This window comes from Paenibacillus sp. JZ16 (genome assembly GCF_015326965.1).
In the GTDB taxonomy this organism is placed as follows: Bacteria; Bacillota; Bacilli; order Paenibacillales; family Paenibacillaceae; genus Paenibacillus_AQ.
The window spans coordinates 2,249,185-2,710,557 of record NZ_CP017659.1 but is presented as its reverse complement, the minus strand read 5'-3'; the positions used below and the strand labels follow the sequence as shown (position 1 = coordinate 2,710,557).

Annotated in this window: 383 protein-coding genes, 2 tRNA genes, 1 other RNA gene, 9 pseudogenes, 8 riboswitches and 2 other annotated features (2 of these 405 cut by a window edge); of the genes and pseudogenes, 273 read left to right on the top strand and 122 right to left on the bottom strand. The window is 49.9% G+C overall.

Annotated elements, in window-relative coordinates:
• From BJP58_RS12190 to BJP58_RS12180, 3 genes are all read left to right on the top strand, one after another.
• Positions 1–178: the end of a hypothetical protein gene (locus BJP58_RS12190; protein ID WP_113057461.1), read on the top strand. Its footprint begins 305 nt before the window's first position; 178 of the gene's 483 nt are visible here — the last part of the coding sequence; the start codon falls outside the window, past its left edge; it ends in the stop codon at positions 176–178.
• A gap of 260 nt (positions 179–438) precedes the next feature.
• Positions 439–1,215 carry a MerR family transcriptional regulator gene (locus BJP58_RS12185; protein ID WP_194544141.1) on the top strand — a complete coding sequence of 259 codons (777 nt, stop codon included), beginning with the start codon at positions 439–441 and terminating at the stop codon, positions 1,213–1,215.
• A 172-nt stretch (positions 1,216–1,387) separates the two neighbouring features.
• A complete protein-coding gene (locus BJP58_RS12180; protein ID WP_194544140.1) occupies positions 1,388–2,245 on the top strand; it encodes a hypothetical protein in 858 nt (285 codons plus the stop codon).
• 245 nt (positions 2,246–2,490) lie between these two features.
• Here BJP58_RS12180 and BJP58_RS12175 read toward each other — a convergent pair whose 3' ends face one another.
• The gene (locus BJP58_RS12175) at positions 2,491–3,975 is read right to left on the bottom strand and encodes an alpha/beta hydrolase family protein (protein WP_194544139.1); all 1,485 of its coding nucleotides are present in this window, start codon (positions 3,973–3,975) and stop codon (positions 2,491–2,493) included.
• Between the two features lie 171 nt (positions 3,976–4,146).
• Between BJP58_RS12175 and BJP58_RS12170 the strand changes: the two are divergent.
• Both BJP58_RS12170 and BJP58_RS12165 read left to right on the top strand, forming a co-directional pair.
• A pseudogene (locus tag BJP58_RS12170) lies at positions 4,147–4,886 on the top strand (response regulator transcription factor).
• Between the two features lie 29 nt (positions 4,887–4,915).
• Positions 4,916–6,283, top strand: coding sequence for a HAMP domain-containing sensor histidine kinase (locus tag BJP58_RS12165; RefSeq protein ID WP_233355056.1), 1,368 nt, complete (start codon positions 4,916–4,918; stop codon positions 6,281–6,283).
• Between the two features lie 105 nt (positions 6,284–6,388).
• On the opposite strand, the gene BJP58_RS12160 is transcribed toward BJP58_RS12165, so the two are convergent.
• The 4 genes from BJP58_RS12160 to BJP58_RS12145 form a co-directional block, all read right to left on the bottom strand.
• Positions 6,389–7,369: a hypothetical protein gene (locus tag BJP58_RS12160; protein WP_194544136.1), complete on the bottom strand. Its 981-nt coding sequence runs from the start codon at positions 7,367–7,369 to the stop codon at positions 6,389–6,391.
• 23 nt (positions 7,370–7,392) lie between these two features.
• Positions 7,393–8,535, bottom strand: a complete 1,143-nt coding sequence (locus BJP58_RS12155; protein WP_194544135.1) for a DUF4179 domain-containing protein — start codon at positions 8,533–8,535, stop codon at positions 7,393–7,395.
• The gene (locus BJP58_RS12150) at positions 8,525–9,103 is read right to left on the bottom strand and encodes a sigma-70 family RNA polymerase sigma factor (RefSeq protein WP_194544134.1); all 579 of its coding nucleotides are present in this window, start codon (positions 9,101–9,103) and stop codon (positions 8,525–8,527) included. Before BJP58_RS12150 ends, BJP58_RS12155 begins: the two co-directional genes overlap by 11 nt.
• Before the next feature lie 142 nt (positions 9,104–9,245).
• Positions 9,246–9,677 (bottom strand): N-acetyltransferase, encoded by a 432-nt coding sequence (locus BJP58_RS12145; protein ID WP_194544133.1) that lies wholly within the window; start codon positions 9,675–9,677, stop codon positions 9,246–9,248.
• 163 nt (positions 9,678–9,840) lie between these two features.
• Between BJP58_RS12145 and BJP58_RS12140 the strand changes: the two genes are divergently transcribed.
• The 8 genes and pseudogenes from BJP58_RS12140 (at position 9,841) to BJP58_RS12105 (ending at position 15,022) form a co-directional block, all read left to right on the top strand.
• Positions 9,841–9,999, top strand: coding sequence for a hypothetical protein (locus BJP58_RS12140; RefSeq protein ID WP_194544132.1), 159 nt, complete (start codon positions 9,841–9,843; stop codon positions 9,997–9,999).
• 28 nt (positions 10,000–10,027) lie between these two features.
• A complete protein-coding gene (locus BJP58_RS12135; protein WP_233355055.1) occupies positions 10,028–10,711 on the top strand; it encodes an ATP-binding cassette domain-containing protein in 684 nt (227 codons plus the stop codon).
• Positions 10,708–11,931 (top strand): hypothetical protein, encoded by a 1,224-nt coding sequence (locus tag BJP58_RS12130; protein WP_194544130.1) that lies wholly within the window; start codon positions 10,708–10,710, stop codon positions 11,929–11,931. Before BJP58_RS12135 ends, BJP58_RS12130 begins: the two co-directional genes overlap by 4 nt.
• Complete coding sequence (locus tag BJP58_RS12125; protein ID WP_194544129.1) at positions 11,924–12,304, top strand: DUF2178 domain-containing protein; 381 nt, start codon at positions 11,924–11,926, stop codon at positions 12,302–12,304. Before BJP58_RS12130 ends, BJP58_RS12125 begins: the two co-directional genes overlap by 8 nt.
• Before the next feature lie 10 nt (positions 12,305–12,314).
• Positions 12,315–12,515 carry a helix-turn-helix transcriptional regulator gene (locus BJP58_RS12120; RefSeq protein WP_194544128.1) on the top strand — a complete coding sequence of 67 codons (201 nt, stop codon included), beginning with the start codon at positions 12,315–12,317 and terminating at the stop codon, positions 12,513–12,515.
• Positions 12,516–12,872: 357 nt separating this feature from the next.
• Positions 12,873–14,081 carry an outer membrane protein assembly factor BamB family protein gene (locus BJP58_RS12115; protein WP_194544127.1) on the top strand — a complete coding sequence of 403 codons (1,209 nt, stop codon included), beginning with the start codon at positions 12,873–12,875 and terminating at the stop codon, positions 14,079–14,081.
• A gap of 25 nt (positions 14,082–14,106) precedes the next feature.
• Positions 14,107–14,269 (top strand): annotated as a pseudogene (locus BJP58_RS12110) (ATP-binding protein); the annotation flags it as partial.
• Positions 14,270–14,521: 252 nt separating this feature from the next.
• Positions 14,522–15,022, top strand: a complete 501-nt coding sequence (locus BJP58_RS12105) for a cell wall hydrolase (protein WP_194544126.1) — start codon at positions 14,522–14,524, stop codon at positions 15,020–15,022.
• Here the strand turns inward: BJP58_RS12105 and BJP58_RS12100 are convergent.
• Genes BJP58_RS12100 through BJP58_RS12090 form a run of 3 tightly spaced genes read right to left on the bottom strand, consistent with a single transcriptional unit; the run spans position 15,006 to position 17,366 of the window.
• Positions 15,006–15,779 (bottom strand): glycosyltransferase family 2 protein, encoded by a 774-nt coding sequence (locus BJP58_RS12100; protein ID WP_194544125.1) that lies wholly within the window; start codon positions 15,777–15,779, stop codon positions 15,006–15,008. The two genes, BJP58_RS12105 and BJP58_RS12100, sit on opposite strands and share 17 nt — an antisense overlap.
• Positions 15,769–16,389: a polysaccharide deacetylase family protein gene (locus BJP58_RS12095; RefSeq protein WP_194544124.1), complete on the bottom strand. Its 621-nt coding sequence runs from the start codon at positions 16,387–16,389 to the stop codon at positions 15,769–15,771. Before BJP58_RS12095 ends, BJP58_RS12100 begins: the two co-directional genes overlap by 11 nt.
• Positions 16,386–17,366 carry a CgeB family protein gene (locus BJP58_RS12090; protein ID WP_194544123.1) on the bottom strand — a complete coding sequence of 327 codons (981 nt, stop codon included), beginning with the start codon at positions 17,364–17,366 and terminating at the stop codon, positions 16,386–16,388. Before BJP58_RS12090 ends, BJP58_RS12095 begins: the two co-directional genes overlap by 4 nt.
• 89 nt (positions 17,367–17,455) lie before the next feature.
• Here BJP58_RS12090 and BJP58_RS12085 point away from each other — a divergent pair, with 89 nt between their 5' ends.
• Together BJP58_RS12085 and BJP58_RS12080 are read left to right on the top strand one after the other, a co-directional pair.
• Positions 17,456–18,091, top strand: a complete 636-nt coding sequence (locus BJP58_RS12085) for a polysaccharide deacetylase family protein (RefSeq protein ID WP_194544122.1) — start codon at positions 17,456–17,458, stop codon at positions 18,089–18,091.
• Positions 18,092–18,258: 167 nt separating this feature from the next.
• Positions 18,259–19,239, top strand: a complete 981-nt coding sequence (locus BJP58_RS12080) for a CgeB family protein (RefSeq protein ID WP_194544121.1) — start codon at positions 18,259–18,261, stop codon at positions 19,237–19,239.
• 20 nt (positions 19,240–19,259) lie between these two features.
• Here the strand turns inward: BJP58_RS12080 and BJP58_RS12075 are convergent, their stop codons facing one another.
• Positions 19,260–20,372: a UDP-N-acetylmuramoyl-tripeptide--D-alanyl-D-alanine ligase gene (locus BJP58_RS12075; protein ID WP_194544120.1), complete on the bottom strand. Its 1,113-nt coding sequence runs from the start codon at positions 20,370–20,372 to the stop codon at positions 19,260–19,262.
• Between the two features lie 155 nt (positions 20,373–20,527).
• Here BJP58_RS12075 and BJP58_RS12070 point away from each other — a divergent pair, with 155 nt between their 5' ends.
• The 14 genes from BJP58_RS12070 (at position 20,528) to BJP58_RS12005 (ending at position 40,158) form a co-directional block, all read left to right on the top strand.
• Positions 20,528–21,520, top strand: coding sequence for a CgeB family protein (locus BJP58_RS12070; RefSeq protein ID WP_194544119.1), 993 nt, complete (start codon positions 20,528–20,530; stop codon positions 21,518–21,520).
• A gap of 45 nt (positions 21,521–21,565) precedes the next feature.
• On the top strand, positions 21,566–22,081 hold the full coding sequence (locus tag BJP58_RS12065) for a C40 family peptidase (protein WP_194544118.1): 516 nt from the start codon (positions 21,566–21,568) through the stop codon (positions 22,079–22,081).
• A 236-nt stretch (positions 22,082–22,317) separates the two neighbouring features.
• Positions 22,318–23,889 (top strand): response regulator, encoded by a 1,572-nt coding sequence (locus BJP58_RS12060; RefSeq protein WP_194544117.1) that lies wholly within the window; start codon positions 22,318–22,320, stop codon positions 23,887–23,889.
• Positions 23,886–25,676 (top strand): sensor histidine kinase, encoded by a 1,791-nt coding sequence (locus BJP58_RS12055; protein ID WP_233355054.1) that lies wholly within the window; start codon positions 23,886–23,888, stop codon positions 25,674–25,676. The genes BJP58_RS12060 and BJP58_RS12055 overlap by 4 nt, the downstream gene beginning before the upstream one ends.
• 185 nt (positions 25,677–25,861) lie before the next feature.
• On the top strand, positions 25,862–27,175 hold the full coding sequence (locus BJP58_RS12050) for an ABC transporter substrate-binding protein (protein WP_194544116.1): 1,314 nt from the start codon (positions 25,862–25,864) through the stop codon (positions 27,173–27,175).
• A 237-nt stretch (positions 27,176–27,412) separates the two neighbouring features.
• Positions 27,413–28,228 (top strand): carbohydrate ABC transporter permease, encoded by an 816-nt coding sequence (locus BJP58_RS12045; protein WP_233355134.1) that lies wholly within the window; start codon positions 27,413–27,415, stop codon positions 28,226–28,228.
• On the top strand, positions 28,225–29,046 hold the full coding sequence (locus tag BJP58_RS12040) for a carbohydrate ABC transporter permease (RefSeq protein ID WP_194544115.1): 822 nt from the start codon (positions 28,225–28,227) through the stop codon (positions 29,044–29,046). Before BJP58_RS12045 ends, BJP58_RS12040 begins: the two co-directional genes overlap by 4 nt.
• Positions 29,047–29,069: 23 nt before the next feature.
• Positions 29,070–32,177, top strand: a complete 3,108-nt coding sequence (locus BJP58_RS12035) for a beta-galactosidase, LacZ type (protein WP_194544114.1) — start codon at positions 29,070–29,072, stop codon at positions 32,175–32,177.
• A 322-nt stretch (positions 32,178–32,499) separates the two neighbouring features.
• The gene (locus BJP58_RS12030; protein WP_194544113.1) at positions 32,500–35,289 is read left to right on the top strand and encodes an OmpL47-type beta-barrel domain-containing protein; all 2,790 of its coding nucleotides are present in this window, start codon (positions 32,500–32,502) and stop codon (positions 35,287–35,289) included.
• A gap of 116 nt (positions 35,290–35,405) precedes the next feature.
• Entirely contained in the window at positions 35,406–37,640 is a 2,235-nt protein-coding gene (locus BJP58_RS12025) for a dockerin type I domain-containing protein (RefSeq protein ID WP_194544112.1), read from the top strand.
• A 302-nt stretch (positions 37,641–37,942) separates the two neighbouring features.
• A complete protein-coding gene (locus BJP58_RS12020; protein ID WP_071223391.1) occupies positions 37,943–38,326 on the top strand; it encodes a GntR family transcriptional regulator in 384 nt (127 codons plus the stop codon).
• Positions 38,323–39,189 carry an ABC transporter ATP-binding protein gene (locus BJP58_RS12015; protein WP_194544111.1) on the top strand — a complete coding sequence of 289 codons (867 nt, stop codon included), beginning with the start codon at positions 38,323–38,325 and terminating at the stop codon, positions 39,187–39,189. Before BJP58_RS12020 ends, BJP58_RS12015 begins: the two co-directional genes overlap by 4 nt.
• Positions 39,182–39,808 (top strand): ABC-2 transporter permease, encoded by a 627-nt coding sequence (locus BJP58_RS12010; protein WP_194544110.1) that lies wholly within the window; start codon positions 39,182–39,184, stop codon positions 39,806–39,808. The genes BJP58_RS12015 and BJP58_RS12010 overlap by 8 nt, the downstream gene beginning before the upstream one ends.
• A gap of 56 nt (positions 39,809–39,864) precedes the next feature.
• Entirely contained in the window at positions 39,865–40,158 is a 294-nt protein-coding gene (locus tag BJP58_RS12005) for a YfzA family protein (protein WP_194544109.1), read from the top strand.
• Positions 40,159–40,168: 10 nt separating this feature from the next.
• On the opposite strand, the gene BJP58_RS12000 is transcribed toward BJP58_RS12005, so the two are convergent.
• Genes BJP58_RS12000 through BJP58_RS11985 form a run of 4 tightly spaced genes read right to left on the bottom strand, consistent with a single transcriptional unit; the run spans position 40,169 to position 44,128 of the window.
• Positions 40,169–40,969, bottom strand: coding sequence for an ABC transporter ATP-binding protein (locus tag BJP58_RS12000; protein ID WP_194544108.1), 801 nt, complete (start codon positions 40,967–40,969; stop codon positions 40,169–40,171).
• On the bottom strand, positions 40,969–42,000 hold the full coding sequence (locus tag BJP58_RS11995; RefSeq protein WP_194544107.1) for a FecCD family ABC transporter permease: 1,032 nt from the start codon (positions 41,998–42,000) through the stop codon (positions 40,969–40,971). Before BJP58_RS11995 ends, BJP58_RS12000 begins: the two co-directional genes overlap by 1 nt.
• A complete protein-coding gene (locus BJP58_RS11990; protein ID WP_194544106.1) occupies positions 41,997–43,037 on the bottom strand; it encodes a FecCD family ABC transporter permease in 1,041 nt (346 codons plus the stop codon). Before BJP58_RS11990 ends, BJP58_RS11995 begins: the two co-directional genes overlap by 4 nt.
• Positions 43,034–44,128 (bottom strand): iron-siderophore ABC transporter substrate-binding protein, encoded by a 1,095-nt coding sequence (locus BJP58_RS11985; protein WP_194544105.1) that lies wholly within the window; start codon positions 44,126–44,128, stop codon positions 43,034–43,036. The genes BJP58_RS11990 and BJP58_RS11985 overlap by 4 nt, the downstream gene beginning before the upstream one ends.
• Positions 44,129–44,524: 396 nt before the next feature.
• On the opposite strand from BJP58_RS11985, the gene BJP58_RS11980 reads away from it, so the two are divergent.
• The 3 genes from BJP58_RS11980 to BJP58_RS11970 all read left to right on the top strand — a co-directional run bounded on the left by BJP58_RS11980 (position 44,525) and on the right by BJP58_RS11970 (position 46,381).
• Positions 44,525–44,956: a DnaJ family domain-containing protein gene (locus BJP58_RS11980; RefSeq protein WP_194544104.1), complete on the top strand. Its 432-nt coding sequence runs from the start codon at positions 44,525–44,527 to the stop codon at positions 44,954–44,956.
• Between the two features lie 267 nt (positions 44,957–45,223).
• Entirely contained in the window at positions 45,224–45,865 is a 642-nt protein-coding gene (locus tag BJP58_RS11975) for a TetR/AcrR family transcriptional regulator (RefSeq protein ID WP_194544103.1), read from the top strand.
• 6 nt (positions 45,866–45,871) lie between these two features.
• On the top strand, positions 45,872–46,381 hold the full coding sequence (locus BJP58_RS11970) for a DUF4188 domain-containing protein (RefSeq protein WP_194544102.1): 510 nt from the start codon (positions 45,872–45,874) through the stop codon (positions 46,379–46,381).
• 29 nt (positions 46,382–46,410) lie between these two features.
• Here the strand turns inward: BJP58_RS11970 and BJP58_RS11965 are convergent, their stop codons facing one another.
• The 6 genes from BJP58_RS11965 to BJP58_RS11940 all read right to left on the bottom strand — a co-directional run bounded on the left by BJP58_RS11965 (position 46,411) and on the right by BJP58_RS11940 (position 54,091).
• Entirely contained in the window at positions 46,411–47,931 is a 1,521-nt protein-coding gene (locus tag BJP58_RS11965; RefSeq protein WP_233355053.1) for an ABC transporter substrate-binding protein, read from the bottom strand.
• 31 nt (positions 47,932–47,962) lie between these two features.
• Positions 47,963–48,724, bottom strand: coding sequence for a response regulator transcription factor (locus BJP58_RS11960; protein WP_194544101.1), 762 nt, complete (start codon positions 48,722–48,724; stop codon positions 47,963–47,965).
• On the bottom strand, positions 48,699–50,450 hold the full coding sequence (locus tag BJP58_RS11955; RefSeq protein ID WP_233355052.1) for a sensor histidine kinase: 1,752 nt from the start codon (positions 50,448–50,450) through the stop codon (positions 48,699–48,701). The genes BJP58_RS11960 and BJP58_RS11955 overlap by 26 nt, the downstream gene beginning before the upstream one ends.
• Before the next feature lie 159 nt (positions 50,451–50,609).
• Positions 50,610–52,106: an ABC transporter substrate-binding protein gene (locus tag BJP58_RS11950; protein ID WP_194544099.1), complete on the bottom strand. Its 1,497-nt coding sequence runs from the start codon at positions 52,104–52,106 to the stop codon at positions 50,610–50,612.
• 89 nt (positions 52,107–52,195) lie between these two features.
• Positions 52,196–53,125, bottom strand: coding sequence for a carbohydrate ABC transporter permease (locus BJP58_RS11945; RefSeq protein WP_194544098.1), 930 nt, complete (start codon positions 53,123–53,125; stop codon positions 52,196–52,198).
• A 12-nt stretch (positions 53,126–53,137) separates the two neighbouring features.
• Positions 53,138–54,091 carry an ABC transporter permease gene (locus BJP58_RS11940; protein ID WP_194544097.1) on the bottom strand — a complete coding sequence of 318 codons (954 nt, stop codon included), beginning with the start codon at positions 54,089–54,091 and terminating at the stop codon, positions 53,138–53,140.
• Positions 54,092–54,361: 270 nt separating this feature from the next.
• Positions 54,362–54,448, top strand: a riboswitch (cyclic di-GMP riboswitch).
• Positions 54,449–54,505: 57 nt separating this feature from the next.
• Positions 54,506–54,594, top strand: a riboswitch (cyclic di-GMP riboswitch).
• Positions 54,595–54,607: 13 nt separating this feature from the next.
• Between BJP58_RS11940 and BJP58_RS11935 the strand changes: the two genes are divergently transcribed.
• Together BJP58_RS11935 and BJP58_RS11930 are read left to right on the top strand one after the other, a co-directional pair.
• Complete coding sequence (locus BJP58_RS11935; protein WP_194544096.1) at positions 54,608–55,408, top strand: transglutaminase-like domain-containing protein; 801 nt, start codon at positions 54,608–54,610, stop codon at positions 55,406–55,408.
• 209 nt (positions 55,409–55,617) lie between these two features.
• On the top strand, positions 55,618–59,334 hold the full coding sequence (locus BJP58_RS11930; protein WP_194544095.1) for a collagen binding domain-containing protein: 3,717 nt from the start codon (positions 55,618–55,620) through the stop codon (positions 59,332–59,334).
• Positions 59,335–59,453: 119 nt separating this feature from the next.
• On the opposite strand, the gene BJP58_RS11925 is transcribed toward BJP58_RS11930, so the two are convergent.
• Complete coding sequence (locus BJP58_RS11925; RefSeq protein WP_194544094.1) at positions 59,454–60,419, bottom strand: SDR family NAD(P)-dependent oxidoreductase; 966 nt, start codon at positions 60,417–60,419, stop codon at positions 59,454–59,456.
• Between the two features lie 143 nt (positions 60,420–60,562).
• Between BJP58_RS11925 and BJP58_RS11920 the strand changes: the two genes are divergently transcribed.
• Complete coding sequence (locus BJP58_RS11920; RefSeq protein ID WP_194544093.1) at positions 60,563–61,117, top strand: TetR/AcrR family transcriptional regulator; 555 nt, start codon at positions 60,563–60,565, stop codon at positions 61,115–61,117.
• A 114-nt stretch (positions 61,118–61,231) separates the two neighbouring features.
• On the opposite strand, the gene BJP58_RS11915 is transcribed toward BJP58_RS11920, so the two are convergent.
• The 4 genes from BJP58_RS11915 to BJP58_RS11900 form a co-directional block, all read right to left on the bottom strand.
• The gene (locus BJP58_RS11915; RefSeq protein ID WP_194544092.1) at positions 61,232–61,573 is read right to left on the bottom strand and encodes a YolD-like family protein; all 342 of its coding nucleotides are present in this window, start codon (positions 61,571–61,573) and stop codon (positions 61,232–61,234) included.
• Entirely contained in the window at positions 61,570–62,838 is a 1,269-nt protein-coding gene (locus tag BJP58_RS11910) for a DNA polymerase IV (RefSeq protein WP_374198187.1), read from the bottom strand. The genes BJP58_RS11915 and BJP58_RS11910 overlap by 4 nt, the downstream gene beginning before the upstream one ends.
• Positions 62,839–62,908: 70 nt before the next feature.
• A complete protein-coding gene (locus BJP58_RS11905) occupies positions 62,909–63,202 on the bottom strand; it encodes a YhjD family protein (RefSeq protein ID WP_233355051.1) in 294 nt (97 codons plus the stop codon).
• A 137-nt stretch (positions 63,203–63,339) separates the two neighbouring features.
• On the bottom strand, positions 63,340–64,047 hold the full coding sequence (locus BJP58_RS11900; RefSeq protein ID WP_194544091.1) for a 2-phosphosulfolactate phosphatase: 708 nt from the start codon (positions 64,045–64,047) through the stop codon (positions 63,340–63,342).
• Between the two features lie 197 nt (positions 64,048–64,244).
• Between BJP58_RS11900 and BJP58_RS11895 the strand changes: the two genes are divergently transcribed.
• The 16 genes and pseudogenes from BJP58_RS11895 to BJP58_RS11825 all read left to right on the top strand — a co-directional run bounded on the left by BJP58_RS11895 (position 64,245) and on the right by BJP58_RS11825 (position 84,767).
• Positions 64,245–65,555: an MFS transporter gene (locus BJP58_RS11895; RefSeq protein WP_071223337.1), complete on the top strand. Its 1,311-nt coding sequence runs from the start codon at positions 64,245–64,247 to the stop codon at positions 65,553–65,555.
• 112 nt (positions 65,556–65,667) lie between these two features.
• Positions 65,668–66,534 (top strand): phosphosulfolactate synthase, encoded by an 867-nt coding sequence (locus BJP58_RS11890; RefSeq protein WP_194544090.1) that lies wholly within the window; start codon positions 65,668–65,670, stop codon positions 66,532–66,534.
• Between the two features lie 191 nt (positions 66,535–66,725).
• Positions 66,726–67,370 (top strand): YitT family protein, encoded by a 645-nt coding sequence (locus BJP58_RS11885; protein ID WP_074961973.1) that lies wholly within the window; start codon positions 66,726–66,728, stop codon positions 67,368–67,370.
• A 145-nt stretch (positions 67,371–67,515) separates the two neighbouring features.
• Positions 67,516–67,610: riboswitch (cyclic di-GMP riboswitch) on the top strand.
• A gap of 205 nt (positions 67,611–67,815) precedes the next feature.
• Positions 67,816–67,910, top strand: a riboswitch (cyclic di-GMP riboswitch).
• 161 nt (positions 67,911–68,071) lie between these two features.
• Positions 68,072–68,800, top strand: coding sequence for a helix-turn-helix transcriptional regulator (locus BJP58_RS11880; RefSeq protein WP_194544089.1), 729 nt, complete (start codon positions 68,072–68,074; stop codon positions 68,798–68,800).
• A gap of 128 nt (positions 68,801–68,928) precedes the next feature.
• A riboswitch (cyclic di-GMP riboswitch) is annotated at positions 68,929–69,017 on the top strand.
• Positions 69,018–69,220: 203 nt separating this feature from the next.
• Positions 69,221–69,952, top strand: a pseudogene (locus BJP58_RS34120) (class I SAM-dependent methyltransferase); the annotation flags it as partial.
• A 228-nt stretch (positions 69,953–70,180) separates the two neighbouring features.
• Complete coding sequence (locus BJP58_RS11875) at positions 70,181–70,930, top strand: acetoacetate decarboxylase (protein WP_194544916.1); 750 nt, start codon at positions 70,181–70,183, stop codon at positions 70,928–70,930.
• 2 nt (positions 70,931–70,932) lie between these two features.
• A complete protein-coding gene (gene fabG, locus BJP58_RS11870) occupies positions 70,933–71,694 on the top strand; it encodes a 3-oxoacyl-ACP reductase FabG (protein WP_233355050.1) in 762 nt (253 codons plus the stop codon).
• Between the two features lie 38 nt (positions 71,695–71,732).
• Positions 71,733–71,978 carry an acyl carrier protein gene (locus tag BJP58_RS11865; protein ID WP_194544088.1) on the top strand — a complete coding sequence of 82 codons (246 nt, stop codon included), beginning with the start codon at positions 71,733–71,735 and terminating at the stop codon, positions 71,976–71,978.
• 17 nt (positions 71,979–71,995) lie between these two features.
• Positions 71,996–73,216, top strand: coding sequence for a beta-ketoacyl-[acyl-carrier-protein] synthase family protein (locus BJP58_RS11860; protein ID WP_194544087.1), 1,221 nt, complete (start codon positions 71,996–71,998; stop codon positions 73,214–73,216).
• The gene (locus BJP58_RS11855; protein WP_194544086.1) at positions 73,206–74,456 is read left to right on the top strand and encodes a beta-ketoacyl synthase N-terminal-like domain-containing protein; all 1,251 of its coding nucleotides are present in this window, start codon (positions 73,206–73,208) and stop codon (positions 74,454–74,456) included. Before BJP58_RS11860 ends, BJP58_RS11855 begins: the two co-directional genes overlap by 11 nt.
• A 21-nt stretch (positions 74,457–74,477) precedes the next feature.
• A complete protein-coding gene (fabZ, locus tag BJP58_RS11850; protein WP_194544085.1) occupies positions 74,478–74,918 on the top strand; it encodes a 3-hydroxyacyl-ACP dehydratase FabZ in 441 nt (146 codons plus the stop codon).
• Positions 74,919–75,300: 382 nt separating this feature from the next.
• Positions 75,301–76,083 (top strand): enoyl-ACP reductase FabI, encoded by a 783-nt coding sequence (fabI, locus tag BJP58_RS11845; protein ID WP_194544084.1) that lies wholly within the window; start codon positions 75,301–75,303, stop codon positions 76,081–76,083.
• A 47-nt stretch (positions 76,084–76,130) separates the two neighbouring features.
• Entirely contained in the window at positions 76,131–77,384 is a 1,254-nt protein-coding gene (locus BJP58_RS11840) for a hotdog family protein (RefSeq protein ID WP_194544083.1), read from the top strand.
• 221 nt (positions 77,385–77,605) lie between these two features.
• Positions 77,606–77,704: riboswitch (cyclic di-GMP riboswitch) on the top strand.
• A 623-nt stretch (positions 77,705–78,327) separates the two neighbouring features.
• The gene (locus BJP58_RS11835) at positions 78,328–83,520 is read left to right on the top strand and encodes an isopeptide-forming domain-containing fimbrial protein (RefSeq protein ID WP_194544082.1); all 5,193 of its coding nucleotides are present in this window, start codon (positions 78,328–78,330) and stop codon (positions 83,518–83,520) included.
• A 396-nt stretch (positions 83,521–83,916) separates the two neighbouring features.
• Positions 83,917–84,120 (top strand): Spo0E family sporulation regulatory protein-aspartic acid phosphatase, encoded by a 204-nt coding sequence (locus BJP58_RS11830; RefSeq protein WP_194544081.1) that lies wholly within the window; start codon positions 83,917–83,919, stop codon positions 84,118–84,120.
• Between the two features lie 200 nt (positions 84,121–84,320).
• On the top strand, positions 84,321–84,767 hold the full coding sequence (locus BJP58_RS11825) for a DUF5946 family protein (protein WP_194544080.1): 447 nt from the start codon (positions 84,321–84,323) through the stop codon (positions 84,765–84,767).
• A gap of 74 nt (positions 84,768–84,841) precedes the next feature.
• Here BJP58_RS11825 and BJP58_RS11820 read toward each other — a convergent pair whose 3' ends face one another.
• The 6 genes from BJP58_RS11820 to BJP58_RS11795 form a co-directional block, all read right to left on the bottom strand.
• Entirely contained in the window at positions 84,842–87,223 is a 2,382-nt protein-coding gene (locus BJP58_RS11820) for an ABC transporter permease (protein WP_194544079.1), read from the bottom strand.
• A 6-nt stretch (positions 87,224–87,229) separates the two neighbouring features.
• Entirely contained in the window at positions 87,230–87,994 is a 765-nt protein-coding gene (locus BJP58_RS11815) for an ABC transporter ATP-binding protein (protein ID WP_194544078.1), read from the bottom strand.
• 95 nt (positions 87,995–88,089) lie between these two features.
• Entirely contained in the window at positions 88,090–89,481 is a 1,392-nt protein-coding gene (locus tag BJP58_RS11810) for a HAMP domain-containing sensor histidine kinase (protein WP_233355049.1), read from the bottom strand.
• A gap of 59 nt (positions 89,482–89,540) precedes the next feature.
• Positions 89,541–90,248 (bottom strand): response regulator transcription factor, encoded by a 708-nt coding sequence (locus BJP58_RS11805; RefSeq protein WP_194544076.1) that lies wholly within the window; start codon positions 90,246–90,248, stop codon positions 89,541–89,543.
• A gap of 258 nt (positions 90,249–90,506) precedes the next feature.
• On the bottom strand, positions 90,507–92,486 hold the full coding sequence (locus BJP58_RS11800; protein WP_194544075.1) for a DUF4832 domain-containing protein: 1,980 nt from the start codon (positions 92,484–92,486) through the stop codon (positions 90,507–90,509).
• Between the two features lie 216 nt (positions 92,487–92,702).
• Positions 92,703–93,725: a LacI family DNA-binding transcriptional regulator gene (locus tag BJP58_RS11795; protein ID WP_194544074.1), complete on the bottom strand. Its 1,023-nt coding sequence runs from the start codon at positions 93,723–93,725 to the stop codon at positions 92,703–92,705.
• A gap of 355 nt (positions 93,726–94,080) precedes the next feature.
• Between BJP58_RS11795 and BJP58_RS11790 the strand changes: the two genes are divergently transcribed.
• From BJP58_RS11790 to BJP58_RS11760, 7 genes are all read left to right on the top strand, one after another.
• Entirely contained in the window at positions 94,081–95,445 is a 1,365-nt protein-coding gene (locus BJP58_RS11790; protein WP_194544073.1) for a DUF4832 domain-containing protein, read from the top strand.
• Positions 95,423–96,748 carry an acyltransferase domain-containing protein gene (locus tag BJP58_RS11785; protein WP_194544072.1) on the top strand — a complete coding sequence of 442 codons (1,326 nt, stop codon included), beginning with the start codon at positions 95,423–95,425 and terminating at the stop codon, positions 96,746–96,748. Before BJP58_RS11790 ends, BJP58_RS11785 begins: the two co-directional genes overlap by 23 nt.
• Complete coding sequence (locus BJP58_RS11780) at positions 96,729–97,820, top strand: DUF4832 domain-containing protein (protein WP_194544071.1); 1,092 nt, start codon at positions 96,729–96,731, stop codon at positions 97,818–97,820. Before BJP58_RS11785 ends, BJP58_RS11780 begins: the two co-directional genes overlap by 20 nt.
• Positions 97,821–97,867: 47 nt before the next feature.
• Positions 97,868–99,133, top strand: a complete 1,266-nt coding sequence (locus tag BJP58_RS11775) for a Gfo/Idh/MocA family protein (RefSeq protein ID WP_233355048.1) — start codon at positions 97,868–97,870, stop codon at positions 99,131–99,133.
• A 32-nt stretch (positions 99,134–99,165) separates the two neighbouring features.
• Entirely contained in the window at positions 99,166–100,092 is a 927-nt protein-coding gene (locus tag BJP58_RS11770; RefSeq protein ID WP_194544069.1) for an ABC transporter permease, read from the top strand.
• Positions 100,092–100,988, top strand: a complete 897-nt coding sequence (locus BJP58_RS11765; protein ID WP_071223322.1) for a carbohydrate ABC transporter permease — start codon at positions 100,092–100,094, stop codon at positions 100,986–100,988. Before BJP58_RS11770 ends, BJP58_RS11765 begins: the two co-directional genes overlap by 1 nt.
• A gap of 70 nt (positions 100,989–101,058) precedes the next feature.
• Positions 101,059–102,516, top strand: coding sequence for an ABC transporter substrate-binding protein (locus BJP58_RS11760; RefSeq protein WP_194544068.1), 1,458 nt, complete (start codon positions 101,059–101,061; stop codon positions 102,514–102,516).
• 311 nt (positions 102,517–102,827) lie between these two features.
• Here BJP58_RS11760 and BJP58_RS11755 read toward each other — a convergent pair whose 3' ends face one another.
• Positions 102,828–107,318, bottom strand: coding sequence for an S-layer homology domain-containing protein (locus BJP58_RS11755; RefSeq protein ID WP_194544067.1), 4,491 nt, complete (start codon positions 107,316–107,318; stop codon positions 102,828–102,830).
• 401 nt (positions 107,319–107,719) lie between these two features.
• Between BJP58_RS11755 and BJP58_RS11750 the strand changes: the two genes are divergently transcribed.
• The 16 genes and pseudogenes from BJP58_RS11750 to BJP58_RS11675 all read left to right on the top strand — a co-directional run.
• On the top strand, positions 107,720–108,379 hold the full coding sequence (locus tag BJP58_RS11750) for a TetR/AcrR family transcriptional regulator (RefSeq protein WP_194544066.1): 660 nt from the start codon (positions 107,720–107,722) through the stop codon (positions 108,377–108,379).
• 2 nt (positions 108,380–108,381) lie between these two features.
• Positions 108,382–108,750, top strand: coding sequence for a DUF4180 domain-containing protein (locus tag BJP58_RS11745; RefSeq protein WP_194544065.1), 369 nt, complete (start codon positions 108,382–108,384; stop codon positions 108,748–108,750).
• Positions 108,751–108,811: 61 nt separating this feature from the next.
• Positions 108,812–109,462 carry a formylglycine-generating enzyme family protein gene (locus BJP58_RS11740; protein ID WP_194544914.1) on the top strand — a complete coding sequence of 217 codons (651 nt, stop codon included), beginning with the start codon at positions 108,812–108,814 and terminating at the stop codon, positions 109,460–109,462.
• Between the two features lie 314 nt (positions 109,463–109,776).
• Positions 109,777–110,730: a glycoside hydrolase family 43 protein gene (locus BJP58_RS11735; protein WP_194544064.1), complete on the top strand. Its 954-nt coding sequence runs from the start codon at positions 109,777–109,779 to the stop codon at positions 110,728–110,730.
• Positions 110,731–111,342: 612 nt separating this feature from the next.
• Complete coding sequence (locus BJP58_RS11730; RefSeq protein WP_194544063.1) at positions 111,343–113,076, top strand: extracellular solute-binding protein; 1,734 nt, start codon at positions 111,343–111,345, stop codon at positions 113,074–113,076.
• Between the two features lie 29 nt (positions 113,077–113,105).
• Complete coding sequence (locus BJP58_RS11725) at positions 113,106–114,077, top strand: ABC transporter permease (protein ID WP_071223310.1); 972 nt, start codon at positions 113,106–113,108, stop codon at positions 114,075–114,077.
• Between the two features lie 15 nt (positions 114,078–114,092).
• Positions 114,093–115,028 carry a carbohydrate ABC transporter permease gene (locus tag BJP58_RS11720; protein ID WP_071223309.1) on the top strand — a complete coding sequence of 312 codons (936 nt, stop codon included), beginning with the start codon at positions 114,093–114,095 and terminating at the stop codon, positions 115,026–115,028.
• A 51-nt stretch (positions 115,029–115,079) separates the two neighbouring features.
• Positions 115,080–116,858, top strand: a complete 1,779-nt coding sequence (locus BJP58_RS11715) for a glycoside hydrolase family 2 protein (protein WP_194544062.1) — start codon at positions 115,080–115,082, stop codon at positions 116,856–116,858.
• Positions 116,859–116,871: 13 nt separating this feature from the next.
• Entirely contained in the window at positions 116,872–117,876 is a 1,005-nt protein-coding gene (locus BJP58_RS11710; protein ID WP_194544061.1) for an aldose 1-epimerase, read from the top strand.
• Positions 117,877–117,933: 57 nt separating this feature from the next.
• The gene (locus tag BJP58_RS11705; RefSeq protein WP_194544060.1) at positions 117,934–119,676 is read left to right on the top strand and encodes a glycoside hydrolase family 2 protein; all 1,743 of its coding nucleotides are present in this window, start codon (positions 117,934–117,936) and stop codon (positions 119,674–119,676) included.
• 89 nt (positions 119,677–119,765) lie between these two features.
• Positions 119,766–121,163, top strand: a complete 1,398-nt coding sequence (locus BJP58_RS11700) for a family 43 glycosylhydrolase (RefSeq protein WP_194544059.1) — start codon at positions 119,766–119,768, stop codon at positions 121,161–121,163.
• Positions 121,164–121,404: 241 nt separating this feature from the next.
• Complete coding sequence (locus BJP58_RS11695; protein WP_071223304.1) at positions 121,405–122,352, top strand: ArsR/SmtB family transcription factor; 948 nt, start codon at positions 121,405–121,407, stop codon at positions 122,350–122,352.
• A 297-nt stretch (positions 122,353–122,649) separates the two neighbouring features.
• A complete protein-coding gene (gene tetA(58) / locus BJP58_RS11690; RefSeq protein WP_194544058.1) occupies positions 122,650–123,681 on the top strand; it encodes a tetracycline efflux ABC transporter Tet(58) subunit A in 1,032 nt (343 codons plus the stop codon).
• Entirely contained in the window at positions 123,678–124,493 is an 816-nt protein-coding gene (tetB(58), locus tag BJP58_RS11685) for a tetracycline efflux ABC transporter Tet(58) subunit B (protein ID WP_071223302.1), read from the top strand. Before tetA(58) ends, tetB(58) begins: the two co-directional genes overlap by 4 nt.
• A 118-nt stretch (positions 124,494–124,611) precedes the next feature.
• Positions 124,612–124,842: a binding site (T-box leader), on the top strand.
• Between the two features lie 90 nt (positions 124,843–124,932).
• A complete protein-coding gene (tyrS, locus tag BJP58_RS11680) occupies positions 124,933–126,192 on the top strand; it encodes a tyrosine--tRNA ligase (protein ID WP_194544057.1) in 1,260 nt (419 codons plus the stop codon).
• A 168-nt stretch (positions 126,193–126,360) separates the two neighbouring features.
• Positions 126,361–127,485 (top strand): annotated as a pseudogene (locus tag BJP58_RS11675) (NAD(P)H-dependent flavin oxidoreductase); the annotation flags it as partial.
• A 104-nt stretch (positions 127,486–127,589) separates the two neighbouring features.
• Here BJP58_RS11675 and BJP58_RS11670 read toward each other — a convergent pair.
• Both BJP58_RS11670 and BJP58_RS11665 read right to left on the bottom strand, forming a co-directional pair.
• Entirely contained in the window at positions 127,590–128,660 is a 1,071-nt protein-coding gene (locus BJP58_RS11670) for a right-handed parallel beta-helix repeat-containing protein (protein WP_233355046.1), read from the bottom strand.
• A gap of 164 nt (positions 128,661–128,824) precedes the next feature.
• Positions 128,825–129,697, bottom strand: coding sequence for a helix-turn-helix transcriptional regulator (locus BJP58_RS11665; RefSeq protein WP_194544056.1), 873 nt, complete (start codon positions 129,695–129,697; stop codon positions 128,825–128,827).
• A 213-nt stretch (positions 129,698–129,910) separates the two neighbouring features.
• Here BJP58_RS11665 and BJP58_RS11660 point away from each other — a divergent pair, with 213 nt between their 5' ends.
• The 4 genes from BJP58_RS11660 (at position 129,911) to BJP58_RS11645 (ending at position 135,885) form a co-directional block, all read left to right on the top strand.
• Positions 129,911–132,748 (top strand): winged helix-turn-helix domain-containing protein, encoded by a 2,838-nt coding sequence (locus BJP58_RS11660; RefSeq protein WP_233355132.1) that lies wholly within the window; start codon positions 129,911–129,913, stop codon positions 132,746–132,748.
• Positions 132,749–132,915: 167 nt separating this feature from the next.
• Entirely contained in the window at positions 132,916–133,839 is a 924-nt protein-coding gene (locus tag BJP58_RS11655; protein WP_194544055.1) for an NAD(P)-dependent alcohol dehydrogenase, read from the top strand.
• A 385-nt stretch (positions 133,840–134,224) separates the two neighbouring features.
• On the top strand, positions 134,225–135,193 hold the full coding sequence (locus tag BJP58_RS11650) for a helix-turn-helix transcriptional regulator (RefSeq protein ID WP_194544054.1): 969 nt from the start codon (positions 134,225–134,227) through the stop codon (positions 135,191–135,193).
• A gap of 80 nt (positions 135,194–135,273) precedes the next feature.
• Complete coding sequence (locus tag BJP58_RS11645) at positions 135,274–135,885, top strand: SRPBCC family protein (RefSeq protein ID WP_194544053.1); 612 nt, start codon at positions 135,274–135,276, stop codon at positions 135,883–135,885.
• 1,672 nt (positions 135,886–137,557) lie between these two features.
• On the opposite strand, the gene BJP58_RS11640 is transcribed toward BJP58_RS11645, so the two are convergent.
• Positions 137,558–138,205, bottom strand: a complete 648-nt coding sequence (locus BJP58_RS11640) for a transcriptional regulator (RefSeq protein WP_194544052.1) — start codon at positions 138,203–138,205, stop codon at positions 137,558–137,560.
• A 447-nt stretch (positions 138,206–138,652) separates the two neighbouring features.
• On the opposite strand from BJP58_RS11640, the gene BJP58_RS11635 reads away from it, so the two are divergent.
• The 5 genes from BJP58_RS11635 to BJP58_RS11620 all read left to right on the top strand — a co-directional run bounded on the left by BJP58_RS11635 (position 138,653) and on the right by BJP58_RS11620 (position 143,965).
• On the top strand, positions 138,653–138,835 hold the full coding sequence (locus BJP58_RS11635) for a GapA-binding peptide SR1P (protein WP_194544051.1): 183 nt from the start codon (positions 138,653–138,655) through the stop codon (positions 138,833–138,835).
• Positions 138,836–139,450: 615 nt separating this feature from the next.
• Positions 139,451–140,305: an NAD-dependent epimerase/dehydratase family protein gene (locus BJP58_RS11630; protein WP_194544050.1), complete on the top strand. Its 855-nt coding sequence runs from the start codon at positions 139,451–139,453 to the stop codon at positions 140,303–140,305.
• A 749-nt stretch (positions 140,306–141,054) separates the two neighbouring features.
• Positions 141,055–141,768: a hypothetical protein gene (locus BJP58_RS33595; RefSeq protein ID WP_233355045.1), complete on the top strand. Its 714-nt coding sequence runs from the start codon at positions 141,055–141,057 to the stop codon at positions 141,766–141,768.
• 56 nt (positions 141,769–141,824) lie between these two features.
• Positions 141,825–142,355 carry a hypothetical protein gene (locus BJP58_RS33590; RefSeq protein ID WP_233355044.1) on the top strand — a complete coding sequence of 177 codons (531 nt, stop codon included), beginning with the start codon at positions 141,825–141,827 and terminating at the stop codon, positions 142,353–142,355.
• A 128-nt stretch (positions 142,356–142,483) separates the two neighbouring features.
• Entirely contained in the window at positions 142,484–143,965 is a 1,482-nt protein-coding gene (locus tag BJP58_RS11620; protein WP_194544049.1) for a stalk domain-containing protein, read from the top strand.
• A 182-nt stretch (positions 143,966–144,147) separates the two neighbouring features.
• On the opposite strand, the gene BJP58_RS11615 is transcribed toward BJP58_RS11620, so the two are convergent.
• Positions 144,148–145,317, bottom strand: a complete 1,170-nt coding sequence (locus BJP58_RS11615; RefSeq protein WP_233355131.1) for an MFS transporter — start codon at positions 145,315–145,317, stop codon at positions 144,148–144,150.
• Between the two features lie 381 nt (positions 145,318–145,698).
• Here BJP58_RS11615 and BJP58_RS11610 point away from each other — a divergent pair, with 381 nt between their 5' ends.
• From BJP58_RS11610 to BJP58_RS11595, 4 genes are all read left to right on the top strand, one after another.
• Positions 145,699–146,280, top strand: coding sequence for a TetR/AcrR family transcriptional regulator (locus tag BJP58_RS11610; RefSeq protein WP_194544047.1), 582 nt, complete (start codon positions 145,699–145,701; stop codon positions 146,278–146,280).
• 146 nt (positions 146,281–146,426) lie between these two features.
• Positions 146,427–146,930, top strand: coding sequence for a GNAT family N-acetyltransferase (locus tag BJP58_RS11605; protein ID WP_233355043.1), 504 nt, complete (start codon positions 146,427–146,429; stop codon positions 146,928–146,930).
• A 227-nt stretch (positions 146,931–147,157) separates the two neighbouring features.
• A complete protein-coding gene (locus tag BJP58_RS11600) occupies positions 147,158–147,442 on the top strand; it encodes an autorepressor SdpR family transcription factor (protein ID WP_015736836.1) in 285 nt (94 codons plus the stop codon).
• The gene (locus BJP58_RS11595) at positions 147,426–148,064 is read left to right on the top strand and encodes an SdpI family protein (protein WP_194544045.1); all 639 of its coding nucleotides are present in this window, start codon (positions 147,426–147,428) and stop codon (positions 148,062–148,064) included. Before BJP58_RS11600 ends, BJP58_RS11595 begins: the two co-directional genes overlap by 17 nt.
• 171 nt (positions 148,065–148,235) lie before the next feature.
• Here the strand turns inward: BJP58_RS11595 and BJP58_RS11590 are convergent, their stop codons facing one another.
• Positions 148,236–149,219, bottom strand: a complete 984-nt coding sequence (locus BJP58_RS11590) for a glycoside hydrolase family 43 protein (protein WP_194544044.1) — start codon at positions 149,217–149,219, stop codon at positions 148,236–148,238.
• Between the two features lie 126 nt (positions 149,220–149,345).
• Positions 149,346–149,978 carry a nitroreductase family protein gene (locus BJP58_RS11585; RefSeq protein ID WP_194544043.1) on the bottom strand — a complete coding sequence of 211 codons (633 nt, stop codon included), beginning with the start codon at positions 149,976–149,978 and terminating at the stop codon, positions 149,346–149,348.
• A 178-nt stretch (positions 149,979–150,156) separates the two neighbouring features.
• Here BJP58_RS11585 and BJP58_RS11580 point away from each other — a divergent pair, with 178 nt between their 5' ends.
• The 4 genes from BJP58_RS11580 to BJP58_RS11565 all read left to right on the top strand — a co-directional run bounded on the left by BJP58_RS11580 (position 150,157) and on the right by BJP58_RS11565 (position 154,542).
• Entirely contained in the window at positions 150,157–151,503 is a 1,347-nt protein-coding gene (locus BJP58_RS11580; protein ID WP_194544042.1) for an aminotransferase-like domain-containing protein, read from the top strand.
• A gap of 162 nt (positions 151,504–151,665) precedes the next feature.
• Positions 151,666–151,759, top strand: a riboswitch (cyclic di-GMP riboswitch).
• Positions 151,760–151,946: 187 nt separating this feature from the next.
• Positions 151,947–152,696: a GTP cyclohydrolase II gene (locus tag BJP58_RS11575; RefSeq protein WP_194544041.1), complete on the top strand. Its 750-nt coding sequence runs from the start codon at positions 151,947–151,949 to the stop codon at positions 152,694–152,696.
• Positions 152,697–152,713: 17 nt separating this feature from the next.
• Entirely contained in the window at positions 152,714–153,868 is a 1,155-nt protein-coding gene (gene ribD / locus BJP58_RS11570) for a bifunctional diaminohydroxyphosphoribosylaminopyrimidine deaminase/5-amino-6-(5-phosphoribosylamino)uracil reductase RibD (protein ID WP_194544040.1), read from the top strand.
• A gap of 299 nt (positions 153,869–154,167) precedes the next feature.
• Entirely contained in the window at positions 154,168–154,542 is a 375-nt protein-coding gene (locus BJP58_RS11565; protein WP_194544039.1) for a winged helix-turn-helix transcriptional regulator, read from the top strand.
• A gap of 72 nt (positions 154,543–154,614) precedes the next feature.
• Here the strand turns inward: BJP58_RS11565 and BJP58_RS11560 are convergent, their stop codons facing one another.
• Both BJP58_RS11560 and mgtE read right to left on the bottom strand, forming a co-directional pair.
• Positions 154,615–155,691: an SDR family oxidoreductase gene (locus BJP58_RS11560; protein ID WP_194544038.1), complete on the bottom strand. Its 1,077-nt coding sequence runs from the start codon at positions 155,689–155,691 to the stop codon at positions 154,615–154,617.
• Between the two features lie 262 nt (positions 155,692–155,953).
• Positions 155,954–157,308 (bottom strand): annotated as a pseudogene (gene mgtE, locus BJP58_RS11555) (magnesium transporter).
• A 206-nt stretch (positions 157,309–157,514) separates the two neighbouring features.
• Between mgtE and BJP58_RS11550 the strand changes: the two are divergent.
• On the top strand, positions 157,515–158,435 hold the full coding sequence (locus BJP58_RS11550) for an aldo/keto reductase (protein WP_194544037.1): 921 nt from the start codon (positions 157,515–157,517) through the stop codon (positions 158,433–158,435).
• Positions 158,436–158,565: 130 nt separating this feature from the next.
• Here BJP58_RS11550 and BJP58_RS11545 read toward each other — a convergent pair whose 3' ends face one another.
• Entirely contained in the window at positions 158,566–159,492 is a 927-nt protein-coding gene (locus tag BJP58_RS11545) for an NAD(P)-dependent oxidoreductase (RefSeq protein ID WP_194544036.1), read from the bottom strand.
• A gap of 185 nt (positions 159,493–159,677) precedes the next feature.
• Here BJP58_RS11545 and BJP58_RS11540 point away from each other — a divergent pair, with 185 nt between their 5' ends.
• Positions 159,678–160,634 carry a 3'-5' exoribonuclease YhaM family protein gene (locus tag BJP58_RS11540; RefSeq protein ID WP_194544035.1) on the top strand — a complete coding sequence of 319 codons (957 nt, stop codon included), beginning with the start codon at positions 159,678–159,680 and terminating at the stop codon, positions 160,632–160,634.
• 109 nt (positions 160,635–160,743) lie between these two features.
• On the opposite strand, the gene BJP58_RS11535 is transcribed toward BJP58_RS11540, so the two are convergent.
• A complete protein-coding gene (locus BJP58_RS11535) occupies positions 160,744–162,207 on the bottom strand; it encodes a sensor histidine kinase (RefSeq protein ID WP_194544034.1) in 1,464 nt (487 codons plus the stop codon).
• Positions 162,204–162,893 (bottom strand): response regulator transcription factor, encoded by a 690-nt coding sequence (locus BJP58_RS11530; RefSeq protein WP_194544033.1) that lies wholly within the window; start codon positions 162,891–162,893, stop codon positions 162,204–162,206. The genes BJP58_RS11535 and BJP58_RS11530 overlap by 4 nt, the downstream gene beginning before the upstream one ends.
• 390 nt (positions 162,894–163,283) lie before the next feature.
• On the opposite strand from BJP58_RS11530, the gene BJP58_RS11525 reads away from it, so the two are divergent.
• From BJP58_RS11525 to BJP58_RS11500, 6 genes are all read left to right on the top strand, one after another.
• Complete coding sequence (locus BJP58_RS11525) at positions 163,284–164,498, top strand: DUF418 domain-containing protein (protein WP_233355042.1); 1,215 nt, start codon at positions 163,284–163,286, stop codon at positions 164,496–164,498.
• Positions 164,499–164,772: 274 nt separating this feature from the next.
• On the top strand, positions 164,773–168,717 hold the full coding sequence (locus BJP58_RS11520; protein WP_194544032.1) for a discoidin domain-containing protein: 3,945 nt from the start codon (positions 164,773–164,775) through the stop codon (positions 168,715–168,717).
• A gap of 75 nt (positions 168,718–168,792) precedes the next feature.
• Positions 168,793–170,016: a Gfo/Idh/MocA family protein gene (locus tag BJP58_RS11515; RefSeq protein ID WP_194544031.1), complete on the top strand. Its 1,224-nt coding sequence runs from the start codon at positions 168,793–168,795 to the stop codon at positions 170,014–170,016.
• Between the two features lie 471 nt (positions 170,017–170,487).
• A complete protein-coding gene (locus tag BJP58_RS11510) occupies positions 170,488–171,558 on the top strand; it encodes a bifunctional 3-deoxy-7-phosphoheptulonate synthase/chorismate mutase (protein WP_194544030.1) in 1,071 nt (356 codons plus the stop codon).
• Positions 171,559–171,639: 81 nt separating this feature from the next.
• Positions 171,640–171,869, top strand: a binding site (T-box leader).
• Between the two features lie 103 nt (positions 171,870–171,972).
• Complete coding sequence (locus BJP58_RS11505; protein WP_194544029.1) at positions 171,973–173,535, top strand: 2-isopropylmalate synthase; 1,563 nt, start codon at positions 171,973–171,975, stop codon at positions 173,533–173,535.
• A gap of 443 nt (positions 173,536–173,978) precedes the next feature.
• Complete coding sequence (locus BJP58_RS11500) at positions 173,979–175,142, top strand: MFS transporter (protein WP_194544028.1); 1,164 nt, start codon at positions 173,979–173,981, stop codon at positions 175,140–175,142.
• Between the two features lie 55 nt (positions 175,143–175,197).
• Here the strand turns inward: BJP58_RS11500 and BJP58_RS11495 are convergent, their stop codons facing one another.
• Positions 175,198–176,010 (bottom strand): SDR family oxidoreductase, encoded by an 813-nt coding sequence (locus BJP58_RS11495; protein ID WP_194544027.1) that lies wholly within the window; start codon positions 176,008–176,010, stop codon positions 175,198–175,200.
• Positions 176,011–176,334: 324 nt separating this feature from the next.
• Between BJP58_RS11495 and BJP58_RS11490 the strand changes: the two genes are divergently transcribed.
• The 17 genes from BJP58_RS11490 to BJP58_RS11410 all read left to right on the top strand — a co-directional run bounded on the left by BJP58_RS11490 (position 176,335) and on the right by BJP58_RS11410 (position 197,920).
• Positions 176,335–177,906, top strand: coding sequence for an extracellular solute-binding protein (locus tag BJP58_RS11490; protein WP_194544026.1), 1,572 nt, complete (start codon positions 176,335–176,337; stop codon positions 177,904–177,906).
• A 29-nt stretch (positions 177,907–177,935) separates the two neighbouring features.
• Positions 177,936–179,147: a glucuronate isomerase gene (locus tag BJP58_RS11485; protein ID WP_194544025.1), complete on the top strand. Its 1,212-nt coding sequence runs from the start codon at positions 177,936–177,938 to the stop codon at positions 179,145–179,147.
• A gap of 45 nt (positions 179,148–179,192) precedes the next feature.
• Positions 179,193–179,495: an ArsR/SmtB family transcription factor gene (locus tag BJP58_RS11480; RefSeq protein ID WP_194544911.1), complete on the top strand. Its 303-nt coding sequence runs from the start codon at positions 179,193–179,195 to the stop codon at positions 179,493–179,495.
• Between the two features lie 149 nt (positions 179,496–179,644).
• The gene (locus BJP58_RS11475) at positions 179,645–180,829 is read left to right on the top strand and encodes an MFS transporter (protein WP_194544024.1); all 1,185 of its coding nucleotides are present in this window, start codon (positions 179,645–179,647) and stop codon (positions 180,827–180,829) included.
• Positions 180,830–181,033: 204 nt separating this feature from the next.
• Positions 181,034–182,077 (top strand): LacI family DNA-binding transcriptional regulator, encoded by a 1,044-nt coding sequence (locus BJP58_RS11470; protein WP_194544023.1) that lies wholly within the window; start codon positions 181,034–181,036, stop codon positions 182,075–182,077.
• A gap of 718 nt (positions 182,078–182,795) precedes the next feature.
• Positions 182,796–183,755, top strand: a complete 960-nt coding sequence (locus BJP58_RS11465; protein ID WP_071223267.1) for an ABC transporter permease — start codon at positions 182,796–182,798, stop codon at positions 183,753–183,755.
• A 19-nt stretch (positions 183,756–183,774) separates the two neighbouring features.
• Entirely contained in the window at positions 183,775–184,659 is an 885-nt protein-coding gene (locus BJP58_RS11460) for a carbohydrate ABC transporter permease (protein ID WP_071223266.1), read from the top strand.
• Between the two features lie 48 nt (positions 184,660–184,707).
• The gene (locus tag BJP58_RS11455) at positions 184,708–186,330 is read left to right on the top strand and encodes an extracellular solute-binding protein (RefSeq protein WP_194544022.1); all 1,623 of its coding nucleotides are present in this window, start codon (positions 184,708–184,710) and stop codon (positions 186,328–186,330) included.
• A 34-nt stretch (positions 186,331–186,364) separates the two neighbouring features.
• Complete coding sequence (locus BJP58_RS11450; protein ID WP_194544021.1) at positions 186,365–187,636, top strand: Gfo/Idh/MocA family protein; 1,272 nt, start codon at positions 186,365–186,367, stop codon at positions 187,634–187,636.
• A gap of 76 nt (positions 187,637–187,712) precedes the next feature.
• Entirely contained in the window at positions 187,713–187,898 is a 186-nt protein-coding gene (locus BJP58_RS11445) for a hypothetical protein (protein ID WP_233355041.1), read from the top strand.
• Positions 187,899–188,145: 247 nt separating this feature from the next.
• On the top strand, positions 188,146–189,036 hold the full coding sequence (locus BJP58_RS11440) for a helix-turn-helix transcriptional regulator (RefSeq protein ID WP_194544020.1): 891 nt from the start codon (positions 188,146–188,148) through the stop codon (positions 189,034–189,036).
• Positions 189,037–189,111: 75 nt separating this feature from the next.
• Positions 189,112–189,930, top strand: a complete 819-nt coding sequence (locus tag BJP58_RS11435) for an NAD(P)H-binding protein (RefSeq protein WP_194544019.1) — start codon at positions 189,112–189,114, stop codon at positions 189,928–189,930.
• Between the two features lie 60 nt (positions 189,931–189,990).
• Positions 189,991–190,941: an ATP-binding cassette domain-containing protein gene (locus BJP58_RS11430; protein WP_194544018.1), complete on the top strand. Its 951-nt coding sequence runs from the start codon at positions 189,991–189,993 to the stop codon at positions 190,939–190,941.
• On the top strand, positions 190,938–191,771 hold the full coding sequence (locus BJP58_RS11425; RefSeq protein ID WP_194544017.1) for an ABC transporter permease: 834 nt from the start codon (positions 190,938–190,940) through the stop codon (positions 191,769–191,771). The genes BJP58_RS11430 and BJP58_RS11425 overlap by 4 nt, the downstream gene beginning before the upstream one ends.
• A 203-nt stretch (positions 191,772–191,974) precedes the next feature.
• The gene (locus BJP58_RS11420) at positions 191,975–194,032 is read left to right on the top strand and encodes a HelD family protein (RefSeq protein WP_194544016.1); all 2,058 of its coding nucleotides are present in this window, start codon (positions 191,975–191,977) and stop codon (positions 194,030–194,032) included.
• Positions 194,033–194,310: 278 nt separating this feature from the next.
• Positions 194,311–196,086: an ABC transporter ATP-binding protein gene (locus BJP58_RS11415; RefSeq protein ID WP_194544015.1), complete on the top strand. Its 1,776-nt coding sequence runs from the start codon at positions 194,311–194,313 to the stop codon at positions 196,084–196,086.
• Positions 196,070–197,920 (top strand): ABC transporter ATP-binding protein, encoded by a 1,851-nt coding sequence (locus BJP58_RS11410; protein ID WP_194544014.1) that lies wholly within the window; start codon positions 196,070–196,072, stop codon positions 197,918–197,920. Before BJP58_RS11415 ends, BJP58_RS11410 begins: the two co-directional genes overlap by 17 nt.
• Before the next feature lie 91 nt (positions 197,921–198,011).
• Here BJP58_RS11410 and BJP58_RS11405 read toward each other — a convergent pair whose 3' ends face one another.
• Positions 198,012–198,881, bottom strand: a complete 870-nt coding sequence (locus tag BJP58_RS11405; protein WP_194544013.1) for a LysR family transcriptional regulator — start codon at positions 198,879–198,881, stop codon at positions 198,012–198,014.
• Between the two features lie 125 nt (positions 198,882–199,006).
• Here BJP58_RS11405 and BJP58_RS11400 point away from each other — a divergent pair, with 125 nt between their 5' ends.
• Both BJP58_RS11400 and BJP58_RS11395 read left to right on the top strand, forming a co-directional pair.
• Positions 199,007–199,693, top strand: coding sequence for an ankyrin repeat domain-containing protein (locus tag BJP58_RS11400; RefSeq protein ID WP_426198154.1), 687 nt, complete (start codon positions 199,007–199,009; stop codon positions 199,691–199,693).
• Positions 199,694–199,725: 32 nt separating this feature from the next.
• A complete protein-coding gene (locus tag BJP58_RS11395; protein WP_194544012.1) occupies positions 199,726–200,952 on the top strand; it encodes an amidohydrolase in 1,227 nt (408 codons plus the stop codon).
• A gap of 72 nt (positions 200,953–201,024) precedes the next feature.
• On the opposite strand, the gene BJP58_RS11390 is transcribed toward BJP58_RS11395, so the two are convergent.
• The 3 genes from BJP58_RS11390 to BJP58_RS11380 form a co-directional block, all read right to left on the bottom strand.
• A complete protein-coding gene (locus tag BJP58_RS11390; protein ID WP_194544011.1) occupies positions 201,025–201,912 on the bottom strand; it encodes a DUF2268 domain-containing putative Zn-dependent protease in 888 nt (295 codons plus the stop codon).
• 84 nt (positions 201,913–201,996) lie between these two features.
• Complete coding sequence (locus BJP58_RS11385) at positions 201,997–202,683, bottom strand: G1 family glutamic endopeptidase (RefSeq protein ID WP_194544010.1); 687 nt, start codon at positions 202,681–202,683, stop codon at positions 201,997–201,999.
• A 177-nt stretch (positions 202,684–202,860) separates the two neighbouring features.
• Entirely contained in the window at positions 202,861–203,346 is a 486-nt protein-coding gene (locus tag BJP58_RS11380; protein ID WP_194544009.1) for an anthrone oxygenase family protein, read from the bottom strand.
• 323 nt (positions 203,347–203,669) lie between these two features.
• Between BJP58_RS11380 and BJP58_RS11375 the strand changes: the two genes are divergently transcribed.
• The 3 genes from BJP58_RS11375 to BJP58_RS11365 all read left to right on the top strand — a co-directional run bounded on the left by BJP58_RS11375 (position 203,670) and on the right by BJP58_RS11365 (position 206,912).
• On the top strand, positions 203,670–205,070 hold the full coding sequence (locus tag BJP58_RS11375; protein WP_071223248.1) for an ABC transporter substrate-binding protein: 1,401 nt from the start codon (positions 203,670–203,672) through the stop codon (positions 205,068–205,070).
• 101 nt (positions 205,071–205,171) lie between these two features.
• Positions 205,172–206,062: a carbohydrate ABC transporter permease gene (locus tag BJP58_RS11370; RefSeq protein ID WP_194544008.1), complete on the top strand. Its 891-nt coding sequence runs from the start codon at positions 205,172–205,174 to the stop codon at positions 206,060–206,062.
• A 16-nt stretch (positions 206,063–206,078) separates the two neighbouring features.
• The gene (locus tag BJP58_RS11365; protein WP_113060616.1) at positions 206,079–206,912 is read left to right on the top strand and encodes a carbohydrate ABC transporter permease; all 834 of its coding nucleotides are present in this window, start codon (positions 206,079–206,081) and stop codon (positions 206,910–206,912) included.
• A 105-nt stretch (positions 206,913–207,017) separates the two neighbouring features.
• On the opposite strand, the gene BJP58_RS11360 is transcribed toward BJP58_RS11365, so the two are convergent.
• Complete coding sequence (locus BJP58_RS11360; protein ID WP_194544007.1) at positions 207,018–207,947, bottom strand: AraC family transcriptional regulator; 930 nt, start codon at positions 207,945–207,947, stop codon at positions 207,018–207,020.
• Between the two features lie 199 nt (positions 207,948–208,146).
• Between BJP58_RS11360 and BJP58_RS11355 the strand changes: the two genes are divergently transcribed.
• The 4 genes from BJP58_RS11355 (at position 208,147) to BJP58_RS11340 (ending at position 210,663) form a co-directional block, all read left to right on the top strand.
• Entirely contained in the window at positions 208,147–208,410 is a 264-nt protein-coding gene (locus BJP58_RS11355; protein WP_194544006.1) for an Atu4866 domain-containing protein, read from the top strand.
• 65 nt (positions 208,411–208,475) lie between these two features.
• A complete protein-coding gene (locus BJP58_RS11350) occupies positions 208,476–209,213 on the top strand; it encodes an SDR family oxidoreductase (protein WP_194544005.1) in 738 nt (245 codons plus the stop codon).
• 155 nt (positions 209,214–209,368) lie between these two features.
• Positions 209,369–209,719, top strand: coding sequence for a VOC family protein (locus BJP58_RS11345; protein WP_194544004.1), 351 nt, complete (start codon positions 209,369–209,371; stop codon positions 209,717–209,719).
• Between the two features lie 143 nt (positions 209,720–209,862).
• Complete coding sequence (locus BJP58_RS11340) at positions 209,863–210,663, top strand: TetR/AcrR family transcriptional regulator (protein ID WP_194544003.1); 801 nt, start codon at positions 209,863–209,865, stop codon at positions 210,661–210,663.
• A 410-nt stretch (positions 210,664–211,073) separates the two neighbouring features.
• Here BJP58_RS11340 and BJP58_RS11335 read toward each other — a convergent pair whose 3' ends face one another.
• From BJP58_RS11335 to BJP58_RS11325, 3 genes are all read right to left on the bottom strand, one after another.
• The gene (locus BJP58_RS11335) at positions 211,074–211,862 is read right to left on the bottom strand and encodes an ABC transporter permease (protein ID WP_194544002.1); all 789 of its coding nucleotides are present in this window, start codon (positions 211,860–211,862) and stop codon (positions 211,074–211,076) included.
• Positions 211,862–212,746: an ATP-binding cassette domain-containing protein gene (locus tag BJP58_RS11330; RefSeq protein ID WP_194544001.1), complete on the bottom strand. Its 885-nt coding sequence runs from the start codon at positions 212,744–212,746 to the stop codon at positions 211,862–211,864. Before BJP58_RS11330 ends, BJP58_RS11335 begins: the two co-directional genes overlap by 1 nt.
• 232 nt (positions 212,747–212,978) lie before the next feature.
• On the bottom strand, positions 212,979–214,328 hold the full coding sequence (locus BJP58_RS11325) for an alpha-L-fucosidase (protein WP_194544000.1): 1,350 nt from the start codon (positions 214,326–214,328) through the stop codon (positions 212,979–212,981).
• Positions 214,329–214,447: 119 nt separating this feature from the next.
• Here BJP58_RS11325 and BJP58_RS11320 point away from each other — a divergent pair, with 119 nt between their 5' ends.
• Positions 214,448–215,275: an AraC family transcriptional regulator gene (locus BJP58_RS11320; RefSeq protein WP_194543999.1), complete on the top strand. Its 828-nt coding sequence runs from the start codon at positions 214,448–214,450 to the stop codon at positions 215,273–215,275.
• Positions 215,276–215,339: 64 nt separating this feature from the next.
• Here the strand turns inward: BJP58_RS11320 and BJP58_RS11315 are convergent, their stop codons facing one another.
• The 3 genes from BJP58_RS11315 to BJP58_RS11305 form a co-directional block, all read right to left on the bottom strand.
• Positions 215,340–215,642 carry a putative quinol monooxygenase gene (locus tag BJP58_RS11315; RefSeq protein ID WP_113060606.1) on the bottom strand — a complete coding sequence of 101 codons (303 nt, stop codon included), beginning with the start codon at positions 215,640–215,642 and terminating at the stop codon, positions 215,340–215,342.
• 5 nt (positions 215,643–215,647) lie between these two features.
• On the bottom strand, positions 215,648–216,640 hold the full coding sequence (locus BJP58_RS11310; RefSeq protein WP_194543998.1) for a helix-turn-helix transcriptional regulator: 993 nt from the start codon (positions 216,638–216,640) through the stop codon (positions 215,648–215,650).
• Between the two features lie 66 nt (positions 216,641–216,706).
• On the bottom strand, positions 216,707–217,204 hold the full coding sequence (locus BJP58_RS11305; RefSeq protein ID WP_194543997.1) for a DinB family protein: 498 nt from the start codon (positions 217,202–217,204) through the stop codon (positions 216,707–216,709).
• A gap of 201 nt (positions 217,205–217,405) precedes the next feature.
• On the opposite strand from BJP58_RS11305, the gene BJP58_RS11300 reads away from it, so the two are divergent.
• Positions 217,406–218,326, top strand: a complete 921-nt coding sequence (locus BJP58_RS11300) for an aminoglycoside phosphotransferase family protein (protein WP_194543996.1) — start codon at positions 217,406–217,408, stop codon at positions 218,324–218,326.
• 87 nt (positions 218,327–218,413) lie between these two features.
• The gene (locus BJP58_RS11295; RefSeq protein WP_194543995.1) at positions 218,414–218,785 is read left to right on the top strand and encodes a hypothetical protein; all 372 of its coding nucleotides are present in this window, start codon (positions 218,414–218,416) and stop codon (positions 218,783–218,785) included.
• 206 nt (positions 218,786–218,991) lie between these two features.
• Here the strand turns inward: BJP58_RS11295 and BJP58_RS11290 are convergent, their stop codons facing one another.
• From BJP58_RS11290 to BJP58_RS11280, 4 genes are all read right to left on the bottom strand, one after another.
• A complete protein-coding gene (locus tag BJP58_RS11290; RefSeq protein WP_194543994.1) occupies positions 218,992–220,131 on the bottom strand; it encodes a zinc-dependent alcohol dehydrogenase in 1,140 nt (379 codons plus the stop codon).
• A gap of 1,036 nt (positions 220,132–221,167) precedes the next feature.
• Positions 221,168–221,296: a hypothetical protein gene (locus BJP58_RS33900; protein ID WP_267907882.1), complete on the bottom strand. Its 129-nt coding sequence runs from the start codon at positions 221,294–221,296 to the stop codon at positions 221,168–221,170.
• 100 nt (positions 221,297–221,396) lie between these two features.
• Complete coding sequence (locus tag BJP58_RS11285; RefSeq protein WP_194543993.1) at positions 221,397–222,758, bottom strand: dipeptidase; 1,362 nt, start codon at positions 222,756–222,758, stop codon at positions 221,397–221,399.
• A gap of 107 nt (positions 222,759–222,865) precedes the next feature.
• Positions 222,866–223,783 carry a LysR family transcriptional regulator gene (locus tag BJP58_RS11280; RefSeq protein WP_194543992.1) on the bottom strand — a complete coding sequence of 306 codons (918 nt, stop codon included), beginning with the start codon at positions 223,781–223,783 and terminating at the stop codon, positions 222,866–222,868.
• A 162-nt stretch (positions 223,784–223,945) separates the two neighbouring features.
• Here BJP58_RS11280 and BJP58_RS11275 point away from each other — a divergent pair, with 162 nt between their 5' ends.
• The 4 genes from BJP58_RS11275 to BJP58_RS11260 are packed head-to-tail and all read left to right on the top strand — an operon-like array spanning position 223,946 to position 228,565.
• Complete coding sequence (locus BJP58_RS11275) at positions 223,946–225,070, top strand: extracellular solute-binding protein (protein ID WP_194543991.1); 1,125 nt, start codon at positions 223,946–223,948, stop codon at positions 225,068–225,070.
• Positions 225,071–225,080: 10 nt separating this feature from the next.
• The gene (locus BJP58_RS11270) at positions 225,081–226,790 is read left to right on the top strand and encodes an ABC transporter permease (RefSeq protein WP_194543990.1); all 1,710 of its coding nucleotides are present in this window, start codon (positions 225,081–225,083) and stop codon (positions 226,788–226,790) included.
• A 27-nt stretch (positions 226,791–226,817) separates the two neighbouring features.
• Positions 226,818–227,900, top strand: a complete 1,083-nt coding sequence (locus BJP58_RS11265) for an ABC transporter ATP-binding protein (protein WP_194543989.1) — start codon at positions 226,818–226,820, stop codon at positions 227,898–227,900.
• Positions 227,897–228,565: a metallophosphoesterase gene (locus BJP58_RS11260; RefSeq protein WP_194543988.1), complete on the top strand. Its 669-nt coding sequence runs from the start codon at positions 227,897–227,899 to the stop codon at positions 228,563–228,565. The genes BJP58_RS11265 and BJP58_RS11260 overlap by 4 nt, the downstream gene beginning before the upstream one ends.
• 76 nt (positions 228,566–228,641) lie before the next feature.
• Here the strand turns inward: BJP58_RS11260 and BJP58_RS11255 are convergent, their stop codons facing one another.
• Both BJP58_RS11255 and BJP58_RS11250 read right to left on the bottom strand, forming a co-directional pair.
• The gene (locus BJP58_RS11255) at positions 228,642–229,553 is read right to left on the bottom strand and encodes a cupin domain-containing protein (RefSeq protein WP_194543987.1); all 912 of its coding nucleotides are present in this window, start codon (positions 229,551–229,553) and stop codon (positions 228,642–228,644) included.
• 157 nt (positions 229,554–229,710) lie between these two features.
• Positions 229,711–230,886 (bottom strand): MFS transporter, encoded by a 1,176-nt coding sequence (locus BJP58_RS11250; protein WP_194543986.1) that lies wholly within the window; start codon positions 230,884–230,886, stop codon positions 229,711–229,713.
• 200 nt (positions 230,887–231,086) lie between these two features.
• Between BJP58_RS11250 and BJP58_RS11245 the strand changes: the two genes are divergently transcribed.
• From BJP58_RS11245 to BJP58_RS11225, 5 genes are all read left to right on the top strand, one after another.
• The gene (locus BJP58_RS11245; protein WP_071223225.1) at positions 231,087–231,431 is read left to right on the top strand and encodes a winged helix-turn-helix transcriptional regulator; all 345 of its coding nucleotides are present in this window, start codon (positions 231,087–231,089) and stop codon (positions 231,429–231,431) included.
• Positions 231,432–231,576: 145 nt separating this feature from the next.
• The gene (locus BJP58_RS11240; RefSeq protein WP_194543985.1) at positions 231,577–233,850 is read left to right on the top strand and encodes a helix-turn-helix domain-containing protein; all 2,274 of its coding nucleotides are present in this window, start codon (positions 231,577–231,579) and stop codon (positions 233,848–233,850) included.
• Positions 233,851–234,180: 330 nt separating this feature from the next.
• Positions 234,181–235,797 (top strand): ABC transporter substrate-binding protein, encoded by a 1,617-nt coding sequence (locus tag BJP58_RS11235; protein ID WP_194543984.1) that lies wholly within the window; start codon positions 234,181–234,183, stop codon positions 235,795–235,797.
• 10 nt (positions 235,798–235,807) lie between these two features.
• On the top strand, positions 235,808–236,719 hold the full coding sequence (locus BJP58_RS11230) for an ABC transporter permease (protein ID WP_194543983.1): 912 nt from the start codon (positions 235,808–235,810) through the stop codon (positions 236,717–236,719).
• Positions 236,719–237,648, top strand: coding sequence for a carbohydrate ABC transporter permease (locus tag BJP58_RS11225; RefSeq protein ID WP_194543982.1), 930 nt, complete (start codon positions 236,719–236,721; stop codon positions 237,646–237,648). Before BJP58_RS11230 ends, BJP58_RS11225 begins: the two co-directional genes overlap by 1 nt.
• A 192-nt stretch (positions 237,649–237,840) precedes the next feature.
• Here BJP58_RS11225 and BJP58_RS11220 read toward each other — a convergent pair whose 3' ends face one another.
• On the bottom strand, positions 237,841–238,197 hold the full coding sequence (locus tag BJP58_RS11220; RefSeq protein WP_194543981.1) for a VOC family protein: 357 nt from the start codon (positions 238,195–238,197) through the stop codon (positions 237,841–237,843).
• Between the two features lie 192 nt (positions 238,198–238,389).
• Here BJP58_RS11220 and BJP58_RS11215 point away from each other — a divergent pair, with 192 nt between their 5' ends.
• Positions 238,390–238,905: a TetR/AcrR family transcriptional regulator gene (locus BJP58_RS11215; protein ID WP_194543980.1), complete on the top strand. Its 516-nt coding sequence runs from the start codon at positions 238,390–238,392 to the stop codon at positions 238,903–238,905.
• A gap of 55 nt (positions 238,906–238,960) precedes the next feature.
• On the opposite strand, the gene BJP58_RS11210 is transcribed toward BJP58_RS11215, so the two are convergent.
• A complete protein-coding gene (locus BJP58_RS11210; protein ID WP_194543979.1) occupies positions 238,961–239,848 on the bottom strand; it encodes a LysR family transcriptional regulator in 888 nt (295 codons plus the stop codon).
• Positions 239,849–239,978: 130 nt separating this feature from the next.
• Here BJP58_RS11210 and BJP58_RS11205 point away from each other — a divergent pair, with 130 nt between their 5' ends.
• Entirely contained in the window at positions 239,979–240,659 is a 681-nt protein-coding gene (locus BJP58_RS11205; RefSeq protein ID WP_194543978.1) for an O-methyltransferase, read from the top strand.
• Between the two features lie 163 nt (positions 240,660–240,822).
• Here BJP58_RS11205 and BJP58_RS11200 read toward each other — a convergent pair whose 3' ends face one another.
• The 4 genes from BJP58_RS11200 to BJP58_RS11185 form a co-directional block, all read right to left on the bottom strand.
• Positions 240,823–243,957 (bottom strand): hybrid sensor histidine kinase/response regulator, encoded by a 3,135-nt coding sequence (locus BJP58_RS11200; protein WP_194543977.1) that lies wholly within the window; start codon positions 243,955–243,957, stop codon positions 240,823–240,825.
• A gap of 266 nt (positions 243,958–244,223) precedes the next feature.
• Positions 244,224–247,391: an MMPL family transporter gene (locus BJP58_RS11195; protein WP_194543976.1), complete on the bottom strand. Its 3,168-nt coding sequence runs from the start codon at positions 247,389–247,391 to the stop codon at positions 244,224–244,226.
• Positions 247,388–247,840, bottom strand: a complete 453-nt coding sequence (locus tag BJP58_RS11190; protein ID WP_194543975.1) for a MarR family winged helix-turn-helix transcriptional regulator — start codon at positions 247,838–247,840, stop codon at positions 247,388–247,390. Before BJP58_RS11190 ends, BJP58_RS11195 begins: the two co-directional genes overlap by 4 nt.
• A 188-nt stretch (positions 247,841–248,028) precedes the next feature.
• Positions 248,029–249,222: an oxalate decarboxylase family bicupin gene (locus BJP58_RS11185; RefSeq protein WP_194543974.1), complete on the bottom strand. Its 1,194-nt coding sequence runs from the start codon at positions 249,220–249,222 to the stop codon at positions 248,029–248,031.
• Between the two features lie 241 nt (positions 249,223–249,463).
• Between BJP58_RS11185 and BJP58_RS11180 the strand changes: the two genes are divergently transcribed.
• From BJP58_RS11180 to BJP58_RS11150, 7 genes are all read left to right on the top strand, one after another.
• Positions 249,464–250,852, top strand: a complete 1,389-nt coding sequence (locus BJP58_RS11180; RefSeq protein WP_194543973.1) for a four-carbon acid sugar kinase family protein — start codon at positions 249,464–249,466, stop codon at positions 250,850–250,852.
• Between the two features lie 21 nt (positions 250,853–250,873).
• On the top strand, positions 250,874–251,530 hold the full coding sequence (locus BJP58_RS11175; protein ID WP_071223211.1) for a GntR family transcriptional regulator: 657 nt from the start codon (positions 250,874–250,876) through the stop codon (positions 251,528–251,530).
• A 54-nt stretch (positions 251,531–251,584) separates the two neighbouring features.
• Positions 251,585–252,607 (top strand): zinc-dependent alcohol dehydrogenase, encoded by a 1,023-nt coding sequence (locus BJP58_RS11170; protein ID WP_194543972.1) that lies wholly within the window; start codon positions 251,585–251,587, stop codon positions 252,605–252,607.
• 78 nt (positions 252,608–252,685) lie between these two features.
• Positions 252,686–253,672 (top strand): TRAP transporter substrate-binding protein, encoded by a 987-nt coding sequence (locus tag BJP58_RS11165; protein ID WP_194543971.1) that lies wholly within the window; start codon positions 252,686–252,688, stop codon positions 253,670–253,672.
• Between the two features lie 29 nt (positions 253,673–253,701).
• Positions 253,702–254,202, top strand: a complete 501-nt coding sequence (locus BJP58_RS11160; protein WP_194543970.1) for a TRAP transporter small permease — start codon at positions 253,702–253,704, stop codon at positions 254,200–254,202.
• Positions 254,202–255,482, top strand: coding sequence for a TRAP transporter large permease (locus BJP58_RS11155; RefSeq protein ID WP_194543969.1), 1,281 nt, complete (start codon positions 254,202–254,204; stop codon positions 255,480–255,482). Before BJP58_RS11160 ends, BJP58_RS11155 begins: the two co-directional genes overlap by 1 nt.
• A gap of 77 nt (positions 255,483–255,559) precedes the next feature.
• Positions 255,560–256,222 (top strand): class II aldolase/adducin family protein, encoded by a 663-nt coding sequence (locus BJP58_RS11150; protein WP_194543968.1) that lies wholly within the window; start codon positions 255,560–255,562, stop codon positions 256,220–256,222.
• Between the two features lie 118 nt (positions 256,223–256,340).
• On the opposite strand, the gene BJP58_RS11145 is transcribed toward BJP58_RS11150, so the two are convergent.
• Complete coding sequence (locus tag BJP58_RS11145; RefSeq protein WP_233355040.1) at positions 256,341–256,886, bottom strand: HXXEE domain-containing protein; 546 nt, start codon at positions 256,884–256,886, stop codon at positions 256,341–256,343.
• Between the two features lie 171 nt (positions 256,887–257,057).
• Entirely contained in the window at positions 257,058–257,657 is a 600-nt protein-coding gene (locus BJP58_RS11140; protein ID WP_194543966.1) for a TetR/AcrR family transcriptional regulator, read from the bottom strand.
• Positions 257,658–257,753: 96 nt separating this feature from the next.
• Between BJP58_RS11140 and BJP58_RS11135 the strand changes: the two are divergent.
• The 4 genes and pseudogenes from BJP58_RS11135 to BJP58_RS11120 all read left to right on the top strand — a co-directional run.
• A pseudogene (locus tag BJP58_RS11135) lies at positions 257,754–257,963 on the top strand (ABC transporter substrate-binding protein); the annotation flags it as partial.
• A 457-nt stretch (positions 257,964–258,420) separates the two neighbouring features.
• Positions 258,421–259,605 carry a sugar diacid recognition domain-containing protein gene (locus BJP58_RS11130; RefSeq protein ID WP_194543965.1) on the top strand — a complete coding sequence of 395 codons (1,185 nt, stop codon included), beginning with the start codon at positions 258,421–258,423 and terminating at the stop codon, positions 259,603–259,605.
• 131 nt (positions 259,606–259,736) lie between these two features.
• On the top strand, positions 259,737–261,005 hold the full coding sequence (locus tag BJP58_RS11125) for a GntP family permease (RefSeq protein ID WP_194543964.1): 1,269 nt from the start codon (positions 259,737–259,739) through the stop codon (positions 261,003–261,005).
• 60 nt (positions 261,006–261,065) lie between these two features.
• On the top strand, positions 261,066–262,208 hold the full coding sequence (locus tag BJP58_RS11120; RefSeq protein ID WP_194544909.1) for a glycerate kinase: 1,143 nt from the start codon (positions 261,066–261,068) through the stop codon (positions 262,206–262,208).
• A gap of 404 nt (positions 262,209–262,612) precedes the next feature.
• Here BJP58_RS11120 and BJP58_RS11115 read toward each other — a convergent pair whose 3' ends face one another.
• Positions 262,613–263,488 (bottom strand): LysR family transcriptional regulator, encoded by an 876-nt coding sequence (locus BJP58_RS11115; protein ID WP_194543963.1) that lies wholly within the window; start codon positions 263,486–263,488, stop codon positions 262,613–262,615.
• A 132-nt stretch (positions 263,489–263,620) separates the two neighbouring features.
• On the opposite strand from BJP58_RS11115, the gene BJP58_RS11110 reads away from it, so the two are divergent.
• Together BJP58_RS11110 and BJP58_RS11105 are read left to right on the top strand one after the other, a co-directional pair.
• Entirely contained in the window at positions 263,621–264,541 is a 921-nt protein-coding gene (locus tag BJP58_RS11110) for an NADP-dependent oxidoreductase (protein WP_194544908.1), read from the top strand.
• Positions 264,542–264,771: 230 nt separating this feature from the next.
• Entirely contained in the window at positions 264,772–265,665 is an 894-nt protein-coding gene (locus tag BJP58_RS11105; RefSeq protein ID WP_233355039.1) for a DUF4097 family beta strand repeat-containing protein, read from the top strand.
• A 114-nt stretch (positions 265,666–265,779) separates the two neighbouring features.
• Here the strand turns inward: BJP58_RS11105 and BJP58_RS11100 are convergent, their stop codons facing one another.
• From BJP58_RS11100 to BJP58_RS11090, 3 genes are all read right to left on the bottom strand, one after another.
• Positions 265,780–266,481 (bottom strand): MerR family transcriptional regulator, encoded by a 702-nt coding sequence (locus BJP58_RS11100; protein ID WP_194543961.1) that lies wholly within the window; start codon positions 266,479–266,481, stop codon positions 265,780–265,782.
• A gap of 123 nt (positions 266,482–266,604) precedes the next feature.
• Positions 266,605–267,477, bottom strand: a complete 873-nt coding sequence (locus tag BJP58_RS11095; protein ID WP_194543960.1) for an alpha/beta fold hydrolase — start codon at positions 267,475–267,477, stop codon at positions 266,605–266,607.
• 207 nt (positions 267,478–267,684) lie between these two features.
• Positions 267,685–268,311, bottom strand: coding sequence for a CGNR zinc finger domain-containing protein (locus BJP58_RS11090; protein WP_194543959.1), 627 nt, complete (start codon positions 268,309–268,311; stop codon positions 267,685–267,687).
• A 329-nt stretch (positions 268,312–268,640) separates the two neighbouring features.
• On the opposite strand from BJP58_RS11090, the gene uvrA reads away from it, so the two are divergent.
• The 3 genes from uvrA to BJP58_RS11075 all read left to right on the top strand — a co-directional run bounded on the left by uvrA (position 268,641) and on the right by BJP58_RS11075 (position 273,506).
• Positions 268,641–271,142, top strand: a complete 2,502-nt coding sequence (gene uvrA / locus BJP58_RS11085; RefSeq protein ID WP_194543958.1) for an excinuclease ABC subunit UvrA — start codon at positions 268,641–268,643, stop codon at positions 271,140–271,142.
• Positions 271,143–271,172: 30 nt separating this feature from the next.
• Entirely contained in the window at positions 271,173–272,936 is a 1,764-nt protein-coding gene (locus BJP58_RS11080; protein WP_194543957.1) for an ABC transporter ATP-binding protein, read from the top strand.
• Positions 272,937–273,116: 180 nt separating this feature from the next.
• Complete coding sequence (locus BJP58_RS11075) at positions 273,117–273,506, top strand: tautomerase family protein (protein ID WP_194543956.1); 390 nt, start codon at positions 273,117–273,119, stop codon at positions 273,504–273,506.
• Between the two features lie 84 nt (positions 273,507–273,590).
• On the opposite strand, the gene BJP58_RS11070 is transcribed toward BJP58_RS11075, so the two are convergent.
• A complete protein-coding gene (locus tag BJP58_RS11070; RefSeq protein ID WP_233355038.1) occupies positions 273,591–275,705 on the bottom strand; it encodes a multicopper oxidase family protein in 2,115 nt (704 codons plus the stop codon).
• Between the two features lie 148 nt (positions 275,706–275,853).
• On the opposite strand from BJP58_RS11070, the gene BJP58_RS11065 reads away from it, so the two are divergent.
• From BJP58_RS11065 to BJP58_RS11055, 3 genes are read left to right on the top strand one after another with little or no spacing between them, the layout of a single operon-like run.
• Positions 275,854–276,540 (top strand): response regulator, encoded by a 687-nt coding sequence (locus BJP58_RS11065; RefSeq protein ID WP_194543955.1) that lies wholly within the window; start codon positions 275,854–275,856, stop codon positions 276,538–276,540.
• Positions 276,537–277,643, top strand: a complete 1,107-nt coding sequence (locus BJP58_RS11060; RefSeq protein WP_194543954.1) for a sensor histidine kinase — start codon at positions 276,537–276,539, stop codon at positions 277,641–277,643. The genes BJP58_RS11065 and BJP58_RS11060 overlap by 4 nt, the downstream gene beginning before the upstream one ends.
• 43 nt (positions 277,644–277,686) lie before the next feature.
• The gene (locus BJP58_RS11055; protein WP_119847051.1) at positions 277,687–278,589 is read left to right on the top strand and encodes a LysR family transcriptional regulator; all 903 of its coding nucleotides are present in this window, start codon (positions 277,687–277,689) and stop codon (positions 278,587–278,589) included.
• A gap of 197 nt (positions 278,590–278,786) precedes the next feature.
• Here the strand turns inward: BJP58_RS11055 and BJP58_RS11050 are convergent, their stop codons facing one another.
• Positions 278,787–279,620, bottom strand: a complete 834-nt coding sequence (locus BJP58_RS11050; RefSeq protein ID WP_194543953.1) for a helix-turn-helix transcriptional regulator — start codon at positions 279,618–279,620, stop codon at positions 278,787–278,789.
• Positions 279,621–279,817: 197 nt separating this feature from the next.
• Here BJP58_RS11050 and BJP58_RS11045 point away from each other — a divergent pair, with 197 nt between their 5' ends.
• The 11 genes and pseudogenes from BJP58_RS11045 (at position 279,818) to BJP58_RS10995 (ending at position 297,939) form a co-directional block, all read left to right on the top strand.
• Complete coding sequence (locus tag BJP58_RS11045) at positions 279,818–282,181, top strand: M60 family metallopeptidase (RefSeq protein WP_233355037.1); 2,364 nt, start codon at positions 279,818–279,820, stop codon at positions 282,179–282,181.
• Between the two features lie 309 nt (positions 282,182–282,490).
• Complete coding sequence (locus tag BJP58_RS11040; RefSeq protein WP_194543952.1) at positions 282,491–283,681, top strand: glycine C-acetyltransferase; 1,191 nt, start codon at positions 282,491–282,493, stop codon at positions 283,679–283,681.
• Between the two features lie 17 nt (positions 283,682–283,698).
• Positions 283,699–284,667, top strand: a complete 969-nt coding sequence (locus tag BJP58_RS11035; protein ID WP_194543951.1) for an NAD-dependent epimerase/dehydratase family protein — start codon at positions 283,699–283,701, stop codon at positions 284,665–284,667.
• Positions 284,668–284,700: 33 nt separating this feature from the next.
• Positions 284,701–285,269 (top strand): annotated as a pseudogene (locus BJP58_RS11030) (helix-turn-helix domain-containing protein).
• Positions 285,270–285,435: 166 nt separating this feature from the next.
• Entirely contained in the window at positions 285,436–288,738 is a 3,303-nt protein-coding gene (locus tag BJP58_RS11025) for a M60 family metallopeptidase (protein ID WP_233355036.1), read from the top strand.
• Positions 288,739–288,968: 230 nt separating this feature from the next.
• Positions 288,969–290,576 carry a type 2 periplasmic-binding domain-containing protein gene (locus BJP58_RS11020; protein WP_194543950.1) on the top strand — a complete coding sequence of 536 codons (1,608 nt, stop codon included), beginning with the start codon at positions 288,969–288,971 and terminating at the stop codon, positions 290,574–290,576.
• Between the two features lie 90 nt (positions 290,577–290,666).
• Complete coding sequence (locus BJP58_RS11015) at positions 290,667–291,614, top strand: ABC transporter permease (RefSeq protein WP_194543949.1); 948 nt, start codon at positions 290,667–290,669, stop codon at positions 291,612–291,614.
• 15 nt (positions 291,615–291,629) lie between these two features.
• Positions 291,630–292,508: a carbohydrate ABC transporter permease gene (locus tag BJP58_RS11010; protein WP_194543948.1), complete on the top strand. Its 879-nt coding sequence runs from the start codon at positions 291,630–291,632 to the stop codon at positions 292,506–292,508.
• A gap of 10 nt (positions 292,509–292,518) precedes the next feature.
• Positions 292,519–294,219: an alpha-L-fucosidase gene (locus tag BJP58_RS11005; protein ID WP_194543947.1), complete on the top strand. Its 1,701-nt coding sequence runs from the start codon at positions 292,519–292,521 to the stop codon at positions 294,217–294,219.
• Between the two features lie 145 nt (positions 294,220–294,364).
• A complete protein-coding gene (locus tag BJP58_RS11000; protein WP_194543946.1) occupies positions 294,365–296,734 on the top strand; it encodes a helix-turn-helix domain-containing protein in 2,370 nt (789 codons plus the stop codon).
• Between the two features lie 33 nt (positions 296,735–296,767).
• Positions 296,768–297,939: pseudogene (locus tag BJP58_RS10995) on the top strand (glycoside hydrolase family 88 protein).
• 194 nt (positions 297,940–298,133) lie between these two features.
• Here the strand turns inward: BJP58_RS10995 and BJP58_RS10990 are convergent.
• The 5 genes from BJP58_RS10990 to BJP58_RS10970 all read right to left on the bottom strand — a co-directional run bounded on the left by BJP58_RS10990 (position 298,134) and on the right by BJP58_RS10970 (position 304,931).
• Positions 298,134–299,423 carry an ABC transporter substrate-binding protein gene (locus tag BJP58_RS10990; protein WP_194543945.1) on the bottom strand — a complete coding sequence of 430 codons (1,290 nt, stop codon included), beginning with the start codon at positions 299,421–299,423 and terminating at the stop codon, positions 298,134–298,136.
• 159 nt (positions 299,424–299,582) lie between these two features.
• A complete protein-coding gene (locus tag BJP58_RS10985) occupies positions 299,583–301,202 on the bottom strand; it encodes a response regulator transcription factor (RefSeq protein ID WP_194543944.1) in 1,620 nt (539 codons plus the stop codon).
• Complete coding sequence (locus BJP58_RS10980) at positions 301,177–302,970, bottom strand: cache domain-containing sensor histidine kinase (protein ID WP_194543943.1); 1,794 nt, start codon at positions 302,968–302,970, stop codon at positions 301,177–301,179. Before BJP58_RS10980 ends, BJP58_RS10985 begins: the two co-directional genes overlap by 26 nt.
• Positions 302,971–303,132: 162 nt before the next feature.
• Complete coding sequence (locus BJP58_RS10975) at positions 303,133–303,969, bottom strand: carbohydrate ABC transporter permease (RefSeq protein WP_194543942.1); 837 nt, start codon at positions 303,967–303,969, stop codon at positions 303,133–303,135.
• Complete coding sequence (locus BJP58_RS10970) at positions 303,966–304,931, bottom strand: carbohydrate ABC transporter permease (protein ID WP_194543941.1); 966 nt, start codon at positions 304,929–304,931, stop codon at positions 303,966–303,968. Before BJP58_RS10970 ends, BJP58_RS10975 begins: the two co-directional genes overlap by 4 nt.
• A gap of 308 nt (positions 304,932–305,239) precedes the next feature.
• Between BJP58_RS10970 and BJP58_RS10965 the strand changes: the two genes are divergently transcribed.
• The 10 genes from BJP58_RS10965 to BJP58_RS10920 all read left to right on the top strand — a co-directional run bounded on the left by BJP58_RS10965 (position 305,240) and on the right by BJP58_RS10920 (position 319,737).
• Positions 305,240–305,926 (top strand): hypothetical protein, encoded by a 687-nt coding sequence (locus BJP58_RS10965; RefSeq protein ID WP_233355035.1) that lies wholly within the window; start codon positions 305,240–305,242, stop codon positions 305,924–305,926.
• A gap of 283 nt (positions 305,927–306,209) precedes the next feature.
• Positions 306,210–308,456, top strand: a complete 2,247-nt coding sequence (locus BJP58_RS10960; RefSeq protein ID WP_194543939.1) for a helix-turn-helix domain-containing protein — start codon at positions 306,210–306,212, stop codon at positions 308,454–308,456.
• 302 nt (positions 308,457–308,758) lie between these two features.
• Positions 308,759–309,730 carry an ABC transporter permease gene (locus tag BJP58_RS10955; RefSeq protein ID WP_442953966.1) on the top strand — a complete coding sequence of 324 codons (972 nt, stop codon included), beginning with the start codon at positions 308,759–308,761 and terminating at the stop codon, positions 309,728–309,730.
• A 10-nt stretch (positions 309,731–309,740) separates the two neighbouring features.
• Entirely contained in the window at positions 309,741–310,637 is an 897-nt protein-coding gene (locus BJP58_RS10950) for a carbohydrate ABC transporter permease (RefSeq protein WP_194543937.1), read from the top strand.
• Positions 310,638–310,772: 135 nt separating this feature from the next.
• Complete coding sequence (locus tag BJP58_RS10945; protein ID WP_194543936.1) at positions 310,773–312,401, top strand: ABC transporter substrate-binding protein; 1,629 nt, start codon at positions 310,773–310,775, stop codon at positions 312,399–312,401.
• A 20-nt stretch (positions 312,402–312,421) separates the two neighbouring features.
• Complete coding sequence (locus tag BJP58_RS10940) at positions 312,422–313,849, top strand: alpha-L-fucosidase (RefSeq protein WP_194543935.1); 1,428 nt, start codon at positions 312,422–312,424, stop codon at positions 313,847–313,849.
• Positions 313,850–314,023: 174 nt separating this feature from the next.
• Positions 314,024–315,688: a DUF4091 domain-containing protein gene (locus BJP58_RS10935; protein WP_194543934.1), complete on the top strand. Its 1,665-nt coding sequence runs from the start codon at positions 314,024–314,026 to the stop codon at positions 315,686–315,688.
• Between the two features lie 374 nt (positions 315,689–316,062).
• Entirely contained in the window at positions 316,063–317,517 is a 1,455-nt protein-coding gene (locus BJP58_RS10930) for an aminotransferase-like domain-containing protein (RefSeq protein WP_194543933.1), read from the top strand.
• A gap of 90 nt (positions 317,518–317,607) precedes the next feature.
• Positions 317,608–318,525: a D-alanine--D-alanine ligase gene (locus BJP58_RS10925; protein ID WP_194543932.1), complete on the top strand. Its 918-nt coding sequence runs from the start codon at positions 317,608–317,610 to the stop codon at positions 318,523–318,525.
• 6 nt (positions 318,526–318,531) lie between these two features.
• Complete coding sequence (locus tag BJP58_RS10920; protein ID WP_194543931.1) at positions 318,532–319,737, top strand: aminotransferase class I/II-fold pyridoxal phosphate-dependent enzyme; 1,206 nt, start codon at positions 318,532–318,534, stop codon at positions 319,735–319,737.
• On the opposite strand, the gene BJP58_RS10915 is transcribed toward BJP58_RS10920, so the two are convergent.
• Entirely contained in the window at positions 319,723–320,619 is an 897-nt protein-coding gene (locus tag BJP58_RS10915; protein WP_233355129.1) for a helix-turn-helix transcriptional regulator, read from the bottom strand. The genes BJP58_RS10920 and BJP58_RS10915 overlap by 15 nt on opposite strands.
• Positions 320,620–320,847: 228 nt before the next feature.
• Between BJP58_RS10915 and BJP58_RS10910 the strand changes: the two genes are divergently transcribed.
• Positions 320,848–321,735: a sugar phosphate isomerase/epimerase family protein gene (locus BJP58_RS10910; protein WP_194543929.1), complete on the top strand. Its 888-nt coding sequence runs from the start codon at positions 320,848–320,850 to the stop codon at positions 321,733–321,735.
• A 24-nt stretch (positions 321,736–321,759) separates the two neighbouring features.
• Positions 321,760–322,791: a Gfo/Idh/MocA family protein gene (locus tag BJP58_RS10905; RefSeq protein ID WP_194543928.1), complete on the top strand. Its 1,032-nt coding sequence runs from the start codon at positions 321,760–321,762 to the stop codon at positions 322,789–322,791.
• Positions 322,792–322,937: 146 nt separating this feature from the next.
• On the opposite strand, the gene BJP58_RS10900 is transcribed toward BJP58_RS10905, so the two are convergent.
• Genes BJP58_RS10900 through BJP58_RS10890 form a run of 3 tightly spaced genes read right to left on the bottom strand, consistent with a single transcriptional unit; the run spans position 322,938 to position 325,796 of the window.
• Entirely contained in the window at positions 322,938–323,834 is an 897-nt protein-coding gene (locus BJP58_RS10900; RefSeq protein WP_194543927.1) for a sugar phosphate isomerase/epimerase family protein, read from the bottom strand.
• Positions 323,835–323,883: 49 nt separating this feature from the next.
• A complete protein-coding gene (locus BJP58_RS10895) occupies positions 323,884–324,741 on the bottom strand; it encodes a sugar phosphate isomerase/epimerase family protein (protein ID WP_113060682.1) in 858 nt (285 codons plus the stop codon).
• Positions 324,738–325,796: a Gfo/Idh/MocA family protein gene (locus BJP58_RS10890; protein ID WP_194543926.1), complete on the bottom strand. Its 1,059-nt coding sequence runs from the start codon at positions 325,794–325,796 to the stop codon at positions 324,738–324,740. The genes BJP58_RS10895 and BJP58_RS10890 overlap by 4 nt, the downstream gene beginning before the upstream one ends.
• A gap of 126 nt (positions 325,797–325,922) precedes the next feature.
• On the opposite strand from BJP58_RS10890, the gene BJP58_RS10885 reads away from it, so the two are divergent.
• The 5 genes from BJP58_RS10885 (at position 325,923) to BJP58_RS10865 (ending at position 331,449) form a co-directional block, all read left to right on the top strand.
• A complete protein-coding gene (locus BJP58_RS10885) occupies positions 325,923–326,780 on the top strand; it encodes an AraC family transcriptional regulator (RefSeq protein ID WP_194543925.1) in 858 nt (285 codons plus the stop codon).
• 325 nt (positions 326,781–327,105) lie between these two features.
• Positions 327,106–328,869 (top strand): glycerol-3-phosphate dehydrogenase/oxidase, encoded by a 1,764-nt coding sequence (locus BJP58_RS10880; protein ID WP_194543924.1) that lies wholly within the window; start codon positions 327,106–327,108, stop codon positions 328,867–328,869.
• A 337-nt stretch (positions 328,870–329,206) separates the two neighbouring features.
• Entirely contained in the window at positions 329,207–330,019 is an 813-nt protein-coding gene (locus BJP58_RS10875) for an HAD-IIA family hydrolase (protein ID WP_194543923.1), read from the top strand.
• A 67-nt stretch (positions 330,020–330,086) separates the two neighbouring features.
• Positions 330,087–330,692 (top strand): glycerol-3-phosphate responsive antiterminator, encoded by a 606-nt coding sequence (locus BJP58_RS10870; RefSeq protein ID WP_071223375.1) that lies wholly within the window; start codon positions 330,087–330,089, stop codon positions 330,690–330,692.
• Positions 330,693–330,735: 43 nt separating this feature from the next.
• The gene (locus BJP58_RS10865; RefSeq protein WP_071223150.1) at positions 330,736–331,449 is read left to right on the top strand and encodes an MgtC/SapB family protein; all 714 of its coding nucleotides are present in this window, start codon (positions 330,736–330,738) and stop codon (positions 331,447–331,449) included.
• A gap of 227 nt (positions 331,450–331,676) precedes the next feature.
• Here the strand turns inward: BJP58_RS10865 and BJP58_RS10860 are convergent, their stop codons facing one another.
• Entirely contained in the window at positions 331,677–332,360 is a 684-nt protein-coding gene (locus BJP58_RS10860; RefSeq protein ID WP_194543921.1) for a lysoplasmalogenase, read from the bottom strand.
• A gap of 150 nt (positions 332,361–332,510) precedes the next feature.
• Here BJP58_RS10860 and BJP58_RS10855 point away from each other — a divergent pair, with 150 nt between their 5' ends.
• The 3 genes from BJP58_RS10855 to BJP58_RS10845 are packed head-to-tail and all read left to right on the top strand — an operon-like array spanning position 332,511 to position 336,568.
• Positions 332,511–334,196, top strand: a complete 1,686-nt coding sequence (locus BJP58_RS10855) for a spore germination protein (protein ID WP_194543920.1) — start codon at positions 332,511–332,513, stop codon at positions 334,194–334,196.
• Between the two features lie 21 nt (positions 334,197–334,217).
• The gene (locus tag BJP58_RS10850; RefSeq protein ID WP_194543919.1) at positions 334,218–335,432 is read left to right on the top strand and encodes a Ger(x)C family spore germination protein; all 1,215 of its coding nucleotides are present in this window, start codon (positions 334,218–334,220) and stop codon (positions 335,430–335,432) included.
• 14 nt (positions 335,433–335,446) lie between these two features.
• The gene (locus tag BJP58_RS10845) at positions 335,447–336,568 is read left to right on the top strand and encodes a GerAB/ArcD/ProY family transporter (protein WP_194543918.1); all 1,122 of its coding nucleotides are present in this window, start codon (positions 335,447–335,449) and stop codon (positions 336,566–336,568) included.
• On the opposite strand, the gene BJP58_RS10840 is transcribed toward BJP58_RS10845, so the two are convergent.
• Positions 336,563–336,823 carry a YczF family membrane protein gene (locus tag BJP58_RS10840; RefSeq protein WP_194543917.1) on the bottom strand — a complete coding sequence of 87 codons (261 nt, stop codon included), beginning with the start codon at positions 336,821–336,823 and terminating at the stop codon, positions 336,563–336,565. The genes BJP58_RS10845 and BJP58_RS10840 overlap by 6 nt on opposite strands.
• 246 nt (positions 336,824–337,069) lie before the next feature.
• On the opposite strand from BJP58_RS10840, the gene BJP58_RS10835 reads away from it, so the two are divergent.
• From BJP58_RS10835 to BJP58_RS10825, 3 genes are all read left to right on the top strand, one after another.
• Positions 337,070–338,050, top strand: coding sequence for a copper amine oxidase N-terminal domain-containing protein (locus BJP58_RS10835; RefSeq protein ID WP_194543916.1), 981 nt, complete (start codon positions 337,070–337,072; stop codon positions 338,048–338,050).
• 136 nt (positions 338,051–338,186) lie between these two features.
• Positions 338,187–338,270: transfer RNA gene (locus tag BJP58_RS10830), tRNA-Leu, on the top strand.
• Positions 338,271–338,465: 195 nt separating this feature from the next.
• A complete protein-coding gene (locus BJP58_RS10825; protein ID WP_233355034.1) occupies positions 338,466–339,191 on the top strand; it encodes a WD40/YVTN/BNR-like repeat-containing protein in 726 nt (241 codons plus the stop codon).
• Positions 339,192–339,290: 99 nt separating this feature from the next.
• Here BJP58_RS10825 and BJP58_RS10820 read toward each other — a convergent pair whose 3' ends face one another.
• Positions 339,291–339,482, bottom strand: a complete 192-nt coding sequence (locus BJP58_RS10820; RefSeq protein WP_194543915.1) for a hypothetical protein — start codon at positions 339,480–339,482, stop codon at positions 339,291–339,293.
• A 168-nt stretch (positions 339,483–339,650) separates the two neighbouring features.
• Positions 339,651–340,247, bottom strand: a complete 597-nt coding sequence (locus BJP58_RS10815) for a helix-turn-helix domain-containing protein (RefSeq protein ID WP_194543914.1) — start codon at positions 340,245–340,247, stop codon at positions 339,651–339,653.
• Between the two features lie 290 nt (positions 340,248–340,537).
• Positions 340,538–340,637: riboswitch (purine riboswitch) on the top strand.
• 77 nt (positions 340,638–340,714) lie between these two features.
• Between BJP58_RS10815 and BJP58_RS10810 the strand changes: the two genes are divergently transcribed.
• The 5 genes from BJP58_RS10810 to BJP58_RS10790 all read left to right on the top strand — a co-directional run bounded on the left by BJP58_RS10810 (position 340,715) and on the right by BJP58_RS10790 (position 344,203).
• Positions 340,715–342,151, top strand: a complete 1,437-nt coding sequence (locus BJP58_RS10810; protein ID WP_194544905.1) for an NAD(P)/FAD-dependent oxidoreductase — start codon at positions 340,715–340,717, stop codon at positions 342,149–342,151.
• Between the two features lie 195 nt (positions 342,152–342,346).
• A complete protein-coding gene (locus BJP58_RS10805) occupies positions 342,347–342,634 on the top strand; it encodes a Dabb family protein (protein WP_194543913.1) in 288 nt (95 codons plus the stop codon).
• 43 nt (positions 342,635–342,677) lie between these two features.
• Positions 342,678–343,100, top strand: a complete 423-nt coding sequence (locus tag BJP58_RS10800; RefSeq protein ID WP_194543912.1) for a DUF86 domain-containing protein — start codon at positions 342,678–342,680, stop codon at positions 343,098–343,100.
• Between the two features lie 272 nt (positions 343,101–343,372).
• Complete coding sequence (locus tag BJP58_RS10795; protein WP_194543911.1) at positions 343,373–343,825, top strand: DUF948 domain-containing protein; 453 nt, start codon at positions 343,373–343,375, stop codon at positions 343,823–343,825.
• A 15-nt stretch (positions 343,826–343,840) separates the two neighbouring features.
• Positions 343,841–344,203 carry a YtxH domain-containing protein gene (locus BJP58_RS10790; protein WP_194543910.1) on the top strand — a complete coding sequence of 121 codons (363 nt, stop codon included), beginning with the start codon at positions 343,841–343,843 and terminating at the stop codon, positions 344,201–344,203.
• A gap of 128 nt (positions 344,204–344,331) precedes the next feature.
• Here BJP58_RS10790 and BJP58_RS10785 read toward each other — a convergent pair whose 3' ends face one another.
• Positions 344,332–345,399: a nitric oxide synthase oxygenase gene (locus tag BJP58_RS10785; protein ID WP_194544904.1), complete on the bottom strand. Its 1,068-nt coding sequence runs from the start codon at positions 345,397–345,399 to the stop codon at positions 344,332–344,334.
• A 261-nt stretch (positions 345,400–345,660) separates the two neighbouring features.
• Here BJP58_RS10785 and racE point away from each other — a divergent pair, with 261 nt between their 5' ends.
• The 9 genes and pseudogenes from racE (at position 345,661) to BJP58_RS10740 (ending at position 351,897) form a co-directional block, all read left to right on the top strand.
• The gene (gene racE, locus BJP58_RS10780; protein ID WP_194543909.1) at positions 345,661–346,467 is read left to right on the top strand and encodes a glutamate racemase; all 807 of its coding nucleotides are present in this window, start codon (positions 345,661–345,663) and stop codon (positions 346,465–346,467) included.
• A 229-nt stretch (positions 346,468–346,696) separates the two neighbouring features.
• Positions 346,697–347,899 (top strand): M14 family metallopeptidase, encoded by a 1,203-nt coding sequence (locus BJP58_RS10775; RefSeq protein WP_194543908.1) that lies wholly within the window; start codon positions 346,697–346,699, stop codon positions 347,897–347,899.
• Between the two features lie 164 nt (positions 347,900–348,063).
• Positions 348,064–348,338: pseudogene (locus tag BJP58_RS10770) on the top strand (hypothetical protein).
• A 104-nt stretch (positions 348,339–348,442) separates the two neighbouring features.
• Positions 348,443–348,745 carry an iron-sulfur cluster assembly accessory protein gene (locus BJP58_RS10765; RefSeq protein WP_194543907.1) on the top strand — a complete coding sequence of 101 codons (303 nt, stop codon included), beginning with the start codon at positions 348,443–348,445 and terminating at the stop codon, positions 348,743–348,745.
• A gap of 30 nt (positions 348,746–348,775) precedes the next feature.
• Positions 348,776–348,997: a YuzB family protein gene (locus BJP58_RS10760; protein WP_076325704.1), complete on the top strand. Its 222-nt coding sequence runs from the start codon at positions 348,776–348,778 to the stop codon at positions 348,995–348,997.
• A 133-nt stretch (positions 348,998–349,130) separates the two neighbouring features.
• Positions 349,131–349,397, top strand: coding sequence for a hypothetical protein (locus tag BJP58_RS10755; protein ID WP_194543906.1), 267 nt, complete (start codon positions 349,131–349,133; stop codon positions 349,395–349,397).
• Positions 349,398–349,517: 120 nt separating this feature from the next.
• Complete coding sequence (locus BJP58_RS10750) at positions 349,518–349,880, top strand: PadR family transcriptional regulator (RefSeq protein WP_194543905.1); 363 nt, start codon at positions 349,518–349,520, stop codon at positions 349,878–349,880.
• A complete protein-coding gene (locus BJP58_RS10745; RefSeq protein ID WP_194543904.1) occupies positions 349,877–350,440 on the top strand; it encodes a hypothetical protein in 564 nt (187 codons plus the stop codon). Before BJP58_RS10750 ends, BJP58_RS10745 begins: the two co-directional genes overlap by 4 nt.
• Entirely contained in the window at positions 350,437–351,897 is a 1,461-nt protein-coding gene (locus tag BJP58_RS10740) for a serine hydrolase domain-containing protein (RefSeq protein ID WP_194543903.1), read from the top strand. Before BJP58_RS10745 ends, BJP58_RS10740 begins: the two co-directional genes overlap by 4 nt.
• Before the next feature lie 185 nt (positions 351,898–352,082).
• Here BJP58_RS10740 and BJP58_RS10735 read toward each other — a convergent pair whose 3' ends face one another.
• Together BJP58_RS10735 and BJP58_RS10730 are read right to left on the bottom strand one after the other, a co-directional pair.
• On the bottom strand, positions 352,083–354,068 hold the full coding sequence (locus tag BJP58_RS10735) for an LTA synthase family protein (protein WP_194543901.1): 1,986 nt from the start codon (positions 354,066–354,068) through the stop codon (positions 352,083–352,085).
• A gap of 121 nt (positions 354,069–354,189) precedes the next feature.
• On the bottom strand, positions 354,190–355,338 hold the full coding sequence (locus tag BJP58_RS10730; protein WP_194543900.1) for a THUMP domain-containing class I SAM-dependent RNA methyltransferase: 1,149 nt from the start codon (positions 355,336–355,338) through the stop codon (positions 354,190–354,192).
• A 162-nt stretch (positions 355,339–355,500) separates the two neighbouring features.
• On the opposite strand from BJP58_RS10730, the gene BJP58_RS10725 reads away from it, so the two are divergent.
• On the top strand, positions 355,501–356,136 hold the full coding sequence (locus BJP58_RS10725; protein ID WP_113060359.1) for an O-methyltransferase: 636 nt from the start codon (positions 355,501–355,503) through the stop codon (positions 356,134–356,136).
• A 200-nt stretch (positions 356,137–356,336) separates the two neighbouring features.
• Here the strand turns inward: BJP58_RS10725 and BJP58_RS10720 are convergent, their stop codons facing one another.
• On the bottom strand, positions 356,337–357,548 hold the full coding sequence (locus BJP58_RS10720) for an MFS transporter (protein WP_098748046.1): 1,212 nt from the start codon (positions 357,546–357,548) through the stop codon (positions 356,337–356,339).
• Between the two features lie 237 nt (positions 357,549–357,785).
• Here BJP58_RS10720 and hemE point away from each other — a divergent pair, with 237 nt between their 5' ends.
• The 7 genes from hemE (at position 357,786) to taeA (ending at position 365,582) form a co-directional block, all read left to right on the top strand.
• The gene (hemE, locus tag BJP58_RS10715) at positions 357,786–358,844 is read left to right on the top strand and encodes a uroporphyrinogen decarboxylase (protein WP_194543899.1); all 1,059 of its coding nucleotides are present in this window, start codon (positions 357,786–357,788) and stop codon (positions 358,842–358,844) included.
• A gap of 35 nt (positions 358,845–358,879) precedes the next feature.
• Complete coding sequence (gene hemH, locus BJP58_RS10710; RefSeq protein ID WP_194543898.1) at positions 358,880–359,821, top strand: ferrochelatase; 942 nt, start codon at positions 358,880–358,882, stop codon at positions 359,819–359,821.
• A 144-nt stretch (positions 359,822–359,965) separates the two neighbouring features.
• Positions 359,966–361,291 (top strand): CapA family protein, encoded by a 1,326-nt coding sequence (locus BJP58_RS10705; protein ID WP_194543897.1) that lies wholly within the window; start codon positions 359,966–359,968, stop codon positions 361,289–361,291.
• A 33-nt stretch (positions 361,292–361,324) separates the two neighbouring features.
• Complete coding sequence (locus BJP58_RS10700; RefSeq protein WP_194543896.1) at positions 361,325–362,098, top strand: glycerophosphodiester phosphodiesterase; 774 nt, start codon at positions 361,325–361,327, stop codon at positions 362,096–362,098.
• A gap of 4 nt (positions 362,099–362,102) precedes the next feature.
• Positions 362,103–362,726: a fumarylacetoacetate hydrolase family protein gene (locus BJP58_RS10695; RefSeq protein ID WP_194543895.1), complete on the top strand. Its 624-nt coding sequence runs from the start codon at positions 362,103–362,105 to the stop codon at positions 362,724–362,726.
• Positions 362,727–362,762: 36 nt separating this feature from the next.
• Complete coding sequence (locus tag BJP58_RS10690; RefSeq protein ID WP_194543894.1) at positions 362,763–363,569, top strand: DUF92 domain-containing protein; 807 nt, start codon at positions 362,763–362,765, stop codon at positions 363,567–363,569.
• Between the two features lie 66 nt (positions 363,570–363,635).
• Entirely contained in the window at positions 363,636–365,582 is a 1,947-nt protein-coding gene (gene taeA, locus BJP58_RS10685) for an ABC-F type ribosomal protection protein TaeA (protein ID WP_194543893.1), read from the top strand.
• Between the two features lie 177 nt (positions 365,583–365,759).
• On the opposite strand, the gene BJP58_RS10680 is transcribed toward taeA, so the two are convergent.
• The 5 genes from BJP58_RS10680 to BJP58_RS10660 all read right to left on the bottom strand — a co-directional run bounded on the left by BJP58_RS10680 (position 365,760) and on the right by BJP58_RS10660 (position 369,681).
• On the bottom strand, positions 365,760–366,794 hold the full coding sequence (locus tag BJP58_RS10680) for a M42 family metallopeptidase (protein ID WP_194543892.1): 1,035 nt from the start codon (positions 366,792–366,794) through the stop codon (positions 365,760–365,762).
• Between the two features lie 39 nt (positions 366,795–366,833).
• Positions 366,834–367,160: a LapA family protein gene (locus BJP58_RS10675; RefSeq protein WP_100538498.1), complete on the bottom strand. Its 327-nt coding sequence runs from the start codon at positions 367,158–367,160 to the stop codon at positions 366,834–366,836.
• 108 nt (positions 367,161–367,268) lie between these two features.
• Positions 367,269–369,059: an oligoendopeptidase F gene (pepF, locus tag BJP58_RS10670; RefSeq protein WP_071223371.1), complete on the bottom strand. Its 1,791-nt coding sequence runs from the start codon at positions 369,057–369,059 to the stop codon at positions 367,269–367,271.
• 202 nt (positions 369,060–369,261) lie between these two features.
• The gene (locus BJP58_RS10665) at positions 369,262–369,444 is read right to left on the bottom strand and encodes a hypothetical protein (RefSeq protein WP_071223115.1); all 183 of its coding nucleotides are present in this window, start codon (positions 369,442–369,444) and stop codon (positions 369,262–369,264) included.
• A gap of 3 nt (positions 369,445–369,447) precedes the next feature.
• Positions 369,448–369,681 (bottom strand): hypothetical protein, encoded by a 234-nt coding sequence (locus BJP58_RS10660; RefSeq protein WP_071223114.1) that lies wholly within the window; start codon positions 369,679–369,681, stop codon positions 369,448–369,450.
• Between the two features lie 195 nt (positions 369,682–369,876).
• Between BJP58_RS10660 and BJP58_RS10655 the strand changes: the two genes are divergently transcribed.
• A complete protein-coding gene (locus BJP58_RS10655; protein WP_006211711.1) occupies positions 369,877–370,074 on the top strand; it encodes a cold shock domain-containing protein in 198 nt (65 codons plus the stop codon).
• 92 nt (positions 370,075–370,166) lie between these two features.
• Here the strand turns inward: BJP58_RS10655 and BJP58_RS10650 are convergent, their stop codons facing one another.
• Complete coding sequence (locus BJP58_RS10650; RefSeq protein ID WP_194543891.1) at positions 370,167–371,357, bottom strand: MFS transporter; 1,191 nt, start codon at positions 371,355–371,357, stop codon at positions 370,167–370,169.
• Between the two features lie 243 nt (positions 371,358–371,600).
• Between BJP58_RS10650 and BJP58_RS10645 the strand changes: the two genes are divergently transcribed.
• Positions 371,601–372,683 carry a tetraprenyl-beta-curcumene synthase family protein gene (locus BJP58_RS10645; RefSeq protein ID WP_233355033.1) on the top strand — a complete coding sequence of 361 codons (1,083 nt, stop codon included), beginning with the start codon at positions 371,601–371,603 and terminating at the stop codon, positions 372,681–372,683.
• A gap of 21 nt (positions 372,684–372,704) precedes the next feature.
• Positions 372,705–373,676, top strand: coding sequence for a 6-phosphofructokinase (pfkA, locus tag BJP58_RS10640; RefSeq protein ID WP_113060346.1), 972 nt, complete (start codon positions 372,705–372,707; stop codon positions 373,674–373,676).
• 171 nt (positions 373,677–373,847) lie between these two features.
• Here the strand turns inward: pfkA and BJP58_RS10635 are convergent, their stop codons facing one another.
• The 4 genes from BJP58_RS10635 to BJP58_RS10620 all read right to left on the bottom strand — a co-directional run bounded on the left by BJP58_RS10635 (position 373,848) and on the right by BJP58_RS10620 (position 378,257).
• A complete protein-coding gene (locus tag BJP58_RS10635) occupies positions 373,848–375,224 on the bottom strand; it encodes an MATE family efflux transporter (RefSeq protein WP_194543890.1) in 1,377 nt (458 codons plus the stop codon).
• Between the two features lie 268 nt (positions 375,225–375,492).
• The gene (locus tag BJP58_RS10630; protein ID WP_194543889.1) at positions 375,493–376,680 is read right to left on the bottom strand and encodes a putative glycoside hydrolase; all 1,188 of its coding nucleotides are present in this window, start codon (positions 376,678–376,680) and stop codon (positions 375,493–375,495) included.
• A 388-nt stretch (positions 376,681–377,068) separates the two neighbouring features.
• A complete protein-coding gene (locus BJP58_RS10625) occupies positions 377,069–377,263 on the bottom strand; it encodes a hypothetical protein (protein WP_071223110.1) in 195 nt (64 codons plus the stop codon).
• Positions 377,264–377,435: 172 nt separating this feature from the next.
• The gene (locus BJP58_RS10620; RefSeq protein WP_194543888.1) at positions 377,436–378,257 is read right to left on the bottom strand and encodes a YitT family protein; all 822 of its coding nucleotides are present in this window, start codon (positions 378,255–378,257) and stop codon (positions 377,436–377,438) included.
• Between the two features lie 286 nt (positions 378,258–378,543).
• On the opposite strand from BJP58_RS10620, the gene BJP58_RS10615 reads away from it, so the two are divergent.
• A complete protein-coding gene (locus BJP58_RS10615) occupies positions 378,544–380,145 on the top strand; it encodes a degradosome RNA helicase CshA (RefSeq protein ID WP_194543887.1) in 1,602 nt (533 codons plus the stop codon).
• 190 nt (positions 380,146–380,335) lie between these two features.
• Here the strand turns inward: BJP58_RS10615 and BJP58_RS10610 are convergent, their stop codons facing one another.
• Entirely contained in the window at positions 380,336–380,437 is a 102-nt protein-coding gene (locus BJP58_RS10610) for a sporulation protein YjcZ (protein ID WP_194543886.1), read from the bottom strand.
• A gap of 188 nt (positions 380,438–380,625) precedes the next feature.
• Between BJP58_RS10610 and BJP58_RS10605 the strand changes: the two genes are divergently transcribed.
• The 3 genes from BJP58_RS10605 (at position 380,626) to BJP58_RS10595 (ending at position 382,202) form a co-directional block, all read left to right on the top strand.
• Positions 380,626–381,429: a YesL family protein gene (locus BJP58_RS10605; protein ID WP_113060342.1), complete on the top strand. Its 804-nt coding sequence runs from the start codon at positions 380,626–380,628 to the stop codon at positions 381,427–381,429.
• A gap of 43 nt (positions 381,430–381,472) precedes the next feature.
• Positions 381,473–381,664: non-coding RNA, 6S RNA (gene ssrS, locus BJP58_RS10600), on the top strand.
• 145 nt (positions 381,665–381,809) lie between these two features.
• On the top strand, positions 381,810–382,202 hold the full coding sequence (locus BJP58_RS10595) for a DUF1499 domain-containing protein (RefSeq protein WP_006211699.1): 393 nt from the start codon (positions 381,810–381,812) through the stop codon (positions 382,200–382,202).
• 72 nt (positions 382,203–382,274) lie between these two features.
• On the opposite strand, the gene tpx is transcribed toward BJP58_RS10595, so the two are convergent.
• Entirely contained in the window at positions 382,275–382,793 is a 519-nt protein-coding gene (tpx, locus tag BJP58_RS10590) for a thiol peroxidase (RefSeq protein WP_071223106.1), read from the bottom strand.
• A 121-nt stretch (positions 382,794–382,914) separates the two neighbouring features.
• On the opposite strand from tpx, the gene BJP58_RS10585 reads away from it, so the two are divergent.
• Together BJP58_RS10585 and BJP58_RS10580 are read left to right on the top strand one after the other, a co-directional pair.
• The gene (locus BJP58_RS10585) at positions 382,915–383,529 is read left to right on the top strand and encodes a rhomboid family intramembrane serine protease (RefSeq protein ID WP_194543885.1); all 615 of its coding nucleotides are present in this window, start codon (positions 382,915–382,917) and stop codon (positions 383,527–383,529) included.
• A 90-nt stretch (positions 383,530–383,619) separates the two neighbouring features.
• Positions 383,620–384,540 carry a glutamate biosynthesis transcriptional regulator GltC gene (locus BJP58_RS10580; protein WP_071223104.1) on the top strand — a complete coding sequence of 307 codons (921 nt, stop codon included), beginning with the start codon at positions 383,620–383,622 and terminating at the stop codon, positions 384,538–384,540.
• A gap of 119 nt (positions 384,541–384,659) precedes the next feature.
• On the opposite strand, the gene BJP58_RS10575 is transcribed toward BJP58_RS10580, so the two are convergent.
• Complete coding sequence (locus BJP58_RS10575) at positions 384,660–385,340, bottom strand: zinc metallopeptidase (protein WP_009594846.1); 681 nt, start codon at positions 385,338–385,340, stop codon at positions 384,660–384,662.
• A gap of 42 nt (positions 385,341–385,382) precedes the next feature.
• Complete coding sequence (locus BJP58_RS10570) at positions 385,383–385,832, bottom strand: MerR family transcriptional regulator (RefSeq protein ID WP_071223103.1); 450 nt, start codon at positions 385,830–385,832, stop codon at positions 385,383–385,385.
• Between the two features lie 315 nt (positions 385,833–386,147).
• Between BJP58_RS10570 and BJP58_RS10565 the strand changes: the two genes are divergently transcribed.
• The 3 genes from BJP58_RS10565 to BJP58_RS10555 are packed head-to-tail and all read left to right on the top strand — an operon-like array spanning position 386,148 to position 389,452.
• Positions 386,148–387,587, top strand: coding sequence for an ammonium transporter (locus tag BJP58_RS10565; RefSeq protein ID WP_194543884.1), 1,440 nt, complete (start codon positions 386,148–386,150; stop codon positions 387,585–387,587).
• 48 nt (positions 387,588–387,635) lie between these two features.
• Positions 387,636–388,715 carry a DUF294 nucleotidyltransferase-like domain-containing protein gene (locus BJP58_RS10560; RefSeq protein ID WP_194543883.1) on the top strand — a complete coding sequence of 360 codons (1,080 nt, stop codon included), beginning with the start codon at positions 387,636–387,638 and terminating at the stop codon, positions 388,713–388,715.
• On the top strand, positions 388,712–389,452 hold the full coding sequence (locus BJP58_RS10555) for a 3'-5' exonuclease (protein WP_113060337.1): 741 nt from the start codon (positions 388,712–388,714) through the stop codon (positions 389,450–389,452). Before BJP58_RS10560 ends, BJP58_RS10555 begins: the two co-directional genes overlap by 4 nt.
• A 31-nt stretch (positions 389,453–389,483) precedes the next feature.
• Here the strand turns inward: BJP58_RS10555 and BJP58_RS10550 are convergent, their stop codons facing one another.
• On the bottom strand, positions 389,484–390,017 hold the full coding sequence (locus BJP58_RS10550) for a Mov34/MPN/PAD-1 family protein (RefSeq protein WP_194543882.1): 534 nt from the start codon (positions 390,015–390,017) through the stop codon (positions 389,484–389,486).
• Between the two features lie 480 nt (positions 390,018–390,497).
• On the opposite strand from BJP58_RS10550, the gene BJP58_RS10545 reads away from it, so the two are divergent.
• Positions 390,498–391,049 (top strand): TlpA family protein disulfide reductase, encoded by a 552-nt coding sequence (locus tag BJP58_RS10545; RefSeq protein WP_194543881.1) that lies wholly within the window; start codon positions 390,498–390,500, stop codon positions 391,047–391,049.
• Between the two features lie 90 nt (positions 391,050–391,139).
• Here the strand turns inward: BJP58_RS10545 and cimA are convergent, their stop codons facing one another.
• Complete coding sequence (cimA, locus tag BJP58_RS10540) at positions 391,140–392,756, bottom strand: citramalate synthase (RefSeq protein WP_194543880.1); 1,617 nt, start codon at positions 392,754–392,756, stop codon at positions 391,140–391,142.
• Positions 392,757–393,080: 324 nt separating this feature from the next.
• Between cimA and BJP58_RS10535 the strand changes: the two genes are divergently transcribed.
• The 3 genes from BJP58_RS10535 (at position 393,081) to BJP58_RS10525 (ending at position 396,418) form a co-directional block, all read left to right on the top strand.
• Positions 393,081–394,412, top strand: coding sequence for a DNA polymerase IV (locus BJP58_RS10535; RefSeq protein ID WP_194543879.1), 1,332 nt, complete (start codon positions 393,081–393,083; stop codon positions 394,410–394,412).
• A gap of 187 nt (positions 394,413–394,599) precedes the next feature.
• Positions 394,600–394,839 carry a ferredoxin gene (locus tag BJP58_RS10530; RefSeq protein ID WP_009594795.1) on the top strand — a complete coding sequence of 80 codons (240 nt, stop codon included), beginning with the start codon at positions 394,600–394,602 and terminating at the stop codon, positions 394,837–394,839.
• A gap of 166 nt (positions 394,840–395,005) precedes the next feature.
• Positions 395,006–396,418 (top strand): L,D-transpeptidase, encoded by a 1,413-nt coding sequence (locus tag BJP58_RS10525; protein WP_194543878.1) that lies wholly within the window; start codon positions 395,006–395,008, stop codon positions 396,416–396,418.
• Here the strand turns inward: BJP58_RS10525 and BJP58_RS10520 are convergent.
• Positions 396,415–396,552 (bottom strand): hypothetical protein, encoded by a 138-nt coding sequence (locus BJP58_RS10520; RefSeq protein ID WP_015736685.1) that lies wholly within the window; start codon positions 396,550–396,552, stop codon positions 396,415–396,417. The genes BJP58_RS10525 and BJP58_RS10520 overlap by 4 nt on opposite strands.
• Positions 396,553–396,748: 196 nt before the next feature.
• On the opposite strand from BJP58_RS10520, the gene BJP58_RS10515 reads away from it, so the two are divergent.
• From BJP58_RS10515 to BJP58_RS10505, 3 genes are read left to right on the top strand one after another with little or no spacing between them, the layout of a single operon-like run.
• Positions 396,749–397,843 carry a quinone-dependent dihydroorotate dehydrogenase gene (locus BJP58_RS10515; RefSeq protein WP_194544902.1) on the top strand — a complete coding sequence of 365 codons (1,095 nt, stop codon included), beginning with the start codon at positions 396,749–396,751 and terminating at the stop codon, positions 397,841–397,843.
• A 25-nt stretch (positions 397,844–397,868) separates the two neighbouring features.
• A complete protein-coding gene (locus BJP58_RS10510) occupies positions 397,869–398,681 on the top strand; it encodes a GTP diphosphokinase (protein WP_194543877.1) in 813 nt (270 codons plus the stop codon).
• Entirely contained in the window at positions 398,671–399,114 is a 444-nt protein-coding gene (locus tag BJP58_RS10505; RefSeq protein ID WP_194543876.1) for a DUF309 domain-containing protein, read from the top strand. Before BJP58_RS10510 ends, BJP58_RS10505 begins: the two co-directional genes overlap by 11 nt.
• A gap of 83 nt (positions 399,115–399,197) precedes the next feature.
• On the opposite strand, the gene BJP58_RS10500 is transcribed toward BJP58_RS10505, so the two are convergent.
• Complete coding sequence (locus BJP58_RS10500; protein ID WP_071223092.1) at positions 399,198–399,653, bottom strand: PCYCGC motif-containing (lipo)protein; 456 nt, start codon at positions 399,651–399,653, stop codon at positions 399,198–399,200.
• Positions 399,650–400,177 carry a thioredoxin family protein gene (locus BJP58_RS10495; RefSeq protein WP_194543875.1) on the bottom strand — a complete coding sequence of 176 codons (528 nt, stop codon included), beginning with the start codon at positions 400,175–400,177 and terminating at the stop codon, positions 399,650–399,652. The genes BJP58_RS10500 and BJP58_RS10495 overlap by 4 nt, the downstream gene beginning before the upstream one ends.
• A gap of 159 nt (positions 400,178–400,336) precedes the next feature.
• Between BJP58_RS10495 and BJP58_RS10490 the strand changes: the two genes are divergently transcribed.
• The 13 genes from BJP58_RS10490 to BJP58_RS10430 all read left to right on the top strand — a co-directional run bounded on the left by BJP58_RS10490 (position 400,337) and on the right by BJP58_RS10430 (position 419,359).
• Positions 400,337–401,941, top strand: coding sequence for an RsmB/NOP family class I SAM-dependent RNA methyltransferase (locus BJP58_RS10490; RefSeq protein WP_194543874.1), 1,605 nt, complete (start codon positions 400,337–400,339; stop codon positions 401,939–401,941).
• The gene (locus tag BJP58_RS10485; protein ID WP_194543873.1) at positions 401,938–402,690 is read left to right on the top strand and encodes a pseudouridine synthase; all 753 of its coding nucleotides are present in this window, start codon (positions 401,938–401,940) and stop codon (positions 402,688–402,690) included. The genes BJP58_RS10490 and BJP58_RS10485 overlap by 4 nt, the downstream gene beginning before the upstream one ends.
• A gap of 38 nt (positions 402,691–402,728) precedes the next feature.
• Positions 402,729–403,529, top strand: coding sequence for a Cof-type HAD-IIB family hydrolase (locus tag BJP58_RS10480; protein ID WP_194543872.1), 801 nt, complete (start codon positions 402,729–402,731; stop codon positions 403,527–403,529).
• 262 nt (positions 403,530–403,791) lie between these two features.
• Positions 403,792–405,006 carry a helix-turn-helix domain-containing protein gene (locus BJP58_RS10475; RefSeq protein ID WP_194543871.1) on the top strand — a complete coding sequence of 405 codons (1,215 nt, stop codon included), beginning with the start codon at positions 403,792–403,794 and terminating at the stop codon, positions 405,004–405,006.
• 48 nt (positions 405,007–405,054) lie between these two features.
• Positions 405,055–406,125 (top strand): ABC transporter substrate-binding protein, encoded by a 1,071-nt coding sequence (locus BJP58_RS10470; RefSeq protein WP_194543870.1) that lies wholly within the window; start codon positions 405,055–405,057, stop codon positions 406,123–406,125.
• A gap of 13 nt (positions 406,126–406,138) precedes the next feature.
• Entirely contained in the window at positions 406,139–407,014 is an 876-nt protein-coding gene (locus BJP58_RS10465; RefSeq protein ID WP_194543869.1) for an alpha/beta hydrolase, read from the top strand.
• The gene (locus BJP58_RS10460) at positions 406,995–407,780 is read left to right on the top strand and encodes a 2,3-dihydro-2,3-dihydroxybenzoate dehydrogenase (RefSeq protein WP_194543868.1); all 786 of its coding nucleotides are present in this window, start codon (positions 406,995–406,997) and stop codon (positions 407,778–407,780) included. Before BJP58_RS10465 ends, BJP58_RS10460 begins: the two co-directional genes overlap by 20 nt.
• Positions 407,781–407,849: 69 nt before the next feature.
• A complete protein-coding gene (gene dhbC, locus BJP58_RS10455; RefSeq protein ID WP_194543867.1) occupies positions 407,850–409,094 on the top strand; it encodes an isochorismate synthase DhbC in 1,245 nt (414 codons plus the stop codon).
• 3 nt (positions 409,095–409,097) lie between these two features.
• Complete coding sequence (locus tag BJP58_RS10450; RefSeq protein ID WP_194543866.1) at positions 409,098–410,750, top strand: (2,3-dihydroxybenzoyl)adenylate synthase; 1,653 nt, start codon at positions 409,098–409,100, stop codon at positions 410,748–410,750.
• Between the two features lie 20 nt (positions 410,751–410,770).
• Positions 410,771–411,748: an isochorismatase gene (locus tag BJP58_RS10445; RefSeq protein WP_194544901.1), complete on the top strand. Its 978-nt coding sequence runs from the start codon at positions 410,771–410,773 to the stop codon at positions 411,746–411,748.
• 12 nt (positions 411,749–411,760) lie between these two features.
• Positions 411,761–418,996, top strand: coding sequence for an amino acid adenylation domain-containing protein (locus BJP58_RS10440; protein WP_194543865.1), 7,236 nt, complete (start codon positions 411,761–411,763; stop codon positions 418,994–418,996).
• The gene (locus BJP58_RS10435; protein ID WP_194543864.1) at positions 418,980–419,207 is read left to right on the top strand and encodes an MbtH family protein; all 228 of its coding nucleotides are present in this window, start codon (positions 418,980–418,982) and stop codon (positions 419,205–419,207) included. The genes BJP58_RS10440 and BJP58_RS10435 overlap by 17 nt, the downstream gene beginning before the upstream one ends.
• Positions 419,204–419,359 carry a hypothetical protein gene (locus BJP58_RS10430; RefSeq protein WP_194545160.1) on the top strand — a complete coding sequence of 52 codons (156 nt, stop codon included), beginning with the start codon at positions 419,204–419,206 and terminating at the stop codon, positions 419,357–419,359. The genes BJP58_RS10435 and BJP58_RS10430 overlap by 4 nt, the downstream gene beginning before the upstream one ends.
• 200 nt (positions 419,360–419,559) lie before the next feature.
• On the opposite strand, the gene BJP58_RS10425 is transcribed toward BJP58_RS10430, so the two are convergent.
• Together BJP58_RS10425 and BJP58_RS10420 are read right to left on the bottom strand one after the other, a co-directional pair.
• The gene (locus tag BJP58_RS10425) at positions 419,560–420,948 is read right to left on the bottom strand and encodes an RsmB/NOP family class I SAM-dependent RNA methyltransferase (protein WP_194543863.1); all 1,389 of its coding nucleotides are present in this window, start codon (positions 420,946–420,948) and stop codon (positions 419,560–419,562) included.
• 193 nt (positions 420,949–421,141) lie between these two features.
• Positions 421,142–422,305 carry a GGDEF domain-containing protein gene (locus tag BJP58_RS10420; RefSeq protein WP_194543862.1) on the bottom strand — a complete coding sequence of 388 codons (1,164 nt, stop codon included), beginning with the start codon at positions 422,303–422,305 and terminating at the stop codon, positions 421,142–421,144.
• Between the two features lie 109 nt (positions 422,306–422,414).
• On the opposite strand from BJP58_RS10420, the gene BJP58_RS10415 reads away from it, so the two are divergent.
• From BJP58_RS10415 to BJP58_RS10405, 3 genes are read left to right on the top strand one after another with little or no spacing between them, the layout of a single operon-like run.
• Positions 422,415–423,551, top strand: coding sequence for a glycosyltransferase family 4 protein (locus tag BJP58_RS10415; protein ID WP_194543861.1), 1,137 nt, complete (start codon positions 422,415–422,417; stop codon positions 423,549–423,551).
• 9 nt (positions 423,552–423,560) lie between these two features.
• Entirely contained in the window at positions 423,561–424,868 is a 1,308-nt protein-coding gene (locus BJP58_RS10410) for a metallophosphoesterase family protein (protein WP_194543860.1), read from the top strand.
• Positions 424,865–428,077, top strand: coding sequence for an AAA family ATPase (locus tag BJP58_RS10405; protein ID WP_194543859.1), 3,213 nt, complete (start codon positions 424,865–424,867; stop codon positions 428,075–428,077). Before BJP58_RS10410 ends, BJP58_RS10405 begins: the two co-directional genes overlap by 4 nt.
• A 48-nt stretch (positions 428,078–428,125) precedes the next feature.
• On the opposite strand, the gene BJP58_RS10400 is transcribed toward BJP58_RS10405, so the two are convergent.
• Positions 428,126–429,172: a YkvI family membrane protein gene (locus tag BJP58_RS10400; RefSeq protein WP_194543858.1), complete on the bottom strand. Its 1,047-nt coding sequence runs from the start codon at positions 429,170–429,172 to the stop codon at positions 428,126–428,128.
• Positions 429,173–429,421: 249 nt separating this feature from the next.
• Here BJP58_RS10400 and BJP58_RS10395 point away from each other — a divergent pair, with 249 nt between their 5' ends.
• The 4 genes from BJP58_RS10395 to BJP58_RS10380 all read left to right on the top strand — a co-directional run bounded on the left by BJP58_RS10395 (position 429,422) and on the right by BJP58_RS10380 (position 431,274).
• Positions 429,422–429,991, top strand: coding sequence for a xanthine phosphoribosyltransferase (locus BJP58_RS10395; protein WP_071221737.1), 570 nt, complete (start codon positions 429,422–429,424; stop codon positions 429,989–429,991).
• Between the two features lie 218 nt (positions 429,992–430,209).
• Positions 430,210–430,539: a hypothetical protein gene (locus BJP58_RS10390; RefSeq protein WP_071221736.1), complete on the top strand. Its 330-nt coding sequence runs from the start codon at positions 430,210–430,212 to the stop codon at positions 430,537–430,539.
• Positions 430,540–430,656: 117 nt separating this feature from the next.
• Complete coding sequence (locus tag BJP58_RS10385; protein WP_071221735.1) at positions 430,657–430,875, top strand: hypothetical protein; 219 nt, start codon at positions 430,657–430,659, stop codon at positions 430,873–430,875.
• Positions 430,876–430,944: 69 nt separating this feature from the next.
• The gene (locus tag BJP58_RS10380; RefSeq protein ID WP_071221734.1) at positions 430,945–431,274 is read left to right on the top strand and encodes a carboxymuconolactone decarboxylase family protein; all 330 of its coding nucleotides are present in this window, start codon (positions 430,945–430,947) and stop codon (positions 431,272–431,274) included.
• An 82-nt stretch (positions 431,275–431,356) separates the two neighbouring features.
• Here BJP58_RS10380 and BJP58_RS10375 read toward each other — a convergent pair whose 3' ends face one another.
• Positions 431,357–431,776, bottom strand: coding sequence for a YhjD family protein (locus tag BJP58_RS10375; RefSeq protein ID WP_194543857.1), 420 nt, complete (start codon positions 431,774–431,776; stop codon positions 431,357–431,359).
• Positions 431,777–431,957: 181 nt separating this feature from the next.
• On the opposite strand from BJP58_RS10375, the gene BJP58_RS10370 reads away from it, so the two are divergent.
• Together BJP58_RS10370 and BJP58_RS10365 are read left to right on the top strand one after the other, a co-directional pair.
• A tRNA-Leu gene (locus BJP58_RS10370) sits at positions 431,958–432,041 on the top strand.
• Between the two features lie 318 nt (positions 432,042–432,359).
• Positions 432,360–433,247, top strand: coding sequence for a divergent polysaccharide deacetylase family protein (locus BJP58_RS10365; RefSeq protein ID WP_194544900.1), 888 nt, complete (start codon positions 432,360–432,362; stop codon positions 433,245–433,247).
• Between the two features lie 299 nt (positions 433,248–433,546).
• On the opposite strand, the gene BJP58_RS10360 is transcribed toward BJP58_RS10365, so the two are convergent.
• Entirely contained in the window at positions 433,547–434,350 is an 804-nt protein-coding gene (locus tag BJP58_RS10360; protein ID WP_194543856.1) for an N-acetylmuramoyl-L-alanine amidase, read from the bottom strand.
• 151 nt (positions 434,351–434,501) lie between these two features.
• On the opposite strand from BJP58_RS10360, the gene BJP58_RS10355 reads away from it, so the two are divergent.
• Positions 434,502–434,702, top strand: coding sequence for a YqzE family protein (locus BJP58_RS10355; protein ID WP_071221747.1), 201 nt, complete (start codon positions 434,502–434,504; stop codon positions 434,700–434,702).
• Between the two features lie 212 nt (positions 434,703–434,914).
• Here the strand turns inward: BJP58_RS10355 and BJP58_RS10350 are convergent, their stop codons facing one another.
• From BJP58_RS10350 to BJP58_RS10340, 3 genes are all read right to left on the bottom strand, one after another.
• Positions 434,915–436,051, bottom strand: coding sequence for a hypothetical protein (locus tag BJP58_RS10350; protein ID WP_233355032.1), 1,137 nt, complete (start codon positions 436,049–436,051; stop codon positions 434,915–434,917).
• A gap of 144 nt (positions 436,052–436,195) precedes the next feature.
• Positions 436,196–437,158 (bottom strand): YqhG family protein, encoded by a 963-nt coding sequence (locus tag BJP58_RS10345; protein ID WP_194543855.1) that lies wholly within the window; start codon positions 437,156–437,158, stop codon positions 436,196–436,198.
• A 1-nt stretch (position 437,159) separates the two neighbouring features.
• The gene (locus BJP58_RS10340; RefSeq protein ID WP_194543854.1) at positions 437,160–438,917 is read right to left on the bottom strand and encodes a DEAD/DEAH box helicase; all 1,758 of its coding nucleotides are present in this window, start codon (positions 438,915–438,917) and stop codon (positions 437,160–437,162) included.
• Positions 438,918–439,337: 420 nt separating this feature from the next.
• Here BJP58_RS10340 and BJP58_RS10335 point away from each other — a divergent pair, with 420 nt between their 5' ends.
• The 9 genes from BJP58_RS10335 (at position 439,338) to BJP58_RS10295 (ending at position 451,130) form a co-directional block, all read left to right on the top strand.
• Complete coding sequence (locus tag BJP58_RS10335) at positions 439,338–441,983, top strand: adenosylcobalamin-dependent ribonucleoside-diphosphate reductase (protein ID WP_442953965.1); 2,646 nt, start codon at positions 439,338–439,340, stop codon at positions 441,981–441,983.
• 389 nt (positions 441,984–442,372) lie between these two features.
• Positions 442,373–443,056, top strand: coding sequence for a response regulator transcription factor (locus BJP58_RS10330; RefSeq protein ID WP_194543852.1), 684 nt, complete (start codon positions 442,373–442,375; stop codon positions 443,054–443,056).
• Positions 443,049–444,401 (top strand): sensor histidine kinase, encoded by a 1,353-nt coding sequence (locus tag BJP58_RS10325; RefSeq protein WP_194543851.1) that lies wholly within the window; start codon positions 443,049–443,051, stop codon positions 444,399–444,401. Before BJP58_RS10330 ends, BJP58_RS10325 begins: the two co-directional genes overlap by 8 nt.
• A 162-nt stretch (positions 444,402–444,563) precedes the next feature.
• Positions 444,564–444,833, top strand: a complete 270-nt coding sequence (locus tag BJP58_RS10320) for a hypothetical protein (RefSeq protein WP_194543850.1) — start codon at positions 444,564–444,566, stop codon at positions 444,831–444,833.
• Between the two features lie 44 nt (positions 444,834–444,877).
• Positions 444,878–446,053, top strand: a complete 1,176-nt coding sequence (locus BJP58_RS10315) for an MFS transporter (protein WP_233355031.1) — start codon at positions 444,878–444,880, stop codon at positions 446,051–446,053.
• Positions 446,043–447,875 (top strand): ABC transporter ATP-binding protein, encoded by a 1,833-nt coding sequence (locus BJP58_RS10310; protein ID WP_194543848.1) that lies wholly within the window; start codon positions 446,043–446,045, stop codon positions 447,873–447,875. Before BJP58_RS10315 ends, BJP58_RS10310 begins: the two co-directional genes overlap by 11 nt.
• Entirely contained in the window at positions 447,844–449,583 is a 1,740-nt protein-coding gene (locus tag BJP58_RS10305) for an ABC transporter ATP-binding protein (RefSeq protein ID WP_194543847.1), read from the top strand. The genes BJP58_RS10310 and BJP58_RS10305 overlap by 32 nt, the downstream gene beginning before the upstream one ends.
• A 322-nt stretch (positions 449,584–449,905) precedes the next feature.
• The gene (locus BJP58_RS10300) at positions 449,906–450,433 is read left to right on the top strand and encodes a P-loop nucleotide/nucleoside kinase family protein (protein WP_194543846.1); all 528 of its coding nucleotides are present in this window, start codon (positions 449,906–449,908) and stop codon (positions 450,431–450,433) included.
• A gap of 79 nt (positions 450,434–450,512) precedes the next feature.
• Positions 450,513–451,130: an alpha/beta hydrolase gene (locus tag BJP58_RS10295; protein ID WP_194543845.1), complete on the top strand. Its 618-nt coding sequence runs from the start codon at positions 450,513–450,515 to the stop codon at positions 451,128–451,130.
• A 64-nt stretch (positions 451,131–451,194) separates the two neighbouring features.
• Here the strand turns inward: BJP58_RS10295 and BJP58_RS10290 are convergent, their stop codons facing one another.
• From BJP58_RS10290 to BJP58_RS10275, 4 genes are read right to left on the bottom strand one after another with little or no spacing between them, the layout of a single operon-like run.
• Positions 451,195–451,893, bottom strand: coding sequence for an ABC transporter permease (locus BJP58_RS10290; RefSeq protein ID WP_194543844.1), 699 nt, complete (start codon positions 451,891–451,893; stop codon positions 451,195–451,197).
• A gap of 12 nt (positions 451,894–451,905) precedes the next feature.
• Positions 451,906–452,859, bottom strand: coding sequence for a glycine betaine ABC transporter substrate-binding protein (locus BJP58_RS10285; RefSeq protein WP_194543843.1), 954 nt, complete (start codon positions 452,857–452,859; stop codon positions 451,906–451,908).
• Complete coding sequence (locus tag BJP58_RS10280; RefSeq protein WP_194543842.1) at positions 452,856–453,521, bottom strand: ABC transporter permease; 666 nt, start codon at positions 453,519–453,521, stop codon at positions 452,856–452,858. Before BJP58_RS10280 ends, BJP58_RS10285 begins: the two co-directional genes overlap by 4 nt.
• Before the next feature lies 1 nt (position 453,522).
• Positions 453,523–454,686, bottom strand: coding sequence for an ABC transporter ATP-binding protein (locus BJP58_RS10275; protein ID WP_194543841.1), 1,164 nt, complete (start codon positions 454,684–454,686; stop codon positions 453,523–453,525).
• Positions 454,687–455,538: 852 nt separating this feature from the next.
• On the opposite strand from BJP58_RS10275, the gene BJP58_RS10270 reads away from it, so the two are divergent.
• From BJP58_RS10270 to BJP58_RS10235, 8 genes are all read left to right on the top strand, one after another.
• Positions 455,539–456,090, top strand: coding sequence for a hypothetical protein (locus BJP58_RS10270; protein ID WP_194543840.1), 552 nt, complete (start codon positions 455,539–455,541; stop codon positions 456,088–456,090).
• Between the two features lie 22 nt (positions 456,091–456,112).
• Positions 456,113–456,742, top strand: a complete 630-nt coding sequence (locus BJP58_RS10265; protein WP_194543839.1) for an HAD family hydrolase — start codon at positions 456,113–456,115, stop codon at positions 456,740–456,742.
• Positions 456,743–456,758: 16 nt separating this feature from the next.
• A complete protein-coding gene (locus BJP58_RS10260) occupies positions 456,759–457,211 on the top strand; it encodes a DUF4275 family protein (RefSeq protein WP_233355030.1) in 453 nt (150 codons plus the stop codon).
• 53 nt (positions 457,212–457,264) lie between these two features.
• Entirely contained in the window at positions 457,265–457,735 is a 471-nt protein-coding gene (locus BJP58_RS10255) for a hypothetical protein (protein ID WP_194543838.1), read from the top strand.
• Between the two features lie 281 nt (positions 457,736–458,016).
• Positions 458,017–459,186: an alanyl-tRNA editing protein gene (locus BJP58_RS10250; RefSeq protein WP_194543837.1), complete on the top strand. Its 1,170-nt coding sequence runs from the start codon at positions 458,017–458,019 to the stop codon at positions 459,184–459,186.
• A gap of 272 nt (positions 459,187–459,458) precedes the next feature.
• Positions 459,459–460,061, top strand: coding sequence for a hypothetical protein (locus BJP58_RS10245; RefSeq protein ID WP_194543836.1), 603 nt, complete (start codon positions 459,459–459,461; stop codon positions 460,059–460,061).
• Between the two features lie 84 nt (positions 460,062–460,145).
• A complete protein-coding gene (locus BJP58_RS10240; RefSeq protein WP_194543835.1) occupies positions 460,146–460,667 on the top strand; it encodes a GNAT family N-acetyltransferase in 522 nt (173 codons plus the stop codon).
• 16 nt (positions 460,668–460,683) lie between these two features.
• Positions 460,684–461,373, top strand: the 5' portion of a protein-coding gene (locus BJP58_RS10235; protein ID WP_194543834.1) for a carbon-nitrogen hydrolase family protein. 204 nt of this gene lie beyond the right edge of the window; only the first 690 of its 894 coding nucleotides appear in the window; the start codon lies at positions 460,684–460,686; its stop codon lies beyond the right edge, outside the window.

Genomic DNA, 461,373 nt, shown 5'->3' with positions numbered 1-461,373 from the left:
CTTCTTGTCCATTACGACCCCGATCTTGGCGTTTGCCGGCATTTCCGTTGCCGACAGGCTGGTTGATCTTCGCAAAACATCGTGGCGCGTCGCCATCGTTGCGGTTTTCGTGTTCACGGGCACGTACGTGGGAAGTGCATTGTTATCAGAGTTCGGCCTCTATTTGTCCGGTAAGTAATTGAATCTAGTTCTTTCTATACCCGCCTGTCTTTTTGGACAGGCGGTTTATTCTTTTTATTTGCCGTATTGAAATAAACTTATAGATTACAGGTTTTTCCCATTATTATGCGGAGACCACGATCAGCCGGTTTTATTCCAACTTTTATACCTTGGATCTGTTATTGAACATCCCCCTTGCACCTCCACCTACTGTAGGTTTTATGATGGGTATAACAATTTCGATTGTAATAAAATGGTTCCCGGGAGGTTGAACGAGGTATGGATGAAGTAAGAACATATTCGATCGGAGAATTTTCGAAAAAAACGGGGATTCCGGTTCGTACGCTGTATTATTACGATGAAGTCGGGCTGCTTAAGCCGATAAAGCATCCGGTTTCCAAACATCGTCAGTATAGCCAGGAGGATGTGCTGGCCCTTCATAAAATTGTCAGCTTGAAATTTTTAGGATGCAGCCTGGAGCAGATTAAGGAGCTGATGGAGCATTGCGAATTTGATGTCAATTTGAACGAGACGCTGCTGGCACAGAAAACAGCGCTGGCAGAAGAAAAAGAGCGCATTGAGCAATCTATGCAAGCCATTGATCGGACGATTGTGCTGCTTGAAAAGGAAGGATCGGTTGACAGTAACGTACTCATGAGTTTAATCAACAACATGCAGACGGAAGACATGCAGCGCGAATGGCTGGAAACCAAAACCGCCAAGGAAATCGTGGATCATTTGTTTAATAAATCGGAAGAAGAACAAATCGAGCTGGACATCATGTATATTCAGTTATCTAAGGATGTCAAACGATTGGCCGGAAGACCGCCAAGCGATCCGGAAGTCCAAAAGCTGATTGAGGATTTTATGAAATCAACGGTGGAATTTGTAGGCGAAGAGGCTATGCATGTGTTCGGCGAACTGGAAACAAGCGAAGCCGAAGAACTGGCATCCCAGTTTCCCTCACCATATACAAGGGAAGAGGAGGAGTGGTTAAACTCGGTTATGGAATATTATATGAAGCAAAATGAAATGCTCGATACAGATCAGCATTAGGATGGAAGCCGGCATGCTTCATGGCCGCTGTTGCCATAATCCGCCCGCAATCGGGATCTATAGCGTTCCCAAAAGCATCATTTTAGGATAAAAAATAATTCATGTCACATTCGACAGGTTCTTGATTGTTATATAGGTGTAAAACAAATTACACCAATATGGAGGAACCATTATGAAAAAGGTTTACAAAGTACTCAGCTCCGTAGCGCTGGCAGGCATCATTGGTGCAACTACTATGGTATATGATCAAACACAGGCAAGTGCAGCCAGTGTCGGAACAACGGTTACTGCAACTGAAAAAGCTGCAACAACTGCGCCTGCTGCGGCAGTCAAGAAAGCCGAGCAAACATTAAAGAAAATAACAGGCACTGCCTTCAAGCTAAACAAAGGTGAGTCCTTTGGCACGAAGGAATGGTCCTATTCCGTTAAAAATTCCCCTTTTAGCCAAGTTATCTTGGATGCAAAAGGAAAAATTAGTAGTGCTAGCATCAGCACGGACAATCTGACCTACCACCTCAAAAAGGACAAGCTCAGTCACACCACTGAGTCAATCGAACTGGATACGGTAGACTCTTCCGTACAACAAGCTGCGGAAGCTGTTTTCGACAGATTGGAAGGCGTGGAGCAAGGAGAACTGGCCGGTGTCTCTCTTATTAAAAAAGGGACCAAACAAGTGTATGAGTTCATGTACGTGGACGGGGATTTCGGAACGTGGATAGGGATCGACAAAAACACGCTGGATGTTCTGAGTGTAAACGCTAGAGCCCTGGCAGATGATCTGTATGGCAAGGATCAGGCTGTTATTGATAAATATGAAAAAAGCATCAAAGCGCTCACTGAAAAGCAGCTGTTGGCACAAGCAACAGAGCAGGCTGAGGCTTGGCTAGGCCTTGATCTGACCGGATACAAAGCAACGAAGGATGTTTTCCCATCTGACCGCGTTGTTTTTGAAAAAAAAGGAGCCCCTAGCATTATAGGTAACTTCAATTCGGACGGTATGTTCTTCCTCATCGCCGTGCAGTACCTGTAATACCGAAATCCTTCAACAACTCGCCCCTAAGTAATAGAATCTATTTCTTCAAAACCCGCCTGTTCCTTTTGGACAGGCGGGTTTTTGGAGATATCGGAGAGAAAGATTTGCTTGAAATTGCAAATCCTACATACAGGATTGAGGTTTTCCGTTATTATCGATGGGGTGTTACATTTTAAGTAAACGCGGAAAGGGCTTCATCCTGATCAGGATGAAGCCTCATGTTCCAACAACTTTTATAGAAACTACGGCATGGTCACATGGGGCAAGCCTTGAGCGATCTTTTCCAGCGAAACATTGGAATCGCCTTTGACATACCGGTCGAAGAAAGCGGATGAGAGCTCGTTAATGGAGCGGTGCATCTGACGAGGGGCAGCCCCTGTTGGCGGTAATAATGGAGAGAACAGGTAAAAATCCGTGAAACTCATATGGTTCGCATGGGCGAATTCGACCGAGTATGCTTCTCCTGCCCCAGCCCGTTTTCGGCGCTCCGCCGACTCGGCCCAAAACTGCTCGTAATCTTCCCGACTACGGCCGGAAGATTCAATTGCCTGGTCCAAGGATCGCTCGAATGCGAGGCGGTCTATGCTAAGCTCCGCATTCATCTGCATATACGGCTTCCCGTATCCGCCTTCAGGCACCGGCTGGCCGTAAAGGGTTCCGTCCATATTGAGGGCAGCTTTCACTCTGCTATCCGCCAGCAGCATCTGCGCTGCCGTGGCGCCGCCAAAGGAATGGCCGAACATGCCGACCTTATCCATATCGAGTCTATCGGATAAGATCCCTTTATGGTCTGATTCGTTTAGCAGCTCTATTTGATCCAGTACGAACTTGGCATCTTCGACCCACAGCCGGCTCTTCTTCTCGTATGCATCGAAGCCCGACAGGTTCTCAAGTTTCAACATGGCTGTCTGGTCCGGAAAGACGACGGCGGCGGCATCATAGGCGTGATCGATGCCGACGACAACGTATCCTCGACTGGCCAGTTCTTCAACCTGAAACGTGTTCTGGTTACGGAAACCGGTCAGTCCGTGGGAGAACAACAGCACGGGATAGCGTTCCTGGTCCGTGGATAACTCCGCATCTTGCTCGGAATGGGGCTGCACGTATTTCAGTTGGCCTAACAAAAACGGGGGTATGGAGATGGCCTGCCGTAAACCTTCAAGAACGACAGGGAGATGCTCTATATACGGAGATGGCCCGGTCCCTGTGCCCGGTGACGCAGGGTACCAGATTTGGATCATAAGTTTTCTGCGATCCGCAGGATCATCCGTGGACGGCTCTTCTCTGCGCTCGTCCTCGAGTACCATCGTGGTCGTTCCGACAGGATATGGTCCTTGAGGTTTGGCAAAGGAGAAAACCGGAAGGAGTGACGGCAATGCAGCCGAAACGCCGATATGCACGAGCAGAAGCAGTGCGGTGATCCAGCGCTTGATTGCTGTCATTCCGGCAAACCGCTTCGCAGGCTGGATCGAGGGATGATCCTTCGAATGAGTGGATTGCCGTAAATGATAAAGGGCCAGTCCTCCTACGATTAGACATCCCGCATAGGCCGGGATCATCTGCCATCGGTAGCCTTCGGTTATCATATGGATAAGGCTTAGGCCCCCGGACAGTGCGGCTGCCCAGAAGCAGAGATGTACAGAACGCTTGTGTTTCCCCAATAACGTGACGCAGCCTATGATTAGTGCCAGATTGATGATCCATAATGCTGTTTCATATATACGCATAAGTATCCTCCTGTTTCATCGTAAAATAAGCTTACCAACCGGAGCTGTAGCCTAGCTGTAGTCAACCTTACATAATCCTTACAATTAAAAACGGTTCCGTCTGACCGATAATTACAGTGTATATTTTATAAAGAGAGCCGCGGCTTTGCCGTATACATATGGAGGAACGATATGGAACAAGATACGAGACTAGTAAAAGGACGGACGATCTTGATTGCGGACGACGAGTCGGACATCACGGAGCTGCTGAGGCTGTTCTTGGAGCGCGAGGGTTATCGCGTGCTGGAAGCTATAACCGGACGGGAGGCATGGAATATATTGCAGCGCGAGCCGGTCGACCTGGCGGTAGTCGACATTATGATGCCAGAACTTGACGGCTATCAGCTGATCGCCCGGATCCGGGAGAATCACAGGCTTCCCGTCATTATTTTGTCGGCTAAAACCGGGGATGTAGATAAAGTTACCGGGCTGGGGCTCGGGGCGGACGATTTTATCTCCAAACCGTTCAGTCCGATCGAAATCGTAGCGAGAATCAAGGCGCAGCTTCGTCGTTATTACGAACTGAAGGGCGCGGAACCCGCCCAGCGGTCGGAGACGTTAAAGACCGTGTGCGGACCACTGATGCTGGATCATGAAGCTTGCGTCCTTTACAAGCGAGGCGAGGCGATTACGTTAGGCCCGCTGGAATACAAGCTGCTCAGGTTGTTGATGGAAGCGCCGGGACGGATCTTTACGAAGCGTCAAATTTATGAGAATGTGTGGAACGAGCCGTATCTGGAGGACAGCAACACCGTTATGGTGCAGATCAGCAGACTGAGGGACAAGCTCGAGGACGACCCCGGGAACCGAGGTTTCTTATCACCATTAAGGGACTTGGGTACAAGCTTGATCCGAGAGACGTAGCACCATGAGGAATCGAAGAAGCGTCCATAACAGCCTGATGATAAATTATGTCCTGTTTTCCGTCATTCTAGGGGTTATCGGTTTTCTGGTATATGAAAACATGTATGATGCCCGTGAGGAATATATAAGCCGGACACTTCCCATGGTTGAAGCGAGCCAGCTGATACGGGACGATTGGGAGAGCATCCCCTATGAAACCGTCCAATCTTTTGGCGGTTACATCCAGGTGCTGGACAAGAGCCTGAACGTTGTCTTTTCGCGGGGCAGCGGAATGGAAAAGGCAAAAGCCTCCTATACGGAGGAGGAGCTGCTCGCCCTGTTCTATGAAGGGAACGGGTCGGGATATCACTCCCTAGCCCCTTTCGTTTCACCGGAAGGCCGGGAATACCGGCTGCTTGTTACGATACCGGGCGGAGCTGTGATGAAGGAAAGCCGTTTGGTGAAGACAAACGCCGAGATAACCGAAGTTTTCACCAGACTTCTGATTGAGGGATTTCTGTGGTTTGCCGCCGCATTTTTATTGAGTTTATGGGTATACGGCCGGATTACGGGAAGAAGGATCACGAATCCGCTAACGGACGTTTCCCGCGAGCTCGCACAGATTGCAGAAGGCAGGGGAGGGAAGCGGCTATTTTTTCGAGCCAACAAGGAGTTAATGGATCTTCAGCTTCATTTCAACCGGATGGCGGACAGGCTTGAGCAGGCGGAGACGGCAAAGCGAAGACTTGAAGAAGGTCGCCGCCGGCTGATGATGGATATTTCCCATGATCTGAAAACGCCGATTACAACGATACAGGGTTATGCGGAGGTGCTGCGGCTCGGTATGGAGCAGAATGAAGAGCAGCGCCTGAAATATGCGAACCGCATTTATGCCAAGGCGAGGTTTATCGCCTCGCTTGTCGATGACCTGTTTGAGCTAACCAAGCTGGAGAGCATGGAACTGTCATACGAGCGGAAGATAGGTGATTTAGCTGAGCTGTGCCGCACTGCGGCAGCCGATCTGTACGATTCGTTTGAACAAAAGGGAATTACGCTGGAAATCCGCATTCCGGAATCGCCGGTCATGCTGCTTTATCACGATGGTCTCATGCATAGAGCTCTTACGAATTTATTGACGAATGCCCTGAAATACAATAAAGAGGGTGCTCATGTATGGCTGGAGCTGGAGGCACGTGATGAAGGCATCCTGCTTACCGTGGGAGATAACGGTCCGGGAATATCGGACCCTGTGAGAGAGACGGTGTTCGAACCTTTCGTGCGCGGTGATCAGGCCAGAAGAAGTGATGGCGGCAGCGGGCTCGGTTTAGCCATCGCACGAAGCTCGGTTGAGCGGCATGCCGGGCAAATTTGGCTTGATCCGGAGGCGGAGGGCACCGTTGTTCATATTCGATTGACCATGACATGAGTGTAAGGAGCGAATGGGATGTTAAAGCATATTCATCGTTTCCAACAAGAAAGCGCCACGCAAAATAAAACTTGCGTGGCGCTTCGTGCTTATTTCTGAAAATATCTATTCCGTCTCGAAAAGGTAGAACTGCCCTTTCGAATTATACATTCCATTCACGGATGGTGCATTCTTCTTGGTAAACTGAACGACGCCCGGACGGTCTTTATCCTTGGAGATTTTGTAGTCGGACAAGTCCAGGTTTAAGACAGCCTTGGCCACAGGAATCGCAGCTTGCAATAGTTTGTTTTCGCTATAGCTTATAAGTTTGTTGTACCCCTTGGTATATTCGGTTACGGAATCTTGTAAGCTCGTTACTTCTATTTTCGTGATTCGATGCGCCCCTTCCTCGATGTTTATGAAGACCGGGGTTTTAGGAGAGTCACCCTCGAATTGGAGTTCCACGTGATTGCTGTCCTGTCCTTTAACATACGCTGCCTTCGTCAATTTGCCCAGGTTTATTCCATTGAAGCTTTCAACAGCGGCATTTGCAGCATCCAGCATGTCCTGAGATACGGATTCGAGCGGCATGGTGGACATAACCCGCTTGATTTCGCCATCTAACAGTGTAATGTAATGGTTATTTACGCTCGCAAACATTTCAAGTTTCCCCGAAGCGGCATATTTGTAAAGGCTGACGGAATCAGGAAGCGTCTCCACGTTCAGCTCCTTGAGCACGGATTGGAGCGTCTGCTTGTATGAGTTTTGAAGATCGGCCCATTTTTGTTCCAGTTGAATGGTGTCCACTTTATTATTGACGATGTTGACGTAACCGTTTTTGATTCCCTTAATCGTCAGGGTCCAGCCTGTATCATTTCCTGTGCTCCATTTTTCCGCCTTGCTGAAAGAATAGCTTTTACCGGTTACTTCTTTAAGGCTTTTCTGTGCCTCTGTTAATAATTTGGCATCGATTTTTTTCAAAGATGAAACCGCAGCCACCGAGGAATGGGTTTGGGCGGCGTGAGTATGGCCGGTCAGAGCCGGTGTGCTGTTCAGCAAAAGGCCTGCAGCGGTCAGAATCGTCACCATTTTAATATGCTTGTTCATTTTTTGTCCTCCTATGATTCGAATCATTTATTCTGTTCTCCCTCAATAGGTATCGTCATTTCTAGAGCGGGGATATATTCCTTCTTCCAAGAACCGTTGGCCGTTTTTCTCTCTTTTTCATTCTCAATCGCATCTTCGTATGCATACCGAAACGGCTTGATTGTTAACGACTGCGTATCGGAAGGAAGGGGCTCGTACAGCATGTCATAACGACGGTAACCTTGCTTCATATCATATCCATATCGGTCTACCAATCTAATCTCTTTGCCGTTCTGATCGACAATCTCAAAAAACAGGGATCGATCATCCGGAGAACGATCCTTTAACACCAGTTCAAAGCGGGTGGAAAGGGGGGAACGCTCCATTTCTTCCAGCTCCCAGCTGATATCCCCCGACGCTTTTTGCGCAGCGGGATACAGGGCATGGTTATCCGTATTTTTTTGCATCGGAATGTGTAGAACAAAAGGCTCCGGGATCATCTCGAGTCTAATTTCCAGCGTCAAATCAAACGCTGCAGGTAACGGAGTTCTACGGGTAACTCCGTCCAAGGATTCCCCGGTAATCGTCACGATAGCCGATCCGGTATCGCTGCCGGGACCGATATCCCATGTAATGCCTGCTTCTTCTCCATTCACGAATGCTTTCATCGATCCAAAGGAACCCTTGCTTTTTGGAGATGAATCTTCGGACTGCCTGCGGGCGTAAGGATCGTACAGAGAGGCGGGGTGCCCTGTCTCGTCCAGTTGAAGCGCAATGCCTCCGCGCAAACCGTCAAATATGACCTGTGACGCCGTCAGGGTATAATTGTCATGTGTGTCATGATAATGAGTCTCCTTCGCCAACCCATGTTGTTCGGCTGTCTGCAATCCCAAATCCCCGGCGAGCTTGAATACATTATGCATCAGCGGAATTCGGCTTAAGGTTTCGGCCATCGCGGGGGAGATAAAGGCCGAGGATACGATGCTAATACCTAATAAACCAGCGACTGTGCTTATGACCAAGGCTTGTCGAATGAAACCTCGATTGCGGGATCTTCTGGTTAACGGGTCTTGGTTTGAAATGTTTCTCTCGGTTGACTTCCATACACGGTCATAAATATCCTGAGGGGTCGCCATATGATTGGCGGCACGGTGCATTTGATCTTTTAACTGTTCTTCAATGGACAAAGCAATCACCTCCTTCTTCGTGATCCAGGAGTATCGAGTGTTTACGCAGCTCTTTCATGGCTTGGTGGTGCCTGGACTTGACGGTCCCCATGGGAATCTCGAGCAGCTCGGAAATCTCGCTTATGCTGTATTCGTGATAATAGCGGAGAACGACAACCATTCGAAGCTTGTAAGATAAATGGTTAAGAATATCAAGCATTTCGCGGCTTGTCTCGTTCAGCATAATGACCCGGTCCGTCTGGGGGTGTTCAGGCTCGATTTCAAGCAACTTTTGACGCTCGAACAGCCGGAATTTTCGCCATTTTTTGCGTCTCCAGTCCTGAACCTGCCGGATTGTGATTCCGTGCAGCCAATTCCGAAAGGGACGACTAGGGTCATAGTTCGGAAGAGAGAGCCAAAGCTTCAAATAGATTTCATTCATGATATCCTCTATATCCTGCCGGCCGGATACAAGAAGAGCCACAGTTCGGTACACATTATCGACGGTTAGATCATAAACATACCGGAATGCTTCCTTGTCCCCCTCCTTTAGTCTTTGCAGCCACGGCGTTAAGTCTGAACCTTGCAAGCTTGCTCCTCCTTTAATGTGACCTCACCTATATATTCGCTCTGAGACATCAATAGGTTCAGTTTAAAAAAACAGGCAGAAGGTGACCGGACAAATTCCGGTCACCTTCTGTCTGTTTGAATATAAAGGCGCATGATGCCGTTTATCGTTCTTCCCAGGCCATGACGAATTCCGCCTGACCGGTATCCTCGTCGATGGTTTCTTCAACGACGGAAAAGCCGTTCCGGGAATAAAAACGAAAAGCGTTCCCGTTCTCTTTATATACCTTGAGCTCGAGTTTAGGGCTGCGTTCCTTCACGAATTGAAGAAGAGCCCGGCCATAACCCTTGCCCTGATCGCCAGGGTGAACGAACAAAGCGGCCAAGGCATGCTGAACGGTCGATATAAAGCCTACCGTGGCGCCCGCTTCCTCCAGCACATAGGTATCGGCCATTGGCAAATAGACGTCGCGCATGTCCTTTTGCTTGGATTCCCAGTATTCGGGTGAAATGAAATGGTGGGCCTCCTTCGAGGCGGCCAGCCAAATGTCAATGAGGCTGTCCATATCTTTGTCGGTCATCAATCGAATTTGCATCGTATTCACTCCAGATTATAAAGTTTTAACGGATATACGTCCCGTATTGTAAAAGTTTACCTGACGTATGTCAATTCGTGATCCCATTTGACGCTTGAATCATAGGGTGATATATTTATCACATAAAGTTACAAATACATCACTATCGAAAGGGGTATTAGCGATGAAAATCATTCTCCGATTCGCGATGGGACTGCTCTGGATCGGTATTGCCATCCAAAGACTTACCCAACAGTCGTACCCGCTGGCTCTATTATTTTTGGCAGGAGGCGTTCTTTTTGTTTATGCAGGCTGGAAACGTTGGAAAGTTGGCAAGCAATGAGGGGGTGGAGCCTCGGCATTTATTAAGCATGAAGGGGCTAGCTGCTTGGTACCGTGCGGAAACAGTCCCCGTCATCTCGAATCTTAATTTGGAGATTGGCCCTAATCAGATCATAGGTTTGGTGGGATTGAACGGGGCCGGCAAGAGCACGCTGCTCCATGTCCTGAGCGGCATTCACCGGCATTATTCGCTGGAGCGGCTGCAGTGGAAGAACGAGGGAACTTCGCTGACAAGCCCTGCATTTAAACGTAATCGATATACCGTGTTCTCGGAGGACGAGTCGTTTGAGTATTTCACGTTCGAGGAGTATGTAAGGCATGTGTTTCAATCCTACGGACAAGAGGTCCGTCACGATATCTTGGACGAGCTCGTTGCAGGTTTCCATTTTCAGAATTACCGGAACGCGTACTTGGGCCAATTATCGATGGGCAGCAGGAGGAAGGCCTACCTGATCACGGGATTTGCATTGCGCCCGGAGCTGCTGCTGTTGGATGAGCCGGTCAACGGACTGGATTTCGAAAGCACGGAATTTCTGTATCAAATGATGAACGAGTACAGGAGCCATGGGACGATCTTGTTTTCTTCTCACGTTCTGGAGAGTTTATGTCTAACATCAGACAGCATCATCATTTTGGAGTCCGGATCCATCCGTCATACCTTTTTGCAGGGAGACATGGATCCCGAGTTTATTAGAGGGGTACTGAACAAGTGATCTCGACATTTCATGGATTCGCCAAAAAGCTCCTGGGGTCAAGCTACGACCGATTGTGGAAGCATGCCATAGCCTTAGCTGCTATCTTTGCGGCGCTGAGCAGCCTGGATCGCCATTACGAGGTATCCTTACTTGTATTCATGACGGCCATTTCCGTATTTACGTTCGGGATTGTGCTGAAAACTCTGTCCTCGGACGATAACCGGAGGAAGCTGAAGGGGGCGTTCATGCTTCCATTCAGGCCAAGCAAGTTCAACGCAGCTTATTTTCTTGCGGTAGCACTATATACCTTGGTTACCAAGACTTCGTACATTCTCGTTTTCTATATGGCATATTCGTCATTTACGGCTATGCATGTACCGGCATTTCTGCTTAGCTTCTTGAATGCGGGCCTGACTGCTTTCGTGGTATTTGCCTTACTGAACAGCGGTAAAAGGATGACAGCCTGTCTCTTGATGCTCCTCCAAGCGGCACTCTATCTGCTCCCTGAGCCCTTCTTTCGTTTGACGGGACTGCTGATCAGCAGCCTCCTCCAAGGGTTCGTGCTGCTTCGGACGGATTCTTACCGATTCTACAAGAACTTGAAGATGAAGGATAGCCATGCAGTACCGGTTCGAAGCTCTTCGTTCCTGCGGTATATTGCACGCTACCTATTTTCCCATAAAAGCTATTTATACAATACGATTGCATTATGTTTATTTGCAGGCTTCATGGCGTTCATGCTGGAGCAGATGCATCTTGCCTCGTACCTGCCGCTTGGATTCGCGGTTCTATCCTTCAACACGCCGATCGGCATCCTGCTGTCGAGTAATCGCGGACTTTACCGGAAAATCCAAATGCTGCCCGGCCAGCTTCAACGTATAGTGGTTCCGTATGGGCTGTTTATACTGGCAGTAAACTTATTCATATATACGATCTACTTAGCATGCTGGCAACTGTTTCATGGATCGGTGGAAATCATGTATTATGTACTTAGTGTGTTATTTGCCGCCCAATGCGCCATTTCGACCGTTTGGCTCGAATGGAAACATCCCGTTTTCCGTTGGAAGGTGGAGAGCGACTTATGGCATCATCCCCGAAAATATGCCGTTCCGCTCATCATGTGTTTATTGGCGGTCACGGTAATAAGCATGAAGCCGGCCGTGTATATGATCGCTCTGCTGGTAGGGACAGAGATGGTTTTGATTTTTAACCGCAGGAGAGGAATCAGGAATGTATAAGGGACAGAAGAAGCGTTACGTACGAATCGGTAAGCACGGATGGCTGCTTGGTTTGTTGGGGTTTAATGGCCTTCAGTATTTCAAGACCCATGATCCGTCATTTTTGTTTTACTTTAGTTTTTTCAGCTTTTTCAGTTTCTATTTCCATGGGAAGCTGGCGGAGGAGATGCCGGATGAGCGGTATTACATGAATGCTCAGAAGGCGCGGTCCATCACCATGTGGGTGCCGGCCGTATGTTTGTTTATTATCGGAATCGGCAGCATGTTTCCCTTCGGAACAAGAGAATTCATGATCATCGTGAGCGCAGCGGGTTGGGCAGCTACGTTTCTGACGTATTCCATAACTTTTTATTATCTGGATAAATATTGTTAGGTGGATGCCGATGGAACCATTCAAATGCAATTTAAAAAAGTACAGGCAGTTAGCGGGGATGACCCAGGACGAGTTGGCGGGCAAGGTCGGGGTTCGAAGAGAGACCATCATCCGTCTGGAGGCGGGGAAATATAATCCCTCGCTAAAGCTGGCGATCGATATTTCGCGGGTGGTGGGAGCGCCCATTGAGGAGCTGTTTATATTCGACTAAACAACGATGATGCATTTAATGGGTCTTAGCTATCCAACGAATGCGTCATTTCTTATATCTGCACAAAAACCATTTAGTTCTTGAAAAAACTAATTAGTCATACTACAATAACATGTGATCCCAGTCAGAAAGAAAAAGCATGATTCCGTTTTCACACGGACTCTCAACATGTTATGGATTCTCCGACTCAATACCCCGTTGTGAGTTGGCGCAGCCTTTTCATAGATTCGTTGAATGACTGATCTTTGGATATTTTAATATATTTATATATTTTATGGGTTTTTTAGTATTTTCATGCAACCTTATCTCGATCTTAACGTCTGATATGTATATTCAGTCATAGGAGGAATAACATCCATGTATACCATTCAAAAGAAAACCGTTACTCGACTCGTCACAACAGGCATGGCCGTAGCTCTTCTCGCATCGCCAATCTCTTCCGTGCTGCCAGGGCCGGGGCATGTCGCAGCTGCTGCGTCTGCTGTGGACAAGTCTTCCCACAGCCTGAAGCCGATTTGGACGAAGACGTTGGGAGATCCAAGCCGGATTAGCCCCCAAACCACATTAATTAAGAACAACTTATATTATACCGTTGGGAAGAAATATATTGCTTTTGACGCGTTGGCAGGCAAAACCCGCTGGACGTATCCCGCCGCTGCCGTCTCACAGACCGTAACGGATGGCCAATCGGTATGGTTTACGGATGCGACAGGCCGATTAATTAAGCTCAATGCTGTAACCGGCAAGCTGCAATGGAAAGTTAAAACACAATCCCAGCCAGGAAAGAAAGAAAGCTATGTGAACCTCAGTTTGCATGCAGCCGATGGTGTGATCTATGTCGGGGATGCGTATGGGCTGACGGCGTACAACGCATCAAACGGGAAGGTTAAGTGGAAATTGAAGGGCAGCGCCCATGGGTACAAACTGCTCCAAACGGGAAAAATCCTTGTCGCAACCACGATTATCGACGGAGCATTAACCACGAGCGGGTTACAGGGAATCGATGCTCAGAACGGCAAAGTAAAATGGAAACAGACCGACGGTGACCACCAGGACATTCTCTTCTCGAACGATAAGTCGTTCTATACGCGTGACGTAACCGAAGGCATCGATGCCGGATATGCAGCGAACATCGATGAAATGAATCTGACCAATGGGAAAATTATGGCTACCCGATCCTATATACCCGTGGATTTCGTGGAAGATCAAAGTGCATCCGATGTCGTATCCGATGGGGAATATTTCTATGTCATTGAAAAGTATGACGAGACTCAGAAGAAAGCTGTAGTTTCCCGATTCCCGACGGATAGTCGTTCTAAGGCCGACCCGGATAAAACTTATGCTTTCGAAGCGGGAGTGGCCGAATGGTCCCTCGGGGATGCGGGCCTTGCCTATGTAAGACTGGACAACGGCAAGCTGTTGACGCTCGATACGAACAGCGGACGTACGCTGGCCTCCGCTCAATACAAAGGCACTCCATTGCCGACGCTTATCGGACAAGACGTGATTGTCGTTCAGCATGGTGGGCAGATCAGCGGCGTCAAGAAAGCTGCTGCCTCCCAGTAACGCAAGTCGATTTCCATTGAGGACCAAAGCCGAACGTTCTCACAGTCGTAAGTATGACGGCAGCGGTATGAACTCGCCATCGTTAAATGATCGTATCTCTACATCAAGGTGATATCCGAGTCGAAAGCGAGCCAGGTGAAGGAACGACCTTCATTGTCATGTTGCCCATCATGACGCCATCAGTTTAGTCAGATTCATGAGGCCATCGATCGGATCATTTGAACGTTATCGCTGTATCTCTATGCTGCGGCTCACATACAAAGCTTCCTTGTATGTGACGCCGCAGCATTTTTTTTGCCTGTTCATATTCAGTTCAAATGTTGTCAGGACACGGAATAACACTCGTGGCGTTTTTTTGCAGTTTTTCTTTTACGGCCCAAACCTCTCATCAATATTAGAATACAGTATACTAAACTCTTAAAGAGAATGGGGATGGCAGTATGGACAATCGGGCAAGACTACGAGCATTGGGGTATACGAACAGTTCTCTTGCCGAGGCATTACTCTCATTTAAAAAGGAGTTTAATATTAAGGGGAATTCAACACAGGTGATCAGGAGGCTAAAGGAACTGACGGACAATTCTCCTGCGATAGAAATGCTGGCTAGAGTTATTTACAGCGAATCAAGAACAGAGCCGTATCAAGGACAAGTTGCCGTTGGAGCTGTTGTGCTCAATCGCCTCCATTCTCATGATTTCCCAAACACTTTAAGAGAGGTAATTACACAACCCTTAGCTTTTACAGTCATAGCAACGGGTACATTTTGGCTTCGGCCAAATGAGAGAGTATATGAGGCGGTAAGAGAGGTTTTAAGGGGCAAAGATCCAACAGGAGGATGTTTATACTTTTTTAATCCGGAAAAGTCAACTTCCCCCTGGATTCGAAAGCTAAAACCTAAAATGAAGATTGGTCGGCATTGGTTTGCTAAAGAACTGGTTTGATTTTATCTTTATTGGTTGATATCGCGTATTTCCTGTAATTCTTATCGTTTTTCGCAATCAGAATGCTTTGGGATTTAATTGTTTTGTCACTGACTTTCCAAGTATGGCCTCTTTTACTATTGCGGCGCACTGTCACATAATCTAAATAATCCGTGGAGTAAATCTTATAACCTGTTCCACGGCATCTTTCCATGAAGTTGACGCATTCCCCTGGCGATGTTTTGTTAAAGGGTATTTTCTTAACGAGAGACCTTTTCATCATAAGTGTAGAACCAGCCACAAATTTGACGAAACGATTTTGCAGCTTGGGATAACGTAGAACCAGCTGATTATGACCTTCCAGAAAGATGAGGCAAGCCCGCTTTCCCACAATATCCGCGCCGTTACGGACCAAAGATTCCAGCTGGTTTTTTAAGTAAAGCGGCCCGTAATAATCATCATCGTCGAATTTTGAGATAATGCCGTATTTTGCTTGATCGGCCGCATAATTTAGACAATGACCAAGGGGCATTTTACTTGGGAGCTGGTATATTTTGATACGTTTGTCCCTAGCTTTCCTACGGTATTCCTTCAAGTTCATATTGTCGTGATTCAAGATAACGATAAGCTCTTTATGTTTGAATTGCTGCCTAGAAAAATTACGGATCAATTGTTTGAAAAATTGAGGTCGATTTGTACTTGTGATTACACTTACTCCATACCATTTCTCTTTGCTGATCTCACCTTTAGTATTCGTAATTCTCCCTTTATTCCTCATATTTCCTCAGCTCACTCACGCTTAGGAATCGAAATCCTTTTTGTCTCAATCCTTTAATAATGGAGGGAAGGGCATCAAGGCTTTGATGCCAGGTATCACACGCATGAAGCAATATGATATCACCTGATTTAGCCTTCTTCAAAACCCTTGAAACGATTTGGGATGGATTTCTAATTTTCCAATCCAGCGAGTCTGTTCCCCAATGGATAATTTGCTGATTCATGTTAAGCAGTTTCTTTATAACTCGGAGATTCATATCGCCACTTGGCGTGCGTATGATCATTGGTTTTATCCCGCAAGCGGATTGAATTGCCCGCTGTGCGCGTGTTACATCTCGCTCAATCCAAGCATTCGAACGCTCTGAGTAATTATCGTGAAGGTACCCATGAGAGGCTATCTCATAACCCATATTTGTGATTTTTCTAGCAATGTCCGGGTTGGATCTTGCCCATGTTCCTGTAACAAAAAAAGTAGTACTTGTGATTCCTTCGGTTTTCAACAGTTTAAGCACGGACAGCGGAACCTTGCGTCCATTCGCAATGTTAAATGTCAGAGCGAGGACCGCTTGTTTAGTTGGGACCCTGCTAACTACTCGATTATAGATCGTCATGATAATATACCCTCATCCTTTAATACGGATAGTAGCTGAGCTGCACGATTCTTATAGTTTTCTGCCGAAATGGTTCCTCTTCCGTTTCTTCGAATTCTTTCTCTCTCCTGATCATGATTCAGATAATATCTCACGAGAGACAACGTTTCTTGTCCCGACGATGAAATGGCAGCATCATAATTAGAGCGGAGCAAACGTTGTACAGCGGGAGTATTACATGTAAGGAGAAATCCTCCCGATCCCAAAATTTCATACGTTCGTTGCGTCAGCATATGTTTATAGTTTTGCAATCCAATGATGATTTTGGCTGAACTATACACTTGATTTGCATTTTTATAAGGAATTTTCCCGCGCAGGCTATCTTTTGGCAATGTTTTTCCGAGATAGGCACCCATTTTACCCCAATCCTTGCCATAGAAATCGACCTTATAGCCGCTAGAAATGAGTGGTTTGATAAGAATATCGATGGCTCTATGCCGGTATAAGCGCGGGTATCTGCGAAGAACATCTGGATAAGCATTGGCTACGACCGCGATATCAGCCCGATAGGCCGGTTTTATTTTGGTTCTAAAATGAATGTTAGGATGATATGCAAAATCCAGATAGGCGGAAGGATAACCCAAGCTGCGAAACATCTTTGCCGTCTGCTTCGAAATGGTAAAAATATAATCTGGCTGCATTCTTTTGATAAGAGGTAGGGTAAATTCGTTCGTGAAATTCGGATCTTCTGTTGACCAATAGACGAGAGGGATCTTATATTTTGCAGCTATCTTTCTCATCAAGCGCTGTTTATAAACCGTATGATCAGGACCCCAACCTACGCTAATTAATAGATCGGGCCGAAAGGAATGCATCTGTTTGACAAGTGCAGTCTCTGTAACCGGTCCTGAAATATGCACGGTATGCCCTAAGTCTCTGAGTCCATCTGGAAGACCATAGGACCAGAGCTTTCCCCGCTCCAAGAATAGAATCTTCATAGTCCTCCTGATGATACCTTGATTAGCCGTCCAATCATTCAAGCTTTTAGTACATAGGATACTTCAGTACAAAGAATGGAGGGAACGGATTGAACAACAATCAGGCCGTGTATAGAGTGAATTTAAAAAACAATAAAAAATGGATTGCTTTAACTTTTGACATTGGAAATGGAAGTAAAGTTCCCTTACCTGTAATCAAAATCTTAAAGAAAGAACAGGTAGATAAGGCAACCTTTTTTTTATCAGGAACATGGGCACGCCATTATCCCGAAATCGCAAGGCAAGTGAAATATTCGGGATACGAGGTTGGATCGCACGGGTATTTACATGAGAATTATACGGAACAGACAAATAAGTGGATCAAGAAGCAATCGATAAAGGCTGAACATGCATTAATTTCGACACTCGGAGTGCATCCTCGCTTGATTCGAACACCGAATGGGGATTGGAATCAGCGAGTGGTAAAGACGTTGAAATCCAGAGGTTATACAACCATTCAATGGAGCATCGATTCGCTAGACTGGATGAAACCTGGAGTGAAGAAAATTATTAACAATGCTACAGCAAGGACAAAGCCAGGCGACATCATATTATTGCACGCAAGTGACACGGCTTCCCAGACTCCGAAGGCACTTTCCACTATCATTCGTATACTGCGGGCAAAGGGTTATGAATTTGTAACCGTCAGTGAACTGCTCAAGGCCGGATCACCTGGGGTCTGTTGATGATACATCGTATTCATTTTGCTTGTTCCTGAAGCAAGTCCGCCTAAAAAATCAATTCCCTCCGAATTCCATATCGCCATGGAACATCTGTTATATAAAAGCATAGCTTATGAAAAGGCTGAGATCATCTTCGATTTGTAATGGTAAAGGAAGGAGGGGGCCTGAATTTGAATATATTATTTTTAGAGAGTCATCCGATGTGGATCTATGGTCTGCCGAATGGCTTTCGTGATTTAGGGCATAACGTGAAGATCTCCGGTCCAATCAACCGACGTAAACTGACCGGGATCATTAAAGACTTTAAACCTCAACTGATATTTACGATGAGCTGGGGAGAGGAGAATACAGCGAAATGGAAGCAGAAGTGTATTAAAGAGTGTGTTCTGAAGGCTAAGGTGCCCCATGTGTACTGGGCAACGGAGGACCCGACGCATACAGATACATTTACGCTTCCCTATGTCCGTTATGTTTCGCCGGACTTTATTTTTACTATCTGTGCAAAACGAGTTAAGGAATACAGGTCTTTAGGATTTAAATCAGACCATTGTGATTTCGGATATCATCGTTCTGTTCACCGGAAGGTAAAACCAAATCCTTCTTATAATCACACGATAGCGGTTATAGCGAACGGTTACCCCGTTAAGCTAAAAAAATACTCAAAACATTATCGCCATTCGTCGATCAAGACGCTAATCAGCCCCTTGCTCAAGGCAGGCAGGAGAATCGACTTTTATGGAACGAACTGGGACAAAATGAAACCATTCCTCGGAACACGTATCCCAAAAGAATGGATTCATGGATATTTGGATTACCGAAACGCGAATAAGGTTTATAGCACGAGTAAAATCATACTGGGTCTTCAAAATCACCCGACACAGCTGACGCAGCGCACATACGAAGTACTCGGCTCGGGAGGATTTCTAATCACCTCCGATACACCCGAAATACGAAAGCATTTTAAACCAGGGGTTCATCTCGTTACCTCTAAATCTCCAGCAGACACGATTAGGTTGGTTGAACATTATCTAAATAATCCTCGTCAGCGTGAGCAAATTGCTCTTGCCGGACAGAAAGCAGCGGCCAAACACAGCTATAAACACAGGGCCGCTTATATGCTGCAAGTGCTGAAGAAGAATAAAATCATTTAATAACAGAAACAAGGGAAAACTTAAACGTTTTCCCTTGTTTTCGAACCTAGTAAACGATCGATGAACCGCATCAGTATCGTATTATTATTCCGAGCAGCGCCTTTAAACAGGATTACACTTCCTAGGCCAATCTCACGCTGAACTTTTCTTCTTAATTCTGCCATAGAGGCAACTTGGACAACATGCTTCTTCATTCCATTCTTTTTAGCTCCTATTGCAATGTGTTTCCCTTTCGTTCCAAACGTATATAAAGCATGAAGATCCGAACGCGCCAGATCCTTTCCTGCTTGGTAGTGAATATTTTTCGTCCATTTTCCCGTATCCGTTATACCTCCAATAACTGCGACTCTACGTTTTCCTTTACTTAGGTACCGAAGGACGTCGAGTGCCGCATTAAGCTCAGGCTTTGTATTATACGCATCGTTAATCAGGATGGCTCCGTTATTCAAATGGTTTAACTCCATGCGAGCATAGGGTCTCTCGTAATGAAGCAACCCGTGTTTTATATCCGAAACAGGAATGCCTAATTGATCGCATACTGCTATAGCAAACAATGAATTCTGGACATTATAGATTCCGATGCTTGGAATATCAAAATGTTCATTAGCGCCGCGCAGCATGACGGAAAAGGACATCCCCTGAGTTGAATAACGAATATTTCCAGCACGGTAATCTGCCGTTTGTTTAATGCCTATTGTCACAATCCGTCCTTTAAAGGAATCGTGGAATGTGAGTTTTTTGGAGTTAGGATCATCCGCATTTGTGACAAGAAGTCCATTAGGCTTCATCCCGCTGATAATTTCTGATTTCGATGCCGCGATTCCATTGATTCCATGTTTGAAATTCCCAATGTGCGCTTTGCCGATGTTTGTGATTAATCCGATGTCGGGTTGAATCAATTGGCAGTGCTTTGTTATCTCTCCGGCATGCTTCATGCCGAACTCGAGAACAGCGTACTCGTGAGAAGGTTTTATCTGCTTTGCGTATTGAGAGGTGAACCAACAATCGTTTCCATTCTTATACGATTTAAATACACGATGCCTCTGCTGCAATATAGAAGCAATCATTTCTTTGGTTGTCGTTTTACCGGAGCTGCCCGTTATACCAATGACAACGCATTTATTAGACCTCATTGAAGTTAAGCTTTCCTCCTTTTCCTTACTGAGCGAATCTGACTTATCCTGCTATCGTATGTCCGAGAATCATCATTTGATCCATCTGAAGAATGACATTACAGTCATTTCATGCATAATCTGTCGAGAAGAACTCACAAAAGGGGACAGGAAAGGTGCGCATTTTATTTTTAGAAAGTCATCCCATGTGGATATATGGACTGCCCAATGGGTTTCGGGATTTGGGGCATCGCGTAGAGTGTGTTAGTCCTAGAAAACGTGAAGCAGCAGAGGAACTCATTCGTAAGTTTCGTCCGCAAATCATTATGGTTATTGGTTGGACACCAGATAACTCAACTCAAGAAAAACAGCTCCAAATCCGCAAATTAATCAGGAATACAGGTATCCCTGTGATCTATTGGGCCACGGAAGATCCAGGATATACATTTGATTTTTCGCTGCCATTAATTCGCCGTGTAAAACCTAACTTTATTTTTACGATTTGCAGACCGAGAATCAACTTGTATAAACGCTTGGGATATCGAAGCGCAAAATTGGATTTTGGATATCATCCTTCTGTCCATGCGAAGGGAAAACCTGTGAATAAATATCGTTCAGAGATCGCCCTCATCGCGAATGCTTATCCGAAACTATATCGGGAACAACCAGATCATTTGCGTTTTCAGTGGATGAAGGATTGCATAAATACGGTATTGGAAAACAAGTGGGATTTGAACATTTACGGTCGACATTGGAATCAGATGAAAGGAATCTTCAGCCGCCCAATTCCTAAGTCAGCTATTCACGGATATTTACCGTATGAGGAAGCACATAAAGTGTACAATTCAACAGATATCATGATTGGTCTTCAAAATAAGAGGAATCAACTCACTCAGAGAACTTATGAGATACTTGGCTCAGGCGGATTTATGCTAACTAGTGATACACCTGCTATAAAGCGTTATTTTACTCCAGGGAAAGACCTGGTTACTGCAGGGAGTAAAGAAGAGATGCAGAGAGTGATTAAATATTATTTGAATCACCCGGCTGAGAGAAAGGCCATTCAACTCCAGGGACAGACTACAATCAGAAAGCATATGTATAAGTTTAGAGCCAAGGAGATTTTGCAAGTCCTTAAACGTGAAGGCATTATAACAGCGGATGTCTAAAAGAAGAAGCCTCGTCCCTGGCTTTACTTCGGGAGAGTGAGATATATGACAATTAAAACCAAGCCAAAATTATATATCAAAAATAGCAGTGAAAAGATAATAAAGGAAGGTTATAAATATCTATCAACACCTTATCGTTTGGGAGCAAAACCTTTTCAGACAAATGAATTTGATTGTAGTTCATTTATTCAATTTCTGTATGGTCAACTTCGCATTCTTCTTCCGCGCACATCTCGCGAGCAAAGTTTGCTAGGTGAAAAAATAGAAAAAAAACAACTCAAACGTGGCGATTTATTGTTTTTTACTAATCGTAAGCGTTACAGGAAGAAAGGGATTAATAGAGTAGCTCATATTGCCATCTTTCTGGGGGATAACAAAATGCTTCATTCTTGCAGGTATAAGGGAGTTACAGTTTCTGAATTTACTGAGATTATTAATGAAACTAAACAAAGACGCTGGATAGATTACTATCTTTTCGCGAAGAGATTACCGGATTATTATGAGTATATCATGGGGGATAACAATAATGAGGGATTAGCACGCTCCCAATCTTATAGGTAGCTTGGCATAAGCCAGAACCGCCCCCGGTCTGGCTTTTTGACCCCTTTTTTTTAAAAATGTATTTAGTAGAGGAACGGTATATATGCAGTCCGTTATATTTTTTAATTGTACGTTGCAGTGTATGATATTTGTATGCCATAATCTTTGAGTTAATTAGATCATGTCGTTGAAATGAAGGTTGGCTAAGACATATCCGGCAAATCGTAAACGGTTACAAGGCTGCAAGGGAGGCAGGTATGAAACCATTATTCAAGATCATGATTGTGGATGACGAAATGCTTGTCAGGCAGGGGATTAAACACCTGCTCAATTGGGAACAGGAAGGATACCAAATCGTCGGTGAGGCTTCTAACGGTCTGGAAGCACTGAATTTGATGGATGAGGTGAATCCCCACGTCATTCTTACAGATATCGTAATGCCTGTCATGGGCGGGGAGAAACTGGTCAAGATTGTTAAGGAGAAGCATCCTCACATCGAAGTCATCGTGCTCAGTAGTTTCAGTGAATACGATTACGTCCGGTCTACTTTCCAGAGCGGTGTAGCGGACTATATCCTGAAGCCAAAGCTGGAAGCTGATTATCTATTATCCATCCTAAATAAAACTACGGCCAAAATGGTCGCCATGAAGCCGATGGATGATCCAAGCGCGGGTCGTGAGGAAGGGCAGATCCTGCAAGCCATCGAGAAACTTATGACCGGGTATGAGCCTGCGCTGGATCCCGTGTTGCTGGATTCGATATTCCCTTATGGACAGTATTTGTTTTTTGGAGCGGATATGAAGCACATGAAAGATTCCGGTGACAAATGGAGTTTCGGAAACGAAATGGAACGAGGGCTTCAGCAGCTTGCTTTGTCCGAGATCGTGTATATACGGTTGAAGTTTATTAACGATACGGCACTTTTTCTGCTCAATGTGAATCCTGAGCGGTGGGACGAGCTTGTTATTGAACTCCGGCATCTGATCTCCAAACTGGTACAGGATATGAGTGAGACGCATTTTGTTATCAGCCAGTGCTTCGCCGATTTTAAAAGTCTCGGTGAGGTCTACCATGACAATTATCTGAAACTCATGCGATACGGCTTCTTCCTTAAGGACCGGACGCTGATTGAATACGAACATTTGCCGGGCCTTCCGGATTCGCATCTCGAATATGACATGGGCGAGCTCATGGAACTGTTGAAACGTAGGCAGTACCGGAAGGCCTTCACCGGCTTTTTGGAATACGCCGGCCTGCGCTCGATGGATTATCGCACCGATATTTTCGAATTCAAATCGTCGTTGGGGAATTTCATATTTAACGTGGCGACCACGCTTGGAAAAATGAAGGTTGAGACCGGAAGCCTGGAGAATGCCAAATACGATTATTTCCGAAAAATAGACGAAGCCAGGTATGCCAGCGAAGCTATCGCTGTTGTCGAAGCGTTCATCCGCGAAGCGGAACGTGCGATAGGCGAGACGAATACATCCGTTAATCCCAATATGGACCGGCTGCTTGAATATATTCAGGACCATTATGCCGACCCCATCACACTCACCGGAGTGGCCAGGCAGTTCCACTTCAATGCATCTTATCTGTCAAGTTATTTTGCTGTGTATAATGGAGAAGGTTTCAGTGAATACCTCAACAAAATCCGCTTGGAAAAAGCCATGGAGCTGCTTCTGACAACGGAACATACGATTTCCGAAATCAGCGCCAGCGTGGGATACTCGGATCAGAGCTACTTCACCAAGGTGTTCAAGAAGCAGACAGGCATCTCTCCGAGCCAGTTTCGGAGGCAAGACGCACGGGAGATACGGGAATCATGATCGGACAAGCCATAAACAAGCTGCGAAAACAGGGGTTATTCCTTAAGCTGTTTCTCGTGACCCTCATCAGCATCGTGACCGTATCACTTCTGACGCTGTCCATTACCATCAGCATGTCGGAAAAGTTATTTCTGCAGACATTCAGCATCACGAACGGCAAGTTGTTAAACCAGATGAAGTCAAACCTGGAGTCCTATAATAACGCCATAGCAACCGGTGCCACCATGATCGCCCAGAATGCGGCGATCCGCAGTTATTTATCGGGCGGAGAGACGGAGGCCGTGGCGCTTGCGATGAAAACGTACCAGATGACAGAGGGCATGAAGTCGGTCCAGTCTAACTTTAGTGCTTACGATGTTGGCATCATGATCGTTGGAGCGAATGGGAGAAGTTATTCCACAGATCCTTGGTATTGGTCTATCTCGGCCAAGGAACTGAAGGATCACCCGATTACAAAAGCGACTATGGCTCACCCTGCGCAAATCTTATACCAGCTTTATCGCAACGAGGGTCATAGCGCAGACGCAAAGGAGCCCATGCTCGTCGCTTCCAAAGCTCTCTTTGATCAGTCGACCGGGAGAATGTATGGCACGTTATACGTGGCCATTCGCGACCGGAATTTTAAACCCTTCTATGCCAATTTTACAAGCGAAGGCAATGACGTCGTGCTGTTGAACGAGGAAGGGGTTATTGTATCCAGCAACAGGACCGAGTTGATCGGGATGGCGGATAAGGGGCTGCTTCAAGAAGTCGTAACGGATCAGGGCGAGGGAGAGGACGATGCATCTGCCTATGTGATGGGGAACGAACGAATTGTGTTCTCGGAATACTTGCCGGAATTCGAGTTTTATTTGGTCAATATGATCGACAAGAAAGCCGTGACCGGACAGATGGTGAACGCTAAAGCAGTCACCTTGACAATCATGTCCATCGTTGCGATATCACTTGTCATTGTTTTTCTGATCACCCGGCGAATGACGCAGTCGCTCCGTGTGCTCGTCAAACAGATGTCGAATATTCCGACAAGCGGATTCGATCATCATGTAGATGTTGCCAATAGCAGTTATGAAGTTAAGGAATTAGGGAATGCGTATAATTATATGCTTGATGAGCTGCACGATTATGTGGATCGATTGATGGAAACCCAGAAGCAGCAGCGAAATGCGGAGCTGGCCGCGCTCCAAATGCAAATCAATCCACATTTTTTATACAATACGCTGGCTTCGATCAAATTTCTGGTGCAGCAGGGCAACAAGGAAAAAGCCGCGGGTACGATCAACGCGCTTATATCGCTCCTGCAAAATACAGTCAGCGATATTCATTCCACCATACCTGTGCGGCAGGAGCTGGAGACACTGAAGCATTATGTGTATATTAATCACGTGCGTTACGGTGAGAAAATCCGCGTTCATTACTTTGTGGAGCCGGATAGCCTGGATTATCATATGCCCAAACTCATTCTTAAGCCTTTTATTGAGAATGCATTCTTTCACGCATTCAACATCAAGGGAGAGGGAACAATTCTGATCATGATTGCGGTTCAGGAAGACCAGCTTGTATGTGAAGTTGTAGATGACGGGGACGGAATGAATCTGGAGCAGAACCCGGCGGAGGAAGAATCGTTGCCTGCACCGATGAGCAAACGCCAATTGTTCTCCGGCATTGGGATACGCAATGTGGATGACCGAATTAAGTTGATGTACGGCGAGAAATACGGGATCCACATTACAAGCAAACGCAGTGAAGGAACAAAAATCATCATTACGCTACCATTGACCAAAAGCTAAAGATATTACAAGAACCTAAAGATTGTACCAGAGCCGGTATGAAGGCGAAAAACAGGATCCAATAATAGCACCAAAGCTAACAAAGATAGTGCCAATGAAAACGAATACAAAATGATAAGATGGATGCGTAGCAGAGAAAACGCTTCCATCTTTTATTATTTTCAGACTTAAAAGGGGGTTACACATTGAAAAAATTAATGAGCTTACTGCTGGCCGGGGTTCTCCTCTTGTCGGCATGTTCCTCGGGCGGCGGTACGGAAGGCGGGTCGGGCAGTAACGGCAGCTCTAGCGGTGGAGGCAGTGCCGCTCCAAAAGAAATTACGGTATGGGCTTGGGACCCGGCATTTAACATTGCCGCCATGAATGTAGCTAAAGAAGCCTATGCCCAAGTGAATCCGGACGTCACGATTCATGTGGTAGAGAATGCGCAGGCCGATATCGTTCAAAAGCTGAACACCGGGTTGAACTCCGGTTCCACAAAAGGTTTGCCTAACATCGTGCTCATTGAGGATTACCGTGCGCAGAGCTTCTTGCAAGCGTATCCGGATTCCTTCTACGAATTGACGGACATCGTGAAAGTGGATGACTTTGCGGACTATAAGATTGGCCCGACCAGCGTAGATGGCAAGCAGTACGGCGTTCCGTTTGATTCCGGCGTGACGGGAATGTACGTGCGAACGGATTATCTCGAGCAAGCAGGCTACAGTCTGGATGACCTGCAGGACATCGACTGGAAGCAGTACATCGAGATTGGCAAAGCCGTCAAAGAGAAAACCGGCAAAAACATGATTACGCTCGATCCTAACGATTTGGGACTTATCCGCATGATGATCCAATCAGCGGGGGCGTGGTATACGGCAGAAGATGGCCAGACTCCGACGATTGCAGACAATGCTCCATTGAAGGAAGCCTTTGAATTGTACAAAGAAATGATGGATTCCGGCATCGTGAAGGTGAACTCGGACTGGAGCCAATTTGTCGGAGCATTCAACAGCGGTGAAGTGGCTACCGTGCCGACTGGTAACTGGATTACACCTTCGATCAAAGCCGAAGCTTCCCAATCCGGTAAATGGGCGGTAGCTCCGCTTCCTAAGCTTGCGGCAACAGAGGGGTCCGTCCATGCATCCAACCTTGGCGGCAGCTCCTGGTATGTCATGAATGTAGAGGGTAAAGAAGCAGCTGCGGATTTCCTCGCGAAGACATTTGCTTCCGATGCTGAGCTGTATCAGACGTTGAACACAAAAGTTGGGGTCATCGGCACCCTGAAAGCCGCCGCAAGCGGAGAAGCTTACGCGGCAGCGGATGAATATTTCCAAGGCCAAAAAGTCGTATCAGACTTTGCCGCTTGGACCGAACAAATTCCTAACGTTAACTACGGCATGAATACGTACGCCATCGAGGACATTATGGTCGTTGCCATGCAGGCGTATCTCGGCGGTAAAGTCGTGGAAACTGTTCTGAAAGATGCGCAGGCGCAGGCCGATACGCAAATTCGTTAAACACACTCAGGCAGTACACAAATGCCCTTGCTCCTTCTTCTCCTGAAAAGTGGACATCTGCTGAAGGAAGGGAGCGAGGGTTTTATTATTTCTATCCATAAGACATGGATCAACAGAAGGGTGTGGAGTGGTGTGAATACAGAAAAAGCCAGGCTAAGCCCGCAAATTCATAAGGGCCTGAACAGTCAAAGGCGGATACGTTTGACAGGCTGGTTCTTTGTTCTTGTGCCGGTTGTCATGATTAGTATTTTTTATTTCTATCCGATGGTTCAAGCGTTAATCCTATCCTTCAAATCAGGCAGGGGCAGCAATCTGCAGTTTGTCGGTATAGACAACTATATTCGTCTGTTCAGCGATACCACCTTCCTTACGGCCGTCAAGAACACATTTATTTACTTACTCATTCAGGTTCCGGTCATGCTGGTGCTGGCGCTCTTTATCGCTGTGCTGCTCAATGACGATAGACTGAAGTTTAAAGGTTTTTTCAGAACGGCTATTTTCCTGCCGACGGTAACCTCGCTTGTAGCGTACTCCGTCGTCTTTAAGTACATGTTCGGAGCCGACGGCATCGTCAATAAATTTCTGGTGAATCTTCATCTGATCCAGGAACCGATTCAATGGATTACCGACCCTTTCTGGGCGAAAGTTACGATTATCATCGCGATTACCTGGCGTTTTACAGGCTATAATATGATTTTCTATCTATCATCACTTCAAAATATCGATAAATCCGTGTATGAAGCTGCACGCATCGATGGTGCAAATGCCTTCACGCAGTTTTTCAAAATTACGATTCCGCTATTGAAGCCGATCATTTTGTTTACGTCCATAACATCGACCATTGGAACGCTCCAGTTGTTTGACGAGGTGGTTAACATCACCAAAGGCGGCCCCGGAAACGCAACCATGTCGATATCGCAATATATTTACAATCTTTCCTTCGAATACACGCCTGACTTTGGATACGCAGCTACCGTTTCCTACTCGATCGTACTCATGGTGGTCATATTGACGATGATCCAGAACAAAGTTGGAGGTGACAAGAGATCATGAAAACCAAACGCGTGTTTACTTACCTGTTTCTGATTATCGCTGCCCTGATCTCCATCTTTCCGTTTATCTGGATGGTTGTCAGTGCCACCAATCCGTCCGTGGACGTAACGAAAGGGACGCTGCTGCCGGGTTCGCACCTGGTCAAGAATATCAACAATCTGTTCAGTTCCGTGGACATGTGGCAAGCTCTCTGGAATTCCGCAAAAATCTCGGTGGTGACTACCGTGCTTTCACTGCTGGTTGCCTCAGCCGCTGGTTATGGCTTTGAGATGTACCGCAGCCGCGGCAAAGATATCGTATTTAATATCCTGCTAGCCTCGATGATGATTCCGTTCGCGGCGATTATGGTGCCCTTATTTCAGATGTTTGCCAAAGTATCAGGGGTTGTACCCTTTCTAGGCATTGATACGGCAGGGGCTGTCATTCTGCCGACATTCACGACGGCGTTCTTAATCTTCTTCTTCCGTCAAAGCACCAAAATGTTTCCCAAGGATATGATGGAAGCCGGTCGCATCGATGGTCTGTCGGAGCTGGGCCTATTCTTCCGCATCTATATGCCGACGATGAAATCGACCTATGCAGCCGCAGCGATTATTACTTTCTTGAACAGCTGGAACAACTATCTGTGGCCGCTGATCGTGCTGCAGTCGCCGGAGAATATGACCGTGCCGCTGCTGATATCGAACCTGGGATCAGGCTATGCTCCAGACTACGGTTTGATCATGTCCGCCATCGTCATTACGACGCTGCCGACGGCGCTTGTGTTCTTTATGATGCAGAAGCAATTTGTTGCTGGGATGACAGGTTCCGTGAAATAAAGTTGAAATATGGAGGAAAACAGATGAAACAGCAGGTTGAACGAGGAGTCGCGCCAAGTCTTGCATGGTTGTCCGACCCCGGTGTATTTGCGGTAGGCAGGATGCCCGCGCACTCCGATCATCAGTATTACGAATCGATGCTGGAAGCCGAACAGCTTGGAGAGATGCCTTGGCGCCGCAGTCTGAATGGGAGCTGGAAGTTTAGTTACGCCCGTAATGCCAAGGAACGCCAAGCGGATTTTTATAAAACGGAAGAATCCTGCAGAGGATGGGATGATATTGAGGTTCCCGGACATATCCAGCTTCAGGGTTATGGGCGGCCGCAGTACGTGAACACGATGTATCCATGGGACGGTCAGGAGTTTCTTAGACCCCCGATGATCTCTGAGGACCACAATCCCGTGGGCAGCTATGTGAAGTTTTTCAACGTTCCTGCCGGCTGGCAGCAGCGTCCGCTGTATATCTCTTTTCAGGGTGTTGAATCGGCTTTCTATGTATGGCTGAACGGGGAGTTTGTCGGTTACAGCGAAGACAGCTTTACGCCGAGCGATTTTGACCTCACGCCGTACTTGACGGAAGGCGAGAATAAGCTGGCTGTCGAGGTCTATCAACGCAGCACCGGAAGCTGGCTGGAGGATCAGGATTTTTGGCGCTTTTCCGGTATTTTTCGCGATGTGTATCTGTACACGGTACCTGACGTTCATGTGCAGGATCTGCATGTTCAAACCGATTTGGATGAAACGTATGAACGTGGAACGCTGAGGGTTACCATGCAGCTGAGGGGAAAGCCGGCTTCGAAAGTAGCCCTAGAGCTCAAGGATGCAGCAGGAAATCCAGTGGTCCGGGGGGAGACCCATGCTTCCGGGGAAACGGCGTCGATTGCGTTAGCTGCAGGTAAGGTCAAGCGGTGGAGCGCAGAAGAGCCTAATTTATATACATTGTACGTATCCGTCTATGACGCATCCGGAAACCTTGTGGAGGTCGTGCCGCAAAAGATAGGTTTTCGCAAATTCGAGATGATTGATAAGGTGATGCATTTAAACGGTAAGCGAATTGTGTTCAAAGGCGTCAACCGGCACGAATTCAATTCCCGCCGCGGACGCAGCATTACGAAAGAGGATATGCTGTGGGATATCAAGACATTAAAGCAGGCGAATATCAACGCCGTACGGACGTCGCATTATCCGAATCAGACGATGTGGTACGAGCTGTGTGATGAGTACGGCGTGTACGTCATCGACGAGATGAATCTGGAGACGCATGGTTCATGGCAGAAAATGGGAGCCGTTGAGCCGTCCTGGAACATACCGGGCAGCAGGCCGGAATGGCAGGATATCGTGTTGGACCGTGCCATTTCCATGATCGAGAGGGACAAGAATCACCCATCGATTTTGATCTGGTCTTGCGGCAATGAGTCTTACGCCGGAGAAGTCATTCGGAACGTTGCGAACTTGTTCCGGGAGAGGGACCCTAGCCGGCTGGTCCATTACGAAGGAGTGTTCCATAACCGGGAATATGACGATGCGAGCGATATGGAGAGCCGCATGTATGCAAAACCGGCGGATATTGAGCAGTATCTGCAAAACGATCCTTCCAAGCCCTATATTAGCTGCGAGTACATGCATGCCATGGGCAATTCCGTCGGCGGATTGCATAAATACACGGAGCTCGAGCAGAAATATCCGATGTATCAAGGCGGCTTCATCTGGGACTTCATGGATCAGGTCATCGTGAAACATGATCGTTACGGCAAGCCTTTTATGGCTTATGGAGGGGACTTTGATGATCGTTCAACCGATTACAACTTCTCCGGCAACGGCATCGTTTATGCGAATCGGACATGGTCCCCCAAAATGCAGGAAGTGAAGTTCCTGTATCAGAACGTCAAGCTGACCCCGGATCGTTATGGCGTCACGATCAGAAATGAGAACTTGTTCGCTTCGTTGGATGCTTATGATGTTATATATTGCCTGAATTATGAAGGCAGGAATATCTACAGCGGAGCGGTATGCCCCCAGGTTGGTCCCGGTGAAGAGCGATATGTAAAGCTGGAACTGCCTGAGGAAGGGCTTCCGATTGGTGAGTATGCGTTAGACGTTTCACTCGTGCTCAAGAAGGATTCGTTGTGGGCGAAAGCCGGTTATGAAATGGCTTTTGGACAGTTTGTTTTCCGAGAGGAGAACCCGTTGGCTGTTGATAAGTCTAGCACTACTCAAGTGAGGGAACGCCTGCAACCAGGTTCAGATGTTTCGCATGATACGGCTGCTAATGATTTTCGTGTAGTTGAAGGGGATGTAAACATCGGCGTTCATGGGCGTGATTTCTCCGTCATGTTCTCGAAGCAGGCAGGGACCCTCATATCCGTCAAGTATGCGGGACGGGAGATGATCTCTTCGCCACCGGTACCACTCTTCTGGAGAGCGATGACGGATAACGATAAAGGGGCTGGACTGCATTTTGATTCCGCGCTTTGGTATGCTGCAAGCCTGACCCGAAGAACGCTAAGCTGCGAGCTTACGGAGGACTCGGATCACGCGACCGTGACCTATATGTATAAACTGAGCGTGTCCGAGGAAGTAAGGGTGCGCGTATCTTATACGGTGTTCGCCGATGGCAGTATTCAATTAAAATCGGGGTACCAAGGTGCACCGGGATTGCCGAGGCTGCCGATCTTTGCTCTTACCTTCAAGGTGCCGGCGGACTACGACAACCTGGATTGGTATGCGAACGGGCCGGAAGAGAATTATATCGACCGTGCATTTGGAGCTAAATTGTGTCGCTTCCGGAATCGTGCGGCGGATAATGTTTCAGCATACTTGGTACCGCAGGAATCGGGCAATCGTACAGGCGTGCGGGAGGTATCCATAACCAGCGATCAAGGTCATGGCATCACGATGGAGGCATCATCGGCAGCACCGGTAGAAGCCAATATATCGCCGTATACCGCATTTGAGCTGGAGAACGCGACGCATCATTATGAGCTGCCGAACGTTCACCATACCGTTGTTACCATTGCCGGGCGGCAAATGGGGGTTGGGGGTGACGACAGCTGGGGGGCTCCGGTTCATGAGGAGTATCAAATCGATCCTTCGATGGACATGTCCTTTGAATTTACGATTCGCAGAGCTTAATGCGAGTTTCGATAACCGTTGCCACAATATTGCCGAAATCCTTATTTAAGGATTTCGGTTTTTTTGATTTCTCCACTTCATTTGTATTTTCCACCACTCTGAATCCTCCGTGCTTGAGGGATGTTTAAGGATTCATCAAATCTACTTGGAGAAAATCAAAATCTCTGAAAATGAGACATTTACGGAACCCTTGAGTATTTTTACAATGATGAGCAAGTACGAAATGGAGTCCATACTTGTTTCGTCCTGTAGGTTAATTGAGGGGAGGGGCAATCGTTTGTTCCAAACGCTAGGCTAAACCATATTCGAAAGGGGAAATTTGATGAAATTAAATATCGTGCCGTTCAAAACCCAGTTGATCATACTTACGATAACCCTATTAGGATTGTCTTCGCTGCAACCAGTGCCTGTAGAAGCTCAATCGTCAATCAACAAACAATTCGGGGACCCTGTTTCCGTGGGAGCTCCTATTCAGCAGATTGCCATTTTTGAAAGCGCTTATGGTCAAGAGGATGGTCGTGACGTCATGTATACCACGGTGAATGGAAAGCCGGCCATGTTAAACGTTATTGACCTCGTGGACAACAAATTGCTCCGGACGATCCCGCTTCCGGATGCCGACAGCTCCTGGGCTAAGACCATTGCTCCAGACGGAACGCTATATATAGCAGGTCAATCCAAAGTTTACCGATATTCGCCCCAGACCAAAGAACTTGATGATTTGGGACCCGCGATTCCAGGCGAAACCTCTATCTGGGGATTAGTCACGGATGAGCAAGGGAATGTATACGGCGGGACGTATCCCAACGCCAAGGTGTTTAAATTCGATCCCAAAACGAATTCGTTCACGAATTACGGAACCATGGTAGAAGGCCAAGGGTATGTTCGTTCTATTGCCTATGCGGATGGTATCGTTTATGCAGGTATCGGCACGGTAGGCCATATCGTCAAGTTCGACCCGGTTACCGGGGACAAGACAGAACTGCCGATTCGGGACGTACCGGGCGTAAGCAGTCTCCCGTTTGTGTATGGCCTGGATGCCAGGGGGGATTACCTTTTCGCTTACTTAAACGGCAATGGAACAACCGCATTGATTATATACGATATGGCGAGGGGCGTCTGGCTGGATGAGGTATACAGCGGATACGGCGGCCTTGATGTGTCGCCCGAACGCGAAGGAAAAGTGTATTTCGTCCAAAATCGGAAAGTTCAAGCTTTTGATATGACGACGCGGCAGGTCACGGATACGGGGATTGCTTATGGAACTGGTTTCCGCTCTACCGGCTGGGTCCGTTTTCCGGATGATCCGGAGCTTCCCGGCGAGACCTTAGTGACGATCCAATTCGGAGGGAAGGCGGCACTGTTCAACTTCGAGTCCGGCATTCATAAGACGCTGCCTGCGGTCGCCGAAGGGCAACCTACGCTTATTCAGGCTCTGGAGAAAGGACCGGGCGGCAAAATCTATACAAGCGGCATGACCTCCGCATTGGGAGGCGTGTTCGATCCCGTTACGCGCACCCATTCGACGTATCCGATGGGTCAAGCCGAAAGCATCGGCTCGCTTGGGAATGACGTATACTTTGGCATTTATCCCAAAGCGGAGATTCGCAAGCTGGATACAACGCTTCCCGTTCAAACGGATCCGAACAATCCGGACCTCAATCCGGAATCCTTATTCTACATGGAGGAAGACCAAGATCGTCCTTATGTCCAGACTACGGGCGGAGGCAAAATCTACTTTGGGACCATACCGTATTACGGAGAATTGGGCGGAGCGCTCGTTGCGTACGACCCGGCCTCCGAAACGTTTGATGTTCATCGCCATGTCGTTCGGAACCAGAGCATCGTGGGATTGGCTTATCGGGACGGCAAGATTTACGGCTCGACCAGCATAAGAGGCGGTCTGGGCATCGATCCAACCGAGTCGGAAGCAAAAATGTTTGTGTGGGATGCCGTTAGCGGCGAAAAGCTTAGCGAATTCACGCCTGATATTCCGGGCGCCGTTAAATCCCCGATCATGATCAGCGGGCTGACCTTCGATCAAGACGGACTCCTCTGGGCAGCAGCAGACGGCATTCTGTTTGCGGTGGACCCTGCCACGCAGGAGGTCGTTAAAAGCAAGGTCATTTATCCGGGTGTCACGGACTACGGGATGTGGAGGCCGATCCACCTCAGATGGGGGAACGATGGCCTGCTCTATACCGACCTCTACGGTCAGTTGACAATCTTGAATCCCGACACGATGGAGCATAAAGAACTGGGAATCAAATCGGCACTCTTTACCTTGGGGGATGACGGAAACATCTATTATGCGCAAGAAACACGGATGTACATGATTCCCGTATCCGATGCGGAAGAAGAGGATACCCAGGCCCCAACGACAGAACCTGCGACCAATCCGGAGAAGCCTGATGGAAAGGATGGATGGTTCGTTAGCCCTGTAACGGTTACGCTGTCGGCCTATGATGAAGGAGCCGGGATTGAATCCACTTTATACTCCTGGGATGAAGGAGCAAGCTGGACCAGCTACGATGGTTCGCCATTGCATGTGCAGGAGGATGGACGTCACGTGCTTACTTATCGATCCATTGACAAAGCTGGCAACGAGGAGGCACCGCGTAAGCTCCAGTTGCATGTGGACCGCGAGGGACCCGTAATCCGCTGGAAATCGGACATACCCGAAGAAATCAGCACTGCAGATGATTTGAAGCTGGATTTCGAACTTCAGGACGAATGGTCGGGTATGGATACGGACGGAACCGTCATCACGCTGGACGGAGAGCGGGTAGACCATCCATCAGCCCTCCCGTTATTCAGACTCCCTCTGGGCGAGCACACGCTTACGATACGGGCAGCCGATTTGGCAGGCAATGAATCCGTTCAAGAGATGAATTTCCACATCGTCACTAGTTTCGAGAGTCTGGAAAAGCTTGTGTATCGATTCGCTGAACAGGGATGGATCGATAATCCTGGTATTGCGAACAGCCTTGCTGCGAAGGCCACAAAAGGGAATATCACAGCATTTATCAATCAAGTCCACGCCCAAACGGGGAAGCATATTTCATCTGAAGCAGCAGCCTATTTGATTCGGGATGCATCGGCACTTCAGTAACATCGATCAAGTTAGGGTTATACGGTTGAAATACCTTCTATTGAAAAGGTAGGTGCGGAAATTTGAAGCGTATAAAAGTGAAGATGGGCTTAATGGTTATGCTTTCCTGTGCTTGTATGACAACCAACCTCCCGGCAAAACCCATGAATGCACAAGCATGGCAGGACGCCGGTCTCACGAACCCCGCAGGTCTCTCGAATCCCATACGGTTGGAGGATAAAGTGTATGGACAGCCGGAACGATTGGCCCAACCCATTCGGGGAATCAGCATCTATGACGGGGCCGTCGGGGAACAGGATGGCAGAAAGGTTATGTTTACAACGGTAAAAGGCTCTCCTGCCCAGTTCAATGTCGTAGACATGGCCACGAATAAGGTAATCCATACATCGATCTTGCAGGGCGGGGGCGGAGATGCCTGGCACCATGAAGTCACACCGGACGGAAAGCATGTGTATGTGACATCACACAGAACGCTCTGGCTGTATTCAACCGAGACCAAAGAGATAAACCTTGTACACGACTTCGTTGACGAAGGTCCGTGGTCACTTGTTACCGATAGCAAAGGTAATGCCTATATCGGTACTTATCCCGGCGGTAAGGTATTTAAATACGATCTCGGTCTGGGGACCGTTACGGAAGATTACGGGAGAATGCTAGGAAACCAGCCGCAAGAATACGTAAGATCAATCGCACTGGATGAAGAAGGAGGACATATTTATGCCGGTACGGCGCACGGTCAAATCATCAAACTGGATTTAGCGACCGGAAGCAAAACGAATATAGCGCAGCCGTTGATGGATCAACAGGAAACCGGCTTTGTGTACGATATGAATCTGGTTGACAACCGCTATATATTCGCCCGATATTCCGAATCCAAAAATATGTATGTCTATGATCTCGAGTCTTCCAGCTGGCTGAACGTTGAGTTATCCAATGTGACCGGTTTGCATGTTACGGACTCTTATGAAAGCAAAGTCTACTTCATTGCGGACAACACGTTAAAATATTACAACGTGGCAACGGGTGAGATCGGCTCCACCGGCATGGCCTATGGCAGCGGGCTTAGAGGTGCCGATTGGGTCGAAATCGATCAGCATGAGAATCCGGATCTGATCGGCATGAATCTGGTTACCATGCAATTTGGCGGGGGAATCGTTTATTTCAATGTTACGCAGAACAAGATGACGGCTACGCGTCCGGTCGTTGAAGGGACGCCGCTGAATATTCACGTCATTGAAAAAGGCTCGGATAACCAGTTGTTTATGAGCACATTGGGTGCAGGTACAGGGGCTGTCTATGATCCGGACCAGAACCAGGTGACTTCGATTTCCCTGGGTCAGGCCGACAGCATGGTGTATCATGACAATGCCATGTATATGGGAGTGTATCCCAAAGCCTATGTTCATAAATATGACCAAACTAGAGCGCCGGGTAACGGCAATCCCTCCCAATTCCTGCAGGTGGACCCTGAGGCCCATCAGGATCGTTTAATCGAAGCGACATCCGGCGGCGGACGTATCTATTTCGGGAGTGTATCCGCATATGGGGTTAATGGAGGAGCCGTAACGATCATTGATCCAAGCGCATATGCCGAGAACAAGACAGGCGTGAAGGTCATACGAAACGTTGTTCAAGATCAAAGTGTGGTAGGTATTGCTTATAATGACGGTATAATCTTCGGTTCAACGAATATTAACAACGGCCTCGGAAGCAACCCGACGGCAGAGGAAGCCAAAATGTTTACCATGAATGCCTTGACTGGAGAGAAATTAGCGGAATGGTCACCACAGATCGAAGGCATAGATAAACCTGAATTTATCGGCCGACTGACAGTAGGACCCCATGATGGGCTGATTTGGGGAGCCGTTAACGGTACCATTTTCGCGATGGACCCGGATCATAAGGAAATTGTGAAGAGCAAGCAGGTTCACACGGGATCGTTCAATTACGGTGCATGGTCTTCCGTTCCGCTGAAATGGGATGCCGACGGTATACTGTACGCGCTCTTCGGCTCCAAGCTCATTGCGATTGATCCGGTTACCCTGGAGTATCGAGAGGTAACAAGTGCTTATAGCTTTACGATAGGCGATGACGGATATCTGTATTATTCGGACGGCACGGACCGCACCTACTTGTCCCGAATCCATATTGGAACGAAAGTAACGATCCCCGAAGACGTGGATGGAAACGGAACCGTAGATCATCATGATATCAGGCTGGTGGCAAGGCATATAGGCAAAGAACCGGTAGGCGATTTGCAGAAGCTGGACGTGAACCAGGATGGAAAAATAAATGCAGAAGATGTTAGAAGAGTTACAGCAAAAATGAATGAGGACCGAAAACAAAAGTAACCGATCAAAATTTTTTCGTAATACTACGATCCCCAATATCATCCCTAGTGTTAATACAGTTTAAACTTAAAGCAGCCGCTCCTGGCACAAGGGGCGGCTGCTTTAGTCATATCCCCCATAATGGCCCTGTCGGAGAAAAGCATATATCCCCATACGAAGTAGCGTAACCCGCGGCTTTATTATGTTAACAATCGTAGAGGACGAGAATCACTGCCCAGATGGATGAATTGACACAAGAGGGTATAGTGTATATATTATATATATACGGTATGCACTTAATTAACAGCAGTGAGGTGAACGGCATAAAAATCATATTATCCAACGCATCGAACGATCCGATTTACATACAGATTATGAACCAGATTAGACAGAGTATCCTGAGTGGAGAATTGCGCGCAGGCGACAGTCTCCCTTCTATAAGGCAGCTTGCTAAGGATTTGCAGGTTAGTGTTATTACGACTAAGCGTGCCTATGAAGAATTGGAGAACGAAAAGCTAATCGACTCGGTCGTAGGCAAGGGTTGCTTCGTATCAGGGGCAAATAAAGATTTTATCAGGGAGCAGCGCATGAAGCGATTAGAAGAGAAAATGATCCATATCATTCGAGAAAGCAAGGAATTAAACATGAGTCAACAAGATGTAATCGATCATCTGACTTTACTGTTCGAGGAGGAACAAACACCATGAATGCAATCGAATTACGAAATTTAACGAAAACATACCCTCTTTTCAAAGTCGATCATGTATCTCTGGATGTGAAACAAGGCTACATTACCGGACTCATTGGTCCGAATGGTGTTGGTAAAAGCACCTTAATCAAGATGATGCTCGGCATGGTACGTCCCGATTCCGGCAGTGTAAAAATACTCGGTCTGGATATGCCTCAACATGAAGTCGACATTAAACAGCGCATCGGCATCGTCTCGGATGATTGCTTCTATTATGAGCATCTTACGATTCATGATACGAAGAGAATGATCGCACCTTTTTACAGCCATTGGAATGAAAAGAAATTTAACCGCTACCTCGAACAATTCGAATTGTCCCCTAAGAAGAAGGTTGAAGATTTATCTAAGGGAATGAAGATTAAACTCGCCCTTGCCGTTGCCTTATCCCATGAGGCTGAGCTCCTGGTCATGGATGAGCCGACTTCGGGACTTGATCCTGTGTTCAGGAGGGAAATGCTCAATCTGCTTGCAGATATGATGCAGGACGAAAAAAACACGATTATCTTCTCGACGCATATTACGACGGATTTGGACCGTATTGCCGACTACATTACTTTCGTCAATGACGGAAAACTTGTATTCAATGAAGCGAAAGATGATGTGCTTGAGAGATACGCGATCGTGAAGGGCGATATGCAACTGATTGATTCCGATATTCGAAAGGAATTTATCGGGATTCGTGAGACGACGCTTGGTTTTGAGGGCTTGGTAGATAATCGACGCAAGGCCGCGCAGCTGTTTAGCCATAATGCTATTTTAGAAAAACCAACCTTAGAAGACATCATGTATTTCACTGCCAAGGGAGGAAGAGTTCATGCTTAATTTGCTTCGTAAAGATTTCATCGCTTTAAAAAGCTCACTGTGGACGATTCTTCTCTATCTCGCTGTATTCAGCATCGCTTTTATACCAAAAAGTGAAATGTCTATCTATTTTGTAGGAATCTATACGGCTTTCGGCTCCATTATTCTAGCTACGATGATCGATATCAAAAACCATAACCATAAATTTCTGGTCACGCTGCCGATTAGCCGCAAGCATATTGTGCTGGCCAAATACATAACAGCCATCGTGTATACACTGTTTGGAGTCATTGCTTCTTACGGGATTCACCGGATCATTGATCTTTCATTCCCCCAGCTTGACAAGCCAGACTATACAGTGATGTCCTTATTGGTTTCCGTAGGAATGCTGCTTGTTCTCATCTCTATCTATATGCCTCTTTTTTACGCACTTAGCAAAAAAGGAGCCGGAATTATCAATGCCGTATTCATGATCTCCTTAATTGTCCTGGCACAACCTGCAGCGGTGCTGATGAATATGGTGAGCGAGAAAGGCCTCATTAACGATCAAACATTACTTCTGATTCTAATCGGTATCGTCGTTGTATTCATTGCTTCCTATTTCTTAACGATAAGCCTATTTAAGAGGAAAGACTTATAAGAGTCCCCGCGGGTGCATGATGAAGTAATAAATGATAAAAAAGGAGAGCGCATCCATTGAAAGATACACAACATAAAGCTGCTTCTTCCCGGATAAAAAGCTGGATGTATTTCTTAGGGGGACTTATTGTATTACAAATACTGTTTATCGCGTTTGATAATGCCTCGTGGACCCCATTCAAAGTGAAAGAAGGGTCATTATTTGCCGATTATTCTGAATCAAAGTTATTTACGGAATGGTTCATACCTTATAAAACCCAAGAACATAACTTGTTCACTGCCATTATTGCCGTTACATTACTCCCGGCAGCTTTAATAGGTGCAGTAAAAGACCTTGTTTCTAGAAAATGAATCCACAACATCATAGAACATGATATCGTCCTTTGGGTATCACATGGGGTGAGCCGGACACGGGGTCCTCGATTACCGAGCAATCAAGCCCGAATATGTCTTTGATCATGGTGCTCGTAATGACTTGCGAGGGCGCCCCCTCAGCCACAAGCAATCCGTTATGAAGCGCAAAGATATGATCCGCATAACGAGCGGACAGGTTGATATCGTGGAGAACCATGACAATCGTCGTTCCATATTTTCGGTTTAAGTCTGTGAGCAAGTCAAGAATTTCGATCTGATAAGTAATATCCAGAAAGGTTGTAGGTTCATCGAGCAATAAAATGTCGGTTTGCTGTGCCAGTGCCATAGCGATCCAGACGCGCTGTCTTTGACCGCCTGACAGTTCGTCTATGTTATGATTGGCCAGCTCCGTGATATTCATAATTTCCATCGCTTCGGAAACGGCTTCCTCATCCTTTTTGCTCCATCCGCTAAACCATGACTGGTGCGGAAACCTTCCGCGTCCCACCAAGTCCGCGACGGAGATCCCCTCAGGAACAATGGGAGACTGCGGCAGCAGACCCAATACACGAGCCAGCTCTTTCGGCGGTATATGGCCGATAGGCTTTCCGTCCAGCGTAACTTGACCAGATGTAGGCTTGATCAGCCTTGCCATTGTCTTCAGAAGCGTAGATTTTCCACATCCGTTGGCTCCAATAATAACGCTGATCTTATGACTCGGAATGACAAGACTAATGTCGTGAATGATGGTTTTATTATCGTATCCCGCTACCGTATGCTCAGCTTTAAAAATATGCGTAGGTTTCATTATAAATTTCCCTTTCGATTCATTCGGATCAGCAAGAAAATCAAATAAGGCGCTCCGAGGATTCCGGTTATGATGCCCACAGGAAATCGGACCTCAAAAGCAAACTGTCCGACCAGGTCGGCAGCCATAACCAGATTTACGCCAACAAGCCCCGCCGGGATGGCGTTCGAAAACCCGACGCCAACCAATCGCTTGGCGATCGGTCCTGAGAGAAAAGCGACAAAAGCGATGGGGCCTGTCGTAGCGGTAGCGATCGCGATCATGCAGACGGAGCTTAAGATAAGCACCATTCGGGTCAGGTCCGTATTCACGCCGAGAGAAGCGGCGGATTGTTCTCCCAGTTCCAGTACACTTAGATGTTTTCCCAGCATGACAATGATAGGCGTACCAATCAGAACCGATATCACCAGAGCCGGAAGCTCATGCATTTGGGAGCCATTAAGGCTGCCGCTTAGCCATCTGAATGCTGTCGGAATGTCTTGCTCCGCGCCGACCAAGAGAAGATAGGAGATAACTGCGTTCAGCATGGCCTGCATGCCGATACCGACCAAAATTAATCGCCCGACGGAAAATGGCTTTGCCCGAGACAACAGATAAATGATGGTTACTGTAGCCAGACCTGCGACCACCGAAGCGATGGAAACAACAGCATTGCTTGTATGAAGAATGATAATGCAAAAAACAGCCGCTGCGCTCGAACCGGACGTAATTCCGATGACATTCGGGTTCGCAAGAGGATTGCGCAGCATGGTCTGGAAGGTGTTGCCGGCCAGGCCAAAAGCAAATCCCGCAAAAAGACCGGCCAGCATTCTCGGCAAGCGTATCGTATTCAAAGCAAAAGATACCCCTTTGATGTTCTCACCCGAAAGCGCCCGGACGACATCCTGAATGGGATAAATGGTACTGCCAAGTAAAAGCATGGCGCAGCAGAGCGCGCAGGCAAGCAACGCAAGGAAGGTGGTAACAAGGATCCATCGACGGCGTCTTTGACGCCTGCCTGCCATAATAAACGCAACAGTTTTATTTTTCATAATGAACGCACTTTCGCTTTCATAGCTAATATGATCAGGATCGGTGCCCCGATAAAGGCTGTGACGACGCCGACTTCAAGTTCTCCGGGGCTGCCGACCAGCCTGCCGATGACATCGGATATCGTTAATATGACAGCTCCCGAAATGGCAGACATCGGTATAATATAACGCAAGTCGGAGCCAAGAAGAAGACGGATGACATGCGTTGACAAAAGTCCGATAAAACCGATGGGCCCTGCCAGCGCCGTAGTTGCTCCGCATAAAAGAACCCCGGCAAAAGCCGCGACAAGCCGTAGTACTCCTGTACGAACGCCCAGTCCGGTCGCGACCTCGTCTCCAAGCGCCAACGCATTCAATGCCGAGGCCGAAATAATGCCTAACAGCATGCCGACCACCAGAAACGGTGCGAACGTAGCCATATCGCTCCAGTTCGCTGAACCCACGCTGCCCACTTGCCAGAATCTGAATTGATCCATGACGTAGGAGCGTGGAATCATGATGGCGCTAACCAACGAAGAGAGGGCAGCACTTGTGGCGGCTCCAGCCAAAACAAGCTTAAGGGGCGTAGCACCGCCACGCCCCATGGAACCGATTCCGAATACAAACACTGCGGTAATGGTCGCTCCGGCTAAGGCTAGCCAGATATATTGATTAGCGGTGCTAATATTCAAGAACGCAATTCCGCAAACCACAAACAATGCTGCGCCGGTGTTGACGCCCAGAATGCTCGGGTCTGCAATCGGGTTGCGGGTGACGGCTTGCATAAGCGCCCCGGAAACGCCAAGTGCTGCACCGCAAAACAAACTGAAAATCGTTCGAGGAATCCTTTTTCGAACCACGTTTGCTCCGTAGGAATCGATGTCCGGGTGAAATAATCCGTCCATCAATTCATGAAATCGGATGGGCCGGGAGCCTAAGGTGAAAGATGCGAGCACGCTAATACCGAGCAAAACCAAACATATCACCAGAACCGTGCTGAAATTCCTCGGAATGCGGGAGTTTAGGGTTTTGTTTTCTGAAATGGATGAACTATTCATTTAATTTTGCTAATAGCTCCTCCAAGTAAATCCAGGTACTCATCGATGGTATATGAGATGGCAAGAGGGTTCGGATTTCCGGCTGCCGCCAGCGGCGTGCCGTTGCCAATAAATACGACGGAGCCTCTTTGAATAGCCGGAATCTTGCCAAGCAGGGAGTCTGCTTTCACAGATTCATATAAACTCTCATCGCCATACCCGACCAAAATATCCGCATCGTTAAGGACATCAGCGTTCTCCGCGCTTATATTCAGCGAGTAGCTGGTAGTGTCGGTAATCTGATTCGTAACACCTTCAGGATATTCCATCCCGAGCTCCATCAGAAAAGAACCGCGAGGATCAGCAGGGGTATAGATGTGCAATTTGGACATGTCTTTAGCTGAGAAATTGACCCAAACCACTTTCTTGCCACGCATCTCAGGATGCTCGCTTGCTTTTTCCTTGACCAGGTTCTCCGTATCCTTAATGAGCTGTTCGCCTTCCGCTTTCATGCCCATGCCGGTTGCATTTAACATGACTTGTTCCCGCCAAGTGGTGAGCCAAGGAGTCGTCGGGTACGCTACAACCGGAGCGATCTTGGTTAGAATATCGTAATCTTCCTGCGTGATTCCGGAGTAGGCTGCCAGAATGACATCCGGGTCGGCATCGGAAATCGCCTCGAAGTCAAGGCCGTCCGTATCCTGAAAAACATTAGGCTCACTTACGCCAAGTTCCTTGAGCTTCTCAGCCGTCCAAGGCAATAATCCGCTGTCGTCCTGAACGCCGTAATTCGCCGCAGAAAAGCCTACTGGAACAACCCCAAGAGCAAGAGCCACATCATGATTGGCCCATTGAATCGTAGCTACACGTTCAGGCTTGCTTTTAATGACGGTTTCGCCAAAAGCGTGCTTGATTACGATCGGATATGAAGCATCGGTTTCTTGGGAAGCAGGTGTTTCCGTTTTAGGCGTTTCTGTGCTGGTCGAAGCCTTTTCAGTCGCAGCCGGTTCAGACGTCGAGCTTGATTGCTGGGTTGAACAGCCGACTAGCAAAACCAACATCACTGCCGAAATAAATAATGCTCTTAATGAAATTTCCCGTTTTTTAACCATGGGTTTATCCTTCCTTCTAATAAAATATTTTTTGGGGAATTTCTTGAATGTTGGAACTGCCTCAAGGAAATGAACTTATTTGAGCTTGGGGGATTGGCAGCAGGCAAAGAGGTTTATGTATTGTGCTTGGGTAACAAACAATTGGTACAAAACAGTACATGAAAATGATAATCATTATCATATATTGGCGTTGGTGGCTTGTCAATGAAAAATTCTCAATCATACGTTGTAGTATTTAATCCCTGACCCATCCAAAATGATCTGCGGTATACGCTGAAACGAACTGTTAATTTTAGAAATGGTATGTTATATTTTGGATAATTTAAGGGGAGATCTTCGGCATTCCATCGAAGGACAGAATGTATTTCCCTGATATGTAAGACGGAGGTGACCAAAATGGAACGGAATGATGATCCAAAAAATTCAGCTCTTGCTTCTGAAGAAGATCATAGCGAAGAAAAGGAACGACGCCCTATGTCGACCAGCAGCGGGCTTCTGGAATCGGCCATTGACAAATTTGCCAGAGAAGGCGGCTTTGACGATTCGCCGTTGAAGGGAAAGCCGATTAAGATCGAAGACGGGGATGTTCTAACCGGGATTATGAAGAACGCGAATTACCAGCCAGCATGGGTCGAGCTGAGAAAAGAAATCGCTGCCGACATCAAGCGGCTTTTGGAGCGTCCGGAGTCGACTGTGATTCCAGAGACAGAGTTAGAGGCCATTAATCAAAAGATTATAAAGTACAACCGAATGGTTCCGAATCCACAGCTGCAAAAAGGCCTCCTGTCCGAAGTCAATTTGCACGCAGCCTACGATAAATGGGAGTAGCTAATTACCTCAAATGTGCTCCCCGTGACAATTTAAGAGATTACTCGAAAAAAACGGCGAAGAGACTCTAAGCTATCAGCTTCAGGGTCTCTTTGGGATATTGTTTCTTCAGTTATTTTTATCCGGGCCTTGAAAGTATGCCGTACCCCTGCATCAGTGTCGCTGATGTTAGGGGTGTTTTGTTTGTCTGTTTGGCGGTATTGACAAATTAAATTAACTCAAGTAAATTTATTTACATGAGTTAATTTAATGGAGGAGGCAATCACGATGGATCCGGATATCTCATTAAGGGAGTTAAAGAAAGCCAAGAACAAAATCGCATTGTATGAAGCGGGAATATCCCTGATGAGGGACCGGATGTTCAGCCAGGTCATGGTGGAGGACATCTGCAAGCGCGCAGAAATATCCAAGGTTACTTTTTTTAAATTCTATCAACGCAAAGAGGATCTGCTGATTTATTTTATGCGGGTATGGCTGACCCAGCGAATTATCGAGATCGACGCAGAAGGGAAGAAAGGGTTTCAGGCTTTTCGGCATCTGTTGTCCCAAGTAGCTCAGGAGCATCACGTAAGACCGGGCATGATGCCGAGCCTGATCTCCTTTCTTGCGGAGCAGAACATGCAGCCCTGCATGCCGGAGCTTAGCCCTGCGGAAGTATCGCTGCTTTTTCCCCGTCACGAGGAAGCGGGAAGCCAATCGCCTAACATGTATGCGTTGTTCCAGCAGTTCATGAAGGAAGAAGAGCAAGTCGGAAGACTGAACAAAGCGCTTACCTTGGAGCAAGCCGTGCAGATCTGTTTCACCATTTTTTATGGCGCGTTTCTGACGGCTCAATTGTACAATTCAACGGATATTGGCCGCTTTTATGAAACGCATCTGGGTCTGCTTGAAGTAAAGGAAGGGGTGTGAGCAAGCATGGGTAAAGTGATTCCAGGTCGATATACCGCACACATGGACGGTTCCTTCGTTGTATTCGTGATCGGGTTTCGGATTAACAAATGGTGGGCGGTGCATAAGTGGCTGCCTGTCATGAGTGCCATGTCCCCGATGCTTCAGGAGCTGTACCGGAACAAGGAGGAGCTCGGGTTCATGGACGGTACCTATCATTTTTCAGGGCGGGGACTTACACTCATTCAATATTGGAGGAGCTTTGAACATCTGGAGCATTATGCCCGTCACGGAGCCAATCACCTGAAGGCATGGCGGGATTTCAACCGCAAAGTTGGAACGGGAGGGGACGTAGGGATTTTCCACGAAACCTATCTTGTCCAGGAAGGGCAGCATGAATGCCTGTACAACAACATGCCGAGGTTCGGTTTGGCCAAAGCCGGAGCCCACGTCCCCGCGACGGGGCGCAGGGAAACGGCAAGCCGGCGGCTTGGCCGCGAGGGAGAACCCGCTGTGCCCACACCTCCAAATCCGTAGTCCAGAATAACAATGGCTGCTGCCAGCACTCATCTCATTTCCCGCCAAGCATCCAGCTGCTTCTGCACTTCCTGCCGTACGTCGTCTATGCCTGCCTGCTTCAGCTCCTCGTTAAACTTGGGGAGGATTGTATCCACATCGACGGAGCCTGTCATGAGGCTCGGATAATATTTATGCCAGACCATCTCGATGTTATCGGTTTGGGCGGTCATCTTGGATAGATCGGGCGTAAAGCCGAGCACGGTGGACTTGACGACGCCAGCGTTGTACTTGCGGAATTGATCCCACTTGTCGAGGGGATCCGGGTTATCGCCGCCCATGGTTTTCAGGATAAACCAATTCCCCTGCGTGTATTGTACACCTGAATAGCGGCTTGCAGGCGCATCCGGGAGCGGGTTGCCATGGCTGTCCTTGTCCGTATTTGGAACGACTTGCCCCTGTTCATCCAGCGTGTAGTGCACGCCTTCAATTCCATAGTTGAATAAGTTTCGTATTTCGGGGTCCGTATTGAGTAAATTCAAAAATTTAATACACTCTACGGGATGTTTGGTGTTGGCATTCACGGCCATGATGCCTCCCCGAACGGATTCCGTCGTGACGGTGCTTGGGGTTACGGGATGGGCTACAATCTTGTAGCCGCGATCCTTACTCCAAGTCGTCTCCGAGAGCGGACCGCCGCCTGAAGACTTCCAGAACACTTTGGCCCCGCGTTTAAGTCCTCCGGGCTCTCGCAGCGCGGCATCCTCATTAATGAAGCCCTCCTTGTAGTAACGCCGCAGCGTATCCAGCACCTGCCGCGCTTCCCTGGTTTCGAAGATATTCACCACCTGAGCGCCCGGGTCCAGTGATTTGATCATCAAGGGCAATTTATGGTTCATAATATATTCGTATCCATGGAGTGTGAAGAAATTGTGGGAATCCCGATCCAATTCCATGGGGATGTAGGCCGGCTCTTCCCGATGAATCATCCGAAGCAGCGGCTCAAGCGATTCCAGCGTATTGTATTTGGTAATGTCGATATTATATTTATTCACGATGGAAGCGGGGTACATCCAGTGATCAAGCACGGCCAACTCTTTATTGGTCGGCACACCGTAAATGCTGCCATCGTTCATCCGTACCCCCTGCCAAAACGTTGGGTCAATGGCATCGTACATTTCCTTGCCCAGGCCGGCAAGGTAGTCATCCAGCTTCAGCCAGGCGCCGCGCATAGCGGTAGTTGCATACTCAGGTGCAAAGGCAATATCAAACGGGCTGCCGGCGGATATGAGTGTGTTCAGCCGATCCTCATACTCCTGCCAGCTTACCTTGACATAGGTGATCGTCACACCGATTTTACGAGCCATGATTTCATTGATTTTATCATTGACGAGCTGCAGATCCTTGTCGGGCTCTCCGATCGTATAATAAATCAGATTTACCGTGTCCCCATCATAGGTTTCGCTGTTGTATCCGGGCTGCCGGAAGCAGCCGGTTGTATAGGATGTCAGCAGCATTATGAGACTGATGATCATGAAGATGCGTTTGGGCCTTGGATGCTTTAACATCATCGATATCCTCCTTTTTTCGCCGCGTTCGCTGTTACCCTTTTCCCCGCAGTTCGGAAGGAGATTTTCGGAAAAAGCTGTGAAAATGCGTATAGAAATAGTTGAGATTGTTGTAGCCGACGGAAAAGGCGATGTAGGAAATCTTCTCATCTGTTGATTGAATTCGTTCTTGTGCAAGAAGCATTCGGTAAGCCATGAGGTATTCGGAAAACTTCATGTTGGTTTCCTTAAGAAACAATTGTCCAAGGTAGGTGCTGTTCATCTGGAAACGCTCCGCTACGGATTTCAACGTGATATTCTGAGCATACTCTGTTCTGATCATCAGCAGGATGCGGTTGACCAGCTTGGATAAGCTGTCGTAGCTTACACCAAGCACCGGATCCTGGTTCAAGCTTTCGCCGTTCCTGTTACCTATCGAACCGCCCAGATCCTCGACGATGATCTTCTCAATCACTTGCTGCAGCTTGGTGCGTTCCACGGGCTTGAGCAGATAGTCTTTGACGCCACACCGAATGGCTTCCTGGGCATATGTAAATTCACTATAGCCGCTCATAATGATATATTTCGTAGGAATTTGAAATTCGTTCAGCCTGCGGATTGCTTCATATCCAAGCTCCTTGCCAATGCAAACATCGAATATGGCGACATCCGGCAGCAGGTCGACCACCTTGGACATGGCTTCCTCCGTGGATTCGCAGGTTTCGATCCGGCCAAATCCGTATTGCTTCCAATCCAGGATTCGCTTCATTCCCTCCAAAATCTGAGGTTCGTCATCCACAATCATCAGTTTGTACATGTTCAATCACCTCTTTTGAAATCCGCACGGATATGCTGACTCCAGCTTCCTCATTATTCGCAATCTCGATCGAAAAGCCGCTCCCGTAGAAAAAGTGAAGGCGCGTATATACGTTGCGCAGCCCGATACTATGGGAAGAAGGTTCATCAAGATTAGACATTGTGCTTCGGACGTTACGTAAACGCTCCGGAGAAATACCGCGCCCATTGTCCACAAATTCCAGTACGTAACCATCTTCGGCTTCATAGCCGTTAACGACATACAAATTAAACTCATGATTCGCGTTAAAGCCATGGATGAAAAAATTCTCAGCCAAAGGCTGCATCCAAAATTTCACGGTAGGGATGTGCAGCAGCGCCGGCTCTACATTCACTTGATAATAAAAACGCTCGGGATACTTAAACTCCATAATCTCCAAGTACTTCTGCAGCAATTCCAGTTCGCTCGCAATCGAAATGATATTTTCCTTTTTGACGATTTCACGATAGAGCGTCCCCAGCGTTGCAATGGCATCAGCGGTGTCCCTGTCCTGATTGACAAGAGCAGTGGAGCGGATCACCTCCAATGTATTGTATAAAAAATGAGGATTGATTTGATGTTGAAGCGCTTTCATTTCAGTTTCCTGCTGTTTGATCTTTAACAGATATTCATTGCGGATATGCTTATCCAGCTGCTGAATCATATCGTCCAATTCCCGGGCGATCATGCCGTATTCATTTCGACGGTAACGGGCAGGGCGGTTAGGCGTGAAGTTGGCCATCTTCACACGTCCAATCGATTGAATGATGCGGCGCAGGAAGAGGGCATCATCCCGCATATTGTATGCAATGAGCAGAAGCACGCTGACCATGGCCGTCAATATGATCATAAAGATGGTGATCAGCATCCCGGCATGCTGACGGATGAGCATGGATAAATCGATGATGCTGACGAATTTGAAATTAAACTTGGTGGATGGAAAGGAGACAAAAAAGATATGCTTCAAAACACCTTTAGAAATAATGCCGTGACTGCGTCCTTTCGCCGCGGCTAGTCGGGATAACTCCTCCAGATCCCGGTCCTGTTCGTTCCCGATCAGATATATTTCACCGGAAGGGCTGACTGCAGCAGCATTACCCAATCGGAAGCTTTGAACGGATTTAAAGATCTGTTCACTGCTGACCAAGAAGCGCAGCTCACCGAATTCCTGGGAACCTGACGTTGGATCCGACAGTTTCTTGCGATATACGAACCCCTTCATCAGGGTATCGCGAAAAGTTTCATCTGTATTCGGAAGCCCGAAGGTAAAGCTTGCAATTCCGTTATCATTAAAACGGACGACATTGCCATGCTTATCGGTATGCGTGCTTATCTGCGTGATTTCGCCCTGCGCCCAGCTGTACAGATAGGTCTTCACATCCTCCGGAAAAGAAACCAGCGGCTGCGAGAATTGGCTGTTCTGCAGCCTGCGGGTTAAGTATCCCTCAGCGCTGCTGCTTAAAAAGCTGCGAGCATCATCCATCAGAGCGGGATTGGAATACATTCGCTGCATGTAAGCCTCGATGCGGTCGGCATCATACTGCAGCTCATTCTCTACACGCGAGAAGGCATTAGCCGCCTCGATGCGGGCATTGCCAACCCATTGATTCAGCAGCATGGCACAGGTCAGCGTACCAAGCGTAAGTCCGATGGCCACGACGAAGATGACATAGGCAATAAACTTGTGACGATAAATTTTGATTTGCAAAAAAGAGCCCATACGACACCTCGATTGCAGCAGGTCGTTGAAACAGATGTTGCTATATCTCAATTTAACACGATTTACGCAAAGCTTCATAGATCGTATGGAAAAAGCATCCCTTAAGAGAGCCTCATTAAGGGATGCGCCTGATTGTAATCTGTAATCTTACTTGAAGTAATTGTTGATTTGCTCTTGGGCAGCTTGCATAATCGTGTCCATGCCGGCTGACTTTAATTCAGCCGTAATCTTCGGCACCATGGTTTCCGGATCGGATGCGCCCGTGATCAGCTCATATTTGTATTTATCCCATACGGCTTGGCAGTTCGCTACTTCGGTCTGAAGATCGGTGATGTCCAGCGCAAAGCCCAGGACGGTGGAAGAGGTCGCTGCATCGTTCAGCTTTTTAACCTGCTCCCACTGATCTTCAGGGGCGCCCTTGGTCACCGCCAAATTGAAGAATGTGCCTTGCGTGTAGGCAGCCAGCGGCCAAGTATCGGATGTACGCTCAATCACCTTTTCGCCATCGACGTTGTTGTAGTCGACGCCTAACTCGCCGAATGCCAGCATATTGCGAAGTTTAGGATCGGTATTCACTAATTCAAGGTATTTCAATGCTTCCTTCTTATACTTGGAATTCGCTGAAATCGCGTTTAGCGAGCCTTGGATCGTACTGGTGGTATAGATCGGTCCATAATGCTGAACCATATTATATTTTTCAATGGCGTCATTGATTTGCCAGCTGACCTCGGCTCCCGGGAATGCCTGGGCTGCAAAGAACGGTCTGCCTTTGTCGTTCTCCGTCTTTGTCGGAGCATCCGGGTTGATGATGCCATCCTGATACCACTGGTGCAGGAGCTTCAGATTGGCCATGACATCCGGCTGCTCGAGAACAGAGACCACCGTGCGTGCTGCATCGTCCGCTTTTACGCCGATGGGAGGGAAGCCCAGCGTTAAATCGTCATAGTCGTTAAAGAAGCCGTTCAAGCCTTCGCCTTGCGTCATTGGCAGCGGATAGAAGCTTTTGCCTTCGCCGGCCTTCATGTCACGAAGCGGCTTATCCAGATCCTGCAATGTTTTGATATTGTTGATGTCGATATTGTACTTTTGCACATACTTGTCATCGAATACCCAGTACTGCGTCAGCGCGGAATCCTTGTACGTCGGAACGGAATAATATTTGCCGCCGATCTTGGTGCCTTCCCATACCTTTTCGGGAATCAATTTGTACAAGTCCGGCGTTTCGCTCTGAACCAGATCCGTAATATCGGCAAACGCGCCCATTGTCACTTGCTTGCTGTATTTACCGCTGTTCGTGAACATGATGTCGAAGGGCTCGCCGGTATTCACGATGGTGTTCATTTTGGTGTCCCATTCGCCCCAGCTGGCTACCTTGATGTCGACCTTCACGCCAATCTTCTCGGCCGTATAGGCATTCATGGCATCCACCGCTTTGCTGAAATTGTTCGGCACTTGGCCGCCGATGGTCCACCAGGTTAACGTCGGAATATCCTTGCTTGTCGTTTCGGAGTCTTTGGATGTGTCCGGCGTCGCTTGGGATCCGTCTGTTGTGGAAGCAGGCTTCGAGCCGCCGCAGGCTGCCAAAGCGGTCAACATTAGCGTCAGCACGCACAGCGTAGAGATGAACTTTAATGCTCTTTTCATTTCATTTCCCCCTTTTTGAAGTTAAATTAACTGAGTGTTGTATAGCGGATATTTATCATAAACCAAGCTTGTCTTGGTTTATTTCGTCATTAGCCCTTCACGGCGCCGACCGTCAATCCGGAAATAAAATACTTCTGGAAGAAAGGGTAGGCGAATGCTACAGGCAGCACGATGAGAATGGCGACCGCCATGCGGGCGGATTCCTTCGGCATCGTTGCGACGAGCATGGCGTAGCTAACGCCCATACTCGCTGCATTCTTGGCGAGTGCATCGACATTGCTCATTAAGCTGTTGAGCAGCGCTTGCAGGGAATACAGGTTCTGGTTGTCGATATACAGCATCGATTGAAACCAGTCGTTCCAGTAAGCAAAGCAGAGAAACAATCCGATGGTGGCGATGACGGGCAGCGAGATCGGCATAATGATCGAGAAGAAAATTCGCAGCTGGCTCGCGCCGTCGATTTCGGCTGATTCGATCAGCCCGTCGGGAATCGTGCTTTTAAAAAAGGTTTTACATATGATGACGTTGAACGATGAAACGGCGAGCGGGAGAATAAGCGCCCAAATGCTGTCTTTCAGTCCCAGTAAATTCGTGTTAATGAAGTAGCTGGATACCAAGCCGCCGTTGAATACCATCGGGATGAATACCACCCAGGTGAGAAAACCCCTTAGCTTGTAGTTGGGGCGAGAGAGAACGTAACCCATGGAAGCGGTCAGCAATACGCCGAGCACGGTACCGACCACGGTAACGAGGGCGGATACACCGAGGGCCCGCAGAATCATCGTTCCCTGCTTGATGATGTAAACGTAAGCCTCGGCTGACAAAGCAACCGGCAGCAGATGATATCCGGTCTCACGGATGGACTCCTCACTGGAGAAGGAGATGGACAGAACAACGATTACAGGTATGACGCAGAGCAGGGCCAGCATAATAAATACCAGGTTGAAGAACAGGTTGACGGCTTTGTTTGTACGGTTAAACTTCTCAAGGCCCGTCTCGTAATTGGTTTTTGGTGTCATCGTCTTGCCTCCTTACATCATCGCGCTATCGGGATCGATTCGACGAACAATCCAGTTAGCGACCAGAATCGTAGCGCATCCCAGAACAGACTGTACAAATGCGGCTGCGGATGCCATCCCTACGGTGGCGGTTTTCAGTTGTTTATACACCATGACATCGATGGTGGTCGCCACGTTGAACAGTGAATTGGAGTCTCGCGTGACCTGATAGAACAAACCGAAATCGGTGTAAAATATGCGCCCTACGGCCAGGATGAACATCATGACGATCACCAGCTTGAGCATGGGCAATGTTATGAATCTCGTCTGCTGCCAAATCGAAGCGCCATCAATAACAGCTGCTTCATAATAGGTGCTGTCGATGCTTGTGATGGTTGCCAAATAAATGACCATACCATAGCCCAGGCCCTTCCAGACATTTAAGAGAATCAAGAAGAATGGCCAATATTGCGGCTCCATATACCAGTTAATAGGATCGCTGCCCATACTGACGAGCATTTGATTGACAATTCCTTTGTCGAAGCTTAAGAATGCCCAGCCTACCGCAGATACGACCACCCAGGATAGGAAATAGGGGAGGAACATCATCGTCTGATAGACTTTGCTGGCTTTGCGGCTGTGGAGGAGGCCGATCATGATCGCGAATAGGACGGGCAGAACGATCCCCAGCACAATAAACACAATGTTGTATCCGATCGTGTTTCGAATGATGATCCAGGCGTCATTCGACTTGAATAGGAACTCGAAGTTTTTGAGGCCGATCCAAGGACTGTTAAACACATTGCTCAAAAATCCGCCGCTAATCCTGAAATTTTTAAAGGCGATAATGATCCCGAACATCGGCAAGAAACTAAACAGGATGTACCAAATCGTGGTCGGCAGCGCCAAGAGGGTTAGCTCCGTATCCTGCTTGTGCCAGCGTATTCGTAAGCGCTTTCGTTTTTTGGGTTCGGCTTGTGAGCTCATGTCTGTCACTCCTTACGGTGTTATCTCGCTTGTCGTGCACTTGTTAGTTTTATTGTATAAGAGGAAGATTCGATGCTTCCAGATAACAAACTTGATACTATAGTCAACAAACGTTAGATTCGAAAGATTTATTGCTCTATTGTTCGTTAATTAACAAGAGCCAAACGTTCAAGGTTAGACGCTCTGTGGGACCTAAGACAATATTCCAAATTTTAATTTTTTTATTGATAGAAATGGATATATTTGATATGATGTATTCACAAAAGCTACTCACGATAACGGCAAACTTGTCGAAAGGCAAGGACGCAAAGCTACAGGGTCTTCTTGACGAAACGTCAATGACAGCCAGCTACCGAACGAAGACGCTTTTTTTGTTTTTTTGGACAAACATCCACTGAATCCTGTGAAACTCTAATACGATAATGGCAAACTTGTCGAAAGACTAGGACGCAAAGCTACAGGGCCTTCTTGACGAAATGTCAAATGGCAGCCTGGCCACCGAAGGGGAGTTACAGCATGCGCAACGCAATGTTCGCGATAATTGGACTTTTTGCGTTACTGATATGGGCTCCGGTTGTACAAGCTGCACCATCTGAAGATTGGCTGGGCTTGGAGGAACTGGATCGTGGAGCAATCGTCATTCGATATGACGTGAAAGCAGGCACCAAAACGAAGCTCATGATCGGAAAAGGTCAGGATCAATATACATATGGGCTTTCGAGGGCCAAGCAGCAGGAAGTTTTTCCACTGCAGATGGGCAACGGGAACTACAAGATTTCCGTGCTGGAACAAGTCAGCGGCAGCAAATACAAGATCGTACAGGAAGCGGCAGTTAAACTTCAACTGACGAACAGCAGCCAAGTGTTTTTGAACTCTGTACAAAATGTCGATTGGAGCGAAGAGGGCAAGGCTGCTCAGCTTGCGAAAAAGCTAACCCGCACTGCTCACTCCGACAAGGAAAAAGTACAGGCTGTCTACGAATATATCGTCGGGACGGTTCGGTACGACAACGCTCTGGCATCCAGCAAGCTGACGGATTACCTTCCCGATAGCAACCGCACGATCGCTGGACAAAAGGGAATGTGCTACGATTACGCCTCCCTGTTCGCTTCCATGCTCCGAAGCCTCGATATTCCGGCAAAGCTTGTCATGGGAACCTCGGAATACGTCGATGTCTACCACGCCTGGAATGAAGTATATTTGAACGGGCAGTGGGTAACCATTGACACAACCGTCGATGCAAGCTGGAAAAGCAAAGGAGCCGGATACAAAATGATTAAAGATGCCTCCAGCTATTCAGCATCCAAATACTACTAATTAATGCGTAGCAATAAAACTAAGCTTTGGACGATTATGTCCAAGGCTTATTTCGCTTGTATAGAAATTGTATAGTTTTGGCCGATATAATGCAGGAAGCCCGCTGGGTTCTGAAGGAAAATACAGACACCAATGAATCGTGCGCCCGTAACAGGTCTTGAAGATGATGGCTCGTGAAGTCCATTATTGGCATGCATTTTGATAGAAGCATGGGACGAATCAGCGCACGAAAAAGTAAGATCGGAACCGAATATTACGAGGGTAATGATAAGATTGAGGGAGAGATTATGAAGAAAAAAGTAAGTGGAATTGTTGTGGCGCTGCTGCTTCTGTTTCAAACCCTATTGGGCACATTTGCTTGGACGGCGAATGCGGCGGGGAGCGAGCAGCCATCAGCCGCTACTGTGCAGGAATCAGAGACTGGCGTGCAGGAATTAGAAGTTAGCGAGCCAAAGACAGTCACGGATGACGTATATAACACGCCAGCACCAGCAGTCGACATGGAAGGAATACTAACCAAAGTCGTATTAACCGATGTGAACGGTACCGTGGTTGATGCGGTGTATAATCCGGACAGCAGCCTGGACATCGGTGCAGCCGTTAATCTCAGCTACGAATGGGAGCTTCCGAACGGACATGGCTACAAGAATGGGGATATATTCACTTTCGAGCTGCCGACGCAGTTTGAGATTTTTACGGACATTGACGCACCGCTCCTTGCCGGTCAAGGCGAAGTTGGCCGATTTACGGTTGATCGGAACGGGAAAGTTGTGATGACCTTCAACGATTACGTGGAGAATCATTCCAACATCAGCGGCAAGCTGGAAATTCGCACAGAGTTTAAGAAGGAAGTTCTTAAAGGAAGCACTGAAATCATTATTGCATTTCCGATAAAGGGCGGGGTTCAGACCATCATTGTGAACCTAAAGCCGCAAGGCGGAAAGCTGATCGAGAAGCAAGGGAAAGCGATCGGCAAAGATCAGATCGATTGGACGGTCCAGATCAACAAATCATTGGATAAAATCAAGCACGCGGTTCTCACAGATGAAATGCCTGAAGGCTTGGAACTCATCGCGGATTCCGTAGAGGTTTATAACCTGCAGGTTAACGGTGACGGCTCAGCGCTTCTTGGTGATAAGCTGGACGCTGGCAAGTACACCGTCCAAACGGGCGGCGGCGGCAAACTGGAGCTTGCATTCCAGGATGAGATGATCAGCAAAGCCTACGAAATTCGCTTTTCGACGAAGCTTATCGGTCAACAGTCACGGTTTGAGAATACCGCTGTCCTGTCAGGCGAAGGGATGGAAAATGCCCAATCGACGGCGACCGTAACGGTAGATCGCGGCCAATTCTTGAATAAGTCGTATCGCCAGGATAAGGATACCGGAGTCATTACTTGGACGGTGAAATACAATTTCAACGAGAAGAAGATTCCGAGCGCTCAAGCCGTAATTACGGATGAATTTAGTGAGAATCATACCTGGGATGCCGATTCGCTGAAGGTGTATAACGGGAATTCGACGAATGCCAAAGACCTGGTTTCAGAAGAGGATTATAACGCTGTAGCGAAAGGCACGAACGGATTCGAGCTTCAATTCAAGCAGGATATCGATTCGCCTTATACGATCGTTTATCAGACGATGCCGGTTGACCGCTTGAGCTCCGAAGGTCAGGAGGTCAAGAACAGAGTTGTATCGGGTGATGCATTCAAGGAAGTAGTGGCTCCGGGTTATGGAAGCCGTGCTCTGGTGAAAGGAAATACTAACATCGATTTCGCCAACAAAAAGGCAAAGTGGAAGATCACGGTCAATGGCGATAAAAAGCCGGACGGCACCAAATACAGCATGGAGAAGGTAGTCATCACGGATACGTTCCCGCAAGGCGGACTCGAATTCGTTCCGGATTCAGTGACTGTAAAAGCGGACGGGAAAGTCGTTCCAGAGGGCGATTATAAAATCGTGATCGATGATGTACGCAACGGGTTTGTCATCGAATTCTCCAAGATTGACGCCACTTATACGATTGAATATGAAACGAAGTTTAACATCGGCTGGCTGAAGGATCGCAAACGGGACTTTTTGAACAGAGCCTCGATGACATGGGTTGAAGAAGGCAAGAGCAGAGGGCCGATTGAGCGGGATGCAAGCTTCTCCGCTGACGATTATACGAAAAATAACGGCGGTAAAGACGGCAGCTACAATCCTGTCGACAAAGAAGTGACGTGGAATATCAAGATGAATTATAATCTCGATTCGCTTAACGAAGCGATCGTAACCGATGCCCTGAAGCACCAGCAGAAGCTTGTGCCGAATTCGGTCAAGGTATACGAGATGGAGTTGACCGGGGGACGGAATGGCGCTCAGAAGGGCTCGCTAGTTCCAGCTGAACAATATGCAGTGACTGAACCATCAGAAGCTAACGGAAACCAGTTGTCCGTTCGGTTTACCAGCCCGATCTCATCAGCATACTGGATTGAATTCAAAACATCGCTGGAAGACACATTGATTGTCAACAAAATCGACAATACCGCCGTACTGCTGGATGGCAGCGCTAAAAAAGCGACCTGGAACGCCAGCGTAACGATTCCACACGGCGGCGAATATGTGAAGAAAAGCGGCGCCCAAAATGGAAACAAAATCGACTGGGTGATTCGAATCAATGAAGGTCAGTCGCATATTTCCAACGCTAAAATAATCGACTATCCAAGTGCGAACCAAATCTTGATCGAGGATTCCTTCAACTTGTATACAACCAAGATCGACGCAAATGGAAAAGCGGAAAAAGCTCAAGAGCTGACAAAAGGGAAGGATTACACCTTAAACATTAATAGGCTTGAGGGAGATCAAGAGACCTTCGAATTAAAGTTCACGGGTGATATCTCAACGGCTTATATTTTGGAATATCAGTCGTTCGCTATCGCTGAAGATAAAGAGGCTGTTCAAAATAAGGTGGCTCTTGAAGGAGATCAGCTGAAGACGGAGATTCGGGAAACGACGGAAGAGGTTATTGTCCGTACTTCCTCCGGCTCAGGTTCGGGAGGCGGCGTAACGGGCAGCCTGGAAGTAACGAAGGTGGATCAGGATGATCAGACGAAGCCGCTGGCGGGAGCAAAGTTTGCGCTTTACGACAAGGCAGGCAAACGAACACCGATCGTAAAAACCACCGATGAGGAAGGCAAGATCCTCTTTACGAAGCTGCTCTACGACGAGTATATTTTGGAGGAGCTGGCCGCTCCAGAAGGATATAAAATCGAGCAAACGACGTGGGACGTAACGATTGATTCCAGCATCAAGGATCAAGGCAATGTGAAGAAAATGATCGTAACGAACCGCAAGGAAGAGCCGGTTACACCTGACGAGCCTACGGATCCGACAGACCCGACAGACCCGGGTAACCCAGGGAACCCAACAGACCCGGGCAATCCGACGGATCCGGGTAACCCAGGGAACCCGACCGATCCGGGCAATCCAACGGATCCGGGTAACCCAGGGAACCCGACCGATCCGGGCAATCCAACGGATCCTGGTAACCCAGGGAACCCAACCGATCCGGGCAATCCAACGGATCCGGGTAACCCGGGGAACCCAACCGATCCGGGCAATCCGACCGGTGAAGTAGAGGTGCCAGACGAGGATGTTCCAAGAGGCGAACCAACAACGCCGCAAACGCCTCAAACGCCTCCGACAGAGCCGGAAACACCAACCGTTGATATTAGCGAAGAGGATATTCCGCGAGGAGGCGTCGAGCCTGAGCCTCAGAAGCCGGAAGCACCAGCTCCATCAGAGAAGACCTCGACACCGCAAACGACGGTTCCGATGCTTCCAAAAACCGGTGAAGCGAGCCCTTATCCATTCTATTTGGCTGGCCTCGGGTTGATCGCTTTCGGTGTATGGTTAGGTCGCAAACGGATAAAAATGAAACCATAACGTCTCACGCTATACTTCGGCTCTTCTTGTCCAATGATCTGGGCAAGGGGAGCCGTTTTCCATGTTGGGGATTCAATCCCGTCCATTAGGCTTGTTCGGAGATCAGATCATGGGGCGAGTTATATCCCTGTTTCTAAAATTGTCTCCGTTTGATTCAAACTGGTCAACGCTACACTAACCTCCCATAACTGTTTCCTATTTTCATTGTTATAAGAAAGTTCGGATGATTTTATTTGTTTGGTACCTTCAAAATATTTCCCTGTCGTTTGGTTAAACTTGCTATCGGTTACTAGAGCAGCCAATGCTTTCCCGGACTGACGCACCGTATTCACGTTAGGGTAAAATAGCGTTAAAACAGGCATAAGATAGTTCCAAACAAATCTCATAATCGGCGTATAGCTTTGAGCAAGGCCCGTGCCTGGCATCATTCCCGGATCGAAAGCATTTACGGTAATATTCTTTTGGGTTTGCTGCTTTATTCGATTGGCCAACTCGTAGGTGAAATATAAATTACATAACTTTGAAGTCGTGTAGCGCCGTCTGCCAATGAGAGATATAGCTTCGCTCGAGCTCGCCTGGTCAGGATAGGCTAATAATTGGGGATCTACAAAATCAGGTGCAGGCATTCCTGTCTTTTTCAATGGATCATGGGTTCCGCTGCTGACTAACACGATTCTGCCGGACTGCGTTATTTGTCCAAGCAGCATATTAGCCAGGAGGAAATGTCCAAGATGATTTACGCCAAAGGTAGCTTCAAACCCATCTTTCGTATAATGCGTTTTATCGATAAACTGTACGCCTGCATTGCATACAAGTGCATATAAAGGCGGGTAATCCATTTGTGTAAACTTGCTTATAAAACCTCTTATGGATGCCATAGATGAAAGATCGAGCTCCAAAAAGGTTATGTTTTTATTATTGGTTTCTTGAATTAACGCATCTACTGCTTGATTGGCTTTAGCAGCGTCGCGGCAGGCGATCACCACATGATAACTTTTGTCATGCCTAGCTAATATCTTAGCGCATTCATATCCTAAACCAGAGTTCCCGCCTGTTACGATCACCGTTTGTTTCTGTGGACTCATTCCTAACCACGCTCCTATTTTGGTATTTCATACGTTGACAGTGTCAACATACGGTGATTATATACCTGCAAAGTTGACACTGTCAACAGTGTTGGTGTAAAATTTAAGACATGAAATTACAATCCATATCTTAAGAGGATATTATGAACGATACCAAACAAAAGCTGATTCATATCACCAGACAAATGATTGATCGACAAGGCATTGATGCTGTCAGCATGCGCGAGCTTGGTAAAGAAATGAACTTGTCCCGCAGTGCCATGTACAGACATTTCAAAAATAAGGAAGACTTGCTGGCGGCTGTTGCGGTTGAAAATTTTGAGATGCTGACCAGCACGATTCGAAAAACAATGGAAAGCACAAACGATTCGCGAAAACTTATATATGCTATTTTGTGTACGTATTTTGAATTTGGTATCAACCATCAGGAGCATTACCGCTTGATGTTCCGAAAGCAATGGGATAAGGAGTTGTATCCTGATCTTTATCATTCTGCTTTTGAGATATTTAAGCTTGTAGAAACGTGTTTAGAAAAGGCAGAGAACATTCGGAAACCCCCAACCGAATCAACCGCCATCATGTATGCGTTCATTCATGGCTTGGTTGAATTGAATTCAGCCCAGCATACGGAACCGGAAAAGGGACTGGATCATCCAACCCATCTTCTCGATTCTTTTCTCGATCTGATTTTTATTTAGGAGAGCAAGCATCGCATTAAACCAATATGCAGTAACATAGATACCAAAATACCTCTGATCGAGATCAGAGGTATTTAATGTGCGTTCATCTCACGCTGGGTTTAGCTTTATACATCATGATCCTGCTGAAATGATCTCGTCAATTTTAATCCAACGCGATTCCTCTTCGGCCATGGATAGTTTGATCTCCCGTCTAAACGTATGGATCAGCACGACAATTCCTGTCAATTCCGTGTCCTCATATTCATCGAATAGCCTTACGGTAATCATACGGTGTTCATGAAATGACTCGGCGATGGCCCCCTCGATTAATTCCATTTCTTGCGGATCCAGCGTCGGCCGGCCTTTCCGGCCTTCTTCCAGTTGCCTGCGAATGATGGTTTCTTTGTGTTCCGGCAGCATCATCCGACTGGATTCCCACAGCCCATTGCCCTCAAGCTTTTTTCGTGTTGTCATTTATAGTGTCCTCCTATCTTGGCTGATCGATCCAGCGCTTGGCCTGCGTCCGTTTTGGATACGGCTCGGATCACAATCGAATTCCCGTATTTATTTTTCAGGGCATCGGTCACCCGTTCAAGTGCCATCGACCGCTCCCGTCCGGTATCAAACAATGACAATTGGTATTCCGTGTCCGGGGAAAACTGTGACAAGCTAATACCGACCCGCCGAATCGGCAGGCCGTCCCAATACGTTTCAAGCAGCCGGCATGCCCAGCGGTAAACCTGATTCGTAATATTCGATGGATCCTCCATCTTCATTTGTCGGCTAAATCCCGTAGGGCGGTCAAAGTCTGCCCCCATACAACCGACCGACACCACATGCCCCATAAAACCAAGACCGCGGCATCGCTGGCAAACCAACTCCGTCAGCTCCAGCAGTACGACCTTGATTTCTTCCAGCTTGGTATAATCGCGAGGGAGGGTCATCATGTGTCCAACCGATTTAGGGTCAACCTGGTGCGTGCCTGGCCTTACCGGGCTATCATCGATTCCGTTGGCAATTCGCCAGTACATCTCGGCTGAAATATCGGAATTTTTACCGAATTTACGGCGCATCATCTGCTTCAATTTAGCAAGAGGCGTCTGAGCCACGCTGCCGATCGTGGGCAGCCCCATGACGTTAAAGTGGCGGGTCATCTTGCTGCCGGCCATAAACATGCAGCTGACGGGCAGTTTCCAGAGGGTATCCGGAAGCGAGTCCTTGGACAACGTGTAGATGCCGGACGGATTTTTCTTGGCGTAGTTATCACAGGCGGTTTTAGCCAGGATTTTGGTTTCGCCGATGCCGAAGCGAGCGTACACACCCGTGGCATCCATGACATGACGCTGAATGGTTCTGGCTAACTCATCCGGTGTGCCGAACAGATGCAGCGAACCGGTAACGTCTAAAAATTGCTCGTCGATACTGTAAGGCTCAACTAAATCGGTATAACTCTTGTATATCTCCGTGATTTGCATCGAGACGTCAATATACTTCTGCATCCTGGGTTTGATGACGACAAGGTCGGGACACTTGGATAGTGCCTCTCCTAATCGCTCTGCCGTCGTTATTCCTTTTGCTTTAGCGAGCGGACAAGCAGCCAACACGATGCCTGAACGTCTTTCCGGATCCCCTGCAACGACCAAAGGGCGGTTTTTATACTCGGGATGGTCTGCTTTCTCAACAGATGCATAAAAGGACTGGCAATCCCCTAACATGATCACTCGGTTAGATGATTTCACAGCGAACTCCCCTTATCTGCGATTTTCAGCCCCAGGTAGGTGTACGATCTCTGCTCGATCTCTGCCTCAATTAGCCCCCACAGTATAGACAGCTTGTGATGATACCCCTGCAGATGAATTCAACCTCAATGCCAAGCTTTGTTTTTCGATCCTCGTAAACCTTAATGGCGTATTCACGCATTTTCCTGCGAGCCAGAGCTAAATCGGATAATGCAGCTGCCTGCAAATGGTCGATCATCGCATTCGTTAGCTCCGGGGTCTTTAAATCTGCTCTACATAGGATCGAACGGTCATGCTCTAACACATCAAGTAAAAGGGGTAATAAAATATAATCCTTCACCAGTTGGGTTTCATCTGGTTTCAACCCAATACTCAACATCATTAACCACCTCATCGACGGGAACGTTTGTTTGTATTATATGCGAACATTCGTTCTTTTATCAATGTAAATTATACCCTTATGAAGAGGAATCAGAAACTCACAAGCGGTACCTGGCATAATCAGTGATTAAAGACCCCCACCTGGAGCCTTTCAATCAACGGATGGTTTTTGTTCAGATTCACTTTCATTACAAAATCGGAAGGGATCTCTTGGATGCAAAACGAAATATCCTCCTGTAAAAATTCCGGTCTTTCAATATCGTAAAACTTCCCGGCCGCTTCTGACTTTCGAATTCGCTCAATGGTTTGTTCGGCAGATATACGATTAGTGTCTTGGAGAATTTCCGATATATATTGTGCGCAGGCCAGATCATCATCCCCTGACGGATGCGAAGCAATTACATTAATCGTCATGTCATCGTCTTTTAATAAGTTCCTCTTTATAAACTCTGCGGTTGTTCTTGCATTTGTGAACCCGGTAACGAATAGATGCTCGGTGCTCAATGCGTTTAGGGTGGCTGTAACTCCATTGGTAGTCTTTTGGATCAGAAATTTCTCCCGAAGATCGAAGCCATGTAAACGCGCAGGCGAATTATCCAGCTCAAACCCCGGAATCGGCAGACCCTGTATCTCTCCCGCCAATAAAAAGTCAGGATAGATTTTCTTTAGACGCAAGGCATCGTCCAGAGTTCCTGCCAGAATGATACCCTGAACCCCATGGATAAAGGCATAGTGCGCTACGGTAAAAGCCCTTATAACATCAATTACAATATTGATGTGTGATGCGTCCAAGGTGTGATGGTGTCCTTGAATAATCTGTATCGGCATGTCGTATCCCCTTTTCCCCGGCATAATGGGCTATTTTAGTAACAGTATATTTGCCCAAAACCAAGGAGTGCTCAAATCCTCTAATGGATTCAGCAGCAGCGATGGAATATTAAATCCGGATGTGGTGATAATTAGGAAGCATGGAAATAAAGAAAATGTTCTGTTCTACACGAACTTCAAGTCCGAGGAGCGATACCATGGAGAAGACCAAAAAGCGAAAACTGAATATCAGCTTTCATAGCGATATCGACCTGCAGACCGACTCCGAGGAGACACAAGACAGCGAATCCACCGGAAAATCAAAAACTTCTACCGGTTCAAAGGGTCAAGTGTGGGAATTTATCGCACTGGCAACGATCCCGATCGTGCTCGTTTTTGGCAATTCCATGCTAGTTCCGGGGCTTCCTGAAATGCAAAGGGAACTGGGTATCAGTAAATTCCAAAGCAGCTTGATCATCACGATTTTCTCCTTGGCAGCTGGCTTATTTATTCCGATTATTGGTTATTTGTCCGATCGATTTGGACGCAAAGTTATTATTATACCCGCCCTGATCATATATGGAGGTGCCGGTATTCTGGCAGGATTCGGTGCTATTTGGAACTCTTTTGGGGTGATTATTACCGCGAGGGCGATTCAGGGGCTAGCGGCCGCCGGAACAGCACCGATTGCCATGGCGCTCGTCGGCGATTTATACGATGGCGGGACAGAGAGCAAGGCACTGGGACTAATCGAAGCCTCCAATGGCGCCGGCAAGGTACTCAGCCCGATCATCGGCTCCCTGCTTATGCTGATCGTATGGTATGCTTCCTTCTTTGCATTTCCCGTGTTCTGTGCACTATCGTTGTTGGCCGTCATTTTTATGATCAAAGAATCAAAACAACATTCAAAGCAAGAACTAAGGAAGTACCTTGGAAAAATCGGGGACATCTTTAAAGAAAAAGGCCGCTGGCTCATCACTGCTTTTTTTGCCGGTTCGCTGGGGCTATTCATTTTGTTTGGCATACTGTTTTATCTATCCAACATTCTTGAAGACAAGCCTTATAACATTGACGGGGTCGTGAAGGGCTTGATTTTGGCCATTCCATTACTTGGGATGGTTATCACTTCCTATACGACGGGAAGCTTGATCAAGAAGAATGGCCTGTTGATTCGTTGGCTGATGAATATCGGGCTGATTGCCATGACCCTGTCTCTGGCAGCTACACTTTTCTTTTTTAAGAACATTTATGTGTTTATCGGGCTGCTGACAGTCAGCTGTATCGGAACCGGAATGCTTCTTCCTTGCCTGAATACGATGATCACCGGTGCAGTTGAGAAAAGTGAGCGAGGGATGATTACATCCCTTTATAATAGCTTGCGATTTTTGGGAGTTGCAGCAGGGCCGCCCTTGTTCGGGTGGATGATGGATAAATCGGATCAGGTTGTTTTTATAACCGTGTCTTCACTATCTTTGGTTACTCTAGGTTTGGTGTTCTTTTTGATTAAACCGCCTCGGCAGATCGGATGACCGTGACGAATCCCTATGACAAAAGATGGGCACCTGTCAATGGGTATGAGCATATTATGCCAATGTCATTGGATTAAACGACTAAATCAAAAAGAATTGAGGAGATCCTAGAATGAACAGTTCTCTGCGAACAGTTTGGCCCATGGAGATATGTGATCCGAGCGGGCTGCGCGAAAATCCCGAACACGGCAAAAAAGACCACGACACCTACGGGGTCATGGAACGCGGGATGACGATGGTTATTGATAAAGGCCTGGGTAGAAACATGTTCTCAGATGTGATTGAAACAGCCTCGGATTACATCGATTGTGTCAAATTCGGTTTTGGGACGGCTCCGCTGTATAAAACGGAAATGCTGCTATACAAAATCAATCTAGCCAAACAACATGGAATCACGGTCATGCCCGGCGGGACCTTGCTTGAGACAGCCGTGCAGCAAGATGTCGTCCCCGCATTTTTTAATACCGTTTGCCGTCTTGGATTTAACGCGATAGAAGTATCTGACGGCACGATTGAGATGTCGCGAAAAAAACGAACGGAACTCATTCGGGAAGGTAAACAACGCGGACTTCGGGTTTTTACGGAGTATGGTAAAAAACAATCCGGTTCCCACATCGACGCCGAAATGCTCGCGTATACGATGGAAGCGGATTTAGACGTAGGCGCGGAGTTTATCATTGTTGAAGCGCGCGAGTCTGGACTAGGCATCGGTATTTACGATAAGCATGGCGAGTGCCAGGAAGAAATGATAAATAATATCATCGACAACGTGTCGGATGCAAGAAAGCTGATTTGGGAGGCACCTCTTAAGCAGCAGCAAGCGATGCTTCTCCGCAAATTTGGATCTCATGTACATTTGGGAAATATCCAACCCACCGAAGTGCTTTCCCTTGAAACGATGCGCCGGGGTCTTCGGCAAGATACGTTTGAACTCGGGGTGAGAGAGAAACAAACCGATGGATTTTGTTACGTAATTTAAACATAGACCAAACCACAAGAGAATGTTAAATACTAGAGGGCTGCCTATGGATATCTCCAGAGTCAGCCTATACATATTTTCGTTAAAAAGATCTATCCCGGTATCCCCTCCAGGGAACAAGCATACACTTAAAAAAGCAGGACTAGCTTGTTACTCTAATCGATGAAGGATGATTCCGTGTGAACTTACAGATCCTACCCGGGCGGAAGAGCCCCTTTTTCTATCGTCATGCTTCCAAGAAACTTTTCTACATTACCGCCGGCTCCATCATTCAAGGTTTTGCCATGGCCATGTTCTTGTTTCCTCACGCCATTCCTTCGGGAGGAGGAGCAGGGATCGCGGTGCTTCTGAACCATGCGTTTGAGATCCCGATGAGTCTCGGACTGTGGCTGGCCAATTTTATTTTCCTTGCCTTTACAGTCCCTTATCTTGATGGAGTCAGTGCCTTCGGGACCATATTTGTTATAACAGTGACGTCCGTTTCCGTTAATTTCTTCGAGGTGTTCCTAGAACCCCCGTTCGGCAACGTATGGATCGATCTTCTATTCGGCTCGGTTATTCTCGGAACAGGTGTCGCCATCCTCATAAAGCAGAGGGTATCGAATGGGGGAATCGGTTATGTTGCCTTAGCCATTTATAAGTATAAAAGAATCAACCCGGGCACCTCATTGTTCTGGATGAATGGAATCATATTCGCTTTCGCTGCCTATGTGATCGATTGGAAAATTATTATCCTTGCAGTTGTATGCCAGTGGATATCGACCCGGATCATTAACTGGATTCACCAGTTCCCTCCCCCGAAATCGGTCTATCAACCCGCTTGGCGCAAAAAGTGATTCTGTATACGTGTAAGAGTGATTGACAAATCTAACAAAAATATGGAAATTTGGGTCGTACGACCTATATTAAATGAAAAACAATGTAAGTTATAGTTTGAATAAGTCATAACATGTTTGGATATTCGACAAATTCATACTCTTCGTACGACAATAGCAAACCCGCTGAAAAGCGGCGACGCAAAGCTACAGGGGCTAATGTGGATCTACTTAAGACCGTGATGCCAGCCAGCTGCCGAATACGACGGAAGCCTCCGTCTCTTCTTACTAGTTTTTCCACCTATGTCTTTAAGCTGATGGAGGCTATTTGTGTTGTTTATTAAATTTTATGAAAGGGGGACCTGTACTAGTCTTAACAGTCTTATCTACCTGAAAAGGGACTTTAAATATATTGAAAGGCAGGTGAATCGTAGATATAATTTTCGGCACACAATCGAATCGTTTCGTACGATAATAGCAAACCCACTGAAAAGTGGCGACGCAAAGCTATAGGGGCTAATGCGGATCTGCCTAAGACCGCGATGCCAGCCAGTTGCCGAATACGACGGAAGCCTCCGTCCTATTTTGCTATGGTTATCTTAATGGATGGTGGTTTTTTATTGTTTATTTTCGCTTATAAGCTACCGAATTCAGAAGCGGAGATGACTAGAAGATCGATTTCATTATTAATCACTTATTCTTAAAAGGAAGAAGGGAAAATAATGGGCCGTAGAACACTGCTGGAAGCAAACGATCATTTTCCTAATATCCTCAGTATGTCTGAAATAAAAGGAAGGTTGATTGAACGGAAAGAAATTTTATATTTGCTGCAAGAGGAAACCAGGAATATGAACGATTTGCTGTCCATACCTTATTTATTTGTTATAACAGATACGGATGGTGCCGTTATCGATTATTGCGGCACGGATTTGTTAAAAGGATATTTTGAAAGAAATAATATAAAAAAAGGCACATCATTTGCGATGAAAACCGCAGGGGTCAATGCCATTTCTTTATCGATGGAAAATCAATCGGTTTCTGTCGTAATTGGTACCCGGCACACCAACCAATTGTTTGCCGAGCTGTCATGTGTATGTACGCCAATTCGAATAAAAAATGTGATTATAGGCTACCTTGGCCTGAGTTTTCATTATTTACACGAGGTTACATTTGCCATACCACTCATTGAACACCTGGCTAAAAATATTGAAGAAAAACTGCCTCAAAAGGACCCCATTCTACAAAAAGAGCTGACTTATTCTCACTTTGACCAATATGAATTAACAAATCGTGAGAAAGAGATAGCTTATGGATGGCTGGAAAATAAAAACGTACCTGAAATTGCGGGCATTTATGGGATTAGTCAAAGCACGGTCCGTACTTTTATTAAAAAGATATACGCAAAGACGAGCGTTAATCATAAAGGAGCATTCCTTAGGAAATTTACTTAAAATTTAAATTAAAATACATAAGTATAAACTACCCAATTTTGGGTATTTTTTTTGTTTAAGTCGAATTTTATACTTTAAAGTAAGTTGTCGTTGAAGGATTAATGAACATTTTGACAATTTCATACTTCGTACGACAATAGCAAACCCATCGAAAGGTGGCGACGTAAAGCTACGGGGGCTAAGGTGGATATAAACACTATGCCAGCCAGTTGCCGAATACGACGGGACCCCAGTCTATTTAATCATGGCGGGGGGTTTTTGTGTTTTGAGTGATATTGCTAAAGGTGGTGAAAAAATATAAAAATGTCTAATTGTAGTCTTCAGAAGATTAGAGGCAAACTATCTCACCAAATATCGTCAGCAACCTATTCTACATATTTATGCCTGTAGGGATGTCTTCTTGGGAGGAAAATCTAGAGTATGGACAAAACTAACAAAAAACATTTACTTGATGATGTTGAGACGAAGATTAATCAAGGTCTTTTCTCTGAAGCATTTAATGCCCTTTATCATGGATTAGACAGCATACGCAGACATTCTTCAAAAAAAGATTGGAAGCAGTTTATTGCCCAATATCGTCAACATGCAGTAAGCTATTTTTTCTTACAAGAACCGTTTTCTCGTCGAGCATTTGACAAACCGCGCGGTTATGCTGGTGATCCCGTAATGATGGATTCCATCTATGACTTCGACAAAACAGCACCGCCACCTTACGAGGGCAGACAAGCAGAAATTTCCGAGCTTCTCAACTACGAGCTTAATCGTATAAGTTATGCAAATGATGCTGTTCGCGAAAGAAAACGTATATTTTCCAGCAAGATTGACGAAACAGCAGAACGAGTTGCGAACCCTTATATTCTCTCTTTTCCTAGCGGCCATTTGAGAGAAGTATTGGAAAGTGTCGCGGTTAAGAATAAACGCATTGGGAAATTTGTTGCTATTGATCAAGATCAGGAGGCCCTTTCGGTTGCAGCGGAAATCATAAAAGACTTTGGCGAAACGATTCCTGCCTCCATAGTTGACATCATTGAAAATGAAGTGCCTCTTCCTGGATTTGATTTTATATACAGTGTTGGTGTATTTGATTATCTGCCCAACGGAGTTGCCAAAAAATTAGTTAACGAATTATTTAATTTGCTCAATCCCGGAGGTCGATTGTTAATAGCCAATTGGCTTCCTGATACCCCCTCTATTGCTTATATGGAGGCAGCGTTGGATTGGTGGATCACTTACCGTACCAAGGAGCAAATGCAAGAGTTAACCGAAGCTATACCAGAAGAAGATATTCATCATATTGATATTTTTGTGGAAAAATACGAGGTTGTTGTTTTTATGGAAATTGAGAAGGCGGGAGAAGTGAATTCTTTCAAAAGGAAAGGGATGGAACTATTGAAACTGCATGAGGTACGCAAGCAAATGTCGACTCCATTGGGAGCTCCTGCTTATCCTGTTGGACCTTATCATTTTCGTAACCGGGAATACCTGAACATTCTATATCGTACCGACACGGAAGCCTTGAGACGTGTAGTCCCTGAGCCGCTTGAAATTGATGAGCCTTTAGTCAAATTTGAGCTCATGTACATGCCGGATGTTACCGGTTTGGGGGCCTATACAGAATCTGGCCAGCTGATACCGGTGAGCTTTAATGGGGAGAAGGGTGAATACCAGCACGCGATGTATGTGGACAGTCTTCCTGCGATCGCGGCCGGACGTGAGATCAGCGCATATCCGAAAAAACTGGGCTCTCCAAAACTGTATATTGATTCGGACACATTAGTCGGTACGCTGGACTACGGGTCTTTACGTGTAGCCACCGCAACGATGGGATATAAACATCAGGCTCTCGACCCGGAGCAGGCCCGCCAAGAGATTTGCCAACCGACATTTATGCTCAAAATTGTGCCGAACTATGATGGAACTCAGAAGGTATGCCAACTGATGCGTACTCAGATCAAAAATCTGACCATTCATGGTGCCTGGACGGCCCCAGCCCGGCTGCAATTGTTTGCCCATGCGTTGGCCCCACTGGCAGATCTCCCCGTGCTTGAGGTTGTATCAGCTTCGCATATTGTTACTGATTTGGGGTTATCCGCGCCGGATGTCATTTATGACTATTTGGCGGAACATTGAAAGTGGATGGGGGGATTAGAATTTTAACCGGAAAGAATTTTTTAGTAACAGGCGGTTCGAGAGGTATAGGAAGAGCAACAGTAATAAAACTGGCCGAGCAGGGAGCTAATGTTACTTTTACGTATAAAGAAAATGAAGCTGCTGCAATGGAATTGTGTAATTACGTGGTGGATAAAGGAATCGGGAAAATAACCTGTATTCAAGCGGATTCAACCGATCCTTTAGTCGCTTCCGAAGTACTAGAAACGGTCTGTAAAGATAATTCTCAACTGGATGGTTTGGTAGTTAATGCTGGAATCACTAGGGACAGTAATTTGGTGATGATGGATGAAGAGAGCTGGAGTGAAGTGATTTCTACTAATCTAACGGGGACTTTCAATTATTTAAAAGCAGCATCATTTAAGTTTATTCGACAACGTTCAGGTTCAATCGTTTGTGTTAGTTCAGTAAATGGTTTGATTGGAGTGCCTGGACAAGCTAACTATTCCGCTTCAAAGGCTGGTCAAATCGCATTGGTTCGGTCACTCGCACTTGAAATAGCGAGATTTAACATCAGGGTTAATGCAGTTGCACCTGGTTATATCAATACAGATATGTATCAATCCATAAGTGAAAAAATGAGGCTTTCCAAAGAGAAATCTATTCCTCTGGGAAGGCTCGGAGATCCGGAAGAAGTTGCAAATGCAATATGCTTTCTATTATCAGAACAGTCTTCATATATAACAGGTTCGGTATTAAATGTAGATGGTGGTTGGAATGCATAAGTATTTTAAATGAATTTTATACCTGGAGGGAATTAAAAATGGAAACAAAAGAACTGAGAGATGAATTGACAAAGCTGGTCGCAGACGTTATTGAAATCGATGAATTCGCAGATGATGACAATTTTGTAGAGGATCTGGGTGTCGATTCCATGGTGGCCCTGGAAATTGTGTATGAAATAGAGAAGAAACTCAAAGTCGTTATACCGGCAAAGCATATCAAAGAGATGGAGACCCTAAATGATGTCATCAAGATGGTTAGTGAAAAATTAGATTCAAAATCATAATTTGTGGGGGATTTATAATGGCTAACAGAGTTGTAGTAACTGGGCTAGGTGTAATATCACCTATAGGTGCGGGAGTTCGGGATTTTTGGGACAAGCTTTGTCAGGGACAAAATGGAATATCAGAAATTACAGCTTTCAATGTAAATAAATTCACGGTTACTCGCGGAGGAGAAATTAAGGACTTTAATCCCGTTCAATTCCTGGCCAATACCCATGCAAGTAAATTAGCCAGAACTTCTCAGCTAGCAGTTGCTGCAGCTCAAATGGCTAAAGATGATGCCAATATTACGTCATTTGCGGATAAAACAAGAGTTGGTGTGTGCATAGGAACTACGATGGGAAACCAATCCATCGTTGAAGATGATCACGATATTAGAATCAGTAATAACCCGAATACTATACCGCCGTCGATCTTCGCATACCCGGATTCATATATATCCGGCAGTGTCTCAAAGCATTTAGGGGCGGAAGGGCCATCTATTACAATCCCTACAGCATGTGCTGCCGGAAATTATGCCATTGGGCAGGGCAGTGAATTAATACAAAGCGGCGCTGCGGACATTGTCTTTGTTGGTGGCTCGGATGGATTATCACGAAGCTGTTTTGCGCTTTTTCACAGATTGGGGGCAATGGCGCCGGATATTTGTCAACCATTTGATAAAAACCGCAAGGGTATGATGGTAAGCGAAGGGGCTGGAGTGTTAGTTTTAGAAAATCTGGAAACTGCCCTAAAACGAGGCGCCCCGATTTATGCCGAACTGCTTGGTTATGGTCTTTCTTGTGATGCTCACCATCCGACTGCCCCACATCCTGAAGGATTAGGCGCACAAATTGCAATGAATAACGCATTGAAGGATGCAAAAATCAAGAAAGAACAAATCTCTTATATTAGTGCTCATGGAACAGGCACACCTGCCAATGACTCAACCGAATCCAAGGCATTGCAATCCGTATTTGGATCATTATTAGATCAAATTCCAACCAGTTCCATAAAATCAATGCTGGGTCATACCATGGGGGCGGCCAGCGCAATTGAAGCAGTAGCGAGCGCTTTGTCTATAAAACATCAAGTGCTGCCTCCCACCATGAATTATTCGACCCCGGATCCGGAATGTATTACAAATGTTATCCCAAATAAGAGTATCGACAGTTCTGTTCATACCGTTCTTAGTAACTCTTTTGCTTTTGGAGGCAACATATGTTCAATAATATTAGGAGAGATCGATAATGTGGAATGATAATGATCCGGTTGTAGTGTCAGGTGTGGGATCTGTATCCGTGTTTGGAACGGATAAGAATCAATTTTGGGAGCGTCTTATAGGGGAGTCAGATTCAAAAAGTACAAGTCCAAAAAGCAATGACTTTCTAGACCTGCCTGTCATTGAAACCATTTGTGTTGACCATTGGAACCCGGAAGAGTTAATCGGCAAGCGTGGGTTAAAATATCTATCACTCAGCACACAATACCTGTTGAGCGCTGCAGTGCGATGCTGGCAAGATGCCGGATTGGGTGACCTCAATCCAGCATGGGAATCAGAGGCCTTGGACTTGGGGGTCGTTGTGGCAAGCAACTTTTCCGGACTCAAGGCCATTTCAGATTATGATTATACAACCATTACTGTGGGCCCCCAATCTGTAAGCCCAATGCAGGCGCCAAATACCATAGCCAACGCTCCAGCTGCACAACTTGCTATTAGAATGAATGCCTGCGCATTCAACACTACGATTGCTACTGGACAATGTGCTGGACTTGATGCAATAGCTTACGCTGTTTCATCCATCCATAAAGGACAAGCTAAACAGGTTTTGGTAGGCGGGGTAGAAGAGATCAACGAAAGAGTTTTATGGATTTATCAAAATTCTAATGTTCTGCCAAAAGAATATTCAGATAGAGCCGGCAAGCCCTTTTCTTCAGATAGTACGGGATGGATACCGGGAGAAGGTGCTTCGGTTATTTTGTTGGAAAAATTATCACATTGCCTGGAGCGTGGAGGAACTCCACTGGGAAAAATAGCTTCATATTCCACCACTTTCGCTGTTGATGAAGATTCGCGCATTCATGCCATGGAAAGAGCGATCGGGCAAGTCTTCGAGCAGGCGGATAGGGTTTTCAGTGAAACAAGTGGGATCATCTCAGGAGCCAGTGGGTTTTATCCGCAGGATAGGGTGGAAATGAACGCAATTCATAATTTATTTGGATCCGCGAATCCGGATATTCCCATTAGTTCACTTAAAGGGACGATTGGCGAAACATACGGAGCATCTGGAGTGTTCCAGGCAGCAGCAGGTTTGATGGCGCTTAACAAGGGCATTTTACCAAAAAGCATAGCTCTTTCAGAGCTTAATCATCGTGATCTGGAAAAAACTCCGATTTATTTAACATCGAATGATATAAGGGATACTAAAAAACAAAACATAGTGACTACATCACAAGACTTGTCAGGGATAACGAGTTGTCTGATGCTTGAAAGTGTCTGATGAGAGGGAGGTTGGCTACTTATGAGACTAGGCTCCAATGAGGTCAGATCTCTCTTGCCACAGGATTATCCTTTTATTTTCGTAGATTCGGTACTGGATTATGAAGTCAATGATCATATCACATGCTTGAAAAATGTAAGTTTCAATGAATGGTTTTTTCCAGGGCATTTTCCTGACAATCCAATTTTTCCGGGTGTTTTATTAATCGAAGGTATGGCTCAATCCCTCATTTTGCTTCATAAATTATCAATTTGTAAGACAGAAGACTCTGAGAAGAAAATCTTCCTGTTTACCGGAATTAAAAAGGCAAGATTTTTAGATAAAGTCAAGCCAGGCGATCAAATTATATATACATGCAAGTTCACAAGAGTCATCGAAAATGCAATCTTCGCCGAGGCTGAGGCCATGGTAGGGGATAAGGTTGTTGCAAAAGCTGAATTAAATGGTTGTTTCAGCGATTAAGGAGATTTTATCGAAAAGAATGTGTTAATCATTTATCTTCAATTAATAAATATAGTTTCTTATCACAAAAGGTTGGAAGCCTTTTATGACCTATGGACTTTAAAAGAGAGCTTTATAAAAAGCAGTGGGTAAGGCCTTCATATACCTTTGAACACGTTTAATCTTGTTCACGAGGATAATTTTTTAGTATCATCCATATATTTCGATGAATCAACTTACTATTTCAGGCAGTACGATACGATTGCTAATTATAAGCTTTCTGTTTGTTCAGCCAGCCCTGATTTTGCTAGTCATGTCATACATGTTCGACCTGAACAATTCATTTCCTATTTTTCGAAAATCCATTTGTTGATGGTTGATTAACAAATTCAGGAGGTAGAAAATGCCGGGCTTATTAAAAGGGAAAAATGTGGTTGTTATGGGGATCGCGAATGAGCGAAGTATTGCTTGGGGGATTACAAAATCCTTACATAATGCAGGAGCAAATTTAATCTTTACGAACAAAAGGGAACGATCCTATAAAAAATTGGTTAAGTTACTGGACGAACATAACATAACCCCCAAGTTAATTGTTTCCTGCGATGTAGCGAGCGATGATAGCATTCAGGAAGCCTTTACTAAAATCAAGGATGAAGTCGGTGTGATTCACGGACTTGTTCACTCCATTGCTTTCGCCAGGGGTGAGGACCTTGAAGGAGAATTTACAGACATTTCTCGTGACGGCTTTTTACTGGCACAGGAAATTAGCGCTTATTCGCTTGTAGCTGTAACAAGAGCAGCAAAGGAGCTCATGACTGAAGGCGGAAGTATTGTTACGCAAACTTACCTGGGTTCAGAACGAATACTGTCTGGCCTAAACTATAATGTGATGGGAGCTGCTAAAGCGGCTTTGGAAGCAAGTGTGCGTTATTTGGCAGATGATGTCGGAAAATACGGTATACGTGTTAATGCTGTATCTGCTGGTATTGTTCCTACCTTTTCGTCTAAAGTTATTTCCGGCGTTGAAAAGAAAATGCATGACATCGAGGATAAGTCCCCCTTGCGTCGAGGTGTTGACCAGGACGAAGTCGGAGATGCAACATTATTTTTTATTAGCGATCTATCAAGAGGCGTCACCGGAGAGATCTTACATGTTGACTCAGGATTTCATATTCTCGGCGGTTGACATCATAATTACTGGAGATCGAGTCGGCCAAGGATGGGAGGACAGATATGAGCTTTAAGAAAACCGTTGAATCAACAGAAACAAGTAACCATTCATATCCATTTCGACCTGTGGGGCCTTCATTTTCCCGACCTGAACTTGAGGTGTTAACGTCAGGAAAGATTTCAGATATATTAGGAGAGCGATTCAAATTCCAGGACAAGTATGCTCATCAAACGCGTATGCCCAAACCCCCGCTGTTATTCGCTGATCGGGTTCTCGGTATGGAAGGTGAGCCGGGCACTCTTGGACTTGGTAAGATATGGTTTGAAACAGATGTTTCGAAAGACTCATGGTTTTTACATGATGGTTATATGTCATTAGGTCTCATGCTTGAATCGCTGGTAAACCCTATTACACTGATCATGTCCTCGTTGGGTATCGATTCATATAATAAAGGGGAACGCCTTACACGGTTAATAGGCTGTAAGTTCATGTTTCATGAATCGCTTGTTAAGCCTGATTCTACAATTACATCCGAACTTACTGTGGATGGTCACGTCAATAATGGCGAGATGTGGCTGACCTTTTTCCACACTGACTGTTATGCCGCAGGACAGAAACGCTTGACCGTGCGAAAAGGTCAGGTAGGTTTCTTCACTAAAGATGAATTGCTTGGAGCCCGTGGTGTGAAATGGGATGCTGAAGCTGCACGCTTTAATGCAGACGCCAGACGGGATACTCCTGTTGTGGTTTGCGAACATCGCTCTTTCACCAAGGAACAAGTAAGCTTATTTTCCAAAGGGCGTACTGCCGAATGCTTCGGAAATGGATATGAAATGGCATTTACGCACACAAGATCACCGCGTATTCAATCGGGAAAAATGCTCATGATTGATGAAGTAGAATGCTTTGATCCGCAAGGGGGACCTTGGGGGTTAGGTTACTTAAAGGCCAAAAAGGAAATTCAGCCCGATGAATGGTTTTTCTTGTGCCATTTCCATAACGATCCAGTTATGCCGGGTATGCTGCAATTTGAAGGCTGTCTGCAAGCGATGGCAATCTATCTCGCTGGACTTGGGTTTACGCTGGATAAGGATGGATACCGTTTTGAGCCTATTCCTGAGGTGTTGTATGAGGTGCAATTGCGGGGACAAGCGGCTCCAACCGCCAGGGAAGTGATCTACGAGGTATTTGTCGAAGAGGTTCATGGTGGAGATGAACCCAAATTATATGCAGATTTGTTGGTCACTGTGGATGGATTAAAAGTTTGTTATTGTGGAAGGATGGGATTGCGGCTCGTTCCCTGTTTACCAAGATAGGCTTAAGCTATAATTTAATGGGCTTAAGTGCTTTGAAAGTAAGTTTGTTGGCTTGTCAAGTCCTACCTAAATTTGTTGATCTATAGTAAAAAAGCCTGAAACACAAAAAACGACAAATAGTGATAAACTACCGCAAAATTGAGTCATTAGCACCTAACTTATGGATTATTTGTATTGTAACTTTAAGGAAATGATAAATTTACCAATTAAATAATATGCTCGTACGATAATGGCAAACCCATTGAAAAGTGGGGACGCAAAGCTACAGGGGCTAATGGATTTGCTGAAAAAGCAAGTACTACTGCCAGCCAGTTACCGAATACGACGGATTCCCCGTCTGTTTAGCGTTCGCTATTTGGACGGGTTTTTCTTTTTTTAGTTTTATTTCAAATTTTAAATAATGATAGTCCAGGCATCAAGCCTTGTCTATAGATGAGATGAATCTTCAAGGAGGGAACGCCATTTGAACAAATAAAGAATACATAGTAGGAGCCCGTGAGTACATGATGACGCTAGGAAACTAACGGCTATTTGCTCATACTGGCCGAACTGATTGGGATCATTCCATGAGTCATAGTACGGATTCGATTCGATTTGGTAAGCAGTGTATTAAAATTTGAGGCTCACTACAGTCCAATGACGGCCAAGACTAACAACGATTGGAGGGAGATGTTTGAGCAGTATTCATTCTGGTACGAGCACAAAATTGATCAAGCGTTTGTTTATCCAGTTTTGTGTATTTTTAGTTGCTTTAGGCGGGATATTTCCTTTACAGCCATCTCAGGCTCAGGCCGCATCCTTTTCGATTAATGACACTGATACTTATATTATATCCGGGAATGCTATCTACCAGATCGACGGAAATAATCCGGGCGAGCTAGACCCAAAGGCAAGCCTAGCACTTAACAACTCACTCCTCATTAATAATGGATTAGCGATGTCCATGACGGAAAATGCCTTCTACGCATTTAGCGGAAGTGGCGGCATCAATCGGCTGTATAAGATTTCAGAAACGGGTGCTACTACACAGGTAGCCACGTTGACCGGAACAGCAGCAAACGCCGTAATTAGCCCGGATAGTAAATACTATTATATTTACACCGAAAATGGGGAGAATTATCTCGCATACTACGATATAACAACAAATCAGCAAGATCGTAAGGTTATTACGGGCTTGACAAGTAGCAACGGTGGCGACATTCTTTATGACAAAAACGGGTTTATTTGGCTTTTGGATCTTGTTGACCAGGTAAAGGTCTATCAAATCGATCCGGCAACGGCAGAAGTAATACGTTCTGTTCCTATGGTAAGTGCAGACGGCCAATCCATCGATCCTGGACCGCGGGCTCTTAGCTTCCTGCCGAACGGGAAAATGTATGTGGGCGCTGGAAACACCAACACGCTCGTATACGAACTTGATCCAGAAACACTTAGCTATCGATTCCTGAGCTCTACAAATATTGAGATTACTTACGATGCCGCTTCGCGTGTCATTCCTAATTTCGATCCAAATCCTCCTCAACTTGAATCGCAGAAATCGGCGAAGATTCAAGAAAAAGCGGATGGAAACACCGTTGCGGACCAGCCTGAAGTGGGAGATACGCTGCTATACACGATTCAGAGTCGAAATACGATCTCCGAAAGTCTGATTCGAAACATGGTTATCTCGGATACGATTCCGGAAGGCTTGGAATATGTTCCGGGTACACTGACAGTGGAGGGGCAACCGGTCAGTGATGATCGAGATAATGATCAAGGCGATTTTGTCGATTCTACAGTAACCGGAACGATTGGCGATGTAACCGACACTGAGTGGCATCGTATCACTTTTCAAGTGAAGGTCACTTCGGGTCAAGCCGGTAAGAGCATCGAAAATGTAGCAACTGTTACGGGCGACAATCTAGATATGCCTGATGAGCCGAAGAATGCGATTGACGTGTATCCACTTAATCCTCCAAATGCTTGTTCATCACCAGTGGCATTGATTAATGGTGAATTTGAAAAGCCGGAGGGACCTGGTACTTTTGATAACTCGGTAGCCGGAGGCGGTTACTACTATGCAGACACGGTTCCAGGGTGGAATACGACGGATACTAACCGTACACCAAGAGGGATCATTCAAATCATGGACCCTGCCCGACCAAGCACGATACCTTCAAACACTCCGAATCAGGACAATCTTACGAGTAGATTTGCAGAATTAAATGCGGATACAAATAGTATGCTGTATCAAGATTTACCAACTGTACCAGGGCAGACAATCTATTGGCGCTTAGATCACAGAGGATATAGTGGCGTGGACACGATGAGTGTTAATATTGGACCGGTTACGAACGATCCATTCAATACCACGCCAGAAATAAAGAGAATTTCAACTGGGACTGCATGGGAAACTTATTCCGGGAGTTATACGGTTCCTGCAGGTCAAACAGTAACACGTTTTGGATTTAAAGCAATTAGTACATCTACTGGAGCCTTGGCTTTCGGTAATTACCTGGACAACATCTTCCTGGGAACTGAACCATGTGTTATCGCAGAGAAATCCGTTTCTCCTGCTGGAGAAGTTTTTGAAGGCGATGAACTTACTTACGAAGTCACAGTTAAAAATGAAGGCGGAGACGTTGCCGCAAATACCGTCTTTGAAGACGTCATTCCTGCGGGCACGGAATATGTTCCAGGCTCCATGAGAATGGTGAGCGGGACCAATACCATTGATCTAACCGATGCAGATGATACAGATGCAGGACACTTTGACGGCAGCAAGGTGATCGTTAGGCTCGGAAATTTGCAGAATACCAATGACTTGCCTGACGGCATCACAGTTCAATTCAGAGTGAAAGCATTATCCAGCCATGTCGGCCAGACGGTCACCAATCAAGCGACTGTTGATTATAAGAACTTACTGGCAGGCAAAGAGGAAACGATCGATTCTAATGAAGTGTCGAGTGGTATTCTCGAAAGAGAAGTCATTGATGCTTGCGCTAGGCCAGTTGCAATGATCAATGGCAGTTTTGAGCAAGGCGCTGTCCGGGGAACTGCTGTTAATACGTCCGGACTCTACTATTATGAATCCGAAGTACCTGGATGGAAGACCACGGATGATGCTAACGGTTATCCAGTCATTGAACTATGGGACTGGGAGCGAAATAATCCTGCGGTTGTAAAGAACTGGCCAGCTCCCCCGGACGGCGGGAAATGGGCGGAACTAAATGCTTATGAAAACGGGATGCTTTACCAGGATGTGAAGACAACCCCTGGACAGACCATCTATTGGCGCCTATCCCATATGGGACGGCAAGGGGTTGACACGATGCAGCTTCGTATTGGAGCAGCAACGGCTAACCCGTACGACACCAAAGTTCAAGAACAAATGACGGACGGTAACAAAGCATGGGGAACCTATACAGGCACGTATACGGTCCCAGCAGGACAAACGGTCACTCGCTTCGGCTTTGAGGCGGTGAGTACAGCAAGTGGAAACATTGGAGCTGGAAACTTCATCGATGATATTTTCCTTGGTACGTCGCCTTGTGTGACAGCTAACAAGACCGCATCTCCACAAGAAGTGAGTGCCGGCGATGAAGTAACCTACGAGATTCAGATCAAGAATGAAGGCGGAGACATCGCCGCCGATGCAAGCGTGACGGATCTGATTCCGCAAGGAACGGAATATGTCCCTGGCTCCATGAAATTGATCCTGGGCTCGACCACCAAAGACCTGACGGATGCCGACGACACCGACGAAGGTCGCTTTGACGGCAGCCAGGTCAGCATTCAGTTAGGCGACTTGGCCAATACGAGCCAATTGGCTGACGGCGTTACCGTGCAATTTAAAGTCAAGGTTCTAGCAAGCGCCGCCAATCAGCAAATTAAGAACAAAGCACAAATCAGCTATAACAACTTACTAACAGGCGACACGGAAGAGAAGGAATCGAACGAAACCACCACGACGGTCCGTTTCAATCCTCCTGTTCTGGAGTCCAGCAAAAATGCCGTCCTTCAAACGAAGGCTGCCGGAAACACGGACCCTGGTAACCCTGAACCAGGCGATACGTTGCGGTACACGATTCAGGCACGGAATACGATCGAAAAGAGCTTTGTCAGCAGCTTGGTTATCTCGGACGATCTGCCGGCAGGACTGCAATATGTACCGGGCAGCCTGAAGGTAGACGGCGCTGCCGTCACGGATGACGCAAGCGATCAAGACAGAGGTATGTATACCGATGGGCAAGTTATCGGCCTGTTCGGGGATATTACGGACACCGAGTGGCATACGCTGGAGTTCGAAGCGATTATTGAGCCTGGACAAGCTGGCAAAAATATTCGAAATACCGCTGTAGCCGGTGGCGAGAATGTGAGCACACCGAGCGAGTCCGAGGAAGAAGTTCAGGTTTATCCGCGTCATCCGGTTGTGGAATCGGAGAAAATTGCAGAAAACCTGAATGCGGGCAAAACCCATTTCGAAGTCGGGGATACGGTTGTCTACACCATTCGGGCAAGAACGGTGACACAGGATGCGTATATCTCGAATTTGAAAATTACGGATACACTCCCGGCAGGACTGGAATACGTGCCGGGCACCTTGACCGTGGATGGCCAATCCGTCACCGATGATGAAGGCGACGATGAAGGCCATGTGGTAACCCGCTCCGTGTACGGAGGATTCGGCGATATCTGGGATGAGGATTGGCATGAGCTTCAGTTCCATGCAATCATCCAATCCGGACAAGCCGGCAAGGATATTCGGAATATTGCCGCTGTCACCGGCGATAATTTCGACGAGCCTAGTGAGCCGGAAGAAGAAGTCAAGGTCTATCCGCGCGATCCAGTGATCGTATCCGAGAAGTCCGCAATGAATCTTGAAGCGGGCAAGCAAACATTCGAAGTCGGGGATACCGTTACCTATACGATCCTGACAAGAACGGTGCTGGACGATACGTATATGTCCAACCTCGTCATATCGGATACGCTGCCGGCCGGTCTGGAATATATTCCGGGCAGCTTGAAGGTCGACGGTGTTTCGGTCACCGATGACCAGGACAGCGACAAAGGCCATTATGCTTCAGGTCAGGTTGTCGGTAACGTCGGGGATGTATGGGATACGAAATGGCATACGCTGGAGTTCCAGGCGAAGATCGTAGCGAACGCCGGAGAATCGATTCGTAACACCGGTGAAATTACCGGGGACAACATCGATCAGCCGAGCCGCCCAACGGATGAGATTGTGGTTGAGGAAGGCGACACGCCGCCGGTGGACCCACCGGTTGATCCGCCAGTCGATCCACCCGTCAATCCACCGGTAGATCCAAATCCACCGGTCACACCGCCTGTAACACCACCAACTCCGTCTTCTCCAGTCATCGAATCACGGAAGACGTCGCGGGATCTCAATGGCGGCAGCATCACGGTCGGCGATACGCTGGAGTATACGATCTCCGCACGCAATACCGTTTCGGGCAGCTACGTATCGAACCTTGTGATTGCTGACCTCCTGCCGGAAGGGCTTGCGTATGTAGCAGGCAGCCTGAAGGTGGACGGCGTCTCCGTCACCGATAACGCTGATGGCGACAAAGGCCAGGTTGTTAACGGCAAAGTGAGCGGTAACTTTGGACGGATTACGGATACCGAATGGCATACGATTGAGTTCAAGGCAACCGTCAAGGCGGGACAAGCCGGTAAAGCGATCGTAAACATCGGTGAAGTCACAGGTGATAACGTGACAACTCCGGAGAAACCATCCAATGTCATTGAAGTGACGGACAACGAGAACAACGGTGGAAATACGACGAACCCGGGTGGAACGGGTGATTCCGACGGGGATTCGAATGAAGACCCGAACGGAAACTCGAACGAAGACTCTGACGAAGATTCTAACGGGAACTCAAATGAAGACTCGAATGGAGACTCCGACGGGGATTCGAATACTGGTGCACAAACACCGGAAGATCATGACGATTCAACATTAGGCGTATCGGATTCGACTCCACGAGATCCGGCTCAATCCGGAGATCAGGCAACGAACGAGCCTAACGGAAATAAATTGCCGAATACGGCTACGAATATGTACAGCTACATGTTAGCGGGGTGTATCCTCTTGCTTGCAGGTTTGCTACTGCTAAGAAAAAGAAGAGGATAGACTAACAACCGGCGGCTCCCCAAGTAAACCTACTTGGGGAGCCGCTGTCTATTTAGTTGTTGTGGTTATCATAATGGTTCACTAAGAGCTACCGAATTCTGCTGCGCGATGAATAGGAGATCGAGAATACGGAACGTGTTACGCAGAAAGTAATTTATTATCCATGGAACAACTTTAGAAGCTGAATTTATTGAAGTACTTAGGTAAAGATTACCCAATTCTGGGTATTTTTTTTGGTTGAGTCGAATTTTATACTTATAAGTATGAGACTGCGACACAAAGCCACAGGGGCTAATGTCCTCGATGCCAGCCAGTTGCCGAATACGAGGGATACCTCCGTTAGGCTGATTCGCGTTAACAGCAACTGTCATCAATCACTTGTTACGACGGGGGTGGGTGAACAAGGTGATTTCTATCGAGAGTGAACTCAAACAAGTATCGAAAAAACTCGAACTTCTCCGAAGAGAACTTGAGCGAGTGGCCAGCAGTTTCGAATTGGTGCATCAAGATGTTGTCGCCATTTCACAGTCGTTGGATAAGCTGATTATTCGTTACATGGAATTAAAAAAACAAGAGGAATATATCAAAAAGCATACTTGAATCATGAGGCACAGAAGATACCTTCTGTGCCTCATGTGTTTCTATTTGGATTTCAAGTGTAGGGGGAATAAGGATCACGCCCTCTGTTTTACTGGCGACATAAGATTCAGGCAGGGGAATTGAATACAAAGAGTTGACTTTACGCAACGTCAATCTATTAATCTTGGGGAAAGTAGCATTTAGGATAGGGGGATTATAAAATGGCTGATCATCACACCGTAATGGAGTCTGGAAGATGTATGGAGTGTGGAGCTAAGGAGATCGATGGGTTTTCCTGCTATGAATTATTCGGTTTTCCCCTTGTGTGGGAACATCGTGATCCAGCGTTATATGCTTTGCATTTTTGGCTTGTTTCATGTTATATGCTGCAGCATCCTTCCAACTATACAGAGGAAGGTTACCGATTGCTGGTTGATTTATTTACGAATGCTTATGATCATGATTGGGATACCGCCTATATACTCAAGAAAAATCGAGAGAGAGTAACCAAGGTAGCTAAAATAACAAACCCTCTTCCGCATAACGAAAGAAATCGCAAATCTAAATTTTGGTCAATGACCATAGAAGATATCTATTTAGGCGGTGAAACAAATGCCATCGCAAATATTATCAAGTGGAAAGAGCAAATACGATGTGAATTAAAATAAGAAGATTTATTAAGGCAAGAAGTAAAAAAATGACCTCCGACATTCGGAGGTCATCTTCTGTTCATGGAGCGTCTTCATGAATCCATGACCAGCACACGAAGGGAGGTGCGGCGGAGGATTCGCGAAGCCAGCCAGCAGCCGCTGACGGCGATAGCAAGCGCGATCAGCGTCAGCCCAATGACCAGCGGCCATTCCATGATGAGCGGCAGCTTGACAATCCCATAGGTAGAGAGCAGACCGCGCAGCACGGCCGGCAATGCGTAGACGCCGCAAGCGATGCCAGCCAGCGCACCGAGCGCAGCCAGTCCGGCAATGCCGCTTGTCAAGGCACGACGAATGTCGGTAGCGGTCAGGCCGAGCGAGGCATAAATGCCATATGTTTTCGTTTCCTTACGAATATGCAGCCGGCAAGTTGTATAAACAATAAGAGAAGTGACAGCCATGAACAGAAGGGCCAGCATACTCATCGGAATGAGCAAAACCGCCGCAGCTTCTTTGAATACGGAATCGAGCAGCACTTCCTGCTTCAGCGCTTGAATGGAAGGGCTGTAACGTTCGTTCAACTGCTGCACAAACGCATCGCTGTCCGCATTGTCCTTAAGTTGAATAAACCCGGCGTCCGGATTCAAGTGCTCGACAAGATCTGATGTGACCCTGGCGACGTTCGACATATTGGAAATGGACTGAAAGGTGCCGGTGATCAGCAATGGATGCGGTTCTCCTTCAATGTAGATCGTGACTATGTCGCCGATGCCTTTTTGCAATTTACGGGCAATATTGATCCCGATGGAAATTTCATTAGGGAGTACGGGATTACGGCCTGCAAGCGAGGCAAATCCGATCTCGTTCATGCTGCCTTCCACGACCGTCAAAGGGAGGCTGAATGTCTGTTGAGGATTGTCATCCTCTTCGGCCATGGCGATGACGCCGGTGGATGATCCGGACCAGTTCAGACTGTGAACCCGAGGGTCGCTTTGGATATAAGATTGCATTTCCGCCCGATCTATACCTTCCGCATGGATAACCATAATCGCGATATCCGCATCGTCATAACCCCACTGAGCCGACGTTTCACTGATTCGATAGACGCTGGTTACCAGCATGGCGCCAAAGACGAGCACAGCCACCGTGATGCTCATCAACAGAAAGATTAGCGCTGCGCTTTTTTTGTTGCCGCTCACATGCTTCCAGCCGATGACCGTGGGTACGGACCATCGATCCAGCAGTCTTTTGCGAGCACCATGCCGATGGATACGACTATGTGAAGACTCCGACATGCCATAACGGATCGCTTGAATGGGCTCGATATGGCGTGTCTTGGAAGCATAAACAAGGACGCATAGAAGGATGATGAGCAGCAGGCCGCAGCCAGTCCAGATCGCAACGTCTGCCGCTTGAACGGGAACAGGAGCTGTGTCGGATTTGAGGAAAGACAGGGAATTCCGGATGATGACATCTGAAAGGAAGCGGCTTGCAATCAGTGCCGGGACCAAGGCGACAATCGTCATTAAACCGTACTGCAGCAGGTAGGTGCCGATGATGCGTTCGGAGGTCATGCCAATCGATTTGAGAATGCCGATCGTGCGGTAATTGGCAAGGATTGTGTCCGTGATCGTAAAGCCGATCGTGAGCAAGGCGACGAGGATCATGACCAGTCCGAGGAAACTCATCACAAAGCCGATCACCTTGTTCATGATGAAATAAAAGGCCGACAATTCGGCAAACGAAACGCGTTCCTCTAAAAACGGCGACCCGAGCGCCTGCTCAAAGCGCTGCCAGTATTCCTCGCTTTGTTCAGGATACGAATAGCGAAGCGACAACATGTATTGCTCCTGAGTGGACAAGCTACCCATGGTTGACCGATAGTCGGCTTCGTTCATCCAGATGCGGGCAGTGGTCGAGAAAGGACCGCCATGGGATATGTCAATGACAATCGCACCGATCGTGAATTGTGCCGGTGCAGACCCTGAGGTGAACACCAATTCATCGCCGATATGCATGTTGTATTTGTAGGCAAGCGAGGTGGGTATCCAGATTTCGCCGACTTCCGGAACCGTCAGATGCTCAGGGCCTGTACCGGGAAGAGGATTGTTGACCCCATGCGGCATCGGCGGGGTATTGATCATATACAGATAAAGATTGGGCAATTCTTTCCCGTTAAAGACCAGTCCGGTCCATGGCTTGTAAGGGATTAAGCTGGACGCGTTTACGCCTTCTTGGCTGGACCACCAGTCGGCTACCAACTGTTCGTCATGCAGCCCACGGGTCATATTTATGACTTCGTGCGCACCATGAGCAGCCGCATGGCGATCATTGAATACATTCTCCGTATTCATCAAGACCGTGAATGCGGTGCTGACGAGTAGAGCGGATAGGGCAATAAGCAATGCGATCAGCGTGTTTTGCATTTTTCTTTTGCGTAGGTTGCCCCAGCAGAGTGTCAATATGGCTCGCATCCCAGACTACCTCCTCCCGGTGACATAAGCGAAGATCATCGCTTCCCGCTCGGAGGCCTGTTCCGGACTATAGGGTCCCATATCCAGCGTGCCACCGATCTTGCCGTCGCTAATGTAGATAAGGCGATTGCCCCGGCAGGCTGCCTTCATGTCGTGGGTGACCATGACAATCGATTGACCGTCCGCATGCATCCGGCTCAATATATCAAGCACCGTAACGCCTTGTTCGTAGTTCAGACTGCCGGTAGGTTCATCAGCAAAAATGATGTCCGGGTTATTGATGAGCGCCCTGGCGATTGCCGCCCGCTGCTGCTGCCCTCCGGATACTTGGGAAGGCAACCGGCTGCTCTGTTTATCGAGGGAGAGATTGACCATCAAGTCATTTGCCCGTTGCCGTACTTGTTCCTTATCCTGATTTGCGATATATCCAGGGAGGGCAATGTTATCGAACAGCGACAGATCGGGTACAAGGTTGCTGTTTTGATAGATAAAACCGATCCGATTCGCCCGAAAGCGTGCAAGCTCCTTGGCTGAAAATTGATCAAAGCGCTGTCCCTGCAGACAGACTTCTCCGGTTGTCACTTCATCAAGTCCGCTAAGCAAGTACAGCAAGGTGGACTTTCCCGACCCCGAGTCGCCCATGATGACCGTGAAATCTCCTGCGTAAATCGAAAGATCGACATTCCGAATGGCATGGTACTGCTCCTTGCCAGTGGTGTATGTTTTACATAAATTTGCAGCTTGCAGCATAATGGTTTTGCTTGAAGGCATATTCTGATCTCCTCTCTTATCTTCCCATGCCACCAAATTATAGAGAACGATTCTTGCACATTTGTTATTAAATTATAAATAAATTATGACAGGGGTCAGCTGAGGGGCAGAGTCAAGTAGAAAGTCGTTCCCTGCTGCTGTTGGCTGTGAAAAGAGATCGTGCCGCCATGCGCTTCCATAATATACTTGCATATCGACAACCCAAGTCCGACCCCGTGGCGCTCGGTCGGTTGGCTGGCCGTTCGTTGTGAAACGCTGCCTTGGTAGTACCGATCAAAAATAAAAGGCATATCCTGCGGGGAAATTCCGCTCCCTGTATCGGAGACGATGATCTGCAGGCAGGATGTTTCCGAGTGTTCTTCAACAGCGAGGCGAATCGTACCCCCGGGCTCCGTATGCTTCAGTGCGTTCGTGACGAGATTGGACAGAACTTGCTCGATCCGTATGGCATCGATAACGACAAGCACGTTGGGAATAGCAGAGGGTTCTTGGCAGCGTACGCCCATCGTACGGATATAATGGGCCATCGCCCGCAAGATCGGCTCCAGCGTTGGAGCGCTGTATTGCTCAATCGGATGTACGGCAATCTGCTCCAGATCACGCAGGGCGTGCAGCAGCAAATCGTCTACAAGCACGGTCATCTTGCTCGTATTCGCATGCACCACCTCAAGGTATGCCATCACACTCGGCAGATCCGGGCATATGCCTTCCCGAATTGCATCGATATAGGCTTTGATCGTTGCCAGCGGAGTTTTTAAGTCATGAGACAGATTGGAAATCAGCTCTTTGTGCGACTGGCTGTGCGCGGCTTGCTGCATATGCAAATTACGAATCTCTTCACGCATGAGATCAAATACGGCATAGAGCTCCCCGACCTCGTTATCGCTGGTCCATTCGGCACGCTGCTCGTAGTTGCCTTTCAATATGGCTTCGGCATAAGGCTTGAGCCCGGCGACAGGCTCAACCCAATCATGCTGCACCCGGCGTCCGATGGAGAAGAATAAATAAAGCAGCGTCAATAGGGCCAGAGATAGCAGCGCCCATGGCACATATAGCGGCAAGTCTGAGGAGGGGAAGGCTGCGGCTACGACAGATGCAGGCACAGCAAACTGAGCGTAGCCCACAAAGCTTTTGCTGCCGGCGTCCAGCAGCGGAAAAGCGAGATGATAATAAGACGGCTCGCTGTCAGAAATACGCAGCGTGTAGTCGAGTTCAAAGCGGGGATGAATATGGCGCACGGATGAATCATCGCTGTCATAGATCATCGTTCCGTCAGGAAATACAACCTTGAGGCCGATCCCTGTCTCTTGACTCCAGCTGGTTAATTGCCCCCGAATCGGAGCATCGGCCAGCAGCAAGTCGGCATGCTCATTCTCCAGGTTATGGACAACCGTATTCGTCAGCACGCGAATAGGGTTGACAATGGATGACGAATCGGGCTGGTTTGAGGGCCAAACGAGCCAAACGACGGATAGCAAAATAACCATGATAGATAGGCAGGCTGCCCAGAGCCTTCTTGTTTGCCACGATTTCCAGTACATGGGGGCTACACCGTCTCATCGGGGTTGAATTTATAACCGACGCCCCAAACCGTTTTGATATAGGAGGAGTTGATCTCGGCCCGCTCCAGCTTCTCGCGGAGCCGCCGAATGTAGACCGTGATGGTATTATCCTCGACATAAGCTGAATACCCCCAGACTTGATCCAGCAGCTGCGACTTGGTAAACACTTGATTCGGGTTAGACGCCAGGAAGTAAAGCAGATCAAATTCTTTGGCGGATAACGAAATTTCCTGCTGTCCGACCATGACCCTGCGGGCATTTTTATCAATCGAAAGGGTGCCGAATTGCACTCGCTGCTGTAGGGCTGACGGGAATTTCGGGTCTGCAATTCTGCGCAAATGTGCCTGAACGCGGGCGACCAGTTCACTGAGCGAGAAAGGCTTGGTCATATAATCATCGGCGCCGAAACCAAGGGCAAGCACTTTGTCCGTATCGCTGCTGCGGGCGCTTAAAATAAGAATGGGCGCAGCCGTCAACGTGCGGAGCTTGCGGCATACTTCAATTCCGTCAGCATCAGGCAATGTCAGATCGAGAATGATAAAATCCGGCTGCCGGTTGCGGACTTCCTGCAATCCGTCGCCGGCATTTTCCGTGATGAATGTGCTGAATCCCTGAACACGCAAATAGTCGTTCACGATGCGAGAGATATCCTGCTCATCTTCAATGATCAGTACTGTTTTAGGAGAATTCATGAAATAGTCGCCCCTGTTCCGCATGCTTAAATAGTGAGTCCATTATAGCATGGGCCGGAATGAAGCATAGGGAAAATAAGGGGAACCTTACCAATTGAAAGGCTTGGTGTGAAGTGAAGTCATATCAAGAACACGGTTACCTAAACTGTGGAGCACGCAGCGAGAGGGTGGTTTTATTGGAATCTGAAACGAGCAACAGCTATCGGGATGTTCCCGATAGCTGTTTTCATAGTTTCGGACATCAGTCTGCCGATTTCGTTATTTTGTCCATGTACCGATCTTATAAGCTCCGTCTGATAGACGTTCCGTATTAGCAAAATCAACCCCAGGTTGGTTTGTAGACGGATCAAGAATAGCGATTGCCAGCTCATAAGTTCCGTTTGCCAGCGAGTTGGTGGAGATAGAGCCTGAGACCGTATGCAAGCCGGTTCTCCAGGTTGTTACGTCTGCGGTTGTCGTTTGACGCGCCACGATGTTCCCGCCGCTGCGCAGCTGGATTTCAACAGGCCAGTTGAACGGGAAGTGCTGAACCCCCTTATTTTCCACAGCGATGGATACATCAAGCGTGCTTCCGCTATCTTGCGGATATGAAACCTTCTTCACGACAAAGTGATAGCCCATTCGTTTCTTCAGTGTATCCATATTGCCCTGCAAAGGATTGCCCAGCGCTAAGGAAGCCGGAGCATTCGGTCCCAGCCAGCTCGGTTTGCTGAGCTCGGTCTGCCGCAGCGTCTCATTGAAGCCGCTGCCAGTTGTAAGTGCAGCATTCATGCCATAGGCACCGCCGTAAAATTCACCGCCAGATACGCGCGTGTTCCAGAAGTTGGCATGGTTTGGCTGCTGCTGGCCGATATCATCCCAATAACCGTTCTGTGTGCCGGTATACCATCCCCATTCGGAATCGAAGCTCGGCTGATCGCCGAACATATCATTATACATTCCAAGAACCAGACCCTTGTTATTATTCTTGGCCAATTCCACGCTTCGTCTGATCAAGAGCTGCGTATGATCCTCCTGATCGGCAAATGCATCGATATAATGCTGAATGTACTGATTGGATATTTCGTTCGGAGGGAATGCGCCCGTATAGTTGCTTTCCCCGTTCGGTCCGATGTAAGGCCAGGTGTGGAATTCCGCCCAATGGCCAAGCGAACCGATTTGTACAAAAGCAATCGGGCTGTCAGCCGTGTCGTAATGCTCCGCAATCGCCTCAATGGCAAGCTTATGTCTGGCGATCAGATACTCGGAACTGTAATTGGGGGAGAAGCCCGTGTTCTTGCCGGCTCCCATGCCTCCGGTTGCATCCTGGTAGGCCTTGCCTGGAGATTGTCCCAGACTCACCATGTCATGATAGAGCCAGTCAGGAATGTCCCGGTGAGGCACACCGGAAGGACTGTCCAGAATAATGCGAAGGACTACCTTAACTCCGCGGCTTTGCCAATAGTCGAAATGGTTGGACGCTTCAATCGAATTGAAATCATAGTTGCCCTTGGTTGGCTCTAACTCCTTCCAGGTGACACCGGCATACACGAGACGGTGGTCCTGAGGGTAATGGGTAGATTTCGCTGAAGGTGCCCAGCCCTTAAACGGGTTATTAAGCGGATCATCCAGCTCGCTTGGGTAAAATTCGATCCGTTCTTCTCCGGGATTACCTGCATTAAGCGTATAAACGGGAAGGGACTGGTTCAGCGCTGGCAGTCGGTTTATATCCGAATTGTTATCCAGATATCCGATGTTCACACTGCTGCCTGTTGCAAGTCCAAGCGTAGCGAGAGGGAGTGCAGCTTCAATGGTCGATGGGGTACGTACATATTGAGAAGAAGGAAGAGTCGAAGACAAATCCCAATTCCAGATGCTTCCATTTCCTGCATAGCGATATAGCGATTGATTCTCGAGGAGCCATTCAATACCGGACGCACCCCATCCGAAGGCTTGATATCCGGTCGAAGTTTTCCCATCCGTATTCAGCCAGAAGCTCCCCATGGTGGTGCTAAGGCCGGCGCCTTCCACAAGCAGATACAGATTGCTGTCATCGTGGGCAGCCTTTAGGACGCCAGCGGTTCCCGAATTCGTGGAAATAACCGGAATCCCTTCCCAGTCGCCCGGGTTACCATCGATAACGATGGAGGCTGCTTCCGCAGTCGAAATAAAGAGGGGAGAAGGGAATAAGGCAATAAGAATGGCCGTCATCGTAAAAACAGTAAGCGTCAACTTCATTTTGATACCCCATGCTTTCATGTCAAACCTCCTCACAAAATGATGGATGTCATAAAGCCTGCAAGTCCAAACTTCTTTATTAACGTAGAAATCATTCTACCGAATCTGAAGCTTTCACCCCCTTTCCAATTGAAGTTCCCGCATCCACCATGAAAAAAAGAGCACCGTGTCGGGGTGCTTCTTGTGCAGTGGGTCTATGGGGCAAAGAACATATTCATCTCGTCTTTGTTGCAGTCATTAAGTAGAACTTCGTACGACCAAACGGGTAGGCAAAATCACTTTCTTAGGCAGCAGTTGATTTCCGTTTATTCGGTCGATCAGGTTGTCGACGGCAACCATGCCGATTTCTTTTGTCGGTACGTCGATCGTTGATAGGGGGGGATTGGAATATTTGGATACCTCAATATTGGATAAGCCTATGACGGCTACTTCATCAGGAACGGAAACGCCGTTGTTATACAAGCCGTTGAGGGCGGCCATAGCCATTAGATCGCTGCCTGCAAAGAAGGCGGTCGGGCAATTTTTGGTTTTGCATAAATGATTCACTTTTTCAATGCAGACCGCTTCATCCCACATGCAATCAATAACCCAATCGGGATTCACCGACATTCCGGCAGCATGCATGCTGGCGTAGTAGCCTCGATAACGGCGGCTGTCTTTCAAGTTATTCGTTAATCCGCTTCCCCCGATATATCCAATCCGGGTGTGACCTTTGTCAATGAGATGGTTGACGGCCATCGAAGCGACATTGTAATGATCATAGCCCACATTATCGATATCCCCGCGTTCGGTATCAATCCCCACGATATAAGGAACCTGCTTGCGTATATACTCATAGGTTTCGCCGTTCAAGGATTCCATAAGAATCAGGCCGGTAATCGGTTCGCTGAATGTATGGAATAAAATCTTGCTGTCATTCAGTTCAATTCCAGTCCGAATAAAGGAAATGCTATATCCCGCGCTCAGCAATCGCTCTTCCACGCCGGATAAAATCGACATGAAATAAGGGTCGTTGTATTTATCCTTTGTAACGCTTAATACACACCCGATTTTGATGTGCGACTTGCTGTCGGAATGTTCCGTGGTTACAACTTTCCGCTTGGGACTTGAAGTGATTTTATAGTTGAGCTGCGTAACAGCCTGCCACACCCGCTCCCGGGTTTCGTCCGTAATTTTATATTTCGTATCATTGTTTAACACTCTGGATACGGTGGCGGTAGATACATTTGCTAATTTAGCAACATCCCGAATGGTACTCATAAATAAACACATTCTCCTTTTTAGTTACGAATAGTCACCATTTAGAGTTTATAGGAATGTTACATGGTAAACAATGATGGACTTGATAAATGTCTTGTTGCGTTATTTGTTGCGTAGTATCGTTACGTTATTCAAGTGTATCTATATTCATGATTAAAATCAATCATAACATGTTTCTGCCGTGCTGTGTTACTACAAATTTTAAAAAAAACCAAAATTATTATTGCAAGGATACGCAGGGATGATATAACATGAAATCACGAAATGTTACAAGTATTACGTCGATTTGTTACGTTATATTAACGTAACAAAATAGGAGAGTTTGTTTAGCAGGCGGCGGGGGGCGGATTAAAACATGAACAAAGCAGTAACGGTTTACCCCATGATGTTAGAAGACATCCTAAACAACCCGGGCATAGGTTTTACGGCAGCACCAGGGTTAATGGGAGACCTGGGTCGGATCTGCGACAATCGAGGGGAAGAGCACAAGAAATATAAGTTCACGGAAGACAGCAGAACGTACAATCATCCCGACAGCAAAGTGTATTTCTGCAGCGTGCGCTGGCGGGACCTGGAAGTTCGCCAAGGAGAGTACAGGTGGGAAGTTCTTGAGGAGAGGCTGGACTACGCCAAATCGATAGGCTGTACGGCCGTGGTTCGCTGTTCCCCATACGCGTTAAGCGAAGAGGATGATATACCCGCCTGGTATCGTGCGGAACATCCGGAGGAGCCGGACTTTCCGTTCTGGAGAGTAGATCCTGAGACAACACCCTATGTGTTGTATTGGTCTGACTTTATCAAAGCGTTTGCCGCACGGTTTGACGGACATCCGGTCATAAGCTCGGTTGATTTGACGATTGTAGGGGCCTGGGGAGAAGGCGGCGGAACGGAGTTTTTAAAGCCGGAGGCCATTAAACGCATTACAGATGCCTACCTGGATGGGTTTAAAATAACCCCTCTCCAAGCATTGCTGCATGATACCTTGTCGATCAGCATCATGAAGGAGCGCAAAGCCAAAGTGGGCTTTCGCGTCGATTGCTTGGGTGATATGGGCGGCTTTCATGGAAATGAGTGGTCACATATGACGGATTTCTATCCCCAGAATATTCAGAATTTCAAGATGGGCGATGCCTGGGAGAAGGCTCCGGTTCTATTTGAAGCATGCTGGCACATGAATGATTGGTATCTTCAGGGCTGGGATATGGATTATATCATTCAAGAAACGCTGAAGTGGCATATTTCATCCTTTAACAATAAAGGAACGGTAGTCCCCGAACCGTGGAAAGAGAAGGTCAAGGCTTGGCTGAACAAGATGGGATACCGCTTTGAATTGAGAAAGCTCACGTACGATTCGTTGGTGAAGGCAGGCGGTCAGCTAAAAATCAGTGCATTGTGGGCTAATGTAGGAGTAGCGCCGATTTATAATCCTTATCCGCTGGTTGTGAGGCTTACTGGCCAAGATCAAACCTATACGCTGCGCAGCAGAGAGGATATTAGGGAGTGGCTGCCGGACGAAGATATTGTGTGGGAAGAGGGTTTCGGTTTACCCGGTAATATGTCCGAAGGCGAATATGATTTGGAGATTGGCATCGAAACCGGGGTTAAGGAAATCGGGAATATCCAGCTGGCCATCGAGGGGAACAAGGACGGTTATTACCCGATGGGCAAGTTAACAGTTGAACGGGGGAGACAAGGAAATGGAGAGTCTGTTGAAGTTTAACGAGTGTATCGCAATCTGCAACTTTGATTACCTGCCAGAAGGGTTGGAAGCTAAATATGATCGATATAAACCGGATGGCAAGCCCCATCTCATCCCGCGGGAGTTCTTGTCCGGAATCTTTGAGCAGTATCAAATTCCTGAACCTACCCGCCAATGGCTCGTTCAGGGGGTTGAGGCGATAGAAAAGGATGACGTACTATTTCATTTTACCCAATTTTTAGTAGAGGATATGTGCACTTTGCGCAATCGCTGTGATGAGACCCATTATACGAATATGACGCCAGGTTGCATGGCGCAATATGGAGAATTATACTCCTTTCTTTTGCTGCTGGCCTGCGTTGTTCCTTCCATGAACATGCTGGAGGCGCGTTCCATACCTAAAGCTTACTACGAGCAGATCCCTCAACAGCCCCTGAAGCTTCAATTGGAAAAACTGGTGCAGCACGGCGATGCCAAGGTTCATGATTTTCCATGGGTGATGAATTTTTATACCTGCTCCATCTTTCTGTTAGACCGGTTTTATTTTATCCCCTACCGATTTGAGGATCCTTTCACCATGTTCCGTCATGTGAACACGCAGGAGGTTATTGCCCTTCGGCACGCAGGCGAAGAATTTCGCAGCGATGGACAACGGAACGGAATCAATGATGTATATGATCTTCAAGGAAACTTCACCTCAGAATGGCACGAGAATGCCGAGTTTGTCATCGCTAATCGGATAAATCCCATGGGATTCGTTGAAAGAGAAACGACGCCGATCCTGAAGAAGGAATGGGAGCCGGTACTTCAAACAGGGGATACGCTGTTAGCGCTCCACATTCCATCCGGCCCCGGGTACACGCCGGACAGGTTGAAGAATTCCATGGAGATGGCTGCCGCATTCTATGACCAGTACTTTCCGGAGTTACCCATCAAAGGCTTCTGGAGCTCAAGCTGGCTTTATGATACCAGGTTGTCGCTTATCCTGGATCATGAAAGAAGCAATATTGTCCTCGTTCAACGACAATTCTATAATTATCCGACCATGGAAGGGGACGGCATGCTGCGTTATGAAGCCTTTGGGGACAGGAAGGCAGACCCGGTCCGAAACCCAGGCGAATATACAACCTCCCTGCAAAAAGCAGCTGCGGCGTATATGGAGACGGGAGCCCGTTTTAACACATTAAGCATGATTGTATTGCGGGAGGATATCGACAAGATTGGCAGCCGGCCGTACATAACCGATGCAGACATCGAGCAATTCCATCGCACCGTTGACAGCCATTTGCAAGGGAGAGAAGAGGATGGGGAAATACTCGCTTGAAAATTACGAGAAGTATAAAACCGTAAAAATCCGACCGCAGCCCTTATTGAATCGGGAGTTTGATGGAAGCCAGGGTCCATTCGAATACGTCTCCTTTTTCTGGAGAGCGCTTGAGCCGGTTCGAGGTGAATACAGGCTTGAAGCGATCAAAGAAGCACTGCGTACGGCCCATAATCCCATTCTTGTCCTGGTACCGGAATTGCCGATCTGGGTTCAGGGTTATGAACCTGATTGTTTTGCGGCCTTGGTCCGAAAAGTCGGGAGTTATATCGACTCCGACAGACGCTTAACAGCCGTTCTGATATCAACCTTAGCTGACAGTAAGGAAGAATGGAACGCTTATGTGGAATCGTTTGAGAAGCAGACGCTGCTAGCCGAACTGCAGAATGACAGATTGATTCAACATGTAAGAGACCGCGGCCGCGGATTTGGCCTGCTGGTGAAGTGCGGTGAGGAGAATTGGATCGAATGCTGTGAGGCTTTTGCCATACATAGGCTGCAGAAGGTATGGAAGCGTTACCAGGTGGTCCTTGATGTGACCGATAACGTTTGCGGTCCTCATACCAGACGCGAGGCATATCGCTGGCACGCCGCCCTCTCCAATCTGAATATAGGACTTGGATATCATCTAACTTTACGCAGACTGACGTATCCGGAAACGGTATATAGTCGTGGAAGCTTGCCGCTGCGTTTCTGGTTTGTCAACGAGGGCAGCTCGAGAATATACCGGGATTTTCAGTTATGGGTGCAGTTACAGCAGGGGGAGGTTTCCTATGAATATCCCCTGCACGCCGCCACGCATTCCTGGTTAACCGGGGACCTTGTCCATAATGAGATGGTCCCCTTGAAGGATATGTTACCGGGAGAATATACGCTGAGTATAGCACTCTTTTTCGAAGACCGGTCGTATATCCCCCTGCATATACAGAACCCGCAGCAGGATGGATATTATGAGGCAGGCATGATCCAAGTCGAAATATCCGATGAGGATCCGCTTAGGAATATTTGGGATGACTATGATCCGGAAGGATATTACCCCTTGGAAGATCCCGTGATTCCGGAACAGGAATAGATGTTTCGAACAAGATGGTTAGGACAAATACGAGTTTGCTGGAGGTTATGGATTTGAAGTTAGCATTAATCGGCGCAGGACAAAGAGGCATGATCTACGCAAGGCATGCATACCCAAGCGAGGACATCGTTGCGGTCGTTGAACCGGATGACAGCAGAAGAAAGGCGGCAGCGGACGAGTTTCGGATTCCTTTGGAGAAACAATTTGAATCCGTAGATGAATTTTATCGGCTCGGCAAAATTTGCGATGCCGTCATCGTTTCTTCTATGGATCGTGATCATTACGCGCAAACGATGAGAGCGCTTGATCTTGGGTATGATATTTTGCTGGAAAAGCCCATTTCGCCAAGTCCGGAAGAAAGCTTGAGAATACAACGAAAAGCCAATGAAACAGGCCGGAAAGTGATTGTATGCCATGTGCTCAGATATACGAACTTCTTTGCGGAAATCAAGAAAATCATCGATAGCCAAGAGCTCGGCAAGATCGTGACCATACAGCATAACGAGAACATCGGCAATTTCCATATGGCACACTCCTTTGTACGAGGCAACTGGAGGAGAAGCGACCTGGCCAGTCCAATTATCATGCAGAAGTCCTGCCATGACATGGATATTTTGGCCTGGCTGGTGGACAGTCAAGCGAAACGGATCTCTTCCTATGGCAGCCTGACTTATTTTAAGGCGGAGAATGCACCGGCAGGAAGCGCGGAACGATGCCTCGACTGTAAGGTAGCAGCGAACTGCCGATTCGATGCGAGAAAAGCCTATTTGCCTATAAGGGGCCAGTGGCCCGCTACCGTCATTTCGGCGGATCAGAGCGAAGAGGGACTGCTCCAAGCGCTCGCAACGAGTCCTTACGGACGCTGTGTTTATCGGCTTGACAATGATGTGTGCGACCATCAAGTCACCGTGATCGAGTTCAAGAACGGAGTAACGGCAACGTTTAATTTAAGCGGATTCACCAACAAAATGTACCGTACGCTCAAAATCATGTGCGAGCATGGGGAAATTCGAGGCGACGATAACTTGAACATTATCGAAGTCACCCGCTTTAACTCCAATATGGCAGAACCCGTTCAGCAAACCGTCATTCGGCCAGCAACGGTGAGCGGCGGACATAACGGCGGCGATACCGGTCTGATGAACGACTTTTTGGAGAATTTGGGAAATGCCGACTTCAGCAGCAGATCCTCCATCGACATGTCCGTCGAAAGCCATATCATGGCCTATGCCGCGGAAGAGGCGAGAATTACTGGTACCGTGATCGATCTGGATCAGCTTAAGGAGAGGCTGCAGCAGAGCATTTTGGCATAATCGTTTAATCACATTGCAAAGGTAGTGATGGAATGGGTTCCGTGGTTAAGGGGTTTCTATATGAAATAACGAAAAACCGAATACTGTATCTGATGTGCGTGCCTGCTTTGATCGTGCTGATCATGTTCTCCTATATCCCGTTTGCCGGAATATGGATGGCATTTACCGATTTTAATGTGGTTGACGGCATCTTCGGCAGTGAATTTGTGGGTCTGGACAATTTCAAATACTTTTTCTCGGAAAACAGCATGGGATGGAAGGTTACCTATAATACGCTGTACATCAACTTTTTCGGTCTCATCTTAGGCATTATCATTCCTGTCAGCATAGCCATTCTCATCAACGAAATCCGGCATAAAACCTACAAAAAGGTCGCTCAGAGCATGATGTTTTTTCCCTATTTCATCTCGTGGGTCGTCGTTGGGGCGATACTGTATGGGATATTCTCTACCGATGTGGGCGTTGCCAATCATATTCTGGAGTTCTTCGGAGCAGATCCGATCAGATGGTACTCGGAGCCGAAGTATTGGAAATGGATCATCATTCTGTCGAGCGTCTGGAAATGGAGCGGGTACAGTTCCATTATCTATATGGCGGCGATGTCCAATTTTGATGGAAGCTTATACGAAGCGGCCAAGGTGGATGGCGCCAACAAATTGCAGCGGATTTTTTACTTGACCGTGCCTATGCTGAAGCCGACGATCATCGTTTTGAGCTTGCTGAGCGTCGGACGAATCTTCTACGGGGACTTTGGGATGATTTACGGTATTGTCGGCAACAACCCGGTCCTGGCTGAAGAAGTCACGGTTATCGATACTTATGTTTACCAGTCGATGCGTACGCTGGGCTTTTCTTACTCTACGGCAATCGGGTTATTTCAGTCACTGATGGGATTGATCCTGATTACGGCTGCAAACCAATCGGCTAAGAAAATAAATGACGGAGAGGGTCTATTTTGATGAAACAAAAGAATAGATTGCTTGGCGATCAATTGGTGATAGCCTTTGCCTATGGTTTCATTGGCTTATTCGCGCTCGTGTGTCTGTATCCCCTTGTTTTAACGTTAAGCGTGTCCTTTTCTTCGGAGCAGGCCGTTGCGAGAAACGGGTATTCGATCATCCCACTGAGCCCCAGCTTGGATACCTATAAATATATCTTTGTTAATAGTGGAATGAAATTGCTCAAATCCTATGGCGTGACCCTGCTTGTAACGACCGTGGGGACGATGGGGGCGCTGCTGATTACCAGCATGATTGCCTTTTCCCTATCGATCAAAAAGCTGAAATACCGTAACGTACTCGCCTTCATTAGCAATTTTACGATTATTTTCTCGGCTGGCCTCATTCCGTGGTACATGGTCAGCGTCAATTATTATGGACTGAAGAACAGCATTCTGGCCTTGATCCTGCCGTCTATATTCAGCGTCTGGAACATGTTTCTGATGCGAACGTACTTTGCAAGCATCTCTCCATCTTTATATGAAGCGGCCGAGATGGACGGCGCCAATTATTTTACGATCTATGTAAAAATCGCTCTTCCATTAAGCAAGACCGCACTGTTGACGGTTGGTTTAATGTATGCGCTTCAATATTGGAATGATTGGTGGCATGCTCTGATCTTTATTAATGATCGCGATTTATTTCCGCTCCAGTATTTCCTCTACAACATCTTGTCGAACGTCAATGCGATAAGCTCCGGACGAATTCCATCAGGGGCATCAGGCAACATTACACTGCCTGCGGAGACCGTGAAGATGGCCATTACGGTCATTACGATCGGCCCGATCATTTTCCTCTACCCTTACATTCAAAAATACTTCGTGCACGGGATTATGGCTGGTGCCGTCAAAGAATAGACGCCTGCATGGTTACTGGCCGATATCGGCTTTTAACATAGATAAACTATTTTATTAGGGAGGGTCTTTCATGAAAGCAAGGACAATGCTGATCTTGTTGGTCTTATTGATGGCGTCCGTTTCGGTTATGGCAGGATGCAGCGACAAAAAAGAGGGGGCAGCCAAGCTCGAAACCGTCACGATTCTGTATCCGGGGGAGCGAAGCGATCGCATGAGCGAATTTCTGGACAACGAGTTTGCCGAGAAGATGGCAGCCGATCTTGGTTTGAAGGTCGAAGTCACATTTGTGCCGTGGGCCCAGTATTGGGAACAAAAAGATATCATGCTGGCCGCAAATGAACCGATCGATTTATATTGGGACGGTCTCCCGGACCTTTCTACCATCGTCAACAAGAAACAAGCCATGGTATTGGATGATTTAATCAAGGAATATGGTCAGGATATGCTAAAGGTCCTGCCGATGGAGCAGCTTCAGGGGGCAACGATCGACGGGAAGATACATGGCATTCCATCCGCTTATGCACCCTCCTCCGCCATGTACCAGCTGGTGGCCGTTCGTCAGGATATCCTCGAAGCGGTAGGGATGACGGACTTGAAGACAGCAGACGACTTAAAGGAATTCGCAACAAGGGCGAAAGAGAAATTTCCTGAAATGAAGGGACCCGCCGATATTGTCTTTAAACCGTTGACCCGATATTTTACCGATGAACAATATAACTGGATCGCCGTAGAAGATTTGGTCGTATTCGGGGAAGAGAGTAAAAAAGCATACAGCTACTATGAAACGGAAGCGTTCCAGGAAGTCGCGAAGTTTAATAACTCCATGTATGACGCAGGGTTGTATACAGAGGATTTGACCATCAAATATAACGAGAGAGACTCCCGCATGCAGACAGGCTTATACTTATGGGTTGAAGGATCTTTGGGCAAGGAAATGGAAATCGTCGATGCCATCAAAGCCAATGCGCCGGATGCCGAGGTGAAGACGTATCTGTTAGCCGAGGATAAACCGCGTTATGTGACAGCCGCAGGCGGAGAAGTACTGGGCATACCTGTCAATGCTCCTAATCCGGAAGGCGCCATGAAGTTCGTGAACTGGATTTATAAATCCCAGGAGAATTATCTGTTTGCTCTCTATGGCGTCGAAGGCAAGGATTACGAGATTGTGGATGGAAGAATCAATAAGCTCACCGCTAGCGAATTCTTCTATGAATGGATGTTTAGAAACCAAAATTACCAATTGTTCGGGCCGAGTGTGGCGCAAGAGTCCATCGATAAGTACAAGAGCTGGGATGAACAGGCTATCCGATCCGATTCATTGGGCTTCCGATTTAACAATGAAAAGGTCAAGTTAATCGAGACGGCCCTGAAAGAAGTCGCAGGCAAGGATTTAGCCGCTATACGTTCCGGTTTCGTCGATTTTGAGACGGAGTATCCCAAAGCCATCGAGAAGCTGAAGGCGGCGGGCATTGATGACTATGTCGCTGAGATCCAGCGTCAGCTGGATGAGTTTTTGGCGGGGAAATAACAGGATTGTGAACCGCTATCTGAAATCTTCGAGCTTTAGTAGTACCGGAGTAGGCGGATGTAGAAATGCTACCCGGAACCTATAAGAGAGCGGCAGGGTCTATTTGACCCTGTCGCTCTAGTTTTTTAAAACTTAATTGATAAAGTTTTAAGAGTGCGCAATTAGATGATTAATATACATAAACACATCTGAATGGGCTTTCGACACTTGGAAAAGAAGAAACCCCCGGTTTTAAAAAGACCGGGGGTTTCTCAAGCCGGATGTCATGATATAGAGCATCCTTTGTGTTCTATGCATTTAACTTGAGTGTACTACTTTACGTTGTCCTTAAGCGTGGAAACCCAAACCTCAATGCCATTCTGATTACGAGTGGATTGGTGAGAAACCGTTGCTTCTTGAACATCGCCGAAGCCCCAGTGGGTTTCTGCTACATCAGGGAAGATCGGTTCCAATCCCGTCAAAGGTCCACGGTACAATGCTTTGTTAATCAAAGTGACGGCCTCAACCCGCGTAATGCGGTTGTTAGGTCGGAAGGTGTTGCCAGGGTAGCCAGAGAGCAGATTGTTACGATATAAAGCTTCTATGGCTTCGGCAGCCCAGCTTCCCTCAATGTCCGTAAAGTGACGATTCACGGAAGCCGTTGTGTCCAGATTCAGGAAACGGGCCAGCACGGCAGCCAGTTCTGCGCGGGTGACCGGCACATCAGGACGGAATGTATGGTCAGCGTATCCGTTGAAATATCCTTGGGATACTGCAATTTGAATGTAATCGGACGCCCAGTGGCCACTTCGAATATCTTTGAGGTTCGATTTCCCGGTTGCTGTGGTTTCCTCTGAAAGACGTGCAACGATTGCAGCTAGCTCAGCCCGGGTCAACGTTTTGGACGGATGGAATTTACCGTCAGGGAAACCGAGGATATAACGCTGATGCTGGAGATCGCCGAATCTGTCGGAGAATACTTGAACATTGACGGAAGCATTGGATTTTTTGCTGCCTCCTGCAGTCAGTTGTCCAATGATTTCATATTGAACCTCTTTTGATGGGATCAATCCCCATTTGATGTCCAATTTGAAGTTACCGGTGCTTCCAGCAGGCAGATTAGCAATATTCCAGGTTACCGTTCTGCCATCGACCGTTCCGCCGTTTGCATTTACGACTTCTGCTCCTTCAGGGAGGGTAACTTTCACCGATACATCACGTAATGCAGCGTTGGTACGGTTAGCGTAGTCGACGGTTATGGTCGACTGTTTGCCTTCTTGGACTTGCTTTTTGTCCGTGGACAGGTTCAATGTCACATCACCCTGCTGACTTGAAGGTGGCGTTGATGGAGATGATCCTGATCCCGATCCTGATCCTGATGAATCCCCGCCATTACCTGAGGACGGCAATGGCAACATAGCAAAATCAAAGGCGATGATGCTTTGACCCACATGGATGATCCCGTCCTTGATATAACTGTCGGAACCGTTAACGGCAGGAGCATTCGGTTTTGAAACTCGAGTGTCATACGTGTAATAACCGGTTCGTTTCGCGACAATGTAATAATCGCCTTCCGGGTACACCATCCAAGCATATTGACCAGCCGCGTCAGAAATCTGTGGATTGGCATTTTGATTAGGAGTGAATCCAGTCAGTTCCGGCAAAGATACAAGCGTGTTTGGCGCCAGTCCTTTCTGGCGGTTCAGCTCGGTATCGGCCCAGTACAATTGGACATCAGCACCGCTAATCACTTTCCCTGTCGAGGCATCCGTTACGATGCCGTAAGGATCAATAAGGGAATACACAACCGCGGTCTGGCCGTCTTGGGTCATGTCCACGTCCAAAATGGAAGCGGGACCTGCCAATACCGTACCATCCGCCAATTCAAGCTGATAAGATATTTGATATTTGCCCGGTGGTACTTGATCCAGCGCGAAAGTTCCGTCGTTAGCGATAGTGAGCGACTGCGTAAAGCTGCTGCCCTCTAAGCCTTGAAGCACCGCAACGGCTTTTCCGTTGCCCAGGATTTCGCCCAGGGTGTTAGGGTTTATTGCTCCGGTGGTGGATGCAACGAATAATTGGCCTCTCAGCAGATTCGAAGGTTTGATCGTTTGGCCTGGTTGAACATTGCCGATCGTAACTTCTTTTGAATGCGTTAGAGTTACATTGTGCCCCCCGATCTGAATTGGGGTTTCGATATTCAACGTGTAGGTGTAATTTCCGCGCGGAACCGGAATCTGGTACGAACCATCCTCGTCGGTCGTTACCTCGGTAGCGAAATCAGCGATTCCATCGTTGTTGAAATCGGATTCTACGGTTATCTTCGCGCCTGCTACCGGTTTGCCGGTGATTTGATCTACAACGACGCCGTCAATGGCAGCAGGGAAGTAATGGACGCCTTTGCTTGCTTGAACGGTTGTGCCTGTGCCAGGATCCTTGATCTCGGCCACCACGATGTCGTATAACGGTGTCGTGTTCGTTAAAACAGAAGGTGCGTATGTCCATACAGCAATGCCTTCTTCATTGGTGGTCACCGTCTTGGTTTTACCGGAATCATACGTAATTTCCACGGGCACTCCAGGGACCGGATTGCCATTGGAATCGGTAGCCTTAGCAGTAACCGTTACCGGAGACTTCCCGTCAGCCAATACTCCCTCTGGGGACACCGTAACATCCAGATTGTAGGATACTGCCTGATCATGAACATGAACGGTTTGTGTGACGGATTTTCCATCGTGCATAGCGGTGATGATTGCTGTGCCTGGTGCTACAGCGGTTACGACGCCATTGGCATCGACAGTGGCCACCTTATCATCAGAAGATGTATATGTGGCTTTGCCCGTCACATCCTGAATGCTTTCATCCAAGGAAATGGCTGTTACCTTAGGCGTGTGTTGATCACCAGGCTTCAGCGTGATGCTTGCCGGATCAATCAACAGATCGCGCAGACCTGAAGCCGAGGTGGAAACTTCCACTGGCGAAGAAGCAGGGGATTCAATGCCGTTGCTAACGGCTTTGATAACATAGCTTTGCTTGCTTTCAGGCTTAAGGCCGGACAAAACATAGCTTGTGCCCGTCAATCCGTCTGCGATCAGCTGTCCGTTGGCGTCGTAGATGTTGTACGAATGTGCGCCAGGGATGTTGTTCCACAATAGTTCGGCGTTAGTCGCATTCACTTTTCCGGTATTTAACACCGGAGCATCAATGCTTACTTTGACAATAGATTGTGTTGTTTTTCCGTTATAAACGGCCTCGATTACGGTGGTGCCCGCTCCTACTGCCGTCAGTAAACCATGTTCATTTACCGTGGCTACGTTCGGATTGTTAACTTTAAACAGGGTTCCATCAAGGGTTACATCTCTCGTACCGTTCTGATATACGGAGGTGACCACCGTAGGATGCTCATAATTCGTTCCAAGCGGATTCGTATTAAGATTGTAGATAGGCTCATCAAAATGAAGTCCTAAAGTAACTGGATTAGATGGAAGGCTTTCGATGGTGCCGGCCGGGCTATCTATTACAGCAGTTACAGTGTATTGCGCGATCTCATCCAGGTCTGCGCCGGTCAGTGTATACGAGGCTGCCTGAATATTTGTATCCAGCAGGACACCATTCTTATAAAGATTATAGTAGGTGGCTCCTGTTACAGTGTTCCACAACAGCTCATTAGCTGTATCAGGTGATGTGCCTGATGATAATACCGGAGCCTGTGGTAACGCGGCATAAGCTCCGCCTACGGTTACGACCTTAATCTCCCCGGTTGGAGGAATAGCGCCAAAATCCAGAATTGTTGTAGCTTGTCCGTGATGATTGGTTGATTGGGATGGAGTGGCCAACCTTCCTTCCTCAGAATGGAAAGTAATGGGGGCTCCTTCTACGGGATCGCCATTTACATCAAACGCAGTTCCAGTTACCTCATATTTTCCGGGTTCAGAGGTAGGTACGACCTCAATTCTGACGTCGGTTGGAGCTTGTTTATAGACATAGTCCGTATTTGCCTTATCAATCGGATTGAATTCGTTAGTAAAATACCACTCGATAATATCGTGGGTTTCCATCGCTCCACCGGTGGCGGAAGTGAAACCGGCATATACGCCGGGATAGCCGGCGAAGATTTGATTGAGGTCGATGTTGCTGGTTTCCAGCACAGGAACTGCTGGACGTGTAGCCTCTTTGCTGAGATAGACTTTAACAATCTTGGTCTGTCCATCGTAATCAATCCAGGAGTATAAATCCTCTCCTCCCGACAGATTAATATTATTTAGGTTTGTTGTGTACCAAGCAGGATTGGTATTGTTGACACTACCGTCTGTTGCAAGTCCAATGTAGTTAGCGGATGGGTCGTTGACAAGACCACCGTTTTGGTATGTATCATATTTCACCGCAAAGCTGGGTTTAATCCCGCCATACCCGATGCCGACACCGACTTCTCCTGCACTGTTGGATTGTGCCTGAATGGTAAAGGTAATGCCGTCAGCCGGAGAGGTGGTGCGGTTGTCTCCATTCAGACGGAATTTAAAAAAGGTGCTAAAGGAATAATTGTTGCCCGCTGCAATCAGCTTTTTGTTAAAAGCCGTTCCGAATTGGTTTCCTTGGGCCTCGGTTAGACGCAGGATATCGCGTCCCATACTGTCTTTTCTTACTTTAGCTTGGCCATTCAGGGAGAATAAATCGACCTGCTTGGCATTGCTGAAATCATCAAGTTTATAGGTGACCCATTTGTCCATGGCTGCGGCATGAGCCGGCGCTGTTAGAGGCTGAAAAGTGGCAACAAGCATACAGATCACCATAAACAAGGATCCGAATTTACCAGACGTTTTCATAAAAATTATCTTCCTCCTTCTATTAGTTTTAGTGCTGTCACGTATTATTCTCTCGATTGTACCTACACCAGGGTACTTGCTAGACATGAGAGGACATTTTTTGACACGCGAAATTCAGAATATCAAAGATTGCTCTACAAAATCTCTACAACTACAACGGTGCTCTCTTATTATTTTGAGTCGAATATTTTTGCTTCTATATAAGAGTCAGCCATGAGAACAGGAGGTCATAATTTAATTGTTAAGAGAGAAACGTTGCTTGGATTGCTGAAGATTCTCCGGTTAGCTTGGTTATCGATTCAATAAACCTCCATTGACAATATGTGCCATCCTTGTGTACACTCTTTTTATTCCGACTGTTCAGTATAAATAAAATCAACAAAGATATAGGTGAAGAAATCATGCCCAAATTAGGAATGGGACCGAAGCGTAGGGCAGAGGTTATTAATGCCACGTTAACCTGCATCAGCATGTATGGAATTGACGGGATGACGCTGGATAAGGTTGCCGATCATGCGAACTGTTCCAAGGGAGTTGTCACATATTATTTCAAGAACAAGGATCATCTGACGATTGAAGCCTTCAAATCGTTCTTGGCGTACTATGGACTGAAGATCGAATCCGGCATTGAGCATACGATGACACCGGGAGAAATGATGGATCTTACCCTGAAGTTTATACTTCCCCCGTTCAGCGATGACGCGGATCGCACGATTAATGTGTCGCAGCTGGACGGGGTCGACAAGATGTATATTCCGCTTGCGGATCAAGCCAAGCTCTTTGTCCAGTTTTACTCAAAGGCCATGCTGGATCGCAATTTGCAGGAAGTTGTATCGAAGAGCTACGAGACGGATCTCCAAGGCATCGCTAAGATCATGGATTATGGTAATCGGGCGGGACAGATGTCCGTTGAGGATCCACACAGCGCTGCCTATGGTGTGCTGGCGATGGCTATAGGTCTGAGTTTTTTTCGAGTTGCTAACGTTCCGCCAGCCAACGGCGACGACAATCGGTACATATGTGAGGATTATGTGAGAAGACTTACCAAAACAGGAGGGTGACTATGAATATAGAGAAGATTGAAGCAGATGGAGGAGCGATAGCGGTCGTTAGCAGTAATGAAATATTAATTGAGGATGTTCAGTCTGCATTGGATCTTATGGCAACCGTGCAATATGAAACGGGAAGCCATCGTATGGTAATGAATCAATCAATATTCAGCAAATCCTTCTTCGATTTGAAGACCCGCCTTGCAGGCGAAATTCTTCAGAAGTATATAAATTATCATGTGAAGGTTGCGATCATCGGTGATTTTTCTGTGTATCCAAGCCAAAGCTTGCAAGATTTCATATATGAATGCAATAAGGGGAACGATTTCTTTTTCTTGCCGACTGAACAGCAAGGGATTGAACGGTTAAGCAGGGTGAACTAAGAAATGAAAACCGGGAGGAAGATCATTGTCAGCACCTGGATTTAATCCAAAAGAATACCCGATGGTGAACATTCCGGCAGGCGAAATTCAATTGAGGGACGACCGTATCCAATCTTCTTGGGCGGTTGAAGTGAACGCTTTTCAGCTTGCACCGGTTCCCGTTACGAAGGCGTTATATTTCTCGCTTATGCCACATTCAGCAGGATTTGCTGAGGTCATGCAGGCTCCTGTCGTGGATGTATCATGGAATGATGCGATTGAATTCTGTAATGTGCTATCTCGACACTCGGGTCTGGACGAATGTTATTCGGTCTCGGACGAAGGTGAACGTGTCGTGTGTAACTGGGAGGTGGATGGATACCGCCTTCCGACGGAAGCGGAGTGGCAATATGCGTGCAAAGCCGGGAGTGATGGCTATCGTTACGGAGAGCTTGATGACATCGCTTGGTATGAAGGGAATTCCGGGGGAGCCCTGCATGAGGTAGGCACAAAGCGTCCGAATGCCTGGGGCCTTTACGATATGCTCGGAAATGTGTGGGAGTGGTGCTGGGATGTATACGATCCGGATTTATACGGCTCGTACAGAGTATTCCGCGGCGGAAGCTGGGCGGAAGAGGCCAGGGGCTGCGGGGCGACATGCCGCCGTCGTAGCCATCCGACGTTTCGGATTGAGGATCTCGGGTTTCGTCTGGCGAGATCGATTTTACGATAAAGCTGATCCTTCGGGATTAGCTTTTTTTTGATCGTGAAGCACGTAACGAATTTCCAATAAACGCATCGAAACGCCGTCAATTTTCTTCAGAAGGTAATAGATGCTTGGCCATCAATACTTCACTATAACTAGATATGTCACATAAACTAACGCGGTAAATACACCTAAATTGCGTATAGACAAGGCTGGAAGACATCAGTAAGATTGGGTTTAACTTTTCGCGGGAGGTGTGGGGAGCTAAAGGGAGTCAAGGGTTGCATTGCCGTAGTGTTGATCAAGAACCAGGAAATTCAAGGGATAAGGGGGATAAGAAGATGGTGCATGGACCAACATTCAACAATCCGATTGTAGAGCAAGCAGCCGATCCTTGGGTATGGAAGCATACGGACGGCTATTATTACTTTATGTCGACGAGACGCGGATATCTGGAGCTGACGCAATCCGCTACCTTAACAGGCCTTGCGGAGGGTCGCAAGAAAACGATCTGGACTCCGGAAGCCGGTGGACGTCATAGTCATAACCTGTGGGCGCCGGAAATTCATTATGTGGACAACACATGGTACATTTATTTCACGGCAAATGATGGGGGAGGCGACGAGTCGCGCCAAATATGCGTGCTGGAGAACGGGGAGCCTGATCCGATGGAAGGCGAGTGGGAATGGAAGGGTGCGCTGCCGACTCCCGTCCCCGGCCTGGATGGTACGGTTATGTCCATAGGGGATCAGCTTTATTTCCTGTATGCCGGGTACGGTCACTTCCCGGATTATGGGTCCGCTATATACATCATGCGCATGACAAACCCTTGGACATTGACGGGAGATCATGTATTACTTACTGCCCCGACCCTATCCTGGGAAAAACAAGGCGGAATGGCCATTAACGAAGGACCTGTCGTCCTTCAGCGAAACGGCCGCATCTTCCTAGTATACTCGGCCAGCACCACATGGTCTGAGGATTATGCGCTGGGGATGCTCACGATGGAGGAAACTGCGGATCCGATGGACCCGCTTTCCTGGACTAAGTCCATGGAGCCTGTATTTTGCAAAAGCGTGGAAAACGGGGTGTATGCTACCGGCCATAACAGCTTCACGCAATCTCCGGATGGCAAAGAGGACTGGATTGTCTACCATGCGCTTCCAGCGCCTGGAGTAGATACGGTCTTGCGATCAACCCGCATTCAGAAATTCGGCTGGAAGCCGGATGGAACTCCGGATTTCGGCGTACCCGCCGGCGAGTCTGAGTCTCTGGCCAAACCGTCCGGTGAATAATGTATGCGGATTCATAACGAGATCCAAGAGTAGATGATAGTGGCAAGAGGCGGCAAATGCTGGAAGGGTGTAAGTGAATATTCATAGAATTCGATAAACCCCCATTCATTACAGATTATCTGTAATGAATGGGGGTTTATTACGAATGAGAGTAAAACGTGTAAGACACACATATCCATAACAAAAATCGTGGTTATAAAACGGCGCTCCCTTTTTACATAAGGGTTATTAAGTTTATGGATTGTTTCCGATATCTGAAATTAAAAGTGCGGATTTTAAAAAAATAATAAATTTAGTTACGTAATTTATGTATGAAAGCGTTGACAGAATGGTGTTATAAACTTATACTTCGGTTAAAGATACAGGAAAATTGTATTAAATGAGTGTGTAGAGGTTGGCAATGCCGTCAATTACCATGTGAAAAAGGGGATCCATTGGAATGACCATGAGGAAGATTTGCATTTCGGATTGGGGGTGCTTAGACACTGCGAAGATGAAGGATGATAGATAGCAAGTTTTAAACTGGCACCTCTGAAAAACTACGGAATATAGATCCTCTGGGGCGCTAATGCGGAGGGTGCTCGTAATTATTCATATCATGGGAGGTTAAGCATGAACAGAACGATGAAACGTTATTTCACTCTGTTATTCATATCCATATTGATCATTTCGACGGTAACCGCTTGCAGCGGCAAGGCAAGTGACGAGCCAGACAATACCGTAACCCAAGAGGAAAGCGTAGAGAAGAATGAGGTGACGTTCGAAGATATCAGCGGGGACATACGGGGCAATAAAGCACCGACACAGGAACAAATCGATGAGGTCAACGGCACACTCAATGATACATACCTCGGTGATGTATTTGACGAAGTCATTCCAAGCGATTATTCCGCTTATCCCGTCAAAGGCGATGTGGTACTGGATGTATGGATGCCTGCCAACTCCAACATCCCGGATATGAATAATCACTTGGTTCAGAAGCAGGTGGAGAAGCTCACCGGCATTAAAGTAAACTTCATTACGCCGCCCGTCGGGCAGGAAGCGGATGCCTTCACCTTGATGATCTCCTCTGGCGAGCTGCCGGATATCATCATTGACCCGGGCCGTTATCCGGGAGGCTTGGAAGCGGGGGTAAACGACGGCGCTTACCTCGATTTGACCGACCTGATGGAAAAGCATGCCCCGAACTATTCGGCATGGCGCAACTCGGACGAAACGAGAAGAAAAACGACCGTGACCGATGATGGCAGGCTGCTGGGTTTCTACGGGATCGCTCCATATTCCGAATGGATCTGGTTCGGCACATTAATCAAGCAGGAAGCGCTGGATAAGACGGGACTTCCAGTCCCGACGACGATAGACGAATGGTATGAATTTCTGAAGAAATCCAAGGAAGTCGGATATAAAGCGCCGCTGAATTACGGATCGACGTACGGCCAAATTTTTACCGGCATCATTAATGGCGCATATGGCGTCTGGGACTGGACCTTCCTGGATGAGAACGGCAAAGTCGCATGGGGGCCTGCACAACCGAAAGCCAAGGAATATCTCGCGACCATGCAGCAGTGGAATAAGGAAGGCTTGCTGAATCGGGATTGGGCTACCGCCGATTTCAATCAACGGATGGCTAGCGCGATATCCGATGATACGGCCGTCATGATGGACTCCCCGGATACGATGTGGAGCTATTGGAAGGTGCAGAACGATATTGATTTCGTGGGGGCGCTGAATCCTGTTCTGAATAAAGGGGACAAATCCGCAACCACCTATAAAAACTTCAAAAGAACCGGAACCGGTGCAGCCATCACGACTCAGAGCAAAAATGTCGAAGCTGCAATGGCATGGCTGGATTTCAACTTCAGCAAAAAAGGCTGGGAGCTCATTAACTTCGGCGAGTACGGCACGGTTCATTTAGTGGATGAACAAGGAATGCCTTATTATCCGGAAAACAGTTACATCTACAATGACCCGGACGGTCAGCCGGTAGACGTCACACTTTGGAAATACCGCTGGCACAGTTGGCCGAACATTCGCGATGAGCATAATGCCAACCCGTTGATCTCGGCGAAGGGAAGCTATTCCGGAGATATCCGAAAGGATTGGACGGAAAACATGGATACCAGCATGGCGATGCCGCCGATCACGTTCACGAAAGAAGAAGTCTCACGCGAAGCCGAGCTTGGAAACCAATTGTCCACGCTGCGCGGAGAATACTTTGCCAAGATCATTATGGGCGAATTGCCGGTCGATGCTTACGATAAATTTTTGAAGGAAGCGCAGAGCATGGGGCTGGACGAATTCCTAAGTCTCCATCAGGCAGCCTTGGATCGGTATAACCAACGATAGTTTTCATAATAAGAACAGGTGGTTGATTCATGGAGATATTACAGAAAAACAAGGAACTAGGCCATGTTCGGACGCCCTCGGAGCCCAAGAATACCAAACGGTTGATTCAAAAAGATCTCAGAAAGAATTGGTTTGTCTATCTGATGGCCCTTCCCGTCGTGGCGTGGTTCTTGATCTTCTGCTACGGACCGATGTGGGGCGTCATGATCGCATTCAAGGATTTCAAGCCTTTACTGGGCTTCGCGGACAGCGATTGGGTGGGCTTCAAGCATTTCATCGATTTTTTCTCCGGACCCTATTTTTGGAGAGTCGTGAAGAATACGCTCCTGCTGAATGTTTGGGGCATCGTGTTTGGATTTACGGCACCGATCATCCTGGCCTTGCTGCTGAATGAGGTTCGTTCTTCCAAATTTAAGCGGACCGTTCAAACCATTACGTATATGCCGCATTTTATTTCACTGGTGGTTGTGTGCGGGATCATTCACATCTTTACGGCCAATGAAGGGGTCGTTACGCAGCTGCTTTCGTTCATAACGGGAAAAGACTACTCATCCCTTCTCGGGTACTCCAATTTGTTCCGCCCGATTTATACCTTCTCCGGAATCTGGCAGAGCATCGGCTGGGACAGCATCATTTACCTGGCTGCGATGAGCTCCATCGATCCTTCATTATATGAAGCGGCCGATATCGACGGGGTCGGCAGGGTGAAAAAAATGTGGTACATTACGCTGCCTCAGATCAGTCCGGTCATCATCATCCTGTTTATCTTTGCGATCGGCGGATTGATGGCTTCCGGCTACGAGAAAATTATTCTGCTCTATAATCCTTTGATCTACGATACGGCGGATGTCATCGCTTCCTATGTTTACCGCAGGGGCTTGAGGGAAGCCAGCCTGAGTTATTCCACAGCCGTCGGATTAATAAGCTCCATCGTAAACTTCGGGCTGTTATGGATGACAAATACCATCGTGAAACGCAGATCTGAATCCAGCTTATGGTAAGAGAGAGGGAAGGTTATGGAGGATATCAAGCAACTCAAAGTGAAACGAAGAAGGAAGCATAAAAGCATAGGAGACCGCGTATTCGACTTCACGAACTATACGCTGTTAACCGCCTTAACGTTGGTATGTTTTTATCCCATACTGCATATCTTGTTTGCCTCCGTCAGCGATCCCAGCGCCTTGATGGCGCATAAAGGGGTTTTGTTAAAGCCGCTGGGATTCACGCTCGACGGTTACAAGCTGGTGTTCAAAGACAACAGCCTGCTGAAGGGGTACATGAATACGATCATTTATGTTGGATTGGGCACCTTGGTCAATATGGTCATGACGATATTGGGGGCATACGTGCTCTCCAGACGGGACTTGTATTTCAAGAATTTTATCATGGTTCTGATTACGATCACGATGTTCTTTGGCGGAGGGCTGATACCCTGGTTCCTGTTAATGAAGGACATCGGCTTGTACAACAATCTGTGGGCGATGATTCTGCCGACCGCTTTAAGCACTTGGAACATCATCATTCTAAGAACCGGCTTCCAATCGATTCCGAGAGAGCTGGAAGAAGCGGCATTGATCGACGGCGCAAGCCAGGCCAACATTCTGATCACGGTGATCCTGCCGCTGTCGAAAGCCACGCTGGCCGTTATCTTCCTGTATTATCTGGTCGGGAATTGGAACTCCTGGTTTAACGCGATGGTTCTGCTGAAGGACAGGGAATTGTTTCCGTTACAGCTGTTAATGAAGGAAATCCTGGTTGCCAATGATTCGACGGCCACCACGATCGGCAGCGCGGGCGGAGTCGTTATTAACAGCGCCCAGAGCTCGACCGCGTTCCGGGAGCTGGTTAAATATTGCGCGATCGTGGTTTCGACGGTGCCTATATTAATGGTGTATCCGTTCCTGCAGAAGTATTTCGTGAAAGGCGTTTATGTGGGTTCGATCAAAGGCTAGACGTTCAAACGAGCACATAGAGAGACTGAATCATTAGGAGTGAGTTGCATCTTGACGACAGAAGTTAGCAAGACACAAACGGTTCGCAATGAATATCCGAGACCCCAGTTTGAGCGTAAAGAGTGGTTAACCCTCAATGGCGAATGGGATTTCAGTTTTGATGATGAAGCCATCGGCGAGGATGCAGGGTGGCATCGGGTGGAAGCGAAGGCTTCCTTCACGCGGAAAATCAACGTGCCCTTTACGTTCCAAAGCAAGCTGAGCGGCATCGGCGACCCTTCCTTTCATGATGTGGTATGGTACCGCAGAACGTTCGACGTGCCGCAGGACTGGAACGGGAAGCGGATTATGCTTCATTTCGGCGCCGTGGATTATTTCGCCAAAGTGTGGGTAAACGGGCATTTAGTGGCGATGCATGAAGGCGGGCATACGCCGTTCCAGGCCGACATTACGGCCGCGCTCGCGGAAGGAAGCAACACGATCGTGCTGCGGGCGGAGGATTTCAGCCGAGACGTCACCCTGCCGCGAGGCAAACAGTACTGGCTTGAGCATTCGGCAAGCATTTTCTATACCCGTACGACCGGCATCTGGCAGAGCGTGTGGCTGGAGCCGGTATCCTCGGTACATCTGAGAAAAATAAGGATGACACCCGACATTGACCGGAACGAAATACGCATTCGGACCTTCCTTGAGGGTTACAAGTCGATGGAGAATCTCAAGCTGCAGATCACCGTATCGTATAAGGGTGAACAAGTTGCCGAAGATCAATATGCAATTCGAAACGCGGAGCAGCTGCGGTCCATCGGTTTGAGTGATTTTACGGATCATGGTCTGGGACGCCTGTGGAGCCCTGAGCATCCGAACCTGTATACAATCGAATTCCGCCTTGTTCAGGATGAGAACGTCGTCGATTTAGTATCCAGCTATTTCGGGATGCGGAAGGTATCAATCGAGAACGGCAAGCTATGCCTGAATAACCGCCCGTATTTTCAAAGGCTCGTGCTCGACCAGGGGTATTTCCCTGAGGGAATTCTAACAGCGCCGTCGGATGAGGCTTTGAAGCGCGATGTGGAGCTGGCGAAGGAAATGGGATTCAACGGCGTGAGAAAGCACCAGAAGACGGAGGACCCCAGGTTCCTGTACTGGTGCGATAAGCTCGGCCTGCTGTTATGGAGCGAGGCGGCCAACGCATATGAATATTCCGAGTCGTATGTTCGCCGCTTCACAGCGGAATGGCAGGAGATCATCGAACGGGATTATAACCATCCTTGCATTGTAACCTGGGTTCCGCTCAATGAGAGCTGGGGAGTTCCGAATGTTCAGCTGGATAAGCGTCAGCAGCAGCACGGGCTTGCGATGTATCATTTAACGAAGTCTTTGGACGATAGCAGGCCGGTTGTTTATAACGATGGATGGGAGCATATGACCACGGACCTGGTCACGATTCATGACTACGAGAGCCGCCAGGAAGTGCTGGAGAAGAGGTATGCAACAGCAGCATCGGCGGTGGAAGCCATGCCGGCCAACCGGAGGATATTCGTCGGCGGTGCTTCCTATGAAGGCCAACCCATCCTGGTGTCGGAGTTTGGCGGCATTGCCTTCAAGAAAAGCGATTGGGAAGGCTGGGGATATTCCGGAGCCGAGAACGAGGAGGATTTCCTGATCCGGCTCAAGGCCGTAGTGGATCCCATGTTCTCTTCCCCGGTGATCCAGGGATACTGCTACACGCAGCTGACGGATGTCGAGCAGGAGATCAACGGCTTGCTGACGTATGATCGCAAGCCCAAAGCGCCGCTTGAAACCATACGCAGCATCATGACGGGACAATAGGAGGTGTGGAGTAATGGACGGGACGAATGCTTATGAAGGGGTATACCATAACGAGAAAGCAGTTTATTTAAGAGCCGGGAGTTATGAGGCTATCATGCTTCCGGATATCGGCGGAAATTTGATATCGTTCCGGGACCTCGATACGGGCTGCCGGTTTCTGCATGAACCGACGCTTGACGAAATGTCGGCCTTCAAAGCAAGGCCGATGATCCATGGCATTCCGGTGTTGTTTCCCCCGAACCGGTATCAGGATGGCCGGTTCAGGTGGAACGGCAAAATCCATCAGCTGCCGGTTAATGAAGAGGCAACCGGTCATCATCTACATGGATTTCTGTACAATATTCCATGGGAGGTTGATGAATACGGGCATTCCGGGCAGGAAGCTTATGTGACCGTGTCTGTCCGCGTGGATGAACGGCATCCGGTATTTCGGAGCTTCCCGTTCCGGTTCCATATTCAGCTTCGGTACGGATTAAGCGAGCAGGGGCTATCCCAGCGGGTAACGATTACCAATACAGGCCAAGAAGCCATGCCGTGTCTGCTGGCGTTTCATACGTCCGTTAACGCGCCATTTACCGAGGGAGGCGACGCCCGGGATTACCGCTTAAAGCTGACCGTCGGGAAGCGGTGGGAGCTGGATGGTCGAATGCTGCCCACCGGCTCCCACCAGGAGCTGTCGGCGAACGAGCAGGCCATGCAGGGGGCAGGCGTTTATCCCTTCTTCGAAAGCATGGACAATCATTATACCGCCGAGCCCCAAAACGGAAGAAACCGGATGGAGCTTACCGATGGAGCAAAAAAGTTGACGCTGGTTTATGACGTAGGCACCTCCTACAAACAATGGATGATCTGGAACAACGAAGCAACCGAGGGTTTCTTTTGCCCTGAGCCGCAGATCAATCTGGTCAATGCACCCAATATGGACATGGAAGCTGAAGAGATCGGATGTTTCAGCCTTGAACCGAATGAAATCTGGGAAGAGACCAGCAGGCTGTATGTGAAGGAAAGTCGAGGCTAAAAGCCGCAGGCGATTGCCGGGCAAGCCGACAAATTAAACATAATGAAGGAGTTAAACATGACTGAATTAACACTGCCGCGTCCGGAGTACCCCCGTCCGCAATGGGTAAGACCCGACTGGATCAATCTGAACGGTTCTTGGCAATTCGAAATCGATCATGGGAAAAGCGGGAAGGAGCGCGGATTCCATGAGCCGGGACATGATCTGTCCGGAACGATCACCGTTCCTTTCTGCCCCGAAAGCAAGCTGTCCGGCGTTGAATATAAGGATTTCATGGCAGCCGTATGGTATAAGCGGGATTTTACCGTGCCTGAAGCATGGGAAGGCAGCATCCTGCTTCACTTCGGGGCTGTGGATTACGAGGCGGAAGTATGGGTAAACGGTGTATCCGTAGGATCGCATCGCGGGGGATATACGCCCTTTAGCTTAGATATCACCTCGCATGTAATACCGGGCAAGAACGTGATTACCGTCTGTGCGGAGGATGACGTCCGTTCCGGACGCCAGCCGCGCGGGAAACAAAGCGGACGCTTCCACTCGCATGGCTGCGATTATACCCGTACGACGGGGATTTGGCAGACGGTATGGCTGGAGCAAGTGCCGCGGGTCTATATGTCCGACATGAAGCTGGTGGGTGACCCGGATAATGGCTGTGCCCACCTCGAGATTAAGATCAACGGGAACGCAGCAGGCCATAAACTGACCGCATCCGCCCAGTATGAAGGGAAAGCGGTAGGGAATGCGAGTGCCGTCGTATCCGGGCCGTACGTCAAACTTACCATTCCATTATCGGAGGTTCACTTGTGGGAGGTGGGTCAGGCCAGGCTGTACGATCTGGAATTATCCCTGCAAGGACAGGATCAGGTGTGTGACACCGTCCAATCCTATTTCGGGCTCCGAACCGTCATGCTGGACGGAATGGCCTTCCGCATCAACGGCAAATCCGTATTTCAACGACTTGTGCTGGATCAAGGCTTCTATCCGGATGGGGTCTACACCGCGCCAAGCGATGAGGATCTCCGCAAAGATATCGAAATTTCGATGGGACTCGGCTTTAACGGCGCAAGGCTTCACGAGAAGATGTTCGAACCGCGCTTTCTGTATTGGGCTGACCGGTTAGGGTATCTGGTATGGGGAGAGCATGCCAATTGGGGGCTCGACATTACCACGGCGGAGGGATTGTCCCATTTTCTGCCGGAATGGCTCGAAGGGATGGAGCGCGATTTCAATCATCCTGCCCTTATCGGCTGGTGTCCCTTCAACGAGACGTGGGACCGGGACGGCGCCAAGCAAAATAACGACGTACTGCGCATTGTATACGAAGTCACGAAGAAAATGGACCCGACGCGTCCCGTGATTGATACGAGCGGCAACTTCCATGTCGTGACGGATATTTTCGATATCCATGATTACGACCAGAACCCGGAGACGTTCAAACAGCGATATGAGCCGATGAAGAACGGTGGAGAGGTGTACAATAGCTTCCCGAATCGGCAGCAGTATGAAGGCCAGCCTTATTTCATCAGCGAATATGGCGGCATATGGTGGAATCCGGACCAAAAAGACGAGAAGTCCTGGGGGTACGGCGACAGGCCGACATCCGAAGCAGCGTTTCTAACGCGTTATGCGGGCTTAACGAATGTGCTGCTGGATCATCCGATGATGTTCGGTTTTTGTTATACCCAGCTGTACGACGTGGAGCAGGAAGTGAACGGATTGTATACCTATGACAGACGTCCAAAATTCGATCCCGACGTGATTCGCCGCATCAATTCCCGTAAGGCCGCGATTGAAGATTGAGCCGTTATCATGACCGTTATCGAAATAGGCAGTGTTACATTTCTGCATGATGTATGATTGCATATTATCCGAAAGGAACGTGACGAAGGATGAAGGTGAATTACCGGAATAAATTATTGCTCACGATATGCGCATTCCTTATTCTTCCTATGGGTCAGGCGACACATGCGGCTACGCTTCAAAATAACTTCTACAACGTGGTCATGCAGGAGGGCGCGGATCCATGGGTTTATAAACACACCGACGGCTTTTACTACTTCACAAAAACGACCGGCGGAAATGTGACCATATGGAAGTCCGCACAGCTTACGACGATTGATGCAGCTCCGACGAGGGTCGTGGAAACGGGCTGCTGCAGCATCTGGGCTCCCGAATTGCATTACATCAATGGGGCCTGGTACATCTACTATGCCAAGGATGACGGGGATAACGTCAACCACCGCATGTATGTCATGGAGAACACGTCGGCGGACCCGACGCAGGGAACCTGGCAGTACAAAGGCCAGATTACGGACCCGACGAACAAATGGGCGATTGACGGCACGGTGCTGCAAACAGGCGGTCAGCTGTATTTTATATGGTCCGGCTGGGAAGGCGACACCAATGTCCGGCAGAATTTGTATATCGCCCGCATGAGCAATCCCTGGACGATCGATTCGAATCGCGTTGAAATCGCAAGGCCTACCCACAGCTGGGAAACGAACCATTCCCCGCACGTAAACGAAGGGCCTCAGGTGATTGTGCGAAACGGTCTCATCAATCTGGTATACTCTGCAAGCGGAAGCTGGACGAACGACTATTGCTTGGGCCTCATCACGGCCAGCGCAACCAGCGATCTGCTGAATCCGGCATCATGGAGCAAACGCAGCCAGCCTATATTCAAGTCCGGTAACGGTTTGTACGGACCGGGTCATCATTCGTTCACCAAGTCGCCCGACGGTACGGAGGACTGGATACTCTATCATGTCGCCAAATACAATAATGCCGGGTGGAACCGCGAGGTTCGAATGCAGAAATTCACGTGGCATGCCGACAACACGCCAAATCTCGGCGTCCCGGTGAATCCGAATGCTCCGATAACCTTGCCTTCCGGCGAAGCAGCACATATCCGTTACGAAGGCGAGGAAGGGACATTCGGCGGTATCGCCTACGCATCTCAGAGCCCTAACGGCTCGGGAGGCATGAAGGCCGGGCATATCGATACGCCGGAGAGTTATGTGGAATTCACGGTTCATGCCGCGTCGGCAGGTGAATACATTCTGCTCGCCCGCACGGCGAACGGGACAGCCGGGGGGAATTGGTCCCATCTCATGCTCAGCGTAAATGCCGGTACGGCGAGCAAGTTCCATATCACGAATAAAGGATGGGAGAACTGGGGACTGTCCACGGCGCGGATTCAGTTGAAGGCCGGTGTGAACACGATACGTTTTTCAAAAGGCGAGGGATACGGAGAAATCGACTTTTTTGACATCAAGCCTGCGAATTAGGACACAACCGATGGCACAGTGGGTCGATAAATAAAGAGTTGTTAGCTTGATCATGGATGGCTTCCGGTTCTCCCGGAGGCCATTTCTGGCTATGAAAGTCATGGTTTGCTTGTCCGGCTATATGATGCCTTATGTCAAGAGGCAGTAAAATGGCTGGTGTAAGCCTTTCCAGTATGATTGTTTTTCATTTCATTAAGAAGTAAAATTATTGTAATGAATATGTTTAAAGGAGAGCAGATTTGTGCTGGAACTTGGTTTTAACGACCCGGAAAGATTGGTCACGGTAGCCCATGCCTTGTCAACACGTTCTCGGGTTGATATTCTAAGGCTCTTGAATTCCAAGAACTTGAATATCATAGAAATCGCCGAGAAGCTCAAACTCCCCGTTTCGACGGTAGCGAGCAATATCAAAGTGTTGGAAGCGGCTGAGTTAATTAATACGGAATTGCTTCCGGCGTCACGTGGGGCCATGAAGGTCTGCAGCCGGAATTATGATGATATTCATATTGCGTTGAATTTGAGAAACTCGGTACCCAAAGGAGTAACGCATGTCTATGAAGTAGAGATGCCGATTGGCCATTACAGCGATTGCGAAGTATCGCCGACATGCGGAATGGCGAATGCCGACGGGTATATCATAAAGGAAGACGAGCCGGCGAGCTTTTACCATCCCAAGCATGTTAATGCCCAGATCATCTGGCTGCGCAAGGGATATTTGGAATATTTGATGCCGATGGATATTCCGGCCGGAGCTCGCATCGAATCGCTTGAATTGTCCATGGAGATGTGTTCCGAGGCGCCCAATTATGATCATAACTGGCCTTCGAATATTTCCGTGTGGGTCAATGGCGTTGAAATTGGCATGTGGACAAGCCCCGGCGATTTCGGGGATCGGCGCGGCAAGCTGAACCCGAATTGGTGGTATGATTGGGCAACGCAGTACGGGTTTCTCAAGACTTGGCGGGTTGATCATGAGAAGACGACGCTGGATATGGAGAAAGTGTCGGGTGTTACATTGGCTGAGCTGAATCTTTCCGAGAGTCCCAAATTGCGGCTGCGTATCGGCATTAAGCCCGATGCCGTCAATCAAGGAGGGCTGAATCTGTTCGGTCGCCAGTTTGGAGATCACGAACAGAATATCATCATGCAGTTGAAATATACGATGGATCAGGATGGGGAAGACCTTTAATCACGCTTGTATAAGTGGCCGAAGGCTCAGCTGTTGACGAAGAAGAGGCAAGTCAGCGGCAGCTTGTTGGCGAAGAGGTTTCCCGTTTAGATAAAGGATAAAGTGGCAGTGCAGAAGGTATTTCTGTGCTGTCGCTTTTTTTGTTTGCCCTTAGAAGTATTCGGAGTAACACGCGAATCCTTATCGAATGAGGATCATTTTCATGAAAAGAGCCCATTCTTTTCCCGGTTTACATTCCGTTTAAATAGGGGTGCTACGATTCAATCATCATCCATTAGCGAAGAGGAGGAAATCATAATGGAGCATGCATACAAAAAGAAAATAGAACCAAAACCTGGCGACTTGGCCGTTGAGGCTTACGGACTGGTCAAAACATTCGGCGATAACCGCGCCGTGGATGGGGTGGATCTGAACGTACGTACCGGAACGATCTACGGTGTGCTTGGCCCGAATGGGGCAGGCAAGACGACCACCATCCGGATGCTGGCGACCTTGCTAAGACCGGATGCGGGTTCGGCCCGAATCTTCGGACATGACGTGCTGGCGGAATCGCAGATTGTCCGTCAGTTGATCGGGGTAACCGGCCAATATGCGTCGGTGGACGAATCGCTCAGCGCTACGGAGAATCTGATTATATTCTCCCGTTTGCTTGGTTTGGGGCGTAAGGAGGCAAGGCGCAAGGCGGAAGAGCTGCTTGAGGAATTCGGTTTGTCGGAAGCCGCGAAGCGGCCGCTAAAAAATTTCTCCGGCGGCATGCGGAGAAGACTGGATCTGGCGGCAAGCCTGATTGCCCAGCCACCGCTCATCTTCCTGGATGAGCCGACGACGGGGCTGGATCCAAGGACGCGTTCCCAGATGTGGGATACGATCCGCCGATTGGTGAATACCGGTTCAACGGTATTGCTGACCACGCAGTATCTCGAGGAGGCGGACCAGCTGGCAGACCGCATCGCCGTTATCGATTACGGCCGGGTTGTGGCCGAGGGTACGGCCGATGAACTGAAGATGTCGGTAGGCACTTCCTCGCTGCATTTGACTGTCGAGGATTCGGTTGACATGGATCGCGCCCGCCATACCGTGGAACAAGTGTTAGGCGTCCATGCCAATGTATCGCCGGAAGCCGGAAAGATAACGGCGCCGATGGCAAATGCGGGTCTTGTTACAGACCTGTTGATCGAGCTGCGAACGGCAGGAATCGGCTTGTCCGAGATGAGCGTGCAGAAGCCGACCCTGGATGAGGTGTTCCTGACGATCACCGGCCACGGCGTGAAGGAAGACGCTGCCCAAGGGTCTTATGAATCCAATGATCGAGAGGTGGCACGGGTATGAGCAGCTCCATGATTCAGCCTGGGACGGAACGTCAGCTTAAGAACCGCACGAGTTTGGGTCAGACGGTCCGAAATTCGTTGACCATGGCTTACCGCGGGCTGCTGAAGCTCCGGCGCACGCCCGAGCAGTTGTTTGACGTCACGTTTCAGCCCATTATTTTTACGCTGATGTTCACCTATATTTTTGGGGGCGCCATCTCCGGTGACGTGGCGAGTTATTTGCCCGTCATCATTCCAGGCATCCTCGTCCAGACCGTGATTACGACCTCCGTCGTCACAGGCGTTCAACTGCGCGAGGATATGGATAAAGGCGTATTCGACCGATTCAAATCGCTGCCGATTGCACGCATCGCACCGCTGGCGGGCGCCCTGCTGGCAGACACGATTCGGTATACCATTGCGACGGTGCTTACCTTTACGATGGGATATATTATGGGGTACCGGCCTGAGGGCGGCTTGGGTTATGTTGCGCTTGCGGGGTTGGTCGTCATTTTGTGCTCATGGGCCATTAGCTGGATTTTTGCTTTCTGCGGCGTGATTGCAAGATCTGCCTCCGGCGTGCAGGGGATATCGATGATCGTGCTATTTCCGCTCACGTTTCTCTCCAACGCGTTTGTGCCGGTGGATACGATGCCGGGCTGGCTGCAGTGGTTCGTCAATATGAATCCGATCTCGCATCTTGTAACAGCCGTTCGGGATCTCACCAACGCTGGCACTGTGGGCTGGGATCTCACGATATCCTTGGTTGGTGCCGCGGTTATCGTGGCGATCTTTGCTCCCATTACGGTTCGTGCGTACATGCGCCGCACTTGATACCAAGGGGGCTCGCCTAACGGCGTTTACCCATCCTGTCGGAGAAAGCAGGACTTCCGTCCGAAACGCAGGTTGACATCGATTTATTAATTCACTATACTGTCTGTAATCTTATAAGCGACATACGTTGAAAGAGCCCAGTAGCAGCTTGGTCCCTGTTCTAGAAAGCCGGGGGATGATGGAACCCGGTACACACCAAGGCGGCGAATTACACTCTGGAGTATCTCGGGTAATGCCGAGCGGAAACGACGAACGATATCTCGTCTAATGAGCGGCATGAATGACGCGCGGCAGCGTGCAGATCATTCGTGCAATCAGGGTGGTAACACGGTTAACAATCGTCCCTATGTCTATACAGACAAGGGGCGATTTTTTGTTTTTCAACGAGTTGGACGTTTCGTTATAAGGAAATTACTGAACTAAAAGGAGTGTTAACACTGTGAATATTATCGACGAACTGGAATGGCGCGATGCGATCAACCAACAGACGGATGCCGAAGGCCTCCGGGAACTTACGAATGAAAAATCCATCTCGCTGTACTGCGGCGTGGACCCAACGGGCGACAGCATGCATATCGGTCACCTGATTCCCTTTATCATGCTCAAACGCTTCCAGCTTGCCGGCCATCGTCCGGTCATTCTGATCGGGGGAGCGACAGGCACCATCGGGGATCCAAGCGGACGTCAAACTGAGCGCTCCCTGCAGACGCTGGAGCAGGTTCAGGCTAACGTTGACGCGCTGACCGTGCAAATGAAAAAGCTCTTCGTAACCGAGGGTGACAATCAAATCCGCATGGTTAACAACTACGACTGGACGCATAAAATCAACATCATTGAATTCCTGCGCGATTACGGCAAGAACTTCAGCATTAACTCGATGCTGGCGAAGGACGTGGTTGCGAGCCGGCTTGACAGCGGGATTTCGTTTACGGAATTCTCATACCAAATCCTGCAGTCGGTCGACTACCTGCATCTGTACCAGCATGAGGACGTGCAGCTGCAAATCGGCGGATCGGACCAATGGGGCAACATTACAAGCGGCCTGGATCTGATCCGGAAGAAAGAAGGGCCCGAAGCAAAAGCATTCGGCCTGACCATACCGCTCATGCTGAAGGCCGACGGCACGAAGTTCGGCAAAACGGCCGGCGGCGCGATCTGGCTCGACCCGAACAAAACGACGCCGTTCGAGTTCTACCAGTTCTGGGCGAACACCGACGACCGCGACGTTGTGAAATACCTGAAGTACTTCACCTTCTTGACCAAAGAGCAAATTGACGAATTGGCCGAAAAGGTGCAGAGCGAGCCGCATAAACGCGAAGCGCAAAAAATGCTGGCTGAGGAAATGACGAGATTCGTGCACGGCGAAGAGATGCTGGAGCAGGCTAAGCGCATTACGGCGGCTTTGTTCAGCGGCGATATTAAATCCCTTACGGCCGATGAGATCGAGCAGGGATTTAAGGAGATGCCGACTTTCGAAGCCACGCCGGAAACGAAGAATATCGTGGACTGGCTTGTGGATCTGGGCATCGAGCCATCCAAGCGGCAAGCTCGTGAGGATATTACCAAAGGCGCCATCTCGATGAACGGCGAGCGTATCAGCGACGTCGGTCACGAGGTGACAGCCGACCAAGCGATCGGCGGCCGCTTCATCATCATTCGCAAAGGCAAGAAAAACTACAGCTTGGTGAAAATGTCCTAGAAGACGTTGTAACCATCGGGGAGAACGGTCTCCCCGGACGAAAACACCCATAAAAAGCCGCTAAACACGTTTCATGTGCTTAGCGGCTTTCTTATTACCAGGTTATCCAGAATCTTTTGGTTGGCCTATTGGCGTTCTTCTTTTATTTGAAAGTTTCTCACATTTAATAGGATAATATTTGTAGTGTTAAAGGAGGTAGATGATATCATGAACATTCAACTGCAGACCGAGCTGTGCGAGCTGTTCCAAATCCGTTATCCGATCTTGCAGGCAGGGATGGCCGGAGGACCGACAACAGTAGAACTGGTCGCCGCCGTATCCAACGCAGGCGGACTCGGCACGCTGGGTGCGGCTTACATGGAGCCGGCTGCCATTCGCGACAGCATTCAGGAAATCCGCAAGCGGACGGATCAGCCTTTTGCCGTCAACCTTTTTGTGCCCGGTGCCCGGGATCGCCATGAGCGAATCGGAGAGGTTCAACAGGAGTTAAACCGGATGCGGGATGATCTTGGCATTCCCCATGCGGGCAAGGACCACGTAGCAACCCCGGATTGGTTCGAGCAGCAATTCGCGGTTCTGATCGAAGAGAAGGTGCCTGTCATCAGTACGGCATTCGGGATTCTGGATGAGCCTCATATGCAGCAAGCAAAAGCGGCTAGGCTTCGGGTTGTTGCGATGGCTACCACAGTCCGCGAAGCCATGCTGGCTGAGCAGGCAGGGTGTGATGCCGTCGTTGCCCAAGGCAGCGAAGCGGGGGGACACCGTGGAACGTTTGATATTTCGGAGCACCCGATGGGGGCCCAGATCGGAACGTTTGCCTTGGTACCGCAAATCGTGGATCGCATCAAGATCCCCGTTATTGCCGCCGGAGGCGTGATGGATGGACGCGGGCTCGCAGCTTCGCTTGTTCTTGGAGCCCAAGGCGTTCAGATGGGGACGCGATTCCTGACCGCAGTCGAATCGGGTGCGCATGAGGTTTACAAGCAAGCGCTCCTTCAGAGTACGGAAGAGAGCACGGTGATCACCAAAGCGTTCTCGGGACGGCCTGCAAGGGGAATCGGCAATGCATTCATCCGGCAATGGGACCAGAGCGGCATAGAGCCGCTGCCTTTTCCTACGCAGAATACGGTGACCCGCGACATCCGAAACGCGGCTAATCGCCAAGACAATCCGGAGTATATGTCATTGTGGGCGGGGCAAGGCACCAGAGGCCTGACTGCAGGACAAACGGCAGCGGATATTGTGGCCGAGACGATCCGGGAAGCGTTGTTGATCTGCTCATTTTCTTCGTAAATCCGATCATTGGAGATGAGAGCGGATTATGCCATTCGCTTAGGAAAACATGAAGCAGCAGGCCACCTGAAGAAAACCCATAGGGTGGCCTGCATATCTTTTGGCTAGAAGCCGTAAGTATCTCCGCCTTCGCCGCTCCACGTCATCTCCACGAAGGAGGACGGATTGGAAGAAGTCGCTGTTTTGGAGCCGGAAGCGTAGAGTCCTCCGGCAACACCGGTCATGGTATAGTCGGTATACAATTTGTTCGACGTATAGTTCGTGTAAATCATCGCTCCCGAAATATTCGATGCGGTTACGTTCTTAAGCTCCAGATTGCTTCCGTAGGATACTCCGTCCGAGGCCGTGGTTTTGCTTGTTCTGAATGCCTGGCCCGTGGCCGCATTGTTTTTGACGGTGGTGTTGATGATCTGTACGTCATTGGCCCGCATGAATATTCCGTTGTTGCCCACGGTCGACTCCGGGACTGTATTATGAAAGTCAACCGTGCTGCCGATCACTTTGATATGATGCGTACCCTCTTTAAAATCAAAGCCGTCGTTTTTGGTCTGTATGGCGCTGCAATTCAGGAATGTAATATATCCGCTTCGATCCGGATTGGGCAGTGTGGTCCAGTTCTGATCGGCATCCCCCACATAGAAGCCCTCGCCGAACTTCCCGCCTTGCCCCGCGCTATGGGCGGTACTGTTCGAGACAAGCCAGTACTGGCTGTTTTTCCGAATCTTGAACGCTTCTGCCGTCGTATTTTTGACCGTTACGTTGGTAACGTAGCCGTGAGAGGCCTCAATCAGCAGGCCTTTGTTTGATTTAGAGTTGGAGTTGATCGTCAAATTCTCCAGCTTATAATAGCTGTTCTTGATATGGAAAGCCGCATTGCCTGCCGATGCGGTGAAATGAAAAGTGGCTCCGCTGCCCGTGCCGCGAATCGTAATGTAATTGCCTGACGATCCTTTCCGGGAGGTTGCAATGGTTCCATCCGACACCGAGTAGGTCCCGGATACTTCAATAATGTCACCGGGATTCGCGCTGGCTAGGTAGCTCCGCAGCGTCGCGACGTCACCGGCCGGGACCGTTTTGGTTGCCGCCTTTACAATATGACCAGGGTAGAATGCAAATACAAGCATGAAGCAAAATAAGGATACGATGCCAAACTTGATGGATGGCTTGATCATCATGAAACCTCCTCGCTATTTTGGACACGATTCACCGTACTGTCGCATGAATTGCCTTACAAATCTTTCTGTGCGAAACACATCACCTCACTTAACAAGGATCAGAATCATTGTTTAAGCGCTCTAATTATAATCCAATCCCCATACCACATTGCTGCTTGAAAATATCATAATTCCGTCTGCATTCGATACTGAAGAGGCGTTAAACCGTACTTTTTCTTGAACATGGCGATAAAATACGAGGGGTAGTTGAATCCGGCCTGTTTACTGACGTCTTCGATTGTTAGAAACGGCAAGCCAAGAAGCGTTCTGGCTTCCTCCAAGCGCTTGTTGTTCGTATATTCGATGATGGTCATGCCCATCTGCTCTTTGAACAGCTTGGACAAATAACTGGGAGAGAAATGAAGCTCCGCAGCCATTTCGTTAATCGTGAAGGATAGATGATAGTGCTTGCCGATCCACCTAACCATGGCGCCGACAGGCTCGATCGAAGCAGCGGGAGCAGGATACTTGAAGCCCCCGCTACGATCCGCCGGGTAAATATGGCTACTGAAGTAGGTGAAGAATTGAAATAAAAACAAGGCAACAACTTCCTTCTGAACCTTGGACGGAACGCTGGCCAGCATTTCATGCAATTGCAGAAACTGATTTTCCAAATATATGGAATCCTTGGGCGACAAATGAAACACCTGATTGGACCACGGATGCTCCAGCAATTGTGAAACCGCGGTTGTTAACTGTGGGAGTGCGGTGAGGAAACGCTCGATGACGGAGGCTTTGATTTTCAGCAGGCTGCGAATGTAATTCGGCGGTACGATGACTTCAATATGGTGAATTTGAAAAGGTTTAATCAACACCAAGGTGCCAGGCTTGAGCGAGTACGTTTGATTATCGACGAAATATCTTCCGGCGCCTTCGTGAATGTACAGAATCTCCAACCCTTCATGATAATGAAAATACTCCACTGGCTCGGTATGTACGCTTCGATAGTTGAACAGATACAGATTGTCACGCCAAGGAATCGAATGGTGAATTTTCATCTGAAAAACCTCCTTTTGCATGAATGATGGGTTCAATTACAGGGCTTCCAGCATTTCGGATACATCGTATGCCTAACCCTGTAAATCATGCTTCTGCGTTTGACTGCAGCAAGCGAATATCGCGCACAAGAGGGAAAACCGGGAGGCTGTCGAACACTTTATCATAATATATATGTTAAAAAATGCTGCAATGACGGCATAACGGGGGTTATGATGTCCACGCCTATTTTGTCTACAAAATTGTATATACCATCTCCCCGATCGAGGGCTGTTCTTCGCCCCCGCCTAATCGAGGGTTTGAACGAGGGACTGCGTCTGCAGCGCAAGCTCACTATGATTTCTGCCTCTGCAGGCTGCGGTAAAACTACGCTGCTCAGCCAATGGATTAAAGATTCCCCGCTGCCCGTCGCCTGGTTGTCTTTGGAGGAGGGGGATCGTGAACCCGCAAGATTCCTGGCTTATCTTGTGGCCGCCCTGCAAACCGTCGGGGTTGAAATCGGAGAGGGCATCATGAGCAAACTCCAAGCGCCGTCCCCTCTTCCTCTGCCGCTCGAAGGTATCGTCACGGCCATCCTTAACCACATAGCGGCCCTGCCGAATCGATTCATTCTGGTTCTTGACGATTACCACGTGTTGGATTCCAAAGCGATAGACAGCGCTCTTGATTTTCTCATCGAGCACATGCCGCCGCAGATGCATGTGGTTATCGCCAGCCGCCAGGATCTCGCTCTGCCCTTGGCCCGGCTGCGTGTCCGGGACCAGTTGACGGAAGTGCGGACATCAGACTTGCGCTTCACATCCGATGAAGCCTCTGAATTTCTGCGCCGCTCCATGGGACTGGATTTGTCGGCGGAGGATGCAGCGCTCCTCGAATCGCGCACGGAGGGCTGGATTGCCGGCCTGCAATTAGCGGCGCTGTCTTTGCAGGGCCATCACGACGCTGCCACCTTTATCCGATCCTTCGGCGGCAAGCACCGTGACGTACTGGACTACCTGGTTGAAGAAGCACTGCAGCAACAGCCCGAGGATATTCAGGATTTTTTGCTAAACACCTCCATTCTTGAGCGGTTGTGTGGTCCATTGTGTGACTACGTTCTTCGGAGCGGAGCTCGTGATTCTCGGCTGAGCGCCATCTCCGGGCAAGAAACCCTGGAGTACCTGGAGCGCGTCAACCTGTTCATCGTTCCGCTGGACACGGAGAGGCGCTGGTACCGATATCACCATTTGTTCTCGGATGCGCTTCGGCAGCGTCTGACCCGAACGGGTGCTTCTGCGGTTGGCGGAGAGAGGGACGTGTCCGAATTGCATCGTCGTGCCAGTGAATGGCATGAACGTCAAGATCTTCTGCTGGAAGCTTTCCAGCATGCGATTGCCGCTTCGGATGTGGATCGCGCCGCACGTCTGATTGAAGGGAAGGGGATACCTTTGATCTTCCGTGGGGCAATAGGCCCTGTGCTCCATTGGCTGGATTCCTTGCCTAAGGAGGAGATGGATGCAAGGCCCGCGCTACATGTCATGCATGCTTCCACCATGTTAATGGTCGGTCAAATGACCGGTATCGAACCTAAACTTCAAGCCGCCGAAACCTATCTGCAAGCTGCGGAGGACGATTATACCCGGGATCTTATAGGGCATATCGCCTCCATACGTGCCACGCTTGCTGTCAGTCAACATCAGACGGAAACCATCATGGCGGAATCGCGCCGGGCCTTGGAATTTTTGAGTCCGCATAATCTGCCCGTGCGCACAGCGACGATATGGACGCTGGGATATGCCTACCAGCTGCAGGGGGAACGGGCCGCTGCTGGCAAGGCGTATCGGGAAGCCGTGATCATCAGTCAGAAGATTGGGCACATCACGATCAACATGATGGCGACGCTCGGACTCGGAATGATTCAGGAAGCGGAGAATCAGTTATATGTTGCGGCCGAGACGTATCGGCGCGTTCTGGATTTGGCGGGCGATCCTCCACTGCCGGCAGCATGCGAAGCACATCTGGGCCTAGCCCGAATATGCAGCGAGTGGAATGATCTGGATGCCGCGGAACAGCATGGACAGCTGGCCCTCCGCTTGGCCGGGCAGTTCGAGCATATCGACAGGGGCGTGGCCTGCGAGGTGTTTCTCGCAAGGCTGAAGCTTACACGGGGAGCGGTGAGCGAAGCGGCTGCCATGTTAGCCAAGGCGGATCACTTCGCCCGTCAGCATCATTTCACGCATCAGCTGCCCCATATTGCCGAAGCACAGGTGCTTGCCCTGCTGCGGCAAGGGGATGTCAGTTCAGCGTTGCAGCTTGCCCAGAGGTTTGAGCTCAAGCTAAGCCTAGCCAGGGTGCTGCTGGCACAGGGGGATACGGCGACAGCGCTGGTCATCCTCGAACAACTGCGGACGGATATGGAAGTTAAAGAATGGATGAACGAACAGCTTAAGGTGATGGTGCTGCAGGCTTTGGCCCTTCACGCCTGTGGGGAGAAACGGAGAGCGGCACAAGTTATTGCGGATGTGCTGGAGATGGGCGAGCCGGGCGGCTTCATCCGGATGTTTATCGATGAAGGGGAGCCGATGCGGGAATTGATCAACGCAGCAGCTTTGAGCAAAACGAGGCAGAAGATAGATAAGCCGAAGCATTGGCCATTAAGCGAAGCTGTAAACAAATCGAAGCAGAAGCTGTTAAGTGAAGCTGTAGACAAACCGAAACAGCTGCCCTTAAGAGGAGCCGTAGACAAAGCGGAGCAGAAGCTGTTATGGCCCATCCATGACTATCTGGAGCGATTGCTGCATGCATTTGAGGCTGAAGGACGGGAACGTGGAGTCACATCCGTATTCGTTCCTGGGTTTGTTCGGCCTGCGGATTCTCTGATTGAGCCGCTAAGCCGGCGGGAGATGGAGGTTCTGCGTCTCATTGCCGAGGGGCTATCGAATCGTCAGATTAGCGAGAGGCTTTTTGTTACGCTCAGCACCGTGAAAGGGCATAACCGGATGATTTTCGATAAACTCCAGGCCACGCGCCGTACCGAAGCTGTAGCGCGAGCGCGAGAGCTGGGTTTACTATAAGGTGACAATCGTAGTATACATATTCATCCATGGCTATCTCCCTTCCTATACCGCTATTCATGAGAGAACCATACTGTGCTGTCCATAAGAAAACCATACTTAAGTATCTATGTTCCGGTACCTGACGGCAGATATACTGATTGCAAATGCCAGTTTGGAGGAAACCCATGAAAGCAATGGTATGCACCGCTTATGGAGCACCGGATGTTTTACAGCTGCAAGAGGTAGAGAAGCCGATCCCAAAGGATCGCGAAATTCGAATCAAAATTTATGCAACCACCGTCAATTCGGGGGATTGCCGCGTGCGGGGATTTCGCAGTCCTCTTTTGTACAGGATTCCCATGCGGCTGGTGCTGGGTTTGAGAAAGCCAAGACAACCGATACTCGGGGTAGAGCTGGCGGGGGAAGTCGAAGCGATTGGCAGGGATGTTACGCAATTCAAGGTAGGCGATCAGGTCTTGGCATTCAGGGGAATGCGATTCGGTACGTATGCCCAATATATCTGCATGCGTGAAGATGCGTTATTGCTGTTAAAGCCCGATCATGTGACTTATGACGATGCCGCCGCCGTATCTTTCGGAGGAACGACGGCCCTGCATTTTCTTAGAAAAGGGAATATCCGGCAGGGGCACAAGGTTCTGATTTATGGAGCGTCCGGTGCGGTTGGGACGTTAGCCGTACAGCTTGCTAAGCAACATTATGGAGCAGAGGTAACCGGCGTTTGCAGTGCCGTGAATATGGGGCTGGTGAGGTCGCTCGGAGCCGATCGGGTCCTTGATTATACCAAAGAGGACATTACGACGACCGGAGATCGATACGACATTATTCTGGACGCGGTCGGTAAACTGCCAAAATCCAAATGCAAGCATTTGCTCACCCCGGGCGGGAGCTATGTAACCGTTGAAGGGCAGGGGGTAGCCAAGGTGCTGATGGAGGATCTGAGATTGCTAGCGGAGCTGCTGGGAACGGGGAAGATCAAGCCGGTCATCGACAGAAGGTATGCATTGGAGCAAATGGCCGAGGCGCACCGGTATGTGGATGAAGGACGCAAGAGGGGCAGCGTTGTCATCACGGTGGACCATGATCATTGAGGATAAGTCATCATTCACGGCGGAGCATGATTATGACAGCTGATGAAGTTAGGCATCATTCACGGCGGGCATGATTATGAGAGCTGATGAAGTTAGGCATCATTCAAGGATATAGCAGCCATCCAAGGATATAGAGAGACATTCAAGGTATAGACAGACATTCAAGCATGCCCCGGACCACTCACCGTGCGGACACAGGTAGCAGTGCCGCACGATGTACTCATTGACTAGCCGATCCTGCAGAGGGTCGGCTTTTCTCATCGGAATGTGGGGGATCGATTACCATCCGGATTAGAGCAGGAAGAAATCTCTAAACCTTCCACTAGGAAGTGATATATAATGTGATCACATATATGAATTCCAAGGGAAGGGCTGCTGCATAACGATGTCTAAAGCCGATAATATGCTGGCGATGCTATGGCTGCTGAAATCGCGAAGAAGAATGACCGCTAAACAACTATCGGAGGAGCTGGGTGTACATATCCGGACGGTTTACCGATGCATTGACGCGCTCTGCATGTCCGGCGTGCCTGTCGTATCCGAGATTGGGCGCGATGGAGGCTACTCCATCCCGGAGCATATCAAGCTGGAGCCGCTGTTTTTTGAGGCCGATGAGCAAAGGGCGCTTCTTCATGCCGCCGCATTCGCACGGGAAGCGGGTTATCCATCCGAAGAGCCGCTTAATCGAGCCGTTTCCAAAATAAAACGATATACGAATCCGGAACAGCTGGAGCGTTTGGAGCGCCACGAAAGCAGTATTGAGGCCATCCATCCTCCTACAGCTTCTTCGCTTACCAGGATACTGCATGAGATCGAGGCGGGGATCGACCGGCAATCCAGCCTCGAGATCGACTACGCCACAGGCTATGACGGTATAACACAACCACGTATCCTGGATCCTTACGGACTCGTCCATTGGAAAAGCAAATGGTACGCGGTGGGCCATTGCCATCTACGCGGTGAAATTCGCTGCTTCCGCGTCGACCGTATGCGCGATATCCGGCATACCGACAACGCGTTTGACCGTCCGGCGTCGTTTTCCCCGCGGGAATACGTATTGGACAGCTTGTTATCGGGGCAAGGTTCCGAATCCAATCCTCATTTGGTTTCCGTACATATCCAAGGCCTCCCTCAAGCTTTGGACGATTTATGCGCGCATTGGCTGCTCAGTCAAGCCCTCGTCGAACGTACGGCGGAGCATGCGGTGTTCAGGCTGGATGAGCATATGTTATACACGCAAGTTGCCTACTACCTATTGTCATTTGGCGGGAAGATTCGAATCATCGGGCCCGAGGAACTGAAATCAGGCATGATCGACATTGCGGAGTCCCTCTTGAAATATTATCAATCCTGAAGATAAACACTGACCTTCTTTGTCAGTGTTTGTATTATATAATGAACTCCAACAGATAGCGTCAGGGAGGAGAGAGCTCGATGGCAGGCACGATTTTTAAACAAGAAGTGATGAAAGCAACCGAACGTTCGTGGGAGGAATGGATTGTGGCCCTTGGGCAGGAAGTGGGCCCGCTCTGGTCACATGAGCAGATCCGAAACCATATCGTTGAGCAGCATCAAGTATCCGGGGAATGGGGCGAGTGGATCGCCGTCATGTATGAGCAGGTCATGGGGCGGGTGCCCGTCGGCTTATCCAAAGATGCCGGGGTGCAGATCGGGGTCAGAAAGACGATAGCCGCGACAAAAGAGAGGGTTTGGGATTTCCTCATGTCTTCCGAGGGACTGTCATTATGGATCGGGGATGTTCCTTCACTGGAGCTGCAGGTCGGGCATGAGTATGAATCGAAGGAAGGCGTGTCCGGCAAAATTACGGTGGTCGTACCCTACCATAAGCTGCGCTTGACTTGGAAACGCAAGGAGTGGGACAACCCGTCCCGGCTGCAAATCTATGTGTTGTCCACGAAGACTGGAAAAACAACCATCGCGATTCACCAGGAGATGCTGGATGATGTTTATATGAGAGAGATCATGAGGCGTTATTGGGATGAGATGCTGACGACGCTGCAAAACCGGGTGATGGTGCCGAACTGAACAGATTCAGTTGTATGGACCTTAGGGTTATCAACCGGATTGAATTGACTACTCCAACGTTATGAGGACTAAGGTTCGCTATTACGTCTCGTAGGGTGGGTTTAGGGTAATATGAGGACAGAGGTTCCGCTATTACGTCTGGATGGGTGGGTTTAGGGCAATATGAGGACACCAGTTCCGCTATTACGTCTGGATGGGTGGGTTTTGGGCAATATGAGGACAGAGGTTCCGCTATTACGTCTGAATGGGTGGGTTTTGGGCAATATGAGGACACCAGATCCGCTATTACATAGAGAAGGGTGATAATTCGTGGTATCTAAAGTAAATAGCGGATTCTGAGTCCGGAAGAACGGGAAAAGTGGCTGTTTTTTTCGGAATAACGGATCTGGTGTCCACTAGTTTGTCTATTCGTCACTTGGGTATCTGCAGGAACTGATTTGTTTATTCGTCACTTGGGTATCTGCAGGAACTGATGCATGCTCCCGTCGGTACTGTGTTACTAGCGGAGGTTTAGAGATGAGCGGAGTTTAGAGATGTTTTTTATGAGGCGTGGTATCGCGGTGGGCTATTGCAATGTTATGAGGACAGAGGTTCCGCTATACGTCCGACGGGTGGGGTTGGGTAATATGAGGACAGAGGTTCCGCTATTACGTCTGGATGGGTGGGTTTTGGGCAATATGAGGACACCAGTTCCGCTATTACATAAAGAATGGTGATAATTTGTGGTTTTTTAAGTAAATAGCGGATTCTGAGTCCGGAAGTACGGGAAAAGTGGCTGTTTTTTTCGGAATAACGGATCTGGTGTCCATTAGTTTGTTTATTCGTCACTTGGGTATCTGCAGGAACGGATACGTGCACCCGTCAGGTACTGTGTTACAAGCTGACTTTAGAGATGAGCGGAGTTTAGAGATGTTTTTATGAGGCGTGGTCTCGCGGTGGGCTACTGCGACGTTATGAGGACAGAGGTTCCGCTATACGTCCTGACGGGTGGGTTTGGGTAATATGAGGACAGAAGTTCCGCTATACGTCCTGACGGGTGGGTTTGGGTAATATGAGGACAGAAGTTCCGCTATTACGTCTGGATGGGTGGGTTTTGGGCAATATGAGGACACCAGTTCCGCTATTACATAGAGAAGGGTGATAATTTGTGGTTTTATACGTAAATAGGGGATTCTGAGTCCGGAAGAACGGGAAAAGTGGCTGTTTTTTTCGAAATAACGGATCTGGTGTCCATTAGTTGTTTATTCGTCACTTGGGTATCTGCAGGAACGGATACGTGCACCCGTCAGGTACTGTGTTACAAGCTGACTTTAGAGATGAGCGGAGTTTAGAGATGTTTTTATGAGGTGTGGTCTCGCGGTGGGCTATTGCAATGTTATGAGGACAGAGGTTCCGCTATACGTCCCGACGGGTGGGTTTGGGTAATATGAGGACAGAGGTTCCGCTATTACGTCTGGACGGGTGGGTTTTGGGCAATATGAGGACACCAGATCCGCTATTACATAGAGAATGACGATAATTTGTGGTTTTTTAAGTAAATAGCGGATTCTGAGTCCGGAAGTACGGGAAAAGTGGCTGTTTTTTTCGGAATAACGGATCTGGTGTCCACTAGTTTGTTTATTCGTCGCTTGGGTATCTGCAGGAACTGATGCATGCTCCCGTCAGTACTGTGTTACATGCGGAGTTTATAGGTACGGGCTCGTTGTTCACCGCTTGCTATGTCCAGTATCTGAAGCTCGACCAGTTTATGCAATAAGCGTCGGGTATGCCGGTCACTCACCCTAAGATGATTTGCGAGTTCTAATGGGGTTATCGGGCGCAGCAATCGCCGCGCAAATCGGACAGCTTCTGCCTCCAGCCAACTTAAGGACGCAGGTACATCTGACGCCACAAATCTGCCGACGAAGGATAAAATGAGCTGCTGGCATTGTTTTGGCTCTTCGACGATGGAGGGGTAAGCAATGGGAAGGAATGTCCAACCATCCAGTGCCAGTAAGCAGTGACGGCGGCATAAATCCTTAAACCTTCTTACGTCCAAATCGCGGGCATGCGGGCCGTATCCTTGGATTTCGATGCCTCCTCTCGCACCACCGGGCATGTAGGCAAGGTCTAAATAACGATAACCATTGCTGAAATCGCGTACTTCCCATTCCGGATGCAAGTCATTGAAATTACCGATTGCGGGAAACCACACTGAGCGCAGAAACTCGACGGTACCGTGGCCTAACCCTTTCTGAAGGATTTCGAGCCTGCGGGGATTCTTTTCATTCAAAATATTCGTGTGTATCCAGAGCTCATATTGTTGATCAAACCGTGACATGTTCATTTTTCCTCCTTAGTATTAGATGGAATGCGATTGCGCTAGAAAATAAAAAAGCCGCTCCATACAATGGAACCCCAATCCTTCATTGGGGCACTTTGCATAGAAGCGGCGTGTTCTTCACGTCCTTATGATGGCTAGTATAACTCGTGTTTTGCGGGTTTTGCAATAGTATTGCCTCCAGCTATGTGTGACAGCGATATAGTTCTTCCAAGATAAAAAACATGTGATTGCGTGATTTTTCGCAAATTCATGCCATGAAGCGCTTCATGTTACTACATGGAGCGCTTTTTTATATTATCCTCATAAATATGACGTCATATATAACGAAATTCAACAATTTAATGAATATATATTGTGTATTATTTATTTATATTGTACATTAATTACATGAAGATCATTATAAAAAATGCATAACAATCTGATACTGGAGAGGATGAGTGAAGCATGAACACTTCCGTTAAAAAGTTGGAAATGGGCGTCATCTTGTGCAGGCATTGCAGCGCTGAAGTCGATACGGTGGATACGAATCGAATCGCTACCTTCTATGGCGTGTGTGATCAGCCGGAGTGCCGGCAGCTGCACAGCCACATGCATGTATCAGTTAGTGATGTAACAGACGAAGAGTAATGATAGAAGAAGGTTGTTCCCGCAAAAACGCACCCCTTGATGTGGTGCGTTTTTGTGTTGAACGAAGAGTGCTTATTGCTGCGTGATCTGTCGCGCTTTTAAAACAACGGTGCATTATGCACTTGTATAAGAACATTGCTTATCACTTATTGCGAGTGCTCTATCACGCTTGTTTAACTTCGGGTGCTGCATACCCTGTCGTGCTTGTCCAACTATGTGCTTTATGTACTTGTCTAACTACAATGCTTGGTTCACGTACAGCGGTGCTCTATCGCGCTTGTTGACTCCGGGTGCTGCGACTCTTTCGCCCTTGTAATACTACGATAATGTTGTGCATTTATCAAAAGGCGGTTGCACTATCCATGCTTGTCCCAATGCGTCCTTCGTGCTTGCCCAACTACGCTGCTCCGTCACGTTTGTCAAAAACGCGAGCGTCCTATGCTCTTTCCAACTGTGGAGATAACCTCTCAATCGAATGAAATGGCATGGTTGACTTGATGAAAAGTGGTACTTATAGCTGCCCATCCGTCATGCTAAGATGAAACTGCCTATATCCCATTTTTGATGGGTGGGATCAATTATCTTCATATGCAGCGGAATGGAGGTTGTCCCTTTATGAAAATATTCGTAGCGGGCTCTACCGGCGTTATCGGCCAGCGTTTACTTCCCAGATTGGTGCAAGCCGGCCATGGAGTTATCGGCATGACCCACGACCCTCAGCGGAAAGGGCTGATCGAATCATGGGGAGCCAAGGGGATCGTTGCAGATGCCTTTGATCGGGAAGGGATCATAGCCTCGATTGGGGAAGTGCGGCCGGATGTCATTATCCATCAGCTCACTTCGTTAAGCCAATGGAATCTGGAGGATAATGCGAGGATTCGGATGGAGGGCACCCGTCATCTGGTAGAAGCCGCGCAGATCCACGGCGTTAAACGCATGATTGCCCAGAGCATTGCCTGGGCCTATGAACCCGGGGATTATCCCGCCACCGAGAACGTCCCTCTGGATGTCCAGGCGCCTCCGCCGCGCAAATCTACGATAGACGGTATCATCTCGCTGGAACATGCCGTTGCACAACTGCCGAACCACGTCATTCTAAGGTACGGAATGTTCTACGGTCCCGGCACGTGGTACGACGCCAACGGAATCATGGCGGAAAAGGTACGAACTCGAGCTCTTCCAGCAACGGATGGCGTTATGTCATTTCTCCATGTCGAGGATGCGGCGAATGCCGCACTGCAGGCATTGGACTGGCCGACGGGGCCGGTCAATATCGTAGATGACGCGCCTGCTGCCGGTACGTTGTGGCTGCCGTTGTATGCTGAGGCGCTGCACGCGCCTGCTCCAGCATATCAAGCGGGGAGCAAGCGCGGCGAGCGCGGCGCTTCGAACGCCAAAGCCCGGAAGGAGTACGGCTGGGAGCCGCTATATCCCACGTGGCGAACAGGGTTCGCGCAATCGCTTAGGTGAGCGAGCTTAGCGATGCGCCAACCGATTCCGCCGTTAAGAGTACATACACAAGGAGTATGCTATTCACAATGTACAACGTATCTGAAGGGTAACAATGTAGAGCATGTCCCGGACCACACACCGTGCGCTCAGGGAGCAGTGCTCACGATTCCATGGAGACGTTATAAGATTATTTTCAATTACCATGCTCCTAATATGCCGACACCCCATAGCCTTGCCGGTCGTGGTCTATAAGAGAGCTCCTTGTTGATATGGGAATGAAAAGAAAGCTATAGTTAATAAAGAAGATTCATGACCGTGAGGAAATAGGAGCCGGGATCCAGCTGAGGTGGACTTACTATAGAATAGGAGCCGGGATCCAGCTGAGGTGGACTTACTATAGAATAGGAGCCGGGATCTAGCTGAGGTGGACTTACCATAGAATAGGAGCCGGGATCTAGCTGAGGTGGACTTACCATAGAATAGGAGCCGGGATCCAGTTGAGGTGGACTTACCATAGAATAGGAGCCGGGATCCAGCTGAGGTGGACTTACCATAGAATAGGAGCCGGGATCCAGCTGAGGTGGGCATACCCTAGAATAGGAGCCGGGATCCAGCTGAGGTGGGCTTACTATAGAATAGGAGCCGGGATCCAACTGAGGTGGACTTACCATAGAATAGGAGCCGGGATCTAGCTGAGGTGGACTTACCATAGAATAGGAGCCGGGATCCAACTGAGTGAACTTGCCATAGATTAAGGAGGGGCTAGCATGACAGAACGGCTGCCATGCCGAAGCGAAGGATGTTCGGCAACGATATTACCGGCAACCGCGGCCAAGACCGGCGGTTATTGCATGCCGTGCAAGCAGGAGATGGAGCGTGCGGAACGGCAGCGTTACATAGAACAAAATCGGAGAGATATCGACTTATATGAAGGGATTACAGATCCTGTAGGGATCCTTAAGATCATGCATGCCCCGCTGAAGCGGGATCCATTGATTCGATATATTCCCTATCCTCTGAAAAGAGAAGAGGTATATTCGGCGTTATCTCCAGGCGAGGCCGATCGCTTGCTGACTTTTGCTCTTGATCTGCTGGAAGCAGGTGATGAGGACACCTGCCAGGAAATTCTTGTTTCCCTGGTCTGCTATCAGAACAAGCCGCTTGAGTCCTGTATCCCGACATTGATGGAGCGCGGTATCTATTACCCCGGCATTCTGTTCAAAGATGCATCCGCCCGTAGCCGAGACGAGCTGCTTCAACAAGTGGAACAGGACAAGGATAACCGCAACCATCTGCTGCTCGCCCTGGCTTGGATCGGGGATGATCAGGTCGTGCACCAATTTCATGAATGGAGGACCGTGCCTCCATCATGGGCGGAGGAATTATACGTCCCGCCTGAAGCTTATGCGCATGAGGGGGCTGGGAGCTTACGGAGAAAGGAAGTAAGCGCCGGCTATTCTATCATGACAGCTACGCTATAGCGAAAATAGTGCCGTCAGAAAGCACCTATGAAGCAGAAGCTGAACCCGCAGAATTCTTGAAGGAGAATTCCGCTCTCTGTCCATGGTGCGGAAGCGGCCTGACCACCTTGACGGATCTGGACATCCGCCATCCGAAGCTTCATTTCTTGGGGTTGACCGGAGAGAGGCTGCGGGTGTGCACCTGTGTGAATTGCAGCTGTTACGATACGATCTATATGGATGTGGATTTCCACGGAAAATCCGAATGGAGCCAAGCTAATATTAAACCGGAATATCTACCGGAGCCTGATTCCGAGGAGGATGATAGAAGCTATGCGGCGGAGGGGCAGTCCTTACGGCTTGCGGACCATCCCCGCAACAGCTATTATGCGGCCTATTGGACGCTCGGTTCGGCGGTTTCGCAAATCGGCGGCTACCCGGCTTGGATTCAGGACGCCGTATATCCCTCCTGCTCCTGCTGTTCCCAAAGCATGACATTCATCGGGCAGCTGGATTGGGAACAGATCGAGGAGTATGGAGAAGGCATTTATTATATGTTCCTGTGCGCGGACTGCCAGGTGACGGCAACCTTGTTTCAGCAGACATAGGCCTGAATCCGGCAACCCTAAGTATTACGGATTTCAGCAAGCAAAACGGGAAGTATACTATTTTTTCCATACTATCTTTTGTATGGTATTATATACCATTATAAAGATCGAGAATGGAGGCCTCATACTTGAAGGTATTGAATCGTAGAGTAGCTTATATGTTAATGACGATATTGTTAGCAGTCAATTGTATGGCAATGGACAGTGTGGGAGCTGCCGAAGCTGTGCATGGAGATTCACCGCATACACCGGTAAGCGTGGCTGGCGGCAGCGGACATGGTGTTGCGGCATGGAGCGACGGCTCCGTGACTGCCTGGGGTTATAACAAGTCAGGTCAAGTAGGTGACGGGACTAGCATTCATCAATTAGTGCCAAAGCAAGTCGCGGGTTTAACTGATATTGTTCAGGTGGCGGCAGGGGACAATTCTTCATTTGCCTTGGACAAGAACGGGGACGTGTGGGCCTGGGGCGATTATTACTCTCCTTATATTAACGGGGATCCGTTGTTACCTTTCCAAAAACGGGGAGGGCTGATCAAGCTGGAAGGACTTAAGGATGTAGCCAGCTTGGCTATTTCAAACCATGGTTCTGTCGCATTGCATAAGGATGGGTCTGCAACGATATGGAATCCGACGTTTGATCCGAATGATCATTTAAAGATGACGGTAAAGTACTTTCCGATCAAGGGAGTCATAAATGCAAAAACAATAGTGGTCGCCGGACATGAGGCGCTGATTCTCGGTGATGACGGCAGTGTTGATATGTTAACGGTATATAACAGTTTCTACGATCGGTACCGGCTGGAGCGTGAGTTCCGTGAGATTAAATCGCTGGTTACTTCCTCCATTGCCGGAATCGCCGCGGATTGGTATGACGTGTTTCTGCTGCATGAGAACGGGACGGTGCTGCGGTGGAATGTGAATGAAAAGCAGCAAGTGCCGGCTGCGGTGAAGGGATTAAACGATATCCAAGAGATAAGAACGGGGTCTAACCGTTTGTACATGCTTAAAAATGACGGCACGGTCTGGCAGTGGAAATACAACGACCCAGCGGCGAAGCCTTTTCAAGTGAAAGGTTTGACAGGTATCAAGGCGCTTTGGGGAAGCAATGGATATACAGGTTATGCAACCAACAAAGACGGTAAGCTGCTGGCCTGGGGAGAAGAGAAATATCAAGGCAGCGGCTCGCCTAACGAGAACGATGGGAATCCAGTCATGGTACAGCCTCCTCTATCCTGGACGGCAAACGGACAATCGGTTAGCTTCTACGGTTCTTCCGCTATTGTGAAAGGCAAGCTGTATGTACCGTATACTAGCGTTTTTGAAGCCCTCGGGATCAAAGTGAAGCGCGGACAGTCGAATCCGGATCCGAAACACGGAAATCATCGATTTCCGGTATGGTCTTTCTCTTATGGCGGGAATACCGTGTCCATTAAATCCAGTGATCCCGCCGTTGTATTAGTGAACGGGAAGGTGACGCGAGAAGATGTCAGCATTCCATTCCTGGCTAATTCGAGCATGTTTCCATTGGAGTTGATCACGACAAAGCTTGGCATTCCGATGTCCTGGAATAAGACGACAGGCGAAGTGATCCTGGGGAAAACACCATAAGAATATGTTGAAGGCACGCCCATACGGCGTGTCTTTTGTTATTCTGAGGAACGGCATCCTTAACGCTAAATAGAGAGTTTCCAAAATGATTGACGTATGGGCTGGCAAGGCTGCTACTGTTCGTGGATATTCTAAAAGATCGCCACCCTGTGGGAGCGATCTTTTGTAGTTTGATTTTATTGTCAATGGGCACCTTTTTCGCCTTTGGTCACAGCCCAAAATATAAGGGCAATAGCGCTGACGGAGGCTCCAAGCATACAAACTCCATGCCAACCATACTGTGCATAGATATGGGTCGAAGCAATGGAACCGGCGGCACTTCCGATGGAATAAAAAATCATATACCCGGCAACCATGCGACTGCGCGCCTGCGGGCGCAATGCAAAAATCATACTCTGATTCGTGACATGCACCGCCTGTACCGCCAAGTCCAGCAGAATAATACCAATGACTAAGGTAAACAGGGACCGTTCTGTATAGCTGATCGGCAGCCATGACAGCAATAGCAGGGACAATGCAATTCCGGTCGTTCTTTGTCCGTAACCTCGATCGGCTAGCTTACCGGCTTTTGCTGCAGCCAATGCACCCACGACGCCTACGAGACCAAACGCCCCGATGGCAGAGTGCGAAAGGGATAGTGGCGGTGCGCTAAGAGGCAGCACTAATGGCGTCCACAAAATGCTGAAAGCCGTAAAAATCAGCATAGCCAAAACAGCGCGGACACGTAGTAGCCGTTCTTGAAGGAACAACACCAGTACCGACTTAAGCAGTTGAGAATAGGAAAGAGTTTTTACCTTACGCTCAACATTTGGCAGCATCTTATATAATGCGTAAACCATGAACAGCATCACCGCAGCAGAAACCAGATAAACCGAACGCCATCCTGCAAGATCCTTCAAAACTCCTGAAATGGTTCGCGCCAGAAGGATCCCGATCACAATTCCGCTGGTTACCATGCCTACGGCTCGCCCTCGTTCAGCAGGAGCAGCTACGGTCGCCACGAACGCCACAATCGTCTGCGTTACAACGGCAAGCAATCCGACCAAAGCCAAACCTGCAAAGAGCATCGCGCCGGATGAAGCAGTACCAACGATCACGAGAGCCGCCACGGAGATCGCCATTTGACCGATAATTAATCGGCGCTGGTTCAGTAAATCCCCCAGAGGCACCAGCAGGAGCAGTCCCAATGCATAAAAGATCTGTGTGACGGTAATCAGAATTCCAATGACGGCATAGTCCAAGTTGAACTCGTACGACAGCTCATCGAGCAGCGGCTGAGCGAAGTAGATATTGGCAACGGACATGCCGCAAGCAATCGCAAACAATAACGTAACGGAACGAGTCAGAGGCATACGATTACCGGATTTGGCCGTAGTCGCCGTCCCCTGTGACGCATTCGCGGCTGTTTCGTTATGGACGACCGCTTTTTTTGCTATGATCTCTTCCATTGTGTGAATCCAACCCTTTCGATTTTTATATGTACTGATCGGTATGATAAATCGCCCGATAAATATATCCCATCCTTACGATCCATGTCAACAGGTTTATTTCAAACGTTAAGAAACAACGGGATTTTCTAATATATATCAGCAATATACAGGAAATCGGTGTTTGACAAAAGCATCCGAACATCATAAACTTAATTATACTGATTGGTAATGAAAGTGGTTCTTTACTCCTTTGGTGATCATGAAGTTTTCCTTAAAATCAAATGTAACGAGAGGTAATTCAATATGGGACGAGTCCGCGAATTTGATGAAGAGAAAGTATTAGATGCAGCGATGCAGTTATTTTGGGAGAAGGGATATGAGGCTACCTCATTAAGCGATTTGACTTCCAGAATGGGCATTCAACGGCCCAGTATATACTCAGCCTTTGGAGACAAGAAGGAGCTGTTCGAAACAGCTCTGCGCAAATACACGATGTCACATGCTTCCGAGGCGCGGGCCAGGCTGCAAAACCATCGATCGGTCAGGGAGGCGTTTCGGGCTTTTTTTGAAAATGTGGTTGATAAGGAATATTCCGAAAGCAGCAGCCGAGGGTGCTTTTGTATCAATACGATGGTCGAGCTTGCGCCTCATGATGAGAAATTTGAAATTCTGACAAGGGAGCATCAGATGTACTTGGCGGTCATATTTCAAGAAACCATTGAACGAGGCATACAATCGGGCGAGCTTGCGATCGGGACAGACGCGAAAGCATTATCCCAAGCGCTGATCGTATCGCTGATTGGGTTGACCGTCATGTTGAAATCCCGTCCGGAGCGCTCATTCGTAACGAATACGATAGAGGTGACTCTTACATTGCTTGAATAAAAGGGTATCTGTAATGGAACCTTTAAAGGTATTATCCCACCCAAGTAATTCGTGGGATGACGTTGAGTTTCATGTTTACATGTTGTTGCAGCCGTCCAAGCATAGTAAAATGTTCTAAAAAAACAATAGTAGGTGCATCGATGAATATGAACATACGGACAGGACGAATAGAGGAGCTTCAAGAAATCATGGCTTTGATAGCCCGCTGTGTTGCGGTCATGCAGGCTGGAGGCAGCGATCAATGGGATGATCAGTATCCGAACCGAGAGGTCATTGGTGAGGATTTGCAGCGAGGAACGTTGTTTGCAGCTGAGGGCGAAGGCCGCATCTTAGGGATCATCGTCCTTGACGAATCCCAGGATGAGCAGTATGAGACCATTAACTGGAAGCAGATGAAAGGGCCTCATTTAATGATGCATCGGCTTGCTGTCGATCCGGAAGCCCAAGGACAGGGAGTTGCGCGAAAACTGATAGCCTTCTCCGAGGAATATGCCCTGCGAGAGGGCTACACGAGTCTACGATTGGATACCTATGCCAAGAACACGGCTGCGCTCAAGCTGTATCAAGGCTTAGGTTATGACTTGCGGGGAGAAGTGAATTTCCCAGGGAGAGCGGCAAGCTTTCCGGTATTTGAGAAGGTGCTTGGATAAACAGGCCGTGAAGCAAGCCTGCTATGGATCAGCGCGTAATGCGGGTCCGTGGCGGGTTTTTGTTGTTTATAGGAAATCTACGATTACTATCATGGCGATGGGGCTTGTCGGGATGCCCATTTCACTTTCTATTTAGAATTTTTTCAAAATAGGTATTGCAATTGGATGCAGGGATAAGCGATAATGTATTTAGATGAAATTCTAAATAGAAATATGGGTGATGCACATTGGGGTTTCCGGAAACATTCAAGGCGTTATCTGATCCGGTGAGACGGGACATCCTGGTTATGCTCAAGCGCGGCAAAATGTCAGCCGGAGAGATCGGTCAACATTTCGATATGACCGGGGCGACCATTTCGTATCATCTGTCGCAGCTGAAGAAGGCCGGACTGATATTTGAAACAAAATATAAAAATTATATTTACTATGAGATCAACGTGTCCGTCTTCGAAGAAATCATGCTGTGGTTTTCACAATTTAACGGGGGGAAACAAGATGAGGAAAAAGAATAGTTCGATGCTGGTTATAACAACGCTGATATGTTTATTGCCGATTATTTTATCGATGACGCTGTATAACCAATTGCCTGAGCAGGTGGCTGTTCACTGGGACGCGGCGGGCAATCCTGATAATTATGTGTCGAAGGCGGTTGCGGCGTTTGTGCTTCCGTTGATTACAGCGGTTATTAACGTCATAGTCAATGTAGCGCTTAACAACGATCCAAAGAAAATGAACGCTGCCCCGGTTTTAAGAACGATGGGTCTATGGCTCATCCCCGCGCTGTCTCTCATTCTCATGCCGATCACGCTGTTCAAGGCCATGGGGGCCGAGCTGCCGATCCAGACGATTGCACCGGCTCTCGTGGGCATGCTGCTCGTGGTCACCGGAAATTATTTGCCGAAGAGCAAACAGAACTATACGGTGGGCATCAAGCTGCCTTGGACGCTGAACAGCCAGAATAATTGGAATAAAACGCATCGTTTTGCGGGATACCTGTGGATGGCAGGCGGAGCGTTCATGATCCTGACGGCGTTTCTGAAGATGAACCTTGCCGTCGCAATCGTTCCTGTCATTATATTGATTGTGGCGGCTCCGGCGATTTACTCTTTCTCTTTGTTTAAAAAGGGCGTGTAACGGGCGGGGCTGCAACACATAAACGTCCTGAACGGCCAGCAAGCTGACTCCATGAACGATGGGGCAGCTTGTTTTATTATACGGCAGAGCGCGAGTTTATCCGTATCGGGAACAGAAAATGAAATGAAAAAGCTGGACTCCATACTCTTGGAATCCAGCCTTCCCCGTGCCTTATTTGTCGTACGGATGAATCGTCTGAATGGTGCCGTCCTCATTGTAGGTCAGCTCGGTAAACTTGACGCTGCGTTTGTTGTCCGCTCCGCCGGAAAGGGAGCTGTCATGGTAGAAGAGGTACCATTTATCCTGGAACTGAACGATGGAGTGATGGGTCGTCCAGCCGATTACGGGGGTTAGAATCGTGCCCTTGAACTCGAAAGGCCCCGTTGGACTTTGACTCGTGCCGTAGACGATTTTGTGCGTTGAGCCGGTGGAATAAGAAAGATAGTAGGTTCCGTTGTATTTATGGACCCAAGGTCCTTCAAAATATCTCCGCTCTTCATCCCCTGCAACAATCGGGTTGCCTTTGTCATCGACGATGGATATTTCTTGGGGCGCCTCTTTGAAAGTGAGCATGTCATCGCTCAGCTCAGCGACCCGCGGTCCGATGGCAGGCGCGTCTGCGGGAGGCCCTTCCGCATCCGGAATGTGCGATCCAGTCTGCCATTGTTCCAGCTGTCCACCCCAGAGGCCGCCGAAGTATATATAGGCACGGTTGTCGTCATCCACGAATACGGCGGGGTCGATGCTGTAGCTGCCCGGGATGTAATGAGGCTCCGGTTTAAAGGGGCCGTAAGGCGACGAGCTTGTTGCTACGCCAAGACGGAAAATATCGTCATGATCCCTGGCAGGGAAGTATAAATAGTAAGTGTCGTTCTTGAAGGCAGCATCCGGTGCCCACATTTGCTTCTTCGCCCATGGCACATCCTTCACATGAAGAGCTTCGCCATGGTCCACGCAGGGAGCATCCACATTCTCCATCGAGAGAACATGGTAGTCTTCCATGTCATACTGGTCGCCGTTATCATTGGACGTGTTCTCATGATCCAGGTCATGGGATGGATAAATATAAATTTTACCCTCGAATACGTGGGCGGATGGGTCTGCAGTATAGATATGGGTTACGATCGGTTCGTTAGGCTGTACGGGCTTGTTCATTACGGTTCCTCCTTGGATCATCACTTTGTAAGCGCTTGTATTCATTTTATCAGACGTGTTCCTCTCCAAAAACCTAATAAAATTAGGTTTTTCACCTAAAAATATTAGATCTTTTTGGATTGAGCATTAGAAGTGATTCCAAAAGACCGTCTCTTCTAGGGGTAAACGGGTTGAAGGATGAGCCGGTACGGACTTCTTACCGATCGCAACCAGCATAACGGGGATCAAATGGCGCGGAACCCCGAATGCTTCAATAAAAAGGCTTGAGTTGTATCCGCCCATCGGGCATGAATCAAGACCGCGCGCCCTTGCAGCCAGCATGAGCTGCATGGCGGCCATGGAGGCGCTCCGTATCGCTTCTTCCCGGGCAAGTTCAGGCGCATTGGTGTAGGAATTCATTATTTGCCGGACCAGATTCGTTTTGACCTCCTCTGGCATGAATCCTGCCTGAACCGCTTGGTCATATATCGCTTCAGCATGTTGATGGGCCCGCAGGTTTCCCAAAACCGCGATAATAGCGGAGGCTTCTACGATTTGCCTTTGTCCATATGCGATGGGTAACAATTTGTCTTTGGTGGCCTTATCTGTAATGGCAAGATACGTCCAATGCTGCAGATTCCAGGCAGAAGGTGCGGTACTCGCAATCTCTAGCATTTCTTTAATCTCATCATGACTGAGGTTGTGTTGGGGATCAAAATGTTTAACCGCTTGACGTTCACGTACAGTAGTTAAAAAATCGGCATGCGAAATGGATGGCATGTGAATCAGCTCCCTATCGTAGTTATCTTCATTCTTAAGGCCGGGAAGGTGTTCCCAACACAGCGAACGGTTACTTGAATATAGGATAATGATGGGTTCGAAACCATACCCTATTTTGACAACTGTATCGATACAGTGTTGAGATCCTGTATAATAAGAGTCGCGAGGGGGCGGGGTAATGAAAAAATATTTATCCATTCTTACCGATATGGAATCGAAAATTCAGGAAGGCCAATATCGTTCAGGGCAGAAGCTTCCTTCCGTTCGAAGTGCGGCACAATCCTACGGGTGCAGCATTAGTACGGTGATTCGTGCTTATACTGAGCTTGAGAAACGGCACGCCATTTATTCGGTTTCGCAAAGCGGTTATTATGTAGTCCAGAAAGATGGGGATTCGAATAACATGGATAAGAGTTTGATTGATTTTGCGTCGGCTTCTCCGGACGTGAACGTATTCCCGTATCTGGATTTTCAGCATTGCCTGAACAAGGCGATTGATACCTATAAATATGAGCTGTTTACCTATGGTGATCCGCAAGGAATGGAGAAACTGCGCCGCACCCTGGTCTCCCATTTGGCAGGAGCTCAAGTGTTCACTTCCGCGGAGAGGATTATGATTACGGCAGGCGCCCAGCAGGCGCTTGAGATTTTGACAAAAATGCCGTTTCCCGGCGGAAAGTCCGTCATTCTGGTCGAACAGCCCAGCTACAATAATTATTTGCAGCTGTTGGAAAGTGAAGGAGTGCCCGTTATCGGAATCACCCGCACGGCAGCGGGGATCGACCTGAAGGCTCTGGAGGAGCAATTTCGATCCGGACATATTAAATTTTTCTATACGATGTCGAGATACCATAATCCGCTGGGCAACACCTACACCGCAGAGCAGAGAAAGGCCATTGCTAACCTGGCGGCGAAATATGATGTTTATATCGTGGAAGACGATTATATGGCTGATCTAGGCGAGGAACGGGGATATGATCCCATCTATGCCTACAACCGAACATCGCATGTGGTGTATTTGAAGAGCTTCTCGAAGATTATTTTCCCAGGATTGCGCCTGGGAGCCGTCGTCCTGCCGGAACGTTTGCTCGATACGTTCCGTGCTTTTAAAAGTTATGGGGATACGTCGCTGCTGTCCCAAGCGGCGCTTGAAATTTATATTAGCAACGGAATGTATGAACGGCATAAACAGAAGATTTACAGCCAGTATGAAACCCGAATGCAAGCCCTGAATGCGGCTGTGCAGCGATACGAGGGAGCCGGATGGATTGAAGCCGTGCCTGGCGACGGCGGCATATATAAGCTGTTTAAGCTGCCGCAGACCGTTAACCTGGAGCGGTTGATCAGGCGGCTGAAAGAGCGGAACATTCATGTGGTGTCCGGCAAGCTGTTCTATCTATCTAACAACCTTATGCGCGAGAAGTTTATACGTATCAGCATTTCCAGAGCACGATTGGATCAGATTGAGGAAGGGGTTCAAGCGATCGTTGAGGAAGTGAAGCGGGAAGAAGGCAATCTATGGTGATTCTTTCGGGTCATGTTTATATTTAGGTTGCATTTCATAAAAATGTATTTTATATTCATCTGGTAGTTATATGATAAAAAGCTATTACTTTCGATTGTTTCCGATATGGTGTGTTCTTCCATATTCGGCAATGATCGCGGATTTATTTTATGAAATGACATCGTACGATAATGGCAAACCCACTGAAAAGTGGCGACGCAAAGCTATAGGGGCTAAGGCGGATCACTCGTATCCGCTATGCTAGCCAGTTACCGAATACGACGGAAAAGCCTCCGTCTATTCAGACAGGGGCTTTTTGTGTTTATTTTTAAAAAAATTCCATTTCCCAACCAAATTCTTTAAGGTTGGAGAAGTAGTAGCTGACGTAAAAACTGCCAACGTTTTCAAGGAGGGAAACAAACCAATCGATTGATCCCCATCTAAACCAACAAGGAGTTGTATTCATGATTATGGACCAGGTCAGGAAATTGCTAGCTAGTAAATTAACCATTCTTAAACAGCCGGAATGTCCCAACATCGGTCTTGTTGGTCCCGTTCGGCTCCCTGTGCAGTTGGAGGACCATGAGGCTGTATTTAAATGGTATACATGGTTAAATACAGGCAATTCATTTATGGATAAGAATGACATTCTGGAATCATTATCTCAGGCAGATCTCGCTTCACATCAGCAGTCTTCCGTACTAGTATATGGCGATTTTGCCAATGAGGAGCATGCCTTGATACGGATGCACAGCATTTGCCATACGGGAGACATCTTTGGAAGTAAACGATGCGATTGCGGCTACCAACTGCGGCAATCCATGCGCATGATCATTGAAAACGGTAGTGGAGCTCTCTTTTATTTGGCGAATCACGAGGGTCGCGGAATAGGGCTTTTCCCAAAATCGTTAGCTTATCTTTTGCAAGATGAGGGGTGCGATACTGTAGAGGCCAATCTAAGCCTTGGCTTTGCAGATGACCATCGATCTTATGATGAAGCCATACGTGTACTCCAAAGCTTGCGGCAAAAACCAGTCACCCTTATTACAAACAACCCTAGAAAGCTGCAGTCTTTGCGGGAAAAGGGACTTTTAACCGATCATCATAAATCCATTTGGGGAGATGTATCCGAGCATAATAATCGGTATTTGGCAACGAAGATCGAAAAATCGGGTCATATTTACGACTCTTTGGTGGAGACCGCTTTATTATGATGGGGAGTGTTAATCATATGAAATTAGACCAACAATTTATGAAGCTGGCATTGGATTTGGCAGGTACGGCCAGTGGGAAAACCAATCCGAACCCGGTCGTTGGCGCACTGATAGTCAAAGACGGACAAGTAGTCGGCGCAGGTGTTCATAGAAAGGCTGGGGAACCTCACGCAGAGGTGCACGCATTCCGGATGGCTGATGGGTATACCGAAGGCGCAACGCTCTATGTTACGCTGGAACCAAGCCCTCAATCCTCTCCTTGCATAGAATTAGTCTTAAATTCGGGAGTCGCAAGAGTTGTCGTGGCGATGGAGGATCCGAATCCGAAGGTGGCCGGAAGAGGCATTCAATTATTGAGAGAGAATGGAATAGAAGTTGATGTGGGTGTATTGGGGAAGGAAGCCGAGTTACTTAATGAACGATTCGTGCACAATATGTCAAAACGACGGCCGTTTATCATTTCCCAGGTAGCCATGACGCTTGACGGAAAAATTGCCGCGTCAACGGGGCATTCTAAATGGGTTACATGTGATGAAACACAGCTTGTAGTACATAAATTAAGAAACAAAGTCGACGCCATATTAGTAGGAATTAATACGGTTTTGGCCGATGATCCGCTCCTTACGACCCGACTGCCGGAAGAAAGTGGGAAGAATCCCATACGGGTAATTTTAGATTCGAATTTGAGGTTGCCCGAAGATGCCAAAGTTACCGATTGTTCGGAAGCAATGACATGGGTAGTCACGAAGGAGGGGGCTGATCCGGGAAGAGTACACATGCTGCAGCAAAAAGGAATTGAAGTTCTGTTCGTTCCAGTGAACCGTTTCGGGCTGGACCTCCATGCATTATCGGATATGTTATATCAGCGAGGTGTTACCGACCTGCTGGTAGAAGGAGGCAGCGAAGTAAATGGATCATTCCTTCGAGCCAACCTTATTGATAAATGGATGATTTATATTGCTCCCAAAGTGTTGGGGGGACGGCAATCCTTCTCCCCCTATGGCGGCTCGGATTTGGAATTAATGGATGACGCGGTACGCGTAAAGATTCAATCTGTACAACAAATCGGTGAAGATATTTGCATTACCGCTTATCCGAATTACGATTATTCCATGTCTAAAAGTTCCTGCGTAACAGATAATCTTAATGAACTTTCCTTGAATAGTTATTAGTGAATAGACAAATAGAGTAAATGATATTATGGATGATAGAAACGGCAGTGGGATACCTAACTGCCGTTTTTTTTCTCATCCATATATTCGAATCTATAATCGACAGCTTATTCAAATTTTCCATCCAACTGGTTATCAGGTGCCCTGTTGATAGCATAAATCAGATGGTATATCTTTGTAAGAGACATTTTATGTAGAACTGCTGATAAATCGTATGAATACATGCTCTAAGCAAGGGGGAAAATGATATGCTTGTTGGAGAAGAAGGGTTCAGCATATCGAAAGGAAGATGAGTACGCATGGAAAATCCTAATAAAGTCTACAATACTGCGGTGGAAGCAACGCTGGAGGTCATTGGCGGGAAGTGGAAACCGGTCATTCTCTTTCATCTTACTTTCGGTAAAAGACGAAATAGCGAATTTTTAAGCCTGATTCCCCAGATCACGCAAAAAATGCTGACACAGCATCTGCGGGAGCTGGAGGAGGAGGGCGTTATCGTACGAAAAACGTACAATCAGGTTCCACCCAAGGTAGAGTATGAACTGAGCGAGTATGGCTGGAGCTTGAAGGAAATTCTCCATTTGATGTGCCGATGGGGCGATATTCATATCGAGCGAAAATACGGCGAATCCGCCATGGTGCTGGAGAAGCCTGCATTTGAGGATCGTCATTAACAGGTATGATAAATGAAGGAGCCGACTATTCCACGTATAGTCGGCTCTTTGTCATGCAGCTTGCGCGATAACTTAGGGAATGACTTTACGCCGCCGGAGCTCGTCAAAGATGTTCATGAACATGGCCTCTGTATCGACATACTCATGAAATCCGAAGCGGCGGGCCTTCGAACCGTCTGCAAAGAAATCATAATCCCATGAGAACACAAAATCACCGAACTTCCAGGAGGAAACCTCTTGATACGTGTGCTCCGCAAGTCCATGCTTCTCAACCATACGATTCCAGATCGGCTCTTTATCTGCCATGACAACTTCCAGATTCATCTGTAGAGGCGGTGCGGTTTCCATCTCAAAATACTGCGCAATCTTCGGCCATAACTCGTTCCAACGGAACAGATCCCCATTCGTGATGTTAAATGCTTGATTGGCGCATCGTTCATCGGTTGCGGCCCATACTGTAGCCTTCGCGAGCAGGTCGGCATCGGTCATCTCCAGCAGACTGTGATAGGCCCCCGGCTTACCTGGAAAACGCAGAGGTATGCCGAGCTCTTTCGAAATCGAGGCATAGACGGCAATGACCATCGCCAGATTCATCGGATTTCCAAGGGCGAAGCCGCTGACTACGGATGGACGCAGGGCTGACCAGGTCCAGGTTTTGCCTTGCTGCCGCTCCTCGAGGAAGTTCTGCTGATCGATATTGAATTCTGGCGGCATATGGTTTGCATCCGTCTCCCGTGCTGGCGTTTTGAATGGACCGAGATGAGCGCCGTATACCTTGTATCCCTGCATCAGGCTGACATGCTGCAGGTTGGCGGCAATGGGCTCGATAGCTTCCACAACATGAACGAGCATTGCCAGATTCGGGGCAACGAGCTCGGCCCAAGTTGGCCGGTCCTGATAGGCGGCATAGAAGATGTGCGTTACTTCCGATAAGTGACTTAATTTGGCGACCGTATCCTCGCGATCAAGCAAATCGGCCGATAGATAGCTTATACGTTTCGTGGATTCGCCGCCTCGGCGCGATACGCCGACGATATTCCAATCGGGAAGCGTCGCAAGGTATTCGATGAGGTTGCGGCCGATCACCCCGTTGGCCCCTACAACCAATGCCGTCTTTTGCGAATGATGTGAACGTTGATCTGTATTCATATATTCATCTCCTAACGTCATGTTCTTGATTAATGTCATTTTGCACGTTAGGGTTCGGCTTGGGAAGTACGCACTTTGAAGTGACCTAGTCACTTTTTGGTAATGTTTAAGCAATGCCAACAGGGATGACATGAGTTTAAATAACTTGCCGGATAAGAAACCCGTGGATTAACTTGATCTGGCAGAGCCTCATAAGACTTCTTGCTCGTGTGCGGGAAGGCTTTTTTCACCCTAATTGATGCTGTCTGTTCGTAAATTTCGGCTAAATGTAAGATAGAAACAGGGTGGCGATACCAAAGTAGATGACAAGCGACAGGATATCGTTAATGGTTGTAATCAGTGGACCGGAGGCCACAGCCGGATCAATCTTGAATTTGAACAGAATGAGGGGGATGATGGTGCCGGCCATCGTGCCCACGATGAGTGTTGCAATCAACGAGCTTCCGACCACAAGCCCCAGATAAACATTGCCCTGCCAGAAGTATGCGATCAAGGATATCAGGATCCCGCATGTGACCCCGATCATCAAGCCGACCTTCAGCTCTCTCGCTAACAGCCGGAACACCAGCGACTTGGTCATTTCTTTCGTAGTCAGGCCGCGTACAATAACAGCTAGCGACTGCGTGCCGGTATTGCCGGTCATTCCGGCAATCATGGGCATGAAGAAGGCTAGCGCCACAACCTGTGCCAGCGTCTCTTCAAATCGGGAAATGATCGTTCCCGAGATCAGACCGATGAATAAGAGCAGGACCAGCCACGGTAATCTTCGAAAGGCGGCAACGGTTGCTTTGGTGTTGAAGTCAATGGATTTGCCCCCGGTGGCGTTCATTTTCCGAATGTCCTCATCGGCTTCCTTGATGACGACATCGAGAATATCGTCAACCGTAATGATGCCTACAAGTTTGTTATCCTGTTCAACGACGGGGATGGCGACCAAATCGTATTTTGGATTATCTGCGCGACTTCCTCCTGATCGGCATCCACAGGTACGGACAGTACCCGGCTGTGCATGATATCCACCATATATTCATCCGGTTCGGCCAAGATAAGACCGCGGTAGGACACCACACCCATCAGCTTCTTGTCTTGGTCAATGACGTACAGATAGTTGATCGTTTCGGAAATGGAGACGTAGGTTTTCAGCTTCTGGACGACCTCTGATACGGTGTAATGCTGGGGAATCCACACATAACGATTGGTCATGATTCGTCCCGCAGTTTCCGGCGGGTATTTCATCAGGTTCAGGACAAATTGGGATTCCTCGTCCCGCATTCCCTTGAGGAATTCGTCTTTCTGCTCAGGCGAGAGCTCATCAAGCAGAATGGCGAGGTCATCGTTATCCATCAAGTCCAGGATGATGGCTGTTTTTTCTTTGCCCAGCTTGCCCAAAACTTCGATCTGCTGGTCATGCTCCATTTCCTGAACCATATCGGCCAGCTGTTCCTCGTTCAGAAACTGCAGAAATCGGGTTTGGTCCGTATCACTGAGGTGGCTATGTATTCTGGCCAGGTCATAAGGAAGAAATTCATCGATCATTCGCTGAAAGTCATTGGGTGTTTTTGCTTTCAGACTCTCTATAATGTCCGGCATCCATTGCTCTAGTGTCCGGGTATTCACGCCGACAATCCTCCTATCTGATTCCTTTATATGATAACGAAATGATTACATACTATAGGGTTCACCATAACGACTTATTATTAAACAATCCGAGTGGATGAAAATAAGGGTGATGGACGAGAAAAAAGAGACCGCAGCATGAGTTGCAAACGGTTGCAATATCACATAAGATATAGGCGCACAAATCTAAGAGTAGGGGTGAGTATATGAAATACAGACGTCTTGGAAATACCGATCTGAAAGTATCGGTAGTCGGTGTGGGAACCTGGCAGTTTGGCGGTGATTGGGGGAAGGATTTCAACCAAAAGGAAGTCGACGCCATCTTAACGCATGCGAAGGAGCTCGGCGTTAATCTGTTGGATACAGCCGAATGTTATGGTCCTCATCATATGTCTGAGAATTTCATCGGTGATTTCTTGTCGCGCGACCGCCGCGAGGATTGGGTCATTGCCTCGAAGTTTGGTCATCGATGGCATGAGCAATGGGAGAACGCTTGGGATGCGAAGCAGATCCGAATTCAGCTGGAAGAGTCACTTAAAGCGCTCCGTACCGATTACATCGACCTGTATCAATTCCATTCCGGCTCGGATGAAGTGTTCAACAATGATGACATGTGGACGATGCTGGACAAGCAGGTTCAGGCGGGAACGATCCGCAATCTGGGCATATCCATCGGAAGCAACAGAAATATCTATCAAACCGATAAGGCTGCGGAGGTGAATGCCAAAGCCATTCAGGTCGTGTATAACCGTCTGGACCAAGCTCCGGAGGAAGAGGTCTTCCCTTCATGTTTGAAGCAGGATCTTGGCGTGTTGGCGCGAGTTCCGCTTGCGAGCGGGTACTTAAGCGGAAAGTACAAGCCGGGAACGGTGTTCAGCGACAATGTGCGCAAGAATCGTGACCAGGACGAGATCAATGCCAAGCTGAAGCTTGTGGAAGAGATCAAGCAGAACGAAGTGCCGGAGGGCGTGAATATGGCCGAGTGGGCCTTGGCCTGGTGCTTAAAGCATCCGGCTGTCAGCTGTGTCATTCCCGGCTGCAAGAGCGTGGAGCAGGTGGAGACGAACGCAAGAGCCGTGGAGCTGGATTTGGTCCAAGACGACCATCCGGGAGCGTGGAAACCTTAGTACAGCCAGACTCGAGTGCGAATTGGGCGATGATACAAGAAAAAGCACCTGTGAAGGTGCTTTTTCTTGTATCATCCACATCCTGCCTGCCAAACCGGCTACCATCCGCTTCGCAGGATGGAATCGAAATTTAGAGATGACTCTTAGAAGCACGGGATGGTTCAATGACATGATCCGCGGGCTTCATGAACGTTTCAATCAGGCTGGTAAAGCTGTCCCCGCCACGGCCATTGGCAACCCCCCGTTTAAAGATCTCCAGCACCGCTTCAGGCAGTGAAGCGTCAATCCCAGCGTCATGTGTAGTATGGACGATATGTTCAACGCTGGCAGCGCCCATGGCGAGCCGGTCCACGTCCCCCGGATATTCTCCTGCATCGATGCGCGGCGTATAGAACTCAATGAATTGCAGCAGCGATGCCATCGTGCTGATCGCATGAGGCTTCAATTGCTCTGCTGTGATGCCGTTAGCCTTGCCTACTGCAACAGCGTGCAAATAACTGAGCATCCCCGTCCAGAACATATCCATTCCGATCTGATAATATAGTGCGGCGAGCCCAGGATCTTCACCCCGATAATCCGTACTCGTCAGCACTTCAAGCAACTCCTTTTGGGACTCGAAGACATCCAAGGGGCCGCTGTAAAAGGTGAACGACTCCGGCTTTCCGATTCCCGACGGTGGGACCTGCACACCGCCTGTGAGATGCGAAGCGCCATGTCCGGCCAGCCATTTGGCTGCTTCCCGGGCTTTCTCCGGGGTGTCCGAGCTTAGATTAACGAATACCTTGCCGGCGAGGCTGTCTGAGTCCTTTTCAAGAATAGCGTACATCGCATGGTAATCCGTAAGACTGAGAATGACTACCTCGCTTGCATTCAAGGCTTCCTTAATTGTGGACGCTCTGATTGCTCCCTGATCAACAAGCTCATTGGCTTTACTGGCTGTGCGATTCCACAATGTGACCTCGTAACCGTGATTCAGTAACGTGCGTGCCATGGCTTGACCCATCGGTCCCAGGCCTATGATCGTCACGGATGATTGACTTTGCGTAGTGTTTTTCATTTTGAATTATAGCTCCTCTCAATAAGTCTAACCCTATGCTAAACGATGACACTGGTGTCAAAGTCAACAGCTGAAGTTTGGCTAATGATTCTGTGATTTTGCAAAGCGAATATTTCAGTGTAATAGACTCATTGCACGGGACTTTGTTATAGTTAACTTAACGGGATTTTTTGGGGAGGAACCAGATGAAACCTATTAATAAACTTAGCGTTCAAGATGATTTTGTTGGATTTTACTTGCTGAAGGAATTAAATATGAGACAGACCAACGGCACGCCGCCGAAAGATTATTTTGACATCATTCTCTCGGATGCGAGCGGCCAGATCTCGGCCAAGTACTGGGATGTAACCATACAGGATAAAGAAACGTTCCTGCCGATGCAATTAGTCAAAATCCAGGGAACCGTGCTGAGCTACCGGGATCAGCCTCAAGTCAAAATCAGCCGAATCCGTAAAGCAACGGATGAGGACGGCGTTTCCTTAACCGATTTTGTGAGGGCTGCACCAATCCGTCCCGTGGATCTGTTACATACGATCAAACTTAAGATGAATGAGATTACGGAGCCGCAGGTACGAAGCATTGTGCAGTATTGTGTGTCGAAGGTGGAAGAGAAGCTGATGCATTATCCGGCTGCCAAAACCTATCATCATGCCTATTTTGCCGGACTTGCCTATCACATTGTACGCATGCTGGAGATTGGCGATTTCATCTGCAAGCAGCGGCCGTTTCTGAATCCGGACTTGATTAGGGCGGGCATTATCCTTCATGATATCGCAAAGCCGGAAGAGATGATCGCTCAGATGGGCATTGTTACGGACTACAGCAATCAGGGAAAATTGATCGGACATATCGCGCTGGCATCCAATTGGATCGTTGAAGCGGCCATACAGAACGACATCGCGCTGGATTCCGAAGTGGTACTGGGACTACAGCATCTCGTACTTTCCCACCATAACCTGGGAGAGTGGGGGAGCCCGGTTCAGCCGCAGACGGCTGAAGCCGTCGCGCTGCATCATATCGATCTGTTGGATGCCAAGCTGCAGATGGTAGAGGATGCCCTGGATACGACACTTGAAACGGAGCCGTGGACACCGATGATCCGCGGACTCGACAATAAGGCGATTTATCGACTGAAGGTATAAGGATTGCTTGAATACGAGTAAGAAAAGAGAGTGCCTTTTATAAAATGAGTGAGGCATCCTTCGATCCATTGGATCATGGAGGATGCCTCTTTGTTATGCTTGGAAAAGTTTAAGGTTCTTGGCTCGATATCGGTATGGTAAAGCGCACCGTTGCCCCGCGAGGCGGGGTGTTCTCGGCAGAAATATGCCCTCCATGATGCTGAATGAGAAGTTTGGCGATATACAGCCCCAGACCGGAATGCCCTTTTTGTCTGGAGGAATGATGATCCCCTTGATAAAACTGCTTAAATACCTGCTGCAGATCCTGATGCTGCCCAAAGCCTGCTCCATTATCCGTAACAGCCATCATCACCTGCTCCTCGGTGATTTCGATCCGCCATAGAATCAGTCCGGCTTCAGGCGTATATCGAATGCTGTTCGAAACGAGATTATCCAGTACCTGCATGATGCGATAGGGATCCAAGAGGACGGGCTTCTTGTTCAATCGATTATCGTTGATCTCTGTATGGAAGATTATGTTCTGATTGCCGCATAAAGCGGCATATTCCATGGTTTTATCATCTGCCAGTTCTTCAAGATCCACGGGAAGCGGCTGAAGCCGAAAAGAGACCTTCTCAATTTCTGCGATGGTGTTCATATCCTGAAGGAGCTTCGAAGCACGTGTCGTGTTGCGTTTGATGACTTGAAGATATTGCGATCGTTTGGCTTCGTAAGACTTCCCGTTCATCTGCTCCAAGCCCTCAACATGCCCTTGAATAATCGTAAGCGGTGTCCGAAGGTCGTGAGCGAGAGCCGCAAACATGGTGCTTCTATCCTGCTCTAATCTCCACTCCCGCTCAATGGATTGCTCCAGCTCTTGGCGCATGTCCTCAAAAGCAAGTGTAAGCCGGTTAACTTCCGTTATTGACGATGTCCCTGTCATCGAAAAGTGTAAATTTCGCTCTTTAATCTGCTCGGCTCCTAGCAGAAGCTGCTGCAGCGGAGTGCTGATCTGTCGGCTGAATCTCCTTCCGAATATTAGCGTGAACAAGATGATGTACAGAAAAGGCGTCAGAACAAAGAGGAGGGACCCGATGGTTACCAAGGGATTCAGCGCCGGATTGGATGCCGTCACCTTCAGGTTATATCCAAGCAGAAGAGCCCCTGCAAGATTTCCGTCACTGGAGACAACCGGAGTGTATTTCACGACTTGATTCATGCTTCTATGCGTCTGGTTCAAGCGTGCCAGTATTTTCTGCCGGCTAAGTGATTCGTTGAGAGGAAGATCACCATATAGGGGTTCGCCAGTAAGGGACACTACCAGGTAGGACATGCCCTGCGAGGGGATCACCTTTTCCAGATCGGCTTGTCCCTGCTTGCTCATGACAGAATCGCCCCGGGCTTCGGCGTACTCCGAAATTACAGGGATTTGAGCTTCATAATGATTGGCCGGGAACGCGATGTCATGGTTGAACAAGTATCCAAGCAGCATCGCGAGCAGTCCCCAGGTTACAAGCGTAGCCAGCAAGCTGCAGGCCAGGATCGAGGCGAAATGGCGGGCGAACGTGTTTTTGATGGAACGCTGTTTCATCATTTGGGATCCCACTTGTAGCCAATGCCCCATACGGTTTGAATATAGCTGCGGTCCTGTGCGTGGGTGGCCAGCTTGGCCCGTATTTTCTTAATATGCTCGGTGATGGTAGAGTCGTCCCCTTCAGCGTCAAATCCCCATAACTTCTCATAAATCTGCTCTCTGGAAAAGACCTGCCCCTGATGCATCGCCAACAGTTCTAAGATCTGATACTCCTTATTCGTAAGAGCGAGGTTGTGCCCGTTGCAGGTAACGGCATGTCCCTTGCAATCGATCGTCAGGGCTGGGAAGCGCAGGAAACCCTGTTCTTTGTGGGTGCGGATTCTCTGTTCTCGCCGCAGATGGGCATGGATACGGGCTTTTAATTCAGCAAGGCTAAAGGGCTTGAGCAAATAATCGTCCCCGCCGGCAGCCAGCCCTCGAATTCGGTCCACTTCACTTTGGCATGCACTCAAGAACACAATGGGACACTGCGTCCTTTCCCTAAGCTGCTCGCATACCTCAATGCCGTTCATATCAGGCATCATTACATCGAGTATGATCAGGGACGGCTGCTGTTTGCTCTGGATTAACGCCTCCTGTCCACTTCCGGCAGTTAGTACCTGATAGCCTTCAAGCTCCAGGGCATCTTCTATAAAAGAGATGATTTCTTCTTCATCATCGACTAATAGGATCGTTTCGTTTGCCATATCTATTACATCCTCCGAGAACTAGCTATTTATAAAGATCTATCTAGTTAGTGTACACCGCATTTCTAAAGAATGAATAAAGAAAGTCCGATTACTTGAAGTTTATAATTGCCCAACCTTCAACGGAGCAGGCGGAAATCGTTCTGGAGAAGCGATAGCGGTCGCCTGAAAGCCTTCCAAAGGAAAGCTGGCATCGGAAGCAAACACAGCATCCGGATTTCAACCATTCTTAAATGGATAGATAGAAATCTGGGGGCAACAGCGATCGGAAGAATGATCCGCATGCGCAGTGATGCCTAAGCTACTATGTACTTACAGTTCAATATAAGTTTCTTTATCCTTTCTTTATGATTGTACCTTAACCTGAAGGCACATTGATAAGGAGGTACGATGATGGCAACGAATTTACAGCCAAGAATAAGGCTCATTGACAGCTTGAGGGGATTTGCACTATTAGGCATTTTTTTGGTAAACATTACGTTTTTTACGACATCGCTGCAAACCATTTCGTTCGGGGTTGAATTATGGTCAGGCTGGTACAATGAAGTCCTGATGCTGCTGCGCGGAATTGTAATTGATGGCAAATTCATATTGATATTCTCTTTCCTGTTTGGTTTTGGCATGGTGATGTTACAGGAGAGCAGTCAGGCAAAAGGACGAAGCTTTAATCGCATCTATACTCGAAGGTTGACGGCTTTGCTTCTAGTCGGTCTGATCCATGGAATTCTGATTTGGTACGGAGACGTTCTGACCCACTATGCACTCATGGGTTTTCTGCTGATGCTGTTTCAACGCTGCAAGCCGAGAACGCTGCTGGTCTGGTCGCTATCCCTGCTGCTGCTCGTTCCTGTTCTGCTGACGGGAGCAAGTCTGCTGAGCTCTTCGGCTGGACAGGTCTTTGAGCCATTTAGCCAAGCGGATGCGCATCAGATAGGTGTTTATTTCCAGGAGCGGGATGCAGCCATATACGGAGAGGGGACGATGGCCCAGATCATCGCTCAGCGGCTGAATGATTACATCGCCTCCATCTTGAATATGGTGGTCTTCTACCCCCAAGTATTAGGGATGTTCCTGATGGGTGCCTACTTCTGCAAGCGTCGTATTTTGCATGAGGTCCAGAAGAACCGAAAAGGGATCATCCGTCTGGTGGTCATTGGAGGTAGTTTGGGTCTTGTTCTTCAACTTGTGATGTCGATAGCGGATGGACTGCCATCCTGGTGCGAGGCGGTAGTTTTATTCGTTGGAGGACCACTCTTGGCACTGGGCTATATTGGTGCGTTTGCACTTTTATACCAGAATAAGACGTGGCAGAAGGTGCTGGATTTATTTTCTTATCCCGGAAAAATGGCCTTCACCAACTATTTGCTTCAATCGATCCTTTGCGGATTGATCTTTTACAGCTACGGATTGGGGTGGTATGGGAAGATCGAACCGATCTGGCAGATGGTGATAGTTGTCGTCATTTTTGCTCTGCAAACAGCCTTCAGCAGGGTCTGGTTGAAGCGGCTTCCGATGGGACCATTCGAATATATCTGGCGCCTGTTTACGTATTGGGGAAATCCGGTGAAACAACAGGGGCAGAAGGCCACAATGCATGCTGAATAATCTAGGTTAGAGCCTCGCATAAAGTGTATTTTCATAAAAATTTCACTAAGCGCTCGTCCCTTATGGGGCGAGTTTTTTATAAGAAAACCGAACAAAAATATCGGGCGGCATGATACCGATTAAAGATGCATTATCAATTTTTAAGATATGTTGTACGGCTCTAAGGTGCTTGCGTTATGATGCTAGGTATAATAATTCGAGATGAGAGGAGATGAGGGGCAAGAGCAGCATAAAGCAAGGCAAATCTGATGAATCTGTGAGTGGGAGGGATTGGATGATGTTCTTTAAACGCTGGCTAATGATCGTGCTTGTTATCGCATTGTCAGCAGGTGGGCTTTCGAAGACGAGAGGTGAGGCTTGGGCAGATCAAGCGGATACGCAAGGCAGCAATCTGCTGCTGAATTCGGACTTTGAAGCCGTGACCACGAAGGCTTCTTGGCTGGATCAGGTGGCTCCCGAGCATGTCAGTGAATGGAAGGCGGCAGGAAATCCGGTGTTTGCGGTCGATGACTCCGTCTATTATAGTGGGGCCCGTTCTGTCTCCATTACCGGTTCTGTGTCTGGAACCGACCGGGGAGCGATAACGCTCCCTGCGGCAGGCATTGAAGCGGGTAAGAGTTATATGCTCACCGGCATGTATAAACTGGAAAACGTTTCGGATCAGGTGCTGGTCCGCTTCCAGTACAAGAGAAGCGGTACCAGCAGCATTAGCTATGCGTTTCAAGGTGAAAGGGGGACCAAGGATTGGACCTACTTCAGCCATGTCGTTCATGTGGCTGCGGACATGGATGCCAATCCTCAGGGAAAGGTGGAGGCCTTTCTGGAGAAATCGGCGGGTACGGTCTGGTTCGACCAGCTCTCCATGCGGGAGTATATCCCGCTGCGGGATATTACACTCGACCGGCAGACCATCAGCCTGCAACCGGGAGAGACCGGGCGTTTCCAGGCAGCCTATGAGCCGGAGAATACTTCAGATACGTTCCTGGAATGGGCTTCATCTAACACGGTCGTAGCTTCGGTGTATCAAAGCGGGGAGGTGGCGGCGCATGCGACCGGTCATGCTGTCATATCTGCTATGTCCCCGCAGAGCGGGATAACAAGACAGGGCGTCGTTACCGTGGGTACGCCGCCTTCGCTTATCGCCGAGTCCTACTTGGGATCCATTAGCGAGAATGGCGTACTAGACGGACAGCTAGCTGCTGCCGACAGCTCGGGAGCTTCGGTTTCATTTGAACTGGCCGCTGCACCACGCAATGGTACGGTATCGGTCCTGCCTGATGGTTCGTTCCGGTATTATCCGAACCGTGGTTACGCGGGTGCCGATTCGTTCATTTTCTTGGCTTATGGAGCGGATGGGGGACCTGCAGCCGCCGCGGCGAAGATTGAGGTACTTCCTCTGGATTCGCCTCCGCTCTTGGATCTGACGTGGTATTCGACCGAAAAAAACACTCCGCTAACCGGACAACTGGGCCGCCTGTTGTCGGAAGAACAGGTGGAATGGACACTCAGCACGTCTCCCCGCGGTGAAATGAGTCTGGCTTCGGACGGCTCCTTTACTTATACGCCTGCCCCCAATGAAGTCGGCTACGATACGTTTGAAGTTACGGCGACGACAGCATCCGGAAAATCGGCGACCGGGAAGACCCGTATTTTTGTGGTACCGGATGAAGAGGATCTATTGGATCAATTGACCTCCATCGGTAATGAAGGCATACATCCCCGCGTGTTTGCGGATGCTGGTGATTTTGCTTCCATCCGTGAACTCATCGGGCAGGATGAATATGTGACAAAGTGGTTTGATCAGTTGAAGAAGGAGGCGGATCGGCTGCTGGATACGGAGCCGTGCGGATATCTTGCGAATGGAGGCAGCAACAGCAATGTTCGGGATTTGCTGATTCGAACATCGATGATGTATCAGCTGACCGGGGATGAAGCCTATGCTCGGCGGGCAATCGAGGAGTTGGAGGCTGCCGCGGCATATCCCGACTGGGGAGGACGTTATAACAATATGCTCTCCTTGACGTATATGACGCTTGGATTTTCGCTCGCATACGACTGGCTGTATGATGCCATGACTGAACAGCAGCGGAACATGGTACGGGAGGCGGTCATGAAGCATGCGTTCAGCCACGCGCTCTCCTGGTATCGCGGCGAATTCACCCATAACGGGGAGTATAACAACATCAACTTGGTGGATAATGGCAGCTTTTCCGTTGCGGCGCTAGCCATGCTGGGCGATGAAGAGAAGGTGACGCAAGCCGGGCTTGAAATTCTGCGCGGGTCTTATCGCAAGCTGCAGAATACGCTCCGTTTCTTTACGGAGGACGGATCGTGGCCGGAGGGGCCGCATTATTGGCAGTACGGGACGGAGTTTCTATTTTTCAAGATGGCTGCCATGCACCGTACGCTTGGAACCGATTACGGGTTGGCCGAGCTTGAGGGGGTGAAGGAATCCGGCGAGTATCCGCTGCATTTATGGGGGCCGGGAGGATTCTTTAATTTTTACGATTCGGCGACACCGAATATGCATCCCCAGACCCTTTGGATGGCAGATTTCTACGATCAGCCGCACATCGCCTGGTATGCAGGCGAACTGACCCGTCGTAAAGGGGCTTTTTCTCCTTACTACCTGCTGTTTTACCGTCCGGGGATGTTTGATGAGTTGCCCCCTTCACTGGACCGTATATTCACAGGTATCGAATCGATATCCATGCGTAGCGGATGGACGAACTTGAACGATACCTTCGCTTCGGTGAAAGGTTTTAACGATACATTGCTGAGCCATATCGATATGGACGCAGGCACATTTGTGTTCGATGCGCTGGGTGAGCGGTGGGCGACGGATTTAGGGATGGAAAACTATAACCTGCCCGGCTTCTGGGACTATGCCGGCGGACAACGCTGGACCTATTACCGTAAGGGTGCACAGGGACAAAACGTGATGATAATGAACCCGGAATCGAATCCCGTCTTCATGCAGGATTACGATGCGCGAGCACCGCTTGTAAGAAGTGCTTCCAAGCCGCGGGGCGCTTTCGGCATTATCGACCTAACTGAGCGGTATCCGAAAGATGCATTATCCTACAGGCGTGGATTAATGCTGACCGGCGATCGCCAGCAGTTGATCGTGCAGGATGAATTTGACTTAAAATTGTCATCCGAGCTCTATTGGTTCATGCACACGGAAGCGGATATTGAAGTGCTCGGGAGTGGCCAAGAAGCCGTGCTGACGCAGAAGGACAAAAAACTGTACGTCAAAATGCTGGATGCTCCCGAAGGGGCGGCATTCTCCGAGATGATGGCCCAGCCGCTGGAAGGGACGCCGAATCCTTCGGGTCAAACTGTAAATCACGGCATACGCAAGCTGGTTGTTCATATGGCCGGCGCGAACCGGGGTCGACTGTCGCTGTGGATGGTCCCTTTGACCGAAGAGGTTCCGCTTCCGGAAGAAGCGCCGGAATTCCGCAGTCTTGACGATTGGTCGATTCCGGACGGTCCCATGCAGGAAAGGGACCGGCTGCCTGAAGTGAATTCCATCCTGGTGGACGGCTCCGCTCTGGCCGGGTTTGATCCGCAGCGAACTTACTACGAATGGACGGTTCCGTACGATCAGCGCTCGAAGGTTCCGGAGATAGGGGTTGTTTCCGATTTTGACGCTGCTGTCATACATGCCGAGGGTATCCCCGGCAAGACGTATATCGATGTGACCGATCCGTCCAATCCGGGTGTTCGCAATCGGTATACCGTTGCTTTGGTACCTGGGCCGTTGATTGGGGATCCCCCTCCTGGTCACCGTTTGCCGATTCAGGAGGTCACAGCCAGCGCTTCTCCGCAGGCTAGCTACGGATATACCCCGGACAAGACGATCGACGGAGATTACGAGACGCGCTGGACATCGGAAGGATCGCATTGGATTCAATACGATCTCGGCGAGAACCGGAAGGTGGGCGCGGTTTCGATCGCTTTTTTCAGCGGTGAAACACGCAGATCCTATTTTACCGTGACGGCATCCACTGACGGGGTCCACTGGAACACGGTTTACCCGGACGGACTCAGCTCAGGAACGACCGCCCAACCGGAAGTATTCCAATTTCCCGAGGTAACGGCGAGATTTATCCGCATCAACGGATCGGGCAATACGTCGAACCAATGGAATAATTACACGGAGGTCGGCATCTTTCGTCCGATGAACGGAAACGGATGGGGCAGGGGACAATGATGGCAGAGCCTCGTTCTGCCATTTATCAACATAAGTTTAAAGGGGCCAATTCATGATAGAAGGAGTAGTTCATATATGATCGGGTACAACGATTCCCAAGAAAAGATTTGGTTAGGCTTTGTCGGTCTCGGCAAACGCGGAAAGGATCTGCTGAGGCTGCTGAGTGATATGCCGGATGTGGAGATTACGGCGATTTCGGATCTATACGAGGATCGCCTTCAAGAGGCTGCACGGCAGGTTGCTGAAACTGGAAGTCCTGTCCCTGCTTCCTCTACGGATTATCGGGAAGTGATTGCACGTAGGGATGTAACGGCTGTTATCATCGCTTCATCCTGGACCAGCCACAGCGAGATCGCCGTGTCCGCGATGAGGGCGGGAAAGCCCGTGGCATCGGAGGTGGGAGGCGCTGCTTCCCTCGAGGAATGCTGGCAGCTGGTTCGCACCTATGAGGAGACCGGTACGCCCTGCATGCTGCTGGAAAACTGCTGTTATGGCCGGGAAGAAATGGCGCTGCTGAGGATGGTAAGAGAAGGGATTTTCGGGGAACTGCTTCACTGTCAGGGGGCTTATCAGCATGACCTCCGGGAAGAAGTAGCGATGGGGGTGGAAAACCGCCATTACCGCGTCCACAATTATTTGCACCGCAACGGCGATGTGTACCCGACCCACGGTCTGGGGCCAGCAGCCAAAATGCTGAACATCAACCGGGGCAACCGTCTTACCAAGCTTTCCTCCATGTCCACCAAGACGCGCGGAATAACAGAGTGGGCTCGCAGAAACCTGGGTGCCGAGCACCCGGCTACGCTTACGGATATGGCTCTTGGTGATATTGTTACCACCATGATTCAGTGCGCCAACGGTGAATCGATTCTGTTGACGCACGATACATCCCTGCCCCGTCCATATTCCCGCGGGGGACGCATACAGGGAACGAAGGGCATTTGGATGGAGGACGGCGCCGTTATTCATATCGAGGATCGAAGCCCGGCCCATGCATGGGAGCCGTTCGAATCCTATTTCCACGAGTACGAGCATCCGGTGTGGGCGAATTATTTGAAAGACGGCGTACGGGGAGGGCATGGCGGCATGGACTATCTATGCTTGCGCGCTTTTGTCGAGAGTGTGCTCAAGAAAACGGAAATGCCGATCGATGTGTACGACATGGCCGCCTGGATGGCGGTGACCGCGCTATCCGAGCAGTCGATTGAACTTGGAGGCACAATGCTTCCGTTCCCCGATTTCACGAACGGGAAATGGATGAACAGACCTCAGGGCAACTCCACAGCTTATGCACTTTAAGTAAGGGAAAGATCTATGTGTGTTATGGAGATTGTGAACACCTGCAAAAAGCAGAAATTAATGTTTCTTCACTGCATCAAAGCACCCAAGCTTTAAATAAAACTCTTGCAATTTCAATTCGGGGTGTAATACAATGCTTCTTAATTAACCAACACGATATGTTATAACAAGCGATGATGGAAAGAGTAAGCGAAAGAACGTTCCTGACAGGAAAGGGCAGCCACCGACTGAGAGCGCCCGGGCGAAGGTTCTCCGCTGAAGTTCATTCCGGAGCTGGTATGCTGATAATCTGCATGTTGCGTGCAGAGGGTAGGTTTACCCGTAACCCTTGCGTTAAGAGGTTCAAGTGAGATGTGTTTGCTTTTTTTCGGCATATCTAATAAGGGTGGTACCACGACTCCTCGTCCCTTTCCGGGCGGGGGTCTTTTTGTTTTTATAAACCAGAAATAAAAGGTGAGGGAGAGATTTCAGATGAGTCAAGGACGTTTGGAACAATTAAGATCGGAGCTGGATTCCGTTAATCTTCAACTGCTGGAGCTGTTGTCGGAGCGGGCACGTATCGCCCAGGAGATCGGTCAGGAGAAGCAAAAGCAGGGAGTTCCTGATTTTGATCCGGTACGCGAGAAAAAAATGCTGGATACTCTGGTGGAGCATAACCAAGGTCCTTTCGATAATGAAACGGTGCGTCATTTATTTAAACAGATTTTCCAGGCATCCTTGAAGCTGCAGCAAGTCGATCACAAGAAGCATTTGCTGGTGAGCCGGAAGAAGAAGCAGGAAGACACGCTGATTCAGCTGGGCAATACGGTGATCGGCGGCGGTACGCCGGTAATGATCGCAGGGCCATGCTCCGTTGAGAGTTATGAGCAAGTACGCCAGGTTGCGGCTGCCCTTAAGGAAGCGGGCATAACCGTCATGCGCGGCGGCGCGTTCAAACCGAGAACATCGCCTTACGATTTTCAGGGCTTGGGCATTGAGGGCCTGAAAATTCTGAAGGAAGTGGCGTCCGAGTTCGGCCTGAAGACGATCAGCGAAATCGTGGATCCTGCGCATATCGAGCTTGCGTGCGAATACATTGACGTCATTCAGATCGGTGCGCGGAACATGCAGAACTTTGAGCTGTTAAAAGCGGCAGGGGATGTTCAGACGCCGGTGCTGTTGAAACGCGGACTTGCGGCTACGATCGATGAGTTTGTGCACGCTGCGGAATACATCGTGTCCCGCGGCAATACGCAAGTGATGCTGATTGAACGCGGCATTCGGACGTACGAGAAGGCGACGAGAAACACCCTGGACATCTCGGCGGTGCCGATTCTGAAACAAGAAACGCATCTTCCGGTGCTGGTGGACGTGACCCATTCCACAGGCCGCAAGGACATCCTGGCCCCTTGTGCCAGAGCGGCTCTCGCTGCAGGAGCTGACGGCGTGATGGTAGAAGTTCATCCCGATCCGGCTACGGCGTTGTCCGATGCGGCGCAGCAGCTGAATATTCCGGAATTCCATGATTTTCTGGCGAATGTGAAGAAATCCGGATTGCTGTAAAAAATGCACTCTTTCGCTTCTGGAAGATAAAGGGTTGACAAAGCGCTTCTCATTCCTTAAGATAATTATCAAAATTCATATCGAAATGTTTTGATTAGAAATAGTAAAAGCGAAATGACTTTTCAGAGAGCCGTTGGAAGGTGTGAAACGGTAATGTCGTTCCCTTTGAACTCGCCTATGAACAGCTGCCTGATCATGTAGGGTTAGCCGGAGTTCCACCGTTATAGGGATAGATGGTGATGGCCATCGAAGAAGATCATTTTGCATAAAATGAATTAGAGTGGTACCGCGGGTTCAACCCCGCCTCTATACGTAGAGGCGGGGTTTTTTTGTTGGTTAAATTCCGGGTTTAACCAACCCCGCTTGATATAAATGAATGAAAATGAACGATCGATGATCGAGGAGGAATATCAAATGGAACGCAATATTATCGTATTGGACACAACCTTGCGCGACGGAGAGCAGGTTCCGGGCGCCAAACTGAACGTACAGCAGAAAATCGAGTTTGCGCAGCAGCTAAAGCGGCTGAACGTCGATATTATCGAGGCTGGTTTTCCCGCGTCTTCGGCAGGGGATTTTCAAGCGGTTCAGGAAATCGCCCGAACCGTAGGCGATAGCGTCTCCATTACTGCGCTTGCACGCGCGGTGAAGGGCGATATCGATGCCGTATATGAGAGCATTAAGCTTGCGCAAAATCCGCTGATTCATATCGTGCTTGGCACCTCGAACATTCATGTGGAGAAGAAATTCAATCGCTCCAAGGATGCGGTGCTCCAGATGGGCGTTGATGCGGTGAAATATGCCAAAACACTGCTGCCTCATGTCCAGTATTCGACGGAGGATGCATCCAGGTCCGATTTTGAATATCTGTGGACAACGATCGAAGCCGTCGTGAAGGCCGGAGCAACGATGATAAACGTGCCGGATACGGTCGGTTATGCCGTTCCGGATGAGTTCGGCGAATTGATTCGCAAAATCAATGAACGACTGAAGAATCTGAACGACCAGGTTATTCTCAGCGTTCACTGTCATAACGATCTCGGGCTAGCTACGGCGAACACGCTCAGCGCAGTGAGAAATGGTGCCCAGAAAGTAGAATGCACGATCAATGGTTTAGGGGAGCGCGCAGGCAATACATCGCTGGAAGAAGTGGTCATGGGACTGAAGGTCCGGGAGAATCACTTTAAGGCCTCCACCAACATCCGGCTCAAGGAGCTGATTAGAACCTCCCGGCTGCTGACGCATTTGACGGGCCTGGATGTGCAGGTGAACAAGGCGATTACGGGTGAGAATGCATTCGCGCACTCATCCGGCATTCACCAGGACGGCCTGCTGAAGGATAAACAGGTTTATGAGATTATGTCGCCGGAGGAAGTCGGCGCCGACAGCATGGAGCTGATCCTGACGGCGCGGTCCGGAAGGCATGCGTTCAAGAATGCGGTGGAGAAGCTTGGCTTCGAGACAGGCGAAGGCGAAGATTTTGAAGCGCTGTTCGCGAAATTCCTGCAGTTGGCCGATGCCAAGAAGGAAGTATATGACCATGACGTTTTTTATCTGGTGACCCAACACCGTACCCATGAAGAAGTCAGCAGTCATCTGTATGAGCTGGATTCGTTCCAGGTCGTGACCAATGATCTGTATCCGACGGCAACGGTGAAGCTGAGAAAAGGCAGCGAGACGTTCAGGGACAGCATGGTGGGGGATGGCCCGATCGATGCGCTGTACAGCGCCATGAAAGCGTTGGTCGGTTTGGACGTACAGTTGAAGGATTACAAAATCAACAGTCTGTCCAGGGGAAAAGAAGCCATCGGCCGGGTAAACATTCGAATCGAATACCAAGGCAAAACCTATACCGGGCGCGCGATGGATACGGATATCATTAAGGCAAGCGCGTTGGCTTTTCTTAACGGGATTAACGCGGTATTGCTTGATGCCGGCCAGGATGTGCAGCTGCAAGCGCCGGTGGATGCACGATAATTCATGGTATGAGACGGTTGCGTTCACCAGAGGCCAAGCCATAACGGTAACGTAACGCTGGTGCGGAGGGTGGATACCCCACGTCTACTTCTAATGTAGAGGTGGGGTATGCGGCCGCCCGTAACCGATGGATTTTAAAAGCATACTTATTGACCGATCGTTACAAAATATATATAATGAGCTGGAAACTATAGGAGAGAGGAGCCGATCATGGTGCGAAGATTACGGTGGAATACGTCCTTGCAGCGGAATGGCATGTTCTTTCATGCCGAAATGTAGAGTGGGCGAGGTGGCATATTTTTTTTGGATGGTTTTGTACTAACCGGTAAAATAGTTAGGTGTATGCGAAGTGCGTCTTATTCGAGCTTACGGGACTCACGGATCCTATTTTTGTACCGATAATTACAGAAGTGTGGAATAATAAAAGACAGGAGTGGTTTCCTTTGCCTTTATCCATTTATATATTAGGACTTATGATTTTCTCGATGACAACCTCTGAGTTTATGGTAGCAGGCATTATGCCTTCGCTTTCGGAAGAATTCGGCGTTTCGGTTGCAGCCATCGGTTATCTCATTACCGCTTATGCCGCCGGCATGATTATAGGAGGACCGCTGCTGACGGTAGGGCTATTGAAGGTGCCGCGCAAACAGGCCTTTTTGATATTGGCTGCCATTTTTCTTGTCGGTCAGACGCTGGGTGCTGTCGCGGCCACATATGAAGTGATGATGGCTGCCAGAGTGATCACGGGTATCTCCTCTGCAGCGGCGTTTGGCGTCTCGCTTGCGATTAGCTTTTCCCTCGTCGGCCCGGAATCGCGTGGAAGGGCGGCGTCGATCGTCCTCGGCGGTTTAATGGTTGCAACGGCGATCGGACTTCCGCTGGCGATGTGGATCGAGCAGCTATTAGGCTGGCGTGCCAGCTTCTGGGCTGTTGTGGTTCTGGTATTGGCATCGGGCCTGGTGGGGCTGTTTACGATCCCATCCTTGCCCAGAACGGAATCGGCCGGCATTCGTGGAGAGTTTGTTGCCTTCAAGAATCGCCATCTATGGGCTGCATATGCCACAAGCATGCTGATTATCGGAGCTACCTTTGCCGCATTCAGTTATTTCTCGCCGATCTTAACCGATCTTACCGGCTTTGGCGTTCAGGCGGTACCGATCCTGCTTGGCGTTTACGGTGTGGCGACGGTGCTTGGCAACATGGTCACCGGCAGACTGGCGGATCATTATATGATGCAGATCCTCACCATTGGGTTGGTCGCTCTAGCGGCGGCTTTAGTGGTATTCGGACTGTTTGTGCACAGCCAGGTGATCGCTATGATTGCGGTTGTGATCGTAGGTTTAGCAGGTGTGCCCATGAACCCGGCCATGGCGACCCGGGTCACCCGGGTTGCCGATACGGGGTCGCTTGTTACGACGGTGCATGGGTCCGTGATCAGCCTTGGCGTTGTCGTTGGATCCTCCATCGGAGGGATGGCGATGGATGCTGGTTTTGGCTTGGCGTCGCCTCTATGGGTTGGGGCGTTCTTGGCTGTTCTCGGTTTGCTGTCCTTACTGCCAGCCGTGCGAGGTAGGGGGAAAGCACAGCCTCTGTCTTCCGATCAATGATGCATTACCTGAAACCACCAGCTCCGAATAAAAGGGAGCTGGTGGTTTCTAATTTTCAGCTGAACTGCTGCGTGATCCCCGCCATAAACTCCTCCTCCGAGGCTTTGCTTCGCAAATCCAACAAGAAATGAGCATCCGCTCCGGATAAATAGCGGAAACGGGAGGATGTATCTGTAGCCGCTTCGTAAATGGTTTCCGCAATTAACTCCGGTGTGGAGACGTTGGTTTCAAAGCTGGCCATTTGTTTTTGCAGCACCGTTTCTGAATAGGCTGCATAAGCATTCAGCGAAGGGTGTGACAGCAGATCCAATGAACGTCCGGTAAAGTCTGTTGCAACGTTTCCGGGCTCTACAACTTTCACCTTAATATTCTGTGCAGCCAGCTCATAGAACAAGGACTCCGAGAACCCTTCGATGGCCCACTTGCTCGCATGATACAAAGACAGAAGAGGAAAGGCAACTCTGCCGCCAACGGATGATACATTGATGATAGTTCCCTCGCCGTTCATTCTGAAATGGGGGAGTATAGACTGGGTTGTCTGGAGGACACCAAATACGTTGACATCAAACTGTTTTCTTACCTGTTCATCCGTTGCGGCTTCAAATGCGCCAATGGCTGCGTAGCCTGCATTGTTCAGCAGCACATCGATTTTACCGAATTGCCGAATCCCTTCAGCGATGGATGTTTCGATCGTTTCCTTCCGTACAACATCGAGTCTTGTGACCAGCATACGCTCTCGCTGAATGAATTCCATCTCCTTCTCCGGCGAACGCATGGTTGCGATAACGTTCCATCCTCGCTCCCAAAAATACTGTGCGGTTCCTCTTCCAATTCCTGAGGAAGTGCCTGTAATTAAAATGGTCTTCATAGTCTTATTCCCCCTCTATTCTCACTTGCAAGGAGAGTATATAACGAACCATGAACAAAGTAAACTAATTTTATTAAATTAGTAAATTAAATATAATTCGAATGGTTAAGGAACTCTTTCATCCGTTATAATGAGGAGTCGAAATGACCAAGTGTGGTCATGAGTGAGCTATGATACCGGCTATAAGCACAATGTCTCCTTGAACGGCCAGCATAGGAAAACACATGCGATCAGAAGAAAGTACATGTTAATGCAAGGGAATTGGATGTTATTATGAAAGCGCTTTAGATTTTCAGGTGAGAATTATGGAAGGAAGCGATATGGATGAGAAGAATATGGAGTTTGGTTTTGATGAGTGCGCTAATCGCCGTAACAGCGGTTGGCTGTAATGGTGCCAAGGAAGCGGATGGAGGAACCTCCGGCTCATCAAGCGCTGCCGCTGATGGCAAGCTGTCTTTCACGATGTCCATGGCAACCAGCGGAAACAAACATGCCGAGCGTTCGAAGGATGTAAATGAAGAGAGATGGGTGAAGGAGCTTGAGAAGCTGACCAATACGGATATTGAACTGACGATGCTTCCGCTGAAGGACTTCGACAGCAAAATGACTTTAATGTTTGCCTCCAATGATATTCCTGACGTCGTTCAGAACGTGGGAGGGGCTACAAGCAAGGGAATGTCCGGTTCCGTAGAAGCAGGCGTATTTATGCCGCTTGACGATTTGCTGAAGGAGCATGCTCCGAACTTGATGAAGAGTGTGCCGAAGGAAGCCTGGCAGGAGACAAGCTATGACGGCAAAATTTACGGAATACCGGCATGGCTGTCCAACCCGTCCCGGAGAGGGCTGTATATCCGGACCGATCTGCTGGAGAAGACAGGGCTCCCTGCTCCAAAGACAGTGGATGAATTTCTGGACGTGATGCGTGCGATGAAAAAGGAAGGCGTGGAGTTCCCGTATCAAATGCGGGAGAACTTTAAATATGCGGACACGATTCTGGGAGCGTTCGACGTGCTGCCATCACAGTACGAACACCAGAACGGGGAGGTCGTTCCCAAGTTCTTCGACGTGGACAATATGACGAAGGCGCTCGAGACCTATAAGACCATGTACGATGAAGGTCTGATTCCTAAGGATTTTGCGACCCTGACCTCGAGTGATTATGGCAAAAACATTGAGAGCGGTAAATCCGGCATGTGGTCAGCCAATGCCCAGCTTCTCTCGGGATTCCGCGGTAAGTTGAAAAATGCCGTGCCGGATGCCAAGGTCGATATCATTGCTTCGCCGCGCGGTCCGGAGAACACAGGAGGCCATCTGCTGTATTCAAGCATCAATACATCCTACTATATTAACAGCAAGGTCTCAGAAGAGAAGGCCGTCGGCATTATCAAGTTTTTTGACTGGATGCTGACGCCGGAGGCAGAGACATATTTCTCGTTCGGCATTGAAGGCGAAACGTTCACCCGGGAGAACGGCGCGGTCAAGTTTACGCCTCCATCCACGCCGGAAGCGATGGATGAAGACGGCTTCCGCAGCATGTTCTGGTTCGTCCACGATATGGTATACAACAAGGCAAAGGAAGAGCTTACCGAGGACGGACAGGATATGATCAAGTTCATGGATACGGTGGTCTTCAAGGAAGGTCTGGGGTCGATCCGCTTCTCCCCGGCATTGGACGCTTATTCCAAATATCCGGATACCGCGCCGCAAGGCGATGACGTGGGGCCTAAGCTCGTTCTTGATCATATGATCAAGATGATTTATGGCAGAGAGCCGATCTCGGATTGGCCGAAAGTGATTGAGGAATACAAGAAGAAGGGCGGCCTTGAGATCATTAAGGAAGCCACGGACCGTTACAACGAAGGGAAGGGCATTGTCGTCTCGGAAAACCGGAAATAACCGATTCATGAAGAGAGGGAGATGTTCATATGAGCTTGCATGATATGAGCGGCAAACAAGCCGTATTCTTCGAGCGAATCATGGGGCTGCCGGTCTTCGATACCCATACTCACCTTATCGGTGACCGGCTCGGTGCAAGGGATTTTTGGGAAATCGCCCATTACTTCTGGTTTTACCGAGAGCTCCAAGCTGGAGGATACCCGGATGAAGCGGATAAATTACCGGAGGAGGAGCGAATTGCCGCTTTTCTAAAAGCCTATCGATCAACGAGAAGCACGCTGATGAACTGGGTATTTACCTCCATTATGCGTGAGTTATACGGAGTCACCATCAAGGATGAACATTCGGTGCGGGAAGCCATGGCTCGCGTACGGCACGCATCGACCGAAGAGGGCTGGGCACAGCAAACGGCTGACCGGATGAATATCCGCCGGTTTGTCGTGAATCATCCGGAGCATGCAACGTTTCAAGGCATGCGGGATGATGCTGTACTGATCCCCCGGATTGACGGAGTGCTGGGTCCATGGGTTGACCGCATCGTGCAATCTAATGATCCTGCCAGGACTTTACTTGATGTGGGAGACGAGATTGACCTGCTGCTTGACGGATTTCGCGAAGCCGGCCTCCCGGGCATCATGACAACGCTGCCGCGGTATGAGTCGAGTTCGCACATCCGTAAGGAGATTGGGCCGGCAAGCGGGCGAGACGACATTCTGATGGAGCTGTTGCACGTCATATGTGGTGCTGCGGATCGGAACGGCCTGCTCGTTCAACTGTCTCTCGGAGTAGAGAGATCATGGTGCGGCACGGCGTTCCCTGCCAATGATACAGAGCGGATTCTTAAGCTGACGGCTTTGTTTGAGTCGTACCGATGTGAATTTGAGCTTGTGCTTGCATCGGAGCTGAACAATCTCGATGCCGTGCAGGCGGCCTGGAATTTCCCGAACGTTCATGTCGGCGGCATGTGGTGGTTCAACTTCCGGGCGAGCACCTACCGGGACAGCATGCAGTACCGTCTGGAGGCACTCCCGGCAAGCAAGAACTCGATTATCGTCTCGGATGCCCGATGCATGGAATGGAGTTACGGCAAGATTTTGCTTGTGAAGAAGCTGGCTGCCGAGTTTCTGTGGGAGCGGCTCCTATCTGGCTGGATCGACGAAGAGACGGCGCTGGATACGGCAAACGAATGGTTCTACGCGAGTGCCGTAAAACGCTATGGCATTCGTACGGAGGATCAGTAAGGGAAACGGGTTGACATATCGATAAATCCCGATATAATGATACGTATGAAACCAATCGAAGTTTTTAAAGCGCTGTCCAATGAATCAAGGCTTGAAATATTGCAGTGGCTCAAGGAACCGGAACAACATTTTACACCCCACGAAGGGATTGATATGAGGAAAGTCGGGGTATGCGTAACCCAGGTGACCGAGAAATTGAATATGACGCAGTCCACCGCATCGCAATATTTATCGATTCTGCATCGGGCGGGTTTGATCAAGACGGAGCGGCTTGGGAAATTTACGTATTATAAGCGGGATGAAGAGGCTATCCGAGAAATTGGAGAGTATTTAAAGCAGGAGATTTAGAGCAGGTACTGAATGATTCCTTCAGAAAAAAGGAATATTCAGTATTGTCTCGCACTACACATCTAGATATTGCGATATGTCTTTTTATTGGTTTAACATATCGACAAATCGTGATATATAAATATTATTAAAGGAGTGGAAATACAATCATGACGGGTGCTTGGAAAATTTACTTTTTGGCAATCGTTAGTTTTTTAGTAGGAACATCGGAGTATATTATATCGGGAGTTTTGGATAAAATTGCGGATTCGTTAGGAATTACGATAACCGCAGCCGGTCAGCTGATCACGATTTTCTCATTGGTCTATGCGATCTTAACCCCCGTTCTTATGGCACTGACCGCTAGAATGGAGAGACGGAAGCTGTTGGTTTATTCATTGGGTATTTTTGTGATCGCAAATCTGCTGTCATTTGCCCTTCCGGGGTATATTCCGTTTGTAATTGCGCGCGTTATTATGGCGATGGGCGCAGGAATGGTCGTTGTAACTGCACTCGGGATTGCCGCCAAAATCGCGCCGCCGGGCAAACAGGCGAGTTCGATCGCTACGGTTGTCATGGGCTTCACGGCTTCCCTGATTATCGGCGTCCCTCTCGGCCGTGTCGTAGCTGCTGCTTTTGGATGGAAATCAGTGTTCGGTTTCATTGCCATTCTGGGGGTTGTTTCCATGATCGTGCTGTACAAGGCGATTCCCCACACCAAAGGAGATGCTCCCGTACCACTGCTCCAGCAATTCGCACTGCTCAAAAAGCCTAAAGTCGCACTCGGTTTGGCGATCACCTTCTTCTGGCTGGGCGGGTATTCTATTGCCTATACGTACCTGTCTCCTTACCTTCTTCATGTTAGCGGTCTGAACGAAGGTCTGATTAGTGCGGCGCTGTTTGCCTTTGGCATTGCCAGCCTTATTGGCTCCAAGTTCGGCGGATTCAGTACGGATCGATGGGGAGTGCCGCTTACATTAACAGGGGGCATGATGCTGCATATTCTCGCGTTAATCGTTCTGACTTTTACTCAAGCAGCCGTATCGGCCATCCCCGTATTTGCAATTCTTGTTATATGGTCGTTATCCGCCTGGTCTTCCGGTCCGACACAGCAGTATAATCTCGTTCAGCTGGAGCCGAATTCATCGGGGGTCATGCTAGGCCTGAACCAATCCGTGATGCAGCTCGCCATGGCTGCTGGCGCAGGCATCGGAGGAGTTGCCGTTGAGCAATGGTCCTTGTCATCCATCACCTGGATCGGTGCCGGGGGCGTTGCCATAGCCATGGTCGTGTCGTTTGTACTTTTCCGTTTAGGAAAGCGGGAGAGCATGGGGCGCGCGCCATTGGAAGCTTAATGAATAACCACTGATGACGCAGTGCTGTTGGATAGCTTAAAATGCAGCATTTCATACTTTCGTAAACGAAAGAATCCATGAGACATCTCCTTTCTTCTCAGCGATGAGAGTCATCAATTTGACGCCCCAAAACCAGAAAGTTTATGCTATGATCAATGGATGGCGGAAAATTTGGTTCCAAATTTTGCGAAGGAGGAGATGCGATTGGCTAAGCTCAAAGATATTGCCGAACGGGTCGGGGTATCCATATCTACGGTTTCGCGTGCCATCAGCAATGATGCAAGCCGTCCGGTCAGCGAGGATACCAAGCAGAAAATCCGGCAGGCGGCGCTTGATCTTGGTTATAAACTGCCTGAGTCATCCCAAAGCGTACATGATAACGGCATAGCCGATAAGCGGGTTGTCTGCGTCGTTCCCCAAAACCTGATGGACGACCACCCGTATTTCTCAACGGTTCTTGCCGGTTTCCATAAAAAAATGGAGGAGCTCGGACAGCCCCCGGCGATCGTTCGTACATGCGAGGAAGTCGCCGATGCGGACAAAATACGCCTCATGCTGAGGGAGACAGGAGCTCAGGGGATTGTAGCCGTCAGTTGGTATGACAAGGAGCTGTTTGAACTGATACAGCAGGCCGGCGTTGCCATCATGGGAGTGAGTTTGAATGATGAGCGGCTGACCGTACCGGTTGTAGACTGTGACCGGATTTCATCCGCGAGGGCAGCCGTAAGCCACCTGATTGACCAGGGACACACGCGAATCGCCTATATCGGGGGGCCTGCGTATTCCAAGCAGATGGAGAGCGAAGAACGGTATGTTGGATATAAATTCGCTATGCTGGAAGCCAACCTGGAGGTGCGCGAGGAGTGGCTGATGAATACCGGATGGAATGTGGATCGAAGCTTCAGCAAGCTGTCCGAGCTGCTCGGAGGCCTTCCCAAAGAGCAATGGCCAACGGCTGTTTTTTGTGCCAGCGACATGCTGGCCATTCCGGCGATGCGTGCCGTTGTCGAGAATCAAGGCAGAATCCCGGAAGATATCGCGATCGTGGGGATGGATAACATTGATGTGGCCCAGTATACAACGCCCCCGTTAAGCTCTGTCTCCGTGCCGAAGTATGAAATCGGCAGGGTAGCTGCCAAATCAATCGTGGATTATTTGGACGGGCATTTCAAGGTGGCAACCAAAATATTGCTGCCATGCTCATTGATTGTTCGGGAGTCTTCAAGTTTTACCAGAACATACATTTAACTAACTCGATATGTTCGATTAGTTAACATTAAATATGAAATAAAGATTATTGAACAGCTGTCGGCTTGAAATCCGATAGCTGTTTTTTGTGCTTTTTCATCCAAACATTGAGGTTTTTGGGCCAAAACAATCCAAAAAAGTATTTGACAATGCCATATTGCTATATTATCATGAGTGAAAATCAACCAAATGTTTGGAATGATAATTCTGGTCTTGCAACTGCTAAACGATTCTTCGCATAACTTCACTCTAGTCATTAATTTCGTTTTCATCCCTTGTAATATAAAGGTTTTGATAATAGAAAGAATTCCTCCCATTCATGAAATAGGCCCTTCGCATGGTGCCTTATATACCAGTATGGATCCAAATTTAATCCGTAATCATCCAAAAATATATCCAAAATCACTCCAAGCAAATGAAATAACACCCGCCTGCTCGGGTCTTATTTATAAATTAATTTGGCGTTACTATACCTAACATATAGGAGTGTTGCAATAACCGTATTTTAACAAACGGCTAGCTGAGGCGGTGGTAGCTTAGTCATATGACGGATTGCATAGCAAAGGAGGGAAATCAGTAACGAGTACTTTTCAAGCTCGATGCATGTAAAGAAACTGATCCGCTGGTTGAGCGGATACCCATGTTTTGATGGCAAGTCAGAATCGCTTTGCTGGTGAAACGAGGTTAATCCAATCCCATACATACGAGGTGATGCTCATTGGCAAATACGCCCCTGCACTCCGCAGCAACCGTGGTTCCCGAAACGAAACGTAAGCGCTTACTGTGGAATCGCGTCTTACGCAATTGGCAGCTTTATGCCCTGATTTCACCGGTCATCGCTTATTACATCCTGTTCCAGTATGTTCCGATGTACGGCATCCAGATCGCCTTTAAGGATTTTATAGCAACGCAGGGGATATGGGGCAGTCCCTGGGTCGGCTTTGAGCACTTCGATCGCTTTTTCAACAGTTATTATTTCTGGCGCCTGATCAAGAACACGCTGGGCATCGGTTTATACAGTCTTGCCGTCGGTTTTCCGATCCCGATTATTCTGGCTTTGCTCATGAACGAGGTTCGGGCTGAACGGTTCAAGAAATTCGTGCAGACCATCACATATGCGCCTCACTTTCTCTCTACCGTGGTCGTTGTCGGGATGATGATGATTTTCCTGTCGCCCCGTTACGGCATCATCAATCATTTTATTGAAATGTTCGGCGGTCAGCCGATCAATTTCATGACTGAACCCTCTTGGTTTAAGTCTCTTTACGTTCTGTCGGATGTATGGCAGACCATGGGCTGGAGCTCCATTATTTATTTGGCTGCCCTTGCCGGCATTGACAACCAGCTGCACGAAGCGGCGCGCGTCGATGGTGCAACCAGGCTTCAGCGCATATGGCATATTAACATCCCTGGCATCATGCCAACGATCATCATCCTCTTGATCCTCAATATGGGCAGCATTATGGGTATCGGGTTCGAAAAGGTTCTCCTGATGCAAAACAACCTGAATATGGAGAGCTCCGACATTATAGCCACCTACGTCTACCGAATGGGGATCCAGAATGCCGAGTACAGTTTCTCCGCTGCCATTGGATTGTTTAATTCCATCATCAATTTTGTCCTGCTGGTTGTTGTGAACTTTATTTCGAAGCGCGTGAGCGAGACCAGTCTTTGGTAAAGAGGGGAGTGAAAGAACCATGCAAATTGAAACCAGAGGGGACCGCATTTTTAATGTTATCAATTATACGATTCTGATCCTGGTTACCATCATTGTCATGTACCCGCTGGTTTTTGTGCTCAGCGCATCGTTTAGCGACCCGCAGGCGGTTCTGAGGGGCGAGATGCTGCTGTGGCCCAAGGGCGTTAACCTGAATTCCTACGTAAAAATTTTTCAGAACAAGGATATCATCAGCGGCTTTTCCAACACGCTGGTATATACGTCGCTTGGCACGTTCATTAATCTCACGATGACCATCCTTGCCGCCTATCCGCTGTCCCGGAAGGATTTTGTCGGGCGAAATGCGATCATGGCGCTGCTGGTCTTCACGATGTTTTTCAGCGGAGGACTCATTCCTACATATTTGCTGATCAAGAACCTCGGCATGCTGAATACGCTCTGGGTCATGATTATCCCGAATGCCGTATCCATCTGGAACATCATCATTATGCGCACCTTCTTTCAGCAGTCCATACCCGGCGAGCTGCAGGAGGCCGCGACGATTGATGGATGCTCGAACATTAAAATCCTGACCCGTATTATACTGCCGCTGTCCATGCCGATTATCGCTGTGACCATATTGTTCTATGCGGTCGGTCATTGGAATGCGTTCTTCAATGCACTTCTGTATTTATCGGATAAAGATAAATTTCCGCTGCAGCTCATCCTGCGCGAAATTTTGATTCAGGGACAAACGAACGATATGGTCAAAATGTCGACCGAATCGGCGATCAAGCAGCAGAGGGAAGTGGAGGGCATTAAGTACGCGGTGCTGGTCGTGGCGAATATTCCGGTGCTGGCCCTCTATCCGTTCCTGCAGCGATATTTTGTCAAAGGCGTGATGATTGGGGCCATCAAAGGATAATTCCTTGCATGGAAATATGGATGGAACATGAAAAGGGGAGGATTACGGATGAAGCTGAAGCAATGGGGAAGTCTTCTGTTGACCTGCATGTTATCGGTATCGCTGGCGGTGGGCTGCAGCTCGAAAGGCTCGGGAGGAACGGCTCAATCGGACCCTTCGAGTGAAGGGAAATCCGCGATAAATGAAACGGGTTTTCCGATTGTCGACGACAAGATGACGGTGACCGGTTTTGCCGGAAAGTTCTTTGCCAACGCCGACTGGAACAACATCAGGCTGTGGCAGGAATATGAGAAAATGACCAATATTCAGGTGCAGTGGGACACGGTGCACAAAGACAATTTGGCGGAAAAACGGAACTTGCTGCTGGCCGGCGGCGATTATCCGGAAATGTTCTATGCTTCCGCATTTCCAAGGACAGACCTGCTGAAATACGGCAAGCAGGGCGCTTTTATTCCGCTGAATGACCTGATTGATCAACACGCTCCGAATTTTAAAGCCCTCATGGAAAAGTATCCGGTTATCGAGAAGGGGATTACAATGCCGGACGGCAACATTTACGGGCTGCCGACGATATACGATCCGGAATTCCGGTCCGTGCTGTACGGAACGCCGTGGGTGAAGTCGGAGTGGCTGACCAAGCTTGGCCTTCAAGAGCCGCAGACGCTGGATGAATTCTACGATATGTTGAAGGCGTTCAAAGAGAAGGATCCGAACGGCAACGGCCAGAAGGATGAATATGCCTGGGGCGGCGTGGGGACTGCCGGCATCGTCAACTATTTGCGCGGCTCGTTCGGTCTCAATTATCACGGAACTTCGAACATTAACGTGGATACCGATCCGGCGAGCGGAAAGGTCCGGTTCATTCCGACGGATCCAAGATACAAGGAACTGCTTCAATTCGTGAACAAGCTGTACAAGGACGGCCTGCTGGAGCAGGATATCATGTCCGTGAAGAGCACGGAGGTGGACGCCAAAGGCGTTGAAGGCCTTCTCGGCGTTGTTGATAACGTGGATCCGGTCGCCATCTACAATCAGGAGGGTTATGTGGGGCTGCCGGTATTGAAGGGGCCGCACGGCGACCAGATGTTCAGCGCCACGGGCTCTCCGCTGGGGAACATCGGGATGTTTGTACTGACCGATAAAGCGAAGAATCCGGCCGCGCTCATCCGCTGGATGGATTACTTCTACAGCGACGAAGGCATCCGCATGTTCTTCATGGGCTGGAAAGACGAAACGTATAAGGAAGATGCAGAAGGCAATGTGGATTACGTGGACGACATCAAGAACAATCCGGAAGGTCTCAATCTGGACCAGGCGGTAGGTCAGTATCTGATATGGCCCGGCGGATATTATCCGGGCTTCGTGACCCAGAAGTATTTCAAGGGAGCGGAAGGCCTACCGACTTCTGTAGAGAACGCAAAAAAAGCCGAGCCGTACGTCATCCCTCAAGACAAGGTCTGGCCGCCGTTTAACTTTACGGCCGATGAGCAGTCCGAGCTTACCGGTATCCAAACCGACATTCACACATACGTGGATGAAATGCGGGATAAATTCATAGCTGGGAACGAGTCCTTTGATAACTGGGACCAATATGTAGCTAACCTGCAAAAAATGGGCTCGGAGCGCTATCTGGCCATTTACCAGTCCGCGGCAGATCGATATACCAAATAAACACGTGTACAGAACCTAAAAGGAGCGACATGTTATGACACAATTGAAAGCCATATTGATCGGGGCCGGCGCTCGCGGCGCCGGGGGGTATGCCCCCTATGCCCTGGATTACCCGCACGAGTTGACCTTCGTGGCCGTGGCCGAGGCCGATCCGGCGCGGCGCATCCGATTTGCCGAGAGGTTCGGAATTCCGGCGGAACAGTGCTATGAATCCTGGGAGCCGCTGCTGGCGGAGCCAAAGCTTGCCGATATCGCCGTCATTTGCACGCAGGATCGCATGCATTATGGCCCAACCATGCAAGCGCTGGAGAAACAGTATCATGTACTTCTGGAGAAACCGATGTCTCCGGAACCGAAGGAGTGTCTTGAGATGGAGCAGGCGGCCATTCGCAACAACCGGCTGCTGACCATATGCCATGTTCTGAGATATACCCCTTTTTGGAGTACTATCAAACGCGTGATTCAGGAAGGGACCATCGGTGAGGTGGCTTCGATCCAGCTGAACGAGAATGTGGGATACTGGCATATCGCGCACAGCTTTGTGCGGGGGAACTGGAATCATTCCGACAAGGCCAGCCCGATGATACTGGCCAAATCCTGTCATGACATGGATGTGCTGTCGTGGCTGATGGACCGGCCTTGCACGCAGGTCACTTCGTTTGGCTCCCTGATGCATTTCCGTGAGGAGCAGGCCCCCGAAGGTTCGGCCGACCGCTGCCTCGATTGCCAGGTAGAAGCAACCTGTCCATATTCGGCCCCCCGGTTTTACTTGAGCGATCAGTACAAGGGATGGGCGGGGCATTTCACCCAGGAGCTGACCAAGCCGAATATCATTCAGGGGCTTCGCGATACGGACTATGGCCGCTGCGTATATCGGAGCGATAACAATGTGGTCGATCATCAGGTCGTCAACATGGAGTTTGAAGGCGGCGCCACTGCAATGTTCAGCATGTGCGGGTTTACGTATGAACAGGAGCGCAGAATTCAGATCATGGGCACCCGCGGCGAGCTTCGGGGAGAGGAAGGCAAGATTACGGTTTACGATTTCCTGACCGGGCAGAAAACGGAGATTACGATTCCTTCGCAGTCGAGCGGACATGGCGGGGGCGACAGCGGAATTGTGGCGAGCTTCCTGAAGGAGGTTCGGAGCTATAACGGGCAGGAGAGCCTGACGTCGGCCAGTGCCTCCGTGCGGAGCCATCTGATTGCGTTCGCAGCGGAGAAATCGAGGCTGAATCACGGCCAATCCATCAATTTGAACGAATATGCGCGGGAATTGATGGCAGAAGAAAATGCGGTGAAATAAAAGAAATTATATTAAAAATACATCATATGAAAAATTCTCAATAGATAGTTTCTTACAGGAGATCCGATCACCATGGATGAGAGTGATGCGATCGAAACTGCTTCGGTATGCTCCATATACGAAGGCGGTTGCGGCCCATATGGAAGCGAACAACCACTGTCTTGTGAAAAGAGAGGAGCTGTCAAGTCGTCTGACAGCGGAAGATCTGCGCGCCCAAATCGAAATTCCGCAGGATGGCGAATGGGTCGAATGGAACGCGTAATGCGCAACAGCTGGCATAACAGCGGATGGTTTCAGTAGCAGTTAGACAGTTTGAACTGATATAATCTATGCAGGAAGCTCCGTGATACGGAGCTTTTTTTTGTTATCCCACCTCATCTACTCTTTTCCAAAAAAATAATCCCATTCCATCAAGAACGATTTGTAATCCTGACATGCTAGATGTCAGGATTCATGCTTTATCATTCGATTCAGAAGTCAAAAACTACGAGACGCGAGGAGTGTTACCGATGAAACTCGACCGGCTGCTAGGCATTACGATGGAATTGTTGACCAAACAAAGAGTGACGGCCACGGCGCTTGCCGCCCGGTATGAAGTCTCGGTTCGTACGATCTACCGCGATGTAGACCTCATTAATCAGGCTGGCATTCCGGTTGCTTCCTATCCCGGTGCGGATGGCGGCTTTGAATTGATGAACGGGTTCTATCTGACGAGGCAGCACTTCTCCGTTGACGATTTTTTGGCGATCTACAATCTTTTGAAGGGCGTCGAAGGGACTGTGAAGGGGAGATACACTTCCATCCTGAATAAGCTTGGAACCCTGCAGCCTGCCCTGTTGAACGGAGGATGTCATGAACAAATTCTATTCGATATGAGCACGTCGGAGCATGAGCGGGCATGGGTACGACCCATTCTAAATGCCATTGAACGCTCGAACCTGATGACCCTTCACTATACGAGTACATCCGGCAGCCGCTCGGAGCGGCAAGTGGAGCCGCTGCAGCTGTACTGGGAACAAGGCGTGTGGTATTTGGAGGCCTACTGCTTGTTAAAGCAGGGGAAACGAATCTTCAGAGTATCGCGCATATTCAGTCTTGAAATATCCACCGACACGTTCATCCCAAGAGGAAACCTGGTGCGGGAGGATCAGGAGGCGGTGCAGGGGATACAGGCTCATCTCCGTTTCGATTCATCCGCCGGACCGAGGGTGACCGAGCAATTTCCGGAGGCTTTCATCTCCGGGGAGGGATTCCTAGATGTCCGAACGGTGTTCTATACCAAAGCCTATGCCATCTCGGTGATTTTAAGCTACGGTGCAAAGGTGGAGATCATCTCTCCGCCGGAATTGAAGGACGAACTGCTGCAGGAGCTGGAGGAAATCCGTAAACGTTATGAATGATGGACCATGAACAATGAACCATGAACAATGAATGAATATGAACCGTTAGATTAAAACTCGAGGAGGAAGTTTCATATGACTATTTTGGTAACAGGAGCTACAGGAACTGTTGGAAAGCATATCGTGCAGAAGCTTGTGCAGCGAGGCATAGAAGTGAGAGCGATATCACGCAATCCGCAGCAAGCGAATCTGCCGGAGGGTGTACAGGTGGTAGCCGGGAATCTCAATGACCCGGATAGCCTGATCCCCGCCATGCAAGGCGTGAGGGCCATGCATTTGATCATTTCCAGTGATGAAGCGTATGGGACCCTGCAGACGGATCCGCGGATTATTGAGCTTGCCGAGAAGGCTGGCATACAGCGGGTAACGGTATTGGTGGGCTATGAAGAAGGGCCTGTGGAAGCTGCACTTCGAGACAGCGGAATGGAGTGGACTTTGCTCAAGCCATGCGAGTTTATGGCGAATATTCTGGTGGATTGGCAGGAATCGATCCGCCACGAAGGAGTCGTTCGTGAGCCGTTCGGCCATGCGCTGAGTGCGAGAATCCACGAAGCCGATATCGCTCGCGTTGCCGTCGCCGCACTTCTTGAGGAAGGTCACCATGGACAAGAATATTTCCTTACGGGACCGGAAGCCCTCTCGCGATTCGAAGCGGTTCGGATTATAAGCGAGGTAACAGGCAGGGACATCCGCTTTGTGGAACTGACCGAGGAACAGGCGAGAGCGAAATGGAGAGAGCAAGGCTATGACGAGGAGTCGATTGAATTTTTTGTGCAAATGGGAAAAAATCCGCCCGAGATCGGTTATACGGTATTACCGACGGTAGCGCAGGTCACAGGGCGGCCGGCAGCCACGCTTGCTGATTGGGTCCGTGATCATAAGGACGATTTTTAAGGGCAAGCAGCATGGCAATCTAGAGGTCGATTTGTATAGGAAGAGGAGGAGTTGTGAAACTTGCCTTACGCCATTGAAACGAAAGAGCTTCGCAAATCTTATAACGGCATTGGGGTCGTTCAAGGAATGGATCTGCGAGTGGAGCAAGGAGAGCTGTTTGCCTTGTTGGGTCCGAACGGCGCCGGAAAAACAACCACCATTCATATGTTATCCACCCTGGTTAAGCCGGATGGGGGATTCGCCTGCGTGGCCGGGTATGATGTCGCAAGCAATGCCCGGCACGTTCGAAGAAAGATCAGCCTGACAGGCCAGTTTGCAGCACTGGATGAGGGACTCTCCGGTCTTCAGAATTTAATGTTGGTTTCAAGGCTTTACGGTTATTCGGCGAAATCGGCTCGATCCGTAAGCGAGGAGCTGATCGAATCCTTTGGACTCAGCGAAGCAAAGGACCGCGCGCTGTTGCATTACTCTGGCGGGATGCGGAGGCGGCTGGATATTGCCGCCAGTATCGTTACGAAACCCGACGTTATTTTTCTGGATGAGCCGACAACGGGCCTCGATCCGCAAAGCCGCATTCAAGTGTGGGAGGTTGTAAGGTCGCTTTTGAAACGGGGCACCACCGTGCTGCTGACGACGCAATATCTGGAAGAAGCCGATCAGTTGGCGGACCGGATTGCCGTGATGGATAAGGGGAGCCTGATTGCGGAAGGGACGCCCCGGCAATTGAAGGCTTCCGTTGGCAACAGAACGTTAACCATTCAATTCAACGAACCGGCCGACCAGCACAAGCTGGGTACTTTGTTAAATGAGGAACACGCGTTGACCTTATTGCAGGACGATCATCCCTTGGTACATAAAATTCCGGTGAAGGATGCAAGTGCTGCGAATCAGGCCCTTCATACACTGATGAAGAACGGGTTCGCTATTGAATATTTCGCCTTAAGCGAACCGAGTCTGGATGAGGTCTTTCTGTCACTGACCCGCGCGAAGTCGAAGGGAGGCACGCCATGAGTGTAAGCCATCATACAGCGAATAAGGACGGCGTGCTGCCTGTTCGCCAAGCCGATACCGATCCTCCCCATGCCCTGACGGCGATCCGAATCTTTATGTGGAGAACTTGGCAGCATACGAAGCACAACGGGTTTGGTCTGGTGATGGACGCGGTTCTGTCGCCGGTTCTGCTGCTGTTTATATTTAGTTACTTGTTCGGCGGCGCTATGGCCGGGTCAACCGGGGCTTATATTCAATTCCTATTGCCCGGCATTCTGATCCTGACGGTCGTGCCTATGACGGTGTATAGCGGAACCACGATATGCTCGGATATTACCAAAGGGGTATATAATCGATTTCGAACGCTGCCCTTTTGGCAGCCGGCCTCGGTGCTTGGCTCCATCCTGACGGATGGTGTGCGCTATACAATCGGCGTAATCGTAGCCCTGGGCACGGGGCTTGCGCTGGGCTTCCGACCCGAGGGCAGCGTCATCCAAATGGCACTTGCCATTGCCTTCATCCTGTTCTTTGCATTCGGTGTCAGCTGGATATTTGCGCTGATCGGCGTCGTGGCCAAACGGCCGGAGACGGTATCGGGGTCGAGCATGATCGCGATATACCCGCTGCTGTTCGCCAGCAACATTCTGGTGGATTCGTCGACGATGCCGAAATGGACGGGCATTCTCATCGACCTGAATCCGATCAGCATGGCGGCAGCCACGGTCAGGGGACTGATGAACGGCACGTCAACCATGCCTGTGATCATGACAGGAATCGGGGTCTGCGTAGTGATTATCGCTATTTTCGTTCCACTTACGCTGTATCTGTACCAAACCAAAAACGAGCGGTAAGAGGCATGAAAAAAACCAGGCTTGCATGAGCATGCAGCCTGGTTTTTTATCTATGTCATGACATTATGGTTGATGTAAATCGTTTAGGTGTTTTTGGACCCACGATAAATACACAATACTACAACGGAAAGTATAAGTCTATATTTTTTTCGGGAAACCCCTATACTTAAAGCTATTCTTTAGCAAAGAGGGGGAGGTTCCTAATGCTGAATCCAAGCGAAAGCGCAGAGCGGGAATATCTAGAGTTTGTAGTAAAGGAGCTTCATCGGGCATCGAAGGAATTAGAGGGGAAGGTGTCTGATTCTTACAGGGATATCATTGAAGCCAAGAAGTACCTGTGGGTCAACATGGCCCAATTGGATGCGGCGGAACGGGCAGCCAACCGGGTTGATATTTCCTTGTCCATTGATACGGGTGAGAAGACGGCTGCCAGGCTGCAGAAGATGCGCAAGCTACTCACGTCGCCGTATTTTGGCAGGGTGGATTTCCGATCGAATGAACCGGAAGAAGAAGGTGCCTACTATATTGGCATCCATTCCTTCACGAACCCGGAGAGTCAGGAGCATCTCATTTATGATTGGCGCTCGCCGGTAGCAAGCTTGTTTTATGATTACAATGTCGGTCCTGCGTCGTATGAAGCCCCCATGGGCAGGATGCAAGGCGAAATTACCGTCAAAAGGCAGTACAAAATCAAAGACGGTCAAATGGAATATATGATTGAGAGCTCCATGAACATCAATGACGACGTGCTGCAGAAGGAGCTTAGCAGCACGTCGGACGAGAAGATGAAGAATATTGTGGCTACCATCCAGCAGGAGCAAAATGCCATCATACGAAACGAAACCGCGAATGTGCTGATCATACAGGGGGCGGCAGGTTCAGGCAAAACCTCCGTGGCTCTGCACAGGGTAGCTTTTCTGTTGTACCGCCATAAGGAGACGTTGACTTCCAGCAACGTGCTCATTATATCTCCCCATAAAGTGTTTTCTGATTATATATCCAACGTTCTGCCAGAGCTTGGCGAAGAGAAAATCATGGAGGTTACGATGGAGGAGCTTGCTGCCAAAGAGCTGGGGGGATTATGTCAGTTTCAGACCTTCTTCGAACAGGTGAACGAAATCGTGAGCGCCGATGACGAACAGGCCATTGAACGGATCCGGTATAAGGCCAGCATGCACTTCGTACATGAGCTGGAGGCTTATATGATACATGCCGAGGAGCATTTTTTCCTGGCTGCGGATATTCAGCTGAAAGACGTATGTATTTCGGCTTCGGAGATCAGGGACTGTTATCTTGGCACCATGATCACGCCGATCAGGCAGCGATTGGAGAAGACGGCTTCCATCCTGTCAGGCCGGGTTCGTACAGAGGATGGAGACAGACTGACTGCGGCAGAAGCCAAAAAAGTCAAAACCGCGATCAAGAACATGTTCAAATTTCAAAATGCGCTCAGCATGTACAAGGAATTTTTCTCATATAGGAACAAACCGGACATGTTTGTCATGAACGGAAGAAAAACGATTGAGTATGCGGACGTTTTTCCGCTGCTGTATCTCAAAATGCATTTGGAAGGAAACGCGTCATACGATATGGTGAAGCATCTGCTGGTCGATGAAATGCAGGATTATACACCGATTCAATACGTCGTGCTATCGAAATGGTTTTCGTGCAAAAAAACGATACTTGGGGACAGCAACCAGTCGGTCAACGTATATACGTCCACATCACTGGATGATATCAAGAGCGTATTTCCGCATGCCGATACAATAGAGCTGTTAAAAAGCTATCGTTCCACGCTGGAAATTATGGGACTCGCGAAGCGAATTCATCCGGGCAGCACCATGATTCCCGTGGAGCGGCATGGAGAAGAGCCGCAGGTGATCCGGTGTCGTGACACCCGGGAGGAGCTGGAGTTCATTCAAGAGCTTAGCCGTCACTTTTTAGATTCCGGGATGCAGACGATGGGGATCATATGCAAAACGTCTTCGCAGGCCCGGCAGGTGTATGAGTCCATCAGGGGGCTTCAGGGCAGCGTGAATCTGCTCGACTTTAGCAGTGAACGCTTTGAGGAGGGAATTACGATCACCTTCGCCCATATGGCCAAGGGTCTGGAATTCGATCAGGTTTTAGTTCCTTTTGCGGACGCCGAAAACTATCGTTCCGAGATGGATCGAAGCTTACTCTATATTGCTTGTACCCGGGCCATGCATAAGCTTTCGCTGACCTATTCGGGCGAGCCGGCACCATGGTTGGCGGTGTGAGCGTGAGCCGAAAATCAGGATAGCGCCATCCATAGGACCACCTTTTAAAAAAGTCGCGACGAATGGTTGCGGCTTTTTTCTTTGGATGATTGGATTGAAATGATATCGGCTCCTGTTACTCAGTATGTCTGAATTTGTATAAATCATATGGCCGTTCGGGAAGGAGGACTGATTTATTTCTAGAACCTATTAATATGGGTGTATCACAGCAAACGTATGGAAGGAGGAACGTAACGGGCTAATCAATCCAATAACGGGACAGGAAGTGATATGGGACATTGGACTCTCATCGAATACTTGGAGACTTTTTCAGGAAGACGTGGCCGTTTTATGTATTGTCGGTTTGCTGTCATCTGGTTGCTAACATCATCCATGTGAACTTCCCAAGGGTACTGGGCAATTTTACGGATGAACTGAAGGATGGTTTATTGTCTGTCGACGGTATCGTGCAGTACAGCTGGACGCTGCTGGGTATCGGTGTCGGGTTCGCCGTCATCGGCGGGATCGGTCAGTTTCTGGTGATGTACACGGGGCGGTATTTCGAATTTATGAACCGCCGCCGATTGTTTGTCCATTTTACGGGGCTCAGTGAGCGATTTTATTCCAAGAATGGCGTTGGCAAGTTGCTAAGTTATTTCATGAATGACGTGACGACGGTAAGGGAAGCGATCTCGATGGGGATCAATCAGACGGCAAACTCCTCCATCCTGCTGGTCTCCACAATCGTCATGCTGCTGATCACGAACGTACCGCTGTATCTGGTGGCTGCGAGCATCGCGCCTTTGCTGCTGATTCCGGTCATTGTCGTTTGGCTCGGACCGATTATCAGAAGAAGATCGTTGCAGGTACAGGAAGCGCTGGGTGTGATGACGGAATCCGCGGAGGAGCAGTTTGGCGGGATCCGTGTCACCAAGAAGTTCGCGGTGGAAGACACGATGAAGCGGCGTTTTGGGACGACGGTGGACCGCATCCGGGACAAGCAGCTGCGGCTGGTACGCGTATCATCGCTTTTTCAATCGATCATTCCGTTTCTGGGCGCTACCTCACTCATTATCGCCCTCTTATTCGGCGGTTACCTGACCATTCTGGGACGGATTACGGTCGGAAACTTTGTCGCATTGACGCTTTACATTCGCATGCTGATGAATCCGCTGCAGCAGATCGGCAATGTCATTAATGTCGTTCAGCGCGCGAGGGCTTCGCTTGACCGATTAAACGACCTGCTTGGCAAGCAGGCCGACATTAAGGAACTGCCTGGCGCCAAGGAGCTGAATCAGGAGAACCCGGGCATTGAAGTGCGTGATTTATCCTTCTCTTACGAGGATGCGGATGGTCAAGAGGAGGGGGCCAGACAGGTTCTGAGGGGCATTCAATTGGATGTTCCGCCCGGATCGACGCTGGGCATCATTGGCCGCACGGGAAGCGGCAAGACTACGCTTATGAAGCTGCTGCTGCGTACCTTCGACCCGCCTCCGGGGAAAGTGCTGATCGGGGGTGTGGATATTCGGAAGCTTACATTAAAAAGCCTGCGCGAAGGGATCGCCTATGTTCCCCAGGACGGCTTCCTGTTCAGCTCGACCATCCGCGAGAATATTGCCTTCTATAAACGGGACACGGAGCCGGCTGTCGTCGAGGAAGCGGCGCGAAAAGCACGGGTCTACGACAACATCGTGGAGTTTCCGGACAAGTTCGAGACCCGCCTTGGGGAGCGCGGCATTACCCTGTCCGGAGGACAGCGGCAGCGGACCAGCCTTGCACGGGGAATAATCAAGAATGCACCTATCCTCATTCTGGATGATAGCGTAAGCGCCGTCGACGCGGTGACGGAGACGGAAATCATGGAGACGGTTCGGGATATCCGCGCTGGGAGGACTACGATCATTATTGCCCACCGGATCAGTGCATTGAAACATGCCGATGAGATTATCGTCCTGGATCAGGGAGAGATGGTTCAGCGGGGTACGCATGAAGAACTGCTGTCGAAGGACGGACTGTACCGGACGCTGCATGACATTCAGGAAGAGGGGATGAAGTTTCATGGCACAGGCCATTAACAATTGGCAGCTGGACCAGAAGGCGGATCTGAATGCCCCTCAGTCCAAGCCCAAGTATATTTCCACATTCCGTGCTCTATCGGGTTATATGAAGGAATACCGACTGATTTTTGCCGGGTTTATCGGCTGCACCTTGATTGCCATCTCGGCAGAGCTGCTGCAGCCGTATCTGATGAAAATCGCAATCGATGATAATCTGATGGTCGGCAAGAACGATTTTCGGGGCCTGATGCTCATATGCGCTATCTATTTTTTGTTATCGCTGCTCAGCATGGTGTTTACCTATTTGCAAAATAATTTGCTGCAGAAGGCGGGGCAGAGCATTGTAGCGAGCATTCGCAAACGGCTGTTTGCCCATATATCCAAGCTGTCGATGTCATATTTCGATAAAGTGCCGAGCGGCAGCTTGATTACGCATGTGTCCAGTGATACCGAAGCGATCAATCAGTTTTTTAACCAGGTGCTGCTCAGCCTGTTCCGCGACGGCTTCACCTTGATCTTCATTCTGGTCTTGATGTTCCAGCTGGATGTCACGCTGACCTTATACTGCTTGATCCTGCTGCCGATCATTGCGGGGATTGCCATTGCGTTCCGGCGTTATATGCGCCACACCTATCAGATGGCCAGAACGCGGTTATCCCGGCTGGTGGCCTTTGTGGCCGAGAATCTATCGGGGATGAATCTGATCCAAGTGTTCCATCAGCAGAAGGAGCAGGAGAAGCAGTTCGAGGAACGGAACGACTCTTACTTCAAAGCGAACATTCGGGAGATCCGGACGAATGTGCTGTTTAACCGCTCCTACGAAATATTGAACAACTTGGCGATTGCGTTCGTGACGTGGCTCGGCGGACAAGCCGTACTGGGAACGACGCTGGAGTTCGGCGTGCTGTATGCCTTCATAACGTATATCCGTTTATTCTTTCAGCCGATCAACACGATCACCCAGCAGTGGAACACGCTGCAATCGGCAACGGTGGCGATTAACCGGATATGGGGTCTCCTGGCGATTCAGCCTGAGGTTACGGATCAACGCAAGCCGGTGGCCATCGAGAAAGCAAGTGTCGAGGGACGCGTTGAATTTGATCGGATCACGTTCGGTTACGAAGGCGGGGCACCGGTCATTCAGGACCTGGATCTCCATATCAACCCTGGAGAGATGATCGGGATTGTCGGTACCACCGGCGCGGGAAAAAGCTCGCTTATCAGTCTCCTGTGCCGTTTCTATGATGTAAATGAAGGAAGCATTCGAATTGATGGAATCGACATCAGGGAGCTGGCACAGTCCGATCTGCACCGGATGGTAGGCCTTGTTCAGCAGGAGCCGTATCTCTACTCCGGGACGGTGCTGGATAATGTACGGCTGTTCGACGAGACCATCTCGAGGGAACGGGTGATCGAGGCTTGCCGCTTTATCGGTGCGGATTCGATCATCATGAGGATGAGGGAAGGCTATGACACCCGGTTGTCGGAGCGGGGCAGCGGCTTGTCCGCCGGCGAACGGCAGCTGATCTCCTTCGCCCGAATCATTGTGTTCCAGCCCAAGATTCTCATTCTAGACGAAGCGACCGCCAATCTGGATTCGCATACGGAGCAGCTGATTCAGAACGCCCTTCAACTTGTGGCCGAGGGGCGAACGACCCTTGTCATTGCCCATCGCCTATCTACGATCATGGGGGCGGACCGGATTTTGGTCATGAGCAAAGGCCGGATCGTGGAGCAAGGCACGCATCAGGAACTGCTGAACTCCCATGGGTATTATGAAGAGCTGTATCTTCACTCCCAAGGACAGAAGCAGGAGCACGAGGCTGCCGGTTCATTGTATCGTACAAGATAATTGCATTAATTTCTTGCCGGAGGACAGAGCTTGCATTAGCTCTGTCCTCTTTTTGTATGAGCAGCAGATTATAGAAGCAGTAAGCAAGCAGTTATAGGGCACTTGTCAACAAGTCAATGAAGTTCAGAGCCGTTCTGGAGACGTGATGATCCCTCAGCCAGATCAAGGCTGTGGAAGCCGCTGCCGGAGTGTCCTTGATTTTGAAGGCATGAACAGATGTTGGCAAGTGCTGCTTGACCAGCGTTTCGGGAACGATCGCCACGCCAAAACCTGAAGCGACCAAGCGCAGCAGCAGCGAAATGTCGGAGCATTCGGCTGCAATGTTCGGCTGGATTTTCTGTTCCGAGAAAGCCATCTGGATCGTATAATATACGCCCAATCCTTCCGTGCTTGGCAGAATGAGCGGATACTGCGCAATATGAGAGAGGGTTGTCTCCTGTTCGGTGGATGCCTCAGAGGTGAGCATATAAAAGGGCTCCGTCTGCAGATGAAGGATCGAGAAATCATCCAATTCGAGCGGCAGGCGGACGATCGCTAGTTCGAGCGACCGGTTTCTTACGAGTTCACAGAGCTGATACGACTCGTTCTGCTGAATTTTGTACGAGACTTGGGGATATCTTGCCTTGAACTCATGCAGCCATGACGGCAGCTCTACCGAGGATAAAGTATTGATACCAAGACTCAGCGTGCCCTTATCGCCGTTTCCGACCTCTTTAACCTCGGCTTTGGCCTCTTCCATAAGCTGGGTTACTTGGAGCGCATATTTGTACAGCGCTTTACCCGATTCGGTGATTTCGAGCCGCTTTCCTCGGCGATATACCAAGACGGACCCGAGCTCTTCCTCCATCGCTTTCAGCTGCTGACTGAGAGGCGGCTGGGATATATGAAGCCGGTTGGCGGCAAGCGAGATCGTACCTTCCTCCACGATGGCAATAAAATACCGGAGCTGTCTGATGTCCATAGGTTGAAACCATCCTCCTTGTATATGAAAAACCTTAGTGAATTCAATTTTTTAAGTATTTTTCATATGGTTGTGTCTCATGTTAGCATACCAATATACACGATAGAAAGAGGAGGGAGCATCGAGTGCTGCGTTTATCAGCGATTCTATTGATCCTTTTCCTGTCGGCCTGTCAATCCAATCCGGAGAAAGAAGAGGTGCAGAATATGAATCGTGAACTCATTGAATATGCCGAGCAAGGCAATACGGAGCAAGTACGACAGCTTCTTCAATCCGGCGCAGACATCAATGCGACGGATGAGCAGGGAAGAACTGCCGTGATGGCTGCGACCTATCACAATCATGTCGGAACGGTAGAGGCTTTGATTCAGGCAGGCGCCGATATCAATATACGGGATCACCAACGGAATAACGTATTTTTGTATGCCGGTGCAGAAGGAATGATGGAAATTTTGCGGCTCGCGATCGAAGCCGATGCCGATGTGACGTTGACGAACCGTTATGGCGGGACGGCTCTCATTCCGGCCTCTGACCGCGGACATGTGGAGATTGTTCAGGAGCTGCTGACCCGGACCGACGTCGATGTGAACCATATAAATAATTTGAACTGGACCGCACTGCTGGAGGCGGTCATTCTCGGTGACGGCAGTGAGAAATATCAGCGCATCGTGAAGCTGCTGCTGGATCATGGGGCGGATGCCCGGATTCCCGACGGGAATGGCGTAACTCCTCTGCAGCATGCCAGGGAACGGGGATATCTAGAGATCGAGCGCATCTTATTGGACGCTGTAAACGAAGGGCAAGGCAAATAGAGGCAGGTATAAGCGAGAAGGGGATGAACGCTATGAACGAACAGAGCACTGCATATTGGCTGCTGAATGTCCGTCTGGAAACAGGTTACCGCTACGAGGATGATGTTATGATCGGAACCGAAACGGGACTCTTTCATGTGAAAATAGAAAATGGGGCTTTCTCAGAGATCCGCCCTGCGGATGCTTTGCCGGATACGTTACTGCCGACACGGGATATGCAGGGGGATCTAATGCTCCCATCATTTAGAGATATGCATATCCACCTGGACAAAACCTATTATGGGGGCCCATGGAAGGCACCGAGCCGTCCGGCTCACGGAATCTTCAGCCGAATCGAGGAGGAGGAGAGGCTGCTTCCGGAGCTGCTGCCTACTGCCAAGGAAAGAGCGGAGGGACTGCTGGATCTGCTGCTGCGCTACGGGTCTACCCATATCCGCTCCCATTGCAATGTGGATCCTGTTGTCGGCTTGAGAAATTTAGAGGCCACCTTGCAGGCGGTTGAAGGATACAGGGAAAAAGCTTTTGTCGAGATTGTAGCATTTCCTCAGCACGGCTTGCTTCGCAGCCAGTCCGTCTCTCTGGTCAGGGATGCGCTCCGGAACGGAGCAGCGCTTGTTGGTGGTTTGGATCCCACAACGGTGGATGAAAATATGGAAAAATCACTGAACACCGTGATGGAGCTCGCCGTTGAAGCCAACGCCGGCATTGACCTGCACCTGCATGAGTCGTCGCATGTAGGGCTGAATACCTTTAAGCGGGTAGCTGACCTTACGGAAGAGGCGGGTTGGAACGGGAGGGTTACGCTCAGCCATGCGCTGGCTTTCGCGGACGTCTCACCAAGCGAAGTGGATGAGGTGGCGATTCGGTTGGCGGATCTGGGCATTTCGCTCACTTCTTCCGTACCGCTTGGCCGAACCATTCCGATTCCGCAGCTGCACCGCCGCGGCGTAGACATCTCGCTTGGGCAAGACAGCATTATGGACCATTGGTCCCCGTTCGGCAAAGGGGATAATCTGGACAAAGCGGGCACGCTGGCCGAACGCTTCCATATGTACGATGAGCGTTCGCTCGGACAGGCTCTCGGGTTTATTACGGGAGGGGTGACGCCGTTAGACCAGGACGGCCGTTATGCCTGGCCCAACGTCGGGGATGCGGCGGACGCGGTGATCGTAGAAGCCAGCTGTTCCGCCGAAGCCGTTGCCAGGCGGTCACGCCGCCGGGCCGTCCTGTTCAAGGGAAAACCGGTTTACGAATCATGATAAAAAAACAGCCGCTGCTTGCCGGAGTTTTCCGGCGTGCAGCGGCTGTTATTGGTTATGGGCTTTGGGTTGTTATTCCCTAAAAATAAGGGAATTCGCAATGATTTCCCTCCAGGGAATATAAGTCGCCTCGACCGCGGATTTACCGCTCTGTCTTAAATAATCGGTTACGATCCGGTAGCCGATGGAATACCCCGCATAGGGTGGAATGCCCATTTTCGTAAAGCCGTAAAGATCCCCTTCCAAATCCCCGAACATGTAACCTCGTATCTCATTGAATCCGGTTACCTGCAGAGCTTCCCTATAACGTGGCAGAAGCTCGCTGTGCTGATCTTCGTTCAGGGCATGAACCCAGGGTCCCAAGTGATCCTCGCCGTACATTTCGGCGGCAAAAGCTTCAGCGAGTCCTTCCAGCACTAGGTATTGAGCGACCGTTGTCTCGGCACTCCATGGCTCATAAGAGAGCCTCACGTTATGATGGAATTCATGTGCCGTAATGGCGGCCAGCCTTGGCAGGTTATAATCGTTCGGCCACACAACCACCATGATTTGTCCCGGTGTTCCCCCTGAGCCTGTGTATCCGGGATGGGGGCTGAAGCGTTCACGGTCACCCAGCGCGAGAGTGAAGAGCAAATCTCCCAGCTCAATGCCGTGAGCTTGCGGCTTTAATGCGGCATGTGCCTTCATCACGGCTTCCTTGCATCGGCTCCAGGAACTCGCTTGTTCCAAGCGAGACAAAGCTTGGAGCGCCTCCTCCGGATGATCGGCCGGGCGAAATAATCCCAGCAGCTGCGTCATATCGTAATCGTCCTGTCCTTGAGGCATACGCTTGCGTATCGTGTCCATAAACGGCTGAAGCGGCTTATTCACGAGCTGCTCAAATGCGGTGATCCGCAGCTCAGGCTCAGATTCCAGAGCTTGTTGTTGATGGTTTAGTGTATCGATGGCGATCAATTGCATACTGATATCCTCCTCTTATCGAAGCAATAGCTGCTTCGTATAATGTTGAGGATAATCCTTTACGCTGCGTGAAGGTCAAGCCCCTTATTGACGAACGCTTTTGACAATGAAACCGTCCCCTGCATGGTTCGGATTAGAAGGAATGGAGGTAACCTTTAAATTCTGGAGCATGATGCCCCCGTTATCGGCAGTCAGCTTTGGACTTTTCCCATTGACCCGGCAGCAGGAGAAGACGACAGGAGATAATCGTGCCATTGTTGCAAGAGCCCCATTGACCTGTGGCGCTTCAACGATCCATTCCGCCGAGGTCTGCGGACCATTGTATCGTTGTAATGTCCGAAATGCCCAATTTCGGGTTACGTTTCGAAGGCAGATCAACCAGTTCGAACCGCTGCGCTTGCTGATGCTGGCATGCATCCGGTCACCCGGCAGAATCGGCAGCGGAATGATCGTAACCGAGGCCGGGAGGATCTCCCACCATGCATAATAGTAAGCCTTGCCGTCTATGAATTCATGACCTGTTCCGGTCTGTATCAGATTGCTATTGCCGAAGCCGTCAATTCCAATCCATGCTGAGGAATAGGTCGCCGCACGGCTTGGACGAACAAACGGCACATTCCATTTGGCGGAGATCTGTTTGTAAGCACCTTTTTTTCCTTTGAGGCTGTATCCGCTCCAATTGCTTGAAATCCATCCGATGTTACGACGCGGCTTGGCTGAAGTGTCAAGTTGGCAAGTGTGATTCCACTTATCTATCGTGAGAATCCCCATATCTCCACCGCCTTTACTAGATTGATAGTATATCTAATGAAGAATCGGTAGATTTGGTATGGGTTTTCTGTTAGAAAGTTTAAATGAGATGTGGTTCACCAATGAAGAGAGAAGCGCAGGGATATGCGGGCATTTAAGAGCGATGGATTATAGCCGCCCCATTCCCGTGATCCCGTCTTAAGGGAGATGCCGTAAGGCAAAAACAAACAGAATCATCGCCCCTAAGGAAGTGATGGTTCGCACATGATTCCAGGGCACCCAGCGTCTCAGGTAGTTATTCCATACCTCACCTCCGGCACTGCTTCCTGGGTCAACAGCGGCCAGTGCGTCGTTTAGCGGGACGTTGAACGCCATCGTTACGATGAATCCCGCTAAATAGAGCAGGCTGGCGGCAAGCAAATACAACGAGCCGGGTTCCCCCCAGCGCATGATGGATAATACCGCAAGCACGATACTGGTTAACGCAGTGCCTGTAAACAATGTGCCGAACAAAGGATTGAGAATGGTTGCATTGATGGACTGCATGGCATGGATCCCCTGTTCATTGGGAATTCGGGCTAGCGCTGTCATTATAAAAGACGAGAAAGCGAAGAACAGTCCGGCTATGAGTCCCGATCCGGTTACCGAGAATACAGCCAACAAAAAAATTAAGCGGTCACTCATGGATAGTAAACCTCCAATGTCATAGGTTATTACTGGTATGGTTCCAGTATATTCATATAATTGTTTGTACATACAAATATAAATGGATTTCCAGCAAAAGTAAAGACCTAAATATGCAGAACATTATAATCAATCAATAGACTCTGAATGATCTATTAATATTTTCTATTTCTGGTAATTAGTTCATTACGCCGCGCGTTATGAGAAAAAAAGTTCAGAATATCCCCACTATTTTCAAAATAGAGTTATATATACGCTCTCGTAAGCGTATACAGAATTTGGATAATATATCAAATGTGCTGCAGCCAAAAGGAGGGAGTAGTATGAAGTCAGGCAAGAGGGGTTTTTGGCTAGTAACGACGGCTTTATTAAGCGTTTCTTTGTTATTCGGTTGTACCGGGGGGAAGGGAGCGCCGGCCGATACCGGCGATCCGGAGCCAGGAAAGGATGGAGAGACGGCCAAGAAAATCATTACTGTAACGTTTCGGGATGACGGGATCGGCGAGAACGGAGCGTTCTATAAATGGCTCAAGGAAGTTTCGGCCAGCTACCCTGACAAAAGCGTAGAGATTAAGCCGACACCGATTCAGGCCTCGGAAGGCGATTATTTTGCCAAGGTGGCCTTGGCGCTCAAGTCAAAAGATACGGCGCCGGATATCGTGACAGAGGATACCTTTATCCTGAATTCTGATGCAAGCGCAGGTTATCTCGAACCGCTTGACGATAAATTGGCGGGATGGGAAGACTGGGGCAACGGTTCCTTCATCGAAGCGATGAAGAAGGGGGTTACTGCCAGCGATGGCAAGGTTTATGGCGTACCGTACAATACGGATTCCAGGGGCCTCTGGTACAACAAGGACATTTTCAAACAGGCAGGTCTTCCGGAGGATTGGCAGCCTAAGAACTGGGAGGAGGTCTTAAGCGCTGCGCGTACGATCAAGGAGAAGGCGCCTGACGTTGTGCCGATCTGGATGAACATGGGCAAGGCTACAGGCGAAGCTACCTCCATGCAAACCTATGAAATGCTGCTCTACGGAACTGGAGAAAGGCTGTATGACGATGCCAGCGGCAAATGGATTACAAAAAGCCAGGGCATTCTGGACGCGCTGACTTTTGTGGAGACGGTCAATAAAGAGAAGCTTGGCCCCCCGCTCTCCAAAGTATTGAATGGTCAGGCAGGCAACACGGCTTCCCGCGAATACCTGCCGCAAGGCAAGCTGGCGATTTCCCTGGATGGATCCTGGATCACAGGTAACTATATGGAATCAGGCGCGGCGCCATGGCCTGAATACAAAGATGTTCTCGGCTTCGCGCCGATGCCGACCAGCCAAGGGCAGGACCCTGGATCGATTACGCTAGCCGGAGGGTGGGCGCTGTCGATTCCAAGCAACTCCAAGAACAAAGACGAGGCTTGGGAATTTATCAAGTATGCGCTAAACAAGGAAAATACGCAGAAGCTTGTCATGTCCTCAGGGAATATCACGGTCCGTGCCGATGTTGCCAAGGATCCGGAATATACGAAAATGCCGTTTAACGAAATCGCGACCGAATACCTGCAGAACGCAGAGTTTAGACCGGCCCAGGAGAAGTATCCGGAAGTGTCGACGCAGATTCAGACCATGGTGGAATCCGTAGCAACGGGAACATCGCCTGCAGATGCCATGAATAAATATGCGCAGGACGTCACCCGCATTGTCGGAGCGGATCATATCTTGGAGAAATAATCGGCTATACGTACAGAACCGGCTTGCTCAAGCGCTCCATGTATCGCGGAGGCTTGGGCAAGCGGTGTTTCAGATCATCTGCACGAAAAGGAGAACGAACCATGAGCAGTCTGTCCGTAGACGTTTACCCGAAACGAAGAAAAACGTATACCTGGCTCTTTTTTTTGCTTCCTTCAATCGCGATTATGCTCGTGTTTTTTATATATCCCATTCTGTTAACGTTCTTCTATTCCTTCACCAACCTGGCGTTAACCGGCGAAGCGGCGAGGGAGCTTAAGTTTATCGGCCTTGACAACTATACCCGGATGTTCCAGGACCCCACGGTTCGGATCAGTATATGGAACACGCTGGTTTTCCTCATCGGCTCGGCTGTGATCGGGCAGCAGGTGCTGGGATTTTTGATCGCGCTGCTGATGAAGCAGAGAAACAAAACGTTTCGGCGAGTGATTGGAACGATTGTGCTTGCAGGATGGGTGACGCCCGAGATTGTATGTGCTCTTTGCTTGTACAGTTTCTTCGGGGATGAAGGCACGCTGAATGCGATCATCACTTTTTTTGGATTTTCGGAAGTGACCTGGCTGTTTACCGTCCCGATGCTGACCATCATTCTTGCGAACATTTGGCACGGCACCGCCTTCTCGATGCTGGTATTTCAAGCAGCGCTGGATGATGTGCCTAACGAAATTGAGGAAGCGGCGGTGGTGGATGGAGCCTCCAAGTGGAAAATCTTCACGCACATCATTATTCCCTACATTAAAAGCACCATTACAACCAACATGATGCTGGTTACGCTGCAGACGCTTGGGGTGTTCGGACTCATCTATGCGATGACCGGGGGCGGTCCGGGCAATTCGACGACGACCCTGCCGATCTTCATGTACAATCAGGCATTTGTGAACTATCAATTAGGCTATGGAACCGCCATTTCGCTGCTGCTGCTGCTGATCGGGATTGTGTTAAGCCTGCTGTATATCAGGTCGATGAAAGAGTAACCAGAGGTGAGATCATATGAATGCCAAACAACGTAAATTAATCTATCGAATTCTGCCGTACGCGATCCTAACGGGGATCGGTATTTGCTTTGTGCTGCCGCTGCTCTGGGTGCTCGTGGCTTCCGTCGATCCGAATGCGATGCAATCGCTGAAGATGCCCAGCAGGGTTACCGGTGCAAACTACGTAGAGGTGATGACCAGCAGCGAGAACCAGCGCGCATATCTGATTGGTCTTGTGATGTCGCTTGGCCAAGCCGTATTGGTTGTTCTTCTGGCGCTGCTCGCAGCTTATCCGCTATCCCGTTATCAGATGAAATATAAAAAGCCCTTTATGCTGACCATTCTATTTATGACATCGCTCCCGATTACGGCTGTAATGGTGCCTGTGTACCAGCTGTTCCTGGGGCTCAAGCTGTATGACAATATTTTTGGCGTCATCTTGTTTTATGTAGCATCGTCCATGCCGTACGGGATATGGATGATGAAGAATTTCATGGATTCCGTGCCGAGCGATCTGGAGGAAGCCGCCTGGGTGGACGGCGCTTCGGTGTTTACGGGAATGCGCAAGGTGGTGGCGCCGCTGATGGTTCCGGGTATTTGTACGGTCGCGATATTTACCTTCTCGGGCAGCTGGGGCAATTTCTTCGTGCCGTATATCCTGCTGCAGTCGCCGGAGAAGTTCCCGGCTTCCTTGAAGCTCTATCAGTTCTTCGGGCAGTATGGCATGGTCGATTACGGCAGCCTGGCCGCTTTCTCGGTGCTGTACGCCATTCCGGCGATCATCATGTATATTCTCTCCCAGCAGTTCATGTCCAAGGGCTTCGGGCTGCAAGGCGGAACGAAGGGATAGGGAAAAAACAGAATGAAGGGCATGGGATGCTCAAAATAGAAAAACGGCAGCCATGCCGTTTTTTTTGTGTTTGGCGAAATCGTTCCCTTGAGCTGTCTGGTCAAATTAAGCATGGCCCTGCCTAGGGCCGAGGTCCAATGACTCGCGCAGACGCTTGATATCCCGGATCGGAGGCAAACCGAACATGCGGGCATATTCCCTGTTGAACTGAGTGGGACTTTCATAGCCGACCTGAAAGGCGGCATCCGCAGCTGCGGATGTTTCTGAGAGCATAAGTCGGCGCGCCTCTTGCAATCGGATTTGTTTTTGATATTGCAGCGGGCTCATGGCGGTGATTTCCTTAAAGTGATGATGAAGTGAAGAAGGACTCATATTGACGGCAGCGGACAGATCAGCGATGTGAAGGGGCTGATTATAATCCCGCTCAATCAACTGGGCCGCTGCCGCGATTCGCTGCGCATGACTGCCGCTGACGGCAAATTGTTTCAGGGATTGGCCTTGTTCCTCTTGAAGGATTCGATAAACAATTTCCTTCGTGACCAGGGGAGCAAGGACGGAAATATCCTCCGGCGTATCCAGAAGGCGTACGAGGCGGACGACAGCATCCAGGAGTGCCTGATTCATCGAGCTGACAAAGAGGGCTTTTGTGGAGTCGGTTTTCTTAGGAAGAGCCTCTTGGCAGGATGGAATGAGGTCGAAGATCAGATGTCGGTCCAAATCCAGTCTAAGGCACAGGTAGGGCCGCTCCGGTGATGCCTGAATCACTTGGCCGGATATGGGCAATTGCAGCGAGACGACAAGATAACTGTTCGAGTCATAAAAATAGCTTTCTTGTGCCAGCATGATTAGTTTTCTGCCTTGAGCTACGATGCACAGTGCGGGCTCGTGAATGGTGTGGATCAATTCCGTCCCGTCGGTTGCCCGTATTAAAGATAGATTGGGTATAGGCGTAGTATGGGTACCGTTCGTACCCGTATATTTTTCGATGTATCCTGCAAGTTCATTCTGCAGATTGCTTCCTCCATGATCTAACATCCCGGTTCGGCGAGCCTCCTCCGATGGTATTTGATTTAATCTTAATCAGGTTTGCAGGAATAGGCAAGAATCGTGGTGGATTCGGCTACCCGATAAATACTCCATGCAGGCATAATCAGAGTATCCTCGATGGTTGAAGGCAGGACGGGTATGCATGAAACTCAAGAGGATCAGATAAGAGTAATGAGGAGGTATTGGAATGGATCCAGCTCTTAAAGCGAATGAGGTTCAGCATCCCTATATAGGCATGTGGGTGACCAAGGACGGATACATTCGCCACGAATTGCTGCCAAACGGTCGTTATGATGAAGCACGGGGCCGGCGGAAAAGCGCTTATCAAGGACGCTATTTCATTCTAGGCGATCACATCGAATATGTGGATGATACCGGATTCACGGCTGACGGCGATTTTCGGGACGGCGTTCTCTATCATGCAGGGATGGTATTGGTTCGGGAAAACTAAACGTGTGAGATCGAAGAGAACGGTTTGGCTTAGAAGTACAGAACAGGTATCAGGAGGAGAACTGTATGTCTAACGTTAAAGGAAAAGTCGTGGCCATTACAGGCGCAAGCAGCGGGATCGGTGAAGCGGCAGCCCGGCTGCTGGCACATCACGGTGCTCATGTGGTTCTTGGGGCGAGAAGGACGGACAGGCTGGAGAAGCTTGCTTCCGCATTGAATCGGGAAGGCGGATCAGCTGTTTACCAATCGCTGAATGTGGCTCATCTCGATCAAATGGAATCTTTCATTGACTTGGCGGTGAGCCGATTCGGTAGGCTGGATGTCATGCTCAACAATGCTGGCGTCATGCCTCTGTCACCCTTGGAGGCCTTGAAGGTGGACGAATGGAACCGGATGATCGATGTGAACATCCGCGGCGTCCTCCATGGCATTGCGGCAGGGCTGCCGGTGATGCAGAAGCAGGGCTTTGGTCAATTTATTAATATTGCTTCCATCGGGGCATACGAAGTATCGCCAACCGCAGCCGTTTATTGTGCGACCAAGCATGCGGTTCGGGCAATCTCGGAGGGCCTGCGGCAGGAGGTCGGAAGCGGTATACGGGTCACGCAAATATCGCCGGGGGTAACGGAGTCGGAGCTGGCCGACAGTATCTCCGATGATACGGCCAGACAGGTCATGAAGGAATATCGAAGAATATCCATTCCGGCGACTTCGATTGCGCAAGCGATTGTATATGCTATCGAGCAGCCGCCTGAAGTCGATGTAAATGAAATCATCATTAGGCCGACCGCATCAGGGAGCTAAGGAAATCAGCTGTTGAGTAAACCTCAACAGCTTTTTTTGTTGGAAGGATTTGTTATACTTTAGTTATGTATTTTACATAAGGGCGCGTACAGCATGGATGCAATGACTTTCTTTAGCATGAATGAATGAATGAATGAATGAATGGAGGAGACAAGTTGGGAGTTAAACGCATTGTCGCGAATGTCGTAACGAAGGATGTCGCCGCAGCCAAGACGTTTTATCAAGATGTGCTGGGTCTGGATATGTTAATGGATCATGGCTGGATTGCCACTTATGGCTCGCAGGAGAGGATGAGCATACAGATCAGCTTTGCTTCCGAGGGAGGCGGCGGCACGCCCGTCCCGGATCTGTCAATCGAAGTGGATGAGATAGAGGCTGTGCTGGAAGAGATGAGGCGAGCAGGCTTTTCCATTGAATATGGACCCGTTGATGAGCCTTGGGGAGTACGGCGTTTTTTTGTCCGCGATCCATTCGGCAAGCTGGTCAACATATTGTCACATGTATGAGTGCACGGTGCGTCAAGTTTGGTATCCTAGCAAGTATGCTCATATTCTACTCTGTACATAAGAATCAACGCATATGATATACTGTTTATAATATAAACAATTATCGATATCAGAAGCCAGGATGCAGAAAGGATACACAAATCATGTCAAAAGATGAGAATATAGATCCGGATATTGGATCCAGGCTTCCCGGAGGGGCGGCTCTGAGCTGGGGATTGGTAAAGCCGCCGCAGCGGGGACCGAAACGGGAGATGAGCCTGACGCAGATTGTGCAGACGGCCATCGACATCGCTGATAAAGAAGGGCTTCAGGCGGTCTCCATGAATCGGATCGCATCCGCTTTGGGTTTTACTGCCATGTCCCTGTACCGGTATATTACCAGCAAGGATGACCTGCTGCTCCTGATGCAGGACGCCGTGTGCGATATTCCCATTCCACCGGAAGATTCCGCAGATTGGCGCGAGAATATGCGAATCTACGTCAAATCGACGATGCAGGTATTCCGTGACCATCCCTGGTTCGGCGACATACCGATTGCGGGTATCCCCCTTACGCCAAACAATCTGCGATTTATCGACTGGGGCCTGCGCTTCATGAAGGACATGCCGTTGAATGATTATGAGCGGATGTCTTTGATTCTCCTGTTAAGCAATTATTCAAGATCAAGCGGCATGATGCAGCGGGACATGGACCGTGCCCTGCAGGCAGGATCCACCCCGGAACAATTTAGCGGACTCGATTATACGGCCGCGCTGAAACAACTTGTAACGCCGGATCGGTTTCCATTCCTGCATCCGGTTGTGATGTCGGGAGTCTACACGGAAGAGAATCAGGAAGAGAACCCGATTGGCAACGACATTGATTTCGGGTTGGAACGCATCTTGGACGGCATTGATCATTATCTTCAGGCCAAGACACAGCCTGGACAGTCGGACAAGTCATGATATTCGTCAAAGTTACAGGTCGTGGTTGTAAGATTGTGGAGTAAGAGAGTACAGACAGAAAGAAAGTGCATTAAGAAAGTACACAGTAAGAGTATGCTGTAAGAGTATACACAATAAGAGTACGCTGTATGAGTATGCTGTAAGAGCATGCAGAAAAAGTGTGCCGCAGCTGAGTAAAAAAACCGATCCTCGTATGAGGATCGGTTTTTTGCTAATTCATAAAGCCTGATGCGGGGGACCATGATCTAGTTTGGTAAATATCGTTTCCGGACGGACATGACCGCCGCTGGAAGGAGGACGAAGTCCCTTATGTGGCTCTTAAAAACGCAATACTATATTGTGAGTACTGCTCCCTCTATGCGGTGTGTGGTCCGGGGCATGCTTGAATGGTTACCGCGCTTAAAGCATATTTAACGTCGACCAGCTCTTCGCTTAAAGGTCCACATGCCCCATACCATAGAGGCGACAAGGATGAACAGACACCATCCTATTGCCCAGCCGATGTGATCCTGGACAGATCCACCCGTCAGCAACCCGCGAATGGACTCGATGACCGGGGTGATCGGCTGGTAGCTTGCGATTCCTTGCAGCCATGTCGGCATCGTCTCGGTAGGAACGAAGGCACTGGAGAGGTAGGGGAGGAATAGCAGGGCGAATCCATAGCTGCCGGCCGCTGCCGGACTGCCTGCAACGAGGCCGATGGCGGCATAGAGCCAAGTGAAGGCAAAGATGAACAGCGCGATCAAACCGATGGCGAGAATCCAATCCAGAAGTCCGGCCGAAGGTCTGAATCCGACGAGCAGAGCTACAGCGATAACGACGAATGTCGCCAGCATGTTTCGGGCAAGGCTGGCTACCACATGTCCTGTAATGACACTGATGCTTTGAATGGGCATGGTGCGGAAGCGGTCAATGATGCCATTGGTCATATCCTGAGAGACATCGACGGCCGTGCTGGACGATCCGAAGCCGGCGCATAGCAATATGATTCCCGGCACCACGTAGTCTACATACTGTCCGCTGGGATCGAGGGCGCCGCCAAACACATAGGTGAACAGCAGCATCAACATAATCGGCAGCATCATGGCCGTAATCATTGCCTCCGCGTTTCGGATGCTGTGACGTAAGCTGCGACCGATAAAGACGGTTTGGGTGACCGCTAAAGACGCTGTTTTTGAGTTCGAAGCTGTTGCTCTCATTATACAATTTCCTCCAATTTCTTGTCGGTTAGCGACAGGAATACATCATCCATATTTGGTCTGTGAAGACTTACACGCGTCTCGCTAGGAAGCAGGCGAGTCAACTCTTGAAGCGTCTGCGCGACATCCCTGATGCTGCCGTTTGTCGGAATCCTGTGAATCACCTCGTCGTGTACGTTGCGGAGCTCCAGCATTTCACCTCCGACCTGCGTCTTCAGCTCAGCCGGGCTCCCCTCAGCAACGATTCGTCCACTATCCAGGACCGCAATCCGGTCCGCAAGCTGATCGGCTTCTTCCAAATACTGCGTGGTCAGCAGTATGGTGATGCCCTGACTCTTCAATTGCAGGATGATATCCCACAGGGTACGGCGGCTGCGTGTATCCAGTCCCGTGGTCGGTTCATCCAGAAACAGAACGGGACGCGGCACGGCAAGGCTGATCGCAAGATCAAGCCGTCTTTTCATTCCGCCCGAATACGTCTTCACACGCTTGGCTGCAGCAGCTGCGAGATCGAATTGTTCGAGCAGTTCGGCGGTTCGCAGGCTTGCTTCCGCTGGGGATAAACCCGACAGCCTGCATATCATCCGCAGATTCTCTTCCGCGGTCAATACTTCGTCGACGGCAGCAAACTGGCCGGTCAGACTAATGGACTTCTGGACATCCTGCTTGCCCTCTTCCAGATCATATCCGTTGATCCGCACACTGCCTGCATCGGGTGTCACCAAGGTCGATAGAATGTTGATTAAGGTGGTTTTGCCGGCGCCGTTGGGACCGAGAAGGGCAAATACGCTTCCTGCCGGCACGTTCAGGTTGATCCCGTCCAGGACGGTTTGATGTCCAAAGCTTTTACGCAATTGACGAATCTCAACAGCATAGTTACTCATGTTAGGTTCATCTCCTTAAATTATAAATTGTATATAGAATAAACAGTTTAATTGATAATTAGTATATTGTATAAACAGTTGACTTGCAATATGTTTTTTTAAGTATAGACGCTGCGTGAGATTACAGGGATGATGGAGCTTCTGGGTATAAAAAAGAACCTGGCACGATGTAACAAAACATCGTGTCAGGCTCTATTCAGGAATGTAAGCCAGGGTATAGGCCAGCTTGGCGCTATGAACGATCCGATTCGTCATGAAGCTCCAGTTCAATGACGGTATTGCGCTTGTCGGGAAGCGGATACGTGAAGTGTTCAGGTCGCGCGAAATTCACAAATGCGTCCTCGGTGAATTCCGCTGCGCTCCATGGGCGGCTGAGGAACAATTCGTATCCGTCAGCCAGCAGACGGGCCTTCTTCACCTTGTCGGCCATACCGATGAGATTGATCGGTCCGATGGACTCCTCAAAGACGTGGGCATACAGCTTATTGCCTTTTTGGGTGTACCGACCCCAATCCGGCTTCGGATAATCGGCGGCCGCGCAGCCATAGATACTGTCGCCGTTCTTGCTCATCCAGTCACCGATTTCCTCCAGCACGTCGAGGCTCTCCTTAGGAATAACGCCTCTCGCGTCTGGTCCGACGTTCAGCAGCATATTGCCGTTCTTGCTGACGCATTCCACCAGCTTGCGGATGATCGTGGTTGCCGATTTGTAATTGCGGTCAGCGGCTGCATAGCCCCAGTTGTTATTCAGCGTGATGCAGGCTTCCCATGGGATCGGGGCACCTGTCTGATCCACGACGCCGTGCGGCGGAATGATCTGTTCAGGCGAAGCGAAATCTCCGCTGTAAACGGAAGGATCGGTAGTGTAGATGCTGCCCCCGCTCTCGCCGCTGCCTTCAAGCCGGTTATCGATAAGAATATGCGGCTGGAGTTCGCGGATCATCTTCATCAGCTCGGTAGCGCGCCACACCTCGCCGCGCATGTTATCATAAGAGAAGTCAAACCACATGATATCGAGTTTGCCGTAGCCTGTCAGCAACTCCCGCACCTGCCCATGCATGTAATCCAGGTATCGGTCGAAGTTTTTCGGATCGCGCTTAAAGGCTTCGTTCGCCCGCATCGGGTGAATGCGGTCCCCATAGGCCGGATAGTCCTCATGGTACCAGTCAATCAGTGAGAAGTAGAGGCCGACTTTAAGGCCTTCTTCACGGAATGCTTCCAGAAACTCCTGCACGAGGTCCCGCCCGGCTTTGGTATTCGTTGATTTATATTCGGTCAGCTTGCTGTCGAACAAACAGAATCCGTCGTGGTGCTTGGCCGTCAGCACCGCATATTTCATGCCAGCTTTCTTGGCCGCTCTGGCCCACTCCCGAGGATTATAGTCAACGGGATCAAATTCATCGAAATAGGTCTGGTAGTCTTCGATGCTCATCTGTTCCGTGCTTCGGAGCCATTCGCCTCTGGCCGGAATGGAGTAGAGCCCCCAGTGGATGAACATGCCGAAACGGTCGTTCTGGAACCATTGCACGCGCTGGTTGCGATCGTGGATGACTTGATTGGTTGGAGTGGTAGTCGTTGTCATGGATTCAAACCTCCGATTCTTGGAATTGTCGAGTTTGATTTTAACAAGAATGTGTTAGTATGAATAGATAATTACTTAACTCTGACGGGTATTATAATAACTTTAGAGGATAATCGAAGATGAAGAATGAACGAAATGAACATGAAGCCATTCAGCAGATGCTCCTGAACATGCAGGTTCAGATCTGGGAGGCCGAAAGAACGCAGTGCTGGCCGGAGTGGAAGGAATTCGACTACACCGTGTCTTACAACAAGCTCTATTTTATCCTGGATGGGGAAGGATGGGTGAAGATCGGCGATGAGGAGCTGTATCCCGTTCCGGGTCAATTGGTTCTGATGCCGGCACGCACCAGGCAATCCTACTCCGTCATCAGCGGCCGTCCCTATCTTAAATACTGGTCGCACTTCTCGGCGACCGTAGGCGATTCCGACGTGTTTTCCTGGTTGAACGTTCCTTATTGTTATGATTTATCGGGCAATGCGGAGATTCCATCATTATTCCAGCAGTTGGTGGAAGCGCACCGTACCGGTACGATAGCTGCGCGGTTAAAGGAAAAGTCGGTGATGCTGGACATCCTGTCCCGCGTGTTCGAGCACCAGCAGCCGCAGATTCATACGGACAAAATGGAAGATATGGGCAGGCTCCACAAAGTGCAGCAGTACATTAAGAATCACCTGCATGAGGAGATTACGCTGGAGCAGATGGCGGGAACGCTGCATTTGCATCCGAATTATTTTATTAAGTACTTCAAACGGCATTTTGGGATCACGCCGCAAAAATATCTAAGCCTCAAGCGGATGGAGCAGGCCAAACTCATGCTAAGAACCACCTCTCTAAGCATCAAAGAAATTGCAGACGCAACCGGCTTTGAATCAGCGAACTATTTCTCGAAAACGTTTCGTAAAGAGGTTGGTTACAGCCCCTCGGAATATCGGAACAATATATAGCAAAAAAGAGGCTGTCCCTGAAATTCGATTCGGGGATAGCCTCTATTCTTCTGGTCAGGTTTGCCTAAAAACCTTTTCCTCCAAGCGGCTTAAGCTTGAGCGGCTCCGCGCCGGCGATCAGCGGACGCCCGCGCTGCAGCAGCTCGGACGTATCGGCTCCCTGCAACGAAGCGGCATGCGCGTCTTGGCTGCGCCACAATTCGGTGACCCATACGGCATTCGGATCGCTGTCCGAAATGTTGACGATATAGAGCTCACAGTCTACGTTATCGCGAAGCATCGCTGCCGCTTCGAGCAGGATCTCCGCAAGTTCATCCCGTTTACCGGGATGGGCAATCAGCTTTCCGTACATCGCGAACTTCTCCATCGGGTTCACCCTTCCTTTTTGGTCATGTCGCTTAACATGCGTTCGTAATGGAGCGCCATGCTTGTCGTGATCTCTGACAGTTTGAGCACGAGAGAAGCGGGCTCCAGAATGGTTAAAGCTTTGCCGTAAGGGAGTAGAAAATAGGGAACATAGGACATCAGCGAAGACGTATCCAGTTGGAAATGAGCTTCTCCATCACGACGTTTCACGAGAGTATGTCCAAATAACCAATGCTGGCTTAATTCATTCAGTACATGCTCATGGCCTTGGACGACGACATGGATCAGTGGTTCACGGCTGCCTGAATCGGGCAGAAGACTGCCAAGCAGTACATCCTTGGCCGAAAAGTCAGCGGGCCGTTCAAATACATGTTCTGTCAGCTCCAGCCCGATGATCCGATCCACGCGGAAATTGCGAATCTCTTGGCGCAGATGGCAGAAGCCGGCAGCATACCACTGACCCTTCCAATGGATGATGCCGTAGGGGTCGAAGTTTCGGACGACGCGCTCGCCTTCCCTGCCCTTCGAATACGACATCTTCAAGGTTTGTCCTTGCGCCGCGGCATTCTCCAGCGTCTGCAGCAACGGCTGAAGCCCGGTATGGACAGGGGGCTGCAAAACCGAGATGCCGCTGCTGTGCCGTTCGATCTGATGAAGCTGCTCCTCATTTGTATAAAGCTTCAGCTTGTCGATCGCCCGCTCCAGTGCGTCCGTATACGGATAGCCGGTTTCTTTGGCAAAGATCGAAGCGTGCACTAATGCTTTCTGCTCTTCGGCGTCAAACATCAGCGGGGATTCCGCGAACTGCCCGAGGATCCGAAAGCCGCCGTTCGGCCCGGAATCGGCAATGATGGGCGCGCCGCTGGCGCATAACGAATCGATGCAGCGGTACACCGTTCGGATATGGATTTCCAGCTCATCGGCAATTTGCTGTGCGGTCATCTTCTTGCCCGAGCGGAGCATCCACAAGATCGACAGCATATTATCCGCTTTGGACATCTAGATTCGCTCCTTCCAGGGTGGGATGATCCCGAATGTTTTACGTTTAAGTAGATTGTATCTTTTCTACACGAGCGGGTCCATGCCCTTGTCGATCCAGGAATCGTAGGTCGGGCCGTAGAGTTCGGGAATCCGCAGGCCGGCTTGTCTCATCAGCACCGTCATCTGTCCGCGGTGATGCGCTTGATGAACCAGGGTAAAATGCAGGAATGCCGCATTTGTCCATGGCTCTCCGTCGAATTCGCGGGTAGCGCGAAGATCCTCCTCGCTCCACTGGGACAGAACCGCATCCAGAAGGTCATGCCGAATCCGGCGGTAGCGGTCCTGAATCTCGGCGGCCGAATCGGGGGTTTCCAGCTCGCGGGACGGGCCATCAAATTGCAAACCGAGCATGGTCATGTACTGAATCGACATCACCAAATGCCAGGCCAGCTGTCCAAGCGTGCGATGCTGCTCCGTCATAGCGGTTTTGAGCGATTCGTCGGTTAAAGCGTTCATGACTTGTTCGGTGATATGCGCCTCTTTTAACCATTCAGTCTTAAAATCCTCTATACTCATGTTCATGTATAACCCTCGCTTTGGTTTAGGATGTGTGCTGCAAGTCGAGTATATTACACCATTCCTGACAGTTACGGTCAGTGATTATGGGCGATACGAATTTATTTATTCCAGGGTTTAGCCGAATATTGATCCGATGGTCTACAGATCCTTCATCATTTATAATGTATGAGATTTAAATTTCGTGAAGGAATATAGGGGGACAGCATGCAGGAAATGCTTCGTGAAATCCCGGGAGCTCAAGAATGGATCGTCATTCAAGCGATTGACAAGGGCTGGTCGGCAGATCGTAAATATTATGTCCAGGATACGCAAGGCAAGGAGTGGCTCCTTCGGCTGTCCGACATCTCTCAATACGAGAGGAAGCGGTGGGAGTTTGAAACGGTAAAAAAGCTGGATCCTATCGAAATGCGTATGTCCCGCCCGATTGATTTTGGCGTATGCCATGATGGCAGCCAAGTGTTTTCCCTGTTCACATGGGTTCCGGGAGAAGATGCCAGGGATGCCATTCCATTGCTGGATTCTGAGGAGCAGTACCGGCTTGGCGTTCAGGCAGGCCAATATTTGTGCAAGATGCATCGCATTCCGGCTGAAAGCGGCGTTGATGCGTGGACGGTTTATTATAATTCCAAGATGGATAGGTACATCAAAAATTATAAGAACTGCGGTATCCGGCTCGCAGGTGCGGAGAACATCATTCGTTATATGGAGGAGCACCGATATTTGCTTGATTGGCGGCCCCGTTCTTTTCAGCATGGGGATTATCATGTCGGCAATATGGTGGTTACGCCTGAGGGCGAGCTGGGCATCATCGATTTCAACCGGGCGGATTCCGGTGATCCTTGGGAGGAGTTTAACCGGATTACGTGGGATGCTGCGATTAGCCCGTGGTTTGCTTCCGGTCGTATTCACGGATATTTCCAAGGTGGAGAGGTGCCGGATTCATTCTTCAGATTAATGGCACTTTATATCGCGAGTAATCAGATTTCCTCGATACACTGGGCAATTCCATTCGGTGAGCAGGAAGTGGAGGTTATGCTGAATCAGGCTCAGGAGGTACTGAACTGGTATGAGGGATTCCAGACGCATATACCCAATTGGTATAAACCGATGCCGGGGTCATCTTAGCCTATCATTGACAGGATAGCAATCTAGAAGAATTTATTGATGCAACAGCATGATACGATATAAAAAAACAGATGGAGGTTTGTACTCATGTCATCAACGGATATTCGGTTTGTCGGCGGAAACAATATTGCCCTTAAAATTCCGAAGTACAAGTATGAGGAAACCGTGCATTTTTACAAAGAGGTGTTGCAGCTGCCTTATTTGGGCTTCAAGGATGGTTCACACCTCTTTCAGCACGGTCCGAACAATCTATGGCTGGATTGCATGACTCACTATGCTCAGCAGGATGTCTGGTTAGAGGTCACTACGGATCATCCCGAGACGGCCGCTTCGTATTTGAGAGAGCACCAGGTGGATCGCAGGGATGAGGTGGAGGTTTACGAGAACTCGCAGGGCTACTGGATATCCGATCCATGCGGGACGATCATTCGGGTGAATCCTAGAAAAGCGAGTGAATAGACAAGCCCAACCAGCGCATGGTTAGCCGTTGGCGACGCGTATCCCTTGAGACGTGAGGTTATGTCGAAGCGTCCAACCACGCATTCGGTAAAATTTTTTGCTCACTACATTCCATGAACCGGGACACAAAAAAAACCAAGCATCTGCTATCCAAGAAAAAGATTGTGACGGGGATGCTTGGTTTAACTTTTTGCTGAGGAATTACGCTACGGCTTCAGAACCACCTTGGTGCAGTCTTCTTCATGATCGTTAAATATCCGATAGGCATCGCTTGCTTGCTCCAGTGGAAGACGGTGGGATACAATCTCGGTTGGGTCGAATTCCCCGGCGGTGATCTTCTTGAACAGCTCCGGCATATAATGGATGACGGGGGCTTGTCCCATGGTAAGGGTAATGTTCCGTTCAAAAATATGGCCGAGCGGGAACATATTGTACAATGAACCGTATACGCCGGTCAGCTGAATCGTGCCGTATTTGCGAACGGCATCGATGGCAATATCGATTGCGCTTAACGTTCCGCCCTGGAGCTTCAGCTTTTGACCGATGGCTTCCATGGTTGACTTCTTGCCGTCCATGCCAACACAGTCGATCACAACATCCGTGCCGCCCTTGGTGATCTCGCGGATGTATGCGCCCATATCATCATAGTCTTCAAAATTGAAGATCTCCACGTTGTTCATCCGCTTTGCTTTTTGCAGCCGGTAAGGGAGACGATCCACAGCGATTACCCGTTTGGCCCCCTTCATCCAGGCGAATTTCTGGGTCATCAGACCGATCGGTCCACAGCCGAGCACCGTCACGGTATCGCCCGGCTTCACGCCGGCATTCTCCACGCTCCAATAGGCAGTAGGAAGAACATCAGACAAAAACAGAAGCGCTTCATCCTCCAGCTCGCATGACTCAGGGATGACAAACGGCATAAAGTTCCCGTACGGCACGCGCAAATATTCAGCTTGTCCGCCAGGGTAGTTGCCGTAGCGTTCGGTGTAACCCAAGAACCCTCCGGCATGGACATCCGGGTTGCGATTGGAATTGTCGCATTGACTCTCCATATCATGATTGCAATAGTAGCAGTGACCGCAAGAAACATTGAACGGAAGAACGACGCGGTCGCCTTTTTTCACGCGGGTTACGTTGGCACCGACCTCTTCTACGATCCCCATGGGCTCATGGCCGATCACGAAATCTTTAGCCGCGGGCATAGCTCCTAGGTATATATGAAGATCGGAACCGCAAATGGCTGTAGAGGTGATGCGGACAATAATATCATCCTGGGTCCGAATGGATGGATCCTCTACATGTTTGACCTGAATGTCTTTTGCGCCTTGAAATGTGACTGCTCTCATACGTTCCCTCCTTATGCGTTGTACAGAAGTTCTCTTTTTTAATACCCGATATCCAATTGTATTAACATCCCCACCGCTATTCATGCCTATGCGCTGATACGCGCAAAAACATAGTTTGTGGAAGAAAGAACAATGCTAAACATCGTATAATTACTTCTGATGGTCGCTAGGGGCACGCGTATAAGTGAACCGGCTGCGCGAACCTCGATGACAAACGTGTAAAGTGAACCGGCTGCACAAACTGATGACAAACGTGTAAAGTGAACCGGCTGCACAAACTGATGACAAACTTGGCAAAGGGGATAAAGGGGATAAAGGGGATAAACGTGATAAACGTGATAAACGTGTCAAAGGGGATAAATGTAGCAAACGTGCCAAATGAGTCAAATGGGATTTACCGGACACAGGATACGTTATTTGCTCTGATAAGAGCTAAACTTTGATACTTGCGGACATGAGTTCCGTTATTTGCATAAAAAGTCCGTTTTTCCGCAGCAAAAAGGTTAAATAACGGACTTGGTGTCCGTTAGGATAACATAATCGCCTGAAATATGGCGAATAACGGATCTGTAGTCCGTTGGAAGCCGCTTGTTTGGTGATGGCAGCCGTCTGTAGGTTATGAAATCCGCGTGTTTTGGTGATAGTAGCTGACTGTTAGGGATGGATTAGCTTGTTTAGTGATGGCAGCTGCAAGATGCTGATGAAACCTTCTTGTTTGGTGATAGCAGCCGACTGTTAGTGATGGATCCGCATGTTTTGGGGAGAGCAGCCGTATGTAGCTGATGAAACCTGCTTGTTTGGAGATAGCAGCCGACTGTTAGGGATGAATTAGCTTGTTTGGTGATGGCAGCTGCAAGTTGTGTGATGGAATTCACTTGTTTTGGATAGCAGTTCGTGTTGGTGATAGAAGCAGTAAATTGGTAATTGGATCTGCATGTTTTCGTGATCGTAGCCGCTGTTGGTGATAGAAGCAGTAAATTGGTATTTGGATCCGCATGTTTTGGGATAGCCGCCGTCTGTTGGTGATGAAATCCGCCTATTTGTGGTTAGCAGCCGCTTGCTCCGGCATCCCAACAGTATTGTAAGACGTCCCATGGTCGATTTCTTCGATAAAACGAAGCCGCAGGTCAATGATCGGTATACAGATGATATAAGGGCTTTTCATAAAGCAAAAGAACGCGTATTGGCAGGGATTCGGTTATCCCGCCATACGCGTTCTTTTTTAAGATTGTTATTTTACTCTTCGGACTGTTGGCGTCAAAAGTTTACACGAGCTTCAAATACTCAACGATCGTCAGCAAGCCTTTATCGAAATTTTCCAAATTAAAATGCTCGTTCGGGGCATGCAGATTCTCGTCCGGCAAGCCAAAGCCCATCATGACGGCAGGAGCGTTCAGCGTGCTGGACAGCTTCTCCACGATCGGGATGGACCCGCCATCCTTCGTAAAGAGGGCACGCGTGCCGTAGACATGCTCGAACGCGTCCGCGGCTTTTTGCAGCATCGGATGGGACGGATCGATATTGAAGGCGAATGCTTTTTCCTTCGGTTTAAACGTAATCTTCGAACCGACTGGAGTGTGGGCATGCAAGTGGGCTTCGATCGCGTCAAGTACCGCTTGTGGATCTTGGTCTGCTACCAGACGGCACGTAATTTTGGCATGGGCTTCCTTCGGAATGACCGTCTTGCTGCCTTCACCCTGGAATCCGCCGTATACGCCGTTCAGCTCAAGGGTCGGACGCGCTCCCACGCGTTCAACGAAGGAGAACCCTTCCTCACCATACAGGGAATCGAGGCCGAGATCCTGCTTCAGCTTATCCTCGTCGAATTCCTGCTTGGCAAATTCTTCGCGCATTTCCGGGGACAGCTCCAGCACCCCGTCATAGAAGCCTTTTACGGCGACACGGCCCTGCTTGTCATGAAGCGAAGAGAGTAAGGACACCATCGCATGCAGGGCGTTCGGTACGCCGCCGCCATATGTACCGGAATGAAGGTCGGTATTGGCTGTTTCCAGAGACAACTCCAGGGAGCACAATCCGCGAAGGCCCGTGGAAATGGCCGGTTTGCCAGGTGCGAGCAGGGACGTATCCGAGATCACGATGGCGTCTGCGGCCAGCTTGTCCTTGTTGTTGTCAAGATAGAGCGGGAGGTTCGGACTGGACACCTCTTCTTCGCCTTCGATGCAGAACTTGATGTTGACCGGAAGCTCCTTCTCCTGCTTCAAAATAGCTTCGACGGCTTTGACATGCAGGAAGAGCTGGCCTTTGTCGTCTGTTGCTCCCCGTGCGTACAATTTGCCGTTGCGGACAGCCGGCTCAAAGGGCGGCGTTTCCCACAGATGAAGCGGGTCTACGGGCTGTACGTCATAGTGACCGTAGACGAGCACGGTCGGTTTGCCTTCGGCATGCAGATAGTCTGCCGTAATAATAGGATGTCCAGCCGTTTGATGAACTTCCACATGCTCAAGGCCTGCTTCGGTCAGCTTGCCTGCGAGCCACTCGGCAGCCTTTGCCACATCGCCTTTGTGCTCGGACAGAGCCGAAATGCTCGGAATGGACAACCATTCCTTCAACTCATTCAGATGGGTTTCACGGTGTTCAGCGAAATACGCTTTATAATCAACGCTCATGAATATGGATCCTCCTTCGATTTACATTGGCATTCGAAAAGATGCCGTATCTTACTATTCTAACCGTTTTTCGGAGAATACGAAATATAGCGGGATTAATTTTGAATCTAGTCATGACTCTCATCCGGTTGTTGAAATGCAAAATTGTCCAAGAGGTTTCTCCAGAACATCCGCAGCGCCGGACTGATCAGCTTATTGCGGTGGCGAACGGCATAAATCTGACGTTCGGGCAGCCAGGACGGAATAGGTCGTGATTGGAGTTTTCCCTCTGCCAGTTCTTCTTGTATGGCAGCTTCTGCGATCATGCCATACCCCAGCCGGTGCCGAACGGCTGCTTTCAGTGCTTCGGTCCCCGAAATTTCCAAGAAAATTTGAAGTTGGATACACTGTTTGTCTGCCCAGCGGTCAATAAGCTGTCTGCTGATGGAGCCTGGTTCATGCGAAACGAAGGGATGTTCGACCAGATCGCGCGGAATTAAATCTCCTATGCTTGCAAAGGGATGATCCGGGGCGAATATAAGCACCAGATCATCATGGATCAGCGGCTGTACGATGAATTCCGGCTCATCCACTTTCGTGTTCGATATGATGCCTACATCGAGTTCGTATTTTTTCACTTTCTCGAGAATATAGGCAGCCGGTCGAACATCCATCAGGATGGACAACCCCGGATAATTGAGTTTCAACTGTTGCAGCAGCGGCGGCAACAGGTAGGTAGCGGGAGTATGGGTACTGCCGATGGCGAGTACTCCTGCAGCGGTTCCGCGGAAGATATCCATGGTCGATGAAGCTTCCTCAGACAGGGAATGGATCTGCGATGCGTAATGATAAAAGGCTTGACCGGCTTCCGTAAGCTTGATGACATGATAGGACTTGGTGTGAAACAGGGCAAGGCCAAGCTCTTCCTGCAGCTTGTTTAAATGGAAGGTGACGGTTGGCTGGGTAATGCCCAGCTTCTGAGCCACAAGGTACAGCTTCCTCAGCTCCACGGTAAGCACAAATACTTTTAATTGCTGTAAGTTCATGTTGCTTTCCTCTCTTTCCATATCATCATAGATCATATTAATCTTATCTAACATTTAATAGATATTATTTAACTCTTTGTTAACGCAGGGATAATTTTTATATGAATCTATGGCGTTATGCTGAAATGGAACCAAGAAGAATATCAGAAACAGGAGGGTGACATGAACAAAAAAAGAGGCTTTCAACATAGGATATTCATTGCTCTAATTGTGCTCATGTGCTTATTGTCGGCTTGCGCGCAATCGGATGGACAGCAAACGGTTAGATCCAAGGAAATGACCGGACCGATTAATGGCGGAAGTGGAAGTACTGCCGGGCAGTCGGACTTGTCATTAACTAGCGAAGACGCAGAGGATACCGGGGAAACCATCTACTTATACGGAAATGATTTTGTGGATTACATCGCTCCGAAGTTTACAGAAGAGACGGGTTTCAAATTGGAAGCTGTGCATTATGGAGGAGGGGAGGCATTAGCCAAAATAGAGGCTGAACAAGGAAATCCGCAATGGGACGTTCTAATGATGGATGGGCACGGTTCGGTCCGCAACTTGGCAGATCGCGATTTCCTGCTGACAGACTGGGAGCCTGAGAATCTGGGGAATCTCTCCGAAAGCGGAAGGAGTTATGTGCCCGAGGATTTTTCATACTTCCCAGTCGGCATACATGCGGCTGGCGTCATCGCTTATAACACAACGCTGGTAACACCGGAGAAGGCACCGACGACATGGGAGCAATTTTTTGCTTATGACGGCCCTGTGGGTCATGCAGATCCGGCTGTCGCAGCGCCTGCCTATCCGCTCGTATCCGCATTTTTTGAGCAATGGGGGGTCGAGACGGCAGAGCAGAAATACGAGCAGCGTTTTGAAGCGGGACTTCATGTGTACCCCAAGAATGGTCCTGTCGGGAAGGCGTTGTTAAGTGGAGAAATCGAGGTTGCGGCCCTTCAAGAACACAATGCTTATGAACTAAAGAATGCCGGTGAGCCAATTGAGGTAATATGGCCGAGCGAGGGTGCGCCAGGTAGCTTGCGTGTGGTAGCGATCAGCAAACATACCAAGAACCCGGTAGCAGCCAAGGCATTTGTGGAATATATGCTAAAACCCGAGACACAGCAGATGTTAACAAATCTGGATTCAACCGACAGTTTCTTTACGCCACTTGCTGAAGGTGTGATGGCACGAAGTGAGCGTGAACCGAATGGGGCTTTTATGCTGCCTTCTGCTAAGTGGGCGTCGGAACATGAAGTTGAGATCAAAACCTGGTTTGCGGACCAAAATGTAAGGTAGGTAGGGCCACGTGAATACTTCTGAAGCTCGCTATGGAGGCGGGGTAACCCTCCTCCTGTTCATTTTGATTTTTTTGCCGCTGCTCGCCGTCCTCATCAACGTCATCTTTCCCGGGTTATTCTTCGGGCAGGTCAAGTCCAGCAGCTTGGGCTTGATCGGGGAAATATGGAATCGGCCGTTGTGGAAACAGTCTCTCCTGAATTCGGTCACATTGGCGCTGGGCACGGCAACGATCGGTACGATCATTGGCGGCGTGCTTGCTACCATTCGGGCAAGGTGGGACTTTGCAGCGGTTAAATTGCTGGATATGACGGCTTGGGTATTGTTGATTGCTCCATCCTTCATGATAGCTCAGGGCTGGGTTTTGTTTGCCGGCTCGGATGGACTGGCTCATCAGTGGCTGGGGCAGACGTGGGTTACATCGTTTATTTTTCAACCTGCCGGACTTGTGTTTGTCATGTCCCTAAGCAAATTTCCATTAGCTTATTTGGCTATTACTGCAGCATCGGAGTGGAATATAAGGCAGTTCGGTTATGCAGCCAGGCTGAACGGCGCGAGGCCATTCACCGTGTGGAGAACCGTCGAAATGCCATTGGCTCTGCCTTCCTATGTGGCTGGCTGGACCCTGGTGTTTATGGATACTATCGGAGATTTCGGACTGCCCGCCGCCTTGGCCACCGTATATAAATTCCCGACGTTGACATATTCGATATACTCTGCGATCTATCAATCTCCGGTACGCTTTGATATGGCCGGGGTGCTGGCATTCTACCTCGTCTTGATTCTGGTCCTTGCGATGACCTTGCTCATGGTGACCCTGGGCAAATCCAGATTCGACTTTCTGAATGCAAGAGCCGTCCAGATCGAAAAGGTTAGACCGCGCAAAGCCTGGTTGTACAATTTGCTGATTACGATCTTTCTTTTCATGAGCCTCGGGATTCCGATTGGAACCAGCGCGGTGGTATCGCTCCTGAAACAAGCGGGCGGAGGCCTCACTCCGGGTAATTTCACGCTCGACCATTACCGTGAATTATTCTCGGGACAAGCCGGGGATCACAGGCTGCTCGGTTATCTCGAAGGAATGTATCATTCGCTTATCATTGCTGCCGCAGCCGCATTATTCAGCATGCTGATCGGGTTTGTTGTTGCTTATATGCTGACCTTTACGGAGTCTCGGCTAAAACCTTTGCTTCAGCTGTTCTCCATCATATCCCTGGCGGTCCCAGGCGTTGTGCTCGGGATTGGCTATATTTTCATATGGAACCAGAAATGGCTGGAGCCTTTAGGACTCCATTTATACGGAACCCCATCGTTGATTGTGATTGCGGGGATAGCCGGTGCCATCCCCTACGCAGTCAGGGTCCAGCTGGGGGCATTCGGCAATTTGTCCGGCACGATGCTGAAGGCGGCAGCCATTCAAGGGGCAAGCGTGTTCGAACGGATGCGGGATATCGTATTGCCCTTGGCACGCCAGTCACTTTTGATTGCAACCTTGGCCTCGTTTGGAACCAGCGTGTTCGATTTGGCCCTGGCTTCCATGCTGAAACCGGCTAATTATTCGTTGATGCCGCTGGTTATCGACCGGGCCTTTGAATTCTCGCGCTATGGTTATGCTACGGCAGCTACTGTCGTTAGCTGCGGAGCAGTTGTACTGATGATCATTTTGCTGCAAGCAGCAGGGCGACTGGGCTTCAGATGGCTGGATCGTAATAAATCGTGATCAAACTTGGAAGGGATTGAGCGTGGAATGATCTTAAAGGTAAAGGGCGTATCGAAATCATTCGGCTCGCAGCAAGTCTTGAAGCCGATCACGTTTGAGGTCGGGGAGGGAGAACGTATATGCATACTCGGCCCATCGGGCTGTGGGAAATCTACGCTGCTGCAGATGATTGCCGGACTTCAGCGTATTGATACCGGCGAGGTGGAGATGGCTGGAGCCGTCGTTGAACGGGGGAAACATTATGTTCCACCGGAAAACCGACCTATTAATATGGTGTTTCAAGATTATGCCCTCTGGCCGCATATGACCGTTAAACAGAACATGGAGTACGGGATGAGACGCCGGAAGGTAAATGGGCATGACAGATCGAATACATTGGACCGACTCCAAACGCTTCTGAAGCTGGGGGGCTTACTGGACCGTCTGCCGGCCCAGCTGTCTGGCGGTCAGCAGCAGCGAGTAGGCATAGCGAGAGCGTTGGCAACAGAACCGAAGCTGTTATTAATGGATGAACCGTTGTCTAATCTAGATGTCAAGCTTAGAACGGATATGCGCGGTGAGTTGGCCAGATTGCTCGGCGAATTATCCATTGCTACTCTGTATGTGACGCATGATCGCATGGAGGCATTTACAGTGGCGGACCGGATTTTGATTTTAAGGGACGGAACGATAGATCAATTGGGAGCACCGAGGGAGTTGTTTGAGCGGCCTGCAAGCCCTTGGGTTGCACAGCTTATGGGATACCACAACCGATTGGAAGCCAGGCTGAGCCAGACTGGACGTCCAGCTGCGATCGTTTCCGAGAGTCCGATTGCGGGGAATCTGATAGGTACGGATCATGGAGACGGCCGGGCTATCATCATGATCCATCCTGAATCGATCAAGATTTGCAGCAGTGACGAAGCTCTACAAGAAGGGAATTTGCTGAAGGTGACCGTCATGCAGACAATCTATGAAGGGAATGGATGGAGAGTCATTGCAGAAACGGCAGATCAGCAGCCCATCCATTTATTTCATCATTGCAGCGTAGATGCGGGAAGCGAATGGAAGATTCGGTTGTTACCGGAACAAACGATGATCTATGCAGAAAGCAGCATGTTGGCTACATGAGTCATGTGTATGCGATATCGGACATTCACGGTTACGGTTCCCTGCTTGAGACTCTGTTGCAGCATGTCCATTATCAGCCAGAGGTGGATCGTCTATTTTTGCTGGGGGATTATGTGAATAAGGGACCCGATTCAGCCGGGACTCTGGACTATGTGAAGAAGCTGTGTGATTCGGGTGCCGTTGCGCTTCAGGGAAATAACGAACGCAAATGGCTGCATCAATTGCCGGAACACGCAGGTTTCACAGCTTCCCAATGGTTACAATATCAACAATTCATAGCTGCCATGCCGCTATGGACCGAATACAACGAATACTTGTTTGTGCATGCAGGCATTCGGCCCGATATACCGCTTCATGCGCAGAAACCGGAAGAATTGACAGAGATTCGTGAACCGTTTCATCAATCGCCTCGTTATATGGATAAAACGATTGTTTTCGGACATACATCCACTTTTCGTCTAGGTGTACCGCCAGACCAGCTCTGGTATGGCGATGGCAAGTTGGGGATCGATACAGGCGCCGGGCACGGATATTATTTAAGCCTGGTAAATTTGACAGCGGGCATTCAATGGTATGTGTCGGTTACAAGACCAGAGAAGATTACGTACCGAAAGCTGAAAATAACGGGAGGATCCGGTCTTCCTAAATATTATATTTCCATATAAAAAGAAATACGCAGCATCACTGGCCAATAGTGATGCTGTGTATTCCACTCGAAGTTTATAACCACCAGAGGGTTAATCAGAATTGATCCCAACCGTTTCCGATTAACTGGCGCTGCAAAAATGGCAGCTGACGCTGCTGTTGAATGAACTGCTGACGCTGCTGTTCTTGTATTTGCTGTTGCGAACGGAATTGCTCTTGCAAATGAGGTGGGGTCAGCGGCGGTTCAGCAGCATATGCTCCATGCTGGGGTTGATCCTGGGCTTGAAATTGCTGCTGGAACAGCTGTTGCTGTTGCTGCTGCTGAAATTGCAGCTGCTGTTGCTGGAATTGCTGTTGCTGCTGTTGAAGAAGCTCATAGTCCCGATTACCAGAGGTTTCTTGATGGTAATAGTGCTGATTATGATGTGACGCAGGCTGTTGATGCTTCATCTGCCCTTGCACTTGCCCCTGCTGCGGGCAGTTTTTTGGCGGACCGATGACAACCGTATCGGTAATCGGTGCCAGGGTGTCTTTAACTTTGTCTTCATCCAGGCAGTACGTGTGCGCGAACACGCTGGCTGGCGTCAATCGCAAGAGATCGGAACCTGCAATGAATTCAGGCACCGGTGCGTCAAAAACCGCGATCAGGTGCGTGTTGTCAACCGTCGCCATTTCATAATGCCACCAGCCCTGGGGGACGAGGGCTACTTGACCGGGCGTTACCTTGAAGTTCAGCAGCTCCTTCGTGAACGGATTGACCATGGAGACGATGGCTGCGCCGGTAATGACATACACCAGCTCGGATGCATTCTGGTGGATATGCGGCTCCACCACATTGCCTGTGCTGAGGTGAATATCCAGCAGGGAGGCGTTTCCGAGCGTGTTCAATTCTTTTACGGAGAGAGAATAGATGAAATTCTGATTGTCTTTCTTGAATGTTTGATTGTTTCTCAGATCATAAGTATAACGAACAGATGGAGAGGTGAAATCTATATAAGAGACTGCCACTGTGATTCCTGCCCTTCATAATGTAATAGGCGTTTGACCCATAAAATACGGTATTCCCATAGGCAAGCATGCGTGAGCCCATTTTTGGAACCAGTAGCATGGAAGCCACCCTTGGCAGGGTGGCTTGGGCAAATTTCATATGATGGAGCAGGCGAGGTCAGGCCGATTTCGGGATGGTAACCGGCGACTTCCGTCCGGCAGAGAAGCTGACCAGTCCTGCGGCCAGGCCAAGCGCGAGCACGAATCCACCGAGCCATGGATGATATTGAAGCGTGGATGTCGTATTGACCATGAAGCCTCCTGCGCCCGCGCCTGCGGCTAACCCGAGATGGACAATGGAGGTGTTTAAGCTGAGGATCAGATTGGAAGAGCCCGGTGCTTGCTGGATAAAATAACTCTGAACGGCCGGACCCGCCGCAAACATGGACAGCACCATGATTCCCATCAGCACGAGTCCTATGAACGATTGACCGGCGAGCAGCGGAAGAAGCGCGAATACCGCGATATGAATGAGCGTGCTGAGCGTAATCACTTTCGCTGGGCCAAACCGGTCGACCCCATACCCGCCGAGCCTCGAGCCGATCGCTCCAAAAAGTCCAAAGCCAAGCATTATGATACTGATTCCAGATGGAGCGATATGGAAAATATCCTGGATAAATGGCGTAACATACGTAAACAGTACCGAGTTGCCGGATTCCCGGAAGAACGTAAGCAGCAGCGCGCTCACGATTAAGACACTCCCCAGCACTTTGAATTGTTGGTAAAAGGGAACAGGAGCGTCCCCTTCAACATCCGGCAGGAGTCTGGTAAGGACAAAGGCGACCAGCAGACTGAGCAGAGCCAGCAGCAGAAAGATCGATTGCCAGTTCAGTAGATTCGTGATCCATATACCGATCGGAACGCCCAGCACCATGGCGCTGCTAAAACCCAGCACGATGGTACCGATGGCACGGCCTAACTTATCCGGGGGTACCAGCTTGGCTGCTGTACCCATTGCGGCCACGAGATACACCCCTGAGCTTACCCCCAGGATGACGCGGGAGCCCATGAGCATCCAGACTTCGGTGCTGAAATAGGAAACGAGACTGCCGGCAATGAACAGCAGAAGAGAGCCGAGCAGCACTTTTTTACGGTTGAACCGAGCGGTGAGCGAGACCAGAAACGGTGTCCCGATCGCAAAAGCAAGCGAATACGCGGTAATCAGCTGGCCCGCAAAGGCCAAAGAAATATGAAGATCGTCTGCGATCGCATACAGAATACCCGAGACGACCAGTTCCGAGGTGGCAGTAAGAAAAACCCCAAGCGCCAATAAATATATCGTAAATCGATTCATATCCAATTCATCCCTTCGTTAGATGATCAATACCCTCTGCGATCATGGCTAGCACATGCCGCAAGCGGGTTGGTATAACTTGAAATCTCTTTGTGTTTGTATTATAAGTAAGGCGCATATATTATGTAAGAAGGCAAAGTATTTGGATATTATCCAATCATTTTGACTAACTTACGATTAGTTAGCGATGGGGTGAGATCGTGGAACCTGTTAGAGAAGAGCTGCAGGAAACGCCGGCGTTCAATCATATCTGTTCAGTGCTGCAAATTCTCGGAGCCAAATGGGCGTTTCTAGTCATTGCGCAATTAGCCCAAGGACCGAAACGGTTTAATCAGCTTCACCGGGATGCAGCCATCATCAAGACGCAGTCCTTAACGGATGTGCTGCGGCATTTGGAAGGCAGCGGGATCGTAAGACGCGAGGTATTTCCTACCGTTCCGGTCTCCGTGGAATATTCATTGACCGACAAGGGATTGGACTTCCTGGATTCTTTGAAGGAGATGGAGAAGTGGGCCGAAAAATGGGGAGTGGAACAATCCTCATGACTGCTGCAACAACTATAGTACACATATCAAAAACTCATTTCCGAAAGTGTATAACAGGAAATGAGTTTTCTTTTTTTTGAAAATTACGTATTCTTATAGATAACATTTTCAGATTTGGTTCGAAGGATAGGGAGGTGGTCACCGCTTGCGAATCCATAAGGTTAACCTGCTGACAAAATTGTTGATTTCCTATTTGCTTGTGCTGATGTTTCCCGTGATCGTCATCCTGTGCTATTACTATCCTTATTCGGCAGAAGTGGTGAAAGAGAAGGAAATGGACTGGAATGCGCATATTACGGAGCAGTTCATGACATCGATGGATACGTTTACAAGATATGTGTACAATTTACCGTTTGAGCTGGTGCAGAACCGGGAATTCAAGATGTATAAGGCGGAGGAAAGCGACTACCAGCGGGTGCTTATTGCCAATGAGATGAAAAAATACAATGCAACCGATGCGTTTATTTACAACACCTTGCTGTATGTGAAGAACATCGGTTATTTGTTTTCCAAAACTGGAAGCGCATACAGCCTGGAGGACCTATCCATTCCGGGTGTTGGTTACTATTATGAAAACTGGGCCCACGAAGATATGATCCAGACTCTGAATGATCTTCATTCTCCTGTCGTGAGGCCTGTGGAGAATGTGGTCGTGCCCGGCAATAACCGGGTCAGAATGCTGACCTTCGTGCAGCCGCTGCCGGTAGGGGGCTCGAATTCCCCCGGGGCCGTTATGATCATGGTTAGGGAGGATACGATTGTCCGGATGATGAAATCCGTTTCGGAAACCTACAGCGGCGATTTTTTTGTGCTAGACGGCCAGGGAAGGCGATTGGTATCCTCCAATGATACGTCTTACCAATCTTCCGATGATTTCAAGAAGCTTGTGCATCGTTTAGGGGAAGAGTCAGTTTCCTCTTCGGGTATTCATACCATCAGCGGATCGGACTATCTGGTATCGTCCTCGGTATCGGATAAGAATGGCTGGAAATATGTGAGTTTGCTGCCGGTATCTAAGTCCCTGCAGGGCATTCGGACGATTCAGCTGAATACGGCTATCCTGGTCGGGCTGATTCTGCTGCTTGAAGTGTTCATCATCTATGTATCCATCCGGAAGAACTACCAGCCGATTCGCCGTCTGGTTGATCTCGCCGTACATGTGTTTGAACCACTGGAGCGAAAACCGATGAACGAGATTGATACGATTAAGTATACGTTGGAGGAGCTTTCGCAGGCTAACAGCAAGCTGGACGAGCATGTGAGGGGATCGTTGCCGATTATGCGGGACAACCTGCTGTTTGAGCTGGTGAGTGGGCATATTCCTGACTGGGAGAACTTTGAACAGGAAGCCCGCAGGGTCGGCATCCGGTTTCATCATGATAACTACACGGTTGCCGTGTTGTGCTGCGAAGCGGATGGAGCAGGGCTGGACAAGATATTGGCTTGCTGCCGGGATTACGAGGGACTGCTGCCTGATGATGCCCAAGGCTACTTCTTCAAGAGCATCTATCAGCAGGAATTGATTCTGGTGTGCTCCCATACAGCCGATTTCCCTATCAAATCTTGCGTAGAGCGGCTTCAGGATGAAATATTGGAGCGTACGGGCCAACAGACGGCGATTGGCATCGGCAAGTCTAGCGCTGCCCAATCGCCGGTGGACCTCCATCTCTCCTACCTGCAGGCGCTCCGCACAGCGGAGTTTCTGCGCATCCGGAAGATCGGGACCGTGCTGACCTTTGATAACCTCGAGATCCCCCAAACCGGAGCCGTGTCCTATTTTGCCGAAATCCTGCAATCCCTCGAACTTGCGATCCTTAAGAACGATGCGGCCATGCTGGCCTCTTTGGCGGAGCGAATGATCGGTTACTTAAGCAGTGACAGCCTGCCGCCGCATATGATACGGAGCGTGTATCTCAATACGGTTACCGTCATCTTCAACGGCCTCCAACGGTTCCGTCATGACGACCAGAGCCTGCTTCGGCTCACCGAGGCGGCATTTAACCACCGTTATACGCTGGAGCAGATGATCGGGATTATCAGGGAGAGTTATGCCAAGCTATGCGAGATGATCAGCGAAACGCTCCCCGTGTCCCGTACGGCAACGCAGGAGGAGATTCTGTCCCTCATAGCGGAGAAAGGAATGGATCCAAACTGCTCGCTGCAGATGATGGCCGATTATTTTGATATGTCGGTCTCCAACTTCAGTCATCACTTCAAGAAAACGATGGGGCAAAATTTCAAAGAGTATATCGATCAGCTTCGCATCCAGAAATCCATTCAGCTTTTACGGGATAGCGAGGAGACCCTTGAATCCATTTCCCAACAGGTCGGATACACCAACACCTCGAGTTTTATCCGTTCCTTCAAAAAGATGGTGGGTACGACACCCGGACAATATCGAAATACACATAAAGCATAAACGAAGACCGCTGATGCTGGATAAGGCAGCTTACAGCGGTCTTTTGACGAACCTTTTGGTTATAAGCTTCTTGTGCGGGCGCTTTCGTGAAGCTGAGCAGCTTCATTTTTTGAACGTATACAATATTTGAATTCCCTGTAGCGATCCGGATTGGTTGCGCTTTCATTCATTTTATTATAAGCGCTTTCAAAAAATGAAGATGCTTAAAAAATTGTCCGTTTACGGGGCTCTTCCCCTCCGTTTAGAGTGAAATGTGTCCCAAGGCAAGGCCAATATATGGCCGCATACCCTCATGGACCAGACCAACAAACGAAACCAGGAGGTAATGGAATGAAGAAAAGGGTAAACGTTTTCATCTCGCTCGTCGCCATCACAGCCATGTTGTTAACAGGATGCAGCGGGTCCGGAGGTGACACGAACGAGTCAGCCGAAACACCCGGGGATCAAACAGGCAAAAAAGTAAAGCTCACCGCCATCATTACCAAGCATCCGCTCACGAAGCCGCTGGCTGAAATGGAATGGCTGCAAAAGGTTGAGGAGACGGCGGGCGTGGACATCGAATGGCAGGAGATTACCGCGGATTGGGGACAGAAGAAAGGGACGATGCTGGCCAGCGGCGATATTCCGGATCTGTTCATCGGGCCGAACGTCATTACGGATGCGGACTTTGCGCAATTCCAGGGTTTATTCCAGGATCTGTCCGGCATGCTGGATCAGGCGCCCAACGTACAGAACATGTTTAATGAAAAGCCGGATACGAAAGTGATTGCCACGCAGTCGGACGGCAAAATCTACGGTCTCCCGAAATATCAGCGGTTCTGGCCCGCTACCGCCAGCAGGCAGTTCATTAACCAGCAGTGGTTGGAACAACTGGGCCTGAGCATGCCGACCACATGGGATGAGCTGTATGAAGTCCTGGTGGCCTTCAAAGAGAAGGATGCCAACGGCAATGGCGATCCGAATGACGAGATTCCGATGGATTGGCCGGGAGGCATCGGCGGATATTTTAACCCGGCGGTGCTCCTGGGCAGCATGGGCATTACGCTGACGGACGGCAGCGGACAGGGCTATTTCGTGGAAGACGGTCAAGTGAAGAACTTCCTGACGGATGAACGGTACAAAACGATGGTCGCGTTTCTTAATAAATTGTACAAGGCGGGTCTGATTAACCCGGAAGTGTTCACGCATGATTATACGAAATTTCAATCCATCGCCCGCGGGGAAGGGGATACGGCCAAGGTCGGCTTTACCTGGGGATGGGTGGCGTCCGACCGGTTCGGCGAGCAGCTGGCACCGCAGTATGCTTCCATGCCGCCGATGAAGGTGTCGGCAGATTATGCAGGGAAGCTGTCCTGGAGCTACGATCATTACTCTCTGAACTATGGACCCAACCATATCGTCATGTCCGCCAAGACCAAGAACAAGGAAGCGGCCATGAAATTCATCAACGAGCTTTATGCGCCCGAGGTGGGCATGCAGGTGCTGTTCGGATCCCTCGGACCGAATATTAAAGATAACGGAGACGGTACATATGCCGTTCTGCCTCCGGCCGATGCCAAGATGGATCCGGGCACATGGAAATGGACCTCGACGATGGCGGACAACGGCGCATTTTATATCCCCGATACCTTAGAGTTGACGCTTGGCACGGATATGCAGGAGGTGCTGGGTCAATCGGAGCCGCTGGAGGCGGCCTTGGACGTGGATCCCGATAAAGACGTGTTCCCCGGCATGTTCATCAAGTATTCCACCATGGACAACAACGCCATGAGCCTGAACAACACGAACGTGATGAATCTGGCGGAATCCAGCTTTGCCAAATGGGTGACCAAGGGCGGCGTGGAAGCCGAATGGGACACGTACATCAAGGAAAGCGAGAAGGCAGGCCTGAAGCAGAATCTAGAGATTATGCAAAAATATTACGACGAGTACATGAATCAAAACTAGGAGGGAGGATATGGAATCCCGTAAAAGACAGAACACCTTCAGACGAGACTACCAGCTGTGGATTATGATTTTTCCGGCTATTATCGTCACCCTGTTGTTTAACTATATCCCGATGTACGGCATCCAGCTTGCTTTTCGGGATTACGATTTCAGCAAAGGCTTGACCGGCGGCGAGTGGCGAGGGCTTGCTTACTTTCAGCAATTCATCGACAGTTACCTGTTCACGGATTTGATGCGAAACACGTTTCTGATCAGTCTGGCCACGATCGTGCTTGGCTTTCCGGCTCCAATTATATTGGCCCTCATCCTTAACCAGATCCGCAGAAAAAGAATGAAGCAGCTGATGCAGACTACCGTATACCTGCCCCATTTCATATCCATTATCGTGCTGGTCGGGATGCTGAACGTGCTGCTGTCCTCCGAAACCGGAGTTGTCGGTCACTTCATGAAGGCGGTGGGGCTGGGACATATCAATCTGTTGGCATCCACCTCGACTTTTATCCCGGTGTATGTGCTTTCCGACATATGGCAGCACTGCGGCTGGAACAGCATTATCTATCTTGCAGCCTTGTCCACCGTGGATCCCCAGCTGTATGATGCCGCCAAAATCGATGGGGCCAGCCGATGGCAGACGATCCGGTATGTAGATATTCCCGCCCTCATCCCGACCATCATCATCCTGTTTATCCTCAGCATGGGGAATATCCTTGGGACCGGCTTCGAGAAAATATTTCTGATGCAGAATTCGCTGAACCTTCCCGTCTCGGAGGTCATTGCCACCTACGTCTATAAAATCGGCATCATCTCCAATCAATTCAGCTTGGCTTCGGCCATCGGTTTGTTTAACACGCTCATCAATTTCGTATTCTTGTATGCGATGAACACGATCTCGAAGAGAATGTCGGAAACGAGCCTATTCTAATGATCGGGGAAGGAGAAACGGTTGTGGAACATGAACATACGAGAACGCGTTTAAACGGCAAGGAGTTAGCGTTTAAGATCACATTGGGTTTTCTGTGCAGTATGATTTTTCTGCTGATCGCCTATCCGCTGTACTTTATCATCATTGCATCGTTCAGCGACTCAACGCTCGTATCGACGGGGAAGGTCCTGTTTATCCCCAAAAATATCAGTTTTTTCGGTTACCAGGAGATTTTCAAAGATATGCGGATTTGGACCGGATATCGGAATACGCTGTTTTATACGGTGTTCGGCACCTTGGTTAACATGCTGTTCACGCTTCCGGCAGCTTATGTGCTATCCAGAAAGGAATTCCGCGCCAGACGGCTCATTATGTTTGTTTTCGTGATCACGATGTTTTTCAACGGCGGGCTGATTCCCACCTATTTGTTGATGAAGGGGCTTAGTCTGACGAACACCATCTGGGTGTTTATTCTCCCCTTCTCCGTGAATGTGTTTTATTTGATCATTGCTCGGACCTTTTTTGAGAACTCGCTGCCGCAGGAGCTGCATGAGGCGGCTGTCATGGACGGCTGCTCCCATTTTACCTTTTTCTTTAAAGTGGCCTTGCCGCTGTCCAAAGCGTTGGTATCCGTCATCGGACTCTATTATTTGGTGGGGCACTGGAATGACTTCTTCACCGCGCTGATCTATATCCGGGACACGAAGCTCCAGCCGCTGCAAATCGTTCTGCGGGATATTCTGCTGTCAAACCAGGTGTTCTCTAGCGGTGCCGGAACAGGAGGGGATGCAGGGGGGTATGCGCAGCGTTATGCCGACCAGATCAAGTACGGGGTCATTATTGTATCGACGCTTCCGATTCTGCTCATTTATCCGTTTATGCAAAAATATTTCGAGAAAGGCGTCATGATCGGCTCCATTAAAGGTTAACACGTTCGGTAAATTTACTAATCAAGCTTCAGAGGAGTAGACAAAAAAAGGGACAGTCCCGAAAGATCCAGGATCTGGCGGGACGTCCCTATTTGTTTGTTCTTGTTGTTACTGCAGCATTTGAAGCCGATGGATATTGGCGTTTGCCGCCGTCACTCCCTAGAGGGCAGGGGGCCATGGGCGCAAATGGGATCAGGATTCATGGAGGCTTTCATCCGTGAAGTAGATTCCGTTGCCGGAATCATCCTTGGCACTCAACCAGAGGCCGTCCGGTGTTTCACCCGGTTCGCCGATAAATTGCAGGTTGCCGGGATTGTTCTCGTATATTTCCCGAACAGATGGCACGAGAAAAACAGGTCCAGCTGCATCCGGGCCTCCTTCCGAGACTTGTTCAACCATCAATTCAACGTCGGTACCGGGAAGCTTGAAGGCGACCGTGTAATCTCCTTCGCGCCATGATTCTTCCAAACCGAGCGTGTCGCGATAGAGGCTCTTGCCTGTCTTGATATCTTTGACCGGAACAAAATAAAAAATAACGTTACCTTCCATGTTCTCACCTCGAAATAAAGTATAGTTTCGTGATGTAAGATAATTGGGTTATAGTTAACATAACCGAGTTATGTTGTATAATCAAGCTGTTTTTTTAGAAATGGCTGTCCACAGCTATCAAGATTATATCTCTTAAAGTGCTGCTATGTTAGAATTTAGATATCTTTGCATGAACGTTTCGGAGGGAGTTACATGAGTCATATACCAATACCGGGTACCACGCAGCACAAACTCATACAGGCAGGATTGAAGCGTTTTGCCGAGATGGGATACCACAAAGCGGAAGTTGACGACATTGCTGCCGATGCCGGAGTGACCGTGGGAGCTCTTTATCATCATTACAAATCCAAAAAGAAATTTTACGGCTTGCTTCGGGATGACGTAACGCTTCGAATATTGGATCGCATGGAAGCAGTTGCCGATGCAGCCCCTCCCGATCAGCGCCTGAAATCGGCTCTATTGACCGCTTACGACAGCATGATTCGCCTTAAAACGGGGCGATTGCTGTCTGAGCCAGATCCCCGTAAAGGAGACAATCCCGTTGCCCGTTATCTCGGTCAACTGGCCGCAGCATCAGGAGAAGAGGCTGGCGAAGAATTGGGCATCATTCTGGCGGAGGCACTGCGTGCCGCGTTTGCGCAAGTCGTGGAACATGACGGCAGTGAGGCTGCCATGAGGTCGGTACTAAACAGATTGTTAACGTCTTGATTGGAATGTTTTGGTTATCCTTCACATTAATATGGTAATCAAATGTAACGGGTACTTATGACTGATTCCGGATCATATCCACGAAGTTCATGGCGGCAGCAGATAACGGTTCATGCTTACGGGTGCAGACCGCTATGATATTTTGAAGCTCGATTCCATCGACATAGACCCGGCTCAGTTCGCCGCGCTCCACATACTCTCGTACAACGAGTGAGGACACAAAGTTTGCACCGTATCCGGCAATGACGGCCATAATCGCTTCGTGCAGACCGTTGAATTGCAGCGTAATCCGCGGGGAAGGCGCGCTATGGGTACGGCATAAGGCAAATAAACGTTCTCGCGTTGAACTGCCTTCCTCCCGCATAACAAATGGCTCTCTCATCATCTCTTCCAGGGAGATGCGCTGATTGGCATAGCGGTGATCGGGGGATACGACAAACCATAACTCATCCCGGAACAGCTCCACGATCTGTATCGTATTCGGAGATTCCTCTGGCAGACCGCCGTATATCGCAAGGTCGACATTCATATGTAACAGCTGCTTAAGTGCATCGCTTGAATTGGTGGTGGTTATGCTCATTTCTACTTCTTCGTACCGCTGCTTGTATTTCGCAAGCCAGGCCGGCAGAAGAAAATGGGAAGGAAGATAGGTAGCCGCCATGCGGATCTGTCCCCTCGAACCGCTGCGGTAATCCAGGCAGAACTGTTCAATTTGCTGCTCGACGGAGAAGAGTCTTTTGGCAAGCGGAACGAGCTCGGCTCCGGCCGAAGTCAACCCGATGCCCCTGCCCTGCGGCTTGAACAGAGTAAGGGAGAGTTCCTTCTCGAATTTTTTAATCTGGGCTGTTATGGCGGGTTGGCTTATATTCAACAATTCAGCAGCACGGGTAACACTGCCCGTTGTGGCGATAACGTGAAAGAGCCGTAATGCGTGTAAATTCATGAGTGCCGCACTCCCATTCATTCATATATTTAAGTTATATAAGTCCTTTAAATATATATTATATCTATAACAATAAATCACATACAATGATTTTGTAAGATCCATATGGAGAATAAGGGAGGAAGCGGGCATGAGCAAGAAGGATGATACAGCTGCGACTTGGGATAAAGTAGACGATTACATCACAGAACATTTGATTCCTTATGATGAGGTTTTGGAGAGGATCTTAGCTGCAAATCGGGAGGCCGGATTGCCGGAGATTGATGTATCCAAGGCTCAAGGGAAGCTGCTGAACCTCATCGTTCAGATCAAGGGTGCGAAACGAATTTTGGAGATTGGTACGCTGGGAGGTTACAGTACGATCTGGATGGCTAGAGCACTTGGGGATGGGGGGCGGCTGATTTCACTGGAGCTCGATCCGCATCATGCCGAGATTGCCACATCCAATATTGCGTTGGCCGGACTGGAGGATAGGGTGGAAATCCGGGTAGGCGATGCTGTGCTGCAGCTGGAGCAGCTGGCCAAGGAGAAGGTGGAGCCGTTCGATCTGATCTTCATTGATGCCGATAAACCCAACAATCCGAATTATTTGAAGTGGGCGTTACAGTTCTCACGGCCGGGCACGATCATTATTAGCGATAATGTGATCCGGAATGGAGAAGTGATCGATCATCACAGCACAGACCCTCGGGTGCACGGTATCCGCAAATTCATGGATATGCTGTCCGCCCACTCCGCGATTTCCGGCACGGCAATTCAAACGGTGGGAAGTAAGGGGTATGACGGGTTTTATATCGGAGTTGTATCGTAAGCTGCTAGACTGGAGCATCGTTCCATTTACGGCGATCTGTATCGGTTAATGGCAGAAGGAATAAGAACACGCAGCAATCGGATCCGTCTGTATTTGAAAAAAAGGAGGGTGTCCCAAGATCTTAGATCTGGCGGGATACCCTCCTATTACCGGTTAAGAAACGCTAATGCTCCGAATCGGGAATGACAAAAGATACGCTTGTCCCTACACGGACCTCGCTTTGAATGGAAAGACCGCTCCCATACGTCTGAATCAATCTGCGATTCGTATTGTACAGGCCAATTCCTCTCTTGTCCTCTCGCGGAGCATCCAGCAACCCCTGTACCTTTTCTGTGCTCATTCCCATGCCGTTATCCTTGACCTGAATCAGCGTGGAAAGCTCCTGACGTTCAATGCGAATGTGTACGGTTCCGCCCTTAGCGATTGGCATAATACCGTGCTGTACGGCATTCTCAACCAGAGGCTGAATCGTTAATGGAGGGAGCAGGAGGTGAATGTCCTGATCCACGTTCCATATGACATGGAGCCTGTTGCCATGTCGTTCCTTCTCAACGTACAAATATGCGCGTACAAGTTCGAGTTCTTCCGATAGCGAGACAAATTTGCCGGAGTTTTGATATTGAAAACTAATTTGCAGGTATGAACTAAAGGCCTCGTTAAGTTTTCGCATTCTTTCCACATCAATTTCACTCAATGCGTGGATTGAATTCAAGGTGTTGAACAAAAAATGCGGGTGGATTTGAGCTTGCAGATAGGCAGCTTCCATACGCAGACGCTCGTTCACGGACTGCTTTAACGTAATCAATGACTGGATACGGTATTTAAGCTCCATCGGATCCACTGGTTTCGTGACATAATCGTTGGCACCCGCCCGAAACCCCGCATACATGTCGGAGGGCTCGCTTCGCGCCGTCAACAGAAGCACAGGGAGTTCGGAAGGGGAATAACGTTCTCTTATCTTCCGTGTCAGCTCGTAACCAGAAATCTGCGGCATCATCACGTCTGCAATTACTAAATCCCATGCTTTCGTTCCGAGCAATTCCAGCGCTTCCCCGGCCGATGCTGCTAATTGCAGGTGGTAAGGTTCAGTCATCAATATATTTGCAAGCACTCTCAAATTCACAAAATTATCGTCAACGGCTAAAATGTTCATCTGCTCTTCCACTAACGGGACTTCTGCGGTTAGAAGCGGCTGGTCATTCAGGTCGTTCCGGCTTGCCGCTATTTCTTCATAGGCCTCGAGCCGAACGGCCGATAGGTTCGGGGCCATCTCTACGTCAGTCGAATCCGCCAAAGGCAGCGTGAATGTAAACGTCGAACCCTTTCCGATTTCGGAGTGAACCGTCATCCAGCCGCCATGAAGCTCCACCAATTCTCTGCTGATGCTAAGGCCCAAACCTATGCCGTTGGTGTCGCCGTATCCGGGATCGCCTTGTTCGTATGGCAGAAATACCCGCTGCTGTGTTTCCTGATCCATTCCCGTTCCCGTATCCGTTACCTTGATGAACATTTGCCCGTTCTTGGCGTTGGCCGTTACGGCAATGATTCCTTCCTCGGTATGTTTGATGGCATTATGCAATAAATTCATAAGGATTTGCACCAGCCTCTTTTCATCAGCCATAACGAGAGGGAGGGCTTCGGATGTGTCTATATCCATTTTTAACTGCACGGCTTTTCCTTCGAGCAAATACTTCAGGATATCGATAACGCCATTTACGATAGAGGGAAGGGATAGCGGCTCGGCATGCAGTACGATTCGCTTTTCCCTCAGCCTTACGGCGTCCAGTAGATCATTCAGCAAATGAGACATCTGGCGTCCAACCTTAACAAGGAGCTTCATATCCTCCGCGCTTCGATTGTCCATATTATGCTGTTCCCTGTCTGAGACGCTCTGGGCGATATTCATGATCCCGTGCAGCGGCGTTCGCAGCTCGTGTGAGGTCTGGGCCAGAAACCGGTCTTTCATTTTGTCCGCTTTCTGCAATTCGCGGTTAAGCTTGCTGATTTTATCGACGTTGCGGAAATAACGCTTAAACCAATAGGCAGAGAAACCGATGATGGCCGCGATGACATCAACGGGGTAATACACTTTTGGAAGTTCCTGATATTTGATGAGTGCTCCCCAAATAACACTGGAGAAAACGCCGCTGGCTGCCAAGAGCAGAAAGATTGCGTCATCCCGGCTTGCAGCCACCATTCGCCCGAACATATAGATCGTGATGATGATCGGCAATATATAAAAAACGGTAAAAACTTTATACTCCACCGTCCAGAAAACAAGCGAAGCAGGCGCGATTGCAATAAATCCGGAATATAGAAGCAGGGAAACGCAATATGCGGTAAACCATCGGCTGCGGGTCTTTATGGTGAAACTTCTGGTCATCTTCAATATGAAAAAAGATAGCCAGGAATAAGACAATATGGAGATTTTAAGATCCCAATCGTAATTGATGGACAGCCATTTCAGCAGTAAATCGTCATCTGACACTCCAATCGTCACAGATGCGGTGAGAAGCAGCAGAAAAAAATCAAGAAGCGTCCATTCCCGCGGATTGAATAAGAACAGGATGCAGGAATACAGACTGTGAAGGATGAGCACAACGAATGTAATGAGCTGAAGATCGATGGAAAGTCCGCGTTCACCATGGATGGCTTGGCTGGATCCCAGCTTGATGGAATTTACAATTCCGCCTTGGCGTGGATGCTCATGGTTGGCCACGCGTATAATCAAATCGATGTCTTGCGTGTGTTTGGCGGGAGCGTAATCGACAACGAAGGGACTTCGAGCCGGTGAATAGTTGTCTTTGCCGTCCTCTCCGGTGTTGCCCATCTCTCCCATCTTAAGGCCGTTTATCTCGACACTCGCCGAAGCCTGGATCTGCTGGATCCAGAACGAAAGGGGAGCGGTTAAGGATGGATCGACCAGAATACGAAGCCGATAGGTTCCGGTACCATAGGCAGATCCGGATTCCTCCGTTTGGCTCCCCCGCCAATTTCCCGGTACCTGCACATAGCGATGCTGCGGATTGGTTTGCTCCAGTTCTTGTTTTGTGGCAAGCATGTCAGGGTAGAACTCCCATTCTCCATCCAATGTAATGGATTTGGAATGAGTGAGGTCCCAGCTGCGTAAGTCGAGCACCCCTTGGGAAGCTTTCGGATGGTGGGGAGGAACGAAGGCCTCGATCCAATACCACCGAAGGCTGAGGAGCACGGACAGAAAAACAGCAACGGCCAATATATACTGTAGAATCTTTTTAGTTTGAATGCGATAGGTATGGTTTGCAGATCGTGTTGGCACTGTTCACGTTCCCTTTTAGTTTTGGTATGGTTTGAAATCCGAGAATTCTTCTTCTTAATATACGAGAAAATGTGACGATCGTATAGCTATTCTCCAACAAAAAGCATTCGTTCGGTTCTTTGGTAGTAGTCCCAAGTACTCACGGTTAAGGTTTCCGTTCACTTTTATTGAAATGGCATAGAAAATAACCGCCTTTTTACCTGTCATGAATCAGGAAAAAGACGGTTATGGTGATCATTGTTAGATTGGGGTCACCCTTGTAATGGCTACACTCCTACGTCATGTCCGGAAGGGCTCTTTGCATCCTGCTCCTTCGGGGTGAACGGCCACCAGTTAGCCCGGCCGAAGATACGGACCATCACCGGTACGAAGAATGGAAGGAACAGGAGTGCGTATAGCACAAGTCCAACCAGGACAACCGTTGCGATCTGCATCATGGACAGTACGCCGGACGGATACATCGCCGCAAAGGTACCGCCAAGAATGACTACTGCGGACAGGATCACAGTACCCATGTTGCGCATGGCATGCAGAATGGCATCCTGAACATTCCAGGACTTGTTCTCGTTGAAACGCGCCATTAGGAAGATGCTGTAATCCACCCCAAGCGCAATCAGCATGACAAAGCTGAAGAACGGCGTGGCCCAGGTAATGCCGGAATACCCGAAGCCGTGAACGAATATCATCTCCGTAACGCCGACAGCGGTAAAGTATGTGATGACCAGTGAAACAATCAGATAGATCGGCATCACGATGGAGCGCAGCAGCACGACCAGGATAATGAAGATTCCGCTCAGCATGAGAATCACGGTTCGCGTGTAGTCTTCATTCGATATGTTCTGCAAATCGTTGTTCGTGCTGGTAATGCCGCTGATGGCAACCTCGGCATTCTCCAATTTCGTATCTTTTACTGCGCGATCTACAGCGGATTGAATCTGTTCGACGCTGCCCAGCGCCTCTTCGCTGTACGGATTGGTTGCCAGAACCACATCCAGCGTCATTACTTTGCGATCATCGCTGAGATAGGTATCGAATACCGTCTGGAACTCTTCATTCTCAAGGGCTTCCTGCGGAATGAAGAACCCGCTGAGCTCTTCATCCTGAACGTCCTGGATCTGCTGCAGATAATCCTGTGCGGAATGCAGTCCGTCCGAAATTTGCTTCAATCCGTCCGCGCTGGCGTTCAGGCCTTCCGTTAGTTCTCCGATCTGGCCGGTTAGATCGCCAAAGCCGTCGGCAAGCTGCTTCTGTCCGCCTTGCAGCTGGTCCAGACCGCCTGTAATGGAAGGGATTTGGCTCACGATCTGTCCTTGCCCGTTAGCTGCCTGTGAAAGGCCGGATTGAAGCTCGGCGATACCGGACACAAGCTGCTGAAGACCGTTGGCAAGCGCCGTTTGACCGGCGGCTGCCTTGGCGTAGCCGGCGTTGGCTTCCGATAAGCCGGCTGACGCGCCTTTAAGCTGCTCGGAGATTTGTCCTAACCCTGCTGCCAGCTCGGCTGTGCCTGCGGCTGTTTGTGTAACGGTACCTTTGATGGTTTGATAGTCGGCATCCTGAATGAGTTCCGGGTGGTTGCTCTCCAGTCCCGTGAAGGAGCCTTCAAGTCCGCTCAGTGCAGCCGCAACGCCGCCCAGCTGTTCTTTAAGTCCGGCAACGCCGCCTTCAAGAGCTGCTAATCCGGTATCAAGCTGTTTATAACCTTGGAGTAGCTGGGCATGAGCTGCAGCTAACTCTTTCGCGCTTTTCGCAGCCTGGGCAAGCCCTGCTTTGAGTTCGCCTGCGCCTGCGCTGCCGCTCTGGATTCCTTTTTGGATAGCGCTGAGGCCTTGGCCAAGCTCCGTGATGCCGTCCTTGAGGTCGGCGGTTCCCTTGGTCAGCTCCTTGGCTCCCGCTGCGGCTTCATTCAGCTTCGGCGTATTCTCGCTGAGCTGCTTGCCTGCTTCGGATAGTCCATTCTGAATCTGGGTCAGTCCGTCTTTGGACTCTCCCAATCCTTCATTTAACGTTTTCACTTGAGTCGGAATGAGGAAATCGTTGATTTGCTCGCCGGTTGGCCGGGAGAGCCCGCGTACGCTGGACACGCCATCAACCTTTTCCACTTCCCGGCTGATTTTTTCCGCGAGTCCCATGTATTCCGCCGTATCCATGCGGTCATCGTTCTTGATCACGATGGTGGATGGCAGCGATTGTCCGGGGCCGAAGCTGTCCGAAATAATGTTAAAGCCCTTGACCGAAGCGTAACTTGGCCCGATTTCCTCCAGGCTGTTAAACGACAGCTTGCCGCTGTATGTAGCCAGGAAAGGGGCAACGATAACGGCTACGACAAGCAATGCAGCCCAAGGGCGCTTAAGCGAGAAGGAACCTGCCGCCCCCCAAAGCTTGTTTTCGCTATGCTCCAGCTTGCCGCGTGACGGCCAGAAAAGCTTCTTGCCCAGCACCGCCATGAAGAATGGAACGACGGTAACCAATGCCAGGAGCATAACGGCGATGCCGATTGCAACCGCAACCGCGGATTTGTACAGAATGAATTTGGATAACCCGATGGCTGCAAAGCCGACAAATACGGCAAGCCCGGAATAGATCACGGTGCCGCCTGCTTTTCGGTAAGTCTCGATGATCGCCGTCTTGGTATCCTCCGACGTGGTGAGTTCTTCCTTAAACCGGCTGATCAGCAGGATACAGTAGTCGGTCCCGATCCCGAACATGACGGCTACCATAAAGATCTGAGTGAAGGTCGATATCGGGAAGTTGAACTGGTCCACAAGAAAAGAAACGACCGACTGCGACACGATATAACTGAGCCCTACGGTCAACAACGGGACGAACGGTGCCACGAAGGAACGGAATACAACGAACAGAATGAGGAGAATAAAGACAACTGTAATGTATTCCGTTTTCTTCAGGCCTTCCTCGGAGCTGACGATGGTGTCTTCATTAATGAGGCCTTCGCTTGTCAGGTAATGATCGGCTTGAACGCCTTCCAGCACCTGATTAACCTTCTGTGGCAGCTCTTTGACGGCTTCCTGGCCGCCGCTGACCTGAAGCGCGACCATGATGGTCTTGCCGTCTTTGGCGATGAGCGTATCTTCCAGCTCCGTCTGTGTGAACGGTTCATTTATGGAATCGATATGGAGGCTTTCTTTATTATCGTTTAAAGCTTGAACACCCTCCCGGATGCTCTCCTTATCCGATTCGCTTAACCCATCGGGTTTATTGAAGACGAGCGCAACCTGATGCAGGGTTTCCCCTTCCTCGCCGCCGGAGGCCTCCTTGAGAATTTCCGCCGCACGCGAAGAGGTATAACCGTCCGGTACGGATAATTGCCCTTTCTCCCGCACCAGATCCGACATGGACGGCGCGAACAAAAACAGCATAACTGCGGCAGCCAGCCACAGAACGATAATGGCCCATCTTGCTTTCAGTATGGCTTTCAATTCTTTCTCCCCCCTGATTCAAACATCAATTGCCCCAGTTTCTCGAACATCGAGATAAACATTTCGATATCTTTTTCTTCAAAATGCTGCAGGTAAGGGGAGACGATCTCCCTCATCTGTTCCTGGGCAGATTCAAAAATCGTATGTCCGTATTCCGTCAAAGTCAGATACACCAGCCTGCGATCTGCTTCGTCCCGGGTTCTGTCGATAATGCCGGCATCCACGAGACGGTTGACGATAGCCGTAACCGAGCTTTTGCCAACCGCGAGAGCTTCCGCCAGATAGGATGAAGTACAGTAATCCGTGCCGTTGATCAAGCGTACCACTTGAAACTGGTCACTGGTCAGATCCTCGCCGAGCTGCTCTCGAATCTGGGCGTTGATCCGCCTCGATACAAGCAGATAGACATCGACATACCGGTCGATCCACTGCTTTGCCTTGTCGTTCAATGATAGTTCTCCTCTCAAATAGTTCACGTGTGAAATAGTTTCATTAATGAACTATATGGCAGAAGGAAAGAAAAGTCAATATCCGCATGACGGCACATTCAGACCGCCTTGGAATAAAATTCTCTGGCAGGTCTGTATGACGTTAATTCTACAGATCAATGTCCTCGACCAAGCGGGGAGGCGGGAACTTATCTCGGGTAATACGAATATCCCGGGTATTTCACGACGGGCCACTTTTCTTTGCGCAAAGCATCGGTGACTTCGTTTCCGACTTTCAGGTTATCCTGGACCAGATCCCGAGGGGTCAAGGCCATCCACTGATTCAAGGAGATATCCTCGAACCGGTCGCTTCTGAACATCTCCAGAAACCACAGAGTTTCCGTACCCGTGTTCTGTATGTAGTGGCCGAAGGCAAATGGGACATAACCGACATCGCCGGCTCTGTAATCGAAGGTCCGTGCCGCTCCATTGCCGGCGAATACGGTCATTCGTCCTTGTCCGGTCAAGTAATACTGCCACTCATCCTGATTCGGATGCCAGTGAAGCTCCCGCATGGCGCCCGGTTTGATCTCGACAAGCGCGGCCGCTACGGTTTTGGAGATCGGAAAATTGCTGGAATCCACGATTCTTACGCTTCCGCCGGGAGTTATGATCGGCTCTTGCGCCAGCAGCCGATGCTTGAAACTCAGCGGCACCTTCCCGTAAGGAGACTGGACCTCTTGGCTCTCGAGCGAACCTGGCACCTGATCCTGAAAAATATAAACCTGTTCCTTCGGGATACGGCTAAACGCGTTCTCCGGAACGCCGAAGTTGGCGGACAGCACATCCTTTGGCGTGTGGGCAAACCAGTCGGAGATCGATAGGGTATTCAGGTCTGAGAAGTGGCCGTCATCGAACACCAGCAGGAATTCACAGCCTTCCTCGAGTCCCTGGATCGAGTGGGGGAGACCGGCCGGAAAATACCACAGATCGCCAGGCCCCACATCCGCGATGAAATTTCTGCCGCTTGCATCCATGGCCGTAATTCTGGCGCTGCCCCAGATCATATAGGCCCACTCCGCCTGCTGATGCCAATGAAGCTCCCGGACGCCGCCGGGCGTAAGGCTCATATTCACGCCAGCCAGCGTGGTTGCAATCGGGAGGTCCCGTACCGTAATTTCCCGCGACCAGCCGCCATGATTTAGCTGCATATGCGTGTCGGAGAACGACATTTTCAGATTGGGCATCAAGCCCGCATCCGTGGCCGGGGGCACAAGCATGTCGGGATTCTCGATATCCCTCATCACATCCCGCGGGCCATAGTCCGGCCCGCCTGCTCCGTCGCTGCGTATCGGTTGGGGTACGCGGTTGTCATTTCCTCTGTTTCGGTTCTGATCTCCCATGAATCGATATCTCCCTCTCAAGTTTTTTTGCGTAACTTATCCGGTTAAACGGCTATCCATAATGGTTATGAGCCATTGCTTGGCTAATATGTTGAGGAATGCGAGGTCAGTCAAAGACGGTTTTCGCAATGATATTTCTCACGTCAAAACGAAAAGGTGGTTGACATTTGAAAGCGCTGCAAATACAATAGGTCTCAAATAGATCTATGATAGATCTATCATAGATTCGGGAGGGACAAGCATGAACCACAATGAGCTGCTGCTTGCTTTTTATGGCGATGACTTTACAGGTTCAACGGATGCGATGGAGGCGCTGGCCCGAAGCGGTTACCGCACGGTGTTGTTTCTGGAAGCTCCTTCGCTTGATCGGCTGAAGAAGTTTGAAGGCATCCGTTGCATCGGGGTGGCAGGTACAAGCCGAGCCAAATCTCCGGAGGATATGGAGGCCGAGCTCCGGCCGGTATTTGAGAAGCTGTCCATGAGCGGCGCGCCGCTCGTCCACTATAAGACATGCTCCACCTTCGACTCTTCGCCTGAGGTTGGCAGTGTCGGCCACGCGATTGGGGTGGCAAGAGACTATTTTCCAGATCAGGTGACGGTTCCGCTGCTGGTCGGCGCGCCCCGCCTTGGACGTTATACGCTGTTCGGCCAGCATTTTGCGAAAATGCATGATACGGTGTACCGTCTGGATCGGCATCCCGTCATGTCGCAGCACCCTTCCACGCCGATGCATGAGGCGGATTTGCGCCTTCATCTTGCACAGCAGACGGCGGATTCCATAACTTTAATGGATATTGTAGAACTGGATGGAGACAAGGATACGGTTCTTCGCCGATATCGTGATAAACTGGGGGAGAAGCCGGGAATTCTGCTGTTTGATGCCTTGGATGAGGACAGGCTTAAGCGGTGCGGCCAGCTGATTCAGGACAAACCCGAAGGGGCGGGGACATTTGTTGTCGGGTCGTCCGGCGTCGAATACGCTTTGGCTGCCCATTGGGATGAGCTCGGACTTGCTTCTCCTTCGTCGGAGAATAACAAATCTGATGCGACCATTCGGCCAACCGATGCCATTCTGGTAGTGTCCGGGAGTGCTTCACCGGTCAGTCAGCTTCAGATTGAGCGTGCGATAGCCGAAGGGTATCACGGCATGCGTATTACGCCGGCCATGATCGGGGGTACAGATGATGCTGCCCGGCTGGGGCTTGTCCAGCAAGCGGTGGATAAGCTCCAAGAAGGACAAAGTGTGGTGCTTTATACGGCGCTGGGCCCAGAGGATGAAGCGATCGGTGAGACACGAACGCGGTTGAAGACCATGGGACTATCCGGAGCGGAAGCGGGCGAGTACATCGGCAGAAGCCTCGGGAAATTAACCAAGCATGTCATGGATCAAGCCGGGCTGCGCCGAATTGTCATTGCTGGGGGAGACACCTCCGGTTTTGTCACCAGCGAGATAGGCGCTTACGGGTTGGAGATGATATGGGACGTATCCCCGGGGGCTCCGCTGTGCAAGGTATATTCGGACGACGCAAGCCTGGACGGTCTGGAATTGGCTCTTAAGGGCGGACAGCTGGGATCGCCGGATTATTTTATCAAAGTGCGGGATGCCGGTTTTCCTGAACCGGATCAATAGCCAAGATAGGAGAATACACGAATGACGATGGATAAAAGCAAAGGGGCAGCTTCTTCTCTTCTGTTAAAAGATGTGGCCTATAACGAGATTAAGGAAAGCATTCTGAACGAGAAATTCGAGCCGGGTCGATTCTTGTCCGAGCGAGAATTGATTGAGCTGCTGGGAATGAGCAAGACGCCGATCAAAGCGGCGTTGACGCGGCTGGAGACAGAGGGCTTTGTCACCGTTTCCTCGAAGCAGGGCATCATCATCAATGATCTATCCGTAAACCGGATTGTAGACATATACGATCTGCGGATTGCGCTGGAGACGTTCAACTGCCAGCAGATCGAATCCAGACTCACGCCTGAGCAGGAGAAGGAGCTGGAGGGCAATCTTGCCGAAACTGCCGACATCGTCAGCCGGCTTGATGTCAAAAATTTCGCTCAAGCCGACCATGATTTCCACTTGATCATTTGCGAATGTACGGGCAACCAGGAAATACACCGGGTGCTGCTGAACTACCATGATCATCTGCAGCGAATCACCCGCCGGCATTTGCGGAAGGATCCGCACCGGATGGAGAAGTTCCTGGAGGATCACTGGAAGATCTATGAGGCGCTCAAGACCGGCAAGGAGAGCAGCGCCGAGGTGATGCGCAAGCATTTGCAGGAATCGAAGCAAGCGCTTTTTATATAACAGAGAGATACGGGATCAGACCGCCATCTTGAATGACTACAAGGGGGAGAGACAATGAAGGCTGTATATGTTGAGGATGCGTACAAAGTTGTCGTTAAAGACGTGGACGTACCGGAGATCGGGGCAGGGGAGGTTCTGATCCGGGTCAAAGCCGCCGGCATTTGCGGATCGGATATTCATACCTACAAGGGACTGCACTTGTTTCGGAAGCCGCCCGTCATTATCGGCCACGAAGTGTCCGGCGAAATCGTGAAGGTGGGTAAGGACGTCATATCCTTTCAGATTGGTGATCGGGTAACCGTGGAGCCTCAGGTCGGCTGCGGCAAATGCGATTACTGCTTGACGGGCAGAACGAATTATTGCGCCGAGCGGGGAGCGCCGGGCTTGAAGGGCTGGTATGGCTCGATGGCCGAGTACTTTGCTGCGCCGGAAGCATGCGTATTCAAACTGCCGGATCAGCTGGATCATGAGCTGGGTGTGCTGGTTGAGCCCTTCGCGGTAGGGGTCCATGCGGTACGCAAGGCCGGGATCGAAGTAGGAGACAAGGTCGCTATTCTCGGTGCCGGACCGATCGGGCTGCTCGCCATGACGGCTGCGAAGGCTGCCGGTGCTACAACGCTCATGGTGACCGACGTCATGGATTATGCGCTTGAATCCGCCAAAGAGATGGGGGCTACCCACACTTTGAACATTCGCGGCAAGGGAGGCTGGACCGAGGAAGCGAAGGTGGAAATTGCCGGCGAATTCGATAAGGTACTGATTGCAGCCGGGGTCCCCGGGATCGTGGATGATGCCCTTGCCTTGCTTCGCAAAGGCGGCCGCTGCGTAACGATAGCCATGTTCCATGGCACGCAAACCTTCGATATCGTGAATCTGCAGCAGACCGAGAAGGAAATTGTCGGCTGCATGACGTACACGCGTGAGGATACCATTTCCGCCATCGATTTGTTAGCAAGCGGAGCGGTGGACGTCAAAGCCGTCATATCCCATCGACTGTCTTATGAAGATGCCGCGGAAGGATTCCGCCTGGTAGACAAGAAGGAAGACGCTTCCTTGAAGGTCATCGTCACCTTTTAATTATCAACATTTCCCCGCAGCTTCTGCTTCTAGTGGCGGAGGCTGCAGGAACTTCATATCAGATTGGGGGAACGACAAATGTGGAAAAGACTCGCAGTTGTCATGGTGGCTGCACTACTCATTGTAAGCGCTTTATTTATAACGAAACCGAATACGGATGAGGGCCCGATCAAGCTGAGGCTCGGTCACATAACGGGCGAATCCGATCCGTGGCATCTGGGCGCGCTTAAATTTGCGGAATTGGTGAAGGAGAAAACGGGCGGTGAGATCGAGGTAGAGGTGTATGCCAGCTCGATGCTCGGGAATGACCGAGACCTGATCGAAGGGATGCAGATCGGATCGGTGGATTTTGCCCTGCCGGCGGGCGTATTATCGAATTTCTACAGCCCTTATGCCATTTTGGAGCTGCCGTATTTGTTCCGGGACAAGCAGCATTTGGAGAACGTGCTCTATGGGGATGTCGGTAACGAACTGAAGCAGAGCTTGCTGGATAATGCCGAGGTCCGCGGTCTGGAGTTCTGGATGAGAACCCCACGCGAGTTGACTGCCAACAAAAAGATTGAAACGCCAAACGATCTGCGCGGCTTGAAAATCCGCGTGCCGGAGATTCCGGCTTCCATTGCGGCTTGGGAAGCAATGGGGGCGACGCCGACGCCAATGGCCTTTGGCGAAGTCTATTCATCGCTGCAAACCGGGGTTATTGACGCACAGGAGAATCCGGTTGCTTTTACAGCCAGCTCCAAGATTCAAGAAGTCCAGAAGTATATGATGATGACCGATCATGTATACGGTTACGTGATGCTCGCGATGAGTGAAGTGACGTATCAACGCTTGAATGAGTTTCAGCGTCAAGCTATTGAAGAAGCGGCCAAAGAAGCGACGGAATACGAGAATCAGCTGGTCTTTGAACAAGAAGAGCAGATTATCAATGAGCTTAAAGAATTCGGTACGGAGTTCGTGGAAGTGGATAAGGGGCCGTTCGAGGCGGCAGCTAAATCGGTGCATGAACGCTTTGCCAACATGTACGGAAGAGAGCTGTACGACAAAATCATCAATACGCCATAACCATTTTTTCTTCAAGAGGGGGATAAGCCATGCGGCAGGCATTAAAAGCAATCGATACGCTCAACAAACTCGTGGGCATCGCAGTGGCCATGATCCTGGGTGTCATGTCCATCCTGATTATCATGCAGATTATTTACCGGATTGTCGGGTATCCGCTTCACTGGTCCGAGGAGCTTGCCAGATACTTGATGGTTTATCTTGTATTTCTGGGTTCCTCGCTGGCGCTGCGTCATCATCGGCTGGTAGCGATCGAGCTGCTGCCGGAGCTGGTGAGTGAAGTCAACCGAAAGGTGATTCGAATCACGGTCATGGCGATATGCATCGTGTTTTTCATTCTATTGCTGGTCCAGGGCATCGACATTCTGGGCCGGGTCTCCGTGCAATCATCGGCAGCGATGGGGCTTAGCATGTCGGTTCCTTATGCAGCCATTCCGATTGGAGCGGTGCTGCTCATCATGAATGCGGTAGCGGTCATTCTGGAAACGATCGTGTCCGATACCGTACCGCAAGCGAAGGAGGAAGGATTATAATGCCTATCGTACTGTTTGGATGTCTGATCCTGTTCTTCGCCATCAGTGTTCCGATTGCCGTTTCGATGGGGATGGCGTCGGCTGTAGCAATCTGGTGGGAAGGCGGTACGCCGCTGCTTGTACTGGTCCAGCGTTCGTTCACGTCTACGGATTCATTCCCGCTGATGGCGATTCCCTTCTTCGTGTTCGCGGGTACCTTGATGGAGTTTGGCGGGATTTCCAGACGATTGGTGAATCTGGCGAATGCACTTACAGGCCATTTGCCGGGCGGACTTGGACTCGTTACAATTGTAACCTCGATGTTCTTTGCCGCCATATCCGGTTCCTCCGCGGCGGCAACCGCGGCGCTGGGCAGCATCCTGATTCCGGCCATGATCTCCCGGGGTTATCATAAGAACTTTACGGGGGCTCTTCAAGCGACGTCCGGTGAGTTGGGGGTTATCATTCCGCCAAGCATTCCGTTGATTCTATACGGAGTAGCTGCCGAAACTTCCATCGGCGATCTGTTTATGGCGGGTCTCATTCCGGGAATCATGATTGGTTTATCGCTGATGATTGCCGTTTATATTATTGCGAAACGAAAAGGTTATGCGCGCGAGAAGAGAAAGACGCCGGCAGAAGTATGGCAGGCCTTCAAGGAATCCTTCTGGGCCGTCCTTATGCCGATCATCATTCTTGGCGGAATTTACGGCGGAATCTTTACGCCGACCGAAGCCGCGGGCGTTGCCGTTGCGTATGCATTCATTGTCGGTGTATTTGTGTATAAGGAGATTAAATTCTCCAAGCTGATAAATATTCTAACGCAATCCACGATTACGACATCCGTGATTATGTTCATCATTGCAAGCGCGGGGTTGTTTAGCTGGATCATGACGCGTGAAGGAATTCCCCAGGCGGTTGCAGGTTTCTTCGTGAACATATCCGATAACCCGATCGTGTTCCTGTTACTGGTCAACGTGTTCCTGCTGATCGTGGGCATGTTTATGGAATCCAATGCATCGATCATTATTCTGGCACCGCTGCTGGCGCCGGTAGCGGCCGAATTCGGGATCGATCCGACGCATTTCGGGATTATTATGATCGTCAACCTGGCGATCGGGATGTGCACGCCGCCGCTCGGCATCAATCTGTTCATATCGGCCCAGATCGCAAAGATCCGGCTGGATCAGATCGCAAAAGGCATGGTGCCGTTCTATATTGTGTTGATCATTGACCTGATGCTGATCACGTATCTTCCGCAATTGTCGATGTTCCTGCCGAATCTGTTAGGCGGTAAATAGGAAGTACGTTAGTTGATGTTCATCTAGCAAGCGATTTATGGAGAAGTATCCAGACTATATTACAGGAGGTAGATGTCATGGCTAGTGTAGAAACGATTAGAAAAGAACTGCAGCACACCGGTAAATATATGATGCAATACGACCTCGCGTGGGGCAATGCGGGGAATATCTCCGCCAGAACGGAAGGGGACCGTTATGTGGTGACGGCCAGCGGGACTTTCCTTGGCGAACTGGAGGAAGCAGACTTGATCGAATGTGATCTGTCCGGGAACGTGTATGGGGCAGAAGGGCGCAAACCGTCCAAAGAAACACCCATGCATCGGGCGATTTACGAAAGCCGTCCGGAGATCGGAGCGGTGCTCCATGCTTCTCCGTTCTATACTACGCTGATTGCCTGTTCCGACATGGAGCTTCCGTCCAATATGTTCGTCGAGACGATGTATTATCTTGAGCGTATCGAACGTGTGCCTTACTATCACCCGGGCAGTGACGCGCTGGGCCAGGGCGTCCGGGAAAAGGCAAAACTCGCCAATGTGCTGCTCCTCGAGAACCACGGTGTGGTTATTTATGACACGTCCATTCGCGAAGCGCGAATGGCCTTACAAACGCTGGAGATGGCCAGCCGCATGCTGATTACTTCGATGAGCGCTAAGGTGGGGATTCAGGGTCTTGGACCGGAGACGGAGCGGGAATTTCTGGAGAAGGCGGGTTATAAGCCTAGACGCAATTGGAGTTTGTAGGATTTGCAAGAGTTGAGAAGAATGCTTCCGGATGATCCGGAAGCATTCTTTTTTGAGATTCAATATGATGCGCCAACGTTGAGTAGTCGCTTTTCTTCTACATATCGCTTGTCGGAGCCTACATATTATTTATGCGAGGTGGTGCAATACGTTTTCCAAGCGTCAGACCCGTCCATACCAGCAGCAGGGTGATCGGCAGGGCGATGATGGTTCCGAGAGTGAGGGAAGTCATATCTACGATGTCTGCATGGAGGAGACGATAGAGCGCATAAATCCCGTAAGGAATTTCAAGGAGGGCGGCTGTAATGACACCCGGGGTGTATGCCCACAGGGCGATCGACGCGCCCGCATGTTTCACGCCATCCAGCAGGAACACCGTGACAAATCCCGCGAACAGCGCATTGAATGGACTGCTGATTTCGAAGTTAAGAGACGTAAGGAGCGTTACGCCGGTGAGAATAAAGCCAATCAGCAGAACGGCAAAGGTGAATTGCAGGGTGATATTTTTATCCCACGGAGTGGAGACAGGCGTGATTTTGGATAACACAGGGTTATTCTTGTTCTTCCTGAGCCACCATTCCATCGTGGCAATCTCTTCTCCATCGTGAATGAAAAATACAACCGGCAGCAGCCACAATATCATGACGATACTCCAATCTGACATGAATGACAGCATGATCTTCATTTCTCCCTTCAATGTAACAATGTTTTCGATATCTATATAAACTGAGTGTATACTCAAATTCAAAGGATAAAAGAAGCTGATGCAGAGATGCTGTTTCTGTTCTGCGATCAGCTTTTCTACTCAATCCTTCCTGTGATGAACACCGGCGGCTTAGGATTCTTCAGTCATACCATGCATCAGCAGCCGGACGAGCTCACGAATATACGATTCGTCCCCAAGCGGGAGCGTTTCCTGCCCGAAGCGGGTATGGAGCATGCAATAGACCAGGATGGAGGAGGTCATCATCATCATCGCGGTCTGAATCGTATGTTCTGGTTGATGCTTAGATCCCGCCGCCTGTTTGAGTATGCTGCTGCCTGCTGTCCCCATACCTCCGATCAGCTGTGAAACCTCATTCGATACCTCGGCATCCTTTATGAGTTCCGGTGACCAAATGAGCATTAGATAATCCATGTTTGTCCTGAGGAACCCAAGGTATGCCAAGCCGAATTGAAACAGGGCCTCCTCCGCAGGCAGCTTCGACAGTTCCCCCGCCTCCGCTTGAAGCTGTGTAACAAAGGAAAAATTGTTTACAAGGTAGAGCAGCAGCTTCCGCTTATCTCCGAAGTGGTAGAAGATCAGCCCTTCGGCAACGCCGCTTTCGGCTGCAATTTCTTTGGTTGTCGTCGCATGATATCCCTGATGGGAGAACAGCTTCAGAGCAGCATTCAATATCCGTTCCTTCTTGGTATTTCGATTGGTTGTAGTCATAGACAAATGGCTTCCTTTATCATTAATGACGAATCTCAGAAAACTGAGTGTTTACTCAATATTACAATGTTTATACTGCTACCATCAACCGAATCATTCCAGACGGCCATTGATCAGCTGCACCAGACGAAGCTGGTTAAAGCGACCCAAGGTGCTGTGATGGGCGTATTTACCGAGGCAAGACAGATTGTGGAAGGTGCGATTGAAGAAGTGCTGAACAACAAAAAGTCACCGCAGCAGGCACTGGATGACGCAGCAAAAGAAATTACGACCAAAATCCAGGATTATAACCGTACTGTGAAATAGCATAGATGGGGAACCTCAAACTCAGGATAGACAGGGAGTAACAATCCGATCCATCAGGATCGGATTGTTGGTTCGCAGTATGAAATGCTCAGCCAACAAACGATTCACCGGCAGTTTCGCCTAAGCGATACATTCTTAGAAAGAAATCCACCTCAACCGCAAGCGACGGAATCATGATTACCTGCGTTCTCTTGAGGCCATACTGCTGGTGTATGAGTTTACAAAAGAAACGCGAAAGCGTATACTCAGACAAAATAACCGTCAATTATAGTACCTCACCGAATAACAGCTACTTCGCAAGGAAATACCCTTCCTCGTGTTAACACTCACATTTAGGGCGTATATAACGTTATTCCAAGCTGAATGCCCCTATCCCGGCAAGAATGCGATTAATCGCGCTTATCGGATGGAGGGCGTTTTTTCATATCGTGGCGAACATAGACAGGGGATAGACAAGATGAGCAGATTGACAAAGGAATTGGCGCAAGAAATTGTAACACGGACGATGCAAGTGATTCATTATAATGTGAACGTCATGGATGAACGGGGGCGGATTATCGGTTCTGGCGACCGCTCGCGCTTATATCAGAAGCATGAAGGGGCGCTCATTGCGATTGAGAGGAAGGGGCGCTTCGAGATTGACGAGGAAAGCGCGCGCAAGCTGCAAGGGGTGCTGCCCGGAACGAATCTGGCCATTCACTTCCAGGGCGAAGTTGTTGGGGTCATCGGCATTACCGGCGATCCGAACGAAGTGACCAAGTACGGGGAGCTGGTGAAAATGACGGCGGAAATGTACTTGGAGCAAGCAGATCTGCTGGAAAAAGCCCAATGGGACAAGCGGATGAAGGAGGATTTCCTTCTGTCCGTCATTCATGCGGACGGCAAGGATAATGCCATGCTGCGCCTCCAGGCGGAACGAATTGGCTTCCATCCGGATAAGGCGCGGGTTGCATGCATTATGGAGCTGTCCGGTGCGCAGGACGCGAATTCATTGTCTACGCTCAAGCAGGTGGTCGAAATATTGGAGGGTCGGCCCGCCATCGACCTGATCGCCATTCACAATACGCGCCAAATCGTGTTGTATAAGCCCCATCTCCATCCGCGGGAGCCGAATGCCGATATATGCGAAGGCATCCGTCACATTCGTAGACTGCTGGAAGAGAAGAGGATTGCGCCGCTCCGCATTGCGGTTGGCAAGGCGTATTCCGGCATCGAAGGTTTAATCGCGTCTTACCGTTCCGCGCAAGATACGATGCGGGCAGGCCAGGCGATATTCCCGGAGCAGACGGTATACTACGGCGAAGATATGCCGAATGAGACCGTGGCAGCCAACGTTATGCCCTCGTGGGTGGCGGAAGAGCTGAAGCGGCTATGGTGGCGATTCGCGCAGGAGGATAAGAGCGGGGAACTGCAGCAGACACTGGAGGCCTATTACGATGAGAACGGCGAGCAGCAGCGCATCGCCGAGCGGCTGTCGATTCACCGGAATACGCTTCGCTACCGGCTGCAGCGCATTCATGAGGCGACAGGCAAAGATCCGAAGCATTTTCGCGATTTATATACGCTGATGACGGCCCGCTGGCTAAGCGCGCTGGAAGAGAGGAAGCCGGAGAGTGAGGGCGTCTGGAAAGAACATGCATGATTTGTGCATTTGAACAAAAAACATGTTCTATAAAGCGCTTTATTTCATTTTTATGCATGATGAAGCGCTTTCAGGTTACAGGTACAGTAACAGTATAACGAATTGAGACAACACATTAGGGGGTCTTGACTATGGACGTATCTGTAACTGTACTTGGTGCTTTGACGGCATTGGTTGTGGCGATTGTGCTTATATTGCGTAAAGTCCCTCCGGCTTATGGCATGATGATTGGGGCACTTGCCGGGGGAATCGTCGGCGGAATCGGGCTGGTTGATTCGGTGAATTTGATGATGGATGGCGCAAAGGGCATGATTCCGGCCGTGCTGCGCATCCTGGCAGCCGGCGTGCTTGCCGGCGTCCTGATTGAATCGGGCGGCGCGAAGACGATTGCCGAAACGTTGGTCCGCAAGGTCGGCGAGACGCGTGCGTTGTTTGCGCTGGCGTTCGCGACGATGGTACTGACGGCCGTCGGGGTATTTATCGACGTCGCGGTCATTACGGTGGCGCCGATTGCGATCGCGATTGCGCAGCGCGCCGACTTGTCCCGCATGGCGATATTGCTTGCCATGATCGGCGGTGGGAAGGCCGGCAACATTATGTCGCCGAATCCGAACGCCATCTCGGCAGCGGACGCATTCCATGTTCCACTGACATCGATGATGATGGCAGGAATCATACCTGCTTTCTTTGGGCTTTTTGCCACTTATCTGATCGCGAAGCGCCTGTCCAAAAAGGGAACGAAGATCACGGGCCAGGAAAGCGTAGACGACGGCGCTGAGCAGCTTCCGAGCTTCCTGGCGGCGATGATGGCTCCGATCACGGCGATTGTGCTCTTGGCACTGCGCCCGCTGGCCGACATCGTCATCGATCCGGTGATCGCGCTGCCGGTCGGCGGCCTCGTTGGGGCCTTGTGCATGGGCCGCATCAAGCAGATCAATCAATTTGCGGTATCGGGCTTGGGCAAAATGTCGGGCGTGGCTGTCATGCTGCTCGGCACGGGGACGTTGGCCGGCATTATATCGAATTCGCAATTGAAGGATGTCATCATCGACAGTCTGGCCTCCTCCGGCTTGCCGGCTTACTTGCTTGCGCCGATAAGCGGCGCGTTCATGTCCTTGGCCACCGCTTCGACGACAGCAGGTACCGCGGTCGCCAGCTCGGTGTTCGGCTCGACGATTATGGGGCTTGGCGTTGCCTCCCTGGGTGCTGCGGCGATGATTCACGCCGGGGCGACCGTCTTCGACCATATGCCGCACGGCAGCTTCTTCCACGCAACGGGCGGAAGCGTCAATATGGCGATGAAGGAGAGGCTGCGTCTTATTCCGTATGAGACCGCAATCGGTCTCGTCCTGGCCGTCGTATCGACATTGGTGTTCGGCGTGTTCGGCTGGTTCTTGTAATCTCCGGCAAAATGATTGTTCAGGCAGTTGGTTAAGACTGATGGAGAGGGAGTGGAGAGAATGAAGGTTGTAATTGCTCCAGACTCATTTAAAGAGAGTTTATCCGCATTAGAGGCATGTCATGCCATAGAGAAGGGAATGCGCGCCGTGTATCCCGAAGCGGATATCGTCAAGGTGCCGATGGCTGACGGCGGGGAGGGCACGGTGCAGTCTTTGGTGGATGCGACAGGTGGACGATTGGTTCACACCGAAGTGACGGGACCGCTTGGCACCCCCGTGACCGCGTTCTACGGCATACTTGGTGACGGGAAGACCGCGATTATTGAAATGGCGGCCGCCTCGGGACTAGCGCTTGTGCCGCTGGAGCAGCGCAATCCGCTCGCGACGACGACGCGCGGGACCGGCGAGCTTATTACGTCGGCGCTGAACGAAGGTGTCAGCACGATTATTCTAGGCTTGGGCGGCAGCGCCACGAACGACGGCGGCGCTGGCATGGCGCAGGCGATCGGGGTGCGGCTGCTTGACGCCGATGGCTCGGAGATTGGCCATGGCGGCGGAGAGTTGCATCGCATTGCCCGCATCGATACGGGGGGAGCCGATCCACGGCTGAAGCAGGTTGCCTTCGTGGCCGCGTGCGATGTGGACAATCCGCTGACCGGAGAGCGCGGCGCCTCGGCCGTATTTGGCCCCCAAAAAGGCGCCGATCCGGCCATGGTACAGCAGCTTGACGGCAATCTCGCCCATTATGCGGCGATGATTCAGGCATGCTTGGGCCGCGACGTGGCCCGGATTCCCGGCGCTGGCGCAGCCGGAGGGCTTGGCGCCGGTATGCTCGCATTTTTGGCCGCTGAGTTGAAGCGGGGCGTGGATATTGTTATCGAAGCGACGGGGCTGGCTTCGCATGTGAAGGATGCGGATCTCGTCATTACGGGAGAAGGCCGCATCGACGGCCAGACGATTTACGGCAAAACGCCGATGGGCGTGGCCAAGACGGCTAAGCGGTACGGAGTGCCGGTCATCGGCATCGCAGGCTCGCTTGCTGATGGGCATGAAGCGGTGCTTGAGCATGGCATCGATATGGTGTTCACGATCGTGCCCGGCGTATGCAGCCTGGACGATGCAATAAGTCAAGCCGCGGCCAATATGGAGCGGACAGTGCGCAATATGGCGATGACGTTAAAATGCGGTAGCAAGTTGGCTTGAATAAGATGACGACCAGAGACGGGGATGAGGGAATTCGAGTGTAGGATTTGGCTGCCAATCCTGTTGCTTTGGCATTCGGATATAACGTAAACATCCAAGAGTTTACGTTGTTTCCGGTACTTTAGGGGCCGTCCCATAAAATAGTCTGCTTACTTGATGAGAAGGCTTAATGGATGAAAAAACAGCAAAAAATAAAAGAATGGCGGTTACAGGGAGGTCAGCCCTGTACCGCCATTTCCGTCTTTGACGTAATCCTCCTGGGCAAGTAGCGGAGAGGACAAATCGATTCCGGACAAGCGTCAGCGCGATGGGAGGAACGATTGGTACACGGAGCGTCTTCTAACAGCAAGAAGAGGGCCTCCGGCAAGATCTAAGATCTTTTGGGACAGCCCCTTGCGGTTGTCTTACCGTGATTCCGCGTAGTATTCCACGAGGAAATCACGGAAAGAAATCGCGGCCTTGGACAAGTACCTGGATTCCAGCCATGCTATTTGGAATATGCGGCGGGCCTGAGGCTCGCGAATGCTCAGCTTCGTCAGCTTTAATTCCTCGCCGCTTCTGCATTCCCCGATTAAAGCCACGCCAAATCCGGAACGTACCAGATCGGCTATGGTTCCGGGGTCCTCCACCTCGCAGACAACCTTCGGCAGAAAACCGGCTTGTTTGCAAAACTCATTATTCATCTTCTGATACGGATGACCTTCTTTATATCCGACAAACGATTCACCTGCAGCCTCGCTTAAGTGAATTTGATTTTTTCCAGCTAAGCGGTGGGTGGGGGGAACGGCCAAGAACACCTCTTCGACGAGCAAAGGAAAGCTGCGTATATCCGGGTGCCGGATGGGCATGGAGGTGAGAAAGAAATCAACCTCGTTATGTTCAATCGTCTGAACCATATCCTCCATCGAAGACTGGATGATATGAAAGTTGACCTTCGGATGTTTGCTTAGAAACAATCTTAAGGGCTCGCGGAGCTGCTCCATGTTGGATAAGGCCAAATGAATACGCCCATGCTCCAGCCCCGCCAGATCCTCGACTTCACGCCGTCCCTCCTCCAGCAGCTGCAGGGCTGCTTTGGCTTTTGCCAAAAATGCTTTGCCATACGGATTGAGGCGGATCTGGCGGCCTTGGCGTTCGAATAACGGAGCGCCAAGATCCTCCTCAAGTCTGGCAATGGTCTTGCTGAGCGCCGGCTGAGCAATATGGAGCTCCTCTGCGGCTTTGGTCATATGTTCAAGTCTTGCTACGGTTACAAAATACTTCAGCTGTAACATTTCCATTCCGGTTCACCGTCCTTGCTTATATACTCCAGTATATGTATACATGGACATTTTTGTATTTTTTATTATCTATCGATGATTATAAAATGATCTCAGAAACAAGATCAAGAGATTCATGAAAGGATGATCGATATGAAAGCCGTGGCGTTTAGTACGATTGGACCGCCGGATGTCCTGCATGTCATGGAATTTGAAGATCCTCAGGCCGGTAACGGTCAGATCAGAGTTAAAATCAAGGCAGCTGGCGTACAGCCAGCCGACTGCGGGATAAGGGGAAGCGGCTGGGCGCCCCCTAATGTGACATTGCGGATGCCGCAAATCCTGGGCAATGAGTTCGCCGGAACGATAGATCAGGTAGGTGAGGGGGTCAGAGGCTTTGAGGTTGGTGAGGACGTCATTGGCTGGTCTTTACTCGCCTGTTACGCGGAGTATGTCGTGGTTAGCGCCGATCAAGTGGTTCGTAAACCGGATTCGATGCCGTGGGAAGAAGCGGGCGTGCTGACTGCATCCGGGCAAACGGCCCATACGGCTCTTCAGGCGTTAGGAATCGGTGAAGGCGATACCGTTCTGATCCATGCGGCAGCAGGTGGCGTCGGTTCTTTTGCCGTCCAGATCGCTCGTGCCTGGGGAGCCCGGGTCATCGGAACGGCAAGCGGGCGAAATCATGATTATCTTCGTTCACTGGGTGCTGTTCCTGTTGTCTATGGCCCAGGCCTTGTAGACCGGGTCAAGGCCGCCGCCCCAGAGGGCGTCAGTGCCGCGCTGGATGCCGCTGGCGAAGATGCGCTGCTGGCCTCGTTGGAGCTTGTCGGAGACCGGAGCCGCATCGGCACGATTGTAGCCTTCGATCGGGTAGAAGAGCTGGGGGTTCTCGCGATCCGCAGTCAGCGATCCAAGGATCGATTGGCCGACTTGGTTCAGTTATATGAACAAGGCAAACTGCTGATCCATGTGTCCCGGACGTTTTCGCTGAGCGAAGCAGCAGAAGCGCATCGCACTGTGGAGTCCGGCCACGTTCGGGGGAAGGTCGTGCTGCGGATAGACCAGCCATGAGATGAAAGTCATCGCCTTTGTCCCCGAATTTCAGCCGTTACAAAACAACGATAGACATGTGGGGGCAGCAGCGATGGGAGGCGTGATTCGAATGCGCGGCGTCATACAAATGACGGAGGGGGCGTCCCAGACTAAGGTCCAGGAAGAAACTGGTCCGTGGCAGCGTGTCAACTTTTTCCTTCACGATATAATGAACATATACATAAAGAGGAATGGACGTGGAGGATTTTATGAAGAAACAGAGTACGATGGCAGTGAAAATCTCATCGCTGTTGATATTTGCTGTCCTGGTAGGATGCGATGCCGCCAATAATGCGGAGGAAACAGTAAAGCGGGAGCTTGATCAATTGGCACAAGTCGGGAATTTGGCCGGCGATTCAGCGCTGGCTATCAGTGATCAAGTAAAGCGTGAAGGGAAAGAGTTCGAGTTGACGACGGCTCAGGAAGCCGGAGCAGCCGAGGGATTGGCCATCGATCATGCGGTAGGGAATATTGAACTCATCGCTGTACCCGGTCATGGGATTAAAGTAAAAACCACCGTGTGGTTTAATGAAAGCTTTTTCAAGAATGACAACATTCGTACCCAGATTACGGAGCAGGCTGCTACTTCCTTTACGCTCAAGGACGACATCCTGGAATTAAGAACGCACCCTAGGGAGGACTCCAGCAAGAGTTTATGGGATTGGTCGCAGAAGCAATTTGGCGACTCCGGATTCATGATAGATTATGTAATCGAAGTGCCGGAAGACATGCGGAATATCCGCATTAAGAATGATGTAGGGAAGATTCGAGTGAACGAATTGAAGGGCGCTTTTGAACTCCATTTGGGAGCCGGGGAAATTCAGCTGGCCAAAACGGAAATCGCGGGCAATTCCAAGATCGTATCCGAGGCGGGCAGCGTGAAGCTGGATCTTGAGCAGATCGATAAGGACAGCACGCTGACGGCCAACACATCGGCAGGCAGCATCACGGCCACGTTTGCGCCGTCCATGAAATACACGCTGGATACCGAAACCGAGCTTGGACAGATTACTGGAGCAAGCCGGGGGCAGAGCGACGTAAACGGCGGGGGAGCGAAAATATCCCTGACGACCTCCGTCGGTTCCATTAAAGTTAATCCATAATCGGCACATGATGAGGGGTATCAAGGATCGATAAACACAAAAAAACAATCATGGATGTAGTTCGTCCTTGATTGTTTTTTTATGTTAAACATCAATGTACATAGGGAGTGGGCTTTACATTAATTTCAGCACTTGGCACAGCTGATATAGATAGTGCACGCCGCGTATCTGGTTATGGTTGCGGTAGTTGAGGTATACAAGCGTGTCCTTGAGCACCCGTCTGGCATTATCGACTTGATGATGCTCAAGTTCATGCAGTACGTCTTTGATGACTTCCAGCGGGTAATTGGCCGAGCGGAGAATCCGAATGATCATGATCTGCCGGATCTGGGCGCCTTCGAACTTCCGATAGCCGTTTTCCCGATCCCGAGGCAGAATCAGGACGCCTTCCTTCTCCCAGTGGCGGATAGCCGAGGTCGGAACGCCGGTTTCGGCCGCAACCTCCCCGATGGTCAGCTTTCTTTTCCGCCCACGGGCATCGACAACGTCAAGCTGCTCGATATCCAGAATGCGGATGGTCCGCTCCGCGAGGACTTTATCCTGCTGCAGATTGGCCTGAACCTCGTTTACAATCCAGAGCGCTTCATCCAGCTCGTTCTCCTGCAGCTTGATCATCACTTGCTTCGTAACGTCTACGCCGAAGCCGGGAAACATGGCTCTTATGCATTCGAAGTATGCGGCATGCTCCTCCGTATACACCCGGTATCCGTTCGGGGCACGCTTTGCAGGAGGGACAATGCCCCATTTTTCATAATGCTTGAGCGCACTTGTGGTAATCCCCAGTTTCTTGGCTATATCAATCGGTCTGATACCCATGACGGTCCCCCTTACCTCATGCAAGGATCTGTTTGAATACTTTTTTTCTGGGGGATTGTATCATGAAGAACGGCCCAATGAAAAGCCTGCCGGGGAATAGCTTATATCATTGTCATGCTCATATTATGAAGATTGACGTTCCAGGAATGCCCGGATGTAATCCATGATTTCCGGTCCATGTGACTCCAACGCAAAATGCCCGGCATCCTTCAGGATGTGAAGCTCGGCATCGGGCAGATCGCGCAGATACGGATGGGCCCCGTTCTCAGGGAAGATATGGTCGCCTTGCCCCCACACGATAAGGGTCGGCGGCTGCGCATCGCGGAAATACTGCTGCCAAGCCGGATATAAGGGAGGATTTGATCCGTAATCCAGGAACAAATCCAGTTGTATTTCCTGGTTCCCGGGCCGATCCAGCAGCGCTTGATCCAGCGTGTAGGTGTCGGGGCTGATGAGGGACGTATCACGGACGCCATGGGTATATTGCCATTTGGTTGCCTCGATGCTGGTTAACCAGCGCAGGGCCTCGCGTTTATCCGGATTCGCGGGATCTTCCCAGTACGCTTTAATGGGATTCCAGAATTCCTCGAGCCCCTCCTCATAGGCATTCCCATTCTGTATGATCAGCCCCCGAACCCGCTCGGGATGGCGTGCTGCAATTCGGAAACCAACGGGTGCGCCGTAATCCATAAGGTAGACGTAGAAGCTCTGGATATTTAATTGGTCGAGCAATTTCTCGATGAGCTGACTGAAATGGTCAAAGCTGTACTGGAATTGATCATGGTCAGGCGCACTGCTGTAACCAAAACCAGGATAATCCGGTGCAATCACGTGGTACTGATCGGCAAGAGCCGGGATCAATTGACGATACATTTGACTGGAAGTCGGGAAACCATGCAGCAGCAGGACAACAGGCGAGCCGGGAGCCCCCGCTTCACGGTAAAAAATATCCAAGCCTTCGATTTGAGCCGTGCGATACTGGATTTTATGATTCATCTGATAAATGCCTCCTTGAATTATCTACGAATTTTTATGATGCAATTGTTATGTAGAGCTTTTTGAATGGTCGTAATGATAAGAAGAAAAACACCACCTCATTTAATTTATTAACCATCTAAATATGATTAAGGGAATTATATACCTTGATTATTAACCTGTAAAGAGTTATTTTGGGTATTAAAAAAGGAATCTTAGATGATTTATCTAAGATTCCTTCGTTTGCTGCTGTTTCTGACGCTCCAGATAGGCAGCGACCTTCATGCGGTTCCCGCATGTTTTGGGGCTGCACCAGCGCCTTGTGCTATTTTTGCTATTGTCGTAAAAGCGAAGCACGCACGCCGGATTTTCGCATTTTTTCACCAATTTCAGGTCATGGGTAGTTAAAAAATCAACGGCAGATGCGGCGACCGGGGTCAACAGATCCAGCGGCTTGCGAAAAAGCATCCGGCTTTTGCGGCTGTACGCGTTCCCTTCTGCCACCAGCGTTGTGCGAAGGATTTGCTCCTTCAGCAGCCCATTGATATATTGCAGGCTAACTTCCGTAGAGGTCTCGTTCACGCTGCCCGGCTGAATCAGATTAAAGAGGTGGCCGCGGAGCAACCGGGCGGCTTCCACGATTCCGGCTTCTTCCTCGGAGCCGTTATATACCGCCTTGCGCAGGTTACGCTCGACCTCGGACAGCAGGTTCGCCTTCACCATCCAATCCAATAAAGAATCGAATGTATCAAGCAAATCCAGAGGTTGTCCATCAACCGCAATCTTGGTATTCACGAAATCCAGCATGGGATGGTTGCCAATAAAATAAAATTCGGGTGCGATTTTTTTCGGCATGGTTACCGCTCTCCTCAAAACATACGATAAGTATTATTTGTAGCCCATTATATAGTCAATGCTGTGTTTATACAAATGGAACGGCAACAAACGTTATACATAAACCTTGAAGCTCCGTGACGGCTTTTGATCTCGAAAACGGCGATAGATCAACCTTTTTCCGTTTGGAATTTTGTACTTGCATCAATGTTGTAAGATGGGTTTGTAAATTGAAGGATTGGAGCCAGGCTTCCAAAACGAAACAGTATGCTTGCGCTTGCGAAGCGAGTTTTATTGCGAAGTTTCTCAATGAAGCTAAGCTCCACAAAACTTTTAGGAGGTTCGGATATATGGAAGGAACGATTAAGATTCGCGGTGCCCGGGAGAACAACCTGAAGAATGTCTCGCTTGAAATTCCGAAGTACAAACTGGTTGTCATGACAGGTCCGTCCGGCTCGGGCAAGTCCACGCTCGCGATGGATACGCTGCAGCGGGAGTGCCAACGGCAGTACATGGAATCCATGGGCATGGTGTCGGACTCGGTCAGCAAGCCGAAGGTGGATTCGATTGAAGGACTATCCCCGTCAATCAGCGTGGGACAGCACATTACGAACCGGAACCCAAGATCCACCATCGGAACGGTGACGGATATCTACACGCTGCTTCGAATTCTGTTTTCTAAGCTTGGTGAACGTACTTGTCCGTCCTGTGGCGATACGGTGATACCTCATGTGGAGGGAGAAGCCTATCACGGTCTGGCTGAGGAGGAAGAGATCAGCGATTCTCACGAGACGGTTCGTTGTAGGCGATGCGGCCATGGTCTCGAAAAATTGACGATGTCGCATTTTTCCTTTAACAAGCCGGAAGGCGCATGCGAAACATGCAGCGGACTCGGTCAAACGGTCAGTCTGAACATGGAGGCTGTGTTTCGTCCGGAATTAAGTTTAAGGGACGGCGGGGTGGCAACGTGGTACAGCGCTCTTACCGATTATAACATCACCATTCTGAAAGCGGCAGCCAAGTATTACGGGTTCGCATTCGATGAGTTCATGCCGATTCGGGACTATGACGAGGTTCAGCGTGATCTCCTGTATTACGGCGTAGAGAGCGAGCAGTTCAGCCGGCATTTTCCTGACGTCAAACCGCCGAAGTCCGTAGGACAAGGCAAGTACGAGGGTGTAGTCACCGGGATATGGAGAAGGTACCGGGAGAAGGGAAGCGAGTCCGGTGAAGCGTCCCTGTTTCATGAGCACCTTTGTCCGGATTGTCACGGAACGAAGCTGAAGGAGGACAGCCGCCGCGTCCGGGTGGATGGAGTCTCCATTAACGAAGTCAACGCCTGGTCGATCGGGGAAGCCTTAAATTGGATGGAGGCGCTGCTGAGGAAGCTGACGGAGGACCAATTAACGATTGTGGAACCGCTCATTCATGATTCCGTCGTCAGACTAAAACGCATTATGGATGTCGGGCTGGGTTACATGTCCATGGAGAGGCAGGTCGTCACGATGTCAGGCGGAGAAGCCCAGAGGCTTCGACTCGCATCGATTCTGGGATCAGGCCTGACAGGGGTACTGTACATTTTGGACGAACCGACAACGGGACTGCATCCCAAAGATACCAGGGGACTGATCCAGGTTCTGAAACAACTGAGGGATCTGGGCAACACGGTGCTCGTCATCGAGCATGACGAAGAAGTGATGCGGGCCGCTGACCATATCATTGATATCGGACCGGGCGCGGGAACGATGGGCGGTACGGTTGTCGGTCAAGGAACGCTGGAGGAGCTTATTCATCATCCCACATCCGTGACCGGATCCTACTTCCGCGAGAACACGATGCTTCCGGAACCGAATCGGCGCAGGGCTGGGAACGGAAGCCTGCTGACGATCGAGGATGCACATTTAAGAAATTTGAAACATATCACGACCTCTTTCCCGCTCGGCTGTCTCATATCGGTGACAGGCGTATCGGGATCTGGTAAATCCACGCTTTTGTTTGATCTTCTGGCGGAATCCGGAAGCGATCAATCAACTCCAATCGGCTGCAAGGCCATCACGGGTTGGGAATCGGTAGGGCAGCTGATTACGGTTGACCAATCACCGGTATCCCGAATGCAGCGCTCCAACATTGCTACGTATACCGATGTTTACACCCATATCAGAAACTGGTACGCCAGCTTGCCGGAAGCGAAGGAGAGTCAATTGACGGCCAAGCACTTTTCCTTTAATACACAAGGCGGGCGCTGCGAGACATGCCAAGGACTTGGCGTTGTGTCGGTGCATATGCACTTCCTTCCGGAGCTGGAGGTACGTTGTCCGGATTGCAAGGGCAAGCGGTTTAAGGAAGAGGTTCTGCGCGTGACCTATAACGGCTACACCATCTCCGACATTTTGGATATGACGATTGAGGAAAGTCTGTCGATTCTGGAGGATCGGCCGAAAATCATGGAATTGACCCGGCTGCTCTGCGATGTCGGGCTTGGGTATTTGAAGTGGGGGCAATCGGTGAGCACCTTATCCGGCGGTGAGGGACAGCGCATTAAATTGGCTAAGGAGCTGAGCAAAAAGACCAAAAACCACACGCTGTATTTGCTGGATGAGCCTTCAACCGGGCTTCACCCCGGAGATGTCCAGCAGCTGCTCGTTCTGTTGAACCGCTTGGTGGACGCGGGGAACACCGTGATTTTGGTTGAACACAATTTGGACCTGATCTGGCATTCGGATTGGCTCATCGATATCGGGCCTGGCGGAGGAGCTGCCGGCGGGTCTGTCGTGGCGACAGGAACGCCTGAGGAAGTAGCGGCTGTGGAAGCCTCGTTCACCGGCCGTTTTATCAAAGAAATCTATATGTGACGGCTGGATGCAAAAAGGGAGGAATTCCATATGGAGCAAACCGTAGAAGAGAAGGGTAAGGTTACAAAAACCACGATTCGGTATTTTATTAAGCTGCTGCGCTCTTCGGGTATTCCGAAGCTAGTGCTGTTTCTGGCCATCGTGCTCAGTTTGGTTGGTGCGGTGACGGGACTGGTCGTCCCGCTCATCACCGGCCAATTAATCGATAATTTTGCTGCAGATTCATTTAATATTCGTACGGTCGGCTTTCTGGCCGTTCTGTTCCTGCTGGAAGCCGTGGCGAGCGGACTTTCCTACTATATGCTTGCCTATGTCGGGAACCAGACGGTGAACAAAATTCGTAAACGGCTCTGGACCAAGGTGCTGGCATTGCCGGTTCCGTTCTTTGACAAGCACCGTTCGGCAGAAACGATGAGCCGGGTGACCAACGATACGAATGAAGTGAAAACCCTGATCACGGATCATTTGATTGCTTTTTGCTCGAATCTATTGACCGTTTTGGGGGCCGTTGCAATCTTGTTTTACTTGGATTGGCGGATGACCCTCATCATCCTGATTGCCGTTCCGGTCGGGTTCGGCATATTAATGCCCATCGGCGGAAAGATGTATAAAATCTCCATCAGCATGTATGGACAGCTGGCCCAGCTGTCCGCCATGCTGACCCAGGTGATCGGCGAGATTCGCCTGGTGAAAGCCTCCAATGCAGAGCGGAGGGAGGAGAAAAGCGGGTATGACGATATGGACAGCCTGTACCGATTCGGCATGAAGGAAGCCAAAATCAACTCGGTCCTGATTCCGTTGATGTCGATGGTCATGGTCGTCCTGTTGGTGGTCATTATCGGATACGGCGGCGTTCGCGTCTCTTCCGGCGCTCTTAGCGCAGGCGAGCTGGTATCGTTTATCCTGCTGCTGTTCCAGATCATGTTTCCTTTCAGCCAGTTTGCTACGTTCTATTCCCAACTCCAGAAGGTGATGGCGGCCACCGAGAGATTGCGGCTGATTCTCGAATATGAGCCGGAGAGCGACAATCGTGCGGTGCGTACTGCACCGGATGGGCATCGGGATGTTGAATTTAAAGAGGTGGCGTTTGCTTATCATGAAGGCGAGACCATTCTGTCCGAGGTATCCTTTTCGATCCCTGCCAAGAAGGTCACCGCTTTGGTAGGACCCAGCGGCAGCGGCAAAACCACGGTGTTCTCCTTGATTGAGCGGTTCTACGCGCCATCCGGCGGGGAGATTTACTTTGGCTCCGAAGCGATCCGCGATTATACTTTGGAGTCGTGGCGGCGTAAGCTCGGGTATGTGTCCCAGGACAGCCCGCTCATGACCGGAACGATCCGGGACAATATCGTCTATGGACGGGAGGAGCCGATCTCCGACGAGGAAATTGCTGAAGCGGCGAGACTGGCCTATGCGGAGGGATTTATCGAGGCACTGCCGCGAGGATATGACACGGAGGTTGGGGAGCGAGGCATCCAGTTATCGGGAGGTCAGCGTCAACGCGTGGCGATTGCAAGGGCTTTGCTGCGGAAGCCGGACATCCTGCTTCTGGATGAAGCGACGGCAAGCCTCGACAGCGACTCCGAGCATGAAGTGCAGAAAGCGCTGAACAATCTGATGGTGGAACGAACGACCGTGGTCATCGCCCACCGGTTATCCACCGTGGTCGAGGCGGATCAGATTATTGTCCTGGAGAAGGGGCACATTACGGGAAGCGGGACGCATGAAGAATTGATTCGAAGCCATCCGTCCTACGTGGAGTGGGCGAAGAAGCAGTTCCAGATCGGGGAATAGGGGCACATGGGGGGATTGAACCGGGGAACAACAGTGATCGGCACAACGTTTCGCATACCTTGTTCAACATGTGTTATTAGGGCAAGAGGTTTTGTTTCGACCAAGGTCGAATAGAAATAATTGGTAGCGTAAACCTTGGCATAGATGAGTAGGGTGGAGAGTAGAGGAGATGAGCAGAGCATGGCGCAAATCAAAATTTATGGCGTCCGGGAGCGGCTGAACCCGGTGAAGGAACAGCTGTCGGAAGTGATACATTCATGCGTGGTAGACGTTTTTCAGCTTCCGGCGGATAAGAAATTCCATCGTTTTTTCCCCATGAGTCGCGAGGATTTCTTCTTTCCTGACGGGAGAACGGATCGTTACACGGTGATCGAGATCAGCATATTTGAATGCCGGACCGTGGAGGCCAAGAAACAGCTGATTCGATTGTTGTTCGAACGGCTCGAGCACTCGCTGCATATCTCTTCCCAGGATGTGGAGATTACGATATTCGAAACGCCGCAGCACAACTGGGGAATCCGGGGGCTTCCCGGCGATGAACTGGCTTTAGGGTATAAGGTGAATATTTAGAGGCTTAGCTAGTGTTAACAATTGCAAACAAGCGCTCGATTACCGCTGGCTCGGGAAGCCTGGTGATCGGCGCTTGTTTTTTGTTCATTCGTGTTTATTTACGGTGGCACTCCCGATTTCGTAAGGCGTGTAAACCCCCTCATACATGAGATGCATCGACATCCCGGCCGCGGCATGGTCCAAATTGTGGCAGTGATCCATCCAAAGCCCCGGGTTGTCGGCTTCAAACGCAGCTTCATACGTCTCGCCGGGCGCTACATTTAGCGTATCCGTCCACCAGGGACTTCCTTCGACAGGTTTTCCATTACGCTTCAAGACGAGAATATGGTGACCATGCAGATGCATCGGATGATCCATGAAGCCCCGATTCACAAACTTCATTTTTACGATATCCCCTTCACGTACCATGAGAGACGGCGTATTCGGAAAGACATAACCGTTGATGGTCTGCACATTGGTCATCATGCCGTTATAGAAGCCCACGCGGTTGTCGAGAACAAGCGTAAAGTTACGGTCATAGACGGTATCAGCGTCAAAAGGAACCGAGGACGGCGTGCCGTATTTGGCCGGATTGAATACCGGGCCCTCCTGGCCAGAAAGCGGCTGATCCCGATCATTGCCGGCAATAACAATCGCCTCGCTCCGTTCGTTGATCGCATCGGCAGTGTGCGCCAGGGATACCGCATGATCCGGCATGGCAAAGGAAATATCGTAGCGTCCGCCGGCAGCCAGCAGCATCTTTTGATTTTGTATCCACTCGGGACCGTTGAGATCCATGCCGTCAATGGATGTTACTTTGAAGGATGCTCCTGACAAATAGAACATTTTAGGCATGTTATGTGCATTGATTAATCTTAACCTCACGGTTTTGCCCGGCTTTACGGTCTGTCGCTGGAGCTTTCCCGTGGCCCCTAAGGTGATCGTTGTTCCATTGCTCGTTCCTTTCGGATGAGCCATCACGGTTATATCGACGTCTTCCAAAACGGTAGCGTCATCCGGTTCGATGACAAGCGTGCCATACAACCCTTTGGCAACCTGCACCGAGGATTGCTGATGGGAATGATACCAGTATGTGCCCGTCTGTTCCGCGATGAACCGGTAGATAAACTGTTCTCCAGGCATGACGGCATTCTGCGTTAATCCTGCCACGCCATCTTCTCCGTTCGGAACATTTAGTCCATGCCAATGGATCGTAACGCCATCCTCTACATCAATATTGACCAGGGTAACTTCGACCAGTTCGCCTTCCTGAATACGGAGTTCCGGACCGGGAACGAGGCCGTTAAAAGCCCATACCTCTTCGGTTTCGCCTGAGGGCATGGTGAGCAGCTTTTTCTGTGCGCTTAATTCGAATGTGCGGTCAGGCGTTGAGGTCTGCGGTCCGCGCAAGCTGGCTACACTGATCGATTCTATATTCTCTGCAGATATGCTTGATGCTTCCGCGTGACTTCCATGATGGCTATGGTTCCCGGGGCTTCCGCTGCTGTCATGACGGCCATGCTCCATCATGCTCATTCGGTCCGGCAGCCGGGACGAGATCAAGCCGGCGGAAACCATTATGGAGGTGATGGCAATGACGAGCAGGCTCTTCCATGAGAATCGGATAAGTCTCTGCTTGTAGGTTACATGGTGATCCATGTTCAATGAATGCTGCAATTCCTTGAGTTGTCTTCTGCGGGTAACCCACGCCATGCCCATCAGAATACCGAATGCAATCCAGACGGTTATAAAACTGCTGAATCGGAGTGGAGATTGCGAGAGAAACAACATGTATAAGCAGGAGCATGCTGCTGCGAAGAACGCTGCCGAAAAAGGCGCCGTAAGGATGCGGTTGTTCAGGTAACCGCTTGAACCGTCGCTTAACTTTTCATGAAGGACTTTTAATTTGCGACTCGTTAATACGGGCAGTGAGAAGATAAAGATGGCGGAAATCGAGAGCACGGAGAGCGGCCACTGGATGAACACCTTGTCTTCGACAAACGCCCAATCGGCACTCCACAGCACCGCACCCGCAGCGAATTTAAGCCCTGTCATGATCATGGCGGGCCACAACCAGAAGCGAAGTTTGTTTAGATGCTTAAGCAGGACTTCCTTCGGTTGCGGAAGGCATGTTTTTTTTGCTCTGTAATCGACGATCCACCATATTAAAACAATTAGAAACGTTAATACGTATTCAAACATGAGCCAGCTTCTCACCATTGTGTACGCCCCTTTACATTGGTTTTGCATTCAGTGTACAGATCAAATGTGTAGAACTGTTGGAGATGATCTTTTCATTCTGTGTAGGATCACTTCTTATGCTGGAAACGGGTTATAATGGTTCTAAAAAGTGAGAGGGTTATTCGCAATGGAGATGACGCTGTTGCTTGTGGAAGACGAAGTGGCGATGCTGGAAACGATAAAGCTTTATTTAGAGGGCGAAGGGTTCCGGGTTCTTGCTGTGACCAATGGTCAAGATGCGCTTGAGTGCGCCCGAAGAGAGCAACCTTCGCTTGTGGTGCTGGATTGGATGCTGCCTGGAAAGAGCGGAATCGAAGTGTGCAAGGATCTGAGGCAATCCAGTGCTTGTGGAATCATCATGGTAACGGCGAAATCAGAGGAAACGGACAAAATTATTGGCCTGGAGCTTGGTGCGGATGACTACATAACCAAACCGTTCAGTTTGCGGGAACTGACTTCCCGCATTCGCTCGGTTCTCAGACGAACGGCTTCAATCCAGCTTGAGGCGTCGCCCTTGCAGCGTGGGGATCTGTTGATATCGGAAACCAAATGCCAGGTTACGCGAAACGGGGAGCTCATCCCGCTGACCCCGACCGAGTTCAAGATCTTGCTGACACTGGCCAACAGGCCGGGGGTTGTGTTCAGTCGATTGCAGCTTATGAAGGCAGCTATGGACGATGATTTCATGAATTATGAACGTACCTTGGACTCTCATGTCAGTAAACTGCGTAAGAAGCTTGAGCCTGATCCTAACCATATGAAATACATTCAAACTGTGTATGGGTTTGGATATCGATTCGGTGAGCCGAGATGACGGTACGCGGCAAAATATTCATGGCGATGGGCGTCCTGGTCATGCTTGTAACGGCCGCGTATATCGGCACAACGCAAGGCTACTTGGGAAGCCTGTTTGCCCGGTATGTTCCCGAGGGAAGCGGGGGTGGCCTGGGAGGGGACCGTCTCGAGGAGTTAAGCAACTATGTGCTTGGCGAAATGAAGATGAAAGCTCTTATGGTGACGTTGTTTGTTGCATGCGCTGTGGTCATTTTGGGTTATTGGCTTTCAGGTCTAATCATTCATCCGCTCCATAAACTGATCGCGGTCATGCGAAAAGTAGCCGATGGAGATTTGACAACGGAAGTGCCGATCAAGCGAAAGGACGAGTATGGTCAGGTTGGGGAGGCGTTCAATTCCATGACGCACCAATTACGAGAGGCCATGGACCTCCGAAAAAGACTTGTCGAAGATATAGCGCATGAATTAAGGACGCCGTTATCCATCGTTCAATCCAAGCTGGAGTTGATTCAGCAGTCCCCAACCAATGTGAAGCCGGAAGTTTTGCTTCCCCTTCACGACGAGGTGCTGCGCCTGGTGCATTTGGTGGATGAGCTTCATCTTCTGAATACGGCGGAAGCGGGGCAGTTAGTCTTACATAAAGAGAAGACCGATCTGAACTTGCTATTGGGCAATCTCATGGAGCTCATAGAGCCGGAGGCGGATGCTTGCGGGGTTACGTTAAAGGGGCCTGAATATCGGGATTCAGCATGGGCCCGGGTCGATCCGAAACGGCTGAAGCAAGTATTACTTAACTTGTTAACCAATGCGCTGCGGCATACGCCGGAAGGGGGCAGCATTTCGGTTCGAATCGATGCTAGGGACCTGTCCGGACAGGTTGCGATTAGCATAACGGACACGGGCACAGGCATACCTGCTGATGCGCTTCCTCATGTATTCGACCGTTTCTACCGGGTGGATAGCGGAAGAGGCAGGTCGACAGGAGGCACCGGTCTGGGGCTTTCGATTGCGAAGCAGATTGCAGCGGCTCACGGTGGCTACATCCAAGTAGAAAGCGAGCTTGGCAAGGGGACGGAATTTACGGTAATCCTTCCCTGGAGCCATGATAGCGGTAAAAATTAACGTGCGAATGTTATCCTTGTAGATATAAAAAGGGGGAATCACTTTGACCTTACAACAATTAAAGTACGCCATCGAAGTAGCCAACCGTGGTTCCATGAATGAGGCGGCCAAACGGTTATTTATTTCCCAGCCCAGTCTGTCCAATGCGATCAAGGATCTGGAGGAAGAGCTTCGCATTACGATATTCGAACGAACCAACAAAGGAATTTCCTTGTCCAAAGAAGGCGCGGAGTTTCTAGGATATGCACGGCAGGTGGTCGAGCAGGCTGAGCTTCTGGAGGGGCGTTATCTGAACGCAAAGCCTTCCCCGCAGCATTTTTCGGTATCCACGCAGCACTACGCCTTTGCGGTCAATGCCTTCGTGAAGCTGGTTCAGGAATACGGGCAGGATGAATACGAATTGGCGCTGAGAGAGACGAAAACCTACGAAATCATCCAGGACGTCAAAACCTTGCGCAGCGAGATCGGCATTCTATACCTGAACGAATTCAATGCCAAGGTGATCAACAAGCTGCTGAAGGATGCAGGGCTTCAGTTTACCAGCTTGTTTACGGCGAGGCCGCATATTTTTATCAGCATCAAAAATCCGCTGGCCAAGCAGTCGATCGTGACCATTGACGAGCTTCAGAATTATCCGTATTTGTCATTCGAGCAAGGGGAATACAATTCATTCCACTTCTCGGAGGAAATCCTCAGCACGTTATCCCATAAAAAAAGCATCCGGGTCAATGATCGCGCGACCCTGTTCAATCTGCTCATCGGGTTGAATGGCTATACCATTTCGACCGGGGTGCTGAGCGCTGACCTGAACGGGAATGAGATTATTCCGGTTCCACTCGCATGCGATGAGACGATTAACGTCGGATGGATCAGTCATAAAAATGCGACTCTGTCCAAGCTTGCGGCAGCTTATGTCGAAGCGCTGCATGAGGCGATATCCACTTGATTTTGATGGGAAAACGGTGAAGGGATTCCCGGAGGATCTCATTATTACGACTCACGTACGCCACTTGCAACTATCATTCGACATGGGCATCATCCGGCGGATGCGGGCGATTTGGAATTCGTAATCAAATAATCGCTCTTCATATATCCCCTGGGAGGTATCGGAAAAGGATTCCGATACCTCCCAGGGGATTTTTATTAGCGGTTGGACATGATCTGGTTTCGAAATTCTCCCGGAGACATGTTGGTGAATTGCCTGAATACCCGGCATAAATAATGGACTTCCATTCCGACCTTTCTCCCGATTTCCTCCAGGGTCAAATCGGTGGTCATCAATAGACCCTTTGTTTTCTCGATCCTGACCTTAATAATATACTGCACAGGTGTCATCTTCATTTTGGATTTGAAGAAGCGGATGAAATAGTTGGGATTATAATGGATAAGTCCCGCCAGTTGCTCTACGCTGACGTTATCGTTGATATGCTCCTCGATATACTGGAATACCGTGTTCAGCTTCTGCATATCGGGCAGCATGGACAGCGAGAGTTGACGATCGGGAACGATGTCAAGATAATGTCGGACAAGCTTCATCAATATTTCGTTCCTTTGCAGCGGGGCTGTCCAAGCGCTGCTCCCATATGCATCGATCAATTCCTTGAATAACTGCTCCATATATGACTCGTCCGGCACATTCAGCACGTGGGGAAGATGAATTAGCTGAAACAAATTCAGCGTGTCCACCTTGGCGGTAAAATGGCACCAGAACTTCCTGTAGGTGTTATCGCCCACGACAGAGATGGAATGAAGCGATCCGGCTGGCATGAGAACGATTTGCCCGGGGGAGGGATGATATTCTTGTTCGTCGATCTTAATCCAGCCCTCCCCTTCCCGTATAAAATATAGGGCGTTATAGGACGGTCTCATATTAAAAAAGCGCCAGTTCTGGGACACTTTATCAACCTTGGCAATGGATAAGCGAAGATTCGCGTTAGCCAGGTAATTTTGAATCAACTTCAGGTGGTTTATATCCATTGGCTGCCCCCTACCGGTGTGTATTTTGGATACATTGATGTGTTTTTTATGCATTTCAAATCCGAGTGGTATTCATTAAGCTAAATGAGAAATCCCATTCAATGACATATCAAGGGGGAGGTAATGACATCAAAGCTTAGGACTGATCTGCCATTCCATCAGGATATCAAAGGAAATCGAGGAGGAATCGTTAAGGAATGAAGATGATGAAACGGATTAAGAATTTCGCAGTAATCGGGTCAGCGGTATTATTAATGACCGCATCCATTGCAGCTGCCGAACCTGCGGAGATCGGTAAACGGACGGTAAAAGATCCTGCAATGGCAAATGCCACCGGACCGACCGAACTTCAATCATCCGCATTGACTGATGCTCCCTGGTCGGCCGGAACGCCGTTGGACGTGCTTAAGAACGATTTCAGCATATTTTATAAGGATTTGCAAGCGATTCCATATTTCGCTGGCGGCGGCGTTGCTGCAGTAGGGGATGCTGCATTCAATATCAATGTGCCCGATTATTATATTCCAGCCATCTCGGCAGCCCGTTATGGCAAAGGGCGCATCGTTGTCGCCGGGAGCAAGGAGTATTTCAATCTGTCCGAGTCGGCGGGTGATGCTGCGGGTAAGCTGGCCCGGAATATTTTATGGTGGCTGACGGACGATGCCTCCACAAATCAAGGCCAAGGCAATGACCGTACGAATCGCTATGAAGATGCATTAGAGCAGCCGGGAAAGAAGATTAGACTGATAACGACCTCCGACGAGCTCACGGTTAATCCGGATTTGCCTATTGAGCTTGTGAAAATCGACAGCTGGGATTCCGTAAACCTGAATTCGCAAAAATATGCGGTAGCCCATGTAGACCAGACGATGAAGGATAAGGATCTCGAAGCGCTGGGTCAATATTTACGGTTAGGGGGCGGCATCATCGTGGCGGATAACCTGAGCGGTATTGAGGGAATAACGCGCGATACTCCCGAGGAAACCGTGCTTCAGGTCGGTAATTTGAGGGGAGCTAGACTCAGCCGCGATTTTGCGATTCAAAAGCTGCTTAATCGGGCAGGGTTGACGTTGATGAACAGAGGCTCTGAGTCAAGTGTCGGCGAATCGGCATTGACCTATGACCAAGCCGACGATCATCATATCAGGGCACGGCTCACGCAAGGTAAGGAAGTGGAAGAGGGGACGCTCACTTACGATCAAATCGTTATCGGTCCGCCGGACACACCAGCGAACAAAAAGCAGGAGCGGCTCTACAATATACTAAACGAGACAATCGAAACGTTAACCAGCGAATCCCCGTTGTATGCTTGGGCAGAATCGGAGGCCGAAAGTCTGTCGCCTGCCGTGTTCCCGATTCAAAAATTCCAGCAGCCCTATACGAATGCGCTGTTTAACTTCCGCTTTAGTCATTTTACCTTGGATCCAGCCAACGAGAAATCTCCTTACGCCGACGCATTTCCGGGAATGGTCGGAGAGGAAGCGACCATCGTCAACGACCGGGAAATCGAGGTCGACTTTGATTTTCCGAATACGATGTACACGCATGCTCTTCCATCAAAAAACTGGATCAGCACCGGATTGTATGCACCCCCAGGTAAAGTCATTACGCTTGAAGTGCCGGAAGGCGTTGAGCATTTAACGGTTCAAATTGGTTCGCATGACGACGATTTGAGGGGATCCGGCAAGTGGGGACGAGTTCCGCTTATCGTAAACCACCTGAAGCTGACACCGGGCATCCATCAAGTGAACAGCCCGTATGGCGGTTTCATCTATCTCATTCCGCTAATGGCGAAGGAGAATTTCCGGGCAACCGTCAAAATCAGCGGTGCGGCGGAAGCCCCGTATTATGTACTCGGCAAGACTACGCTCGAGGAGTGGGAGAGGATTCGCACGGGACCGGTTGCCGTTCCTTTTGCCGAGTTTCAGGGAGAACGCATTATCCTGACGGTTCTCTCGGATTTGATCCGCCAAGTGACCGACCCGGAAGAATTGATGCGGACCTGGGATGAAATCTACGACAGTTATGATAAACTGGTCGGACTTGATCCGGACAGGGCGATGCCTCATACTGCCCATCAATTGAACCGCCGTTACGTCGCTGACGGACAGATATCTTCCGGGGCGATGCATGCGGGATATCCGATCATGATGCCGTTCAGTTATGCGGCCAACCTGCTGGATGTCGATTATATTAAAACAAGTGCTTGGGGCTTCTGGCATGAACTTGGGCACGAATACCAGCAGCGGACATGGACGTGGGGCGATGTCGGGGAAGTCACCGTAAACCTGTTCTCTCTATACACCCAAGAGAAGTACGGCAATACCTCCGAACTGCTGAAAGTCGGAAATGACGGCAAGGATTACTATGATCGGGGGATCGCATTCGTAGAGAACAATGACCCGGCCAAAAAATACGGCCAAATCGGCAATTATGAAAGACTGGTGATGTTCAAGCAGCTTCAGCTTGCTTACGGCTGGGAATTCTATACCCGGATATTCGAGAAATACCGCGAATTATCTCGCGACGAAATTCCACGGTGGATACTTTTGCCGTCATAGCTTCTCAAACGGCGGGGGAGGACCTGACTGAATTTTTCGACAAATGGGCAATAGGTCTGACGGAAGACGGAAATGGAAGGATTGCCTCATTGAATTTGCCTGAGCCGCAAACCGAAATATGGACGTTAAGAGAGTAAACATGAAAAAGCCAGGTTTCCTCCGGTTGAGGAAGGCTGGCTTCTTTATATCTGTTATGCAATATAGCATATTTTTGTACATGATATTGCATACAAGTGACTTTTTGCATACAATGAAATGAGTAAATGATATGTACGTTAAGATACTTCGGATCCACGGGAGGAATTTCATATGTCCAGTCAATCGTTAAGCGCTTTCTTACAGGATAATCTAACAGAACTCAAGCAGCAAGGACTCTATAATACGATCCAGCCTCTTGAAAGTCCGAATGGTCCGCTTATTACCATTCAGGGTCGTGAATTCGTGAATTTATCTTCCAACAACTATCTGGGACTGGCGAATGATGAGCGATTGAAAGAAGCGGCCATCCGGGCTACGACCGATTTCGGAACCGGAAGCGGCGCCGTTCGCTCCATTAACGGAACGCTCATGCTTCATGTTGAGCTTGAGGAAAAGCTTGCGCAGTTCAAGGGAACCGAAGCGGTGCTGACGTATCAGTCCGGTTTCAATTGCAATATGGCGGCGATCTCGGCGGTGATGGGTGCCGGGGATGCGATTTTGTCGGATGAGCTGAACCATGCGTCCATTATTGACGGCTGCCGATTGACCAAGGCGAAGGTTATCCGTTTTAACCATTCGGACATGGACGATTTGCGTTCGAAAGCGCAAGAAGCGAGAGAATCCGGTTTATATAACAAAATTATGGTCATTACCGACGGCGTGTTCTCGATGGACGGCGATATTGCGAAGCTCCCCGAAATCGTGGAGATCGCCGAGACCTATGATCTGATCACTTATGTGGACGATGCGCATGGCTCAGGTGTTCTTGGCGGCGGAGCAGGTACCGTGAAGCATTTCGGATTGTCGGAGCGAGTGGATATCCAGATCGGCACGCTGTCCAAAGCGGTTGGCGTTGTCGGCGGGTATGTTGCCGGATCACGGGATCTGGTCGATTGGCTCAAGGTCCGCAGCCGGCCGTTCCTGTTCTCCACGGCGCTGCCTCCAGGTACCGTAGCCGCTTGCATTACCGCTATCGACATCCTGCAGAACAGCAAAGACCTGCAAATGAAGCTGTGGGAGAACACCCGTTATCTGCAGGAAGGCCTTAAGCATCTTGGCTATTCCGTCGGCCGTACGGAAACGCCGATTACGCCTTGCATTATTGGAGATGAAGCAACCACCCAGAAATTCAGCACCAGATTGTATGAAGAAGGCGTGTATGCCAAATCGATCGTATTCCCTACGGTGCCAAAAGGCACGGGTAGAGTTCGGAACATGCCTACCGCCATGCATACGAAGGAGATGCTGGATCGCGCACTTTCCGCATATGAAACCATCGGACGCGAACTGGGTCTGATCTAAATAAGGGGGCACAAGTGATGAAACGAATTATGGTAACCGGTGCGCTCGGGCAGATTGGTTCGGACCTGGTGGCGAAATTGCGGCAAGTTTACGGCGAAGAAGCTGTTCTCGCAACGGACATTCGCCAAATCCATCATGAGACGGTGCAATCAGGACCGTTCCGAATACTGGATGTAACCGACCCCCAAGCTTTCCATGAAGCAGCTAAAGAACACCGCGCGGATACGATTATCCATCTTGCAGCCCTGTTGTCCGCCAAGGCGGAATCCAATCCCGCACTGGCGTGGAACCTGAACATGGGCGGTTTGTTAAGCGGGCTCGAGACGGCACGGGCATTATCCTGCCAGTTCTTTACGCCGAGCTCTATCGCAGCATTCGGGGCGGACACCCCGAAAAGAGCAACGCCGCAAGATACGCTGCAGCGCCCGTTAACGATGTATGGTGTCAGCAAGGTCTCCGGCGAGCTGTTGTGTGACTACTATTACCATAAATTCGGAGTGGATACCCGCGGATTGCGCTTTCCAGGCCTGATCTCCCACTCCGCCCCTCCGGGCGGGGGAACGACGGATTATGCGGTTGAGATGTATGTAGATGCTATTCGCAGCGGCAGCTATACTTCCTACATTGATAAAGGGACCTACCTTGACATGATGTACATGCCGGATGCGATCTCCGCTATCATTGCATTGATGGAAGCGGATCCGGCTAAGCTGAAGCACCGCAATGCCTTTAATGTTACGGCGATGAGCGTCGACCCTGAGGGGATTGCGGCCAGCATCCGCCGCCATATACCGGATTTCAGCCTCGACTATCACGTGGATCCTGTCCGTCAAGCGATTGCGAACGAATGGCCGGATTCTATCGATGCAACTGCGGCACGCGAAGAATGGGGATTTGATGTACAATATGATTTGAACCATATGACCGATGATATGGTGTCAAAGCTTATGGAGAAGCCGCAAGCGGATCAGAGCAAGATCAGTTAACGGCTTCGTTTCAGAAGGAGGATATGGTTACACTTGGAACCCATTCATAAAAAAGTAGGGAGAAATCTGCAAGCTATCCGCAAATCACGGGGCCTCAGCCTCGATAACGTAGCCGAGTTGACCGGTGTTAGCAAAGCCATGCTGGGACAGATCGAGCGGGGGATTCCAACCCGACGATTTCGGTATTGTGGCGTATCGTCAGCGGCCTCGGCATTTCATTCACCACGCTCATCGAAGAGGCTGAAACCGAAGTGACCGTGGTATCCCCGGAGGACGTGGAGCCTTTTCACGAGGCTGAAGGCGCTTACCGGGTATACCCTTTGTTCTCCTACAACCTGCGCACCAAATTCGAGTCCTATATGGTCATCATGGATCCCGGCTGTGACCATGGTTCAGAAGCGCATAATGATGGCGTGGAGGAATATATTTTTGTGCATCAGGGAGAGCTGGAGCTGTGGCGCGAAGACGAAAGCTATACCGTCCCTGCCGGAAGCTCTGTGCATTTCTCGGCTAATCGGCCTCATCGGTACGTTAACCCTGGGAATAAAACCACGAAATTTTACACGATTATATTCTATGCGGATGCCGCAGCCAGAGGATGATCTTGATAAACAGCTGCACTTATTGATTACCGACAACCCAATATTAAAAAAAGTTAGTGCCGCCCGGAAAAAATACAGTCCGATCTTAAATATCGACTGTATGGTGTTCCGGGCGGCTGTTTTATATTTAGGACGCAGGGAAAAAGGAAATTGGAGGGAGGGGGAGGTGAAACGGAAGCAGTTCGTTTCTCGTTGCTATTACGAAATCATCGGCAAAGGAGTTGAGCGGTTGATGGGTTTCCACACCAAAAAGTGGTTGAAGCTGTTATTGGCGGTTGCTTGCACGCTTGCAGCCGTTCCGCCGTCAGGGAAGACACTGATGGCGGCGGATGGAATGACGGAGCAGGCCGACGTTCATGCATTAGGCACGAATACCGCAGCGAGCCTGGCAACCCAGCATGATCTTGATGTAATTTATAAGGATTTGTCCGGTTATCCGACGGTATCGGCCACCTATAACGGCGGTGTCGCGGCCATCGGAGACCAAGCCTTCGTCCTGGCGGTCAACCCCGACACGACGCCGATTCTTGCAGCGGCTCGCTACGGAAAAGGCAAAGTCGTTGTTGCAGGCGATGACTCCTATTTCAAATTCACCTCCGACATTACCGATGAGCGGAAGACGGTGGCACGCAACATCCTCCTGTGGTTAACGGAGGATTCCGAGACGTTGACCTATCAGGAGGCATTGGAAGGCAAGGGGCGATTGCCCATGTTGTCGGCAACGTGGAAGAATTATGCCATCGAAACCGATGTGCCGATCGATCTGGTCCGGTTGGAGCAATTCACGCCTGAGCATTTGGATCCGTCCCGCTACCCCGTAGCTTATGTTGACGGGACGCTGAAGGATAGCGAGGTCGATGCCGTCGAGCATTACGTCGCGCAAGGAGGTCATGTCGTTGTCCCCTTAAAAGGATGGGTGATGGAGCAATATCCGCATGTCTTCCTCGGGAACGAATATCAGGGCCGTTCGGGCAGGCTCAGTGAAGATTTCCCGGTGCAGCGCCTATTGAACCGGATGGGTCTTGGTCTGATGAACAATACGGCGTCGACTCGAACGGAAACCTTGCCCACATTGACACCGGAGCAATCGGCCAATTACCATTCGCTAAAGCTGCTGGAGCAGGCCGAGGCGATTGAGGCTGGAACGCTGTCACCGGATCAGGTGAACGTCGGACGGCCTGGCGCCGGCGCTGACAAGAAGCTGCAAGTCATCGCTTCGGTGACCGGCGGAACCGTCAGCAGCATCTCCCCGCAAAGCCCGCTATATGCTGTGATCGAGCAGGATGCCAGCGATTTGGAGTCCCAGCTTACGTTTCCGCTCGACCGTTCCAAAGCGCCCTATACCAGCGCATTGTTAGCTTTTCAATTGGGACGGATCGGCAATGACCTGACGGCCCCCAAATCCCCTTATGCCGATCAATTTCCCGGGACCGTACCGGGGGACGCGCCGCGAGTGTCGGGACAATCCGTTCACGTGAATTTTGATTATTCAACCTTTGACTATTTACGCCAAGGGACGGTTCCGAAGAATTGGATCAGCACGGGGTTATACGCACCGGCCGGAGAATGGGTAACGATTCATGTTCCTGAAGGTACCCAGAATTTAGATGTGCAGGTAGGGGCTCACACGGATAATTTGACAAGTAAAACGGAATGGGAACGACCTCCGGTCATCACACAGCGGAAGCCGCTCCTTCCGGGCGAGAACCGGATCCGCAGCCCTTATGGCGGCCTGATTTACCTGATTCCGACCAAGCCGCAGCCGGGCGTTGCGAAGGATATTGAAATCAGCGGCGGAGTTCGCGCTCCGTATTATATCCTTGGCGAGACCTCTTCGGCTGAATGGGAAGACACGATTCGGCATCATCCCGCTCCATGGGCAGAGCTTCAGGGACGCAGAGTGATCTTGACGCTTCCGTCCGAGTATATCAGGCAGCTTGAAGATCCGCAGCAATTAGTGGAGAAGTGGGATGCAATCGTGGACTACACAGAGGAAGTCGCGGGGCTTTCCCCGGATCAACCGCTGCCGCACAAAAGTATAGACCTTCCGTTCCGTTACGTTGCGGATCGCCAAATTAGTGCGGGTTATATGCATGCCGGCTATCCGATCATGTTCCACATCGATCCTTCGGCGGGCCACGCCGTGGACATATCCCGAGTTACTCAGGGAGGATGGGGCTTCTGGCACGAGACCGGTCACGAATATCAGCAAGGAGCCTGGAACTGGAACGTAACGGGTGAAATTACGGTAAATATTTACTCCTTATATGTCCAAGAGAAATTCGGCAACAGCAGCAACTTATTGATTCGCAATGCCGATGGGAAAGATTTCTATGACTTAGCGTTTGAATATATCGAAAGCGATCTTCCGGGCAAGTCGTTCGGCACCTCGGGCCAGCTCGATCTTTTCGGCTATCTCGTAATGTTCCGCCAGCTTTCCCTGGCTTACGGATGGGACTTTTATGCTGAGCTTCATCAGGCGTACCGGGAGCTGCCGGCATCCCAGCTGCCAGCGACAAACCAAGAAGAGATCGACACGTTTGTTATCATGGCCTCGAAAACCGCAGGCGAAAACCTGACGGAGTTCTTCGATAAATGGGCGCTTCCGTATTCTAAGTCTGAGGTTCAATCCCGTATCGCCGCCTTGAACTTACCCTTACCTAAGCAGGAGCTTTGGCGCTTAAGGGAGACCCACTCGTTAAATGCTCCTCCCGAGATCAAGGTCGATCAGGATTCCGAGTGGAGCCGCGAATCAGTGAAGGTCACCATCACGATGACACCGGAAGCTGAAGCGGCAGGCATGCGGAACCAGTACAAAATGGACTCCAATGGCAAATGGACCGATTACACGGCTCCCATAATTGTAGAAACAGAAGGTCAGACAACGATATACGCTCGGGCAGCTGCCCTGTCCGGAGTGACAAGTAATGAAGCGATTAAGACGGTGAAGATCGACCGGAGCGGACCGGAAATCACGACAAACGTGACCCAGTCCGTATACCAAACCGAGCGTTTCACCATGTCACCTCACATCACGGACGCATTAAGCGGCGTATCCGCCGTCATCGTGGAACTGGATGACAAGGAAGCTGCGGAAACGCTGGTTATAGAGCCGTTAACGCTGACTGCCGGTCCGCACATCCTTCGCATAACGGCAGAAGATGCAGCCGGGAATATCACGGTTCGCGAATACCCATTCGAGGTTGCTGTCGATCTGGAACAGCTCGACGATATCGTAAGAGCAGGGGAAGAGAAAGGCTGGATCGATAATCACGGCATCACGCAAAGCTTATTGGCCAAAATTGCGAATCTCCAGCAGCATTCGCCTGGAAGCGTAGCAGCTGAGGATGCAATCACTTCGCTGGAGAATGCCATTAAGGCGCAGCAGGGCAAGCATCTCGATTTCGGCTTCGCGGAGCTGCTTCTTGGAGACATAGACTACATCCGAAGCCGCAGCTCGGCTTCCTAGCAGCTTACTTAATGAAAAGGGCGGCCGTTTCGGCCGCCCTTCATTTCTGTAATGGCCATCCATCATGAAATAAATCAGTCCAAGATTAAATATAGACAATGTACTGCCTTAAAAATATATTGCACAATTAGAAAACACGGCGGTGTTCAATCGACAAAATGTTCAGTAAGGTGGTGCTTAACAAACCAGAAATTCGCACAACAAACAAAGGAAAAGGGAGGCAAATGATAATGAAGGTCAACAGGTTTAAAGTATTCTGGATTGTTTTGCTCGCTGTCACCATGGCCATAACGGCGGCAGGTTGCGGCGGCCCTGCCAAGGAACAACCGGAGGTAGCGTCGGACCCGGAAGCCCCTCCGGTTCTATCGGAACTGACGTATTGGGTGCAAATCGTTAGCCAGGTGTCCGCTACGATGAAGAGTTACAACGAAATCGAGGCTTATAAGGAGCTGGAGAGGATCACCGGGGTGAAAGTGGATTTTCAGCATCCTCCGCAGGGCCAGCAGGCGACGGAGCAGTTCAATCTGATGATGACCTCGGATAAACTCCCGGACGTGATCGAATATTCATGGGCCGGCTATCCGGGAGGACCGGAGAAGGCGATCAAGGACGGTAAAATCATCAAACTCAATGATTTGATCGACCAATATGCCCCGAACTTTAAAAAGGTGCTCGAGGAGCATCCGGAGTGGAAGAAGGAAATTATGACCGATGACGGCAGCATCTATGTGTTCCCGTTCCTCCGCACCGACGACAAGCTTAAGGTATTTCTCGGACCGACGATCCGGCAGGATTGGCTCGATAAGCTGGGGCTTTCGATGCCGACCACGGTTGATGAATGGTACAACGTATTGAAGGCTTTTAAGGAGCAAGATCCGAACGGCAATGGCAAGGCGGATGAGATTCCCCTGTATCTGACGAAAGGAGATGTCGATACAACGACCGCTTTTCTCGGGGCATGGGGCATTAATGCCGGATTTTATCAAGAGGAGGGTCAGGTTAAATACGGCCCGACGGATCCGAGGTTCAAAGAGTTCTTGACGCTCATGAACCAGTGGTACAAGGAAGGCTTGCTTGATCAAGACTTTGCGACGACCGATGAGAAAATGCTGGAGGCCAAAATTACGGGCGGGCAGATCGGATCAGCGATTCTATACACCGGCAGCGGGATCGGCAAGTATGGAACGCTCATGAAGGATAAAGATCCGAACTTCAGGTTGGTGGCAGCCCCCTACCCTGTCATGAACCAAGGCGACATGCAGATTTGGGGATATAAAGACTATGCATTTAACGGAATAGGGGCAGCAGTTACTACCAGCAACAAAAATCCGATTGAAACGGTGAAGTGGCTGGATTACGGCTATTCCGAGGAAGGCACCCTGTTGTTTAACTTCGGAAAAGAGGGCGTCAGCTACTCGATGGAGGACGGCAAGCCGATGTTTAAGCCCGATGTATTGAAGGACCCTTCGGGACTGCCGGTGATCCAGTCCATGTCCAAGCATAACCGCGCAACCTTCAGCGGGCCGTTCATGCTTGATATTCGGTTCGATCAACAATATACGACCGAGCCGGATCAGCTGGAGTCCAAGATCATCTGGGCAGAGCCGACCATGGAGAAGAAAATGCCGCGCACAACGCCGACCCAATCCGAGAGCAGCCGCTACGCTTCCATCATGACGGATATCAACACGTACAAGGACGAGATGTACTTGAAGTTCGTCATGGGCGCCGAGCCGTTGGATCAGTTTGACAAGTATGTGAAAACCATTGAATCCATGGGTCTTGCCGAAGCTCTGGAAATACAGCAGAAAGCCTTGGAGCGTTACGGTAAGCGGTAAACGGTAAACGGAAACGTCCTGAAGCGGCGGAAACATGCAGGCTCCGCCGCTCTTGGCGCCATATAAATTGATTTGGAGGGAGGGATTCGATTGTCAGCAACCCAGGAGTATCCCTTCGAGCATCGCAAAGGGAAATGGACAACGATTGCGAACGATTTGAAACGGAACAAATACGTCTACATACTGGCGCTTCCCGTCATTCTATACTATGCCGTCTTCCACTATGGACCGATGTACGGTCTGTTGATGGCTTTCAAAGATTTCAGCATTGCCGATGGTATTTGGGGAAGCGAGTGGATCGGATTTGAGCATTTCCGTAATTTTTTTAACAGCTATTATTTCGAACGCCTTCTGCGCAATACCGTTCTGATCAATATCTATGAGCTCATCTTCGCGTTTCCGGCACCGATTATCCTTGCCCTGCTGCTGAACGAAATCCGCAGCCGGCTGTTTAAGCGTACGGTTCAGACGATATCGTATTTGCCGCATTTCGTATCCATCGTCGTGGTAACCGGGATCATGTTCGATTTTCTCGCAAGAGATGGCTTGGTGAATCAGATTCTGGGCTTTTTCGGCATCGAATCGATTCCGTTCATGAGCGAGGCCAGCTGGTTCCGTACGATATATGTCGGCTCCGGCATTTGGCAAGGCGTAGGCTGGGGTTCGATCATTTATCTTGCCGCCATCGCCACCATTGACCCGACCCTGTACGAGGCGGCCAAGATGGACGGCGCAGGCCGCTGGAAACAGATGCTGCACATCACGCTGCCGGGCATGCTGCCGACGATCATCATCATTTTTATTCTCAATATGGGCTCCATGCTTAGCGTTGGCAGCGAAAAAGTATTGCTGATGTACAGCCCGCTTACTTATGAAACGGCAGACGTGATCTCGACCTTTGTCTACAGGAGAGGGGTTCTGGAGACGGATTACGGCTTCACGACCGCCGTTGGATTATTCAATGCGGTAGTCAGCTTTATCCTGCTTGTACTCGCGAACTCCATCAGCAAGCGGGTCAGCGAACATAAACTGTGGTAGAGAGGGAGGTCGTCCATGGCTAACAAACGATCCGCAGGCGAGATAACCTTCGTCTGTCTGAATGCATTGATCCTGACGGGCCTCTGCTTCGTCACCTTATATCCGTTCGTGTATGTTGCCTTCGCTTCGTTCAGCGATCCCGCTTCATTGGCCCAGCACCGGGGGCTGCTGTTCGCGCCGCTTGATATTAACTTCGAAGCCTATAAGGCGGTGTTTAACAACCCGATGATTACGACGGGATATCGGAACACGCTGATCTACGTCGTGGCAGGAACGGCCATCAATCTGGTGGCCACGGCGATCGGCGCATATGTGCTGTCCCGCAGAAATTTGTACTTCAAAAATGTCCTGATGATGCTGATCGTCATCACCATGTTTTTCGGCGGCGGGCTGATTCCGACTTATCTGCTGATCAATAACCTGGGAATGCTGAACACGATCTGGGCGATGCTGATCCCCGGGATGATCGGGACGTTCAATATGATCATTATGCGGACCGCCTTTCAGTCCGTTCCGATAAGTCTTGAGGAATCGGCGAAAATCGACGGGGCGAACGACCTGATCATTCTGTTCCGGATCATTATTCCGCTGTCCATGCCCGTTATCGCCGTCATGATTCTGTGGTATGCCGTGGGACACTGGAATTCATATTTCGGGGCGCTCATCTATCTGAGGGATCGGGAGCTATTTCCGCTCCAGCTCGTGCTCCGGGAAATTCTCATAACCAATACGACCGACAACATGATGACGGAGGCCTCGGGAGACCGGATGGCGATCGCGGACACCATTAAATATGCAACGATTATCGTTTCCACATTGCCGATACTGCTTCTGTATCCATTTTTGCAAAAATATTTCGTCAAAGGCGTTTTGATCGGCGCCATTAAGGAATAGGAGGAGAACGATGGCTGACTCATTAGATATCGTAACGCAAAGCAAGAGCCGGATGCAGTGGTGGAAGGATGCCAAATTCGGCATGTTCATCCACTGGGGGGTATATTCGCTGCTCGGCAAAGGGGAGTGGGTCATGTATGCCAACAAAATTCCGGTAAAGAAATATGAAAAACTCGCCAAGGAATTTAATCCGACGCAGTTTGATGCCAAGGCTTGGGTCAATTGCGCCAAAAGGGCAGGCATGAAATATATCGTCATCACAGCCAAACATCACGATGGCTTCGCCATGTATCATTCACGGACGGACCCGTTCAATATCGTGGATGCTTCTCCATTCGGCCGGGATCCGTTGAAGGAATTATCCGAGGCTTGCAGGGAGGAAGGAATCCGGCTCTGCTTCTACTATTCCCATGTCATAGATTGGCATCACCCGCATGCGCTTCACGATACGTTTAACAATCTATGGGACTACGAGCTGGAGAAGAAGGCGTTCTTTCGTTACTGGAACCATAAAGCGAAGGGACAAGTACGTGAGCTGCTGACGGAATATGGTCCGGTCGGGCTGCTCTGGTTCGATACATCCGGGGGATTGTCGAAGAAGGAGAGCGAAGCGATGGTAAACATGATCCGCGAGCTTCAGCCCGATTGCCTGATTAACAGCAGGGTAAGCCATTGGCCTGATTTCGGTGACTACCAATCCAAGGGTGACAACGAAATCCCGATGCAAGGCGAGGAAACGCGGGAATGGGAGACGCCGATGACCCTAAATCAATCGTGGGGGTACAGCACCAAGGATCAAGTGTGGAAATCCACGGATGCTCTGATCCGAAAATTGGTGCATATCGTAAGCAAGGGAGGGAACCTGCTGCTCAATGTCGGCCCTACGGAAACAGGCATCATTCCGGAAAAATCCGCTCTACGCCTGGAGGAAGTCGGTGAATGGCTTGCGCGAAATGGAGAGGCGGTCTACGGCACAAGCGCAAGCCCGTTCCCTTATGAGCTGGAATGGGGAGCGGTTACGGTAAAAGGGAATACGCTCTTCCTACATGTGTACAATCGCTATTGGCCTGCGGAAGAATTGGTATTGAACGGTGTAAGAAATACGGTTAAAAAAGCTTATCTGCTCACGGACTCCAGCACATGTCTTCCTGTGGACCAGAGCTATCGGCCGGAAACGGACCATCACGAGATGCGGATCCGCTTGCCTGAACTTCCGCCAGAAGACCATGTGTCGGTTATTGCATTGGAACTCGAGGGCAGGATCGATGTAGATCAGGGTTTTATCCAACAGGCGAACGGCGCTGTTAAGTTGGATCTTGTACTGTCGGAAATAACGACAGGCAACGGGATGAACGAGGCGGGGTGGACCTTCAAGGCAGCGTCGTCCGGCATATATGAAGTCAACCTAGTCAATTTCAAAAAATCCGAAGCCGTTTGGGAACAGGAATATGATCATGAAGTCACTGTACGGGCAGCTGGACAGACGATTGCGTGTATTCCCCGAGAGGATAAGGTCGTCAGCGACTCCATTTCTTGTCAGCATCCGTACACCGAGATTCATTCATCGATCGGGCGGATCGTAATAGAGACTCCGGGCACGTATGCGTTGACCTTATCGAGCAAGCTTGCGAAGCCGAAACCTTTTGGACCGGAAATTTGGCAGGCGGCTGCCGTGAAGCTTCGTTCCGTGCGATTAGTTCAGGTGCTTTAAATACCCCGCTGTACCCAAAATGTAAACATTCCTTATAACGGTGCGCTTCTCTCTTGGGTGACCGAATTGATTAAAGGGTTTGCTAGTCCGTTCGGCGAAGGATTCAAGAAATAGGTTTCCATACATTTTCTTGGAGGAATGCGACATGATCTCGATACCCGGCCTTCTTCCCGGCAAGCGAAAGAGCAGCCGGGGACGCGTCTTGAAAACCATGATCGTTTCGTATATGTTCATCCTTTTGTTGCCTATGACCGTGGGGCTTTTTCTATATGGACGGGTGGAAAACGTGATGGAAAACAATGCGGAACGATCAAATTCGGCGATGTTGGAGCAGCTGCGGCTTTCCGTGGACAGCAAGCTTAAAGAAGTGGATATTTTGGCTAAGCAAATCATGTTTAACTCTAAACTAACTTATTTGCTGAATCTTGATCGGCATGATCAAGGAGGGGCGTACCGCCAGGTAGAATTCGTTCGCGATTACTTAAATCGCTATCAATCTTTTGTAAGCGGATTCGTGAGAGACTACTATGTTCATCTGCAGGCCGGAGACGTCATCCTGAAGCCTGGATTGCGGACGGATGCCAGAACCTTTTACGAGAAGTATTACCGGTTTGAGCATATGGACTTTGAAACATGGAAGCGGACGATGCTTGACAGCTACCACAACAAGGCATTCCTGCCCTCCGATGTGCTGCTGCAGAACCCGAACCAAGGAAATGGCAACCCGGCGGATGTGATTACCTATGCGCAATCCCTTCCGCTTCATGACGTGTCCAATATCCGCGGAACGCTGGTTATTATGATCGATGGACAGCAGCTTCAAGAGATGTTCCGCCAAATCGAGTCCGCCAACGACAGCGAGATTTATATCCTCGATAAGGACCGGGGCGTGATTGCAAGCTCATCGGACTCGGGGCTGTCCGCGCAGGTGACGGAAAGACTAGCCGGTCCGTCGGGATTGTTCAAGACAGCATTAAATGGCACGGACAGCATGGTAACCTTTACGGAATCCAAGGAGGCCGGCTGGCAATATGTGTCCGTCATGCCGATGGGCAGTGTCATGGAGCGAGTAGCACAACTGAAGAGAATGGCGCTGACGGTGTTTGTCGTATCGCTTATCGCAGGAGCGGCTATTGCTTGTTGGTTTGCATACCGACAATACAGCCCCGTCAAACGGGTAGTGGATGCCATTCTTCAAGGAAAGCCGATTCAGGATAAGCCGGCCGCGAACGAATATGACTTCATATTGCAAACGATCGAAGGCTCGCTCGTTGAGCAGCGGCATCTGAGGGAGCGACTGTTCAGGCAGACGCCCGTCATCCGCGCTGATTTTCTGTCAAGGCTCATTCGGGGATACATCGATCCGGATCATGCGGGGGATCAAGGGGGTCCGACATTAGCGACCATGGGCATCCGCTTCGAGTCCGACAAGTTTGCCGTAATCATTGTTCAAGCCGTGGATATTACAAGGCTGTCGCCGGAGCCATCCGAGCAAGGTTGGACGCAAATTCGGTTTATTATCTCGAATATCGGCACGGAAATCGCAAATTCGGATCACCAGGGATTCGCCGTCGATATGGAACGCGACCGGGTAGCGATCCTGGTTAATTTTCATCCGGTTGAGGAGGCGGAAGCCGAGCTCTTTCTTCATGAGATTGCAGAGCGATTGCTCCGGGTACTGGAGGACCGTTTCCATATTTCCGTGACGATTGCCGTCAGCAGCGTACACACAGGAAACGGAACGATCGGCAGCGCTTATCTCGAAGCCATGGCCGCCCTGGATTACCGTATGTTCAGCGGAAGAAATTCGATCATTCACTTCGGGCATGTGCGCGACATCAAGCATCATTATTACTATCCGATCGAATTCGAGACGCAGCTTGTCAACCATGTGAGAGGCGGCGATACGGAAAATGTCGCTAAGCTGCTGGACAATATTTATACGATGAATTTTAAATCGGCGGGGATGACCCCGGAACTGGGAAGATGCTTGTTCTTCAATATCATCAGCACCTTTCTGAAAATACTGAACTTGACGAACACGGATCATGAAAGCCTGCTGGGCCCGAGCTTTGATCCCGTAAAGCACATATTCGGTTGTTCCACAAGTGATGAAATGCAAGCCGAGACCAAGCGGTTATATGACAAACTGACCTGTCTCTTTCATACGGAGCATAGCGATCACAGCATCCAGCTGCAGCAGGATATGATGGCATTCATCGACAGGAATTTAACCGATTATAATTTAGGACTTGGCATGATTGCCGATCATTTCGGCATGACGCCGCAGTATATCTCGAGTTTCTTCAAAAAGATGAATCGATGCAATATCACCGACTATATTACACGCGCGAGGATTGAGAAGGCGAAGACATTGATGGAGCAATCGGAACTGACCAATGCGCAGCTGGCCCAACTGGTCGGCTATACCAATGATGTTGTGTTCATCCGGGCATTCAAGAAATTGGAGGGGGTCACCCCTGGCAAATATCGGGTGAGCGCAAGCGGGCAGTAACGCTTAAACGAGGAGAGGAGTGGCCAATTAGCCATGGAAGCGATCCGGGAACCTTTAAAATACGGCGAGGCAACGATATGGACGCGGCAAAGGACCGAAGCCGCCATCGAATTCGTGCTGGATAAGATCGATGAGAATTTAGACACATTTTCGGACCATTTTCCATCTCCTGCAAGCCGCAATCATATTTATGAGCCAATCAGCAATACGGAATGGACCTCGTCCTTCTGGACCGGAATGCTGTGGCTTGCTTATGAGGTCACGGGGAAAACGAAGTACCGGTCGATAGCGGAGCTTCAGCTCCACAGCTATAAGGAGCGCGTGGAGCAGCGCATCGCCACCGAGACGCATGATCTGGGATTTTTGTATTCCCTGTCCTGCGTTGCCGCTTATAAGCTGACCGGGAATGAAGAAGCGAGACGGATTGCCTTGGCCGCAGCAGACCTGCTGATGGAGCGGTATTTCGAGAAAGCCGGGATCATTCAGGCTTGGGGCAAGCTAGACAGGCCGTCACAGCGCGGCCGAATGATCATCGACTGCTGCATGAATTTGCCTTTGCTCTATTGGGCGACGGAGGAAACCCGCAAACCGGAGTATCGGCGCGCCGCCATAAGCCATGCACAGCAATCCGCTCGCTATTTGATTCGCGAGGATTCCTCAACATACCACACGTATTATATGGATGTTGAGAGTGGAGAACCAAGGTTTGGGCAAACGTCCCAAGGATATGCGGATCATTCGTGCTGGTCCCGCGGTCAGGCCTGGGCTATTTACGGTATGCCGCTCAGCTATGCCTACACGAAGGAAGAAACACGGCTGCATGATGCCGAGCGAGTCACGAATTACTATTTGAATCGGCTGCCTGAGGATGATGTGTGCTATTGGGATTTGATATTCACCGAAGGGCGGGAAGAGAGGGACAGCTCGGCAGCCGCCATATCGGTATGCGGAATGCTGGAGCTGGCCAAGCATGTACCGCTCTCGCACCCGCAGCGCCGTACATACGAGAACGCGGCACTGCGCATCCTGGCGTCTTTAAGCGATGGATATACGACGGCAACGCTCCCTGAATCCAACGGCATTCTGCAGCATGCGGTCTACGGAAAGCCGCTTGGCAACGGCATCGACGAATGCTGCATTTGGGGGACTATTTCTATTTCGAGGCGTTGGTGAGGGTCTTTAAAGATTGGGATATGTACTGGTGAATGACGTGAGGCCATATTCAAAAGACAGTTACACAGGCAGAACGAATTGCAGACGATTTTTTGCGAGATGCTGCTCAGATTTGTAAAAATAAAAACGAGAAAAAAGCACCCGATTCCTTCAGGTGCTTTTTGGCGTGCCACCGCTTCGATGACGGTTTCTATCCAAACTTATAACAGCAGCTTTTCGGCATGGATTATTCCAGGCTTTTGCTCAATTTGACAATCTGGTCCCAGCCCTCGTCGATGCTGATTTTACCGAACATGATCGACTGCGTGATGTTGTCGTATTCCTTCGTGAAGTTGGCCCAGCCGCCCTTATTCCCGGGGCCGGGGTCAAACGCGACGCCGTCCTTGGACACCTCGTTGATTAGTCCCAGGGAGCTTTTATCGACGTCCGTAAATTTGGGCTGGAGGGCATCGGCTACGGTTTTGTTGACAGGAATCCCCCGCGAAGTGCCCAAAATTTCTCCGGCTTCCTCGCTGTTGACAAACCAGTCGATGAACTTCTTTGCTTCCTCTTTATATTGGCTGTTGGGGCTGACGCTCCAGTACATGGACGCTTTCAGCCAGCCGCCCGCCTGCGTTCCCCTTGGCTGGGTCGTTAACGCCATCACGCCGGGCTTTAACGCATCCGTTCCGCCGAATTCCGCAGCATGCGCACCCCGCAGCAGAATCTTTTCCTGGATAAGCAGGTCCATTTGTGCGTCCTGTGCTTTATCCGATACGGTTACGTCAGGAGGTGTCACGAGGTTGTCCTTGCGCAGCTCCGCCCACTTGTTCATCCAATCCTTCCAGGTAGCCTCGTCATAATGGAATTTTCCGTCCTTGCTCATGGAGAATCCTTTGCCCATGCTCAGCTGATACGACATGTAGAACGCGCTGTCCGCGGTGAGATCCCGCGTGAGGTACTGGTCCTTGGCCAGCTTCGGCTTCAGGTCACGCGCCATGGCGAAAAATTCGTCCCATGTCTTCGGCGGCTGAACGCCGAGGCTGTCCATCATCGTCTTGTTGTACACCATGCCCCAGGCGTTGTTGCCGAGCGGCATCGCGTACAGTTTGCCTTGGTAGGTGCCTGTCTCGAGCAGCGCCTTATCGATATGGTCCGCCGGAATGGAGGAGAGATCCTCCAGCCGTCCGCTGGACGCCCAATCGTTGAACCAGGCGGCATCCATTTGGAAAATATCCGGCGTGTTTTTTCCGGCAGACTGGGTCGACAGCTTGTCTTGATACCCGTCGAAAGACTGATACTCCGGTTCGAACGTGATGCCCGGGTTCTTTTCAGAGTACAAATCAAGCGCTTTCAAAGTTGCGTCATGCCGTGCCTGCGAGCCCCACCACATGATTCGGAGCGTGATGGATTTGCCGTCTCCCGACTCCGCGGATCCGGCTTCTTCCTTCTTGATCCCGCTGCAAGCGGAGAGAACCAGGGACAGTGACAGCACGGCCGCAGCGCCGGCGGCGAGACGGTGCCATGAATTTCTCATTGGATGAACCTCCTTAAGTAACTGATCTTCTTCTTCCTTTAACGTACCAAGTCCAGGGTCCTTCTCGTAGGGGACAAAACAACAAATCGTTTCAGTATTTTACGATTATCGAAAAAGGGGCGAGATGCACAGGCGCCAAGAATAAAGCGGACCGGCGGTTTAGGCTTTGTGGAACTCGGTTGGACTGCGCCCGGTATGCTTTTTGAACAGGGTGGTGAAGTACGGAACATTCCGGTAACCGACCCGCTCGGCGATTTCGGCGATCAGCAGTTTTTTCTCGAGAACCATGCTCTTGGCTCTTTCCATTCGCACCCTAGTCAGATAATCGCCAAAGGTTTCACCTGTAAACTGGCGGAATAAGGTGCTGAGATAGTTTTTGGAGATATACACCTGGTCGGCCACATCCTGAAGATGGATGTTCTCGGCGTAATGCTCATGAATGTATTGGATGATATAATCGACCGTTTCCTTATGCTTGAGGTTTTCATTTGGTGTGTAACGCGAACAGATTCGTTTCACTTTTTCCGCTACCCATGCTTTCCACTGCTGGGCATCTTCTATTTGTCCGAGCTCCTTGGTCAAGTCCGTCACAGGCAGCTCATCGTCGAGCCGGATGCCGGACTCGTACAGGGTAAAGGAGAGGATGGCGAACAGCTGCGTACCGATGGCAGTAAGCTCATCGGGCTGGAGCTGAGCCGCGCCGTCGTCCTTGCGGAAGAAGTCGTCCAGCGCCAGCAGCGCCCTGGGCTCGTCAAAGGTCCGCACGGCGTCGGTCATTTCCTGAAAAAAACGCACAGGGCGCACGTTCCGGGGGGCTGTATGCCGAAAGCCTCCTTCGCTATATACGTAGACACAAGGATGGGCGACATCCGGTTCGTACCGCTCGGCGAGTGCTTGAAACGCTTCTTCGGTGGAGTCGGAGATGGCAACCCAGTTGTCCTTACGAAGACCGGCACCGATATGCAGCTTGACCTTGAGGAATCGATGCACGGACGAAATGATTCGCCCAGCCAGCGCCAGAACTTCCGAGCGGAACGCCTCTGTCGGCCAGGAGAGGGGCTTATACAGCAGCAGTGCCATATGGTGACTGTGCAGCTCCAGGAAATAGCTGCGCAGCCCGTCCTGACCGGCCAGCTCTTCCACCGTATTGCCTACGGCGAAGCGGAATAGGTGCCAGTCCCGGACGGAGATGCCTTCCATGCGTCCCTGGCGCTTGATTTCTAAGGCCAGCATCATGAATTGGGCATTCTTCCAACCGAGCCGCTCCAGCATACGGGAGGGATCCGTCAGCGGGGAGGAGGTCCCTCCGATGAGGATGGATTTGACCCATTCCCTCTCCAGATACGGCTCATACTCCATGAGTTGGCTTTGAAGCTCCCGCTCTCTATTTTCCAGCGCACGGCGCTCCGTTAGCTCGCGGGTGACGCGCTGCAGCACCTCGCGGATCGTGGTCGGTGAGGCCGGCTTGGGCAAATAATCGTCGACCTGAAGCCGCAGCGCCTTACGAGCGTAATCAAAATCCGAGTACCCGCTCAAAATGATGATTTTGCCGGCGTACTGCTGCTTACGGAGCTGTTCGATCATGTCGAGACCGTTCATCACCGGCATATAAATATCCGTGATGACGATGTCGGGTTGGCTTGCTTCAATCAGCCGCAGTCCTTCTTCACCATCCATGGCCTCCCCTACGAGCCGAACTCCGAGCTGCTCCCAGGGAATCAGCCGGGACATGCCGCCGAGCACTTGGCGGTCGTCATCCACGATAGTGATGGTCCACATGGTTTCCTCCCCCTTCCTGATCCTGACCCCACTGCTGATTTAGCCTCGGCCAATAGATCTCCGCTTCGGTGCCCGGCGCATCGGTACGGTTTCGAAGCGAAACGCCAAAGGGCGGACCGAAATAAACCTGGATGCGCTCCGTCACGTTGCGAATGCCATATCCGCCCGTCGGATGGCGTTTGCGCGTTTTCCAGTCTTCAAGCAGTCCGATGCCGTCGTCCCGAATCCTAATCCGGATGCCTCGGTCCTCTTCCGCGCAAATCAGATGGATCCGGCCTTGGCGTTTGCCATGAAAACCGTGCATAACGGCATTTTCCACAAAGGGCTGCAGGGTCAGTTTCGGAATCATCAGCTGTCGCAAATCTTCCGGGCAATCGAAGTGCCATTCCAATCCTTCACCCCACTTGAACTGTTGGATTTTCAGATAGCAATCAACGTGCAGAAGCTCTTCCTGAATCGAAATCATGGATTCGCCGCCCGACAGCCCGATGCGGAACATCTTCCCCATCAGCTCGAGTACGTGGCTGATCTTCTCCTGGCCGGCTTCAAGCGCCATCCAGTTCAGCTGGTCCAGGGTATTGTAGAGAAAATGGGGGTTAATCATCGCTTGAAGCGCCTTGATCTCCGCTTCGCGCTGCGCTTTATAGTGCTGCTCCAGCGACTCATACAGCCTTTCGATCCGCTCTGTGAGCTTGCGGTAGCCGCTGAACAGGCTGCCGAATTCGTTGCGGTATTCCGTCGGCAGCGTCTGCCCGCGTTTCCCGGGATTGAACGCCTGCATTAGCTGAACCAGCTTCCGAATCGGCCGTGTGAAATTTCGGGAAAGGAACAACGTGAAGAACAGGGACAGCAGTATGGCGGCGGCTCCAACCACGGCCATCGTCCACGCGAGGCGGACACTCCCGCTGGTGATTACCTTCCAGGGCGTAAGCTCCACCAGCATCCAGCTGCCCGGGGACGTTCGTGACCACACGGTGAGCATGTCCTTCTCCGGGAGCGAGCCGGCGGCGGCCAGCAGCTGATGCGCATGGCCGGTGTCCCCGCTGACCCGCTCCAGGATGGCGTTGATTTCCCCGGGGGGCGGAGCAATCCGGGTGTGCATGATCATCCGGCCGCCGGAGTCGAGCAGCAGCCGACTGGCCGAGGAGTTGTCTTCCGTCAGAATTTCCTGCAAAAATTTAACCCGAACATTGATGATCAAAATTCCCCGGTTTACGCCATCCAGCGTGGTGATTTTACGGACGAAGCTGATCACCTGCTGCTTTCCCTGCGGCGAACCGACCTCGCGCTGGCCGATCCAGAGAAAATCGGATTTGTCGACGGCCGGATACCAGCTCTCCCCGCTGGCCGAGGCGAGCGGGAGGTATTGAATGTTGGCGTTGGGATCGACCTGAAGCGGATCTTTCATATAAATCTGAAAGGAAAACATGGAGCGCGAGCTGTTCAGCATCGGCGCCAAATAATCCCGGTTCAGCTCGTCCCTGGCTTTCTTGCGTGCATAATAATCTCCTTTCATCGTTACATAGTTGACCAGAGGTGAGTTGATGGACACGGCTAGCGAGGTTTGCTCTACAGCGCTCATCTGGTCGGTAAGCTGCTTGTTGAGCTGCTGCAGCACCGCCTGCTGGTACATGGAGGCGCTGTCCGCCTGCTCATCGGCCGTAAACCGATAGCTGACAATCATCATAATCGTGATGAGAACCGCGATAAAACCGGCAAAGCTGAAGAAAAAAACGTAATCGATACGGAACGTACGAAACGGATTCATGCGTTTTCCCCTCCCCTTAAGAAGCCATGAGGACTCTGCATTCGCGCTGCTGCCTCAATGTCCTTGTTGGCGGAAGCCGGATGCTTGAAATCGTCCAGCTTGGCCGCTGCCTGAAGAAGAGCTGGAAGAACACGGCACAGTATCCGTTTACCGCTCTGAAACCTAACCTTTCAGCCCGGATGTGGCGATCCCTTCCACGAAATGCTTTTGTGCGAGAAAGAAAATGATCACCGGCGGCAGCACGGAGAGCAGGGATACGGCAAGCAGCTGCCCCCACGGAACGGCCGACTGGGAGTCGATGAACATTCTTAGCGCGAGCGGGACAGTATACTTGTCCACGGTATTCAGATAAATCAGCGGCCCAAAATATTCGTCCCAGCCCCAAATAAACGAGAAAATCGTAACCGTGATGAGCGCCGGCAGCGTCAGCGGCATGATGATGCGCAGATAAATGCCGAACCAGGTGCAGCCGTCGATTTTTGCCGACTCATCGAGCTCCCGCGGAATACCGCGGATGAATTGGACAATCAGGAATATAAAGAAGGCTCCGCCCATGGCTGACGGGACGATCAGCGGCAGATAGGTATTGATCCAGTCGAAGGAATGGAACATCGTATACTGCGGGATGAGCGTGACCTGTCCCGGAAGCATCAGGGTCATCAGCAGGATGGAGAACCATAACCCCTTCAGCGGGAAGGTCAGCCTAGCGAAGCCAAAAGCCACCAGGCTGGCTGAAATGACATGAATGATCGTGGTCGCCACATTGAGCTTAAGGCTGTTCATAAAGAAGCGTGTAAATGTATACTTGGGCAGTGCCATCCAGCCTTCCGTATAATTTTGCCACAACCATACTTTGGGGAACAGAGTGGGTAGACTGATTTCCGGTGTTGATTTGAAGGAGGCGCCGATCCACCACAGGACGGGATAAAACATCACAAAACAGAATGCAATCATCAGCACATGGACCAGCCAGTTTTGTTTATTATGAGCACCTGTCATTTGCGACCCTCCGTTTCGGTTTCGTAGAAGACCCAGTATTTGGACGCGATAAAATTAAGCACCGTGACGATGCCGATGATAACGAGCAAGATCCAGGCCAGGGCCGAGGCATAGCCCATCTGAAGGGATCCAAAGGCTTTATTGTACAGGAACAGGGCAAACATTTCGGTTGAATTAACCGGTCCTCCATTCGTGACAACAAAAGCCGATGTGAACATCTGGAATGCGTTGATGATGCCCATGATCAGATTAAACAGGATGACCGGGGACAACATGGGCAGGGTAATCCGGATGAACTTGCGGAGCGGCGAGGCCCCGTCCACGGAGGCGGCCTCATATAATTCACTAGGGATTTGTTTGAGACCGGCAAGGAAAATAATCATCGATGAACCGAACTGCCAGGCCGTCAGCAGCACGAGGGTGCCGAGGGCGGTGGAGGGGGTGCCGATCCAGTTTTTGGGGGCGATCCCGACCAAAATCACGAGCTGATTAATGAAGCCGTTCAGACCGAAAATATTGCGCCACAGCACGGCTACCGCCAAGCTCCCACCGATCAGAGAGGGCAGGTAAATGATCGTCCGGTAGAAGGATATGCCCCGGATGTTCCGGTTCAGCAGCAGGGCTACAGCCAACGCCACCAGCAGTTTCAGCGGCACGGAAGCGATCACGTACAGAAATGTCACCTTCAGCGAATTGAAGAAGAGCCGGTCGTGAGCGATATCCTGGTAGTTCTTGAGTCCGATCCAGCGGGCCGGCTCCAGCAGCGAATACTCGGTGAAGGATAAATAGAAGGACTGGATGATGGGCCACAGCTGCAAAATGAGAAAGCCCAGCAGCCAGGGCGCGATGAACAGGTAGCCGGCTAACGGAGCGTTCCAGCGCCCTTTGAACGTCTTGGCAACCGCTTTCATATTCTTGTCCAGCCTGGCCTTGCCCGCCGGCTGTACCGTTTGTGCATTCATGATTAATCACCTCTCGCCTATTGATAGCTCTCATTGTATCCTGATGAAAATCAGGCCTGTAGGCGAAAGATGTACAAATTCTTTCATTATTGAATGATTACGGAGTAAGTTCAGGAGAAAGCATACCCGATTACAAGGTTGCCTAAGGTCAATCCATCTTGGCAGCCTATTAAAGCAAACGGGCAGTTTAGTGGAATATATTATCCATTTATGGGTGGTGAATTCCATGCTAAACTATTTTTTTTGAATGTTTTACGATAGCAGGACAATTAAATGTTTCAGAAAGGAAGTCCCCTTTGCCCAAGCACATGAAGATCTACGCACTAATGCTTATTATTTTCATATTAATAAACGCTGCGATGTACAGACATTTGGAAAACCAATCATCTGTAAAATACAATGACCTCTATTCACTGTATCAGCAGAAGAACGACTCGGCATTTGTCTATTCAGTAAAGCACGCTTCTGAAACGAATCCGTTTGCCGATACTTTGATGGCGATCAGTGAGTCGAAGGAAAATGAAGATCCTGCTAAGATTCGGCAATTGATCGATAGGGCGAAGATCCAAGCGGAAGAAATCGATGAGTTACTGTTAACAATCATTGAATTTAGCGATACCTTCAGAAACAATGCTGTTCCACAGCTTTTAGTTAATAATGCGGCAATGACAACGGATATGCATCAGGATATGTTTTATCTTGCAACTCAGGCAAGGACATGGCCACCGTTATACCATATAAGCTATTTGTATTGGAAGTCTAATCCTAAAACAATAGACGCCAAGACTAGAGAAACCTTGCGCTCATTGGCGACTGAGCTCCGTGCGTTAAACGAAACGATTACGTCGATTAAGGGTGACGCACATCACATGTTTTTCCAAGATCAAATAGAGTCACACAAAGAGGAGATACTACGGCAGTTGAAACCACACCTTAAAAGAATGAAAAAGATCCAGGATGATTTTACAGGACATAATTCTCTCCAAGAGGACTAAGGAAAAAAACCTTGGCGATGTATGCCAGGGTTTTGTATTAGTTTCTACAATTGTTTGGAGATAATCTTGTTTTTTAGCAGATTGGTTAATATTTCTGTCTACATGCATAAAACCAAATAACATATGGTTAATGACCCCGTCCATGCTATGGAAGTCGTGATGCTTTAGACTTGTTTTTCTTCCGCGCTTTAAAAAAGTGTTGGTAAACTCCGCTCATTCTTCTATGATGAAATTACTTCAAATCGACGATGAGATAAGGAATTATTCGCTCGGGGGGATGCCTATGGGAAGAAAAGCGTGGTTTTACCGTCAGCTTTTATCGTATATGCCGGTCTTCTTTATCGTGATTTCCTTTGTGTTTTTTGTCTTTTTCCAAATGCTCGGGGAACAGTCCCGGCAAGGTGCGATTCAGGCCAATGAGACGATGATTCATCAGGCGATGCGTTCGGTGGACAACTCGTTGAAGGCCATCGATCAGATGCTCGTGCAGGAATTGTTGTTCAACCCCGATATGTCGGGATTTTTCAATCATGAGGATCAGGACAACGTCTATTTGAACATGCAGGCGGTGAAGGCCATGAAGCAGTTCAAGGTGTCCAATCCGCTTGTGGATTCCATGGTGCTCGTGCGGACCCAGGATGAGTTCGTGTTGAGTACTTCGTCCTCGTTCAACTTGCCGGATTATGCGGATTATGACTTTCTCAAGCCTTATTTGGGCCAGGTCAATAGTGAAGCAGAGTGGAGTTCTATGCGGAATTTCCGGGAGTTCAGCTTCAACAGCATGCAGCATGTGGTAACCCTGGTTCGAGATGCACCCTTCGTTACCCATGGGAAAGGCGTTATTGCCGTTAATATCAAGGTGGACGCCATACATAACATGATTCAGGGCATGGTAAATCCCGATGTTAGTTTTATTCATATGAAGGATACGCAGGGGCAGTCCATGCTCTCCGGTACCTCCATGGCAGAGAGTGGTGAGCTTGTCTCTAAGACGATTTCGCCTTATACCGGATGGGTATATGAGGGAGGTCTTACTCAAGGCAGAGTGGTCGGTATCGTCAGCCAGCTGTACAATATCTGGTTTATCGTTGGCTTGCTCATGTGCCTTGCCGGGGTGGTCTGGATCGTATTGGTTACGCGCCGAAACTATAAGCCGATTGAAGCCATCGTGTCCCGGATTCATAATTATTCGCAGTCTAAAACGAGCGCGCTGATCCATAACAGTAAACAGGATGAGTTCGCATTTATCGAATCGGCACTCGAAAGTATGCTGGAACAGGCGAGCAGTTTTCAACAGCAGCATCGAGAGGATTTGCTGCTGCGCAGAGCGTATCTGTTCCAGCAGCTGATGGAGGGACAGTACCCGTCCCATATGGAGCAGTGGAACGAGCAGCGGGATGTCATGGGACTGCCGGACTTGTCCGAATCACAGATCGTCAATGTCATCGAAATCGATAAATATCCATTGTTCTGCGAGCAGTACCCGCAGCAGGACCAGTATTTGATCAAATTTGCCCTCAAAAGCGTCGTTCAAGAAATTGCAGCCGGGCAGGAAACGAGTGTTTGGACAGAATGGATATCCGCTTCGAAGCTGGGCGTGATGGCGATGGCGGACGACCAGGACGCAGTACAGCATGTAGTCACGCTGCTTGAGCAGACCCGCCAGTGGGTGGAGCAGCATCTGAAGCTGACCATAACCGTTGGTATCGGGGAGAAAACGGAGCGATATACGGATATCCCGGACTCCTATGAGCAGGCACGCACCGCATTGAAATACAAAATGATCCTCGGCGAGAACCGAATCATTCATTACACCCAAGTATCCGGGGAGGAGCGGGGCCATGCCTTTGATTTCTTGAACCTGATCCGTTCGATGGCTCAATCCTTCCGGCTCGGCAACAGGGATTGGCAGGAGAAATACAATGCTCTCATCCATAACATTGGTCAAAACATGCTGGACCGGGACGGCGTGGTGAACCTGGTGGATTACATGGTGTACTCGCTCGGACGTGAAATGTCGTGCATGGCAAAAGAATTTCAGGATTTGTGGCTGACAGAGGGGCAGCCTGCGTTACGGAACGCGCTCCAATCATCCGATACACTGGAGCAGCTGGAACAGGAGTTCGGGGAGGCTTTATCCGCTCTGTACGACAGTATGCTCGCTCTCATGGAGGGCCGGAATCATGCGGACACGATTCAGAAGGTGCGCTTGTTTATGGAGCAGAACTCGAGCAATCCGGATTTGTCTCTCAATTATTTAAGCGAACGCTTCAATATGAACTGGAAGACGCTGAGCAAGCTGTTCCGGGAGGAGACCGGTCAGAAGTTCGTGGATTATTTAATTGAGCTGCGGATGAACCATGCACGGAAGCTGCTCGAGGAGACCTTGCTGCCTGTACAAGATATCGCGACCGAAGTTGGGTATTCCAATGCCATCTCGTTTGGCCGGATGTTTAAAAAGCTGATGGGGATGTCACCGGGGGATTACCGTGAGCAGGCTGCTTATAAGCAGCAGAATTACGGGAACTAACGATCCTTCTGACTGCTTCATGCATAACTGAATCTAGTAGAGAATCTTCTGACTAGGTCATGCATATATAACCAAGCAAAAGAGTCCTGCGGATGAACCGTCCCGCGGGCTTTTTGCTGTAAACGGAGATAGGTTTAGCGACGGAAAAAGGTTTATTCGCCCTTACGGCCTGTCGGCCCTGAAGTTCCCTCTGCTCGCGGAAATACGTTGATTCGGAGAATCTTGTTTATTGATCGGATGGCGTTGTCGGCCCTAGACTTGGGATCAACACAAAGCGAAGGAGGGTGACCCAAGTGGCTCGTATGAGCAGCGCAATCCCAGTACCTGCAGATGCACAGGCGCCAACGAATTTACCACCAAACAAGCCCATGAACCGAACGAGGAAGAAGCTGATGAAGCATTGGCAATTCTATCTGCTCGTGTTCTTCCCGTTAGTCTACATCATCCTCTTCAAATACGTTCCGATGTTCGGCGTCTTGATTGCATTCAAGGAATACAACGTCGTACAGGGGATATTCGGCAGTCCCTGGGTAGGGTTCGATTATTTCAAGCAATTGTTCGACGCTCCGTTCTTCTGGCAGTATGTCCGCAACACGCTCGAGATTTCCCTGTACGGCCTGCTGGTCGGATTCCCGGCCCCCATTCTGTTAGCGCTGGCACTGAATGAAATCCGGAACGGCCGCTTCAAGAAAACCGTCCAGATGGTGACATACGCACCGTACTTCATATCAACGGTGGTCATCGTCTCGATTCTGATCGTGAACCTCTCGCCCAACACGGGGCTGATGAGCAATCTATTCCGGGCACTGGGGCTTGAGACCGTTGATTTCCTTGGCGTGCCGGAACTGTTTAAGTCAATCTATGTCTGGTCCGATGTGTGGCAGTTCACCGGTTACGGTGCCATCATCTATATTGCGGCCTTGGCGGGAGTCAACCCGGATCTGTACGAGGCGGCAAGAGTGGACGGGGCAACCCGGCTTCAAAAGATCATCAATATCGATATTCCCAGCTTGTTTCCGGTCATCGTTATTTTGCTTATATTGAACCTGGGCAATCTGATGAGTCTAGGCTTTGAGAAAATTTATCTTATGCAAAACCCGCTCAATCAGAACACGTCCGAAGTCATCTCTACCTATGTGTACAAGGTCGGCCTGCTCGGAGCCAACTTCAGCTTCTCCGCCGCCATCGGCCTGTTCAACTCCATTATCAATTTCATTCTGTTGGTCATTGTCAATTACGTATCCCGAAAAGCTTCATCAACAAGTCTATGGTAGGAGGTAGCGCATGAGCAGATCAACCGTACGGGAGTCCGCTGCAGACCGGATTTTCCTTGGTATCGTGTATTTGTTTCTGTCTGTCGTACTGATCGTCATCCTGTTTCCGCTGCTGCATATTATAAGCGCATCCTTTAGCTCTCCGGGCGCAGTGTCCTCCGGCAAAGTGTGGCTGTGGCCGGTGGATGTGACCCTGATCGGCTACAAAGCGGTATTCCAAAATTCCAACATTCTGATCGGGTTTGGCAATTCGCTGTTCTATGCCGTTGTCGGCACGATCGTAAATGTCGCATTCACCGTGATGCTTGCCTATCCGCTCGCCCGCAAAACGTTTTACGTTCGCAACATCATCATGATGGTGCTGGTGTTTACGATGTTTTTTGACGGCGGGCTCATTCCGAACTATCTTCTCGTGAAGTCGCTCGGCATGCTCGATACGCGCTGGGCCATGATTATACCGGGGGCGCTAGCCGTGTTTCAGGTCATCATCGCCAGAACCTTTTTTCAGACGACGATTCCGGATGAATTGGCCGAAGCGGCCGAGATGGACGGGAGCAGCGACATTACCTTTTTCCTGAAAATTGTTCTTCCGCTATCCAAGCCGATTCTGGCTGTGCTCGCGCTCATGTATGCCGTTGGCCATTGGAATTCCTATTTTAATGCCTTGATTTATTTGAAGGACAGCAGCCTGTTTCCGCTTCAGATCTTCCTGAGGGATATTCTGATCCTGAATTCCGTCAGCGCCGAGATGGTGACAAACGTCAACGAGCTGCTGGTCCGTGAAGGGCTGAAGGATTTGCTGAAGTATTCGCTGATCGTGGTGGCAAGCGCCCCGGTATTGATCATTTACCCGTTTGTGCAGAAGTATTTTGTCAAAGGCGTAATGATCGGATCCTTAAAAGGGTGATTCCTATTCCGTGAAGGAGGTGATGCCGGCACTATAGAATAGGTAATTCCGATGTTCGGACATATAGGGGGTATATGCAAACACGGTTTCACTTACGAAGTAAGGGCAGGTAATCCATATTAGGGAGGAATTCATTTGAAAAGGTTCACTGGATTAGGTTTATGTCTGGTTCTCGTGGCAGTGCTGGCTCTATCCGCTTGCGGCAAGACGAGTGAAACAGGAACTGAAGGACCGGCAAGCCCTCCGGGGTCAGGGGGACCCGTTGAACTGACGGTATTTGCTCCTCAGTCCGCCGGTATCGAGAGTCTTGATGTCAATCCATTCTCCAAGCATATCGAAGAGAAGCTGGGGCTTACATTTAAGTGGAATACGACACCTGACGCGGTATTTAACGATAAGAAACTGCTGATGCTGGCAAGCGGTGACTATCCGGCGCTCATTATGAATGCCGGCATATCCAAGGCCGATCAGATCAAGTACGGTATGCAGGGGGCCTTTATTCCCTTGAATGATTTAATCGACCAGCATGCACCTAACATTAAAAAAGCGCTGGAGGAAGTCTCCTATTTAAAATCGGCGATGACCGCGCCGGACGGCAATATATACGCGCTTCCGAAGGTGAACGAGTGCCTGCACTGCACGTATGGCCAGCGGATGTGGATCAATACGACCTGGCTTGAGAAGTTAGGTCTAGAGATGCCAACCACGACCGATGAATTCTATCAAGTGCTGAAAGCCTTTAAAGAGCAGGACCCGAACGGGAACGGCAAGGCCGACGAAATTCCGATGACCACTTCTCTTGATGTGTGGGGAGGAGGAGTTGATGCCTTTTTGATGAATGCTTTTATATATAACAATGGCACGACCTATCTAAGCGTGAAGGATGGCAAGGTGATTCTGTCCGCGGCTGAGTCCGAATGGAAGGAAGGCTTGAAATATCTCAGCAAGCTGTACAGTGAAGGACTGATTGACAAAGGAGCGTTTACGCAAAACGGCGATGCCGTCAAGCAGCTCGGGAACAAAGCGGACAATGTGGTCGGCGCCGTTGGTTATGCGCTGATCAGCAGCGTACTGGAGCCGACCGACGCGAAGCCCCGTCATAAGGAATACGATGTTGTTCCGCCGCTGAAAGGACCGAACGGCGTGCAGCTTGCAGGTTATAGCGTCGGAGCAGGGGACGGATCGTTTGTCATCACGAACAAAGCGACGGAGGAGCAGCGGATCGCGGCCATTAAGCTGGCGGATTACCTGTTCTCCGAAGAAGGCACCGTGATGACCTCCTGGGGCTTTGAAGGAGAAGGATGGCGGAAGGCGGAGTCCGGTGCGCTTGATTACAACGGCGAGCCGGCTGCATATGAAGCGTTGAAGCGGGATGTGCCAGAGGGATCGCTTGACGTAACCTGGTGGCAGCTCGGTACGATGCTGATGGTGAATTCCCTCCGTGAATCCTTTGTCGCTCCGGAAGATCCGCTCGGCAACGGAGCCTACGAATATCGCTTGTGGCTGGCTGCGAAGAAATACGAGCCTTTTGCCAAACCGGAGCTTGTGTACCCGACGGACGTGTTCATCGATCCGAAAGACGCAACCTTCATCGCGCAGATTCAGAAGACGATTCAGGATTACGTGAAATCGAATCTGGCCCAATTCGTAACCGGCAGCAAGGACATCGAGAAGGACTGGGATGCCTATGTCAGCGGATTTAAAGGATTGCAGCTGGACAAGTATCTGGAGATCCATCAGAAAGCATTAGACAATCAAGGATAGAGGTATAGGAGGTTTATCGCTTGCACAATTTTATTGAATACGCGGCCAATATTATGCCCTCGGAACGTCAATTAGCCGTCCAGGAGATGGAGTTCTATGCCTTCTTTCATTTTACCATCAATACGTTCACGGATATGGAATGGGGCTCGGGAAAAGAAGATCCTGCCCTGTTCAATCCGGAGCAGCTGGATGCGGATCAGTGGGTAAGCGCTTGTGTCAGTGCCGGCATGCGCGGCTTGATCCTGACTTGCAAGCATCACGACGGCTTCTGTTTATGGCCGAGTCAGTATACGGAGCATTCCGTGAAGAGCAGCCCGTGGCGAAACGGACGCGGGGATGTGGTGAAGGAGGTTGCCGATGCCTGCAGGAGAGGGGGAATCAAGTTCGGCATCTACTTGTCCCCCTGGGACCGGCATGAACCGTCATATGGGGATTCGCCGCGGTACAATCAATTTTTTCTGAATCAGCTAAGAGAGCTCCTGACCGGCTACGGGGAGATATTCAGCGTCTGGTTTGACGGAGCCTGCGGCGAAGGTCCGAATGGCAAGCGTCAGGAATACGATTGGGAGTCGTATTACGCCCTGATTCGGGAACTGCAGCCAAATGCCGCCATCTCGGTATGCGGACCGGACATTCGCTGGTGCGGGAATGAAGCGGGGCATTGCAGGGAGTCGGAGTGGAGCGTCGTTCCGGCGTCGCTGCGTCAGAATGAAGCGATCCAGGAAAAGTCGCAGCAAACCGATGACCGGGAGTTTGCGCGCCGCTATGAATCGAGCGAAGAGGATCTCGGCAGCCGGAGCGTCATTCAGGGCGAGAAGGAGCTGGTATGGTATCCGGCCGAAGTCAATACCTCGATCCGTCCCGGCTGGTTCTACCATGCGTCCGAAGACGATAAAGTCCGATCGCTGGAAGAATTGCTGCATATCTATTACGGCTCGGTTGGCGGCAATGCCACCTTTCTGCTCAATATTCCGCCCGATACCCGCGGACTTGTTCATGAGAACGATCTGCAGCGTCTGCAGGAACTGGGTGACGCCATTCGAAATACATTTGAAACCAATCTGGCTGCTGATGCGGATGTTACGGCATCCGAGACGAAGGCGGGGCTGGAGGCTCGATTTGTTGTCGATGGCAGCAAGGATACGTATTGGAGCCCTGAGGAGGGCACGGAATACGCCGTGATTGAGCTGGACCTCGGGCGGGCGATCGATTTTGATCATATCGTATTGGCTGAATACCGGTATGGGCAGCGGATCGAGCGCTTCGAGCTTGAATATATGGAAAACGGGAACTGGCACACGATTCAATCCGGGACGGTAATCGGGCGCAAACGCATCTGCCGCTTTCCCGCTGTACGGGCTCAATATATCCGGCTTACGATTTTGGAATCGAGATGGTGTCCGCGTCTGTCCGGCTTTGAAATATATCGGAGTTCGACGGATTGGTGAAAGAATTCTAACATTCGGCAGAAATTTCGGTATGGTGCCATAATAAGGCGGCCATCGCAAAAAGGCGGTGGCTCCTTTTTTTCGAAAACGCAAAATTTACCTTCCGTTCCATCCAGATTAGTGTAAGATGTACGTGAAAGTATCCCATTTCATTGTAGAGAGGATGTAACCTGCATGAGCCATTCCGTATCATTTGAGACCCGGCTGTTAAGCTCTTTGTCCAAAGTATTTGCCGACGAAGAACTGTCCCAGGCCTCGTATGACAGAGGGTCTTCGTTTGGCAATGAGACGTACTCGTTTCAAGTTGCATACCGTTCCAATCGTTTGTTAAAAAACATCCGGGTTCATCTGCAATCATCATTGAGTGAACGGATTACCATCCGTTCTGTAGGCCTGGTTCCATCGGAGCTGCCTACGTATCATGATCATGACGAGTTTATCTTAAGAGCTGCCCCCGGGCTGTATCCGGACCCGTTGCTGCCTCTGGCATCAGAGCCTGTAGTAACCGGATGCCCGAACCAGTGGAGAAGTCTGTGGTTTACGGTACAGCCTGAGGGTGAGATCAAGGGCGGTACATATGAAATCCGGATCCGTTTTGAAGCGGAGTCAGGGGAGTCGCTAGGAGAAGAGGTGTTCACGCTCGAAGTGATACCGGCAACCTTGCCGGACCAGACGCTGATTCATACGGAATGGTTCCATGCCGATTGTTTGGCGAACTACTACGAGGCGGAGATATTTAGTGAACGGCACTGGGCGTTGATCGGTCAGTTTATGCAGACCGCCGCTCAGAATGGCATCAATATGATCCTGACCCCATTATTTACGCCTCCGCTGGATACGGAAGTGGGGGGAGAACGGCCAACGGTGCAGCTGGTTGACGTCGCCGTAACACCGGATGGAGCGTATGCATTTGGGTTTGATAAGCTGGACCGGTGGGCAGACCTGTGTGATTCTAATGGGATTCAGTACCTGGAATTCTCGCATCTTTTTACCCAGTGGGGAGCCGGGCATGCGCCGAAGATTATCGCTAATGTGAACGGAAAGCCCGAGAAGCTGTTCGGATGGGAGACGGATGCGACAGGAGAACAGTATCATGCCTTCATCAGACAATTCATACCGGCCCTGACCGGCTGGATTGAAGGCCGGGGACTTAAGCAGCGCTGCTATTTCCATGTTTCCGATGAGCCGTCCGTGTCCCATCTGGAGGCTTACGGTCATGCAAGCCGGTTGATGAACGAGCTGCTGCCGGATTACCCGATCATCGACGCGCTCTCCGATATTTCGTTTTATGAGGAAGGCCTTGTGAAGCACCCGATTCCTGCAAGCAACCACATCGAGCCTTTCCTGGATCAGGAGGTAACGCCGCTGTGGACCTATTATTGCTGTTCCCAGTACAAGGAAGTGTCCAACCGCTTCTTCAATCTGCCCTCGGCAAGAAACCGGATCATCGGGATTCAACTGTATAAGTTTAACATCGAGGGATTTCTCCACTGGGGATATAACTTTTGGAATTCGCAATACTCGAAGCGCGCCATTGACCCGTTCAAGGTGACGGATGCGGATTGCGGTTTTCCTTCCGGGGATGCTTTCGTGGTATACCCAGGCGAGGAAGGACCGATCGAATCCATTCGGCTGAAGGTATTTCAGGAAGCGCTTCAGGATTTGAGAGCGCTTCAGCTGCTGGAGACGCAGATCGGCAGGGAGGCTGTGCTCCAGGCGCTGGAGGAAGGGCTTGACGAGCCGATCACCTTTAAGGCGTATCCGAGGGAGCAGGAGTGGCTGCTGTCGAAGCGGCAGTGGATCAACGAGAAGATCAAGGAAAGTTTGGTTGTGAAGTAACCGCACCTGCGCTTACGACATATAAAGCCTATTCATCATGGTCAATCAGACCGCATAAATTCTATGCAAAAACGGCCCCATCTTCCTTTGAGAAGGTGGGGCCGTTTTGATTTGCATCACGATTTGTTTTTCTCGCCAGATGAATACCAAGCATGTTCTTTCTTGCTTGTGCATGACCTCGTATGGTTCCATGATAAAGAGAAAGTGCATGTATTCAGGTATATCGGCGCAAAGGGCAGTCCGATCCTAGAGATGACATAGCCTGGGTTCTGCCAAGATTATCGGCAAACCACGCCCGAGGCGAAAGAGGCCTGCTGTGGTTCTAGTGGTGCCGCCGAAATTATGCCATCATTAGAGCAAGGGGGAAATGAACGATGTATTTGGATTTCAAGTTGGCGAATGACCGCCCGGCGTATATTCAAGTCAAGGATTACATGAAGCGCTTGATGACAACCGGGGCGCTGCAAGCCGATCAGAAGCTCCCCTCCACGCGTGAGCTAAGCGCGCTGTTTCGAGTGGGCCGTAATACGGTGCTGAGCGCATACTCGGATTTGGAGGACGAAGGCTATATCTATGCGGTTAAAGGGCAAGGGCACTTTGTTGTCCCTTCGATCAGCGGAGCACCCATGCAGCCCGAAGGCAAACGGCTGGATTGGGGGCCTCGCCTGAACGAATATGCCAGGCTTGCGGAAGCCAATGATTTGATGAAACACGGCATCCGCGCTGAGAAGGGCTCTATATCTTTTACCAGCATCGCCCCCGATGAGAAGCTGTTCGATCTGCCAAATGTCAAGCGCGCATTTCTGGACCGAATGTCGCTTGAAGGTGATGTACTTCTTAACTACGGTTACGCCAAGGGTTATAAACCCCTTATCGATTACCTCCTCCGTTATATGGAGAACAAGGGCGTGAATATTCAAGGTAAGGATATGCTGATCACTAATGGTTTTACGGAAGGTTTAAGTCTGGTGCTATCCGCCCTGAACAAAGGGCATGGCCGCATTCTGTGCGAGAATCCAACTCATCATACAGCCATTAAAAATTTTAAAATGCATGGGTATGCCATTACCGGCGTCGAGATGGAGCCAGACGGCATCAGCCTGACAGGGCTCGCACGCGAGCTGTCGGAGCGGACATACGACATGGCCTACCTTGTGCCTTCCTATCATAATCCTACAGGAATCGTCATGTCTCACCAGAAGAGGCTGGAAGCGCTCCGACTGCTGAATGAGTTCGAAATTCCCGTTATTGAAGATGGTTTCAACGAAGAGCTGCGCTATTCGGGCTCACACATCGCGCCTCTCGTTGCATGTGCAGGCGGCGAGAACAACAGCGTGATCTATTTAGGCAGTTTCTCCAAGATTCTGTTTCCCGGCCTGCGAGTCGGATGGGTGCTGGCCGACAAGACCCTGATTCATTATCTGGAAAGCGTGAAGCGCGCCCGCAGCATTCATACGTCGACCCTGGATCAGTCCCTGCTCTTTCAATATTTGTACAACGGCAACTTCGAGAAATATTTAAAGAGAGCGAAGGCCGAGTACAAGCGAAAATATGAGCTTGCGATCCGCTGCTGCGAGGAATGGCTCCCGATGGAGCGGTTGTCCGGTGACGGCGGGCTTCACCTGTTCGTTGAATTCGGTCCCGACATCCGGACCCGGGAGCTGCTGGAAGCCTGCTCAGCCCAGGGCGTGGTATTCACGCCGGGCGACATTTTCTTTACCGATGGCGGCGGCCAGCACACCATGCGTCTCGGATTCTCCCGCGTCTCCGATGAGAACATCGAGAAGGGGATCCGCATCATCGGCGAGGCGGCAAGGAAGCTGGTGTAAACGGGCTGCAACAGAGATCGGAAGAATCATCCGCATGCGGAGTGATGCATAGGCAATCAGCTTGAAGAAATTTTTTAGGAGGTCTACATCATGAAAGTTGGCGTCATCATGGGAGGCGTATCATCCGAGCGGGAAGTTTCGCTCATGACCGGCAAAGAGATGATCGCGCATCTGGATAAAAACCGCTACGAGGTTTATCCGATCGAGATTCACGATAAACGCGAGCTGATCAGCAAAACCGAAGGCATCGATATGGCTTTACTTGCCCTGCACGGGCAATACGGGGAAGACGGGACGGTGCAGGGCACACTCGACTCCCTGGGCATTCCGTATACTGGCAGCGGCGTTCTTTCCAGCAGCGTCTGCATGGATAAAGATTTGAGCAAGAAGCTGCTGCGGTACGAGGGATTGACTACAGCCGATTGGATCATGGTCAGCAGTATGGAGGAGTTGGCCGCCGCTGACGTGAAGGTACTCGGTTATCCTGTCGTAGTGAAGCCGAACGCAGGCGGGTCCAGTGTTGGTACTCGGATCGTGCGTGATGCGGCTGCCCTTGCCTCCGCCGTAGAAGAGGCATTGCGATGGGACCGCTCCGTGATGATCGAGCAAATGATCGAGGGTGAAGAGATCACTTGCCCGGTTTTGAACGGTGAGATGCTCCCGATTGTGTCCATCAAGCCGAACTCCGAATTTTTCGATTATACATCCAAATACGAAGAAGGCGAAGCGGATGAGCAAGTGATTGAGCTTCCCGCCAAACTTCAGGAGCGGGTGCGTACGGCTGCGCTTCAATGCTATAAGGCGCTGAAGTGCAGTGTGTATGCCCGGATCGATATCATCCTGAAGGAAGAGATTCCGTATATTTTGGAGGTCAACACGCTCCCGGGTTTAACGAAGAACAGTTTACTTCCAAGAAGCGCGGAAGCGGCGGGCTATTCGTTCAGCGGACTTTTGGATGCCATCATTGAAACTTCATTATCGGAACGAAAAAGCGAAGGCAAGGAGTAGAAGCATATGAATCCAACGAGCAGCTTTCTAACATCAACGGTGCAAGTTTTGCCGCCTTCCGGCATCCGGCAATTCTTTAATGCGGCCGAAGCGGACGATGACGTCATTTCTCTCGGTGTAGGGGAACCGGATTTTGTGACGCCTGCATGTGCGATTGAGGCCTGTAAACGAGCTCTGGACCATGGCCGCACGATGTACACGCCGAATGAAGGGCTGATGGAGCTAAGGGAAGAGATTGCGAAATATCTGGATACCGGATTCCAGCTGCAATATGAACCGTCGAGGGAGATACTGGTCACGGTTGGCGGCAGCGAAGCGATTGATCTTACGCTGCGGGCGCTCATTTCGCCGGGGGATGAAATTATTATTCCCGTGCCGGGATATGTCGCTTATGCTCCTCTTGTGCAATTGAACGGGGGAACTGTCGTTGAGCTGGAGCTTTCCGCAGAGCATAAGTTCAAATTGACTGCGGCTGCACTGCAGAAGTTGATTACCCCCCGGACGAAAGCGATCGTTGTTAACTTTCCAAGCAATCCGACAGGCGCCGTGATGACCTACGAGGATTGGCTGCCGATTGCGCGCCTTGCGGTTACGCACAATTTGGTGGTGATATCAGACGAGATGTATGCCGAGCTTACCTACGGCTGCACGCATACCAGCATTGCTTCGCTGCCTCGGATGCGGGAGCGCACCATCGTCATCGGCGGCTTCTCCAAAGCCTTTGCCATGACGGGCTGGCGGGTCGGTTACCTCTGCGGCGACTCCCGCCTGGTGGGCGCCATGGTCAAGATTCATCAGTATACCGCGCTCTGCGCGCCCATCATGGGGCAGATTGCGGCTCTCGAATGTTTAAGAAATGGACTCGGGGATCGGGACGTAATGAAGCAGGCTTATGATGAACGCAGAAGAATGTTTGTGCAGGGTCTGAACGATATCGGCCTAAGCTGCCGCGATCCTCAGGGTGCTTTCTACGCATTCCCCAGCATAAGCGGAACGGGTCTGGGCTCCCAGCAGTTTGCGGAGCGATTGCTTCGAGAGGCAAAGGTGGCCGTTGTACCCGGTCATGTGTTTGGCGCCGGGGGCGAAGGCTTCATTCGCTGCTCGTATGCCGCTTCGCCCGATCGATTGAGCGAAGCGCTCGATCGAATGGATCGCTGGCTTAGGACGCATGCAGGTGCTGACCATGGCCTGCACACCTTACAGAATTCTTGAGAGTTTGCGGTAATCGGTAGCGGTAATCCCCTCCAGTCTGCGGAAGATTCGGCTAAAATAATGAATATCCGGGTATCCGACCCCTTCGCCAACCGCCTCGATCGAGATATCGGATTCCCGGAGTAGCCTGCGCGCTTCGCGGTGGCGAACGGATTGCACGAATTCACTTGGCGGCATCCCCGCAAAGCGTTTAAACAATTTGGCGGTATGATCCGGGCTTAACATTAAATGCTCCGCAATCACTTTGTTGCTCCAGTCTTTGGCTGGAGTTTTTTCGATTTGAGACATCAGTTCAATCAGTTTGGCATCGTGCGGTGACGTCTCCGTCAAGGCCTGGGAAGGATGCGTCCGAAGCAGTTGAACCAGCACATCCAGCATCAGCCCTTTGCAGGCAAGCTCATAGCCGGCGGGACGCAGGGTGAACTCCTCCACGATTCGTTCCATCATCTGAACGCAAGGCAGCGGGGGCGTGTAGATGACACGGGAAGAGAGCGGGGGAAAAGCGGAGGACACCGCTTCATGCGCGAATTTATTCGGATCCAGCACGGCTTCATTCACAATCATATCCGCTTCGGTCTGTATGTCCAGCTCATCAAAGAAATCAAAATGAATCCCCAAAAATCGCGCGTCAGGATGGGAGACCACCTCATTCTGGTGGTAAACACCGGACGGCAGGAAGATCAGTTGACCGGCTTCGATGCGATAGCGGTTCCCGTACATCGTTGTAGCGGCTTCCCCTTGGTATACATAGAGCAGTTCAAAATCGTATAACCTGCGCTGCGGGAGTGATCCCGTCGCCATGCGTTGAAACTGCGCATAGTGAATGCAGGGTGACCATTCGCGAAAAGGCGCTTCGCGTTTTATCGGAAAATTGAGGTCCATCTCGCTCACCGTAAACTCACTCCAAAATGTTATTAAGAGATGATAAATAGAACGGAATAGTCCAAATAATCACTTTTCTATCTAAATCATTTGGCGGAATATTTATTTATTATATAAGTATTATTACATCCAAATGGTTTATTTACAACTTGACGGAAAAAGTCAAATGATGTGTTTCAGAAAACGAGTGTTACAACATTAACCTATTGATTCTAGGAGGGATTCACGATGAAGAAAGGGATTAATATCTGGTCGTTCTCGGGAGATGCTTCCATCTCCGACTGCATCCGATTGGCAAAGGAAGCCGGGTTTGAAGGAATCGAATTGTCATTAAACCAAACAGGAGAGCTCGGCCTTCAGGCTGGCGATAAAGAGGTACAGGCCATAACGGAACAGCTGAAAGAAGCCGACCTGGACATCGCGGGTTTGGCGACAGGTTTGTATTGGGAATATCCGATGACCAGTGATGACCCGGCTGTCCGTGAGAAGGCCATGGATATTTGCAAGAAGCAGCTGGAGCTCGCGTCCGCTTTCGGAGTGGATGCCATCCTTGTGATCCCGGGGGCGGTCGGTGTCGATTTTGTTCCTGGTTCTGCAGTCATCGATTACGAATATGCCTACGAGCGGGCTCAAGAATCCATTCGTAAGCTGGTTCCTTACGCGGAAAGCGCCGGCGTTGCCATCGCGATCGAGAATGTATGGAATAAATTCCTGCTGTCGCCGCTGGAATTGCGGACCTTCATCGACGAGATCGGTTCCGAGTATGTCGGCTCCTATTTCGACGTAGGCAATGTTGTGCATAACGGTTATCCGGAGCACTGGATTCGGATTTTGGGTGAGCGGATCAAAAAAGTCCATTTCAAAGATTACCGCAGACAGGCAGGCGGATTGCACGGATTTGTCGACCTGTTGGCAGGGGACGTTAATTATCCGGCCGTTGTTGAAGCGCTGCGCTTGATCGGCTATGACAACTATGTTACCGCAGAGATGATCCCGGCGTATACCCACTACTCGGAGCAGATCATATTTAATACATCCAATGCAATGGATGCGATTCTTGGACGCACGCCAACTTTGCGCAAGCCGGATGCCCGCCAGCATCAAGGCCAATCATAACAAGGGATAACGGAGGGAATAAGGATGCTGAAAATCGGAATATTGGGATTTGGTTTTATGGGGCGCATGCATTTCGACAATTATGTTCGACTAGCCGAAGAGGGCGCGGACATCCAACTGGTGGCGATTTGCGATTTGCGCATCGATGAGCTTAAGGACAGCAAAGCCAACGGCAATATGGCAACCGAGCGTGATGTATACGACCTGGAGCCTTATCATCTGTATGAACATGTGGACAAAATGCTGGAGCATGAAGAGCTGGATATTGTGGATGTATGCCTGCCGACTTATTTGCATGCGGACATGTCCTGCATGTTGTTGGAGCGGGGGATTCACGTCATGTGTGAGAAACCTGTCGCAGGCAGCTCCGAGGAAGCCTGGCGCATGGTAAAAACAGCGGAGCGCACAGGAAAAACGCTCATGATCGGACAATGCCTCCGTTTCTGGCCAGCTTATGAATATTTAAAAGAATGCGTAGAGGACGGTCGTTATGGAAGCATCGTTGCAGGCGAATTCTTCCGGGGATCGGAGCCGCCTCAAGGCTGGTTCCTGGAAGGAGACAAGAGCGGTGGCTGTATCACGGACATGCATGTGCATGACGTGGATATGATTCATTGGCTTATGGGCAAACCGGAGCGCGTATCGACTTTCGCCAAAACGATGATTAAAGGAAGCTCGTACGATATCGTATCCACCCACTACAGTTTCCCGGATGGTAAAGTGATTAACGCGCATGCGGATTGGACGCTGCACGGCGAACACGGTTTTTATATGGGTTACCGTGTGAATTTGGAAGAGGCAACGCTGGTGTTCGAGAATAACGAACTGAAGGTGTACCCTGAAGACGCCCCAGGCTTTACGGCTGAGCTGTCCGATGATTCCGGTTATTATCGTGAGCTCCGGTATTTCATTGAGCATGTTGCGCAAGGAGAGCCGGTAACGGTATGTACGCCTGAGAGCGCTGCCGGGTCGCTGGAAATTATTGAAGCCGAGATTCGTTCCGCAAGAGCGAACGGCGCCTTGGAGACGGTATCAGGGAAACAGGTGGTATCTTAATTTTATTTACTAGGTAGGACAATATAAAACAAGGCCAATCAGGTTATTCCCTGATTGGCCTTGTTTAGTTAATGAGTTCACTGCTTCCTATTCAAGCAGTAGCATTGACATCCTGCAGCAAGAACTCTGAATGAATCGTGTACGTGTTAAGCTCTGAACGTCTTCAAGAAGTCCACGGCAAGCTTGATATCCGCTTCCGGATTGGCTTTCACTTCACGTTCGATGGTCAGATACCCCGTATAGCCAATATCCTTGAGAGCTTGCAGGTAAGCATTCCAGTTCACGCCGCCTTCGCCAAGCGGCACTTCACGGAACTTCTCACCCGATTCCGCCATATCGGCAATTTTGTCATGGTCAAGGGCAGGTGCCTCGTATCCGAAATCGCCGTATACATCACGAGGATCGATATAGTCAGCCAGCTTGATTCCGTCCTTCGCGTGTGTATGAACGATATAATCCTTCAGGTTGTACACGCCCTGTACAGGATCATCACCGGTAACCATGACCATATTGGCCGGGTCAAAGTTTACCGATACTCCGTTGGAACCCAGGCCGTCAAGGAATGATTTCAAATGAGCCGAAGGCTCCGGACCTGTCTCGATGGCAAAGAATGCGTCCATGGACTTCGCGAATGTGCTAAGCTCCAGGCAAGCTTTGTGCATCGTTTCATATACGCGGCTGTTATGATCTTGCGGCACGATACCGATATGCGTGGTGATGATATTGGTTCCCAGCTCCAAGCCGAGCTCCATGATTCGTTTGGATTTCTCGATTTTAGCCGCATTCTCAGCAGGGTCCTGGAAGCCGTGTCCGCCAAGGTCACCCACGAGGGCGGAGATTTCAAGTCCCAGTGAATCGATGTAATCCTTCAATTCTTTTCGCGCCGAAGCAGAGAGGTTGGCCGGATCCATTTCGCCATGAACGGCATAGATCTGTACGCCGTCTGCACCGACTTCTCGGGCTTTAAGAAGGCCATCTCTTACTCCAACGCGAAAGCTGTCAACAATAACGCCAATTTTGTTAGGCATGATAGGCTTCGACATGCTAATATCCCCCTTATATCATCCTTGTGTCATCCATCGTCCGTATCACTTAAACCTCATTCCAGGTTTTACGGAGATATTCCAATCCAAACTTAGCTCCCGTACGGCAATCTTCCATCCCTTCGAATTCGATCGAGATATAGCCGTCGTAACCGGATTCCTTCACGATGCGAACGACTTCCGGCATATCGATATCGCCTTGGCCGACAATCGCGCCACGCAGCCAGTTGCCGCTGGAGGTGTTAAACCAACCGGATCCAGGTGCGCGGTGAGCCGGGCGATAATAGAAGTCCTTGAAGTGAACCATCGAAGCCAAGCCGATGTTGTTCTTGACTGCCACAGTTGACACCTCATCTGCACAGAGGAAGTTTCCAATGTCCAGGGTTGTTTTGAAGTTAGGGTGATTAACGGTTTGAACCAGCGCTTTTACACGGTCGCTATGTTGAATGAAATAGCCGTGGTTCTCCACGCTTGTTGTAATGCCGCGTTCTGCCGCGTAATCGGCTATGATTCGGCATGCATTGGCCAGGCGGGGAAGTTCCTCCAGGAAATGCGTGATGGACAAGTCCTTGGAAGAGCCTACGTCATGGCGCATCAGCTTAACGCCAAGCGCGGCCGCAATGTCCACTTCGCCTTTAACTCTTTCAATCTCCGCTTCATATGCAGCATCATCCAATTCCGCAAAATTGGCACCGATGGCATAGTTGGAGATCTCAAGCCCTTTGGAAGCGGCATGGGATTTAATGGTATCGATCAACTCCGGCGTTTCCTTCAGGTTAAAGCCGAGTGGAACGATTTCGATATGCTCTCCGCCGATTTCTGCAACGTAGTCGATGACATCAGTAATGGTCATTTCGCCTTTATTCATGGCCTGGTACAGGCTGTATGAGCTTATTCCAAGTTTCATAAGAGAACCTCAACCCCTTTTTCGGCGGATTCATAGATCCCGCACAGAATCTTCATGATCTCAACGCCGTCTTCAACCGGGCTGAGAGGTGCCGTGCCGTTCTCGATGCTGGAAATGAAATGATCGACTTCGCTTTGGAAAGCCGCGTTGAAATCGAATCCTTTGTTGTCCGTTTGAGGCTGGATGTTGATGATGGTATCGTGCTTTTCCGTTACGATGACCACTTCTGGATCAATCTCGAATCCGCCCTTGTCTCCATACAATTTAACGGATTGCAGATTCTCCTTCGAGTGCAGCGTGAAGCTGACGTCTACCAGCAAAGAGGCGCCGTTTTCAAAACGGATCATCGCATTCGCCATATCCTCAACCGTGTTCTTCTCCGCGTCATAGTCAGCCGCTTTGTAGAAGGAGAGGTTGCGAACATTAGAGCGATTGCCCAGCTTTCGATATGTATTGGCGCTGACGGAAACCGGTTTTGGCCGACCCATCATGTACCAACACAGATCAATGACATGCACCCCGATATCGATGAGAGGTCCGCCGCCGGAACGCTCGATGTCAGAGAACCAGCCGCCTGGATTGCCGAGTCGACGAACAGAGGAAGCCTTCGCGAAGTAGATGTCCCCAAATTCACCCTTGTCTGCAAACTCGCGGAGCATCTGAGCGTTAGGGTCGTAACGTCTTACGAAGCCGACCTGAAGCAGTTTGCCGGAGGATTTAACGGCTTCCTGTACTTGAAGCGCTTCCTCAACGGTACGGCAGAGAGGTTTCTCAACCAGGACGTGTTTGCCTGCATTCAGTGCCGCAATGCTGATTTCGGCATGCGTATTGTTCCAGGTACAGATGCTTACTGCATCGATTTCCGGATCAGCCAGAAGTTCGTTATAATCGGTGTAGACTTTGGTAGCACCGTATTTTTCAGCTGCACGCTGTGCTCTTTCTTCATTTAAATCGCACACGGCGAGCAAATTCGTGTTCGCATGTTTCTCATAGGATTGCAAATGCATAGCAGAGATCGATCCCGTGCCAATGACGCCAACATTAATAGATTTCATGAGTTCACTCCTCTGAATTTACTGCATTACACTTTCGTATTATAATGCTTTTAGAGGAAGACACCATGATAAACCGTGCTGTTTGTTTGTACAATTGTGCTGTCTTACTGGAAGGAGATCAGAACATTGGACAAAACACTGCGAGAACCGATGACCATGCCGGATCCTCAGTTTCCGATTAAGGTTCATCGTTGCGAGTTTGATGGACGTGGACAGGTTTTGTTTAACCACCATTGGCATGAACATCTTGAAATTCTATACATTGTATCAGGAGAAGCGAGTTTGGAGTGCGGCTCGTCCACCTTCACGGTCAAGGAAGGCGATATGATCGTCATTAACCGGAATGAGCTGCATTACGGCCTCAGCCTGTCGGATCATTTGTTTTATTATGCGTTAATCGCGGACTTCTCGCTGCTTCAGAGCCATTCGCTGGATGCAACCGAGATGAAATTCATCACGCCGATCACCCAGAATCGGCTGATCTTCGAGAACCGAATTAGCGGGGATGATGCGCTAGCCTCCATGCTGTCTATCATTCATGAGCTGGAACAGCGGGAATTCGGTTATGAGCTGGCCGTCAAATCAGAACTGTATCGGCTGCTTACGCTGCTTGTTCGAGGTTATGTAGCGACGGTTCTTACCCTGGATGAGTACATCGAGCGGATGAAGAATGTGGAGCGCTTTGCCCCGATATTCAAGTATATCGAAGAGCATTACCGGGAGGATTTATCAGTGGAGCTCCTATCCGGCATGGCGGGTCTCAGCCGCTTTCATTTCAGCCGGCTGTTCAAGGAAATCAGCGGCCGGACCGTGACGGAGTATGTGAATGAGACGAGGCTCAACCGGGCGGATTATCTCCTTCGCGAGAGTCCGCTTACCGTATCCGAAATCGCGGCTGCGACCGGGTTTAATGATATTTATTATTTCAGTCGAACCTTCAAGAAATATAAAAGCATGGCTCCATCGGCTTTACGGAAAAAGTGAGAATCGGCTTTAACGGTTCTGAATAGGCTCCATATAGACATAAGTATAAAAGCAACCTATAATGAATAATCATATTTATTGCATAAAGTGGCGGAGATAACGGAGAACCCTTTTGCTTAAATGCGTACTGTATTTGGTATGCATTCCAAGCAGAAGCGGTTCTTTTTTTGAAGAGATAAGAAAGTATCATACGAGGCTTAGCATCCTTATCTCGCAAAAAAAACTTCCGCTAAATGCGGTCAGTCTTCAGGTAAAGTACGTCGATAGACGTTCTTCTTATGATGGAATAGGTTCTTTATTTTAAATTCAGAGAGGAGAATGTCAGGTGGACACAAGCTTATCCGCCAAGATGCGGACCCAATATTTGCAGGACATGTCGGCAAAAAAGCTGGATGTGCTGGTGATTGGCGGCGGTATCACGGGTGCGGGAATTGCTTGGGACGCCAGCTGCAGAGGGATGAGCGTCGGCTTGGTGGAAATGAATGATTTTGCTTCGGGAACGAGCAGTAGATCAACGAAGCTGATTCATGGCGGTCTTCGGTATCTGAAGCAAGGAGAGATCGGCTTGGTACGTGAGGTGGGTTCTGAACGGGCATTGCTTCACCGGAACGCTCCACATCTGGTGGAGCCTATTCCGATGCTGCTCCCAATTTATAAAAAAGGCACTTATGGTTATCTTGCCAGCGCGATCGGATTGTATCTGTACGACTGGCTGGCAGGGGTCAAACGCAGCGAACGGCGCAAGATGTTCCGGCGCGAGAGTACCCTGACCCTTGAACCGCTCTTTCGAAAGGAGGGATTGAAAGGTTCCGGTTATTATTATGAATACCGAACCGACGATGCTCGATTAACGGTGGAAGTGATGAAGTCTGCAAGGGCCAAGGGAGCGCTCATCGCGAATTATGCCAAAGTCCAGGAATTCATGTATCGAGGAGGAAAAGTAGTAGGAGCTCATGTAGAAGACCAAGTGAGTGGCAAGACCTATACGATAAACGCCAAAAAGATCATCAATGCCGCCGGGCCATGGGTGGATCAGGTCAGGCTCAAGGATAATTCGCTCAAGAGAAAGCGCCTGCTTTTAACAAAAGGCGTTCACCTGGTGGTGGATCATGCCAAGCTTCCCATTCGGCAAGCTGCTTATTTCGATGTACCGGGTGGCCGAATGATTTTTGTCATTCCAAGAGAGGGCAAGACCTACATCGGAACGACTGATACCGTTTACGAGGGGGCGATTGAGACGCCTGGTATTACCGAGGAGGATCGGCGATATCTGATCGATGCGGTGAATCATGCTTTCCCGGAGTCAAGGCTGCGGCCGGACGATATCGAATCCGGATGGTCAGGCTTACGGCCGCTCGTCCGTGAGGAAGGAAAGGGACCTTCTGAAATATCGAGAAAAGATGAGATGTTTATATCCGATTCCGGGTTGATCACCATTGCAGGAGGAAAGCTGACCGGATTTCGGAAAATGGCCGAAAAGGTAGTGAACCTTGCAGCCAGACAGCTTCAAGACGCCGATGGCACCATCTATCCTCCCTGTACGACGGATCGGGTTCCCATCAGCGGGGGCGACCTGAACGGCCTTACCTATAAGGAGCTTCAGAAGAAGTTGATTAAGCAGGGTGACTCCCTTAGTATCAGGCCCGAAGACATTCTGAGCCTCATGAACAGGTACGGCTCCAATACGATGGAGCTGATGAACCGGGTCGCTGCTTCTTCGCAGGAAGCGGAAACGACCGAGCTTCGATTGTTACGTGCGGAAATCGAGTATTCCATCGAATATGAGATGACGATGACCGCAGTCGATTTTCTGTTAAGAAGAACGGGCTGGTTATTATTCGACCGGCAAAAAACCGAGCGAACCATTGCTCCCGTCATGAGGCTGATGCGTGAATATTTAGAGTGGAATCAAGAGGAAGTCGACAGGCAATGGGAGCTGCTGCAGGATCAATTGCAATTGGCATGGGGAGTGGCGGAAGGCAGCAGGATGGAACGGTATACGGATCCGCCGGATCGGGTAGACGTCACCGGATCGTGTTCCGACCAGGAAGCCGAGCATTCCTCCGCCGTGTCGGCGATGAATCGATAGGGATCTTATTTATCAGGATCATCTTGTCAAATGTAAAATGTGGATGTAGTATAACCATATAAAGTTATAGAGCTGGGCAGAGATGATGAGAAGCCCTTTGCATAACGAGAACTTTCATTTGTGATGAATGAAGGCTTTTTCAATGCAAAGTGCTTCTCATTTTTTTGTATCCGCATGGAACCGCTTGTCCAAGGACTAAAGGGCATGGCACCGTCATATGTATACTTTACGGATGGGGACTGTGGGTCCATAACAGAACTGATCTGGCCAGAACATGTCCAATTTATGTTTACAATCGGGCGAAATTACAGATTGAACATGCAGAGGAGAACGAAACATGGATCATTATTCAGGGTATATTTTTGATTTGGACGGTACGATTTATCTTGGGGCTGAGGCCATTGATGGTGCGGTGGAGACCATTCATTATTTGCAGGGACTGGGTAAGAAACTATTGTTTTTGACCAACAAAACGATAGATTCCAGGGAAAACTATTTGAAGAAATTAAGGAAGCTTGGCATTCAAGTTGAGCTGAACAACATATTGAACCCTGCGCTCGTTACGATTCATTATCTTCAGAAGCATCATCCGGACGCAAACGTGTATGTCATTGGCGAGGATATATTGAAGAATGAGCTGCTGGACAATGGCATACGATTCGCCTCATCGCCGGAGGAAACCGACGTTGTGGTTGTATCATGGGACCGGGATTTTCACTACCGCCATCTGGATTTTGCATATCAGGCGATTAAACGGGGCGCTGATGTGATTGCCACCCACCCGGATCGAACATGTCCGATGCCTGGCGGCGATGTCCCGGATTGCGGCGGCATGATCGGTGCCATCGAAGGCACCGCCGGCATTACAATCACAACCGTCATGGGCAAGCCCTCCGTCTTGACGGCATTGACCGCTCTTGATATTTTGGGAGTGAAGGCCGAAGATTGTCTGATGTCAGGGGATCGGCTGGAGACGGATATCAAGATGGGAAATCAGGCAGGGATGAGTACGGCGATGGTGCTGACCGGCGTATCGAGCAGGGACGATCTGATGGACAGCAGCGTGAAGCCCACCTATGTATTGAATTCGGTCTACGATATTTATCTCAGCGGTACTGCCGTGAAGCAGGCAGATGAAGCAAAGTCATGAGCATGAACAAAAATATGCCGGGGCAACGGGAGAATTGGAGATGTTGCGGCGGCAACGAGGTGAAGACATGAAAACCAGTGTTGAAGGTGCACAACGAATTTCGTATTGCTTGAAGCGTAAGCCCATTATTACTTCATTAATGAATGCCGATGAACTCCCTGCTGTACTGGCGACCGAATCGAATATCGTGTTTATTCTCAAAACCGATATTTTTATCATCGAATCGATCGTTGAACAGATTCGGGAGGCGGGCAAACTCTCGTTTGTGCATTTTGATCTGATTGAAGGGATCGGTAAAGACAAAACGGGGGTTAAGTATTTAGCTGAAAAGGTGGGCATCGACGGTATTGTCACGACAAAAAACACGGCGATTGTAGAAGCGAAGAAACTGGGCTTGTTGACGGTCCAGCGTCTGTTTGTATTCGATTCCGTTTCTCTGGACAACGGGATCAAGATGATTAAGGCCTCCAATCCGGATGCCATTGAAGTGCTGCCGGGCATGGTGTGTCAGCGGATCATGGAACGGATTCGTGCAGAAGTGGACGTGCCCGTCATCGCTGGAGGACTCATGATCGATTTGGAGGATTTTGATACGGCTTTGAAGAGCGGTGTAATTGGCATATCCACCTCCAGCAAAGAGCTATGGCGCTGGCAGGATGAACATATGGTATAGCGAAGAGCCGCCTTACATGACAAAGATGGGTGGAGATTAGGGAATGGATGTGTTTCAACTGGATACGCAAACCATGCTGATGCGGCTGCTGTTCGCTGCATTGCTTGGCGGTTTAATCGGTTGGGAGCGGGAACGCAGAAATAAGCAGGCCGGTTTAAAAACCCATCTCTTGGTGGCTGTCGGATCAACGCTGATTATGCTGACTTCCATTTACGGTTTTGATTCTGCGCTGATTAATCATCCCAATGCGAGGTTTGATCCTGCCCGGCTGGCGGCACAAGTTGTAAGCGGTATCGGTTTCCTTGGTGCCGGGGCTATATTGCGGCGTTCCAATCATATCATTTCAGGTCTTACCACGGCGGCAACTCTTTGGGTGGCGGCTGCTATCGGTTTAAGTGTCGGCTCCGGTTTTTACTGGCCGGCGATCATAACGACGGCGATCGTTCTGGTCAGCACGCTGGTGTTAAATAAATTGGAATCGAAATTTCTGTTTATCAAAAAGTCAGGCAGCTTGAAGATCATCATTGAGGCCGGAGACCGTCCGGTTCATGTGAGTACTATTACCGAATTGCTGCAAAAGGCCAATATGACGGTGGAAGGCATGATCGTGAATAATGACACGACGGAAGACGATTCGACCAAGGTGACGATGGAATTCCGGGTGTATTCTTTTAACAGCAAGGGAATTAACGGATTATTCGAGCAGTTGTGGCAGGTAGAGGGCATTAAGCAGGTTCGTATGAACTGGCGGGATTAAGAACTTCTTGTATGGTTTGATGAGCAAAAATGTTACATGATCAGCTCCCCATGATTGGACCATGATGTTGTACAGGGCTGAGCCCGGGTGGACCCGGGCTCGGCTTTTTTACGAGAGAAGGAAGTATAAACATCCGAGGCTTAGCATCCTTATCCCGCAAGAAAAACTTCCGCTAAGTGCGGTCTGTCTACTGAAAAGTACGTCGATAGACGTTTTTCTTATGTTTTCTATGGGGCGGCAGATGCATTCAAGGACGAGCTTCCTAAGGCCTGTACTCGAGGACTGTCAAAAGCCGAGATGCTTCTGGCAATCAGGAATTGGGCCGCGTAATAAGTGGTCATAATCCAGACGTTCGAATAGCGGATATCGGCAACAAACATGTTCCAAGACAAGATCGAGTCCGAGATGACAAAGAGCAGGCTTCCAACCATCGCATACCGATTCCCGGTCATGATGGCTGTCCAGAGCATGAACGAAATGACTGCGATATAAGCGATGACGGGAATCATCAAAGCTTGCTCCCCGTTTGACTTGAGAGAGGACACCAATGGAATGCCCATCCATACCGAATAGGCCGCAATCGGTACGATGCTGATGAGGCGGGGAAGTGAATATCGCCAGTGCCCCAGAAAGCCAGCTGTATAGAACAGATGACCGATCAGAAAAGCGGTAAGGCCCACGACAAACCAGATGAGCGTGCCGTCACCGATCATGCAGAAGAACAGTCCCGATAACAGAAGATAGTGAACTTTAGAGGTATGGGGCGGGAATTGCCGATAGGCAAACAGGATGATGAGCCACATCGGAATGAGCTTGAACAGGAGTTTCACGAGCAACGGCTCGGACGGAATGAAGAAAATATAAAGCAGACTCATGATCAGGATGATAAATGGCAGCACGTATCGTTTCAACTATAAACCTCCCCACACAATGTAATCTTCATGTTTAGACAATTCTTCTTACAGCGTCCCAATCCCTCTTTCTAATCTTTCGCATGAAAAAGGAATGTAAAGCAAATAATGGAGTTAACTTGAGCTTTGAAGGATGGGGGTACCGACACCATGATACGCTACCGATCTCGAAACCGCCGCTCGATTCCCGCAAAGAAATCAGAGGAGCAGGTGGTATCTTCGAAGTCAGGGTCATCCGTGATTTCTGGTCATATAGAAGAGCTGCTCGATCGTATTCGGACCGAGTCCGGAGACAGCCCGGATATTGTTACCCGCCGCTTGAAGCTGGGCGGTGAGCCAGAGGAGAACTGTGCCATTGTATATTTGAACGGACTCAGCGATCCTGAGATGGTCAACAATTTCGTAATGGATTCTCTCCTGCGTTTAACCCCTGATTTATATAAGGGTGAAGGGCCCGATGCCTACCTGGACAACATCATGAAGGATGGGCTGTCGATGGGCGAATCCAAAATAATGACCGAATGGAACGACATGATGTTGGCCATTCTGTCAGGGGATACGGCCATCCTGCTGGAAGGTGCCGAGAAAGCCATCGTAGCGGGTACGCAGGGCGGAGAATGGAGATCTGTTACCGAGCCGACCTCCCAGCTTGTAGTTCGCGGACCCAAGGATAGCTTCGTGGAGTCCATCGCTACCAACATATCCCTTATCCGGCGGAGGCTGAAATCCCCCGATCTCTGGCTGGAGACCATGAAAATCGGATCCGTAACCCATACCCACGTGGCTCTTATGTATGTGAAGGGAAAAGCAGATCCCGGGATTGTAAAGGAGATTAAAGAACGGCTGAATGATATCGAGATTGAAGGGATACTGGAATCGGCTTATATCGAAGAATTTATTCAGGATAAAACGGTAACCCCTTTTCCCACGATCTATAATACGGAGCGTCCTGACGATGCCGCCAGTAAATTGCTGGAAGGCAGGATCATCGTCCTGGTTGATGGTACCCCCTTCGTCCTGGTCCTTCCAACGGTATTTGTTCACTTTTTCCAATCCCCCGAAGATTATGCACAGCGATTTGATATTGCAATTGTGATGCGGATTGTCCGCTATCTCAGTTTTATTATTCTGATCCTGGGCCCATCGGTTTATATAGCCCTCACCACCTTTCATTACGAAATGGTGCCGACCTTATTGCTGATCAGTTTGGTTGCTCAACGGGAAGGGGTGCCGTTTCCCGCCTTTGTCGAAGCGATGCTGATGGAAATCGTATTTGAAATTCTGCGTGAGGCCGGGGTGAGGATGCCCAGAGCCATCGGACAGACCGTCTCGGTTGTAGGTGCTTTGATCCTGGGGCAGGCAGTCGTTGAAGCTGGTCTGATTACGCCAGCGATGGTCATTGTCGTGGCTTTAACCGGTATTGCAAGTTTTGCCATACCGGCCTATAACCTATCCATCGCCGGACGCTTGATTCGGTTCGCTTTTATGGTACTGGCCGGCTTGTTCGGATTTTACGGGTTGACGCTGGGATTAATCATCCTTGTTGCCCATATGAATAGTCTCCGTTCGTTCGGAGTTCCCTATTTATCGCCGATCAGTCCTTTTCGATTGCGGAATCAAAAAGACGCTGTCATCCGAATGCCTTTCAAATCGCTCCAAGCGGAAGCCTTGTCCGCATCTCATTCGGGCAGTAATCGAGGTACATCGGGGGAAGCCGCATCACAGGAAGCCGGGAATCTATCATCCGGTTTATACAATCGGAGTGCCGGAAGGGATAACAGTGATACGGGGGACCAGAAAACGGCTGTTCCGGCCGTTGAGTCCAATCGTAATTAACGTTAGGGGTGTAGCCGGAAAATGTTCAGACTCAGATGGTTGGTTAGCATTCTCCTGTGCTGCTGCCTGAGCACGATAACGGGCTGCTGGGATGCGACTGAATTGAATAAGCGGGCCATTGTCGCCGGTATCGGCATTGACTGGAAGGAAGAAGAGCAGCAATATATGATTTCCTTCCAGACCATCATCGCGGATGAAATATCCGGCAAAACAGGCAGGGGAGCGACACCTACATCCATATACAAGTCATCCGGAAAAACGATCGTTGAAGCGATGCGTAATACGTCCCGCAAATTGCCGCGTATCCTGTCGCTAGCCCACACGGGTTTGATCGTCATATCCGACGAAGTGGCCAGGAACGGAATTATCGATCTATTCGATTATTTGGATCGTGATTCCGATATTCGATTGACAACCGAAATTTTGGTTGCCGCGGAAGGACAAAAGGCAGAAGACGTGGTTGCCGTACTGACGCCTATCGGAAAGATTACGGCTTTTGCGCTTGTACAGAAGATTGAGTTAACCTCAAGACAGTTAAGCGAGAACTTCCGTGTTGAGGTAGACGATGTCATTCGGGATCTGCTCGTTCCCGGCGGCGGGCCTGTCATTAACGGCGTCATGATCGAAGGAGATGAGCAGCAAGCCGTAAAGAAATCCAATCTCGAAAGTTCGAAGAGTGCAGGCCTGGGTGTTATTTCCAATCTGGCTATTTTTAAAGGAGACAAACTTAAAGATTGGATGACCAGGGAAGAGAGCAAGGGAACCGTGTGGATCAAGGATAAAATGCATACAACGCCATTAAATATAAGTCTTGAACATGGACAAGGCGAAATTGCATTGGATGTCATGCGATCGAAGACCCGGCTGGAAGTGAAATTTAAAGGACCGCTTCAACCCGTTATCCACATATTCGTCGAGCCTAATTTCTCGATCCGGGAAGTGATAAGCGACATCGATCTGCGGAATCCGAATTCGATGAGAACGCTTGAAGCAGCTGCTAACAAAGAGGTGAGCCGTATTCTGAAATCAGCCGTGAAGAAGTGTCAGAAAGCGAATAGTGATATCCTCGGATTCGGTCAAACGGTAGAACGCGCCAGACCAGAAGCCTGGCACAAAATGAAGGGTCGATGGGATGTGATCTTTCCGCAGTTGGAAGTGGAATATCATGTGAAATCCGTTGTGCGTAACTCTCAGATGAGAGATCGCTCCTTTAAATACAACATGAACAACCAGTAAAGGGGAGCTTAAAGGTGAAGGTGAAAATCAGTCCGCTGCAGTTCTTCTCGCTGCTGGTTTTATTTCAGTTCGGAACGACGCTTGTCGTGAACATGGGACTGCAGGCCGGTAAGGATTCCTGGATTGGGCTGCTGATTGGCATGGTGATCGGAACGATGATGTATTCGCTGAATGTTTATTTGTACACCATGTTTCCTGATCATCTGCCGACGGTTTATTATCGAATATTGCTTGGGAAATATTTAGGGGGATTGGTGGGAGTATCATACTGCGTGTTTTACCTGTATACAGGCTCCAGAGATATCGTAGATGGAGGGCTGTTGGTAATGGCATCGGCAGCCCTTAAGGAGACCCCGCTCCTCGTTGTCAATTTGATCATGGTGATGACCGTCGCTTTTGTGCTGCACCAAGGAATGGAGGTGCTTGGACGCACCGCTTTGATTTTCTTGGCGATTGTTCTGCTGATCAGCGTATTCAGCGCCCTGGTTATCGTATTTTCCGCAATCGTGGAAGTCCATCGCTTGCTTCCTGTTCTGGGTAACGGCGTACAACCCATCATTCAATCCGTAGTGAAAAAAAATATGCACTTCCCATTTGGGGAGCTGATTGTTGCTACAGTTCTCCTTCCACATCTGAGCCGGCGGAAGAGCGGGATCAAGGCGGGGTATTGGGCTATTTTATTCAGCGGAACGATGCTGGCGCTAACCTCTGCCGTTACCATTTCCGTCCTTGGCGAGAACATTGTGGAGCGTTCGGTTTTTCCTTTGCTGACGATGGTCGGAAAAGCCAATATTTCGGAGTTCATTGAGCGGACGGAAATTTTGATCGTGATGGTTCTGATTATTGGTGTGTTTTTTAAAATAAGTCTGTATTATTATGCCGCATTGATCTCTGCATCCGAGCTGTTCAACATTCCCTATCAAAAATTGATCTATCCTTTCGCTTTAATCATGCTTGGAAACTCGATGATTCTCGCACGTTCGTATAGTGAGCATCTCATGAAAGGAAGCCAGCATCTATATATGGTTCTCCCTATATTTTCAATCGCTGTACCCTTGGTGCTTGTCGTGATCGGTTTGATTCGCAGAGCAAGCTCCAAGGGAAAGACCAAGTCCGACTCTAGCTCCGGATCATGAACCATGTCCCGCGTTTCCAGGACTTTGGCTTGAATCACGGGGCTTTTTATTTTTGAATGCTCGGTAACAATCAGGAAGGATCAGGAGGCATAGCAGCACCGTAACCGTCAGCTTCTCTACGATGGAGAATAAAGTAAACTGCCAATTGATCATAAAGTTGTACCATGGGAACCCGAACAGACAATCTGTAAGCACGGTATAAGACAGGCAGAGAGTACCTAATAGCAGGGTGATCGCATATTTTTTGATATACATCGTTACTACCTCGCATTTCCTATGGTTTATGACTTGCCAATCCATGACAGCGTTGTATTAGTATGAAGGGTTTATTGAATAAACATACAAAGGAGAGTTGTATCCAATTGAACCAAGCGATGAAAAGGGGCGTATATGAACCGACAGGAACAGAAGAATATGCCGTTTATGGATGGGCCTAAGGGTTATAGATCTTTTATAATGGAAATGGATAGTGAACTTTAGCTTGGGGAGGGAGAGCTTGTGATGAAGAAACGTCAAGGCGTGAGAAGGCTGCTGGCCGGTATCATGACGGCAGTGATAGGGATAACCGGTTACATGTCATATGGAGGAGATGTTTGGGCTGCGGACACATCCTCAGGCAGACCTATCGAAGTTCGAGTGAATGGAGGTCGGCTTCTGCTGGAATCACCTCCCTTTATTCATAACGGCAGGGTGATGGTGCCTTTCCGCGGCATTTCAAGAGCGATGGGAGCCGAAGTTCGCTGGGATCAAGCCAAGCAGACGGCCATTGTGAGTAATGGTAAACATACGACAAGCTACACCGTGGGGCAGAATCACGCCGTTAAGGACAGCAAAGCTGTAACTCTGGATGCCCCGCCTCTGCTCAAGGAGGGACGTGTTTATATCCCGCTCCGCTTCTCGGCAGAGGGTCTTGGAGGCAAGGTTGTCTGGAATAACCAGGTTAAAGAAGCGTTGATCTATCCGCTGCTCACACCGAAGGAGGCAGAAGCTGCCCTGTCCAAGAAGAGTAATCAGGCGATAACACTTTTGAAAAACAAGGATTTTGAGAAGCTTTCCGAGCTGGCTCATCCAAACGGGATTACCTTCTCCCCTTATGCGCATGTTGATCGGCAGAAGGATGTCACACTTAGCAAGCAGCAGCTGGGGAATGGATTTAACCACGACACCTTATACCGCTGGGGCGAGTATGATGGCAGCGGAGAACCGATCTCCATGAATTTTGAGAGCTATTATCATAAATTCGTCTATACCCTTGATTTTGCCGCTGCGCCATGGATCGGTTACAACCAATCCAAGAGCGAAGGAAATACGCTGAATAATGCAAGCAGCCAGTATAAGGCAGCTGTCATCGTCGAGTATTATTACGAAGGAGTTCATCCTGATTATGCGGGGATGGATTGGGAAAGCCTCCGGCTTGTATTTGAACAATATGGGGAGGATTGGGTGTTATCTGGCGTGATACATGATCAATGGACGATCTGAGAATAGACCTGTTCTGTCGAAACCATATGAAGTCTGATGGTTTCGACAATTTTTTTAAAAAAATGCTTGCTTTTTAACTTTGTGCATTATATACTCTTAATTACGGTGATCAACTCGATCACGACTTACATAACATGCGGTCGTGGCGGAATTGGCAGACGCGCACGGTTCAGGTCCGTGTGGGCTAACCCCCGTGGAGGTTCGAGTCCTCTCGACCGCATCTATGAAGCAAAGCTGTTTTTCAAGTGAAATTTAACTTGAAGAACAGCTTTTTTCGTTCCTCTTCATGTGGAAATCGCGTTATACTAAACTGGAGGAACCGTTCAGCTTTAGGGTGAATGGAGTGGATTTATAATATTTGGCCTGTTAGCAGAAGACACTGGCGGGTTATTTTGAATACAAGGGGTGTGATCCTGTGAGAAAACCTCGAAAAGGGCTGGGCTTTATTTTGTTGATGCTCGTAGCTGTGAGTTTGTCTGTTGGATGTCAACCATCGGATGAGGGGTATGTGGCTGAGCGCTCGGTGGAAGCTTCGAAGGAGGATACTCAGAAGACAGAGCTCTCTTCCGGATCAGAAGATCATTTAGGTGGAGGGAGCGACGCCGCAGGAAGCGGTGCGGTCGCAGAACAGAATGATACGGACGTAACTCCAGATAATCAGGCCGCTGAACCCGATGTGGATTTAGCAGATGTGACGGCGGTCCGGCACATTAATCATAACTCGGGCTGGATTGGTGGAGAAGGCTGGATTGCTTTTAGTGATAACGGTGGCACGGAATGGGAGGTTCAGGCTCAGCCAAAAGGCACCGTACGCCAAATCTTTGCACTGAATGGCAAGCAGGCCTGGACTGTGATGGAGAATAACGATCTGTACCGCACAACGGATGGCGGTGAGACGTGGATTCGGATTGGAAGCACGCCGAATGCCGGATTTCTTCATTTCATCTCACCTGAAACAGGATTCAGCGGGCAAGCCAAAACCGAGGACGGGGGCCAAACCTGGAGCAACCTGGATATACCGGATACGACCGCCAGCAGTCCTGCCACGGGAGCTATCACCGATGAAGCTGCCAGAGCTCCCAAGAACGAAGAGGCTGTTTCAGGATCGTTGTATGTTGTTAACACGAAACCCCATAACTGATTCATAACAAAGAAGACCGGAGCTCTCCGGTCTTCTTTTTGTGGTTATGCCTCCAATCTCAGCAAGAAAGAGGCAGAACGATAAACATCATATCGTTCATTAAGGCAGCTCTTTGAATATCATTCGTGAGCCCAGCCATAGACCAGCGGCAACTCCGAATAAGCCGAAGAGGGCCACCAGGACGATCAGATTAAAGGAGTGCCAACCAAGCAGGAATCCAATACCGCTTCCCATGGTCGTTCCGGTGAGCAATCCCAGTGCAGCGCCAATCTGCTTATGACGTAACCTCATACTCACTCACCTCAATTGTTGGATGATGCGAACGGAATGTTACTTGTATTCCCTGATCGTCTGGAAATATGCCATAACAGAAAACAAGCCCGGCTTAGCCGGATCGACCCGGCAAGCTGAGCATTGGTTGGAATCATAAGTATGGTTACGTTATAACAGCAGTTTTAATTATGAATTTTGCTTTAGTGCGCAATCTGCAAATAGAACAGATTTAGGGATCCGGAAGAACTGTTCCGCTTTTTCCTGGAACGCTGCGGATGGTACGGTGCCCTGGTGCAGCCATTTGCGGAATGTGCCAGGATGTACGCCGATCCAGCGGCTAACATCGCTTACCGACAAGTCATGAACCATGCACAGGCCTGTCAGAATCCGATTGCTAACGGGTGAGCGTGTCAGGGTGCGTTTCATGAAGCGGGAAGGTGCCGGCTGGCAGATTAAAGGTGACTTGTCCAGCAGTTCCTCCCTGAAGAGAATGTGACGGGGATAACCCAAATAGTCGCAGGCCCTCTCCAGGTTGTTTTTTCCGGGAACGCGTCCCTCATATACCCAGGCGCTGACACTACGAGAGGATACTCCCAGTTCCTCGGCCAATTGCGATAATTTGATATCGTTGGCCATAAGTACGGCTAGTAGGACGCGGTTGCGAATTTGGCAGCGGGTCGGCCGGCGAAAGCGCTTGACTCGCACACCTTTCCCCAAATATTTACGATTGATCAGGGACCACGCCTCAATGGAGTGTTTTTCTTGCTGCAGTTGTGTAGGCATAATTCCTCCGATTTTTTTTAACACAATACTACAATATTCGACACTCACTTTTCAATAGCCAATCATAAAACAATTGTTTCCATTTCGTTGTTACCTGATTTATAAGTCGGACGTATTGGTCCGATAGACCTACTCATTTGATTGATTATTATAAAGCATTGTTCGCTTTTTGGTGGATAATATAGGGGCGATTGGCGTTTAAAACGAGATTTATTGGAGTTAAACACGAACGATTCATGAAATACCACTTGACTCATTCGTGAATTCGTTTTATATTAACAATGGTTGATGAAGAAAAAAAGATGCTTATTCGTATATCCCTGAAAATAAGGTTCAGGGGTTTCTACAAGGGACCTTAAATTCCTGACTACGAATAGGATGCGCAAGCATACCTATTCGGAGCAGGATTTTTTTGTGCCCGAAAAGCGGTGTGCGCAAAGCGACAGTCAAACACACAGGGGGATATGATGAGCAAATATGATGTTATCGTTGTTGGTGCCGGTCCGGCCGGTATTTTCGCTTGTTATGAACTGACGTTAAAGTCACCAGGCAGCAAGGTGCTATTAGTTGACAAGGGACATGATATTTACCGGAGAAGCTGCCCGATCCTGGAGGAGAAGATTAAGCTCTGTCCACCGGCAGTAGGACGTAAGGAATTTGCCGGTTGTTTGCCGGCTTGCTCGATTACAGCCGGATTTGGCGGGGCAGGAGCATACAGCGACGGCAAATTCAACATAACCACGGAGTTTGGTGGCTGGATGACCGATTATTTGCCAGGCTCCAAAGTCATGGAGCTCATCGAATATGTGGACGCCATCAATCTGGAGCACGGAGCAACACCTGCCATCACGGATCCGACAACAAATGCGATCCGGGATATTGAACAGCGTGGATACGCAGCGGGCCTGAAGCTGCTTCGCGCTCAGGTAAGACATCTTGGAACCGAGCAGAATTTGGAGATACTGAAGTCGATATATGAATATTTGAAGACAAGAATTGATATGGCTTTTCGGGCGGAGGTCGAGGACATTGTCACCGTCAAAGAAGACGGAGCCCATCGCGTTACCGGCATCGCAATGAAAGGCGGGGAGGTCCATGAGGCGAATTTGGTGATGGTCGCCCCTGGCCGTGACGGCTCTGCCTGGTTGACCAGTGTATTGAAAAAACGCAGATTGAAAATGCATAATAACCAGGTGGACGTGGGCGTTCGGGTTGAAACCTCGGATGTGGTCATGCGCGAGATCAATGAGCATTTGTATGAAGGCAAATTCATCTTTAACACCTCGGTGGGAACCCGGGTGCGTACGTTCTGCAGCAATCCTTCCGGTCATGTTGTGGTTGAGAACCATAGCGGGGTTATGGCAGCCAATGGCCATTCTTATAAAGATCCGGCATTGGGATCAGCCAATACGAACTTTGCGCTGCTCGTATCCCATAAGTTTACGGAGCCGTTTGACAAGCCGAACGAATATGCGCGTGAAATATGCAAGCGGGCTAACGACCTATCCAGCGGCGGGGTTATTGTACAGAAATACGGCGACGTGCTCCGCGGCCGGAGATCCACCGAGGGCCGAATTCGCGAAGGGTTTCTGGAGCCGACGCTGAAGGAAGCCGTTCCAGGTGATCTTGGCTTGGTGCTGCCGTACAACACCATGAAAAGCCTGATCGAGATGGTCGAAGCGCTTGATAAAGTCACGCCGGGAATCGCGTCGGAGCACACATTGTTCTACGGGGTGGAGGCCAAGTTCTACTCCGCAAGACCGAAGCTGACGGAGTCCTTCGAGACGGAAATCAAGGGACTTTATTGTGGCGGTGATGGTGCGGGCATTACCAGGGGGCTTGCTCAGGCAGGAGCCGCCGGCGTCTGGATTGCCCAGAACATGCTGAATCAATTAAGTTCGTGATTCAGCGTTATTCCCTTAAATAGAGTGTTGATTTCAGGAGCACGCTCTGGTGTAAGCCAGACGGTGCTCCTATTTGGTTAGATCTGGCGCAGCCGATCTTCCGATATGTTGGTGGGAGCGATTTCTTTTTCCGGACGAACGGGGTATGATAGATACGAAAGATTTACATACATGCTAGAGATGGAGGAACGGACGATGATTAAACATATTGTTTTTTTTAAATTGAAGGACTCATCCGCAGAGAATATTGAGAAGACGGTGCAGGTGCTGCGCGATATGGATGGCAGGATTCCGATGCTTAGATCCCTTGAGGCGGGCGCAGATGTAATTCGCTCGGAGCGTTCATATGACTTGGCATTGATCGTTGAAGTGGACAATCTTGAAGATTTGCAAGCATATGCCGTTCATCCTGTTCACCAGGAAGTGATCCAATACATCAATACGGTGAAAGATCATACGCTTAGCGTTGATTTTGAAGTGTAGGCATTGATATAGACTTACAACAACGGGTTGGAGGAGATTTGCGGTGTATTATGTAAATCAAGAACAAATTGAACGGCGGCTGAGCGCGATTCCTGAAATTGCGGAAGGGTTGCGTGCTGCGGCACAATCATGGGACGGAGGCCTGGTGCTGGGGTTGGTTCAGGAGCGTGCGCTTCATCTGGCGATCGAAGTCGTGACGGATGTCGGCAGCTACTTGATTGACGGATTTATTATGCGGGATGCCAGCAGTTATGAAGATATCATGGATATTAATCATGAGGAAAAGGTATTCCCCGAAGAAGTTCATAAGGTGCTGCTGGAGCTGGTCCGATTACGCAAACCGCTCGTGCAGGACTACTATGATTGGGAGAGGCATACGCTTCATTCTTTAACCCCGATTCTGCCTGATGTGCTGGAGCAATTTGCGGGAAATGTCCGTGAGTATTTAAAGAACGAGATGTACTAATGGTTATATAGTTTCACAAAGAAATATCCCATGATGCCATGGGCTCTTCCATACACACGATCCTTAACAGGCCTTCAGGGAATCCCTGAACGGTCTGTTTTTTTGTTGGTGTTATCTCAAGCGCTTGCATGTTCCGAAATTGCGGGGAAACTCGTGGTCCTGCTGTGCTGGAATAAAAAAATCGCCAATGTTGTGTCAAGACAAGCCCATGCTGCTTATAATGCATCAAGCGACTAGGCATTCGCCCGGTCGGACGAAAGGAGGAGTTCCCCATGACAGAATGGAGTGCACTGGCTGCTGCCATCGGTATCGTTCTGATCGCGGTTGCGGCGGTGGTCATGATGGTGTCGGTTAAAAAGCTGATCGGGCGGGCCGAGACCATGCTGGGCCGGCTTGAGGAAGACAGTGCTCGATTGACACAGGAAGCCTCGCAAGTGCTGGTGCAGGCATCCGTCTCGTTAGAGATGATACAGCGTCAGCTGGCGGCAGGCGAAGCTTTTGCCGCTTCCATGTCCGATGCTGCGTCAGCGGTAGCCAAGACGGCCGATGCGGTTCATGCTGTAGGGAAAAAAGCTTCCATAACCGCCATTGAGCATCTGGAACGTGCTCGCCTCGATAATGAACGGCAGATCGGGGAGATGTTCCGGTGGGTTGATGCCGGAATGACGCTTTGGCATTCATGGAACAAGTACACCTCCAAGTCCGGCGAAGGGCAAGCCAAATAGAAGGAGAGATGGAATATGAAAGAGAAGAGCAAAGGACTCCTCTGGGGAGTATTGATCGGCAGTGTTGCAGGTTCTGTTACCGCACTTCTTCTGGCTCCAAAATCCGGCAAAGAGCTTCGGAATGACATTGCCGACGGCGCCCGCGGCATCGGCACCAAGGTGCAGGAGGCAGCAGAGAAGGTAGGAGAGCAGGGCGTCAACCTGATCGGCATCATGACGGACCGGGCGGAGAACGTGATCTCCGATATTCAGTCCTGGCGCAACCGGCAAGAAAGCTGGCTGGCGGAAGAGGAAATTGCGCAGGTTTCCTCGTTTGACGAGGATTTTGAAGAAGATGCCTATGTTCCCGCTGCTGCGGAAGTGAAGGTCAACGATTAATTCAGGATCAGATGACCGTTTCAGCACTCATTTACGAGGATAAGGATTACGCCAAAATACATGAAAGCCGGGGCGGCAAACAACCCCGGCTTTGCTGTGTATAAACTACTCGAAAGATAAAGACCAAACTACTTTTTCTTGTTCCTGTAATGAAAATTCGGCGAACGGATGTCGTTATGATAAGAGTTGTGGAAAATATGTGTTGTAGCGGGCGAGACCGGAGGAATCAGCCAACTCCAATCCCCTGTGAGCTCCCGCCCGGCCTGCTGTTCCCGCTGTTCAAACAAACCGAACTGGGATGCTGCCGAATGATGGTCCACGATGCTGACGCCAGCTTTTTTATAGGAATAGAGTACGGCAGCATTGAGCTCGACCAACGCGCGATCTCTCCATAAGGTCGTTTCGCTGGAAGTATCCTGTCCCATCAGCTTGGCAATAAGCGGAAGCTTGTTGTAGCGCCCTTCGTCTGCAAGGTTACGGGCTCCGATCTCGGTTCCCATATACCAGCCGTTGAACGGCGCGGCCGTATACATAATGCCGCCGATTTCAAGCAGCATGTCCGAGATGAGAGGCACCCCATACCATTTTACTCCTTCCGCTTTCAGAGCAGGAAGTTCGGGATGCTCCAAGGGGACCTCCAGCACGTGGGATTTCGGTATCGGAAGCCATTCCGGAGGCTCATTCCCCTGCTGCACAACCAGTGGCAGCACATCATAGTCGGTCAAGTCTCCCCGCCATCCCAGATCCATGCATTCCTTCGTGAAGGAGAGGGAAGCCGGGTCGCCAACCGTCCCGTCTGGCGTTTCGTAACCCGCATACCGAATCAATTGGTGGTTTTTGATCATCAATGGGGCCTCCCCTGGACGTGCAGCCCTGAAAATCGTAATCGTAGGCATGATTTTTCCGCCATTGGTGGCAATCTCGATATGATGAAGGAGTGCTGAGAAAATGTCAGAGGTCTCGGTTAAGTGCCTGGCATCGACTACCTTTAGGCGATCCCAAAACAGTCTGCCGATACAGCGGTTGCTGTTTCTCCAAGCCATTTTGGCCCCATGCGATAGTTCCTCAAGCGTATGCTCATATGTACCTGTCAGCTTGATCTGTGAGCGGATGTCCATGAGCCGGGCCTCGGCTTCTTCCGGGGTACGGTTTAATTCTGCATAACAAAGCTCGATAAACTGCTTCGCAGCTTCCATAAGGTCGGTATGATGTATGTTGTCCTTCACGTGAAATTCTCCTTTGCTATACGCGCGCTTACTATAGTATAAACTACCTACGGTCAGCGACTGGCGCGAGAGTCCTACAATTGCTTGAACAAATTACCAGCCGTCTATTGCAGCAGCGATCTTGTTGAAGATAGGGGGGAATTGGGGTAAGATTTAAGGTACATTTCGATCCGAAATGACATATGGTATCACTGTAAACCATGAATTTGACAAGAAGGAAGCGGTGGGTTCGTGCAGCAAGCAATCGCAATACTAGACTCGGGTGTCGGCGGGCTGACTGTCGCTAAAGAAGTGATGAGACAGCTCCCGAGAGAGAAAATTATTTACTTCGGAGATACAGCCCGCGCACCCTACGGACCCCGTACGCCGGAAGAAGTCCGTTTATTTACGGAGCAAATTGTAGATTATTTAATTCAGTATGATCCTAAAATGATTGTGATCGCCTGTAATACGGCTACGGCGGCGGCGCTTGATTATATTTCGTCCAAAGTTCCTGTACCCGTCATCGGTGTCATTCACCCAGGGGCGCGTGCCGCCATAAGCGCAACGAAGACCGGTAACGTCGGCGTGATCGGTACAGTCGGAACCATTGGCAGCGGAGCATACACAGCGGCTCTGAAACAGCTCTCGCCTTACGTCGAGGTAGAAAGCCAAGCCTGTCCCGAACTGGTGCCGCTCGTCGAACACGGATTGTTCCGATCCAAGGATGCTTTACAGGTGGTACAAGAATCCTTGAGGGGCATCAAGGATACCTCCATTGATTGTCTGATCCTGGGGTGTACTCACTATCCGTTCCTGATGAATACGATCCAAACGGTCATGGGGCCGTCGGTGAAACTGATCAGCTCCGCCGATGAAACAGCTCGCGAGGTCAGCACGATCCTGTACGATAAAGGCCAGCTTGCGAGCAGCATGGAGAGCCCGGTGCATCAATTCTTCTGTACAGGAGATCCGGTTATTTTTCAGAGCATCGCGACCGAATGGCTCGGAGATCATATCAAGCGGACACCTGTTGTCTGGCAAATTACAAGGCTATAATTCACCTTCATACTAAGAGCTAATCCAGAATGAATAAGAGCAGAAAACGCAGGCAGGACAAGGAATAAGACCTTGTCCTGCCTTTATTATTTTCAGTGCTCAGTTTAGAAAATGAGCGGGATATGGCGCATTTTTCGATCTTTTGCATCATACATGTTGGACAAGCGGCTGCTCATATACATGGAATGGACGCTAATTGAAGCGGCTTTGCCGCGGAAAGGAATCCAATATGCAGCAATATGTCGTACAGAAAGGCGATACGCTAAGACGCGTGGCTGCCAGATATAGTCTGGCGTATGAACAGCTGATTACGGCGAATCCATGGGCGGCACAGCAGCCGTATCTCCAGCAGGGGCAAATGCTCTATCTTCCTGCATCGCTGCGCCGAAGGTATGTCATCCAGGAACATGATACCTTTGATAGTATTGCCAATACGTTCCGGTTTCGGAAGGAAGCATTGGAAGAACTGAATCCCGGGTTATCGGCTCATCATCTGCCGCAGGGGAAAACGATCGTTCTGCCGGGCACCACGCCTAGACGCATGATACGATTAACCGGCGAATACGGACCGGGGGATCTGGAACGCGATATACAAGAGATGCAGCTGCGTTACCCTGTTATCGAGTGGAGTGTCATCGGCCGAAGTGTGCTCGGCAAACCGCTATATGCGGCCAAAATCGGTAAAGGCCCCAAGAACCTGCATATCAATGCAGCACTTCATGCCAATGAATGGATCACAACCCCGTGTCTGATGCGATTCATGGAGGAGTACGGCAGGGCATTATCGCAAGAGTCACCGGTTTATTTTCAGGAGCCGGATGACTGGTACCGGAACTATACGTTATGGGTTGTGCCGATGGCTAACCCGGACGGGGTAGAGCTTGTACAAGAAGGAGTCACTCCTTCGCATCCCTATTATGAACGTCTGCTCGAGTGGAATGGCGGACGCGAGGATTTTAGGCGCTGGAAGGCTAATATAAACGGCGTGGATTTGGGTGACCAGTTCCCTGCACATTGGCATGAGGAAGTCGCACGAAGGGGTAAAATCCGTCCGTCTCCGCAGGATTATGCGGGGACTAAGCCGTTAAGCGAGCCGGAAGCCGAAGCTGTCTATCAGCATACATTATCGACATCTCCGGAACGGGCCATTTCCCTTCACAGCCAAGGGCGGGAAATCTACTGGAATTACAGGGACTACGAACCTCCGGAGAGTGAGGACATGGCCAGAAGATTAGGTCAGGCCAGCGGTTACAGGCCGGTGAAGCTGCAGGGTAGTGATGCGGGATATAAAGATTGGTATATTCAGCATTACCGGAGGCCGGGCTTTACCGTGGAGATTGGTTATGGGATGAATCCGCTGCCGCTTGAGGATTTCGAGGATTTGTGCGTCGAGGTGGGATCCATTCTAGCTGCGTTTATGTCTTTGAAATAGGATATATATTATGAAACGATAAGTTCTATTCAACGTAAAAATAGAAGAATACGGCCGCTGCTTTTACGGATTACAAGGCAGTGGCCTATTTTCGTGCTTTAATTGCTGCAACCCTGTTAATTGGGTAATGATATAGACATGCTGCCTGGAATGGAGGGAACAATATGAAGTGGAGAAGATTGTGGTCGCTTCGGCGCTGGTCGCACGTATTCCAGCGGATATTCGGTTATTTAACCTCTTCCCGGGTTACACTCGGGACAAGCTGTTATTTCTGGTTCCGGTTGTGCTGTACTGGGTGCTGCCGGACTTTATGCCTTTGCTGCCGATCGACGATATCGGATTCACGATGCTGCTGATGAATTGGTTCGTATCCCGCGTCGAGCGGAAATATCCAGGTGTGCTCGGTGAAAATCAAGGCCCCGCCAAGCGCGTACGGTAAACGAGCTTTTCGGATGTAACAATACGGACAGGACCCTTGCGAAAAAACCGGCAGGGGTCTACAATAACATATTGAATGAAACATCCGTGAGGAGATGAATATACGTGAAATGTAAAATTACCCGTAATGCCGCCAAGGTGTTAAAGAGAGAGCTGGACAAGGAAGAGAACAAGGACAAGAAAATTCGCGTACTGGTAACCCATGCGCATGGTGATCATGCCCACTACGGTCTGGATCTGGATACGCCGAAGGAAAATGATGTCATCGTATCCACAGATAAAGAGATCGACGTCATATTGGAAGCGGGACAACCTTTCCTGGACGGCGTCAAAATCGACTATCTTTATTTCCCTCAGGAAGGCTTTGTCATTACGAATCCGTCCCAGGGCAATCACGGCGACCACTAGGTTACTTCAGAATAAAGAAGGTAATGTACAATGGCTAATGATATTCGCGTCTGCGAGAAGTGCAGACATACGAAGTTAAAGACAATGATCCCGAAAATTAAGAAAATGGTACCGGATGCCGACATTAAGATCGGCTGCAAATCCTATTGCGGTCCTTGCGGCAAACGCGCCTTCATGTATATCAATGGCCGTTATGTCAGCGCGCCTACAGAGGATGAAGTGCTGGCAAAGGCGCTGCCGTTTGTGAAATAACAAACAACTGGCTGTGTGTTACTTCAGAATCGAAGTTTCGCGGAAAATTCCCATGCTTCGGGTATAGTTCCTGGCTCAGCCATCCATGCTAAGGGGGCAGCAGGAACAACAACTTTAGAAGGGAGCATCCGTCATGAACAGTCACGATTCCAGTCTTCATTCCAACAGCCCAAGCAACAGTGCGCTAGATTCCGTGGAGAAGCTGCACCGTGCCGTATCCTCGGCAATGTCCCACCCGACGGAACAGCTGATTCAGCAAGCGGAGAATTCGTTATCCCATACGGAGCAAGCAGTCGCCCAAGTGATTGAGCAGGGGAACGCAAACGCCGTGGAATTGGCGGAAGAGTTGTTAGGCGAAGAGAAGGAACGTCTGTCCAAGCTTCGTTCAGCTAAAAAGTAGTTTATGATCCTGTGCAGTCCGTTCAATAGCTTTCGAGCTAATGAACGGGCTTTTTTTAATTTATATACGCATTTGAATTATATACTTGATTCCGATATATAATTCTGTTAAATTGTTGTCATGGATAGAACAAGTTTAATAAAAGGGCATTTGGAGATGTGCGTATTGGCCATTCTGAGTCATGGCAAGAGTTATGGTTACGAGATCATGAAGGAGCTGGAGAAACACCGACTGAAATTGAAGGGAGTTGGAAGCATCTATCCCATCCTGTCCAAGCTGAAAGATCAGGGATGGGTGACGGATACGAGGGAGCTTAGCGAGAGCGGCAAAGCCAGAGTGTATTACGAAATAACGCCAAGCGGAGATTTGTTTCTGGATAAGAAAATCCAGGAGTGGCAGGAGCTGCAGCAGGATATTCGATCATTGCTTTCATCGAATGTACAGCGAATGGCAGATGGCGTGGAACAGGAGAGCCAGAGATGATGACATTATCCTATGAAGAAGAACAATTTGTCGCGGACGTTCGCCGCGAGTTGATACGGTACGAAATGACGTCAAACCAGGTGGAAGCCGTTGTCGAACAGATCCTGGAACATTTGGAGGCAAGCCGGGAGCACGGGGAGTATGGTCTTGAAGATCTGGGCTCACCCGATATGTATGTCAGGGATTATGCAGAGGTGCAAGGTTTGGTTAGAGTGCAAGACGCCATGGATCTCGAGTCTGTTCCTGAAGAACCTCCGGGGCAGCGCAGCGGGCGGCTGGGCGTATGGGGCTTTCTGAAATATTCGCTGGTTTTTGCGGCCGTCTATATCATATGTCAGCTGTTATTTTCCTTCGCATTAACGACGGCATGGGTGAAGGGGTATGAGATAATCGGCTTCAATCTGCTGTACCGAATATCCGATCAGACGTGGTGGAATATGATGTTGATCGTATTTAGCCTTTCGATTTCGGCGCTCGTTACAATTCTGACCCATGTCTTCGGTAAAAGAAGAAAACATAGAGATCTCCTCCCGTTTACAGAAGGAGGAAACGTATTGTGAGAAAGAAGTGGACGTATGTCGTATTAACCGTACTGGCTTTCGTGCTTCCGACATGGGGGAATATTGTTGAAGCAGAAGAAGTCATGGCTGATAAGGTTGACCTCTACATGAAAGCGGCGATGGAGGAATATCAAATTCCGGGTCTTTCCGCTGCCATCGTGCAGGATGGGGACATCGTGTTTACGAACAGTTATGGTGTTACAGCAGAGGGCAGTACGGTCAGCTCCAAAACTCCATTTTTACTCGGATCTCTCTCCAAATCCATGACGGCGTTAGGGATTGTCCAGCTTGTCGAGTCGGGCCAGGTCGAATTGGATGAATCCGTTGGGACCTATTTGCCGTGGTTTGCAGCCGAAGCGTCTTCTGAGGTATCGTCAATAACGATAAGGCAATTGCTGGCTCAGACGAGCGGATATAGTACATATACGGGCTTGGCGTATTCCGATGTGGGTGCGAAGGATGCTTCAGCCCTGAAAGAGAATGTGCGCCATCTCTCCAACACGAAGCTTAACAGTCCACCAGGGGAACAACATCAATACAGCAACGCCAATTACATGATTCTGGGAGCTGTTCTGGAGGAGGTGTCGGGTCAATCCTATGCCGATTATATGGAGCAGCATGTGTTTGGCCCGCTGGGCATGAGTACGGCTGCAGCCGATCAGGAGCGGGCGGTTCAAACCGGATTTGAACATGGGTATCAATCATGGTTCGGCTATCCGCGAGTGAGCAGCGTCCCCTATGACAACAGCGGTGCTTCTTATGGTTATATCTCGGCGAGTATCGATGATATGGCGCGGTATCTCCAATTTTTGCTCCAAGATAATGACATGTTGGTTAGTCGGGAATACAAGGAGCTGCTCCTGTCGCCTTTAGTTCAGCATCGACCGGATCGTGCCTATGGTTTTGGCTGGAGAATAAGCGAGACGGAACAAGGCGAGAGAATGGTATGGCACTCCGGATCAACACCGGAAGCACGGGCGGAAATCTTCTTCGTCCCGGAACGGGGCGTAGGGGCCGTTATTTTAACCAACAAGGACCACATTCTGGAGGAAGCCAGATTGATTCAGGTCTCCAAGGATTTGAGAGGGATATTAGACGGACAAGACCCGAAACCGCCTTCCGCTGGAATCCATCCGGTGATTTGGGGATTGGCGGTAACTTTGATCATTCTGCTCGCTATCGTGATATGGATGCTGCTAAGAATGCAGAAACGCAGCTTGAAGTTATATCTCACGCTTCCGCTGAGTTTGTTTCTCTTTGCGGTTTCAGCCGGCATCATTCCGCTCTTCACGCGGCTGACAAGCTCCCCTTGGAATTCCATACGACTTTTTGCACCGGACATTGCCTATATGACGCTGGGGATTGCAGCTAGCCTGGCATTGATGGGGCTTGTGCTGATGTACGGAACGCTTGTCAGCCGTAGGAAACATCTTGATTCGATTACCCGGCGCGCTTGATATGAAATGCAATCAGTAAAAAGATGCCCCCCATTAATCCAGCTTGGGTGTGTGTTCGGACATTGCCTAGCCCCAAAAAACAAACCAGGCCGATGAGTGAGATCAGCCTGGTTTGTTTCGTTTAGCAGCCTCATTCAACAGCAGTGAGAGGCTAAAATATTGAAATTTACTAACGTTAGGCGCGGTTATCGAGTATTCGCTTCACCTTCTGCTTTATATAACTTCAGCAGGTCATACGTGATCACTTGATCGGAAATCCGCAGCTGCTTCTGTGTCTCATCATATCCGTCACGGCATGCCTGGATGTCAGTTGGCTGACGTGTCGTCAGATCGTAACAGGTTCCACCTTCAAGCCCGGCCGTCTCGGTGGGCAGGTAGAATACCTTCTCATCGGAAAAAGCGCCGCTGCGCAGCGGAATCAGGCGAGGTTTATCATCAAACAGATGGCTGCCGATCCAGTAATACGGCTCATCCGATACACCGAGCAGATGAAGGATGCTCGGCGTCACGTTCATCATGCCGGCGGCCTCCGGGTAAACTCCGGCATGCCCTCCATCAGGCAGGCGGATGAGGAGGGGAACCTGGTTCATGATTTGCTCCATGTCGAGTGCATTCAGGTCTCGTCCCAGGAATTTCTCATAGTCCGCTTTTTCCTTGATAGAATTGTCGTGATCCCCATAGATAAGCAATATGGTGTTATCCCACAACCCTTGTTGTTTCATCTGCTCGACGAACTGGCCGAATGCTTCGTCGACATAGTGGATCGACTGCAGATAGTTCCCGAATATCGAGCCTTCGAAAGCCCCCGTATCCAGCTTCGCAGCATCCTTGGGGACATAATACGGATGATGGCTCGTTAACGTAATGAGGAAGGAATAGAAGGGCTGTTTGATGCCTTTCATCTCATCCAGCGATTGCGCGAAAAACGCTTTGTCGCTTAATGACCATCCCTGCACATCGTTCATTTCAAAATCCTTCTTGCTGTAAAAACGGTCGTAATTCATTTCCCGGTACATCGTGGTACGGTTCCAGAAGCTGCTGTCATAGGCATGGAATACGTTTGTTCCATACCCCTGTTCTTTCAGAATCTCCGGAAGGGTGTCGTACTCGCGGTCAGCATATCGCGTGAATACGGAACCTGTGGGGAGCGGAAGCAAGGAGCTGTGCGTGACAAAGTCCGCATCGGACGTTCGCCCTTGACCGGTTTGATGATAGAAATTGCTGAAATACATACTGTCCTTCATCAATCGGTTGAAGTTAGGGGTAATTTCCTGACCCTCGATCGACTGGCCGATGACAAAATTCATAAAGGCCTCCGTCTGAATCATGATGACATTGCTGCCTTTATACGTGCCGAACAAGGCGCCCGTATCAGACGGCTCCATACCCTTGGCATCAAACCATGTCTTGACCTGGTTGACCTCTTCCTCTGCCAGCTTGGGCTGCCCCACGAGATGATCTCGTCCATAACGGTAGATATCATATCCGTGAAAGCCGATCAGTCCCGTCACATTATACAGCGTAATATTCCACCAATTGCCTTCAAAGAGGCCTACGGCCCATGTATTGGACGCTTTCTTGATCGGAACGAAAGTCATGATCATGCCCAGGATGAACACAAGCGTGCCTGTAACCAACCGGCGAATGATCCGGTTCCGCCGATGCTGGCGATATTCACCCGGGAGTGCATAGGTTTCCAAGGTGGTTCTCCGTTTGCGGAATACCATCACGGCGGTAAACGGGACAATAATAAGCCAATCGATGAAAAAGAACAGATCGTACGCATGTATCAGGGAACGTATGCTATCCCCGAGGGAACCGACTTGTCCGGCCTGCATAAGCACCGGCACGGTTATGAAATCATCGAAGTAGCGGTAATAGATCAAATCGGCGTACAGGATCCCCGTCCATAAGAGATTTAATAAAGTTAAAGCTGCAAGTCGGCCTCTTGGCGGAAGCCACAAGGTCCAGAAGGAGATCAGCAGGAGCGAGCCGACAGCGATCACATAGTCTGCCTGATCCAGCTTCATGTTGGTAATATGGAGATGATGATCAAGCATGATCAGCTTGTACATCATGAGGATAAGGAATAATAAATATGCGGTGTACCGGTAATGCAGCCCTTTGGAGACCCGGCTTCGGATATCGCTCCATGATGGGGATGAGAGCACGTGGGTATCCTCCTTTTTTTGAAAAACATCCTTTAATCGCAGTCTTCTTATTATAGCTTGGCCCGGATGACCGAGCAAAAAACGCCGCCCAAGGGCGGCGTTTGCAAGAAACGTCATTTCGTTATTCCGCCGATTTGTTACGCGGCGGCAAGGGGCCCAGGTATTGATAATACTGGCATTCGATCCGGCCATTGAACAGCTTGCGCCGCTTGTCTGCCTTGCGTCCGAAGTAATGCTCAAACTGCTTGGTCGGGCTGAGCGCGAAGAAGGACCAGGTCGGAAGTGAATGCGTTACGGATCCGAGCTGGCGAATGAGGCGCTCAACCTCCTCTTTCTCGCTTAACCGCTCGCCATATGGCGGGTTGGTGATGATACAGCCGAATTCGCCCTCAGGGATGGCTTTGGCTGCAGGGAGAACCCTAAAGTCGATTTCGCCGGCAAGTCCCGCACTTTTGGCGGCGGCCTTGGCTACTTCGATCGCTTTCGGGTCGATATCGCTTCCGGCGATATGCAGCGGAATATCGTCCTTCACAGCGTCAAAAGCTTCCTCGCGCGCATCCTCCCAGAGGTTGTCCCCGATAATATCCCAATGCTCGGACGGGAACGAGCGGCGCAGGCCGGGCGCAATATTCCAGGCCATCATCGCGGCTTCGATCAGAATGGTCCCCGAACCGCAGCACGGGTCATACAGCGGACGATGCGGGCCCCAGCGGCTTAATTGCAGCAGTGCGGAAGCCATGGTTTCCTTCAATGGAGCTTCCGTAACCAGCTTGCGGTAGCCTCGTTTATGAAGGGCTGGTCCTGTGGTATCAAGGGTCAGTATGGCTCGATCCTTCAAGAGCGAAACCTCGATTACATATCGGGGGCCGTCTTCGGGGAACCATTCCGTACGGTGCGAGAGCTTCAGCTTCTCCACGATTGCTTTTTTTACGATGCCCTGACAGGCGGGAACGCTGCTAAGCTGCGATTTATGGGAGCGCCCTTCCACAGGGAATTCGCCATCCGCCGGGATCCAATCTTCCCATGGAAGAGCTTTGGTTCCTTCAAAGAGCTCGTCGAAGGTAAAGGCATTAAATTCCCCCATCTTGACGAGAATACGGTCCGAAGTCCGGAGCCACAGATTGCAGCGGCAAATATCGATCAGGTCACCTGTAAAGGTCACTCTACCATTCTCTACTTCCATGTCGGTGTACCCGAGCTCTTTCAACTCGCGGGCAACGACGGCTTCCAGCCCCATCGGGGCCGTCGCGATCAATTGTAATCGAGGCATTAACGATGTCAACTCCATTTAACATGTGTACGGCGATAGTCGCCGCCGGTTCAATCTATATAGTATAGGCGATTGCATTGACTAAGACAATTATCATATGATAGTTCTCGTTAGGTTTAGCGGGATACTACGTGTCTTATTAAGATAAAGGAGGCGGCTTCATTGCTTACGACCCCTGATGATTATGTTAACCAATTATACCCTGAAGATGAAGAGCTTCAGTTCGTGATAGAGGCCATTCGCGAGCATGGGATGCCGGAGGTGTCGGTGGCACCGGCATATGGCCGATTGCTGACCATGCTGGTACAGACAGCCGGCGCCAGGAATATTCTCGAAATCGGCGCCCTTGGCGGCTATAGCGGGATCTGTCTATGCCGAGGGCTTCCTGCGGACGGCAAGCTCACCTCCCTTGAGCTTAAGGAAGAATACGCGCAGCTTGCAGGCAGGCATCTGGAGAAGGCCGGATTCAAGGATCGGGTGGAGTACCGGATCGGTCCGGCTGCGGACAGTTTGGCAGCGTTGAAGCAGGAAGGACGAACCTTCGATTTTTTCTTTATTGATGCGGATAAGGAGAACTATCCCCTTTACTTGGATTATGCTTTGGAGCTAGCGAATCCGGGTGCCCTTATTGCCGGGGATAACTGTTTCTTGCGCGGCAGAACGCTGAACTCGGACAAGAACGGTCCTTCGGTTCAAGCGGTACGCCGGTTTAATGAAGTCATTGCGACGGACAAGAGGCTGGTCAGCACACTGCTGCCTGCTTATGACGGGCTGATCCTTGCACGCGTTAAAGGATGAATCAACCAATAGCGAGCTGTGCTGGACGATAAGATAACCATTGGAAGGAGTGCAGCCATTGGGCTGTCGACTGGAAGTCAGATTTGGGCGAGTGGTATGAATAACAGAACAAGGGGCTGTCCTTGGGTCGATGCAGACCACGGGACAGCCCCTTGTTGTTTGGAGACAAGCTCAAGCTATAGATGACAGACTCCGGGGGATCAACGATATTTGGGCGAAGGCTTTTGCGAGAACAGCTTTCTTCTCACCCACATCATATTGATGATCAACAGACAGCCGGAAGTAATAAACAATCCTTCGATGCCGATGAAGCCGGATAAGAATCCGCCGATCACCGCCCCCAGCATGTTGCCAAGCGCTAGCGAGCTTGTATTGAAGCCGAAGGAGCGGCTTTCCATGCCGTCCGGCGTGTATGAGCGAATCAGCGCGTTGACGCTTGGCAGCAGCCCGCCCATGAAGACGCCCATCATGAACCGTACGATAATCAACTGCCATACCGATTGAACAAAAGCTTGCGGGATCAGCGTAAGTCCCGTACCGATCAAGGCGTAGGTCAAGATGCGGTGCGCGCCGACCTTGTCGCTGAGCTTGCCGAGAATCGGGGAAGCGATCATGTTCGACAGCCCCGTTACCGCCACAACGAACCCGGCCCATATCGCAATATCCACCGCTGTTCCATGAAGCTTCTGAACGTACAGCGGAAGCAGCGCCATGGGACTGATCATGGCGAATTGCAGCAGGAACGTGACGGCGAATAACGCCGGCAGCTGCGGAATATGGCTCAGCTCCTTGAGCCCGGCTATAACCGAAGGCTGCGGCGCCTTGGCCGCCTGCTCGCGGTTGAAATTTTCCTTGACGAGGAACAAGGCAAGCATCGAAGCGGCAAAAATCAATCCGCCCGTGATATAGAAGATTGGCCGGAATCCGACCCAGCTTGCCATGAGTCCGCCGATCAACGGACCAAGAATCGTGCCTGCAACTTGTCCGGACTGCATGATGCCCATCGCAAATCCCATTCGATTCTTGGGCGTTGTACCCGATACGAGCGATATCGCCGCAGGGTTAAATCCCGATATGGTACCGTTCAGCAGACGCAGAACCAGCAGATGCCATGGATGGGTAGCAAAGCCCATGCACGCAATGACCAGCGCCATGCCGAAGCCGGAGCGCAGCAGCATGATTTTGCGTCCGTATTTGTCTGCGACCTTTCCCCAGATCGGTTGAAAAATGAATGATGTCAGGAAGTTGGCAGCGAATATTAATCCTGCCCATAGTCCTATTTCCCGATCTCCCACGACATTCAGGTCTTGCGCCAGATATAACGTCAGGAACGGGGTGATCATGGTCATCCCGGAGTTGACCAAAAACTGTCCGAACCAAAGCACAATGAGATTGATTTTCCAATTGGTCAATGTGCCCTTCACTTCCTTTCTAAGCTGTCGAGCCCGAAATAACCGGGCGAATTGTGGAACTACCCTAAAAATGCCGTTCTTCCAGTATAACATATTTAAAAAGTGCCAAATGCTAACAATGTCATAAGATTGTCATGCGATTTTCATAGGATGTCCATGTAAGACGGTTGTTACTTACTTTTAAAAAGGGCATAATGAAATTTAGGAAACTTTATACACATTGATGGGGGCCTAATCATGACCTATAACGATCAATTCATTCGCGCTTGCCGCAAGCAGGAAGTGAACCACGTTCCTGTATGGTATATGCGTCAAGCGGGACGCTACGACCCGGAGTACCGAAAGATTAAAGAAAAGTACTCCTTACTGGAAATATGCAGTCAACCGGAGCTGGCGGCAGAGGTAACCTTGATGCCCGTACGGAAGCTTGGTGTGGACGCGGCTATTTTATATTCCGATATTATGAATCCCGTTGCCTCGATCGGGGTAGACTTCGATATTGTGAAAAATATCGGCCCGGTGATTGATAATCCGATCCGATCTGCGGCGGATGTAGAGAAACTGCGCCCGATCGATGTCGAGGGGGATCTTGGACATGTCCTGGAGACCATCCGGATCCTGGATAAGGAGCTGGAAGTGCCGCTAATCACATTTGCGGGCGCTCCGTTCACGATTGCCAGCTATCTCATCGAAGGAAGACCATCCAAAAATTATCTTCGCACGAAAGAACTCATGTACAGTGAGCCGAAGGTATGGTTCTCGCTGATGGACAAGCTCGGGGATATGGTGATCGCTTATCTGCGCGCCCACGTCGCTAACGGCGGGAAAGCGTTTCAATTGTTTGACAGCTGGGTGGGGGCTTTGTCTCCACAGGATTTCCAAACGTATGTCCTTCCAACCATTAAGCGTATTTTTGCAGAGCTTCAGGACCTGAGTGTTCCGAAAATTTATTTTCCAGGCGTGAGCTCAGGTGAGCTGCTGCCTACGCTTACCGATCTGAGAACGGATGTCATCGGTCTCGATTGGAGAGTGTCCATTGCAGAAGGACGCCGCCGTTTAGAGCATAAGTATGCTGTTCAGGGCAATCTGGACCCGACCGTACTGACCGGACCGATGCCGGTCATCCAGCAGTATGCGAAAGAGATTATCGATCAGGGGATTCAGGAGCCCGGCTTTGTGTTTAATCTAGGGCACGGTTTATTCCCGGAGGCTTCGCTGGAGAAACTTCGTGAGTTGACATCGTATATTCACGAATACTCCGCTCAGGCACTGCAGGCAGGTGCACAACGCTCTTAAATGTTGAATATTTTATTAGTCAGAGGTGAGATGGTATGAAGAACAAGATTGGCGTGTTGGTTATGTCCTACGGCACACCGGAGAGCATGGAAGGAATCGAGAGTTATTATACCCATATCCGTCGCGGGAATAAGCCGTCGGAGGAGCAACTTAAGGAGCTTACTGACCGCTATGAGGCGATTGTGGGAGGTGTGTTTCCACTCCGGGAGAATACGGACCGACAGGTACGCACGCTGCAGGATACATTGAATGCGGATCCTCGCGCGATCGATCTTGAGTTTGTATGCTATCAGGGACTGAAGCACGCTGCCCCATACATCGAAGATGGCGTTGAGCAAATGGTGCGGGACGGCATTAAGGAAGCGGTCGGCATTGTGCTGGCTCCTCATTACTCCACGATGAGCATCGGATCCTACGTGAAGCGCGCTCAAGCCAAAGCGGATGAGTTGGGACTTCAGATCTCGTTTGTTGAAAGCTATCACATGCATCCGAAACTGATCGAGGCCTTTGCGGACCGGGTGTCCGCCAAGCTGAACCAGTTCGAGGAAGCAGGGGCTGACCGTGACAGCGTGAGAGTGCTGTTTAGTGCTCACAGCCTCCCGGAACGCATCTTGTCCATCGGAGATCCTTATCAGGATCAGCTCCTTGAGACATCCAAAGCCGTAGCCGAACAGGCAGGCGTCAAGCAGTGGCAGTTCACATGGCAAAGTGCTGGCCGGACGGCGGAGCCTTGGCTCGGTCCGGACATACTGGATACGCTGCAAACGCTGAATAAAGAAGAGCAGGTCGAGGATGTGCTGGTTGCGCCGGTCGGTTTTGTCTCGGATCATCTTGAGGTTCTGTACGATCTGGATATTGAAGCCAAAAGCATTGCCAAGGAAATGGATATGCGGCTTGAGCGCATCGACTCCTTGAACAGCGATCCGCTATACATGGAAGCGCTCAGCGATTCCGTGATCACCTTGATCGGTCTGTAAATATCCGTTATTACCGGAAATTCGAATAGAATGCTTAGATATGGAACTCCCCGGTGACGGGGGGTTCTATTCTTTATAGGGAAGCTGGTATAATGGGTTGAGCGACTTATTACGCGAGCTTATAAGTGAATAAAGGAGTGACCTATGCATCTGTCACGATCAGAGAAGAGCAAGGCCGAGAAGAAGGCCCGTAAGCAGCGAACCGGTCAGGTTTGGATCATACTTAACTTATGTCTGATCATTATGATCGCTGCTTTGCTTGTCTATCATTTTAAATTTAAGGAAGATCCTGTTCAGCAAACGGCTTATCCGCCCGGTATGCCGGAGTTTGGCATGGAAGGGGAGCAGGAGGGTAACCCGGGTTCCAGACAACCAGCTGACGGCGAGGGGACGGATTCGATGCCTCCGAAGACGACAGAGACGACGGAGACCGGCGAGCCCCCAGATTCCGATATGACCGAGCCTGAAGGCAGCGCAGCAGATGATCCTGGCGATTCCGCTCTCGCCAAGCGGGTGGTCATGCATTTTGCCGGGGATACCTTGTTCTCGGGCAAAGTGGAGGATGCGCTGAAGAATCACGGGTACGATTATCCGTACAAGCATCTGGGTACTGCATTCCATGAGGATGATCTGACCGTACTTAATCTGGAAACGCCGGTTACGACCGGAGGTGTTGGCGCCGCCAATAAGAAATTTGTATTCAAATCCTCACCGGACGTATTGCCGGCTCTGCGAGATGCCGGGGTAGAGGCCGTTAATCTGGCTAACAATCATATCCTAGATCAAGGACAAGAAGGACTTCTGGATACCTTGAAGCATTTAAAGGATCATGATATCCGTTATGTAGGCGCAGGACGGAATGAGAAGGAGGCCTTCGCGGCCCAGTATTTCGAGCTTCAGGGCATGACGGTTGCCTTGCTTGGATTCAGCCGTGTGCTTCCGGAGACGACCTGGTACGCGCTGGAGAACAGGCCGGGGGTGGCCGGGGCATATGACCATGTGCTGCCCAAGGCGGTTGAAGCGATCAACGCGGCGCGTTCCAAGGCCGATCTGGTGGTCGTGGTTGCCCATTGGGGAGAGGAGCTTCATAAAACGCCAAATGTTCACCAGATTAATCTGTCACGTGCGTTTATTGACGGTGGAGCCGACCTGATTATCGGCGGGCATCCCCATGTGCTGCAGGGATTGGAGCAGTACAAAGGCAAGTGGATTGCTTACAGTACCGGTAATTTCATATTTACCAAATCCTCGAATGAAGATACGTGGAAAACTGCCGTATTCCAGGCATCATGCAGTAAGCAAGGAGAATGTGACTTGAAGCTGACGCCTTACCGTACGGAGATCGGACAGGTCATCCCGCTCGAAGGCAAAGAAGCTGAGGCCTTGCTGAAAGAGGTGGAGAAGCGATCTGTCGGCGGCATAAAAATAGCGCTCGATGGTAAAGTTGTCGCTGGCAAGGCAGTGGAATAATTCTTTAAATCCTTACATCAAGGAGGTCCCACCATGAACAATTTATGTGTGGCTCACCGGGGGTTCTCCGGTAAAGCACCTGAAAATACGCGCGCAGCCATTCAGATGGCGATGGATGAGCCCTTCGTGCATTGGATGGAAATTGATGTGCAATTGACTCAGGACGGGGTCCCTGTCGTGATACATGACTATAGTGTGGACCGTACCACGACCGGGAAAGGCAAGGTGAAGGATCTGACCTGGCAGCAAATTCGGAGGATGGACGCCGGAGAATGGAAGGGACGCCAATTCAGGGGAGAGCAGGTTCCTTCGCTGGATGAGGTTTTGCAGCTTGTCAAAGGACGATTGAAACTTAATATCGAACTTAAAACGAGCGGCGACATGTATCCCGGCCTGGAGAAAGCCGTTCTGGAGCGGATTCATGCCCACCGGATGCTGCCGGACGTGGTGCTAACTTCTTTTGAGCCAAAAGCCTTGATGAAGGCCAAGGAATTGGAACCTAACGTAAAAACCGGACTTATTATCGATGCGCATCCCCGCAATTTGCTGGCGCGCTTGAAGCAAATGAAATGTTCCTTTTTATCGATCGGCTATTCCCACCTGGATGCGGCCTTTGCGTCCGATCTGGTGAAGAACGGCATTACGCCCATGGCCTGGACGGTGGATGATGCGAAGAGCATGAGATCGCTCGCCCGAATGAATCCCGCCATCATGATCTGTACGAACCGCCCCGATACATGGGGGCAGATTTTTATCCATAAAATTGCACCCAAAGTTCCATTCTGGCGAAGAAAATGGAGGTTTTAATGTTATGTGTGCCCTAGTGAATAACGTTTATTGTGTAGGTCGTAATTATCAATTGCATGCGGCGGAGCTCGGCAATGCGGTGCCGGAAGAGCCGATGATTTTCCTTAAACCCTCGCATGCCGTCGTTCCATTGGATGGCAGCGTGCTGAAGCTGCCGATGGACCGCGGCAGTCTTCATTTTGAAGGCGAGCTTGTTATTCAGCTTGCGGAGGATTACGCGCCAGGCAAGACCGTTGACGAGCTTGTAAAAACGATGGCCCTTGGCATCGACTTCACGCTGCGTGACGTACAGTCGGTCATTAAAGAGAAGGGACATCCTTGGACGGCGGCAAAAGCGTTTAAATCTTCCGCACCGCTTACGCCATCCATTGCGTTTCCCGGGACCGCGAAGCTGGCGGATATCGATTTTACCGTAAGGAAGAACGGCGAAGAGGTGCAGCGCGGGAATGCGAAGGATATGATCTTCTCCCTTCAGCACATCATCGATTACATCGGCGAGCATTATGGCCTTGGCCAAGGTGATTTAATTTTCACGGGTACACCGGCTGGTGTAGGACCGACGGAATCCGGCGACGTGTTCGAATTGTTCTGGGGAGATGACCGTCTGGGCCGCTGCGAAATCGGGTAAACGGATATATGCTTTAACACATGGGAGGGGTCACAGATGGATTGGCTGATCGGAGCGGCAGGCGCTTTTATCGTGGCAGGAGCCGCTTACAGGAAACGATCACTATCGGAATCCGGAGCCGCAGCCGCTATTCTGATGGGTACCATATATTACGGAGCAGGGAACGTGTTTTGGTTCGGAACCCTGCTTCTTTTTTTCATTACATCCACACTGCTATCCCGGTACGGGAAACAGCGGAAGGCAGACCTGGAGAAATCCTATGCCAAGACAGGCCGGCGGGATGCGGGTCAGGTCTTCGCCAATGGCGGCATCGGCATGGTGCTGTGTCTGTTAAACGTATGGATTCAATCCGATCTGTGGGTATTCCTGTTTATAGGCGTAATGGCTACGGTAACGGCGGATACCTGGGCCACGGAGTTAGGCAGCCTTAGCCGGAAGCCCCCGCGTTCCGTGCTGAATGGCAAGGTGCTGACCGCCGGGGAATCCGGCGGCGTGTCCTGGGTCGGCTCCACGGCTGCAGCGGCAGGGAGTTTACTGATTGGGGCAGGCGGATGGCTGCTTGCCGGATGGAGCGGCATGGATGCAGAGCTATTGCCGTATGTCCTGGCAGCCCTCGCCGGCGGATTGGTTGGAGCTTTCGCCGATTCGTACCTCGGAGCGACATTACAAGTGATGTATCGCTGCCGTGTGTGCGGCAAATCGGTGGAAGTGTCGCATCATTGTGGTGAAGATACCGTGCGTACGCGCGGCGCTTCGTGGATGTCCAACGATGCAGTCAATCTGGTCAGTTCGCTTCTCGGCGGAGCGGCAGCTTATGGGATTGCCGTGCTGATTGCGTTATAATGTATCCATCTTACCGATGAAACAAACGTTCAACGAAATCTATAGATGTAAGTAGGGATCATAACAATGAATATTTTGACCGTCGAACAGGTAACAAAAAGCTATGGAGACAAAATTCTGTTTCAAGATGCATCCTTCGGAATGGAGGATCAGGATAAAATCGGCATTATCGGCGTGAATGGCACAGGGAAATCCACATTTCTGCGGGTCATCGCGGGGCTCGAGCCGCCCGACTCCGGTAAAATATCGATGGGCAATCGCATTCGGGTTCGTTACCTGGCGCAGAATCCGGAGTTTGATCCGGACAAAACCGTCCTGCAGCAGGTGTTTGAGGGCGATCTTCCGGAGATGAAGGCAGTGCGGGAATATACTGAAACGATGGAGCTGCTGGAGCTGCATCCAAGTCATGAGGAGCTGCAGCAGAAACTGCTGAAGCTCAATCAGACGCTGGATACGCTGCAGGCATGGCAGCTTGAAAGCGATGCGAAAACCATCCTGTCCAAGCTGGGGATTCGGAATTATGAAGCGAAGATGGGGACGCTGTCGGGCGGCCAGCGTAAGCGGGTGGCATTAGCCGCCGCTTTGATTCAGCCTTCCGATTTGCTCATTTTGGACGAGCCGACCAACCACATAGACAATGAATCCGTTGCCTGGCTGGAGCAGTATTTGCAGAAGCGCCGCGGCGCACTGCTCATGATTACGCATGACCGGTATTTTCTGGACCGGGTAGCCAATGTTATGCTGGAGCTGGATCACGGACGGCTGTTTCGATACGAGGCGAATTACAGCCGTTTTCTGGAGCTGAAGGCAGAACGCGAGGAGCGTGAAGCCGCTTCCGAGCAAAAGCGCCAAAATTTGCTGCGGAGCGAGCTTGCCTGGATCCGAAGAGGGGCCAAGGCCCGCACGACCAAGCAGAAGGCGAGGATAGAACGCTTCGAGAAACTCAAGGATCAGGAGATGGTACACAGCTCCGGTGAACTGGACGTTTCGGTCGCTTCCACCCGCTTGGGACGCAAAATTCTGGAGATTGAAGGTCTCCGGATGAAGATCGACGACAAAACGTTAATTCAGGACCTTTCTTATATCGCTGTTCCCGAGGATCGGATAGGTATCGTAGGCCCGAACGGCAGCGGCAAATCCACGCTGCTCAATCTGATTGCCGGGCGGATTCAGCCGAGTGGCGGGGAAGTCGTGCTCGGACCGACGGTCAAGCTCGGTTATTTCACGCAGGAGCATCAGGAGATGGACGGCAGTCAGCGCGTGATTGAGTATATCAAGGATGAGGCCGAGGTTGTCCGTACGGCGGACGGTTCGGCGATTACCGCAGCCCAGATGCTGGAACGCTTCCTGTTTCCGCCCGCGCTGCAGTGGACGCCGATTGCGAAGCTGTCCGGAGGCGAGAAGCGCCGCTTGTATCTGCTGCGGGTGCTGATGAGCGCACCGAATGTGCTGCTGCTCGATGAACCAACCAATGATTTGGATATCCAGACATTGTCCGTTCTGGAGCAGTATTTAGATGAGTTCCCGGGCGTCTGTATCGTGGTATCCCATGATCGCTTTTTCCTGGATCGAACGGTGGACAAGATTATGGCCTTTGAGGGCGACGGTCAGATTCGTGTCCATGTCGGCTCTTACAGCGAATATGCGGAATGGATGCAGCGTCACGGCGGTGAAGCTTCCGGGAGCAAGGCGGAAGCATCCATAGCCAAATCTGCTTCGGGGAGCAGTGATGGCAGGGACAGCGATTCAGCTAAAGAAGCGCCGCGTGAGCGCTTGAAATTCAGTTACAAAGAACAACGGGAGTTTGAGCAGATTGATGGGCTCATCGAGGATACCGAGAGCAAGCTCGCTTCGATTCAATCCGAGATGGAGACCGCCGGCAGCGACGCAGCCAGGCTTCAGGAGCTGATGAAGGCTCAGGAGGAAACGGAGCGTGAGCTGGAGCATCTGATGGAGCGCTGGACCTATCTGAACGAGCTCGCGGAGAAGATTGAAAAGAGCAAGAAATCGTAAGGATTCACACGATCCATAAATAAAGGGGCGTCCCCAGGCATAATGCCTTGGCGGGACGCCCCTTTGTTAGTATAAGGCCAGCGTGGCTGAACCATTTTGATCATACAGCAACAACATCTTCTAAAGAGAGGATGTTTTTTTGTGAAAGTACGCGAACAGACGTTGTTTATAAAATGATCAACTGACGTAGGCCGCCAGCAGCTTTACGGTGTTAAGAACGGCTTGTTTATGCGTTCTTTCCATGGCATGGGATGCATGGACGCCCGGACCGATCAGCGCGGCCTTGATGTTGCTGCCCGCGGAAAGTGCTGCAGAAGCGTCAGAGCCGTAATGAGGGTAGATATCCACCGCATACGCAATGCCTTCGCTTTCGGCCAGCTGGATCAAACGGCTGGTCATGTCATAGTCATAGGGACCGGATGAATCCTTCGCGCAGATGGATACATCGGTTTCCTTGCAGCTTAGGTCATCGCCGATGCAGCCCATATCGACCGCAATCATCTCATTGATGTCGGCAGGAATGTAAGCCGCGCCATGTCCCACTTCTTCATAGTTCGAAATGAGAAGCTTTACATTATGTTTAGGTTTCCAGTTATCCCGCTTCATGCTTTCGAGCAAGCCGAAGAGGGCAGCGACGCTGGCTTTGTCATCCAGATGGCGCGATTTGATGTAACCGCTTGGCGTAATGACCGCACGGGCATCAAAGGAAACAAAATCTCCAACCCCGATGCCGAGTTTCTTCACATCATCGGCCGACTCCACCATTTCGTCGATCCGGACCTCCATATGGGCTTCCTGGCGCTTGAAATCGCGTGCATCGCTGTATACGTGGACGGAAGGATGCGTGGACAGGATCGTGCCCGTATATTTCTTGCCGCTGCGGGTATGGATGATGCAGTATTCATTCTCAATGCTGTTCATCATGTATCCGCCAACGGAGGTAAGACGGAGCGTGCCCTCTGATTTCACGGCACGAACCATCGCGCCAAGCGTGTCCACATGGGCGCTCAGACCAACCGTACGGCTGCCGTCTTGTCCGGGAACGGACAGAATGGCGCCGCCTTTTTCATTCCATTCGAGCGAAACATCAAGCGTTGCGGCTTCCTGTTCGATCCGCTTCATGATGTCATGGGTATATCCGGTTGGGCTCGGTGTATCGAGCAGTTCTTTTAGCAGGTTCAGCACATAAGTTTCATTCGGTTGTATCGCCACTAATTGTTCAGCCTCCTTGGTTCAATCGAACAGCCTTCCCTATTCAGCGGGGGCGTCCTTCTGTTCTTTCTTGCTTTCCTCTTCCGCAGCTTGTACTTCAGGGGTGTATCCCGTTACTTCACGGATATGTATAAGTTGCTCGGCTAACGAACGGATCTCCTTCTGCATTTGATATTGACGGTAAATGCCGAACGTGCCGACAATGAGTCCCCCGATCAGCGAGCACCCGATAATCAGCAGAATCAGCGGTACATTGACTGTGCCGAATAATAGATTCACTGCGACCGGATTGACATTGATGACGGCGAATACAGCCGTAATCAGGGCAAACAATAAGGCTGCGATTAGCGACCATTGAATTTTCATGGGGAACACCTCCTTCCTCCAAACAGTATAAAATCCCTTGCCTGTAAAGGGCAAGGGATTTTATTCCACTGGTCAATTGAGATACGCTCATACTGCCATAGCGGCTGTTTATTTCGTCAATTGCTCCATTTGGCTGATGATGTCTTCAAACACGCTCATCGCTTCACGAATCGGCTCCGGTGAGGACATATCAACGCCGGCCTTCTTGAGGATGTTAATGGAGTAATCGCTGCCGCCGCTCTTCAGGAAGCCGAGGTAACGGTCAACGGCAGGCTGGCCTTCCTCAAGGATTTGCTTGGAGAAGCTGGTCGCGGCCGAGAAGCCGGTCGCATATTTGTAAACATAGAAGCTGTTGTAGAAATGGGGAATTCGCGCCCATTCCATTCCGATCTCCTTGTCTACCTGCATGCCTTTACCGTGATATTTCACGTTCAGCTCATAATAGATGTCGGATAGATCCTGAGGAGTAAGGGATTCGCCGCCTTCCGCGCGTTCGTGCACAATCTTCTCGAACTCGGCAAACATCGTTTGACGGAATACCGTGGTCCGGAATTGATCGGCATAGTAGGTGAGCAGGTACATTTTCTGCTTCGGATCCTTGGCGTTTTTCAGCAGGTAATCCATCAGCAACGCTTCGTTCGTTGTAGATGCCACTTCAGCCAGGAAGATGGTGTACTGGGCGTCACGGTATTTCAGAGCGTTGTCGGAATAGTAAGAGTGAAGCGCATGACCCATCTCATGTGCAAGGGTAAACATGCTGTTCAGGTTATCTTTATGGTTCAGCAGCACATATGGGTGGGTGCCGTAAGCGCCCCAGCTGTATGCGCCAGTCCGTTTGTTCTCGTTCTCGTATACATCGATCCAGCCGTTGTCATATCCCGCCTGCAGGCTGCTCAGATAATCTTCACCAAGCGGCGTCAGGCCTTCCTTGGTCATTTGCTTCGCTTCTTCGTAAGTGATATCCCACTTATACTCTTCTACAAGCGGTGCGAACAAATCGTACATGTGAAGCTCATCCACGCCCAGCAGCTTCTTGCGGAGCTCCATGTAGCGGTGGAGGAGCGGCAGGCTCTCGTGAATGGTATCGATCAGGTTGGTGTAGACTTCCTTCGGAATGTTATCGCCATAGAGCGCCATTTCCAGAACGGAAGGGTACTTGCGCACGCGGGAATAGAAAATGTTTTTGTTTACATTGGCATTCAGCGTAGCCGCAATCGTGTTCTTCTGCTTGCCATAGGTTTCGTACACGGCTTTGAAAGCACGCTCGCGAACTTCGCGGTTCGGACTTTCCAGGAATTGAATATAGTTGCCGTGCGTGAGCTCGACTTCCTTGCCGTCCTCGTTTTTGATTTTCGGGAATTTCATATCCGCATTGTTCAGCATGCCGAAAATGGTCTGCGGCGCAGAGGAGAGGTTGCCGACCTGAGCCAGCAGCGCTTCTTCGGTCTTGGACAGAACATGAGCCTTCTCCCGTTTCATTTCGGACAGCGTAAACTTGAATTCCTTGAGGGTAGGGTCTTCAATCAGTTTGTCAAGCTCCGTTTCGGACAAGGACAGAATTTCCGGCGTGATGAAGGAGAGGGCTTCTCCGGCTTCGACATTCAATTTTTTGGCTTTGGCAGATAACGCCTGATATGTAGGGTTTGCTGTATCCTCATCATGATGCATGTGCGCATATACGTATAAACGTTCGGCATGATATGAGATTTCGTCCTCAAGCTCGAAGCATTCCTTAATGGAAGCCGCGTTGGTTAACTTGCCTTGATAATCGGCTGTGCGTTTCAGAAGATTCTTCAGCTCCGCATAGCTCGCATCCCATGCCTTCTGGTCAGCGAATAAATCTTCAAGCTTCCATTGATGCTCTTTAGGGACATCAGCGCGTTTTAACAATTGTTCCATGGAAATCCTCCTTGAATGATAGGTATTAGTTGGAGTCCGGGTTCCTTCAGATAAGACTTCGTTGCGGGCAGTCGATAGAGCGATCAGGCTGATTGCAATCGTAATGCAGAGCACCTTGGCGCCTCTCATGGCATCATACCTCCTCGAATTGAAGCATCCGAGCGATAGTATGCCGCGTACCCGCCACTTTCATCCTATAAATTTACGAGGAACCCAGATTCAAGAAACTGTATACAATAAGGTAAAAGGCAAACAAGATGAAGGCGACGGCAATCAGGGCCATCCCCTTCCTCAGTCCCGGCGGTATCTTATCCCGGTACATGATCATGATGGCACCAAGACTGAACGCGAGAATAATGAAGATGACAATATTCGTATAATCCATTCGTTACACCTGCTTAAAAGCAGCCATCATTTCTCTCCACTCATCTTCCCGGCCTTCAAAATCTGCTTTGGGAAAACGGTTTTGAGCCCAGTGCATCAAGGCTGGACGACTCAGAAAGGTATGGGTCTCTTCACCCCACTGGTCAGAAATTTCGCGGAGAACGATGTATCGGCCCTGAACTTCAACCGTCATCATGTTCCACTTGTCTTTTTTGTATATTTCATGTTTTTTGATCATATGCATTCTCCGTTTGCTACTTAGGCTTTTGGGTAAATGATAACGCACAGGCGGGCGTAAAAGCAAATAATCTTCTGTTAAATAGTGGCTCAAAAAAAGCCCCTTAGGGCGAATTGACGGATTGCATTGTCAGAAAACATGGGATATAATATGGATATTCGCCATAGATGGCGGTATTTTTAGGAGGTTGTTCATTTGAAAGGTACAGTTAAATGGTTTAACGCAGAAAAAGGTTACGGCTTCATTTCCGTTGAAGGTGGCGAGGATGTATTCGTACACTTCTCCGCAATTCAAGAAGAAGGCTTCAAGAGTTTGGAAGAAGGTCAAGCGGTTGAGTTCGACATCACTGAAGGTAACCGTGGTCCTCAAGCAGCCAACGTAACAAAACTGTAAGTTAGCTCCCAATACGGAGATCTTATAGAATTACCAAGGCATGAAGCACAGTTCTCGGTTAAGAGAACTGTGCTTTTTTGTATTTCAATGGGTCAAGCGCTGATTCCGCCGACATTCATATCCTCCGGCTTGGCAAAAAGGTGCCGGTAAAGAAAACCGAGACCGGCGATAAAGGCCAGGAGGGCTGCGAGCTGGTAAAAGGCCGGTCTTCCCGCCGCCTCGAACAGCAGACCGCCGAAGGCTCCGCTGAGAAGTCCTGAAACGCTTGACCAGAAGATAATGAATAGAGCCATGCCGGTCGCGCGGTACTGCCAAGGAATGATCCTTGTAATATAGCGCACCGCGGTTACATAGAACACGCCGAAGGTAATGCTGTGAAGCGATTGAACCGCAAGCACGGACAACGGGTCAGCCGCAAGGGCCATGAGCAGAAAACGGAGCGCGAACATCAGGCTTGCAAAAGTCAGCAGAGGCAGCTCCTTCATCTTGTCGCCATACTTGCTCAAGAGGAAGAAAATCGGGATCTCGCTGGCAGCCGAGACCATCAAGGACCAGCCGATGAGTCCTTCACCCGCTCCCAGCTCGGATAAGGTAAGCGTAAGAAAGGCTTCATTCATCCGGTGGGCGATGGCAAGACAGAAGGTGCAGCCGAAGAACCACAATATTTCTTTGGAACGCAATATTTTGAGAAGGGCTGCCAGCTCGACAGGCTCCGACTTGGCAGCAACTCCGTCGCGGAGAAGAAACGAGCAGAGCAGCGTGAATACGCCGATGCCGATGCCGATAGCCAATGTGGCCGACGCACCCGCGGCACTGATGGCATATCCGATGGCAAGCGCGAAGAACGCGTAGCCGAGTGAGCCGAATACGCGAATAACGGTAAAGCTGCGTCCGTACCTCTGTGCCGTTTGGATGGCCATCGTATCCGCCAGGGGATAGACCGGGTAGTAGAAAAAATAAAATAAACTGATTGTGATTAATACTACGCCGAAGCTTGCAACCTGCCATAAAACAAGCATCGTGACAAGCTGTCCGATAATGAGAATGTTCATGATGCGTTTGATGGTCCGGTATTTGTCACTGGTGTAACTCCAAATCATATTGGAGAACATGGATATAAGCGGGCCGATGGCATACAGATAACCGATCTGCGTGCTGCTGAAGCCGATTTCTTTGAAATATAGCGGAAAATAGGAAATGACAAGGGCTGTCGTGCCAAATATCGTAAACATAAAGGCGCGCAGCCAGTTCTGATCCGGTCTGGGCGTAGCGGGAAGTTTCATGCTGGGGATCTCCGTTCTTTTCACGAACCCGGCGTAGCTAACGTTATTCGTGAGGTTCATGGTCTGTTATTCAGCTCCGACTAGTATATAACATATCGCAGAATGGAGATAGATGGATTATAAGATGCGTTTACTGCCATAGGTCGTCAATGATTTGTGTTATTTGTGCAAAATGAACGATCATATTATAATAGGTTTGATTTGGATAGGTATAAAAAGACAACCATGTGGAGGCAGAGTTCATTGAATAATCAAGAGCTAAGCCGTAAGGTTCCGCGCAGTCCGGTCGGGCTGATGAGCCGGGTGTACAAATTCATACTCCCGGAAGTGCGAATCGAATTGGAGAAGTGGCGCCGGGAGGCTGAGCAAATTCCGGATGAGGAGCTACAAAAGCAGGCACTGGCCAGTATAGATACCAAAAGATTTCACTGCCAGGGCGGCGCGGTGTATGCCGCAGCCAATCTGCCGGAGAAGCATATTCTCATTCCATTGATTGTAGCTTACCAGACAATTAGCGATTATCTCGATAATTTATGTGACCGTAGTACTTCGCTGGACCCAGCGGATTTCAGACAGCTCCATCAGTCGATGCTGGATGCCGTTTCGCCTGAGACTGAGCCGGCCGATTATTACGCCCTCCGGACCGAAAGGGAGGATGGAGGTTACCTTCTCCGTCTTGTGCAGAAATGCCGGGATTGTATCGGTCAATTATCAGGATATGAAGCGGCAAAGCCCTATATAAGGGATTTGGCTGGGCTGTATACCGATTTGCAGGTATACAAGCACATCCATCCGGATAAGAGGGAAGCGGCATTGCTTGAATGGTGGTCCCAGCATGCCCACCGGACACCGCATCTGCGGTGGAACGAGTTTGCGGCAGCAACGGGATCAACCTTGGGCGTGTTCATGCTATTCTTGGCTGCAACCGATCCGTTTCTGGATGACGAGGATGCTTCGTCCATTCATGCGTCTTATTTTCCGAATGTATGCAGTCTCCACATTATGCTGGATTATCTTATTGATCAAGACGAAGACAGGCTGGGCGGCGATCTGAACTTTTGTAATTATTACGAAGATGCCGATACGATGCTGAACCGGATAGCTTCCATTGTTGAGTGGGCCCGGAAAGATGTCAGAACAATTCCCTCGACCCCTTTTCATCGTATGATCATTGAGGGGTTACTGGCGTTATATTTATCCGATCCAAAAGTCAGCGAGCAGCAACTGGTTCGCTCTGTATCCAAGCGTTTGATGAAGAAGAGTCCGATGACCCGGATTTTTTTCTACGTCAACAGCCGATGGATTCGCAAGCATAAGCATGAGTGACATTGAAGGAGGAAAAGAAACATGGCAGAGGTTAAAAAAATTGCAGTTCTTACAAGTGGTGGCGATTCCCAAGGGATGAACGCGGCGCTTCGCGCCGTTGTGCGCAGCGGTCTGTATTATGGTCTTGAAGTATATGGAATTCAGCGTGGTTACCAAGGACTTCTGGAGAACGACATCGTCAAAATGGATCTTCGCAGCGTAGGGGATATTATCCAGCGCGGAGGCACGATCCTTCGTTCCGCCCGCTGTGAAGAGTTCAAGACGGCGGAAGGACAGCAGAAGGGTGCCGACATTCTGAATCAGCACGGCATCGACGGCTTGGTCGTTATCGGAGGGGACGGCTCTTACCACGGGGCGAACAAGCTCAGCAAACTCGGAATCAAAACCATGGGCCTTCCGGGCACGATTGATAACGATATTTCCTATACGGACTATACAATCGGCTTTGATACAGCTGTGAGCGTCGTTGTAGACGCCGTTAATAAATTGCGTGACACGATGTCTTCCCATGCGCGCTCCTCCGTTGTAGAGGTTATGGGACGCCACTGCGGCGACATTGCGCTCCATGCGGGCCTTGCTTCAGGCGCAGAGACCATTCTGGTGCCGGAAGTGGAGTACAACCTTGATGAAGTGGCAACCCGTTTGCGCGAGAATTTCGCAAAAGGCAAGCGTCACAGTATCATCATCGTAGCGGAAGGCGTCGGACGCGGCGAGGACATCGTATGTGATCTTAAAGAGTGCCATGCCTCGATCGATGCACGGGTAACGGTGCTCGGACATATCCAGCGCGGTGGAGCTCCAACTCCGTTTGACCGGAACCTGGCAAGCCGTCTTGGCGATTTTGCGGTTCGCAGTCTGATTGACGGCCAATCCGATAAAGGATGCGGTATCATCAAGGGCGAGCTGGTCCTCACGGATATTGACAAGGTCGTTAACACGAAGAAAGAATTTAACCGTGAGCTTTACGACTTGGCATTGCGGTTGTCCCAATAAAATCAGCACACGTCAGTAAAAAGACCGTCTCTCATTGCAGAACGCATTCTGCATGGAGACGGTCTTTTTGTAGCGGTAAGAAAGCAGAAACTTCAGAGGCCTGTCAAAGATATTTCGCAAGAAAAACTCCCGCAGAATACGGTCTGTCTCTTAGAGGTTCTTCGGCTGACGTTAGGATGCGGATCGGGATGGAGCATGTACCTGGCGTGCGAACTTGCGCTGAACTTTGACCAGACGCATAAGCATCAGGGCAGCGCCGACGGCAAGGCCCGTGATTAACCCGATCCAGTAGCCGAAGGCTTGCCAATCGGTGTAGTTGGCGAGAACATAACCTACGGGCAGACCAATCACCCAAAACGACAGAAAAGCGAGCATGAAGGCGACATTCACGTCTTTATAACCCCGCAGCGCTCCTTGGGTCGGCGTGGCGATCGCGTCCGAGATCTGAAAGAAGATCGCGAACAGCAGAAACTGCTGGATCAGCGCCACGACGGCAGGCTCGTTGGAATATAATCCGGCAACCTGGCGGCCGGCCATAAACAGGATGACAGCCGTGATCAGCGACAGGATAACCGCTGTGCTGATGCCGAGTTTCGCGTACTTCCAGGCATCCTTCATTCGTCCCGAGCCGGCCTCGAAGCCTACAAGGATGGTGAGACTCATGCATATGCTTAATGGCAGCATATACAGTGTTGTAGCGAAATTCAGGGCCGCTTGGTGAGCGGCAATCGTTGCCGTATCAAAGCTGCTCATAAGCAGCGTCACCGCAGCGAAGACGGCGGTCTCCAGAAAGATGGAGAACCCGATCGGCACGCCGATTTTTAATAGGCTTTTCCATGCGCTCAATGAAACTCCCTGAAGCTGCCTGAAGATGCCGAAGGAAGAGAACGGGTGGCTGTTATGGATGATCACGATGGCGATGATGAGCACGGTCCAGTATGTAATCGCGGAAGCGATGCCGGCGCCCACGCCCCCCATTCTTGGAAAGCCCCAGAATCCATAAATGAACAGCGCATTCAGGCCTACGTTCACCGGCAGGGTAATCAGCGTGATCACCATGGAAATTTTAGTTTGCCCGAGCGCATCAATAAAACTGCGCAGTACGGTATAAGCGAACAGCGGAATGATGCCGATCGAGATTGCGGCGAGAAACTGGGAGGCAATCCGCCGAACTTCCGGCTCCAGGCTCATAGCTCCGAGAATGCTCGGTACAACGGCATACCCGATCGCAAGGACGACGATGGCAAGTAAGATGGACAGCCAGAGCGCCTGGTTCACTTGGTAAGCGACATTATTTTCTTGTCGCCCGCCAATGAGCTGCGAAACGATGGGGGTGATCCCCATCAGAATTCCGCTAAGGCCGGTTTGGACCGGGATCCAGATGCTTGTCGCGATTGCTACGCCTGCCAGGTCGACTGAGCTGAATTTTCCGGACATGTTGGTGTCGAAAAAGCTAATGGCCGATAAGGCTAGCTGCGTAATTAAGATGGGGATAAGAATGATTGCAAATTGCTTCAGCTTTCCCCGTGTTGTCGTAGTCGGTTGCATGTGCGATGTGCCTTTCTTATTGTAGTTTTCGGACGGTGCCACCATATTGTAGGGTTCTGCTATGGTTGGGGACAATAACTGGCTTATTGAGCGGCGACCCAAAACTCAACCAATCGTTGAATTGGAGTGCGTCAATTTGACAGATTAAGGGGCAATCCAGCCCTACCCATCATCATAGCATCTGCTGTCAAGAGAGTTCACTGAACTGCTTGAAGGCAGAAAGGGCCGACCATGTTGATGGCCGACCCTTTGCGAATGGATAATTGAATTATTTATGAGTGACGCCTTCCGTATACCGGTTGGAAGCATTCCAGAGTAAATATTCATCGACGTTTGTATCTTTGAGGGCGCGAATCTGCTCTTCGATTTCCTTTTTGCCGTACTTGGCATAATTACCGCTTCCGAGCCAGCTCGCGGTAAAGTCCTGAATCCATGGCCGGATGATCGGCTTCTGCTCTCCCAGCTCTTCGAGCTTCTTGTGGGTATCTTCCATGGACCCCTTGATGGTCTGGTAAGGAGCCTTGTCCGGTACGGGGGAGCCGAACCAGCCTGCCGTGTAATGGCTTGGGTATACCATCGGACTGATGATATCGACGTTTTTGGAAATTTTGACGAAGTCCTGCCCGATGCCTTCTGCTGCAGGCACCGAGGCCGCATAGCCGAAGATGTCAACGGATACGCGGATGCCAAGCGGTGCGAGTTCTTCCCGGGCATACTGCACAAAATCGGATACCACGTCCACGCGCGATTGATCCGTTTTGGTATACTTCAGGGAATCGGCGCGTTTCTCAAAGCCCTCCGGAAAACGGACATAATCAAACTGGATTTCCTTGAACCCGAGTTTGGCGGCTTCCTTGGCGATCTCGATGTTGTAATCCCATACCTCTTTGCTGTACGGGTTAACGAAGCTGTCGCCCCCGCCATTGGTCCACACGCTGCCGTCTCCTTTACGGAAGGAAAGCTCCGGGTTTTTCTTGGCAAGAATGGTATCCTTGAACACGACAACTCGGGCGATCGGATAAATATCGTGTTTCTCCAGCCGCTTCATCAGCTGTTTGATGTCTTTGATAAAAGGCTGGGATTTACCGAGTTCCTTCAGCTTCGGATTATCGGTTTTGTACGTTATGTATCCTTCATCGTCCTTGATGTCAATGACCATGGCATTGAGTTCGGTCTTGTCCATAAGATCCACGAGCTGATTCATTCTGGAGCCGCCTGCGCTATAAGCCGTTACATAAATGCCTTTGACTTTGGGAGCATCAATCTGCGGATCGATTTCCGTCGTGTTTGGCTTGATGCCGGATTGGCCCTGACCTTGATTGTTCTTTTGGTGCATGCTTTGAATCACGGCGGTATTTAACGATGCCTGAAGTTTGGCGGTAAGATTGTTATCTTGCGGACTGGAACCGCCGAAGCCCGCAGACGCCAAGATGAATAAAGCCAAGATGATATTCATAATTACTCTCTCCCTTGTGTACATATACATCATGATTATAAAGGAACGGATGCCTTCAAAAAGAACAGGATTGTTACAATCGACAATAAATTGGAAACGGCGGGTGAGCGTACTTAGTTCATTAAACGGGTCAAGGGCGTTTTAAACGCTAAATATCGACATTTGTGGCAGGTGGTCGTGAACAACGTGTGAACTTGGGGAGTGACAAGCATCGGAATATATTACCCGTAAGAAGGCGGACAGCGTTTACATGCAGCTTTATCTGCTGGCGGGAAATGACGTGCTTATAGAATTTACATTTATCCATAAAAAAATGCCGTTACTCACCGGTGAAATTTACCGGAGAATAACGGCACTTGTCGTGCGATATTCACGTGTTGCATAAAAATTAATGAAGCGGCGTTTGGTTCTGATGCTCGCAAATGCTGAACTGAATAATTTCAAGAGCGTCCTCCTGCTCCAGAATACTCAGCCCGTCCCTAAGAACGATCATGGAATTTAGTTCGTTCTGTCTAAAGAACGATAACATTTCCGGGAACCACTTCATGACGATTTGTGACAATTTTACCGTTTCCATTTCCATAAAAATCACCCTTTCCTTCCAAATTGGTTAGGCAGGACGTTCTTTTGTAAAACGGAAAAACAATTAAAATTGGGCCAAAGCGATGCCCGGGAAACAGATCTCATGAATATTGTAGGAACCGCGCACAAATATTATACCACAAATTTACCTTGCCCTGACAGGTGGTAAATATTTAGTTCTTGCGGAATTGACCCATGACAGCCGTGGTTTCCACGATATTAACAAAGGCCAGTGGATCCGTCTCTGTAATAATCTGTTTTAGCTCAGCCAGCTCATATCGCGTCGTGACGGTCATAAGCATATCCTTTTCTTTATGACTGAAGGCCCCCTCGGTTTTGATCTTGGTTATGCCGCGTGGGCGCTTAAGCAGCTTCTGCAGCAGAGCTTCCGTCTGGTTCGTTACAATAAAGACGGTAACCTTGATATGACTGACGTGGAGCATATCGACCATTTTTCCGGCAATATAGATGGAGGCCATGGAGGCAAGGGCCAAGTTCCAATCGTTTTCCAAATAAGCAACCGCCATAATGACGATGGCGTTCAGCGTCACGAGTACGCTTCCTACGGGGAAGTCCCGATATTTCGTAACGAGGGAGCCGATAATATCAAAGCCCCCGGTGGAACCGCCAACCCGAAAGGAGAGGCCGGTGCCGAATCCGACAAGCACGCCGCCGAACACTGAGGACAGCAGCATGTCGGTTGCAACCGGGGTGACCGGAATGAGCTCTAGGAACAAGGTAGTCACAATAACCGAGAGAACGCTGAGACCAACGAACCTTTTGCCGAGCTTGAACCAACCTGTGATAAGAATCGGGATATTGAGCACAAAATACATGACGCTGATATTAAGCGGCGTGAAGTAGCCGATAATTAGGGCCACGCCGGAAACGCCTCCGCTGAGCAGATGATGGGGAATCAGAAACAAATTAAATCCGCCGGCGATAATGATGCCGCCGAACACGATCGAGAAATAGGTCCATAGACGCTTCAACATAGGAATCACCTCCCGGTTATTATGACTTCTTTAAGCTTGCTGGTATTCCAGAAATGTTTTGTGATATAATGTATTGGATATTCTTGAGTAGTCCGTTACATTGATAACTTTGCAAGCTTATCAGGATGATTATACATTAACCAGTCATCATACTGGTGATAAGAGAAATATACCGGTTCACCTCGTGCAGAAAATCCTGCTGGCCGGGAAAGCCTATAAACGTTACCACTACTTAAGAATACAGAGAAGAAAGTGGAAGTCCACAGATAGAAGGAGTATGAACCTATTGAAAAATTTCGCAGATTTTGGCTTGGAGCCTCGCGTGCTGCAAGCAATTACTGAACTTGGCTTTGAGGAAGCCACACCGATCCAATCCCAATCCATTCCGATTGCTCTGACCGGCAAGGATATGATTGGACAAGCACAGACGGGTACTGGTAAGACAGCAGCATTCGGCCTTCCTCTTATCCACAAAATCGCCAAGGAAGAGGAGCGTATCGTCGCTCTGATTATGACACCGACCCGTGAACTTGCCATCCAGGTTGCTGAAGAAATCGGTAAACTGTCCCGTTTTAAAGGAATCCGTTCCTTGGCTATTTATGGCGGACAGGATATCGGGCGTCAGATCCGCGCTTTGAAAAAGAAGCCTCAAATTATTATCGGCACACCAGGTCGTCTACTTGACCACATCAACAGAAAAACCATCCGACTTGACGATGTCCAAACCGTTGTATTGGATGAAGCGGATGAAATGCTGGACATGGGCTTCATGGAAGACATCCAGTCGATCCTGAAGCTTGTTCCTGAAGAACGTCAAACCTTGCTGTTCTCCGCAACTATGCCGGCTAACATTCAGAAGCTGGCATCCCAGTTCCTTAAGGAACCTGAGCATGTATCCGTTATTCCTAAGCACGTTAGTGCACCTCTGATTGATCAAGCATATATCGAAGTTCCTGAACGTCAAAAATTCGAAGCATTGAGCCGCCTTCTGGATATGGAGTCACCTGAGCTTGCGATCGTCTTTGGACGTACCAAGCGCCGTGTTGACGAATTGGCAGAAGCATTGCAAAAACGCGGGTACTCGGCGGATGGTCTTCATGGCGATCTGTCCCAGCACCAACGTGATACCGTTATGCGTAAATTCCGCGACGGAAGCATCGATGTCCTCGTGGCAACCGATGTGGCAGCACGCGGTCTCGACGTATCCGGCGTTACCCATGTTGTAAACTTTGACTTGCCGCAAGATCCTGAAAGTTATGTACACCGTATTGGACGTACAGGCCGTGCGGGTAAGGAAGGTACGGCTTGGTCTTTCGTGACACCGCGTGAAATGGATCATCTGTATTTCATCGAGCGTGTGACTCGTCATCGTATTCCACGCAAGCCGTTGCCAACGATTGCCGAAGCGATTGAAGGCAAACAACGTATCATCGCTGAGCGAGTGCTTGAAATCATTGAGCAGGGTGAATTGACCGAATACAAAGGTCTTGCGATTCAATTGCTGGAGCAGTACGATTCCGTACAGCTGCTGGCAGCTGCAATGAAAATCCTGACAGGCGACAAGAAGGAAGCATCCGATATTCATCTGACGCCTGAAGATCCGATCCGTGCAAAACGCCGGAAGCCGGACATCCGCAATGGTCGCAAGCCAAGCGGTGGCTATGGCGGCCGCAGCAGCGGCGGCGGATATCGCCGTGATGGCGGCAGCGGCAGCGGTGGTAACCGTGGCGGCTACTCCAAAGGCGGATACAACCGTGATGGCGGCGGCAGCAGTTATGGCAACCGCGAGGGCGGTGGCTACAACCGTGACCGCAACAATAGCGGTGACCGTAAACCTCGTTCCTACAGCGGCGGCGAGCGTCGTCCTAACCGGGGCGGAGACGAATAATATATACGTGTAATTTCTTCTGATTGAAGAAACCAAACAGAAAAGACGAAGCAGCTGCCCACGCCAGGTGGAGCCGCGCTTCGTCTTTTTTCATGTTTAAAGAAGATGCACCCAGGGTGCATCCCCTTTAAACTCGCAGTTTTAGAGCAATACCAAGCTGATCTGTTTCACTTCATGATTCAAAGAGACATTAGATGTAGAATGTGCTGAGAATAATGACAAGGAGAATGAACAGAACCAGGACAATACCAACATTACTTCCGTAGCCGTAACCGCCGCCTTCACAAGACATACATAATCCCTCCTCTTTAAATTTGGAAATTCAAGCTTGTTGAACGGATTACGTGATATCGTATGGAGAAACAGGGGCACTGGATTGGATAAACACCCAGGTTCGTATAAATTAGGCTCTGGCAATGCATGTACCAAATAAGGTATATTAATAGATACATGCATGATTTGAGTGAGGAGGAAACGGATTTGGAAATGAAAGGAGCCATGGGTGGCTTATATAAGCTCACCGAGTGGATTACCCGTATTGCTTTTTCGAACATCTTGTGGGTTATTTGTACATCGCCTTTCCTGTTTATTGTTCTAACCAAATTCCTAATGGCCGTTCAGACACCGGATGCGCATAATGAGCAGCTGCTGTCGAACTGGGTTCTGGGAATATTATCACCGTTTGTTTTGTTTCCGGCTACGGCGGCTTTATTTACCGTTGTACGCAAATGGGTAATGGGCAATCCGGACGTGTCCGTATTTAAAACGTTCTTCAAGGGTTATAAGGAAAATTACAAGCAGAGCATGATCGGCGGTATTTTTTATACGCTGCTGTTCGTGATTATGTACGTGGATTACACGGTTTATATGACGCAGCTAGATGGTTTCCAGCTTGTCGGCATTGTGATGCTCGTGCTGCTTATCGTGCTGTTTGTCTCCCTGTTTAATTTCTTCTCCATGACCGTTCATTATGAGATGAAAACGACGCAGCTGTTAAAAAATGCGGTGCTGCTGACATTGATTCGTCCGTTTCGCGTATTTTCGACTTTGATCGGAAGCGCTGTCTTGGCGTATATCGGCACGCAGATGCCGGTGCTGTTCGTGTTCTTCCTGTTCTGCCTGATGGCATTGTTCGCATTCTTTAATTTCTATGCCACCTTCACCAAAATGCAGGAACAGCAGGAGAAGATGAAGAAAGCGGAGGAAGAGGAGTCCGAAACCGAACAAGCTCTTCTGGAGAGCATGGAATCTGCCAAAAAGGGAGAGAACGGATCGAAACCTTAGTACGCGAGGTTTACTTTTCCGGCAAAACCCCCTATAATAAGACTACATCCTGCGATGTTCGTTTCGGTTTTCCGTTGTTTTGAACCAATGACGATGTCTAGGGAGATCTATACGTAATCGTGGCTGAAATGCCCTGTCTATATGACAAGGGGAATTCATAAGCGGTTCTGCGGTCACCCACCTGCTAATGCAGGTTCGAAGACAATGTTTACCGGACGGCATAGGCGGGTTTCGTTAAGTCAATGAATGGGCACCTCTTTCATTTCGAATTCGAAGTGAAAGAGGTGCCTTTTTGCTATATATAAAGGTTTGCTGAAAGCATAAACAATGTTAAACTAGAGTATGGAAAGGAACGGTCATTTATAAAGGAGGAACGGTCTTTGTCATTAAAACGAGTTCTAATTGGTATCGTGCGCAGCTATGACGGCACAAGCGACCGTGCTAAAGATCCCAAGCTGAAGACGCGTTATTACAATCTTTCAAAAGAAAAGTGTTTTGAAGAGGTTTCCTCGACACTGAAAAAAATTCCGGGTTACAAAGTTCTGCATGAGGTTAAATCCGTGGGAGAGATCACGCTCGAGAAAAGAACCTCGTTTGGACGTACACTGGACATTACCGTATCCGTGCTCGGCATCAGTCCGGTTCGCAGCGCAGTTGATATGTATTCGGCTTCCCGCGGTTCCCTAGGGGATCTGGGAGCGAACTACCGGGTTATCTTGAACCTGTACGCTGTTCTGGATAAAAAACTGAGCAAGTATAAAGTGGATGCTTAGTAGAATAAGAAAAAGCGGGAGAGCTGCTCTCCCGCTTTTTAAAAGTGTGCAGTGTATGTAGCTTTTGGCGTGTTACCGCAAAGATTTTACTGCATCGATCGCGGCTTCGTAATTCGGGTGCTCCGTCATCTCACCAAGGTATTCAACATAGGTGATGGTATCGTTAGTATCCACGACGAAGATCGAACGCATGTCGAGTTGGAATTCCTTGATGAGCACGCCATACGCTTCACCGAAAGAACGCGATTTATAGTCGGAGAGCGTAATGACCCGGTCAACGCCTGCAGCTCCGCACCAACGGGCTTGAGCGAACGGAAGGTCGGCACTGATCGTAAGGATCACCACATCATCGCCCAGACCAGCAGCTTCTTCATTGAAACGGCGCGTCTGTGCATCGCATACCCCGGTGTCGAGGGAAGGAACGACGCTGATCAGCTTGATTTTACCGGCATAATCCTTAAGAGATACGTCTTCGAGCAGGTTTTTGCTCACTGTAAAATCCGGCGCGGCATCACCAGCCTTGAGCTGTGGACCGATGAGTGTAATAGGATTGCCTTTGAAAGTGGCAGCTCCTGAACGTTCTTGAGCCATGAGAAATCTCCTCCTTGGATATCAAAGTTTGGTGATCAGGTTCATGGTACATTATAATCTTTTTAAAAAGGGTATGTCCACTAGGAGCATCCCTGCCCTGGTTTAGGATGAGGAGGATGCTATGATATTCGTACGTTATGAAAATTGGAAAAGTTATTTGCGTTATTATCCCGTTACATCGCTGCTGCTTGTCATTAACCTGGTGATGTTTGTGATCACATCCTTAGACGGCGGTTCCAGAAATCCGGTTACGCTGCTGAAATATGGGGCTTTATCGGATTTGCCGCAATTCGTTGACCAGGCATGGAGATACTTTACGGCGATGTTTCTGCATAACGGGTTTGATCATGTATTGTTCAACGGCTTCGCACTGCTGGTATTTGTTCCCCCGCTGGAGAGAATCATGGGGAGCTGGAAGTTTGCCATTCTGTATCTGCTCAGCGGTGTTCTCGGTAATGTAATCGGATTGGCTTATTATGAGCGCATGGAGGACTATACCTTCCTTGTAGGCGCCTCAGGAGCCATTTACGGAGCTTATGGCGCTTATCTGTACATCGCCCTGTTCCAGCGGCATGTCATTGATGAGTCGTCTCGCAAGACGCTGTTCACCCTGCTTATTTTGGGGATACTGTTCTCGTTTACCCCAGGGGTCAGCCTTGTAGCGCATGTCGGCGGATTGGTAGGCGGATTTTTCCTCTACGGTCTCATGATTCGATTATTTAAACGTCGAACATAATCGGACCTTAGAGGGTCTGTTATAATAGAATTGGATGATTTGATAAAGTCTTCAAGTCTTCTAGGGAATAAGAATGGAGCGATAAAAGGCGTGGAATTACGACAGTTGCAATACTTTGTAAAGGTTGCGCAAAAGGAACACGTTACCCAAGCGGCAGAAGAGCTTCATGTGGCTCAGTCAGCCGTCAGCCGTCAAATACATCAGTTGGAAGAAGAGCTTGGTGTTAATTTGTTCATGCAAAAAGGCCGGAATCTGCAGTTAACCCCGGTAGGCCAGCTTTTTTGCAAACGGGTGGAGAGCATTATGAAGGACTTGGACCGTGCGGTCGTCGAGATACATGAATTTCTGGACCCGGAACAGGGAGAGATCCGCATCGGATTCCCACACAGCCTGGGCATCCATTTGATTCCGTCCATTGTGGCTGAATTCCGGAAGAAATATCCGAACGTGAAGTTCCGGTTCAAGCAGGGGATGTTCCCGACACTGATCCGGGACGTGGTTGGAGCTGAAGTGGATCTGGCATTTGTGTCGCCGTTTCCGGATCGTCATGATCAAGTGGATGGGGATATCGTTTTGACAGAGGAGCTGTTTGCGATCCTGCCGCCGAATCACCCGCTTGCGGGGGAGCAGTCCATCAAGCTGGAGCAGTTGAAAGAGGAGCGCTTTGTGCTGTTCAGCAAAGGCTACTCCTTGCGTCCAATTGTGTGGCATGCCTGTCTTGAAGCAGGGTTCACGCCGAAGATTGCTTTTGAAGGCGAGGAAACGGATACGATCCGCGGGCTGGTTGCGGCCGGTATGGGGGTCAGCCTGCTTCCTGAAATGGCCCTATTCCAGACGAATCCTCTGCAGCCGGCACGCGTCCGGATCTCGGAGCCGAAGGTAACGCGTTCTATCGGTCTGATCCACCGCGCGGACGAGAAGCTGCCACCGGTTGCTCAGGCATTCCGTGCGTTTCTGCTTCAATATTTTGGTATTGATCCGTCGCCGAAAAAGGAAGGGAAAGCGGACTGACGCATCAACTCCCTAACCTGGCTTCATTAATCAAAAATAACATATATAAAAAAGAGGGCTTTCCTTCTCCACCGATCCAGGTAGAGAGGAAAGCCCTTTGTTGTTGTGTTTTTATTGAGTTATTCCCGGTTGCTCGTAAAGATCATGATATAACGGATCAACTCGAGCAGAGAGATCAAAGCTGCAGCGACATAGGTCAAGGCCGCGGCGTTCAATACTTTAGCAACTCCGCGTTCTTCGTCATTGGCGATATAGCCTTCTTGAACCATCAGCTGACGAGCACGGTTACTTGCGTTAAACTCGACCGGCAGGGTGACGAGCTGGAAGGCAACGGCGCAAGAGAAGAAGATGATGCCGAGACCGACCAGGTTCATGGCTTGGAACAGGAATCCGGCAATCAAGAGAAACGGAGCGATACCCGATGCGAAGTTTACGACCGGGAACATTTTGTGACGGGCTACTAGCATCGGATAGTGCTCGGCATGCTGGATCGCATGGCCAACCTCGTGACAAGCAACAGAGACAGCCGAGATCGTGCGTTCATAATAAACGGGCTCCGATAAACGCACAACGCGTTTGGTTGGATCATAGTGGTCGGAGAGTGTGCCTGGCACCGGTTCAATCGGCACATCATGGAGTCCGTTGGCATCCAGCATATGCCGGGCAGCATCGTATCCTGTCATGCCGGTGCTGTTCTCGACCTTAGCCCATTTGTTAAACGTGCCTTTGACCCGGAACTGGGCCCATAGCGAGAATATAAAAGCGATAATAATGAGAATAAACATCCAGTCAGAATACATGTATCATACCCCCATACAAAGTTGTTATTTGGTTCTTCACCATTACATCGAAGTGAACTGGTTCAGCAAGATTTGTAGCGACTCGATGCAAGCAGCCCCTTTAGGAAGAATGTTAGCGAGTACTTCCCGGGCTTGACTTGGCTTTAATTCACTCAGAAGCGGGTTGAGTTCCTTCACATCCCGTTCCAGCTGTTTCATCTGTATTTCGAGCTTGGTTAGTTTCTCCGTCATTTCGGAATCATCGGGAACCGACTTCCAGCGATCCAGTCTTTCCTTAATCTCATCGAGAGTATATTTCTCTTGCTTTAACTGATTAATACGTTCGAGAGTGCTTAAGGTTTCAGAACTGTACAACCGGTAGTTTTTTAACGTCCGTTTTTCAGGGGAGATCAAACCCAGCTTCGTATAATAGTCAATGGTTCTTTCGCTGATTCCGGCAACTTTGGCCAGCTCACCGATTCGGAAAAGGTTTCCGCTCGTGATCCCCATCATTCATCACCTCACAAGCTTTCATTGAATTGGAAATTAATGAATGCATTTATATTTTCATTTTAATAGAAATATGATACATGATCTTGAACCATACAGTCAAACGTCATAGTTGTGACAAAAAATCTTGAAGCCTAGTTTTTATAATCGATACATGATGTTTGAGGATTTGCACTGTATGCACTTAATGTTAGATTATATTACACAAACTTCGTTTTTTATGAAAATAACCGTTGCAGATTTTGGTTAACCCTCCTATAATGACAATATGAATTCAAGGTCATGTTATAATAGTTTACATTAAGGGGAGTGTAAAACATGGGAAAAAGATGGCTAGGTTTAATGGTGGGAGTAATCGCATTGCTTGCATTCCCGGCGAGCGCGTTCGCCGCTGAGGGGGGAGCAACGAACGTTGAATTAACGGCTGGTTTGAACTCCGTGTTCGTATTCTTGGCAGCATTGCTCGTATTCTTCATGCAAGCAGGGTTCGCACTGCTGGAAGCCGGATCTGTCCGTATGAAGAATGCAGGCCACGTTGCAGGCAAAACATTCCTGACCTTCGGCATTTCGATCGTTGCCTTCTGGGCACTAGGGTTTGGCCTGGCATTCGGCAACGGGAACAGTTTTTTCGGATTTGAAGGTTTTTTCTTAAGTGGCGACAATGCGGCTGGCTCTTTTGATTCCTTGTCCGCTTACGATGTGCCGACAACCATTATGTTTTTGTTCCACTTATCCTTTGCGGCCGTATCCTTGGCCATCGCTTGCGGTGGTATGGCAGAACGGGCAAAGCTCAGCGTCTATATCGTGTTTGGATTGCTGTTCACCATCGTGATTTATCCGATTGTTGCTCACTGGGTATGGGGCGGAGGTTGGCTCGGAGCTCTGGGTATGCAGGACTTTGCCGGATCGACGGTCGTTCACTTGACAGGTGCTACAGCGGCGCTGGTGGCTACCGTTCTCCTGAAGCCACGGCTTGGCAAATATAATAAGGACGGGAAGCCTAACAGCATTCCGGGCCACAACCAGGTATTATCGGTGCTCGGCGTATTCATCATCTGGATCGGTTGGTTCGGATTTAATCCAGGCAGCACCATCTCCGCACTCACGGACGGCTTCTTCGGTTTTGTGGCTTTAAATACGAATATCGCGGCTGCGGCAGGTGCGCTAGCGGCATTGCTGATCTCTTGGGCGGTTCTTGGCAAAGCAGATATTCCTAGCATGCTGAACGGTATTCTTGCTGCTTTTGTGGCCATCACGGGGGCCTGTGCATTCGTGGAACCTTGGGCGGCTGTTGTTATCGGTGCAGTAGCCGGTACGATTACCTTCTTTACGGCACAGTGGTTTGACCGCAAAGGCATTGATGATCCTGTATATGCATTCTCCGTACATGGTATTGCCGGTATGTGGGGGGCTGTATCCACCGGTTTGTTCGCAGCACCGAGACTTGTTGAAATTACAGGCGTAGGCAAAGAAGGTCTGTTCTACGGCGGGGGCTTCGGTCAGCTTGGCGTTCAGTTATTGGGCCTCATCGGTACGTTTGCATTCGTTCTCGTAATCTCATTCATTATTCTGTACCTCATGAAAATTACGATGGGTATCCGTGTAACGGAGGAAGAAGAATTAGTGGGTCTAGATATGAGCGAACATGGAACTTACGGATATCCGGAGCAAATGAAACTTCTGGCGGAATCGGAAGGGAAATTACCAGAGTTTCGTTCCGGAGGCAAAGGGGTACCTGGAAGCGATACGGCGTTATAAATATAAAACTCTAAATGGTTATTGATAATGTAATGAGGAGGCCGCGGCATGAAACCTCTGAAATCCGTAAATCTGTTTCCGGTATTCTCGGAAATTCAGACAGCAGCAACAGCCCAGCAATTACGAGATGAACGGATCGTTTGTCAGAACCATCTGATCGAGATGCGTCATGACATGGAGCTGAGAGAGTGGATCGCATCCGTCAATACGATGCACGATCTGATTGGACAGCGTGCCGCGGCAATCTGTGAGCAGGACATGTGGGAGGCTGGCTTGGGCCGGCCTCCTGCGCGTTATGCGTTTGTTGCTTTTGGCAGCAGCGGAAGGCAGGAAGCTACGCTGTGGAGCGATCAGGACAACGGTTTGATCATTGGCGATGAGCTGGAGGAGGAACAGCTTCCCTTCTTTCGGGAATATGGCCTTCGACTGGCGAACCTGCTGGAGTATGCAGGCTATCCCAAATGTTCGGGAAAAGTGATGTGTTCCGAACCTTTATGGAGTAAAAAGCTTGGCGATTGGAAAAATCAGATTAGCGAGTGGTGTGGAGACCAGCAGTGGGAGCCGATTCGCAATTTTATCATTGCTTCGGATCTCCGTCATATAGCGGGAGATGGCGAGCTAACGGAGGCATGGGCCGACCATTTCCGGAGCTCCGTCGAGTTGAACCCGAATATCGGCAATGCCGTGCTGCGCAATACGGTCAAGCACAAGGCAACGCTGAATGTCATGGGGCGAATTGTAACGGAGCGGTTTGGTGAGCATGCCGGTGAATTTGACGTAAAGTATGGCGTTTATATTCCACTTGTAAACAGTATTCGCACGATGGCGCTCCAAAGAGGCATCATCGAAACCTCGACGCAAAAGCGGATGGAGAAGGTGATGCTGCTTGAGGGCGGCAACTTGCTGCTGGAAAGCGTGCAGCGTGCTTTTTTGACGGCGCTTCGGCTGAGAAATAACACGCCCCATCGGCTGGAGAACGGGCTGATCACGAGCAGCGGGTATATCCCGCAGGAGCAGCTCAAGAACAAAACCATGCAGTACGAGCTTCGCGATACGCTTGGTGTGGTCAGACGGATACACCGGTCATTGCAGCGAGAGCACCGTTTTGCGGAGAGGAGGAACCCATGACTGAACCGGGACAATCGAACGGGGGCTTCTGGAGATCCCTCCGTTCGGGTAACTTTAATTCTGCCATCGCCTCTATGCGCGGGGCGCAGACGGCGCAGCAGCTGGCGTTCATCCGATCCCAGATGAAGGATAACCGGAGGCCGGAGGTTCTGGGTACCCCGCTGGACGAGCTGGAGGTTGTTGTGTTTGATCTGGAGTCGACGGGGTTCAATCACCAGCACGGCGATGAAATTTTGTCATTCGGTGCTATCAAGGTCATCGGCGAGCAAGTGATCGAGAACGAAACCTTTCATATGATTGTTAACAGCGGTGCTCCTGTTCCCCCATTCATTGCTGAGCTGACAGGAATTACGCAGCATATGGTTGATGCAGCCCCGCCCTTAATGGAGGGGCTGCATGATTTTATGGCTTTTATAGGAGGCAGGGTGCTTGTTGCCCATGCGGCTGCGCATGACCGCGGATTCCTGAACGCAGCCTTGTGGAAGACGTCAAAGGTTCGATTAACCCATCGGCTCCTTGATACGATGATGCTCGCGCAGAGATTATATCCTGAGCAGAAGGACTACAGTCTGGATGAGCTGCTACGGAGCAGCGGCATTCCGGTGGAGGGCCGGCATCATGCTCTGTCCGACGCGCGAATGACTGCCCGTCTGTGGGCGGATTATATGAAAGAAATTCAGGCGCGCGGCCATGCAACCACGCTTGGAGATTTGTATGTCTATCTAAGCGAGGCGTAACCGCGAATAAGATGGATGCCGCGATAGCTTATTATTCTGATATGATCTTGCAAGGAATCGGGGCGAGGGAATAGAATTCCGATTCCTGCCGCACCCAGGAATGTGTCGGCAGATTGCTGAATAATTCTGAGGTCTCTTGTCCTCGAATAATTTTGTAAGTTTGAAGCTGTAATGGTTTTGAATCGGGAGCGTTTGGAGCTGCAGGAGATCCGATGGCATACACCTGGAGCAATCCGCCGAAGGACTGAAGCTGCAGCAGATCCTGGCCGGACGGCTCAGGGAATGTATCCGGGTGACTGTGAAACAATCCGACAATTCCTTTTTCAGTTAACACCAAGCGGGTCCATTGAACAGGGTCCAGATGAAAAGAATGCAGCGGAAACTCCGCTGTATTTTTTATGGGGATAAATTGCGTAACGGTTACTGATCGCCTTGCTGCGCTGGAGTGCCCGATAAGGACACCACAAGCTTCCTGTGGCAGACAATCATACGTATAGTCCGATATATGCTGTTGTACGGCCGCGTGCAGCAGAAGCTGTTCCAGGGCCATGTCAGACGGGTTCATCTTTTTCCCTCCCGGGCTATATTTTAGAGTTGATCACGTGTTTGAAAGATCAGGGTTTCAGGGTACAATAGGGACTATAAGTGCGTGTTCAAAAAGGTCGATTTTCAGCACCGAAGCTTATGCTTTCGATGTGCGTTTTTTCAAAACGCTTCAGTTGGATGAAGCTAGGGACGTCAGGAGCGGAGCGTACGTTTGGGTACGTGAGCACCTGAAATGTTTCCGCAGGAAACATACTTCGGAAGCAACTGCTTAGGCCCGGCTGAATTCAAGATTCGATGCCGAGCTGCTTCCTGATTCGCTTCGTGTTAGATATAGAATTTATGAGTTATCAGTGGAACTGATGAAATTCTATATCGCAAGAAAACCTACCTATGCATCGCGGTCGCTCATCCTTGAAGTGGCCTCGATAGAGGTTTTCTTATCAAAAGCGGACTTTTTGAACAACCTCTATAACTAAGTTTAGCAAAGGAACCTATATCTATGAAACGAAACATCATCATCCTCGTTCTGCTGGTTGTAGCGGCAGGCGCTGTAATCTATAACCAAGCCGGCGACAATATCCAGGCTGTCTTCACGCAGGAGAAGCCGCTCCCGACGGAGACAGGCGCCAAAGCCGGACTGCTTGCCCCTACCTTCACCCTGAAGGGGATGGACGACAAGACATATGCCGGCGGCGGAGCACGCGATAAAGCGATGGTTGTCAATTTCTGGGCATCTTGGTGTGAGCCGTGCAAGCAAGAAGCCCCGGAGCTCGATAAGCTGGCGGAGGAATATGCAGATGAGCTGGAAATCTACGGCGTGAACGTGTCCAAGTATGATAATGAGAAGAAAGCGCGTCAATTCGTTAAGGATTTTGAACTCCGGTATCCAATACTTCTTGATCCGAAAGGAGAAGTGTTCGAGGAGCTGTATAAAGGTCAGGTCTTCCCGACGAATGTGCTGATTGATCGAAACGGCGTGATCCAGGAAATCATTCTTGGCGCTCCGGATCCCAAGGATCTTCGCAAAAAGATAGCTAAGTTGTTGAATTAATTGTGAAGCGAAGAGCGGCTGAAACACCAAAAAAGCGCGGCCTCCATGTGCATACATGGCGGATACGCGCTTTTTATATTGGATACATCCTTAGTGATTAACCAACCCTTGCCTTGCCGCGGACTCATGTACCTGCTCCGGTGAGATTTGACCGAGCAGCGCATAACGCATACTGTCAACCAGCGCTTCCCAGCTCGCCTCAATGACGTTGCTGGAAACCCCGACGGTGTTCCAGGAGTTCTCAAAGTTCTTGGACTCGATGAGCACCCGTACTTTGGCTGCCGTCGCATCCTTGTCATCCAGCACCCGGACCTTATAGTCAGCAAGATGCATTTCCTTGAGTGTCGGGAAGTATTGGACCAGCGCTTTACGCAGCGCGTTGTCTAGCGCATTGACCGGGCCGTTGCCTTCCGCTGCGGTGTAGATGCTCTCACCGGCAACGTTGACTTTGACAAAGGCTTCGGAAACAACCGGCTGGCCGGCTGACTTCTCTACGAGCATTTTGAAGGATTCGAAGGTAAACAGTTCCTTAAACTCTCCGTTCGCTTCTCGAAGCAGCAGCTCCAGGGAAGCGTCTGCCCCCTCGAATTGATATCCTTCATGCTCAAGATCCTTGATCTTTCCGATAATAAGCTTGGATTGTTCACTAGCCGGATCAAAGTTAAGACCCATGTCTTGTGCCTTCGATACGATGTTGCTCTGTCCTGCAAGCTCGGACACCAGCACGCGCTGCTTGTTTCCGACTTTCTCCGGTTCGATATGCTCGTACGTTCTGGAATCGCGCAGGATCGCCGAAACATGGATGCCTCCCTTATGGGCAAAGGCAGCGTTACCGACATACGGCTGGTTGACAGGCATATTGACGTTGGCGATTTCACTGATATATCGTGCGGTGTTCGTCAGCGTGCGGAGGTTATCGTCTCCGATGCACTCGTATCCCAGCTTCAACTGCAGATTCGGAATGATGGAGCACAGGTTGGCATTCCCGCAGCGTTCCCCGTAACCGTTCATCGTTCCTTGCACATGCTGGACACCTGCCTGTACGGCACTTAGCGTGTTGGCAACGGCAAGCTCGCAATCGTTATGGGTGTGAATGCCGAGCGGAGCGCCAGATAATGGACCCGCTAAAGATGCCACGATGTTCGAGATCTCGTGCGGAAGACTGCCGCCGTTCGTATCGCACATGACAAGCCAATCAGCACCTGCCTCCCGAGCCTTGGACAATACGGCAACAGCGTATTCGGGATTGTTCTTATATCCGTCAAAAAAGTGCTCGGCATCAAAAATCACTTCGAGGCCCTTTTGCTTCAGGAATGCGATGGAATCATAGATCATGGCCAGATTCTCTTCCAGTGTCGTCTGAAGCGCGGTGTGGACGTGGAAATCCCATGACTTCCCGACCAAAGTGGCCGCAGAAACGCCGGATTCCAGAATTCGAAGCAGATTGGCATCCTGATCGGCGATGGAGCCTTTGCGGCGAGTGCTGCCAAAGGCGGTTACTTTTGAGGTTAAGCCGAGATCCTGGACTCTTTTGAAAAATTCGATGTCCTTGCTGTTGCTTCCCGGGATACCGCCTTCAATATAATGAACACCAAGAGCATCGAGTTTCTTGGCGATTTTGACCTTGTCGTCCGCCGACAAGCTGATTCCTTCGCCTTGGGTTCCGTCGCGAAGTGTCGTATCAAAGATGGAAATGGACTTAGACATGATGTCCTCCTTTGGGTGTCCGGGATTGGACCGCATTGTTTATAATTTTGTATTATAACATTTCTTTGCGGGAAAGTAACAGAGTAAAAAACAAACTTTACCCCGCGGGGCTTATTCTTGACCCGTGTTAAGGGGAGCAGTATGCTTGAGGCGTTAGGCTGGCAGTTATGCGATCATGATCCTACGAACAAGACGTTAGGGCACACAAGGTCCTAAACAAGTTATAATGGAACACATAGAAATGATAGAATCATCAACCCGACTGCGAAAAGACGGGGGCATGATATAGGGAAGAACCGTATCATAAGAAAGAAGGAATTCTGCGTGGGACATATCGACAATTATTATCCGGCCAGCGGCCGCGTTATACTACATGTGGATATGAATGCTTTTTACTGTTCGGTACACGAAGCGGAGGAGCCGGAGCTTTACCGGGGGAAGCCCACGGCTGTCGCAGGCAGCATCGAGCTGCGAAAAGGCGTCATTGTTACTTGCTCCTATGCGGCACGATCCCTCGGGATACGCACAGGAATGAACGTGAGACAGGCGCTGCGGATTTACCCGGACCTGATGATCATCCAGCCGGATTTTCATCTGTACCGCAAGTATTCCAATGCATTTATGAATATAGCTTATGCTTATACGCCGCTGCTGGAAGCGACTTCGATTGACGAATGTTACCTGGATATCACGGGATCGAAGCAGTTCGGCACCCCCTTGGATATCGCCCGCGAAATTCAGGCGCGTATTCGCGAGGAGCTGTCGCTGCCTTGCTCCGTCGGCATTGCTCCCAATAAGTTGCTGGCCAAGATGGCATCTGACATGAAGAAGCCTAACGGGCTGTCCGTGTTGCGGATACGGGATGTCCCGCAGGTGCTCTGGAACAGACCTTGTGCAGAGCTGTTCGGCATCGGGAGCAAGACAGCCGATAAGCTGCGCAAGCTGAATATCCAGACGATCGGACAGCTGGCCGCCGCCGATGAAGGCCTGCTGACCTCGACTTTTGGCGTGATGGGGTCATGGATGAAACGGGCAGCCAGCGGCATCGACCATGCTCCTGTCGTTGCAGAGCGGGAACAGAGCAAATCGATCGGACACACGACCACGCTTCCGCAGGATGTTACATCGGCGGAGGAGGCGAGAAGGGTGCTTCTGAATTTGAGCGATCAGGTAGCGCGCAGGCTCCGCAGACAGGGTCTTGTGACCGGTGGCATACAGATCACGCTGCGTACACCGGACATGAAGACGATCACCAGGTCGAGGCATCTTGCCATTCCGACGGAAAATACCGAGGATATTTACCGGGAAGCGTGCGAGCTGTATCATCGGCACTGGAAGCAGGACAAGCCGCTCCGTCTGCTTGGCGTTACGCTCCAGCAGCTTGCCCCTAAGGAGGAGTCCGCCATTCAGCTGGATTTGTTCGATTACGAGAAACAGCCGAAGAAAGAATCGCTGACCCGGGTTATGGACGAGCTGCGCAATAAATTCGGGGAAAGTGCGGTGCTGACCGCTGGCATGCTGGGTGATGATCCGTCGTCTTTAATCCGTAATCATAAGCGGAGAGGAACATCTTTACAGATGGATTTTGTAAGGGATCTGGGGAACGATAATAAAAATGCCGATCAGCCGATCTCGCAGGATCCGGACCGGGATTAATCGCTTTATTTGCTGGTTGAAGATACTCCATATCCTTTGAGCACACCTGAATTTTGTCGGAAAATGTGAGGAAATTTATTTGTATTCCTAAAAAAATTGTATTAATATATGTAGATGGTGGCGGGAGACCGTCAGCTTATACTATGTTTATAGAGATGTTTATAGATATACAGGAGGAAGAGAGACTATGGCGAAGTTTACTTGGGTAGATAAAGATACCTGCATCGCTTGCGGAGCATGCGGCGCAACGGCACCCGACATTTACGATTACGACGACGAAGGCCTGGCAGAAGTCATTTTTGACGGAGACAACAACCGCGGGGTAACCGAAATTCCGGAAGATATGCATGACGATATGCTGGATGCCTGCGACGGCTGTCCGACAGATTCAATTCGGATTGCAGACGAGCCGTTTAACGCAGAATAACCAATACCGCTCGAGCCCTGATATTCCATCTTGAACTTATACCGACGCCCTCTGCCCGACAAAGGCAGGGGGCGTTTTTTCGTATCCACGATTCATACATAATTGGAGCGTATATTCCGATATACAGGATAATAGAGGTAAAAATGTCATAAAAGGAGGCTCCCGAATGAACAATTCGCTGTACCTCAAAAGATATGTGGAGACGCATCCTGATAATAAAATGGCCTGGTATCTGCTCGGCAAGGAATATGAGCAGGCCGGCGAACAGGGGAAGGCAAATTACTGCTATAACAAGGCGGAGGGGGTCTATGAAGCCTTCGAGCTTAGCCAGGTTCCGTCCGATATATGGAAAAATTACGAACAGCGCTTATTGGAGATGGAGAAGGATAAGGACCGCAGGCGAAAAAGAACCCGACGGTTGCTTGCTGCGCTGGTATTGTTGCTGCTCGTATTTCTTCCTTCGGCCCAGGCGCCGGGCTCCGTTCCGGGGGATTTTGCATCCGATGTGTTCCCGCCGAATGAACCCGTATCCGCCTCGGTCGCTAACAACGAGAAGCGGGATTCGCGTAAAGAACCGCTGTACATCGCCGTTGCTTCCGGCCAGGGAAAGGATTCCGCCGGCGCACTGTCCTCATTGCTTCGGCATCCTCAGGAATTGCCGAATTGGTCGGTTGCACTGGGGATGAAGCCATCCGGCAAGTGGCAGTTATGGAGCAAGGACATGGAGCGTTTATACGGATTGCATCGGGACGCAAAGGGCGCCATTGCGATCCAGCCATATGAAGGAGCGGCATTGGAGTGTGAATGCGAGCCTGCGGATAGTTCGAAGCTTAAGCGAAGCGCGGGGCAATGGGCGGATCTGCAAGTCGAAACGGCCGTGCTGCAGGAAGCGGCCAACCAGTATAAGGCTCGGCATGGGCGCCTGCCTAAAAGCTTGAATGAATTGACGCAGCCGTATCCGAACAATTGGCTGTCCGGCCGATCGAAAGCCATGGAGGAGATGTTCGGAGCTTTAATGAAGCATAAGGCCCAAGGAGCAGGCGGCCATGAGGACCAGCCGGGGCAGCAGCCGCCTTGGAACGATCCGAAAGAGACGGGATACTGGGGGACATCGCCGAATGGGGATCCTTTTTTTGAGCAGCCGCTTCAGGTCATCATCGACCGGAAACATCATCGGCTAGCCGTTGTCAGCGGGACCGTCATGCTGCGCAACTATGCGGTCGGGCTCGGGGGAGCGAAAACGCCGCTGGGTGATTTTCATATCAATGACAAGGTTGTGAATCCGAACGGGACCACGAAGGGCCCCTATGGAACGCGGGGAATGCAGCTGTCCGATACGTTGTACGCCATACACGGTACGCTGGACGTGGACAGTATCGAAGCGAATGAATCCGAGGGCTGTATCCGTATGCTTAAGGAGGATGTGGAGGAGCTGTTTGATCTGGTTCCGATGGGAACCGTTGTGAAAATTCGGGAAGGGGTTCTGCCCGAGGGCCTGTGGACGCCGAAAGATCGCTTCAAGCTCAAGCTTGCCCAGGGGCAGACCAACCCGGGCAAGGTGTATCACTGGCTGGATTAAGGCTGGGCGATCACAATCAGAACAATAATCAGGATAATAAGAAGAGCGATGCCGGAGCTGATCCATAGTATGGCCTTCTTATTAACCTCTTCTTTTTTCTGCTGCAAGGTCGGAGGTTTACGTTTGGCTGACATGTGCTTCCCCTCTTTCTCTCATGATCGTGATAATGATTTGTACAATCTTCCTTTATTGTAAGGCGTTTGTCCCGAAATTGCCATATCGCTTTCTCGCCGGGATGATCGCCCGGTTTATGCTGAAGAACTTTCTTTTTGAGGCAGAAACGGATAAACTGAAGGATAGAGAAATAACTGGATGAGAGGAAGAGTGGATGTGCTGTACCGCAACATAGGCAAACCTATATTTTTCAAACTCGATCCCGAGAAAGCTCACCACCTTGTGGTTGGCGGCCTTGGACGTGCCTCCGGCGTGGTTGGCGCAGACGCTGTCATGCGAGGGATGTACGGTGTTAGCGAAACACCGGATTTGGCAGTAGACCTGTTCGGGCTTCATTTCCCGACACCGGTCGGACTTGCCGCCGGATTGGATAAAAACGCTCAGGCCGTCAAAGGATTCTCCTCCATCGGCTTCGGATTTATGGAAGTAGGCACGGTGACCCCGAAGGGACAACCGGGCAATGAACAGCCGCGATTGTTCCGGCTTCCTCCTGACGAGGCACTCATCAATCGGATGGGCTTCAACAACGAAGGGGCCGAGGCGATGGCAAAGAGGCTGTCCGCACTCAAGGAACGCCGCATCCCGGTTGCCGTCAACATCGGGAAGAACAAGGCGACTCCGAACGAGAAAGCCAACGGTGATTACGAAGCTTGCATTCAAGCTTTATTTCCGTATGGCGATTTTTTTGTTGTCAATATCAGTTCCCCGAACACGCCGGACTTGCGCAGCCTTCAGCATGGGAGCGAATTGTCATCCCTGCTGGAAGCCGTGAAGAACGAAATGTCCCGCCAAGCGAAGATTCATGGAGGCGAGAAGGCCGTTCTGGTGAAGATTGCGCCGGATGTGAGCGATGAGGAACTGGAATTCATGGTGGATACGATCAGCGCAAGCGGCGTTTCCGGCATTATCGCCACGAATACGACACTATCGCGGGATGGATTGACGCACGGTAACGCCAAAGAAACCGGCGGCCTTAGCGGTAAACCGCTGCGTAACCGTTCGACGGAGATTGTATCCCGGATATACAGGCAGACCGGCGGTGCCCTTCCGATTATCGGGTCTGGCGGGATTTTCACGGCAAGTGATGCTTATGACAAAATACGCGCAGGCGCAAGCCTGGTGGAGATTTATACAGCACTTATCTATGAAGGGCCTGAGGTGAACCGCAAGCTTCATTCCGGTCTCCGGGAGCTGCTTGCACGGGATGGCTTCAGCCATATTTCCGAAGCCGTCGGCGCTAATCATCGGTAATGGGGTAAAGACAGGAGGCAAGGCGATGGACGTTAGAGACTGGGGAACATTTTTGCTTCCGTATGAGCAGACCGTTGAGGAATTGAAGGTTAAATTCAAGACGATGCGTTCCGAACTGAAAAAAAGAGAGGAATACGCACCGATCGAATTCGTAACGGGTCGCGTCAAACGGATCTCGAGCATACTGGACAAGGCGAAACGCCTCGATGTGCCGATGGACGAGTTGGAAACCGGGATTGAGGATATCGCAGGCATTCGGATTATGTGTCAGTTCGTGGAGGATATCCGGCGGGTAGCCGAATACATCCGGGCACGGAAAGACCTGACCGTATTATATGAGAAAGATTACATTACCAATTTCAAAGAGAGTGGCTATCGGAGCTTTCATATGATTATTGAGTATCCGGTGCAAACGGCTCTGGGGCAAAAGAAAGTGCTTGCCGAAATTCAGATCCGCACACTGGCCATGAATTTCTGGGCTACGATTGAGCATTCGCTTAGCTACAAGTACCGGGAAAGTCTGCCGGATGACATTCGGGCGCGGCTGAAGAAAGCCGGAGAAGCGGCGAATACGCTGGATACGGAAATGTCGAGCATCCGGGAGGATATATTGGAGGCGCAGCGCCAGTTCGAGGATGATTCCAATATTACGACACAGGTGCTGAACGCGATTCACAAGCTGTATTTCTTTCATCTGGTCAATGAGGCGATTGCTTTTCAGAGCCGGTTTAACACGCTATTTCAGGATCATGACCTGGATGCGATGAAGGTGCTTCTGGACGAGGTGAAGGAGATGCTGGCCGAAGCCAAGAAGAAAGTAAACGAGCATGAGTTATGAACCGCTGTATGTCGCTTACCTCGTTTACTTTAACCGGGATCAAGACTACTTCGAATGCCATGAGGTGCTAGAGGAACTGTGGCTCGCGCGGGACCGCGATCCAAGGTATAAGGGGCTTCTGCAAGTAGCCGTCGGGCTTTTCCATTTCCGGAACAATAACGTTAGAGGAGCATATAAAATGTTCATAAGCGCTGTATCGCGCCTCGAGCGTTATCCTGGCGATGAACTGGGAATCTCGATGGGGAAGCTAGTGAGCGAAGTTCGGGAATACGCCGAGCAGTTATCTTCGTATGACGTTCGTCCGTTTCCCTACAGGGATTTGACGATCGAAATTGGGGATACTGAGCTTATGCAGGCAGTTCAGTTGGCATCGGAGCGCATCCAGCCGAACATTCCGCAGCGGCGAAAGCCGGAGCGGGCACATTCCAAGTAATTGTGGGAACAAGTGAAAAAAGAGCTACCTGTCTGTAGAGTAATCTACTTTTGGGCAGCTCTTTTTTTAGGATCATTATAGGATCAGGATTCGGTACCTTTATATTTGTTATCGATGAACTCCTTGATTTCCTCGACGGATTTTCCTTCGTCATGAAGCCGTTTGGCATCCTGCAGCTCGGTCAGGCAGATGCCGCACTGGGCGCCATGGTCCGTCCATTTGACTTCGCCGTCCTTATTCTCGGCGATGAAGCAGCGATGGAGGGAATCATGATAGCCGGTCTCCTCGTCCATGCAGCCGCAATAACATTTGATTTCCTTGATAATGTCCTCAAGTTCGCCGACCGTAGCATAGGTTGCTTGCGTATTGTCGGTATAATTGGACAGAAACTCCGGCATCACCGTCAGGCTGGCCGTTGTCTCGTATCGTTCGGAATCGGCGCCGTGCTGATGCCCGGCAGCGGATTCTTTACCGCCGCATGCAGTCAGCAGCATGCCCGAAATGACAAAGGTAAAGAGGATGGCGCGAGTGCGGTTCATTTCGTCACGCTCCCCTTGTATTTATCCAGGAATTGCTTGAAGTCATCGATGGAGTAGCCTTCACTGGAACCTTCCGGTTTCAATCCGCCGACCATGCGTTCTTTCTCTGCGCCGTTCTCGAAGTAGACCAGCGTCGGGGTGAACTCAATGTTGTATTCTCTCCAGCCTTCCTGATATTCGCGAAGGTTGTACTGGTGCATCGTAATGCCGGCATCATCCGCCAAAGGCATCAGTTCCGGGGTCGTCGCACGACAGTGCGGACAGTCGGATGCAAAGAAGTACACAAAGAAATTCTCTTTGTTGTCGACCTTGCTCTTCAGCTGATCCGGCAAAATGATTTGCTGGTAGTTCGGATCATTAAGGAGCTCCTGCGTAGCCGGGTTCAGGCTGGAGACCTTCTTACCGCCGTACAATTCGCTTGCTGCTCCTTGACCGTTCAAGAAAACGAGTGCAGCAATCAATAAGACGAAGACTCCGCCGAAGGCGTATAATGCGGTGTATTTATTCTTTTTTTTGCGGTTCATGGATCCACCCCCTAATGATTAATAATAAATAAGGACTTGTCCTTTTTAATGTAGTTTATTATACAATATTAAAAGTCGAAGCGGAACATGCGAATGTCTGCTTCAGCACAGTGAAAATATACTTCAAACGATACGATACAGAACAGGTAGGTACCTTGTATGGCATTACGACTGCCCTCGCCGTTTCTGGCGAAGATGAAATCGCTGCTTGGCGAAAACTATGACAATTTTATGAAGTCTTACGAACTAGCTCCGAATGCCGGCATTCGGGTGAATACGCTGAAGATCAGCAGAGAGGAATTCATGAAGTTGTCCCCCTTTGACCTTGCGCCCATCCCCTGGTGCTCAACCGGTTACTATACTCAGGCCGGGGAGCGTCCGGGACGGCATCCTTACTATCATGCGGGATTATATTACATCCAGGAGCCTAGCGCGATGGCTCCGGTCGAACTGCTTGGCGTAACGCCGGGGGATTTGGTGCTGGACCTGTGCGCGGCTCCAGGCGGCAAATCTACGCAGATTGCGGCGAAGTTGAATGGGCAGGGAGTGCTCGTCAGCAATGATCTGCATCCGGATCGCACCAAAGCACTGGCCAAGAATCTGGAGATGTACGGCGTTCGGAATGCGGTGGTGCTGAATGAGGACCCGGATCGGATTGCCGGGGCTTTTCCCGAATTTTTCACGAAAATATTGATTGATGCTCCCTGTTCCGGCGAAGGGATGTTTCGCAAAGACGAGTCCATGCTGAAGTACTGGGACGAATCCTCTCCACTCAAGTTTGCGGATATGCAGCGGGACATCCTGAAATCGGCGGCAGCCATGCTCCGCTCGGGAGGCCGGCTGGTGTATTCCACCTGTACCTTCTCGCCGGAGGAGAATGAAGGGATGATTGCCGAGTTTCTGAGCGAACATCCGAATTTTCGCGTGGTCCCGGTGGAGCATTCGGAAATCTTTTCCCCGGGAGAAACGGACTGGATGGCGGGTGAAGGGAATGTGAAGGACGATGTGCTTAAGCAGCTTGCCGGTACTGCTCGATTATGGCCGCATAAGGTTAGAGGCGAAGGGCATTTCATGGCCGTGCTTCAGCGGGACGGCGAGCTGGATAAACGTGAAGTTGAACAGGAACAAGCTCCAATATTCAATTCGGGCACCTTGGCCAATGAATCGCTTGCTATTTCCTCCCGAGCGGAGCATCCCCGTGAGCGTAAAGGAAAAGCGGCTTTCAAGGAGGAGCGCCCGGGTAAACCCGGGAAATACGGTAAAGATGCAGCGCGCCAACAGGCATCCCGCCGGAGCGTAATAGATTCTCAATCGGGTTCGGTTTCGATTAATCGGTTCCAAGCGTTTATCCGCGAGCAGCTGGATTTGAAGCTGACCGGATATCCTGTAACCTACGGGAACCATGTGTATGTATCACCCCTGCCGGAAGAGCGTCTGAAGCAGCTCAAAGTGATTCGACCCGGGTGGTACATGGGACAGTTGAAGAATGAACGGTTTGTACCTGGACATCCCTTGGCTACAGCGCTGCAAGCGGATGAGGCTGTTCGATATGTCAGCCTGTCCTCCGAGGACGGAGAAGCGGTCCGGTATTTGAAAGGGGAAACCTTGTCGATTCCGGAAGAGCGCGTGATTCGTCGATCGGGTGCTGAAGCGAAGGGTTATGTGTTAGTGTGTATAGACGGATATTCAGCCGGTTGGGCCAAATGGCAGACAGGAATATTGAAGAATGAGTATCCGGCAGGGTGGAGGTGGACATCGATATGAGTGCTAAAGGCAGAACAACGCTAAGATTGGACAAGGTGCTATCCAATCTTGGATTCGGCTCACGGGCCGAATTGAAGAAAAAGGCCAAACAAGGGAGCATCGTGGTCAACGGAACGGTGATGAAGGACCCCGGTAAACATGTTGATCCTTATACGGATATCATCGAGTTTGAGGGGGAGACCGTGCAGTACCGGGAATTCATATATCTCATGCTGCACAAACCGCCTGGCGTCATTTCGGCGACAGAGGATCTTCGTGACCGAACGGTGCTGGATCTCCTGGATGAGGAATATCTGATCTTCGAGCCGTTTCCGGTGGGCCGATTGGATAAGGATACGGAGGGATTGCTGCTGCTTACGAATGACGGTAAATTGGCCCACGAGCTGCTGTCGCCGCGGAAGCATATCCCGAAAACCTATGAAGCGATGGTAGAGGGCAGGGTGGACGATGAGGACGTGCGAATGTTTGCTGCGGGAGTTACCTTAGATGACGGGTACGTGACCTTGCCCGGAGAGCTGGTGATCCATTCCCATGAGGAACGAGGCGATGGAGTCCAGCTGTCCCGCATCTCGCTGACGATCCATGAAGGGAAATTTCATCAGGTCAAGCGGATGTTTGAGGCAGTTGGCAAAAAAGTCGTGTATCTCAAAAGAGTCAGCATGGGCGAACTTCGTTTGGATGAAAATCTCGAGATCGGAGCGTACCGGGAGCTGACCGAGCATGAACTGTCTTTGATCGGAAGGGCATGATTACGATAGAGAAATAGAGACTAAAGGATGGATGGAGAATGGCATATAAATTGGTAGCACTTGATGTGGATGGAACGCTGCTGAATGATGATCATGAAATCACGGAGAAAACGAGGAACACCGTGATGGAAGCCGCAAAACAAGGCGTGGAAATTGTACTGTGCACAGGCAGAGGACCGCTGAATTCGATTCCTTTTATGAAAAGCATGGGTTTAGGCGGTTATGTTATCAGTCATAATGGTGCGGCAACGGTAGAAGTGGAGACCCATAACATCGTGCATCAGTTCGGCATGGACCCGATTCAGCTTGAGCCTTTCATGCAATACTGCCGTGAGCACGGGGTGCATTTTGATGTGAACACCGCCTTTGAGATGTATGTGGACCAGGTGGAGGAGCTTGCCGGTCCGGTTCGTTCGATGTACGAGAACTATTTGATGCTGCCAAGCAACCTGCCGTCATGGGAGGAGCTGTCAGACCCGGTCGTCAAATTTACGGTCTTTGGCGAATCCGCCGATATCGACCGTGTCTATGCGGATTGGAGTCAGTGGACTCTTCCCTTCAACATGCTGCGAAGCGGAGAATACTTCATCGATCTCATGCATAGCCAAGCATCCAAGGGGAGTGCGCTTCAGCAGCTGGCTGCAAGAAGAGGTTATGAGCCGGACGAGGTGCTTGCCATCGGCAATTATTTCAACGATATTACGATGCTGTCCTACGCCGGAATGGGGATTGCGATGGATAACTCTCCGGTCGAGGTCAAGGCTGCAGCCAATGCGGTGACAACCTCGAATAACGAGGACGGCGTACACGAGGCATTGGTGAAATACTGCTTGTCGTAAATCGATTATTTTATACATGAGAACCCGCCACAGGACACTTGGCAAAAGTGCCTGATGACGGGTTTTTTGCGTGGATTGGAGCCTGTTAACAGGTATCGCGCGGGGCATGGGGTTAAGCATTTCCTTCCAAATTTGGATTGACACGATGGAAATGGCATGCTATTTTTATAAATGAAAATGATAATCATTATCAATTAATTAAGACTGGTCAACATGCCTGCATAGCCTGCAACTCGTTTTATCGTAAAAAAGGAGGCAATTCATGAGTGTGGAAGAAGAGCTGAAAATAGATAGCCTATCGGATTCGGATCGTAACGGGAGAACCAGCCTGGTTGAGATTAAGGAGTATATAGATTGCCATTATAAAGAGGCGATTACCATTGGCCAATTAGCCAGTATGGCTAATATTTGTCCTAAGTACTTTGTGGATTTATTTAAAAAGACATTCGGCCAAACCACAATCGATTACCTGACCCATGTTCGTATGAATCATGCCAAGCGTTATTTGGCCGAATCCGACGAACGGCTTCGTGACATCGCACAGCGAGTCGGTTACAAAGATGAGTTCTATTTCAGCCGTATTTTTAAAAAGAAGGTGGGCATGTCGCCGTCCGAATATGCCCGAAATTCGAGGCAGCTAATCGCGGCCTGTTCCTCCTCTATCATCGGGCAGTTGGTAGCACTGAATGTTATTCCTGCGGCTGCGCCTCTTGATGCGAAGTGGACCCCGTTTTATTACAATGCGTATCATTCGGAGATCAAGTCCCGCTTGAAGCTGACGTCTCCTTATCCGGACAGCCGCTTCGAGGAGAATATCGAGCAGCTGTTCCGTGCAAAGCCTGACGTTATTATTGGCATGGACCATCTCGGTCCGGAGGAAATCACCAAGCTGGGGCATATTGCCCCTACCTTGATTGTTCCGTCTCATGCAGGGTGGAGGAAGCAGCTGGAGCGTATCGCAACGTTTCTGAATAAAGAAGAACAGGCACAATCCTGGATAGAACAGTATGAACGAAGGGTGCAGTTCGCACGCTCCCGAATGCGGCAAGTCGTGGGGAGCGTGCGTGTTATAGCGCTGCGAATATATGGACAAAGCTTGTATGCATATGGTAACCGGGGACTCGAGGAGGTGCTGTATCAGGATCTGCAGCTCAAGGAAGCCTCCGGTCTGGATACCACGCGTAATCAACAGATCACGCTGGAAGATTTGCAACAGCTCAATCCGGACCGCATCCTGATCGCGGTATGCCCTGAAGCCACATCACGCCGTTATTGGCTTGCACTGCAGCATTCTGCGAAATGGCAGACACTCCGAGCTGTCACTCGAGGCAGCGTCTACATGATCTCGTCCGATCCGTGGTTCGAATATTCCGCGCTTGCCGTGACGAGAATGCTGGATGAGGCATTGCTGTTGTTTACAGGAGATAGTCCAAACGGAGTTCTGGATAAAAGCCATGGTGAATCGTTTGCCACGTAATATATACTCTACTTAATTGAGAATCATTATCACAGGAGGAGATACATTGTGGCAGAACGTTTTAATCGCCGAAAAAGAAGTTGGAGAATCAAAATATCAGCACTTGCGTGCTGTGTCATCGTCATAGGCTTGTTGTCAGGCTGTGGAGAGAAGGTGGATTCCGAAGCGGCGGGCGGCGATCAGCCGGCAGCGAAGACCGCGGCGGTGGAAACGTCCGGTCAGGCAGGTAGCAGTCAAGCGCCGACGGAGGAACCAGGGACGAACCGGGAGGAGACGCCCGCGGAGAAGGAGCGGACGGTAACGGATGAGCTTGGGCATGAAGTGAAGATTCCGGCAGACGTGAGAAACGTGTTCGCACCGAACATGGAGGACTCTTTGCTGAAACTCGGCGTGAAGCCTGTTGCACAATGGGCGAACGGCAAGATGGGACACACCTATTTGCAGCAGGAGCTGGACGGCGTTCCCCTGATTGATTTTTCAGGAGGCTTACCTTCACCGGAAGCTCTGATGTCCTACGAGCCGGACCTTATCGTGCTCCATACCGAAACTTATGCAGCGGACGGTACATATGAGAAGTACGCCAAAATCGCGCCAACGTACGTGTTCAAAAATGCATCCGGGAATGTCGAGAAATCGCTGATCACCTTGGGGGATCTGCTTGGGAAAGCGCCCGAGGCCGAGACCGCCCTAAAGGATTACCAGCAAAAAGCAAGTGAAGCGAAGGCTAAGCTGAGTTCCGTGGTGGGGGACAAGAACGTTGCCATCATTCGTTTTGCACCTAGAGGCGTCAGTTTGATGGGCGGAAATTATCTCTGCGGCTTTGTGATCCATCAGGACCTGGGACTGGGCAAATCCAAGCTGGTCGAGAACGAGAATGCAGCTAACATCTCGCTGGAGATACTGCCGCAGCTGGATGCGGACTATATTTTTGTCATTAACGCCTATGATCAGGGAACGGAGCGTTTAAAGGAAATGACGGAAAGCCCGATTTGGAAGGGCATGCCGGCCGTCAAGAACGGGCAGGTCTATGAAGCGAATAACGAATACTGGCTGGGAAGCGGCCTGATCGCCTACGAGAAAATCGTGGATGATGTTGTTCGCTCCATTACGGGTCTATAGTGGGAGGCACGACATGAGCAATCATACGCCTTCCGTTGATATGCTGCGGCGCAGCGTAGAGCTGCCCCATGCGGAGCATTGGGTGATGCGCTCGAGGGCAAGGAAGCGCCGCTATCGAATCATTGCCGCACAGCCGATGGGGCAGGCTCCGCCGTCAGGATATCCGGTCATCTATCTGTTAGACGGCAACAGCGTGTTTCACACGATGGTCGAAACGCTGCGCCTGCAGTGCCACAGACCGGACAAAACAGGGATACTGCCGGCGGTCGTAGTCGGCATCGGTTACGAGACGGAGGGGCAGTATGCTCCGGACCGGTTCTATGATTACACGCCCTACCCCAACACGAACTTTAAGCACAAGTGGGATAGCGCCTCCGTCCCGGAACAGGGCGGAGCGGCTGAATTCCTGCAATTCATCGAGGAGGAACTGAAACCGCAGATCGAGAGCGAATTTAACATCGATTGCCGTCGTCAGACGATATTCGGCCATTCCCTTGGCGGGCTGTTCACGCTCTATGCCATGTTCAGCAAACCGCAGGCATTCTCGTGTTATATCGCGGGCAGCCCTTCTATCCATTGGAATCAGGAATATTTACAAGAGCTGGAGCAGCGCTTTGTCGAACGCGTCAAGGAAGAGCCTTGCCATGTTCGACTGCTGCTTGGCGCAGGAGAGCACGAGAGGTCCCATGTCACCGGCAATTGCATCAGCGCATCCGAGCTCGCCGAGCGTCTGGCTGCTGTGTCTGCGTATGGCATCCAAGCCGAATTCAATCAGTTTGAGGATGAGGGACATCTTTCAGTGCTGCCTGTCCTCATTAGCCGAGGGTTACGATTTGCACTTTTTCCTCAAGATGAAGGAGGTGATCACCTTGAAGTTAACAGGTATTAGCGGGAAAGTAGCCCTCGTGACCGGTGCCGCCCAAGGGATTGGCGAAGCGGTGGCACGAGCCCTCGCCCGGCAAGGAGCTGTCGTTGCGGCATGCGATCAGAAGGAAGCCGAGTTGATCCGCCTTACGGCCGATCTATGCAGCTCAGGTGTACAGGCTGCGGCTTACAGGGCAAATGTCAGCTGCAGTGCCGAGGTTGAAGAGATGATCGAGCGGATTGAGGAGGAGCTCGGTCCGATCGAGATTCTCGTTAACGTTGCCGGAGTGCTGCGAATCGGTGGAGTTGAGTCGCTTCGTGACGAGGATTGGCAGGAGCATTTCAACGTCAACACCAACGGCGTATTCTATACGTCACGCTCCGTCGTAAGGCGGATGGCGAGCCGTAATTCCGGAGCTATCGTGACCGTGAGCTCGAATGCCTCCAAAGTTCCGCGGGCCCAGATGTCGGCTTATGCGGCATCCAAGGCAGCGTCTACGATGTTCACGAAGTGTTTGGGGCTGGAATATGCCCGTCATCACATCCGCTGCAATGTGGTTTCCCCGGGTTCTACGGACACCGGGATGCAGCGCTTGCTATGGAAGGATGATCAGGGCGCAGAGCCCATCATCGCAGGGTCGCTGGATGATTACCGTGTCGGCATACCGCTGGGTCGAATCGCGCTTCCTTCCGATATTGCGGATGCCGTCGTATTTCTCGTATCCGATCGTGCCCGGCACATGACCATGCAGGATGTATGCGTGGATGGCGGTGCGACGTTGGGCTGCTGAGGCTTCGCGCGTTTTATTCTTTTTACTAATTCGATAAATGGTAGGCTCATAAGCAGAGAGGAGACTGAAATGTTGCACTATGAAACTCCAACCGCAGCCGAGGCTGCGCAACTTATGGAACAATACCGGGTCGGTTCGTCCTTCTTCTTCTCATCCCCGCGCAAGACGTTGTTAACGCATGGAGAGTATTCGAGACTTCCGGTTCCTTCAGGGAACGACCATAGATCATTGTCAGAACGCGTTACGGAACTGCTGGTTCGCGCCAAGCAATCGGGACGGCCGAACGCCGTTGTTGTAGGCGCCATCCCTTTTGACATAGTGAAACCGGCGAGCCTGTTTATTCCGCTTTCGGCTCAATGGCATGATTCCCTTCTATTCTCTACAGGACAAGCCCCGGAAAGGCCTCGCATTTCCAGCTATCACGTACTGTCCGTTCCCGAACCGGCGGCGTTCCAGGAAGGCGTGAACCGGCTGCTGGAGCTCATTTCTCAAAAGAAACTCCATAAAGCGGTGCTTTCCCGAACCCTGGATATCACGCTTCCTCATGCCTTGTCCATTCCTCATATATTGAATCACTTAGCTTACCATCACTCCCATGGATATACATTTGCCGTTCCATTGGCACCCGAATTGTCCCACACTTCAAGTCCGGACGCCGTTGCATCCACAAGGACGCTGTTTGGCGCTAGCCCCGAGCTGCTAATTACGAAGAAGGGGCAGCGAATCAAAGGAAATCCGTTGGCAGGCTCTGCGGCGCGAAGCGCCGATCCCGTTGAAGACCAGCGGCGGGCTGCAGCGCTGCTGTCATCCGCCAAAGACCGAAATGAGCATGCCATCGTGATTGATGCAGTGGCGTCGGCTTTGCAGCCATATTGCAGCAAGCTGGAGGTTCCTGCCGAACCTTCCCTCATCCACACGAATGCCATGTGGCATCTGTCTACCGAAATCAACGGCATCCTGAAGGATGATTCGGTAACGTCGTTGGATCTTGCCCTGGCGATGCACCCGACACCGGCGATCTGCGGCACGCCGACCGATGCGGCCAGGGATGCCATACAAGCGATTGAGCCGTTTGATCGCGGCTTCTATTCGGGGGCCGTCGGTTGGTCGGATGCTAACGGAGACGGCGAGTGGGCCGTAACGATTCGCTGCGCGGAAACAGAAGGAACCTTATTGCGGGTGTTTGCGGGAGCCGGAATCGTGTCAGGCTCCAATGCGGAAGCCGAACTGGCCGAGACGTCGGCCAAATTCCGTACGATTCTGGCAGCCATGGGCTTGAACGAACAACAGACAACGATTTTAGGGGAGGAATAAGGAATGTTGGCAGGTTGTAAGGCTTGGCCGGAGGAGTTTGCAACCCGTTATCGGGAAGAAGGATGCTGGCAGGGCGAAACGTTTGGAGCGCTCCTGCGGAAGCGTGCGGCGGAACACGGGGATCGGATTGCGATCGTGAGCGGCGATCAGCATACAAGCTATGCCGAGCTGGACAATCGGGTGGACCGCTTGGCAGCGGGATTTCTTAAGCTCGGAATCAAGGCGCGGGAACGGGTTATCGTTCAGCTTCCGAATATCGCGCCATTTTTCGATACGATATTTGCGCTGTTCCGCATCGGGGCCATTCCCGTCTTCGCCCTGCCTGTTCATCGCCGGAGCGAAATCGTATATCTATGCGGCTTCAGCGAAGCGGCCGCTTATATTATTCCGGATCAGGATTCGGGATATGATTATCGGAACTTAGCAGCTCAAGTCCAGGCATCGGTTCCTTCGCTGCGCCATGTCATCGTTGCGGGCGGCCCGGCCTCGGGGGCATTTCTGTCCCTGGATGACCTGTATCTCGATGATGCGGGCAGTCCTTCTCGCCGTTTAGACGAGGAAGGCCCCGATCCCGCCGAGGTCGCGTTCCTGCAGCTGTCCGGCGGGACGACCGGACTGCCGAAGCTTATTCCGCGCACGCATGACGACTATATTTACAGCTTGCGCATGAGCGCCGAAATCTGCTCGCTGGATAAGGATAGCGTTTATTTGGCGGTACTGCCCGCTGCCCATAACTTTCCGCTTAGCTCGCCGGGCGTGCTGGGGACGCTGTATGCGGGAGGGAAAGTCGTCCTTGCCCGGTCCGCGAGTCCGGAGGTGGCGTTCCCGCTGATCGCCTCCGAGGGCGTAACCATGACGGCGGTCGTTCCGCCCCTGGCCTTAATCTGGCTTGAGGCTGCACAGTCCCGTTCGGATGACCTGTCGAATCTGCAGGTGCTGCAGGTAGGCGGGGCCAAATTCAGCGCAGAGGCAGCCAAGCGGGTAAAAACGGTGCTGGGATGTACGCTGCAGCAAGTATACGGGATGGCGGAAGGCTTGGTGAATTATACCCGACTGGATGATCCGGAGGATATAACGGTGCATACGCAAGGGCGTCCGATGTCTCCGTATGACGAAGTGCGGCTGGTCGATGAGGATGACGTGGAGGTGGCTCCCGGTGAAGTCGGTGAATTGCTGACGCGGGGACCCTATACGATTCGCGGCTACTATAAAGCGGACAAGTTTAACGAAAAAGCCTTTACCACAGACGGTTTCTATCGAACGGGGGATCTGGCGAGTTTGACGCCTTCAGGATATCTGGTAATCGAAGGCCGTTCGAAGGATCAGATAAACCGCGGTGGCGACAAGATTGCGGCCGAGGAGGTCGAGAATCATCTGCTTGCCCATCCGAGCGTTCACGACGCAGCTGTAGTCGCCATGCCGGACGAGTATCTGGGCGAGCGGACCTGTGCCTTCGTTATTGTCCATGATGCTGCGGTTAGCGGCAATGAGCTGAAGGCTTTTCTTAGAAATAGAGGGCTAGCTGCGTACAAAATCCCGGATCGGGTGGAGTTTATGGATTCCTTCCCGCACACGGGTGTCGGTAAGGTAAGCAAAAAGAGTCTGCGTGAACTAGCGTTACAGAATCATGACGTTCGGGTGAATATGTCCAATTAACCTAGAAATGAGGAGATATGATGGCACTTCCAAAAATTTTACCTTATCCCATGCCAGGGGAGGCGGATCTGCCCAAGAATAAGGTGGCATGGACGGCAGATCCGAACCGGGCCGTGCTGCTCATCCACGATATGCAGCAATATTTCATCGATGCGTTCACTCCGGATCAATCGCCTGTCGTGGAGCTGATCGCCCATATTCAGAAACTTCGGTCCTGTTGCGCCGAGCTTGGCATTCCCGTTATCTATTCGGCACAGCCTGGCGGACAAGCACCGGAGCAGCGCGGTCTGCTGCAGGATTTCTGGGGATCCGGCATCAATGACGGTCCTTATCAGAAAAAGTTCGTGGATGCGGTGGCGCCGGACGAACGGGATCTGCTGTTAACCAAATGGAGATACAGCGCCTTCCAGAAAACCAATTTGCATGAAATGATGCGCGAGTTAGGCCGCGACCAACTGATGATCTGCGGGATATACGCCCATATTGGATGTTTGCTGACCGCAACCGAAGCTTTTATGAAAGACATTCAGCCATTCTTCATTGCAGATGCCCTTGCCGATTTCTCGGAAGAGAAGCATCGCCTGGCGCTGACTTATGCTGCCGAACGCTGCGCTGTTACGCTGACCACGGAACGTTTGGTTGCTTCGTTAACTCAAGAGCAGCGTTCTATCTCGGAGCATTCTAAAGCTCCGGGCGGAGAGGGGAATACGGGGAATTCTGCGAAGGTCCAACCGCTGCTGACGCTGCAAACGCTGCGAGAGAACGTAGCGGATTTGCTGCAGGAGCAGCCGTCAAATATTGGTGAAGACGACCATCTGATTGAGTACTGGGGGCTGGATTCCATTCGGATCATGAGTTTGGCCGAGCGGTTACGGCGCGAGGGCATCGACATCAGCTTTGTGGAAATGGCAGAGCTGCCTACATTGGCGGGCTGGTGGGGATTGCTGTCAAATAGGCTAAGCTTGTCGCGGCCTAATTATGATTATTATACGGTGTAAGGAGGGATGGATATGCTTGAGCGGGAGAAGGAGCGCTGGTCTCTGTCCGGAGCGCAGCTGGGGATATGGTACGCCCAGCAGCTTGACCCGGTCAACCCGATATTCAACACGGCGGAATGCATTGAAATACAAGGACCTGTAGATCCGATTCTGTTCGAGAGGGCTTTACGTCAGGTGGTCGGGGAGGCTGAAGCATTGCATGTTCACTTCGGCGAAGATACGGACGGTCCTTGGCAGTCGATTGATCCATCTCCGGATTGGCAGCTTCATGTGGTGGATGTCAGCGGAAATGAGGATCCGGTTCATGCCGCCCAAAGCTGGATGATGCATGACCTTGATCAAGCGGTGGATCTAAGCCAAGGGCCGTTGTTTACGGAGGCGCTGTTCAAGATTTCCGCCGACCGCTACTATTGGTATCAATGCATTCATCATATCGTAATCGATGGGTTCGGCGTATCGCTTCTGCTGCAGAAAGTCTCTCAAGTCTACACGGAATTGGCGGGGGGCGTATCTTCCGGCACAGGCGCGTTCGGCAGGTTTCGCATGATCTTGGAAGAAGATACGTCATACCGCATGTCGCAGCAGCTCGACTCGGATCGCGAATTCTGGCTGCGGCGCTTTGCCGATGAACCGGAGATCGTCAGCTTAGGGGGGCAGGCACAGCGTTCGGCGCGAAGCTTCCTGCGCCGTTCGGTGCAGCTTCCTGGATCTTCGATCCATCGCATACAGGCGGCCGCGCAAGCATCAAGGACAAGCTGGCCGGACGTGATAGCGGCTGCAACGGCTCTGTATATACATCGAATAACAGGCGCAGAGGATGTTGTTCTTGGATTGCCGGTGATGTGCCGCTTAGGTTCGGCCTCCATCCGTATTCCAGGGATGGTCATGAATGTGCTGCCGCTTCGAGTGCGCGTTAGGCCCGATATGAGTCTAATCAACCTGCTGCAGCAGGTCGCACGGGAGATTCGCGAGATCAAGCGGCATCAGCGCTACAGACATCAGGATATCCGGCGCGATCTCAAGCTGCTTGCTGATAACCGCAGGTTATTTGGACCGCTCGTTAATGTGATGCCCTTTGCTTCGGAATTGAACTTTGGAGGCTGTGGCGGCATCGTCCGTAACCTGGCTTCCGGTCCGGTGGATGACCTGACCTTGAACGTATATGGAAGTTTGGATGGAAGCGGGCTGAGAGTCGATATGGATGCCAATCCGTTGATCTATAGCCTGGAGGAGTTAGCTTCCCATTTACATCGCTATTTGTATTTGCTGGACAGTCTTGCCGAAACGGAGCTGGACCATCCTGTTGGAAGCGTGGCTTTCATCTTGCCGGAAGAACGCGACAAGGTGCTTTTTCAGTGGAATGATACGGCACGACCCTTACCGCAGTTAAGCATACCGGAATTATTCGAGGAGCAGGTGGCACGTACCCCGCAGGCGGAGGCGGTGGTATGCGAGGGATTAACGCTACGTTACGAAGAGCTGAACAGGCGAGCGAACCGCCTGGCCCGCCTGCTTATTGACTCCCACATAGGTCCTGAACGAATCGTTGCCCTTTCCCTGCCCCGTTCGGCGGACATGATCGTTGCGATCCTTGCCGTGCATAAGACTGGTGCGGCTTACTTGCCGTTAGATCCGGATTATCCGGACGAACGGATCGCCTATATGCTTGAGGATGCAAAGCCTGCGTGTTTGATAACGACACAAGATCTGGCCGGAAGCTTCGCAGCTATCATGAAAGACGAGGACGTGGTTATGCTGGATGCTCCGGCTACCCTTCAGCGATTGGAGCAGCAGGCGTTTCATAACCCTGTTGATGCTGATCGCATAAGTCCGCTGCTGCCGCTTCACCCGTCCTACGTTATCTATACCTCCGGATCAACGGGCCGGCCCAAGGGCGTCCTGCTTACGTTCGAAGGACTTTCCAATCTGCTGTCGGATATGCGTGAGCGATTGGAGATAGGGGAGCGGGATCGCTGGCTGTCGGTTACCACGATGTCATTCGACATCTCGGTCATGGAAGTGCTGCTGCCGCTTTCATGCGGCTCGACGCTCGACATCGTGATGCGGGATACCATTCTCGACGCAGCGGCTCTCATAGGCCGAATTCGGGAAACGGGGGCGACCATCATGCAGGCGACCCCGACGTTGTGGCAGTCCATTGTCGCTTGCCGTCCAGGAAAGTTTGAGCGTCTCAAAGTCATAACCGGGGGTGAGGCGCTCCCGGTGGGACTTAAGCTTGCGCTTCAAGATCTGAACTGCGAAGTGAATAACCAATATGGACCGACGGAGACAACGATTTATTCGACAGCGGCCAAGCTCGATTATGAACGGGACAAGCCGTCCATTGGGGGGCCCGTCTGGAATACGAGGTTATATGTGCTTGATTCGTCACTGTCCCCGGTTCCGCCAGGCGTAACGGGCGAGCTGTACATTACAGGCTCGGGTCTTGGCCGGGGGTATCTGGGAAGCCCCGATTTGACAGCGGAACGGTTTGTAGCGGATCCCTTTGGTCCTCCCGGATCCCGGATGTATCGTACAGGCGATCTTGCCCGCTGGCTGGAGAACGGCTGGATTGATTATTTGGGGCGTGCCGATCATCAGATCAAGCTGCGCGGCTTCCGGATCGAGACGGGAGAGATTGAGTCCGTGCTTGTGGATCATCCGGAGGTGGAGCAGGCCTGCGTCATCATCCGCGAGGATCGGGCCGGTGATCGCCGTCTTGTTGCTTATATCGTAGCATCGCCATCTGCTTCAAATATCATCAATGCAGCAGAAATACGGGATTATGCCGCAGAGAAGCTGGCCGAGTACATGGTCCCGTCTGTCATCGTGGCACTCGACGCGCTACCGTTAACGCCGAACAAGAAGGTGGATCGCAAGGCGCTGCCTGCACCGGATCATCCGTTAACGGGCGGCCGCATGCCGCGGACACCGCAGGAGGAAATGCTCTGCACGATTTTTGCCGAGGTGCTTGGTTTATCGCGGGTTACCATTGATGATGATTTCTTTGCCCTCGGCGGTCATTCCCTGCTTGCCGGAAGGGTGATGGTACGAGTCAGGGAGGCCTTCGGCGTGGAGCTTAGCATAGGAAGCCTATTTGAAACAGCGACGGCCGCGAGTCTTGTCAAACGGCTTGATCATGCGCAAGAGGCCAGAGTGGCTGTACGTCCCGTGATAAGGACTGAGTATCCACCGTTGTCTTTTGCCCAGCAGCGGTTATGGTTTTTATATCGCCTGGAGGGTCCGAGCCCGACCTACAATATTCCGCTCGTGGCTCGCTTGTCAGGTGAGCTTGATCTGGCAGCGCTGCGGATGGCGCTGGGTGATGTGGCCGCTCGTCATGAAACGCTGCGCACGGTTTACCCGGATCATGACGGGACTTCCTATCAGCACATCCTGGATGCCGAGGAGGCACGACCGGAACTGATCGTGACCGAAATCATTGACTCGGCGCTGCCCGATCGATTGGCGGAAGCCGTCAGGCACCCATTCGAGCTTGCCACCGAAACTTCACTGCGGGCAGAGTTGTTCAAACTGGGGAATGGAGAGTTTGTCCTGTTGTTGCTGCTGCATCATATAGCTGGCGACGGCTGGTCGCTTACCCCCCTGACACGCGACCTATCGGATGCCTATATGGCACGGCGCCTGGGGAGTGAGCCGGAATGGTCTCCGTTACCGGTCCAATATGCAGACTATGCCGTTTGGCAGGAGAAGCTTCTTGGCAGCACAGGCGATAAGGGCAGTCTGATTGCCCGCCAGCTGGACTATTGGACTGAGGCACTTTGCGATTTACCGGAGCAATTGGAGCTGCCCACCGATTATCCGAGGCCGGCTGTTGCCAGCTATCAGGGCGGAAGCGTGTCGTTTCCGATTTCGCGTGAACTGCATCGGCGGCTGAATACACTCGCGCAGAGCAATCGGGTGTCTTTATTCATGGTGTTTCAGTCAGCGATGGCTGCGCTGTTTACGAAGCTGGGTGCAGGTACGGACATTCCGATCGGCAGTCCGGTCTCGGGCCGGAATGACGACAGTCTGGATCAATTGATTGGTTTCTTCATCAATACGCTTGTGTTTCGTGTCGACACATCAGATGACCCATCGTTCGACGAGCTGTTGCAGCGGGTGCGGGAGAGGAGCCTGGCGGCTTTCGAGCATCAGGATGTGCCGTTCGAGCGGCTTGTCGAGACATTGAATCCGCCGCGTTCCAGGTCTAGACATCCTCTCTTCCAAGTGATGCTCGTACTGCAAAATACGCCGGAAACTTCGCTTGAACTGCCGGGAGTCAGCTCGAAACTGCAGCTGCAAAGCGTAGGTACCGCGAAGTTTGACTTAACCTTCGAGCTGACGGAGCGGCGGGATATGCACGGCGAACCTGACGGAGTTCACGGTATGATCGAATTTAGTACGGATTTGTTCGAGCACAGAACGGCGGAAGCGATGGCGGAACGATATGTGCGCGTATTGGAGAGTGCTGCCAATGAACCAAGTAAAGCCATCAGTCAACTCGATATATTAACCGTTCATGAGCGTGAGGAAACCCGTCGACAGTGGAGCGCTCCACTGCCTCTTACCAAGCAGGCAACCTTGCCTCAGCGGTTTGAGGAGCAGGTCATCCGCACGCCTTTAAGGAACGCGATTGTCCATGATGGTTTATCGCTTACCTATGGTGAGTTGAACGAGCGAGCCAATCGGCTTGCTCACTTGTTAATTGCCTCCGGCATCGGGACGGATCAGATCGTAGCGCTCGCCTTGCCGCGTTCGTTGGACATGGTCATCGGCATATTGGCTGTACTTAAGGCAGGGGCTGCTTACCTGCCGCTGGATCCGGAGTATCCGGAGGATCGGCTGGCTTACATGATCGAGAATGCTTGTCCGGTATGCGTCATTACGAGCGTTCAGGTGATGGATCAGCTGCCGAGCTTCGCATGCATAAAGCATGTTGTCATGGATGAACCTGAACAAGCTTCACGGGTGCAGAGCTACTCTCATGAGAATCCAAGCGACCATGAACGTCACAGGCCCCTTACGCCGCTGAGTGCCGCGTACATCATCTATACTTCCGGGTCTACCGGCAAACCGAAGGGCGTGCTTGTACCGCATCAGAATGTCATCCGATTGTTTGACTCTACCGCACATTGGTTTCAATTTGATGAGACTGATGTATGGACCTTATTCCACTCGTATGCCTTTGATTTCTCGGTATGGGAATTATGGGGGCCTCTCTTGCACGGCGGTCGACTCGTGGTTGTTCCGCATACGACCAGCAGATCGCCGAACGACATGTTGAGCTTGCTGGTCCGGGAAGGCGTAACCGTGCTGAATCAGACTCCCTCGGCGTTTTATCCGTTGATTCAGGCGGATCGAGAGCAGGCGGAACTGGGGCAGCAGAAACTATCGCTGAGGTATGTTGTGTTCGGCGGTGAAGCCTTGGAGCTCGGACGGCTCACGGATTGGTATGAGCGTCATGCCGACGATGCCCCGCGTCTGATCAACATGTATGGCATTACAGAGACGACTGTGCACGTCAGTTATATGGAATTAAACCGGAACCTTGCGCTGCCGGGAGCCGGCAGTCCGATCGGAGAAGCGATTCCGGACCTTAGGGTATATGTCCTGGATTCCAAGCTTCGGCCGGTTCCGTATGGCGTAATTGGAGAGATGTATGTCGCGGGTGCAGGACTTGCGCGGGGGTATTGGGGTCGTCCAGATCTGACCGCCGACCGCTTTGTGGCCGATCCGTATGGTCCGCCGGGGACGAGAATGTACCGAACCGGAGATCTGGCGAAGCGGCTGGCCGACGGTACACTGGATTATTTGGGGCGGTCCGACCATCAGGTGAAAATACGCGGCTTCCGGATCGAACTCGGCGAGATCGAATCGGTCCTCACACGTCATGCCGATGTCGCTCAGGCGGCAGTCATCGTGCGCGAGGATCAGCCCGGGGATCGCCGGCTTGCGGCTTATGTTGTGAGCAAGCCCGGCGGCGAGTTGTCTGCAGGTGCTGAGCTGCGCCGTTATGCGGCCTCAATGCTTCCTGATTACATGGTTCCCGGGGCGTTCGTATTTATGGACATGCTGCCGCTTACGCCTAACGGGAAGCTCGATCGCAAAGCGTTGCCGGCTCCAGATATGGGGCCCGATGCCGATGGACGCCATCCACGAACTCCGCAGGAAGAAGTGTTATGCGAGTTATTTGCGGAGATATTGGGAGTCAAACGGGTGGGTATCGATGACAGCTTCTTCGAGCTCGGCGGCCATTCGCTACTGGCTGTCCGGCTTATCAGCCGGGTTCGCGAAGCGCTCGGCAAAGAATTAAGCATAGCAGCTTTATTCGAAGCGCCTACGGTAGCGGGGCTTATCGACAAGCTTGAGATGGGTGGCGGACACAGCGCGCTGCAGGTCGTGCTTCCGCTTCGGGCGCATGGAGAACAAATACCGCTGTTCTGCGTGCATCCGGCAGGAGGATTAAGCTGGTGTTACGCCGGTTTAATGAAGCATCTCGGCATGGATTATCCGATTTACGGTTTACAGGCGAGGGGGATTGCGCAAGCAGAGGAGCTGCCGAAATCACTGGAAGAGATGACAAAAGACTATATCGACCATATTCGTTCTCTTCAACCACAAGGGCCATACCGGCTGCTCGGATGGTCTCTGGGCGGCAATGTCGCTCAGTCGATTGCGGTACAGCTGCAGGAGGCGGGTGAGGACATTGAATTGCTAGCCATACTGGATGCTTACCCAAGTCATTATTTGCCGATCAAGGAAACCCCCGATGAAGACGAGGCTTTAACCGCGCTGCTGGCGTTGGGAGGCTTCGACAGAGAGAGCATTGAAGCGGGTCTTGGAGACGCGTCGTTAACCATAGCGGCCGCCCTTGAATTGCTGCGGAATGAGAGCAGCGCGCTCTCGTCCCTTGAGGAAGGGACGATCATGAATCTGAAGGCGACCTATGAGAATTCGGTGCAGCTGTTGAAGGCTTACGTTCCGAAACGGTTTGAGGGAGACATGTTATTCTTCCATTCGACGATCATCCCCGATTGGTTCGATCCCATTGAACCGGAGATGTGGGGGGCTTACGTGGGCGGTAAGATCGAGCGGCACGATATTGAATGCCGGCATAAGGATTTATGCCAGCCGGGCCCACTGGATTATATCGGCAAGTGCATTCTAAGCAAGCTGGAGGCAGCTATAACCCGAGGACTGACCACATCGGAGAGGAGGGAACTTATCCATGACCAATCCTTTTGAGCAAGTCGACGGCAAGTTTCTTGTGCTGGTAAACCATGAAGGGCAATATTCGCTCTGGCCGGGTTTCGCTGCTGTTCCGAACGGCTGGACAGAGGCTTTTGGACTTAGCACGCGGGAGGAATGCACAGCCTTTATCAACGAGAACTGGGTTGATCTGCGGCCGCGAAGCCTGTATGCCAACACCGGGCCGTCAGCAGAGCATAGATCATGAGCACCTGGCTGAACCCGCACAAGGTATTGTGCATCGTGTATGTGGCAGCGATGTTTGTTGTCGCTATGGACGCCACCCTGCTGAATGTTGCGCTTCAGACGATCAGCCTCGAACTTGGAGTGCCCCCTGCGCTTCGGAACTATAGGAAGTAACTGCCGCCGTTTTAAAGATAAGGATGCAGCCTAAGATGAGGAAAGAAGCATCCGGTTTTGATTAGGTGGATAAAGTAAGGGGCGTCTCTCTGTTTGTAATCCAGAGAGACGCCCCTTTTAATGACGCGTTTGAACGTATGTTATACAGTATTCGGCTCGGATCGGCTTTATCATTCATTATAGAACTGCGAATAGAAGCGTTACTTGGGATTACGCAGGCCTTTGGGCAGATGATTCTTGAGCTGTCCGCCGCTGGCCTTGCCCCACCCCAGAGGTAATCCATCCGTGGTTACCAACGTCCAGCCCCGGTGTTCGGAAGGAATGGAGAGCACCTCTCCCCGCAAATAAGCAGCCGTCTCGGCTGAATCTGAAGGCAGATCCCAGCTGCGGGCAGCTTGGCCAGGATGCAAGGACATGGCAAGCGCATGGGCCGGTTCGATTCGATTCTTCTTCAGATGAGCCAGATGCAGACCTGCCCGCGGCATCTTCAAGCCTTTCAGCTGCTTGTCATTCCATGCCAAGCTCTCGCTGACCGGAAGCCAGTACAGTTCCTCACCGAATAATATCGGAGTGCCGCAGTCAAGCTCAAAGCCGGGTAGTTCCTGCTTCGCCCAGTCATGAAAGTCGGCCAGGGCCGAGAGCGCAGGTCCTTGTTTGCCGCCCCGGTTTGATTTGGCCGGGGATTTGCTGCTGACCGCAGAGTATGCGAGGTCTTCATTTAAAACTTCGGCAGCCGCCGATTTGACCAAGATGGCAACAAAATGCCCCTCACCCCGTTCCAAGTGCGGCCACAAGCGCTTCATTTCACGCAGCTCCATATCGGGATACTGCGAAAGAATGCGCTCAATCATCTCTTCGTTCTCAGCCGTGTTGAACGTACAGGTGGAGTAAGCCAAGGTTCCTCCCGGTTTGAGCATCCGGTACGCCTCCTGAACAATGTCCCACTGCCGGGCAACGCACAGATCCACATGTTCAGGAGACCATTCTTCAATCGCTGCGGCATCCTTTCGAAACATGCCTTCACCGGAGCATGGCGCATCAAGCATGATCCGGTCAAAGCAGGCAACGAAACGGCGGGATAGCTGATCCGGTGCCGCACTCGTAACGACGGTATTCGTTATTCCCATACGTTCCACGTTCTCGGCCAGAATCCGTGCCCGTTCGGGATGGATCTCATTGGAGACAAGCAGTCCTAGGCCCATCATCTTGGAGGCAATATGGCTTGTCTTGCCGCCGGGAGCTGCCGCAAGATCCAGGATGGTCTCTCCGGGCTGAGGATTCAACAGCTCGACTGCGGACATTGCCGAGGGCTCCTGAATATAATATAGTCCAGCGGCATGATAGGGGTGTTTGCCTGGACGCAGGCTTTCATCATAATAGTATCCGGTATCACACCAGGGCACGGGCGTCAGCTCGAATTGCCGGATGAGGTTTCTTACGCTGTCTGCGGCATGAACCGCTTTCAGTCGGTTAAGGCGCAGCCCGTGTGTGCGGGGCAAATCGTAGCTGTCCCAAAAATCGCACGAGGCATCCCCGAGAATATCATTCATGCTGGCAACAAAGCCAACAGGCAATAGTTCCTTTCGCATTCGTTAGATTGCTCCTTCTTTAGAATAAGGTACATGCTGCAGTGTAAAGGCAAGAGAATACTGGTTCAGCGTCATTCTTCTCTGGCTTTAAAGGAATCGGTCATTAGTTTATCATGATGCCGCAGGCGTAGTAAAGAAATGTCAAGCAAAAAAAAGACCGCCCACTTTATATCGTGGGCAGCCTGCGCCAGAGTTATCCGGCGGATTCCGTTGGTTCGGTTGATGAGGTTGTTAAGGACCGGTAATCGGATACCTTGTTTTTGCCGGTCGTTTTGGAATGATACATCGCTTTGTCGGCCTGTTTCATGAGTTCATCGCCGCGAACGCCTTTGCGCAGTACGCTGTAGCCGATACTGATCGTGACGATGCTCTCGCTTGCCACTCTGGCCCGGATGCTCTCGGCGACCTGTGCGGGCTTGACTTTGCGGTCAACCACCAGGGCCACCAATTCTTCGCCGCCATACCGGCCGGTAATCCCGATACCGTCAAGCTCTTCCTCCATAATGGCCGCGACCTGCTTCAGCACTTCATCGGCTCGGGCATGGCCTTGGGTATCATTCAGCTTCTTGAAATTGTCGATGTCGCAGAAGATAGCGGATATTTTCAATTCCTGCGAGGCGTAATGGTCCAGATACTTCATAAAATGCCTGCGGTTGTAGAGTCCTGTTAATCCGTCCGTAATGGCAGACCGGTAGATGGACTGCATCAGCTCCACAATGCGTCTGAACAGGATGAAGAACACGATGCTGTAGAAGAGCACCGGCAGAGCGAGAGCGAGTCCCTGAAACGCAGGCGACAGGCCGCCGGAATAGGTATGGATGGATTGCAGAACTGCCGAGATGGCGTAGACGGCAAGTCCAATCGCATATTTGATCGGTTGTCCGATCCGCGGAGTGACTTGGGTATAAGCCAGGTAGAGCGCAGCGAGCTGAAAACCATCAAAATATATGCTTTGCCATATCGGGTCCAGGGTGTAAGGAAGAAATGAGGGAAGAATGAGCGGAAGCATAAGCAGTGCGGCTGACAACAAGGGAAGCCAATAATGCATGGTTTTGATCTTACGGTACAGCATGACAACCGAGACGTTCAGCAGGACAAACGAAAAAAGCTGAATGAAACGGAGGATGTCCGATTCCGGTGGAAAAACAGATTTTCCCGTCCAAGCCGAATGGATGTTCAAACTCTCGTATGTCATAATGAAGAAGAAGGCTGCCGCCATATATATGTAAGCATTCTTGCGTTGTTTGCTGTACATAAAGAGACACATGATCAGCATCATGAGCGCGATATAGGCTCCGCACACAGCAAATATGGTGGGTAGAGGAGAAGTGGACCAGTAGCTCAATTCATAGGACAAATCGATTCACTCCTGAGTAGGGATAGGTTTTTCGTTGCATGAAACATATGTTCTAATATATCATATCGAAAAAGAATCTGAAAAGAGATTTAGAGAAAGGGGGATCCCCATGAAACTTCTTCAAGCATTATTCTTCCCTCCTGAACAGCCAGGCGGCGTCTCGTCCATGATTCCTTATTTGCAGGAGCGTTTTCATTCATCCCGTTGGGAGATGGAGATGTTCTGGCTGCCCAAGCGGATCCGCAACAAAGGCCAGGAGGATCCGATATTCCACACTTTTGATTGGAAAGAGTTTGAAGGGAGTGCCGTAGTGGCCAAATACCTTCAAACCTACCGGGATTACCTGTGGTGGACACGTCTGCGTCTTCAAAAGCCTTATGATCTTATCCATAGCCATCATCCGATTGCAGGCATGTCGATGAAAGCGGCATTCCCAGAGGTTCCGCTCATCCAAACCGTGCATTCCAGTTACGAGCGTGAGCTCATCCTCAACGGAAGAATCAAAGAAGGTGGGCTGGAGCACAGATTCCTGGTCTCTTTATATAAGGAGCTTGAATATATCAGCGACCGTCTGTTGACGGTGTCGAACTCCTTCAAGGCTTACATGGCTCCGTACGTGAATGAACCCGAATCGATCGGGGTTATCCATAACGGATTCGACGATAAAAGATTTAAGCCGGTGCCTCATGAAAATGCAGTGCCGCAGTTGATTACGGTATGCCGTCTGGTCCCTGCAAAAGGATTGGACATTCTGCTCCAAGCCTGCGCGGAACTGAAACGCAAAGGATATGATTACGTCCTTCACATTATCGGCGACGGCCCTTCCCGTCAGGAGCTCGAGGAGATGGCCAAAACACTCGGCATCTACCAGGAGACGATTTTTTACGGATATACGCTGCATCCCGAGGAGTTCATGCCGTTCTTTGATATCTTTGTCCTGCCCTCGAGAGCGGAGGCATTCGGCTCCGTGTTCGCGGAAGCGGCGCTTAGCAGTCTTGCGCTGGTAGGCACCAACGTCGGCGGCATCGCGGAGCAGATCGAGGATGGAGTAAACGGCTTGCTTGTACCGCCGGAGGATCCGATAGCACTCAGCGTTGCGCTCGAGAAGGTTATCAGTGATCCGCTCTATCGATACGAGCTTGCCCGGACCGCTTCGGATAAGGCGAAGAATCAATATTCCTTGTCCCGATCCGTGAATGAACTGAAAAAAATGTATTTGAAATTTCAACCTAAGATAGAGAGTTAGGGATCGGTTATGGCTTCTTTTCGATTTATGCATGCTGCGGATTTACATCTGGACAGTCCGTTTATCGGGATAAGCGGACTCGATGACACTCTGCGGTCGTACGTTCAGGAATCGACCTTCCGTGCGCTGGAACGGCTCGTTCAGCTGGCCATCGACCAGCAGGTTGATTTTATTGTCATCAGCGGAGATATATACGATAGCTCCAACATTTCGCTGCGCGCGCAGCTTCGCTTTCTGGATTCCCTTAACCGTCTGGGAATGGAAGGGATTGCGGTATATGTCATCCATGGCAATCATGATCCGCTCGACAGCACCAAGCTTAGCATGGCGCTGCCTCCCCATGTCCATGTGTTTGGGGCGGAGCCTGCAAGCGTAACGGCCGTTCGCCGCTCGGATCATCAAGAAGTGGCGGTCATTACCGGCATGTCGTATCCGACCTCGAAGGTAACCGATAATATTGCAATAACTTATCCTGCTCCGTCATCCAGGCTATACCATATCGGACTTCTGCACGCAAACGTGGATGGGGATCCCCAACACGAAACCTATGCACCCTGTACGAAAAGGGATTTAATCCAGTCCGGATTTCATTACTGGGCGCTCGGGCATATTCACTCCCGTCGAACCTTGCAGGAATCCCCTTATATTGTGTATCCGGGCAATATTCAGGGACGTCATGTCCGGGAGACGGGACCCAAGGGATGTTATATCGTCGATGTGGATGAGAGCTCCAACACGAAGCTGAGCTTCCATGAGCTCGATTCCATGCGCTGGCACATCGTTGAAGCACCTCTGGATTCTTGTCAGGACGTCGATGAATGGAGACGCTCACTGGAATCCATTCTCACCGAAATAAGCAGAGAGAACGCGGATGGGCTGAGCATGATCCGCGTTCGGATTACGGGACGGGGGCCGGTTCATCGTCAGCTTGAAGGCGGATATGTGCTCGATGAGCTGCTGACCGATCTGCGGAGACGAGAGGCCGCGAAGGGACAGACATGCGGCTATCGGGGATGCGTCTGGATCGAGAGCTTCTCGCTTCATTCCGGAGATGCGATCGATAGGCAGAGGCTGCTTGCGGAAGACAGCTTTGCAGGGGACTTGCTTCGTCTTGTTCGAGGGGAACAGGAACGGCTTCAAGATCCTGGCGGGGCTGTTGCCAAAAGCTTGGAGCCTCTGCTTGAGCATGCGGAAATCCGCTCCTTGCTGGACGAGATCAGTCCGGAAGAACTGCTGGAATGGGTTCGCAGAGCGGAGGAACTGACCTTAGGGTTATTGCTGCGCGAACGTTCGCAAGGGGAAGGTGTCGGAACATGAGACTAGAGCGGATGAACATTCAAGGCTTTGGAGCTGTTCGGGACAAGAGTCTTGAGATAGATGCGCCTGTGACCGTGCTGTATGGGCCGAATGAAGCGGGAAAGAGCAGCGTCCTGTATTTTATCCGAGCCATGCTGTACGGATTCCCTGGCAAGGGCTCGCCTGCAGAACGCGGCGAGCCTTCGGAGGAAGGCATTCACGGCGGCGAGCTGCGGTTTCTGGATAAGGAGGGAGTGCCTTGGGTGGTTCGGCGCTACAACCGGTCCAGAGAAGGAAATCCAGCCACCGGCAGAGGCGAGCGCGTACATATTCATAAACAAGCGGATAATGGAATTGTCATTGAGCTTGGACAACAAGAACTGGAGCAATATGCTTTGGGCGGTGTGTCCAAGGATATGTTTCGTCAGCTGTTTGCCATCTCGTTAAGCGAGCTTCAGGAAATCCGCAGTTTGCAATCTGCCGAGATGAGCGGTTACTTGTTCCATGCCGGAATCGGCGGCGGGGCCAATATACTGGAAGCCGAGCGCAAGTTATCCCAGGAGATGGACAAGCTGTATAAGCCGCGCGGAAAGGTTCAGCATACCGCCAAGCTGCTCCAAGCCATCGAGCATTTAAGAACCCGGGTTTCGGAGAGCAAGACGTACGTTTCCCGCTATAACGAGACCGTTACATCCATTCTGGAAATACAGGAACGGTTGAATCTTTTGGAACAGGATCGCATTAGGGACGCCGAGGATCTGTCGCTGCTTCGAAAAGCGCAGGACATTCGTCCGGCTTGGCTGGAATGGCGTGAGGCCAGTTTGGAATTAAAGGATCTGATGGACAGTGACAACTTTCCTCCTGATGGACTCCCCCGATACGAAAAGATGCAGGAGGAAGAGCGCCTTCTCCACACCCAGTCGATTCGCGCCGAGCGGGCGATCGAGGATGCGGAAGATAAGCTGAGAGCACTCCCTCTGAATTCGTTCATGGAACAGTATGGCGAACAGATTGAGGAGCTTTGGGCGAAACGCAGCCTACACGAAGCCGCTAACCGGGAGCTTGCCGAGCTTACGACCGAATACAAATCTCAGGAGATCCGGCTGGAACAGCTGCTTCGGGATATCGACCCGGCATGGACCCGGCAGGAGCTGCTGGCTCTGTCTTTATCCGCTTCGGAGCGCGAGGAGGTACGGCGAATCAGTGCGGCCTTTGCCGGGTATGATCGCCGGATGGAGGCGCTGTTCATTGAACAGCGCGGGGCCCAGCGTTCTGCGGCGGCAGCCGAATCGGCGCTGCGGGAAGCCAGGCGGCAGCTGCGCGAGGAGATGGAGCGGGGACAAGAAGCATTTGCCATGATTAAGTCGGCAGCGCCTCAGGAGACCGCTGTGCTGTGGAATCAGCTGCAGCTGGAGATTGAGCGCTGGCGTGAACGGAGATTGACCCGGACTCAGCCTGAGCCTGCTTCCACGCGTCCATCGGGTAGAGGCAGATTACCTGGGATGCACGCGGGTCTGCTGGCGGGAATGGCTGTTATGACATTCCTGCTGGTGGTCGTATTGTTATGGACGTCAACCACGGAAGCTGCCGTGGTCTCAGGCATCGTGATGCTGCTCGGTATGGGTTATGTATTCTGGAGTGGTCAACGAGGTCGGGAGGTTCATGGTGCAGCTTCGAATGAGACCCATCTTCAAGACGTGCAGGGAACAGAACATATAGATCATCTCTATTCAAGGCTCGTCTCTGACCCATATGCGGCGGCAGCTGCGAGCACGATTCCGGGCAGACGAAGGGACAAAAACGCTGCCTTGGCGCGTGACCCCATCATGGTGGAGGCTCAAATGCGCGAGCTTCGATCCGTGATGGAGGGCTGGCAAGCATGGCGGCAGCGGCTGGATCGACTGACGTCCGATTGTGCGGCGGCTGAGGAGAAAGCTGCGCTGCAAGCGGCTGAATTACAAACGGTTCAGGGCGCTATTGATCAGGAAGAGAAGCGATATTTGGAGCTGGAGCGGCAGTGGGAGGATTGGCTTATGTCCCGATCACTCCCGCAGAGCCTGTCGCCTGACGTCATGCTGGACGTATTCGTCAAAGTGGAGCAGGGGCAGGAGCTGATCCGGCAGCAGAAATCGCTTGGACTGAAAATGGACGTGCTGTTAAAAGAGGCGGAGGATTATATCATCCAATGCCATGAGATCTTTGCGGCGGATCCCCAAGGTGACGTTAACGGCAACCGAATCCCAGCCGTTGCCGAGCTCGGTAACGTCTATTCCAGATGGAAGTCCTATCAAGAGGAATCGAGACAGAGGAAGGTCCTTGCCGAGCGTATTCAAGAGCTGCGCAAGGAGGGGATTGCGATTGCAGAGGAGCGGGAAGGGCTGCAGATGCGCAAAGCAGCTCTGATTGCATCATCCCAATCGGCAGACGAAGAAACCTTTCTTCGTATGGGAGCTGCTGCGAAGCGTCGTGAGGAGCTTGTTCGTACGATCCGCCATCACGAAATTACCATGTTCAGCGGATGGGATGAAGGGGGCCGCCGGCAGCTTGAACAGCTGCTGGAGCTGATGGATGCTTCGGAACTTGATGCTCAATGCATGAAGAAGGAGGAAGCCGTATCCGCTGCGCTCCACCTGCGGGACGAGCTCCAGGAACGGCGGGGGCGGCTGCTTCAGGAGAGAGAGTCGCTGGAAGCAGCGGGGAACGAGGATTCCGCCCTGCAGCAGCTGGAGGAGCAGCGCACCGCCCTGCGGGAATTAGTCTCGCAATATGCGGTACGTTCGATGGCTTCCGAATTTATCAAACGTACGCGCCGCATGTACGAGGAAGAGAAACAGCCGCAGGTGCTGCAGTTGGCTTCCCGCTACTTCACCATGCTGACCGGCGGCATGTACAGCCGGATTGTCATGCGGATGGGAGATCAGAGCCTGTTGGCAGAGCGCCCGACTGGTGAATTGGTGGAGAGCAGCCGGTTAAGCCGTGGTACGGCGGAGCAGTTATATCTGGCGATGCGGCTCGGTTTGATCCAATCGATGCCGCATGCATCGGGGTTGCCGTTATTGCTTGATGATCTGTTTGTAAATTTTGACGGCGAACGGCTCGGACATGCGCTCGAACTGCTCTCGGAATTATCGCAGGACCGGCAAGTCGTAATGATGACGTGTCATCGGCATGTAGCGGAGCAAACCATGAAACTCATACCGGGTGCACGATTCATCACGATGCAGCCATAAAACGGGGCTTCCCAAAGGCAGTTTTACCATACCTTTGGGATAGCCCCTTTATTTTCTCCTGATTTCGGGTGTTCCGAACAAAGTCAGTCGGAGCACCCAGAGCAGACACAGTCCCCCGAACATGGGGTAGAGGAGAGAGAGCAAGGAACTGAAGCCGAACTGGCTGAAGAAATAACAGAACACCATGATGCCAAGGGTAATCACTCTGGGCGAGAGCGAGGTTCGCTGCTGAACCTGCAGGGTAATCCCGTAGATATTGGCCACGAAGGTGCTAAAAATTTCTAGGAAGATCAGAATGAGATAGATGATCTGGACGAGCCAGCCCAGCTGGTTGGCGATGCTGCCCATCGGGATCTCGTATTGACTAATGCCGGGCATATGCGCAGACATCGCAAAATGCGCCGCCATCAGCATAAATCCTACGCCCGTACCTCCAATGATGCCTCCCCAGGTTACGGCACGCGCGCTTTTGGTCTGGCTGCCGAGCGGGACCAGCACCGGCATTGCCATTACCAGGTTAAAGGAGGTGTAGAGAAGGGGCGCCAGCCAAACCGAAGGCAGGGTATGGTCCGTAGTCAAGGTTAAGAATCGGGTGGCACCCGGTGTTTGAATCGTCTGAGAAATAATCGCAAGCGATAAGGTCAGCATCATGGGCACAACAAGACTGTTCATTGTCATGATGGACTGGATGCCTTTTCTGAGAATGAAATAGGTTCCGATCATCGTGACAAACAATCCGGTTTGATAGCTCAAATTCAGATGCTCCACAAAAACAGAGCCCGCGCCGGCAAGCATGATGCTGTTCACCCCGAGCAGAATGACAAACATAAAGAGGCTGATCCAGACGCCGGCTTTCTCTCCAAACAGGAATTTGTTTAAGTCCTCAAAGGATTTGGCCCCGATCCGCCTGGATATCGTCATGATTTTTGTGCCGAGCCAAATGAATATTCCTGTCGCAAGCAGAATGGTAAGTGTGGCCCAGTGTCCATATTGGGTAAAAAATTGAAGGATTTCACGTCCGGTTGCAAAGCCAGCGCCAACGATGGTTCCGATATATGTAAACGCGATCTGTAAAACACGAACAGAATTACGCAAGCCCCGCATCCCCCTTGAAAGTTAATACGTTCTGCTTAGTACAAGGTATGCTTGGCTCAGCTGGGACATGACTCCTACCTGTCCAGGTCCTTACCGGAGGCATGTACATGATGATGGCCAGGCAAGGAGATCAATGTTAGGAATTCTGACGGGAACCGTACAGTTAAATGACGGAGTCACCGTTTGTACTTGCCGTACAGGGAGGAATATGTTACTTTTACGACAAAGGAATCGTGGGAGGTCTTTTGGATGGATTGGTTGAAAGAGCGGATCATCAAAGAAGGTGTCGTGTTGTCGGATCAAGTGCTGAAGCTGGATGCCCTGCTGACGCATCAAGTAGACCCGGCATTAATTATGGATATGGGCCGGGAATTTGCGGCTAGATTTAAAGAGAGCGGCGTGACCAAGGTCGTTACGCTGGAATCCTCCGGCATTTCTGTTGCATTTGCCGCGGCGCTTGAATTGGGAGTTCCGATGGTATTCGCCCGGCGCAAAAAAACGCTGCTCGCCGATCCAGACGCCTTGTGTGAGCGGGTTCCGTCTTTCACCAAGGGCATTGTCACGGACATTATGGTATCGCGCCAGTTTATCGGCGAAGAGGATAAACTGCTCTTCATTGATGACATTATCGCGAACGGTGACGCTGCAAGAGGCCTGATCAAGATTATTGAACGGGCAGGGGCAGAATTAATCGGGCTTGGCGTTGTGATTGAAAAGAGCTTCCAGGCTGGAGCGAGAACGCTGCGCGAACAGAATGTTCATGTGGAATCGCTGGTCACCATATCGTCGCTTGAGGACGGCAAGATTACGTTCAGCTAGGTTTAGGAATATACCAACCGCTTCATGGCATGTCAGGAGTAGAGCCGAAAGGCAGGACTTCCGTCATGAACGTTTGTACCCTAGCCTTTGCCGTGCGTAATAGTGTAAATTCGTAGTCAATTTTAAGTGGATTTCAGCCTAAAATCACAACAAAATCTTTTCGCCTCCATGATTTTCGCTTATAATAAAGAGGTAGGCAAGAGAGAGGAGGCAGCACCATGGGGAAACAACCTGTAACCGAGCCGTTTTTGATTGAGAAGCTGAATGAAGCAAAGGTACATTTTGAACGTGCTTTGGATTGTAAACATACGGAGTTTGATGATCTATATCCCTATATGATTGAACATCCTCAGTTTTTCTGGTACAAACGCTATGTTGCCTGGTCAGAACTGCTGACGATTGCCGGATTGTGTGAGGAGGTTTCCTTCGAATGGAAGGAACAGTTTACGCCTCAGCAGGTAGAATATATCGAGAAGCGTGTCATGTCTTCAACCGTTCTGGATTTTTGGTACGAGAAGAATGACAGTATCGAGCCGGCACAGCGTTAATGGGTATATAGAACATCTCTTAGTCGGGATGTTTGTCGATATCGCAACGCATTCAAAAGACCTAAATGATCTCATTTAGGTCTTTTTTTGCACAAAGTTTATGAAGGGGGTATGGTGATGATTAGCGATGAAAGACTCGATGAGCTTCGGCTCTCCGGCGAATTGGTCCGGGTTGTCCGGGACGGCTTGGAGACCAATGATATTATAGGCTTTGTTGTAGCCTGGGACCCGGAGCAGGTCATTATACGCCGCAGAAACCGGCGGGTCGTTAAACTGGATCGCCGTTACAGCTACCAGCTTAAAAAGGAACCAAGAGTAAGCCCGATCGAAGAGTAGGCATAGATCTCGAACTCGTCGGACAACTTAACCTCGCATCAAATTTTTGTGGAAGAGGTGCTTTAGGTTATGGAAATGTCCAATGACAAGGTCTCGGCTTACAAGAATGAAATTCTGAATTTGAAGCAGAGCATGCCGGAAATGGCAGAAGCGTATCATCAGTTCACCGGCGTTTGCTTTCAGGATGGCGAACTGGATGAGCGAACAAAGCAGCTGATCGCGCTCGGAATCGGACTGTTTGCCAATAATGAGCTGTGTACCTTCTATCATATGGAAGAAGCCCGTGCGAAGGGAGCCTCGGATGCTCAGATTATGGAGGCTGTAGCCGTGGCGTCTGCCGCCAGTGCGGGACATGCCCTCTCGCAGGGATTGACCCGCGTGCAGCATAATCTTCATTGATTCACGTGTCAGCGATAACCGTCTCAACCGGAACATTCATGTTCAGTGGGGAGACGGTTATTCTCTGTTTAAGGGCAGCGATTTAGCGGGCGTAAACAGCGGCAGGAGGATGGGCTTGCTCAGAGGACTCGGTCTCGGGCGAAACCAGCCCAAGGTAGGCTCGCATGCGGTCCATCATCTCCTCACGGAAGGATGGCCATAGAATGTTCATCGAACCAATGTAACCCCGACAAGCATATCGTGCCTGGATTCCTTCCTGGTTTTGTCCAATATCATACACCTTGATCGCCCGCTTGGTGAATTCCTGTTTCACCTCACGAAGAAGCACAGCAGCACGCTTGGCGCCATTCCCCACAACCTCTACATACAATTGAGGGCTCTTGAAGACACCGCTCTCTTGAATGATTCGGCAATCCCTTTCAAACACCTTATGAATGAACATCAGCAGCAGGTAACTCTTGATCAATGCACGTTCTTCCGTCGTAACAGCCGGTATGGCCATCAACATCACCGCCTTTATATAGAAAATGGTTATTGAATGAGAACCTATGTTCTTATTTTAACCGAAAAACAGGTTTTTAATCAAGTTCAAAAAAAGTGTTGACTCAATTCGTGCAGCGTGATATTATATATCTTGTCGCCGCTGATAAGGACTTGTCTCCTAATAGCGATGAACATGATATGCGGTCGTGGCGGAATTGGCAGACGCGCACGGTTCAGGTCCGTGTGGGCTAACCCCCGTGGAGGTTCGAGTCCTCTCGACCGCATCCTTATAAAAAAGCTCGTAAACTTGCTTTTTAGCAGTTTACGAGCTTTTTTTGTGTTGAGATTTTAGATGGCGGGATGAAAGACTTTAACCAAAATAATGCGATGCCGTTGACAGCCAACCCGACAAGTTCAAAATTACCGCGGAGCTGCGGAGAAAGCAGCTGTGAGTAAGAAAGCCGACGATCCAACGGTGGCGGCAAGTTTCTGTGCCTGGGCTGTGCTGTGCTAATACAATCACTCTTACATATTTACATACCTTTTCTCAAACAATACGGTTAGGTGTGATTAGCATGAACATGAATGGAAGGGGAGTAACCATGCGGAAGGCATTCAAAAAATTGGTTATCTTGCTATGTACGATATGGATGATCGTGTACGGAGCACAGATCGGATATGGCGCAGGGGTGGCCTCTACCCCTACTGCTGATCCTCCCAATCAGGAAACGGAAGAAATGCACGAAAAATCCGGACGCGGCAGGCCTGATCAGGAAGCGAAAGTTAATAAGCTGGCCGTCATCATTGATGATTTTGGCAATGATCAGAAAGGGACTCAGGAAATGCTGAGTCTTCCTGTTAAGATCACGGTGGCAGTAATGCCTTTCTTGCCGACAAGCGTGAAGGATGCCGAAGCTGCGCATCGGCAAGGGCATGACGTCATCATCCATATGCCCATGGAGCCGAAGCAAGGACGATCTTCCTGGCTCGGACCGGGTGCCATTCTAAGTTCACTAACCGATGAGGAGATTCGTGAACGGATGGAGGAGGCAATCGATTCGGTTCCTTATGCCGTCGGGATTAATAATCATATGGGCTCCAAGGTTACCGGGGATGAGCGGGTCATGTCCATTGTGCTTGATGTATGCAGGGAGAGAGGGTTGTTCTTCATCGACAGCAAGACAAACTACCATAGCGTGATTGGCAAACTGGCAGCGGAGAAGGGGATGCCGTCCATCGCCAACGATATATTCCTGGATGATGTTCATACCGTTCAGCACGTGAGCAAACAGCTCCTGACCGCGGTACAGCATGCGGAAGAGAGAACATCCTGCATTGCAATTGGCCATGTCGGCAAATATGGAACCCGAACGGCAGAAGCGCTGAAAGGAACCATTCCGAAACTGCAAGCCAAGGTGGAGTTTGTGGGTATCAGCGATCTGGTTAGGGAACGATCAAGCTGGCGGCCGAATCCGCTGCCTGCGAATTAGGTTGGTTAGCAGAACCTAATCCGCTGTCAGCGTATTAGTGTCAGCAGCAGAACCGGAGTCGGTTTCGGCATGCCGTGAAGCAACCGGCGTTAAAAAGATTATCCGACAAAGGTCCGCCCCTATCTTGAAGAGCCAAAAAAAATAATAGCCTTCCAGACAAGGATCCGGTGATTCCAATCCCTGTATGGAAGGCTGTACATATGTGGAGGCTGCATTTATTCATCGGCTGCGGAGATCGATGCTAGGCGTCTTAATAGATATGGCTGAGAACCCTATATAAGCAAAAAAAAAGCCCCAAATTACAGGGCCGTTAAATAACTGATAATCCCGTCGGCAATGGCTTCAGCGATCTGCATTTGACCGTTGCGGCCGGTTAATAATTTCCGGTCCTCCATATTGCTGAGAAAGCCGGTTTCGACGATGACGGCGGGTACTTGGGTTTGATTCAGCAGATAGTATGGTTTACCTACCATGATGTGATTGCTGCTGCGGTAAACCAGATTCAGCTGCTCCTGGATGGTGTCCGCAAGCAGGGTGCTGCGTCCCTCGGATTGATGCAGCACGATGCCTCCGCGCTTGGACGAGTTCTTCCCCCAATTCACATGAATGCTGACCACCAGCTTGGTCGGGATCTCGCTGCTGAGCTGCTTGCGCTGCGACAGATCGCGGCGATGCCTCGAGGAGCTTCGATGCCAGCGATTGTCATCGCTAAGCGCGTAATCGGCATCGCGGTTCAGGACGGCATGATAGCCTTCCTTGCGAAGCAGCATGAACAGTCTCCGTGAAATGGCCAGGTTAATATCTTTTTCGAGAATTTCACCATACGACGTTCCTCCGTCGATTCCGCCATGACCCACATCGATCAGAATGACATCATGGGCAAAAGGGTGCAGCTGCCTTAGTTCGGACTGGTCGATTTCCTGACCTGAAGAGTGGGTGGATTCGGGCGTTTCGGTCAGAAGCCGGGTTGTCGATATTGGACTTTTATGAACGGCATGCGCTGGACGCGTCATGGCTTGCTCCTTCACTGGATATGCTTCCATAACAGAACCCGGGAGTGCCAGTGTCAAGAGAAGCATCCATACAACGGCTGTCTTAATCATGATGGTTTCCTTCTTTCACGTAAAAATTTCGGCTTTTTTAGAATGTGCATATGGCGGAAAAATCATGCTGTTCAAGTGCGAGCGTCTAGAAATGATTGAAATGGAGCAAACTGATACTGGGATGTGGATAAACCAAAAGGAGTTGATTCGTATGGCTAGCGGCGACGAATTGATCAAGTACATTACCGAGCGCGTGGTTCATTTTATAGATACGCCTAAGGACGTTCGGCGTCAGGCGAAGGTGAAGGAATCCTGGACCACAAGGTGGTTCGGCATGATTCCGTTCTCCATGTCGCTATGGAAAGAGGATGTAACCACCAAGCGCAAAAAAAAGGGACGAAGTAACAGCTGATGCATGTTCAATCATGAAATCGCTTTTTGCAGATTGTGTGAACTGCCTCCTGTGCGCACGATGTCAGGGTCGAAGTGAACATGGCTACTTGACGGCTATAGTCCCTTGTGCGTGCTGAGTGCACACTTATAAACCGTTTTGAAATAAAGGACGCTGCCCGTTAAAGGGCAGCGTCCTTTTGTCAGTCATGGTATTGGCTGGAAAAACCCGTATTATTCCGGCAGGGCATAAAATTGCCCTTGTCCGACTAAACGGGATGCCGGAAGGAAACGGAGGGTGTCTGTGTTCCGCAAGGGAACCGAAACATAAAGCGCAGCCGGGTTCTCCTGATTCTCCGAGGACCATCGATGCCAGCCCGTTAAGTTAAAGGGCGCGCCGTAGGCGGCATTGCCTTTTGCGGACTTAAATATCAGGGTGGAGTGCTCCTTAAGTAAATTCCGCAGATCGGCGCTGCTTCGGGCTGTGAGATTTCCAGTGGTCAGCCACAGCAGGTTATCGTAAGGATCCACGAAGTCGTCGGTTGCGATGGAGGGCGTTCCGGCAAACCAATGATTGGATTTGGAAGAAGTCACGAGTCCTTTGGCTGTTGCAGGCAGCGATACGGATACCAGCTTCGTTGTTGAATGCGTCTGCTGGGGCTCATCCGGTAGGGCTTCACTATTTAGTGCATTAAAATAAACCGGCTTCTTGCCGGGCAGCTGGACCTGCCAGACGGGGGACACGTCATACAGCTTGCGAACGGTGCTGCCTTGAGGCAATGACCCTCCAGCCTTCACAAGGCCTTCCGCAGCGAGCCGCTCTTTCAGCGGCGCTTGGCTGTAGGGAAGGGTCGAGCCGATCCCGTATTCACTCAGGATATATCCGCCGTCTTCGCCTGCACTGATAATCATGTATCCTTGCGGCAGTCCTTCATCGGATATCGTGACTAACCAGCCGTGCGTGCCCGGACCGAGCGGTGTGAACTCGAGCGTTGCTTCGTCCCATGTCGTAAATGGCGCATGGGCCGATAATTGAGCGACAGTCTCCTCGGCAAAGTCCATCAAATTCCCAGGAATTTGAGCTACAGCTTTGTTCTGACTACCCCCTGAAACGCCTGATGTGTGATGATCCGCAGTAAACGGAGTGCCAGTCAGACTAAGGCTGTTCGCATAATTGGAAACATCGGCCTGGCTTGCTTCAGCCAAGCTTGCCTGCGGCTGGACCGTGCTGAACCAGAGGATAGTCGTTACAATGATGGAAACAGACAACATTCGATATCGGCTGTTCTGCTTGTTATCGGCTGATTGGGGCTTAAAGTTCTTGCAATCCTTGACATCATGGTTATGAAGTTCCATGTTCCAACGCTTCAAATCATTAACCGCCTTTCCTTGGCCCTACGCGCCGTGGATGTGTTGGAATCATCATATCGGACAAGCTTTGCAAAGGCTGTTGCAAGCTGTCGCGGTAGGAGAAGGGAGAATGGTTCTTTTTTTGCCTGCTTTTGTAGAGGAGCGTCATGATGACGCACCCACAGGCGAACACAGATGAAATAGACCGCAGGTTATGACGGACAAGCTCACTTTCGGCTCGTACTGCCACTGCATTTCGGACCGGCGGTTCTTATATTGCTCCTCGATAAGCGCTTTTTTCTCTTCATCCTGCTCCTTGAGCAGGTCCTCGTAATAGCTGTCGATCACCAGCAGTTCTTCTTCAAGACGTTCTCTTGCTTTGGTGGCCCAGTCGTAGTCCAGCTTGCTTATCTTGTCGATAAGATGGTTTTCTAGCGCATCTACGGCCTGTTCGAGCGTAAGAGCCGCCGGTCGGACGTGAACGCTCTCGGGCAAGCGGGGCGTCAGTTCGCGTCCATTCAGGATCGCCGGGAAGTCTTGGGCAATCGCACGACTAGAAAGTGAGATTCCGAGAAAAAACAATTCCTCCCGCTTCAGATCACAGCTGAACTCCACCTTGAAGCAGACGCCCAGCCACTGCTCATACGGCGTGGAACGGGCTGTCGGACGCGGCTCGGTATCGCGCTGCTGGAACAGATAGACGCATTTGCCTTCCTCCCGGGAAGCATTCCAGATTTGGGCCAGCCGGCTGCTGCCGTAGCCAATGTTCTCCCGCTGAATGCGTCCGGGACCAAGGATAGGCAGAACCGGAGCATTCCCGTAAAAGCGGGCCAGGAGCGGATCCTGCGTAGGCGAGGCAAGCTGCGCTTTGGCTTCGGTTTCCTTGGTTTTTGCAAGCCGTTCGTCGTATTTTTCCGGATCAAACACGAAATTGAACGATAACGTTTCGGCGGGAGCGCCGGTACGCTCCACGAAACCCCAGTAATACGGGCGGTTGGTGAGCATTTTGTCGGCTTGCGGCGACAGTTTCACGGTGACATGCTCAGGCGACTTTTCAATGACGGTGCATTCGGTGGCTTCCAAATAGGCCATGAAGTGCTGCTGCACCTCCTGCGGCGTCATGGTCATATTAGGCTTCTTCCTCTCTTAGATTATCTTCGACGGTGCTTCCCTGCTCGATATCCTGCTTGATATGGTGAATCGAGTCGCCCAATGTGCTGATGCGCTGCCGGATTTCATCATCGTTGCCGGACTCCAGCATGATTTTGTACAGGCTCTTCTCGATGGATTCCTTCTTCTCGAACCGTTCGAGAATGACATCCAGACCTCCGATGACCATCTCAAACATGTTGATCTTCTCGTGCAGCAGGTTCAGAATGTGCTCTTCAATGGTTCCTGAAGTGGACAGGTTGTAAATCTTCACGTCATTGGTCTGGCCGAGACGATGGACGCGTCCGATTCGCTGCTCGACCCGCATGGGATTCCAGGGCAGATCAAAGTTGATCATATGGTGGCAGAATTGCAGATTGATGCCTTCGCCCCCGGCTTCCGTCGCGATCATGACCTGTGCCTTGCCGCGGAACAGATCCATCATCCAGTCCTTCTTGCCGCGGTTCATTCCGCCTCGGTACGGTACGGAGATGAGCCCGTGATCGCGGAAATAATTGAGCAAGTATTCCTGGGTGGCGCGGTATTCCGTGAATACGATGACCTTCTCGTTCATTTGCTGGATCAGCTCGATGGTTTTTTCCGCCTTGGTGTTGGCTTTGATGGCCTTGATGAGATAGACGAGCTCCCAGATTTTATCGCGCAGCGGAGAGTCCTCGGGCAGCTTCTTGGACAGATTAACAAGAGTCACGAAAACGGCATCGCGGCTGCTGCACACTTCACGCTGGAGCGTAACAAGGGACAGCATACTGCTTAAATTTCCCCCTGCTGCCTGATACTGATCTTTGACGAAGGACGTGACGCCGTCGTATAATGACTGTTCTTCGGGCGAGAGGCTAAGCCCTACATTGCGGACGGATCGCTTGGTGAATTTCACTTCGCCTTCGCCGCGGCGGTTACGGATCATGACCTTGGACAGCTCATCCTTGAGCTGCTCCTGATTCTTGGGTCTTCGTTTATCGACAACAAAATTAGCGGCAAACTGCCCTTGGCCTCCAAGCTGGCCCGGCTTCAGCAGGGTGATCAGATTGAAGAGCTCGCTGAGATCGTTCTGCACCGGCGTGGCCGTCAGCAAGAGGCAGTATTTTTTGCGCAGCTTTTGAATGAATTGATAATTGGAGGTTTTTTTGTTCTTGAGCTTGTGCGCCTCATCGATGATGAGCATGTCGTACTCCTCGTTCAGCAGAATCTCCTGATGCGGATCGCGCTTCGCCGTGTCCATGGAGGCGACAACGATATCATTGCCCCAGGAGTACGCTTTTTTCTGCGCAATCGCAGGAATGCCGAACTTGGAGTTCAGCTCGCGAACCCATTGCAGCACAAGGGAAGCGGGAACGAGAATCAACACTTTGGATACCAGGCCGCGCACGATGTATTCTTTTAAAATAAGGCCGGCTTCAATCGTTTTACCAAGCCCCACTTCATCAGCGAGAATGGCTCGACCCGACATCTCGAACAATACGCGTCTGGCGGTATCGGTCTGATGGGGGAGCGGGGATAAGCCGCCTAGGTGCTTGAGGCATTGCAATTCTTCAAAGCTTGTAACGAGACGCGATTTCTCGCCCTCCACGGCAAGCTGGGCCAGACGATAGTCACCCCAAGGTCCGCCCTTGTCCAGTCGACCGGCGAGATCGTCAAACCAGGAACGGTCGATCTGCAATGGAACGGGAAGACGCGCGTCGAAAATCATGCCTGAGTCGGCAGATGGCTGATGGTTCATGTCGATCTCCTCCTGTTGTGAAAGATTCCGGGCCAGCGGTGTATATGTAGTATGGACGAAAAAAGAAGTCTTCATAACCTTGCACGGATTCGGAAGGCGTGGAATAACCCAAAGGGCGCACGGCTGCTGGAATTGGATATTTTCATCCTTTTTTTCATAGGGAAGGCCGAAAAAGAGAGCGAGAGGAAGAAAGCGGAAGCTTGCGAGCGGGAGCTTGGATCTGTTGGCTTAATTTTCACATTATCGGCATAGTTAACCTATATATAGTGTAGTATAATGAATTGGTAGCACTATATATGGTGTATATAGTGGTTTTGAATGTTTGACCGGCTACATAACAGGTTATGTTGTTGGTGAGCGCATAACTGCGGAACTTTTTAATTTTATATTTTATATAGGAGGTAGTTGCTCTTGAGTACGATGCAGAATCAGCGGCTGGAAGGTTTAAGCGAGAAGATCTTTTTGGACCGGTATGCCTGGAAGGATGCGGACTCCAACAACGCTAAGGTAGGCGATGTGGTGCTCGTTTTGACGAAGGATGATCCTAAATTTCCGACCAAGGAAGTTGGCGAAATCGTGAAACGCGAAGGCCGCAAGGTCACGGTGAAGACACGGAAGGGCGAGCTTGTGGAATCGGATGTGGAGAAGCTGACGTTAACCATCGAGAAAACGCCGGAAGAAATGTGGGATCGACTCGCGGCTGCCATGTCATCGGTTGAGGCAACGCCTGAACTGCAGGAAGAGTGGCGCGGGAAGTTCCGCGAGATTCTGGATGATTGGAAGCTGGTGCCGGGCGGACGGATTGCGGCTGGAGCTGGTGCAAGCGATGAATTGACGCTGTTCAACTGCTACGTGATTCCTTCACCGAAGGACAGCCGGGGCGGCATCATGGAAACTCTGAGCGAGATGACCGAGATCATGGCGCGCGGCGGCGGAGTCGGCATTAATTTGTCTTCCCTGCGTCCTCGGCGCGCGATCGTAAGAGGCGTGAACGGCTCCTCCAGCGGTGCGGTATCGTGGGGCGGATTGTTCAGTTATACGACGGGATTGATCGAGCAGGGCGGAAGCCGCCGGGGCGCGCTCATGCTGATGATTAATGATTGGCACCCGGACGTGGAGGATTTCATTACCGTGAAGCAGACGATGGGACAAGTTACGAATGCGAACCTGTCGGTATGCGTCAGCAATGATTTCATGAAGGCCGTGAAGGAAGATCTGGACTGGGAGCTGGTGTTCCCGGATACTACGGATCCTGACTATGATGAGCTGTGGGACGGCGATCTGGATAAATGGAAGAAAGCCGGACACCGTATCATTCCATATAAAACAGTAAAAGCACGCGAGGTCTGGCACACCATTATCGAATCCGCATGGAAATCCGCAGAACCGGGCGTCGTATTCATGGAATACTATAACCAGATGTCCAACAGCTGGTATTTCAACCCGATTATTTGTACGAACCCTTGCGGCGAGCAAGGACTTCCGGGCTGGGGCGTATGCAACCTGTCCGCGATGAATCTGTCGAAGTTCTATGATGAAGCGAACCATGACGTTGCCTGGGATGAGCTGGCTACAACGACACGGTACTCCGTGCGTTTCCTGGATAATGTCATTGACCGGACGCCGTACCATTTTGAAGAAAACGAATTGAACCAGAAAAAAGAGCGCCGCGTGGGCCTCGGAACGATGGGTCTGGCGGAGCTGATGATCAAGCTGAACATCCGTTACGGCAGCCCGGAATCGTTGGAGTTCCTGGATAAGCTGTATGGCTTCATCGCGCGCGAAGCTTATCTCGCTTCCGCCGATATTGCCGAAGAGAAGGGTTCGTTCCAGGCATTCGACGCCGAGCTGTACCTGCAAAGCGGCTTCATGAAAAATATGGCCGAGGTGTATCCGGAAGTTGCCGAAGCGGTGCGTGAAAAAGGTGCACGGAACGTCACCGTCATTACCCAAGCGCCAACGGGCAGCACGGGTACGATGGTCGGAACGTCGACAGGCATCGAGCCGTACTTTGCCTTCAAATACTTCCGTCAGAGCCGACTCGGCTTCGACGAGCAGTTCGTGCCGATTGCTCAGGATTGGCTGGACAGCCATCCGGGCGAAGAGCTTCCGGATTATTACGTCACGGCGATGAGTCTCTCCGCCGAGGATCACATCCGGGTACAAGCGGCAATTCAGCGCTGGGTGGACAGCTCGATCTCGAAGACGGCCAACTGTCCGTCGGACTTTACGGTTGAAGATACGAAGCGCCTATATGAGCTGGCATTCGATCTGGGCTGCAAAGGCGTAACGATCTACCGCGACGGCAGCCGCGACGTGCAGGTGCTGCAGACGGAGAAAAAAGAAGATAAGGCCGCCGAAGCAACCACGGCTTCTACTGCGGAAACAGCGCTTGAGCAAAGCGCGGCAGGCCAAGCCGCAGAGGATGCGACGAACGTGGAGCCGGCGGCTGCAAGCGTGGCCGTGACAGCCTCACCGAGCAAGAGCGGGTTGGATAAGCAATACAAGAAGCGTCCGCAAGTGCTGCGCGGCGCAACCTATAAAATGAACACGCCGTTCGGCATGGCGTATATTACCATCAACGATCTGGACGGTATCCCAAGCGAAATCTTCCTGAACGTCGGCAAGGCCGGTTCGGATGTGTTCGCAATGGCGGAAGCCTTGGGCCGCGTCTGCTCCTTGTTCCTGCGTTACGGGGACCACGGCAATAAGGTGGAGCTGCTGATCAAGCACCTCAAGGGCATCGGCGGCACCGGCGCGATCGGCTTCGGCGCAAACCGCGTAGAATCCATCGCCGACGCCGTGGCGAAGGCGCTCGAGACGCACGTGGCGAACAACGCTGGGGCGGATCATGACCATGATCCGGCACCGGTCGCAGCCACGATGGCGCCTGTTGATGCAGGCGAAGCTGTGGCGCCAGCAGCCGCGGGGTATGGCGGACACGGCTCCCACACAGGCGGTAGCACCATGTCGCTGGATCTGTGTCCATCCTGCGGCGGGGCATCCTTGATTAATATCGAGGGATGCAAGACGTGCGGGAACTGCGGATATAGTAAGTGTTCGTGAGGAAGCTGTTCTGTCTGATATCGACGTAGATATCATGTGAGTGAAATTCCAGTTTCATAATTCGTTAGACGGTTCCATTCCAACCATTTGTTGGAATGGAAAGTATGGAATCAACTAAATAAAATGTAATATAGGGTAGGCGATGATGAACATTGCCTACCCTTATTTGTCGTTTAGTACCTAACGACAAGCAATCTTTGGTATTCAACAATTATGAGATTACGAAAGAGAGAGAACTACATTGCCATGAAAATATCTAACAAAGCGATTATAATGGCAAGAAGATAACCTTTCAGAATAACTATCGGAATGGAATAAACGAATCGGTTGGTTACTTATCGTTCCCATTTGAGCGTTCAAACAGCAAAATGAAGTAAGGGGGATAAGGAATGACAAGTATTCTTATAGTAGAAGATGATGCTCATATGTTGGAAATGATATCACTTGTTTTAAGATGCGAAGGCTATCATGTCCGGGGCGCGGTTAACGGCAAAGAGGCGCTTGCAGAAATGGAAAGCTCGCCTGCGGATATGGTTGTGCTTGATGTCATGATGCCTGTCATGGACGGGTGGGATTTGTGCAGCGAACTGCGGCTTTTGTACCCCGAACTACCCATAATCATGATAACGGTCAAGCACGAGACGAGTCAGAAGGTGAAAGGATTCGGCCTGGGCGCCGACGATTACCTGGTCAAGCCTTTCGATCCGCAGGAGCTGGTGATCCGAATCAAAGCGGTGCTGCGCCGGTACCGTATTGCGGCCGATAAGAGAGTTATATTGGGCAGCTTCAAGTTGGATCGGCTTCGGGGAACCGTTTCGGACGGCAATGTGAATTGGAATTTGCCGCCTAAGGAATTTGAACTGTTATATCAGCTTGCAAGCTATCCCGGCCAAATCTTTATGAGAGAGCAGTTAATCGAATCGGTATGGGGATTCGACCACGACGGGGATGAGCGGACGGTCGACGTTCATATCAAGCGGCTGCGGGAGCGGTTCGCCGCCTATCCCCATCTTTTTCGCATCGTAACGGTTCGCGGTCTCGGATATCGGTTGGAGACGGAAATCCATGATTAAGAGCATCAACTTCAAAATTTTATTGATCTTTATTGTTGCATTAGTGGTAGGTTTCGGACTCTCCATTCCGATCACCGTATCTTTGTTTCAAAACCAAGTCACGCAATCCATCCGGGACGAATATGCGATGCGAAGCGGGTTGATTGCGGATGTTTATTCCCGATTGGCGCCAACTGAACGCGGTCATTATCTGAATCAGTTGTCCGAAGAAATGAAGGTATCCCTATGGATCTACGATCGGAACGGATTGCTTTACGCGTACGGCCACACAAGCAAACCCAACCTTAGCGATGACGAAATACGACTCGTCCAGGGCGGCGCCGAAATCATGAGGAGCACGTCCGTCCTGCCCTTGCCGACGAGCCTTCAAATGGGTTTTCCTTTGCGAACCGCTGATGAGCCGCTGGCGCTCGTCATCCATCCGGAAAGCTCCAACATGTATCTCCTATTCACCATTATAGGTTCGTTCATTCTGATTGCGCTCGCGATCGGCAGCTTCAAATTCATACTCTTTACTAGAGTAGTGGTGAAACCCTTAAAGGCTTTGACGGCCGCAACCCAAAAAGTGGCCAAGGGAGACTATAATATCGTTCTTCAGACGAAGAGCAAGGATGAATTAGGCGTCTTGTCGAAGCAATTTCAGCAAATGGCCTACGAGGTCGGTCAGGTTGAAAGGATGCGGCAGGAGTTCGTTTCCAATGTATCCCACGAGATTCAAACCCCGCTGGCGTCCATTTCAGGCTTTGTTTCCATCCTGCAGAAAGACGGTCTTGATGAAGCCGAACAGCTGCGCTGTCTGAACATTATCCGGGAGGAAAGCATGCGGTTGTCCCGACTGAGCGAGAACATGCTTCGATTGGCCACGATCGATTCGAACCATTATCCCTTCCATCCGACGCTCTTTCGGCTTGACAGGCAGCTGCGTCGCATTGTCATAGCGGCTGAACCGCAATGGGCGGACAAACACTTAAATATTCACTTCAAGCTTCCAAAAACGGCGATTCATGCGGATGAAGACCTGCTGAACCAGGTTTGGCTTAATATTTTCAGCAACAGCATCAAATTTACGCCCGAGGGCGGCGACATCTCCATCGAGCTTGTGTCAGGAAATGAAAAAATCGGAGTCGTCATTCGCGATACGGGAATCGGCATTACCGAAGAAGACCGTAAACGCGTCTTCGAACGCTTTTATATGGCCGATAAGTCGCACAACCGCGAAGCGGGGGGAAGCGGACTTGGTCTTGCGATCGTCAAGCGCGTTGTCGAATTGCACAGCGGCTCGATCGAAATCGACAGCGCTGTAGGAAAAGGCACGGCGATAACCGTCTTTCTGCCAGCCATGTAACTCCGTCACACAATCGAAAATACGAGCGAACGAAAAGGTGAACGATCCGTTCACCTTTTTTTCATTTTCTTCCATCTAGTTCATATTACGTTCATACAGGGCGCTTAGTATCGGTTGCGTAATCGAATCAGAATAGATCAATCTACGAGGAGGAAATCGTTCATGCTGTGGTTGATGGTCAATTTTGCGATGACCGTTTCGCTGCCCATTTTTGGCGGAATTGCCGCTTGGAATGCGAGCCGAGCCTATCGGGCACCTACAAAAGGCAAGTTATATTCCCGTATGCGGTCGTCGCTCATTTGGACGGGAATAAGTGGACTGGCCTTTTTCGTCAAAGCGACGCCGATCGTTCTCACATCGCGTATGAAGGCGTCTTGTCACCGTTTGAAATCGGCAGCTCGACGGTCAACCTGCCGGAGTGAGCGAATATGATTTACGATAGAGGTGAACTGGTTTTGAAATACAAGTTTGTCATAATGTTTATGATTATCCTATGCGGCACAATCTCGGTCGCGGTGTTCAATCCGATTATTGGCCTGCTCTCGCGCGAACTGGGACTCAGCGAGATTCAATCGGGATGTTTGGTGTCGGTGACGGGGCTGTGCTGGTTGCTCGGCGGATTCTTCTGGGAAAAAACGACCTTTATGAGCAGAAAACGAATGCTGGCTTTTATCATGTTTGTATATTTGGCGACACTGCTCCTGTTTGCCCTTCTCGCCGATTATGCGGGGACCCATCGCAACGGTTCGTCGGGCTTTTTTTGGATCTTCTTGCTGTTGCGTGCGATTGCGGGATTTTTCTTCGGAGGCTTTCTTTCCAAAGCGCAAGCCTATGTGATGAGTTGGACGACACAGGAGACGCGAACGCAGGGGATGGCCATATTTGGTGCCGCCAATGGACTCGGTTTCATATTGGGCCCTGCCATGAGCGGCGGTATGGCGGCAATCGGGCTTACATCGCCGATGTACGCGGCTGCCGCCCTGCTTTTCATGATGATTATCTTATTATGGATATCGATTCCCAACGATGCGGTACAAAAGAAAGATCAATTTGCTCCATCGCTTTCGCCGTTTGATGTAAGAATTCGATTTTTCTTGTGGACCGGTCTTCTACTTTCGCTCACTATCAATATACTTCAGGTGACCATCGGTTTTTACGTTCAAGATTCGTTTGGGTATGAAGCACGGGAAGCGACGCAACTGATCGGACTTGGCTTGGCCATTTGTGGATCCATGGTTGTGGTCACGCAAATTGTCATTAGCAAATATCTGAAGTGGCGACCCGAGCGAATGTTACGACTCGGAATGTGGATTGTCGTGTTGGGATTGTTAGGGCTGTTATCATTCATTCGTTATGCCTATCTGGATTTTGCCATACTTGGCATCGGCTTCGGCCTTACCTGGCTTGGATATAGTGCGGGAGCTGCCGATGCGGTACAAGATCATGAACAACGGAGCGTTGCTTCCTATATCGCGACTTTGCTGGGAGGAGGAGCCTTCCTGGGGCCGATTACAGGGACTGCGCTTTACACGGCTCATATGGCAGTTCCGTATTCGTTTTGCACGCTTTTATTCGGGCTTTCTCTTCTCATTATACTCAGCAAGAAAAAGGTTGCCTTTACTTCAATGAGGAGGGAGAGCCATGACAAATAAAACAGGAGTGGCCAGACTTCTGGAAATCGCCGGAGAGAAGCGCGGATTGTTGATCGTCTCCGGCCTTTTATCGTCGCTTAGCGCCGTTTGCATGCTGGTGCCCTATGCTTCCGTCTATTTCATTCTGGAAGAGTTGTTGGAACACGCAGCGTCCCCGGCTTCGGCGAACGAAGCGATGATGATTCGTTGGGGCGTGATCGCTTTGATCGGCTTCGCAGCCGGCTTGATCACGACGTACGCGGGGGCAATGGCAGCGCATGTTGCCGCGTTTCGCATTCTTTACGGACTGAGGGTCAAGCTTGCCCGACATATCGGCAAGCTCCCGCTTGGATGGCTGAACCGTCATTCGACGGGAGCCCTGAAGAATACGCTGGAACAAAACGTGGAGAAAGTGGAAACGTTCATCGCTCATCAATTGCCCGACCTCGTTCATGTTGTTGTGACCACGGTCTTGACGATCACCGTGATGTTTATTCTGAATGTTTGGTTGGCCATTGCGTGCGTCGTGCCGATTGTCCTCGCAATTGCGGTTCAGATCGCGCTGTTTAATGCACCAAAGACAAAAGAATACCTCAAACAGTATCATGATTCGCTGGAACGGATGAACGCTTCCGCCGTCCAGTATGTACGGGGGATGCCGGCCGTCAAGGTGTTCGGGCAAACCGTGAAATCGTTTCGCCAATTTTACCAGGACATGATCCGCTACCGTGACTATGGCGTGAAATTGGCGGATCTGTTTCAAAACGGATTTGTGCTGTTTAAAGTGATAATCAGCTCGTTTGTCGTATTTGTTCTGCCTGTCGGCGTGTTTTTATTGAGCCGCGATCCGGGCAGCGTCTCATTCGCCTCCGTTCTGCTGTTTTTCCTGATCATGGCACCGGGCATATCTGCTCCTATGCTTAAAATCATGTTCCTGATTCATACGCTCGAGGATATCAACGAGGGCGTTCAGCGCATGGACCGCATACTGGCGGAAGGGCTTGTACCGGAGCCCGAGAGTCCGAGACGGCCGACTACATTTGATGTTTCATTTGATCATGTTTCTTTTTCATATGAAACGGAATCGGCAGATGGCGCCGTACTTACGGACATATCCTTTACCGCCCGCCAAGGGGAAGTGACGGCGCTCGTAGGTCCGTCGGGAGCGGGCAAATCGACCATTGCCCATCTGGTGCCTCGATTCTGGGATGCGAACATGGGAGCGATCCGCATCGGCGATATAGATATTCGCGAAATAGCGACCTCCGATCTGATGAACACCGTCGCATTCGTGTTTCAGGAATCGTTTTTGTTTTCCGATACGGTATACAACAATATTGCGGTCGGACGGCCGGACGCGTCACCGGAAGAAGTGTACGCTGCGGCGCAGGCAGCGCAGTGTCATCCGTTCATCGAGAACCTTCCGCTTGGATATGACACGCGGATTGGGGAAGGAGGCGTCTATTTGTCAGGCGGAGAGGAACAGCGGATCACCGTGGCCAGAGCGATTCTGAAGAACGCCCCCATTCTTGTGCTGGATGAAGCGACGGCGTTTGCCGATCCGGAGAATGAATATGAGATGCAGCTGGCGTTGAAAGCGTTGATGGCAAACAAGACGGTCATCGTCATTGCCCATCGCCTGTCCACCATTCAGGATGCACAGCAAATTCTCGTGATGGAAAGCGGGAGAATCGTCGAGCGGGGAAGGCATGAAGCCCTCTTAACTGCTGACGGCTTGTACGCACGCATGTGGCGTTCGTACCGCCAAGCAACGCAATGGCATATGGGCAAAAGGGAGGTGGATGCAGAATATGAACATCCTGCGCAACCTTACAGCGGATAATCCGCGCTCGTTGGTTAAACCTGTATTTTACACGACCGTTGCCAATTTGGCGGGCGTGATCCCTTTTGTGCTGTTGGTGGAAGCAGTAAGATTGTTCTTTACCCCGTTTGTCCATCCCGCTATCCCCCTGGATACGGCACGGCTCTGGTGGGTGTGCGGCGGGCTGGCGGTTTCGCTTGTTCTCTTGTTCGCCTGCGAAACTCTCGCCAGTCGTTCTCAATTCCGCGACGCATACAGCGCGGCGGCGGACGGACGGACGCGGCTGGCCGAGCATTTGCGCAAGCTGTCATTAGGGTATCTGAACAAACGCGATCCGGGCGATCTTGCCAATATGATGATGGGCGATTTTGCGATGCTGGAACATGGCATCTCCCATGTGGTTCCGCAGATGATCGGAGCCGCCGTCATGCCGGTTCTGGCCTTGATTGGCCTGTTTTTCCTCGATTGGCGCCTAGCGCTTTCCCTATTCGCTGCGATGCCGGTGGCAATCCTGCTGGTGCTTTTGACCTCCGGCATCCAGCGCAAACTTGGCTCGCAGCATATACAGGCCAAGATCGAGGCCTCCAATCGACTGCAAGAATACTTGAACGGTATTCGGGTGATTAAAGCTTATAACTTGACCGGAGAACGTTTTGTCCGGCTTGATCGGTCATTCAGGGAATTGATGCGGCAGAGCATCCGCCTCGAAGGGTTGTTGGGGCCGATAGTGCTGAGCGCGATTGCCTGTTTTCGTGTCGGCCTTACCCTGATGGTCACGGCTGGGGTACATCTGCTGCTCGGCGGGAGCCTGGATGTTATCACATTCGCAGCGTTCCTGATCATCGGAACCCGAATCTTCGATCCGCTGACGACAGCACTCGCCGGTTATGCGCAGTTTCGCTATCTCGAGCAGGCGGGCGAACGCATCGTGCAGCTCCTGCGGGAGCCGATCATGCAAGGAGAGCGGCAGCCCCCTGCAGATCATGATATCGAATTGAAGCAGGTTACGTTCGGCTATCTGGATCAACCCGTATTGCGAGACGTGAGCGTAAGCATGCCGGCAGGTTCCTTCACCGCATTGGTCGGCCTTTCGGGCAGCGGTAAAAGTACCATTCTTCGGCTCATTGCCCGTTTTTACGACCCGGATAAGGGGATGGTGACGATGGGCGGGGAGGATATTCGCGCAATGGACCCGGAAGCGTTGTTGCGTAAAGTATCTATGGTGTTTCAGGATGTGTACCTCTTTCAGGATACGATTGAAGGCAATATCCGGTTCGGACGAAGCGACGCAACGCACGAGGAAATCGAGGAAGCGGCCCGGCTTGCTTGTTGTCACGATTTTATCCTGAAGTTGCCGCAGGGTTACGACACGATGGTCGGTGAAGGCGGAAGCACACTGTCGGGCGGTGAAAAACAGCGAATTTCCATTGCAAGGGCGATGCTGAAAAATGCGCCAATCATTCTCCTTGATGAAGCAACCGCTTCTCTCGATCCCGAGAACGAAGCGGAGATTCAGAAAGCGATTGATCGGCTTGTTCGAGGCCGAACCGTCATCGTCGTCGCTCACCGGCTTAAGACCGTGCAGCATGCCGACCAGATTGTTGTATTAGATCAAGGGCGGATTGTGGAGCAAGGCCGCCATGACGAATTGCTTTCGTCGAATGGCCTGTATGCCCGGCTGTGGAGACGGCAGCATGATGCAGGAATGCTGTCAGCAGGGCTTGGATAGAGTTCATACGAACCGGCAATCCTGACGTTTCCATCCTATGGCCATCTTATGATCCGACTCAGAGACGGAGCCACGTGGTTTTACGGGCTCCGTTTTCTAATTAAATCAAAATCTCCAGCACTTTATAAACCTTGAGATCCGCAGGGCATCGAGCACTAGTCTACTACAGCGAGCAGCCATAGGAGAAGTGGAATATAAAGCTTTTCTAATGAAATAGCTGTATCCAAGATGGAAATTCTCATGGTATTCTCTTTACTATATTCGCTAATCCGCAATGGATACATCAGTATTAACCGGACTCAAGGCTGAAAGGAGGATTTGGATGCTTGAAAATCCTAAAATAGAAAATCTGATCCATCAAGCAGATGTTTCAATTCCATTAGTAGTCATGATGTGCGGTGTGGCTGGGTCAGGAAAAACAACATTTGCTCAACGGCTAGAGCAGAGGGGCTTTGTACGTCTCTCCATAGATGAAGAGATATGGTCTACAAATGGTCGATACGGAATTGATTATCCAGTTGAAATGTATGAGCAATTTAAAGTTCAAGCCGAGTTAAAGCTGTATAAGGAACTAGTAAATCTGTTAAAGGAAAAGCGCAATGTGGTCATTGATTTCAGTTTCTGGCAACGTAAGAAACGAAATGATTATAAGAAGCTAATTGAAGATGGAGGAGGAGAGTGGAGGCTCATTTATTTGAAAGTTCATCCTAATGATTTGCGTGAACGACTTCGCATTCGGAGCCAGAGATTCGATGCTAATGCTGCATTTACAATAACAGAAGAAATATTGTCTTCTTTCCTCAAGGGTTTTGAAGTACCTACTGGTGAAGGGGAAATTATCATCGAGTAAAATCGACGCTTGAAGGTTCTTTGTGAATATTATTTAAGCATTAGACGAAATCATTTAAAACAGGAAAGGATGGGAAACGATGAAATTAGAGATTTTAAATGTTTCCTCGTATTGGAAAACTGAAATGAAGCAAAAATATTTTCAACTTTATGAGGAAAACAGCAAGTTGGTTGTTCTGTTTCCCGGAAAAAACTTTCCTTGTGATAAACCAATTCTACATTTTGCTGGAACCTCCGCACTTCAAAGTGGTTTTGACTTAATGATATTGGAATACGGCTATCAAGCTGCGAGAACGGATTTGGATGTTAATGAACTGCAAAGAGTAATAGAAGATAGCCACGAATCGGTTCAACGAATCATTAGCAAGTATAAACAAGTTGTTTTTATTAGTAAGAGCATAGGAACGATCGTTGCTGGAGAAGTTCATGGGAAACTCGAAATTCCAATCCAACATATATTTTTGACACCAATTAAAGACACCATTTACTATATCAACAAATTCAATGGACTTGTGGTTTATGGAACAAAGGATGAAGTGTTTAGTAAGGAACATGCAAACCAAATCAACATAGACAATGTCAGAGAGGTCATTGAAATTCCTAATGCAAATCATGCTTTAGAGACCCATAATGTTGAGGAAAGTATTGAGATATTAAGTAAGCTTGTAAGGATATATATGGAATTCCTAAATAAGTAAACAGGGCATCCCGTAAGATCTTGGATCTTTTGGGATGCCCTTTAAAATGTACACTCTACAAGCCTTAGTTGATGTTTGGCGTTTTCGCAGGCGATGGAGCCGCACCTGACTTTCGTTTGGCTAGATCCATCTTACGCTGGAGCATGCCAAGCACAAGATCCGCAACGATTGCCAGCACTGCGGCTGGAATGGCACCTGCAAAGATACGGAGGGAGTTATTGCTGTTCAGTCCAGCGTAGATTTCCCGTCCCAGCCCGCCTCCTCCTACGAGAGGGGCGATTGTTACCACACCGATGGCGATGACGGCCGCAATACGCAGGCCTGACATGATATACGTCAGCGCAAGCGGGAAACGCACGTTCACGAGCATTTGGAAGGGGCTCATCCCGATTCCTTTTCCGGATTCAAGATAGCTGGGATCCACCTGTTTTAACCCAACATACGTATTCCGCGCGATTGGATTCAGGGAATACAGGAAGAGTCCCACCATGACCGTTGTCGTCCCGAGTCCCATCCATAACATGAGCACCACGAGCATGGCTAAGCTCGGTACCACCTGTAGGATATTGGTGATAAACAAAATGATTTTGGCTGCCCATTTGCTCTTAGAGCAGAGGATGCCAAGCGGCACTCCAACGATGAATGCCAGGCCCAGACCGATAACGACCATCGTAATATGCTGGATGAAATACTCCCAGAGCAACCCCTGATTTCGTGATATATACGACAAAAAGTCGGCAAATGTTAAATGTTCATTTTCCATGCTTACCCTCCTTTAGCTTTTCAAGAGGCCCTGCTCTTTCAAATACGCGATTGCGACCTCCCGCTCGCTTTTCTTCTCAATGTCCACCTGATAATTAAGCGATATCATCGTATCTGCATCCAGATGACCGATTAAAGGCGCTATCGTATCCTGAATTTCAGGATGCTTCTTCAAAAGGTCCGAACGCAATACCGGACTTGCATCATATGGAGGGAAGAATTGCTGGTCATCCTGAAGCGTCTGCAATTGGTAGGCTTTCAGCCGGGAATCCGTTGAGTAGGCCAGCACGATATCCACCTGCTCATTGGCTACCGCGCTGTATACCAGGCTAATTTCCATGGGGAAGACCTGACCGAATTTGATGCCATACGCTTTAGAGAATGCAGGATATCCATCCGTGCTTCTCTCCAGCCATGTCGTATCTACCCCAAGCTTCATGGTGCCCATGTCTTTTTTGACATCGGAGATTTTGGTGTACCCGTTGGCTTCGGCAAGATCCTTTCTTACCGTGAACGCGTAGGTGTTCTCAAAACCCAAAGGGTTCATCCAGGTGAACCCGAAGTGTTCCTGGAATCCATCCTGCGCTTCCTTCAAGACTTTATCGCGGTCTTTGGTGCCGCTGATCGGGAAATGGTTGTTGAAAATCTCACCGGTATATAGTGTCGCCATCTGAACGTCGTTTCGTTTCATCGCATTGATGACCAATGAACTTGATGCCAGATCCGGGATAATATCGACCTTCAGATCGGTTTGGTCTTCAATGAGCGCTTTATACATTTCAGCAATAATCTTGGTTTCGGTATAGGTTTGCGTCCCGATTGTAATCTCGCTTTGAATTCCGCATGCGGAGGTAAAAGCAGCAAAAGCTATCATGCAGATGAACAACGGAGTCCATTTAAGTTTTTTCAGATTCATCACGCCTTCCTTGTTCCGTCCGGCTCGCTGTCTACGGTTGATGTGACTCATATCGCAGCGTCCCGGGTCTGAGTCTGGTGGTAGTGTTTGCTTAGCCAGCCCTCAAGCAGCCCAAGCAATCCGTCAGCTACAAGTGCCAAGAGAATAGCGCCAATGCCACCGATGAAGATCATCTCGGGCTTGTTGACACCAAGTCCAGATACAATAAGCTGGCCTAAACCGCCAGCACCAATCAGGGAAGCCAGTGTTGCCCAACTGATGATATACACGGTCGTAATGCGGACACCGGACATGATGTAAGGAAGCGATAAGGGAAGCTGAATCCGCAAAATCGTTTGGGCGGTGCTGTATCCCATCCCCCTGGCCGAATTGAGCACGCCTTTATCCACGGAGTGAAAACCGTCATAGGTATTCCGCAGGATGGGCATAAGGGAGTACAGAAACAGCGCAAGGATGGCCGGTTTCATGCCGATGCCGAGCAGCGGAATCAGAATAGCCAGAAGCGCCAGGCTCGGAACCGTCTGAAACAGGTTCGTAATGAAAAATACGATGCTGTTCATCCAGCCTACCCGGTTGTATACGAGCAGGATACCGATCGGTACGGCAATAACAGTCCCCAAAAGAACGGCAGAGAATGAGAGGACCAGATGCTCCTGCAATGCCCTTAGAATATCTGGATAACGATCCGTAATAAAACTCCAGAATGCGTTCATATCACTCATCCTCTCCGATCAGCACCGGAGGAACCATCGTAGGATAGACTTCGGCCAAATGTTTAACCACACTGCCTCTTGTGATTAATCCGAGGAAACGGTTATTGCTGTCTACGACAGGGAGGTTGCTGAGCTGATGACTGTCCATAATCTCAATAGCCTGTGGAAGCGTGCTTCCCGAAGCCACGGAAAAACGGACCGGATGCATAACGTCTGCCACGGTTTTGCCTTCTTCGCCGTATTGGTCGAGCACGCGGTAGATCGAAACCGCGCCTTGTAGCTGACGGTTACGGTCCACAATCAGCAGCGAGTCGACTCGCTTCATTTCCATCATCTTGATGGCTTCAGCCAATCCCCGGCTCGGGAATGCCGTGACCGGATTCGTAATCATCACTTCATCCACAAGCGGAATTTCATAGGCGCTTTCATTTTCATTTTGCAGACGTTTCGAACCGATAAAGTCACGTACAAATTCGTTTGCGGGATGCCGTAAAATGGTGTCCGGTCTACCTGTTTGGATTACTTCGCCATCTTTCATCAGAACGATGGTATCCGCGATTTTAATAGCTTCATCCATATCATGCGTCACAAAAATAATGGTTTTATTGAGCTCCTGCTGAAGACGGATCAGCTCATCCTGAAGCTGCTCGCGGCTGATGGGATCCAGTGCGGAGAATGGCTCGTCCATCAGGATAATATCGGGTTCAGCTGCCAGCGCTCGCACTACGCCTACACGCTGCTGTTGTCCGCCGCTAAGCTCAGATGGATAGCGCGTACCATATATGGTGTGGTCCAGTCCGACCATGTCCAACAATTCACTTACTTTTTGATCTGTTTTGTCTTTATCCCATTTCTTCAGACGCGGAACCACGCCCGCGTTCTTGGAGATATTCATATGCGGAAATAATCCAACGCTTTGAATGACATAGCCGATATTGCGTCGAAGTTCAACCGGATTCAATCTCGAGATATCCTTACCGTCAATCAGAACTTTGCCCGAGGATGGCGTATTGAGCGCGTTGATCAGCTTCATGGTAGTCGATTTGCCACAGCCGCTCGGTCCGATGAGGACGGTAATTTCCCCTTTTTTGAATTCCAGATTAATGTCTTTCAGCGCGTGAAAGCCATTATCGTAAACCTTGTTCACATGCTCCAGTACTATCATTCAATCGCCCCTTTGCAAGCAGTATCCATATTATGCGGAGCATTTGGCATATCATCCATCGGGGACCCAAAAACTGTTGAGGGGAAAAGCGCGGTGCCAGAGATATGAGAAGGCTTCAGCCTTGTTATGTAGAAATGGAAAATACCTAAGCAAGTTAGCATTAAAAGAAATCAAAATGGAATAGGATTAAGCGCATGATTAAGGGGTGGAGAAAGATCTAAGAGGGAAGCCCTGAGGGTACTAACAATTTAAGTTAAAAATCTTCGTTATGGCATTGACTTACATACCCAAAATTCCACCTTTATATGCAATGTAGCTTTCCAAACTATGCAATCCCTTGTTACATCCATCCGAAGAAGTATTCCAAGCCTGTATGCCCCTGTTCGTATCGGGAAAATATGCGTTCTCATACATGAATCCCTGTTATACCTGCGCGAATCAAGCAGCAATGTCATTGTGTCACTGCTTCCCTCGGCCCAAATGGATATATGCAAAATACGTAAGCAAGCAACGATTCCCTTTTGAGTAGGACCGTGTAACTGCTAATGCAATAATATGTTTAATTCTATTACCCAGTTAGCATTGGATTGAAACATGTATATGGAACGATATTGAATATGTGGTACCTCGGGTCCAGAATGCCCAAGGGTAGATAAATGATTGACTCGTGAGGAGCGATAGTTGATTTGAGAAGGAATAGCATCATATAACACAGTATCCAAACCATTGGACTACCCTCGCTAGGTATTCGGATGTATAATAATGGAAGAGATTGCCTGAGATTTAAATGAAACGCTTGAAAATAGTAATAATTAATGTTTGTACATATCTGATATAGCAGGAGAATCTTAGATGCCGTTAAATTACAAAAGGCCAGAAACATTAGAAAAGCTTGTTCAATTGGATCAGGAACTTCATCAATTACATGGGCAAACTGTCCATGATTACATAGGCTTTTATATAAGCTTTAATAATGATGATGACAGATATGAATGCACACCAGAGGACGCTGTAGTTTTTGGCAGAACAGGAGTAGGTGGGGACCACTTCGCTTTTTACACGTTTAATCAAACTCTAAAAGATTTAGAAGAGGCCCCGATTATTTTTATACAACCTATGTTTGAGAATGCAGTAAACTTGGTTGCGAGAAACCTTAGGGATTTTCTAGCTTTATTCATCACCCTTAAGGAAATTTATGTTCTAGAACGTTTTGAATATTATAAGAGCCAATCGGATTTTATCAAGGATTATAACGAGAATTATTTGAAGGACATAGATTCACGAGAGAGTGAACTTCAATTCTTTATTGAGGAATTAAGGGAGAAGGTTGCTGAAGGAATTACTGATATTAATGATGCATACGCATACATTACGGATTTAAGAAAAGAAATTCAATTGTCATAGAGTATAGAAATGAAACGATTCAATGACTGCAAAGCCACAACTGGTATTAGATTTAGCTGGTGTATTAGTCAGTAATTTCTCATCTACGTTTTGGCTCCAATTATCTAAGGGTACCGAAATCTCGTTTCAAGGCATCCGAGAACAATTTGATGAGATTCGAAAAGATCTATGGACTGGAAAGATCAAAGAAGATGATTTTTGGGAATGGATGAGTCTGCGAATAAAGCAAATTAACAAAGAGCGAGCCAGAGCGTTATTAATTCAATCACTGGAACCTCTCCCTGGATTAAATTATTTGGCGGAGTGGAGTGAAATTGCAGATATCCATATCTTAAGTAACCATTGTAAGGAATGGTTGGAATCGATTTTAGAAAGAGTAGAACCCTATACAAAGAGCATAACGATTTCAAATCAAGTAGGTTTAAGAAAACCAGATATACAGATATATCAACATGTCGGCAAACAATTTGAAGCAGGCCAAACGGTTGTTTATATTGATGATCAAGAAAAGAACCTGAAACCGGTTATCGAACTTGGATGGAAAACCCTGTTAGCAGATAAAGAGCATAAATGGATAGAACAAGTTGAACTCATGATAGGAATGAGGAGGAGAACACTTGATTTGAAAAGAGATTCAATTAATTCTAGATAGCTTACCGGAAGAAGAATTGCAAAAAATTTATTGGTCTATTCAATTTATTCAAAAGGAATATTTATATAAAGAAAATTTAATTGAAAAAGGCGTAATCATCTCAAATCTATTTGATGGAACAACTGAAATTATTAATAATTGGGACAAGACGTTTGCACTAAACATTAGTGACGATATAAAAGAAAGCACTTTTTACGATCAATATAAATGGCATATTTTCAGTTATGAAATACAAGATTGTCTGAAACAACATGAAGCAAGAAATGCTTTTAATGCTGAAATTAAAGATGAAGTATATGTTATGTACCAAAACTCTCCCCGTGTACTTCTATACAGTAATGCAAATGCATTAGTCGCAGAGGATTTTGATTCCCAACAAGATATCTATGTATTTAATAAAAATTTTACTTGGACGTATGTCAATACGCATGAAGACATGTGTGGGCCCTATTTTTATAAAGTGAAATAATTTCGTCGTGATATATGAACCGTGCGAATATAGATTTGGGAGGGATTCAGGAAGTGGGTAGAAAATCATTTATCATGATTTCCGTCATCGTATGCTTACTACTTAGCTTAGGTTGTAGTAATAACCATGAAGTTACTTCTGACGACATTGGCAAAATAAGTATAGAACTACAAGAACAAAAAGAAGAATCAAATGGAACCATGTTCACACTAAAACTGCATAACAAATCTAGTCATATTATAGTACAAAATAATGTATATTTAAGTTTTCCCATAAAACTTGAAAACGGTGTTAAAGGGAATGATTTTAAGATCGAAGCTAGAAATAATAAGCTCAATATTGGTCCGGGAGAAGAATTACTTCTTACCGTATTTGCTCCGAAGGAAATGTATGAAGGAAACCATAATATTGACTTAGAAGATCCCCATATCGAGATTAAAGGTTTCTTTAATGAAGTAACCGAAAAAAATCAATTCAATATGATTGGAGGGCATCGTACTATGGTTGGTTTTAATGGGGAGTGACTTATGATGAATCGAAACATTTTAATAATAATGAAATCTGTGGCCCACTAGGAATGATTCCGTTGGGGGCGCTATGATATTTATAGAAAACAATCAAGTACATAATCTAGGAGGAATTTTTGTTGATCCCAACGATCAGCATCAAGGAATCGGTAAAAAGTAATGAAAGAATTTGAATCTGGTGGAGACCCCATCTTCTTCTATATGTATTTTTGTTATTCTATTATTAAGGTAGTGAGCATGATACTAAGTGAATTTTAGGGAACTGTGAGGAATTGAAGATGACGAAGAAGCTGTATTACGATTCCGCTTATATCCGGGAGTGGGAGACACGAATCACACGGAAACTGGAACGGGAGGACGGAACCTACCTGATCATGGAGGAGACGGCCTTTTATCCGCACGGTGGAGGGCAGCCTTGTGACCTGGGGTGGATCGATAAAATTCCTGTTCTTGATGTTGTTCAGGAGGAAGGGGAAATTCTTCATAAAGTCGAGCGTTTGTCTGAGAAGGAAGAGGTTAGCTGCCGTTTGGATTGGGATAGAAGATTCGATCATATGCAGCATCATAGCGGCCAGCATCTCCTGTCTGCCATGTGTCTGGAAGTATGCCAGGCGGAAACACTCAGTTTCCATTTGGGTCAAGATTACGCTACGATTGATATCGCTCAATCTGACCTGTCTCAGGACCAACTGATGATGCTGGAACTGGAAGTTAACGATCAGGTGTACCTTAATCGAGAAGTAACGAGTTATTTTGTGAGCCGGGAGCAGGCTGCTGCCTTGCCGCTGGTGAAGCAGCCGAAGGTAACCGACGATATCCGGATCGTAGAAATCGAAGGTATCGAATATAACGCTTGTGGGGGTACACATGTCTCCGCAACGGGTGAGATCGGAATGATCAAACTGCTCAGAGCCGAGAAACAGAAAGGGCATTTGCGTATCTATTTTAAATGCGGTTATCGTGCATTGAATGAATTCAATGCGGGAATGGAGATTTTAAGCAGCCTATCAACCAGGTTCAATACCTCTAAGGAGGAGGTCTTGGACCGGATTGCAAAATGGGATCATGAACAGAAGTTGCTCCAGGCTGAATTGAACGCCGTGAAGGCTGAGAATGATGCTTACCTGGCAGGAAAGCTATTGGCGGACCGTCAGGGCAGCCTGATCCAACACGTTTTTGCGGATAAGCCGCTGAAGGATATGCAGAACCTGGCGGCAAAGCTCACCGAAGAAGCTGACGTTATCGTGCTCTTCGTGTCCAACGCAGACCATAAGATTGTCCTCGCTCAGGGAGGGAAGAGTGGTCTCGCATGCGGCGCGTTCTTTAAGCAGTATCTGGCTGATTATCGCGGTAAAGGCGGAGGCAGCGATAAGCTGGCACAGGCTGGTTTTTCCACCGGGGAGGATGCCATGGCGTTTTACCATTTTGCGGCACAGTCATTAAGTTAGCTTGAAGAGGTGTAATGGTCTATAACTTAAAAGCATTTAAGCGGGTTTAGCAGCTTGTTTTTATACCAAAGAGTGTAAAACAAACACTCTCGGAATCACGCCTCAGCCTAAGATAAGTACTATCTAAGCTGGGGCGTTTCATTAATACACAGACCGGTAAGCGGAAAGTGCAATTATGAGTTCCAGTTCAAGATATCTGGAGCAAAGACATCAGCTAACATAGTATTTCTGCATTGGATTTCTAACATTTATATCGAACAAGGAGAAAAAAGATGAAACGTATGCCATTTGAGCGTCCAACCGAACATTATGATGAACAATTGATTCATGTTGATGAGCAAATTTGTGCATTGTTGAAACAAAGGAAGGAACTTTCAGGTAACAATCCAGGGTTTCCGCCATTTGAGTATATTTCACAGTGGGCGACAACGTTTGAACTCTACGAGGATTATCTAAAAGCTATTTTTGGAACGTTTATGAGCGAAGAACATTATAAACCCATGCTTGACCCAACAGGGTTCAGAAAACATATTCCGGTTTTAAAATCAGTTGTAAAAGGAATGTTCTTTTATACGCTGAACTCAATACGACAATACGCTAATGCAAGTGTAGTAACATTCAGCATGGATTGGGACATGACAACTGAGCAAACTTCAAGTTCATACAACCTTAGCCATTTTGAATTGTATGTTGGAGAACAATATGATTGTCGAATGACCAATGGCGGGGGTTCTTCAGGGCATGCACCCTATAACTATGTAATATCTCCGCCATTACCTGATGATATTTCAGGAATGGAGTTCGTGTTCAAGGAATTTAGCAAACCTTTTAAAAATAATGAGACAGGTACTGAAATCGTCTTCAGAGTTGAATGATTTGAAGTATTAATGGTGATGGCGGTATTTCTAAGAAAATCATGCTGCGTTTTGCCCAATGAGGTCCAGAGAAGGAGATCAAACATGAAGGACATCATAAACATAAAGAGACTAACTACATTAGAAGAAGCTGAATTGCTGGATCAAGAATTTGCTAAGCGTTATGAATGGTATCGACAAGGAGATTATTATTATAAGTGCCTAAGTGAGAACAATACCAATGAACGAGTAACACTGATTGCTTATTACAATGATTCGTTAGCAGGATGCTGTCATTTAATCTATGAGTCTCAGTATCCTTATTTTCTTGATAACAACATCCCTGAGATTAATGATTTGAACGTATTTCCAGAGCATAGAAGAAAGCATATAGCAGATAGATTATTTGATGAATTAGAGCTGATTGCCTCAAAGACCTCTACATACGTTGGACTAGGAGTAGGGCTGTACAGAGATTATGGAAATGCCCAAAGAATGTATACATCTCGTGGATATGTGATGGATGGCAGGGGGATGACCTATAAAAATGTTCAAGTAATACCAGGAGAATCAGTTATCGTTGATGATGATCTATTAATTTATTTAGTTAAGAATCTAGAGAGTTAATGTGAGGTGCAGAAATATGAAAACCTTTACAGTCGCAACCGTACAATATAATTGCAGTGAGCCTGATCAAAAACTAAATACGGAAATTGGATTAAGATACGTAAGAAAAGCCAAAGATCTTGGAGAAGATATTGTACTATTTCCTGAATGTTGGATAACTGCATATGCTTTTCCCGACATTGTTGAAACCAAGCTTCCCGCAGAAGAGATAGAGAATCATCCTGATTTCAAAGCTTGGTATGAGGCGGCAATAGACGAAAATAATACAGCCTTAAAATCTTTTCAAGCAATTGCGGAAGAATTATCTATTGGCATTGTCATCACGGGTTTTACAAAAGGGGTAAAGCGTCCTCAAAATTCAGCATTTGTAATTGATCGAAATGGTGAAATTTTATTAAAGTACAGCAAAGTCCATACATGCGATTTTGATACTGAACGTATGCTGGAGCCTGGTACTGAATTTAAAGTATGTGATTTTGATGGGGTGAAGATTGGGGTCATGATTTGTTACGACAGAGAATACCCAGAAAGCGCAAGAGTATTGATGTTAAAAGGAGCAGAAATCATTCTGGTTCCCAATGATTGCGGGACCATGGAGCCAAGATTACAGGCTCTTTCTACTAGGGCTTATGAAAATATGGTTGGCATTGCGATGGCGAACCCTCCTGGTGAACATGCTGGATGCTCTTGTGCTTATAGTCCGATT

Excerpts from the sequence above, each read along its gene's own strand:
- BJP58_RS10895 (WP_113060682.1), bottom strand. The coding sequence starts at position 324,741 with ATGAAACTTGGAATAAGCTCATACAGCCTGTACCAGGCCATGAATAAA.
- BJP58_RS10570 (WP_071223103.1), bottom strand. The coding sequence starts at position 385,832 with ATGATGGGGATCACGAGCGGAAACCTTTTCCGAATCGGTGAGCTGGCC.
- BJP58_RS12060 (WP_194544117.1), top strand. The coding sequence starts at position 22,318 with ATGAAACCATTATTCAAGATCATGATTGTGGATGACGAAATGCTTGTC.
- BJP58_RS10815 (WP_194543914.1), bottom strand. The coding sequence starts at position 340,247 with ATGCCTACACAACTGCAGCAAGAAAAACACTCCATTGAGGCGTGGTCC.
- BJP58_RS11745 (WP_194544065.1), top strand. The coding sequence starts at position 108,382 with ATGAATATAGAGAAGATTGAAGCAGATGGAGGAGCGATAGCGGTCGTT.
- BJP58_RS10510 (WP_194543877.1), top strand. The coding sequence starts at position 397,869 with ATGGACGTTAGAGACTGGGGAACATTTTTGCTTCCGTATGAGCAGACC.
- BJP58_RS12095 (WP_194544124.1), bottom strand. The coding sequence starts at position 16,389 with ATGACGATCTATAATCGAGTAGTTAGCAGGGTCCCAACTAAACAAGCG.
- BJP58_RS10300 (WP_194543846.1), top strand. The coding sequence starts at position 449,906 with ATGCTTGAAAATCCTAAAATAGAAAATCTGATCCATCAAGCAGATGTT.
- BJP58_RS12075 (WP_194544120.1), bottom strand. The coding sequence starts at position 20,372 with ATGAGGTCTAATAAATGCGTTGTCATTGGTATAACGGGCAGCTCCGGT.
- BJP58_RS10435 (WP_194543864.1), top strand. The coding sequence starts at position 418,980 with ATGACCAATCCTTTTGAGCAAGTCGACGGCAAGTTTCTTGTGCTGGTA.
- BJP58_RS11665 (WP_194544056.1), bottom strand. The coding sequence starts at position 129,697 with ATGAAAATTCACCATTCGATTCCTTGGCGTGACAATCTGTATCTGTTC.
- BJP58_RS10960 (WP_194543939.1), top strand. The coding sequence starts at position 306,210 with ATGGGAAGAAAAGCGTGGTTTTACCGTCAGCTTTTATCGTATATGCCG.
- BJP58_RS10530 (WP_009594795.1), top strand. The coding sequence starts at position 394,600 with ATGGCGAAGTTTACTTGGGTAGATAAAGATACCTGCATCGCTTGCGGA.
- BJP58_RS11125 (WP_194543964.1), top strand. The coding sequence starts at position 259,737 with ATGGACGTATCTGTAACTGTACTTGGTGCTTTGACGGCATTGGTTGTG.
- BJP58_RS12055 (WP_233355054.1), top strand. The coding sequence starts at position 23,886 with ATGATCGGACAAGCCATAAACAAGCTGCGAAAACAGGGGTTATTCCTT.
- BJP58_RS10360 (WP_194543856.1), bottom strand. The coding sequence starts at position 434,350 with ATGATTAAGACAGCCGTTGTATGGATGCTTCTCTTGACACTGGCACTC.
- BJP58_RS10310 (WP_194543848.1), top strand. The coding sequence starts at position 446,043 with ATGACAAATAAAACAGGAGTGGCCAGACTTCTGGAAATCGCCGGAGAG.
- BJP58_RS12185 (WP_194544141.1), top strand. The coding sequence starts at position 439 with ATGGATGAAGTAAGAACATATTCGATCGGAGAATTTTCGAAAAAAACG.
- BJP58_RS11645 (WP_194544053.1), top strand. The coding sequence starts at position 135,274 with ATGGCAGGCACGATTTTTAAACAAGAAGTGATGAAAGCAACCGAACGT.
- BJP58_RS10900 (WP_194543927.1), bottom strand. The coding sequence starts at position 323,834 with ATGTCGAAGCCTATCATGCCTAACAAAATTGGCGTTATTGTTGACAGC.
- BJP58_RS11425 (WP_194544017.1), top strand. The coding sequence starts at position 190,938 with ATGAGTGTAAGCCATCATACAGCGAATAAGGACGGCGTGCTGCCTGTT.
- BJP58_RS11170 (WP_194543972.1), top strand. The coding sequence starts at position 251,585 with ATGAAGGCTGTATATGTTGAGGATGCGTACAAAGTTGTCGTTAAAGAC.
- BJP58_RS11060 (WP_194543954.1), top strand. The coding sequence starts at position 276,537 with ATGACGGTACGCGGCAAAATATTCATGGCGATGGGCGTCCTGGTCATG.
- BJP58_RS11595 (WP_194544045.1), top strand. The coding sequence starts at position 147,426 with ATGAGGAAAAAGAATAGTTCGATGCTGGTTATAACAACGCTGATATGT.
- BJP58_RS11065 (WP_194543955.1), top strand. The coding sequence starts at position 275,854 with ATGGAGATGACGCTGTTGCTTGTGGAAGACGAAGTGGCGATGCTGGAA.
- BJP58_RS11115 (WP_194543963.1), bottom strand. The coding sequence starts at position 263,488 with ATGGAAATGTTACAGCTGAAGTATTTTGTAACCGTAGCAAGACTTGAA.
- BJP58_RS11490 (WP_194544026.1), top strand. The coding sequence starts at position 176,335 with ATGAGAAGAATATGGAGTTTGGTTTTGATGAGTGCGCTAATCGCCGTA.
- BJP58_RS10340 (WP_194543854.1), bottom strand. The coding sequence starts at position 438,917 with ATGAACCATCAGCCATCTGCCGACTCAGGCATGATTTTCGACGCGCGT.
- BJP58_RS10560 (WP_194543883.1), top strand. The coding sequence starts at position 387,636 with ATGAAACCTCTGAAATCCGTAAATCTGTTTCCGGTATTCTCGGAAATT.
- BJP58_RS11575 (WP_194544041.1), top strand. The coding sequence starts at position 151,947 with ATGATTATGGACCAGGTCAGGAAATTGCTAGCTAGTAAATTAACCATT.
- BJP58_RS11410 (WP_194544014.1), top strand. The coding sequence starts at position 196,070 with ATGGCACAGGCCATTAACAATTGGCAGCTGGACCAGAAGGCGGATCTG.
- BJP58_RS10440 (WP_194543865.1), top strand. The coding sequence starts at position 411,761 with ATGCTTGAGCGGGAGAAGGAGCGCTGGTCTCTGTCCGGAGCGCAGCTG.
- BJP58_RS11990 (WP_194544106.1), bottom strand. The coding sequence starts at position 43,037 with ATGAATAGTTCATCCATTTCAGAAAACAAAACCCTAAACTCCCGCATT.
- BJP58_RS11610 (WP_194544047.1), top strand. The coding sequence starts at position 145,699 with ATGGGACGAGTCCGCGAATTTGATGAAGAGAAAGTATTAGATGCAGCG.
- BJP58_RS12045 (WP_233355134.1), top strand. The coding sequence starts at position 27,413 with ATGATTAGTATTTTTTATTTCTATCCGATGGTTCAAGCGTTAATCCTA.
- BJP58_RS10665 (WP_071223115.1), bottom strand. The coding sequence starts at position 369,444 with ATGGATTATACGAATATTGTCATCTTCATTATTCTCGCGTTCAGTCTT.
- BJP58_RS11965 (WP_233355053.1), bottom strand. The coding sequence starts at position 47,931 with ATGATGTTAAAGCATCCAAGGCCCAAACGCATCTTCATGATCATCAGT.
- BJP58_RS11210 (WP_194543979.1), bottom strand. The coding sequence starts at position 239,848 with ATGAATTTACACGCATTACGGCTCTTTCACGTTATCGCCACAACGGGC.
- BJP58_RS10690 (WP_194543894.1), top strand. The coding sequence starts at position 362,763 with ATGGATTGGCTGATCGGAGCGGCAGGCGCTTTTATCGTGGCAGGAGCC.
- BJP58_RS11040 (WP_194543952.1), top strand. The coding sequence starts at position 282,491 with ATGTCCAGTCAATCGTTAAGCGCTTTCTTACAGGATAATCTAACAGAA.
- BJP58_RS11820 (WP_194544079.1), bottom strand. The coding sequence starts at position 87,223 with ATGCGAGCCATATTGACACTCTGCTGGGGCAACCTACGCAAAAGAAAA.
- BJP58_RS11975 (WP_194544103.1), top strand. The coding sequence starts at position 45,224 with ATGGATCCGGATATCTCATTAAGGGAGTTAAAGAAAGCCAAGAACAAA.
- BJP58_RS33595 (WP_233355045.1), top strand. The coding sequence starts at position 141,055 with ATGACAGAACGGCTGCCATGCCGAAGCGAAGGATGTTCGGCAACGATA.
- BJP58_RS11735 (WP_194544064.1), top strand. The coding sequence starts at position 109,777 with ATGGTGCATGGACCAACATTCAACAATCCGATTGTAGAGCAAGCAGCC.
- BJP58_RS12175 (WP_194544139.1), bottom strand. The coding sequence starts at position 3,975 with ATGCGTATATATGAAACAGCATTATGGATCATCAATCTGGCACTAATC.
- BJP58_RS10465 (WP_194543869.1), top strand. The coding sequence starts at position 406,139 with ATGAGCAATCATACGCCTTCCGTTGATATGCTGCGGCGCAGCGTAGAG.
- BJP58_RS11980 (WP_194544104.1), top strand. The coding sequence starts at position 44,525 with ATGGAACGGAATGATGATCCAAAAAATTCAGCTCTTGCTTCTGAAGAA.
- BJP58_RS10795 (WP_194543911.1), top strand. The coding sequence starts at position 343,373 with ATGACAGAATGGAGTGCACTGGCTGCTGCCATCGGTATCGTTCTGATC.
- BJP58_RS12040 (WP_194544115.1), top strand. The coding sequence starts at position 28,225 with ATGAAAACCAAACGCGTGTTTACTTACCTGTTTCTGATTATCGCTGCC.
- BJP58_RS11070 (WP_233355038.1), bottom strand. The coding sequence starts at position 275,705 with ATGGTGAGAAGCTGGCTCATGTTTGAATACGTATTAACGTTTCTAATT.
- BJP58_RS11105 (WP_233355039.1), top strand. The coding sequence starts at position 264,772 with ATGAAGAAACAGAGTACGATGGCAGTGAAAATCTCATCGCTGTTGATA.
- BJP58_RS10890 (WP_194543926.1), bottom strand. The coding sequence starts at position 325,796 with ATGAAATCTATTAATGTTGGCGTCATTGGCACGGGATCGATCTCTGCT.
- BJP58_RS11550 (WP_194544037.1), top strand. The coding sequence starts at position 157,515 with ATGAAATACAGACGTCTTGGAAATACCGATCTGAAAGTATCGGTAGTC.
- BJP58_RS11510 (WP_194544030.1), top strand. The coding sequence starts at position 170,488 with ATGAGTCAAGGACGTTTGGAACAATTAAGATCGGAGCTGGATTCCGTT.
- BJP58_RS11145 (WP_233355040.1), bottom strand. The coding sequence starts at position 256,886 with ATGTCAGATTGGAGTATCGTCATGATATTGTGGCTGCTGCCGGTTGTA.
- BJP58_RS11330 (WP_194544001.1), bottom strand. The coding sequence starts at position 212,746 with ATGAGTAACTATGCTGTTGAGATTCGTCAATTGCGTAAAAGCTTTGGA.
- BJP58_RS10675 (WP_100538498.1), bottom strand. The coding sequence starts at position 367,160 with ATGAAAATTCAATGGTCGCTAATCGCAGCCTTATTGTTTGCCCTGATT.
- BJP58_RS11615 (WP_233355131.1), bottom strand. The coding sequence starts at position 145,317 with ATGCCTCTGACTCGTTCCGTTACGTTATTGTTTGCGATTGCTTGCGGC.
- BJP58_RS10345 (WP_194543855.1), bottom strand. The coding sequence starts at position 437,158 with ATGACCATGACGCCGCAGGAGGTGCAGCAGCACTTCATGGCCTATTTG.
- BJP58_RS10375 (WP_194543857.1), bottom strand. The coding sequence starts at position 431,776 with ATGGCCATACCGGCTGTTACGACGGAAGAACGTGCATTGATCAAGAGT.
- BJP58_RS10290 (WP_194543844.1), bottom strand. The coding sequence starts at position 451,893 with ATGGAAAATGAACATTTAACATTTGCCGACTTTTTGTCGTATATATCA.
- BJP58_RS10920 (WP_194543931.1), top strand. The coding sequence starts at position 318,532 with ATGAATCCAACGAGCAGCTTTCTAACATCAACGGTGCAAGTTTTGCCG.
- BJP58_RS11525 (WP_233355042.1), top strand. The coding sequence starts at position 163,284 with ATGATGGCAACGAATTTACAGCCAAGAATAAGGCTCATTGACAGCTTG.
- BJP58_RS11840 (WP_194544083.1), top strand. The coding sequence starts at position 76,131 with ATGAGCTTTAAGAAAACCGTTGAATCAACAGAAACAAGTAACCATTCA.
- BJP58_RS10575 (WP_009594846.1), bottom strand. The coding sequence starts at position 385,340 with ATGTATTCTGACTGGATGTTTATTCTCATTATTATCGCTTTTATATTC.
- BJP58_RS10790 (WP_194543910.1), top strand. The coding sequence starts at position 343,841 with ATGAAAGAGAAGAGCAAAGGACTCCTCTGGGGAGTATTGATCGGCAGT.
- BJP58_RS11835 (WP_194544082.1), top strand. The coding sequence starts at position 78,328 with ATGACGGAAAATGCCTTCTACGCATTTAGCGGAAGTGGCGGCATCAAT.
- BJP58_RS11005 (WP_194543947.1), top strand. The coding sequence starts at position 292,519 with ATGGCTGACTCATTAGATATCGTAACGCAAAGCAAGAGCCGGATGCAG.
- BJP58_RS11770 (WP_194544069.1), top strand. The coding sequence starts at position 99,166 with ATGGGTTCCGTGGTTAAGGGGTTTCTATATGAAATAACGAAAAACCGA.
- BJP58_RS11730 (WP_194544063.1), top strand. The coding sequence starts at position 111,343 with ATGAACAGAACGATGAAACGTTATTTCACTCTGTTATTCATATCCATA.
- BJP58_RS11780 (WP_194544071.1), top strand. The coding sequence starts at position 96,729 with ATGGGGAAATACTCGCTTGAAAATTACGAGAAGTATAAAACCGTAAAA.
- BJP58_RS11230 (WP_194543983.1), top strand. The coding sequence starts at position 235,808 with ATGGAATCCCGTAAAAGACAGAACACCTTCAGACGAGACTACCAGCTG.
- pepF (WP_071223371.1), bottom strand. The coding sequence starts at position 369,059 with ATGGAACAATTGTTAAAACGCGCTGATGTCCCTAAAGAGCATCAATGG.
- BJP58_RS11950 (WP_194544099.1), bottom strand. The coding sequence starts at position 52,106 with ATGAAAAGAGCATTAAAGTTCATCTCTACGCTGTGCGTGCTGACGCTA.
- BJP58_RS11995 (WP_194544107.1), bottom strand. The coding sequence starts at position 42,000 with ATGAAAAATAAAACTGTTGCGTTTATTATGGCAGGCAGGCGTCAAAGA.
- BJP58_RS11865 (WP_194544088.1), top strand. The coding sequence starts at position 71,733 with ATGGAAACAAAAGAACTGAGAGATGAATTGACAAAGCTGGTCGCAGAC.
- BJP58_RS11110 (WP_194544908.1), top strand. The coding sequence starts at position 263,621 with ATGAAAGCCGTGGCGTTTAGTACGATTGGACCGCCGGATGTCCTGCAT.
- BJP58_RS12125 (WP_194544129.1), top strand. The coding sequence starts at position 11,924 with ATGTATAAGGGACAGAAGAAGCGTTACGTACGAATCGGTAAGCACGGA.
- BJP58_RS10785 (WP_194544904.1), bottom strand. The coding sequence starts at position 345,399 with ATGGAAGCTGCGAAGCAGTTTATCGAGCTTTGTTATGCAGAATTAAAC.
- BJP58_RS10550 (WP_194543882.1), bottom strand. The coding sequence starts at position 390,017 with ATGAACCCGTCTGACATGGCCCTGGAACAGCTTCTGCTGCACGCGGCC.
- BJP58_RS10705 (WP_194543897.1), top strand. The coding sequence starts at position 359,966 with ATGCATCTGTCACGATCAGAGAAGAGCAAGGCCGAGAAGAAGGCCCGT.
- BJP58_RS11250 (WP_194543986.1), bottom strand. The coding sequence starts at position 230,886 with ATGAATCGATTTACGATATATTTATTGGCGCTTGGGGTTTTTCTTACT.
- BJP58_RS12120 (WP_194544128.1), top strand. The coding sequence starts at position 12,315 with ATGGAACCATTCAAATGCAATTTAAAAAAGTACAGGCAGTTAGCGGGG.
- BJP58_RS11710 (WP_194544061.1), top strand. The coding sequence starts at position 116,872 with ATGGACGGGACGAATGCTTATGAAGGGGTATACCATAACGAGAAAGCA.
- BJP58_RS11455 (WP_194544022.1), top strand. The coding sequence starts at position 184,708 with ATGAAGCTGAAGCAATGGGGAAGTCTTCTGTTGACCTGCATGTTATCG.
- BJP58_RS10700 (WP_194543896.1), top strand. The coding sequence starts at position 361,325 with ATGAACAATTTATGTGTGGCTCACCGGGGGTTCTCCGGTAAAGCACCT.
- hemE (WP_194543899.1), top strand. The coding sequence starts at position 357,786 with ATGACCTATAACGATCAATTCATTCGCGCTTGCCGCAAGCAGGAAGTG.
- BJP58_RS11220 (WP_194543981.1), bottom strand. The coding sequence starts at position 238,197 with ATGGAAGGTAACGTTATTTTTTATTTTGTTCCGGTCAAAGATATCAAG.
- BJP58_RS12000 (WP_194544108.1), bottom strand. The coding sequence starts at position 40,969 with ATGAAACCTACGCATATTTTTAAAGCTGAGCATACGGTAGCGGGATAC.
- BJP58_RS11165 (WP_194543971.1), top strand. The coding sequence starts at position 252,686 with ATGTGGAAAAGACTCGCAGTTGTCATGGTGGCTGCACTACTCATTGTA.
- BJP58_RS10485 (WP_194543873.1), top strand. The coding sequence starts at position 401,938 with ATGAGTGCTAAAGGCAGAACAACGCTAAGATTGGACAAGGTGCTATCC.
- BJP58_RS10405 (WP_194543859.1), top strand. The coding sequence starts at position 424,865 with ATGAGACTAGAGCGGATGAACATTCAAGGCTTTGGAGCTGTTCGGGAC.
- BJP58_RS11925 (WP_194544094.1), bottom strand. The coding sequence starts at position 60,419 with ATGAGTCCACAGAAACAAACGGTGATCGTAACAGGCGGGAACTCTGGT.
- BJP58_RS10335 (WP_442953965.1), top strand. The coding sequence starts at position 439,338 with ATGCAGAATCAGCGGCTGGAAGGTTTAAGCGAGAAGATCTTTTTGGAC.
- BJP58_RS11325 (WP_194544000.1), bottom strand. The coding sequence starts at position 214,328 with ATGACAACGACTACCACTCCAACCAATCAAGTCATCCACGATCGCAAC.
- BJP58_RS10355 (WP_071221747.1), top strand. The coding sequence starts at position 434,502 with ATGGCTAGCGGCGACGAATTGATCAAGTACATTACCGAGCGCGTGGTT.
- BJP58_RS10565 (WP_194543884.1), top strand. The coding sequence starts at position 386,148 with ATGGGAAAAAGATGGCTAGGTTTAATGGTGGGAGTAATCGCATTGCTT.
- BJP58_RS10820 (WP_194543915.1), bottom strand. The coding sequence starts at position 339,482 with ATGAGGTTACGTCATAAGCAGATTGGCGCTGCACTGGGATTGCTCACC.
- BJP58_RS10385 (WP_071221735.1), top strand. The coding sequence starts at position 430,657 with ATGATTAGCGATGAAAGACTCGATGAGCTTCGGCTCTCCGGCGAATTG.
- BJP58_RS12065 (WP_194544118.1), top strand. The coding sequence starts at position 21,566 with ATGACAATTAAAACCAAGCCAAAATTATATATCAAAAATAGCAGTGAA.
- BJP58_RS10910 (WP_194543929.1), top strand. The coding sequence starts at position 320,848 with ATGAAGAAAGGGATTAATATCTGGTCGTTCTCGGGAGATGCTTCCATC.
- BJP58_RS11000 (WP_194543946.1), top strand. The coding sequence starts at position 294,365 with ATGATCTCGATACCCGGCCTTCTTCCCGGCAAGCGAAAGAGCAGCCGG.
- BJP58_RS10250 (WP_194543837.1), top strand. The coding sequence starts at position 458,017 with ATGACGAAGAAGCTGTATTACGATTCCGCTTATATCCGGGAGTGGGAG.
- BJP58_RS10610 (WP_194543886.1), bottom strand. The coding sequence starts at position 380,437 with ATGTCTTGTGAAGGCGGCGGTTACGGCTACGGAAGTAATGTTGGTATT.
- BJP58_RS11725 (WP_071223310.1), top strand. The coding sequence starts at position 113,106 with ATGGAGATATTACAGAAAAACAAGGAACTAGGCCATGTTCGGACGCCC.
- BJP58_RS11370 (WP_194544008.1), top strand. The coding sequence starts at position 205,172 with ATGAGCAGTCTGTCCGTAGACGTTTACCCGAAACGAAGAAAAACGTAT.
- BJP58_RS11460 (WP_071223266.1), top strand. The coding sequence starts at position 183,775 with ATGCAAATTGAAACCAGAGGGGACCGCATTTTTAATGTTATCAATTAT.
- BJP58_RS11355 (WP_194544006.1), top strand. The coding sequence starts at position 208,147 with ATGGATCCAGCTCTTAAAGCGAATGAGGTTCAGCATCCCTATATAGGC.
- BJP58_RS11945 (WP_194544098.1), bottom strand. The coding sequence starts at position 53,125 with ATGACACCAAAAACCAATTACGAGACGGGCCTTGAGAAGTTTAACCGT.
- BJP58_RS11520 (WP_194544032.1), top strand. The coding sequence starts at position 164,773 with ATGATGTTCTTTAAACGCTGGCTAATGATCGTGCTTGTTATCGCATTG.
- BJP58_RS10425 (WP_194543863.1), bottom strand. The coding sequence starts at position 420,948 with ATGCGAAAGGAACTATTGCCTGTTGGCTTTGTTGCCAGCATGAATGAT.
- BJP58_RS11300 (WP_194543996.1), top strand. The coding sequence starts at position 217,406 with ATGCAGGAAATGCTTCGTGAAATCCCGGGAGCTCAAGAATGGATCGTC.
- BJP58_RS11175 (WP_071223211.1), top strand. The coding sequence starts at position 250,874 with ATGACGATGGATAAAAGCAAAGGGGCAGCTTCTTCTCTTCTGTTAAAA.
- BJP58_RS10840 (WP_194543917.1), bottom strand. The coding sequence starts at position 336,823 with ATGTATATCAAAAAATATGCGATCACCCTGCTATTAGGTACTCTCTGC.
- BJP58_RS10965 (WP_233355035.1), top strand. The coding sequence starts at position 305,240 with ATGAAGATCTACGCACTAATGCTTATTATTTTCATATTAATAAACGCT.
- BJP58_RS11340 (WP_194544003.1), top strand. The coding sequence starts at position 209,863 with ATGTCAAAAGATGAGAATATAGATCCGGATATTGGATCCAGGCTTCCC.
- BJP58_RS10415 (WP_194543861.1), top strand. The coding sequence starts at position 422,415 with ATGAAACTTCTTCAAGCATTATTCTTCCCTCCTGAACAGCCAGGCGGC.
- BJP58_RS11755 (WP_194544067.1), bottom strand. The coding sequence starts at position 107,318 with ATGAAAACGTCTGGTAAATTCGGATCCTTGTTTATGGTGATCTGTATG.
- BJP58_RS12035 (WP_194544114.1), top strand. The coding sequence starts at position 29,070 with ATGAAACAGCAGGTTGAACGAGGAGTCGCGCCAAGTCTTGCATGGTTG.
- BJP58_RS10755 (WP_194543906.1), top strand. The coding sequence starts at position 349,131 with ATGAACAGTCACGATTCCAGTCTTCATTCCAACAGCCCAAGCAACAGT.
- BJP58_RS11495 (WP_194544027.1), bottom strand. The coding sequence starts at position 176,010 with ATGAAGACCATTTTAATTACAGGCACTTCCTCAGGAATTGGAAGAGGA.
- BJP58_RS11140 (WP_194543966.1), bottom strand. The coding sequence starts at position 257,657 with ATGACTACAACCAATCGAAATACCAAGAAGGAACGGATATTGAATGCT.
- BJP58_RS11650 (WP_194544054.1), top strand. The coding sequence starts at position 134,225 with ATGTCTAAAGCCGATAATATGCTGGCGATGCTATGGCTGCTGAAATCG.
- BJP58_RS11855 (WP_194544086.1), top strand. The coding sequence starts at position 73,206 with ATGTGGAATGATAATGATCCGGTTGTAGTGTCAGGTGTGGGATCTGTA.
- BJP58_RS11395 (WP_194544012.1), top strand. The coding sequence starts at position 199,726 with ATGAACGAACAGAGCACTGCATATTGGCTGCTGAATGTCCGTCTGGAA.
- BJP58_RS11920 (WP_194544093.1), top strand. The coding sequence starts at position 60,563 with ATGAACGATACCAAACAAAAGCTGATTCATATCACCAGACAAATGATT.
- BJP58_RS10475 (WP_194543871.1), top strand. The coding sequence starts at position 403,792 with ATGAGTGTGGAAGAAGAGCTGAAAATAGATAGCCTATCGGATTCGGAT.
- BJP58_RS11205 (WP_194543978.1), top strand. The coding sequence starts at position 239,979 with ATGAGCAAGAAGGATGATACAGCTGCGACTTGGGATAAAGTAGACGAT.
- BJP58_RS11010 (WP_194543948.1), top strand. The coding sequence starts at position 291,630 with ATGGCTAACAAACGATCCGCAGGCGAGATAACCTTCGTCTGTCTGAAT.
- BJP58_RS10520 (WP_015736685.1), bottom strand. The coding sequence starts at position 396,552 with ATGTCAGCCAAACGTAAACCTCCGACCTTGCAGCAGAAAAAAGAAGAG.
- BJP58_RS10495 (WP_194543875.1), bottom strand. The coding sequence starts at position 400,177 with ATGAACCGCAAAAAAAAGAATAAATACACCGCATTATACGCCTTCGGC.
- BJP58_RS11305 (WP_194543997.1), bottom strand. The coding sequence starts at position 217,204 with ATGAACATGAGTATAGAGGATTTTAAGACTGAATGGTTAAAAGAGGCG.
- BJP58_RS10695 (WP_194543895.1), top strand. The coding sequence starts at position 362,103 with ATGTGTGCCCTAGTGAATAACGTTTATTGTGTAGGTCGTAATTATCAA.
- BJP58_RS10365 (WP_194544900.1), top strand. The coding sequence starts at position 432,360 with ATGCGGAAGGCATTCAAAAAATTGGTTATCTTGCTATGTACGATATGG.
- BJP58_RS12115 (WP_194544127.1), top strand. The coding sequence starts at position 12,873 with ATGTATACCATTCAAAAGAAAACCGTTACTCGACTCGTCACAACAGGC.
- BJP58_RS11635 (WP_194544051.1), top strand. The coding sequence starts at position 138,653 with ATGAACACTTCCGTTAAAAAGTTGGAAATGGGCGTCATCTTGTGCAGG.
- BJP58_RS11880 (WP_194544089.1), top strand. The coding sequence starts at position 68,072 with ATGGGCCGTAGAACACTGCTGGAAGCAAACGATCATTTTCCTAATATC.
- hemH (WP_194543898.1), top strand. The coding sequence starts at position 358,880 with ATGAAGAACAAGATTGGCGTGTTGGTTATGTCCTACGGCACACCGGAG.
- BJP58_RS11535 (WP_194544034.1), bottom strand. The coding sequence starts at position 162,207 with ATGATGAAACAGCGTTCCATCAAAAACACGTTCGCCCGCCATTTCGCC.
- BJP58_RS12165 (WP_233355056.1), top strand. The coding sequence starts at position 4,916 with ATGATAAATTATGTCCTGTTTTCCGTCATTCTAGGGGTTATCGGTTTT.
- BJP58_RS11660 (WP_233355132.1), top strand. The coding sequence starts at position 129,911 with ATGTCCACGCCTATTTTGTCTACAAAATTGTATATACCATCTCCCCGA.
- BJP58_RS11385 (WP_194544010.1), bottom strand. The coding sequence starts at position 202,683 with ATGGGGATTCTCACGATAGATAAGTGGAATCACACTTGCCAACTTGAC.
- BJP58_RS10950 (WP_194543937.1), top strand. The coding sequence starts at position 309,741 with ATGAGCAGATCAACCGTACGGGAGTCCGCTGCAGACCGGATTTTCCTT.
- BJP58_RS11335 (WP_194544002.1), bottom strand. The coding sequence starts at position 211,862 with ATGAGAGCAACAGCTTCGAACTCAAAAACAGCGTCTTTAGCGGTCACC.
- cimA (WP_194543880.1), bottom strand. The coding sequence starts at position 392,756 with ATGTCTAAGTCCATTTCCATCTTTGATACGACACTTCGCGACGGAACC.
- BJP58_RS10810 (WP_194544905.1), top strand. The coding sequence starts at position 340,715 with ATGAGCAAATATGATGTTATCGTTGTTGGTGCCGGTCCGGCCGGTATT.
- BJP58_RS10650 (WP_194543891.1), bottom strand. The coding sequence starts at position 371,357 with ATGAAACTTCCCGCTACGCCCAGACCGGATCAGAACTGGCTGCGCGCC.
- BJP58_RS10955 (WP_442953966.1), top strand. The coding sequence starts at position 308,759 with ATGAGCAGCGCAATCCCAGTACCTGCAGATGCACAGGCGCCAACGAAT.
- BJP58_RS10325 (WP_194543851.1), top strand. The coding sequence starts at position 443,049 with ATGATTAAGAGCATCAACTTCAAAATTTTATTGATCTTTATTGTTGCA.
- dhbC (WP_194543867.1), top strand. The coding sequence starts at position 407,850 with ATGTTGCACTATGAAACTCCAACCGCAGCCGAGGCTGCGCAACTTATG.
- BJP58_RS11655 (WP_194544055.1), top strand. The coding sequence starts at position 132,916 with ATGAAAGCAATGGTATGCACCGCTTATGGAGCACCGGATGTTTTACAG.
- BJP58_RS11180 (WP_194543973.1), top strand. The coding sequence starts at position 249,464 with ATGAACCACAATGAGCTGCTGCTTGCTTTTTATGGCGATGACTTTACA.
- BJP58_RS11585 (WP_194544043.1), bottom strand. The coding sequence starts at position 149,978 with ATGCCATCCATTTCGCATGCCGATTTTTTAACTACTGTACGTGAACGT.
- BJP58_RS11235 (WP_194543984.1), top strand. The coding sequence starts at position 234,181 with ATGAAGAAAAGGGTAAACGTTTTCATCTCGCTCGTCGCCATCACAGCC.
- BJP58_RS10275 (WP_194543841.1), bottom strand. The coding sequence starts at position 454,686 with ATGATAGTACTGGAGCATGTGAACAAGGTTTACGATAATGGCTTTCAC.
- BJP58_RS10490 (WP_194543874.1), top strand. The coding sequence starts at position 400,337 with ATGGCATTACGACTGCCCTCGCCGTTTCTGGCGAAGATGAAATCGCTG.
- BJP58_RS11185 (WP_194543974.1), bottom strand. The coding sequence starts at position 249,222 with ATGGGAGATCAGAACCGAAACAGAGGAAATGACAACCGCGTACCCCAA.
- BJP58_RS10730 (WP_194543900.1), bottom strand. The coding sequence starts at position 355,338 with ATGCCTCGATTACAATTGATCGCGACGGCCCCGATGGGGCTGGAAGCC.
- BJP58_RS11560 (WP_194544038.1), bottom strand. The coding sequence starts at position 155,691 with ATGAATACAGATCAACGTTCACATCATTCGCAAAAGACGGCATTGGTT.
- BJP58_RS11315 (WP_113060606.1), bottom strand. The coding sequence starts at position 215,642 with ATGGAGAAGTTCGCGATGTACGGAAAGCTGATTGCCCATCCCGGTAAA.
- BJP58_RS10330 (WP_194543852.1), top strand. The coding sequence starts at position 442,373 with ATGACAAGTATTCTTATAGTAGAAGATGATGCTCATATGTTGGAAATG.
- BJP58_RS11320 (WP_194543999.1), top strand. The coding sequence starts at position 214,448 with ATGAAGAATGAACGAAATGAACATGAAGCCATTCAGCAGATGCTCCTG.
- BJP58_RS10305 (WP_194543847.1), top strand. The coding sequence starts at position 447,844 with ATGAACATCCTGCGCAACCTTACAGCGGATAATCCGCGCTCGTTGGTT.
- BJP58_RS11095 (WP_194543960.1), bottom strand. The coding sequence starts at position 267,477 with ATGAATCATAAAATCCAGTATCGCACGGCTCAAATCGAAGGCTTGGAT.
- BJP58_RS10245 (WP_194543836.1), top strand. The coding sequence starts at position 459,459 with ATGAAACGTATGCCATTTGAGCGTCCAACCGAACATTATGATGAACAA.
- BJP58_RS10625 (WP_071223110.1), bottom strand. The coding sequence starts at position 377,263 with ATGGAAATGGAAACGGTAAAATTGTCACAAATCGTCATGAAGTGGTTC.
- BJP58_RS11440 (WP_194544020.1), top strand. The coding sequence starts at position 188,146 with ATGAAACTCGACCGGCTGCTAGGCATTACGATGGAATTGTTGACCAAA.
- BJP58_RS11930 (WP_194544095.1), top strand. The coding sequence starts at position 55,618 with ATGGGACGAATCAGCGCACGAAAAAGTAAGATCGGAACCGAATATTAC.
- BJP58_RS10265 (WP_194543839.1), top strand. The coding sequence starts at position 456,113 with ATGACTGCAAAGCCACAACTGGTATTAGATTTAGCTGGTGTATTAGTC.
- BJP58_RS12180 (WP_194544140.1), top strand. The coding sequence starts at position 1,388 with ATGAAAAAGGTTTACAAAGTACTCAGCTCCGTAGCGCTGGCAGGCATC.
- BJP58_RS10875 (WP_194543923.1), top strand. The coding sequence starts at position 329,207 with ATGGATCATTATTCAGGGTATATTTTTGATTTGGACGGTACGATTTAT.
- BJP58_RS10410 (WP_194543860.1), top strand. The coding sequence starts at position 423,561 with ATGGCTTCTTTTCGATTTATGCATGCTGCGGATTTACATCTGGACAGT.
- BJP58_RS10915 (WP_233355129.1), bottom strand. The coding sequence starts at position 320,619 with ATGGACCTCAATTTTCCGATAAAACGCGAAGCGCCTTTTCGCGAATGG.
- BJP58_RS10925 (WP_194543932.1), top strand. The coding sequence starts at position 317,608 with ATGAAAGTTGGCGTCATCATGGGAGGCGTATCATCCGAGCGGGAAGTT.
- BJP58_RS10805 (WP_194543913.1), top strand. The coding sequence starts at position 342,347 with ATGATTAAACATATTGTTTTTTTTAAATTGAAGGACTCATCCGCAGAG.
- BJP58_RS10555 (WP_113060337.1), top strand. The coding sequence starts at position 388,712 with ATGACTGAACCGGGACAATCGAACGGGGGCTTCTGGAGATCCCTCCGT.
- BJP58_RS11530 (WP_194544033.1), bottom strand. The coding sequence starts at position 162,893 with ATGGCAAACGAAACGATCCTATTAGTCGATGATGAAGAAGAAATCATC.
- fabI (WP_194544084.1), top strand. The coding sequence starts at position 75,301 with ATGCCGGGCTTATTAAAAGGGAAAAATGTGGTTGTTATGGGGATCGCG.
- BJP58_RS11475 (WP_194544024.1), top strand. The coding sequence starts at position 179,645 with ATGACGGGTGCTTGGAAAATTTACTTTTTGGCAATCGTTAGTTTTTTA.
- BJP58_RS10395 (WP_071221737.1), top strand. The coding sequence starts at position 429,422 with ATGGATTGGTTGAAAGAGCGGATCATCAAAGAAGGTGTCGTGTTGTCG.
- BJP58_RS11450 (WP_194544021.1), top strand. The coding sequence starts at position 186,365 with ATGACACAATTGAAAGCCATATTGATCGGGGCCGGCGCTCGCGGCGCC.
- BJP58_RS10280 (WP_194543842.1), bottom strand. The coding sequence starts at position 453,521 with ATGAACGCATTCTGGAGTTTTATTACGGATCGTTATCCAGATATTCTA.
- BJP58_RS10760 (WP_076325704.1), top strand. The coding sequence starts at position 348,776 with ATGGCTAATGATATTCGCGTCTGCGAGAAGTGCAGACATACGAAGTTA.
- BJP58_RS11380 (WP_194544009.1), bottom strand. The coding sequence starts at position 203,346 with ATGAGTGACCGCTTAATTTTTTTGTTGGCTGTATTCTCGGTAACCGGA.
- BJP58_RS11765 (WP_071223322.1), top strand. The coding sequence starts at position 100,092 with ATGAAACAAAAGAATAGATTGCTTGGCGATCAATTGGTGATAGCCTTT.
- BJP58_RS11805 (WP_194544076.1), bottom strand. The coding sequence starts at position 90,248 with ATGAATTCTCCTAAAACAGTACTGATCATTGAAGATGAGCAGGATATC.
- BJP58_RS10630 (WP_194543889.1), bottom strand. The coding sequence starts at position 376,680 with ATGAATATCATCTTGGCTTTATTCATCTTGGCGTCTGCGGGCTTCGGC.
- BJP58_RS11775 (WP_233355048.1), top strand. The coding sequence starts at position 97,868 with ATGGATTTGAAGTTAGCATTAATCGGCGCAGGACAAAGAGGCATGATC.
- BJP58_RS11630 (WP_194544050.1), top strand. The coding sequence starts at position 139,451 with ATGAAAATATTCGTAGCGGGCTCTACCGGCGTTATCGGCCAGCGTTTA.
- BJP58_RS11365 (WP_113060616.1), top strand. The coding sequence starts at position 206,079 with ATGAATGCCAAACAACGTAAATTAATCTATCGAATTCTGCCGTACGCG.
- BJP58_RS11590 (WP_194544044.1), bottom strand. The coding sequence starts at position 149,219 with ATGAACAAGCCCGTACAGCCTAACGAACCGATCGTAACCCATATCTAT.
- BJP58_RS12100 (WP_194544125.1), bottom strand. The coding sequence starts at position 15,779 with ATGAGGAATAAAGGGAGAATTACGAATACTAAAGGTGAGATCAGCAAA.
- BJP58_RS10850 (WP_194543919.1), top strand. The coding sequence starts at position 334,218 with ATGTTCAGACTCAGATGGTTGGTTAGCATTCTCCTGTGCTGCTGCCTG.
- BJP58_RS11350 (WP_194544005.1), top strand. The coding sequence starts at position 208,476 with ATGTCTAACGTTAAAGGAAAAGTCGTGGCCATTACAGGCGCAAGCAGC.
- BJP58_RS11485 (WP_194544025.1), top strand. The coding sequence starts at position 177,936 with ATGAGCTTGCATGATATGAGCGGCAAACAAGCCGTATTCTTCGAGCGA.
- BJP58_RS11915 (WP_194544092.1), bottom strand. The coding sequence starts at position 61,573 with ATGACAACACGAAAAAAGCTTGAGGGCAATGGGCTGTGGGAATCCAGT.
- BJP58_RS11540 (WP_194544035.1), top strand. The coding sequence starts at position 159,678 with ATGAAACCTATTAATAAACTTAGCGTTCAAGATGATTTTGTTGGATTT.
- BJP58_RS10775 (WP_194543908.1), top strand. The coding sequence starts at position 346,697 with ATGCAGCAATATGTCGTACAGAAAGGCGATACGCTAAGACGCGTGGCT.
- BJP58_RS10320 (WP_194543850.1), top strand. The coding sequence starts at position 444,564 with ATGCTGTGGTTGATGGTCAATTTTGCGATGACCGTTTCGCTGCCCATT.
- BJP58_RS11890 (WP_194544090.1), top strand. The coding sequence starts at position 65,668 with ATGAACAGTTCTCTGCGAACAGTTTGGCCCATGGAGATATGTGATCCG.
- BJP58_RS11375 (WP_071223248.1), top strand. The coding sequence starts at position 203,670 with ATGAAGTCAGGCAAGAGGGGTTTTTGGCTAGTAACGACGGCTTTATTA.
- BJP58_RS10745 (WP_194543904.1), top strand. The coding sequence starts at position 349,877 with ATGATGACATTATCCTATGAAGAAGAACAATTTGTCGCGGACGTTCGC.
- BJP58_RS12160 (WP_194544136.1), bottom strand. The coding sequence starts at position 7,369 with ATGAACAAGCATATTAAAATGGTGACGATTCTGACCGCTGCAGGCCTT.
- BJP58_RS12090 (WP_194544123.1), bottom strand. The coding sequence starts at position 17,366 with ATGAAGATTCTATTCTTGGAGCGGGGAAAGCTCTGGTCCTATGGTCTT.
- BJP58_RS11760 (WP_194544068.1), top strand. The coding sequence starts at position 101,059 with ATGAAAGCAAGGACAATGCTGATCTTGTTGGTCTTATTGATGGCGTCC.
- BJP58_RS11090 (WP_194543959.1), bottom strand. The coding sequence starts at position 268,311 with ATGCCGAAAAAAATCGCACCCGAATTTTATTTTATTGGCAACCATCCC.
- BJP58_RS11605 (WP_233355043.1), top strand. The coding sequence starts at position 146,427 with ATGAACATACGGACAGGACGAATAGAGGAGCTTCAAGAAATCATGGCT.
- BJP58_RS12145 (WP_194544133.1), bottom strand. The coding sequence starts at position 9,677 with ATGCAAATTCGATTGATGACCGACAAAGATATGGACAGCCTCATTGAC.
- BJP58_RS10545 (WP_194543881.1), top strand. The coding sequence starts at position 390,498 with ATGAAACGAAACATCATCATCCTCGTTCTGCTGGTTGTAGCGGCAGGC.
- BJP58_RS12105 (WP_194544126.1), top strand. The coding sequence starts at position 14,522 with ATGGACAATCGGGCAAGACTACGAGCATTGGGGTATACGAACAGTTCT.
- BJP58_RS11130 (WP_194543965.1), top strand. The coding sequence starts at position 258,421 with ATGAGCAGATTGACAAAGGAATTGGCGCAAGAAATTGTAACACGGACG.
- BJP58_RS10930 (WP_194543933.1), top strand. The coding sequence starts at position 316,063 with ATGTATTTGGATTTCAAGTTGGCGAATGACCGCCCGGCGTATATTCAA.
- BJP58_RS11810 (WP_233355049.1), bottom strand. The coding sequence starts at position 89,481 with ATGGTTATTTTGCTATCCGTCGTTTGGCTCGTTTGGCCCTCAAACCAG.
- BJP58_RS10315 (WP_233355031.1), top strand. The coding sequence starts at position 444,878 with ATGTTTATGATTATCCTATGCGGCACAATCTCGGTCGCGGTGTTCAAT.
- BJP58_RS10870 (WP_071223375.1), top strand. The coding sequence starts at position 330,087 with ATGAAAACCAGTGTTGAAGGTGCACAACGAATTTCGTATTGCTTGAAG.
- BJP58_RS11100 (WP_194543961.1), bottom strand. The coding sequence starts at position 266,481 with ATGGGTATCAGACCGATTGATATAGCCAAGAAACTGGGGATTACCACA.
- BJP58_RS10295 (WP_194543845.1), top strand. The coding sequence starts at position 450,513 with ATGAAATTAGAGATTTTAAATGTTTCCTCGTATTGGAAAACTGAAATG.
- BJP58_RS11545 (WP_194544036.1), bottom strand. The coding sequence starts at position 159,492 with ATGAAAAACACTACGCAAAGTCAATCATCCGTGACGATCATAGGCCTG.
- BJP58_RS11225 (WP_194543982.1), top strand. The coding sequence starts at position 236,719 with ATGATCGGGGAAGGAGAAACGGTTGTGGAACATGAACATACGAGAACG.
- BJP58_RS10980 (WP_194543943.1), bottom strand. The coding sequence starts at position 302,970 with ATGAATCCGTTTCGTACGTTCCGTATCGATTACGTTTTTTTCTTCAGC.
- BJP58_RS11150 (WP_194543968.1), top strand. The coding sequence starts at position 255,560 with ATGGCTAGTGTAGAAACGATTAGAAAAGAACTGCAGCACACCGGTAAA.
- BJP58_RS11405 (WP_194544013.1), bottom strand. The coding sequence starts at position 198,881 with ATGGACATCAGACAGCTCCGGTATTTTATTGCCATCGTGGAGGAAGGT.
- BJP58_RS10270 (WP_194543840.1), top strand. The coding sequence starts at position 455,539 with ATGCCGTTAAATTACAAAAGGCCAGAAACATTAGAAAAGCTTGTTCAA.
- BJP58_RS11080 (WP_194543957.1), top strand. The coding sequence starts at position 271,173 with ATGGAGCAAACCGTAGAAGAGAAGGGTAAGGTTACAAAAACCACGATT.
- BJP58_RS10450 (WP_194543866.1), top strand. The coding sequence starts at position 409,098 with ATGTTGGCAGGTTGTAAGGCTTGGCCGGAGGAGTTTGCAACCCGTTAT.
- BJP58_RS11700 (WP_194544059.1), top strand. The coding sequence starts at position 119,766 with ATGAAGGTGAATTACCGGAATAAATTATTGCTCACGATATGCGCATTC.
- BJP58_RS11390 (WP_194544011.1), bottom strand. The coding sequence starts at position 201,912 with ATGCAATTGATCGCCATCGATACACTAAACCATCAACAACAAGCTCTG.
- BJP58_RS12030 (WP_194544113.1), top strand. The coding sequence starts at position 32,500 with ATGAAATTAAATATCGTGCCGTTCAAAACCCAGTTGATCATACTTACG.
- tpx (WP_071223106.1), bottom strand. The coding sequence starts at position 382,793 with ATGGCTCAAGAACGTTCAGGAGCTGCCACTTTCAAAGGCAATCCTATT.
- BJP58_RS11640 (WP_194544052.1), bottom strand. The coding sequence starts at position 138,205 with ATGTCACGGTTTGATCAACAATATGAGCTCTGGATACACACGAATATT.
- BJP58_RS10975 (WP_194543942.1), bottom strand. The coding sequence starts at position 303,969 with ATGACAGGTGCTCATAATAAACAAAACTGGCTGGTCCATGTGCTGATG.
- BJP58_RS10380 (WP_071221734.1), top strand. The coding sequence starts at position 430,945 with ATGGAAATGTCCAATGACAAGGTCTCGGCTTACAAGAATGAAATTCTG.
- BJP58_RS12015 (WP_194544111.1), top strand. The coding sequence starts at position 38,323 with ATGAATGCAATCGAATTACGAAATTTAACGAAAACATACCCTCTTTTC.
- BJP58_RS10990 (WP_194543945.1), bottom strand. The coding sequence starts at position 299,423 with ATGAGAAATTCATGGCACCGTCTCGCCGCCGGCGCTGCGGCCGTGCTG.
- BJP58_RS11860 (WP_194544087.1), top strand. The coding sequence starts at position 71,996 with ATGGCTAACAGAGTTGTAGTAACTGGGCTAGGTGTAATATCACCTATA.
- BJP58_RS10500 (WP_071223092.1), bottom strand. The coding sequence starts at position 399,653 with ATGAACCGCACTCGCGCCATCCTCTTTACCTTTGTCATTTCGGGCATG.
- BJP58_RS11295 (WP_194543995.1), top strand. The coding sequence starts at position 218,414 with ATGTCATCAACGGATATTCGGTTTGTCGGCGGAAACAATATTGCCCTT.
- BJP58_RS10430 (WP_194545160.1), top strand. The coding sequence starts at position 419,204 with ATGAGCACCTGGCTGAACCCGCACAAGGTATTGTGCATCGTGTATGTG.
- BJP58_RS11750 (WP_194544066.1), top strand. The coding sequence starts at position 107,720 with ATGCCCAAATTAGGAATGGGACCGAAGCGTAGGGCAGAGGTTATTAAT.
- BJP58_RS10525 (WP_194543878.1), top strand. The coding sequence starts at position 395,006 with ATGAACAATTCGCTGTACCTCAAAAGATATGTGGAGACGCATCCTGAT.
- BJP58_RS11970 (WP_194544102.1), top strand. The coding sequence starts at position 45,872 with ATGGGTAAAGTGATTCCAGGTCGATATACCGCACACATGGACGGTTCC.
- BJP58_RS10480 (WP_194543872.1), top strand. The coding sequence starts at position 402,729 with ATGGCATATAAATTGGTAGCACTTGATGTGGATGGAACGCTGCTGAAT.
- taeA (WP_194543893.1), top strand. The coding sequence starts at position 363,636 with ATGAATATTTTGACCGTCGAACAGGTAACAAAAAGCTATGGAGACAAA.
- BJP58_RS10390 (WP_071221736.1), top strand. The coding sequence starts at position 430,210 with ATGGGGAAACAACCTGTAACCGAGCCGTTTTTGATTGAGAAGCTGAAT.
- BJP58_RS11815 (WP_194544078.1), bottom strand. The coding sequence starts at position 87,994 with ATGCCTTCAAGCAAAACCATTATGCTGCAAGCTGCAAATTTATGTAAA.
- BJP58_RS11875 (WP_194544916.1), top strand. The coding sequence starts at position 70,181 with ATGGAACTATTGAAACTGCATGAGGTACGCAAGCAAATGTCGACTCCA.
- BJP58_RS11420 (WP_194544016.1), top strand. The coding sequence starts at position 191,975 with ATGCTGAATCCAAGCGAAAGCGCAGAGCGGGAATATCTAGAGTTTGTA.
- BJP58_RS11720 (WP_071223309.1), top strand. The coding sequence starts at position 114,093 with ATGGAGGATATCAAGCAACTCAAAGTGAAACGAAGAAGGAAGCATAAA.
- BJP58_RS12140 (WP_194544132.1), top strand. The coding sequence starts at position 9,841 with ATGAAAATCATTCTCCGATTCGCGATGGGACTGCTCTGGATCGGTATT.
- BJP58_RS10445 (WP_194544901.1), top strand. The coding sequence starts at position 410,771 with ATGGCACTTCCAAAAATTTTACCTTATCCCATGCCAGGGGAGGCGGAT.
- BJP58_RS10935 (WP_194543934.1), top strand. The coding sequence starts at position 314,024 with ATGAGCCATTCCGTATCATTTGAGACCCGGCTGTTAAGCTCTTTGTCC.
- BJP58_RS11895 (WP_071223337.1), top strand. The coding sequence starts at position 64,245 with ATGGAGAAGACCAAAAAGCGAAAACTGAATATCAGCTTTCATAGCGAT.
- BJP58_RS10620 (WP_194543888.1), bottom strand. The coding sequence starts at position 378,257 with ATGTTGAAGCGTCTATGGACCTATTTCTCGATCGTGTTCGGCGGCATC.
- BJP58_RS11565 (WP_194544039.1), top strand. The coding sequence starts at position 154,168 with ATGGAAAATCCTAATAAAGTCTACAATACTGCGGTGGAAGCAACGCTG.
- pfkA (WP_113060346.1), top strand. The coding sequence starts at position 372,705 with ATGGCAGAGGTTAAAAAAATTGCAGTTCTTACAAGTGGTGGCGATTCC.
- BJP58_RS11900 (WP_194544091.1), bottom strand. The coding sequence starts at position 64,047 with ATGCCGATACAGATTATTCAAGGACACCATCACACCTTGGACGCATCA.
- BJP58_RS11045 (WP_233355037.1), top strand. The coding sequence starts at position 279,818 with ATGAAGATGATGAAACGGATTAAGAATTTCGCAGTAATCGGGTCAGCG.
- BJP58_RS11280 (WP_194543992.1), bottom strand. The coding sequence starts at position 223,783 with ATGAACTTACAGCAATTAAAAGTATTTGTGCTTACCGTGGAGCTGAGG.
- BJP58_RS11985 (WP_194544105.1), bottom strand. The coding sequence starts at position 44,128 with ATGGTTAAAAAACGGGAAATTTCATTAAGAGCATTATTTATTTCGGCA.
- BJP58_RS11050 (WP_194543953.1), bottom strand. The coding sequence starts at position 279,620 with ATGGATATAAACCACCTGAAGTTGATTCAAAATTACCTGGCTAACGCG.
- BJP58_RS10985 (WP_194543944.1), bottom strand. The coding sequence starts at position 301,202 with ATGTGGACCATCACTATCGTGGATGACGACCGCCAAGTGCTCGGCGGC.
- fabZ (WP_194544085.1), top strand. The coding sequence starts at position 74,478 with ATGAGACTAGGCTCCAATGAGGTCAGATCTCTCTTGCCACAGGATTAT.
- BJP58_RS11580 (WP_194544042.1), top strand. The coding sequence starts at position 150,157 with ATGAAAAAATATTTATCCATTCTTACCGATATGGAATCGAAAATTCAG.
- BJP58_RS10750 (WP_194543905.1), top strand. The coding sequence starts at position 349,518 with ATGGATAGAACAAGTTTAATAAAAGGGCATTTGGAGATGTGCGTATTG.
- BJP58_RS11480 (WP_194544911.1), top strand. The coding sequence starts at position 179,193 with ATGAAACCAATCGAAGTTTTTAAAGCGCTGTCCAATGAATCAAGGCTT.
- BJP58_RS11035 (WP_194543951.1), top strand. The coding sequence starts at position 283,699 with ATGAAACGAATTATGGTAACCGGTGCGCTCGGGCAGATTGGTTCGGAC.
- BJP58_RS12135 (WP_233355055.1), top strand. The coding sequence starts at position 10,028 with ATGAAGGGGCTAGCTGCTTGGTACCGTGCGGAAACAGTCCCCGTCATC.
- BJP58_RS33900 (WP_267907882.1), bottom strand. The coding sequence starts at position 221,296 with ATGAAAAGCCCTTATATCATCTGTATACCGATCATTGACCTGCGGCTT.
- BJP58_RS11435 (WP_194544019.1), top strand. The coding sequence starts at position 189,112 with ATGACTATTTTGGTAACAGGAGCTACAGGAACTGTTGGAAAGCATATC.
- BJP58_RS12010 (WP_194544110.1), top strand. The coding sequence starts at position 39,182 with ATGCTTAATTTGCTTCGTAAAGATTTCATCGCTTTAAAAAGCTCACTG.
- BJP58_RS11160 (WP_194543970.1), top strand. The coding sequence starts at position 253,702 with ATGCGGCAGGCATTAAAAGCAATCGATACGCTCAACAAACTCGTGGGC.
- BJP58_RS11795 (WP_194544074.1), bottom strand. The coding sequence starts at position 93,725 with ATGAGTACCATTCGGGATGTTGCTAAATTAGCAAATGTATCTACCGCC.
- BJP58_RS11120 (WP_194544909.1), top strand. The coding sequence starts at position 261,066 with ATGAAGGTTGTAATTGCTCCAGACTCATTTAAAGAGAGTTTATCCGCA.
- BJP58_RS11935 (WP_194544096.1), top strand. The coding sequence starts at position 54,608 with ATGCGCAACGCAATGTTCGCGATAATTGGACTTTTTGCGTTACTGATA.
- BJP58_RS11790 (WP_194544073.1), top strand. The coding sequence starts at position 94,081 with ATGAACAAAGCAGTAACGGTTTACCCCATGATGTTAGAAGACATCCTA.
- uvrA (WP_194543958.1), top strand. The coding sequence starts at position 268,641 with ATGGAAGGAACGATTAAGATTCGCGGTGCCCGGGAGAACAACCTGAAG.
- BJP58_RS10905 (WP_194543928.1), top strand. The coding sequence starts at position 321,760 with ATGCTGAAAATCGGAATATTGGGATTTGGTTTTATGGGGCGCATGCAT.
- BJP58_RS10660 (WP_071223114.1), bottom strand. The coding sequence starts at position 369,681 with ATGATCAAAAAACATGAAATATACAAAAAAGACAAGTGGAACATGATG.
- BJP58_RS11265 (WP_194543989.1), top strand. The coding sequence starts at position 226,818 with ATGATCTTAAAGGTAAAGGGCGTATCGAAATCATTCGGCTCGCAGCAA.
- BJP58_RS11505 (WP_194544029.1), top strand. The coding sequence starts at position 171,973 with ATGGAACGCAATATTATCGTATTGGACACAACCTTGCGCGACGGAGAG.
- BJP58_RS11215 (WP_194543980.1), top strand. The coding sequence starts at position 238,390 with ATGAGTCATATACCAATACCGGGTACCACGCAGCACAAACTCATACAG.
- BJP58_RS11290 (WP_194543994.1), bottom strand. The coding sequence starts at position 220,131 with ATGAGAGCAGTCACATTTCAAGGCGCAAAAGACATTCAGGTCAAACAT.
- BJP58_RS11285 (WP_194543993.1), bottom strand. The coding sequence starts at position 222,758 with ATGAGCGTTGATTATAAAGCGTATTTCGCTGAACACCGTGAAACCCAT.
- BJP58_RS10240 (WP_194543835.1), top strand. The coding sequence starts at position 460,146 with ATGAAGGACATCATAAACATAAAGAGACTAACTACATTAGAAGAAGCT.
- BJP58_RS10865 (WP_071223150.1), top strand. The coding sequence starts at position 330,736 with ATGGATGTGTTTCAACTGGATACGCAAACCATGCTGATGCGGCTGCTG.
- BJP58_RS11020 (WP_194543950.1), top strand. The coding sequence starts at position 288,969 with ATGAAGGTCAACAGGTTTAAAGTATTCTGGATTGTTTTGCTCGCTGTC.
- BJP58_RS11740 (WP_194544914.1), top strand. The coding sequence starts at position 108,812 with ATGGTGAACATTCCGGCAGGCGAAATTCAATTGAGGGACGACCGTATC.
- BJP58_RS10970 (WP_194543941.1), bottom strand. The coding sequence starts at position 304,931 with ATGAATGCACAAACGGTACAGCCGGCGGGCAAGGCCAGGCTGGACAAG.
- BJP58_RS11670 (WP_233355046.1), bottom strand. The coding sequence starts at position 128,660 with ATGATGATCAAGCCATCCATCAAGTTTGGCATCGTATCCTTATTTTGC.
- BJP58_RS11445 (WP_233355041.1), top strand. The coding sequence starts at position 187,713 with ATGAGAGTGATGCGATCGAAACTGCTTCGGTATGCTCCATATACGAAG.
- BJP58_RS11960 (WP_194544101.1), bottom strand. The coding sequence starts at position 48,724 with ATGTACAAACTGATGATTGTGGATGACGAACCTCAGATTTTGGAGGGA.
- BJP58_RS10285 (WP_194543843.1), bottom strand. The coding sequence starts at position 452,859 with ATGAGTCACATCAACCGTAGACAGCGAGCCGGACGGAACAAGGAAGGC.
- BJP58_RS11825 (WP_194544080.1), top strand. The coding sequence starts at position 84,321 with ATGGCTGATCATCACACCGTAATGGAGTCTGGAAGATGTATGGAGTGT.
- BJP58_RS11075 (WP_194543956.1), top strand. The coding sequence starts at position 273,117 with ATGGCGCAAATCAAAATTTATGGCGTCCGGGAGCGGCTGAACCCGGTG.
- BJP58_RS10835 (WP_194543916.1), top strand. The coding sequence starts at position 337,070 with ATGAAGAAACGTCAAGGCGTGAGAAGGCTGCTGGCCGGTATCATGACG.
- BJP58_RS11155 (WP_194543969.1), top strand. The coding sequence starts at position 254,202 with ATGCCTATCGTACTGTTTGGATGTCTGATCCTGTTCTTCGCCATCAGT.
- BJP58_RS11705 (WP_194544060.1), top strand. The coding sequence starts at position 117,934 with ATGACTGAATTAACACTGCCGCGTCCGGAGTACCCCCGTCCGCAATGG.
- BJP58_RS11260 (WP_194543988.1), top strand. The coding sequence starts at position 227,897 with ATGAGTCATGTGTATGCGATATCGGACATTCACGGTTACGGTTCCCTG.
- BJP58_RS11785 (WP_194544072.1), top strand. The coding sequence starts at position 95,423 with ATGGAGAGTCTGTTGAAGTTTAACGAGTGTATCGCAATCTGCAACTTT.
- BJP58_RS10505 (WP_194543876.1), top strand. The coding sequence starts at position 398,671 with ATGAGTTATGAACCGCTGTATGTCGCTTACCTCGTTTACTTTAACCGG.
- BJP58_RS10635 (WP_194543890.1), bottom strand. The coding sequence starts at position 375,224 with ATGCAACCGACTACGACAACACGGGGAAAGCTGAAGCAATTTGCAATC.
- BJP58_RS12025 (WP_194544112.1), top strand. The coding sequence starts at position 35,406 with ATGACAACCAACCTCCCGGCAAAACCCATGAATGCACAAGCATGGCAG.
- BJP58_RS11360 (WP_194544007.1), bottom strand. The coding sequence starts at position 207,947 with ATGTTAGATCATGGAGGAAGCAATCTGCAGAATGAACTTGCAGGATAC.
- BJP58_RS11800 (WP_194544075.1), bottom strand. The coding sequence starts at position 92,486 with ATGAAAGCATGGGGTATCAAAATGAAGTTGACGCTTACTGTTTTTACG.
- BJP58_RS10585 (WP_194543885.1), top strand. The coding sequence starts at position 382,915 with ATGATATTCGTACGTTATGAAAATTGGAAAAGTTATTTGCGTTATTAT.
- BJP58_RS11275 (WP_194543991.1), top strand. The coding sequence starts at position 223,946 with ATGAACAAAAAAAGAGGCTTTCAACATAGGATATTCATTGCTCTAATT.
- ribD (WP_194544040.1), top strand. The coding sequence starts at position 152,714 with ATGAAATTAGACCAACAATTTATGAAGCTGGCATTGGATTTGGCAGGT.
- BJP58_RS10855 (WP_194543920.1), top strand. The coding sequence starts at position 332,511 with ATGATACGCTACCGATCTCGAAACCGCCGCTCGATTCCCGCAAAGAAA.
- BJP58_RS11940 (WP_194544097.1), bottom strand. The coding sequence starts at position 54,091 with ATGAGCTCACAAGCCGAACCCAAAAAACGAAAGCGCTTACGAATACGC.
- BJP58_RS11515 (WP_194544031.1), top strand. The coding sequence starts at position 168,793 with ATGATCGGGTACAACGATTCCCAAGAAAAGATTTGGTTAGGCTTTGTC.
- BJP58_RS11310 (WP_194543998.1), bottom strand. The coding sequence starts at position 216,640 with ATGTCCAAAGCGGATAATATGCTGTCGATCTTGTGGATGCTCCGCTCG.